The organism is Chryseobacterium sp. Chry.R1 (assembly GCF_039645525.1).
Taxonomy (GTDB): domain Bacteria; phylum Bacteroidota; class Bacteroidia; order Flavobacteriales; family Weeksellaceae; genus Chryseobacterium; species Chryseobacterium proteolyticum.
In genome coordinates, this window is record NZ_CP151793.1 from 288,358 (window position 1) to 749,730 (window position 461,373).

Annotated in this window: 401 protein-coding genes, 7 tRNA genes, 6 rRNA genes, 1 pseudogene and 3 riboswitches (1 of these 418 only partly in view); of the genes and pseudogenes, 183 read left to right on the plus strand and 232 right to left on the minus strand. The window is 35.5% G+C overall.

The annotated features are described in order from the left end of the window. Positions 1 to 170 precede the first annotated feature (170 nt). The 16 genes from AAEU33_RS01460 to AAEU33_RS01535 all read left to right on the plus strand — a co-directional run bounded on the left by AAEU33_RS01460 (position 171) and on the right by AAEU33_RS01535 (position 16,890). Positions 171 to 542, plus strand: a complete 372-nt coding sequence (locus tag AAEU33_RS01460; RefSeq protein WP_172283680.1) for an NADH-quinone oxidoreductase subunit A — start codon at positions 171 to 173, stop codon at positions 540 to 542. A gap of 94 nt (positions 543 to 636) precedes the next feature. Further along, positions 637 to 1,197, plus strand: a complete 561-nt coding sequence (locus AAEU33_RS01465) for an NADH-quinone oxidoreductase subunit B (RefSeq protein ID WP_172283678.1) — start codon at positions 637 to 639, stop codon at positions 1,195 to 1,197. A gap of 6 nt (positions 1,198 to 1,203) precedes the next feature. Next, positions 1,204 to 1,698 carry an NADH-quinone oxidoreductase subunit C gene (locus tag AAEU33_RS01470; protein ID WP_172283676.1) on the plus strand — a complete coding sequence of 165 codons (495 nt, stop codon included), beginning with the start codon at positions 1,204 to 1,206 and terminating at the stop codon, positions 1,696 to 1,698. Positions 1,699 to 1,769: 71 nt separating this feature from the next. After that, positions 1,770 to 2,993, plus strand: coding sequence for an NADH dehydrogenase (quinone) subunit D (gene nuoD / locus AAEU33_RS01475; RefSeq protein WP_345990647.1), 1,224 nt, complete (start codon positions 1,770 to 1,772; stop codon positions 2,991 to 2,993). Between the two features lie 123 nt (positions 2,994 to 3,116). Further along, positions 3,117 to 3,626: an NAD(P)H-dependent oxidoreductase subunit E gene (locus AAEU33_RS01480; RefSeq protein WP_345990649.1), complete on the plus strand. Its 510-nt coding sequence runs from the start codon at positions 3,117 to 3,119 to the stop codon at positions 3,624 to 3,626. Between the two features lie 12 nt (positions 3,627 to 3,638). Next, on the plus strand, positions 3,639 to 4,997 hold the full coding sequence (gene nuoF, locus AAEU33_RS01485; RefSeq protein WP_172283670.1) for an NADH-quinone oxidoreductase subunit NuoF: 1,359 nt from the start codon (positions 3,639 to 3,641) through the stop codon (positions 4,995 to 4,997). Further along, positions 4,998 to 5,879, plus strand: a complete 882-nt coding sequence (locus AAEU33_RS01490) for a hypothetical protein (protein ID WP_345990651.1) — start codon at positions 4,998 to 5,000, stop codon at positions 5,877 to 5,879. Positions 5,880 to 5,920: 41 nt separating this feature from the next. Then, positions 5,921 to 6,919 carry a 2Fe-2S iron-sulfur cluster-binding protein gene (locus AAEU33_RS01495; protein ID WP_172283666.1) on the plus strand — a complete coding sequence of 333 codons (999 nt, stop codon included), beginning with the start codon at positions 5,921 to 5,923 and terminating at the stop codon, positions 6,917 to 6,919. 93 nt (positions 6,920 to 7,012) lie between these two features. Next, positions 7,013 to 8,074, plus strand: a complete 1,062-nt coding sequence (gene nuoH, locus AAEU33_RS01500) for an NADH-quinone oxidoreductase subunit NuoH (RefSeq protein ID WP_172283664.1) — start codon at positions 7,013 to 7,015, stop codon at positions 8,072 to 8,074. 138 nt (positions 8,075 to 8,212) lie between these two features. Then, positions 8,213 to 8,770 carry an NADH-quinone oxidoreductase subunit I gene (locus tag AAEU33_RS01505; protein WP_172283662.1) on the plus strand — a complete coding sequence of 186 codons (558 nt, stop codon included), beginning with the start codon at positions 8,213 to 8,215 and terminating at the stop codon, positions 8,768 to 8,770. Further along, positions 8,770 to 9,267 carry an NADH-quinone oxidoreductase subunit J gene (locus AAEU33_RS01510; RefSeq protein ID WP_172283660.1) on the plus strand — a complete coding sequence of 166 codons (498 nt, stop codon included), beginning with the start codon at positions 8,770 to 8,772 and terminating at the stop codon, positions 9,265 to 9,267. Before AAEU33_RS01505 ends, AAEU33_RS01510 begins: the two co-directional genes overlap by 1 nt. Before the next feature lie 4 nt (positions 9,268 to 9,271). Then, complete coding sequence (gene nuoK, locus AAEU33_RS01515) at positions 9,272 to 9,601, plus strand: NADH-quinone oxidoreductase subunit NuoK (RefSeq protein WP_172283658.1); 330 nt, start codon at positions 9,272 to 9,274, stop codon at positions 9,599 to 9,601. A gap of 3 nt (positions 9,602 to 9,604) precedes the next feature. Continuing rightward, complete coding sequence (nuoL, locus tag AAEU33_RS01520; RefSeq protein ID WP_345990654.1) at positions 9,605 to 11,518, plus strand: NADH-quinone oxidoreductase subunit L; 1,914 nt, start codon at positions 9,605 to 9,607, stop codon at positions 11,516 to 11,518. Between the two features lie 2 nt (positions 11,519 to 11,520). Next, the gene (locus AAEU33_RS01525) at positions 11,521 to 13,014 is read left to right on the plus strand and encodes an NADH-quinone oxidoreductase subunit M (protein ID WP_172283654.1); all 1,494 of its coding nucleotides are present in this window, start codon (positions 11,521 to 11,523) and stop codon (positions 13,012 to 13,014) included. 121 nt (positions 13,015 to 13,135) lie between these two features. Further along, a complete protein-coding gene (locus AAEU33_RS01530) occupies positions 13,136 to 14,515 on the plus strand; it encodes an NADH-quinone oxidoreductase subunit N (protein WP_172283652.1) in 1,380 nt (459 codons plus the stop codon). A gap of 74 nt (positions 14,516 to 14,589) precedes the next feature. Continuing rightward, entirely contained in the window at positions 14,590 to 16,890 is a 2,301-nt protein-coding gene (locus AAEU33_RS01535) for a GAF domain-containing protein (protein ID WP_345990657.1), read from the plus strand. Positions 16,891 to 16,996: 106 nt separating this feature from the next. Here the strand turns inward: AAEU33_RS01535 and AAEU33_RS01540 are convergent, their stop codons facing one another. Beyond that, a complete protein-coding gene (locus AAEU33_RS01540) occupies positions 16,997 to 18,175 on the minus strand; it encodes a Pycsar system effector family protein (protein ID WP_172283648.1) in 1,179 nt (392 codons plus the stop codon). A gap of 26 nt (positions 18,176 to 18,201) precedes the next feature. Here AAEU33_RS01540 and AAEU33_RS01545 point away from each other — a divergent pair, with 26 nt between their 5' ends. Next, on the plus strand, positions 18,202 to 21,918 hold the full coding sequence (locus AAEU33_RS01545) for a metallophosphoesterase (RefSeq protein ID WP_345990658.1): 3,717 nt from the start codon (positions 18,202 to 18,204) through the stop codon (positions 21,916 to 21,918). 187 nt (positions 21,919 to 22,105) lie between these two features. Here the strand turns inward: AAEU33_RS01545 and AAEU33_RS01550 are convergent, their stop codons facing one another. From AAEU33_RS01550 to ruvX, 5 genes are all read right to left on the minus strand, one after another. After that, complete coding sequence (locus AAEU33_RS01550) at positions 22,106 to 22,987, minus strand: SdiA-regulated domain-containing protein (protein WP_273650693.1); 882 nt, start codon at positions 22,985 to 22,987, stop codon at positions 22,106 to 22,108. Next, the gene (gene mazG / locus AAEU33_RS01555; protein WP_172283644.1) at positions 22,987 to 23,760 is read right to left on the minus strand and encodes a nucleoside triphosphate pyrophosphohydrolase; all 774 of its coding nucleotides are present in this window, start codon (positions 23,758 to 23,760) and stop codon (positions 22,987 to 22,989) included. Before mazG ends, AAEU33_RS01550 begins: the two co-directional genes overlap by 1 nt. A gap of 250 nt (positions 23,761 to 24,010) precedes the next feature. Then, positions 24,011 to 24,571 (minus strand): DUF5606 domain-containing protein, encoded by a 561-nt coding sequence (locus AAEU33_RS01560; RefSeq protein WP_172283642.1) that lies wholly within the window; start codon positions 24,569 to 24,571, stop codon positions 24,011 to 24,013. Between the two features lie 80 nt (positions 24,572 to 24,651). Beyond that, positions 24,652 to 25,224, minus strand: a complete 573-nt coding sequence (def, locus tag AAEU33_RS01565; RefSeq protein ID WP_172283640.1) for a peptide deformylase — start codon at positions 25,222 to 25,224, stop codon at positions 24,652 to 24,654. Next, complete coding sequence (ruvX, locus tag AAEU33_RS01570) at positions 25,221 to 25,637, minus strand: Holliday junction resolvase RuvX (RefSeq protein ID WP_172283638.1); 417 nt, start codon at positions 25,635 to 25,637, stop codon at positions 25,221 to 25,223. Before ruvX ends, def begins: the two co-directional genes overlap by 4 nt. 114 nt (positions 25,638 to 25,751) lie before the next feature. Between ruvX and AAEU33_RS01575 the strand changes: the two genes are divergently transcribed. Together AAEU33_RS01575 and AAEU33_RS01580 are read left to right on the plus strand one after the other, a co-directional pair. Next, positions 25,752 to 26,228, plus strand: a complete 477-nt coding sequence (locus tag AAEU33_RS01575; protein WP_172283636.1) for a histidine phosphatase family protein — start codon at positions 25,752 to 25,754, stop codon at positions 26,226 to 26,228. 213 nt (positions 26,229 to 26,441) lie between these two features. Next, positions 26,442 to 27,491, plus strand: coding sequence for a T9SS type A sorting domain-containing protein (locus AAEU33_RS01580; RefSeq protein WP_345990663.1), 1,050 nt, complete (start codon positions 26,442 to 26,444; stop codon positions 27,489 to 27,491). Between the two features lie 60 nt (positions 27,492 to 27,551). Here AAEU33_RS01580 and AAEU33_RS01585 read toward each other — a convergent pair whose 3' ends face one another. Next, a complete protein-coding gene (locus tag AAEU33_RS01585; protein ID WP_345990665.1) occupies positions 27,552 to 29,099 on the minus strand; it encodes a serine hydrolase in 1,548 nt (515 codons plus the stop codon). Between the two features lie 102 nt (positions 29,100 to 29,201). Here AAEU33_RS01585 and AAEU33_RS01590 point away from each other — a divergent pair, with 102 nt between their 5' ends. The 4 genes from AAEU33_RS01590 to rsmD all read left to right on the plus strand — a co-directional run bounded on the left by AAEU33_RS01590 (position 29,202) and on the right by rsmD (position 31,583). Beyond that, positions 29,202 to 29,696 (plus strand): metallophosphoesterase family protein, encoded by a 495-nt coding sequence (locus AAEU33_RS01590; RefSeq protein WP_345990667.1) that lies wholly within the window; start codon positions 29,202 to 29,204, stop codon positions 29,694 to 29,696. Positions 29,697 to 29,704: 8 nt separating this feature from the next. After that, positions 29,705 to 30,199 (plus strand): Smr/MutS family protein, encoded by a 495-nt coding sequence (locus AAEU33_RS01595; protein ID WP_345990669.1) that lies wholly within the window; start codon positions 29,705 to 29,707, stop codon positions 30,197 to 30,199. A gap of 18 nt (positions 30,200 to 30,217) precedes the next feature. Beyond that, a complete protein-coding gene (locus AAEU33_RS01600) occupies positions 30,218 to 30,934 on the plus strand; it encodes a DUF3822 family protein (protein WP_345990671.1) in 717 nt (238 codons plus the stop codon). A gap of 70 nt (positions 30,935 to 31,004) precedes the next feature. Then, on the plus strand, positions 31,005 to 31,583 hold the full coding sequence (gene rsmD, locus AAEU33_RS01605; RefSeq protein ID WP_345990673.1) for a 16S rRNA (guanine(966)-N(2))-methyltransferase RsmD: 579 nt from the start codon (positions 31,005 to 31,007) through the stop codon (positions 31,581 to 31,583). Here rsmD and AAEU33_RS01610 read toward each other — a convergent pair. Further along, entirely contained in the window at positions 31,580 to 31,927 is a 348-nt protein-coding gene (locus tag AAEU33_RS01610) for a helix-turn-helix domain-containing protein (protein ID WP_172283622.1), read from the minus strand. The two genes, rsmD and AAEU33_RS01610, sit on opposite strands and share 4 nt — an antisense overlap. A gap of 84 nt (positions 31,928 to 32,011) precedes the next feature. On the opposite strand from AAEU33_RS01610, the gene AAEU33_RS01615 reads away from it, so the two are divergent. Then, entirely contained in the window at positions 32,012 to 32,611 is a 600-nt protein-coding gene (locus AAEU33_RS01615) for a nitroreductase family protein (RefSeq protein WP_306614562.1), read from the plus strand. Positions 32,612 to 32,668: 57 nt separating this feature from the next. Here AAEU33_RS01615 and murI read toward each other — a convergent pair whose 3' ends face one another. The 5 genes from murI to AAEU33_RS01640 form a co-directional block, all read right to left on the minus strand. Beyond that, positions 32,669 to 33,499, minus strand: coding sequence for a glutamate racemase (gene murI / locus AAEU33_RS01620; RefSeq protein ID WP_172283619.1), 831 nt, complete (start codon positions 33,497 to 33,499; stop codon positions 32,669 to 32,671). 61 nt (positions 33,500 to 33,560) lie between these two features. Continuing rightward, entirely contained in the window at positions 33,561 to 34,685 is a 1,125-nt protein-coding gene (hemW, locus tag AAEU33_RS01625) for a radical SAM family heme chaperone HemW (RefSeq protein WP_345990675.1), read from the minus strand. A 50-nt stretch (positions 34,686 to 34,735) separates the two neighbouring features. Further along, positions 34,736 to 35,686, minus strand: coding sequence for a type IX secretion system membrane protein PorP/SprF (locus AAEU33_RS01630; protein ID WP_172283607.1), 951 nt, complete (start codon positions 35,684 to 35,686; stop codon positions 34,736 to 34,738). Positions 35,687 to 35,737: 51 nt separating this feature from the next. Further along, entirely contained in the window at positions 35,738 to 36,802 is a 1,065-nt protein-coding gene (locus tag AAEU33_RS01635; protein ID WP_172283605.1) for an RluA family pseudouridine synthase, read from the minus strand. Between the two features lie 71 nt (positions 36,803 to 36,873). Then, positions 36,874 to 37,983, minus strand: coding sequence for a PASTA domain-containing protein (locus AAEU33_RS01640; RefSeq protein ID WP_345990678.1), 1,110 nt, complete (start codon positions 37,981 to 37,983; stop codon positions 36,874 to 36,876). A 156-nt stretch (positions 37,984 to 38,139) separates the two neighbouring features. On the opposite strand from AAEU33_RS01640, the gene AAEU33_RS01645 reads away from it, so the two are divergent. The 3 genes from AAEU33_RS01645 to AAEU33_RS01655 all read left to right on the plus strand — a co-directional run bounded on the left by AAEU33_RS01645 (position 38,140) and on the right by AAEU33_RS01655 (position 40,323). Then, entirely contained in the window at positions 38,140 to 39,132 is a 993-nt protein-coding gene (locus AAEU33_RS01645) for a D-alanine--D-alanine ligase (protein WP_345990679.1), read from the plus strand. A gap of 2 nt (positions 39,133 to 39,134) precedes the next feature. Further along, positions 39,135 to 39,608, plus strand: coding sequence for a pantetheine-phosphate adenylyltransferase (gene coaD / locus AAEU33_RS01650; RefSeq protein ID WP_172283599.1), 474 nt, complete (start codon positions 39,135 to 39,137; stop codon positions 39,606 to 39,608). Positions 39,609 to 39,690: 82 nt separating this feature from the next. Then, on the plus strand, positions 39,691 to 40,323 hold the full coding sequence (locus AAEU33_RS01655; protein ID WP_345990681.1) for a trimeric intracellular cation channel family protein: 633 nt from the start codon (positions 39,691 to 39,693) through the stop codon (positions 40,321 to 40,323). A gap of 69 nt (positions 40,324 to 40,392) precedes the next feature. On the opposite strand, the gene AAEU33_RS01660 is transcribed toward AAEU33_RS01655, so the two are convergent. Beyond that, the gene (locus tag AAEU33_RS01660; RefSeq protein WP_172283595.1) at positions 40,393 to 40,965 is read right to left on the minus strand and encodes a tetratricopeptide repeat protein; all 573 of its coding nucleotides are present in this window, start codon (positions 40,963 to 40,965) and stop codon (positions 40,393 to 40,395) included. Between the two features lie 68 nt (positions 40,966 to 41,033). Then, complete coding sequence (locus AAEU33_RS01665) at positions 41,034 to 41,534, minus strand: dihydrofolate reductase (protein WP_345990683.1); 501 nt, start codon at positions 41,532 to 41,534, stop codon at positions 41,034 to 41,036. Positions 41,535 to 41,607: 73 nt separating this feature from the next. Between AAEU33_RS01665 and AAEU33_RS01670 the strand changes: the two genes are divergently transcribed. From AAEU33_RS01670 to AAEU33_RS01690, 5 genes are all read left to right on the plus strand, one after another. Then, on the plus strand, positions 41,608 to 42,216 hold the full coding sequence (locus AAEU33_RS01670) for a LemA family protein (protein ID WP_172283591.1): 609 nt from the start codon (positions 41,608 to 41,610) through the stop codon (positions 42,214 to 42,216). Then, positions 42,213 to 42,644: a TPM domain-containing protein gene (locus AAEU33_RS01675; protein WP_172284169.1), complete on the plus strand. Its 432-nt coding sequence runs from the start codon at positions 42,213 to 42,215 to the stop codon at positions 42,642 to 42,644. The genes AAEU33_RS01670 and AAEU33_RS01675 overlap by 4 nt, the downstream gene beginning before the upstream one ends. After that, positions 42,625 to 43,431, plus strand: coding sequence for a TPM domain-containing protein (locus tag AAEU33_RS01680; protein WP_345990685.1), 807 nt, complete (start codon positions 42,625 to 42,627; stop codon positions 43,429 to 43,431). Before AAEU33_RS01675 ends, AAEU33_RS01680 begins: the two co-directional genes overlap by 20 nt. Before the next feature lie 191 nt (positions 43,432 to 43,622). Continuing rightward, the gene (locus AAEU33_RS01685) at positions 43,623 to 44,144 is read left to right on the plus strand and encodes an NAD(P)H-dependent oxidoreductase (RefSeq protein WP_172283587.1); all 522 of its coding nucleotides are present in this window, start codon (positions 43,623 to 43,625) and stop codon (positions 44,142 to 44,144) included. 8 nt (positions 44,145 to 44,152) lie between these two features. Next, entirely contained in the window at positions 44,153 to 46,033 is a 1,881-nt protein-coding gene (locus AAEU33_RS01690; RefSeq protein ID WP_345990687.1) for a monovalent cation:proton antiporter-2 (CPA2) family protein, read from the plus strand. A 3-nt stretch (positions 46,034 to 46,036) separates the two neighbouring features. Here the strand turns inward: AAEU33_RS01690 and AAEU33_RS01695 are convergent, their stop codons facing one another. Beyond that, positions 46,037 to 46,852 carry a head GIN domain-containing protein gene (locus AAEU33_RS01695; protein WP_345990688.1) on the minus strand — a complete coding sequence of 272 codons (816 nt, stop codon included), beginning with the start codon at positions 46,850 to 46,852 and terminating at the stop codon, positions 46,037 to 46,039. 232 nt (positions 46,853 to 47,084) lie between these two features. On the opposite strand from AAEU33_RS01695, the gene AAEU33_RS01700 reads away from it, so the two are divergent. Then, positions 47,085 to 49,226 carry a M3 family metallopeptidase gene (locus AAEU33_RS01700; protein ID WP_306614575.1) on the plus strand — a complete coding sequence of 714 codons (2,142 nt, stop codon included), beginning with the start codon at positions 47,085 to 47,087 and terminating at the stop codon, positions 49,224 to 49,226. Between the two features lie 112 nt (positions 49,227 to 49,338). Continuing rightward, a complete protein-coding gene (locus tag AAEU33_RS01705) occupies positions 49,339 to 49,716 on the plus strand; it encodes a YchJ family protein (RefSeq protein ID WP_345990691.1) in 378 nt (125 codons plus the stop codon). A 59-nt stretch (positions 49,717 to 49,775) separates the two neighbouring features. Here the strand turns inward: AAEU33_RS01705 and AAEU33_RS01710 are convergent, their stop codons facing one another. Both AAEU33_RS01710 and AAEU33_RS01715 read right to left on the minus strand, forming a co-directional pair. After that, the gene (locus tag AAEU33_RS01710) at positions 49,776 to 50,276 is read right to left on the minus strand and encodes a peptidylprolyl isomerase (RefSeq protein WP_172283566.1); all 501 of its coding nucleotides are present in this window, start codon (positions 50,274 to 50,276) and stop codon (positions 49,776 to 49,778) included. Between the two features lie 107 nt (positions 50,277 to 50,383). Further along, the gene (locus AAEU33_RS01715; protein WP_345990694.1) at positions 50,384 to 50,632 is read right to left on the minus strand and encodes a VF530 family protein; all 249 of its coding nucleotides are present in this window, start codon (positions 50,630 to 50,632) and stop codon (positions 50,384 to 50,386) included. Between the two features lie 213 nt (positions 50,633 to 50,845). Between AAEU33_RS01715 and sbcD the strand changes: the two genes are divergently transcribed. The 3 genes from sbcD to AAEU33_RS01730 are packed head-to-tail and all read left to right on the plus strand — an operon-like array spanning position 50,846 to position 55,589. Next, the gene (gene sbcD, locus AAEU33_RS01720; RefSeq protein WP_345990696.1) at positions 50,846 to 52,057 is read left to right on the plus strand and encodes an exonuclease subunit SbcD; all 1,212 of its coding nucleotides are present in this window, start codon (positions 50,846 to 50,848) and stop codon (positions 52,055 to 52,057) included. Then, on the plus strand, positions 52,054 to 55,092 hold the full coding sequence (locus AAEU33_RS01725; protein WP_345990698.1) for an SMC family ATPase: 3,039 nt from the start codon (positions 52,054 to 52,056) through the stop codon (positions 55,090 to 55,092). Before sbcD ends, AAEU33_RS01725 begins: the two co-directional genes overlap by 4 nt. Before the next feature lie 50 nt (positions 55,093 to 55,142). Then, complete coding sequence (locus AAEU33_RS01730) at positions 55,143 to 55,589, plus strand: STM3941 family protein (RefSeq protein WP_172283556.1); 447 nt, start codon at positions 55,143 to 55,145, stop codon at positions 55,587 to 55,589. A gap of 44 nt (positions 55,590 to 55,633) precedes the next feature. On the opposite strand, the gene AAEU33_RS01735 is transcribed toward AAEU33_RS01730, so the two are convergent. The 3 genes from AAEU33_RS01735 to AAEU33_RS01745 all read right to left on the minus strand — a co-directional run bounded on the left by AAEU33_RS01735 (position 55,634) and on the right by AAEU33_RS01745 (position 59,994). Next, on the minus strand, positions 55,634 to 56,659 hold the full coding sequence (locus AAEU33_RS01735) for an LLM class flavin-dependent oxidoreductase (protein WP_345990700.1): 1,026 nt from the start codon (positions 56,657 to 56,659) through the stop codon (positions 55,634 to 55,636). 88 nt (positions 56,660 to 56,747) lie between these two features. Further along, the gene (locus AAEU33_RS01740; RefSeq protein WP_345990702.1) at positions 56,748 to 57,818 is read right to left on the minus strand and encodes an acyltransferase; all 1,071 of its coding nucleotides are present in this window, start codon (positions 57,816 to 57,818) and stop codon (positions 56,748 to 56,750) included. Between the two features lie 37 nt (positions 57,819 to 57,855). After that, positions 57,856 to 59,994, minus strand: a complete 2,139-nt coding sequence (locus AAEU33_RS01745) for a DPP IV N-terminal domain-containing protein (protein WP_345990704.1) — start codon at positions 59,992 to 59,994, stop codon at positions 57,856 to 57,858. 419 nt (positions 59,995 to 60,413) lie between these two features. Here AAEU33_RS01745 and AAEU33_RS01750 point away from each other — a divergent pair, with 419 nt between their 5' ends. Then, positions 60,414 to 60,926 (plus strand): YceI family protein, encoded by a 513-nt coding sequence (locus AAEU33_RS01750; protein WP_172283548.1) that lies wholly within the window; start codon positions 60,414 to 60,416, stop codon positions 60,924 to 60,926. 76 nt (positions 60,927 to 61,002) lie between these two features. Then, entirely contained in the window at positions 61,003 to 61,830 is an 828-nt protein-coding gene (gene ygiD, locus AAEU33_RS01755; RefSeq protein ID WP_172283546.1) for a 4,5-DOPA dioxygenase extradiol, read from the plus strand. Positions 61,831 to 61,938: 108 nt separating this feature from the next. Here the strand turns inward: ygiD and AAEU33_RS01760 are convergent, their stop codons facing one another. The 4 genes from AAEU33_RS01760 to hutH all read right to left on the minus strand — a co-directional run bounded on the left by AAEU33_RS01760 (position 61,939) and on the right by hutH (position 66,039). Beyond that, complete coding sequence (locus tag AAEU33_RS01760) at positions 61,939 to 63,423, minus strand: S8 family serine peptidase (RefSeq protein ID WP_345990706.1); 1,485 nt, start codon at positions 63,421 to 63,423, stop codon at positions 61,939 to 61,941. Positions 63,424 to 63,568: 145 nt separating this feature from the next. Then, positions 63,569 to 64,015: a GNAT family N-acetyltransferase gene (locus tag AAEU33_RS01765; protein WP_345990708.1), complete on the minus strand. Its 447-nt coding sequence runs from the start codon at positions 64,013 to 64,015 to the stop codon at positions 63,569 to 63,571. Positions 64,016 to 64,124: 109 nt separating this feature from the next. Beyond that, entirely contained in the window at positions 64,125 to 64,541 is a 417-nt protein-coding gene (locus AAEU33_RS01770; protein WP_172283542.1) for a DUF2059 domain-containing protein, read from the minus strand. A 10-nt stretch (positions 64,542 to 64,551) separates the two neighbouring features. Next, positions 64,552 to 66,039, minus strand: a complete 1,488-nt coding sequence (gene hutH / locus AAEU33_RS01775) for a histidine ammonia-lyase (protein WP_273650665.1) — start codon at positions 66,037 to 66,039, stop codon at positions 64,552 to 64,554. A gap of 124 nt (positions 66,040 to 66,163) precedes the next feature. Between hutH and AAEU33_RS01780 the strand changes: the two genes are divergently transcribed. Next, on the plus strand, positions 66,164 to 66,928 hold the full coding sequence (locus AAEU33_RS01780) for a hypothetical protein (protein ID WP_273650664.1): 765 nt from the start codon (positions 66,164 to 66,166) through the stop codon (positions 66,926 to 66,928). Positions 66,929 to 67,017: 89 nt separating this feature from the next. After that, complete coding sequence (gene uvrC / locus AAEU33_RS01785) at positions 67,018 to 68,808, plus strand: excinuclease ABC subunit UvrC (protein ID WP_273650663.1); 1,791 nt, start codon at positions 67,018 to 67,020, stop codon at positions 68,806 to 68,808. Between the two features lie 71 nt (positions 68,809 to 68,879). Here uvrC and AAEU33_RS01790 read toward each other — a convergent pair whose 3' ends face one another. Beyond that, positions 68,880 to 69,698 carry an anti-sigma factor gene (locus tag AAEU33_RS01790; protein ID WP_345990710.1) on the minus strand — a complete coding sequence of 273 codons (819 nt, stop codon included), beginning with the start codon at positions 69,696 to 69,698 and terminating at the stop codon, positions 68,880 to 68,882. 1 nt (position 69,699) lies between these two features. Then, a complete protein-coding gene (locus AAEU33_RS01795) occupies positions 69,700 to 70,209 on the minus strand; it encodes a sigma-70 family RNA polymerase sigma factor (RefSeq protein WP_345990712.1) in 510 nt (169 codons plus the stop codon). 315 nt (positions 70,210 to 70,524) lie between these two features. Here AAEU33_RS01795 and AAEU33_RS01800 point away from each other — a divergent pair, with 315 nt between their 5' ends. Beyond that, positions 70,525 to 71,094: a fasciclin domain-containing protein gene (locus AAEU33_RS01800; RefSeq protein ID WP_172283532.1), complete on the plus strand. Its 570-nt coding sequence runs from the start codon at positions 70,525 to 70,527 to the stop codon at positions 71,092 to 71,094. A 110-nt stretch (positions 71,095 to 71,204) separates the two neighbouring features. On the opposite strand, the gene AAEU33_RS01805 is transcribed toward AAEU33_RS01800, so the two are convergent. The 3 genes from AAEU33_RS01805 to AAEU33_RS01815 are packed head-to-tail and all read right to left on the minus strand — an operon-like array spanning position 71,205 to position 73,945. After that, a complete protein-coding gene (locus AAEU33_RS01805) occupies positions 71,205 to 71,960 on the minus strand; it encodes a hypothetical protein (RefSeq protein WP_345990714.1) in 756 nt (251 codons plus the stop codon). Positions 71,961 to 71,970: 10 nt separating this feature from the next. Beyond that, complete coding sequence (locus AAEU33_RS01810; protein WP_172283528.1) at positions 71,971 to 73,053, minus strand: PorV/PorQ family protein; 1,083 nt, start codon at positions 73,051 to 73,053, stop codon at positions 71,971 to 71,973. Positions 73,054 to 73,066: 13 nt separating this feature from the next. Then, positions 73,067 to 73,945 (minus strand): EamA family transporter, encoded by an 879-nt coding sequence (locus tag AAEU33_RS01815; protein ID WP_345990716.1) that lies wholly within the window; start codon positions 73,943 to 73,945, stop codon positions 73,067 to 73,069. A gap of 461 nt (positions 73,946 to 74,406) precedes the next feature. Here AAEU33_RS01815 and AAEU33_RS01820 point away from each other — a divergent pair, with 461 nt between their 5' ends. Beyond that, on the plus strand, positions 74,407 to 76,035 hold the full coding sequence (locus AAEU33_RS01820; RefSeq protein ID WP_345990717.1) for a carboxyl transferase domain-containing protein: 1,629 nt from the start codon (positions 74,407 to 74,409) through the stop codon (positions 76,033 to 76,035). A 267-nt stretch (positions 76,036 to 76,302) separates the two neighbouring features. On the opposite strand, the gene rrf (AAEU33_RS01825) is transcribed toward AAEU33_RS01820, so the two are convergent. The 16 genes from rrf (AAEU33_RS01825) to AAEU33_RS01900 all read right to left on the minus strand — a co-directional run bounded on the left by rrf (AAEU33_RS01825) (position 76,303) and on the right by AAEU33_RS01900 (position 101,330). Beyond that, positions 76,303 to 76,411 (minus strand): 5S ribosomal RNA (gene rrf / locus AAEU33_RS01825). 216 nt (positions 76,412 to 76,627) lie between these two features. Then, positions 76,628 to 79,378: ribosomal RNA gene (locus tag AAEU33_RS01830) — 23S ribosomal RNA — on the minus strand. 314 nt (positions 79,379 to 79,692) lie between these two features. Then, positions 79,693 to 79,766, minus strand: a tRNA-Ile gene (locus AAEU33_RS01835). A 214-nt stretch (positions 79,767 to 79,980) separates the two neighbouring features. Beyond that, positions 79,981 to 81,496: ribosomal RNA gene (locus AAEU33_RS01840) — 16S ribosomal RNA — on the minus strand. Positions 81,497 to 82,959: 1,463 nt separating this feature from the next. Next, positions 82,960 to 83,068: ribosomal RNA gene (gene rrf / locus AAEU33_RS01845) — 5S ribosomal RNA — on the minus strand. A gap of 216 nt (positions 83,069 to 83,284) precedes the next feature. Further along, positions 83,285 to 86,035: ribosomal RNA gene (locus AAEU33_RS01850) — 23S ribosomal RNA — on the minus strand. Between the two features lie 154 nt (positions 86,036 to 86,189). Beyond that, positions 86,190 to 86,266, minus strand: a tRNA-Ala gene (locus AAEU33_RS01855). A gap of 85 nt (positions 86,267 to 86,351) precedes the next feature. Next, positions 86,352 to 86,425, minus strand: a tRNA-Ile gene (locus AAEU33_RS01860). 214 nt (positions 86,426 to 86,639) lie between these two features. Beyond that, positions 86,640 to 88,154, minus strand: a 16S ribosomal RNA gene (locus tag AAEU33_RS01865). Together the 16S, 23S and 5S rRNA genes with 3 tRNA genes alongside form the textbook arrangement of a ribosomal RNA operon. A gap of 851 nt (positions 88,155 to 89,005) precedes the next feature. Then, on the minus strand, positions 89,006 to 89,332 hold the full coding sequence (locus AAEU33_RS01870) for a VanZ family protein (RefSeq protein ID WP_273651079.1): 327 nt from the start codon (positions 89,330 to 89,332) through the stop codon (positions 89,006 to 89,008). A 25-nt stretch (positions 89,333 to 89,357) separates the two neighbouring features. Then, complete coding sequence (gene gcvH, locus AAEU33_RS01875; protein ID WP_273650657.1) at positions 89,358 to 89,735, minus strand: glycine cleavage system protein GcvH; 378 nt, start codon at positions 89,733 to 89,735, stop codon at positions 89,358 to 89,360. 257 nt (positions 89,736 to 89,992) lie between these two features. Then, complete coding sequence (sprA, locus tag AAEU33_RS01880) at positions 89,993 to 97,009, minus strand: cell surface protein SprA (protein WP_345990720.1); 7,017 nt, start codon at positions 97,007 to 97,009, stop codon at positions 89,993 to 89,995. A gap of 57 nt (positions 97,010 to 97,066) precedes the next feature. Next, positions 97,067 to 97,651 carry a Holliday junction branch migration protein RuvA gene (gene ruvA, locus AAEU33_RS01885; protein ID WP_172284202.1) on the minus strand — a complete coding sequence of 195 codons (585 nt, stop codon included), beginning with the start codon at positions 97,649 to 97,651 and terminating at the stop codon, positions 97,067 to 97,069. Between the two features lie 176 nt (positions 97,652 to 97,827). Further along, positions 97,828 to 100,116, minus strand: a complete 2,289-nt coding sequence (locus tag AAEU33_RS01890; RefSeq protein ID WP_172284204.1) for an NADP-dependent malic enzyme — start codon at positions 100,114 to 100,116, stop codon at positions 97,828 to 97,830. 13 nt (positions 100,117 to 100,129) lie between these two features. Then, complete coding sequence (locus AAEU33_RS01895) at positions 100,130 to 100,981, minus strand: BadF/BadG/BcrA/BcrD ATPase family protein (protein ID WP_172284206.1); 852 nt, start codon at positions 100,979 to 100,981, stop codon at positions 100,130 to 100,132. Positions 100,982 to 101,066: 85 nt separating this feature from the next. Continuing rightward, positions 101,067 to 101,330: a hypothetical protein gene (locus tag AAEU33_RS01900; protein ID WP_172284208.1), complete on the minus strand. Its 264-nt coding sequence runs from the start codon at positions 101,328 to 101,330 to the stop codon at positions 101,067 to 101,069. Between the two features lie 229 nt (positions 101,331 to 101,559). On the opposite strand from AAEU33_RS01900, the gene AAEU33_RS01905 reads away from it, so the two are divergent. Genes AAEU33_RS01905 through AAEU33_RS01920 form a run of 4 tightly spaced genes read left to right on the plus strand, consistent with a single transcriptional unit; the run spans position 101,560 to position 105,285 of the window. Continuing rightward, positions 101,560 to 102,018 carry a GtrA family protein gene (locus AAEU33_RS01905; protein ID WP_172284210.1) on the plus strand — a complete coding sequence of 153 codons (459 nt, stop codon included), beginning with the start codon at positions 101,560 to 101,562 and terminating at the stop codon, positions 102,016 to 102,018. Positions 102,019 to 102,021: 3 nt separating this feature from the next. Beyond that, positions 102,022 to 102,750 (plus strand): lysophospholipid acyltransferase family protein, encoded by a 729-nt coding sequence (locus AAEU33_RS01910; protein WP_345990724.1) that lies wholly within the window; start codon positions 102,022 to 102,024, stop codon positions 102,748 to 102,750. 41 nt (positions 102,751 to 102,791) lie between these two features. Beyond that, on the plus strand, positions 102,792 to 104,237 hold the full coding sequence (locus AAEU33_RS01915; protein ID WP_345990726.1) for an MFS transporter: 1,446 nt from the start codon (positions 102,792 to 102,794) through the stop codon (positions 104,235 to 104,237). Beyond that, positions 104,227 to 105,285, plus strand: coding sequence for a DUF3810 domain-containing protein (locus AAEU33_RS01920; RefSeq protein ID WP_345990728.1), 1,059 nt, complete (start codon positions 104,227 to 104,229; stop codon positions 105,283 to 105,285). Before AAEU33_RS01915 ends, AAEU33_RS01920 begins: the two co-directional genes overlap by 11 nt. 322 nt (positions 105,286 to 105,607) lie before the next feature. Here the strand turns inward: AAEU33_RS01920 and AAEU33_RS01925 are convergent, their stop codons facing one another. The 5 genes from AAEU33_RS01925 to AAEU33_RS01945 form a co-directional block, all read right to left on the minus strand. Beyond that, on the minus strand, positions 105,608 to 107,839 hold the full coding sequence (locus tag AAEU33_RS01925; RefSeq protein ID WP_345990730.1) for a CocE/NonD family hydrolase: 2,232 nt from the start codon (positions 107,837 to 107,839) through the stop codon (positions 105,608 to 105,610). A 172-nt stretch (positions 107,840 to 108,011) separates the two neighbouring features. Continuing rightward, entirely contained in the window at positions 108,012 to 108,857 is an 846-nt protein-coding gene (locus tag AAEU33_RS01930; protein WP_345990732.1) for a thiopeptide-type bacteriocin biosynthesis protein, read from the minus strand. Further along, a complete protein-coding gene (locus AAEU33_RS01935) occupies positions 108,858 to 111,041 on the minus strand; it encodes a lantibiotic dehydratase family protein (protein WP_345990734.1) in 2,184 nt (727 codons plus the stop codon). Beyond that, positions 111,042 to 113,234 carry a prolyl oligopeptidase family serine peptidase gene (locus AAEU33_RS01940; protein WP_345990736.1) on the minus strand — a complete coding sequence of 731 codons (2,193 nt, stop codon included), beginning with the start codon at positions 113,232 to 113,234 and terminating at the stop codon, positions 111,042 to 111,044. Positions 113,235 to 113,248: 14 nt separating this feature from the next. Further along, positions 113,249 to 113,431 carry a hypothetical protein gene (locus tag AAEU33_RS01945; protein WP_172284227.1) on the minus strand — a complete coding sequence of 61 codons (183 nt, stop codon included), beginning with the start codon at positions 113,429 to 113,431 and terminating at the stop codon, positions 113,249 to 113,251. Between the two features lie 194 nt (positions 113,432 to 113,625). Here AAEU33_RS01945 and AAEU33_RS01950 point away from each other — a divergent pair, with 194 nt between their 5' ends. The 10 genes from AAEU33_RS01950 (at position 113,626) to AAEU33_RS01995 (ending at position 127,680) form a co-directional block, all read left to right on the plus strand. Next, positions 113,626 to 115,377: a helix-turn-helix domain-containing protein gene (locus AAEU33_RS01950; RefSeq protein ID WP_345990738.1), complete on the plus strand. Its 1,752-nt coding sequence runs from the start codon at positions 113,626 to 113,628 to the stop codon at positions 115,375 to 115,377. Between the two features lie 277 nt (positions 115,378 to 115,654). Beyond that, positions 115,655 to 115,870 carry a class I lanthipeptide gene (locus AAEU33_RS01955; RefSeq protein ID WP_172284231.1) on the plus strand — a complete coding sequence of 72 codons (216 nt, stop codon included), beginning with the start codon at positions 115,655 to 115,657 and terminating at the stop codon, positions 115,868 to 115,870. Between the two features lie 222 nt (positions 115,871 to 116,092). Then, the gene (locus tag AAEU33_RS01960; RefSeq protein ID WP_345990740.1) at positions 116,093 to 117,286 is read left to right on the plus strand and encodes a lanthionine synthetase C family protein; all 1,194 of its coding nucleotides are present in this window, start codon (positions 116,093 to 116,095) and stop codon (positions 117,284 to 117,286) included. 4 nt (positions 117,287 to 117,290) lie between these two features. Beyond that, complete coding sequence (locus AAEU33_RS01965; RefSeq protein ID WP_345990742.1) at positions 117,291 to 120,461, plus strand: lantibiotic dehydratase; 3,171 nt, start codon at positions 117,291 to 117,293, stop codon at positions 120,459 to 120,461. Between the two features lie 110 nt (positions 120,462 to 120,571). Continuing rightward, on the plus strand, positions 120,572 to 121,819 hold the full coding sequence (locus tag AAEU33_RS01970; RefSeq protein WP_345990744.1) for an erythromycin esterase family protein: 1,248 nt from the start codon (positions 120,572 to 120,574) through the stop codon (positions 121,817 to 121,819). 187 nt (positions 121,820 to 122,006) lie between these two features. Next, positions 122,007 to 123,512, plus strand: coding sequence for a thioredoxin domain-containing protein (locus AAEU33_RS01975; protein ID WP_345990746.1), 1,506 nt, complete (start codon positions 122,007 to 122,009; stop codon positions 123,510 to 123,512). Positions 123,513 to 123,611: 99 nt separating this feature from the next. Then, entirely contained in the window at positions 123,612 to 123,785 is a 174-nt protein-coding gene (locus AAEU33_RS01980) for a hypothetical protein (protein WP_345990748.1), read from the plus strand. Between the two features lie 79 nt (positions 123,786 to 123,864). Continuing rightward, positions 123,865 to 126,057, plus strand: coding sequence for a peptidase domain-containing ABC transporter (locus tag AAEU33_RS01985; RefSeq protein ID WP_273650643.1), 2,193 nt, complete (start codon positions 123,865 to 123,867; stop codon positions 126,055 to 126,057). 49 nt (positions 126,058 to 126,106) lie between these two features. Continuing rightward, a complete protein-coding gene (locus AAEU33_RS01990) occupies positions 126,107 to 126,310 on the plus strand; it encodes a hypothetical protein (protein WP_172284243.1) in 204 nt (67 codons plus the stop codon). Between the two features lie 71 nt (positions 126,311 to 126,381). Next, the gene (locus tag AAEU33_RS01995; RefSeq protein WP_172284246.1) at positions 126,382 to 127,680 is read left to right on the plus strand and encodes an HlyD family efflux transporter periplasmic adaptor subunit; all 1,299 of its coding nucleotides are present in this window, start codon (positions 126,382 to 126,384) and stop codon (positions 127,678 to 127,680) included. Positions 127,681 to 128,007: 327 nt separating this feature from the next. On the opposite strand, the gene AAEU33_RS02000 is transcribed toward AAEU33_RS01995, so the two are convergent. The 7 genes from AAEU33_RS02000 to greA all read right to left on the minus strand — a co-directional run bounded on the left by AAEU33_RS02000 (position 128,008) and on the right by greA (position 133,950). Next, positions 128,008 to 128,081 (minus strand) — tRNA-Met (locus AAEU33_RS02000). Positions 128,082 to 128,125: 44 nt separating this feature from the next. After that, the gene (locus AAEU33_RS02005) at positions 128,126 to 129,412 is read right to left on the minus strand and encodes a TlpA disulfide reductase family protein (RefSeq protein WP_345990752.1); all 1,287 of its coding nucleotides are present in this window, start codon (positions 129,410 to 129,412) and stop codon (positions 128,126 to 128,128) included. Between the two features lie 61 nt (positions 129,413 to 129,473). Next, positions 129,474 to 129,698 carry a signal peptidase gene (locus AAEU33_RS02010; protein WP_172284250.1) on the minus strand — a complete coding sequence of 75 codons (225 nt, stop codon included), beginning with the start codon at positions 129,696 to 129,698 and terminating at the stop codon, positions 129,474 to 129,476. A 5-nt stretch (positions 129,699 to 129,703) separates the two neighbouring features. Then, positions 129,704 to 131,707: a T9SS type A sorting domain-containing protein gene (locus AAEU33_RS02015; RefSeq protein WP_345990754.1), complete on the minus strand. Its 2,004-nt coding sequence runs from the start codon at positions 131,705 to 131,707 to the stop codon at positions 129,704 to 129,706. A 78-nt stretch (positions 131,708 to 131,785) separates the two neighbouring features. Beyond that, positions 131,786 to 132,973 (minus strand): ATP-dependent Clp protease ATP-binding subunit ClpX, encoded by a 1,188-nt coding sequence (gene clpX / locus AAEU33_RS02020; protein WP_172284253.1) that lies wholly within the window; start codon positions 132,971 to 132,973, stop codon positions 131,786 to 131,788. Between the two features lie 67 nt (positions 132,974 to 133,040). Next, positions 133,041 to 133,430 carry an HIT family protein gene (locus AAEU33_RS02025; RefSeq protein WP_172284255.1) on the minus strand — a complete coding sequence of 130 codons (390 nt, stop codon included), beginning with the start codon at positions 133,428 to 133,430 and terminating at the stop codon, positions 133,041 to 133,043. Between the two features lie 49 nt (positions 133,431 to 133,479). Next, positions 133,480 to 133,950: a transcription elongation factor GreA gene (gene greA, locus AAEU33_RS02030; protein ID WP_172284257.1), complete on the minus strand. Its 471-nt coding sequence runs from the start codon at positions 133,948 to 133,950 to the stop codon at positions 133,480 to 133,482. Between the two features lie 109 nt (positions 133,951 to 134,059). On the opposite strand from greA, the gene AAEU33_RS02035 reads away from it, so the two are divergent. Both AAEU33_RS02035 and dtd read left to right on the plus strand, forming a co-directional pair. Continuing rightward, on the plus strand, positions 134,060 to 134,512 hold the full coding sequence (locus AAEU33_RS02035; RefSeq protein WP_172284259.1) for a hypothetical protein: 453 nt from the start codon (positions 134,060 to 134,062) through the stop codon (positions 134,510 to 134,512). Between the two features lie 3 nt (positions 134,513 to 134,515). Next, positions 134,516 to 134,965: a D-aminoacyl-tRNA deacylase gene (dtd, locus tag AAEU33_RS02040; RefSeq protein WP_273650641.1), complete on the plus strand. Its 450-nt coding sequence runs from the start codon at positions 134,516 to 134,518 to the stop codon at positions 134,963 to 134,965. A 97-nt stretch (positions 134,966 to 135,062) separates the two neighbouring features. Here dtd and AAEU33_RS02045 read toward each other — a convergent pair whose 3' ends face one another. The 11 genes from AAEU33_RS02045 to AAEU33_RS02095 all read right to left on the minus strand — a co-directional run bounded on the left by AAEU33_RS02045 (position 135,063) and on the right by AAEU33_RS02095 (position 142,987). Continuing rightward, entirely contained in the window at positions 135,063 to 135,575 is a 513-nt protein-coding gene (locus tag AAEU33_RS02045; protein ID WP_306615000.1) for a hypothetical protein, read from the minus strand. Between the two features lie 53 nt (positions 135,576 to 135,628). Next, positions 135,629 to 136,168, minus strand: a complete 540-nt coding sequence (locus AAEU33_RS02050; RefSeq protein ID WP_172284264.1) for a hypothetical protein — start codon at positions 136,166 to 136,168, stop codon at positions 135,629 to 135,631. A 5-nt stretch (positions 136,169 to 136,173) separates the two neighbouring features. Further along, the gene (locus AAEU33_RS02055; protein WP_345990758.1) at positions 136,174 to 137,547 is read right to left on the minus strand and encodes a DUF4173 domain-containing protein; all 1,374 of its coding nucleotides are present in this window, start codon (positions 137,545 to 137,547) and stop codon (positions 136,174 to 136,176) included. A gap of 5 nt (positions 137,548 to 137,552) precedes the next feature. Further along, positions 137,553 to 138,038 (minus strand): Coq4 family protein, encoded by a 486-nt coding sequence (locus AAEU33_RS02060; protein ID WP_345990760.1) that lies wholly within the window; start codon positions 138,036 to 138,038, stop codon positions 137,553 to 137,555. Positions 138,039 to 138,048: 10 nt separating this feature from the next. Next, entirely contained in the window at positions 138,049 to 138,342 is a 294-nt protein-coding gene (locus tag AAEU33_RS02065) for a hypothetical protein (protein WP_345990761.1), read from the minus strand. Positions 138,343 to 138,348: 6 nt separating this feature from the next. Then, positions 138,349 to 139,188, minus strand: a complete 840-nt coding sequence (locus tag AAEU33_RS02070; protein ID WP_345990763.1) for a metallophosphoesterase — start codon at positions 139,186 to 139,188, stop codon at positions 138,349 to 138,351. Between the two features lie 72 nt (positions 139,189 to 139,260). Further along, on the minus strand, positions 139,261 to 139,551 hold the full coding sequence (locus AAEU33_RS02075; RefSeq protein WP_172284273.1) for a transcriptional regulator: 291 nt from the start codon (positions 139,549 to 139,551) through the stop codon (positions 139,261 to 139,263). A gap of 55 nt (positions 139,552 to 139,606) precedes the next feature. Then, positions 139,607 to 140,224 (minus strand): hypothetical protein, encoded by a 618-nt coding sequence (locus tag AAEU33_RS02080; RefSeq protein WP_273650633.1) that lies wholly within the window; start codon positions 140,222 to 140,224, stop codon positions 139,607 to 139,609. Positions 140,225 to 140,344: 120 nt separating this feature from the next. Further along, on the minus strand, positions 140,345 to 141,109 hold the full coding sequence (locus AAEU33_RS02085; RefSeq protein WP_345990765.1) for an enoyl-CoA hydratase/isomerase family protein: 765 nt from the start codon (positions 141,107 to 141,109) through the stop codon (positions 140,345 to 140,347). A gap of 442 nt (positions 141,110 to 141,551) precedes the next feature. Next, entirely contained in the window at positions 141,552 to 142,250 is a 699-nt protein-coding gene (locus AAEU33_RS02090) for an SMUG2 DNA glycosylase family protein (protein WP_345992726.1), read from the minus strand. A 2-nt stretch (positions 142,251 to 142,252) separates the two neighbouring features. Then, the gene (locus AAEU33_RS02095; protein WP_345990767.1) at positions 142,253 to 142,987 is read right to left on the minus strand and encodes a DUF4241 domain-containing protein; all 735 of its coding nucleotides are present in this window, start codon (positions 142,985 to 142,987) and stop codon (positions 142,253 to 142,255) included. Between the two features lie 187 nt (positions 142,988 to 143,174). On the opposite strand from AAEU33_RS02095, the gene AAEU33_RS02100 reads away from it, so the two are divergent. Further along, positions 143,175 to 143,882: a CPBP family intramembrane glutamic endopeptidase gene (locus AAEU33_RS02100; protein WP_345990769.1), complete on the plus strand. Its 708-nt coding sequence runs from the start codon at positions 143,175 to 143,177 to the stop codon at positions 143,880 to 143,882. 18 nt (positions 143,883 to 143,900) lie between these two features. Here the strand turns inward: AAEU33_RS02100 and paaZ are convergent, their stop codons facing one another. The 17 genes from paaZ to AAEU33_RS02185 all read right to left on the minus strand — a co-directional run bounded on the left by paaZ (position 143,901) and on the right by AAEU33_RS02185 (position 159,107). After that, entirely contained in the window at positions 143,901 to 146,396 is a 2,496-nt protein-coding gene (gene paaZ, locus AAEU33_RS02105; protein ID WP_345990771.1) for a phenylacetic acid degradation bifunctional protein PaaZ, read from the minus strand. A gap of 114 nt (positions 146,397 to 146,510) precedes the next feature. Beyond that, entirely contained in the window at positions 146,511 to 147,338 is an 828-nt protein-coding gene (locus tag AAEU33_RS02110) for an alpha/beta hydrolase-fold protein (RefSeq protein ID WP_345990773.1), read from the minus strand. A gap of 97 nt (positions 147,339 to 147,435) precedes the next feature. After that, positions 147,436 to 147,978 carry a transposase gene (locus AAEU33_RS02115; protein ID WP_345990775.1) on the minus strand — a complete coding sequence of 181 codons (543 nt, stop codon included), beginning with the start codon at positions 147,976 to 147,978 and terminating at the stop codon, positions 147,436 to 147,438. A gap of 44 nt (positions 147,979 to 148,022) precedes the next feature. Further along, entirely contained in the window at positions 148,023 to 148,616 is a 594-nt protein-coding gene (locus AAEU33_RS02120) for a transferase hexapeptide repeat family protein (RefSeq protein WP_345990777.1), read from the minus strand. A 97-nt stretch (positions 148,617 to 148,713) separates the two neighbouring features. Next, on the minus strand, positions 148,714 to 149,919 hold the full coding sequence (gene pcaF, locus AAEU33_RS02125) for a 3-oxoadipyl-CoA thiolase (protein WP_345990779.1): 1,206 nt from the start codon (positions 149,917 to 149,919) through the stop codon (positions 148,714 to 148,716). A 78-nt stretch (positions 149,920 to 149,997) separates the two neighbouring features. Then, positions 149,998 to 150,411 carry a hotdog fold thioesterase gene (locus AAEU33_RS02130; RefSeq protein ID WP_172284290.1) on the minus strand — a complete coding sequence of 138 codons (414 nt, stop codon included), beginning with the start codon at positions 150,409 to 150,411 and terminating at the stop codon, positions 149,998 to 150,000. Between the two features lie 2 nt (positions 150,412 to 150,413). Then, on the minus strand, positions 150,414 to 150,710 hold the full coding sequence (locus AAEU33_RS02135) for a hypothetical protein (protein WP_345990781.1): 297 nt from the start codon (positions 150,708 to 150,710) through the stop codon (positions 150,414 to 150,416). A gap of 22 nt (positions 150,711 to 150,732) precedes the next feature. Next, positions 150,733 to 151,866 (minus strand): 3-hydroxyacyl-CoA dehydrogenase NAD-binding domain-containing protein, encoded by a 1,134-nt coding sequence (locus AAEU33_RS02140; protein WP_345990783.1) that lies wholly within the window; start codon positions 151,864 to 151,866, stop codon positions 150,733 to 150,735. Between the two features lie 158 nt (positions 151,867 to 152,024). After that, positions 152,025 to 152,261: a four helix bundle protein gene (locus AAEU33_RS02145; RefSeq protein ID WP_345990785.1), complete on the minus strand. Its 237-nt coding sequence runs from the start codon at positions 152,259 to 152,261 to the stop codon at positions 152,025 to 152,027. A 35-nt stretch (positions 152,262 to 152,296) separates the two neighbouring features. After that, the gene (locus AAEU33_RS02150; protein ID WP_172284297.1) at positions 152,297 to 153,097 is read right to left on the minus strand and encodes an enoyl-CoA hydratase-related protein; all 801 of its coding nucleotides are present in this window, start codon (positions 153,095 to 153,097) and stop codon (positions 152,297 to 152,299) included. A gap of 141 nt (positions 153,098 to 153,238) precedes the next feature. Then, a complete protein-coding gene (gene paaD / locus AAEU33_RS02155; protein WP_172284299.1) occupies positions 153,239 to 153,703 on the minus strand; it encodes a 1,2-phenylacetyl-CoA epoxidase subunit PaaD in 465 nt (154 codons plus the stop codon). 89 nt (positions 153,704 to 153,792) lie between these two features. After that, positions 153,793 to 154,554 (minus strand): 1,2-phenylacetyl-CoA epoxidase subunit PaaC, encoded by a 762-nt coding sequence (gene paaC / locus AAEU33_RS02160; RefSeq protein ID WP_345992728.1) that lies wholly within the window; start codon positions 154,552 to 154,554, stop codon positions 153,793 to 153,795. Positions 154,555 to 154,627: 73 nt separating this feature from the next. Next, positions 154,628 to 154,909 carry a 1,2-phenylacetyl-CoA epoxidase subunit PaaB gene (paaB, locus tag AAEU33_RS02165; RefSeq protein ID WP_172284303.1) on the minus strand — a complete coding sequence of 94 codons (282 nt, stop codon included), beginning with the start codon at positions 154,907 to 154,909 and terminating at the stop codon, positions 154,628 to 154,630. 81 nt (positions 154,910 to 154,990) lie between these two features. Continuing rightward, positions 154,991 to 155,929, minus strand: coding sequence for a 1,2-phenylacetyl-CoA epoxidase subunit PaaA (paaA, locus tag AAEU33_RS02170; RefSeq protein WP_172284304.1), 939 nt, complete (start codon positions 155,927 to 155,929; stop codon positions 154,991 to 154,993). Positions 155,930 to 156,012: 83 nt separating this feature from the next. Then, positions 156,013 to 157,098, minus strand: a complete 1,086-nt coding sequence (locus tag AAEU33_RS02175) for a 2Fe-2S iron-sulfur cluster-binding protein (RefSeq protein WP_345990787.1) — start codon at positions 157,096 to 157,098, stop codon at positions 156,013 to 156,015. Continuing rightward, positions 157,095 to 158,414 carry a phenylacetate--CoA ligase gene (locus tag AAEU33_RS02180; RefSeq protein WP_172284306.1) on the minus strand — a complete coding sequence of 440 codons (1,320 nt, stop codon included), beginning with the start codon at positions 158,412 to 158,414 and terminating at the stop codon, positions 157,095 to 157,097. Before AAEU33_RS02180 ends, AAEU33_RS02175 begins: the two co-directional genes overlap by 4 nt. Positions 158,415 to 158,528: 114 nt before the next feature. Next, on the minus strand, positions 158,529 to 159,107 hold the full coding sequence (locus AAEU33_RS02185) for a TetR/AcrR family transcriptional regulator (RefSeq protein WP_172284664.1): 579 nt from the start codon (positions 159,105 to 159,107) through the stop codon (positions 158,529 to 158,531). 375 nt (positions 159,108 to 159,482) lie between these two features. Between AAEU33_RS02185 and clpB the strand changes: the two genes are divergently transcribed. After that, positions 159,483 to 162,077 carry an ATP-dependent chaperone ClpB gene (clpB, locus tag AAEU33_RS02190; protein WP_345990790.1) on the plus strand — a complete coding sequence of 865 codons (2,595 nt, stop codon included), beginning with the start codon at positions 159,483 to 159,485 and terminating at the stop codon, positions 162,075 to 162,077. 202 nt (positions 162,078 to 162,279) lie between these two features. Here clpB and AAEU33_RS02195 read toward each other — a convergent pair whose 3' ends face one another. After that, on the minus strand, positions 162,280 to 163,161 hold the full coding sequence (locus AAEU33_RS02195; RefSeq protein WP_345990791.1) for a hypothetical protein: 882 nt from the start codon (positions 163,159 to 163,161) through the stop codon (positions 162,280 to 162,282). A 257-nt stretch (positions 163,162 to 163,418) separates the two neighbouring features. Between AAEU33_RS02195 and AAEU33_RS02200 the strand changes: the two genes are divergently transcribed. The 5 genes from AAEU33_RS02200 to AAEU33_RS02220 all read left to right on the plus strand — a co-directional run bounded on the left by AAEU33_RS02200 (position 163,419) and on the right by AAEU33_RS02220 (position 168,910). Then, entirely contained in the window at positions 163,419 to 163,967 is a 549-nt protein-coding gene (locus tag AAEU33_RS02200) for a hypothetical protein (protein ID WP_172284309.1), read from the plus strand. A 633-nt stretch (positions 163,968 to 164,600) separates the two neighbouring features. Further along, positions 164,601 to 165,386 (plus strand): ATP-binding protein, encoded by a 786-nt coding sequence (locus AAEU33_RS02205; RefSeq protein ID WP_345990793.1) that lies wholly within the window; start codon positions 164,601 to 164,603, stop codon positions 165,384 to 165,386. Next, complete coding sequence (locus AAEU33_RS02210) at positions 165,383 to 166,021, plus strand: response regulator transcription factor (protein ID WP_172284311.1); 639 nt, start codon at positions 165,383 to 165,385, stop codon at positions 166,019 to 166,021. The genes AAEU33_RS02205 and AAEU33_RS02210 overlap by 4 nt, the downstream gene beginning before the upstream one ends. Positions 166,022 to 166,435: 414 nt before the next feature. After that, a complete protein-coding gene (locus AAEU33_RS02215; RefSeq protein WP_172284312.1) occupies positions 166,436 to 167,431 on the plus strand; it encodes a zinc metalloprotease in 996 nt (331 codons plus the stop codon). Positions 167,432 to 167,527: 96 nt separating this feature from the next. Continuing rightward, entirely contained in the window at positions 167,528 to 168,910 is a 1,383-nt protein-coding gene (locus tag AAEU33_RS02220) for a phosphatase PAP2 family protein (protein ID WP_345990796.1), read from the plus strand. A gap of 37 nt (positions 168,911 to 168,947) precedes the next feature. Here the strand turns inward: AAEU33_RS02220 and AAEU33_RS02225 are convergent, their stop codons facing one another. The 4 genes from AAEU33_RS02225 to AAEU33_RS02240 all read right to left on the minus strand — a co-directional run bounded on the left by AAEU33_RS02225 (position 168,948) and on the right by AAEU33_RS02240 (position 175,137). Continuing rightward, complete coding sequence (locus tag AAEU33_RS02225; protein WP_345990798.1) at positions 168,948 to 170,813, minus strand: M1 family metallopeptidase; 1,866 nt, start codon at positions 170,811 to 170,813, stop codon at positions 168,948 to 168,950. Between the two features lie 222 nt (positions 170,814 to 171,035). Further along, positions 171,036 to 171,863: an endonuclease/exonuclease/phosphatase family protein gene (locus AAEU33_RS02230; RefSeq protein WP_345990799.1), complete on the minus strand. Its 828-nt coding sequence runs from the start codon at positions 171,861 to 171,863 to the stop codon at positions 171,036 to 171,038. A gap of 113 nt (positions 171,864 to 171,976) precedes the next feature. Continuing rightward, the gene (locus AAEU33_RS02235) at positions 171,977 to 174,169 is read right to left on the minus strand and encodes a M1 family metallopeptidase (RefSeq protein WP_345990801.1); all 2,193 of its coding nucleotides are present in this window, start codon (positions 174,167 to 174,169) and stop codon (positions 171,977 to 171,979) included. An 86-nt stretch (positions 174,170 to 174,255) separates the two neighbouring features. Beyond that, on the minus strand, positions 174,256 to 175,137 hold the full coding sequence (locus tag AAEU33_RS02240; RefSeq protein ID WP_345990803.1) for an SDR family oxidoreductase: 882 nt from the start codon (positions 175,135 to 175,137) through the stop codon (positions 174,256 to 174,258). A 129-nt stretch (positions 175,138 to 175,266) separates the two neighbouring features. Between AAEU33_RS02240 and AAEU33_RS02245 the strand changes: the two genes are divergently transcribed. Further along, complete coding sequence (locus AAEU33_RS02245) at positions 175,267 to 177,564, plus strand: GH92 family glycosyl hydrolase (protein ID WP_345990804.1); 2,298 nt, start codon at positions 175,267 to 175,269, stop codon at positions 177,562 to 177,564. 109 nt (positions 177,565 to 177,673) lie between these two features. Here AAEU33_RS02245 and AAEU33_RS02250 read toward each other — a convergent pair whose 3' ends face one another. Beyond that, the gene (locus tag AAEU33_RS02250; RefSeq protein ID WP_345990806.1) at positions 177,674 to 179,011 is read right to left on the minus strand and encodes a dihydroorotase; all 1,338 of its coding nucleotides are present in this window, start codon (positions 179,009 to 179,011) and stop codon (positions 177,674 to 177,676) included. Positions 179,012 to 179,125: 114 nt separating this feature from the next. Here AAEU33_RS02250 and AAEU33_RS02255 point away from each other — a divergent pair, with 114 nt between their 5' ends. The 8 genes from AAEU33_RS02255 to ribA all read left to right on the plus strand — a co-directional run bounded on the left by AAEU33_RS02255 (position 179,126) and on the right by ribA (position 186,157). Then, positions 179,126 to 180,547 (plus strand): oligosaccharide flippase family protein, encoded by a 1,422-nt coding sequence (locus AAEU33_RS02255; protein ID WP_345990807.1) that lies wholly within the window; start codon positions 179,126 to 179,128, stop codon positions 180,545 to 180,547. A 138-nt stretch (positions 180,548 to 180,685) separates the two neighbouring features. Further along, positions 180,686 to 181,702 (plus strand): sugar phosphate nucleotidyltransferase, encoded by a 1,017-nt coding sequence (locus AAEU33_RS02260; protein WP_172284320.1) that lies wholly within the window; start codon positions 180,686 to 180,688, stop codon positions 181,700 to 181,702. Positions 181,703 to 181,810: 108 nt separating this feature from the next. Then, positions 181,811 to 182,653 carry a DUF4292 domain-containing protein gene (locus AAEU33_RS02265; RefSeq protein ID WP_345990810.1) on the plus strand — a complete coding sequence of 281 codons (843 nt, stop codon included), beginning with the start codon at positions 181,811 to 181,813 and terminating at the stop codon, positions 182,651 to 182,653. Next, entirely contained in the window at positions 182,650 to 184,209 is a 1,560-nt protein-coding gene (locus AAEU33_RS02270; protein ID WP_345990812.1) for a peptidoglycan DD-metalloendopeptidase family protein, read from the plus strand. Before AAEU33_RS02265 ends, AAEU33_RS02270 begins: the two co-directional genes overlap by 4 nt. 30 nt (positions 184,210 to 184,239) lie before the next feature. Further along, positions 184,240 to 184,449: a twin-arginine translocase TatA/TatE family subunit gene (locus tag AAEU33_RS02275; protein ID WP_172284324.1), complete on the plus strand. Its 210-nt coding sequence runs from the start codon at positions 184,240 to 184,242 to the stop codon at positions 184,447 to 184,449. Positions 184,450 to 184,464: 15 nt separating this feature from the next. Further along, on the plus strand, positions 184,465 to 185,079 hold the full coding sequence (locus AAEU33_RS02280; RefSeq protein WP_172284326.1) for a DUF4254 domain-containing protein: 615 nt from the start codon (positions 184,465 to 184,467) through the stop codon (positions 185,077 to 185,079). Further along, positions 185,076 to 185,534: a hypothetical protein gene (locus AAEU33_RS02285; protein ID WP_172284328.1), complete on the plus strand. Its 459-nt coding sequence runs from the start codon at positions 185,076 to 185,078 to the stop codon at positions 185,532 to 185,534. Before AAEU33_RS02280 ends, AAEU33_RS02285 begins: the two co-directional genes overlap by 4 nt. A 26-nt stretch (positions 185,535 to 185,560) precedes the next feature. After that, a complete protein-coding gene (gene ribA, locus AAEU33_RS02290) occupies positions 185,561 to 186,157 on the plus strand; it encodes a GTP cyclohydrolase II (protein WP_273650609.1) in 597 nt (198 codons plus the stop codon). A 70-nt stretch (positions 186,158 to 186,227) separates the two neighbouring features. Here the strand turns inward: ribA and AAEU33_RS02295 are convergent, their stop codons facing one another. Beyond that, positions 186,228 to 186,761, minus strand: a complete 534-nt coding sequence (locus AAEU33_RS02295) for a hypothetical protein (protein ID WP_172284331.1) — start codon at positions 186,759 to 186,761, stop codon at positions 186,228 to 186,230. 115 nt (positions 186,762 to 186,876) lie between these two features. Here AAEU33_RS02295 and AAEU33_RS02300 point away from each other — a divergent pair, with 115 nt between their 5' ends. Genes AAEU33_RS02300 through AAEU33_RS02320 form a run of 5 tightly spaced genes read left to right on the plus strand, consistent with a single transcriptional unit; the run spans position 186,877 to position 191,800 of the window. Then, positions 186,877 to 188,613 (plus strand): glycoside hydrolase family 3 N-terminal domain-containing protein, encoded by a 1,737-nt coding sequence (locus AAEU33_RS02300; RefSeq protein WP_345990816.1) that lies wholly within the window; start codon positions 186,877 to 186,879, stop codon positions 188,611 to 188,613. Between the two features lie 7 nt (positions 188,614 to 188,620). Then, entirely contained in the window at positions 188,621 to 189,769 is a 1,149-nt protein-coding gene (gene bshA, locus AAEU33_RS02305) for an N-acetyl-alpha-D-glucosaminyl L-malate synthase BshA (protein WP_172284335.1), read from the plus strand. Between the two features lie 27 nt (positions 189,770 to 189,796). Beyond that, complete coding sequence (locus AAEU33_RS02310; protein ID WP_345990818.1) at positions 189,797 to 191,071, plus strand: DUF2851 family protein; 1,275 nt, start codon at positions 189,797 to 189,799, stop codon at positions 191,069 to 191,071. Next, positions 191,064 to 191,285, plus strand: a complete 222-nt coding sequence (locus AAEU33_RS02315) for a PspC family transcriptional regulator (RefSeq protein WP_007839346.1) — start codon at positions 191,064 to 191,066, stop codon at positions 191,283 to 191,285. Before AAEU33_RS02310 ends, AAEU33_RS02315 begins: the two co-directional genes overlap by 8 nt. A 2-nt stretch (positions 191,286 to 191,287) precedes the next feature. Next, positions 191,288 to 191,800, plus strand: coding sequence for a GNAT family N-acetyltransferase (locus AAEU33_RS02320; RefSeq protein WP_172284338.1), 513 nt, complete (start codon positions 191,288 to 191,290; stop codon positions 191,798 to 191,800). Between the two features lie 88 nt (positions 191,801 to 191,888). On the opposite strand, the gene AAEU33_RS02325 is transcribed toward AAEU33_RS02320, so the two are convergent. From AAEU33_RS02325 to AAEU33_RS02340, 4 genes are all read right to left on the minus strand, one after another. Next, positions 191,889 to 192,623 (minus strand): SIMPL domain-containing protein, encoded by a 735-nt coding sequence (locus AAEU33_RS02325; protein WP_345990820.1) that lies wholly within the window; start codon positions 192,621 to 192,623, stop codon positions 191,889 to 191,891. Positions 192,624 to 192,727: 104 nt separating this feature from the next. Continuing rightward, complete coding sequence (locus AAEU33_RS02330) at positions 192,728 to 193,495, minus strand: carboxypeptidase-like regulatory domain-containing protein (RefSeq protein ID WP_172284341.1); 768 nt, start codon at positions 193,493 to 193,495, stop codon at positions 192,728 to 192,730. Between the two features lie 26 nt (positions 193,496 to 193,521). Further along, positions 193,522 to 194,319 carry a carboxypeptidase-like regulatory domain-containing protein gene (locus AAEU33_RS02335; RefSeq protein WP_345990821.1) on the minus strand — a complete coding sequence of 266 codons (798 nt, stop codon included), beginning with the start codon at positions 194,317 to 194,319 and terminating at the stop codon, positions 193,522 to 193,524. A gap of 14 nt (positions 194,320 to 194,333) precedes the next feature. Then, complete coding sequence (locus AAEU33_RS02340; protein ID WP_345990822.1) at positions 194,334 to 195,083, minus strand: hypothetical protein; 750 nt, start codon at positions 195,081 to 195,083, stop codon at positions 194,334 to 194,336. 182 nt (positions 195,084 to 195,265) lie between these two features. On the opposite strand from AAEU33_RS02340, the gene AAEU33_RS02345 reads away from it, so the two are divergent. The 12 genes from AAEU33_RS02345 (at position 195,266) to AAEU33_RS02400 (ending at position 210,954) form a co-directional block, all read left to right on the plus strand. Next, positions 195,266 to 198,406 (plus strand): UvrD-helicase domain-containing protein, encoded by a 3,141-nt coding sequence (locus AAEU33_RS02345; RefSeq protein WP_345990823.1) that lies wholly within the window; start codon positions 195,266 to 195,268, stop codon positions 198,404 to 198,406. Between the two features lie 216 nt (positions 198,407 to 198,622). Beyond that, the gene (gene tssD / locus AAEU33_RS02350; protein WP_172284349.1) at positions 198,623 to 199,027 is read left to right on the plus strand and encodes a type VI secretion system tube protein TssD; all 405 of its coding nucleotides are present in this window, start codon (positions 198,623 to 198,625) and stop codon (positions 199,025 to 199,027) included. A gap of 281 nt (positions 199,028 to 199,308) precedes the next feature. Continuing rightward, positions 199,309 to 201,234 (plus strand): phage baseplate assembly protein V, encoded by a 1,926-nt coding sequence (locus AAEU33_RS02355; protein ID WP_345990824.1) that lies wholly within the window; start codon positions 199,309 to 199,311, stop codon positions 201,232 to 201,234. A gap of 10 nt (positions 201,235 to 201,244) precedes the next feature. After that, complete coding sequence (locus AAEU33_RS02360; RefSeq protein WP_345990825.1) at positions 201,245 to 202,174, plus strand: DUF3289 family protein; 930 nt, start codon at positions 201,245 to 201,247, stop codon at positions 202,172 to 202,174. A gap of 7 nt (positions 202,175 to 202,181) precedes the next feature. After that, the gene (locus AAEU33_RS02365) at positions 202,182 to 202,628 is read left to right on the plus strand and encodes a hypothetical protein (protein WP_345990826.1); all 447 of its coding nucleotides are present in this window, start codon (positions 202,182 to 202,184) and stop codon (positions 202,626 to 202,628) included. 20 nt (positions 202,629 to 202,648) lie between these two features. Continuing rightward, complete coding sequence (locus AAEU33_RS02370; RefSeq protein WP_345990827.1) at positions 202,649 to 203,830, plus strand: hypothetical protein; 1,182 nt, start codon at positions 202,649 to 202,651, stop codon at positions 203,828 to 203,830. A gap of 27 nt (positions 203,831 to 203,857) precedes the next feature. Then, complete coding sequence (locus tag AAEU33_RS02375) at positions 203,858 to 204,238, plus strand: hypothetical protein (protein ID WP_345990828.1); 381 nt, start codon at positions 203,858 to 203,860, stop codon at positions 204,236 to 204,238. Positions 204,239 to 204,280: 42 nt separating this feature from the next. Then, a complete protein-coding gene (locus AAEU33_RS02380; RefSeq protein ID WP_345990829.1) occupies positions 204,281 to 205,084 on the plus strand; it encodes a hypothetical protein in 804 nt (267 codons plus the stop codon). A gap of 4 nt (positions 205,085 to 205,088) precedes the next feature. After that, positions 205,089 to 209,150 carry a PAAR-like protein gene (locus tag AAEU33_RS02385; protein WP_345990830.1) on the plus strand — a complete coding sequence of 1,354 codons (4,062 nt, stop codon included), beginning with the start codon at positions 205,089 to 205,091 and terminating at the stop codon, positions 209,148 to 209,150. Between the two features lie 5 nt (positions 209,151 to 209,155). After that, entirely contained in the window at positions 209,156 to 209,773 is a 618-nt protein-coding gene (locus AAEU33_RS02390; RefSeq protein WP_345990831.1) for a hypothetical protein, read from the plus strand. Between the two features lie 2 nt (positions 209,774 to 209,775). After that, positions 209,776 to 210,423, plus strand: a complete 648-nt coding sequence (locus AAEU33_RS02395; protein ID WP_345990832.1) for a hypothetical protein — start codon at positions 209,776 to 209,778, stop codon at positions 210,421 to 210,423. 60 nt (positions 210,424 to 210,483) lie between these two features. Next, on the plus strand, positions 210,484 to 210,954 hold the full coding sequence (locus tag AAEU33_RS02400; RefSeq protein ID WP_172284364.1) for a hypothetical protein: 471 nt from the start codon (positions 210,484 to 210,486) through the stop codon (positions 210,952 to 210,954). Positions 210,955 to 211,030: 76 nt separating this feature from the next. On the opposite strand, the gene AAEU33_RS02405 is transcribed toward AAEU33_RS02400, so the two are convergent. The 8 genes from AAEU33_RS02405 to folE all read right to left on the minus strand — a co-directional run bounded on the left by AAEU33_RS02405 (position 211,031) and on the right by folE (position 220,300). Beyond that, the gene (locus AAEU33_RS02405) at positions 211,031 to 211,540 is read right to left on the minus strand and encodes a ferritin (protein ID WP_172284366.1); all 510 of its coding nucleotides are present in this window, start codon (positions 211,538 to 211,540) and stop codon (positions 211,031 to 211,033) included. Between the two features lie 125 nt (positions 211,541 to 211,665). Beyond that, positions 211,666 to 212,112: a hypothetical protein gene (locus AAEU33_RS02410; protein ID WP_345990833.1), complete on the minus strand. Its 447-nt coding sequence runs from the start codon at positions 212,110 to 212,112 to the stop codon at positions 211,666 to 211,668. 184 nt (positions 212,113 to 212,296) lie between these two features. Beyond that, positions 212,297 to 213,250 carry a hypothetical protein gene (locus AAEU33_RS02415; protein WP_345990834.1) on the minus strand — a complete coding sequence of 318 codons (954 nt, stop codon included), beginning with the start codon at positions 213,248 to 213,250 and terminating at the stop codon, positions 212,297 to 212,299. Between the two features lie 139 nt (positions 213,251 to 213,389). Further along, entirely contained in the window at positions 213,390 to 216,044 is a 2,655-nt protein-coding gene (locus AAEU33_RS02420; protein ID WP_345990835.1) for a 4-alpha-glucanotransferase, read from the minus strand. A 124-nt stretch (positions 216,045 to 216,168) separates the two neighbouring features. Continuing rightward, complete coding sequence (locus AAEU33_RS02425; protein ID WP_345990836.1) at positions 216,169 to 217,356, minus strand: T9SS type A sorting domain-containing protein; 1,188 nt, start codon at positions 217,354 to 217,356, stop codon at positions 216,169 to 216,171. 222 nt (positions 217,357 to 217,578) lie between these two features. Next, positions 217,579 to 219,045, minus strand: coding sequence for a cysteine--tRNA ligase (gene cysS / locus AAEU33_RS02430; protein WP_172284375.1), 1,467 nt, complete (start codon positions 219,043 to 219,045; stop codon positions 217,579 to 217,581). 152 nt (positions 219,046 to 219,197) lie between these two features. After that, complete coding sequence (locus tag AAEU33_RS02435; protein WP_172284377.1) at positions 219,198 to 219,629, minus strand: DinB family protein; 432 nt, start codon at positions 219,627 to 219,629, stop codon at positions 219,198 to 219,200. A 5-nt stretch (positions 219,630 to 219,634) separates the two neighbouring features. Next, the gene (gene folE, locus AAEU33_RS02440; RefSeq protein WP_172284379.1) at positions 219,635 to 220,300 is read right to left on the minus strand and encodes a GTP cyclohydrolase I FolE; all 666 of its coding nucleotides are present in this window, start codon (positions 220,298 to 220,300) and stop codon (positions 219,635 to 219,637) included. Between the two features lie 97 nt (positions 220,301 to 220,397). On the opposite strand from folE, the gene AAEU33_RS02445 reads away from it, so the two are divergent. After that, positions 220,398 to 221,552: a hypothetical protein gene (locus AAEU33_RS02445; RefSeq protein WP_345990837.1), complete on the plus strand. Its 1,155-nt coding sequence runs from the start codon at positions 220,398 to 220,400 to the stop codon at positions 221,550 to 221,552. Positions 221,553 to 221,604: 52 nt separating this feature from the next. Here the strand turns inward: AAEU33_RS02445 and metF are convergent, their stop codons facing one another. From metF to AAEU33_RS02475, 6 genes and pseudogenes are all read right to left on the minus strand, one after another. Then, positions 221,605 to 222,564, minus strand: coding sequence for a methylenetetrahydrofolate reductase [NAD(P)H] (metF, locus tag AAEU33_RS02450; protein WP_273650577.1), 960 nt, complete (start codon positions 222,562 to 222,564; stop codon positions 221,605 to 221,607). 7 nt (positions 222,565 to 222,571) lie between these two features. Further along, on the minus strand, positions 222,572 to 225,232 hold the full coding sequence (metH, locus tag AAEU33_RS02455) for a methionine synthase (protein ID WP_345990838.1): 2,661 nt from the start codon (positions 225,230 to 225,232) through the stop codon (positions 222,572 to 222,574). A 7-nt stretch (positions 225,233 to 225,239) separates the two neighbouring features. Further along, positions 225,240 to 226,331, minus strand: a complete 1,092-nt coding sequence (locus tag AAEU33_RS02460; protein ID WP_345990839.1) for a fatty acid desaturase — start codon at positions 226,329 to 226,331, stop codon at positions 225,240 to 225,242. Between the two features lie 81 nt (positions 226,332 to 226,412). Continuing rightward, complete coding sequence (locus tag AAEU33_RS02465; RefSeq protein WP_345990840.1) at positions 226,413 to 227,423, minus strand: homocysteine S-methyltransferase family protein; 1,011 nt, start codon at positions 227,421 to 227,423, stop codon at positions 226,413 to 226,415. Between the two features lie 68 nt (positions 227,424 to 227,491). Beyond that, on the minus strand, positions 227,492 to 228,652 hold the full coding sequence (locus tag AAEU33_RS02470) for an O-succinylhomoserine sulfhydrylase (protein WP_345990841.1): 1,161 nt from the start codon (positions 228,650 to 228,652) through the stop codon (positions 227,492 to 227,494). Positions 228,653 to 228,767: 115 nt separating this feature from the next. Next, positions 228,768 to 231,307: pseudogene (locus AAEU33_RS02475) on the minus strand (alpha/beta fold hydrolase). A gap of 63 nt (positions 231,308 to 231,370) precedes the next feature. Continuing rightward, positions 231,371 to 231,479, minus strand: a riboswitch (SAM riboswitch). A 189-nt stretch (positions 231,480 to 231,668) separates the two neighbouring features. Between AAEU33_RS02475 and AAEU33_RS02480 the strand changes: the two are divergent. Beyond that, positions 231,669 to 234,275: a glucosidase gene (locus tag AAEU33_RS02480; protein ID WP_172284417.1), complete on the plus strand. Its 2,607-nt coding sequence runs from the start codon at positions 231,669 to 231,671 to the stop codon at positions 234,273 to 234,275. A 287-nt stretch (positions 234,276 to 234,562) separates the two neighbouring features. On the opposite strand, the gene AAEU33_RS02485 is transcribed toward AAEU33_RS02480, so the two are convergent. The 7 genes from AAEU33_RS02485 to AAEU33_RS02515 form a co-directional block, all read right to left on the minus strand. Further along, complete coding sequence (locus tag AAEU33_RS02485) at positions 234,563 to 234,982, minus strand: OsmC family protein (RefSeq protein ID WP_345990842.1); 420 nt, start codon at positions 234,980 to 234,982, stop codon at positions 234,563 to 234,565. Positions 234,983 to 235,046: 64 nt separating this feature from the next. Continuing rightward, entirely contained in the window at positions 235,047 to 236,369 is a 1,323-nt protein-coding gene (locus tag AAEU33_RS02490; RefSeq protein WP_273650570.1) for a DUF58 domain-containing protein, read from the minus strand. A gap of 104 nt (positions 236,370 to 236,473) precedes the next feature. Beyond that, positions 236,474 to 237,505, minus strand: a complete 1,032-nt coding sequence (locus AAEU33_RS02495) for a MoxR family ATPase (RefSeq protein ID WP_345990843.1) — start codon at positions 237,503 to 237,505, stop codon at positions 236,474 to 236,476. 61 nt (positions 237,506 to 237,566) lie between these two features. Beyond that, positions 237,567 to 238,730, minus strand: a complete 1,164-nt coding sequence (locus AAEU33_RS02500) for a DUF4350 domain-containing protein (RefSeq protein WP_345990844.1) — start codon at positions 238,728 to 238,730, stop codon at positions 237,567 to 237,569. Positions 238,731 to 238,744: 14 nt separating this feature from the next. Then, the gene (locus AAEU33_RS02505) at positions 238,745 to 239,539 is read right to left on the minus strand and encodes a DUF4129 domain-containing protein (protein WP_345990845.1); all 795 of its coding nucleotides are present in this window, start codon (positions 239,537 to 239,539) and stop codon (positions 238,745 to 238,747) included. Next, positions 239,532 to 240,491 carry a DUF4013 domain-containing protein gene (locus tag AAEU33_RS02510; protein WP_345990846.1) on the minus strand — a complete coding sequence of 320 codons (960 nt, stop codon included), beginning with the start codon at positions 240,489 to 240,491 and terminating at the stop codon, positions 239,532 to 239,534. The genes AAEU33_RS02505 and AAEU33_RS02510 overlap by 8 nt, the downstream gene beginning before the upstream one ends. After that, complete coding sequence (locus tag AAEU33_RS02515) at positions 240,478 to 241,458, minus strand: stage II sporulation protein M (protein WP_172284430.1); 981 nt, start codon at positions 241,456 to 241,458, stop codon at positions 240,478 to 240,480. Before AAEU33_RS02515 ends, AAEU33_RS02510 begins: the two co-directional genes overlap by 14 nt. A 27-nt stretch (positions 241,459 to 241,485) precedes the next feature. Between AAEU33_RS02515 and AAEU33_RS02520 the strand changes: the two genes are divergently transcribed. Continuing rightward, entirely contained in the window at positions 241,486 to 242,235 is a 750-nt protein-coding gene (locus AAEU33_RS02520) for an RDD family protein (protein ID WP_345990847.1), read from the plus strand. Positions 242,236 to 242,327: 92 nt separating this feature from the next. Next, positions 242,328 to 242,618, plus strand: a complete 291-nt coding sequence (locus AAEU33_RS02525) for a GNAT family N-acetyltransferase (RefSeq protein ID WP_172284432.1) — start codon at positions 242,328 to 242,330, stop codon at positions 242,616 to 242,618. Here the strand turns inward: AAEU33_RS02525 and AAEU33_RS02530 are convergent. The 5 genes from AAEU33_RS02530 to smpB form a co-directional block, all read right to left on the minus strand. Beyond that, positions 242,607 to 243,578 carry a glycosyltransferase family protein gene (locus tag AAEU33_RS02530; RefSeq protein WP_345990848.1) on the minus strand — a complete coding sequence of 324 codons (972 nt, stop codon included), beginning with the start codon at positions 243,576 to 243,578 and terminating at the stop codon, positions 242,607 to 242,609. The two genes, AAEU33_RS02525 and AAEU33_RS02530, sit on opposite strands and share 12 nt — an antisense overlap. Next, a complete protein-coding gene (locus tag AAEU33_RS02535) occupies positions 243,575 to 244,402 on the minus strand; it encodes a UDP-2,3-diacylglucosamine diphosphatase (RefSeq protein WP_345990849.1) in 828 nt (275 codons plus the stop codon). The genes AAEU33_RS02530 and AAEU33_RS02535 overlap by 4 nt, the downstream gene beginning before the upstream one ends. A gap of 58 nt (positions 244,403 to 244,460) precedes the next feature. Then, the gene (locus AAEU33_RS02540) at positions 244,461 to 245,201 is read right to left on the minus strand and encodes a YebC/PmpR family DNA-binding transcriptional regulator (protein ID WP_172284435.1); all 741 of its coding nucleotides are present in this window, start codon (positions 245,199 to 245,201) and stop codon (positions 244,461 to 244,463) included. 95 nt (positions 245,202 to 245,296) lie between these two features. Beyond that, a complete protein-coding gene (locus tag AAEU33_RS02545; RefSeq protein WP_345990850.1) occupies positions 245,297 to 246,790 on the minus strand; it encodes an OmpA family protein in 1,494 nt (497 codons plus the stop codon). Positions 246,791 to 246,867: 77 nt separating this feature from the next. Further along, positions 246,868 to 247,326, minus strand: a complete 459-nt coding sequence (gene smpB, locus AAEU33_RS02550) for an SsrA-binding protein SmpB (protein WP_345990851.1) — start codon at positions 247,324 to 247,326, stop codon at positions 246,868 to 246,870. Between the two features lie 119 nt (positions 247,327 to 247,445). Between smpB and AAEU33_RS02555 the strand changes: the two genes are divergently transcribed. Next, positions 247,446 to 249,068: an ATP-binding cassette domain-containing protein gene (locus AAEU33_RS02555; protein ID WP_172284448.1), complete on the plus strand. Its 1,623-nt coding sequence runs from the start codon at positions 247,446 to 247,448 to the stop codon at positions 249,066 to 249,068. Between the two features lie 72 nt (positions 249,069 to 249,140). On the opposite strand, the gene AAEU33_RS02560 is transcribed toward AAEU33_RS02555, so the two are convergent. From AAEU33_RS02560 to AAEU33_RS02570, 3 genes are all read right to left on the minus strand, one after another. After that, positions 249,141 to 249,953 (minus strand): M48 family metallopeptidase, encoded by an 813-nt coding sequence (locus AAEU33_RS02560; RefSeq protein ID WP_345990852.1) that lies wholly within the window; start codon positions 249,951 to 249,953, stop codon positions 249,141 to 249,143. 108 nt (positions 249,954 to 250,061) lie between these two features. Then, positions 250,062 to 250,880, minus strand: coding sequence for a ferritin-like domain-containing protein (locus AAEU33_RS02565; protein ID WP_172284452.1), 819 nt, complete (start codon positions 250,878 to 250,880; stop codon positions 250,062 to 250,064). Between the two features lie 27 nt (positions 250,881 to 250,907). Further along, a complete protein-coding gene (locus AAEU33_RS02570) occupies positions 250,908 to 251,618 on the minus strand; it encodes a ferritin-like domain-containing protein (RefSeq protein ID WP_345990853.1) in 711 nt (236 codons plus the stop codon). A 262-nt stretch (positions 251,619 to 251,880) separates the two neighbouring features. Here AAEU33_RS02570 and recJ point away from each other — a divergent pair, with 262 nt between their 5' ends. The 8 genes from recJ (at position 251,881) to AAEU33_RS02610 (ending at position 261,354) form a co-directional block, all read left to right on the plus strand. Next, a complete protein-coding gene (gene recJ / locus AAEU33_RS02575; RefSeq protein ID WP_172284456.1) occupies positions 251,881 to 253,593 on the plus strand; it encodes a single-stranded-DNA-specific exonuclease RecJ in 1,713 nt (570 codons plus the stop codon). A gap of 57 nt (positions 253,594 to 253,650) precedes the next feature. Then, entirely contained in the window at positions 253,651 to 254,235 is a 585-nt protein-coding gene (gene nadD, locus AAEU33_RS02580; protein ID WP_345992730.1) for a nicotinate (nicotinamide) nucleotide adenylyltransferase, read from the plus strand. Between the two features lie 5 nt (positions 254,236 to 254,240). After that, positions 254,241 to 254,498 (plus strand): hypothetical protein, encoded by a 258-nt coding sequence (locus AAEU33_RS02585; RefSeq protein WP_345990854.1) that lies wholly within the window; start codon positions 254,241 to 254,243, stop codon positions 254,496 to 254,498. 102 nt (positions 254,499 to 254,600) lie between these two features. Next, the gene (locus tag AAEU33_RS02590) at positions 254,601 to 255,047 is read left to right on the plus strand and encodes a hypothetical protein (RefSeq protein WP_345990855.1); all 447 of its coding nucleotides are present in this window, start codon (positions 254,601 to 254,603) and stop codon (positions 255,045 to 255,047) included. 5 nt (positions 255,048 to 255,052) lie between these two features. Beyond that, positions 255,053 to 255,394, plus strand: a complete 342-nt coding sequence (locus AAEU33_RS02595; protein WP_172284458.1) for a DUF3817 domain-containing protein — start codon at positions 255,053 to 255,055, stop codon at positions 255,392 to 255,394. Between the two features lie 406 nt (positions 255,395 to 255,800). Next, on the plus strand, positions 255,801 to 258,056 hold the full coding sequence (locus tag AAEU33_RS02600; RefSeq protein ID WP_345990856.1) for an outer membrane beta-barrel family protein: 2,256 nt from the start codon (positions 255,801 to 255,803) through the stop codon (positions 258,054 to 258,056). A 68-nt stretch (positions 258,057 to 258,124) separates the two neighbouring features. Then, positions 258,125 to 260,428, plus strand: coding sequence for a TonB-dependent receptor (locus AAEU33_RS02605; protein WP_172284462.1), 2,304 nt, complete (start codon positions 258,125 to 258,127; stop codon positions 260,426 to 260,428). A gap of 215 nt (positions 260,429 to 260,643) precedes the next feature. Continuing rightward, positions 260,644 to 261,354: an alpha/beta hydrolase gene (locus AAEU33_RS02610; protein WP_345990857.1), complete on the plus strand. Its 711-nt coding sequence runs from the start codon at positions 260,644 to 260,646 to the stop codon at positions 261,352 to 261,354. A gap of 30 nt (positions 261,355 to 261,384) precedes the next feature. Here AAEU33_RS02610 and AAEU33_RS02615 read toward each other — a convergent pair whose 3' ends face one another. The 4 genes from AAEU33_RS02615 to AAEU33_RS02630 all read right to left on the minus strand — a co-directional run bounded on the left by AAEU33_RS02615 (position 261,385) and on the right by AAEU33_RS02630 (position 265,684). Beyond that, positions 261,385 to 263,139, minus strand: coding sequence for a discoidin domain-containing protein (locus AAEU33_RS02615; protein ID WP_345990858.1), 1,755 nt, complete (start codon positions 263,137 to 263,139; stop codon positions 261,385 to 261,387). A 157-nt stretch (positions 263,140 to 263,296) separates the two neighbouring features. Beyond that, the gene (locus tag AAEU33_RS02620) at positions 263,297 to 264,226 is read right to left on the minus strand and encodes an arginine deiminase-related protein (RefSeq protein WP_345990859.1); all 930 of its coding nucleotides are present in this window, start codon (positions 264,224 to 264,226) and stop codon (positions 263,297 to 263,299) included. Between the two features lie 60 nt (positions 264,227 to 264,286). Next, positions 264,287 to 264,694: a four helix bundle protein gene (locus AAEU33_RS02625; RefSeq protein ID WP_345990860.1), complete on the minus strand. Its 408-nt coding sequence runs from the start codon at positions 264,692 to 264,694 to the stop codon at positions 264,287 to 264,289. Positions 264,695 to 264,769: 75 nt separating this feature from the next. Continuing rightward, complete coding sequence (locus AAEU33_RS02630; protein WP_172284472.1) at positions 264,770 to 265,684, minus strand: arginine deiminase family protein; 915 nt, start codon at positions 265,682 to 265,684, stop codon at positions 264,770 to 264,772. Positions 265,685 to 265,955: 271 nt separating this feature from the next. Between AAEU33_RS02630 and AAEU33_RS02635 the strand changes: the two genes are divergently transcribed. Continuing rightward, entirely contained in the window at positions 265,956 to 266,120 is a 165-nt protein-coding gene (locus AAEU33_RS02635) for a hypothetical protein (protein ID WP_172284474.1), read from the plus strand. Positions 266,121 to 266,399: 279 nt separating this feature from the next. On the opposite strand, the gene AAEU33_RS02640 is transcribed toward AAEU33_RS02635, so the two are convergent. From AAEU33_RS02640 to AAEU33_RS02680, 9 genes are all read right to left on the minus strand, one after another. Next, on the minus strand, positions 266,400 to 267,686 hold the full coding sequence (locus AAEU33_RS02640; RefSeq protein ID WP_172284486.1) for a citrate synthase: 1,287 nt from the start codon (positions 267,684 to 267,686) through the stop codon (positions 266,400 to 266,402). Between the two features lie 84 nt (positions 267,687 to 267,770). After that, on the minus strand, positions 267,771 to 269,063 hold the full coding sequence (gene eno, locus AAEU33_RS02645; RefSeq protein ID WP_172284488.1) for a phosphopyruvate hydratase: 1,293 nt from the start codon (positions 269,061 to 269,063) through the stop codon (positions 267,771 to 267,773). Between the two features lie 209 nt (positions 269,064 to 269,272). Further along, positions 269,273 to 269,854: a hypothetical protein gene (locus tag AAEU33_RS02650; protein ID WP_345990861.1), complete on the minus strand. Its 582-nt coding sequence runs from the start codon at positions 269,852 to 269,854 to the stop codon at positions 269,273 to 269,275. After that, positions 269,854 to 270,057, minus strand: coding sequence for a hypothetical protein (locus tag AAEU33_RS02655; RefSeq protein ID WP_345990862.1), 204 nt, complete (start codon positions 270,055 to 270,057; stop codon positions 269,854 to 269,856). The genes AAEU33_RS02650 and AAEU33_RS02655 overlap by 1 nt, the downstream gene beginning before the upstream one ends. Before the next feature lie 16 nt (positions 270,058 to 270,073). Beyond that, positions 270,074 to 270,400, minus strand: coding sequence for a hypothetical protein (locus AAEU33_RS02660; protein WP_273650552.1), 327 nt, complete (start codon positions 270,398 to 270,400; stop codon positions 270,074 to 270,076). An 87-nt stretch (positions 270,401 to 270,487) separates the two neighbouring features. Continuing rightward, on the minus strand, positions 270,488 to 271,273 hold the full coding sequence (locus AAEU33_RS02665; RefSeq protein WP_345990863.1) for a histidine kinase: 786 nt from the start codon (positions 271,271 to 271,273) through the stop codon (positions 270,488 to 270,490). 639 nt (positions 271,274 to 271,912) lie between these two features. Further along, positions 271,913 to 272,668 (minus strand): hypothetical protein, encoded by a 756-nt coding sequence (locus AAEU33_RS02670; protein ID WP_345990864.1) that lies wholly within the window; start codon positions 272,666 to 272,668, stop codon positions 271,913 to 271,915. Positions 272,669 to 272,674: 6 nt separating this feature from the next. Beyond that, complete coding sequence (locus tag AAEU33_RS02675) at positions 272,675 to 273,307, minus strand: response regulator transcription factor (RefSeq protein ID WP_345990865.1); 633 nt, start codon at positions 273,305 to 273,307, stop codon at positions 272,675 to 272,677. Between the two features lie 173 nt (positions 273,308 to 273,480). Then, entirely contained in the window at positions 273,481 to 275,346 is a 1,866-nt protein-coding gene (locus tag AAEU33_RS02680; RefSeq protein WP_345990866.1) for a glycoside hydrolase family 35 protein, read from the minus strand. Between the two features lie 68 nt (positions 275,347 to 275,414). Here AAEU33_RS02680 and AAEU33_RS02685 point away from each other — a divergent pair, with 68 nt between their 5' ends. After that, complete coding sequence (locus AAEU33_RS02685) at positions 275,415 to 275,849, plus strand: hypothetical protein (RefSeq protein WP_345990867.1); 435 nt, start codon at positions 275,415 to 275,417, stop codon at positions 275,847 to 275,849. A 55-nt stretch (positions 275,850 to 275,904) separates the two neighbouring features. Here AAEU33_RS02685 and rplQ read toward each other — a convergent pair whose 3' ends face one another. The 29 genes from rplQ to AAEU33_RS02830 form a co-directional block, all read right to left on the minus strand. Next, positions 275,905 to 276,432 carry a 50S ribosomal protein L17 gene (rplQ, locus tag AAEU33_RS02690; protein WP_172284505.1) on the minus strand — a complete coding sequence of 176 codons (528 nt, stop codon included), beginning with the start codon at positions 276,430 to 276,432 and terminating at the stop codon, positions 275,905 to 275,907. Between the two features lie 6 nt (positions 276,433 to 276,438). Beyond that, the gene (locus tag AAEU33_RS02695) at positions 276,439 to 277,434 is read right to left on the minus strand and encodes a DNA-directed RNA polymerase subunit alpha (protein WP_172284507.1); all 996 of its coding nucleotides are present in this window, start codon (positions 277,432 to 277,434) and stop codon (positions 276,439 to 276,441) included. Positions 277,435 to 277,467: 33 nt separating this feature from the next. After that, positions 277,468 to 278,076 (minus strand): 30S ribosomal protein S4, encoded by a 609-nt coding sequence (gene rpsD / locus AAEU33_RS02700; protein ID WP_172284517.1) that lies wholly within the window; start codon positions 278,074 to 278,076, stop codon positions 277,468 to 277,470. Between the two features lie 19 nt (positions 278,077 to 278,095). Continuing rightward, positions 278,096 to 278,485: a 30S ribosomal protein S11 gene (rpsK, locus tag AAEU33_RS02705; RefSeq protein WP_089028777.1), complete on the minus strand. Its 390-nt coding sequence runs from the start codon at positions 278,483 to 278,485 to the stop codon at positions 278,096 to 278,098. A gap of 12 nt (positions 278,486 to 278,497) precedes the next feature. Beyond that, positions 278,498 to 278,875, minus strand: coding sequence for a 30S ribosomal protein S13 (gene rpsM, locus AAEU33_RS02710; protein WP_040993540.1), 378 nt, complete (start codon positions 278,873 to 278,875; stop codon positions 278,498 to 278,500). Positions 278,876 to 278,884: 9 nt separating this feature from the next. After that, the gene (gene rpmJ / locus AAEU33_RS02715; RefSeq protein WP_007839480.1) at positions 278,885 to 279,001 is read right to left on the minus strand and encodes a 50S ribosomal protein L36; all 117 of its coding nucleotides are present in this window, start codon (positions 278,999 to 279,001) and stop codon (positions 278,885 to 278,887) included. A gap of 63 nt (positions 279,002 to 279,064) precedes the next feature. Next, positions 279,065 to 279,280, minus strand: a complete 216-nt coding sequence (gene infA, locus AAEU33_RS02720) for a translation initiation factor IF-1 (protein ID WP_034684855.1) — start codon at positions 279,278 to 279,280, stop codon at positions 279,065 to 279,067. Between the two features lie 3 nt (positions 279,281 to 279,283). Next, positions 279,284 to 280,663, minus strand: a complete 1,380-nt coding sequence (gene secY / locus AAEU33_RS02725; RefSeq protein WP_172284519.1) for a preprotein translocase subunit SecY — start codon at positions 280,661 to 280,663, stop codon at positions 279,284 to 279,286. A 9-nt stretch (positions 280,664 to 280,672) separates the two neighbouring features. After that, a complete protein-coding gene (gene rplO / locus AAEU33_RS02730; protein ID WP_172284521.1) occupies positions 280,673 to 281,122 on the minus strand; it encodes a 50S ribosomal protein L15 in 450 nt (149 codons plus the stop codon). An 18-nt stretch (positions 281,123 to 281,140) separates the two neighbouring features. Further along, entirely contained in the window at positions 281,141 to 281,317 is a 177-nt protein-coding gene (gene rpmD / locus AAEU33_RS02735; RefSeq protein WP_007839493.1) for a 50S ribosomal protein L30, read from the minus strand. Between the two features lie 10 nt (positions 281,318 to 281,327). After that, positions 281,328 to 281,849, minus strand: coding sequence for a 30S ribosomal protein S5 (rpsE, locus tag AAEU33_RS02740; RefSeq protein ID WP_172284523.1), 522 nt, complete (start codon positions 281,847 to 281,849; stop codon positions 281,328 to 281,330). Positions 281,850 to 281,868: 19 nt separating this feature from the next. Then, positions 281,869 to 282,222, minus strand: coding sequence for a 50S ribosomal protein L18 (gene rplR, locus AAEU33_RS02745; RefSeq protein ID WP_172284525.1), 354 nt, complete (start codon positions 282,220 to 282,222; stop codon positions 281,869 to 281,871). 14 nt (positions 282,223 to 282,236) lie between these two features. Next, positions 282,237 to 282,782, minus strand: coding sequence for a 50S ribosomal protein L6 (rplF, locus tag AAEU33_RS02750; RefSeq protein ID WP_172284527.1), 546 nt, complete (start codon positions 282,780 to 282,782; stop codon positions 282,237 to 282,239). A gap of 17 nt (positions 282,783 to 282,799) precedes the next feature. After that, entirely contained in the window at positions 282,800 to 283,198 is a 399-nt protein-coding gene (gene rpsH, locus AAEU33_RS02755) for a 30S ribosomal protein S8 (RefSeq protein ID WP_172284529.1), read from the minus strand. 143 nt (positions 283,199 to 283,341) lie between these two features. Beyond that, a complete protein-coding gene (rpsN, locus tag AAEU33_RS02760; RefSeq protein WP_007839501.1) occupies positions 283,342 to 283,611 on the minus strand; it encodes a 30S ribosomal protein S14 in 270 nt (89 codons plus the stop codon). Positions 283,612 to 283,614: 3 nt separating this feature from the next. Continuing rightward, positions 283,615 to 284,166: a 50S ribosomal protein L5 gene (gene rplE / locus AAEU33_RS02765; protein ID WP_039364081.1), complete on the minus strand. Its 552-nt coding sequence runs from the start codon at positions 284,164 to 284,166 to the stop codon at positions 283,615 to 283,617. A gap of 13 nt (positions 284,167 to 284,179) precedes the next feature. Next, positions 284,180 to 284,506 (minus strand): 50S ribosomal protein L24, encoded by a 327-nt coding sequence (gene rplX, locus AAEU33_RS02770; RefSeq protein ID WP_172284531.1) that lies wholly within the window; start codon positions 284,504 to 284,506, stop codon positions 284,180 to 284,182. A 22-nt stretch (positions 284,507 to 284,528) separates the two neighbouring features. Further along, positions 284,529 to 284,897: a 50S ribosomal protein L14 gene (rplN, locus tag AAEU33_RS02775; RefSeq protein ID WP_007839504.1), complete on the minus strand. Its 369-nt coding sequence runs from the start codon at positions 284,895 to 284,897 to the stop codon at positions 284,529 to 284,531. Beyond that, positions 284,897 to 285,154: a 30S ribosomal protein S17 gene (rpsQ, locus tag AAEU33_RS02780; RefSeq protein ID WP_052186088.1), complete on the minus strand. Its 258-nt coding sequence runs from the start codon at positions 285,152 to 285,154 to the stop codon at positions 284,897 to 284,899. The genes rplN and rpsQ overlap by 1 nt, the downstream gene beginning before the upstream one ends. Positions 285,155 to 285,165: 11 nt before the next feature. Further along, positions 285,166 to 285,354: a 50S ribosomal protein L29 gene (rpmC, locus tag AAEU33_RS02785; RefSeq protein ID WP_172284533.1), complete on the minus strand. Its 189-nt coding sequence runs from the start codon at positions 285,352 to 285,354 to the stop codon at positions 285,166 to 285,168. Positions 285,355 to 285,366: 12 nt separating this feature from the next. Next, complete coding sequence (rplP, locus tag AAEU33_RS02790; protein ID WP_172284535.1) at positions 285,367 to 285,792, minus strand: 50S ribosomal protein L16; 426 nt, start codon at positions 285,790 to 285,792, stop codon at positions 285,367 to 285,369. A gap of 78 nt (positions 285,793 to 285,870) precedes the next feature. Then, on the minus strand, positions 285,871 to 286,605 hold the full coding sequence (rpsC, locus tag AAEU33_RS02795) for a 30S ribosomal protein S3 (protein WP_172284536.1): 735 nt from the start codon (positions 286,603 to 286,605) through the stop codon (positions 285,871 to 285,873). A gap of 7 nt (positions 286,606 to 286,612) precedes the next feature. Next, positions 286,613 to 287,011: a 50S ribosomal protein L22 gene (gene rplV / locus AAEU33_RS02800; protein ID WP_172284538.1), complete on the minus strand. Its 399-nt coding sequence runs from the start codon at positions 287,009 to 287,011 to the stop codon at positions 286,613 to 286,615. Positions 287,012 to 287,013: 2 nt separating this feature from the next. Next, positions 287,014 to 287,292, minus strand: a complete 279-nt coding sequence (gene rpsS / locus AAEU33_RS02805; protein WP_002983209.1) for a 30S ribosomal protein S19 — start codon at positions 287,290 to 287,292, stop codon at positions 287,014 to 287,016. A gap of 2 nt (positions 287,293 to 287,294) precedes the next feature. Beyond that, the gene (rplB, locus tag AAEU33_RS02810; protein WP_172284540.1) at positions 287,295 to 288,116 is read right to left on the minus strand and encodes a 50S ribosomal protein L2; all 822 of its coding nucleotides are present in this window, start codon (positions 288,114 to 288,116) and stop codon (positions 287,295 to 287,297) included. A 22-nt stretch (positions 288,117 to 288,138) separates the two neighbouring features. Further along, a complete protein-coding gene (gene rplW / locus AAEU33_RS02815) occupies positions 288,139 to 288,429 on the minus strand; it encodes a 50S ribosomal protein L23 (protein ID WP_042720941.1) in 291 nt (96 codons plus the stop codon). A 3-nt stretch (positions 288,430 to 288,432) separates the two neighbouring features. Further along, positions 288,433 to 289,062: a 50S ribosomal protein L4 gene (gene rplD / locus AAEU33_RS02820; RefSeq protein ID WP_172284542.1), complete on the minus strand. Its 630-nt coding sequence runs from the start codon at positions 289,060 to 289,062 to the stop codon at positions 288,433 to 288,435. Then, on the minus strand, positions 289,053 to 289,679 hold the full coding sequence (gene rplC / locus AAEU33_RS02825) for a 50S ribosomal protein L3 (RefSeq protein WP_007839520.1): 627 nt from the start codon (positions 289,677 to 289,679) through the stop codon (positions 289,053 to 289,055). Before rplC ends, rplD begins: the two co-directional genes overlap by 10 nt. A 227-nt stretch (positions 289,680 to 289,906) precedes the next feature. Beyond that, complete coding sequence (locus AAEU33_RS02830; RefSeq protein ID WP_172284544.1) at positions 289,907 to 290,671, minus strand: DeoR/GlpR family DNA-binding transcription regulator; 765 nt, start codon at positions 290,669 to 290,671, stop codon at positions 289,907 to 289,909. Between the two features lie 114 nt (positions 290,672 to 290,785). Here AAEU33_RS02830 and AAEU33_RS02835 point away from each other — a divergent pair, with 114 nt between their 5' ends. The 7 genes from AAEU33_RS02835 to AAEU33_RS02865 all read left to right on the plus strand — a co-directional run bounded on the left by AAEU33_RS02835 (position 290,786) and on the right by AAEU33_RS02865 (position 299,785). Then, on the plus strand, positions 290,786 to 292,375 hold the full coding sequence (locus tag AAEU33_RS02835) for a glycerol-3-phosphate dehydrogenase/oxidase (protein WP_273650546.1): 1,590 nt from the start codon (positions 290,786 to 290,788) through the stop codon (positions 292,373 to 292,375). Positions 292,376 to 292,394: 19 nt separating this feature from the next. Next, entirely contained in the window at positions 292,395 to 293,891 is a 1,497-nt protein-coding gene (glpK, locus tag AAEU33_RS02840; RefSeq protein ID WP_172284548.1) for a glycerol kinase GlpK, read from the plus strand. 23 nt (positions 293,892 to 293,914) lie between these two features. Continuing rightward, a complete protein-coding gene (locus tag AAEU33_RS02845; RefSeq protein ID WP_273650545.1) occupies positions 293,915 to 294,646 on the plus strand; it encodes an MIP/aquaporin family protein in 732 nt (243 codons plus the stop codon). A gap of 18 nt (positions 294,647 to 294,664) precedes the next feature. Next, positions 294,665 to 295,465 carry a hypothetical protein gene (locus AAEU33_RS02850; protein WP_345990868.1) on the plus strand — a complete coding sequence of 267 codons (801 nt, stop codon included), beginning with the start codon at positions 294,665 to 294,667 and terminating at the stop codon, positions 295,463 to 295,465. Between the two features lie 143 nt (positions 295,466 to 295,608). Further along, a complete protein-coding gene (locus tag AAEU33_RS02855) occupies positions 295,609 to 296,022 on the plus strand; it encodes a hypothetical protein (protein ID WP_172284554.1) in 414 nt (137 codons plus the stop codon). After that, positions 296,022 to 297,023: a hypothetical protein gene (locus tag AAEU33_RS02860; protein WP_273650542.1), complete on the plus strand. Its 1,002-nt coding sequence runs from the start codon at positions 296,022 to 296,024 to the stop codon at positions 297,021 to 297,023. The genes AAEU33_RS02855 and AAEU33_RS02860 overlap by 1 nt, the downstream gene beginning before the upstream one ends. A gap of 47 nt (positions 297,024 to 297,070) precedes the next feature. Further along, a complete protein-coding gene (locus AAEU33_RS02865; protein ID WP_345990869.1) occupies positions 297,071 to 299,785 on the plus strand; it encodes a hypothetical protein in 2,715 nt (904 codons plus the stop codon). A gap of 37 nt (positions 299,786 to 299,822) precedes the next feature. Here the strand turns inward: AAEU33_RS02865 and AAEU33_RS02870 are convergent, their stop codons facing one another. The 8 genes from AAEU33_RS02870 to AAEU33_RS02905 form a co-directional block, all read right to left on the minus strand. Continuing rightward, positions 299,823 to 300,314: a low affinity iron permease family protein gene (locus AAEU33_RS02870; protein ID WP_172284560.1), complete on the minus strand. Its 492-nt coding sequence runs from the start codon at positions 300,312 to 300,314 to the stop codon at positions 299,823 to 299,825. A 104-nt stretch (positions 300,315 to 300,418) separates the two neighbouring features. Beyond that, on the minus strand, positions 300,419 to 302,602 hold the full coding sequence (locus AAEU33_RS02875; protein WP_345990870.1) for a TonB-dependent siderophore receptor: 2,184 nt from the start codon (positions 302,600 to 302,602) through the stop codon (positions 300,419 to 300,421). 301 nt (positions 302,603 to 302,903) lie between these two features. Beyond that, on the minus strand, positions 302,904 to 303,209 hold the full coding sequence (gene rpsJ / locus AAEU33_RS02880; protein WP_002661363.1) for a 30S ribosomal protein S10: 306 nt from the start codon (positions 303,207 to 303,209) through the stop codon (positions 302,904 to 302,906). Positions 303,210 to 303,225: 16 nt separating this feature from the next. Beyond that, on the minus strand, positions 303,226 to 305,343 hold the full coding sequence (fusA, locus tag AAEU33_RS02885; protein WP_172284564.1) for an elongation factor G: 2,118 nt from the start codon (positions 305,341 to 305,343) through the stop codon (positions 303,226 to 303,228). 6 nt (positions 305,344 to 305,349) lie between these two features. Next, the gene (gene rpsG, locus AAEU33_RS02890) at positions 305,350 to 305,826 is read right to left on the minus strand and encodes a 30S ribosomal protein S7 (RefSeq protein WP_172284566.1); all 477 of its coding nucleotides are present in this window, start codon (positions 305,824 to 305,826) and stop codon (positions 305,350 to 305,352) included. 22 nt (positions 305,827 to 305,848) lie between these two features. After that, positions 305,849 to 306,262: a 30S ribosomal protein S12 gene (gene rpsL / locus AAEU33_RS02895; RefSeq protein WP_002983146.1), complete on the minus strand. Its 414-nt coding sequence runs from the start codon at positions 306,260 to 306,262 to the stop codon at positions 305,849 to 305,851. A gap of 92 nt (positions 306,263 to 306,354) precedes the next feature. Next, positions 306,355 to 307,302 (minus strand): sulfatase-like hydrolase/transferase, encoded by a 948-nt coding sequence (locus AAEU33_RS02900; RefSeq protein WP_345990871.1) that lies wholly within the window; start codon positions 307,300 to 307,302, stop codon positions 306,355 to 306,357. Positions 307,303 to 307,447: 145 nt separating this feature from the next. Further along, positions 307,448 to 309,043 (minus strand): hypothetical protein, encoded by a 1,596-nt coding sequence (locus AAEU33_RS02905; RefSeq protein ID WP_345990872.1) that lies wholly within the window; start codon positions 309,041 to 309,043, stop codon positions 307,448 to 307,450. Between the two features lie 102 nt (positions 309,044 to 309,145). Here AAEU33_RS02905 and AAEU33_RS02910 point away from each other — a divergent pair, with 102 nt between their 5' ends. The 5 genes from AAEU33_RS02910 to AAEU33_RS02930 all read left to right on the plus strand — a co-directional run bounded on the left by AAEU33_RS02910 (position 309,146) and on the right by AAEU33_RS02930 (position 312,916). Then, on the plus strand, positions 309,146 to 309,622 hold the full coding sequence (locus AAEU33_RS02910; protein ID WP_345990873.1) for a Dps family protein: 477 nt from the start codon (positions 309,146 to 309,148) through the stop codon (positions 309,620 to 309,622). Positions 309,623 to 309,713: 91 nt separating this feature from the next. Then, entirely contained in the window at positions 309,714 to 310,892 is a 1,179-nt protein-coding gene (pncB, locus tag AAEU33_RS02915; protein ID WP_345990874.1) for a nicotinate phosphoribosyltransferase, read from the plus strand. Between the two features lie 44 nt (positions 310,893 to 310,936). Further along, positions 310,937 to 311,407, plus strand: a complete 471-nt coding sequence (locus tag AAEU33_RS02920) for a YciI family protein (protein WP_345990875.1) — start codon at positions 310,937 to 310,939, stop codon at positions 311,405 to 311,407. 168 nt (positions 311,408 to 311,575) lie between these two features. After that, a complete protein-coding gene (locus tag AAEU33_RS02925) occupies positions 311,576 to 312,550 on the plus strand; it encodes a DUF6624 domain-containing protein (RefSeq protein WP_345990876.1) in 975 nt (324 codons plus the stop codon). Between the two features lie 129 nt (positions 312,551 to 312,679). Further along, positions 312,680 to 312,916, plus strand: coding sequence for a hypothetical protein (locus AAEU33_RS02930; RefSeq protein ID WP_172284580.1), 237 nt, complete (start codon positions 312,680 to 312,682; stop codon positions 312,914 to 312,916). A 121-nt stretch (positions 312,917 to 313,037) separates the two neighbouring features. On the opposite strand, the gene AAEU33_RS02935 is transcribed toward AAEU33_RS02930, so the two are convergent. The 5 genes from AAEU33_RS02935 to AAEU33_RS02955 form a co-directional block, all read right to left on the minus strand. Beyond that, positions 313,038 to 316,136 (minus strand): CusA/CzcA family heavy metal efflux RND transporter, encoded by a 3,099-nt coding sequence (locus AAEU33_RS02935; RefSeq protein WP_345990877.1) that lies wholly within the window; start codon positions 316,134 to 316,136, stop codon positions 313,038 to 313,040. Next, the gene (locus tag AAEU33_RS02940; protein ID WP_345990878.1) at positions 316,136 to 317,248 is read right to left on the minus strand and encodes an efflux RND transporter periplasmic adaptor subunit; all 1,113 of its coding nucleotides are present in this window, start codon (positions 317,246 to 317,248) and stop codon (positions 316,136 to 316,138) included. The genes AAEU33_RS02935 and AAEU33_RS02940 overlap by 1 nt, the downstream gene beginning before the upstream one ends. An 8-nt stretch (positions 317,249 to 317,256) precedes the next feature. Then, a complete protein-coding gene (locus tag AAEU33_RS02945) occupies positions 317,257 to 318,531 on the minus strand; it encodes a TolC family protein (protein ID WP_345990879.1) in 1,275 nt (424 codons plus the stop codon). A 101-nt stretch (positions 318,532 to 318,632) separates the two neighbouring features. After that, positions 318,633 to 319,997, minus strand: a complete 1,365-nt coding sequence (locus AAEU33_RS02950) for a HAMP domain-containing sensor histidine kinase (protein ID WP_345990880.1) — start codon at positions 319,995 to 319,997, stop codon at positions 318,633 to 318,635. Positions 319,998 to 319,999: 2 nt separating this feature from the next. After that, complete coding sequence (locus AAEU33_RS02955; protein WP_172284590.1) at positions 320,000 to 320,674, minus strand: response regulator transcription factor; 675 nt, start codon at positions 320,672 to 320,674, stop codon at positions 320,000 to 320,002. Between the two features lie 208 nt (positions 320,675 to 320,882). Here AAEU33_RS02955 and rmuC point away from each other — a divergent pair, with 208 nt between their 5' ends. The 3 genes from rmuC (at position 320,883) to AAEU33_RS02970 (ending at position 323,685) form a co-directional block, all read left to right on the plus strand. Then, positions 320,883 to 322,379, plus strand: a complete 1,497-nt coding sequence (rmuC, locus tag AAEU33_RS02960; RefSeq protein ID WP_345990881.1) for a DNA recombination protein RmuC — start codon at positions 320,883 to 320,885, stop codon at positions 322,377 to 322,379. A 7-nt stretch (positions 322,380 to 322,386) separates the two neighbouring features. Next, positions 322,387 to 322,806, plus strand: coding sequence for a hypothetical protein (locus AAEU33_RS02965; RefSeq protein WP_306613500.1), 420 nt, complete (start codon positions 322,387 to 322,389; stop codon positions 322,804 to 322,806). A gap of 93 nt (positions 322,807 to 322,899) precedes the next feature. Next, positions 322,900 to 323,685, plus strand: a complete 786-nt coding sequence (locus AAEU33_RS02970) for a TrmH family RNA methyltransferase (RefSeq protein WP_345990882.1) — start codon at positions 322,900 to 322,902, stop codon at positions 323,683 to 323,685. A 52-nt stretch (positions 323,686 to 323,737) separates the two neighbouring features. Here AAEU33_RS02970 and AAEU33_RS02975 read toward each other — a convergent pair whose 3' ends face one another. After that, positions 323,738 to 324,079 carry a hypothetical protein gene (locus AAEU33_RS02975; RefSeq protein WP_172284597.1) on the minus strand — a complete coding sequence of 114 codons (342 nt, stop codon included), beginning with the start codon at positions 324,077 to 324,079 and terminating at the stop codon, positions 323,738 to 323,740. A 183-nt stretch (positions 324,080 to 324,262) separates the two neighbouring features. On the opposite strand from AAEU33_RS02975, the gene AAEU33_RS02980 reads away from it, so the two are divergent. Continuing rightward, on the plus strand, positions 324,263 to 325,444 hold the full coding sequence (locus AAEU33_RS02980) for a hypothetical protein (RefSeq protein ID WP_345990883.1): 1,182 nt from the start codon (positions 324,263 to 324,265) through the stop codon (positions 325,442 to 325,444). Next, positions 325,428 to 326,012 carry a hypothetical protein gene (locus AAEU33_RS02985; RefSeq protein ID WP_172284601.1) on the plus strand — a complete coding sequence of 195 codons (585 nt, stop codon included), beginning with the start codon at positions 325,428 to 325,430 and terminating at the stop codon, positions 326,010 to 326,012. The genes AAEU33_RS02980 and AAEU33_RS02985 overlap by 17 nt, the downstream gene beginning before the upstream one ends. Here AAEU33_RS02985 and AAEU33_RS02990 read toward each other — a convergent pair. Together AAEU33_RS02990 and AAEU33_RS02995 are read right to left on the minus strand one after the other, a co-directional pair. Continuing rightward, complete coding sequence (locus tag AAEU33_RS02990; RefSeq protein WP_345990884.1) at positions 325,961 to 326,506, minus strand: 5-formyltetrahydrofolate cyclo-ligase; 546 nt, start codon at positions 326,504 to 326,506, stop codon at positions 325,961 to 325,963. The two genes, AAEU33_RS02985 and AAEU33_RS02990, sit on opposite strands and share 52 nt — an antisense overlap. Before the next feature lie 47 nt (positions 326,507 to 326,553). Further along, entirely contained in the window at positions 326,554 to 327,924 is a 1,371-nt protein-coding gene (locus AAEU33_RS02995) for a rhodanese-related sulfurtransferase (protein WP_345990885.1), read from the minus strand. A 376-nt stretch (positions 327,925 to 328,300) separates the two neighbouring features. On the opposite strand from AAEU33_RS02995, the gene AAEU33_RS03000 reads away from it, so the two are divergent. Then, a complete protein-coding gene (locus AAEU33_RS03000; protein ID WP_172284607.1) occupies positions 328,301 to 329,830 on the plus strand; it encodes a trypsin-like peptidase domain-containing protein in 1,530 nt (509 codons plus the stop codon). A gap of 50 nt (positions 329,831 to 329,880) precedes the next feature. Here AAEU33_RS03000 and AAEU33_RS03005 read toward each other — a convergent pair whose 3' ends face one another. From AAEU33_RS03005 to AAEU33_RS03015, 3 genes are all read right to left on the minus strand, one after another. Beyond that, complete coding sequence (locus AAEU33_RS03005; protein ID WP_172284609.1) at positions 329,881 to 330,336, minus strand: hypothetical protein; 456 nt, start codon at positions 330,334 to 330,336, stop codon at positions 329,881 to 329,883. Further along, positions 330,336 to 330,716, minus strand: a complete 381-nt coding sequence (locus AAEU33_RS03010) for a RidA family protein (RefSeq protein ID WP_045491236.1) — start codon at positions 330,714 to 330,716, stop codon at positions 330,336 to 330,338. The genes AAEU33_RS03005 and AAEU33_RS03010 overlap by 1 nt, the downstream gene beginning before the upstream one ends. Positions 330,717 to 330,844: 128 nt before the next feature. Next, positions 330,845 to 333,445 carry a putative LPS assembly protein LptD gene (locus AAEU33_RS03015; protein ID WP_345990886.1) on the minus strand — a complete coding sequence of 867 codons (2,601 nt, stop codon included), beginning with the start codon at positions 333,443 to 333,445 and terminating at the stop codon, positions 330,845 to 330,847. 53 nt (positions 333,446 to 333,498) lie between these two features. Here AAEU33_RS03015 and AAEU33_RS03020 point away from each other — a divergent pair, with 53 nt between their 5' ends. The 9 genes from AAEU33_RS03020 to AAEU33_RS03060 all read left to right on the plus strand — a co-directional run bounded on the left by AAEU33_RS03020 (position 333,499) and on the right by AAEU33_RS03060 (position 338,987). Continuing rightward, positions 333,499 to 334,791 (plus strand): N-acetylmuramoyl-L-alanine amidase, encoded by a 1,293-nt coding sequence (locus AAEU33_RS03020; protein ID WP_172284613.1) that lies wholly within the window; start codon positions 333,499 to 333,501, stop codon positions 334,789 to 334,791. Positions 334,792 to 334,849: 58 nt separating this feature from the next. Beyond that, positions 334,850 to 334,924, plus strand: a tRNA-Glu gene (locus AAEU33_RS03025). 11 nt (positions 334,925 to 334,935) lie between these two features. Next, entirely contained in the window at positions 334,936 to 335,256 is a 321-nt protein-coding gene (locus AAEU33_RS03030; protein WP_172284615.1) for a hypothetical protein, read from the plus strand. 67 nt (positions 335,257 to 335,323) lie between these two features. After that, on the plus strand, positions 335,324 to 335,578 hold the full coding sequence (gene rpsT, locus AAEU33_RS03035) for a 30S ribosomal protein S20 (protein WP_273650527.1): 255 nt from the start codon (positions 335,324 to 335,326) through the stop codon (positions 335,576 to 335,578). Between the two features lie 11 nt (positions 335,579 to 335,589). Further along, positions 335,590 to 335,661, plus strand: a tRNA-Glu gene (locus tag AAEU33_RS03040). 70 nt (positions 335,662 to 335,731) lie between these two features. Further along, a tRNA-Glu gene (locus AAEU33_RS03045) sits at positions 335,732 to 335,803 on the plus strand. A 145-nt stretch (positions 335,804 to 335,948) separates the two neighbouring features. Continuing rightward, on the plus strand, positions 335,949 to 336,608 hold the full coding sequence (locus AAEU33_RS03050; RefSeq protein WP_273650526.1) for a FadR/GntR family transcriptional regulator: 660 nt from the start codon (positions 335,949 to 335,951) through the stop codon (positions 336,606 to 336,608). A 65-nt stretch (positions 336,609 to 336,673) separates the two neighbouring features. After that, positions 336,674 to 337,882, plus strand: coding sequence for an MFS transporter (locus AAEU33_RS03055; RefSeq protein WP_345990887.1), 1,209 nt, complete (start codon positions 336,674 to 336,676; stop codon positions 337,880 to 337,882). Positions 337,883 to 338,198: 316 nt separating this feature from the next. Then, the gene (locus tag AAEU33_RS03060) at positions 338,199 to 338,987 is read left to right on the plus strand and encodes a T9SS type A sorting domain-containing protein (RefSeq protein WP_345990888.1); all 789 of its coding nucleotides are present in this window, start codon (positions 338,199 to 338,201) and stop codon (positions 338,985 to 338,987) included. Between the two features lie 253 nt (positions 338,988 to 339,240). Here AAEU33_RS03060 and AAEU33_RS03065 read toward each other — a convergent pair whose 3' ends face one another. The 20 genes from AAEU33_RS03065 to AAEU33_RS03160 form a co-directional block, all read right to left on the minus strand. Then, positions 339,241 to 341,514, minus strand: coding sequence for a DUF5074 domain-containing protein (locus tag AAEU33_RS03065; protein WP_345990889.1), 2,274 nt, complete (start codon positions 341,512 to 341,514; stop codon positions 339,241 to 339,243). 25 nt (positions 341,515 to 341,539) lie between these two features. Next, positions 341,540 to 342,733, minus strand: coding sequence for a cell surface protein (locus tag AAEU33_RS03070; protein ID WP_345990890.1), 1,194 nt, complete (start codon positions 342,731 to 342,733; stop codon positions 341,540 to 341,542). Positions 342,734 to 342,746: 13 nt separating this feature from the next. Then, on the minus strand, positions 342,747 to 343,883 hold the full coding sequence (locus AAEU33_RS03075; protein WP_172284629.1) for a DUF5074 domain-containing protein: 1,137 nt from the start codon (positions 343,881 to 343,883) through the stop codon (positions 342,747 to 342,749). Next, a complete protein-coding gene (locus AAEU33_RS03080) occupies positions 343,880 to 345,907 on the minus strand; it encodes a TonB-dependent receptor (RefSeq protein ID WP_345990891.1) in 2,028 nt (675 codons plus the stop codon). The genes AAEU33_RS03075 and AAEU33_RS03080 overlap by 4 nt, the downstream gene beginning before the upstream one ends. Before the next feature lie 111 nt (positions 345,908 to 346,018). Continuing rightward, positions 346,019 to 346,203: riboswitch (cobalamin riboswitch) on the minus strand. 100 nt (positions 346,204 to 346,303) lie between these two features. Beyond that, positions 346,304 to 347,257: a transporter gene (locus tag AAEU33_RS03085; RefSeq protein ID WP_345990892.1), complete on the minus strand. Its 954-nt coding sequence runs from the start codon at positions 347,255 to 347,257 to the stop codon at positions 346,304 to 346,306. A gap of 13 nt (positions 347,258 to 347,270) precedes the next feature. Next, a complete protein-coding gene (locus tag AAEU33_RS03090; RefSeq protein WP_345990893.1) occupies positions 347,271 to 348,323 on the minus strand; it encodes a cytochrome c peroxidase in 1,053 nt (350 codons plus the stop codon). Beyond that, positions 348,310 to 349,146, minus strand: coding sequence for an MbnP family protein (locus AAEU33_RS03095; RefSeq protein ID WP_306613469.1), 837 nt, complete (start codon positions 349,144 to 349,146; stop codon positions 348,310 to 348,312). Before AAEU33_RS03095 ends, AAEU33_RS03090 begins: the two co-directional genes overlap by 14 nt. A gap of 214 nt (positions 349,147 to 349,360) precedes the next feature. Further along, positions 349,361 to 349,729 (minus strand): hypothetical protein, encoded by a 369-nt coding sequence (locus AAEU33_RS03100; RefSeq protein WP_345990894.1) that lies wholly within the window; start codon positions 349,727 to 349,729, stop codon positions 349,361 to 349,363. 3 nt (positions 349,730 to 349,732) lie between these two features. Beyond that, positions 349,733 to 350,407: a superoxide dismutase gene (locus AAEU33_RS03105; protein WP_172284641.1), complete on the minus strand. Its 675-nt coding sequence runs from the start codon at positions 350,405 to 350,407 to the stop codon at positions 349,733 to 349,735. 109 nt (positions 350,408 to 350,516) lie between these two features. Then, positions 350,517 to 351,209, minus strand: a complete 693-nt coding sequence (locus AAEU33_RS03110) for an SCO family protein (RefSeq protein ID WP_345992733.1) — start codon at positions 351,207 to 351,209, stop codon at positions 350,517 to 350,519. Next, complete coding sequence (locus AAEU33_RS03115) at positions 351,187 to 351,462, minus strand: YHS domain-containing protein (protein ID WP_172284645.1); 276 nt, start codon at positions 351,460 to 351,462, stop codon at positions 351,187 to 351,189. Before AAEU33_RS03115 ends, AAEU33_RS03110 begins: the two co-directional genes overlap by 23 nt. A 115-nt stretch (positions 351,463 to 351,577) precedes the next feature. Next, a complete protein-coding gene (locus tag AAEU33_RS03120) occupies positions 351,578 to 351,937 on the minus strand; it encodes a hypothetical protein (protein ID WP_345990895.1) in 360 nt (119 codons plus the stop codon). A gap of 142 nt (positions 351,938 to 352,079) precedes the next feature. Beyond that, positions 352,080 to 354,038 carry a heavy metal translocating P-type ATPase gene (locus AAEU33_RS03125; protein WP_345990896.1) on the minus strand — a complete coding sequence of 653 codons (1,959 nt, stop codon included), beginning with the start codon at positions 354,036 to 354,038 and terminating at the stop codon, positions 352,080 to 352,082. A 44-nt stretch (positions 354,039 to 354,082) separates the two neighbouring features. Beyond that, a complete protein-coding gene (locus AAEU33_RS03130) occupies positions 354,083 to 354,502 on the minus strand; it encodes a transcriptional repressor (protein WP_172284650.1) in 420 nt (139 codons plus the stop codon). A 16-nt stretch (positions 354,503 to 354,518) separates the two neighbouring features. Continuing rightward, positions 354,519 to 355,415 (minus strand): cation diffusion facilitator family transporter, encoded by an 897-nt coding sequence (locus AAEU33_RS03135; protein ID WP_345992735.1) that lies wholly within the window; start codon positions 355,413 to 355,415, stop codon positions 354,519 to 354,521. A 20-nt stretch (positions 355,416 to 355,435) separates the two neighbouring features. Beyond that, positions 355,436 to 356,308, minus strand: coding sequence for a bestrophin family ion channel (locus tag AAEU33_RS03140; RefSeq protein WP_172284652.1), 873 nt, complete (start codon positions 356,306 to 356,308; stop codon positions 355,436 to 355,438). Between the two features lie 31 nt (positions 356,309 to 356,339). After that, positions 356,340 to 357,080, minus strand: a complete 741-nt coding sequence (locus AAEU33_RS03145) for an isoprenylcysteine carboxylmethyltransferase family protein (protein WP_345990897.1) — start codon at positions 357,078 to 357,080, stop codon at positions 356,340 to 356,342. A gap of 45 nt (positions 357,081 to 357,125) precedes the next feature. Next, positions 357,126 to 358,370 carry an efflux RND transporter periplasmic adaptor subunit gene (locus AAEU33_RS03150; protein ID WP_345990898.1) on the minus strand — a complete coding sequence of 415 codons (1,245 nt, stop codon included), beginning with the start codon at positions 358,368 to 358,370 and terminating at the stop codon, positions 357,126 to 357,128. 1 nt (position 358,371) lies between these two features. After that, entirely contained in the window at positions 358,372 to 362,730 is a 4,359-nt protein-coding gene (locus AAEU33_RS03155) for a CusA/CzcA family heavy metal efflux RND transporter (protein WP_345990899.1), read from the minus strand. A gap of 140 nt (positions 362,731 to 362,870) precedes the next feature. Beyond that, on the minus strand, positions 362,871 to 363,194 hold the full coding sequence (locus AAEU33_RS03160) for a DUF6660 family protein (RefSeq protein WP_345990900.1): 324 nt from the start codon (positions 363,192 to 363,194) through the stop codon (positions 362,871 to 362,873). Between the two features lie 266 nt (positions 363,195 to 363,460). Here AAEU33_RS03160 and AAEU33_RS03165 point away from each other — a divergent pair, with 266 nt between their 5' ends. The 7 genes from AAEU33_RS03165 to AAEU33_RS03195 all read left to right on the plus strand — a co-directional run bounded on the left by AAEU33_RS03165 (position 363,461) and on the right by AAEU33_RS03195 (position 380,854). Next, complete coding sequence (locus AAEU33_RS03165) at positions 363,461 to 364,315, plus strand: cell wall anchor protein (protein WP_306613451.1); 855 nt, start codon at positions 363,461 to 363,463, stop codon at positions 364,313 to 364,315. 7 nt (positions 364,316 to 364,322) lie between these two features. After that, the gene (locus AAEU33_RS03170; RefSeq protein WP_345990901.1) at positions 364,323 to 364,823 is read left to right on the plus strand and encodes a hypothetical protein; all 501 of its coding nucleotides are present in this window, start codon (positions 364,323 to 364,325) and stop codon (positions 364,821 to 364,823) included. Between the two features lie 36 nt (positions 364,824 to 364,859). Then, positions 364,860 to 371,513, plus strand: a complete 6,654-nt coding sequence (locus AAEU33_RS03175) for an RHS repeat-associated core domain-containing protein (RefSeq protein ID WP_345990902.1) — start codon at positions 364,860 to 364,862, stop codon at positions 371,511 to 371,513. After that, positions 371,503 to 371,898 carry a hypothetical protein gene (locus tag AAEU33_RS03180; protein ID WP_345990903.1) on the plus strand — a complete coding sequence of 132 codons (396 nt, stop codon included), beginning with the start codon at positions 371,503 to 371,505 and terminating at the stop codon, positions 371,896 to 371,898. Before AAEU33_RS03175 ends, AAEU33_RS03180 begins: the two co-directional genes overlap by 11 nt. Positions 371,899 to 372,306: 408 nt before the next feature. Then, positions 372,307 to 373,161, plus strand: a complete 855-nt coding sequence (locus AAEU33_RS03185; RefSeq protein ID WP_345990904.1) for a cell wall anchor protein — start codon at positions 372,307 to 372,309, stop codon at positions 373,159 to 373,161. A gap of 7 nt (positions 373,162 to 373,168) precedes the next feature. Continuing rightward, complete coding sequence (locus AAEU33_RS03190) at positions 373,169 to 373,669, plus strand: hypothetical protein (RefSeq protein ID WP_345990901.1); 501 nt, start codon at positions 373,169 to 373,171, stop codon at positions 373,667 to 373,669. A 36-nt stretch (positions 373,670 to 373,705) separates the two neighbouring features. Further along, positions 373,706 to 380,854 (plus strand): RHS repeat-associated core domain-containing protein, encoded by a 7,149-nt coding sequence (locus tag AAEU33_RS03195; protein WP_345990905.1) that lies wholly within the window; start codon positions 373,706 to 373,708, stop codon positions 380,852 to 380,854. A gap of 574 nt (positions 380,855 to 381,428) precedes the next feature. Here AAEU33_RS03195 and AAEU33_RS03200 read toward each other — a convergent pair. Together AAEU33_RS03200 and AAEU33_RS03205 are read right to left on the minus strand one after the other, a co-directional pair. Next, positions 381,429 to 382,922 (minus strand): RagB/SusD family nutrient uptake outer membrane protein, encoded by a 1,494-nt coding sequence (locus AAEU33_RS03200; RefSeq protein WP_345990906.1) that lies wholly within the window; start codon positions 382,920 to 382,922, stop codon positions 381,429 to 381,431. A 24-nt stretch (positions 382,923 to 382,946) separates the two neighbouring features. Then, positions 382,947 to 385,862 carry a TonB-dependent receptor gene (locus AAEU33_RS03205; RefSeq protein WP_345990907.1) on the minus strand — a complete coding sequence of 972 codons (2,916 nt, stop codon included), beginning with the start codon at positions 385,860 to 385,862 and terminating at the stop codon, positions 382,947 to 382,949. Between the two features lie 83 nt (positions 385,863 to 385,945). Then, positions 385,946 to 386,042: riboswitch (SAM riboswitch) on the minus strand. Positions 386,043 to 386,287: 245 nt separating this feature from the next. On the opposite strand from AAEU33_RS03205, the gene AAEU33_RS03210 reads away from it, so the two are divergent. Continuing rightward, a complete protein-coding gene (locus tag AAEU33_RS03210; protein WP_345990908.1) occupies positions 386,288 to 386,710 on the plus strand; it encodes a type II 3-dehydroquinate dehydratase in 423 nt (140 codons plus the stop codon). Between the two features lie 32 nt (positions 386,711 to 386,742). On the opposite strand, the gene pckA is transcribed toward AAEU33_RS03210, so the two are convergent. From pckA to rimP, 15 genes are all read right to left on the minus strand, one after another. Then, positions 386,743 to 388,359 carry a phosphoenolpyruvate carboxykinase (ATP) gene (gene pckA / locus AAEU33_RS03215; RefSeq protein WP_172282384.1) on the minus strand — a complete coding sequence of 539 codons (1,617 nt, stop codon included), beginning with the start codon at positions 388,357 to 388,359 and terminating at the stop codon, positions 386,743 to 386,745. A 130-nt stretch (positions 388,360 to 388,489) separates the two neighbouring features. Next, a complete protein-coding gene (locus tag AAEU33_RS03220) occupies positions 388,490 to 389,392 on the minus strand; it encodes a GYDIA family GHMP kinase (RefSeq protein ID WP_345990909.1) in 903 nt (300 codons plus the stop codon). 11 nt (positions 389,393 to 389,403) lie between these two features. After that, positions 389,404 to 390,279, minus strand: a complete 876-nt coding sequence (fabD, locus tag AAEU33_RS03225; protein WP_172282380.1) for an ACP S-malonyltransferase — start codon at positions 390,277 to 390,279, stop codon at positions 389,404 to 389,406. 68 nt (positions 390,280 to 390,347) lie between these two features. After that, positions 390,348 to 392,297, minus strand: coding sequence for a LysM peptidoglycan-binding domain-containing protein (locus AAEU33_RS03230; protein WP_345990910.1), 1,950 nt, complete (start codon positions 392,295 to 392,297; stop codon positions 390,348 to 390,350). Positions 392,298 to 392,335: 38 nt separating this feature from the next. Beyond that, positions 392,336 to 393,922, minus strand: coding sequence for a bacillithiol biosynthesis cysteine-adding enzyme BshC (gene bshC / locus AAEU33_RS03235; protein ID WP_345990911.1), 1,587 nt, complete (start codon positions 393,920 to 393,922; stop codon positions 392,336 to 392,338). Between the two features lie 14 nt (positions 393,923 to 393,936). Then, positions 393,937 to 395,874: a putative porin gene (locus AAEU33_RS03240; RefSeq protein WP_172282374.1), complete on the minus strand. Its 1,938-nt coding sequence runs from the start codon at positions 395,872 to 395,874 to the stop codon at positions 393,937 to 393,939. 138 nt (positions 395,875 to 396,012) lie between these two features. After that, on the minus strand, positions 396,013 to 397,491 hold the full coding sequence (locus AAEU33_RS03245) for a RagB/SusD family nutrient uptake outer membrane protein (protein WP_345990912.1): 1,479 nt from the start codon (positions 397,489 to 397,491) through the stop codon (positions 396,013 to 396,015). A gap of 20 nt (positions 397,492 to 397,511) precedes the next feature. Then, positions 397,512 to 400,295: a SusC/RagA family TonB-linked outer membrane protein gene (locus tag AAEU33_RS03250; RefSeq protein WP_172282370.1), complete on the minus strand. Its 2,784-nt coding sequence runs from the start codon at positions 400,293 to 400,295 to the stop codon at positions 397,512 to 397,514. A 313-nt stretch (positions 400,296 to 400,608) separates the two neighbouring features. Continuing rightward, positions 400,609 to 401,259, minus strand: a complete 651-nt coding sequence (locus AAEU33_RS03255) for a hypothetical protein (RefSeq protein WP_345990913.1) — start codon at positions 401,257 to 401,259, stop codon at positions 400,609 to 400,611. Between the two features lie 30 nt (positions 401,260 to 401,289). Next, positions 401,290 to 402,093 carry a hypothetical protein gene (locus AAEU33_RS03260; RefSeq protein ID WP_345990914.1) on the minus strand — a complete coding sequence of 268 codons (804 nt, stop codon included), beginning with the start codon at positions 402,091 to 402,093 and terminating at the stop codon, positions 401,290 to 401,292. 18 nt (positions 402,094 to 402,111) lie between these two features. Beyond that, on the minus strand, positions 402,112 to 403,719 hold the full coding sequence (locus AAEU33_RS03265) for a RagB/SusD family nutrient uptake outer membrane protein (RefSeq protein ID WP_345990915.1): 1,608 nt from the start codon (positions 403,717 to 403,719) through the stop codon (positions 402,112 to 402,114). Positions 403,720 to 403,738: 19 nt separating this feature from the next. Continuing rightward, entirely contained in the window at positions 403,739 to 406,606 is a 2,868-nt protein-coding gene (locus AAEU33_RS03270) for a SusC/RagA family TonB-linked outer membrane protein (protein ID WP_172282362.1), read from the minus strand. A gap of 305 nt (positions 406,607 to 406,911) precedes the next feature. Next, entirely contained in the window at positions 406,912 to 409,872 is a 2,961-nt protein-coding gene (infB, locus tag AAEU33_RS03275; RefSeq protein ID WP_345990916.1) for a translation initiation factor IF-2, read from the minus strand. A 79-nt stretch (positions 409,873 to 409,951) separates the two neighbouring features. Beyond that, on the minus strand, positions 409,952 to 411,187 hold the full coding sequence (nusA, locus tag AAEU33_RS03280) for a transcription termination factor NusA (protein ID WP_172282359.1): 1,236 nt from the start codon (positions 411,185 to 411,187) through the stop codon (positions 409,952 to 409,954). Positions 411,188 to 411,203: 16 nt separating this feature from the next. Further along, complete coding sequence (gene rimP / locus AAEU33_RS03285) at positions 411,204 to 411,671, minus strand: ribosome assembly cofactor RimP (protein ID WP_273650490.1); 468 nt, start codon at positions 411,669 to 411,671, stop codon at positions 411,204 to 411,206. Positions 411,672 to 411,885: 214 nt separating this feature from the next. Here rimP and AAEU33_RS03290 point away from each other — a divergent pair, with 214 nt between their 5' ends. The 19 genes from AAEU33_RS03290 (at position 411,886) to AAEU33_RS03380 (ending at position 430,640) form a co-directional block, all read left to right on the plus strand. Then, positions 411,886 to 413,202: a UDP-glucose/GDP-mannose dehydrogenase family protein gene (locus AAEU33_RS03290; protein WP_345990917.1), complete on the plus strand. Its 1,317-nt coding sequence runs from the start codon at positions 411,886 to 411,888 to the stop codon at positions 413,200 to 413,202. A 133-nt stretch (positions 413,203 to 413,335) separates the two neighbouring features. Then, on the plus strand, positions 413,336 to 414,415 hold the full coding sequence (rfbB, locus tag AAEU33_RS03295) for a dTDP-glucose 4,6-dehydratase (protein ID WP_345990918.1): 1,080 nt from the start codon (positions 413,336 to 413,338) through the stop codon (positions 414,413 to 414,415). A 74-nt stretch (positions 414,416 to 414,489) separates the two neighbouring features. Further along, on the plus strand, positions 414,490 to 415,353 hold the full coding sequence (rfbA, locus tag AAEU33_RS03300) for a glucose-1-phosphate thymidylyltransferase RfbA (RefSeq protein WP_345990919.1): 864 nt from the start codon (positions 414,490 to 414,492) through the stop codon (positions 415,351 to 415,353). Between the two features lie 171 nt (positions 415,354 to 415,524). Next, positions 415,525 to 416,373, plus strand: coding sequence for an ABC transporter permease (locus tag AAEU33_RS03305; protein WP_172282349.1), 849 nt, complete (start codon positions 415,525 to 415,527; stop codon positions 416,371 to 416,373). A gap of 18 nt (positions 416,374 to 416,391) precedes the next feature. Continuing rightward, positions 416,392 to 417,654, plus strand: coding sequence for an ABC transporter ATP-binding protein (locus AAEU33_RS03310; RefSeq protein WP_273650485.1), 1,263 nt, complete (start codon positions 416,392 to 416,394; stop codon positions 417,652 to 417,654). Positions 417,655 to 417,764: 110 nt separating this feature from the next. Next, positions 417,765 to 418,166, plus strand: a complete 402-nt coding sequence (locus AAEU33_RS03315; protein WP_273650484.1) for an FdtA/QdtA family cupin domain-containing protein — start codon at positions 417,765 to 417,767, stop codon at positions 418,164 to 418,166. Continuing rightward, positions 418,163 to 418,624 (plus strand): acyltransferase, encoded by a 462-nt coding sequence (locus tag AAEU33_RS03320; RefSeq protein WP_273650483.1) that lies wholly within the window; start codon positions 418,163 to 418,165, stop codon positions 418,622 to 418,624. The genes AAEU33_RS03315 and AAEU33_RS03320 overlap by 4 nt, the downstream gene beginning before the upstream one ends. Continuing rightward, positions 418,617 to 419,717 carry a DegT/DnrJ/EryC1/StrS family aminotransferase gene (locus AAEU33_RS03325; RefSeq protein WP_345990920.1) on the plus strand — a complete coding sequence of 367 codons (1,101 nt, stop codon included), beginning with the start codon at positions 418,617 to 418,619 and terminating at the stop codon, positions 419,715 to 419,717. The genes AAEU33_RS03320 and AAEU33_RS03325 overlap by 8 nt, the downstream gene beginning before the upstream one ends. Beyond that, complete coding sequence (locus AAEU33_RS03330) at positions 419,717 to 420,691, plus strand: hypothetical protein (RefSeq protein ID WP_345990921.1); 975 nt, start codon at positions 419,717 to 419,719, stop codon at positions 420,689 to 420,691. Before AAEU33_RS03325 ends, AAEU33_RS03330 begins: the two co-directional genes overlap by 1 nt. Positions 420,692 to 420,696: 5 nt before the next feature. Further along, a complete protein-coding gene (locus AAEU33_RS03335; RefSeq protein WP_345990922.1) occupies positions 420,697 to 421,596 on the plus strand; it encodes a glycosyltransferase in 900 nt (299 codons plus the stop codon). Between the two features lie 4 nt (positions 421,597 to 421,600). Further along, positions 421,601 to 422,425 carry a glycosyltransferase family A protein gene (locus AAEU33_RS03340; RefSeq protein WP_172282335.1) on the plus strand — a complete coding sequence of 275 codons (825 nt, stop codon included), beginning with the start codon at positions 421,601 to 421,603 and terminating at the stop codon, positions 422,423 to 422,425. Then, positions 422,422 to 423,360: a glycosyltransferase gene (locus AAEU33_RS03345; protein WP_345990923.1), complete on the plus strand. Its 939-nt coding sequence runs from the start codon at positions 422,422 to 422,424 to the stop codon at positions 423,358 to 423,360. The genes AAEU33_RS03340 and AAEU33_RS03345 overlap by 4 nt, the downstream gene beginning before the upstream one ends. Positions 423,361 to 423,366: 6 nt before the next feature. Next, positions 423,367 to 424,299, plus strand: a complete 933-nt coding sequence (locus AAEU33_RS03350) for a glycosyltransferase (protein WP_172282331.1) — start codon at positions 423,367 to 423,369, stop codon at positions 424,297 to 424,299. 17 nt (positions 424,300 to 424,316) lie between these two features. Beyond that, positions 424,317 to 424,985, plus strand: a complete 669-nt coding sequence (locus AAEU33_RS03355; protein ID WP_345990924.1) for a hypothetical protein — start codon at positions 424,317 to 424,319, stop codon at positions 424,983 to 424,985. A 14-nt stretch (positions 424,986 to 424,999) separates the two neighbouring features. Beyond that, a complete protein-coding gene (locus AAEU33_RS03360; RefSeq protein ID WP_317168561.1) occupies positions 425,000 to 425,926 on the plus strand; it encodes a glycosyltransferase family 2 protein in 927 nt (308 codons plus the stop codon). Between the two features lie 56 nt (positions 425,927 to 425,982). Then, positions 425,983 to 427,779 carry an asparagine synthase (glutamine-hydrolyzing) gene (gene asnB, locus AAEU33_RS03365; protein WP_345990926.1) on the plus strand — a complete coding sequence of 599 codons (1,797 nt, stop codon included), beginning with the start codon at positions 425,983 to 425,985 and terminating at the stop codon, positions 427,777 to 427,779. Beyond that, on the plus strand, positions 427,776 to 428,714 hold the full coding sequence (locus AAEU33_RS03370; RefSeq protein ID WP_345990928.1) for a glycosyltransferase family 2 protein: 939 nt from the start codon (positions 427,776 to 427,778) through the stop codon (positions 428,712 to 428,714). The genes asnB and AAEU33_RS03370 overlap by 4 nt, the downstream gene beginning before the upstream one ends. Positions 428,715 to 428,719: 5 nt before the next feature. Continuing rightward, positions 428,720 to 429,661, plus strand: coding sequence for a glycosyltransferase family 2 protein (locus AAEU33_RS03375; RefSeq protein ID WP_345990929.1), 942 nt, complete (start codon positions 428,720 to 428,722; stop codon positions 429,659 to 429,661). 40 nt (positions 429,662 to 429,701) lie between these two features. After that, on the plus strand, positions 429,702 to 430,640 hold the full coding sequence (locus AAEU33_RS03380) for a glycosyltransferase family 2 protein (protein WP_345990930.1): 939 nt from the start codon (positions 429,702 to 429,704) through the stop codon (positions 430,638 to 430,640). A 67-nt stretch (positions 430,641 to 430,707) separates the two neighbouring features. Here AAEU33_RS03380 and AAEU33_RS03385 read toward each other — a convergent pair whose 3' ends face one another. Further along, positions 430,708 to 431,478, minus strand: coding sequence for a class I SAM-dependent methyltransferase (locus AAEU33_RS03385; RefSeq protein WP_345990931.1), 771 nt, complete (start codon positions 431,476 to 431,478; stop codon positions 430,708 to 430,710). A gap of 148 nt (positions 431,479 to 431,626) precedes the next feature. On the opposite strand from AAEU33_RS03385, the gene AAEU33_RS03390 reads away from it, so the two are divergent. The 5 genes from AAEU33_RS03390 to AAEU33_RS03410 are packed head-to-tail and all read left to right on the plus strand — an operon-like array spanning position 431,627 to position 436,349. After that, positions 431,627 to 432,166: an acyltransferase gene (locus tag AAEU33_RS03390; RefSeq protein ID WP_172282319.1), complete on the plus strand. Its 540-nt coding sequence runs from the start codon at positions 431,627 to 431,629 to the stop codon at positions 432,164 to 432,166. A gap of 4 nt (positions 432,167 to 432,170) precedes the next feature. Then, on the plus strand, positions 432,171 to 433,004 hold the full coding sequence (locus AAEU33_RS03395; protein WP_172282317.1) for a glycosyltransferase: 834 nt from the start codon (positions 432,171 to 432,173) through the stop codon (positions 433,002 to 433,004). A 58-nt stretch (positions 433,005 to 433,062) separates the two neighbouring features. Then, positions 433,063 to 434,235, plus strand: a complete 1,173-nt coding sequence (locus AAEU33_RS03400; protein ID WP_345990932.1) for a glycosyltransferase — start codon at positions 433,063 to 433,065, stop codon at positions 434,233 to 434,235. A gap of 33 nt (positions 434,236 to 434,268) precedes the next feature. Next, entirely contained in the window at positions 434,269 to 435,714 is a 1,446-nt protein-coding gene (locus AAEU33_RS03405) for an AMP-binding protein (protein WP_345990933.1), read from the plus strand. After that, on the plus strand, positions 435,711 to 436,349 hold the full coding sequence (locus AAEU33_RS03410) for a GNAT family N-acetyltransferase (RefSeq protein ID WP_345990934.1): 639 nt from the start codon (positions 435,711 to 435,713) through the stop codon (positions 436,347 to 436,349). Before AAEU33_RS03405 ends, AAEU33_RS03410 begins: the two co-directional genes overlap by 4 nt. On the opposite strand, the gene AAEU33_RS03415 is transcribed toward AAEU33_RS03410, so the two are convergent. Then, entirely contained in the window at positions 436,346 to 436,576 is a 231-nt protein-coding gene (locus AAEU33_RS03415) for an acyl carrier protein (protein WP_172282309.1), read from the minus strand. The genes AAEU33_RS03410 and AAEU33_RS03415 overlap by 4 nt on opposite strands. A gap of 56 nt (positions 436,577 to 436,632) precedes the next feature. Here AAEU33_RS03415 and AAEU33_RS03420 point away from each other — a divergent pair, with 56 nt between their 5' ends. From AAEU33_RS03420 to AAEU33_RS03455, 8 genes are all read left to right on the plus strand, one after another. Continuing rightward, the gene (locus tag AAEU33_RS03420) at positions 436,633 to 437,190 is read left to right on the plus strand and encodes an acyltransferase (protein ID WP_345990935.1); all 558 of its coding nucleotides are present in this window, start codon (positions 436,633 to 436,635) and stop codon (positions 437,188 to 437,190) included. Continuing rightward, positions 437,190 to 438,338, plus strand: a complete 1,149-nt coding sequence (locus AAEU33_RS03425) for a glycosyltransferase (protein WP_345990936.1) — start codon at positions 437,190 to 437,192, stop codon at positions 438,336 to 438,338. The genes AAEU33_RS03420 and AAEU33_RS03425 overlap by 1 nt, the downstream gene beginning before the upstream one ends. Before the next feature lie 35 nt (positions 438,339 to 438,373). Next, positions 438,374 to 438,931, plus strand: coding sequence for a serine acetyltransferase (locus AAEU33_RS03430; RefSeq protein ID WP_345990937.1), 558 nt, complete (start codon positions 438,374 to 438,376; stop codon positions 438,929 to 438,931). A gap of 328 nt (positions 438,932 to 439,259) precedes the next feature. Further along, positions 439,260 to 439,928 (plus strand): carbonic anhydrase, encoded by a 669-nt coding sequence (locus AAEU33_RS03435; RefSeq protein ID WP_172282302.1) that lies wholly within the window; start codon positions 439,260 to 439,262, stop codon positions 439,926 to 439,928. Between the two features lie 20 nt (positions 439,929 to 439,948). Further along, positions 439,949 to 440,248, plus strand: coding sequence for a hypothetical protein (locus tag AAEU33_RS03440; RefSeq protein ID WP_172282300.1), 300 nt, complete (start codon positions 439,949 to 439,951; stop codon positions 440,246 to 440,248). Between the two features lie 146 nt (positions 440,249 to 440,394). Further along, complete coding sequence (locus AAEU33_RS03445) at positions 440,395 to 441,987, plus strand: SulP family inorganic anion transporter (protein ID WP_172282299.1); 1,593 nt, start codon at positions 440,395 to 440,397, stop codon at positions 441,985 to 441,987. A gap of 57 nt (positions 441,988 to 442,044) precedes the next feature. After that, complete coding sequence (locus tag AAEU33_RS03450) at positions 442,045 to 442,680, plus strand: carbonic anhydrase (protein ID WP_172282297.1); 636 nt, start codon at positions 442,045 to 442,047, stop codon at positions 442,678 to 442,680. Between the two features lie 158 nt (positions 442,681 to 442,838). Beyond that, positions 442,839 to 443,261 (plus strand): hypothetical protein, encoded by a 423-nt coding sequence (locus AAEU33_RS03455; protein WP_345990938.1) that lies wholly within the window; start codon positions 442,839 to 442,841, stop codon positions 443,259 to 443,261. Positions 443,262 to 443,305: 44 nt separating this feature from the next. On the opposite strand, the gene pth is transcribed toward AAEU33_RS03455, so the two are convergent. The 6 genes from pth to mfd form a co-directional block, all read right to left on the minus strand. Beyond that, positions 443,306 to 443,869 carry an aminoacyl-tRNA hydrolase gene (gene pth, locus AAEU33_RS03460; RefSeq protein ID WP_345990939.1) on the minus strand — a complete coding sequence of 188 codons (564 nt, stop codon included), beginning with the start codon at positions 443,867 to 443,869 and terminating at the stop codon, positions 443,306 to 443,308. A gap of 86 nt (positions 443,870 to 443,955) precedes the next feature. Next, positions 443,956 to 444,888, minus strand: coding sequence for a hypothetical protein (locus AAEU33_RS03465; RefSeq protein ID WP_172282292.1), 933 nt, complete (start codon positions 444,886 to 444,888; stop codon positions 443,956 to 443,958). Positions 444,889 to 445,162: 274 nt separating this feature from the next. After that, a complete protein-coding gene (locus AAEU33_RS03470; protein ID WP_345990940.1) occupies positions 445,163 to 445,906 on the minus strand; it encodes a hypothetical protein in 744 nt (247 codons plus the stop codon). Positions 445,907 to 445,909: 3 nt separating this feature from the next. After that, positions 445,910 to 446,725: a hypothetical protein gene (locus AAEU33_RS03475; RefSeq protein WP_345990941.1), complete on the minus strand. Its 816-nt coding sequence runs from the start codon at positions 446,723 to 446,725 to the stop codon at positions 445,910 to 445,912. 2 nt (positions 446,726 to 446,727) lie between these two features. Then, on the minus strand, positions 446,728 to 447,537 hold the full coding sequence (locus AAEU33_RS03480; protein WP_345990942.1) for a hypothetical protein: 810 nt from the start codon (positions 447,535 to 447,537) through the stop codon (positions 446,728 to 446,730). 140 nt (positions 447,538 to 447,677) lie between these two features. Continuing rightward, complete coding sequence (gene mfd, locus AAEU33_RS03485; protein ID WP_345992737.1) at positions 447,678 to 451,040, minus strand: transcription-repair coupling factor; 3,363 nt, start codon at positions 451,038 to 451,040, stop codon at positions 447,678 to 447,680. Between the two features lie 263 nt (positions 451,041 to 451,303). On the opposite strand from mfd, the gene AAEU33_RS03490 reads away from it, so the two are divergent. The 9 genes from AAEU33_RS03490 to dnaB all read left to right on the plus strand — a co-directional run. Continuing rightward, a complete protein-coding gene (locus AAEU33_RS03490) occupies positions 451,304 to 451,699 on the plus strand; it encodes a hypothetical protein (protein ID WP_273650458.1) in 396 nt (131 codons plus the stop codon). A 177-nt stretch (positions 451,700 to 451,876) separates the two neighbouring features. Beyond that, positions 451,877 to 452,158 (plus strand): hypothetical protein, encoded by a 282-nt coding sequence (locus tag AAEU33_RS03495; protein WP_172282283.1) that lies wholly within the window; start codon positions 451,877 to 451,879, stop codon positions 452,156 to 452,158. A 126-nt stretch (positions 452,159 to 452,284) separates the two neighbouring features. Then, on the plus strand, positions 452,285 to 453,784 hold the full coding sequence (locus AAEU33_RS03500; protein ID WP_345990943.1) for a GH3 auxin-responsive promoter family protein: 1,500 nt from the start codon (positions 452,285 to 452,287) through the stop codon (positions 453,782 to 453,784). 69 nt (positions 453,785 to 453,853) lie between these two features. Further along, entirely contained in the window at positions 453,854 to 454,216 is a 363-nt protein-coding gene (locus AAEU33_RS03505; protein WP_345990944.1) for a hypothetical protein, read from the plus strand. Positions 454,217 to 454,308: 92 nt separating this feature from the next. After that, positions 454,309 to 455,544, plus strand: coding sequence for an MFS transporter (locus AAEU33_RS03510; RefSeq protein WP_273650456.1), 1,236 nt, complete (start codon positions 454,309 to 454,311; stop codon positions 455,542 to 455,544). An 89-nt stretch (positions 455,545 to 455,633) separates the two neighbouring features. Further along, entirely contained in the window at positions 455,634 to 456,251 is a 618-nt protein-coding gene (locus AAEU33_RS03515; RefSeq protein WP_345990945.1) for a hypothetical protein, read from the plus strand. An 11-nt stretch (positions 456,252 to 456,262) separates the two neighbouring features. Next, complete coding sequence (locus AAEU33_RS03520) at positions 456,263 to 458,338, plus strand: gliding motility-associated C-terminal domain-containing protein (protein WP_345990946.1); 2,076 nt, start codon at positions 456,263 to 456,265, stop codon at positions 458,336 to 458,338. A 113-nt stretch (positions 458,339 to 458,451) separates the two neighbouring features. After that, on the plus strand, positions 458,452 to 460,512 hold the full coding sequence (locus AAEU33_RS03525; protein WP_345990947.1) for a gliding motility-associated C-terminal domain-containing protein: 2,061 nt from the start codon (positions 458,452 to 458,454) through the stop codon (positions 460,510 to 460,512). A gap of 157 nt (positions 460,513 to 460,669) precedes the next feature. Continuing rightward, positions 460,670 to 461,373: the 5' end (the start) of a replicative DNA helicase gene (gene dnaB / locus AAEU33_RS03530; RefSeq protein ID WP_273650453.1), read on the plus strand. 883 nt of this gene lie beyond the right edge of the window; 704 of the gene's 1,587 nt are visible here — the first part of the coding sequence; the start codon lies at positions 460,670 to 460,672; its stop codon lies off the right edge, out of view.

The following is a 461,373-nucleotide window of genomic DNA, read 5'->3' on the forward strand; positions in this document are numbered from 1 at the left end:
TTATATTTCATTTATGGCTTACTCTTTACTCAAAAAAATGCAGAAATAACCGTTATTTTTATTAATTCTAAATTACCGGTTTTTCCCATTTTAACTCCACATTTAAGGTTATTAATTTCATGCTTTCTTGTTTATTCGCTAAATTTGCAAATTGAGATAATAATGCAAAAATGAATTTACCTGAAAGTTATATTCCGATCCTTATCCAAGCTGCCGTTGCCATTGGTTTTGTAGCTGTTTCATTGCTTGGAGCGCATTTCTTAGGACCTCGTCAGAAGAAAGGAAATTCTGTGAAAAATCAAAGTTGGGAGTGCGGTGTTCCTGTTGAAGGAAATGCCAGAACCCCTTTTTCGATCAAATATTTCCTTACAGCTGTCTTGTTCGTTCTATTCGATATCGAAATCGTATTTTTTTATCCATATGCCGTTAACTTCAGAGAATTCGGATTCGAAGGATTCCTTGCAGTCCTTACCTTCGTGGCTATTTTCTTCGTAGGTTTTATCTATGTATGGAAACGTGGCGCGCTAGATTGGGATAAATAAATTTTAACATTAAAAAGATTTAATTATTTGATGGATTTAAAGCTTTATCATGCTTTTAAACTTCTAAATTTTTAATCTTTAAATATTTAATAAAATGTCAGATAAAAAACCAGTAATAAGAACAGATGCACCTGCTCCCGAAGGATTTGAAGGAGAAGGATTTTTCGCAACGAAACTGAGCAGTGTAATCGGAATGGCAAGAAAGTTTTCTCTTTGGCCGTTACCATTTGCTACCTCTTGTTGTGGTATCGAGTTTATGGCGACTCTTAACCCAACATATGATGCTTCAAGATTTGGAATGGAAAGAAACTCTTTCTCTCCAAGACAGGCAGACATGTTGATGGTTTGTGGAACTATATCCAAGAAATTAGGCCCGGTCCTAAAAGAAGTGTACACTCAGATGGCTGAGCCGAAATGGGTGGTTGCTGTAGGAGCATGTGCTTCCAGCGGTGGTATTTTTGACACCTACTCTGTTTTACAGGGAATCGATAAGATTATTCCGGTTGACGTATACGTTCCGGGATGCCCGCCAAGACCGGAGCAGATCATTGAAGGAGTAATGCAGGTTCAGGCTCTTGCAGAAAGCGAAAGCATCAGAAGAAGAGATATGCCTGAATATCAGAATTTATTAGACTCTTACAACATAAGCAACTAAACGGAAATGACGAACGAATTTGTATTAGAAGCAATCACCAGGGAGTTTCCTGAAACTGTAATTTCCAGTTCAGAGCCTTATGGAATGCTTACCGTTGAAGTGAAGAAAGATGACATCAAAAAAGTGATTCATTACCTTAAGGATTCGTCTTTAGAAATTAATTTCCTTACAGATATTTGTGGAATTCATTATCCTGAATTTCCGGAGAAAGAAATCGGCGTAGTCTACCATTTACATAATATGATGACGAATTTCAGAATCCGTCTTAAAGTATTTATGTCCAGAGAGAATATTGAGGTAGACTCTCTTACAGATCTATATGCCGGAGCGAACTGGATGGAAAGGGAAACCTATGATTTCTTTGGAATCAAATTCAAGGGACATCCGGATCTGCGACCTATTTTAAATATGGAAGATCTTGGTTACCACCCGATGCTGAAGGAATATCGTCTTGAGGATGGTACAAGAACCGACAAGAACGATAGCATGTTCGGAAGATAAAATAAAAATATAATGATTGCTGATGATTGATTAATGATCAATTATCGCTTATCAATTATCAATTATATATTATGAAAGATAACTCATTATCTAATATACTTAACCAATACGAAAGTAAGGAGCAGATTGACGGTCAGTTGTACACCCTCAATTTAGGTCCGACTCACCCTGCTACTCACGGGATCTTCCAGAACGTTTTAACGATGGATGGGGAAAGAATTCTTCATGCTGAGCAAACCGTAGGTTACATCCATCGGGCATTTGAAAAAATTTCTGAAAGAAGAAATTATACCCAGATTACGACCCTTACCGACCGTATGAATTATTGTTCTGCTCCAATTAACAATCTGGGCTGGCATATGACGGTTGAGAAACTGATAGGAATTGAAGTTCCAAAACGTGTGGATTATATCCGGGTAATTCTTATGGAATTAGCAAGGATCGGGGATCACCTGATCTGTAACGGAGTAACTGGTATGGACTCTGGAGCAATTACCGGACTTACTTATATGTTCATCGAAAGAGAACGTATTTATGATATTTACGAACAGATCTGCGGTGCGAGAATGACAACCAATATGGGAAGAATCGGAGGTTTCGAAAGAGATCTTACACCGAAATGTCATGAACTGATCAAAGATTTCTTAAAAACTTTCCCTAAGAAGTTTGCTGAATTCTGCCAGCTTTTGGAAAGAAACAGAATATTCATGGACAGAACCATTGGTGCGGGAGCAATTTCAGCTGAAAGAGCTTTAAGCTATGGTTTTACAGGTCCTAATTTACGTGCTGCAGGTGTAGATTATGATGTTCGGGTAGCACAACCTTATTCTTCTTACCAGGACTTTGATTTTATCATTCCTGTAGGAACAGCTGGTGATACCTACGACCGTTTCATGGTTCGTCAACAGGAGATCTGGGAATCTATTAAAATTATCGAGCAGGCATATAACAATCTTCCGGAAGGGGATTTCCATGCTGATGTTCCTGATTTCTATCTTCCTGAAAAAGCTGACGTTTATAACAAAATGGAAGCCTTGATCTATCACTTCAAAATTGTAATGGGAGAAACCGAAATTCCGAAAGGAGAAGTATACCATGCTGTAGAGGGAGGAAACGGAGAATTAGGATTCTACTTAGTGAGTGACGGAGGAAGAAGTCCTTACAGACTACACTTCAGAAGACCATGTTTCATCTACTACCAGGCGTATCCGGAAATGATTACAGGCTCTGTAATTTCTGATGCCATTGTAACCATGCGTAGTATGAATATTATTGCGGGAGAATTAGACGCATAATAAGAAGTTAGAATAAAGATGAAAGAAAAAAGACTTTCATCAACCCAATAAAAACGAATTTAGAATATCGAACTTAAGAATCTTTTTTCTTTGTTCTTTACTCTTTAATCTAAGAGATAAAAAATGAGCGAAACAATAGCTTTTAAACCGGAAAGTTTAGAACAAGTACATAAAATTATCGCAAGATATCCTGAAGGAAGACAGAAGTCTGCCCTTCTTCCTGTTCTGCATTTAGCACAAAAAGAATTTGGAGGATGGCTGGATGTCCCGGTAATGGATTACGTTGCTGAATTATTGAGTATTACGCCAATTGAAGTATATGAAGTAGCTACTTTTTATACCATGTTCAATATGAAACCGGTTGGTAAATATGTTTTGGAAGTTTGCCGAACGGGACCTTGTATGGTTTGCGGAAGCGAAAAGATCCTGAATCACATCAGGACTAAACTGAACATTAAGGATGGTGAAACGACTGAAGATGGTATGTTCACTCTAAAACCTGCTGAATGTCTTGGTGCATGCGGATATGCACCGATGATGCAGTTGGGGAAATTCTTTCATGAAAATTTAACGATAGAAAAAGTAGATGAAATCCTTGATCTTTGCAGAGAGGGGCAAATCGCTTTGGATTAATTAAAATATACGATGAGTAAAAAACTTTTACTTAAAGATGCACATATAGAAGGTATTCGCTATTTCGAAACATACCGCAAACAGGGAGGTTACGAAGCTGCTGAAAAAGCCTTGAAGATGACACCCGATGAAATTTTGGAAGAAGTAAAAACTTCAGGACTTCGTGGTCGTGGTGGTGCAGGATTCCCTACGGGGATGAAATGGAGCTTTCTGGCAAAGCCTGAAGGAGTTCCAAGACACCTTGTAGTGAATGCAGATGAGTCTGAACCGGGAACTTTTAAAGACAGATATCTGATGGAATTTATTCCTCATTTATTGATTGAGGGAATGCTTATCTCCTCGTTCTGTTTAGGCTCAAATGTTTCTTATATCTACATCCGTGGAGAGTATTCATGGATCCCGGATATTTTGGAAGAAGCTATTGAAGAGGCTAAAGCAGCAGGATTTTTAGGTAAAAACATTTTGGGAACAGGTTTCGATCTTGAAATCTATGTTCAGAGAGGTGGTGGAGCTTATATCTGTGGTGAAGAAACAGCATTGCTTGAATCGCTGGAAGGAAAAAGAGGTAACCCGAGATTGAAACCACCATTCCCGGCTGTAAAAGGACTTTGGGAAAGACCTACGGTTGTTAACAACGTGGAATCAATTGCAGCTGTGGTACCGATCATTAATATTACCGGTGCTGAATTTGCAAAAATCGGAGTGGGAAGATCTACAGGTACGAAATTAATTTCTGCATGTGGAAATATCAATAAACCGGGAGTTTATGAAATTGATATGACGATCACTGTGGAAGAATTCATTTATTCTGATGAATATTGTGGAGGTATTCCAAACGGAAAAAGGTTAAAAGCCTGTATTCCTGGTGGTAGTTCGGTTCCTATTGTTCCAGCCAACCTATTGTTGAGAACAGTAAACGGAGAACCAAGATATATGAACTATGAATCCTTAGCAGATGGAGGATTTGCTACCGGAACCATGATGGGTTCAGGAGGTTTCATTGTTTTAGATGAAGATCAGTGCATCGTGGAACATACCATGACTTTAGCAAGATTCTATAATCACGAAAGTTGTGGACAATGTACACCTTGTCGTGAAGGGACAGGATGGATGTATAAGATATTGAAAAAGATTGAAAACGGACAAGGAAAGATGGAAGACATCGATTTGCTTTGGGATATCCAGAGAAAAATCGAAGGAAATACCATTTGTCCTTTAGGTGATGCCGCAGCCTGGCCGGTTGCAGCAGCAATACGCCATTTCAGAGATGAATTTGAATGGCATATCAAAAATCCAGAGTTATGTTTAACTCAAAATTATGGTCTGGCTAATTATGCTGATCCTATTCCGGCTGTTGAAAAAAATGTATAAATGAAGAAGTTGTTTGTGATCGGCGTAATGATGTCGAGTTTTGTTTTCGGACAAAAAGAAAAAGATACTTTAAGTGTGGAAAAAAATCTGGAAACATTTACAGGTGCAACTCCAAAAAAACAAAAACCAGACCCTCTATCCAAAAAAGGTCAGATGTTTGTTTTCTTTGGCTGGAACAGAGCTGCTTTCAGTAATTCTGATATCAATTTTTCAGGAAATGGTTATAATTTTCAGCTGAATAATGTATCCGCTCATGACAGACCTACAAAATTTGGAATTGTATATTTTGATCCTACGTGGTTTACAGTGGTTCAGTACAACTTCAGAGCTGGTTATTTCATAAAAGATAATTTAGCGCTTGTTCTTGGGATTGATCATATGAAGTATGTTATGGATCAGAACCAAACCGTTAATTTTAAGGGACATATTTCAGATCCTACATATGCAGGTATGGTTCAAAACGGGCAGGTAAACCTGGCAGATGAAAAGTTCCTTACTTTCGAACATACGGACGGACTTAACTATGAAAACTTAGGTCTTGAAAGGTATCAGAGCCTTATCAATAAAAAAAATATTGACCTGGTATGGTCTTATGGAGCAGGAATTGGGGTAATGTTTCCCAAAAGTAACGTAAGACTTTTTGGGAATGAAAGAAGTGACCGTTTTCACGTTGCCGGTATGGGAACTGATGTAAGAACCAGCTTAAACCTTGTGTTCTGGAATCACTGGATGGCAAGACTGGAAGGAAAATTTGGATATATCAATATGTGGGATATTAAAACCACGTTGAATAATAAACCAGATAAAGCACGACAAGATTTCGTTTTTGGACAAGTCCTTGCCGGAATTGGATATACATTTAATACGAAAAAATATAATTAATAAAGCCTATTGCTTATTGCAGAAAGCTTAAAGCATATAATATGAGCGAAGAAGTTAAAAAATTCAAAATAACGATAGACGGACAGACTACTGAAGTGTTGCCTGGGACTTCCATCCTGGAAGCAGCAAGACAAATCGGTGGAAAATCTGTACCTCCGGCAATGTGCTACTACAGCAAGTTGGAAACCAGTGGAGGAAGATGCAGAACTTGTTTAGTAGAAGTTTCTAAGGGATCTGAAGCGGACCCTCGTCCCATGCCAAAACTGGTGGCTAGCTGCAGAACCAATGTAATGGACGGAATGGAAGTGAAAAATCTTACTTCTGATAAAGCTCAAGAAGGTAGAAAAGCCGTTACTGAATTTTTATTGGTTAACCACCCGCTGGACTGCCCTATTTGTGATCAGGCTGGAGAATGTCATCTTCAGGATCTTGGATATGAACATGGTGTGGAAAATACCAGAACAGAGTTTGAAAGAAACACCTACGAAGCGGATGACCTGGGACCACATATCAAGCTGAATATGAACCGTTGTATTCTTTGTGCAAGATGTGTTCTTACAGCGAATCAACTTACTGAAACCAGAGAGCATGGTATTCTTTTCAGAGGAGATCACGCAGAAATCTCGACTTATTTAAATAAAGCTTTGGATAATGATTTCATTGGGAACGTTATCGACGTTTGTCCGGTAGGAGCTCTTACAGACAGAACCGCACGTTTTGCAAGCAGAGTTTGGTTTACCAACCCGATGAATGCTTCATGTAAATGTGACAAGTGTTCAGGAAAAGCAGTTGTATGGTTGAAAGGAGATGAAGTGGTAAGGGTTACAGCCAGAAAAGACCAGTGGGGAGAAGTTGAAGAATTTATCTGTGATACATGTCGTTTTGAAAGAAAAGAATTGAAAGACTGGAATATTGAAGGTCCAAGACATATCGACAGACATTCTGTAATTTCACTCAACCATTATGAAAAACCTAAGGATGAACTAAGAGTTTTAGACAATCCTATGGCTAAAGAAATCAGTGAAAAAGACGAAAAATAACTTTAATAAGATTTCAGATATCAGACTACAGACATCAGATTAAAGATCTGAAATCTAGCATCTGACATCTCATATCTAACATCTATAATAAAAATGGATTTAATTACATTTAAATTGATACTTGTACTAGCGCTTTTCTTGCTTTCGCTAACGATAGCGGCCTACTCTACCTGGGCAGAAAGAAAGGTTGCTTCTATCATGCAGGACAGAATCGGGCCTAACAGAGCCGGACCTTTCGGATTGCTGCAGCCTCTTGCTGATGGTGGAAAGTTTTTCTTTAAAGAAGACTTTACTCCTGCCAATGCAGAAAAATTCCTTTTCGTATTGGGACCTGCTTTGGTGATGTTTATTTCATTAATTACAGGAGCTGTTATTCCTTGGGGGAAAAGTTTAAATATCGGAGGAATGTCTTACGACCTTCAGGTGGCTAACATTGATGTCGGCGTACTTTTCATTATCGGAATGGCTTCCATTGGGGTTTATGGGATCATGATCGGAGGTTGGGCTTCTAATAATAAATATTCATTATTGGGTGCTATCCGTGCTTCTTCTCAGATGATCTCTTATGAATTGGCAATGGGATTGGCGCTGCTTTCTATCATCATGATGACAGGAAGTTTAGATTTAAAAGTAATTACTGAAGCTCAAACAACAGGAAAACTGTGGGGACTTATCCACATTGACGGGATGAACTGGAATATTTTCTACCAACCGTTGGCTTTCCTTATTTTTATTGTTGCTGCATTAGCAGAAACGAACAGACACCCTTTCGATTTACCGGAGTGTGAATCCGAACTGGTGACAGGATATTCTACGGAATATTCCTCCATGAAATTAGGTTTATACATGTTCGGAGAATATGTAAATATGTTTATCTCCAACGCATTTATGGTTGTTCTTTTCTTTGGTGGTTATAACTATCCGGGAATTGAGTGGGTAACACAAAACTGGGGAGAAAATATTGCAGGAATATTAAGTATCGGAGCGTTTTTAGTTAAAACCATTATCGGAATTCTGATCTTTATGTGGATCAGATGGACGCTACCGAGATTCAGATATGACCAGCTGATGCACTTAGGATGGAAAACTTTGATTCCATTGGCTGTTTTGAACCTGATTGTTACCGGAGCTTTGATTTTAGCATTCGGACATTAAAAAATTGAACATTTGAAATGAGCTGATTTGAAAGTGAAATCAAATTTTATCTTTACTTAAGCAGCTCTATTCAGACATAAAATATTAAAAATTAAGATAAAAGACAGAATTAGTCTACCATCTATAATCTATAATTAAATGAAACTTACTAACAGATCAAAAGTTGTTTCTAATAAAGAAATGACCCTTGCTGAGAAAATCTACTTACCGGCGATTTTCAAAGGTATGGGGATTACATTCAAGCATGCTGTAAGAACCGTTGTAAAAGGAGCTCCTGCAGTATACTCGTATCCAGAAGTACAGAAACCAAGAGCAGATATCTGGAGAGGTCAGCACGTTCTGAAAAGAGACGAGGAAGGCAGAGAAAGATGTACCGCTTGCGGACTTTGTGCGGTGGCATGTCCTGCAGAAGCAATTACCATGACTGCTGCTGAAAGAACTAAGGAAGAAAAACATCTTTACAGAGAAGAAAAATATGCATCAGTATATGAAATCAATATGCTGAGATGTATTTTCTGCGGAATGTGTGAAGAAGCATGTCCGAAATCAGCAATTTATTTAACCGATAGATTGGTAGATGTGGAAACCAACAGAGGTTCTTTTATCTATGGAAAAGATAAATTAGTTGAAAAGATAAACGAAAGGATTGACATCACGACAAGACAATCCGAGAAACAAAAAAATGCGGTAAAATAATGGATCAGTTTTTATTTTTCTTGGTGGCTTTTTTAGCAGTGGCAGGTGCAGTATACTTTGTATTTGCAAAAAATCCTTTGTATGCTATCTTATCATTAATTGTTACAATGTTTTCCATTGCAGGGATGTACATTCTTTTGAATGCGCAGTTCCTTGCTATTATTCAGATCATCGTATATGCAGGAGCGATTATGGTATTGTTCCTTTACATCCTGATGATGCTTAATCTTAATAAAGAAGACGAAAGTAAGAAGAACAATACTTTAAAATTTATTGGAGTCTTTACAGCCGGTCTATTATTGATTGGTATTTTAGGAGTATTCAGAGGAGTTCAGGACAACCATATTGTAGTGGAAAATGTAGACAGAGGTGTGGGTCTTACTAAAAATCTGGGTAAACTTTTGTTTAATGAATATGTTTTACCGTTTGAGCTTGCTTCCATCCTTATTTTGGCAGGTATTGTAGGTGCGGTATTAATCGGTAAAAAAGATTTATAAAATTATGGGAGAAGTAAATACATTTATACAAAGCGTCCCTTTAAATTATTTCATTATTCTTTCATCAGTATTGTTCTGTTTGGGAGTATTGGGAGTGTTATTGAGAAAAAACGCTATTGTAATTTTGGGTTGTGTAGAGCTTATGCTCAATTCTGCAAATCTTTTATTAGCTGCTTTTTCAGCGTATAAAGGAAACAGCGATGGACAACTTTTAGTTTTCTTCATTATGGTGGTTGCTGCTGCTGAAGTAGCGGTAGGTTTGGCAATTATTGCTATGCTATATAGAAATACCCGTTCTGTAGATGTTAGTATATTTAATAAATTAAGAGGATAAAGAATGGAAAATTTAGTGTATGCAATAGTACTTTTACCACTTTTAGGCTTTCTTATTAACGGTTTATTCGGGAAAAATCTTCCAAAAATAGTAGTAGGAGGATTGGCAACTGCAGCGGTTTTCGGATCTTTCTGTATCGCGGTAAGTATTTTCATGAATTTCAATTCTGAAAGCCAGCCGGTTATCGTAAAAGCTTTTGAATGGTTCAGAGTAAATGGAGTTCAGATTAACTTTGGTTTCCAGATCGATCAGTTATCTTTAATGATGATCATGATCATTACAGGTATCGGATCATTGATCCACTTATACTCTATCGGATATATGAGCCATGATAAAGGTTTCTATAAGTTCTTTACTTATCTGAATCTTTTCATCTTTTCTATGTTACTTTTAGTAATGGGAAGCAATTACCTGATCCTGTTTATCGGATGGGAAGGTGTAGGTTTGTGTTCATATCTATTGATCGGATTCTGGTTCACAAATGAAGAATATGGTAAAGCAGCAAGAAAAGCGTTTATCATGAACAGAATTGGGGACCTTGGTTTATTGATCGGTATTTTCATGATCGCTTCTCAGACCAATGCTATTGATTATCTTTCAGTAGCTCAAAACGCTTCAAAATTTGAATTGGACGGAACTGTAATTATCTTTATTACGGCGAGTTTATTTATCGGTGCTACCGGTAAATCGGCACAGGTTCCTTTATATACATGGTTACCGGACGCAATGGCCGGACCAACTCCTGTTTCTGCATTAATTCACGCAGCAACAATGGTTACTGCGGGGATCTACCTGGTAGTAAGATCTAATTTCTTATTTACTTTGGCTCCAACTGTTCAGGGCGGAATTCTGTTGATCGGATTCTTAACTGCAGCTTTAGCAGGTTTCTATGCACTTCGTCAGAACGACATCAAAAAAGTATTGGCCTATTCTACTGTATCGCAGCTTGGATTTATGTTCATTGCTTTGGGATTAGGAGCTTATACTACAGCGATGTTCCATGTAATGACACACGCATTCTTCAAAGCATTGTTATTCTTAGGAGCAGGATCTGTGATCCACGCTATGAGTAATGAGCAGGACATGCGTTTTATGGGCGGACTTAAGAAAGTAATTCCGATTACCCATGCTACTTTCCTTATCGGAACACTGGCAATCTCTGGTTTCCCTTTACTTTCAGGGATGATTTCCAAAGATGAAATTCTGGTAGCGGCATTTGCAAAAAATCCAATTTACTGGGTAATATTATTCATTCTGGCAGCTATTACGGCAACGTATATGTTCAGACTGTATTACCTTACATTCCACGGAGAGTTCAGAGGAACTGAGGAACAGAAACACCACTTGCATGAAAGCCCGATGAACATGACGTTACCGTTGATCGTATTGGCTATTCTTTCTGTTATCGGAGGTTTTATTAACCTTCCTCACTTTATCGGCCACGGTCATTATGCAAAATTAATGGAATGGCTGAAGCCGGTTCTTACTGAAGAAAGTTTCAAACAAATGGAAGCTACGCTTTCAGGAGTTGATTTTAATACTGAAATGATATTATTAGCAGCCACTGTTGTAATGTTCTTCGCGGTATGGTTCATCGTTAAAAACACTTATGTGAATAAGCAAAAGAGAGCCCTTCCGGAAGAAAGCTATACAGGCTGGGAAAAGCTGTCTGCTAAAAAATTATATATTGACGAACTTTACAATGCATTAATTGTAAAAACTGTTGAAGGATTAGGACGTGGAGGTAAAATGTTTGATAAGGGTGTTCTAGATCGTTTTGTAGACTTCGTAGGTGAAGGAGCTGAGGACAGCGGTAAATCTATGAAACGTATTCAAAACGGAAATGTTGAGACATACATTCTTATCATGTCTTTAGCTGTGGGAATTATACTGATTGTTAACTTTATATTACAATAATAATGTCTTGTTTATTATTAACATTATTGCTTTTACCTCTAGTAGGGTCGGGACTTGTTTTTGCCTGGAAAAATAAATCCAGCAAATATTTGGCACTAGGAATTGCATTGGTACAAATGCTTCTTACATTTTATATACTTTCGGATTTCGATTTTACTCCGACTGTAGATAGTGTATTGCAGCATGAGATCAATTATCCATGGTCACAATTTATTAAAAGCTCGCTTCATTTCGGTATTGACGGGATGAGTATGCTGCTTTTATTGCTGACCAATATCCTTTCGCCAATCATTATTTTATCTTCATTTAATGAGAACATCAATTACAGAAACTCATTCTATGGTCTTATCCTGTTGATGCAGTTTGGACTTGTAGGAGTTTTCACATCTCTGGATGGATTATTGTTCTACATTTTCTGGGAGGTAACACTGATTCCAATCTGGTTCATTGCCGGACTTTGGGGCCAGGAAAATAAAAGATTTGAATTCACCACAAAGTTCTTTGTATATACATTCGTAGGATCTTTATTCATGCTTGCCGGATTGATTTATGTGTATAATCACTCTGCATCATTTGCCTTAACAGATCTATACAATGCATCACTTAATGAAACTCAGCAGACGGTTGTATTTTGGTTTATATTCTTTGCATTTGCTGTGAAATTACCGATCTTCCCGTTCCACACATGGCAGCCTGATACCTATACCTACTCACCTACTCAGGGATCGATGTTATTATCAGGGATCATGCTTAAAATGGCTGTGTATGGTGTTATCCGTTATTTATTACCGATCACTCCTATTCCTATTATGGGAATTTCAGGGCAGATCGTTATTATCCTTGCAATAGTAGGAATCCTTCATGGAGCATTGATCGCAATTATCCAGAATGATATGAAGAGGATCATTGCCTATTCATCTTTCTCTCACGTTGGATTGATGGTAGCGGGTATTTTTGCATCTGCTGTTGTTACACTAAGAGGAACATTTACTACTGAAGGTGCTGAAGGTGCTTTGGTACAAACTTTTGCTCACGGTATTAATGTCGTAGGTTTATTCTACTGTGCAGACATTTTATATAAAAGATTTAAATCAAGAGACATCAGACAAATGGGAGGTTTAGCGAAAGTAGCTCCTAAATTTGCCGTATTGTTTTTACTGATCCTTTTAGGTTCAATGGGCGTTCCGTTGACTAATGGTTTTATCGGGGAATTCATCTTGATTAAATCAATCTTTGACTTTAATGTATTAGCTGCTATTATTGCAGGTTTAACTGTGATTCTTTCTGCTGTTTATCTATTGAGATTCTACGGAAAGGCAATGTTCGGAAAAGGAGATGAAGCCGTATTGAGTACAGCGAAAGATCTTTCAGGAGTGGAGTTTTCTGTTCTGGCCAGTTTAGCGGTTTTTGTGATCTTACTTGGTATTTTCCCTCAACCGGTAATCGAAATGGTGAGTAGTTCGCTGAAGTTTATCTATGCATCTTTGATTAATTAAAAGATTGAAAGATTCAAAAATTTAAAGATTAATTTAATAATTTAAAAAATTAAGAGAGTATGAAATTGAGAAGTCAGTGTTTTTATCTTGAATCTCGAATCTCGAATCTCAAATCTATATTATGAGTGTTTTAATTATTGTTTTCCTAACTGCAGTTGCTGCGTTATTTTCAGGCGTTTTTGAACAAGGAAAATTCGCAAGGTACATTGGGATTTTGGGGTTAATCATTGCATTATATGTTAGCTTCCTGCCTGAATGTTCATTTTTCGAACATTACAGACATATGTATGAATATGGCTCTAATACTGCCTTATTTACAAAAATCTCAATTGTAACTACTTTACTATTGTTCTTTCTGGGTGGTTTCGCATTCAGTAACCACAGAAGCCATCAGTCCGAATTGTATGCATTGATGCTATTCGCTTTGTGCGGAGGTATTACTCTTTTCGGATATCAGAATCTGGTAACCCTGTTCTTAGGTATTGAAATCCTTTCCATCCCATTGTATGTGATGGCCGGAGCTAATAAAACTGATTTAAGATCAAACGAAGCCTCTATAAAATACTTCCTGATGGGAGCGTTTGCCACCGGATTCCTTTTATTCGGTATTACGTTCATCTATGGAAGTACAGGAACTTTTGATATCTATAAAATCCATGATTTCGGAGCTGCTCACCCAAAAGATGTAATGTTCATCTTAGGGGTAATCCTGATGCTTTGTGCATTGGCATTTAAAGTAGCATTAGCACCGTTCCATATGTGGAGTCCTGATGTATATTATGGTTCTCCATCATTGATCACAGCTTTCATGGCAAGTGTTGTAAAAATTTCAGGATTTTTCGCATTCTTCAGATTAATGAATATAAGTTTTGCAGGAGTAACCCACGAATGGATTAATATACTTGGAGTATTCATTATCATAACCTTGCTTCTGGCCAATGTTATGGGTCTTGCACAGACCAATGCGAAGAGAATGCTGGCTTATTCTTCTGTTTCTCATGCAGGATATATCGGATTGGTATTCTTTGGAATGACGAATCTTTCTACTTATAATCTGGCTTTCTATCTTTTTGCTTACTCATTATCTACTGTAGGAGTATTTATGTGTCTGATATGGGTAGAAAAATTGAAAAGAGAAACTTCTTTTGGAGCATTTAAAGGATTGGCAAAATCAGAGCCTCTTTTGGCTACCGTAGCTGCAATCTCCATGCTTTCAATGGCTGGGGTTCCTTTAACAGCCGGTTTTATGGGTAAATTTGCATTATTTTCCCAGGCAATGAACGGAGCTGCCTTTTTAGTGCTGGTTGCCGTTTTAGGTTCTGCAGTTTCAATTGCTTATTACCTGAGATTAATCATAGCCATGTTTTTCTTTAAAGAAACAACATTCAAAACTTCAGAAAAAGTAACAATTACGTACAATATTGTAGCGGTGGTAATTATAGCTTCTATCATCATTTTAGGAGTATTCCCTGACCTGTTCGCAAAACAATTTGGACTGTAATCAAAATCATAAAAATATAAAAGCACAACATAAAGTTGTGCTTTTTTTATAACTTTACTTTATAATTTTCAGCATTGTTACATCTTTACAAAAAAGACGCCCCTTTTCAAGTATCCATTTCATTCAAAAAATATTTGGATGTTCTTGAGCATATCCGGTACAATGACCGATTAGAATACCGGGTGAATTATGCGGAATCCCTTATCGAGAAAACAAAAAAAATCAAGGAACTCAAAGACGGTTTCCAGGATGTTTCGTTATTAGAAAAACACGAGGACCTCATCAGGCTTTTATTGGCTGACTTGTTTCCAACGGGTTTAACCAATAATGAGATAAAAGCCGCCAGTATTCCTCTTTCAAAAACGACATTCAATTATACCGAACGATTCAAGAATATTTTAAAAGATGCCGGTAAGGATTTTGAAATTGAGCTTAGGAATATCAGTGATGATGAGTTCTATGTATTCTGCTGCTGTCTTATCCTCCAAAGTTATTTCAAGAGAGATGTGAAAAGTACAATGCCATTGTATTATGATATTCCCAATAAGCAGGGAATCATGAAGCATTATAAAATCACAGTAAATTCAGATTTCACAGATATTTATCCTACGGAAAAGGCTAAAATACCGGCGGATGATGTTATCGACATGCTTCTTGAAAACCTGGATGATTACAAGCTGTGGAAAAAACACTTCCCATCTAAATCATGGGTCTTAAAAGGTTTTACCATTGTTTCTCTGGTCGACTGTACATCTGAAGTTGCACTTTCCGATCTTAAATCAAGTATGATCCAGATTGATCCTGAAAACCTTACTCCGGATAACAATTTGATCGAGATATTTAAGTCTTATTTTGATGTCGCGGAATTGAACTTCGGGCTGATGCTTTTCAACAAAAAAGACCAGAGGCTGGAAAAGGTTCCGATTTACGAAAATCTTTTTACGAATCATATCCTTGATTTCTGGATCAATACCTTTGATGAAGAAACCCGGAAAAGCACCTTTGAAAATTTAAATAATAACTCCAGGGCTATTGTCATATCCAATGTCAATAATATGGAGCAGGAAATAAAAGATCAGCCTTCCTTTAGTATCTTAAAGGAAAACAACATCAACAGTTTCATGGTAATTCCAATCATGAAAGATGGGGAATTACTCGCCATTATGGAGTTTACCTCTCCTATTCCCAATAGTCTGAATGGCTTAAAATTGAAAAAGCTAGAGTTTTTCAGTGATATGATTCTTTTTTCGCTGAACAGATTCAGTTTTGAAAAGAATTATCAGATTGAGGCAATCATTCAACGGGAATACACGTCCATCCACAACAGTGTGGTCTGGAAGTTCAGAAATGAGGCAGAAAAGTATTTTAATGCTTCGTTAGCCAAGAAGATCTATACCTTAAAGCAGATTTCTTTTAAAAATCTTACGCCGCTGTTTGGGTTCTCTGATATCCGTTCTTCCTCCGAAAAACGATTCAATCTTATGTTGGAAGATCTTAACAGGCAGATTGATTGTCTTCATGATATTTTCACTCTGGTCAATTCAGATTCCGAGAAATATTTACTGGCTTTGGAGATTTTTGAAAATGAACTGAATAATGAGATCAAGGCCGATACGGAACAGCGCTTCCAAAGGTTATTAAGGGATGAAATTCATCCGTATCTTCAAGCAAAATTAGAGGTAAGGTCCACTAAGGAGGTAAAAACAATGATTTCAGAGTATTTTTCCCAGGTCTTCACTCAAACCGATCTGTTTTACAATAGCAGAAAAAGCCTTGATGATTCGATTACTCTGATCAACAGGAAACTTGCCGATATACTTGATGAGAATCAGATCAAAGCGCAAGCCATATTTCCCCATTACTACGAAAGGTTTAAATCAGATGGTGTAGAGCATAATTTATTCATCGGACCAAGTATCACTCCGGATCTTCATTACACATCCAAGGTGGTTCATCAGTTAAGATACTGGCAGCTGAAAACGACCTGCAAAATGGAACAGGAAATTAAAACCTTTAAGGAAGAGCTTCCTATTCCATTGGATATCGCTTCACTTATTTTCGTTTACAATGAAAAAATAGATATCCGCTTCCGTATGGATGAAAAGCGTTTCGATGTAGATGGTGCTTACAATTCGTATTATGAAATTATCAAAAAAAGAATCGATAAGGCTCATATAAAAAATTCAACCGAAAGAATTACCTGTCCGGGAAAAATAACTATTGTTTACTTTGGAATGGAAAACCAGAAAGAATACCTGCAATACATCAGTAAGCTTCAGAAAAAAGAAATCCTTCAGTCTGATGTTGAGTTTTTAAAGGTTGAAGACCTCCAGGGGATAACAGGATTATTAGCCCTAAGGGTTTCGATTGCTTAAAGATTTTCTTCGCAAAACAACATCCGGTTTCCTTCAGTTCACTTGTAAAATATAGTGGGAATAATCCTATTTCCCTATAGAATTATCCTGCCATCCTGAATCACGATTAAAGTGTAAGGAATGCATAGGCAAAAGAAAGTACAGAAATTATAATTCCTGCCATGAAAATCTGATACGTAATCGATAAAAGTTTATATTTTCTGTCCAGCACCTTTCCCAGGTAATACAGGTCTTTTACCATCGAATCATAGATATAATCCCTGTCCTTGATCAGATCCTTCATTGCATTATGGTAATCATCAAAGATCATCTGATGAAAGTTTCCAAAAAACAGGAGGTTTACTTTTCTATTGCTAACATCTGTGTTCGTAAATTTCGTTTTTGTGACATTCGGTTTTGTGGATAAGATGGCAAAAATAATGGTCATCACACTAGAAATAAGCAACAGAAAACTAGGTACAATCAGGTGGGCGTTTTTAGGTGCATCCAGCTTTGGTACCAGAACTGACAGACAAACCGAGATGATAATCGCATTTACAGAAAGTAATATGTTGGCCTTGCTGTCTGCAATATCACTAAGGCGGGTATGGTTATTTAAAGTAACCCTGAATAGAGTATCCACACTTCTGTCGGATTTCGGTTCTTTAGGTTCTTTTTTATTGTCTTTAGCATCGGAATTTTCCTTCTTCTCCTCTTCCTTTTCCAACTTCTTCTCAATCTTCTTAATATTCTTTTTCTTTAAAGGCTCCCAATTTTCTTTGGCATAATCGGTATAATATTTATGCTTGTTTTTCAGAAGCTCAAGGTTTCCGGCATTCCATTCATCATTAGAAAAGCATCTTACATTGGTAAGCTCCCACTCTTTCCTTAAAGAATCTGAAATATCATTATAATCATGGCTTGCAAAATGACTGCAATCGGCATCTTTTGCTATTTTCTCCAGTAAATTCTGAGGTTCATAGTTGATCTTTGTCGCCAAAATCAATTTAGAAACGTCTTCGATATAATCTTCAGGATAATTTTCATTGATGAGAAAATTTTTCATAATCTCTACTCCCTTCTCTTCATGATCCTGAGCACATTCAATATATCCTGCATCATGAAACCAAAGAGCTAATATCACTTTCTCCTGGTCTTCTTTGGAGACAGGAGTATTTTTCATTATTTCTTCGGCCTTGTTAACCGTATATGTGGTATGAATAAAATTATGATAGAAATATACAGAAGATAACTTATCTTTGAATAAGTTTTCAACATAATTTTTAGCTTTTTGTAAAATATCCATTACTGAATTTTTGTTAATGTAAATTTATGAATTTATCCTTTAAAACTCATCTAAAAATAATTTCAGTCCCATTTAGGTTCTTATTGGTATCAGGACTCTTATATTCTTGTGCTACCTATAACGTAAAAAAGGGAAAAAACTTACAGGAAATTAAAAATTCTGCTATAAATTCTGAAAACGACTTTAAAATTTTCCTGGTTGGGGATGCGGGCAACGCAGATGAGCCACAGGCGAAGCAAACATTAGATATTCTTAAGGGTAAACTGGACTCAGCCGACAAAAATTCGATGCTGATCTTTTTGGGTGATAACATCTATCCTTCAGGAATGCCTAAAAAGAAAGATAAAGAGTATCCTCTGGCCAAAGAAAAAATGGAAAATCAGCTTTCCATTACAAAAAATTTCAAGGGAAGAACCCTCGTCATTCCCGGAAATCACGATTGGTATCATGGTTTAGACGGATTAAAAGCACAGGAAGATTTTGTGAAGGATTATCTGAATGATAAAAAGGCTTTTTTACCTAAAAATGCTTGTCCTATTGATGATATAAGCCTGACCAGTGATATCAAGTTAATTGTTATCGACAGTGAGTGGGTTATAGCTAACTGGGACAAATATCCGGGAATGAATAAAAACTGCAATATCAAAACCCGGGACGATCTTTTTTATGAATTCCAGGATCTGATTACTAAAAATCAGGGAAAAAGGATTATTGTCGCTTTACACCACCCTGTTATCAGCAGTGGAACTCATGCGGGATATAATTCTGCTAGGTCTCACCTTTTTCCATTTAAAGGAAATATTCCGGCTCCCGGCATTGCAACAATTATTAACATTCTGAGAAATACCTCCGGTGCCAGCATGGAGGATATCAACAACCAGCATTATGCCGACCTTGCCAACAGGTTAAAGAGTATCGTCCAGGATAAAGAAAATGTAATCTTTGTTTCGGGACATGACCATAACCTTCAATACCACACCGACAGGAATATCAAACAGATCATCAGCGGCGGAGGTTCCAAAGTAGATCCTGCAACCATCGCTGAACAGACCGATTTTTCCTACGGAGGAAGTGGTTTCGCTGTTTTAAACATCCGCAAAGATCAAAGCTGCGATGTTGAGTACTTTTCCACTAAAAATAGCAAGGTTAAAACATTGGCCCATATCGACGTAATATCCAAACCTGAAGCCTTTGTCAACAACTACCCTAATTCCTTTCCGGCTACCATCACCTCAACGGTGTATCCGGCAAACTTAACGGAAAAAAGGAAGTTCTACAGATGGTTGTGGGGTGACCATTACAGAAAATATTATGGAATTCCTATTGAAGCTAAAACTGCCAATATTTCAGAATTAGACGGTGGATATATCCCTTTCAGGGAAGGAGGTGGAAACCAGTCCAACAGCCTGAGACTAAAAGCTAAAGATGGTCAGGAATTCGTCATGAGAGGCATTAAAAAAAGTGCCGTACGTTTTCTGAATAACATGGCCTTTAAAAAAAGTACCTTCGGAGAGGAACTGTATGACACTTTTCCGGACAAATTCCTGCTTGACTTCTATACAACCAGTCATCCGTTCACTCCATTTATTGTTGGAAATCTGGCGGAAAAAGTAAATATTACGCACAGTAATCCAAGATTATTCTATATTCCAAAACAACAGGCCCTTGGAGATTACAATGAACATTACGGTGACGAAATGTACATGATCGAAGAACGCTTTTCTTCAGATCCTAAAACGCTTGAATCCCTGGACAATGCAAGAGATATTCTTTCAACCGACGATGTCCTGAAAAACCTATCCAAAAATTATAAATACTCTGTCGACAAAGAATCATACATCAGAGCCAGAATTTTTGATATGCTTTTAGGAGATTGGGACAGACACTCCGATCAATGGAAATGGGCAGAATATAAAGACGGTGATAAAATCATCTACAAGCCGATTCCAAGAGACCGTGACCAGGCTTTCAGCAAGTATGACGGTGCTGCATTTAAACTGATCATGAACGTTCCGGCTATCCGCCATATGAAAACGTTCAAGGAAGACATTCAAAGTGTAAAACTCCTGGCTACAGAACCTTATCCTATTGATCTTGTTTTCTTAAAAGGTTCAACACAGGAAGAATGGGTTGCACAGGCAAAATATATTCAGGAACACCTTACTGATGCTGATATCAATGAAGCATTCGATCATTTGCCGAAAGAGGTTAGAGATGAAACCAGTGAGGATATTCAGAGAAAATTAAAATTAAGAAAAGAAAAACTACAGGACTATGCTGTCCAGTATTATGATGTTTTACAGGAAAAAGTTCCGTTAGCAGGAACTGTAAACCAGGATAAATTTGTAATCGTTAAAAATGCAAATTCCGTTGATGTTAAACAGTATAAACTTGACGATAAAGGTGAAAACCCTGAATTGGTATTTGAAAAAACATATTACGACAACAAAACCAAAGAGCTTTGGATCTACGGTCTTGAAGATGATGATGTTTACGACGTGTCAGGAAACGGCAAACCTAAAATGAATATCAGATTAGTGGGAGGAGATAATCACGATGTATATAATGTTTCCAACGGAAGAAAGATCAGCATCTATGATTTTAAATCCCAAAAGAATACCTATAACGCAGGTTCAGCGGCCAAACATATTTCCGATGATTATGATGTTAACACCTATAATTACAAGCACCCGAAGTATAACTTCTTTGCCGGCTATCCCAATGCAGATTACAACCCGGATGACGGATTGATTATCGGTGTTTTAGCCAATTATACAGTAAACAACTTCGTTCGTGATCCATTTACACAGAAACATAGTTTAAAAGCCAATTTTTACACCAATACAGCAGGTTTCAGCCTTGCTTACAAAGGTATCTTTAAGAAAGCAATTTCAGGATGGGATTTCAATCTTGATGCAGCCTATACTACTCCCCGTTTTTCCGAAAACTTCTTTGGATTATCCAATGAAAGTGAATATGACCGTGAGGATACTAAAGCAAAGTACAACCGGGCCAGGATCTCAAAATTTAATTTTGCCCCTTCTATTTCAAAGAAGAGCTGGCTTAATTTAAGCCATCAGTTTCAGCTTACCTTTGAAGACAATAAGGTACAGAGAAAGGGTGATCGCTTTGTGGATCAATCTCCTGATGTAAATCCTGGTGTTTTCAAAAGTCAGCAATTCGGAGGAGCCAATTATACCTTTAGTTTCAAAAACCTTGATAATAATGCTTTTCCTACCTTAGGTCTGGAATTTGTCGCGAGCGTGAACTGGAAAACCAATCTCTCGGACTTCGACAGAAACTTTTTATTTGTAAACGGATCATTAAATATTCACCACAGAATTGATAAAAAAGCAAATTTTGTTTTTTCGAATTCCAATAATGTAATGTGGATCAACAACAATAATTTTGAGTTTTATCAGGCGGCAAGTATCGGAGGTAATAATGGCTTAAGGGCATTCAGAAATGACCGGTTTTCCGGAAAATCGTACTTCACTAACAACTCCGAGATCCGTTGGGACTTTGGAAGGATCAAAAACAATATTATTCCGGCTAATCTGGGTATATTGGTTGGATATGATCTGGGACGGGTTTGGAATGATAACGAGAATTCCAGAAAATGGCATCAGGCTGCAGGAGTTGGTTTATGGTTAAGCCTTGTCGAAATGTTTTCCGCAAGATTAAACTATTTCTATGGATCTGACGGGGGAAGAATTTCTGCAGGCGTAGGAATGAATTTCTAAAACGGCACTATCCATTTTTATTGTTAAAAATTTTACATTTTTCAAAACAAAAGAGAGCTTTAGAATACCTTATTAAAATAATAAAAGTCGCACAGAAATTTCTGCGCGACTTTTTTATATTATATATTCGAAAGATCAATTTAAAAGGAAGTGCTGATTCACACGTCCGCTTAACTGAAAATTATCTCTAAGGTTTTAATGTAAAAAGATAAACATTACCTCCATCCTTCTTATCCTTTTCATCAGCAATTAAAAGATTTTTATCATCCACAAAAGTAACCGCTTCTTTCTGCGAATTATGGTGTAATGAAATTTTTTGAACTTTAATTTTCGAAAAGTCATCAGGAGTAAAGCCTGTAACGATACGCACATTTTTATGATTCAGCAATACAATCTGATCCCCTTTACTATTGATTGACGCTGCTGTGATAGCTGCATCGGCATACTTTCCATCCAGCTTGAATTTACCCATTAGCTTTGCTTCAAAATCACCTGCTTTATTCGGTACACGGAAAATCAGAAAACTCCCGTCAAAACCTTTGCTTCTGTTTTTAGTAAAAAGATAAAAATTCCCGTTCATCTCAACAAAAGCTTCACAATCATATAAAAGGTTTGACTTTTTAGGCGGAAACTCTGTTTGTCCTTCATAATGAAAGCTGGTCTTCTGGGTAACTTTTGTCGTTGTCTGAGAGGCATCTTTTAAATCAATTTTCAAAATAGAAAGATTGCGTCTGTCATTATCATTATTCCCGAAATCACCAATATAGATATTTCCGTCACGGTCGCTGGTAATTTCTTCCCAATCATTATTTTCAGCATTCTCCACCAGCACATCCGAAACAAATGCTCCCTTTCTGTCCAGTCCGTACACCCGGTTTTTATTTCCCTGGTCTTCTATAGCCCATATTGTCTTTTTATCCGGAGACAAGGTAATACCGGAAACTTCTTTTAATTTTTTAGGTAATGAAAACTCTACTTTTAAAGTATCTTCTTTAGTTTGTTCTGAATTTTTAGGATTACATCCCATTAATAAAAGAGAGGTTACCATACAAAAGATATACATTTTCATTAATTTTTATTTAATATTTTAACTTCATCCCAAAGCAAATCCATCTCTTCCAGGGACATTTCTCCTAAATTCAGATTTCTTTCCGACGCCATCTCTTCCATCTTCTGAAATCTTGAGATAAATTTTAAATTAGTTTTCTCCAGGGCAGAATCAGGATTAATTCCGGTGATCCGTGCATAATTAATCAGGGAGAAAAATACATCTCCCAGTTCCTGCTCTTTTTTCTCAAGATCCGTTTCAGCATGAAATTCTTCAAGTTCCTCATCTACTTTCTTCCATGCATCCTCCGCATCATGAAATTCAAATCCAATTCCTTTCACTTTATCCTGAACCCGGTAAGCTTTTACCATACTTGGAAGACTTTTGGGTACCCCTCCTAAAATGGATTTATTCCCTTCTTTCAGTTTTAGTTTTTCCCAATTCTGCTTTACTTCTTCTTCATCTTTCACCTCTGTATCTCCATAAATGTGGGGATGACGGAAAATAAGCTTTTCATTAAGGGAATTGATGACATCTGCAATATCAAAACTTTCTTTTTCAGAACCTATTTTAGCATAGAAAACCAAGTGAAGCAATACATCTCCCAATTCTTTTTTGATCTCCTGCAGGTCTTCCTGTAAGATCGCATCAGAGAGTTCATAGGTTTCTTCAAGTGTAAGATGACGCAGAGATTGTAAGGTCTGCTTCTGATCCCACGGGCACTTTTCACGAAGGTCGTCCATAATGTCCAATAATCTTCCGAAAGCGTCTAATTTTTCTTGTCTGGTATTCATAGGTCAATTGGGAATTCAATCTTATACAAATGTAAGGGTTATTTTAACTTGGGTACAAAACTTCGTGGGGAAACTTAGATGTTAGATGTTAGATGTTAGATGTTAGATGTTAGATGTTAGATGCAAAATTAAGGAGAAGCCTTTGAATAGATTTTTCTGGCTTTAAAAATTTTATCCGGTACTTTTTTTATTAAAAAAGCCTTGTTAAGAAATTCTCAACAAGGCTTTATTTTAAATCAGGGCAAAGGGATTATCCCATTTTTCTGTGTGTACTTTTAGTAGCAGCTTTTGCTCCCGTTGAAGCTTTTGCTTTTGGAGTAGCAGGTTTTTCTGCTTTTGGAGCTGCTTTTTTAGGAGCTGCTTTCTCAGTAACAGCAACTTCATCCTGTGCCGGGTCTAAAGTTTCAGGCTCAGCTTTAACAAAGCTTTCAGGTGTAATATATCCTGCCTTGTGAAGGATATTATACCACTGTGCTAATTTTTTGATGTCAGAAGCATATACTCTCTCCGTATCATAATTAGGAAGAGAAGCTGCCATAAATTCTTTCAACTCAGCGTCAGAAGATTTATGAGAAATTGTTTCTTTGTAATCCTGGTTTTTAGCAATATTTTCAAAAACCTCAAACAAAGGAACCTCCTTATCAAATGTAAACATAGCAATGTTATCCAACAAGCTCACCTGGCTTGAGTTTCCTATACTTACTTTCTTCTTTGTAGATACATCTTCAATAATAAATCCGTTTCTTAATTGAGAAACTAATTTAAAAAGTCCTGGCTTTCCAGAGATTGAAATTATTTTTTCTAACAACATAATTTTATTTTTTTAATTTTTAGTAATCAGTAGAAACCTTTTACTGTCTATTATTTTTTGTTTATAATTAAATACACCTGTTACTTCGGAAATCTCATTTTGTAGTTGATGCTTACATCCCCCTGAGATATTTTTGTTAATTTACCTTTTACCAGCTTTTTCTTTAAAGCACTAAGGTGATCGGTAAATAATGTCCCTTCAATATGATCATATTCATGTTGAATTACGCGGGCTCTAATATCGGAAAAAGTTTCTGTATGCTTCACAAAATTTTCGTCATAATATTCGATCAGGATTGTGCTCTTTCTTTTTACATCTTCTCTCACATCCGGAATCGAAAGGCAGCCTTCGTTAAACTTCCACTCTTCCCCGGATTCTTCCAGAATTTTAGCGTTGATGAAAACTTTTTTGAAGCTTTTCAATTCTTCTTTGATATCTTCATAATCCTCATCATCAGCCAAAGGAGTTACATCTATTACGAATAAACGAATATCTAGGCCAATCTGCGGAGCTGCAAGGCCTATTCCGTTCGCACTATTCATAGTTTCGAACATATTATCAATCAGTTCTTGTAAATCGGGATAATTTTTGTCTATATCTTTGCCTACTTTTCTTAAAATAGGATCCCCAAAGGCTCTTATTGGTAGAATCATCTTGTTCTTTGTTCTAAAAAATTCTGCAATATGATGGTTGCACTTATTTTATCTATTAAACCCTTTTCCTCTCTCTTTTTTTTACTTTTCCCACTCTGGGAAATAAAAAATGATGCCATTTTGGAAGTAAACCTTTCATCAAAACGGTAAACGGAAATAGTTGGAAATTCTTTTTTAAATTCATCAATGAATTGTAAAATATCTGTTTCCACCTCGGATACGTTTCCTTTTAGATCTATCGGAAGTCCTATTACTACATCATCTACCTTATTTTCGCTGAAATATTTTTTCAGAAAAGGCAGTATATGTTTTGTTTCTACCGTATCAAGGCTGCTCGCTATAATCTGCATGTCATCCGTTGTTGCAATGCCACAACGGGCTTTTCCATAGTCTATTGCAAGAATTTGTCCCATAGGTTTGCAAATTTAGTAAATTTTAATGATTTTATTCACAACGTAGTTTTTTTTATAAATCATGTTCCATTCCATATTTTTTTTTATAATTTTAATCTTCCAAAAAACGAAATTATGAAGAAACTCATTCTTGTGAGACATGCAAAGAGCGACTGGCCGGAAGAAACTGAAGATTTTGACAGACCTTTGGCAGACAAGGGTTTGGAGGACGCAATGAACATGTCCAGATTCTTAAAAAACAATAGCATTTCTATAGATTATTTAGTGTCGAGCCCAGCGGTTCGTGCATTGAATACCTGTAAGATTTTCAATCAGACTTATCAGTTGAATTACATGACTGATGAAAAGCTATACAACCCTTCTGAAAGGAATTTTGAATCTGTAATTTACAACCTGGATGACCATCATAATTCGGTAGCATTTTTTTCACACAACAACGGAATTTCCAATTTTGCCAACTCTATATCAGAGGATATTTTTCATTTTCCTACCTGCGGAGTTGCCGGTTTTGAAATAGACTGTGATTCATGGTCGGAATTTGATGGAGCAACGAAAAAGCTTTTATTTTTTTACGAACCTGGAAAAATCTAAAATTATTTTAAAAATTTATTGTTTTATTTTTTTTACAATCTCCTTTCTTATGCATAATGCATAAGAATATTTTTATAAAGATCATATCTCCAGTTCCGCTTTTATACATAACAGTTTCTAATATATGGGCAAATATCATGTTGCCCTTTTTGTCATTGTATTCAGAATAAAATATTTTTGCTTTATTAATATTTATTCTAAATAAAAATAATAATGCAAAAACAATTCTATTTCTTACTGTTGATCCTGTTGCTTACAGGGAACACAATTTACGCACAGGTTTCGGCCAGTCCATTTATTACCAATCTGAATACACCCAACCCCATGATCATTGAAGACAATGAAATGTATATCGGCATTTATGCTTTGGATAAAGTGGTAAAGATAAACCTCGATAATCCCGGCGCCGCGCCAGTGGATGTGGTTACAGGAGTAAACAGACCTTATGGTCTGGCATTAAAAGATAAATATCTATATATCTCTGAATTTGGAGGAAATAAAATTTCAAGGATCAATCTCAGTATTTCCAATCCGGCGCCTGAAGTTATCCTGACGAATGTAAACAGTCCTCTAGGGCTTGAATTCGTTGGAAATGACCTGTATATGGCTCTTGAGGGAGATAATAAGATTGCCAAAATAGATGTAAGCCAACCGATCCCACAATTAGTGGATATTACATCCGCAGCATCTCCATTTGAATTGGAAATAATCGGAGATGAAATTTTCTACACTGAACGGTTTGAAGGAAGAGTTTCAAAATTTAAACTCAATAGTTCTACTTCTCCAATAACAATAGCTCAGGGATTAAGTTATCCTTCCGGTTTAACCTCTCATGGAAATCAATTATATATTTCTGAAGCAGGAGCTTCTAAAATATCCCAATTAAATTTCACCCTGGCTAATCCAATAGTTTCCGATGGTATTGTCTCCAGTGAATTCAGCTACCCATCAGGATTAGCCGTAAAAAATAACACGATTTTTATTACGGATTTCTTCGGAGGCTCATTATTAAAAGCAGATCTGGGTGCTTTGTCTGTTTCTGAACAACAGTACAAAAATAAAACACAGATTTATCCCAATCCTGCTAAGGATTTCATAACAGTTACGAACCCTCCATCAAAAGAATATAAAATATATGACATGGTAGGGAAACTTATATTGTCCGGAAAACTCGAAAGAAATAATATCGATATAAGTCAACTGATAAAGGGAGCCTATATCATTCAGAGCGGAGATCTGATTAAAAAATTCATTAAAGAATAGTTTATATTAATAATCCGGGCTCTAACAAATATTAGAGCCCGGATTATTATTGTATTTATATTAGAGAATTCTTTTTAAATCCAGATCATCAAAATCAAAACTGAAGTCCGTCACATCGGAAATAGCTTTTAGCCTTGCGGATTCAGCCTTCCCGCTTTCATCATAATTAAAGATAATATACGCATCCGCATCATAACTTCTATCATCCCATTTGATAATGAAAGAATTGTTGGAATAAGGAAGCAATTCTCCCTTTAATCTCGGAGAATTTTCACATGTGATTCTGTAAGCATTTCCCTGCTGGGTAATTTCTACATCCCCAAACCAGATATCATTATATTTTCCAACAAACTGTTCTGCTTTTGGCTGTAGGTTTTTATTCTTTTTAAATGTTTCGGATTTTTCAAAAGCTTCCTTCTTTTGTTTATCGTATTCAGCATTCATTTTAGCCATTCTGTCCCCGTATGTTTTGAGCCAGTTCCGGTTTGCAATTCCCAGATAAGAATCCTTTAAAGTATTGGTCACGGTATTAAAAGCTGCTCCGGACTGCTGATTGGTTAAAACGACAATCCCTAATTTCATATCCGGAATCAATGTAAACTGGGTTACGGTGCCGATCAGCCCTCCTGTATGCTGAATTTGTTTATGTCCTTTAACATCACTCAGGAACCATCCCATTCCATATCCGTAAAAGCTTGTATCATAAGGATTTTTAGGAGCTACTCCGCTAGGTATCTGCAGACTCCATAACTGTTGTACCTGTTTGTCAGAAACCAGTTTTTTTCCTTCTTTCGTTGTGAAATTATTTAATAAGAACTGGGCCCAGGTCGTCATATCTTTGATATTACTCATAATCCCTCCGGCTGCATTTCCTGTTTCATTCCAGTCGTGGGGAACAGCAATTGCTTTTCCATCTACCGGAGCATGAGCATCAATCTTATTGGTTACCCCTTTTGCCCTGTTATAGCTTCCAAAACTGGAGTTCATACCGACAGGTTTCATAATTCTTTGCTCAATAAAATCTGCCCAGCTTAATCCGGAAATCCTGTGAATAACCTCCCCTGCAACAATGAACATGATATTATTATAATCTAACGTTGTTCTGAAAGGATTTTCAGGTTTCAGATATCTTACATTATGGACGATATCATTTACCGTAAGACTTCCTCCTTCCGGAAAAAACATCAGATCTCCCTGTCCTAATCCCAATCCTGCCCTGTGAGTTACCAGATCCTTGATGGTTACATTTTGAGAAACGTACGGATCATACATCTGGAATTCAGGAAGGTATTTTGAAACCTTATCATCCCATTTCAGTTTTCCTTCGTCTGCCAGAATTGCCAGTGCCGTACAGGTAAATCCCTTAGAATTTGAAGCAATTCCTACAAGGGTATTTTCGTCCATGGGTTGTTTTGAAGCCAAAGAACGAACTCCGAATCCTTTCGAATAGATCAATTGTCCATCTTTAATCACTCCAACGGACATTCCCGGAACATCAAAGGTTTTTAAGGTATTTTGAATGAGCTCATCCAGTTTTTTTTCTTCAACCTGTGCATTCATCAAGCCGACTGTCAAAAGAAAAATGAAAAAAGAAATTTTCTGTTTCATTATTTTTTAAATTTTCTCAAAGTTAATCAATTCGACATTTATTAAGTAAATTTGAACTTTATTTTAAACACGAAGAATATCCCTGAAAGAAAATGTAAGATAATGACTAAAATCCTTCTTCTTTCCGACTCTCATTCCTATATTGATGACAGGATCCTGGAATATGCCAAAGACGCTGATGAAATCTGGCACTGTGGTGATTTCGGTAGTCTTGAAGTGATCGAACAACTTGAGAAAATCGGTCCACTAAAAGGCGTTTACGGAAACATTGATAATGCGAAAATCCGGTCCGAATTTCCGGAGGTAAAGAGATTTTTCTGTGAGAATCTGGAAGTTCTTATGATCCATATCGGAGGTTATCCCGGAAAATATACCGCAATAGCTAAAAAAGAAATTGGAGAAAAAGCTCCTAAGCTATTTATTTCAGGACATTCTCATATTCTGAAAGCGATGTTTGATGCAAAAAATAATTTACTTCACCTTAATCCGGGGGCATGCGGAAAACAGGGGTGGCACAAAGTGAGAACAATGATGCGTTTTGTGGTCGATGGTGAAGAAGTAAAAGATCTGGAAATTATTGAATTAGGTCCAAAATAGAAATACATATGAAGATTGGAGATCAGGTTTCTGTGGTAGATGAAGATTTAAGCGGGGTTGTAACTTCCGTAAAAGGAAATATTGTTGTTCTTAAAGATGAATATGGTTTTACCCATCAGTATCCAAAGGAAAAACTGGTTCCGAAAAATGCTTCCATATATGATAATATAAAAGTGGTAAAAAAGGCTGAACCCAAAAAAATCACTTCAAAGAAACATCAGAAAAATCATATGGTTCTCGACCTGCATTTTCATAATCTCGTTAAAAACCCAAATGATTATGACGGATTCGAGAGACTTTTCCTCCAAAAGCAAAAATTAATCGATACATTGAGCTTCTGCCGGAAAAATCATCTTAAACGATTGGAGATTGTTCATGGCATTGGAGACGGTGTTCTGCAAAGGATGGTTTTAGATGTTTTAGAAAGCCAGGCCGATCTGGATTTTTACAATAAGGAAATACTTCATCATCAATCAGGTGCGGTAATGGTAGAATTTCACTAAATTTGCAGCAATAGAAATATGAACGTACTTAATTTACTTTTTACAAAAGACGGATTAATCTACCAAATTGCAAGGAATAAAAGCATTTTGGTAGAGAAATCTTATTTCGTTAATGAAGAGTCTCCTAAAAATTTTATCGCTGAGAAACTGGATGAAGTTTTAATAAAGCAAAGGTTCGATGAGATTTCTGTCATTTCAGCCTTGAACCATTTTACCCTTATGCCTGAAGGATTTTCAGAACATGAGGCGGGATATGATCTTATTGCATTCAATGCTCCTGTGGATAAGGACAATGAAGAGCTGATGCTGTCCCTTAATAAAAAGTTCAGGATTCAGTTCTATTATACTTTTCCTAAAAACTTTTATAAAAAGATAAAGGAGCTGGCCGTTCCCGTTCACTTTAATTTTTCAGGAGAAAAATTCCTGAATTCAATCAGCCATAAAAACAATAAAGAAATCCACATTAACCTTTATCATAACCAATGTGAATTTTTTGCCCTTGATAATAAAAAACTGATCTTATACAATAATCTGGATGTCAATTCTGAGGTTGATTTTCTTTATTTTGTAATGTTCACATTAAGTAAAATAGGATTTGGAATCAATGAAACCAACTTCTATGCTTATGGAGAAACCACTGAAAATGAAACATTCATTTCTGAATTACAAAAATTCGTAAAGAACCTGAAAATTGTATATGATAACGTTCCTAATAAGAATTTTATACTTAATTAGGCCACAGGTTGCAGACGCCAGGTCTTACCTGACATTGCATCCATTACCAACAATCTAACATCTAAACAACATGTACAGAATAATTTCCGGCCGATGGAAAGCCAAAAAAATTGCCGCCCCAAAAAACTTTGATGTAAGGCCAACTACTGACTTTGCAAAGGAAGCTCTGTTCAGTATTCTGGAAAATAAATATGATATACAATCGATCTCTGTTCTTGATCTTTTTGCAGGAATAGGCTCTATTTCATTAGAATTTGCCTCCAGAGGCTGTCAGGATGTAACTTCTGTAGAGATGAACCCCAAACATACAAGCTTCATTAATTCTACGGCATCCGAACTGGACATGTCGTTACAGGTTAATGTGCAAAGAGGGGACGTGGTGGACTGGCTCAAGAAATTCAGAAATAAAAAATCTTTTGAAATTGTTTTTGCCGATGCTCCTTTTGAAACTGAAGAGAAGAAATACTATGAAATCATCTCTTTGGTATTAAACAATAAATACCTGAAAGAAAACGGAGTTCTTATTATAGAGCATCAGAGTCGCTTAAAATTTGAACACCCGAATCTTATAGATACCAGAAAATATGGAAACGTAAGTTTCAGCTTTTTTGAACCAACTCAATCAGATACAGAAAACCAGGAACTCTAATTCCTGGTTATTTTTTTGGAATTGGCAATGGCTTCGTCTCCCCATCTTGTAATTTCATTCAAAACAGGAAGAAGCGTCTTTCCAAAATCAGTTAAGGCATACTCCACTACTAACGGCGGTTTTTCCGTATAAACCTTTCTGCTGATAATACCGTCTTCCTCCAATTGTTTTAATTGAAGGCTTAATGTTCTTTCCGTAATGGTAGGAATATCTTTCCTGATCTCATTATATCTTTTTGCCCCCTCAATAAGATGGTATAAAATCACTGCTTTCCATTTCCCACCAATAAACTTCATGGTGATACTTGTACAACACGGGTACGTTTTATTATCTATTGTATACATTTTACTACTATCCTTTTTGACCGTTCTTGCAAATTTATTAAACTTAAATTAGTTTTGCAACTATAAAAAATATAGTACAAAATTATGAATTTTTTAAACAAAATGAAAACCAGGTATACTGTGAAAAAGTATAATCCACAAGGTAAAGTAAGCGAAGAACAAATTCTTGAATTAAAGGAAATCCTCAACCTGAGCCCTTCTTCTATCAACAGCCAGCCATGGAATTTTATTTTTGTAAATAATCAGAAAATAAAAGAACAATTGGCTGAAGCTTCTTATTTTAATAAGGAGAAAGTATTGGACAGTAGTCAACTCATTGTCTTCCAGGTTCTGAAAAACGTTGAAGATTTTGAAAAGCAAATTCAGGAAAACTTACCTGAAGGATCGATTAATTACTATAAAACGATGGTAAAACCTAAAGGTGACATTGCAATACGGGCTTGGTTAGCCCATCAGGTATATCTCTCTCTTGGTGTATTGCTTGCAGCATGCGCCGAAATGGGAATAGATTCTACTCCTATGGAAGGAATTGAAACGGACAAGTACGATAATATCCTGAAGAATGATCTTTATGAAACTCTATTTGCTGTCACTATCGGAGAAAGATCCGGAACGGACACTAATCAACCGACAATCACCTCTAAGAAAAGACTGAAATCAGAAAAAATAATAGTAGAACTATAACTTTTTAAATGTTGATTAAAATAAAAGCTGCTACATTCCTTGTAACAGCTTTTTATATTATAATACTTTCAATTCCAGGTCTATACTTTTACCAAAGAACTTTTTGGATATCTTTTCGAAATTCTTCGTCAGATCCGAAAGATAAAAGTGATAACTTGGCTTAGCATTAAGATCGTTTAAAAGATTGTATTTATCAAGAATAATTTTCAAATGGCTCGCCACGATATTCGGAGAGTCAATAACACGAACACGGTTTCCGTAATATTGCTTGATCTCATCGATTAGCAGGGGATAGTGCGTACATCCTAATATCAATGTTTCAATATTTTTTAGCTTGTTATTGCTTAAATAATTGTAAATGATCGCATGTGTAATCGGATGGTTTTTAAATCCTTCCTCAATGGCAGGAACCAGCAATGGAGTTGCCAGCTCATCCACTTTGATCCATTTATTATGCTTTCTTATACTTTTTTTGTACAGCCCTGAATTCACAGTTGCTTTTGTAGCAATCACGCCAACATTGGTGTGGATCTCATAAGATACCTTCTCTGCAACCGGATTAATAACATCAATAACAGGAACTCTTCCGGCAACTGTCTGCATCACTTCATTAAGAGCATTTGCTGTTGCTGTATTACAGGCGATAACAATTGCTTTACAATTCTGCTCCAATAAAAAATTTGTGATTTTGGTAGAGTATTCTATTATAGCTTCACGAGACTTTTCTCCGTAAGGAAGGTGCTTGGTATCACCAAAGTAAATAAGATCTTCATGAGGAAGAAGCCTTTTAATTTCTTTAGCAACGGTTAAACCTCCTACACCACTATCAAAAATTCCGATAGGTTGTTTAGCCGAAAGATGCGAATAATCTTGTTTCTTAGTTTTCAAAAGAGTTGAAATTTTATACAAAAATAATGAATTTCACCAGTATTACATCAAACTTTTACAATCAAATCAGGAACAGATCTGAAGCAATTCCATCCGCCATAAACCAGTGCTTTTCCGGTATTTTCAAATGATTATTTTCAATAACAAGTATGCCGTCAGCTATCTTTTCTTTAATCTCCTGATCAAATTTCTCAACTATTTCAGGAGAAAACTTATTCTTCAGTTTATCCAGGTCCACTCCCCATATCGTCCGTAATCCGATCATGATCATCTCATTAAACTGGTCTTCCTGCGATAGAATTTCAGTTTCTTTAGCCAAAGAATTTGAATTCAGCTTCTTTACATAAAGCTGATTATTTGCGACATTCCAACTTCTCACGTCAGCTCCGTTATATGAATGGGCTGAGGGTCCTAGTCCCAAATATTCTTTGTACTTCCAATAGGACGAGTTGTGCCTTGAATAAAATCCTGGTTTAGCAAAATTAGATACCTCATAATGATCAAAACCATTGTCTTTTAAAAAGTCTGACAAATAGTAGAACTCTTTATTTTGCTCTTCTTCTTTTGGTGTAGCCACTTTCCCTTTCAAAATCCAGTCATTCAATGCCGTCTTAGGCTCTACGGTCAGTGCATAAGAAGAGATATGAGGAACATCCAGGGCAATTGTTTTATTCAGATTTTCTTTCCAGATTTCCAAATTAGAAGTGGGAGATCCATAGATCAGATCAATACTCAGATTTTCAAAACCGAAATCCTGTGCTCTCTTAATAGAATCCTCTGCCTGTGAAGCATTATGAGCACGGTTCATCAACCTAAGGTCATCATCAAAAAAGCTTTGCGTTCCGATTGACAATCGGTTAACCGGTGATTTTGAGAGATCTCTCAGGAAGGTCTTATCCAGCTCATCCGGATTGGCTTCCAAAGTAATTTCTATATCCTTTTCAAAACTATAATACTTCAATACCTCATCAACAATTGAATTGATCTCATCTCCTGATAGGATTGAAGGTGTTCCGCCACCAAAGTACAACGACTGTAGTGTTTTATTATGTAATTCATCTTTCCTTAAAAAAAGTTCTTTCTTAATAGCAGAAAGCACCTCATCTTTAGACAGTAAAGATGTTGAAAAATGAAAATTACAATAACTACACTTTTGTTTACAAAAAGGAATGTGAATATAAATCATAAAAAAAGCTCTGAAAAATTCAGAGCTCAAATTTATTTAAATTAAATTGATTAATATCTATATCCTCTATGATTAATAAAGTTATCGAAGTTATAACCCAATCCGATCATAAAGCTGTTTCCTCCATAAGTCTGAATATCAGATAAACCTAAATTATAAGTTGCTCCGATCATAAACTTATTGAATCTTACTTTTACTAGTGGTGAAATACTTAATTGCTGGTTATCAAATCTGTTCTGAACTGATCTGTAACTTACCCCAAAAGAGAATGAATTGATATCATTAAAGAATGTGGCCATCAAGTTATAATCAATTGTTCTTGTAGAATTCGTATTCAAATTGATTAAGGCAGATGGTGTAACGTACATATTATCTGCAAAATGCCAGTCATATCCTAAGTTTAAGAAGAACTTGATAGGAGAAGGCTCACGACCATTCACAATAGATTCGTCATTCGTCAAAGCAATATCATTAACCGATACTCCGGCAAAGATATTTCTAAAAGTCGCGGCTAAACCAAAGTTGGCATATGCCATGAAAATATTACTCTCCGTACCCTGCAATAAAGGATCATACCCATCTTCAGTATTGATTTTAGTATAATCAAAATTCATATTGTAAAAACTAACACTGGTACCGAATGAGAACTGATCTTTTCTCTCTCCTTCACTACTAAGCGGAATAAAATATGAAGCACCCGCTGTAATACCTCCTGCTGAAATAGGACCATTACTATCTCTAAAAACAGATATCCCTGCACCAACTCTATCAAAAATGTTAGCATTGATCCCTACTGACTGCACATTAGGAGACTCATTAAATTTTGAAAATTGCTGTTGATAATTGAGGTTGAGCTGAACATAATCTGTTTTACCGTATTGTGCCGGGTTGAACAGGAACTCACCATCCAAAAGATATTGTTGATAATATGGTAGTGTTTCTTGTGCTTTGTATGCATTTGACAAAAGAGCCAAACACACTATAGCATATAGTTTTCTCATAACAAATCTTGATTTCAATTCAACAAATATAAAAAAAATCTCAATATATTTTTAGTTTTCCAAATAATTTCTCCATTTTTTTACAGCATCCGCCATATCTTGAGGCATTGGGCTTTCAAAATACAATTCCTGTTTAGTGGTAGGATGTATAAAACCTAAGGTATGGGCATGAAGTGCATGTCTTGGCAGGATTTCGAAAACATTTTTAATAAAATGCTTATATTTAGGTAAATTCACTCCTCGTAAAGGCGTATGACCTTCATATCTTTCATCATTGAAAAGGGTATGGCCAATATGTTTAAAATGAGCCCTGATCTGATGGGTTCTTCCTGTTTCCAGTTTACATTCTACCCAGGTCATATATCTGAACCTTTCCAAAACCTTATAATGCGTAACCGCATGCTTCCCGTGGCTTCCGTCCTCATAAACCGACATCTGCATCCTGTTCTTTGGGTGACGCCCTATATGCCCCCGAATGGTACCTTCATCATCCTGTACGTTCCCCCATACAAAAGCCCAATATAATCTTTTGGTCTTTCTGTCAAAAAATTGTTTGGCAAGGAAGCTTAATGCATATTCATTCTTGGCGATAACCAGTAGACCCGAGGTATCTTTATCAATCCTGTGAACAAGGCCTACTCTATCCAGATCAGATTTCTCACCATTTTTGGCAAAATGAAACGCAAGAGCATTCACCAAAGTACCATCCCAGTTTCCAAATCCGGGATGCACAACCATTCCGGGTTCTTTATCTACAACAACAAGATCATCATCCTCATAAACAATATTAATCGGAATATCCTGAGGGATAATTACATTTTCTCTCGGAGGATGGGCCAGCAGAACAGAAATCTGATCTCCCGGCTTTACACGGTAATTCTGTTTTACAGGAGTTCCGTTTACGACAACGTTACCTGCTCTGCATGTTTGTGAAATTTTATTTCTTGAAGAATTCTGCCTGAAAATCAGTAAAAACTTATCTATTCTTAAAGGCTCCTGGTTTTTATCGACAGTAATATTGAAATGCTCATACAGTCCTTTATTTTCCTCATCAATATCAATATTGTTGGAATCCAATAATTCTTCATCAAAAAAATCCTCGTTATCTTCTGTCATGATTTTTATTTTTTACACAAAAGGCCTCAACATGATAAGTTGAAGCCTGTATTTTTAATAATAAATGGTAACTACTCTACTACAACTTTCTTGGCCTTTGGCTTTTGAGCTGGTTGTTGTGTACCATTTGTTGCTGTTTTGTTATTTCCAGCATTATTATTTCCCGCAGGAGTATTGGTTGTTGTATTCTTCGGTTTACTTTCTGTTGTTGTTTTCGGCTTCGTATCAGCAGTCGCAGGTTTCGAAACCGGAGTTTTAGAAACTTCCGTTTTAGCAGGTTCAATTTTTTTATGAACCACTGGTGGTACAGGAACCGGTTCGTAAACAGGCTGCTGATGAACAGGAACTTCTTCATATTGTATAGGTGGCAACGAAGTATCTACCTTCATACGGTATACGGAATTCAGCTCTTCTATTTTAGAGCGCAATTCTGCCGGAGTCTTTTTACTTGCCCAGAGGTCCATCTGCATTCCCTGATCTCTTACATCTCCTGCAGCAGGATCCTGATAATAGATAATATCAGATTCATCTTTACCTCCATCTTCATGTTCTACCAGTCCTACTTCAAACATACTTCTTGTAATTAATGCTCTGGCCTCTTTTACCGTTAAGCCAACCACATTAGGAATAGAAATATTTCTCATGGGTCCTGAACCAACTACCACATCTATCGTTGAGAACCTAGGAATCAGCGATCCTGGTTTCATAGGGTTTCCTTTAAATAAAATTCTAAGTACTGCATCTTTCTGGATGCTAGGTTCGAAGATAGTATCTCCCACTTTCAGACCTACCTGATCTATCCTTTGGAAAGCCAGACCTGAATATTTATTAATAACATCAGGAATTGCAACCGGAGCCCAGCTTCTCGGGTTTACGATCAGATAAATAGCTCTTCCATCCTTTACATGGGAACCAGGAGTAGGAGACATCTTTAAAACCTGGAAAGGTTTGTATTTTGGATCATAAGCAGCACTGTCTACTTCATAGCCCAGACCGGCATCATCTAATATTTTTACCGCCTCATGAACGGATTTGTTTACAACATTGGGAACCGGAATTTCCTGACCATGATTCGTATGGTATTCTAACCAACGAAATGTAAGCCATACCAACCCTATAAAAACACCGATGGCTATTAACAAATTCAGTAAAACTTTCCAGTTGAAAAGTGATTTAAGCATACTTAAAAATACTTTAATTATAATGGCAAATATAGCTAATAATTTTAGAATGTACTTTTTATTTATCACATTTCATATTTGGTTTCAAAATTTCGGATTTTCACCTGTTGCATTACATAAAATGATTAAATTTGCCTTAATTGATACTATTTGGTTATGAGCAAAAAAAGTGTTGCCGTAGTTATGGGCGGATATTCTGATGAATACGTAGTTTCCCTGAAAAGCGGTCAATTAATTTATGATTCGTTGGACAGGAATCTGTATGATGTATATAAAGTAGTTGTTTTAAAGGATAAGTGGTATTTTCTGGATCAGAACGAAAAGGAATATCCGATCAATAAAGGAGACTTCTCTGTAACATTGGAAGATAATGAACAATTGAAGTTTGATGTATGCTTTAATATCATTCACGGAACACCTGGTGAGAACGGCATACTTCAGGCCTACTGGGATGCTATAGGGCAAACTTATACGGGTTGTGATTTTTATCAGAGTGCCTTAACTTTTAATAAAAAGGACACTTTAGCAGTTCTGTCCAAATATGGTATCCCATCAGCAAAAAGTATTTATCTGAGAAAGGGTGAAAATATCAATGTTGATGAAATAGTAGACTATCTTGGTCTTCCCCTATTTGTAAAGCCTAACCAATCCGGTTCATCATTAGGGATTACTAAAGTAAAAGAAAAGTCCGAATTACTTCCGGCGACAGAAGTTGCATTTAAGGAAGATCATGAAATTTTAATAGAAAGCTTCCTGGATGGAATGGAAGTATCTGTAGGGGTAATTGATTTTAAAGGAGAGACAATTGTTTTGGGAATAACAGAAATTGTTCCTACCAATGAATTCTTCGATTATGAAGCCAAGTACGAAGGTGCTTCAGAAGAAATAACCCCTGCAAGAATTGACGAAGAAACAACAAAAAGAGTTGAAGAAATTTCAAAAAAGGCTTATGACTCTTTAGGAATGAGTGGTTTTTCACGCAGTGAATATATATTGATGGACGGCATTCCTTATATGCTCGAAATGAATACAAACCCGGGATTTTCTCCGGCAAGTATTCTACCACAGCAGGCAAAACATTACGGTATATCCATAATGGATCTTTGTGGAAATGAAGTTGAAAAAGCATTAGCGAAAAAACCAAACTAATTATGAAAATTGCTGTTTTTCCGGGATCATTCGATCCTATTACTCTAGGTCACTATGACATTATAGAAAGAGCTGCTCCCCTTTTTGATAAATTAATTATTGCCATCGGACAGAATTCCCAAAAGAAATACATGTTCCCGCTTGAAAAAAGAATGGAATTTATCCAGAATTCTGTTGCAGAATTTCCCAACGTAGAGGTTGACTATTTTGAAGGCCTTACTGTTGATTATTGTTTTGAAAAAAATGCACAATACATAATCCGCGGATTAAGAAATCCTGCAGACTTTGAATTTGAAAAAGCAATTGCCCATACCAACCGAACTTTGGCCCATAAGAAGCTTGAAACTGTATTTTTATTAACTTCATCAGGAAAATCTTTTATCAGCAGCAGCATTGTAAGGGAAATCATCAACCACAACGGAGAGTATGAACTTCTGGTTCCTGAAGCGGTAAGAGTAGAGAAGACAAAAAAATAAATAATGGTTGATCAGTGATAAATGGTAAAGGATTTGCTTATGGAAGAACCATCAATCTATTATCAGCTATCATTCAAAATATATGCACGAACAGTTCAATTTTGCCATAGAAGTATTGGGGACAATTTCCTTCTCGATGTCGGGAAGCTTTGCTGCTATGCAAAAACGACTTGATCCTTTTGGAGTTCTCATTATAGCTTTCGTAACTTCAGTGGGAGGAGGAACTGTTAGGGATCTGCTTCTGGATATTCCGGTATTCTGGATGCATGATTTACTGACCTGCGCTGTTATTATTATGACGAGCATATTTACGATGGTCTTTAAATCTTTTGAAAAAAACTTTCAGGTTACCTTATTTATTTTTGATAGCCTGGGACTCGGCTTATTTACCATTATAGGTATCCAGAAAGGTTTAAATGCAGACATCCATCCTTTGATATGCATCGGACTCGGAACTATTACAGGTTGTTTCGGAGGGATTATCCGGGATATTTTACTCAACAGGATACCTCTGATCTTCAGAAAAGAAATTTATGCTACAGCCTGTATTTTTGGCGGAACTGCTTTCTTACTGATGACAAAATATTCTAATCTTTCCTACACTTTTATCCAGATTTTTACGATCCTTCTGATAGTGGTGATCCGTACACTGGCGGTAAAATACCACTGGCAGATGCCTAAGTTCTACGGATATGACCACAATTCGGAAATGTAGATCATACAAAACAATATAAAAAGGCAGAAAGTAAACTTTCTGCCTTTATTTTTTATGGTAAGGAATCGATTATCTTATTTTCCCTCCTCTTTGTCTCATATTAGGGTTATGCATATGTTTCTGCATTGTCGGCATCTTCAACTGATCTTTCATCATTTTGATCTGATCTGTCATCATTCCTGCACTATCCAATCTTTTAGCTTCTTCCAATAATTTCTGTCCTTCCTGTTTTCTTCCTTTAGAAATGGCAGAAGCAGCAAGATTTAAAGTAGCCATTGCTCTGTCATGTTTCATATTTAAACCGTACTCAAGTGCTTTCCTCATTAAAGGCTCAACTTTGGTAGGATGTTCCTGAGCCAGAGTTAATCCCTGCAGATAATGGAAATAACCATATTGAGATTTATGAAGCTGTGTCTGATAGTTCCTGATATGGTCTAAATAAGTTACAGCTTTTTCCATATTCTGTTTTCTCAATTGCCAGAAAGCCAAAAGGATATATTCATTTTTAAAGAAAAGAAAGATCGGCAAAGCTGAAAGAAGAAAGATTACAATTCCCCAACCTAAATTTCTTGTGAAAATCATCATGGCAAGTCCACCCAATATAAGAAGAGCTGCGATTACAATTTTTATGTATTTATTCATTATTCAATTTTAGAAGTGCAAAGATAAAAAATTTAGAGGTTAGAAGCTAGAACTTAGCCGTCAGAATTCTACTCCTGTTTACTTTTAATCCTCTCAAACGTTTGAAAACAGAAATCATACGGGTTCTTTTCATCCTTTTCATGGCAAATTTCATTTGTTTTTGCCCAGATTTTACCATCTATTTTTGGAAAAAAGGTATCCGCTTCAAGATCTGCTTTTACTAAAGTTACTTCAAGCTTGTCCACAACATCCATCGTCTGTTCATATATGTTTCCTCCGCCTATTATAAAGATCTCCTCATCAATTTTCTTGGCAAATTTTACAGCCTCCTTGATACTGCCCACGATCAGGATTCCTTCTTCAAACCAATCTTTTTTTCTTGAAATAACAATATTGGTACGGTTAGGAAGTGGCTTCCCGATGCTTTCATAGGTTTTTCTTCCCATGATTACCGGATGTCCGGAAGTTATATCTTTAAAATGTTTTAAATCTTTCGGAAGATGCCAGAGTAACTGATTATTAAAACCAATTTCATTTTTCTCCCCCATTGCTACCACAATTGTTGTCATTCAAATAATTTTCCACAAAATTAGCACATAATTTGTATATTTGATTAGCACAAAAAATTTAAAAAAATAAACTATGAAAAATAAAGGCTGTTTGAGCGCCGGAACTATTGGCATTGCTCTCCTTATCATTGTTGCCGTAATCTTCTTCTGGGGAAAAAGCGGATATAATAATTTCGTAACAAAAGAACAGAATGTTGACAGCAAATGGTCTAATGTAGAGACTGTTTATCAGAAAAGAGCCAACCTGATTCCTAACCTCGAAAGAACGGTAAAATCATATTCTAAATTTGAACAGGAAACTTTAACCAAAGTAATAGAGGCCCGTTCGAAAGCAACCTCTATAAATATTGATCCTACCAATATGACAGAAGCTGACCTTGCGAAGTTTCAGGCTGCACAGGGAGAATTATCAGGAGCTTTAAGCAGATTAATGGCTGTGGTAGAATCATATCCTAATTTAAAGGCTGATCAGCAGTACATCAATTTCCAAAGAGAATACACCGCAATTGAAAACAGTATCAGATCTGAAACGGTTTATTTCAATGATGCTGCGAAAGATTATAACACTACGATAAAAACTTTCCCAAATAATATTTTGGCGAATTTTACAAACTTTAAAGAAAAACCTTATTTCAAAGCAGAAGCCGGAGCTAATAAAGCACCAGAAGTTTTCTCTGAATAATGAGCAATTTCCTGACAAATCAACAAATAGCTTCCCTGGTGGAAGCTATTCAGTCTGCGGAAGAGAATTCTACAGGTGAGATCAGAGTGCATATAGATTCCCATACGGAAACCCAGCATGCCCAAACAGCGCTGGAAGTTTTTAAAAAGCTTGGTATGCACAAAACCACGCATAGAAATGCAGTACTTTTCCATGTTAATTTTGAACAAAAATACCTTACCATTATTGGTGATACGGGAATTCATGAAAAAGTACATCAGTATTTCTGGGATCACCTGCATGACTATATAACTTCTGAATTTGCCAAAGGAAATTATTACAAAGCTTTGAAGAGTGCCATTCTCGAGACTGGTATTGAATTAAAAAAATATTTTCCTGTAGAAGGAGAAAATCCCAATGAACTCCCCAATGAAATTACGTTCTCTTAAATCAGTATTTTCATTTCTATTGATCTGCTTTTACACTTTTGTATCAGCACAATATACCATTCCTAAAAAACCAGCTGTTTTATATCCTGTATATGATGAAGCTAACCTTCTTTCACAACAGGAAAAAGATGATCTTAATAATAAGCTGATCAAATTCGCAGATTCGACATCTACGGAAATTGAGGTGATTATTATTCCAAGTACAAAAGGAGAAGATGTCAATTTTCTGGCAACAATGTTTGGTGAAAAATGGGGAATCGGAAAGCAAGGGGTAGATAATGGAATTGTTTTTCTTATAGCAACTCAGGACAGGACGATGTCTATACAGCAGGGAAGAGCAGTAGAACAATACCTTACCGCCTCAGTTTCCGGACAAATACTGGATTATATTGTAACTCCTAACTTCAGGCAAGGATTGTGGTATGAAGGCATAAACCGTGGTACTTCGGCCATTATGGAAGCCGTTCAGGGGAAATTTAAGCCTGTAAATGAACCAACAACAGGGGAAGGAAATGGAAAGGCATTGAGAGTTCTTATCATTGCTTTCGTTATATTTATTATTCTGGCTATTCTGTTCGGGAACCGAGGAGGTGGGGGCGGAAATAATGATGATGACGATGTAATCCTGAACAGAAGAGGACGCAGAAATTACCCTGGCGGATTCTTCCCTTTCCCAGGGAGCTTCGGCGGTGGAGGCTTTGGTGGCGGAAGTTCCGGAGGAGGTGGATTTGGCGGCTTCGGAGGAGGTGGAAGTTTTGGCGGAGGAGGTGCATCCGGAGGATGGTAACATACACATTAACAAAATATAAAATCAGCCATATAATGACTGATTTTTTTTATTTAAAACACTAAAATAAGAACATTTTATTGCTTTATTTTAATAAAAAATTTAAGTTTTTGTATTAATAAATTAACAAAACCTCTTAAAAACTATCGTTTTTCTATTAATTTTTTAATATATTTACTGAAAACAGGATTATGAAAAAGACATTGGTGGTTTTTGCACATCCTTATCTGGAACATTCAAACTCGAATGTAGAGCTTATCAATTTCTATGTTCGTCATCAGCATTTCACGCTTCGTGATCTTTATGAAGATTATCCGGATTTTCACATTGCTGCCTTTAGAGAAAGAAAACGGCTGAAAAATTATGACCGTTTTATTTTTCAGTTTCCCATTATCTGGTTTGGAATGCCTCCTTTGTTAAGATTATGGATTGATGAGGTTTTTGATCGCGACTGGCTTAAAGAAGGGGAATATAATCCCCTTGAAGGCAAAGAAGTATATATTCTGGTAACAACAGGAGGGAAAGAACGGTCTTTTACCAAAACAGGAACATATCAGTACACGATTGACGAGCTGATCAGTGGATTAATTGTTTCTTTAAATGTTTTTAAAGCCAATATCAAAAATATTAAAATCGTTTATGAAGCCAATAAGCTTACGAAAAAGGAAATTATTCTTCATAAAAAAGAGTTTATGGAACTATTGAATCAATGAAATAATATATGGAATCTTCTTTAGCAATTAACACGTTACTTTTTCTGGGTGTAGCCATTATTATGGTTCCACTTGCCAGGAAATTTGGGTTAAGCTCCGTCATTGGATATATTGCAGGAGGAATCATTATTGGCCCTTACGTACTTAAGCTCACAGGCAAGAATGTCAATGATATCATGCATGCGAGTGAGTTTGGCGTAATCATGCTTTTATTTTTAGTAGGATTAGAACTGGAACCCAGGAAGTTCTGGGAAATGCGGAAAAAGATTATAGGATTGGGATTAACCCAAATGGTTCTCACCATCTCCCTGCTCATTCTGGTTTTCATCAGTGTTGGATGGAGAGCAGACCAGGCTACTGCTGTAGCAATGTGTTTCGCTTTGTCATCTACTGCTATTGTATTGCAGACCTTACAGGAAAAGAACAACCTCAAAACAACAGCAGGAGAAGCCTCTTTCTCCACTTTATTATTTCAGGATATTGCTGTAATTCCCATTCTGGCCATACTGCCTGTAATAGCACATTATAAACCAAGAAACCATAACAATGAAATACAGGTGATTATTCAGAAACTTCCTGAGTGGCTACAGGCTGCAACGGTACTTTTTGGAGTAGCAATCCTTATTCTGTTGGGAAGGTATGTATTTGTTCCTTTCTTAAGATATGTTTCGAAATCCGGAATGACCGAATTGTTAACAGCCTCTTCCCTATTTCTTGTTATCGGAGTTGCCGAACTTATGGTTGCCATTGGTCTGTCTCCGGCATTGGGTGCTTTCCTTGCAGGCGTCATGCTTGCAAACAGTGAATTCAGACATGAACTGGAAGCACAGATCGACCCTTTTAAAGGTTTATTGCTCGCGGTTTTCTTTGTCAGTGTAGGATCAACGATGAATTTCAATATCATCCAGGATGATCCTTTATTTATATTCAGTACTGTTTTTGCAGTTTTGATCGTAAAGTTTATAGTTCTCTATGCTATCGGAAAATTCTTTAAAATAGACACTCCTCAAAGTCTGTTTTATGCGTTTGCCCTTTCTCAGGTCGGAGAGTTTGCTTTTGTCCTTATAAATTACGCATCTGATCTTTACCTACTCGGTCCTGAATTAAATGACCAACTTATGGCAGTAACAGCCATTACAATGTGTATTACTCCTTTTCTTCTGATTGTAAATGACAAATTTTTCACACCTAAATTTATCAAAGAAGAACCGGATACTGATCACGATTTTGATATTCTGGGGAGCGATGTTGCACAAAAGAAAATTATTATTGTTGGGTTCGGCCACTTTGGAAGTACGGTAGGACGGCTTTTAAAAGCCAATAAGATTTCAGCGACTGTTTTGGACAGAGATTCTGATCGGGTGAAATTGTTGCGTAGCTATGGCTTTAAGGTCTATTATGGTGATGCAACCCGTATTCCGATTTTACGTGCAGCAGGAATTGAAGATGCCGAGATACTGGTCCTTTGCCTTGATGATCCTAATGATAATATGTTTATTGCTGATCTTGTCCGGGAGCATTATCCCGATGTGAAAATTTTTGTAAGAGCTAAAAACAGAATTGATGCATACAGCTATCTCAATAAAGGTGTTGATAAAATTTACAGAGAAACATTGGGCACAGCTGTAGACATGGCTATAGACGTTCTTCATGAAACAGGCATGAGAAAATATGCTGCCAGACGTCTCGGACAGAGATTTATGGCCATAGATAAAGCATCTATCAGAAGGCTGGCAAAAATAAAAGAAGAAGATGAACTGCTCCTGTTTACGACAAAAGAACTCCTCCAAAGAGAGGAGGAGCTATTGGCATTTGATAATCTTAGTTTCGATAATAAAGATTGGGAAGGTGCCTCATCCGTTGAAGAAGAAGAGGATACTGAAGATTAATACCTAGTGTATATTAACGCTTCCTCCACTACTCTCTTCTTTATTTACAGAAGTTACATTTCCTTTTTTGTGAACATCGATACTTCCGCCTGAAGACGCATTAGCATCTATTTTGGATGTAGCGCTTATCTCTACGCTTGCTCCGCTGGAAGCTTCTGCTTTTACATTTTCTGCAAGAACCTGCTCTGCAGATACGCTGCTTCCTGAAGAGGATGTAATATTTGCATTTTTAGATTTCCCCGTTAATGAGATGCTTGCAGCTGAAGAAGCATCAATTTCTAAGTCAATAGCCCAGATTTTTCCTTCAAAACTACTGCTGCTACCCGCTGAAATTTCAAAATTATTCGCTTCCAGATCTCCGGTAACACTTCCCGCGCTGGAAATTTCTATATCCGTTTTCTCCTGGGTAAATTTATCTTTAACTGTGATTTTTCCGGCAGAATTTGCGTCAAGCTTGGTAAAATCCTTGGCATAAATTTTAGCGGTAACATTATTTTGATTCATCACTCTGATTCCCGGTTTATAATGGATATGAAGTTTCCCACCCGTATTATCTACAAGGATTTCATCAATAAGATTCTCTGGTGCAGAGATCACTACTCTTTCAGTTTCAGATTTTATAATCTCAGCATCAATAGCCTGAGAAACCTCAATTTCATCGAACTCGCCTTTAAATTCTTTCTCTCTGATAGGGCCGCTTCCTTTGTCCACTACCTTTGAAACCCAATCACTTTTTTCCTTGTTTTTCCTGTCATATTTTTCATTACATGCAGACACTGCTATTAAAGTTGAAAAAATAAAAAGAGTCGTCGTTTTCATATGTATTAATTTTTTAATTTAAGTTTTGGTATTCTTTTATATTAATAACAACTAAAGTATAAAAAATATTACAACTGTTTAGTTAATTACATTCCTAAAACTGACCAAAGGTAAAATCTTATATTTTTGATTTAAATTCTGCGACCATGTTATTTTCAGGAAAGACTTTACCGGAAAGCAGCTATTATAGTTTAGTTTTTAATATCTTTATGCTTCAATAATAAGTAATTTTATGAAAAATATTTCATCGGTATTATTAATTTCTGCCTTGGCATTTAACTACTCTTGTACTACAATGAAAAAAACCGATACTCAACAGGAAGTTCCTGTACCAGATTCTTCTCTTTCTTCAAATCCATTTATGAAAAAAAGTAAGCTTCAGTACGAAGCTCCGGAATTTGATAAGATTAAGAATGAAGATTTTAAACCTGCTTTTGATTTTGGATTAAAACAGCATGATGCTGAAATTGTTAAAATTGCAAACAATCCGGCAACGCCTACTTTTGAAAATACAATTGTCGCTTTGGAGAAAAGCGGGGAGGTATTAAAAAGAGCCCTGATTGTATTTTCGAATTTAACAAGCGCAAATACGAATCCCACATTACAATCACTGGATGAAGAATACGCCCCGGTTTTTGCAGCGCACTCTGATAAAATGTATCTTAATGACAATCTTTACAAAAGAATACAATCTATTAAAGAGGATGGTTTAGATTCTGAAAGTAAGAGATTATTACAATATTATAAGCAGAATTTTGAGATCGCTGGTGCTAATCTTTCTGCGGCGGATAAAGAAAAATTAAAACAGGTAAACCAGGAACTGGCCTCGCTTTCCACTCAATACTCCAATAAATTACTGGAAGCAAGAAAGCAGGGAGGTGTTTTCTTCTCGGACGCAAAGGAACTTGATGGCCTTTCTGCTGATGAAATTGAAGCAGCAGCAGCGGATGCAAAAACAGCAGGACAACCCGGCAAGTATTTATTAGCATTACAAAATACAACACAACAACCGCTATTACAGAATCTTAAAAACAGAGCTACCCGTGAAAAACTATTCAAGGCTTCATGGTTGAGAGCTGAAAAAGGAGATGCCAATGACACAAGGGAAACTATTGAAAAACTAGCTAAACTAAGACTTAAAAAAGCCCAGATCCTTGGTAAAAAAAGCTTTGCAGAATGGAAACTCCAGGATCAGATGGCTAAAACGCCGGAAGCAGCTACTAAACTGATGAATCAGATTGCAACTCCAGCAGTAGAAACTGCAAGACGTGAAGCAAAAGATATCCAGGACCTTATCGATCAGCAAAAAGGAGGCTTTAAAGTAGAGCCTTGGGATTGGAATTTCTATGCAGAACAGGTAAGAAAAGCAAAATTTGATCTGGATGAAAATCAAATCAAACCTTATTTTGAAGTAACCACAGTTTTAGAAAAAGGAGTTTTTTATGCTGCCGAAAAGTTCTATGGGCTTACGTTCAAAAAAAGAACTGACCTCCCAACCTATCATCCTGATGTCGTAACATATGAGGTTTTTGACCACGACGGCAAATCAATTGCCATTTATTATCTTGATTTTTACACAAGAGATTCTAAAAACGGAGGTGCGTGGATGAGTAACTTTGTTGAGCAATCTTACCTTTTAGGAACAAAACCTGTGATTGTAAATTGCTACAATTACCAGAAACCGGCACCCGGTAAACCTTCATTGATCAGTTATGATGATGTTTCTACCATGTTCCATGAATTCGGACATTCAATACACGGAATGTTTGCAAGCCAGAAGTACCCTTCTCTTTCCGGAACTAATGTCCCTAGAGATTTTGTAGAATTTCCTTCACAGATTAATGAACATTGGGCTCTGGATCCTGTTATTCTGAAAAACTATGCCCTTCATTATGAAACTAAGCAACCTATCCCACAAGCATTGGTTGATAAGATCAAAAAAGCGGGAACTTTTAATCAGGGGTACATGACTACCGAATTGGTTTCGGCAGCAGAACTGGATATGGATTGGCACACAGTAACAAATGAAAGTCAGCTTATTCCTGTCCTGGAGTTTGAAAAACAATCCCTTGCCAAGCATGGATTTAATCTGGCTACTGTTCCACCGAGATATCATACACCTTATTTTGCGCACATCTGGGGTGGTGGATATTCAGCGGGATATTATGCTTATTTATGGTCTGAAACATTAGATAATGATGCCTGGGAATGGATCAAAAATAATGGCGGCTTAACAAGAGAAAATGGAGACCGTTTCAGGAAATACATTCTTTCTGTAGGAAACTCTGTAGACCTGAACCAGGCATTCAGAGATTTTACAGGACATGATCCGGATATAAAACCTTTATTGAGAAACAGAGGGTTTATTAAATAATAATTGAAAAGCATTCATTAATTTGAATGCTTTTTATTTGTAAAATACATAATGTAAAATTTGTGGTATTATGATAAAAAATCGTGATTTTTGTATTTTAAAAAATTGAAAAATGAATTGTCCATGTTGTTCGGGTAAATTATACGCTGAATGTTGCAAACCCTATCACACCGGAGAGAAGCATGCTCCAACTGCTGAAGCATTAATGCGCTCCAGATTTTCGGCTTTTGCAATCCCAAATGGTGAATATCTGATGGAAACTACTCTACCCGGAAAACGTAAATACCACAATAAAAAAGATCTGCAGGAATGGGGAGAGATTAATGAATGGATACAACTTGAAATTATCCGGACACCTGCTTTAAACCATGTAGAATTTAAAGCCCACTACATTGATCAGGATGGAAATCCACAAGTTCATCATGAATTTTCTGTTTTCCAGAAAATGCACGATCGATGGTACTATGTTTCCGGAGAATTTTTAGATTAAAAATACTTAGCTGAACTGATTATAAAAAAAATGTCCGAAAAATCGGACATTTTTATTTTTTAGTGAACATCTGTTCCGTCGATCCCATGAGAATGGCCATGTGATAACTCTTCTTCCGTAGCTGGACGTGTATTTAAAATTTCCACTTGAAAATCTAATACTTTTCCAGCCATAGGGTGGTTAAGATCTGCAATTACAACATCTGGAGTAACTTCTACTACCAATGCCTGAAAATTATTCCCTTGATTATCGGACAAAGGTAAAATAGCTCCTACAGGAGGTACACCGGATTCTTTAAACATGTCAATCGGTAATTGTGCAATGGCATCCGGTTGTCTTTCACCATAAGCTTCTTCAGGAAGAATAGTAAAGGATACTTTATCACCAGCTTTCAAACCAAGGATATTTTGTTCAAATTTTGGAATCATCATTCCTACACCGTGTAAAAATGTAAGTGGGTTTTCTGCTGTTGTTTCTTCTACAAGAATTTTACTTCCGTCTTCTTCGATAGTGTGAAGTATATAACTTACAGCTACAACATGATTGTTTTCGATTGTCATATTTTTATCTTTTTTTCGTGAGTCCTTTCACGATTAACAGCACAAATATACTACTTTTGATTTACAGAAAAAGTACTGAGAAAATCTTCAATCCATATTGAGTTTTTCTAGTTTTTATTCCTTGTCTGATCCCTTTTTTTCTGCCTCAATACAAAGAGATACAGACTTTCAACTTTAGCTCTTGCCCAGTCCGTTTTTCTTAAAAACTTCAGAGAAGAGCTGATACTCGGATTATCCGTAAAACATTTGATGTTAATTTGTTCCCCAAGCTTCTCAAATCCGTTATAATATTCCACAAGTTCTTCCAGAATTGTATCCAGTCTTTTTCCGTGCAGCGGGTCTTTGGATTGTTCCATCTTTTTTTTACAAAAGTACTAATAATACTGTGAGATTTTGAAAGAGGATTCCTGACCTACCTTTTATATGAATCATTAATTCGGGGACATAATTTACAATAGAAATAATTTTGTAATCAGCCCCCTCTACTAAAAAAGTAAGATCAACCTGTTCAAATTATAGAATTTCTTTCTAAATTTCTCTTTCCCTTTTTTGTTTCTTACATTTGAGATATGAAAATTCTGCATACTGCCGACTGGCATTTAGGAAAACGTCTGGATCGGTTTTCACGTCTGGAAGAACAAGTTCAGGTAATGGATGAGATTGTTCAGATAGCTGATGCCCAAAAAGTAGATCTCATAATTGTTGCCGGAGATCTTTTTGACAATTTTAACCCAAGTGTTGAAGCAGTCGAGTTGTTTTACAAGACTTTAAAACGTTTATCATTAAATGGAAAGCGCCCGGTCGTTGCGATCTCTGGAAATCATGATTCTCCGAATTTAATTGATGCACCGGATCCACTTGCAAGAGAATGTGGAATTATTTTAATAGGTCATCCAAAGGCTAAAGTAACTCCCTTTGAATTAGAAAATTTTAAAATTTCAAATTCAGCTGAAGGATTGATTGAATTACACCTAAAGGACATAAGCTTTCCTGTTCGGATCATGCATACTCCCTATGCCAATGAGATCCGGTTAAAAGAATATTTTGGTGAAAATAAAGAGGAAGAACTTAATAAAATTTTAGCGGAAAGCTGGAAAAAGCTCGCAGAAGAATTTTGCGATGAGAATGGTGTTAATATTTTATGCGCTCATTTATACATGAATAAAAGAGGTGCAGAACTTCTGGAAGAGCCCGAAGGTGAGAAACCCATTAAAATTGGTGCCGCGGACCTCATCTATTCAGATATTATTCCTGACCAGATTCAATATACGGCCTTAGGACATCTACACAATTTTCAAAATATCGGAACAAAAGAAAAACCTGTTGTTTATTCTTCTTCACCTTTATGCTATAGTTTTAGTGAAGCAGGGCAAACAAAATATGTAAATATCATCGAAGCAGAACCGGGTAAAGAGGTTTCTTATGAAAGAATCGCTTTAAAAACCGGCAAGCCATTGGTAAGAAAGGTTTTTGATTCTGTCGAAAAGACGGTTTCATGGTTGCTTGAAAATCCCGATATGCTGATCGAATTAACCCTGGAAAGCGATACTTTTTTAAAGGCGGAGGACAGAAAACGTATTTACCAATCTCATCAAGGGATCATCCACTTAATCCCTAAAGTAAAAAATCAGGATTTTAGTGAAAGCCAACCGCACGAAATTAATCTCAATCAGGATATACAAACTTTATTCAAAGATTATTTCAGGTCTAAAAATGCTGGCCAGGAAGCTAATGAAGAACTAATGAACCTGTTTAACGAAATCTTAAATTCCCAGTCATGATTCCAATTCAACTAACAATAGAAGGACTCTATTCCTATCAGGAGCGTCAGACCATTAATTTTGCCAACCTTACAGAAGCCGGGTTGTTTGGAATTTTTGGTTCGGTGGGTTCCGGAAAATCATCGATACTGGAAGCTATTTCTTTTGCTCTGTATGGAGAAACAGAACGATTGAATATGCGGGATAGGCGAGCTTACAATATGATGAATCTCAAATCCAACAGTTCTTATATAGCATTCGATTTCGTCAACCATGAAAATAAGTTATTTCGTGCAACCAGGGATTTTAAAAGAAATTCAAAAAAATTTGAAGATGTAAAACCCTCTTCAGTTACTTTTTATGAAAACAAAGATGGAAAATGGATCCCTCTCGATCATTCTGATGCGGAAAAAGTTATCGGATTAAGCTATCCCAATTTTAAAAGAACCATCATTATCCCTCAGGGTCAGTTTAAAGAGTTCCTTGAATTAGGTGCTGCAGACAGAACCAATATGATGAAAGAGATTTTCAATCTTCAAAGGTTTGACCTGCAAAACAATGTTTCGAATTTAAATGCCAAAAACAGGTCCGAACTAGATCAGCTTCAGGGTGAATTGAAAGGATTTGAGGAAATTGATGAGGAACACATACGTTTACAAAAAGAAAATCTTAAAACAGAACAACAAAAATTCAGTGACGTAAAAAAAGAGCACCTGCAAGTTTCTGAAAAATATCAACAGCTAAAAATTTTAAAAACAGACTTCGAAAACTTACGTCAAAAAAAAGAAGATTTTGAAAAGATTTCAACTGAGAAAGTAAAAATTGATGAGCTGGAAAAGAAAACAGATCTTTATGATACAACCTTTCGTATTTTCGATCCTTTACTGAATGAAAAGAAGAAGCTTTCCGGTGAAATTTCTGAGAGACAAAAGGAGTTGGAAATCCGGACAAAGTCTGTTGAAGAAACGGAAAAAAGCTTTAACCTTATCAAAGAAAAGCTTGTTGCTCTTCAACCTCAATTTGATGCTTTAGATCAATCAAAAATCCAGGAAAATGATCTTGGCCTTATCTTACGGATGCTACAATTTTCCGAAGAAATTAAGACACTTCGGGAAAGAACACAAAAGGGTGCTAAAAAAGTTCTCGAAGTTGAGGAGAAACAAAAGCTTGGACAGTCAGCAATAAATACCCTTACTAAAGAAGCTGATAGGCTGAAGCCTCAAAAGATCGAGGCTAATGTATTAGTCAGCGTCGGAAATTGGTTTGTCCAGAACAGAAACCTGAGAGAGCTGCAACAGAAACAAAGCCAAAAACTGATGGATCAACAGGATTTGATCTCTAAGATCCTTAATGATCTGAAAGTTTACAAAATTGATACTGAAAATTTCAGAGAAGATTTCCAACTCAAAACAGAAAATTTAGAAAATAAAAGGAAAAATCTGCAGCAAAAACTGGATCACCTGAAGATTCAGAAAGAATTATCCCGTTTTGCAACAAAGCTCCATGATGGGGAGAGCTGCCCTCTTTGTGGCTCTCTGGAACATCCTCATATTATCGAATTTCATTATGTAGATACTGAGCTTAATGAAGTTCAGGAAGAAATTCAATTAAATGATCATGCTATTTCCAAAATCCAAAAAGAAATAGCAGAAATTGAGAAGATTCTGGATAGAAAAAAGATCTTTGAAGATCAGCTGAAGGCGGAACAGGAATCTTTCGATCTGCTTCAAAAGGAAAGTCAACTCCATGTTCAAAGATTCATATGGAACGAATTTAGTGCTGATCGTGAAACTGATTTCGAATTTAAACGGCAACAATCCTTTGCCATAGAAAAGCAAATTGAAGAAATTAACCAGAAGATCTTACACGAAAGGACAACCTTTGAAAAAGAGCAGGAAATCCTTGAAAAATATAAAAAAGCTTTAGATGAATTCAAACTAGAAGAGGCTAAGAAGGAGGAGCAGATCAGAACGAACCAATCCAATCTGAAGAGTCTGGACTGGAATGATTATCGGGATAAATCTCATTTAGAAGTTATGAAGCTTCACCAAAAATTAATTGAATCCAATCTGACAGTTGAAAAAGAATATCAAGCCTTAATCAACCGGGAAAAAGAAATCGTCCCCAGACTCGCGGAAGAAAAAGCGATTGCGAGCCAATTAAAAATCCGAATTTCTGAATTAACAAAAGAAACATCCTTAAATGAAGAGGCATTACAAGTTGCTTTACAGCAACAAGGCTTTGGTTTGCTTACTGACGTCCAAAATATTTTGATGATCGAAATTGATGTTCATAAAACAAGGACTCAAATCCAACAATTCCGTATTCAGTTTGAAACATTAAAAAACGGTATACAAGAGCTGGAGATCAAGCTGAAGGATTTTTCTTATGATCAGGAGGTATTTGAAGCTGCCGAGAAACAATTTAAAGACATTGAACTGCAATTAAAGGAAGCTAATGATTCTGTTGTAAAAGTAACTTCCGAAATTGAAAGACTGGAAAAAGAATATAAGAAAAAGGAGACATTACTTAAAAACCTGAGTGAACTCCAAAAGCGGTCCGATAATCTAAAAATAATGACCAATCTGTTTAAAGGAGCCGGATTTGTTCAATATGTTTCCTCCATCTATCTTAGACAGCTTTGTGATCATGCCAATGTAAGGTTCCACAGAATGACCAGAAATCAACTAAGCTTGCAGCTTAATGACAACAATGATTTTGAAATTATTGATTATTTAAACGAGGGTAAATCGAGAAGTGTAAAAACTTTATCCGGCGGACAGGCTTTTCAGGTATCTCTGAGCCTGGCACTGGCATTGGCGGAAAGTGTACAGGCTACTACAAAAGCTGATAAAAATTTCTTTTTTATAGATGAAGGTTTTGGAACCCAGGATCTGGAATCTGTAAATATTGTTTTTGAAACACTGATGGGACTGCAAAAGGAAAACAGGATTGTTGGAATTATATCGCATGTTGAAGAGCTTAAAGAAAAAATTCCGGTATCACTTAGTATTGTTAAAGACGAGGAACGTGGAAGTTTGATAGAAATGCTTTAAAATATAGGTTTATTGAGTCCTTTTGCAGTACATTTGACTTTTGAAATATTATGGAGAAACTTCCCGTGACTTTTTATCCCAGCAAGCTTAAGCAAAGTATACTTTTGATCATTAGTTTACTGTTTGTAATTATGGGCTTTTATATTGTTACCACCAATCTTTGGATTGGGCTTGCTAATATTATCTTTTTCGGGCTTTGTGTAATTGTGAATGTCATCATGCTTATTCCTAATTCTTCTTATTTAAGGGTTGACCGAAAGGGATTTGAGATGAGATCATTATTCAGGTCGACTTTCATCCCCTGGCATGTTATTAATGGCTTTTCTACTAAAAGAATATTTATTAACAATATGGTAATGATTGATTTTGATTCTGAGTACATAGATATTTCCAAACTAAAATCGAGGACAGGAGCTTTTCCGGATACTTACGGAATGTCTGCCGGAAAGCTGGCAGAAATTATGAATGACTATAAAACAAATTCTGTAAATTCCTAGACTAAAAAATAAAAACTCCATTGAAAATTCAATGGAGTTTCTTTTTATAATAGCTTGACCTTCGGAAGCACTTCCTTACCAAACAATTTTATTGATTTCATCATCACGTTATGCTCCGGATCCCCAACATCCATATGTCCCACAAATCTGGTGATACCAAAAATCTCCTTCATATAAGCAATCTTATCATATACCTCATCCGAGCTTCCAATAAATAAAGCTCCTTCTTTGCTTCTCCCACCATCATATTGTGCTTTGGTATAGGGAGCCCATCCTCTCGATGCCCCTATTCTGTCCATCTGTGATTTGTAAGTATGAAAATAGCCATCAATAACCTTTTGGTCATCGCTCACAAAAGTATGAGAGTGAATAGCAATCTGCATCTGGGAAACATCATGTCCTGCTTTTTGATATTCCTGTTTGTAAAATTCCACGAGATTTTTAAACTGTATCGGCATTCCTCCAATAATAGCCAAAATTAATGGCATTCCTAATTTTGCTGCGCTTAGAACCGATTGCGGAGTTCCTCCCACGGCTCTCCATATAGGAAGCTTTCCTCCATTCTTTGCCCTTGGATATACAGTCTGATTGTGCATAGGTGCACGAAGTTCTCCAGACCACGTAACATTCTCTTCAGAATTAATTTTTAATAACAATTCCAATTTCTCATCGAAAAGTTGATCATAGTCATTAAGAGAATATCCATAAAGAGGAAAAGATTCTATAAAACTTCCTCTTCCGACAAATATTTCAGCCCTACCGTCAGAGATCAGATCCAATGTTGAAAAATCTTCATACACTTTTACAGGTTCTGATGAACTTAAAACAGTAACACCACTAGCCAATTTAATATTTTTTGTAATACTTGCCGCTGCTGCCAGAACCATTTCCGGAGATGATACTGCATAATCCGGGCGGTGATGCTCTCCCATGGCAAAAACATCAATTCCTACCTCATCCATTAGTTTTACCTGCTCAAGAATTTCTCTGATCTTTACTCCTGCATCTTTATATTTTCCTGTTGTCTGGTCAAAAGCTAAGTCGCCAAACATTCCAATTCCTAATTCCATATTGTATTTTTTTATTTACATCAAAATTACAGGAATCAAAAATCAAAAACATTGATCAATGGTAAGATCGAAAAGCAGAGAAAATAAATTAAACTGATTTTTTAAGTTTCAGAAACTGCTTTTCAAAAAGATGATAAGAGAGATAGGCCAGAAATATGGTGAAAAGAAGTGCCGATATTATTACTGTATAATTACTTAGATCATATCTTTTCCCGATTCTATCGAATAAGACCAGGCAAATTGTATGTATAAGATAAAGACCATAAGTATACTTTCCAAGTCTTCCAAAAATAGAACGGTCGGAGATTTTAAATACATTCCGGTCTCCTAATGTAAATAAAATGAGTACAGAGAATAATATCCCAAAAATGATAATTCCTATCTGAATATGTTTAAAGAAAATAATATCGGGAAGCAGTGCTATGGCAAGAATAACTATAAAAAAATAAAGATATTTATATATTGAAGGAATCATGCTCAATTTTCTAATGATATGCTTTTTAAAAACAAACAGATAGGCAGGAATAGCACCAAAAGCAAAATAACTGATGTTGGTAAATATATCCAGTGAACTGATACCTAATATGTGATAAATAATCCTTGATACAAAAGAAATGAAGATGCAAACTACAATAAGCTTCGGAATATTTTTTAAAGAAATAAAATACATAATGCATCCCCAAATGATATAAAAATGCTCTTCTACACAAAGAGACCAGATCACCGGCAACGGAGAAACATTGGCAAGCATCCCCGTAGACATCATTTTGTAATTTTCAAGAAATGTAATCGTAAGGAGCCAATTGGGTTCATATCCCTTATTTGAAAAAGGCAGGTGAAAAAAATTAATGATATATGGTGTACAAAAAGCAAATATGACCATTGCATAATATAATGGCCATATCCTTAAGATTCTTCTTTTAAAAAATTTTTTAAGCGGAATTGTCTGATTATTTAATTTTTCAAGTATCAAAATGTACGTAATCAGAAAACCACTTAATACAAAGAAAAAAGAAACTCCTACTTCTCCTCTCGAAAAATACCGTAAAATACTACCCTCCGGAACAGGAGCATGCTGTATAAAGACCAGCAAAAAAGATAGAAACCTTAGTGAATCGAAAGTATGAAAATGAATCCTCTTACCTTTTTCAAAGTTCATTCTACTGTAATAAGTGGTTTTTAGTATGTTAATTTGATTATTTTTTCAGGTTCTGATCAAAATAATCGGTAATCTTTTGCATCAAATGTACCCTGTCTTTTCCTATTACATTATGAGGATGACCAGGATATACAAAGTAATCAAGCTGAACCCCGTTATCTACCGCAGATTTAATAAATTTAATAGAATGCTGCCAAACTACCACATCATCTTGTGCTCCATGGATCATAAGAAGTTTACCTTTCAGATTCTGGACTTTGTCCAAGAGGTTTGCTTTTGCATATCCATCCGGATTTTCCTGCGGAGTATCCATATATCTTTCACCATACATAATTTCATACATCTTCCAATCGATAACAGGCCCACCTGCAACTCCTACTTTAAATACGTCAGGCTGACGAAGCATAAAGCTTGTAGTCATAAATCCACCAAAGCTCCATCCATGTATCCCCATTCTTTCCGCATCTACATAAGGTAGCGACTTCAGATAATTAACTCCTTTCATCTGATCATTCATTTCAGTAGTCCCCAGATTTCTGAACACGGCCTGCTCAAATTTTAATCCCCGGTTTGAAGATCCCCTTCCATCCATAGTAAAAATAATATATCCGTTTTGTGCCATATATTCATACCAAAGATTTCCTGAAGCCGGGAAAGAATTGGTAATCAGCTGTAGGTGAGGACCATTATATAAATAAACAATCACCGGATATTTTTTATTAGGATCAAAGTTCGTCGGAAGAATAATCTTTCCGTATAAAGGAGTTCCGTCATCCGCTTTCAAATTCACATTTTTGATTTCAGGGCGCTGATAGTTCTTTAATGTATTTTCAGAGGTGAAAACATTATTGTATTTTAAAGTGGCTGTATTAATAATATTCCCTACTCTGGGTGTATTGGCATTGGTATAGACATCAAATACATAGTTTCCATCACTGCTCAGGATTCCTGTATGCATTCCTTCCGCATCATCCAGTCTCTGCATTTTAAAGTTTGTCCAGTTGATCTTATACAAATGTCTTTCAAGAGGGGTTTCTTTTGTTGAAACAAAAAATATTTCCTTTTTCTTTTCATTAAAGCCCAATATATCCGTAACCAACCAATCTCCTTTTGTAATCTGGGCAATCAACCCTTTTTCCAAGTTGAAATGAAATAAATGATTGTATCCTGTTCGTTGACTTTGCCAGATAAAATCAGTGTTGGATTTAGGAAAAAACACAAGCGGATGCTGAGGTTCCACATATTTATCATTTGTTTCTTCAAATAATGTTTTTACAAGATTTCCGCTTTCGGCATCATACTGATTCATTTTCATATGATTCTGTCCCCGGTTCAGAACAGCCACAAAAATATATTTAGAATCCGGGCTCCAGGTAACCGCTGTTAAGTACTGATCTTTTTCTCCGTCAATTTTTAAAAAAGTTGTAGACTGATTTTTGATATTATAAACACCAAGACTTACCTGATGAGAGGTATTCCCAGCCATAGGATATTTTATATTATGATTCACCGCAGGAGTTACAGACCAATCGATAACGGGATAATCTGCAACCATGGTCTGATCCATTCTGTAAAAAGCTACAGATTCTGAATTAGGAGCTGGAAAAATTCCTGTATCAATACCAAATTCATTTCTGTGAACGGCCTGACCGTTAATGATATTTTCATCAGCATCATTGGTTACGGCAACAGATTTTCCGTTTCTGTTAATATAAAGATTATTCTTTACGGTGTAAGCCACGGTCTGATTATCCCCAAAAACCTTTACATTGGCAGCATTTTCATTCAGTGCCGAAGTCTTTTTTACCTTCCAGTCGTTTCCGGATTTTTCCACCCAGAACATTTGGTCATTGGCATTAAAATATGCATTGGTATTATTGATAAACTTAATCTGTGGAACCGCGTTCAGCTTATTTGAAGAGAATTGTTTGTTTAGCTGATTCAATGAAATAAGGGTATCCTGCTTATTGTTTTTTAAATCCGTAATTAAATACCCACCTTTTACGGCCTGAATATATGATTTGCCATCTTCAGACCATGAAAATTGAGAAATATTTTTAACTGCCAGATTTGTTCTTAGCCCATTTACAGCCTCCGCCATTGTAAATTTTTGGGTCTGAGCATATAAAGAACCGCCCAAAACCACCATCAGTAAAGTAAACTTATGTAATTTCATTATATAAAATTGAATCCATCAAAAATAAGAAATAAAAGTCAGCCGTTAAGAAATGTTAAATTAAAAACATTCATAAAATGATATAATCATGTTAAGTGAATAATTTCTTACCTTAATATGGAAATTAATGAAGGAGTAATACGATTATGAATAAGAATAGAAAAAAAGTTCTATAAGTTCAATTCACAAGCATGATATCGGATTTATTTTTTGTGAAAAATATCTTGATAGATAACAATAGCCCCGATAGTAATGATTACCCCGCAGCAAGGGTATGGAACAGAATTGGAGCGAGGAGTAAAAATGGATAGCGGGAAACAGCTCCAAAAGAAACTTCATTTCTTATCCTATATCAATGGTTTCTACTTAAGCCTTCATGTACATTTGCAATATAAATAACAAATAAAAAATACAACACAATGGCAACAAAATGGAATTTAGACCCGGCACACAGTGAAATTACTTTCAAAGTAAAACACATGATGATTTCCAGTATTAAAGGAAGCTTCACTAATTTCAATGCAGAAATCGAAGCTGATGATGATACGTTTTCTAATGCTAAAACCAGTGCAACGATTCAAACCAATTCTGTTTCAACACACAATGTAGACAGAGATAACCATTTAAAGTCTGAAGAATTTTTCAATGCTGAGCAAAACCCAACCATTACGTTTGAGTCTCAGGCATTGAATGGAGATATAACCGGAAATCTTACGATCAATGGAATCACAAAGCCTGTAACTTTGGATGTAGATTTCGGGGGTATCAATAAAGACCCATGGGGTAATACAAAAGCTGGTTTTTCTTTTGAAGGAAAAATCAACAGAAAAGACTTCGGTTTAAACTGGAATGCAGCTCTTGAAGCAGGAGGTGTAATGGTGAGCGATGAGGTAAAAGTAGCTGGTGAACTACAGTTTGTAAAGCAAGCATAATTGTATCATAATACTTATAATCAGGTTCAGGGATTTCTAAAAACCTTGAACCTTTTTCTTTTTTAAAAACCCCATTATGAACCTCAACGATTTACAAAACATCAGTGACCATTTCAATAACACAGAGAGAATGCCCGTATTATTTCTGGGTCATGGTTCTCCCATGAATGCAATTGAAGAAAATCAGTTTGTTCAGGGGTTCAGAAAATCAGCTAGTGAAATTCCAGCTCCCAATGCTATTCTATGTATTTCTGCTCACTGGTATACTCAAGGTACATACGTAACGGCTATGGATATGCCAAGAACCATTCATGATTTTGGAGGTTTTCCGAAAGCACTGTTTGATGTGGAATATCCAGCTCCCGGAAGTCCTGAATTGGCAAAAGAAACTATTGAACTTTTAGCTCCTTCGGTGGTATTAGAAGATCACAATTGGGGATTAGATCACGGTGCATGGTCTGTAATTAAGCATATGTACCCTGATGCAAACATCCCGGTTATTCAATTGAGTATCGACTACACTCAACCTCCGCAATATCATTTTGATCTCGCAAAACGGTTGAATAAACTGCGGGAAAAAGGCATCCTAATTATCGGAAGCGGAAATATAGTTCACAATCTGAGATTGATCGACTGGCAAAACATCAATACGGTGGGTGCGGGCTGGGACTGGGCAATTGAAGCCAGGGAAAAAACCAACAACTGGCTCCTAGATGGTAATTTTCAAAACATAATTGACTATCAGAAACAAGGTACTTTTTTACAATATGCTGTCCCAACACCAGATCATTATTTACCTCTGATCTATACTTTAGGATTAAAAGATTCTTCTGAAGAACTTCGCCTATTCAATGACGAGCTGATAGGTGGGTCACTGAGTATGACAAGTGTAAGAGTGGGATAAATTATAGTATTTTTACCTTTAAAACAGTCTGGTTTTAAGTGTAACTTTCAAAAATAAAAAAAAGGAAATATCCGAAGATATTTCCTTTTTTTTATTATCCTGTATGAGTTATTGAACCGCGTTGAGAACATTGATATTCCCATAACCATAACTGGAATCCGGATTTGGATAGTATGTAGCAGACTGTCTCATTTTTGTAAGTACCTGTTCTCTCGTCCATGATGGATTTTTTGACCAGACTAAAGCTGCAATACCGGCAGTTGCCGCAGTTGCAACAGAAGATCCTCCTACATAGTCAGACTGTCCGTTATAATAGCTCAATACCGGAACATTACTTCCTGAAGATCTTTCCATCTGAAATGTAAAATCAATTGGACTTCCGGAGTGGCAAACATCACATTTTTTATTGGAAGTATTTTCCTTTACTCCTGTTATTGCTTGGGTCTCCGGCATCCAGGCAGGGAATATCACCCCCACAAAATTGGTAAAGCTTGTTGACGTCCCCCCTGCACAGAAAATAAGTTTTCCCTTAGAGTAGGCATATTTTACACCATCCTCAATTTTTCCCACAGAAAATATATGTCCCATCGACATTGAGATAATCTTTACGTTATTGTTATTACCCAACTCAGTAAAAGCAGTTTTAACAGCAGTTTGTTCACTTGAGGTTTCCAACACAACATTTTCTGCTGCCCTGTATGCGATAAGATTGGCATTATAAGCTACCCCTACAGGTAATCCGGCATTATTTCTTGGCGCAGTCATTACAGAAGCCATTTTTGTTCCGTGACCACACTGATCTGCTGAACCATCTGAGTTATAAACTCCGAATTTACTGATGGTTCTTCCTGAAGATGCTCCGTTATTAAAACTATTTCCCAACAAGGTTTGCTCAGGGGAAACTCCGGTATCAATCAAACCAATAGTTATACCCGCGCCGGTACTGTAATTCCAGGCATTCGGAATACTGTGTTTTGTAAAAGCCCATGGAATTTTTGCACTTGGGGTTGTACTTGTATAATCAGCTGTGTTGAGTGTTGTTGAAGAAAAGCCACATCCTGAAGAACCGCTCCCTGAAGATTTTGCATTTGTATTATATGCTGCTTCATATTCAAAATAATGATAATCTGCAGGCTCCAGATATCTGATAGTTTTCATCTTTCTGAGTTCAGTAAGTGTTTCCTGCTTCTCAATTACAACATCCATCTGATTAAGATACTGATCAGAAAGAAGAAGAAATCCTCTTTCATCTTTTCCTTCATGCTTTTTGATGACAGATAAAAGCTCTTTCTCTATTTCATTACTGTTAGGAGATTTACTTCTATCAAAGTCATCTTTGGAAGAACCAAATCCAATGGATACCATCCTGTTTCCACGAAAGACAGCACTCCAGAGAAAGTGATCTGAAGTCTGGCTCCAATTGAAGGAACCTTTGCTTTTAATGGATTGATTAATTTCCGCGTTAATTTGTTTTGCTGTCAGAGGATCTTTCTGATAAGCTTCAAGACCTGAAGTTTCATTTTGGATACTTTCTCTGTTACATGATACGATAAAGAAAAATAAGACTAAAAGGTAAAATACATTTTTTCTCATATGTTATACTTTTGATTGGTATCACCAATATAACACTTTATCGTGAATTGTAATTCCCTGAATATTAATTTACTATTTCCCGAATATTAATTTTCTCAAATCATCCTGTAATAAAGTAAAAACAGGATTTACATACCCTTGTTTTCTATATCTCTTTTTCATAACAGACACTATTTTCAATCCCAATGTATTGTCCGTAGTTTGATATTCTTTTATAACCCATTTTTTCATATAAAGCAATCGCTTCGGGCTGCATAATTCCGGTTTCTAAAACACATCTGCTAAAACCGGACTCTTTAGCCCAGCTTTCTAATTCAGTTAATGCTTTTCCGGCTAGTCCCTTTCCTCTTTGCATCGGGCTCGTATACATTCTTTTGATTTCAACCGTATCTTCAGAAAAGATCTTAAAGGCACCACAAGAAACTGCAATATTGTCTACATACACTACAATACAGTTTTTAAGGAGATCAATTCCATTGAATTGATGGTAGAAAGCATGATCCTTACCGTCGCGGATAGCAAGATCTTCATCCAGGAACTTCACAAGATTCTGGAAATCGATATTAGAGGAATCTACTCTTTTTATAATCATTGTTTTTTCAGCAAATATAAGAGATAACGAATTGAAAAAATAAAAAAGGCTTCCATTCAGAAAGCCTTTTTTAATATCCTGAAGATGCCAGAATAGATTTTAGATATCCTTATTCTGCATCTATTTTCTTCATGAGTTCAGCGGATGTTTCTTCTCCCATTTTTCTTCCGGCTTCCATACTTTCCTTTAGAATCAATGGCATAACCTCCAGTACTTTTTTTCCTAGTGGCGTATTGTAGAATTTTATCAGCTCATCAATTTCCGTTTCGGTGTAATACTTATTGTAAATCGGCACATAAATTTCTGCAAACTTTTCGGGACTCATTTCCTTTGAAAACTCTTCCCAAAATTTTCGGGGTACCCCCGGATATGCCTGTTGATATTTTCCTATATTTTCACTTACTGCTTGGGAAGCCAGTTTATCACCTCCCGTAAGAGCAACGAGTTCTTTAATTTTCGCTTCTTTTATTTGAGCAAAGGTATTTACTCCTAAAAACAAAATACTTACGGCAATTATTCTCTTCATCCTCACACTACTAATTCACAATGAACTTTCTATCATTGATTAATTCTGCAATAGCCAACATATCTTTACCGATTAATCTGTCATCTTCCAGTTTTGCTACTTTGGAACGAAGAATACTGAAATTCTCTTCAATAATTTTTGAGCATTTAGCCGGTCTTCTGAATTCTAGCCCCTGAGCTGCAAACATCAATTCAACAGATAGGATATTAACCAGATTACCAAGAACCTGATTGAATTTTCTCCCGGAAATACTTCCCATAGAAACATGGTCTTCCTGTCCTAAGCTTGTTGGAATAGAATCTGCTGATGCAGGAAAGCAAAGTGTTTTATTTTCTGTAACCAAAGCAGCAGAAGTGTATTGAGGAATCATAAATCCTGAATTCAGTCCTGAGCTTTCTGTCAATAATCTTGGAAGGCCATATTTCCCTTCCAGAAGTAAATAACTTCTTCTGTCAGAAATATTTCCTAATTCAGCTGCAGCTAAAGTTGCATAATCCAATGGTAAAGCCATAAGTTGGCCATGGAAGTTTCCTCCTGAAATGGATTCCTCAGCGCTCAATACAATCGGATTATCCGTTACAGAATTCAATTCGGTTTCTGCCATCATTTTCAGGTGTTCAAAAGCGTTTCTGCTTGCCCCGTGTACCTGAGGAACACATCGCATAGAATAAGGATCCTGTACTCTTTCACAATCCTCATGTGCCTTCATATTTTCAGAGTTCTTAAGGAATTTCAGCATTCTTGCTGCTACTTTTTTACTTCCTTCAAAAGGTCTGATCTCGTGAAGTTCTTTTTTAAAGGGGCTTTCAGAGCCCCTGTAAGCTTCAAGACTCATAGCAGCAGTCATATCTGCAAGGTCCAATAAGTATTCAAACTTCTCCAATCCTTTGATCGCGTGAGCCAGGATAAATTGGGTACCGTTAATAAGCCCCAACCCTTCTTTAGGTCCTAAAGCTAAAGGATCCAGATTATGTTTTTCTAAAATTTCAGAAGTTTCATAGATGGCATCACCTTCCCAAACTTGTCCAAGACCCAACAATGGTAAAACAAGATGAGCTAAAGGAGCAAGATCTCCGGATGCCCCCACCGAACCTTGTTCAGGGACAACAGGAATGATATCTTTTTCCAACATCAGGATCAATCTTTCAATCACCTCTAAAGAAACACCGGAAAATCCTTTTGATAATGCATGAACTTTTGCAATCATCATAATCTTTGAAAATTCTTTATCAATAGGTTTTCCAACTCCAACTGCGTGGGAAATGATTAAATTATATTGTAACTGAGCTGTTTCATCAGCTGAAATTTTCGTATCACAAAGAGGACCGAATCCCGTATTAATCCCATAAACACATCGATCAGATTCAACAATTTTTTGAACATTTTTCTGGGATTTTAAAATTTGTTCTTTTGCTGCTTTATTAAGTTTTGCTTTATTGGGTTTTTTACAGATTTCCAATACATCATGGAAAGTGAAAATATCTACACCGTATATCATTTCTAAAAAATTTCTTTAAAATTACACATTTAGCGACTATTGTAAAAGCTAAATTTCACAGCGTTAATTTTTTCGGCAGAAAGTAATTTAATTTGTTATTTTTACGTCCGTTAAAAAATAACCAATGAAATCTAAAACTCTACTATTTGCATTATGCCTTATGGGCACAGCTTCCTTTGCACAGGACAAAGTGAAATACTCCAAAGAACAAATTAAAAAGATGGAAACTTACCTTTTCAACGAAGGTTTTAATACACCATCACCCAGAAAAACCTCTACTATTATTTTAAAAGATGGAAGCTCTCATAAAGGTTTTTGCAGTAAAATAGAAACCAAAAAAGGACAGATCTACGAAGTTTCTATTAAAGACAGTATTTCAAAAAAGAACGAAATCTTCAATGCTGAGCAGATCAGCGAAATGTATGTCTATCCTAGCAACGTCGAAAAAATAGCAAAAGTTGCTAAATACATGGGAAATATCCGGAATTTCGGAACTAAAAAATTAACTAAAAACACAACCGGCGAACGAATTCACTTTGTCAATCAAACAGTATCACTGAAAAATAAAAAAGAGGATAAAGAGTTTCTGATGCAATTGATCAATCCTGATTTTAGTGAAATCATCTCCGTGTACTATGATCCCAGAGCCAAAGAAACTGGAGGTTTTTCAATTGGAGGTTCTCCTCAGCTCGGAGGTGGTGTAATCAAATCCTATTATATTAAAAAGGGAGATAAAGTACTTTGGCTGCATAAGGATGACTTTGAAGACAATTATGATTTTCTTTTTGGTGACAATGCAGAATTCATGAAAAAATATCCTAAGAAATCTGCTGAATGGGATTATTTCAGCTTTTTGGTCAATGAGTATACTGAAATGAGCAATGGATAAAATATCTTACATAATACTTCAAAAGCTGTAGAAAATTCTACAGCTTTTTTGTTCTTTTAAATCCCGGATGGATTCCGTAATTTTGTTATATGAATCCTTCTTTAGAATTACAACTCAAAACTTTACCTTCTGAGCCTGGCGTTTATCGTTATTACGATAAAAATGAACAGTTATTGTATGTAGGCAAGGCTAAAAACCTAAAGAAAAGGGTTCTTTCCTATTTCAATAAAAATTTATCGGGATACAGGATAAAAATAATGGTCGGAAAAATCCAGCGATTGGAGACCACTATTGTGAATAGCGAGTATGATGCGCTTCTATTAGAAAACAACCTGATCAAGGAGCATAAACCTTTTTACAATGTAATGCTCAAGGATGATAAAACATATCCTTGGATTTGCATTAAAAATGAAGCATTTCCCAGAATTTTCCTCACGAGGAACATCATTAAGGATGGTTCGGAATATTACGGCCCTTACGCCAAAGTTCGTCCTGCAAAAATACTACTGGATACCATAAAACATATTTATAAGCTCAGGACTTGTAATCTGAATCTTGCTCCCAGTAAAATTGAAGATGGCAAATATAAGGTCTGCCTCGAATATCACATCAAGAACTGTGAAGGCCCTTGTGAAGGGTTGGAAAGCAAAGAAGAATATGATGAAAAGATTGACTCCATCCGCGGTATTATAAAAGGAGATTTCCGAAAAGCTAAAGATTACCTTATTAACCAGATGATGAAGCATGCTGCTAATCTGCAGTTTGAAGATGCACAGATCATCAAGGAAAGGCTGGATATTTTGGAAGATTATCAGGCAAAAAACACCGTTGTCAATCCCAATATTGACGATGTGGATGTTTTCGGAATGACCAGCGACGAAACGGCTGCCTATGTCAATTTCTTTAAGATCAGAAATGGAAATATAATCCAGAGTTTTACAACAGAAATCAAAAAGATCCTTGAAGAAACAGATGAGGATATTCTGGAAGAAGCTCTTATTGAAATTCGTCAGAAGTTTGGTTCCGACTCTAAAGAAGTTTTGCTTCCCTTTCATTTATCCGTTGAAATCCCTAATGTAAAACTTATTGTTCCTAAAGTTGGTGATAAAAAAAGGATCGTTGAACTTTCCGAGAAAAATGCTAAAGAATACCGTTTGGAAAAACTAAAACAGGTTCAGATTGTAGATCCTGAAAGACATTCCAACCGTATAATGGCTGAGATGCAAAAGCTACTGCGAATGCCTGTAGAGCCAAGACATATAGAGGGTTTTGATAATTCGAATATCCAAGGTACCAATCCTGTTTCAGCGTGTGTTGTTTTTAAAGATGGTAAACCCAGTAAGGCAGATTACCGGATTTTCCATCCGAAGACCGTAGAGGGTCCAAATGATTTTGCCACTATGGAAGAAGTGATCTATCGTCGTTACAAAAGAATGGTAGACGAAGGAGAGAGCCTTCCCCAACTTATTCTGATCGACGGTGGAAAAGGCCAGCTATCATCAGCCGTAAAAAGTTTAAAGCTTTTAGGTCTTTACGGAAAGATTACTATTATTGGAATCGCTAAAAGACTGGAAGAAATCTTCTTTCCCGAAGATCCTATCCCATTATATCTGGATAAAAAATCCGAAACTCTTAAAATCCTCCAAAGGGTTCGTGATGAAGCTCACCGTTTTGGTGTAAAGCATCATAGGACCAGAAGGAAAAACTCTACCATAAAATCTGAACTGGAAGAAATTCCCGGTGTAGGAGAAAAAACAATTGAACTATTATTATCCAGATTAAAATCAGTAAAAAGGATCAAAGAATCCAACCTGGAAACATTAGAGGAAATATTGGGTAAAAGTAAAGCCAAGGTTATTTGGGAGTATTTTAACGACTAACAAAATTTAAAAATAAAAGCGCTCTTTTGTTACATTACAAAAGAGCGCTTTTATTTTTGATCAGAAGGTATTTATACACCTCCCATTACGTACATATTTTCCATAGTTGGCACATCACTTCCACCCGCTTTTTCAAGGGTGATAGCAAATGCCTGCGCTTTCGGTATGTTAGAAAGAGCAATTTTACTATCTTTTTCTTCCGTATACATTCCTGCACTTATGGGTTTACCGTCTGCAATGGCCCATAATTGATATTGCATTCCTTCCGGAGCTTTAGGCAAAGCCTCTGCGTTCAGATAGACCTCTTTGGTCTTTTTGTCCCAAAATACCATTGCCTTGGAATCTGCATATTTTTCCACTCCTTTAAGCATAACCATTTGCATATCAGGGCTGGATATCATCGTCCATTTTTCATTCATCTTTTGCAGAGCCGCATCTTTAGATTGTTTTTCAGTTTCCAATTTTGCGATCTCTTTTTTGTTTTCAGACTCATTATTCATCCAAAACAAATTTCCGGTAAGGCTTACTAAAAATAAGAGCGAAGCTGCGATTGCATAAGTTTTCCAGATATTATTTTTTGTATTTGCAATCTCTTTCGATCCATTTGTTAAATCTCTGACAGACTGCGTTGGTTGCGTTGCAGGTATGATTTTTTCAAAAGTTTGCTCTTTTTGAATCTTTTCCCAAACCTTAGATTTTAACTCATTAGGTGGGGCAACAGCCTGAGCAGTTGCCAGATCCTCTAATACTTTTTGTGCTTCATCAAAAGCAGCTTTTACTTCAGCATTATTTTTCATCACACACTCCAAAATACCTGCCTCCTCGGGAGAAGCAAGTCCTAGAATATAAGATTCTATAATTCCGGATGCTATGTATTCCTTAGTGTTCAATTTATTGATAATCTTTTAACAAATCCTTTAATTTTATTAATGCATTCCGCATCTTCGTTTTTACCGTACCCAGGGGTATTTTCAATTTATCAGATATTTCATTCTGTGTGTATCCCTGATAATAAGCCAGATCAATAAGTTCCTGTTTATCAGTTTCCAAACTTTCAAGCACATTATTAAAGCCAATAAAATCAGAGGTATTGTTTGTGGTAGAAAGTTCAGCACTGTTATATACGAAATCCGGAATTGGTTGGTTTTTTAATTCGTTTTGAAAACTTTTAGATTTTAGATAATCGATCGCTGTATTTCTTGCAATATTGATCATCCACGTATAGAATCTTCCTTTACTGGTGTCATACTGTTGGATAGAATTCCAGATTTTGACAAAGACATCCTGAATAATTTCTTCAGTATATTCTTTTGATTGTACGATTCGAAGTACTACACCATATAGTGCACCGGAATAATGGTCATACAAGTAATGAAAACCAGCTTCGTTTTTATCCTTCAATAAAACGATAAGTTCTTCCTCCGAATAGTTTGTTTTAATAGCGAATATTTTTTCGATTCAAATGTAATAAAATAAAACATATAATAACAAAAATCTAAAAGTTCTTTTACATCGTATATGAAATTAACAAATTACAAGAATATGAAAGGTATATTAAAATCAATTCCTACAGATCCATATTTTTTCATTAGTTCTGTTTGTTTGGATTTTTATTTCCGACTAAAAAAATAAAAATCTTTAAATCTAAAACAAGATGAATGTCGTAAATGATCATAACAAGAAATCAAATACTATTTAATTAAAAAAATCAAAGAAATGAACACAAGATCAAAAATCGCAGTATTCGGAATGGTTGTATTATCATTCGCATTTAGCGGAACGGTAACTGCACAAACGATGAAAGAAAAAACAGTAATGGTAGGTGGAGCCGCTATGTATCCATCCAAAAATATCATTGAAAACGCTGTTAATTCCAAGGATCACAAAACACTGGTAGCAGCAGTAAAAGCTGCCGGATTAGTGGAAACCCTACAAGGAGCTGGTCCATTTACTGTACTGGCGCCTACAGATGCGGCATTTGCTAAACTTCCAAAAGGAACAGTTGAAAACCTGGTTAAGCCTGAGAATAAAGAAATGCTTACTAAAATTCTGACATATCATGTACTTGCCGGAAAGTTTAATGCTAAGGAAATCTGGGCCGCTGTAAAAGCAGGAAATGGAAAAAGTATGATGAAAACGGTGGAAGGAGAAGATGTTACTTTCTGGACAAAAGGCAAAGACCTTTATGTAAAAGATGCTAAAGGGAACAGTGCAAAAATTACCATAGCAGATGTTAATCAGTCTAATGGCGTTATCCATGTAATAGATACGGTTCTGATGCCTTAATTCTTAGTTTTTTTATGGTTTAATAAATAACCCCTTACCTATTTTTACTTTGGTAAGGGGTTACTTATTTTATGTAGTTTCCTAAAAACCTCTGAAGTTTTTACATTTTCTTATTTACCTGCATAAACATCTTTAGAATAACTACCATTTCCGGTAGGAGTTTCTATTACAATGTTTCCATTTTCATAATAACCGATAGTATTATCTCCATTTGCAAGCTTCACTCTGAACACCTCTTTTTTTGTTGTTTCCTTAAAAGTCGCATAAGGAACAGAGCTATCCGATTTCACAAGTATAAACTGACTGTTATCAATCTGAATTTTCTGTAGGGTTACTGCTCCGTTACTATATTTGTTTACAGAACTTCCTGTTGATGAAGCTGTATTAGTGTTATCCTGAATTGAAGCAACCTGCACCTGCTCATTGGTCTTCGTTTCAGCCGGAGCAGCTATTATCGTTGGATAAGAAACAGGAATAGAAACAAAAGTTTGTTTTAATGCATCCTGAAATCCCTCTTTATAATCTTTAATATTTGATGCTCCTTTACCGGTCAGTAATACCTTATCATGACAGTCTTTAAACTGAACGATCACTTTATTTCTTAAGAACCCGCTATCATCAATGACATCGGCATTTACAATATTACAAGGATTTTCTTTTGCTTCAGCAGGCCATTGCTCCCGGCTTCCCTGAAGAACAACATATTTTTTACCTTTTAAAGCTTTCGCCAAAGCAATATCCAAATCGAAACTTTCTTTAAAAGTGCTGAATTTTTCAGGTATAGAAATATACTTATAATCAGATACTTTTTGTCCGAAAGCAAGTATCGAACAAACTGTCAATATAGCAAATAATCCCTTTTTCATATTTTATTTTTTAATCATTTCTAAATGTTCCCATATCTAATTTAAGAGAAAAAAAGTTGGAATAAAAATTCGATCCTCCAATTCCTGAATTAGTAATAGCATAGTCAAGAGTAAGTCCGCGGTATCTGATTCCCAAACCTGCACTCGGCTGAAAAGAAACCTTTCTTTTCAGATCTTCAATATCCGTGATAGACTGAAAACGATTCACTCCCAAGCGTACAAAAATCATTTTCTGATATCCCAATTCCGCTCCTGCATATGGTGTTATACTGGCAAAATCTGTGGAAATTAAAGCTGCTGTTTTAGCGAAATCCACATTGATTCCGGCTTCAGGTAAAACATAAACGCTGCTGTTGATTTCAAACATTTTACTTGCTCCTACATTAAGTTTAGGCATAGTAAGCTCCATTTTATCTTTTGGAGCAGGGTTAAACTCTTCTCCGTTCACAACTGTTGATAACTCCTTCTGATTGATGCTCCAAAAGTTAACGGTGGTAGTAGCGTCACGAAGCATTCCCCCAAATTTCCATCCATTATCAGCTTTATAAATTGCCCCTACATCAAAACCAAATCCATATCCGCTCGCAAATTTCCCTACATTCCTATAAACAATCTTGGCATTAACACCCACATCCAATTTTGTGTTACCGCCAGGATGAAATGCATAGGACAGAATAGCAGCATAATCTGACTGCGAAAACTTGGTGATTTTGTCATAGTCAATATTTCCCTCAGAATCGATCATTTGAGTCGTATTCAGAATATTATCTACCCCTAATCTCACTACTGAGACTCCGAAAACTCCCTCTTCCATCACTTTAGCATAGGCCAGATAATCATATTTTGCTATAGATTCAAAGTATTCGGCGTGCATGGCAGCTCCTTGCCAGTCTCTTTCGATAGACATCAGACCTGCTGGATTCCACATGGGAGAATAAACGTCATCCTGATTGGAAATAACCGCTCCACCCATCGCCAGACCTCTTGCTCCTGCCCCTATATTTAAGAATTCATTGGAATATTTTCTAATGATCTGAGATTGAAAAAATCCAAATGCTAAAGAAAATAGGAATAGTAGATATTTTTTCATCATATAAATTTGATGCTTAATTAGTTTTTTTTTGTTTTCTGGCTTTTATCAGCCCATTAGCTATAATTGCTAATATCATCACCAATGATGCTATATAAAATATAGGGCTCATATGCTCCGATTCGCCAAAGATAAAAAAAGCTAGTATAATTCCGTAAACTGGCTCTAAATTAACTGTTAAAATAAGTGTAAAAGGAGAAATATACTTCATCAAATTCACTGATTCCAACATTGGAAAAGCGGTAAAAACACTTGCTAACAAGCATATTAACGCCAAATCCCTGTAGTTTATTTCATTCATTTGAAAAATTTGCCCTGAAAATAAATAAAATATCAATAAAACTGACCATCCACAGAATATTTCATAAAAAATAATATTCCCTGAACTTGTTTTTCCAAACATCTTACCATTGAAAACGGAAAATATCGTCCCAAAAATAGCACACAAGACACCAAAAAGTATCCCTTCCTTATATTGAAACTCTGTTTTAAAAATCAGCAGGATGCAAGCCACGATAACAATTCCCATGATAACTTCCGAAATATCTATTTTTCTTTTAAAAATGACAGGTTCTAATATTGACGCAAAAAGAGTAGATAATGATAAACAGCTTAATGCAATAGAAACATTCGAAACTTTAATGGAATAAAAAAAACAAAACCAATGAGCCGCCATTGCAGTACCAATCGCCGCCAATTGGAAAAATATTTTCTTTGAGACTTTTATACTCTCCTTTTTATAAATTCTTACGTAAGCATATAGGAATATCGCGGCAAATAGCATTCTGTAGAAAACCAGAATCTGAGCATTGGCTTGAATCAGTTTCCCCAAGATTGCAGTGAATCCCCATAAAAAAATTATTAAATGCAATCTGAAAAGTGCTAATTTATGCATAACCTACTTTTAAATTTTTAAAATGCAAATTTACAAATAGCATTTCCAATTCCTTTCATAAAAAATAGATTTGACTAAGAAAAACAGATATTATTATAATAAACTCCCATTTTCATTTACTAAACTTTCATGAAGAGCTATATTTAATGATGAGGAGATCAAAAAAATCTTAATATATCTAACCGCAAAATACAGATACAAAAAACCCCGAAAATTTGGACAACTTTCGGGGCTTTCAAATAATAAACTATTAAAAAAATAAACTAGGAACAGAGTAATTAAAGAGCAATAATACTCCTCAATACTCTTACGTAAAGTTAGAAAAAATATCAATTAATTAAAAATAATTTCTTGTTAAATATTTCACAATTTTCTGTAAACCAAACTATTAAACACGTGTTTTAATAAAATTTATATTCTCTTTAAAAATAGTATCTTTAGGCGTAAAAAATTATAATTTTATGGATATCGAATTCAACAAACGAGAAGATCAAAACAGATTAAAATTATCCGAAATAAATCGTTTACTTGCCGAAATAAAAAAAGGAGGTGGAGAGAAAAAACTTCAAAAGTTGCGTGAAGAAGGAAAAATGACTGCAAGAGAAAGAATTGATTATCTTCTCGATAAAGATTCAGATTCCATAGAAGTGGGAGCATTTGCAGGTTATGAGATGTATGAGGAACATGGAGGCTGCCCCGGAGGAGGTGTAGTGGTTGTCATTGGTTATGTTTCGGGTAGACAATGCCTTGTTGTAGCGAATGACGCTTCTGTAAAAGCAGGTGCCTGGTTTCCAATTACCGGAAAGAAAAATCTCAGAGCGCAGGAAATTGCTATGGAGAATAAACTTCCCATTATTTACCTTGTAGATTCAGCAGGTGTTTATTTGCCTATGCAAGATGAGATATTTCCTGATAAAGAACATTTTGGAAGAATTTTCAGAAACAATGCCAAAATGAGTTCTATGGGAATTATACAGATTTCTGCTGTTATGGGTAGCTGTGTGGCCGGTGGTGCTTATCTACCCATTATGAGTGATGAGGCAATGATCGTTGATAAAACAGGCTCTATCTTCCTCGCAGGAAGCTACCTTGTAAAGGCTGCCATTGGTGAAAGTATCGATAATGAAACTCTGGGCGGAGCCACTACGCACTGTTCTATTTCAGGAGTTACAGATTATAAAGCAAAAGATGATAAAGATGCTTTAGACAGGATTAAAAATATCATGAAATCCATTGGCAGTACTGAAAAAGCAGGTTTTGACAGAATTGAAAGTTTTCCACCGAAAGAGAATCCTGAAAACATTTTTGGGATAATGCCAGCTTCAAGAGCTGAACAATATGATACATTAGATATTATTAAATGTATGGTAGATAATTCTGAATTCGAGGAATATAAGCCGGATTACGGAAAAACTATTATTTGTGCTACGGCAAGAATAGATGGCTGGTCCGTAGGAATTGTGGCCAATCAGAGAAAGTTAGTAAAGAGTGGTAAAGGAGAAATGCAGTTTGGAGGAGTTATTTATTCCGACTCTGCAGATAAGGCAACGAGATTTATCGCTAATTGTAATCAGAGAAAAATTCCTTTGATCTTTTTACAGGATGTTACAGGATTTATGGTAGGTTCCAAATCAGAACATGGAGGGATCATTAAAGACGGGGCAAAAATGGTAAACGCAGTAGCCAACTCTGTAGTTCCTAAATTTACTGTGATTACCGGAAACTCATATGGAGCAGGAAATTATGCAATGTGTGGAAAAGCATATGATCCGCGACTCATTGTTGCATGGCCATGGGCTGATCTTGCCGTAATGGGGGGAGCTCAGGCTGCAAAAGTTTTAGCTCAAATCCAGGAATCAACATTAAAAAAACAAGGAAAAGAAATCAGTGAAGAAGAGCATAATGAAATTTTAGATAGCATATCCAAAAGATATCAAAAACAAACCGAATCTACCTATGCTGCGGCCAGATTATGGACTGATGCCATCATTAATCCTACAGATACCAGAAAATGGATCTCTATGGGTATTGAAGCGGCTAATCATTCCCCTATAACGGAGAAATTTAATTTGGGAGTAATACAAGTTTAATGATGATACAATTTTCAATATATATTTATTGCCCTATTTGAAAAAGTAGGGCTTTTTTGTATTTATTAACTAGCTATCGTTCATAACTGATAATTGATAAATAATGATTGATAATTGATGGATGATCTTTTATCATTTATCATTCATCACTGATCATTTATCTTTTATTCCTATGGTAGGGTATGGTAGGTATAGATATGTATAGGTATAGGTATAGTTATAAAACAAAAAAGTCTCATACAATTCATGTATGAGACTTTTAATAAAAACTGGCGGCGACCTACTCTCCCGCTTGTCGCAGTACCATCGGCGCTGGTGGGCTTAACTTCTGTGTTCGGAATGGGAACAGGTGAGCCCCACCGCTAAAACCACCCTAAAGAAGGTATATAAGATATCAGAGGATAGATTTCAGATTTCAGACCTATTATAAAGTCTCTTATCTGATGTCTTGTATCTGACATCTGTTTTATCGGTAAATTTCATCACAAAGGCAAAACCAGTATTGCACTTATAAGGCCTGAGCTATGATTGATGGTTGATAAATGATGATTGATAATCATTCATCGCTTATTACTTATCATTCATAATAATAGGCTATAAATCTACGGGTAATTAGTACTACTCGGCTATGCTGTTACCAACTTTACACCTGTAGCCTATCAACGTGGTCATCTCCCACGACCCTTAAAAGATGTCTCATCTTGAGGCGAGTTTCGCACTTATATGCTTTCAGTGCTTATCTCTTCCAAACATAGCTACTCAGCGGTGCACCTGGCGGTACAACTGATACACCAGAGGTTTGTTCAATTCGGTCCTCTCGTACTAGAATCAAGCCCTCTCAAACATCTAACGCCCGCAATAGATAGAGACCGAACTGTCTCACGACGTTCTGAACCCAGCTCGCGTGCCACTTTAATGGGCGAACAGCCCAACCCTTGGGACCTTCTCCAGCCCCAGGATGTGACGAGCCGACATCGAGGTGCCGAACCTCCCCGTCGATGTGAGCTCTTGGGGAGACTAGCCTGTTATCCCCGGAGTACCTTTTATCCTATGAGCGATGGCCCTTCCATACGGAACCACCGGATCACTATGTCCTGCTTTCGCACCTGATCGACTTGTAGGTCTCACAGTCAAGCACCCTTATGCCATTACACTCTACGCACGGTTACCAAGCGTGCTGAGGGTACCTTTGAAAGCCTCCGTTACTCTTTTGGAGGCGACCACCCCAGTCAAACTACCCACCACGCAATGTCCTTCCTAAAGGAAGTTAGGCTCCAAGTAAGTAAAGGGTGGTATTTCAACGTTGACTCCACAAACACTAGCGTGCCTGCTTCATAGTCTCCCACCTATCCTACACATTACTTACTCAAAGTCAATACGAAGTTATAGTAAAGGTTCACAGGGTCTTTTCGTCCCATTGCGGGTAATCGGCATCTTCACCGATACTACAATTTCACCGAGCTCGTGGCTGAGACAGTGCCCAGATCGTTACACCATTCGTGCAGGTCGGAACTTACCCGACAAGGAATTTCGCTACCTTAGGACCGTTATAGTTACGGCCGCCGTTTACTGGGGCTTCAGTCAAACGCTTCGCTTACGCTAACGCCCTTCCTTAACCTTCCAGCACCGGGCAGGTGTCAGACCCTATACAGCATCTTTCGATTTAGCAGAGTCCTGTGTTTTTGATAAACAGTCGCCTGGGCCTCTTCACTGCGGCCACCATTGCTGATGGCGTCTCTTCTTCCGAAGTTACGAGACTATTTTGCCTAGTTCCTTAGCCACGACTCACTCGAGCACCTTAGGATTCTCTCCTCGACTACCTGTGTCGGTTTTGGTACGGGTTGCTTCACTTCGGCTTTTCTTGGAAGCACTTTCCCTGCAGCAGCTTCGCCCGAAGGCTAGGCCTTGACTATTCCGTCAGTCTCCAGCAGGTACGGCACTCCGTCCCCTTTTAGTGTGAGCAAGTATGGGAATATTAACCCATTGTCCATCCACTACCCCTTTCGGGTTCGCGTTAGGTCCCGACTAACCCTCAGCTGATTAGCATGGCTGAGGAAACCTTAGTCTTTCGGTGAGGGGTTTCTCGCCCCCTTTATCGTTACTTATGCCTACATTTTCTTTTCTGTCCGCTCCACAATACCTCACGATACTGCTTCGGCGCAAACAGAATGCTCCCCTACCAGATGTACATTGTACAAATCCATAGCTTCGGTAATATGTTTATGCCCGATTATTATCCATGCCGGACCGCTCGACTAGTGAGCTGTTACGCACTCTTTAAATGAATGGCTGCTTCCAAGCCAACATCCTAGCTGTCAATGCAGTCCAACCGCGTTGCTTCAACTTAACATATATTTGGGGACCTTAGCTGTTGGTCTGGGTTCTTTCCCTCTCGGACATGGACCTTAGCACCCACGCCCTCACTGCTGATCAACATTTATTAGCATTCGGAGTTTGTCAGGAATTGGTAGGCGGTGAAACCCCCGCATCCAATCAGTAGCTCTACCTCTAATAAACTTATAATCAACGCTGCACCTAAATGCATTTCGGGAGTACGAGCTATCTCCCAGTTTGATTGGCCTTTCACCCCTACCCACAGGTCATCCGAAGACTTTTCAACGTCAACCGGTTCGGTCCTCCACTCTGTGTTACCAGAGCTTCAACCTGCCCATGGGTAGATCACAAGGTTTCGCGTCTAATCCTACTAACTATACGCCCTATTCAGACTCGCTTTCGCTCCGGCTCCGGACCTGAAGTCCTTAACCTCGCTAGTAAAATTAACTCGTAGGCTCATTATGCAAAAGGCACGCCGTCACCCAACTTGTGGGCTCCGACCGCTTGTAGGCGTACGGTTTCAGGTTCTATTTCACCCTTCTATTCGAAGTGCTTTTCACCTTTCCTTCACAGTACTTGTTCACTATCGGTCTTTCAGGAGTATTTAGCCTTGGAGGATGGTCCCCCCATATTCAGACAGGATTTCACGTGTCCCGCCCTACTCATTTATCATCTATATATACCTTTCGAATACCGGGCTATCACCGTCTATGGCCGCACTTTCCAGTACGTTCTTCTAAATATATAAAGACTTTTGGGCTAATCCGCTTTCGCTCGCCACTACTTACGGAATCTCTTCGATTTCTTTTCCTCCGGGTACTTAGATGTTTCAGTTCTCCGGGTTTGCTCCTCTTACGAGGTAATACATCTTCAATGTATTGGGTTGCCCCATTCGGACATCTGCGGATCAATTCGTGTGTGCCAATCCCCGCAGCTTTTCGCAGCTTACCACGTCCTTCGTCGCCTCTGAAAGCCTAGGCATCCGCCATACGCCCTTAACGATTTCTTTCCTATTTTTAGGTTACTCAAGCACTTATAAGTGCTCGGTTTTCTCTTTGTGATGTCTTTACCGTTAATGTCAATGATCGTATTTCTACTTCTGATCTAATTCGCAAATATTGTTTTTGGCTCTATCTGCTTTTTTAAAATTAAACCATCTATGATGGTGGAGAATAAGGAGTCGAACCCTTGACCTCCTGCGTGCAAGGCAGGCGCTCTAGCCAGCTGAGCTAATTCCCTCTAGTAGACTTCAGATATCAGATCCTAGATCTCAGACTTAATGTCTCATGTCTTATATCTGATGTCTTCCCGTCTTATAATTAGTAGTCTCGGGCAGGCTCGAACTGCCGACCTCTACATTATCAGTGTAGCGCTCTAACCAGCTGAGCTACGAGACTTTGTTTTAGATGTTAGATTTTAGATATCAGATGTTAGACTAATCTCTAACTTCTAATTTCTAACTTCTTTTCTAAATCTCTTCCCTTTACTAATTTCTAGTGGGTGTTGTATTTTTTTTATATATCAACCAAATAAAAAACTAAAGCTTCTCTTTAAGTAAGTACATGATACATTTAAGTACCGTTATTTTGTTTAACGTTCTTCAACGCTCTAAAATGAGATGTTCCAGCCGCACCTTCCGGTACGGCTACCTTGTTACGACTTAGCCCTAGTTACCTGTTTTACCCTAGGCAGCTCCTGTTACGGTCACCGACTTCAGGTACCCCAGACTTCCATGGCTTGACGGGCGGTGTGTACAAGGCCCGGGAACGTATTCACCGCGCCATGGCTGATGCGCGATTACTAGCGATTCCAGCTTCATAGAGTCGAGTTGCAGACTCCAATCCGAACTGAGACCAGCTTTCGAGATTAGCATCCAGTCGCCTGGTAGCAGCCCTCTGTACTGGCCATTGTATTACGTGTGTGGCCCAAGGCGTAAGGGCCGTGATGATTTGACGTCATCCCCACCTTCCTCTCTACTTGCGTAGGCAGTCTCACTAGAGTCCCCAACTGAATGATGGCAACTAGTGACAGGGGTTGCGCTCGTTGCAGGACTTAACCTAACACCTCACGGCACGAGCTGACGACAACCACGCAGCACCTTGAAAAATGTCCGAAGAAAAGCCTATTTCTAAGCCTGTCATTTCCCATTTAAGCCTTGGTAAGGTTCCTCGCGTATCATCGAATTAAACCACATAATCCACCGCTTGTGCGGGCCCCCGTCAATTCCTTTGAGTTTCAAACTTGCGTTCGTACTCCCCAGGTGGCTAACTTATCACTTTCGCTTAGTCTCTGAATCCGAAAACCCAAAAACGAGTTAGCATCGTTTACGGCGTGGACTACCAGGGTATCTAATCCTGTTCGCTCCCCACGCTTTCGTCCATCAGCGTCAGTTAAGACATGGTAACCTGCCTTCGCAATTGGTGTTCTAAGTAATATCTATGCATTTCACCGCTACACTACTTATTCCAGCTACCTCTACCTTACTCAAGACCCGCAGTATCAATGGCAGTTTCATAGTTAAGCTATGAGATTTCACCACTGACTTACGAGTCCGCCTACGGACCCTTTAAACCCAATAAATCCGGATAACGCTTGCACCCTCCGTATTACCGCGGCTGCTGGCACGGAGTTAGCCGGTGCTTATTCGTATAGTACCTTCAGCTACCCTCACGAGGGTAGGTTTATCCCTATACAAAAGAAGTTTACAACCCATAGGGCCGTCATCCTTCACGCGGGATGGCTGGATCAGGCTCTCACCCATTGTCCAATATTCCTCACTGCTGCCTCCCGTAGGAGTCTGGTCCGTGTCTCAGTACCAGTGTGGGGATCACCCTCTCAGGCCCCCTAAAGATCATTGACTTGGTGAGCCGTTACCTCACCAACTATCTAATCTTGCGCGTGCCCATCTCTATCCACCGGAGTTTTCAATATCAAATGATGCCATCTAATATATTATGGGGTATTAATCTTCCTTTCGAAAGGCTATCCCCCTGATAAAGGTAGGTTGCACACGTGTTCCGCACCCGTGCGCCGCTCTCTAGATCCCGAAAGATCTATACCGCTCGGCTTGTACGTGTTAGGCCTCCCGCTAGCGTTCATCCTGAGCCAGGATCAAACTCTCCATTGTATGTTTGTCTGACTCACTCAAAGTTTTGACGCTTTAGTTTTTCCTTACTTGGTTGTTATATTGTATTTCAATGATCTCTCTTCTTCCGCTTTTCTCTAAAGCTTTTTTCTGTCGTTTTTGCTTTAGATTTGCGAGTGCAAAAGTAATTAATGTTTTTGAACTGACCAAATGTTTTTGAAGAAAATTTTAAAGTTTTTTCTGTAACCTTAATCCCTCTCTAACACTTATCTCAATCTTACTCCGCGCTCCCTTAATTGGGACTGCAAAGATACAAACTTTTCTCAATTTTCAAAATAAATTATTATTTATTTTTTTAAATCTTCGTTTATAATTACTCTCTTCTGCGCTACCTATTATCTCTCGTTTTCAGTGGGGCAAAAGTACACCTTATTCATCACATAATCCAAATCATTTTATACTTAAATTCATATTTAGTTCATATTTGATCTTAACTCGCTGATAAGCAAGCTTAAAAATTTTGGTCCTTTTTTCTGGGTTTAGAGTGATAAAAGCAAAAACATAGGAGAAAACTGCTATAACAAGGAAAAGGAAAAAAATAAAAGCTATAAAATGAAGGGTTTCCTATGGAAAAATGGAGGGTTGAGACAGGAAAAAGAGGAAGTAGAAAGGGAAAAGTAAGGAGAAAAATGGAAAATGAAGTGCTGAAAAGTAAAGAAAAAAATATCTGACTAAAAAAAGACTGCAATAAATTCGCTTTAAACACAACAAAAAATATGATGTAGCATTTTATAAGATCAATAAGTATCAATTAATTCTTTATTCTTTATTCTTTATCATTATGCCGATATTAAAGTATAGATCATATTATATCTGTATTGCTCGAGATGGCAGGATAAAATCTGGGAGTTCAAATTTCCTAGGATTTAGATCCTGTTCCTAAAGGAAAGCTTTTTTATCAATTGCAATATACTATTGGGATATCTTTATTCCAGATAAGGTCATTCTTCCAGGCATATATTCATTAAGCTGGTACGCAATAACAATGTGGAATAATTATAATTGATAAGAGATTATTAATAATTGATGATTAAAACCTAAAAGTTGAAAATTAAAAATGGAACGTTTTTAAGTTGGCTAAACCCACTATGATTTTGGAGGTTATTATTGGAGGGGCTAAAGCCACCTCTATTGATGAAAACTTGTAAAAGAATAAAGAGCCTAAAGTAGTAGTAGTAGTAGTAGTAGTAGTAGTAGTAGTAGTTGTTGTTGGCGGCGGCGGAGTAAAATACAAAGACCTACTAACTATGAATGATAAATGATGATTGATAGTTGATGATTGATAATTGATGGATGATCTTTTATCATTTATCATTCATCACTGATCATTTATCTTTTATTGCTATGGTAGGGTATGGTAGGTATAGATATGTATAGGTATAGGTATAGGTATAGGTATAAAACAAAAAAGTCTCATACAAATTCATGTATGAGACTTTTAATAAAACTGGCGGCGACCTACTCTCCCGCTTGTCGCAGTACCATCGGCGCTGGTGGGCTTAACTTCTGTGTTCGGAATGGGAACAGGTGAGCCCCACCGCTAAAACCACCCTAAAGAAGGTATATAAGATATCAGAGGATAGATTTCAGATTTCAGACCTATTATAAAGTCTCTTATCTGATGTCTTGTATCTGACATCTGTTTTATCGGTAAATTTCATCACAAAGGCAAAACCAGTATTGCACTTATAAGGCCTGAGCTATGATTGATGGTTGATAAATGATGATTGATAATCATTCATCGCTTATTACTTATCATTCATAATAATAGGCTATAAATCTACGGGTAATTAGTACTACTCGGCTATGCTGTTACCAACTTTACACCTGTAGCCTATCAACGTGGTCATCTCCCACGACCCTTAAAAGATGTCTCATCTTGAGGCGAGTTTCGCACTTATATGCTTTCAGTGCTTATCTCTTCCAAACATAGCTACTCAGCGGTGCACCTGGCGGTACAACTGATACACCAGAGGTTTGTTCAATTCGGTCCTCTCGTACTAGAATCAAGCCCTCTCAAACATCTAACGCCCGCAATAGATAGAGACCGAACTGTCTCACGACGTTCTGAACCCAGCTCGCGTGCCACTTTAATGGGCGAACAGCCCAACCCTTGGGACCTTCTCCAGCCCCAGGATGTGACGAGCCGACATCGAGGTGCCGAACCTCCCCGTCGATGTGAGCTCTTGGGGAGACTAGCCTGTTATCCCCGGAGTACCTTTTATCCTATGAGCGATGGCCCTTCCATACGGAACCACCGGATCACTATGTCCTGCTTTCGCACCTGATCGACTTGTAGGTCTCACAGTCAAGCACCCTTATGCCATTACACTCTACGCACGGTTACCAAGCGTGCTGAGGGTACCTTTGAAAGCCTCCGTTACTCTTTTGGAGGCGACCACCCCAGTCAAACTACCCACCACGCAATGTCCTTCCTAAAGGAAGTTAGGCTCCAAGTAAGTAAAGGGTGGTATTTCAACGTTGACTCCACAAACACTAGCGTGCCTGCTTCATAGTCTCCCACCTATCCTACACATTACTTACTCAAAGTCAATACGAAGTTATAGTAAAGGTTCACAGGGTCTTTTCGTCCCATTGCGGGTAATCGGCATCTTCACCGATACTACAATTTCACCGAGCTCGTGGCTGAGACAGTGCCCAGATCGTTACACCATTCGTGCAGGTCGGAACTTACCCGACAAGGAATTTCGCTACCTTAGGACCGTTATAGTTACGGCCGCCGTTTACTGGGGCTTCAGTCAAACGCTTCGCTTACGCTAACGCCCTTCCTTAACCTTCCAGCACCGGGCAGGTGTCAGACCCTATACAGCATCTTTCGATTTAGCAGAGTCCTGTGTTTTTGATAAACAGTCGCCTGGGCCTCTTCACTGCGGCCACCATTGCTGATGGCGTCTCTTCTTCCGAAGTTACGAGACTATTTTGCCTAGTTCCTTAGCCACGACTCACTCGAGCACCTTAGGATTCTCTCCTCGACTACCTGTGTCGGTTTTGGTACGGGTTGCTTCACTTCGGCTTTTCTTGGAAGCACTTTCCCTGCAGCAGCTTCGCCCGAAGGCTAGGCCTTGACTATTCCGTCAGTCTCCAGCAGGTACGGCACTCCGTCCCCTTTTTAGTGTGAGCAAGTATGGGAATATTAACCCATTGTCCATCCACTACCCCTTTCGGGTTCGCGTTAGGTCCCGACTAACCCTCAGCTGATTAGCATGGCTGAGGAAACCTTAGTCTTTCGGTGAGGGGTTTCTCGCCCCTTTATCGTTACTTATGCCTACATTTTCTTTTCTGTCCGCTCCACAATACCTCACGATACTGCTTCGGCGCAAACAGAATGCTCCCCTACCAGATGTACATTGTACAAATCCATAGCTTCGGTAATATGTTTATGCCCGATTATTATCCACGCCGGACCGCTCGACTAGTGAGCTGTTACGCACTCTTTAAATGAATGGCTGCTTCCAAGCCAACATCCTAGCTGTCAATGCAGTCCAACCGCGTTGCTTCAACTTAACATATATTTGGGGACCTTAGCTGTTGGTCTGGGTTCTTTCCCTCTCGGACATGGACCTTAGCACCCATGCCCTCACTGCTGATCAACATTTATTAGCATTCGGAGTTTGTCAGGAATTGGTAGGCGGTGAAACCCCGCATCCAATCAGTAGCTCTACCTCTAATAAACTTATAATCAACGCTGCACCTAAATGCATTTCGGGGAGTACGAGCTATCTCCCAGTTTGATTGGCCTTTCACCCCTACCCACAGGTCATCCGAAGACTTTTCAACGTCAACCGGTTCGGTCCTCCACTCTGTGTTACCAGAGCTTCAACCTGCCCATGGGTAGATCACAAGGTTTCGCGTCTAATCCTACTAACTATACGCCCTATTCAGACTCGCTTTCGCTCCGGCTCCGGACCTGAAGTCCTTAACCTCGCTAGTAAAATTAACTCGTAGGCTCATTATGCAAAAGGCACGCCGTCACCCAACTTGTGGGCTCCGACCGCTTGTAGGCGTACGGTTTCAGGTTCTATTTCACCCTTCTATTCGAAGTGCTTTTCACCTTTCCTTCACAGTACTTGTTCACTATCGGTCTTTCAGGAGTATTTAGCCTTGGAGGATGGTCCCCCCATATTCAGACAGGATTTCACGTGTCCCGCCCTACTCATTTATCATCTATATATACCTTTCGAATACCGGGCTATCACCGTCTATGGCCGCACTTTCCAGTACGTTCTTCTAAATATATAAAGACTTTTGGGCTAATCCGCTTTCGCTCGCCACTACTTACGGAATCTCTTCGATTTCTTTTCCTCCGGGTACTTAGATGTTTCAGTTCTCCGGGTTTGCTCCTCTTACGAGGTAATACATCTTCAATGTATTGGGTTGCCCCATTCGGACATCTGCGGATCAATTCGTGTGTGCCAATCCCCGCAGCTTTTCGCAGCTTACCACGTCCTTCGTCGCCTCTGAAAGCCTAGGCATCCGCCATACGCCCTTAACGATTTCTTTCCTATTTTTAGGTTACTCAAGCACTTATAAGTGCTCGGTTTTCTCTTTGTGATGTCTTTACCGTTAATGTCAATGATCGTATTTCTACTTCTGATCTAATTCGCAAATATTGTTTTTGGCTCTATCTGCTTTTTTAAAATTAAACCATCTATGATGGTGGAGAATAAGGGAGTCGAACCCTTGACCTCCTGCGTGCAAGGCAGGCGCTCTAGCCAGCTGAGCTAATTCCCCTCTAGTAGACTTCAGATATCAGATCCTAGATCTCAGACTTAATGTCTCATGTCTTATATCTGATGTCTTCCCGTCTTATAATTAGTAGTCTCGGGCAGGCTCGAACTGCCGACCTCTACATTATCAGTGTAGCGCTCTAACCAGCTGAGCTACGAGACTTTGTTTTAGATGTTAGATTTTAGATATCAGATGTTAGACTAATCTCTAACTTCTAATTTCTAACTTCTTTTCTAAATCTCTTCCCTTTACTAATTTCTAGTGGGTGTTGTATTTTTTTTATATATCAACCAAATAAAAAACTAAAGCTTCTCTTTAAGTAAGTACATGATACATTTAAGTACCGTTATTTTGTTTAACGTTCTTCAACGCTCTAAAATGAGATGTTCCAGCCGCACCTTCCGGTACGGCTACCTTGTTACGACTTAGCCCTAGTTACCTGTTTTACCCTAGGCAGCTCCTGTTACGGTCACCGACTTCAGGTACCCCAGACTTCCATGGCTTGACGGGCGGTGTGTACAAGGCCCGGGAACGTATTCACCGCGCCATGGCTGATGCGCGATTACTAGCGATTCCAGCTTCATAGAGTCGAGTTGCAGACTCCAATCCGAACTGAGACCAGCTTTCGAGATTAGCATCCAGTCGCCTGGTAGCAGCCCTCTGTACTGGCCATTGTATTACGTGTGTGGCCCAAGGCGTAAGGGCCGTGATGATTTGACGTCATCCCCACCTTCCTCTCTACTTGCGTAGGCAGTCTCACTAGAGTCCCCAACTGAATGATGGCAACTAGTGACAGGGGTTGCGCTCGTTGCAGGACTTAACCTAACACCTCACGGCACGAGCTGACGACAACCATGCAGCACCTTGAAAAATGTCCGAAGAAAAGCCTATTTCTAAGCCTGTCATTTCCCATTTAAGCCTTGGTAAGGTTCCTCGCGTATCATCGAATTAAACCACATAATCCACCGCTTGTGCGGGCCCCGTCAATTCCTTTGAGTTTCAAACTTGCGTTCGTACTCCCAGGTGGCTAACTTATCACTTTCGCTTAGTCTCTGAATCCGAAAACCCAAAAACGAGTTAGCATCGTTTACGGCGTGGACTACCAGGGTATCTAATCCTGTTCGCTCCCCACGCTTTCGTCCATCAGCGTCAGTTAAGACATGGTAACCTGCCTTCGCAATTGGTGTTCTAAGTAATATCTATGCATTTCACCGCTACACTACTTATTCCAGCTACCTCTACCTTACTCAAGACCCGCAGTATCAATGGCAGTTTCATAGTTAAGCTATGAGATTTCACCACTGACTTACGAGTCCGCCTACGGACCCTTTAAACCCAATAAATCCGGATAACGCTTGCACCCTCCGTATTACCGCGGCTGCTGGCACGGAGTTAGCCGGTGCTTATTCGTATAGTACCTTCAGCTACCCTCACGAGGGTAGGTTTATCCCTATACAAAAGAAGTTTACAACCCATAGGGCCGTCATCCTTCACGCGGGATGGCTGGATCAGGCTCTCACCCATTGTCCAATATTCCTCACTGCTGCCTCCCGTAGGAGTCTGGTCCGTGTCTCAGTACCAGTGTGGGGGATCACCCTCTCAGGCCCCCTAAAGATCATTGACTTGGTGAGCCGTTACCTCACCAACTATCTAATCTTGCGCGTGCCCATCTCTATCCACCGGAGTTTTCAATATCAAATGATGCCATCTAATATATTATGGGGTATTAATCTTCCTTTCGAAAGGCTATCCCCCTGATAAAGGTAGGTTGCACACGTGTTCCGCACCCGTGCGCCGCTCTCTAGACCCCGAAAGATCTATACCGCTCGGCTTGCATGTGTTAGGCCTCCCGCTAGCGTTCATCCTGAGCCAGGATCAAACTCTCCATTGTATGTTTGTCTGACTCACTCAAAGTTTTGACGCTTTAGTTTTTCCTTACTTGGTTGTTATATTGTATTTCAATGATCTCTTTTCTTCCGCGTACTCTAAAGCTTTTTCTCTGTCGTTATTGCTTTAGATTTGCGAGTGCAAAAGTAATTAATGTTTTTGAACCGACCAAATGTTTTTGAAGAAAATTTTAAAGTTTTTTCTGTAACCTTAATCCCTCTCAAACACTTATCTCAATTTTACTCCGCGCTCCCTTAATTGGGACTGCAAAGATACAAACTTTTCTCAATTTTCAAAATAAATTATTATTTATTTTTTTAAATCTTCGTTTATAATTACTCTCTTCTGCGCTACCTACTATCTCTCGTTTTCAGTGGGGCAAAAGTACACCTTATTCATCACATAATCCAAATCATTTTATACTTAAATTAAGCATTGTGGAAAAACAAATGCTTAAACAGTTGGTATCAAATGATTTAAAACAAAAACATAGTTATCCACAATATGAAATAAGATTTCAACTATAATCCTGGGATAGAATTTTCTAGCTGTAAAGGTCAAAAACTCAATGAAAATAACAAGTGAATAAATATACTATGAAAAGAAAGGTATCCATTTCAGTTGCTATAATTAATGAACAATGATCCTTGTTATAACCAACTATCACAAAAAAACAGTTGAACAAATATGCTATATCTTATAAAAGGTCTGACATTCTAGCCCCGATAGTAACGGTTACCCCGCAGTAAGGAAGGGATCTGAAAGAAAGCAAGGAACGAGGAGTATGAGTGGATAGCGGGATTTGCTCCAAAGAAAAATTAAAAAACAGCTTAATCTGTCATTTCAATTGTATGATCAAAAAAAACGCTTGACAAGCATCTTATATATATAGTATCCTAGTAAGCATCCGACAACATCGGCTACTATATCTAAAGTTTCCATGGATCTTCCCAATCCCATTTCCTCCTGAAGGATCTCTGTAAGGAAGGCATATATAAGGATGATCTGAAAAAAATACGAAAACTTAATTTTAGGAAACGCAGCAATAAAGCAAAATCCAAGCATTGCAAAAATGCTGACGTGTAAAACTTTATCGATCCCATTGAACATAAACCAATATTCATGGTTCTCTTCTCCGGGCTTGAGAAGCATATAAGTAAGAAATGCCCAATAAATGGGCACTATCTTACTAAATATTTTTGAAATCCTATCCAATGATAGCCTGATATTCTTCTGCAGTAAGTAATCCAGACTGATCAGCACCATCAGCGATCTCTAATTTAATGATCCATCCGTCACCATAAGGATCCGTATTCAACAACTCCGGCTGAGCTTCCAGCTCTGAATTGAATTCCGTAACTTTTCCTGCGATAGGCAAGAATAGATCAGAAACAGTTTTTACAGCTTCAACACTTCCAAAAACAGCTCCATTATCAAGATCATCATCAACTGTATCGATATCAACATATACGATATCACCCAACTCTCCCTGAGCAAAATCTGTAATACCAATAGTAGCTACGTTTCCTTCAATCTTGATCCACTCGTGATCTTTAGTGTACTTTAATTCCGATGGTGTGTTCATTTTTTGATTTTTATTATTCTACAAATTTATTCAAAATTATATAAGGTTCAAAAAAAGTATGTTTGTTTATTTGAAATGTTTTTTTACTAATTAAAAATAATAAAACTATAATGTATCAGCAAGCTATAAACTCAATTAAAATCTACTCATTATTTACTAAACAAAAAGGTCTTTCAAAATAAAAGCATCACCTATTTAATAAAAAATCACCCCTTTAGTAAAGGGATGATTTTAACGCAATTTATTAGTTATTCTATTTAAAAGCCTCCGGAGTCCCCAAATGTAAATGTCGCAGACAAGCCAGCTCTAACTGTAGATAACGGGAACGCTGTAGAGATTTTATATTTAGAAGTCATTTGTTCATAGAAGACTCTTAAATTTAAGTTCTCAGAAACATTATAGTCCGCTGAAAGCTTTATATTCATTAATCTCTGTCCTCCAGTAATCTGAGAATCATCCAATAGGATATTGGTAATACTGGTTCTGCTATCTCTTAATGAGAAGTCTCCCCTGATATTAAGATCACTTCCCTTTCCTTTACCTCTCTTTCTGGTATCATTGACTCCCAATCGGAAATTACGAATAATATACCCCAAGCGAACGACATATTCTGTATTGGCATCTTCCGTAAGGGTTTGGTTTACCAATCCTAATAATAGCATTCTATTCCTATTATATTGGATACCGAACTGCATGTTGTTTCTCATCGTTACGTCAACCCCGATCAGTGGAGAGAACGACTCAACATATCCTACCTGAGAGAAAGTAAATGGATTGATATAGTTATTATTGACATCTAATAGACTACCACCTGTTGAAATTGCATTGAAATAATCAATACTTGACTGTATTCCTGTCGCAGTATAGGTAGCATTATAACTATGTAAAATATCAAACTTAGAGAATTGCCCATTGATGATTGGTACATTTCTTAAACCAGAATAAGTAACTTTCCAGTTTGGTATAGGCAAGCCCGCTTTTTTGGCGTCGCCAATTCCTTTAGGTGATTTTCCTTCAACAGCTGCCCTGAACGCAGGAATTAAAACATAAGCATTCGCAATACCATACCCTGCAGTAAATCCATCGTTTCCTATCGTAGAGATATCCCCTATTTGCTGAGAAATGGCTCTGGCATTCTGTCTGATCGATTGATATACCGCTGCACCATCTTTGAAAGAAGTTTTTAAAAGTATTACTGAATTAGAATAGGTAATCAGATCATTTGCAAAAGTATAATCATGATTAGTCCTACCCAGATTCAGTCTATTATTGAACCCTGATTGAGAAAAATTCCTATTATAATTATGTAATACACTTACATCTACTCTCAGGTCATTCATTGGTACAACCTGCAAGTTAGCCCTTAGTTCTCTGGTTGACATTCTTACATAAGGGTCTGTCATATATTCAGAATCACTAATCCAGCCATTTTCCAAAACTGTTCTTCGGATATCAGCCTGTGAGCCCAATAAAAAGCCAATAGTAGGTCCACCCAATGTCTGTCCATATCCATACCAATTTGGCGCGGAAAGTAAACCTGGCAACACCGTTCCGTTATTTTCTGAATAATTCACATCTAGCTGTTTGAACGATGTAAGCATAAAGGCTGCACTCTGTAAAACAGTCAGCTTGTTTTTAAATTTATAGTTTTTAAACTTATATCTTTTCTTTTCCCACTGCTGTGTGTATACATTATTTAGTGAGTCAATTTCCTGTTTACGTTTTGAAAGCTTGGTCGCTATATTTTTGAAATATTTGAACTGTCCGAAGAATTTTGGAAAATCAGCTGTCGCAGTAGCCTGAATAACATTTGTATTTTGACCAATAGATCCTAAACTTCCTTGTGGATTGTACAATAAAGCTGTAGATCTGGCATTCCAGTTATAAGTAAATCCATAGCCCAACTCTGCATCAATAAAATCAAGATATGGTAAATATTGGAACGGAAGTTTGTAATTCAATTGTACCCTGTGGTTATACAAGACGGGTCTTCCCGATCTGAATACATTTCCAAAAATGGAAGAATTATCCATTGTGTTTACATCTACATTATCATTCAATGTTCTTGTTGCAGAGTTGATTTCCAGTTTTAAGGATTTAGTAAAATTAAACCCTAAACCATATTGCCATCCAAAATAAAAGTTTCTGTTTCTTATGGCCTGAGACTCATCATTGAAGTTACCATTGATTATAGCATCTACACTTCTGAACTCAAGTTCATTATAATTCCTGTCAATTTCCGTTCTGAAAGAGAATCTTGTAGGTATAGGATTTAAATTAAACTCTTTGATCCATCTCAGGTATTTAGTAGACTTAGCCGTATCACTTATCATTTTATTGAACGGCTTAATAACCCAAGGTTTAAAAGTATAATTATAATCTATATAACCTCTGAGGTACTGCCTGTAGTTTTTCTTTGTATAAATATCCCTGAAGAAATCATCATTATAAACAGCCGTAACTGATATGTTTTCCACATCATAGAATTTAGGCTTCTTATTAGGATTTACACGTTCTTTATGCATATTGACAACTCCTAAACTTCTCTGTTGGGTATACGTTCTTGCCACTTTTTTCAATTGCTCTCTATTTGCCGCCTTTTTAAACTCAACGTCTGTATCTAAAGGATTATACTTTGGATCTTCAATTGTTTGAGAATAAGAGTAATTAACTGGAATTTTAACCCCGGTCTTTTCTGGTAGAAATTTATCTAGGTTTACCGCCGTATTAATACTGAATGCTGATTGTGTAGACTGATTTCTTTCTGCCGGTTTAGAATCGATATTCCCGAATCCAACAGATGTGTAAGATGCACTTGTATTAACAACTGCGAAATCGCCAAGGTTAAAGTTTAAACTTGCATTTCCAGCATATCCTCCCTGATTATCTATTTCTGAAAGTCGAATTTCATTTACCCATAATATTCTATCAATAGGTCCTCCAGGTGCATCTCTATCAATCCCATTTCTAATACCGATAACTATAGTTGTAATATTACCTAAGCTTGGTCGTCCTTTAATATAAATATTCTTTAAATTGTCGGCCTCACCAAAAACCGCATCCCTAATTCTTTTTGAGATATTATTTGGAGAACTCTTGTCCCTCCTTATTTTAGCATCTACAAAGTTTTGAATTTCTAAATTAACTTCATTCTCCATTGGCCAAATTTCCATTGGCGTTGTTGCTGTTTTAGGTGTTATTTTCAAGGAAGCTTCGTACTCATAATAATTATCTGCTGCATCACTTCCAAAACGAATAAAAAATTTAGTTTTAGGATCCATGCCCTCTTCTCTTCTTAAAGGATCTTCGGCATGCACAAAAAGTTTTAATTTCTTATATCTTCTCATGTCCAAGGTTGTATTTTTAAATACTCCCCTTGATTCACTTTTTGGTAGCTGATTTGCCCTTAAATATAAAGAACTCTCATTTTGCCTTTGTACTCCAGCATTACCACTAAGAATTTGCCTATCTATTCCTGGAGGCAAAACATAAGGAGGTTGATTTAAAGCATTTTCCTCAATATTTACACTTCCAATTTCTAAATTTTGCGGATCAGGGACATTCACTGTTCCTTCTTCTGTTATTGGATTCGTATCGCCATCAGCTATTGACACTGCAGTATTTTTAGGATATTTTCTCCAGTCTGATCTTACTAAATCAAAGGTTCCAAATCTCAGTGTGGAAGTCTTATCAAATCCGGTCAATAACATTCTTGCAAATCGTACATTATTTAAAACTCCCGGATCATGATCCCCAGCATCCATTACATATGAAGAAACAGGAATCCTGAATAAGTACCATTTCACCGGAGCGGTCTGTCCATTTTGAAACTGTGCCTGAACAGTTTTCATATCAACAATATTATTTTGTCCTAAAACTAAACTTTGCTGGTCCAGTTTAATCTGGTATTCGTTATAGTTTTCACTTTGATCAAGATTGTAATCTTTATTAATATCTTCAGCATCAGGAGTCTGAGATGCTACCTCGAGTGAATTGCTTTGTGAGTTTCCTTCTGGTCCTCTGAAATATTTGTATCTCTGAACCAAAGATGAAGCCTGCGTTCCTGTAAATTTTGCTGATAGATAAAACACAAAATCATCTACTGCAGGGTCAGCAAGGTTCGTCACTGGATTGGTGAATGTGTTTCCGAACCTCATGGCTTCCTGATCCGAAGTCAAACCATCATATCCGGCATCCTGCGCTGTTCTCTCTTGTCCTTCACTTGAAAAGGCATAAAGGATAGGAGGTTGCTTTGGCTGAATTCCCCAGTTTGAGCTTGTTGTTACAGAAGGTGTGGATGGTGTCGGTAATCCATTTTCATATTGCATATACCCATCCTTTAAAATATCTTCAGACACATTACCTAAATGAAGTAGTAACTTCGGATCCACACCCAGGGTGTTTCCGTCAGCATACGGATCCATCATCCAGAATTCTACATATTCGATATTGGAGTTTACAAAATTGGATACACTGATAGGTCTCATCATCCCCGACCATCTTTGCTGAGTAGTTTCATTATTAGGATTTACATTATAAGGCCCTTTTTCTGCTGGATAATAAGAGATATCCATAGTATTTAAAAAGGTCTGTTCACCAGCAACAAAATCCCTGTTATTGTAGATCTCTGAGTATTGTACTCGTCTAGAAGCATGATTAGATACGGACTGAGGTGTAATTCCTGCGGGAGCCCTTCCTCCAATTCCCCAAAATCTCGGATCAATTGTATACCAGGATAAGAGTCCTCTTCCATATCCATTAGTAATGTCATTACCTGCCCCTGCTCCCTGAAATACTCCTCCTGATTTTTCCGGTTTTGAGGCTAAACTCCAGGCAGCTGGTTCTTTTAATGATATTTTGGATGTTGTTTGCTCAAAATCATCAATATAAGACTGATCATTTGTCCCCTTATTCAATCCAGGAAGCAAATAAGCACCTTCCATTTTAAAGTTTAAATTGGATGGAGCTTCAGTCTTTACCATCGGAATTTTATTGGTCAATCTTGTCAGAAATGGAACCTGATTATTGTACATCAAATTGATGCCGGCCATAGTGTTATTTACTGCCTCCTGTCCATAATTTACCTTTTGAGTGAGCGGAGACTCAGAATAATTGACAACAGTTGCTCCTAAGATAAAATTCTCATTAAATCTTCTTTCTAAATTTAATCCTAAAAATCTTTTTCTCTGCGTATTGAAAGTTAACTGGTTTTCCAGTGAGATGTTAATTGCCTGACCAGATTGTTTTACATTCTCATTGATAATTGTAACCGTTCCCAGCATATAATCTACGGTATAATCAATCCCTTCCGTTAACTGTACTCCATTCGCAGAAACTTTTACGGAACCTTGTGGCACATTGACAGCTCCCAAAGAAATTCCCTGTCCTGCAGTTCCTTTGTAACGTCCCTCTAAGGTGTATCGTTTAGGAACATAGGTTGCAAATTGTTTTTGCTGGTTATAAATATCTGTTTGCACATAGGTAGGATCACTACTTCCAAGTACATTGCTCATATAGCTTCCGAACGGCTGTGTTTTCGTAAAGATGATCTTTCCTGTTTCCGGTCTTATGGTTATTCCATTGACAAAATCAAAAAGGCCGTCACCTGTTCCTCCACCACTATTATTTTGTATATCGCCGTTCATATTCAAACGGTCCCAGTTTAAGAGTTTCAATAAATTAGTGTCTTTAACACTTGTGTTAGGAAGATAATTAACCTTACCTCCTGTCTGGGCATCTCTATAAAGAACATTCAATATAAATCCATCCTGGCTTATCTGTCCTGCGTCTAAAGCATAAATATTCTTCATCATCAGAGGCCACATCGGAGACGAAACATCAATTTTCGTTGATCTCAGGACTTTTGTAATCAGTACAGGACTTTCTTCAGAAAATTCCCCAACTTTATATACTTTATTTGTTCCATCCGTATATGAATAAGATACCGCTAAAATCTGATTATCATTCAATTTTTGATTTAGCGAGATATATCCTAGCTGTGGCTGTAATGTATATTCACTGGCATTTAGCCTTCTCGCTTTTTTATTAAAAATATAATGAACATTATTATTATAAGTCTCTGTACCTCCGGTTGCAACAGGCAGTGATTGTCCCTGTATTAGGTCTGCATAGTTTACACCTGCATCACGTGGTATAGGTCCCATTGTGGTGGAAACTGTCTGGTAAAGATTATTATTAGGGTTGTCTGGTAGTGATCCACCCATATCTCCCAGGTCCCTGATACCAACAATGCTCTTTTGAGCCGCCAGATTACTGTTGCCCTGATCTAAAACATATACTTCAAGCCTTGTAATATTAACTCTGGAGTTGATCTGCGGATAATTAGCCAAGGCATTATCATAATTATCCAGGAAATAATGACTTAAAAAGAAGTGCTGATTATCTTCATAATCAATTGCGTCTATTTTAAAGGTGTTTACAGCACCTCCACCCTGTACAACTATATTTCTTGCTTCTCCCTGCTGTTGAGATAATACTACTGTTCCAAAAGTTTTCCCTAATTGAAACTCAGTCTTCACCCCGAATAACGATTGGGATCCCCTGATTAAACTGGTAGAAAGCGGCATATTTACATTACCAAACTCCACCCTTTTAATGATCCTGTCTTCTGAACCTGCTCCGGGTGAATTCACATCTCCAAGCCCTTTAGTCTGCAGATCTTTCCAGCTTCCTTTAGACTGCCAGACTAAATTCATCCTGTTTTCAAATGCAAAACCACTTTGAGTATCATAGTTGGCCTTGAGCTGCAAATTTTCTCCTACTTTACCCAGTAAACCGAGCTGAATTCTCTGATTGATATCAAAGGTAAAACTGGTTCTGTTTTGTGGTAAGATTAAAGGGTTATCAATCTTTTGATACAATCCTGCAAAGTCAAAGGAAGCAAATCCTGTAGGGATAATTTCTATTTTATTGCTTCCGAAAATTGTTTCAAAAAGTTTATTTCGGATAGTTAATGCCGGAATTAATCCTCTTCTCTGTGCATCGCTTTTATCTTTTCTGAAGAGTAGATTATATTTATCCGATTTATCTTTGTAATAAGCCCTGGTCTGGCTTGCCATCATGAATTCCTTATATTCCTGAGGCGACATTGCAGTCGGCGGTCCGGTTACTGTATTTCCTATTTTCGGATATACATAATACATTCCGGTTTTTATATCGTAAAAGGCTTCAAATTGAGTAGGATCAGCCAGTTCATAGTCCTTCTTTATAATTGCAGTGTCACGTCTTACCTGTGCAAAGGTAGTTACTGACATACATAAGAACGACAGGAACAAAAATATATTGAGATACTTATTATTTGCCACCAAATGTTAAAGGTTTTTTAAAATTTGTTTTACCAATTCTTCTACCGAAATGCTTGGATTTTGTTTCATCATGCGGTCGGCGATTTTTTCGCTCATGCGTTTAGGAATTCCTAAAACTTCTAATGCAGATAACGATTCTTCCTTGATTTTATTATTCACCTGTGTAGAAATATTTTCCTCAAGACCATTGAATTTTTGGACTTTATCTTTCAAATCCACAATGATTCTTTCTGCTGTTTTAGCGCCAATACCCTTGGCTTTTTGAATGAGGGCACTGTTTCTCGAAAGTATAGCTGTGGCAATCTCATCAAGGCTTAAAGTAGATAGTAAAATAAGTGCTGAAACCGCTCCTACACCATTAACACTTATTAACAAATTAAACATCTCTTTTTCTAAACGACTGTTAAAGCCAAACAACAAATGAGCATCTTCACGAATGATTTGCTGGATGAATAAAAAAGTCTCTTTATTAAGAGTAAGAGTTTGCGAGGTCATTAAACTAATACCTGTATAATAACCAACTCCATTAACGTTGATTACAGCATAAGTTGGCGTAAGTTCTTGAACAATGCCTTGTAAAGAAAATATCATTATTAATTTTTAAAACTCCCAAATATAGTAATTTAAACTAATTAATGTTTTCATTTCACGCGCGAATGATTTTTAACTTAATTTTTGAGGTGATACTCAACCATTTGGTTGAAAAACAAAAAACTCCAAAATTTGGAGTTTTTAAATATGTAAATCGAAGATTTTTTTTAAAGATATTATTTTTTAGCTTCTCTTCTCTGGGCATCAAGAACCGCCACTGTTGCAAGATTCACAATTTCATCTACACTTGAACGCATTTGTAAAACATGCACAGGTTGTTTTAATCCCATAAGAATAGGTCCAATCACTTGGGCAACTTTCATCCCTCTGATAATTTTATAAGATAAATTAGCACTTTCAAGATTAGGAAATATAAATGTATTTGCCGGAGTTTCTCCTAATTTTGAAAATGGATAATCACTAAGGTGATCCGCATTCATAGCAAAATCAGGTTGAATTTCACCATCTACAATCATTTTAGGATACTTTTCATGTAAAATACTTACTGCTTTTGCAACTTTTTTAGAAGTTTCAGAGATCGCAGCAAAATTCTCGAATCCGAGCATTGCAATTCTTGGTTCAATAGCAAAAGATTTAATAGTAATCTCCGCCATTCTTGCAATATTTACAAGATCTTCCGAAGTAGGATTATTATTAATAGATGTATCAGCAAAGAAAATCGGTTTCTTTTCAGAAAGGATCATCATCATTGCTGCCACTTTATCTACTCCTTTTTCTTTTTCAATAATCTCTAAAACAGGACGTAAAACGGATGCATAATTTTTAGAAAAACCTACAATCAGCGCATCTGTATCGCCATGCTTCAACATTAAAGGACCAAAATAATCCCTTTGACGCACAAACCTTTTAGCCTTGTATTCATTCATTCCTTTTCTTTGACGAAGTTTCCAAAGCGTTTCTCTATATTTTTTCCTGTTTTCTTCCTGATCATCATCATTCGGATCAATAATCGGTACATCCAGATTAATTCCGTAACGTTCCATTTGCTCCTTGATGTATTTCTTTTCGCCCAACAGACTTGGATAAGCAATTCCCTCTTCATAAAGAATCTGAGCCGCCTTCAATACGTTGTATTCTTCCGCATTTCCTAACGTCACCCTTTTTGGATTGGATTTCGCACGGCTTTGCATCATCCTTACCAATTTTTCATCTCTTCCCATTCTATCAAGAAGCTGATGTTCATACTCTTCAAAATCAGAAATAACTCTACCTGCAACTCCACTTTCGATAGCTGCTTTTGCTACAGCACTGGAAACCCTGGTAATTAATCTGTTATCAAATGGTTTTGGAATAAAATACTCTCTACCGAACTGAAGGTTTTGAAGATTATAAGCCAAAATAACAGCTTCAGGAACTGGTTCTTTTGCCAAATCAGCAATTGCATGAACAGCTGCAAGCTTCATTTCTTCATTAATTCCTTTCGCCTGTACATCAAGTGCACCACGGAAGATGTAAGGAAAACCAAGTACGTTATTAACCTGATTAGGAAAATCACTTCTACCGGTTGCCATAATTACATCCTTACGTGTTTCAATAGCAATGTCATAAGCAATCTCCGGATCAGGATTTGCCAATGCAAAAACAATAGGATTTTCATTCATACTGTTGAGCATTTCCGGGGTCATTACATTTCCTTTGGATAACCCGACAAAGACATCAGATCCTTTTACAGCATCTTCCAAACTCTCAATATCCGTCTGAGCGATAAAATCTAGTTTTTCAGGAGTCAGGTTTTCTCTCTTATGATTGATAACCCCCTTACTGTCGCACATTAAAACATTTTCTTTCCTGAGGCCTAATGAAATATACAGTTTGGTGCAGGCAATAGCCGCAGCACCGGCACCATTTACCACCATTTTTACGTCCTCAATATTTTTATTGGCAATCTGTAAAGAATTAATCAGTGCAGCAGCAGAGATAATAGCCGTCCCATGTTGGTCATCATGCATCAACGGAATATCCAACTCCTCCTTTAATCTCTGTTCAATATAGAATGCTTCAGGAGCTTTTATATCTTCAAGGTTAATTCCTCCAAAAGTTGGAGCAATCCCTTTTACAATCTGAATAAATTTATCAGGATCTTTCTCATTGATCTCAATATCAAAAACATTGATATCAGCAAAAATTTTAAATAATAGCCCTTTTCCTTCCATTACAGGCTTCGATGCTTCCGGTCCAATGTCACCTAATCCTAAAACAGCTGTACCATTAGAAATTACAGCTACAAGATTACCTTTTCCGGTATAATCATAAACAGTCTCCGGCTTTTCGTGAATCTCCATACAAGGAACAGCCACTCCGGGAGAATATGCCAAAGACAAATCTCTTTGAGAAGAGTGGGGTTTGGAAGGGATCACCTCGATCTTCCCTTTGGGTTCAGCTTTGTGGTAATCTAATGCGGCTTGATTAAAGTTCTTTTCGTCGCGATGGATTTTATTTGACATAGAGTGTATTTTTTTATAGTATATATTTAATATGGTAATTTACTAAACTTTCAATCGGTTTTTGTACAATATTACCAATGTTTAAATTAAGTTCTGCAGCTGCAGAGCGAAGAATATCTTCATAATAATAAGCAATAGATCCGATAAAGTTAATTTCGGCATCCTTTGATTCTTCATAAGGAAGAACCTGGTATTCAAAGAAATTTCTCATCTCCTCGAAAACCATTTTTTGAAAGTATGGGTGATCCTTCCGTTCTACAACGAATTTATTGAAATTAGCCAAATAAGCATTTGGCCTTGAGGTATGGTACATATTCTTTAATGCCTCCTCAATTGTTAACTGATAGATTTCCTCAAATTCTACATGTAGGTCCTGAGGAAGTTTCTGCATGAAAAAGCGACGTACCAATTGTTTACCAATTGCACTTCCACTACCTTCATCACCAATAAGAAATCCCAGAGAAGGTAACTTTATTTTTAGATTTTCCCCGTCAAAATAACAAGAATTGGATCCCGTTCCCAGAATGCAAACAATAGCAGGCTTCCCAGTATAAGCGGCATACGCAGCAGCCATCAGATCTTCTTTTGCTAAAACATCAGCTTTAGTAAAAAATTTACCCAATTCTCTTTCGATAGTCGCACAGTTTTCAGGGATACCACATCCTGAACCATAGAAAAAAACCTTTGTTATTGAGTTTTTAACAGCACTAAGGTTGATGTTTTTTTCAATTTCGGGTACAATAAGTTCTGCGGCAATATTATTGGGATTAAAACCAATAGTCTCCGTCTTCATAAAGACCTTTTTAAAGTCATCTAAAATTACCCAATCACATTTGGTAGAACCGCCATCAACAATAGCAACCATATATTACATTTTAGTTTAAGGATGCTAAATTATGAATTTTATCTCTAAATAGCTTCACAAAGAAGCCACAACGTGACTGGTATAACTAATGTTTTATATCATCTTTTTTTTCATTGAACTGTATCAGCCAGTCCTGAATTTCATCTTCCAGATAAGAAGCCTGTAACATCATTGCATTGATAAAATCATCTGGCACCTGTTCACCCTTGGAGTTTTCAAGATTCCAAAGCTCATCAGACATATTTTCATATTCAGAATATACTCTCCTGAAACGGGAATTTTCCTTCTCAAGAGCTTCAATATTTTTCTGTTGGAGCTGGAATTTTCTGTATTTGTTTTGACTTTTCATACAAATATTGTTATAAATTGGGTTATAAATTTGTGGAGAATGCTTTCAATCGGGCATTACAAGATAGAAAAAACCATCAACACAACTGGCTGAAAATGAATTTATTATCAGGTACTTTTTATTTACTTCTGAAATTAAATTTAGAACTATTTTTGATTTAAAAAAAATATTTAACATCTTTTTTTACTGTTTAACATATAGTTATAAATTTGCACATCAGATAAATTCGATGAGAGAATTAATACTACGTCAGAAACAAATATTGTTCTTCATAATAGCAGGAGGACTCAGTGCTGTTATGGAGATAGGAAGTTTTAAGATCTTCAGCACATATCTTCCTCAATTTTTGCATTCGGAAACCAATTTTCATGGAATCCATTATCCATTGAGTAATATTTTTTCTACCTGTTGCGGAATTATCAGCAATTATTTTTTAAGCATCTGGTTTGTTTTTGAAAGAGGAAAACATTCAAAAAGAAAAGAATTTGCCTATTTTATGATTATCTCTTTTATTTCAACACTACTCAGCCTTAGTTTCTTTCAAATATTTTACAGCTTTGTATTTAAAGATAATATCAATTTAATTTTTTATACCTTGAGTCCAGAAATTCTGAGTAAGATCGCTGCGATTTTATTGGTTTCAATTCTTAATTATTCTGTCAAGAAGAAAGTAATTTTTAATGGTTAGTTTGTGGTAAAGATTTTAAATTATTTGTGGAGATTCTGGCTTCTGATATTAGCCTTTTTTTTAACGATCATTTTTGGAATACCTGTTTATATTTTATCCTTTAGCAAAAAACACTACAGATATGCCTATCAGTTTATCCGCTTTTGGTGTTACGGAATGTTTTATGGTATGGGACTTCGCTATGAGCTGATTAATCTTACGGATAAAAAGATTGATAGAAAAAAACAATATGTAGTTATTTCCAACCATACCTCTATAATGGATATTATGCTTCCATGCATTCTATTTCCACATCACCCTCTTTGTTATGTAGGAAAAAAGGAGTTAGTGAAAATTCCTATTTTCGGCACCATCTATAAAAGGATCTGCGTTATGGTAGACCGAAGTAGTGCCAGAAGCCGTGCAGATGTTTATAGAAGATGTGCTGAAAAAATGGAAGAGGGAAATAGTATTGTTATTTTTCCGGAAGGCGGTGTGCCTGACGACACGTCTATTCTTCTGGACGAATTCAAAGACGGACCTTTTATCCTATCTACAAAACATCAGTCTCCGATAGCAGTCTTTACTTTTATTGGCTTGAAAGAAATGTTTCCCTTCGATAATTCTAAAGGCCACCCCGGTAAAGTAAAGGTTTATTTCAATGATATTATGGAGCCTTCGGCATCTCAAAAGGATATGAAAACGCAAGCTTTTAACGAAATAAAAAAAACCTTGCTAGAACGCTCTATTTAAAAGAAATAATTATATTTGTTATTAAGAAATCTTTAACAAACATGTCGAATTATTCTAAACAAACTAATTGGGGACAGTTTATCCCATTAGTCACTGTATTTTTTTTCTGGGGATTTGTTGCAGCAAGTAATGATATTTTGATCCCAGTTTTCCAAAAAGCTTTTAATTTAAGTCAAACCGAAAGTATGCTGGTGCAGATCTGTTTTTATGTCGCCTATACTGTCGGTTCTTTAATTTATATGGTTATTTCTAAAGGTCTTAAGCAAGACCTGGTTAACAGAATCGGATACAAAAATGGATTAATTGCCGGGCTTCTTATTTCTGCCGCTGGAACCCTATTATTTTATCCAGCAGCCAATTTGGGATCGTTCCCACTGATGATATCAGGTTTGTTTATTGTTGGATTAGGTTTTTCTTTACAACAAATCGTAGCCAACCCATTGGCAATTGAGGTAGGACCTACTGAAACCGGATCACAAAGGTTAACAATGGCAGGAGGAATCAATAACCTGGGAACTACAATTGGACCACTGATTGTTTCTTTTGCTATTTTCGGATCTGCCGCTGCTGCCAATACAGAAGCAAGCATAGAAAGTGTAAAAACGCCTTATTTAATATTAGGGGTGGCCTTTGTTTTAGTTGCAATCATGCTTAAATTCTCCTCTCTTCCAGCAGTTACTCCAACCAATTTAGAAGACACAGATGACGCTGTTCCGGGAGAACATAGAAAATCAGCTTTTCAATACCCACAGCTGGTACTTGGGATGATCGCTATTTTTGTATATGTAGGTGTAGAAGTTTCCACAGCGAGTAACTTACCTGCTTATATGGAGAAAAATTTAGGTTTTGCGACAAAAGATGTAGCTCCTTACATCTCTTTATACTGGGCTTCCCTAATGATTGGGCGTTGGACTGGAGCTGTTGAAGCTTTTGATCTGAGTGCCGGATTTAAAAAGATTTTACGATTTCTAGCTCCTTATTTAGCTTTTGGTGTATTTTTACTAGTAAATGCAATCGCAAAGCACGATCTTAATCATTTTTATGTTTATGCATTTATCATCATAGCAATGATCATCTGTGACATCATGAGTAAGGGAAATCCAGCCAGAATGCTTCTTATATTTTCCTGTGCAGGAATCACAGCCTTATTAATAGGAATGTTTACTACAGGAATGGTTTCAGTATATGCCTTCACAAGCGTAGGACTATTCTGTTCAACACTCTGGCCTTGTATTTTCGCTTTGGCTATCAATGGTCTTGGCAAGCATACAAACCAAGGTTCCGGATACCTGATCATGATGATTATGGGAGGAGGAATAGTTAGTTTTATCCAAGGATATGTAGCTGACCTCACCTCTATTCATTTCAGTTATATTGTGGGTGTAATTTGCTTTGCTTATTTGGCATTCTATGCAATCCGTGTAAGTGGAATCTTAAGATCTCAGGGAATTGATCTTGATAAAATTTCAAAAGGTAGTGGACACTAAAAATATACATACATATAAGAAAAAAAGATTTTGGGCAGGTATATTACTTGCCCAATTCTTTTTGTTTTTTGCGTTTTCAAAATCACAATTATTCATTTCTGCTTTTGAAAAGTTTTTTGAACTACAAAAGGTATTTCATCAGATTATATTCTCATGGATCCCTTTCTCATTTGGAGATGTTTTATACGTCCTACTGGGCATTGTCTGTCTATACCTTATTTTCCAGCTTTTCAATAGGAAAAAGAGAAATAGTTCCTTACTAAAATTTTTAGTACTGATTAATCTATTTTATTTTTCTTATCAAGTTTCATGGGGAATGCTGTATTTTCAGACCCCGATAATTAAAAAATTAAGAAATCAGGAAAGACCCAATATAGAAAAAGCCAGAAGGCTGGCTTTGATATATCTTGAAAAATGTAAATCTACCCGACAACTTGTGTCCGAGGATAAAAACGGAATCTTTGTGATCCGTAATTTAAAAATCATTCAAAAAGAAATTCTTTCGCAGCAATTAATGCTTCCCCAGTACATTTCAGATAAAAAAGTAACGGCAGTAAATTCAATCAAACCGAGTTTATTCAAGGATATAATGAATTTCACAGGCATCCTAGGGTACTATAATCCATTTACTGCAGAAGCACAATACAATTCCAAGCTTCCCTCTTCGTTTATTCCATTTACTCTAGCCCATGAAACTTCCCATCAATTAGGATTCGCAAGAGAGCAAGAAGCCAACTTTGTTGGATATCTGGTGGGTATCAACTCTAAAAATTCAGATTTGCGATACAGCACTGAATATTTTACATTAAAAAGTCTTTTAAGGTTTATTGCAGAAGAAGACCCTGCGTTTGCAAAAGCAGTAATAAAAAATTATTCTTCTGGGATGAAAAGGGATCGCTTATATGAAAAGAGCTTTATTTTAAAACATCAGGGATGGCTTGATGCCTTCTTTGGTTTTACGAATAATTTATTTTTACAAAGCAATCAACAGGAAGGCTCTGTAACCTACTCCTATTTCATTGATTTACTGCTGAATTATGAACAATAAAAAAGAATCGTATCAGGCGATACGATTCTAAAAACACAAATGATGAAAAAAAATTTATTACCTTGACTTGTTCCCTCATTCAAGGCGATGTAAAAGTACAACAATATTTATAAAAACAAAAACATTTTTATTTATTTGTAAAACTTTATGAAAACTTTATGATTTTTTAAGTTTATTTGAGTTTACACCAAATATATGTTTTCTGTAGTAAATTTTACTTTTCAATAAAAAAAAATATCAATTACTGAATTATAACTAAAAAAAATCATCAAATAAGACAATAAAACAAAATTTAAAATTTATCACTTTTATATAAATAACTCTACTTTTCGATAGTTGGAATTTCTATATAACTATCATTATACCATTCAATATTCAATGGTTCTGTAGCATCATCAATTGTTTCTTCACTTACATCCTTTCCAGTACCATAATTGACCTGATATGCTGAATTCTTGTTTACTCCTAAAATTACAACCAATTTACTTCCTTTAGGTATTTTTTTACTAACAAACATCGAATTTACGACCGGAATGGTTTCAATTTTTCCAGGCTCAAGAAGACGTCTTTTTTCTCTGTTTTCAGCGTAGCTGGCCCTTCCAAGAAAGTCGGATAAAAAGAATATTTTATTATCTGGCTTTATCTGGATTAAGGATATTGTAATATCCATATCTTTTTTATTCAGAGCCGCTTTTATCTGTGCATTAAATGCACCACTAATAATAAGATCTTTATCCAATACCTCTGTCTGATAAACAAGAGAATTATTTATCTTTATACTATCACTTTTTCCTACTTTAAAATATACATCTTTATCGTCTCTATTTTTAAAATCAACTGTTTGTTTTGTTGAATTCAATACACCAGGTTTATCTTTAGTCAAAACCAATTGTTCATTTTCTTTTTTTGTGAAATAAAGCTTTAGTTTACTATTATGCGATTTTTCTAAGGCAGGTACATGGAGCCACTCATTAGTGTCCATTATTTGAATATTTATCTTGTCTTTTAAAAGTTCAGGTTTCATCCCGTCTTTCAGAATATAATCAAACCAAGAGAAAGCGAGATCGCTTATATTGATTCTGGCCACAGGATCTACTTTATATCCTCTTAATATATTTACACCATAACTTTGAGCTCCTCCATGATCGTAAGGCCCCATTACAACATAGTGATTGGCATTTTTATTATATTTAAGATGTTCCCGGAAATAGTACATCGCTCCAAGCTGATCGTCATCATAAAACCCCGTTGTGGTAAGAACAGGAATATTAATTTTTGAAAAATCTTCTTTGTAAGGGACCATATCTTTCCAAAATTTATCGTAGCTTGGATGGTCCAGCCATCTTTGAAAAATTTTATCTCTTATACCTTTTACAGAATTAAGAGCTCTAAAGGACTTTCCGCTTTTATACCAAGCTGTATTAATAGAATCCCATTTTGCAAAATTCCGGAAATCAGATTCATCTGTTAATTTGTTGTTAGTGACATATGCTATCCATTGCAGCATATAGCTCATAAATACATTATTAGTCATCGGATAATCAATTCCAATTCCTACGGAAACCTGAGGTACAATTGTTTTTAGCGCTGGATGTAGTTTTTTCACGGCTCCCCACTGACTGAAGCCTAAGTAACTACCACCAATCATCCCAACTTTTCCGTTACACCACGGCTGTTTACTGATCCAGTCGACTACATCATAAAGATCATGCGATTCATGCTCGAAAGGCTCTATTTCATCCGGACTATTTCTCTTCCCACGCGTATTTACAACCACTCCGACATAATCGTATGCTACAGCTCTTTTTCCAACAGCATAATCATATTTTCCGGCATAGATATTATTGGTAAGAATAACCGGCAAAGGTTTTTCATTCCCTTTCCTACGCATAATTGTTATTTCAACATTGCCCCCACCGCTTGTTTTTAAATTAAATGACTCAATCGTATATCTTTCTTTATCTTTTAAAATTAAAAGGTCTGTCACTTTAGATTGAATTTGAGAAGAAACCCTTAGATCCAGGTAACTCATAGCAAGCCCCAATGCTGCCGCATTCGCAATACTATCATTCTTCAGTGCCATCAAGCCTTTTTTCAATTTTGTTCTCTGTAATGGAATATCTTCACTAAAGATTTCAGCCACCCGGAATGAATATTTTTCAGGAAGCTCAGCATATTTAATATTAAAAGCTTTTTCCAGTGCTTTTGGAAAAACCGTTCTTTCATTTTTTTCAATATCTTTAGCTAAAGCATATATTTCATAGTTAACAAATCTGATACAGGCATATTTACTGTTTGCAAAAACATTTCTGTATTTCCCAATAGTTGTAACGGCGTTTTTAAAACGACCTGCTAAAATTTCCAATTTCAGTTGCTTTTCCAAAGAATCTAATCCTTTAGATTTTTCATATTTCCCAACTGACTTGGCAGCAAAATCTGAAATATTTTTTTCGAGAATTAAGGAATCATTTGCAGCCTTTGCTGAAAAGTATATTTTTTGTGCTGACATGGTATTGATAAAGAACAATACGATAATTACCAGTTTTATTTTCATTTTAATAATATTTATAATATTTGTGATCTTTGATAGAAATAAATTAGTAAAGCCTCTTATCACAAAAATAAGAATAATTCATAACCCGAAGATTAATCTTTCAAAAGATCAATCTAAACACCTGGCTTTCAAAACGCTTTAACTAACATTCGACCGTAATCAACAAAGATTACTAATTTGGTCTATTTGTAAAAAGAATACTTTTATAATATCTGTGTAAATAATCATATATAATCATTTCAAATATTCTTTGATCGGAAGCAAAAAGTCTATTAATGTTCATATGGAATATACTTTGAAAAAAACTTTGCCCCTTAAACTCTACGGATTGATTAATATTGTCAAATACTTGGCTACTGTTAGTAATACTATAAACAATCCTATTTCTTATTGTTCTATAATTATCTGAAAGAAAGTAGTCAATTAATCTAGGCTTAATTTCTCTGTATTTTTTATCCAGCTGGCTATTGAGGCTTTTATCAGAATTAAATTCTTTCTTAAATGCATAATTATAGTCTTTAAGCCAACTAAGTTTTTCCTCAACAGAAAGATGAAGCATATCCAATGTTTTATGAATATGAAAAAGACTTAATAAAATTTTCTCTTCATCATCCATATATAAACAATCCAAAACTAAACTACTATTGAAAGAGAATAAGGTTTCTGCGTCTTCAATAGTATGTTCACCGTACCTTTCAATCTCCCTACTATAAGTATCAATGAGAATATTAGAGATTTCTCCACTCACCGTATAATCCTCTAGACTTTTGTTTATTTTTTTTAAAATTTCATCATAGCCTCCAGCACTATTTAATTTAAATCTAACCCGGATATGTGATTGAGGATCATGATATCTGATAAAAAACCATTTTGAAATGATATTGCTTTGTAGAAGATAATCAGCCAAAGGCTTGATTGCTTCTTCTAAAATATAATCTGCTGTTTTTATTCCGGTATAGATTTTAAAGTATATCCATTCATTACCAGGAGTAAAATTTCTTATAGTTTCAGTTTCCATCTATTGATTCCTATAAAGAGGAAATATAAACTGATGACTAAAATCATCAGCATCATATAAAAACTCCTCAATGAATATTGATTTTCTGCTTTTTATTGTTTGTACAAAAAGCTTGGCCATTTCGTAATTATCCAGGTTTAAAGTCAAAGTATTGTCTGACTTAACCCACCGTATCCAGTTAGGAATTTTTCGAATTTCTCTCCACTCTTTTAAGCTCTGTAAAAACAATTCTTCATCACTAATTAACTGGCTCACGTCAATTATATGCTCATCCGTAATACGCCATTGGGCCTTAGAGAGAATGCTATTCTTGTACTCTACTCTTGGAAGGAAATAATAGATTTTTTTTAAATCCCCCCAATTGAAATATATTCCAACTCTACGATCCTGGGCATTAAGATCGGATAAAAAATGATAAACAGGTAAAGAATGAGCAGAATAATTATGTGCATTGCTCAGATAAGGCATAACTTCTTTATTTAATTTTTTAGAACGCAAGACAATCCTATTATTCTTAAAAGAAATATATAAATCATCAATAAAAATCTGATTCTCTATAGGTAAAGTGGATTGTGCCAGATAAGGAATTTCATATTCTCGTAAAGATGGTCTTCTAATCACATTTCCTATCCTTGCTTCTGGCAAATGAATAATCTCTGCATGAATAACATTCTTATTTAATTCTGATTCTTTTTTAGCAATTGCTTTCGTTAAATTTTTTATATCCGATTTTTCTGAACAAAACCTGCCCAGCAAGTTAGCTGCACTTGCACCTCCGCTACTGGATATGTATAATTTTTCCTGATCTTCAGCAACTATTATTTCAGCCATGAAGGAGATAGTGTCTGGTAAATCTCCCCAATTTTCATCAAAGCCCTCGAAATCTTGATCGGAAAGCTTAATCGCATAACTATTTGTTAGTATGCTTTCCTGAACTTTTTTGTTTAAAATAACCTGAACAGGGTTGAACTTGGCATTCAACTCTGACTTCCTTTTTTCTTCAGGAATTACCAGATCATCTAAATAAGGATGCACTCCTTTGGCACTGGCATTTTGCAAATACCCTATACCAATTTCTGTATCCAGAGCATATAATAATGGAATCTCCTCACTTTCAAATCTATTATAAAATGCTTTTTTAAACCTATCAAAATTAGTATCATTATTTTTCAAAGAGATCTTATTTAGAAAACTGATTGTTTCTTTAAGTTCTTTTTTCCAAAAGACCGGCAATGCAAATTGATCTGAAAAATACATGTCAGTCTGAAAAAGATATTTGTTTTCGTATTCTATTCCAAAACTTTTGATCAGGTTTTCAATCTCACTATAAACGCCAATGTGATTTCCAAAACAATCATCTAAGCCACTCAACTTATCTTTAATAGATGTCAAAACCCCAATTTCAACTTTTGCCCCAATTTTATCAAGTACAGAAATTAGTTCATCTAAAAAATCATTCCCGGAAACATTAGGATCTATTTCACTTATTAAAACCTGGTTTTCAATAAGTTCTTCAACAAAACCGATAGCCTCTGTTATGGTTATATCCTCTTCAATTAGTATTTCTGCAATTTCAATAATTGTTCGTCCTTCCTTTACGTAATATAATACTTTCTTAAGTTCGTCAGAAAGTGGGGCCGATGATATTATATAATCTCTTTTTCCATTATGAAACTCGTATTCAATAAAGCGAATTTTATTTCCAATTATATGAATACTGTTGTTAGGAAAGAATAAAAGCTTACTTTTAATTTCTGGCACGTTAGCTAAATAATCAGCTAATGCAACCAAAAAAAGCATATCCAAATTAGTTTGACGAATTTTCCTTCCTCCATCATGCTTTTTAACAGTATGTTTAAATTCGCCCAATCCTATACCTGAAAACAACCCGAATGGCGTACATCGTGTACTCATACGACCATAATATTTTATTATAGTGCTTTTCAGTTTATCTTGTTTTTTAGGTGCAAGCTTTTTTCCTGAATCCAGCCATTGAATAATTTCTTCGTAAAGATTTGGAGATGCTAGATAAATAGATTCCTGAAAAGAAGGTCGTTTACAAATTTCCATCAAATCTTCATCATTAAAAAACTTCTTATCTGACTTTTCTAGAAATTCTTTATTTGAATAGTGAGGTATGCGGACCACATATTGGTCAAAAAATGAATAGGGAAATTGTGGCATTTATTTTTTTGTATCTTCTACAGGTTGATAGTCTGGATGACCTAGCTGCCAAAAAGCGAAAGCATAAATTAGCGAATTTCTTTCATGAATTTTATATGCCGGATCTTCTACACCGTGTCCAGAATCCATATTAACCTTCAGTAATGTAGGATTATTAGGCTTCTTATATGCACTTAGTTTTGCAGCAAACTTAACTGATTGCCAAGGCGCAACCCTTGTATCATTCATTCCGGTAATTAATAAAGTGGCAGGGTACTCAACATTCTTTTTAATATGATGATATGAATCCATCTCTAAAAGACTTTTAAAACCTTCCGGATCATCTATATTTCCAAATTCATCAGCATCAGTACCTCCTATACCATTCAGTTTACCCCTTAAAGTATTCAGAGATCCAACCTCAATAATAGCAGCTTTAAATAAATCCGGTCTTTCTGTAATTGCCCTTCCCATTAAAATACCACCTCCACTTTGTCCCCAAACAGCTATTTTATCAGGAGAAGTATATTTTTGATTGATCATATATTCTGTACATGATATCAAATCTTTCCAGGAATTCGCTTTTTTAATTTTCCGTCCATCGAGGTGCCACTTTTCACCTTTTTCTCCTCCTCCTCTGACATGTGCTATAGCCATTATACCTCCTTGATTAGCCCAAATTAAATAACTTCTTGCAAAAAAAGGGCGATAAGATTCACCATAGGCTCCATAACCATAAATAAGCATTGGAGACTTACCATCTTTCTTTAAAGCTTTATTATAAATAATAGATAAAGGAATATCTTCACCATCATAAGATTTTGCTGTAATTTCTTCTACTACAATATCCTTAAATTCAGGATAATCTATGATCGGAACTAAATTTTCCAGTATAAATTTATCATCTTTCAACTCATACTTATACCGTTGCTCATCATTTGCCCATCCTGAACAATTGATCCATATATCTGAAAATTTTTGGCCTTTCGCCTGTAGATTTATATTTCCACTTACATAGGGAAGCTTTATAAGCTTTTGTTGACCTTTTCTATAAAGGTATAATTTAGCTTCTACTCCATTTTTTGTTGTGGTATAATAAATTCCATCTTTTGTAATTACATAACTTTTAAATACTTCATCTTTATATTCCGGAACTAAAACTTCAGGATTTCTAAAATTTGGATTTTGTGCACTTGTTTTACACAGTTTAAAATTGGAAGAATTATAACCTGAAAGAAAATAAATATCATTCCCCGCCAATCTTACATAAAAAACTTTATCATCTTTTTTATACAGGCTTTTCCAGTTCTTTTTATTTTTGAAAAAATCGTCTTTATTAATAATAAATGTATCCCTATAGTCTTCCGCATCTACTACCATTCCAATATAATATTGATCATCCGGATTAAATGCTAAAATTCCGGGATACTTTTCTGCTGCTATATTTAATTCAGAATTATTTTTTTTAGAAAACACATCTCTTCTTTGATTAGGATCTTCTCCTAGTTTGTGTAAGACTACCTGAGTATTTTTTGCGAATAATTGAGATTTAGGATCAATTACAGGATAATATACATAAAAAAAGCCTGAATTATCATCCAGCCATTTAACACCTGCAATGGATGATGGATTTGCATGAGTAATAATTTCCGGGTGGATCGTTCTATCTTTTACTTCCAGTATTATTATTTCGGATATCTCCTTACCCTTTTCTGATAATGAAATTGCTACTCTGCTACCATCCCAGCTCGGACTTATTAGATTGATTTTAAATTCGTTATCCTTCCCGCTGCTTTTTGATGAGGATATAAAATTAATTGGATCATATAATAGCTCCTCTTTGCCATCATACCCATTTCTACAATAAAGTTTAGCTATTTTTTCATCACCATTTCTTTTTAAGTAGAAATATTTATTATTTTCTATAATTTTCAGTTCTGAAATAAAATAGCCTTGTCTTTTTTCAAGCTCAAGTCTTTTATTCAGATAATAATTATTCCTTGGGATTTTATCTAGGATAAGATCTGTATAGTCATTTTGGATATTAATCCATCTTTTTGTGTCAGGATCAGTTAAATTTTCTAAATTTCTATATTCATCTACTATTTTAGCCCCAAAATAACTGTCTGTAACAGGGATTGATGGGGCTAATGGTGTTTGTGAATATAAAAAATTATTTAAAATAGAAATAACCAAAAATATTCTAAACTTCATTCTTTATTAAATTATTAGGCAGTTGCATGTATTGTCTCAACTGGCTTGCTTGTATTATTCGGATCATGGCATCCTCCTTCTTCCGTATTTTCAAATCCTATTACAGTGTTCTTAGATCCTCCACCAACAATTTTGCTCAAATTGTTAATTTTCACCATCTGAATTTTTTCCAAAGATAATTTTTTCTTTTTTTCCATTTTTTTTAAAATTTAAGTTCTATAATTAAGAGTTGCAAATAAAGTAATTTTTTTTAATTGCACATCTATAAATACATATAAATTTATAAATCTAATTTAATAAAAACACAAATAAATAACTGACAAACAAACATTTGAACACAAACAGAATAACTCATTATTTGTCGATATAATTTATTAAAAAAATTATAATTTTGCATCCAGTTATTTGTGGAACAATGAGATCAGCATATTTATTATTATTCATATTAGTATTTAACCTTTCACCTTCAAAAGGTAAGATAAATGATACATTAAAAATATATTCATATTCCCAATTAAAAGAAAAATTCTATGATTATGTGGGTAACGATAAAATTAGTAATGCTAATGTAATTTCAAAATATTATTTGCAAAAAGCAAAAGACGAGAAAAATACTACTGAAATAACTGAAGGCTATGTTCTGAGGCATTTTAATTTAGACCTTCAAAATGCTCTAAAATATATAGATAGCATATCGATCTATAAAAAAGATCTTGATCAAAAAATATATCCTGCACGAATTTACTTATTACGTGGTAATCTTTACTTAAGACACGATAACTTAAAACTAGCATTTGAAAATTATATGCTAGGTCTAAAATATGCGAAAGAAAAAAATAATGAAAGGCAGATAGCTATTGCAAATATTAGCGTTGCTTACCTAAATAATTATATTGGAAAACATGCAGAAGCTGCAAAAATTTTAAGATTCTACCTGTATCATGGAAATTACTTCAATGAAGCTGAGCAGGGTAGAATCCATTATAATTTAGCTGACACCTATATTGAGATTAATAAAATGGATTCTGCTAAAACATTAATACAAGAAGGTGTTCAAGCAGCACTAAAAAATAAGAATAGTTACAAATATTACCAATATTTATTTTTAGATGGTTTTTATAATTTGAAATTAAACAAATATGATATTGCCATTGAAAAGTTATTAAAATGTAAAGAATTTTTTGCCAAAAATGAAAATGATCTAAATATAAGCTATACATTATTAAATCTGGGAAAAGCCTATGATGGATTGAAAAATAAGGATAAAGCAGCAGAAAACTTTATTGCAATAGACTCTATAGAACAAAAAAGCAACAATACTTTTCCTGAACTTCGTGATATATATACTTACTTGATTGATTATTATAAAGAAAAAAATAATAAAGAAAAACAACTGTACTATATCGAGCGATTCTTAAAGGTTGATAAATTATTAGATTCACAATTTAAATATATTTCGCGAGAATTACCTAGAAGATATGATACTCCTCAATTATTAAAAGAAAAAGAGAATATAATTAATGACCTACAAAACAGAAAAAAAATTCTCTACATCTCAATAAGTATATTATTTATTGGTCTTTTAGTCCTCTTATATCTCTATAAAAAATCTAAAAACTCGGAAAAACGGCATCGAGAAATTGCTCAGAAATTAATTCATTCCATAGAAGAAAAGAATAATGCGTTTACAGAACCAGAGCCTAATGTCATAATTACTGATATCTCTGATAAAAAGATATCATTTAATCAAATTGAATCTAAATCTAAATCAATTCCTGAAGATGTTGTACAGTTTATTTTAAAGGGATTAGAAAATTTCGAGACCAAGCAACAATTTTTGAAAAAGGGAATTACACTTAGTAGTCTGGCAAAAACTTTAAAAACAAATTCTGCCTATTTATCGGATGTTATTAATACATATAAGGAAAAAAATTTCGCATCATACCTTAATGATCTTCGTATTAATTATGCGTTAACAAGATTAGTTCATGATAAAAAGTTTAGATCTTACAAGCTTTCTGTCATTTCAGAGGAATTGGGATATAATAATGAACAAGCATTTTCCATTGCTTTTAAGAAAAAAACAGGAACTACACTTTCCATTTATATTAAAGAGGTAGAAAAATCCCATAATCAGAATTAAACTTCAAAATCCTTAACAAAAGCCTAATTAACAGATACTTAAATAAAATATATTTATAAATCAATGCCTATACATTTATAAATACACATCCTATTCCTTTTTTTTGAGATGTAATGTTCTGTAAGTTTGCTCTGTAATCAAAAACAAAAATTGATTAACAAATAATATTTTTTAATTGTGCGCACAAAGACAAGAATATTACGCTAATAGCAAACACTCCCGGATGTCAGGGATTATATGACAGAATAAATTATTATTAAAAATCAAAATTAAAACAATGAAAAAACAAGTATCATTAGGCAAATTAAGCTTAAACAAGGAAAAAATCGCTCAACTAAGTGCAGAGGGAATGTCAAATGTAAAAGGAGGAAATTTTGGAGGTAGCACATGTGCTGGGTTCACTTGTGGATGGTGTACTTCTACAATGGATTCTTCTACAACAAAACCTCTAGGACCAAAAGATCAAGAAGAAGGATTAGAGCCTCAAGGTTAAGATTAATAAAATTATAAAAGATTATATTTTGGAACTAGCCCCGTGTATACGGGGTTAATTCCTTAATATAATAATATTAATCGCTCATAGATTATATCTGTTATACTGATTTTTAACAACTCAATACGTCACAACACCGAATTACTCTAATTAAGTTCAAATATGCTGTTTGTTGCTCTCTTATTAATAAAACTATTACTCACCACTTTATCATAATTAACTATGAAAACAAAACATATAAATATCAGCAATATTATACACGAGCTGGAACAAGATATAACAGAGAATGTATTTAATACTAATGATAACTCTCTATTCAATGGTAGAGCCGGTGTATTGATTTTATATTATTTATTATATGAGAACACCCAAGATGCTCAATACATTGATAAAATTGGAAATGTAATTACCCAAATTTTTCAAGATATCAATGAAGATAATTATTCTGGTGGCAATTCATTTTGCAATGGTTTGGCAGGAATAGGATATGCCCTGAATCTTTTAAAAAAGAAAAAAATAATTTCAGAAGAATTTGAAGTCGTTTTAAAAGATTTTGACACCATTTTATTGCAAGAAATTGATGTCTGCCTTCACAATAAAAAGTTTGATTTCTTACATGGCGGATTGGGAATATCACTTTGCCTGTTAGAGAGGGCAAGTGAAAATGTCTTATTACAAGAAAAAATTGATAGTTTTTTTTCAAAATATATTTTCATTGTAGAAGAGCAAATAAAAAAAGATAATAGTTTGGAATTCTTTGATGAATCAGGAGATTATACAGCTAAATATAATTTGGGAATGGCTCATGGACTCATTTCAAACTTATGTCTCCTTATAAAATATTCAAACCAGATATCTCATGATGTAAGATCCATAATTAAGGCCATTTCAGATAAGATATTGGAATTTTATAAAAAAGAAAACTCTTGTCAATTTCCAAGTATTATCTATACAAACAGGGAAAGTACATATAACGCTCCATTAGGATGGTGTTACGGAGACAATATTATTGCATTGGGATTATTAAAAAGTGCTGTCTTTCTGGAAGACTCCTATCTCTATTCTATAGCAGAGCAAGTTGCAATTAATGCATTGAAGAGAGACCATGAACGATTCGTTGTTAAAGATGCCATGATCTGCCACGGTACTGCAGGTGTTTCATACATCTACGAAAAATTGTATAAAATTACCTCGAATGAAAAATTAAAGGAATCATCTCAAAAATGGTTTGAAACTACTCTCGATTTTTACTCAGTAGACGAAGAATCTCATGGTTACAGAACCTATGTTGGAGATGATGAATATACAAGTACTATATCATTACTCAATGGAAAAATTGGGATAGCAATTATGCTATTAATGCGAGAAAACAGTAATCTAGATTCAGATTGGGATAATATTTTATTATTAAACTAAGGATATGACTTATACACATTTTAATAAAGCCATCATAAGGACTCCGGCATTGCCTTTATCATTTTTTAAAAAAGTTTTTGAGCCTACTACGGATATCTGGGAAGTCATAAGACAAAATGATCAAATTAGAATAGCAATTCATTATGCTTCGCCAGAGTTATCAGAACAAATAAATCTTTACCTGAACAATAAAATTGCAGATTCTAAAAAGAAAGAAAAACTGGAAAAGTCAGTATTGAAATATTTATCAAGAATGTCTACCAGATCTACCCCTTTCGGTACCTTTTCGGGAATTTCTGTAGTTGAAGAATCTCATCAACAAAATACCCAGCTATGCATTCCCAATGCAAACTCAGATTATAATCATGTCAAAGTTAAATTTGATATGGAATTCTTATATCAATTATCTGACTATGTTGAAAAGCAGGAATATGTTTTTCCATATTTAAAATATAAGCCCAATAACTCATTATACAAACTTGGTAATAAATACAGATATGTAGAGGTTAGCTTAGAACAGGGAGGAAAAAGTTATGATTTATCATCTGTAGAGTATTCTGAAATTATCGAGGAGCTTTTAAAGTTTTCCAGAGAAGGACGCTACATTCATGAGATGATCGATTTTGATTTAATTAAAGACTACTCCTATGAAGAAAGATCATCCTTTATAAAAGAATTAATTGACGCTCAAATCTTCATGTCTGAATTAAAACCTTCTACGACTGGGGAAAGCCATGAAAATATTATTATTTCCACGTTAATGAGAATTGATAGTGAATGTCAAGGAAAAAATACTGAAATTCAGAAGCTAAAGAAAAAAATAGAAGATATTTTGAATAAGGTAGCTACCTTAGATAATCAAAATTTTGAAAATCACACCCAAGAACTGGAAGAGCTATACCAATCTATAAGAAGTATTGGGAATTTATATTTTACAAAAAGTAAATTATTACAAGCTGATTTAATAAAAGAGCCTAATAACTCATCTTTTGATTCTGAAAACATTAAGATTATATACGAGGCAATGGACGCTTTAACCAGACTCAGTTTAAAAGGCAGAGAAAATTCTGAACTAAAAGCCTTTAAAAAGAGTTTTGCTAAGAGATATGAAAACCAATGGGTCCCTGTAGCAGATGCTGTTGATATGGAATATGGTATTGGATATGGAGACAAAAGTGGTACCCATAAAAATTATTTGGTTGATGATTTCCAATACACAGCTAGAAATAGATCACCTCTAACAAAAATTACATGGGACAATAGTTTACACGATTTTTGGAAAGACAAAATACTAGCTGGCTTATCTAATCATTCCAGCGATATAGAGATCACAGAATCTGAACTTAAAAAATTTCCTAAAGATGAAAAATCACTTAATGCAACGTTTTGTGTATCAACATCTCTTGTTAGCAATGAGGAAAACAATAAAAAAATATTCTTAAAATACGCTGGGGGACCTACAGCCAACTTCCTTATTGGAAGATTTTCAACAATAGATGATCAAATCAAAGATCTTTATCATGACATTGTGGACGCCGAGGAAAAAATTCATCATGATAAAATTGTTGCTGAGCTCAACCACCTTCCTCAGGATCGATTAGGAAATGTTATGCACAGGGCAAATTCAAGAAAATATGAAATACCTTATTTAGTAAATTCAAGTGTAGATCAAGAATATCAGATCCCAATTTCAGATTTGGAAATAAAACTTGTTAATGATGAATTTATACTAAGGTCAAAACAAAAGAAAAAAGAAGTCTTACCTTATTTAAGTTGTGCTTTAAATTACAAAGCAAAAGGATTACCAATTTTCACCTTTTTAGCCGAACTTCAGGAACTTCAGGGGACTGGAAGCTATGCATTGGATTTAGGTTTTTTACCCGACTTCTTCGAAAGAATCCCAAGAATAAATTATAAAAACATCATTTTAAGAAAAGCATCCTGGAAAATACCAAAGTCAGTTATTGAGGCCCTGGAAAATACTTCTTCAGATCACGAATTGTTGGAAACATGGGAAAAGTATACAAAAGAAAAAGAAATTCCAGCCTTCTTTAGTATCAGTATGTTTGATAATGAAATGATGATTAATTCACATCATGCTACATCTTTGAAAATATTTATTGAAGAAGCTAAAAAACATTCCGTAATTAATATCCAGGAGTCTATATTGGAAGAATATAAAGCGATCAAAGATACTGACGGAAATGAGTATCATAACGAAATGCTTTACTTTTTCAAAAAACAAATTCCGGCTAAGATAAGTTCTAATGATATTTATTGTTCTGAAAAAGAATTGAGTGCTCAAAGAAATTATATAATTGGAAGTGATTGGACATATTATAATATCTATATGGGATCTAATCAATCTGATAAAGTTTTAACTGATCTAAAGGAAGAACTTGATGTATTAGTAGAAAACAAAAGTATTGACAAGTGGTTTTTTATTAGATATAACGATCCAGACTATCATATAAGATTAAGAATTTTCAGCAATAAACAATCATCAATACCTCATTTAGCTTTAAATAAAGTATTCAATGCTTTATATCAAGATAAACGAATCATAGATATTTCTCAAAATACTTATAAAAGAGAATTAGAAAGGTATGGGGCAAAAACTATCGAGCCTGTTGAAAGTATATTCTTTCACGACAGCATGATGTTGACAGAATTGTTAACAGTAATCACTCATAATTATCAAAATCCTGAAGAGATCAAATGGAAAGCGGGAATTTATATTGTACACAAATATATTGAAGCATTTAATATTTCTTTGGAAGACGCTTGTCAATATACAAGCAATGTTTGTGATTACTTTACTAACGAATTTTCGTTCAGCAGGGAAACAATCGTCCAGCTAGATAAGGATTATAATCAAAAGAGAATCTATTATAAGAATCTTATAGATGAAAAGAAAGTAGAAGATATAGAAGAAGGAGAAATATTGTTTCAAATTATAGATCATTACTTTAGCTTAATAAGAGAAGAAATAATCCTGCATCAGCTTTCTCATGATAAATTAGTAGAAAGTATTATACATATGAGTGTCAATAGGCTTTTTACTAATAAACAAAGATTATACGAGTTTTCATTATACCATATCCTTAAAAGATATTATAATCAAAAGATCAATCAGAATAAAGTAAAAAAGCCGGTTGAGATTTTAGCAAAATAAGGTTTTTAAAGGGAATTACGTCTCTTCTGGTAATACAGCTTAGAAGAATGAATGATGAAATTATCTTTATTTATACAAATACTTTTGAAATGGAAATAAACAAAAATATTATGCTAAGTAGACTTAAAGTGGTTTATATCCTCCTATTTATATGGATTAATAATTCCACTATAAAATCACAGGAATACAAACATACTTCTATAAATATGGAAACAGGGAAAAACCTGAAACAAGTAATAAATGCCTTTGATACAAAAAGTATTATTGGCTTAGGGGAAGGAACACATGGCACTAAAGAATTTAATGATGTTAGAATAGCATTAATAAAGGAACTTGTCAATAAAGGTTATAAAACAATAATTTTTGAAAATGCATTCGGCGATACTTATTTCCTTAATCAGGAATTAAATTCTGAAGTTCCTTTGTCTACTGTGATGCAGAATAATCTTTTATCCATATGGCAAACAGACGAAGTTAAAAAATTCCTTACATGGATTAGACTTTACAATCAAAAACATTCAGATAAAATTACTTTGTATGGAGCTGATTTTAATTATGTATCTAATGCAATTAAAATTCTGCAGCAACAACTTGGATCAAATAATGAAGATATAAATAAGGATCTTTTAAGGCTAAAAGAAATTGGAAATATCCAGGATTCTATCTGGAATAAACAAAATGACAAAAATTTTAAGATTGATATGAATACTCTCATAGAAAATGGGAATGAAGGATATGAACTTACACAAAAAATTGATGCATTTACAAAGCAAAATACAATGAAATCCTCTAAGTCTTCATTAGAATTAGCCCTTGCCAATTGTACCTACGCTTTTTCAACTTTTTATGCAGCAAAGAAGAAGACAGAGGAAAAATCAAGAGATGAATTAATGGCAAATATGATTTCAAAAATTCAGGAAGAAAAAAAGAAAGTCATCATATGGGCACATTCTGCGCACATTTCTTTTCAATTTCCTTATAATGTTACAGATCTAGCTATGGGAGGATACCTAAAGCAACATTACGGTGATAAATATTATGCATTAGGAACTTTAACAGCTAAGGGAACTTATAGTGCAACACTTGATAGAATTGACACAAAAAACAATAGTTTTAAATCCTATACCCTTAACCCTATCGTAGAGAAATCATGGGAATATTATTTCTCCCAAAACAAAGACACTATGTTCTTCATCGATTTACATCAAAACTCTAATCTGAAGAAGCTGCTGAAAATGAAGTTTATTGGTTATGGTCCTGAAAGGGAAGACTCCTATACTAAAGACATTAATATTAGTGACTTCTTTGATGGCATTATTTTTATCAAAAACACATCCGCAGCTGTACATACCCTTTAAAATATGTCACCTTGCAAAAATTCGGCAAATCTCAATTTTAGCATATATAAATGATTAACAATAATTTACTAAATCTCTATTAACACATAACAAGCAACGAAATTTAAAAATCAGTCTTAAGTCACCTATAAAGGAAGAAATATTTGTTTTATTAAAACATCTTTGTATTTTAGATAAAAAAATTAACATGACCTTAGATAAACTAATCAACTACTTAAAACTTGATAAGCAGGAGTTCATTTTCCAGTTCAATTCGCATCCCAATTACCCTTCAGCACTTGCTTTTAGTGATACGCTTAACTTTTTGGGTGTAAAAAACGATGCTTATGAATTGGATAAAGAATATTGGGATGAACTTCCTGAAGAATTTATTGCAATTGTAGATAATTCTTTCTCTTTGGTTAAGAAAACGGGAACTCAATATTCCGTTTATTCTGATAAATCAAAGACATTAAATAAAGATGAACTTCACAAAAATGCGACCAATTTTGTTTTGTTATTTGAGAAAACAGAAAATGCAGAACAAAAAATATCAAATTACAAACCTTTTATATATGCAATTCTTGCCGTAATCCTTTTATATTCCATTCTGAATTTTTCATGGTTTGAAATCCTCTTTAATTTCTTATCATTAGTGGGAGTCTATATTTCACTAGAAATTTTTAATCAAAAATTTGGGAATACATCAGCAGTAATTGGTAGCATTTGTGGTGATACATCAGCAAATCAGATTAAGAATTCTTGTAATAAAATTATTAATGAAGATAAAACAAGTATTCTGGGATTGAAATTTTCTGATTTCTCCTTAATCTATTTTGTTGGAATTACAGTATTGGGATTATTTTTGCCTGCAACAAGTTATGTAATAAAGGGCTTTACCATTGTTTCCCTTATTGCCATTGGTTATTCACTATATGTTCAGGCTTTTGTAGAAAAAACTTTTTGTAGAGTTTGCCTATTAATCATTTCAGTTCTTGTAGCTCAACTTATTTTAACATTATTCTTTTTTGAAAACTCTTATTTCAATGCAAATATTGCCATTTTAAGCATATTATTATGGGGAATTACTTTTTTTGCGGTTTCTTATTTCAATACTTTGCTTACGGATAAGGAATCTCTTCAAAAGTCTAATGCAAAAAATTTAAGATTTAAAAGAAATTATGATCTGTTTAAAAGAGAGCTTTTAGATAAGGAAAAAATTACGTTCAGTGATAACGAAACTTTTTCACTGGGAAATAAAGATGCAAAAATCCATATTTCAGTAGTTTCAAATCCTTATTGTGGTTTTTGCAAGGGAGCACATGAAATTTTAGAAAGTCTTTTAAAAAAATATCCGAATGAAATTTCTGCCCAGATAAGATTCAATTATTTTGCAGAAAAATCCAACGAAAAAGCAACAGGCCTCCTATCAGATTTTATGAATATCTATAAAAACAAGCATGAAAGTGAGTTTTTAAAAATAGTAGAAACCTGGTTTGAAAATAAAGATGAAAAACAAATCAGAGATCTGGCAGGTACTAGTGGCCAGTTTGAGGATCTTAATTCATTAAACGAGATGTCAAAAGAAAATCTAAATGCGGGATTAAGCTTTACTCCTATTTTAATTATTAACGGATTTCAGTTTCCTGACAAATATGATCGTGAGGATATTCATTATTTCATTGATGAATTAATTGAGGATGATGAAATTTAAAATAATTACAATAATTTAACAAATTTCACTAATTTAGGAAAAAAATAACCAACATTATACAAGTCATCACAGTGCTTACACTGATCGAAAACTAATAGCATGAAAAACGTACCACTTTTTTCACATCAGAATCCTAAAAGCATTCAAATAGAATCTTTAATCAGCAGACCATTATCCAACGGAAGACTTGTGTTATATTCTGATTATTGTCCTTCAGAAATTTGCAGGGTAATAATGTCCAAAAGATGTTTACTGATGGACGGCAATTACTAGAAATAATGACAATTAGTATAAAAAATATTAATAAAAAATGTCGTCAAAATATGACGGCATTTTTAAATGATTTTGAATTTTGAAGAAATTTCCTTTTTACAGGCAACCTGACGCTAAAGACTGTGGTCCTACATGTCTTAGAATAGTCAGCAAACATTATGGTAAAAGTATATCGTTACAACAAATCCGCAGCCTTTCTGAAACTACACGTGAAGGAAGTAGTTTATTAGGGCTGAGTGATGCTGCTGAGGATTTAGGATTCCGTTCATTAGGAGTTCAGGTGGACTTTAATACTTTTGTTGAAGAAGTTCCTTTTCCATGTATAGTACATTGGAATAAGAATCACTTTGTCGTAGTCTATAAAGTTGATAAAAATAATAAAGTATATATTTCTGATCCAAGTTACGGACTCATCACCTACAATAAAGACGAGTTTATCAAATTATGGATTGGTGAAAATGCCACTGAAAATACAGAGGAAGGAATTGTTCTTATCCTGGAAACAACTCCAGCTTTCTTTCAAACAGAATTTGATGATCAGGAAAGTAAGGCTAGTTTTTCCTTTCTTTCTAAATATTTATTTAAATATAAGTCTTTGGTTATTCAGCTTGCCGTAGGATTACTGGCAGGAAGTTTATTATCCCTTTTATTCCCTTTTCTTACTCAGAGTATCGTAGATGTGGGAATACAAAACCAGGATCTGCATTTTATTTACCTGGTCTTACTTGCACAAATCATGCTTTTTATAGGAAGGATGGGAATTGAAGTTATTCGAAGCTGGATTTTACTTCACCTTTCTGCAAGAATCAACATCTCTATTATTTCGGATTTCTTTATCAAACTTATGAAACTCCCTATCAGTTTCTTTGATACAAGAATGACAGGAGATATTATGCAGAGAATTAATGACCATCATCGAATTGAGCAGCTTCTGACCAATTCATCACTTAACACGTTATTTTCACTTGTTAACCTAATTATCTTCAGTATAGTATTACTTCTTTATGATTATAGACTGTTTATTGTTTACCTCGTGGGAGCTATCTTATATATCGGATGGATCACATTCTTTTTAGGCAAAAGAAAAGAGCTGGATTATAAAAGATTTTCCCAGGTTTCTCAGGAACAAAGTAAAGTTATCGAACTCATCAATGGAATGCAGGAGATAAAAATGCACAATGCAGAGAAACAGAAACGTTGGGATTGGGAATTCCTTCAGGTTAAGCTGTTTAAAATCAGGATCAAATCTCTTTCTCTAGAGCAATGGCAATCTGTAGGAGGTAACTTTATTAATCAGATGAAGGATATTCTGGTAAGCTTTCTTTCCGCTAAACTGGTTTTAGATGGAAACCTCACGTTAGGGATGATGCTTTCTGTACAGTATATCATAGGCCAGCTTAACAGTCCCCTTTTACAGCTCATTGATTTTATCAAACAAACCCAGGATGCTAAAATTTCCCTTGAAAGACTAGGAGAAATACATGATAAAGAGGACGAAGAGAATAAAGATGAACAATATGTTTCAGACCTTCCTCAAAAGGATATAGACATAGAAAATCTTTCATTCAGGTATATCGGATCGGATTCTTATGTGTTTGAAAATCTTAATCTGAGTATTCCATATCAAAAAACAACTGCAATTGTGGGAGCCAGTGGAAGCGGTAAAACAACTTTGCTCAAACTGTTAATGAAATTTTATGAACCCAATCAGGGAGATATTAAAATTGGTAACACAAAACTAACAAATGTTTCACCCAGATTCTGGAGGGATCATTGTGGTGTTGTTATGCAGGAAGGCTATATCTTCAATGATACCATTGCTAATAATATCGCGATAGGTGAAGATCATATTGATAAAAAGAAGTTACGGAAAGCAGTAGAAATAGCGAATATAAAAGAGTTTATTGAAGAACTTCCGCTAAGCTATAATACCAAAATAGGAAATGAAGGTGTGGGCGTAAGTGGTGGACAAAAGCAAAGGCTCTTCATCGCAAGGGCAGTTTATAAATCCCCGGAATACATTTTCTTTGATGAAGCAACTTCCGCACTGGATGCAAACAATGAAAAAGTAATTATGGAAAATCTTGAACAGTTTTTCAAAGGTAAAACAGCCATTGTCATTGCTCATAGACTCTCCACCGTAAAGCATGCAGATAAGATTATTGTTTTAGATAAAGGAAAGGTAGTGGAAGAAGGAAGCCATACTGAGCTTGTTGCTCTGAAGGGGGAATATTACAGACTCGTAAAAAATCAGCTTGAATTAGGAAATTAATCTGTGTTTTTTATTAACTTCACTACACTAATCCCATAAAATATTAATTATGAACAATTTAAAAAAAATCAAAAGACAAGTTTTAAAAGAAGTAAATGGTGCAGGCCCAATTCCTGCTTACCCATGCAATTGTTTTTGCATTATAGGAAATGATAAAGTGTGGAATGCATGCAACAGATATTGCCCGGGAGGAGTAATTCCAGGTGTTGAAATGGGAAATGATCCCAAATGTGATTATAATTTACCCCTATAATTTTTAGCATTATAGAGATTAAAGCAAAATCCTCTATTTGAGGATTTTTATTTTCAATTGTTTATTTTAATATGGAAAAAGAAATTTTAGATAATATAGAGCTTCGTTCGGAAAGCGTTCAGGATATTCTTACAAGACCGCCCCATTGGATGATACGCTGGGGAAACACCATCATATTTATTATCCTTATCCTCATTTTAATTATGAGTTATATAATAAAATATCCTGAGTTTGTGTCAGCTCCTATTGTGGTTACTTCCCAAAACCCACCTGAAAAATTAGAGGCCAGAACAAATTCTAAAATTGAAAAAATTTTTATCAAGGACCATCAGGAGGTTAAGAAAAATGATGTCCTTATGGTTATGCAGTCTGCTGCGAACTATAAAGATGTTCTTGCTCTGAAAAAAATCATCGACTCTCTTTCTCCTACTCACTTAGCTTCCTTTCCTATAAATGAAACGTCTCATTATAAATTAGGAGAGCTTCAGGGAGATTATAACAATTTTGCAAAAGCATTTCAGGATCAGGAATTATTTACGAGACTTCAGCCTTACGCTCCTGAAAATCTTGCTGCTAACCAAAGTATTTCTGAATACAGGGTAAGGATTGCCACGACAAAACAACAAAAGAAACTTGAACAAGCTAAATATGAGCTTACAAAAAAAAGCTATCAAAGATCACAGGAACTTTTTAACCAGGGAGTCATCGCTTCCGTAGAACTTGAAGGGGAAAAAATAAAATACATCCAGGCTCAACAAAACCTGGAAAATATTACCATTTCTTTATCTCAAATGGAAGAAGCAATATCCAACCTTAACAAAACTAAAAGCGGGACTGCTATCAATACGGAAAAGGATAAAATTAATTACTCTTCACAATGCCTGCAATTGTTTGAGCAATTAAGAAAATCGATGAAACAGTGGGAGCAGAACTTCCTTGTTATTTCTTCTACAGATGGTATTGCCAGCTTTCAGCAATTCTTTGGAGAAAACCAATTTGTAAAAACAGGTGATGCGATCTTATCTATATTGCCTCGAAATAAAGAGAATTTAGTTGGAAGAATGTATGTCCCTCCTACTAACTCTGGAAAAATTGCTCCCGGAGAAAAGGTTTTGATCAAACTGGATAATTACAGGTTTCAGGAGTATGGTATTGTAGAAGGTAAAGTACAGAATATCTCTCTCTCTGCCGATGAAAAGGGAAATTATTACGTAGATGTTCTACTTCCTAAAGGCTTAAAAACATCATATAACAGAAATCTCACATTTGATAAAGAGCTTAGAGGTAATGCTGATATTGTTACTCAGGATCTAAGACTCATCGAAAGGTTTTTCTATCAAATCAGAAAACTATTGGGATATCAAAGCTAATAGAGCCAAAAAACAATACATAAAAAACCACAACTAATAATAGTTGTGGTTTTTTATTATCTGTCAATAATATTCATACACCAATAATAATGTCTATCTCATTATCATATGCACGTAAATTATGTTATTTAGCCATAACTCGTGCATAAAAACATTCTTGTATATAACGCTTACAAAAATCCTTTTATAAAGCTGAATTGATATTTATTTTAAGAAAACTACAGAGATTCGAACAAGAATGAGGATGAATCTTAATGGGTATCATCTTTTACAATATTTGCAGAAAACAAAAAAGGAAAAGTAAATGATTACTTTTCCTTTCTATAGTAGCGAAGACGGGAATTGAACCCGTGACCTCAGGGTTATGAATCCTGCGCTCTAACCAACTGAGCTACCTCGCCTTTTTGGTGGTGCAAATATATAAAATATTTCTAAACCTCCAAAATTATTTTAGCTTAAAAAACTCCAAAACATCGGCAACATGGTCTGGTTTATTGATTATCTTATTGTTAGCATCTAAAATAAAATAAGTCGGTGTTGCATGAATATTATAAGTTTCACTATAACTACTATTCCATCCTCTTAGCTCGGAATCATTAATCCAAGGGAACGCGGTAATTCTTTTATTGTAAGAGTCTTTATCTACATCCAAAGAAAGCCCAATTACCTGAACATTCTTCGCTTTTAAATCATTGTATTTCTCCAAAAGTTTTGGCAATTCAGTTTCACAATGAGAGCATGTGGAAGACCAGAAAACAATGATTTTCTTATCTGCTTTTACATCATAAATAGACTTGGCATTTGTATTAACCGGAGCCTGGAATTTATAATTAGGAAAAGTTGCTCCGATCTGTACATTGGCATTTGCCTTAAGTGTTGATGCTAACCTGTCTGTAATCGTACATTTGAGATCTTTAGCCTGATCAAGATATTTTTTCTTTAAATCAGCCATTTCATACACATCAAAAATGTCAATCAACTCGGATAATACCGTTTGACCCCGTGGTGTTTCCACCTTTAACCGGTCAAGTAATTTATCTACAGAAGCTCCAACATTACTATTTCCGCCGGAATTAAGATAAGATACCAATACAGGTCTCAACAATGATGATGTCTCAAGCATATCATTAGACTTATCAATAAAATTGATTATTTCTTCCTGTGATACCTTTTTATTAGGGTCATTAGTTAAAAATTTACTATAGTTTGTATTATAGTAATAAATAAACGGATGGTCCGTGGAGTTCACTTCTCCAAGGCCTCCTGATAATCTTGATATTTCTGCTTTAAGAGCTTTTCCAAAATCTGTATTATCTTTATAGTATTCTTTAATCTGTGCTAATGCCGGTAATATAAGCTCTTTTTTCTGAGAACCTTCCTGTTGTTTACTCATTAAACTATTCGACTCATCCTGGTAGATAACATCTTTTATCTTATTACCCTGAGTATCTAATTTAATGTTTACATTCTTATTTTCCGATATAAAATTGAATGTATTATTGGTAGTAGGAAAATACATTTTCATCATACCAACATAGTTCTGCGGATATTTAAAAGTCCATATATTATTCTTACTCTGCTCTTTTGTAAAAATAACATCTTTGGAACCATTTAATGTATATAGAATTGCATCTTGATCTTTAAAATCAGCCGGTGCCTGAACGGTAATTGTGAATTGTGCCTGTAAAGAAAAAGCAGATAAAACTGCTGATAATACAAATATCTTTTTCATAATGTAAAAATAAAAAAACTCTCTGATTAATCAGAGAGTTTTCAATATTTTAATTAAATTTTTATATTTTTTGACCCTTATATTTTCTTGTAAAAAATACAATAAATGCTACTGCGACTATTGATAGTAAATAAATATACATATCAATTGGCACTGAATCTCCACCGGGGCCAGTAGGAGGTCCACCTGGCTCAGGAGGTTGTCCTCCAGGGCCCGTTCCTTGTGCATTCAATACACAAAAAACAAAAATAAAAAGACTATATAATAGTTTATTTAAAGCTTTCATATATTTTATTTTAAGATTTTAGTGTTAACAGTTTCTCCCTTATCTGAAACAATTTTTACTACATAAGAGTTTTTAATAGAATTGTTTAATTCAATTACAAAATCTGCAGAAGTATTTACTGCTTTTTTAGAGATTACCAGTTTACCACTCATATCATAAACTTCAATATCTGCTTTCTTCCAATCCGGATCAAACCTTACAATATAATTTGTAATATCCGGGTTATAAACTACTTTAGTTCTTGATGAAGGCTTCACTGCTGCTCCATCCATTGCAAGATTTCTTGCTGTTGAAGCCTCAGGTGCACCATAATATAAACTGTACTCAGTTCCTTTAGCAGGAATTATATCTCCTTGTTTTGCTTCAGTTACTTCTCCGTTTGGAGCTTTGTAATAGAAACCTGTACCTGAAGATAATTGGTGTGTTCCCTTACTTACCAATTCAGCATTCTCTCTAATTTCAAATTTAAAAGATTTTATATTAGAACTGTAAGTTGCTAACATTACATTTTTTCCTTTAAAATCATTTTCATTGGCTTCATTGATACGTAACCAATACTTTGAAGTATAATCATTATCATAACCTCCAGCCTTATTTTCTTCAAAAGTACCCACAACATCTGCTGTTGATGCAGCATACTGTGTTTTAGCAGCTGCTGAATGTCCAGTAGTTGCATTTGGATAAACCACATAATAAGTTTTACCAATTTCTACACCATTAGCATCAAGAGCGATAATTCCTAATTGCTTTACAGTGCCTTGACTCATGCTACCTGCAGCACTTCTGCTTGCATTAACATTATAATCAGTATTCGCTGCTCTGCTATAATAATTAAACCTCCTAAGATTGCCAAAGTTTAGAACATCCGTATTATTATTGTTATTAAGCTTAATCGTAAAAGTTCCAAATGGTCTGATCATCAAATAATCAACATCCCCTGTTGGAACACCAGCATTAAATGTGACCGATTTATAACCACCGGTAGTTGTTCCACCTTGATTATTTACAACCCCAGATACATCAAGTACTACACCATATATATTACTAAGGTTTACTCCGTCACCATTAGCAGCGGGTTCGTTATATGCAATTTTTGATAAGTCAAGGTTGGTTAGGAATGGATTACCAAATTGATACATGTTTCTAGCATAATTACCTGTCCACAATGCTCCACCTGAAGGAATTTCGAATGGGTCATATGCATAGGTATTGTACTTTTCTCTAAATGAATTTAGATTATTTCCACCTGCCCCAAAGTTGATTCCGGCTCCGGCATTTTGTAATGTAACACTAGTTCCAATAACTCCTGTTGCGATATCACTTACAGGTCGTCCTTTTACTGTACGTGTAGTAGAACTAACATCTAAGCCGGCTCCACCTAATGCCCAATAAGAATAGGTAGGTGCTGCATCACCAAACTTGTAAATACCATTGATCGGTGATAAATGAACAAACTGTACTGTATTGTTATTCCAATACAGGATATCATTCTTTGATTTTCTTACAGCGGTGAATGTTTTACCAAATTCAGCATTTAAAGTAGATGGAGTTTTAAAATAGAACGGCATCCCAATTTGTTGATAATCACCCTGACGAACCTGTCTGAATTCCTGATCTACAATTCCAGTAATGTTTGCTTGTGGAATACCTGTGATGAATAATTGTCCGTAAGTATAAACGGGAGTAGCCGTAGAGCTATTGGTATTAACAGATGCATAAGCCGTAGGCTCATTAAGCTTGTTAATAAAATTACCTCCTCCGTTTGCTTCTGTCTTATCAGCATTTGACGCATCAATCGTCTTGACAAGATCAGTTGCTGTACCAGAAACCATAAAGTTTCCATGGTTTTCTATAGTACCATTAGCTTTCATTTGTAAACCTCCCCCGCTATAAACTAGGGTACCTTTACTTACATACATATTAGCATTAGCGTCTACGTGACATAATATCTGCGCCTGAACAGAATAACTAATTGCTAAAAGACCTATAGCAAATAAACTTTTTCTCATTGTATAAATTATTTGTGTGTGTTATAATACAATCTCACCCGCAAAGGTATGATTTTTTTCATAATAAAAAAATTATTTTTATTTATTAACAATAATATTATCTTCAGTTAATACTATTTTCTTTTCCTCACCTATTGCAAACATGTAGTCTTCCAAGACTTTTTCGGTAGTTCCTCTAAGTCCTCTGGCTCCCAATCCTTTATCAAGGGTTTCCTCCACGATCTTTTCAATAGCACCATCCGTAAATACCAATTCTGTGCCATCCATTTTAAAAAGCTCAATAAACTGATTGACGATTGAATTTTTGGGCTCTTTCATGATACGTACCATCGTTTCTTTTGTTAGTTTTTCGAGGTATGTAATGATTGGAAATCTTCCCAAAAGTTCGGGAATTAATCCGAAAGAACGAAGATCTATTGCATTAATATTTGTTAATACATATTCATCCTCATCTACATTATTTATCTTTTCAGCACTGAAACCTATTGCCTGTTTGTTCATTCTTCTCTCGATAATTTCCTTTATACCATCAAAAGCACCACCAGCAATAAATAGTATGTTTTGGGTATTAACCTGGATATATTTCTGATCCGGATGTTTTCTTCCTCCTTGTGGTGGAACATTTACAATACTTCCCTCAAGCAATTTTAAAAGCCCCTGCTGAACACCTTCCCCAGAAACATCTCTGGTAATACTTGGATTATCAGATTTTCTGGCAATCTTGTCTATTTCGTCAATAAATACAATTCCTTTTTCAGCTTTTTCCACATCATAATCTGCAACCATAAGAAGTCTTGAAAGAATACTTTCAACGTCTTCTCCTACATATCCGGCCTCGGTTAAAATCGTAGCATCTACTATACAAAAAGGAACATTAAGTTCTCTTGCTATAGTCTTGGCCAGCAAAGTTTTTCCTGTTCCTGTTTCACCGATCATGATAATATTGGACTTTTCAAGCTCTACTTCTCTATTTTCATCCTGTGCATGAAGCAATCTTTTATAATGATTGTATACAGCAATCGAAAGTTGTTTTTTTGCCTGATCCTGTCCGATCACATATTGGTTAAGGAACTCTTTAATCTCCTTTGGCTTTTTTAGCGTATCTATATTTTCCGCAGGTGAAAATTCAGTTTTAGTAGCACTGTCTTTTACAATCGCATGAGCTTGTTCTATACAGTTTTCACAGATAAAGCCATTCTGACCAGAAATAAGCATCTGCACTTCATTTCTTTTTCTGCCACAAAAAGAACATTGGTTTGAATTCATACTATTTATATAATATATATGTTAAAGAAAATCGTAAAAAATTTCTTTTTTACGATTTCTTGATTTTTTAAGAATTAATAATTGATTTTTGAATTTCGGTATACTCTTCATCCGTTAATTTCAGTCTCTCATTTTTAAAATTCATATCTTCCACTGTATTGAGTGGTATTAAATGAATATGTGCATGAGGAACTTCCAGGCCTACCACTGCAATCCCTACTCTAATACAAGGAATTGCTTTTTTAATCTGCTTGGCAACTTTTTGTGAAAATCCCCAAAGGTTTTTATACTCCTCGCTTTCCAGATCAAAGATCAGATCCACTTCTTTTTTAGGGACTATTAATGTATGTCCTTTAACTAAGGGCATTGCATCTAAAAACGCAACAAAATTTTCATCCTCTGCTATTTTGTAGGAAGGAATTTCGCCATTAATGATTTTTGTGAATATAGTACTCATATGCATCAAAAAATTTACTTCAGAGAATTATACATGTATTAATTTATCCTTACAGGGTAATTTCAAGTACTTCGAAAGATAATTTATTTCCATTCGGTAAAACAATCTCTGCGGTCTCTCCCACAACTTTACCCAGCAAACCTTTTGCAATAGGTGTATTTACAGAGATCTTGCCGCTTTTAAGGTCGCTCTCATTATCAGGAACTAAAGTAAATATCTGTTGTTGTTGCGTTGCATTATTTTTTAGTTTCACAGTTGTTAAAATGGAAACTTTTGAAGTATCTAGCTGACTTTCATCTATTATTTTAGACCCTGAAATAACATCTTTCAGTTTAGAAATTCTCATTTCAAGCATCCCCTGAGCTTCTTTTGCCGCATCATATTCTGCATTTTCAGACAAATCACCTTTGTCTCTAGCTTCTGCAATCTGTTGAGTAATTTTAGGTCTTTCTACAGTTTCCAACTGCTCAAGCTCAGCTTTCATTTTATCTAACCCCTCCTTTGTAACATAGCTTGCCATAATTTTCAAAATTTAGTTTTAGTATAAAAAAATAATCCGACATTTGCCGGACAATGTTTTCGTGTTGTAATCGTTTAATTTTTACAAATATATAAAAATTTAAATTGAAATGAAAAAAACTTTTTCAATCTTATTCTTTTCCACCTTACTGATAATCAGCAATATATCTGTTAATTCTTGCGGAAGTCGGGAAGACACGGTAAGCTGCTTTCCCAATACTCCAATTAACGTAACCTTGAACCTTAATTTAGCTGCATATAATAATTTGAACTATGTAGGTGGATGGATCTATGTGGATGAGCAACAATCAGGAACACGGGGTTTAATTATTGTCCGTAGATCAGATAATCAGTTTATGGTATTTGATAGAAATGCACCTCATATATGCCCTGATAATGATACTACACTTGAAGTAAAAGACAATATTAGTATCATTTGTCCAAAGGATAACGCTAAATGGATTTTACTTACCGGCCAACCTTCGTCAGGAACGAATGTACCTCCGAAAACTTATCCTTACAATTATAATCCCAATACCAGAGTATTAAATGTTTATTATTAATTTATGAAAGTTGTAATACAGAGAGTTTCAGAAGCTCATGTAAAAGTAGAAGAGAAAATCGTCGGCGAGATCAATAGGGGCTTTATGCTACTCATTGGAATTGATGAAAATGATGAGAAAGCAGATGCAGATTGGCTCGTACAAAAAATATTGAACCTTAGAGTTTTTGCTGATGAAGATGATAAGCTCAATCTTTCATTAAAAGATATTTCAGGAGAAATCCTTTGTATCAGCCAGTTTACGTTGATAGCTGATTATAAAAAGGGAAATCGTCCATCCTTTATTAAGGCAGCAAAACCCGATAAAGCAATTCCCCTTTTTGATTATTTCAAAGAAGAAATTGCAAAATCAGGACTAAAAACAGAATCCGGAATTTTTGGTGCAGACATGAAGGTTTCTTTAGTTAATGATGGTCCTGTCACTATTGTAATGGATAGCCAAACAAAAATGTAAGACACTTTATATCAATACATTAAATTATATTTAATCCCAAATAAAAAAGGTCCTTCAAAATTTGAAAGACCTTTTTCCTAATAAACTTTTATAAAAACTAATTCGCAGGTATACTGCTGAAATTCAATGCTACTTTTAAGTTCATATCTGAACTTGTCTGATTTTTCAGTTCATAAACGGTTCTTACTGTAAGTCCGTTGCTCTTTACGACCTCATCCAAAAATCCATTATTATTAAGATCGAGGTTTAAGCTGGAACTATTTGAAGAGATGTTGGATCTTGATGCGACAAGTCTTTCACCCGTACCATTTGAAGAAATATAAACTTTAATGTTTTTAAAAGCACTTAAGTTGCCACCAGAAGGAGAAACCACAGAGATTTTTGCATCTGCCAATCTCACATCTTTTATTTTAGCATTATTATTCCCACCAAACCAAGTCTGTACATTAGAAGCAGTAGCCGTAGAAGACACCTCTTTATCAGCAGGCACTCCTGTGGATACTAATACATTAGCCGTATAAGGAAACGTATTCTGAACCAATGACTGTACTGTTCCACAACTAACAAGGGCAACAGAAGCTGCCACTGCAGTTAAAAATATATTTTTCATAATAGTAAATCTTAATACAAAAATTATCTTGCAGAAACTATACCAAAGAATTATTATTCGACGCTTACTGAAAAACTTCCTTTTGTGTTTCCGGAAGCCATGTTACTTTTGCCTATAATTAACCATACTTCACCTTTGCCCGCCATCTGATAAAAAATATCTCTTCCAAAAGGACCATCGTATTCTCCATTTGGCAATTTTATCTGATTGAAACGAATATTAAAATCTTTTTCTTTTGTAGAAATGGATGCCTTGATATCACTTTTATTATAATTTGTGATTTTGAGAATCAGCTCCTGTCCTTCTTTTGTAAATTGCTCTCCTACTGTAAATGGAAGCTGTGAGGCATCGGCAGTTCTTATTATTTGCCCATCTTTCTCACTTCTCATCACACCTTTTTTTAAGACATGTTTGGTGACGGGAGAATTATTAATGATAGAATCTTTTTTTCTTATAGCAGCTGAATCTACTGAATGTTCTGGACCCGGCTGTTCTGAAATCATGATCGAATCTTTGTTGGCTGTTTCGTTTACATTTGGTTCTTTTTTACAAGAAACAATAATCAATGGGATCAGCAATAAGGACTTTTTCATAATAGTTATTCTTTTAGTGTTTCATAGTAAAGCACTTCTGACAAGAAAGAAAATGATTTCTTTTGTTTCACTTTACTTATAATTTGTTTTTTTAGTATAATATCTTTTTTTTCGGCAGCAAACTTCAGTAAACTTTTCTCACTAAAGTTGATTTCTGTGAAGTGATAATCCGCATTAAAATCACTTCGCTTCATATTGTGAGAAGTAATTAATCCTCCCCAATTGATATAACTACAAGCCAAAATTGTTCCATAAAAATACCATGTCATTGTATTAAACAGAAAAGCATTTCTTTTTCTGTATTGAATTTTAATATACGTCATTGTCAAACCAATAAATGAAAGAGTCAGGAAAGCATATACTCCAAGCCTTTTATATGTAAAACCATAATTGATAATGTATTCGGAGTTCTTTATCATCGTGGAAATAATCAGTGCCGCATTTAAAAAAATCCAGATCTTAGCCAGGTTTTTCATAAGCCCGGCTTTCGGATCAAAATTAAATCCGGATTTAAAATAAAACATAATCACCAGAATAGACATAATAATAGACATGATCACAGCATTTACTCTTTGGTGGGTTTCTTCTGAAAGCTGGCCGGGAGTTTTTGAAGCTTCGTAGAATAGTTCGTAATTATAAGTGATGATAAAAAAGATCAATAATACATTTAATGCTAAAAACGAGATTATGCCGCTCATCCTTTCTGCATCAATATCAAGAAAAGAATATGTTGATTGTACGATTCGATCTTTCGTGTGAAAAGTATCATCTAAAAAATGATTTTGTTTATAAATGATTTTTTCTACAGCATAATTCCAATAATTGAAAGCGATAAACATCCCCAATACTGTTATGCAGAACAGTTCCCAAATATTAATATCTATTTTGATATTCGTAAACAAGCTGGCAAAATGATCACTTCCTACAGAGTAAATTCCAAAAAAAACAGCAACTAATACCAATGGAATCAAGATAAAGGCAAATATTTTCTGTCCTAACCCCGAAATATTTTTTTGGGGAAGCCAACTATCAAAATTAAAAAATCGACATAAAAAAGTAAAGCAGTTCACTATAAAAACAGGAATCAAGAAGAGAATTTTTAGTCTTTTATTTCCTGATCTGTAAGATAAAAGCAGAAGTGAACTTACAACCGCCACAAAAGAAGCAAAATCTCCATACCAGGCAAAAGCTACTGAAGAAAAAATACTTGTGAAAAAAAGCATGAAAAATACTTTTGTTTTGTTTGACTTTGGTGTTTTGTACCATGTTAGTAACGCATAAGCAATACCTAACAGTCCAAGATTTAAACCTACATTTTCGTTATAAAAAAGAATAATAAATAAGACGGTTGTAAGGAGTATATAGTGATGTGTTTTCATGATATTTAATAATAAGTTATTGTATTTTTTTGCTGAATAAAATCTTTCAGATTTTCAAAATCTTGCCATAGCAAAGCTTCAAAATCCCAATGATGAAAGGACCTCATATTTTGACCTTTCCGAAATGCCTGCAGGTACATTTTTGAATATTCCGGTAAAATCAAAGTTCCTAATATGATTGCTGCCAGAAGATGGGCATTAAGTTTTCCATTTCCCAACAGCAGATATTGCATGGCAATTTCATCTTCGAAATTAGTTCCGCAACCTGTAATCAAATGATGAACATCGTGATTTTCCATTTTAGGAATCATGGTAAATCCATGACGCTTATAAAATTCCCCCAGTTTACGGCCTAAGGTATCTTCATTGAAACTAAGCAGTTGTTTTTCGTTGAACTGCCATTGTCTTTTCTTTTTCTTAAAATATCTTCTGTATAACTTTTGAGTTTTATCATATACAAAAAGTAAAAACTGAACACGTAATTTTTTCATAGTTGATTATTTAATTAAGATTAACTCCAATAACAGTATAAAGACAGGCGGTAGGGATATTGATTAATAATATTCCGATTGATTGTAAACAAGCATGAAGCTTGGCATGATATATCGCCCCATAAATTAAAAGTCCGGCGATGACCAATAAATTCAAGATAGATCCAAAAATGAGCAATAACAAGCCTCCTATCGCAAATACATCAATTCTGCTGACAAGGTATCCGAACAGGCATATATTCCCAAGCAAAAATGAAAGCCAGAAAACATATTTTCCTATATTCACAATTTCTTTATTATCCATATTATTTTAAGCTTTTGTTAAGGTAAAAACAGTAATTTCCGGACGAACCATAAACCGAACTTGATAAGAATGTCCGATTGCCCGGTTGACGTAAAGCATTCTGCCATCCTGCAAATCAATTTCTCCGGAAACATATTTCTTATTTTTAACAGGGAGTATGGGAGTGATCACACCGGGAATCCGGCATTGTCCGCCATGGGTATGCCCGCTTAGGATCCATCCCTGATATCCGTTCCATACATCTTTATCACAAACATCAGGATTGTGGCAAAGAACCAGATTCGCTTTAGACTGATCTAAATCTTTCATAACCTTCAAGGGATCAAAATTGGGTGAGCACAGATCCTCAAATCCAATAAAGTTGATTCCATACCGGTTATTTTGCTCATTATTTAGCATTTCAATTCCGTAGCTATTTAAAATCCGACAAATACTCCTGGAGAGCTCAATGTCTTTCCACTCTGGTCCATAATCGTGATTTCCCAAAATTCCAAATGTTCCAAGGTTTCCATATACGGCTTCTTCCATTACTATTTTTAAATCGTTTTGTTCTTCCAGTGTTCCGTGATTTACAAAATCACCGGTGTACACTACAAAATCCGGATTAAATTTTTTAGCCTTATGGAAAGATTCAATAAGGAAATTCCAGTCAAATCGGTTACCTACATGCAAATCGGAAATCTGCATCAAAATTTTACCTTCAAGGTTCACCGGTAAGTTTCTAATGGTAAGCTTACGTTCAACAAACTCCACCCAAAAAGGCTCTACCTGCCATGAGTATAAAGCAGGAAAGGATCCTACGACAGCGAGCTGAAAGAGCTTTTTTAAAAATGTTTTTCTTGTCATGTACTATTTTTACATATTGAATTAAAACAAAGAACTTTGAATTACAAAGTTAATTGATAAAAAAATATAGTTTTATCTGCCTATTAATTTTTCAAGAGCATCTAAATGATCAGAAAAAGCCTTTCTTCCACTCTGGGTAACCCTATAAGAGGTTTTAGGTTTTTTCCCAACAAATTCCTTCTTTATTTCTATGTATCCAGCCTTTTCCAAAGCGTTACTATGACTGGCCAAGTTACCATCAGTAATCTCCAATAATCCTTTCATTTCCGAGAAATCAACCCAATCGTTAACCATAAGAACAGACATAATGCCTAATCTTACTCGACTTTCAAATTCTTTGTTGAGCTGATTTATTTTAATCATAATCTTTGGTGGTAGGTATAGTATATAGTATTTTTAGAGCTGCAAATTTAAATCATTATTTATATTTTTTATGCATGATGAGGCCATACACTATATGTAAAAAACCAAATCCCAGCGTCCATGCTACTAGTCCCCATCCTAGAAAGAAAAGGGAAACCAACCCTAGTATAATCTGGCAATAGCCCAGATATTTGACATCAGTTAAAGTATATCTCTCAGCATTCACGAGTGCTAAACCGTAAAAAATTAATGTCGCTGGGGCAATCAATGGAAAAAGGTGATGATATAAAAGACCAAGACATACTACGCCTCCTGTTATTAATGGAACAGAAAACGTTAATAGCAGACGTTTTGTCGTAGCATCCCATATTTTCAATCCTTGCTTTCTGCTTTTATTCGCTGTAAAAAAGTATCCGCTCAGTACCGCAACAAATAAGATCAAAGTTCCTATAATCACTAATTCTCTCACTAAAGAAGGATTGTAGATATTTCGATCCCCATCAAAATAATCGATTCCTTCTCTCTGAAAAACAAAATACACATACACTGCACCTGCAATGGCAGCAAGTCCGGCAAAAACACCAGACAATCCACTCAATGAAATAAATCTGGAAGATCGTTCCATCATAGACCGGATGTGGGATAGATCTTCGTGGTAGTTTTTTGAATCCATATAAAGAACTTTGAAATACAAAGTTAAATATTTTTCTGAAACTTAAAAATATTTCGAAGATTATTTAAATAAAAAAACCGCTGATTATTTCAACGGTTTTTTTATTTATGAAGTAAGCCTTTACTTAACTCTTAATTTTTCTTTAATAGACTCAATATTTTTCTTTGCAGATTCTTCCAGGATGAGACTAGCACTCATATGAATCCTTTCCGGCATTAATTCATTGAAGTGTTCTGTTCCTTCCCATGATACCTTTTTAATAAGTGCAAGAGCATCACTGCTTCTGGAAGCTAATATCTGTAGAAATTTATCCAGTTTAGCATCCATTTCTTCGATATTTTCTGAAACAGAATGATAAACATTATGTTGTTCAGCCCATTCAGCAGATCTGAAATCGGCATCAATCGCCATTGCAGAGAATTGTGATTTTCCTATTTTCCTTTCAACATACGGGCCTATTACAAAAGGACCAATACCTAAATTAATTTCAGTCAAAGCCAAGGCAGAATCCTTTGTTGCAAAACAATAATCAGCTCCACAGGCAATACCTACTCCTCCACCTGTCGTTTTTCCCTGAACTCTTACCACAACTATTTTACCACAATTTCTCATCGCATTCAGTACCTTAGCAAATCCTCCAAAAAACCTTGTAGATGTATCTAATTCTTCAATAGCAAGAAGTTCATCAAAACTGGCACCGGCACAAAAAGCTTTTTCACCACTGCTTTTTACAAGAATAGCTTTTACTTCATCTTTTGCACCTTCATCTAAGATCGTTTGTGCTAATTTTTCCAGAATCGCTCCAGGAAGTGAGTTACTTTTAGGGGTCCCAAAGGTGATTTCTGCGATATTGTTTTTAAGTTCTGAGACTACAAATTCGTTCATTTTAATTTAAATTGGATTCTTACAAAAATACGAATTACAGCCTGTTAACGAAAATTTAACCACAACAAATTGACCTGCAAAATAGTGATCAGCATGTCATTCTATTTTAAGCCTATTACGTAGAAATACGGATGCATCAATTTGGTACTTTCTACTCTACTTTCGGGTCCCATTATTATTGTTCCTTTGAGATACTAAACATGCTGCTTTTTTCCTGCTACAGTGCCAGCTCTTTAAAAAGCACAGACATTAAAAAAGGAGTACATGAAAAAGATATCTCTGAGTTCCCTGCAAGAGAATATCTAATGAAAATTCCTTTGGGATCAAATAAGATCATAAAGAAATAGCTTACGACGATAAAAACTAATAACCGTGAAAATTATATCATAAGCTATCATTGTACCGTGAAAGATTCTACTACACAAATGGAAAATCCCTTGAGCTATTCAAGGGATTTGTTTTTTAATGCAAGTATATATTTATCAATATAGCTTTGCTTTTCTTTTAGTTTATATTGCTGTATATATCTGGGATGTTCAAGAATGGTCATTTTTTCAAAGAGATTTGCTTCTTTATTCAGTTTTGAGATAAAATCTGCATTCTTCTTTCCTAAAACAAATACTTCTGAAGTATCAAGATTTAAACTGATATGCTTTTTTAAGGATTCAATCATAAAATCTTTAACATCAGAAAATAGCTCCTTATCATCATAGTAATTAGCATTAAGCCAGCCATTTCCGGATCGTTTTACGATTGCTAAGGGAAAAGGAGAGTTTATATAAAAATCTTTGTAAAATTCAGTGGCTCCTCCATACTGTTCGATCATATCATACATGAAAACAGATGAAACCTCATGCGTACGTGCAGATTGCATTGCTATCCCACAAACACTTTCAAGTCGTTTTGTATCTGTAAATGGTACTCCAGTTACACCAGCGCCATGTCTGCTGGGATTAATTCCTACCATAAACTTTCTTTGTATGGAATCATTATAATACTTTTTATAAAACTGCTCCATAACAGCCATCGTTTCCGGATTGTCAAAATATGGATTCAACACCTCAAAATTATGTGGCAGCTTACCGTTATAATTAAGGTTTCTATTAAAGTCAATAACTTTATCAGCAAAACTAGCTACCATCATTAGAAATCTTCTTCATCCTCCTGCTCTTCGGAAAGTGCCAGTTCAATGTCAATAAACTGAATGTATAACCCGCATACCTGATTATCTTCGTCGTAAGCAAAGTATACAGGATAAGCGCCATCACCGAACCCACTGGCAAACATCGGAATTTGATAAGATGTACCTGGTATTGTCCAATTGATCCAATCCCCTAACTCCCTCTGGTTTTTGGGGTTGTTTTTATAACTCTGAGCAAAGATATCGGCAAAATAATCATCGTAAATGTTACCCACATTTTTTTGGGTAAGGAACTTATCGAAATAAGGCAATACCTCCGCATCAGTAATACAAGCAAGACCAGCGTCTACAGAAAATCCAAAATATTCTCCTTCTCCCACTCCTTCCAGTTCCTCATGTCCTATTAAAGTCTCACGATAAATTACAGGCCTTTTATCCGTAAATGAAACTTTTACCGCTGCATAGCGATTCCCCCAATCTTCAGATTTTACTACTGCTATTTGTACCGGAAAATTTCCTTTCGGAGAGTCAATAAAGTAAGGTTTTTCTGCTGCATTCAAATAGACCAAAGGATCTCTTACTATTACTTTTCCAGAAGGGATAGAAACATTTCCAACATGTATTACTTCCATTTTTTTTCCGAAAATCTCGTCTGAAGTAAAATAAGCTTCTAAATCTGTAGGACAAACCAGAAGGTCTTTCATTTCATCCCATTTTTGTAGCCAGCTTTCATTCATGATATTATTTTTTATCAATTCATTTAAAAATTAAAATTACTATTTATTTAATCCGGATCAAATGAAGACGGACTTTTAAAAACAAAAATATATACAAAATACTATTACCTACTGATTTTCAATTATTTTAATTATTTTAGTCATCGAACTTATCGTGCTGAAAATACGATATAAAAACTATTTACCCATGATCGGAATTCTTGCTGAACTTATTATTTCAGGGCTCTTGCTATGGTATATCGATAAAAAAACACTTTCTGTTTTAGGATTTAAACCCACCAGAAATAGAATTATGAACTGGACAACAGGCTTCCTGTTAGCAGCATTGGTATGCTTAATTTATCATGTAATGAATAAGACTTTCAGCGATAACAGCTGGATATTAAATAAACATATGACCTTACAGACAATATTCACCAGCGTCTGGTGGACTTTAAGATCAGTCATATTTGAGGAACTCATTTTTAGGGGAGCATTACTTTACTTAGCCATTGAAAAATTGGGAATTAAGATTGCCTGCTATCTTTCTGCCATTTGCTTTGGTGTCTACCATTTGTTTTCTTATAATGCATTTGGAAACCTTATTCAAATGGTGATTATTTTTTTTATGACCGGAATATTTGGATTGATGCTTGCATTTGCATTTGCAAAAACAAAATCACTTTATCTTCCTTTTGGACTTCACCTGGGATGGAATATCTTTAATATTGTTATTTTCTCAAACGGTCCTCTGGGACAACAGGTTTTGATTAAAGCCAATGAGCATAAGCCGGAAGGTCTCATCTCACTTTTTATATTTCTATTTCAAATCTTTGCACTTCCCATTTTGGTTTACTGGTATCTGAGATATCTAAAAAAACAAGACATCAGTACCCAAAAAAAGGAAGCTTTATAAAGCTTCCTTTTAATATTATCAGATCAATCCAAATTGTTCAAAATGATGAGTAAAATGCTTCCTATGCATCAATTCCCACATTTCTTTATTTAGTTTTCCGAACACAAAATTCAGATGTTGTGCTTGAGGATTTTCTTTGTAATAAATTGAAAATCTTTTCAGGTTTTCTATGAATGATTCTTTTGCCGCATCAAAATTTTTATGTCTTAATTCCAACAGCTTTTCATCTTCAGCCAAGTAAGGTGCCGGGAAATCCTTAGGCATTTTCCTGTGATTGTAAAGGGAATCCTGCCATTTTTCGAGCTGTTCTTCAGGAGTAAAGCATTTTTCAGCTTCAGGTTCTCCCATACTTACCAAAACGCCATGCTCAAGATGCTCAATCATTTGTTGTGGAGACATATTACCCCAGCTTGGTTTTGTACTTTGGGTCAAGCCTCCTAAAATTTTCTGAATATTTTTAATATTAAGATCAACAAAAGGAGATTTTTTTGCAACTAAAGTTAAAATAGTAGCCACACAAACAACCTCATCTCTTTGATTAATTACTTCCACTAACCATTTAACGACTCCCGATGGAATATTTCTTCCTTTGACTCCCCTGTTTATTTTTTCTTTAGCTGTCAAATAAACAGTAATTGTATCTCCAGCATATACCGGTTTAAAGAAGCTGCAATTTTCCAGACCATAGTTTGCTATTACCGGTCCTTTTTTACCTGATACAAATAGTCCGGCAGCAGCAGAAAGGATAAAGTATCCGTGAGCAACCGTCTTATCAAAAATAGTTCCCGTTAAGCTTGTAGCATCTGTATGTGCATAGAAGTGATCCCACGAAACATTGGAGAAATTCACAATATCTGCATCGGTAACTGTTCTTCCTGCTGTTTCCAGAGAATCTCCAACTTCAACATCCTCAAAGTATTTTTGAAATGGATGCTTATCTGCATATTTTTTCTCCGCCCCTTGCTGGTAAACTTTGGTGATTGCCGTCAAAATATCAGGTGACCCTTGAATAGCTGTTTTTTGTAAAAAGAAATGCAGTCCGTTTAATCCTCCCATTTCTTCTCCTCCTCCTGCTCTTCCCGGTCCTCCGTGCATCAATGTAGGAAGTGGGGAACCATGTCCTGTACTCTCTTTAGCATTATCTCTGTTCAGCACATAGATTCTTCCATGTTGCGATGCCATTTTCCAAGATGTTTCAGCTACAAATTGATCATCGTGGGAAACAATTGAGCCTACTAAACTTCCTTTTCCTCTTTTCGCGAGTGCTGCGGCTTCTTCCGCATCTTTGTAAGGCATCAAAGTAGAAACCGGACCAAAAGCTTCTACATCATGAGAAATGTTTTTCTCGAAAGGCTTATCGTTCAGGAATAATTTAGGACTCATGAATGATCCTTTTTCATAGTCTGCATCTACAAGCTCATGTTTACCATCATAAACTAGTTCTGTTTCAGTTTTCAGAATATCTACTTTTCGGAGAACCTCATCATACTGTTGCTTTCCTACCAATGATCCCATTCTGGTTTCACGGCTTAGAGGATTTCCTATTTTAGTTTGATCCAATGCTTTTGCCAATGCATGCTGTACATCACCGATAAGGTGTTCCGGTACAATTATTCTTCTTATAGCAGTACATTTCTGGCCGGCTTTTGTTGTCATTTCATTACGAACCTCTTTGATGAATAAATCAAATTCCGGAGTTCCTGGTTTTGCATCCAGTCCCAGGATAGAACAATTCAATGAATCTGCTTCCATATTGAAACGAACTGCATTACCTGCCACGGAAGGCAATGATTTCAGTTTTCTTCCTGTATTCGCAGAACCCGTAAACAATACGGAATCTCCATCCTGAACATAATCAAGAATATTTCCGGGTTCGCCACAAACCAACTGTACAGCACCTTCCGGAAGAAGACCACTTTCAATCATGTCCTGGAATACCGCATTGGTAAGATAAGATCCAAAAGGTGATGGCTTTACAATGGACGGAACACCTGCCAACAATGAAGTAGAAAGCTTTTCCAGCATTCCCCATACCGGAAAGTTATACGCATTGATTTGTATAGATACTCCTTCACTTGGAGTAAGGATATGAGTTCCTAAATGAGTTCCGTTCGCTGAAATTTTCTGTGTATCTCCATCTACCCAGAATGGAGTATTAGGCAACATTCTTTTTGCCAAGCCCGAGTAGGTAAAAAAAGTCCCAAAACCTCCTTCAATATCCACCCAGGAATCCACATGGGTAGCTCCAGTTTTATAGGATAACTCGTAGTATTTTTTCTTTCTTTCCAGCAGGTAAAGCGCCACTTTTTTCAACATTTCTCCACGGTCATAGAAAGTCATTGAAGAAAGATTTTTATATCCTACAGTTCTTCCATAATCAAGAGCCTGTTCAAAATTAAGGCCTTCAGTATCGGAAACAGCTACCTGTTCTCCTGTAACGGCATTGTACAAAGGAACCCCGTTTCCGGTCCCTTCTACCCATTCTCCGTAGATATAGTTTTTTAACTTTTCCATATAGTTTTTTACTTTTTACTTAAATTAATTAGTGAGCCCTAAGGTATTCCCAGTAATGACCAAATTACTATTACGATCTAATATTTTTAGGAACATCGATCAAGTGAAACTGATTTACTTCGGTTCCTGGTAAGGAAACATTTTCACCAATCCTTCATATAAACTTCTGTGAAGAATAGTAGCATGATTGTCTGTTTCCATCATTTTATATTCTAATGTCCAGTTTTTCTTTCCGGCTTTTTTCAAAACATCGTAGAAAGTCTCCGCATCTTTTATCATTACAGGATGTTCACCTTTTCCAACAGACAGATAAACAAACTTTTTAGTATCCGGAGATTTTGAAAGTAATTGAGATGCTTGTTTTAAAAGGCTTTCATCATCCCACCATAAACTTGGACTGATAATAAAATAGTTATTGAACATTTCCGGCTTTTTCAAAAGAATTTCCGTTGCTAAAAGTCCGCCCAGAGACTGGCCAAAAAGGTATTTTTCCGTAGTTTTAAACTGGCTTTCAACATAAGGTTTTAGCTCTTTTTCCATGAATGTAATAAACTGATCAGAATGACCTGTGGTAGGATAGTCTTTCTGCAAGTCTTTTAAATCTGTATGAAAAGTAAAATCTCTTTTTCTATCTACGTTAGCAACTCCCACTACAATGGTTTCCGGCATGGAATACATCTGATTAAAGAATTGGACTAATCCCGTCACGTGAATAAAATCTTCATTTATGCTTCCATCCAACAGATAGATTACCGGGTATGATTTTGTTTTGTCATATCCTTGTGGAAGATAAATATTCAATATTCTGTCTTCATTTAAGGTTTTAGACTTAATCGTCCTCACTTCTCCAATTGTAAGCGGTTTTGTAGCAACAGTTTGTGCTGACACCACACTATTCATCATCAACATCATGCTGCATACAAGTGCAATTTTTTTAATCATATTTAATTTTTTGTTAAACCTAACAGGTTTTAAAAACCCGTTAGGTTTAATTGTTAGCAATTATTCAAAATTTAAAAAATCATATTCAATAGTAGACTTATGATAATTTTTTAAAAACTTCAACCGAATCAAAATATTGCATAACTTCCTTTCTATTCAATTTACTCTCTTTTTCAGAATTTAGATATGAATTATACGAAGAATGCTTCCATTGATCAATTTTACTTACAAATCCGTGATTAACCGGATTATTATGAATGTAATGGAAAACTTTCAATAAATATTTCTCATCTGAGATTTTCTTTCGTTTTACCGCATTTAGAAAAAGAGCTCCTTTTCTATTATATTTTTTGTTGTAAGCTTTAGCATAAGCATTCAATAAATTACCAAAATGCTTCATTAAAAAATGATGCTCATTTTCATTACTTACATTATCAAAATTCTTAAATTTTAATAACAAATGAAAATGATTAGGTAATAGACAATACGCATAAATATCAGCGACTGGAAGAATATATTTTTCTATCTTTTCGAGAAAAAATTGATAATTTAAGGATTCACGAAAAATAATTTCAGTCCCATTTACATGAGAGAAAATATGATACGTACCTTCAAACTCAAAATTTTCTGTATTAATCATTTTAAATCTGATATTAATCTAAATCTAACAGATTTACTAGATATTTATTTTATATCATCCCAGATACTGTAATCCACAATTTTCGTTGGAATCTGCTGGACATATTCTGTAAAAGGTTCACAAGGCAGAATAGCTTCTTTTCCCTCTCTTGCCAGTTCCTGATATAACTTTGTCCCTTCTGTTTTCCAATGAATCATTTCATCGGAAACATCACGAATGATTTTTGCAGGACTTCCTACAACCAGTTTTCTTGGTTCACATCTGAAATTCGCCGGTACAAAAGCCAATGCTCCGACAATACTTTCATCGCCAATATAAGCTTTGTCCATTACCACAGCGTTCATTCCGATCAGACAGTTTTTGCCGATGTGTCCGGAGTGAATGATAGCTCCATGTCCGATATGTGCAGATTCTTCTAATATCGTTTCTATATTCGGAAAAACATGCAGGGTACAGTTCTCCTGCACATTAGCTCCATCCTTGATGATAATTTTTCCCCAGTCCCCACGGATTACCGCATTGGGACCGATATATACTTCTTCACCTATTTCTACATTCCCGATAATGACTGCCTGCGGATGAATGTATGCAGAAGGTTTTATAATGGGACGAATCCCGTGGTATGAATAGATGTTCATCTTTTTTTAATTTGAAAATCTGAGAATGCGATAATTTGAAAATTAGGAATGTGTTTAAGCATTTTCAAATTCTCAAATTAACTCACTTCCAAATTCATTATACTTTTTCAATTACCATCGCATATCCTTGTCCTACACCTATACAAAGGGTACACAACGCATATTTCTTATCCTGTTTATGAAGCTCCATTGCTGCAGAACCTACGATTCTTGCTCCGGAAACTCCCAGTGGATGGCCTATTGCAATGGCACCTCCATTTGGATTTACTCTTTCATCATCATCTTTCAACCCTAAACTTCTAGTTACGGCCAGTGTCTGTGCTGCAAATGCTTCATTCAACTCGATGATATCCATATCTTCAAGAGAAAGGTTTAATCTTTTCAGTAGTTTTTGAGTTGCTTCTACCGGTCCTATTCCCATGATTCTTGGTTCAACACCTGCTACCGCGGATCCTAAAATCTTTGCTTTTGGCTTAAGACCATACTTTTTAACCGCTTCTTCACTCGCTAAAATCAAAGCAGCAGCTCCGTCATTCATTCCTGAAGCGTTTCCTGCTGTAACTGTTCCTTCTTTTCTGAAAGCTGGACGAAGTTTTGCCAATCCCTCCATAGATGAAGATGGTTTAATAAATTCGTCTTTTTCAAAAATGATTGGATCACCTTTTCTCTGAGGAATTTCAACTTTTACAATTTCTTCTGCCAGCCTTCCGCTTTCCTGAGCTCTTGTTGCTTTTTGCTGAGACCAAAGGGCAAATTTATCCTGATCCTCTCTATTGATCTGATGTATATCTGCTAAATTTTCGGCAGTTTCTCCCATTCCATCAACACCATACAGTTCTTTCATTTTAGGGTTGATAAAACGCCATCCGAAAGTAGTATCAAACATCTGGCTGTCTCTTCCGAAAGCAGCACTTGGTTTTGACATCACATAAGGTGAGCGGGTCATATGCTCTACTCCTCCTGCAATATAAATTTCTCCTTCTCCTGCAGCTATTGAACGAAAAGCGTTTGCCACGGCGGACATTCCGGAAGCGCATAGTCTGTTGACAGTTTCTCCTCCGATTTTATAAGGAAGACCAGCCAGTAAAAGACCCATCCTTGCAACATTTCTATTATCTTCACCCGCCTGATTAGCACACCCGAAAATAACGTCTTCAATTTCTTCTACCGGAACTTCGGGATTTCTTGCAACAATTTCTTTGATAACAATTGACGCCAAATCATCAGCTCTTACTTCTGATAATCCTCCCTGTAATTTTGAGATGGGAGTTCTGACATAGTCTATGATGTATACGTTGTTCATTTTTTATTTAGATTTTGAGATACCAGACAAAAAGATTTCATTCGTTTTTAATCAGATATCTGAGTCTTATGTCTGATTTTATAATTCTGTTACTTTCTTTCCGATCTTATATACTGTTCCGACAAATTTTGCAATAAGCTCTTCATTTTGATTGGTGATCTGAATATCATAAACAGCAGTTTTCCGGGTATCGTTAACCAGCTTACTTTCTGCCCTAAAGATATCACCTTCTTTTCCTGCTTTAGTAAAATTGATGATACAATTTAACGCAACTGCAGCGTCCCCGGAATTATTGGATGAAAAGGCCAGTGCAGAATCTGCAAAAGCAAACGTCACCCCTCCGTGGACCGTCTTAAGTCCGTTAATCATATCTTTTTTAATAGGCATTTCTATTAGACAATAATTTTCTTTCACCTCAATCATTCTGATATTCATCCATTGGGAAAAATAATCCTGACCGAGCATATAATCTGCAATTTGTTTTGGATTCATTTTTAGTTTATACTTGTTATTTCTTCATATAATTCTTCAACCAATACGTCATAAATACCCATAGTTTTACCTAGAATCATATGTTCATATGAAAAGTCTTCGGAAGGATACGAAGCATTCAGATCGAAATTATTTTCATCAGCTATCCTCTTGATCGCCTCTTTATATTTATCATTAAATTTCCCCAGCAATTCCAACAGTTCCTGACCATCTTTGATCAGAGAACATTCCCGGACCAGGTATTCTTTTTCCATCAAAAGCCTCTGCTTTAATTCTGCTCCGAAAATATCTAAATCCATTATAATAGTTTTATCCTCCTAATTAAGCAAGCTTATTTAATAAAGGGCTTTGTCGGTATCTTTCTTCCTGATATTCGTTATAAAGGTTCTGCAGGGTTTCCGAGATTTTTGTATATCCTATTTCCCGCCCCCAGCTTAATAAACCTTTCGGATAGTTGACTCCTTTTTGCATTGCCAGCTCGATGTCTTCATCATTCGCTACACCTAATCTTTTAGCTTCTACAGCTTCATTGATCAGCATGGAGATGATTCTTAAAAAGATCTGTTCATACAACGCATCATCTTTTCGAGCAATCGGTTTCTCAGCTCCTTCCCTGTAATCAAAAAAACCTTTTCCGGTCTTTCTTCCATGAAGTTTTGCTTCAGACATACGTTGCTGTAACAAGGAAGGTTTATATTTCGGATCATTAAAATAATCCTTATAAACAGTTGTTGTAACTGAAAAATTGACATCAACTCCAATGAGATCCATTAATTCAAAAGGTCCCATTTTAAAGTTTCCTAAGGTCCTCATGGCATCGTCTACCTGCTCTGGTGTAGCAATATTTTCTTCAACGATTCTCAATCCTTCACCATAGAAAGGACGTGCAATTCTGTTGACAATAAATCCTGGAATATCTTTAGCAATAACAGGAACCTTTCCCCAATCTTTCATGAGGTTATACATTCTCTCTGCTAAGGACTTCTCTGTTAATAAGGAAGGAATAATTTCAACTAAAGGCATCAGAGGTGCAGGGTTGAAAAAGTGAATTCCAATAAAACGTTCAGGATATTTCAATTCAGCGCCAAGAGATGTGATAGAAATGGACGATGTATTGGAACCTATAATACAGTTTTCGGAAACATGATTTTCCAGTTCTGCGAAAACTTTAGTTTTAATTTCTTTGTTTTCAATGATTGCTTCAATAACTAATTCACAGTCTTTGAAATCTTTCAGTTCTGTAGCGATAGAGACATTAGCAAGAACTTCGGTCATTTTTTCAGCTGAAATCTTCTGTTTATCTACCAGTTTGGTTAATGTTTTTTCCAAACCCAGCGTTGCCATTTCTACCTGTTTTGGGTTGGCATCATATACCCAAACTTTACAGCCATTTGTTGCTGCTACTTGTGCGATGCCTATTCCCATAGTTCCGGCACCGATAATTCCTACATTCATATTTTAAATTTGAAAATTTGAAAATGAGCTAATTTGAAAATTACTTAAGCTTTTGAACTTGAAATAATTTTAGATAAGATTAACACAATCTCTTTTAAATCTGATCGTATTTTTTCATTCGGAGATTTTAAATATTGAGATTGAGAACATAACAAGAGCTAATACTCTGTTTCTTCAGCTTCTTTAGCCGCGATTTTTAATTTATGAATAAAATCAGCCTTGCTTTCTGCATTTTGAGCTTCTCTAACATTAGCCCCAATTGAAGTTCCTGATTTAAAAATCTGGTTTGCCAATGGAAATCTATTAGCCTTATATAGTTCTTCAGAAAATTCAATAATGTTCAATGCAAAGTCAAAAGTCTTATTTACAATGATATTTTCTTTGTCATCTCTCATTTTCAAATTTTCAAATTAGCCCATTCTCAAATTAATTATCTTCCCTTATAATCAGGTTTTCTTTTTTGTAAAAAGGCGTTTACACCTTCTATGAAATCTTCTGTTTCTGCAGCTTCCTGTTGCAGGTCGCCTTCTAACTCCAGTTGCTCTTTGAGTGTATTATTGTACGACTGAGCAAATGCTTTTTTAGTAAGTTTTATAGCAGCGGTAGGCATATTGGCCATTTTCTCCAGAATTTCCATTGATTTTGGAATAAATTCCTCTTCGTTGAAAACTTCAGCTACCAAACCGTAAGCTTTTGACTCTTCTGCTGACAATCTTTTTCCTGTAAATGCAAGGTAATTGGCTAATTGTCTTCCCAATAGTTTCGGAAGGAAATAAGTTCCTCCCGTATCAGGGATCAACCCGATATTTGAAAAAGCCTGTGCAAAATAAGATTTGTCAACTGCTAATACGAAATCACAAATCAAGGCAAGCATGGCACCTGCTCCAACTGCCGGGCCATTTACCAGTGCAACCACAGGTTTTCTGCAATGTGTGATTTCTGTAACCAATGGATTGTAGTAATCCACTACTATTTTTCTAATGATATCATGATCATGGTGTTCATTTCCCTGTACAAAAGCATCATCTAAATTCTGTCCTGAGCAAAATGCTCTTCCTCTTCCGGAAATCGCCACACATCTTACCGTTTCATCTTCATTACAGGATTTTATAAAATCTTTCAAATCTGCCAAAGAAGGTTTTGTTAATGCGTTTAATGATTCAGGTTGATTCAGGTAGGCAATTTTGAGTTTTCCATCAAAATGAGTTTCGATATCAAGTTGTGTATACATAGTTTTTAAATTTATTATTTAACAATGCTCTAATTTAACAATATAAATTAATGTAACCATCTACCAGCTTAGTAATCCGGCAGTAGCTTCGTTATGCTTTACATAGCCATATGCCTTAAATATAACAAGTACATTAATTTATCAATGGCATTTAAAATAATCAAAAGGTTCTAAACAGTCCAGACATTGGTATGATGCTTTGCATAATGTAGATCCAAATCTGCTGATCTGCTTAGAATGCATAGAACCACAGCGTGGACATTTTTTAGGTTTCCCTATATGGTGCTCATCTGCCCCTTTCTCCGGAGGAGTAATTCCATATTCACGGAGTTTTTCTCTTGCTTCATCTGTTAGCCAATCCGTTGTCCAAATTGGAAACATTTTGGTAACAACCTTTGCATCCCACCCGTTTTCCTTCATGATTTTCATGATATCTTCCTCAATGGTAAACATAGCGGGGCAGGCAGAGTAAGTGGGTGTAATTACTACCTCGCAAGAACTTTCGCTGGTAGCTTTTGCCTCTCTTACAATACCTAATTCCACAATATTGATTACCGGAATTTCCGGATCAGGAACCTGGGATAATATGTTTAATAATTGGTTCATTACTTATTAATCATTTGCCTATTTGAAAATCCATTATACAATTGTTTAATTTTTAAATGGGGGTATATTTTCAAATAAATCTTATTTTACTACCAGGTACACCCCGGATATGCTCTCTGCATATATTGTAATTCACAAAGAATATATCCGAAATACTCGGTATGGTAACCTGTTCTTGACTTTGGCTGCATAAAATGATCCGTTGGATATTCTAGTCCAAAATCAGCAAAATCTTTTTCTGTAACAGCAATAAACTGCTCATAAAGCGCATCAACATCAGGTACAATATTAAGAGTGATCATATCATCTTCGCCTTCCACCTTTGCAAACAGACCTTTTGTGTATTCCCAGATATTTTCAATTGCTTTTATCAGACGTACTTTACTTTCTTCTGTTCCCTGTGCAAAAATTTTCATCCAGGATGAAGCATGAGTATAGTGATATTTAACCTCTTTCAAAGATTTTTGGGCAAGCGCGGATAAGTCTTCATCTGAAGAATTTGATAAAGCTTCATACATTAATTTCTGATAGATAGAAAAAACATACACTTTAAGAATTGTCTGGGCATAATCTTCATTAGGGAGCTCTACCCAATGAGCATTAATGTATTCATGTTCATATCTCAAAAATGCCAGATCATCCTCGCTTTTACCATTATCAGCTACTCTTGAAGCATACTGATAAAAATTATTCGCTTGTCCCAGTTCATCAAGAGCAATGTTGGTCAATGCAATATCTTCTTCCAGATAAGGACCTTCACCACACCACTCGGATAGTCTCTGCCCCATGATGAAACTATCATCCGCGAATTTTAATAAATAATTATATAATGGATTCATTTTTTGATGGATTTCAGATTCAGATTTCAGATTTCAGATATTTAATTTTCATATCTGAAGTCTCATATACTGAAGTCTTTATTAATTACATATTTTTTACATCATTAGGAATGTCATAGAAGGTTGGATGGCGGTATAATTTATCATCTGCCGGATCGAAAAATGATTCCTGATCCATACCTTCTGAACTTACAATATATTTGCTGGGAACCACCCAAACACATGTTCCTTCTTTTCTCCTGGTATAAACATCTCTTGCATTCTGAAGAGCCATTTCTGCGGTTGGTGCCTGCACTGTTCCTGCATGTTTGTGGGATAATCCCGGTTTAGTCTGAATAAACACTTCCCACATATCTAAATTTGCCATAGTCAATTATAAATTTGAAAATTTGAGAATTTGAAAATGTGTTAATTAATTTTCGAATTAGTACATTTTCAAATCGTCACCTTATATCACTTCTTTTTGTTGTTTCTCAGCAAAAGCTGCTGCAGCTTCTTTCACCCAAAGGTTTTCCTGCTGTGCCTTTACTTTAGTTTGTAATCTTTTCTTATTACATGGTCCGTTTCCTTTCAGAATGGTCATAAATTCATCCCACGGAAGTTCTCCAAAATCATAATGCCCTCTCTCCTCGTTCCACTTCAGATCTTTATCCGGAATCGTTAATCCTAAAAACTCAGCCTGGGAAACAGTAACGTCAATAAACCTTTGACGAAGGCTATCGTTACTTTCTCGTTTTACTCTATAGTTCATAGAGATCTTCGAATTTGGTGAGCTGTCATCATTAGGTCCAAACATCATCAGAGCCGGCCACCAAAAACGATCTAACGCTGCCTGAGCCATTTCTTTCTGTTGTTTTGTTCCTCGGCAAAGTGCCATTAAAATCTCATACCCTTGTCTCTGATGGAAAGATTCTTCCTTGCAGATTCTTACCATTGCTCTGGAATAAGGTCCGTAAGAGTTACCCATCAGCATTACCTGGTTCATAATTGCAGCGCCATCAACCAGCCAGCCAATAGCTCCAATATCTGCCCAGCTCAGTGTAGGATAATTAAAGATACTTGAGTATTTAGCCTTTCCTTCCAACATATCTTCATAAGTAGCATCTCTGTCTGCCCTGATTGTTCCGTTTCCTAAAGTTTCAGTTGCAGCATAAAGATATAACCCGTGCCCTGCCTCATCCTGAACCTTAGCCAAAAGAGCCATTTTTCTTCTCAAAGAAGGAGCTCTGGAAATCCAGTTAGCTTCCGGTAGCATTCCTACAATCTCGGAATGGGCATGTTGTGAAATCTGACGAACCAATAATTTCCTGTAATCATCAGGCATAATATCCTTGGGTTCTACTTTATTTTCTTCGTGAACGTATTGAACAAATTTTTCTAAGTCCATAATCTTTGAATTTGAAAATTTGAGAATTTGAGAATGCATTAATTAATTTTCAAATTAACACATTAGCACATTTTCAAATTTTATTAAACATCATAATTAAGCATCACCACATTGGTTGTCGGGTGACATTGACATGTCAGAACGTAACCTCTGGCTACTTCTTCTTCGGTAAGTGCAAAGTTTTTTTCCATGAAGACTTCCCCTTCCAAAACCTCTGCTTTACACGTACAGCAAACTCCTCCTTTACAAGCAAAAGGAACAGGCAGCTGATCTTTTAATGCTTTATCTAAGATACTCTCTTTTTTAGAATTAAGATGGAAGGAATATTCATCGTCGTCAATGATCACCGTTACCATACTTTCTATATTGGCGATAGCTTTGAATTCATCACTCATTTCCTCAGAATTTTCTTCATCCGGAGCTGTGAAATATTCAAATAAAACCTGAATAGCAGGTACCTTTTTTTCTTTTTTCAGATAATCAGCAATACCTTTGATCATTTCTGCAGGACCACAAATGAAATAGGTAGCTTCTTTAACATCTATATCGGTATATCTTTCAAATAAATGATTCAGTTTTTCCGGAGAGATTCTTCCTTCAAAAATAGGATCTTCATGCTTTTCACGACTTACCAGATATACTACATTCAGCCTTCCTTTGAAGTGCTCAACCAGTTTATCGATCTCCGCTTTCTTCATCACATGATTCATGCTTCTGTTGCTGTAAAATAAATATGCCTTACTATCAGGTTCCTGGTAAAGACTTTCCTTGATATTGGAAAGAACCGGACTGATTCCACTTCCTGCAGCCAGACCAACATATGTTTTGGTATTCGATGGGTGATAGGTGGTATTGAAACCTCCCATAGGGGGCATTACCTCAAGCACCTCATCCATATGAAGATGTTCATTAAAATATCCTGAAACCTTTCCACCTTCCAAAAGTTTGACCAATACTTCCAATGTATTGCTTTTTTCACTTGGAGCATTGCAGATAGAATAAGAACGCCTCTCCTCATTTCCGTCGATCATCATCCGGAAGTTAAGGTATTGTCCCTGCTTGAATCTGAATTTATCTTTTAGTTCATCAGGAATTTCCACTGCTACATTCACAGCTTCATCGGTATCTTTCTGAACTTTTACCGTTTTTAGTTTATAAAATGAATTCATTTTTTCTTTAGTATTCTATTAATTTTTCCACCTTCGCATTTAGGTAAGCTATCCTGAGTATGGATTTTCACTTTTGTGGTTATTCCTACCCGTTTCTTTATTTCGTTTTCAATATTTTTCCCAAAATTTCCGACAAAAATAAGATAATCATCGGTATTTATTTCAAGTTGATGAGATTTAATAAAATCATTATCTATTTCCAGATCAATATCTAAAGCAACGCACATTTGCTCCTTTTCGATCGGTGTAAGATAGTAATTAGGTACGACTCCTTCTACATGTGAAAAAGCTTCTTCAATCTGGCTAGGATAAACATTTACCCCTCTTACAATCAGCATATCATCAGCTCTTCCGATAAGCGGTCTCATTTTTACCATCGTTCTTTTTCCACTCTCATCATAGTAAAGACTTGTAATGTCATTTGTCCAATATCTTAGAAGTGGCATCGCTTTTTTCGTCAAAGTGGTAATCACCAGTACGCCTTCTTCTCCAAACGGAACCGGTTGTTTTGTATTCGGATCCAAAATTTCGGGATAAAAATGATCTTCCCAGATATAGGAACCGCCTTTTTCTTCGAAATCCTCCATCGATACTCCGGGTCCGATAATCTCACTTAATCCATAAATATTAGTCGCATGAACCCCCAGCCTCTCTTCAATGTGATGTCTGATGATTTCTGTCCATGGTTCAGAACCTAACACAGCATACTTTAAACTGATTTCATCAGCAGAAATTCCTCTTTTAGCAAATTCATCAGCTATTGTTAAAGCATACGAAGGTGAGCAACAAATTACTTCAGGCTTAAAATCCATTATCAAATCCACTTGTCTCGTTGTCATTCCCCCCGAAATAGGAAGAACACTCATTCCAAGCTTTTCAGCTCCATAATGCAGACCTAATCCGCCGGTAAAAATTCCATAACCGTATGCATTATGCAATTGCATCCCGGGTTGGGCTCCTGCTGCGTTCAAAGACCTTGCAACCACCTCGCTGAAAAGATCAACATCTTCCTTCGTGTATCCTACTACCGTTGGTTTTCCTGTGGTTCCACTTGAACAATGTATTCTCTGTAATTCATTCTTCGGGACCGTAAATAATCCAAATGGATAGTGATCCCGCAAATCCTGTTTATAAGTAATGGGTAATTTCGAAATATCTTCAATCGACCTTATTTCCTGAGGTGATATTCCCGCTTCATTAAATTTTCTTTTATAAAAATCTGATCTTTCCTCAAGATAACCTACGAGATCTACCAATCTTTTGGACTGGAGCTCCCTAAGCTGGTCGAGCTCTAAATATTCAACTGAAAAATCCATAAAACTAACTAACATTTGTTAGGTGTAAATTTAAAAAGATTTTGGAAGCTGACAAAATTTTTATGATTTTCATCATATTTTGAATGAATCTAAATAACCAGAACGGTAATTTTTTTATCTCTTTTGATTTCCAAGCAGTCCAAAGAGTATCTTATTCCTGATTTCATCAGTGATCTCTACATTTGATCCTGTGTTTCTTTTGAACCAGAAATAAGAATTATTGAGTGTATGAAGAATAAACCTTGTAGTAAAGGATGGGGATTTTAATTCCCAATTTTCGGCCTTATAGATCCCGGAAATTAATTGCTCAACTTCCTGTTGATATTTTTTCCTCAACTCAACAAATTCAGGAAGCCTTTCCTCAAGATGTTTCCATTCGTTGGAATAAATATGAGTAACATCGGGATTTTTGAGAACAACAGATAAGTGTTTATCAATAAATAAATTCAGCTTATCACTGGGTTTGATATCTGTGTTCAATACTTCCTGAAGCTCAACAAAGAAATCCTGAGCAATACCAAAGCAAATCCATTCAAGGATTTCTTCCTTAGAACGTATATGTGCATAGAGAGAGGCAGCTTTTATATTCAATTGAGTTGCCAGATCTCTTACAGAACTTCCCATATAGCCTTTCTCTTTGAAAAGCTGAACGGCTTCGTCTAATATTTTCTTTTGTTTTTCTTTAAGCTCCATCAGTAGATTGCAAAAGTAACTTTTTTGATCCAAACTGTTGTTTTTTGCCTCATAAAAGTTTTACATACCTCTTTTAATCTGATTTCAAAATAAAAAAGAATGTCAAAATTTACAGATGATATGATGAAAATGGAAATTTTGTCTAGTTACTTCAGTGTTAAAAATACAATATTCGGAAATTTTGTCCAATTTATTTATAAATTCAATAATTGAACACTTTTTGTGTTATACGACCCGAATTAAATGATTAAATTAGATCAAGGACATCAGACTTTAGATACGGATTTAAGAAATTAAATTTAATTCAAAGTCTGAATGGTCTGAAATCTGATGTCTAAAATCTATACACTTTAAGTCAACCCAAAAATATAAAATATGAATTTAAATCAATATACTGTAAAATCACAAGAAGCCATCCAGGCAGCCCAGCAAGTTGCTATGGAATTGGGTAATCAAAGCATAGAACCTCAACATTTACTGGAAGGAATCTTTCAGGTAGATGAAAATATTTCACCTTTTTTACTGAAAAAATCGGAAGCCGATGCATCTTTGGTAAGAGAGAGGAACCGTGAAAGTTTAGAAAGACTTCCTAAAGTTCAGGGAGGTAATATTTATCTCTCACAATCAGCAAATAAAGTCCTATTGGATGCGCCGAACATTGCAAAGAAAATGGGTGATGAGTATGTAACAATCGAACACTTGTGGCTGTCACTTTTGGATACTTCATCTGAAGTTTCTAAAATGCTTAAAGATATGGGGGTTACCAAAAGCTTACTGGAAGGCGCTATTAAGGAATTACGAAAAGGGAGCAAAGCCAATTCTGCAAGTTCAGAAGAAACTTACCAATCTCTCAATAAATATGCTAAAAATTTTAATGAATTAGCAGCAGAAGGAAAACTGGATCCGGTAATCGGACGTGATGAAGAAATCCGTCGTGTATTACAGATTCTTTCCAGAAGAACAAAAAACAATCCGATCCTAATTGGAGAACCAGGTGTGGGTAAAACTGCAATTGCAGAAGGGATTGCACATAGAATTATTAACGGAGACGTCCCTGAAAATCTGATGGATAAAACTTTATATTCATTAGATATGGGAGCATTAATCGCCGGAGCAAAATATAAAGGAGAATTTGAAGAGCGTTTGAAGTCTGTCGTTAATGAGGTAATAAAGTCTGACGGACAAATTATTCTTTTCATTGATGAAATCCACACATTAGTAGGAGCTGGTGGTGGTGAAGGCGCCATGGACGCAGCAAATATTTTGAAACCCGCCTTGGCAAGAGGAGAATTAAGAGCAATAGGTGCCACTACCCTGAATGAATATCAAAAATATTTTGAAAAGGACAAAGCCCTTGAAAGACGTTTTCAGAAAGTAATGGTGGAAGAGCCGGATACAGAATCTGCGATCTCTATTTTACGTGGAATTAAAGATAAATACGAAGCGCATCATAAAGTAAGGATCAAAGATGAGGCTATTATTGCAGCAGTTGAAATGTCTCAGAGATACATCTCAGACCGATTCTTACCGGACAAAGCAATTGACCTTATTGATGAGGCTTCTGCCAAGTTGAGAATGGAAATCAACTCCAAACCCGAAGAACTTGATGTCCTGGACAGAAAGCTTATGCAGATGGAAATTGAGCTGGCTGCTATCTCAAGAGAAGGCAATCAGACTAAAATAGACCATTTAAAAGAAGATATCTCAAAAATTTCCGAACAACGGAATGAGATTAATGCAAAATGGTTGAAAGAAAAACAAAAAAGTGAAGATCTTACACAGATTAAAAAAGATATTGAATCTTTAAAACTAGAAGCGGAAAGAGCTTCCAGAGCTGGAGATTATGCTAAAGTAGCAGAAATCCAATATGGAAAAATCAAAGAAAAAGAAGATGACTTGCAGAAGCTGGAACTTGAAATGCAAAATCATCAGAACGAGTTAATAAAAGAAGAGGTAACTGCAGAAAATATCTCCGAAGTAATTGCTAAGTGGACAGGAATTCCTGTAACAAAACTTTTACAATCGGAAAGGGAGAAATTGCTGCACCTTGAAACAGAACTTCATCACAGGGTTGTGGGACAAGAAGAAGCCATTCAGGCTGTTTCTGATGCGATCAGAAGAAACCGTGCAGGATTGAGTGATGAGAAAAAACCAATAGGATCCTTTCTTTTCCTCGGTACAACAGGTGTCGGTAAAACAGAGTTAGCAAAAGCTCTGGCTGAGTTTTTATTCGACGATGAAAACAATATGACCCGAATCGACATGAGTGAATATCAGGAACGTCATTCTGTTTCCAGATTAGTAGGAGCGCCTCCGGGATATGTTGGATATGATGAAGGAGGACAACTTACAGAAGCAGTGAGAAGGCGACCTTATTCAGTTGTTCTTTTGGATGAGATTGAAAAAGCCCACCCTGATGTTTTCAATACCTTATTGCAGGTTTTGGATGATGGTCGTTTGACAGACAACAAAGGTAGAGTTGTCAACTTTAAAAACTCAATTATCATTATGACTTCTAACCTGGGCTCACATTTGATTCAGGAAAATTTTGAGAACATTACTGAATCCAATCAGGATGAAATCGTAGAGAAAACAAAAGAAGAAGTTTTTGACTTATTAAAGCAAACTCTTCGTCCGGAGTTCTTAAACAGAATTGATGAGATTGTATTATTCCAGCCTTTAAGAAAAAAGGAAATTGGAAAAATTGTTCAGTATCAGTTACGAGGCTTTAATGATATGTTAGCAAAACGGAATATAATCATGACAGCAACTCAGGATGCCGTAGATTATTTAATGAATAAAGGATATGATCCTGCTTTTGGTGCAAGACCTTTAAAGAGAGTTATCCAGCAGGAAGTTTTAAATAAACTATCCCGCGAGATTCTGGCCGGAAATGTAAATGACGGAGACCGAATCACTTTGGATTATTTCGATGAAACAGGTCTGGTTTTCAGACCGGCGGAAAAATAAATAGTTTTTTTCATATATATTATTTTTGTAGTAAGTGCTGTAGACAAAATCTACAGCACTTATTTTTGTTAATTCACATTGACATAAATCTGGACAACGCTATGAAAGTAACAAATAACGATATCAAAAAAGATTCAAGTGTAAAAAAAGCGGTAGAAATTATTATTTCTACCGCTTTTTTATTTTTATCCCGACATCAAAGTTATTTAAGAGCCGGGAGATTATTTAGAATATTCAAATTTTTACTATTTGCCTCATTTCCCTTAGGAAATGCTGTAAAAAAGATACATTGACTTCCTGCCTTTTGCTTCCCTTTATTCACAGCGCCCGAACTGAAGCTATTCTGTCCCATATTAATTGCAATATTCACGTCAGTAATACCATTAAGCACAGCCTGTTCTTTTACATATTGAAGATATCCCTTCAATAAACCAATACTATAAAAATATTGCCTTTTAACTTCAATTCCCTTTGCATCCAACGTCTTTTCATTGTTTAATGCATAGGTTTTATCCAGAAGTGAAGCCGTTTCATTAGCTATGAGATAATTATTAATATTCTTATCTAAAATATCATTTTTATCTGCTGTCGCATCAGGAGGAATAATACTACCATGATTCATTGCCTCTACACAATTAGCTGCAGAAACAGTATCTGCAGGAGTTTTGTAAGACATTAGATACATAGTCTGATATCCTTTATAGTCATCTCTCTGATGAGCGTCCACTTTTTCGGAAGAAGGGTATTGCCCGATATTAACCCCAATTAATGCATCTTGCCCTGCTTTCTCTTCTACACTTGCAATAAACGCTTCCAAAATTTCTATTGGATAAATTACCTGTCTTGCATCTTCGGCTGACAATCCCCTAGCTGTTCGTCCCCCTAATAATACAGCGTAGTTATTAGTGAGATAAGTATCTCCCAGCGCCTGAGCTGTTTTACTATCAATTAATCGGTCCTTGTAATTTTGAGAAATTACTTTATCGCTTGATGCTTCACTTTCATTATCACTGTTGCATGATTGAAATAACATTCCAACCGATAAAAGTCCCAATATGGCAATGCTAAAAAGTTTTGTTTTCAAAATTATTTTTTTTTCTACAAGTAAATATATTCAATTATTAATAATTATAATATAATAAGCATTTATTTTAACATAAAAATAAAATCTAATTAAGATTCGAAACATCAATTTTTTCACCAAAAAATTGCCATTTTATAAAGAAAATCCATCTTCCCGTAAAATCACGGATAACAAATAGGAGAAATCCCTGTCATTTAACCTAAAATTTTTCCGAGATTTGCATTACTAACTAACACTGTGTTTAAAAAACTAACATTATGGAAACAAAACCTATTCTCGAAGGTGATGTGGAGACACTAAGTCTTCCAAACACCATGAGTAATGTCTTTATTCAGGAGCTGATTAATAATTACCGTAATAATCAACTGAAAGCAATTAATTCTACTCTTGAAATGACTGATGCAGATTCTATCTGGTTTGACTTGCCTAAATTGAAAAAATTCATTAACGATCTTGAAACAGAAGCTAAAAAAGTGAATCCCGCAACCAGTGAAAGTGATTTGGGTATTAGATTTTATTATGCTGCTTATCCTAAGATTGACAATTGGACAATTATGGAAAGTCATACTGTTCCAAAAGAGTACGCTGAACGACATACTTTAATAATGGTTCCCACTCTAAAAAAAGAAGACAAAAACGGAAAGATTTTACATTACGATTTCAATCCATCCAATTCCAATGGCCAGGTAATCGCTATGGCATTAAAATCTCGAAATACAACAGATCCTATTGAAGAAGAAGGCGGACTAGCACAAAACCACGGAAGCTTAATTCCTCCTGATTCTCCAATTGTTCAAAACTATTAAGTAAAAAATGGATTCATTGCGAAGTGTACTGGACTATTCATTATATTGTACAGAAGGTTTATCCGCTTTAGTTTCGATTTTTTTTCTAAAGTCATTAAAAAATCAATACTGGAAATACTTTTCAATATATTTGATAGCAATTTTTATATTTGAGTCTTTTGGCAGGTATGGAAATTTTTCCTTATTCTCAAAAATCAAATATTATAATTATTTTGTAATCCCCATGGAATTTTTGTTTTTCTATTGGTTATATGCTGCAAAATCATTCAACAATAGAAAACTATTCGGGATCCTTTCATTATTGTATCTGATTTCATTTATTCCCAGTGAACTGTATTTTAAGGAAAGTAAAATAATTTATTCATTTAATTATACTTTTGGGTGTTTACTTTTAATGATTTTAGTTATCATGGAGTACTATAAACAGGTGAATTCTGAAGATATAATCAATTTCAGTAATAATAAAATGTTTTATATAAACCTGGGAGTAACATTATTTTATATTGGAACACTTCCATTTTTTACATTTTATACACTTCTATATTATGACAACCGGGAAATCTGGAGTATTTATTGCAATTACTCACAGATTTCAGATATTATCATGTATTTATTATTTTCAGCTTCATTCATATGGGGAAAACGGAACTTTTAATAACCATTATTTTATTTAACGTATTCTTTGTATTATTCGTAGCTGCGCTAATGGTATACATTAGAAAATACAGACAGCGAAAAAAAGAGTATTTAAATGAAATTGAAATAAAAAATGAAATCCATCAGAAGGAGCTCTTGGCCACTCAGCTGGAGATCCAACAGGCTACTATGCAACAGATTGGCCGTGAACTTCATGACAACATAGGACAAAAACTCACATTAGTAAGCTTGTACACTCAGCAGCTTTTATACGAAAATAAAGTTCCTGAAGTCAATGAAAGAATAGAACAGGTATCACAGATCATCAACCAATCCCTTCAGGACCTTAGAAGTCTTTCGAAAACTTTAACTGATGATAATATCAATCAAAAGGAAATCGTAACCTTAATTCAGGAAGAAGTTGATAACACCAATGCTTTTAAAAAATGTAATGTAAGCTTCAAACATAATTTTAAACAACTCGACCTTGGATTTGTACATAAGAATGTACTTTTAAGAATCACCCAGGAATTTATTCAGAACAGTATAAAACACGCCCAGTGCAAAAATATTTTTATTAACCTCAATACTTCGAGTGAAGCACTTTGGGAACTGAATATTCAGGATGACGGTATCGGATTTGACAGGACTAACATAAGATCTAATGGCATTGGATTAACCAATATGAAAAACAGAGCGGAAATCATAGGAGCAGACTTCACTCTGGAAAGTTTAAAGAACAAAGGAACAACTGTTAATATTACACTAAAAAGACAGCCATGAAAAAAACAATTGTTATCGTTGACGACCACATCCTTATTGCGAAGGCATTGGAAGGTATTATTGACAACTTTAAAGATTTTGAAGTTATTTATGTCTGTGAAAACGGAAAAGATCTCATTCAGAAATTCGAAAATAACAATAAAATTCCTGATATTATCTTACTCGACATCAGCATGCCAATTATGGATGGTTTCGAAACCGTGCTGTGGCTCAAAGAAAACCATCCTGATATTAAAGTAATGGCCCTGAGCATGCAAGGGGATGACAAAAGCGTCATCAAAATGATCAAAAACGGAGCAAAAGGGTATTTATTAAAAAACACCCACCCTAAAGAACTGGAAACAGCTCTTGTAAAATTAAATACGGAAGGATTCTTTTATCCGGAATGGGCGTCACGCATTATATTTTCTAATCTGAACAATGAAACTGAATCCAAAGATACAGTGCGGATTTCTGAGCGTGAAAAAGAATTCCTGAAATATACAGTTACTGAACTAAGTTATAAAGAAATAGCTGATAAAATGTGCTGCAGTCCAAGAACTGTGGAAAGTTACAGAGACCAGCTTTGTGAAAAATTAGATTTGAAAACCCGTGTGGGACTCGCTGTTTTCGCCATGAAAAATGGATTCGACTAGTTTCTCGGATTGCTTACCGATTAAAAACCTTTTCCAATTTAAATTATAAAAAGTCCCTTTCTGAAATTCAGAAAGGGACTTTTTACACTGCAAATACTGGTAATAGAAGGACAAAACATTCGAAGAGGAGTAAATAATACCTTTCTACAATTTGTTTTTATTAATTATGCAATGAATATAAATTTTACTTACATAATTATAACTAAAATAAAGATTTAGATATGGAAATTATGAAAATGAATAAAAACACGAAAACACCGCCAGTAAAGTATAAAATCACCATAAAAGGAAATAAATTACTGAATTAAAAGTTATAAAAACCCATAAAATAATAGCAATTCACAAAAATGAGATTTTGCAAACTCACCCAAAATAATATAATTTCGTTTTTCCACAAATAAATTTATAGAAACTATGAAAAAACTATTATTTGGAATCCTGGCATTAGGATTCATGTCCGCTTGTAACAGCGACAATGTTTCAAATCAAGGTGAAGAGACTGCAAACAAATCTGCAACTGCTTCAGATTTAGCCAACAGAAGATCTTGTCCTTCAGAAGAAATCAGAAAGCAAACACTTCAGAACAATCCTGAGCTCAGACAAAAGTATGCAGCTATTGAAGCGAATACTGAAAGATTTGCAAACGCAATTAAAATGGGGAAAGTTCTTGCAGATGGTACTGTTGAAATCCCTGTGGTAGTAAATGTATTGTACAATACTTCTGCACAAAATGTTTCTGATGCCAGAATAGCAGAGCAAATTGCTGTTCTTAATGCTGACTACGGAGGCACGAACAGTGATGTAAATAAAATACCAACAGAATTTCAATCTGTAAAATCAGGGGATGTAAAAGTGAGATTCAGACTAGCAAATACCGTAAGAAAATCTACAACTAAAACAAGCTGGAGCACTAATGATGCCATGAAAAAAGCTTCTTCCGGAGGTATTGATGCTACCAATCCTACCAACTATTTCAACATCTGGGTAGTAGGCAGCATGGGACAAGTTCTTGGATATGCGACCTTCCCTGAATCAGCAGGATTATGGAATGATGGAGTGGTGATTGCAGCTCCTTATTTTGGAAAAACAGGAGCATCTTCTCCTTTCAATTTGGGAAGAACGGCTACTCATGAAGTGGGACACTATTTAAATCTTAGACATATCTGGGGTGATGCAAATTGCGGAAACGATCAGGTAGCGGATACACCTACACAAACAGGAGCTAATTATAACAAACCTACATATCCTGTATACAATACTTGTAGTGGGGTGTCAAGATCTATTATGTTTATGAACTATATGGACTATGTAGATGATGCTGCAATGTTTATGTTCTCTGCAGGGCAAAAAACAAGAATGCAGGCAGTTGTAAGTTCTTCTGGTCCTAGAGCAGGTTTAAGAGTATTATAAGTTTTCTTAATATGTTAAAAAAGCCTTTCTCAGTTTTGAGAAAGGTTTTTTTTTATATTTTTGGCAAATTTTAAAATTTAAAATAAAAAACACACAATGATGAATAAATTAGTATTAGCATTTTTTATGCTGCTTACCTTATGCCTATACAAGGCACAGGATACTCTTCAGCAAGAAAACAATCTCTCTCATTCTATTTCGGAACCTCCCGCACTTTCAGAGAAGGTACCTTTCTTAAAAAAAGAATGGGTCCAAAAATCAATTGCTCCAACATTATTATTTACCGCTTCAGCAGCTACCTGGGGTGAGCGTAAAAACATCCGTGACATAAGAAATCGATATCTGCCGGATTTTAAGGCTAGTTTTGATGATTACCTTCAATATGCCCCTGCTGCTACGGTGTACGGTTTGAAGTTAGCGGGAATTAAAGGACGTAATAATATTGGGAGAGCTACTTTATCTTATGCCACAAGTTTAGCTATTATGGGAATCATCGTCAATTCTGTAAAGTACACATCTAAAGTTGAACGTCCGGATGCATCAGCCAAAAACTCTTTTCCATCCGGGCACGCTGCAATGGCTTTTGCCAACGCCAGCTTTCTACACAAGGAGTATGGACTCGTAAATCCGGCTTACAGTATTGGAGGATATGGCGCGGCTACATTGACAGGACTTGGAAGAAACCTGAATAACAGACATTGGATGCCTGATATTCTTGCGGGTGCAGGAGTAGGGATTATTTCTACTGAATTAGGATATTTTTTCATTGATAAATTTTACAAGAATAAAGGAGATAATCTAAGCCTGCTTTCCAGGATAGAAAGTAACGGATACCCTTCTTTTCTGTCTATAAAAGTGGGATCAGCACTCGCCACCACAAACTTCCTGAAAGAATCTGAACTCGATAACAGAAAGCAGGTTGGCTTTGATGCAGGATTAGAAGGAGCCTATTTTTTTTCAAAAAAATGGGGAATTGGAGGAGATCTTAGCTTTAGTAGTTTCCCGATCAAACCTCAAAGACTTACTTTGGATGATGAGGAACACTATGAAAACTTTGATATCACGACTCAGTCATTAGGATTTCTCAATTTTGGTTTGGGTCCATATTTTTCTCATGAATTTGCAAAAAACTGGGAAGTCATGTTAAAAGCTACAGGTGGCTATTCGATACCTGCAAGCGGAAAAATTTTTGTTAAAAGTGAGCATATTAGCACTCCAGACAATCAATCGGAGCTGGCAACTTATAAACCATCAAAGGCTTTCAGGCTTAATTTAGGAAGTGCTATCACTTATAAATTCAATCCTGAACTCGGGATTACCGCCTACGCCGAATACAACCAGATTAAGTCCACGATGAATTACCACTTTAGCGACCTGGTGAAAGACGACGAAGAAATGAACGAAGTATTCAACACTTCTTTTGCTAAAGAAAAAGTTAGATATATAACGATTGGATTAAGATTAACAGCTTATTTCTAATAATCAAAAAGCCTTCAGAATACTGAAGGCTTTTTGATTATAAATTTTTAGAATTATTTTCAGGAGTATAATCCATAAAAATATCCCCATCCAGTTTGATCGATTTTACTTTATTTTTTACAGGAATCGTAAGAACTGCCTGTTTTTGATTTTTCTCCCATAATGAAGGTGTAAAATGAAGACTTTCAATTCCTCCGCCGTCATAAGTTATTACAGCATCAAAAGGAATTGCAAAACCTCCGACATTATCAATATTTATTGTAAGCAATCCGTTCTCCTGAGTTCCTTTTGTAATTTTGAGATCTATATAATTGTTTGTATAGAACCAATTATTCCAGAACCAGTTCAAATCTTTCCCTGATCCTGTATTCATAGAATTAAAATAATCCCAAGGAATTGGGTGTTTTCCATTCCAATTGTTCATATAATGGTGTAATGCTTTTTTAAACAGATCATCTCCAAGATAATCTTTTAAAGCCAGATAAGACAGAGATGCCTTTACATAAGAATTATTCCCATATCCTGCTCCACTTACCTGTGTACTCATGGTAATAATGGGCTGATCCTGTTCGGCAGAAGGATCATTGATCCATTTCTTTACCCTGAAATTTTTATAAAAATCCTTTGCTTTAGCTTCACCATTCTCATCAATTCCAATCAGGTATTCCAGGGTTGTTGCCCAACCCTCATCCATAAAAGCATATCGTGTTTCATTGATCCCCATATAAAAAGGGAAATAGGTATGAGCAATTTCATGATCTGCCGTTAATCTCGCATCCTCAAAATTATCAGGAATACTGTTATCATTAATCATCATAGGATATTCCATATCAGCATAACCCTGAACAGCAGTCATTACAGGATATGGATACTCCACGCCCGGCCAGTTTTTAGAATACCAATCAAGGTTATAACGCATCCAGTCTACATAATGTTCAAAATCTTTAGCACCTGCTTTGTATGCAGACTGCACACTTGCCCGTTTTGTTTTGAGCTGAACACTTGCCCCATCCCATACATAATGATTACTCAAGGCGAAACAAAAATCCGTGATATTAGCGGCTTTGAATTTCCAAGTATTCCACTTATTCTGCTTAGTTACCTTTCCTGATTTCATTTCCTCCTGGCTTGCAATATGAACAACCTGATCGCTCCTCAGAGATGTCTTGTATCTTTTTAAATAATTAGGCTGTAAAACAGCTTCGGGATTGAGAAATTCTCCCGTTGCCCAAACCACATAATTTTTGGGTGCAATGATTGCAAAATTATAATCATTAAAATCATTGTAGAATTCTTGCCTGTCCGAATGTGGCAGCATATCCCAGCCATTATAATCATCATACACTGAAATTCTTGGGAAAGAATAAGCAACATAAAATGTTTCAGGATCAATCTGTCCTTCTCTTTCACTTTTTACAGACAATGGATATTCCCACTCTATTTTAATTTCTGATTTTGATTTCGATTTAATAGTGGTTTGCAGCTTTACACTTGCAACAGTTCCCCAATCATCACTGTTTATGTTATATTTTTCCCCATTTACAATAAAGGATTTGATATGCAATCCTGAAGATAGAAAGTCTTTGGATACAAAGCCTGATCTCGGAGCCTGCGGCTTATGAAGGTTATTGACAAACCTTATGGCTAAAGAGTGTAAATCGCCGGGGCTATTGTTACTATAAGTAATCGTTTCTTTTCCGGAAACGATTTTTGTATTATCATCTACTTTTACTTCTACATTGTATATCCCTTTGTTCTGCCAGTAATTTTTACCCGGAGCCCCGGAAATATCACGCGTCCCATTTTCATATGCTTTTTTTACATTTCTTGGTATGTATAGTTCTTGTCCTGAAAAATAGTGTGCTGAAGCAACCATTAAACATCCAAAAAGCAATCTCTTCATATCTATTTTTTAAAAATAAGTCTCAAAATTAGGTAAAATGTAACAGAGAAATATAATTAATCACCGCACAGATGCTGATATTAGCAAATTTTAACGTATGTTTTTTACATCCACCCTTGTTTATCAGTTTTTTTGTTGTTCTGGCCCTATTAGCACATAAGCTAATCCAATCCCTGAGAGGAATTGGATTTGAAATTAATTTCCGAATAAAGAAGATTAGATTTATAATGAAAGCTCTGCAATAACCGGAAAATGATCCGAAGGATACAGCAGGTTTTCTCTTCTGTCATTAATATGCCTGTGAGATTTTATTTTCATTCCCTTTACAAAAATATAATCAATTCGGTCTTTAGGAATTTCATTGACATTAAATCCGGTGAATGTCCCTTTTGGACCATAGTGTTGGGTTTCAGAGTTATAAAAACTATCCTTCAGATTTTGGGAAATAATCTTTATAGGTTCACTGTTGTCTGTTAAATTGAAGTCTCCACTTAAAGTTAAAGGCAGATTTCCAGGATTCAATTCTTTTATTTTTTTAAGAATCAACTCCGCAGATTCCACTCTTGCAACATTTCCAACATGATCAAAATGAAGATTCATTGCTAAGAATTCTTTTTTAGATTTTCTATCTTTAAAAACGGCATACGTACATACCCTGTTGCATGCCGCATCCCAGCCTCTGGAAGGCTTATCCGGTGTTTCCGAAAGCCAGAATGTACCGGATTTCACCACCTGTAACCTTTCATTATCATAAAAAATAGCTGAAAATTCACCTTCTTCTTTTCCATCGTCCCTGCCCACACCGACATAATTATAATTTTGCAATCCTTTTTTAAGATCTTTCATCTGTTCTGGCAATGCTTCCTGAACCCCAAAATAATCCGGATGATAATACATTAATAAATCCTGTACATCGTGCTTTCGTTCTGTCCAAGCATTTTCCTTATCAGATTCTACCTGTAATCTGATATTGAAACTCATAACTTTAAGGTTTTGTGAAAACCCTATAACAAAAAACAAGACAAACACAATTGAAAATCTAAAAATCATAATCACCTATTTTAAATAATAATTAAACAAAAATAAGGCTTCTCTACCAGAGAGAAGCCTTAAAACCATGATTATATTGTTAATTTTCTGTATTCTTTTTTAAAACAGAATTATTATTCCTTCGTTAATTTAATTTCCTTTTCACCCTGAGTAATCGTCATTGTTTTCTTGTCTTTAGCAAATGTAAAAACAGACTGCCCGAAAAGAAACTTATTATCTCCGTTGTATTCAAGAGGAAATTGTGCATCTCCACCGGCCTGGCCGAAAAGCTGTCCGTTTTTTACTTTAAATGTCAGCTTTAATGGAATCTCTTTGCTTCCAAATGTCCCTGTAAAATCTTTAGGATCAATTTTATCAATTTTCTTGGTATCTGTTACAGAAGCAGAATTGTTTTTCGGATTGATATCGGGAATCTGAGAATTAGGATCCACCTTTACCTCTTCGATTTCCTTAGCAGATTCAATTTGAAAAGTCCATTCTTTATTACGTTTCCAAACCTCAACCGGAAGCTTTACAATTTGTGTTGTCCCGTCTTTAAATCTTACCTGAACTGTAGTTGGCATAGGTAATTGCCCCAGGTTTTCTACCGTAATCTGAGCTCCATTTTTAAAGTCACCACTTATATATTTTACACTTTTAACGGATTGATCAATTTTCCATTTATTAAAGAACCATCCTCGCCAAAACCAATTAAGCTCTTCACCCGAAACGTTCTCCATGGTATGGAAAAAGTCCCAGGGAGTAGGATGTTTGAAAGCCCAACGATCTATATATGTTTTAAATGCTTTATCAAATTTTTCAGGTCCAAGGATTGACTCTCTCAAAATGCCTAAGCCCATACCCGGTTTGAAATAAGCAAGAACTCCGATACTGTGTTCTTTCATATTATCCGGTCCTACCATAATCGGTTCAAAATTATCGCTCATCAGATAACTTCCTGTTTGTGCAATATTTTGTTTTTTGTAATACTCCCCTTTATTGAAGGCTTCAGTAGAAAGCTGATTAATGAATGTATTAAAACCTTCATCCATCCAGGCAAATAACCTTTCATTAGATCCCACAATCATCGGAAACCAGTTGTGTCCGAATTCATGATCCGTAACTCCCCAAAGATCATCTCCCTTGGAATCCATATGGCAAAACACAATACCCGGATACTCCATTCCACCTTCATTACCCGCAACGTTTGTAGCTGCAGGATAGGTATATTCATACCATTTCTGAGAATAATGTTCTATCGCAGCTTTCGTGTATTCGGTAGATCTTCCCCAGGCTTTTTCACCTCCACTTTCAGCCGGATACGCTGATATTGCCAAAGACTTCTTGCCACTCGGCAGATTAATTCTTGCCGCATCTAAAACAAATGCAGAAGATGATGCCCATGCAAAATCCCTGGCCTGTTCTATTTTAAACTTCCATGTTTTCGTTCCTGAAGATTGATTTTTACCTATCTCCGATTCAGGGCGGATCATTACTGTTTTATCACTATTTCTTGCCTGTTCCCAACGGTTATTTTCCTCCTTGCTATACACTTCTTTCCCATTAAGAAGTTCCCCTGAGGCAACAACATAATGATTAGCAGGAACGGTTATACTGGCATTGATATTTCCATATTCCAGATAAAACTCCGAAGCTCCCAGATATGGCAACGTATTCCATCCTAGAATGTCATCATACACACACATCCTCGGATACCATTGTGCAATCGTAAAAACTTTACCATTTTTAGTTTCCTGTACTCCCATCCTATCAGAACCATATTCAGGAGAAATAAATGAATAATCAATACTAATTTTCGCCACTCCTCCTTTTGCCTTCAAAGCTTTTGGTAAATCAATCTGCATTCTGGTGTCGGTAATCGTATATTTTACATCTTTACCATCAAGTTTTACCGATTTAATTTTGTAACCACCGTCCAATTTTTCTCCATGGGCTCCATTTCTACTTCCTGAAATAGGAACTACCGCATTACCACGGGAATCCTGATTAAACAAATTCTGATCGAGCTGAAGCCAAAGAAAACTCAGCTGATCCGGGCTGTTATTGGTATATTTTATTTCAGCAGTACCGGTTAACTCATTTTTAGTGTCATTTAAACTTATGTTAAGATTATAGTCTGCAGAATTTTGCCAATAAGCATGTCCCGGCTGTCCACTTGCAGAACGGGTTTCCGTGCCTGTTTGTGGATAGAAAAACGGCTTAAATGCCTCTACATAATCATATTTAGGTGTTTCCTGAGCAAAAGCAGATCCTGAAAACAGAAAAACCGCTATCGCAGAAACAAAGGTTGATACTTTACACTTCATTTTAAAAATTTATAAACTTACTTAATGGATAGGTAAAAAAAATCCCGGAATTGTTACAAATCCGGGATTTTTTAACTTATTTTGAATTAATTTGATTTTTTAGACTTGATCATTGCCTCTAAAGCATCCCACATTTCCTGAGGAATATCTTCCAACATATTAAACTCTCCTGCTCCTTGCAACCATTCACCACCATCTATAGTAACAACCTCTCCGTTCATATAAGCAGAATAATCCGAAACTAGGTAAGCTGCTAAATTAGCCAGCTCCTGATGCTCTCCGACTCTTCTCAACGGAACTTTTTTTCTCATATCGAATTTCTCCTGGAGATCTCCCGGCAATAATCGATCCCATGCTCCTTTTGTCGGGAAAGGTCCCGGAGCGATTGCATTAAAACGTATTCCATATTTTGCCCATTCTACCGCTAAAGACCGAGTCATTGCCAAAACTCCTGCTTTAGCACATGCGGAAGGAACGACATAAGCAGAACCTGTCCACGAATAAGTCGTTACAATATTTAAAACAGTTCCGGGAGTTTTGGAATTTATCCAATGTTTTCCCACGGAAAGTGTGCAGTTTTTTGTTCCCTTTAAAACAATATCTAAAATAGAATCAAATGCAGAATGTGTTAATCTTTCTGTAGGTGAAATAAAGTTCCCGGCAGCATTATTAAGCAAAATATCAATCCTTCCGAACTCCTTTAATGTAGCTTCCTTCATAGCTTCCACTTCATCCCAGTTTCTCACATCACAAGCCACACATAGCACTTTTCCTCCTGTTTCCTCTTCCAGTTCTTTGGCCGTTCCTTGTAATTTTTCGATATTCCTTGAAGTAATCACCACTTTAGCGCCCAATTGAAGAAAATATCTGGTCATTGCTTTTCCCAAGCCGCTTCCTCCTCCCGTTACAATAGCTACTTTATCTTTTAATGCGTCTTCACGCAACATTGGTTGTGTATACAGATTCATACGATTTAATTTTTCCTAAAAATAATAAATATTCAACGGATAAAGCTCAGAATAAGTTTATAAATAAATGTTATAAATAATTGTTCTTTGTTTTTTATTTAATTTTACCACTCTAAAATTTATGCATCCATGAAAATATCAGGAACTCCATTTCTTTTATTCTTCCTGTTTTTTAGCCTTAATTATAATGCTCAAAAATTTGAAAAACTAGTTCAATATGTAAATCCACTTATAGGTACTGAAAAAATGGGACACACCTATCCCGGAGCCACTGTTCCTTTTGGTTCCGTACAGCTCAGCCCTGAAACAGATACCATTTCATATGAACTTAATGGAAAATATAATGGAGAAGTCTATAAATACTGTGCTGGCTACCGCTATGAAGACAAAACCATCGTCGGTTTCAGCTCTACACACTTTAGTGGAACCGGGCATTCCGATTTAGGAGATTTTCTAATGATGCCTACTGTTGGAAAACTTCAGTTTAATCCGGGCACCGCTTCTCATCCGGAAAGTGGTTACAGAAGCAGGTTCTCTCATCAGAATGAAAAAGCAGAAGCCGGTTACTATAAAGTGAAACTGGATGATTCTAATATTTTGGCAGAGCTTACAGCTACTACAAGAGTGGGAGTTCAGCGGTACACGTTTCCAAAGTCTGATCAGGCCCACATTATTCTGGATCTGATGGCCGGAATTTATAATTACGAAGGAAAGAATGTCTGGACATATGTTAGGGTAGAAAATGATCATACCATTACCGGATACAGACAGACCAACGGTTGGGCAAGAACCAGAACAGTATACTTTGCGATACAGTTTTCAAAACCATTCAAATCATACGGCCAGAAAAATTATGATGGGAAGCAAGTGTATGGAGGATTCTGGAGAAAATTCGACCAGACTAAAAATTTCCCGGAAATAGCCGGAAAAAATCTGAAAATGAATTTTGATTTTGACACCTATGAAAATGAGGCCATTGAGGTAAAACTTGCTTTATCCCCGGTGAGCCAAAAGAATGCTCTTGATAATCTGGAGAAAGAAACAGGAAATTTATCTTTTGATCAGGTAAAAGCCCAAACACAGGAAAATTGGAATAAAGAGCTGAATAAAATCATCATTAAAGGTTCCGATACCGAAAAGACCAATTTCTATACCGCCATGTACCATACCTTTATTAATCCAACAATATATATGGATAGCAATGGAGAATACAAAGGTTTAGATCAGAATATTCATAAAGCAGATGGTTTTACAAATTACACTACATTTTCCCTCTGGGATACCTACCGAGCATTACATCCCTTATTTAATATTATTCAGCCTAAACGAAATAATGACATTGTAAGATCCATGATGGCCCATTATAAGCAGTTCTCATTGAAAATGCTCCCGATCTGGTCTCATTACGCCAATGAAAACTGGTGCATGAGTGGTTATCACAGTGTGAGTGTTGTTTCAGATGCTATCATCAAAGGTGTTTATACCGGTGATGCAAAAGAAGCGCTCTATGCCTGTGTTGCAACAGCAAATAAAAGGGATTATGAAGGAATTGGGCAATATATTGATTTAGGATATATTCCTGCTGAAAAAAGCGGGAATTCTGTGTCCAATACTCTGGAATACGCCTATGATGACTGGGCAATTGCTCAACTGGCAAAACATTTGGGAGAAACAGAAATTTACAATCAATTTATTACACGTTCTGAAAACTGGAAAAATAATTTTGATAAAAGTATTGGTTTCATGCGGCCCCGTTTAGCAGATGGAAGTTTCAAAAAGGATTTCGATATTCTGAGTACTCACGGACAGGGATTTATTGAAGGTAATTCGTGGAATTATAGCTTTTTCGTTCCACAAAACCCCGATGAACTTATTACCATAATGGGAGGAAAGAAAAAATTTGCATCCAAACTTGATGAATTGTTCACGATGCATTTATCCGATGAATTTTTTGCCGATACTGAAGACATTACGAGAGAAGGAATCATTGGAGGATATGTCCATGGTAATGAACCCGCTCATCATGTAGCTTACCTGTATAACTGGGCTGGGCAGCCATGGAAAACACAATCACAGATTCGCCATATTCTTGAAATGCAATATAAAGCTACTCCTGATGGATTAGGCGGAAATGATGATACAGGACAGATGAGTGCATGGTATATTTTAAGCTCACTCGGATTTTACCCGGTAGCTCCGGGTTCAGAAGATTATGCGATTGGAAGCCCGGCAGTTGATTACGCAGTACTTAATCTGGAAAATGGAAAAACGTTTGAAATTGAAGCAATTGATCAGAGTCCACAAAATGTATATGTTCAAAAGATTCTTTTAAATGGTAAAGAAATTAAAAACTTTACTTTAAAGCATTCCGATATTATAAAAGGTGGAAAACTCAGTTTTTATATGAGCGGCAAAGCAAAAAAATAATCAGTCTGCAGATTTACAAGATCCGTTTTTCGAAACAAAAATAAAAAAAGACTACAGTGAGTAGTCTTTTTCTTTATTATATACACAGCTGGGTTTTCAATCTTCCAACTTACTCCTCAACTTCAAAAAGTAATCGCTCACCAAATTTTTCGTCAGCAATTTTTCCATTATCGAATACAAGATTCCCATTGACAAATGTCTGGGTAATTTTAGAATGAAAATTCATACCTTCTAAAGGACTCCAACCACATTTATAAAGAATGTTTTCTTTATTTACTGTCCAGTTTTCATTTAAATCCACCAAAACCAAATCTGCTTTATATCCTTCTCTTATAAAACCTCTTTTCTCTATTCTGAAAAGAATTGCGGGATTATGGGACATCTTTTCAACGATTTTTTCCAGAGAAATTTTCCCATTCCTGAAATTTTCCAGCATTACATTTAATGAATGCTGAACCAACGGTGCTCCGGATGGACATTTTGTATAAACATTTTGTTTTTCTTCCCAGGTATGAGGAGCATGATCGGTAGCAATTACATCAATTCTACCATCTAAAAGAGCTTCCCAAAGTCCGTCTTTGTCCTTCTGAGTCTTTACTGCCGGATTCCATTTAATTAGACCTCCTCTTGTTTCATAATCATCGTTGGTAAATGTTAAATGGTGTACACAAACTTCCGCGGTGATCTTTTTATCTTTTAAAGGAATGTCATTTCTGAACAAGGCTGTCTCTATAGCTGTTGACAGATGGAAAACATGGAGTCTCGCTCCTGTTTTTTCTGCTAATTCGATGGCTTTGGAGGAAGATTTATAACAAGCTTCTTCACTTCTAATGAGATGATGAAACTTAACAGGAATATCTTCTCCATATTGTTCCATGTATTTCTGGGTATTTGCTCTTATCGTTGCTTCATCTTCACAGTGAACAGCAATCAGCATTTTTGTATTGCTGAAAATATTTTCAAGGGTTTCAGGATTGTCAACCAGCATATTTCCTGTAGAAGAACCTAAGAATAACTTGATTCCCGGAACATTTCTCGGATTGGTTTTAAGCACCTCTTCAAGATTATCATTAGTCCCTCCCATCATAAATCCGTAATTAGCGTATGCTTTTTGGGATCCTATTTCATATTTATCCACCAATAATTCCTGCGTTACAGCGTTAGGTACAGTATTCGGCTGATCAATAAAACTGGTAATCCCACCTGCAATTGCTGCTCTCGATTCACTTTCAATATCTCCTTTATGAGTTAACCCCGGCTCACGAAAATGCACCTGATCATCAATCACCCCGGGTAAAAGATATTTTCCGGAGCCGTCAATAATCTGATCTACTTCATCAGAAATATGGGGTTGTATTTTAGAAATTAAATCGTCTTCAATTAAAATATCGCTTTCAAAGATTTTTCCTTCATTTACGATAGTAGCATTTTTGATAAGGGTCCTCATTTACTTTTCTTTAGACTTTATATTCCTTACAAAATTAAGGTTTATGAATGAATTTTAATATCCCTGATAAAAAATCAATTTCTAAATATTTACATTTGCAAGAAATTTCGCATTTTGAAAAAACTTCTTAACGAAACTATTATCTATGGAATAGGGGCAATTATGCCGAGAGTGATTGTAGTATTGCTGAATTATTTATTCATTAAGCATATTAATGTTAATGATTTTGCCATCTTCACCAATCTGTATGCATTAATTTCTTTTGTTAATATTGTTCTTTCTTTCGGCTTCGAAACGGCTTACTTCAGATTTTCCTCCAACAAGAATGACGAGCAAAAAGTCTTTAATACCTCTTTTTGGTTTTTAGCCACTTTATCTCTTGTCTTCCTTATCGTGGTATTGCTTTTTAACCAGCCTATTGCCGATGTTTTTGGCTATTCAAAGACTCCTGAATTTATACGATGGTTTGCATGGATTGCTTTTTTTGACAATCTTCTTGTCATTCCTCTGGCATGGCTAAGGTTCCATAACAAACCAATAAAATATGCTTTTGTAAGGGTAATTCAGGCAGTATTTCAAAGTATTTTTGTAATTGCTTTATTTTTATACATTCCTGAAACGATTAGCTCCAAATTTGGGCTACAGGAAAAAGTAACTTATCCGTTTTATAGTAATTTAGTCGCAAGCTTTTTGGGATTTCTTCTGGTTTTTCCTATTATTCTGAAGCTTAAATTCCAATTCTCTAAAGGTCTTTTCCTTCAGATGATCAAATATTCCTGGCCGATAATGATTGCTGGTCTTGCATTTATGGTGAATGAAAATTTTGATAAATTTATTCAAAAATTCATTATTGATGACAGCTCAGCAGGAGCCTATGGGGGATGCTACAAGATGGCGGTACTCATGACGCTGTTTGTAACGGCATACAGAATGGGAATCGAACCATTTTTCTTCAAACAAATGCAAAATGAAAATGCAAAACTAACCTATGCGAAAGTAACTGAATATTTTTCTTTTTTTGCCTCCATCGTTGCATTGGGAATTATTGCGAATGTATCATGGATAAAGCTTCTTCTGGTTCCCAATAGTTCTTATTGGATCGCCATCAACATTATTCCTATTATTGTAATTGCCAACTTGTTTTTCGGAATATATTATAACCTTTCAACCTGGTATAAAGTAACAGACAGAACACGTGTAGGAACATATATTTCATGGACCGGAGCTATTCTTACCATTGTTTTGAATCTTGTGCTTTTACCAAAATATGGCTTTATGGTTTCGGCATGGGTAACGTTAGCTGCTTATTTTACCATGATGGTACTATCTTATTTCCTGGGCCAAAAATATTATCCTATCCCCTACCGAATGAAAAAAATCGCATTTTTCATATTACTTTTGGGAGTTTTCAGTTATATCATAGCGAATGTGTCCGACTATAACTTCTGGATCGGGAACCTATTGTTTTTGTTCTACACAGGAATTCTATTATATACTGAGAAAAATATGTTATTAGCAAGAATGAGAAAAAACTAAACTTTGGTCTCTATTTTGATGCTAATGATTTGAAAAATTAAACAAATATTTAAAATAATACACCCTTTCAATACTATGGCTTTATTTATGAAGACAGCCATCAGATTAAAAACGACTAAAAATACCCTAATATAACTTATGAAAATTATCGTTCCAATGGCTGGACGTGGTTCCAGATTACGTCCACATACACTAACCGTTCCAAAACCTTTGATTCCCATTGCCGGAAAACCAATTGTACAAAGGCTTGTAGAAGACATTGCTAAAGTTGCCGGTGAAGAAATTGAAGAAGTAGCCTTTATTATCGGAGATTTTGGCCCTGAAATTGAAAAATCCCTGATTCATATTGCAGAAAAACTAGGTGCAAAAGGAAGCATATATTATCAAAATGACCCTTTGGGAACGGCTCATGCCATTAAATGTGCGGAAGACTCTATGCAGGGCAATGTAGTTATCGCGTTTGCTGATACTCTTTTCCGTGCGGACTTCCAGCTTGATAAGAATTCAGATGGTGTTATCTGGGTGAAAAGTGTAGAAGATCCTTCTGCATTTGGTGTTGTGAAATTAGACAATTATGGTTTTATTACAGATTTTGTTGAGAAGCCAACAACCTTTGTGTCCGATCTTGCCATTATAGGTATTTATTACTTTAACAGTGCTGAGAAGTTAATGGATGAAATCAATTATATCATGGATAATGATATAAAAAATGGAGGAGAATATCAGTTAACAACTGCATTGGAAAACTTAAGAGCAAAAGGTGCCAAATTCACTTTAGGAAAAGTAAATGACTGGATGGATTGTGGAAACAAAAATGCTACGGTAGAAACCAATAGCAAAATTCTTGCTTACGAAAGAGAAGAGATGTCTCAATATCCATCTTCGGCCGTTATCGAAAACTCGCTGATTATCCAGCCTTGCTTTATCGGTGAAAATGTAAAGATTTCGAATTCTAAGGTAGGTCCCGGGGTTTCATTGGGTAACAATACTATTATTGTAAATTCTAATATTGAAAATTCATTGATCCAGGAAAACACAAGAATCAACCATGGAAACCTGTCTAATTCTATGATTGGTAATTCAGCACAGTATTTTGGAGTTGCCAGAGAAATTTCTTTGGGCGATTATTCTGTTTTAGATTTTCTATCTAAATAGTTATAAGAAAAGCAGCAATAAATAAGATATATTCAAACCACACAAAATGTTTTGTGTGGTTTGGCGTTAATATTGCAAAGTATTATTTTTAATCGAAAAGACAAATACATGAAAAATTGGATCCCATTAGTTTTATTACTTCTTATCTTGTCATCCTGTAAAACACGGAACGTTTCCAAAAGTGGCAACGGTGGAATTAAGGACAGCACAGTTGTGGAGAATAACAACAATCCAAAAGATGCAGGAGAACCGGTAAGGGATAAACTTACATTTTTCGAGCATGTAATAATCCCTCCTCAATTCGAACAGATTAAAATTAACAGCAAAGTTAACGTAGAAACGGGAAATTTCGTCCCTACCCTGGATGCAACGATCTATATTGAGAAAAATAAAAAAGTATGGATGAATTTATCTGTACTATTTATTAATGCTGCCAGAGGAATAGCTACTCCGGAAGGAGTAAAGGGATTTGACCGGACAAGTAAATCCTATATCGATTCTGACTTTGAATATCTGAACCATCTCTTAAATGTAAATTTCATCGATTATCAATCCCTGGAAAAAATACTTCTTGGACGAACTTTCGTAAAAGTTAACGATTCTCAGTTCATCCTTACAAAAAATGCGCAGGGTTATCAGTTGGTTTCTTCTGTGAATCAAAAGATTGTTACTGATGAAAAAACGAGAGAGTATAAAATCTCATTACAATATGATGATAATTATGATCTGCTGAACGTTCAGTTAAAGGATGTTTTATCTCCGGACCAATTAGAAATTTCTTATAGCAATTGGGCTGAATATAATGAAATTCGTCTACCAAAAAATGTTAAAATAATTATAAAAGGTTCAAAAACAAGCCAGATTTTATTAGAAAATACGAAATTTGATTTTTCGAAGATGGAAGTGGCCTATTCAGTCCCAGCCAATTATAAGAAAATTGAAATTAAATGATTAAAAAATTTAGCTTTTTAATAGGTATTTTATTGTTCGGATTGCACAATGGGCAACAAAATAAAGAACAATTGCAGAAGCAAAATGCTGAACTTAAAAAACAAATCACACAAATAAATTCAGATCTCGCTAAAACAAGAAACGAATCTAAACTCTCCATAGCTTATCTTAATAATATCAACAAAAAATTAACCCTAAGAGAAAAAGTTTACAACAACACTCAAAAGGAAAAAAGATTTATAGAAGATGATATTTATCTTCGTCAACTGGAGATCAACCGTCAAAATAAAGAATTGGCGGTACTTAGAAAAAATTACGCAGAAGTTTTAGTGAATGCTTATAAAAACAAGGGAGTACAAAACAAAGTAACCTTTATTCTTTCTGCTAAAAACCTGGGAGAAGCTATTCGTAGAGTTCAATATCTTAAAGAATATTCGGACTATCAGGATAAAAAAGCGGCTGAAATTACAGACGCTGCAAATCAGATCAAAAAAACAATTGCCCAAAGACAAAAATCGGTTGCAGATAAGCAACAACTTTTGATAGATCAACAAAAAGATCTGGCTACTATTAATGTGGAAAGAGCTCAGAAAGAGCAGCTTGTTGAGGATTTTAAGAAAAATGAATCGAAATTAACTGCTGAATTAAAACAAAAACAAGTTCAATCTAAAGCTCTTGAAGGGCAGATCAGAAGCATCATTGCAGAAGAAATCAGAATAGCAAAAGCGGAAGAAGAAGCCAGAAGAAAGGCTGAAGCTGAGAAAATCCGTTTAGCTAAAATTGCAGCGGAAAGAGAAAAAGCAAGAATAGAAGCTGAAAATAGAGCAAGAGCAGAAGCACTTGAAAGAGAAAGAAAATTAGCTGAAGCTGAAGCTAAAAGAGCCGAGGAGCTAGCCGCAAAAAGAGCTGAAGAGGAAAGAAAACGTACAGAAGAAGCAGCTAGAGCAGAGGCTAATGCAAGGGATGAAGCTCGGAAAATAGCCGCAGCAAAAGCTTCTTCGGAAGCCAATGCAAGGGCAAAAGAAGCAGCCAGCAAACTGGCAGCCGCAAAAGCAGCTGAGGCCGCATTAGAAAAGAGAAAAGACGACGAGAAAAAAGCAGCAGAATCCAAAGCGATGACGAATTTTGGAGTTTCTACTGCAGCAGGTAATAATTTTGCTGAAAACAGAGGAAAGCTAGGATTCCCTGTTGACAAAGGTCAGATTACCCACCGTTTCGGAAGACAACCACACCCTGTTTTTAAAAATATCACAGAAGAGAATAACGGAATTAAAATCTCCGTACCATCGGGTACACGGGCAAAATCAGTATTCCCGGGATCTGTATCTTCAGTTCTGGCTAACAGTGACGGAACCAAAACGGTAATGCTGAAACACGGAAATTATTTTACGATTTATTCAAATCTGGGAAGTGTCAATGTTTCTAAAGGCCAGCAGGTTTCCGCAGGCACCATTGTAGGTACTGTAGGACAAGACTTTGATGGGTCTTATACCCTTGATTTCCAAGTATGGAACGGAACTACACCTGTTGATCCATTAGGGTGGGTTTCTTATTAAAAAAAGACTAACTTTGTAAAAAATTTAGAAATGGAAACATTAACAATACTTGCCTTATCATGGCAGCATATCCTTATCGTAGCAATTCTGCTTGTTTTACTTTTTGGAGGTAAAAAAATTCCGGAATTAATGAGAGGTGTTGGATCAGGGATCAAAGAATTCAAAGACGCAGTAAAGGAAGAAGATAAAAATCCTACTGAAAATAAAAATTCTTCGACGAACAATCCTTCAAGCAACTAAAATTCTTCAGAATTAATGAATTTCACTGAGACTGCATGGAAAGTCTTCAATCAATCTATTGAAGACTACCACGTATTTGATGACGTTAACCATCTAATTAATAATCCTTTCGAAAAAGACAGTTTGGAACGAATTTTGTACGCAAAGAACTGGATTGATACCGTTCAATGGCATTTGGAAGATATTATAAGAGATGAGAACATAGATCCGGTTGAAGCTCTTCAATTAAAGAGAACAATAGACGCCTCTAATCAGAAAAGAACTGATCTGGTGGAATTTATTGACAGCTGGTTTCTTGATAAATTTAAAAATACAACTCCTAAACCTCATGCAAAGATAAACACAGAAACACCCGCTTGGGCTGTAGACAGATTATCAATACTTGCGTTAAAGGTTTATCATATGTCATTAGAAGCAAACAGAGAATCTGCTTCAGAAGAACATCGATTAAATTGCCAGGCAAAATTAGATGTACTTCTCATACAGAAAGAGGATCTGTCGACTTCTATTAATCAGTTGCTTACTGATATTGAAAACGGTGATGTTAAGATGAAAGTATACAAACAAATGAAAATGTATAATGATGAAAGTCTTAACCCAATCCTTTATCAAAAGGGGCAACAAAAATGAAAAGATTATTTTTTTTTGGAATACTGTTTATACTAACTTCTTCTTGCGCATCGGAAAAATTAAATTTTTCTCCGTTGTCTAATAATTTTTATAGTGAAGCAAAAGGTTCAGATTCTGATAGAGGACTAAAAAAAAGCATAGACATCAATATCAAAGAAAATGTAAATGCTTCTGAAATATCCAATTTAATTTCCACCTTTCCTAAATTCAAAACTATTAGTATAAATGAAGAGGTTCTGTCGCTAAAATACAGCCTACAGAATTATTTGTATGCAATTGATGCCAACAATATTTCAGGAAAGAACAGAGCCATTAAAAGTTTTGAAAAATCTTATAAAAAAATTCAGAAACTCAGACAGGATCTTCCAAAAGATGATGATGAAATCCTAAACAGATATTTGGTAAGGTTAAAAACCAATATTTCTGTTATAGAGGATTCTCTTAAAGGAAATTAAAAACTAGTTCAACGACCTTATTATTAATGATTAAAATTCAAGCGGAAGCAAACGTTCCAACGGAACACGGAACTTTCCGAATGATCGCTTTCTCTGAAAACGAAAATGACTGGATGCCTCATATGGCTATTATCGCTGAAAATACAGATTTTTCAAAACCAGTTAATGTACGTTTCCACTCAGAATGTATTACCGGTGAAGTTTTCCATTCAAAAAAATGTGAATGTGGGCAGCAATTAGATGCAGCCATGAAATATATCCATGAAAATGGAGGAGTTATTGTTTACCTTCGTCAGGAAGGAAGAAACATTGGAATAATAAATAAGTTAAAGGCTTATTCTTTACAGGAAAAAGGATTTGATACAGTAGAAGCTAATCTACAGCTTGGTCTCCCAGCAGATGACAGAAACTTCAATGTAGCCATTGAAATTTTAAATGTGCTGGAAATAAAAGACATCAATCTTTTGACCAATAACCCTGAAAAAGTAAAATATGTTACGGAAAGTAACATCCACCTTAATTCGAGGGTTCCTTTGCAAATACCCGCGAATGATATCAGCAGAGGTTATTTAAAAACAAAGAAAGATTATTTTGGTCATCTTCTGGATGACAATGATAATTAAAAATAAACAAAGGGCTCCGGAATAAATTCCGGAGCCCTTTTTAATTATAAAAAAACTGAAAAGATATATCTTAATTCTTAGTCTTTATTTTAGACTCGTCAATATTATAATATTTAATTACACTGTAATAATCATTATAATCTACAGGAGCAGCTGCAGTCTTGGAATTTTTCCCACCTGTATTAGCAGGTAAGATTACCACTCTAAATCTTTTGTTCGTATAGTACGTTGGATTAGCCGTTAGATTCAAGCTTGAGTTAACATTAATTCCTATATCAAATTTGCTAAAATCAAATGAATAATCAACAGCAACGTTGTTATTAGTAAAGAATGTATAAGGAAGTAATCTCCAGATTGGAGCATTGTTATTGGTAAGACCCGTTTGCAAGTAAATAAGCACAACATCAGATTGTACTAACTCATTTGTAAATGCGTCTGAATACTGATATAAATTATCATTGGTTTTCGTAAAAGTTGGGGTAATGTCAAAAGCAGTCCCTATTGTATCATGATCCACAAAATTATTATCATCGTCTTTATTATCACAGCTGAATATAAATAAGCTGACAAAAGCTAATAGTAGGATTGGAAGAAATTTTTTCATTTTTATAAAAGTTTTAATATTATTTATAAAGCACATCCAAAACATATACCAAAAAACTTAAAAACATCCATTCTGATGATTTTTTTAATCGTATTTTTGTTCTTATTCAAAAGTTATGAACAAAATAGTTTGCACTTCTCTATTCATATTCTTATCTATCAGTTCAAAAATCGCTGCCCAGTATATACCAAAGGGCATTTCACAGTCTGATGTAAGTAAAGCAAACCAGTGGGTTAATCAAACATACAAATCGCTTTCCCAGGATGAAAAATTAGGACAGCTTTTCATTGTTGCTCTTTATACCAACAAAGGCGAGGATTATATCAACCAGGTAAGAAATATTGTCACCCTTGATAAGATCGGTGGATTGATTCTGATGCAGGATGATGCAGCAAGAGAAATATCTCTGGTAAATGAGTTTCAGCAAAAATCTAAAGTTCCGTTGATGATCGGAATGGATGCTGAATGGGGATTATATCAGAGAATCGCAGCGGCTCACAAATTTCCATGGGCAATGACTTTAGGAGCCATACAGGATAAAAATCTTATTTACCAGATGTCCTCTAAAATTGCCGAAGACTGTAAGAGGATGGGAATCAATTGGGATTTTGCCCCGGTAGTCGATGTGAATACAAATCCTAATAATCCAATCATTGGAAACAGAAGCTTTGGTTCAGAGGTAGATAATGTCATCAGCTCTGCAATAGCATACTCTAATGGATTACAGGACAACAACATACTAGCAGCCATTAAGCATTTTCCTGGTCATGGTGACACCAGTACAGATTCACATCTGGATCTTCCTGTAGTTCCTCACCAACTCGAGAGGCTGAATGCTGTTGAATTGGCACCTTTTAAAGCTCTTATGACTAAAGGTATCGGTGGAGTAATGGTAGCTCACTTATATGTGCCAACGTTAGAATCGGGAAAAGGAATTCCTGCTTCGGTTTCCAAAAATATTATCACCGGACTTTTAAAAGAGAAGTTAGGGTATAAAGGCCTCATTATTACGGACGCACTCAATATGGGTGCAGTAGCCAATAAATATAAGCCCGGGGAATTAGATGCATTAGCCTTTAAAGCAGGTAATGATATTATGCTTTTCTCGCAGGGAGTGTCTGAAGGAAAAAAATTAATTCAGAAGGCTATTGATAATGGAGAAGTTCCACAATCAAGAGTTGAAGAAAGTGTAAAAAAAATATTACTGACCAAATATTATTTAGGGCTGGATAAATACAATACCAAAAATCCTGAAAACATTAATAACGACCTGAATAACGATTCACACAAACTTTTGATTCAGAATCTTTATTCTAATGCACTTACCCTATTAAAAGATGAGCAAAAGTTACTTCCCATTACCGGAAAACAAGTGTATTATGTTCCTTTAGAGGAAGCACCTTATCAGACGTTTGCCAATCAGCTAGGTTCAAATATCATTCTTAAAAAAGCTGACGAAATCAGTACAATTCCAGCTAATTCTATAGTTATTGCAGGACTTCATAAGGATAATGCAACAGCATATAAACCATATAAAATTTCCGGAGAATCTAAAAAGATTCTTGCTGATTTAACTAAAAATCAAAAAGTTATTTTAAATGTATTTGGAAGTGCTTATGCTTTAAAAGATATCGATATTTCAAAAATTTCCACGGTTCTTGTTTCTTATGAAAACAATGATGATTCCATGATTGCAACAGCTAATGCGCTATTGGGAAAGACAAAGGTCCAGGGAAGACTTCCGGTACTTGTTAATGATCAACTAAAAGCAGGAATGGGACTCGATTTGAATCCTGCAACTGCTTCTGAAACAAAAGTGAATTCAACTATATTTACAACATCAAAACAATAATATTCCAATGAAAATAGGCATACTTTGCTATCCAACATATGGCGGAAGCGGTATCGTAGCAACAGAACTGGGAATGTCTCTTGCTAATAAAGGCTATGAAGTCCATTTCATTAGCTCAGCCCTTCCAGCGAGACTCGATATTACCAATCCTAATATTTTTTTTCATAGGGTAAATGTTCAAACTTATCCCCTGTTTCAATATCAACCTTATGATATTGCACTGAGTTCGATGATTTACAGAGTTGTTAATCTGTATAAACTGGATTTATTGCATGCACACTACGCCATTCCTTATGCTTATGCAGCGTTTACGGCTAAACAGATGCTACAGGAAGATAATAATGACATTCCTTTGGTAACAACACTTCACGGGACAGATATTACTTTGGTAGGACAACATCCCAGCTACAAACATGCTGTAGAGTTTTCAATCAACAAATCCGATGCAATTACCTCTGTATCTGAAAGTTTAAAAAAAGACACGCTACAGTTTTTCAATATTAAAAAACCAATCCAGGTGATCACGAATTTCATCGACAATTCTGAATTTGATGAATGTAATGAATGCCAGAGAACACAGTTCGCTGATCCGGATGAAAAAATATTAATACACGTTTCCAATCTTCGCCCTGTAAAACGTGTGGACGAAGTTCTTCAAATTTTCAAGAATGTTCATAAGAAGGTAAAATCCAAACTGATCATTATCGGAGAAGGTCCGGATATGGAGAAGGTGAACCAGTTTTTAGAAGAAAATCCGGATTTGATTTCTAAAATCAGGCTTCTTGGAAAGGTAAATGACCTGTATAGAATTCTTCAGCTTTCTGACGTTTTCTTATTACCATCAGAACAGGAAAGTTTTGGATTGGCTGCATTGGAAGCCATGGCAGCGTATACTCCGGTGATCAGTTCCAACGCAGGAGGAATTCCTGAAGTAAATGTCCAGGGAGAAACAGGATTCTTAGCTGAAATCGGAAATGTAGAAGCTATGAGCAACTATACAATCAAGTTATTGAGCAATGATGAACTTTTAGCCAAAATGAAGATAAATGCGAAAGAACAGGCGATAAAATTCGATTTGAAAAACGTTCTTCCTATATATGAAGAAATGTACAAAACAACCATAGAAAATTTTAAAAACGAGTTGTCAAAAGTATAATAGATCTATTATATTTGTGACACACTCATGACGGAAAAATTACTTCAATATCTTTGGAACTTTAAAGTTTTCAAAAATTTTGACTTCAAGGATATTGAAGGAAATTCCGTTGAGATCATACATTTCGGGAAATGGAATACCAATGCCGGGCCTGATTTTCTTCTGGCTTCCATTAAAATCAATAACCTCATCCTGAGTGGAAACATAGAGCTTCATGTAAAGTCTTCAGACTGGATCTTCCATAATCATTCCGGGGATCCCAACTATCAAAATATTATTCTTCATGTTGTTTTTCAAAATGATATTGTGATTGAAGAATTTAATGATAAGAAAATTCCTACTCTTGAACTGAAGAATTATATTGATGAAAATATTCTGTGGAAGTATGAGAAACTCATCAAAGAAAATCAGTTTATTCCCTGCGAAAGTATTTTTGATCAGCGTAATGTTCCTCTTCATTTCCACGAAGAAAATGTTTTAAGAAAACTAAATGAGAAATCAGAGGAACTGGAATATGCTTTACAACAGTCAAAAAACAATTTCGAAGCTATCCTCTTTCATAGTCTTGCCTATTCTTTCGGACTAAAAGTAAATGCCTATATATTCAGACAAATTGCTGAAAGTATTGATTACAGTGTCATCAATAAAATCAGGCAAAACCCAACACATCTTGAAGCTTTATTCTTTGGGATTTCGGGGTGGCTTGAGGACACGGAAGACGAACAAATGGAAATCTGGAAACGGGAATTTCAGTTCATAAAGGTAAAATACCGAATCCTGGACATGAGGTTTCCACCTAAATTTTTAAGGTTAAGACCTCCTAATTTTCCTACCATCAGACTTTCACAACTAGCCGATCTTTATCACCGGCATCAAAATTTATTTTCTAAAGTCATACATTCAAAAAATAGTAAGGACTTGTTTGATATTTTTAAGAACGTACAGGCGTCCGGCTACTGGAATACCCATTTTAAATTTGGGAAAATTTCCTCAGTTAATAAGGTTAAAACATTAAGTAATGACTTTATTGAGCTGATTATATTAAATACGATTCTGCCATTAAAATACACCTACCATAAATATCATAATGAAGAAATTACTGACGATATATTGAAATTTTATACAGAAATAGCCCCGGAAAAGAATACTATTATTAAGTCCTGGAAAAATCTGAACATGAAAATTACCAGTTCCTTAGAAACCCAAAGCCTCATTTATCATTTTAAAAATTCCTGTGAAGAAAAAAATTGCTTAAATTGCAGTATTGGATTTAAACTTTTAAAAGATTCTTCAGATGCTTGATAATATCCGTCACAAAATGGAAAGAGAATGGTTTGGTGTTCTTACAAGAATGGGCGCTAAACTTGGAATTCCTGTTTCTAAACTTCGGGTATTCTTCATTTATTCAACTTTCGCCACGGCGGGTTTCTTCTTTCTTATCTATCTGGGATTAGCGTTTACGCTTTGGATTAAAGATATTTTCATCACAAGGAGACCAAGTGTTTTTGATTTATAATTATGGAATTTTTACCTATAACTTCACCGGAAGACTACAAAATAAAAGATATATATCACTCCTACTCCACAACCTTTCCGGAGGATGAAAGAAGAGACTGGGACCAATTTGTGAAGTTATTCAGCAATCCTCATGTGAAGGTTATTTCTGTATTGCACGAATCTAAAGCGATTGGATATCTTATTTTCTGGGAATTAAGCGATTACATTTTCGTAGAACATTTTGAGGTTTTTGCAGAGTTCAGAAGCCAGAAACTAGGTTCTCATATTACAGGATACTTATTCAAAAATTATCCAAGGATTATTCTTGAAATTGAACCAGCCCATATCGGGGAAGATGCTCAGAGACGATATTCTTTTTACCAGAAAAACGGATTCTCATTAATAGAAGAAATGTATGTACAGCCAAGTTACGGGGAAGGTAAGCAGCCTTTAGACTTATGGTTGCTGGCTAATTATTCTCCTGCAGATCTTAAAAAGATAAAAGAAGAAATTTATGATGTTGTTTATCATTAAAATATAAAAAGCCAGCACAATCTGCCAGCTTTAAATTTATCGTACATTTTGGAACTTTAAATGGTCAATAAGTTTATTACAGTTCCTATTAATTCACTTCATACTCCAGTTTTATCGTGATACTTGCCACTTTCTCTTTAGAGGTTGTGTTAAAAGCCCCACCATAAGAATAATCTTCATTTGAATTAGGTGCAGTGATCTGGATAACTCCCATGGTTGCCTTTTTTAAACTTCCAAGACCACTTCCTGAGTTTTCCGCAATTTTTTCCGCGCGTTCTCTGGCATCTTTTGTAGCGGTAGCGATCATTTCCTGCTTTACAGCAGTTAGCTTTGTATAAAAATAAGATGGCGAAGAGGATGTAAATTCTATTCCCCGATTGATAATCTCTGTAATATTTCTTGAAAGGCTTTCGATCTTAGCCACTTCCTTACTTTCTATAGAAACAGTCTGCGTTAGGTTATATCCTGAAAATTCTCCCTGGACACTATTTCCATTGGCATCATTATAATTACGAAATTGTTTCTGAATGTCTACTGAGGAATAAATAATTTCATTTTGTTTTATTCCCTTTGAAATCAGATAATCATTGATCACTTTTTTATCGGCAAGCAGCCCGTCGTAAGCAAGTTTTAAGTCAAAATTATTTTTTGAGAAACTTCCGGACCATGTGATAAGGTCTGATGTAAATTGCTTTGTTCCCAATCCAGTTACAGAGATTGTATTTTCAGATTTATTTCTGTTTTTAATAGCATTTCCCAGTAGTCCCAGTCCAAGAACAAAACCAATGGCTGCAATAGCCATTACTATGATATTTCTGTTCATAAAATTTTGTGAATTTGATTGATTGGTCATTTAAATTTAAATTTTCTTATGAACGGATACATCAATTTCTATTCCGTAATTTTAAGATTTCTTTAACAAATCGTTCAATCCTTTTTTAATCGTTCTAAAAATGCCGGCATAGTTTCTTCTAATCTCAGCAGCACCCCCGAGAGATTCCTTGCTTTTACATAAGTTCGGGCCTGTGGTTTGATAACAAAAGAAAACTCTATAAATTCCGAGATTCTTTCCGCAGGAATTCCTGCATTAGTAAAATAATCATCATCCACTCTCTTCCTCACCCATAAAATATTGTCCTGCAGATCGTCATATCTGTATTGACGTTTTTGTCTTCTCGCTTTTCCACTGATGAGATCAAAGGCTCCCTGAACATTCAGCTGCCCTAAAAGTATCGGAAGTAGTACCTGTTTTACTTCTGCCGGTTTTTCCCTCATTTTTCCAACAGGTTGTGGAAGGCCCACTGCCTGCTGAACAATTTCCCCTTTGTCAACTTTAGCAACACTTCTTGAATCCTTAGCCAGGTCCCCGGATAATTTCTTTACCTCTACTTCCTCTATTTCTTCAGGAATTTTTATCATTGTTATGAAAAGTTGAGAATCAACACCATCTGCAAAAACTCTTTTAGAAATCCTTTCATATCCAGGTCTTACAAACCTTAATTCATCATTTTTTGAAGCTTCAATAGAAAACTCGCCCGAAGAATTACTATAGACTTTCTTATCTGTTGAAAGGTTGATGACCGTAACAGATCCAAGGTTAATGTCATTATCATCTGTTATTTTCCCCGTAACGATCTGTTGCGAATAGGCAATTCCATATATAAACAAAACAATAAATAAAATTATATTTTTCATTTAATTATGATTGTTTTATTGCACTATTAATTTTTAATTACGTGGGTCTTGTCGTATTCTATGAAAGCAATTCTTAGTTCTGATTCGATCACGCTTTTATTAAAAGTTTTCCTGTATTTTTTTGCAAGATACCTTTTATCGTTAGCATATACCAGAAATTCATCTATCTGCTCTTCATTCATTCCCTTTTCTACAAGAAAATCTAAATTGATCTCCAGTTTAAGCCTGTTAATGAAATTTTGGGTTTCATAATAATCAGGTTTGGTAACTTTGGGTTGGCTTGCTTTTTTTACAAGACCTATACCCGTGAGAAACAATTTGACCATGTCGACCTGTCCTACATTAAAATCATGTCCACTAAAGGTTTTAGGAATTTTGTTCTCGGGTAATGGCTCTTTCAAAGGGCTTCTCATATAGGCATCCATTTCAGATTTCAATACAAGGGTCTTCCTTGCCTGATCATAATGTTTGCTATCTTTTTCCAGATTACCTGTGGGTTTATAAGGAATTTCAACTTCCGGAATTAGAGTTTCAATCTTGAGGAGTTTAATATCTAATGGTAAATTTATATTCTCCTTATTGATCTTCTTATCAACACGGTAATAATCTTGCTTTAAAAAGCGGATCTCTTCGTTTTCCTTAGCTTCAATTATAAATTGACCGGAAGAATCACTTTGAGTTTTTGTGTTGTTGGAAATATTGTAGATAAGAACAGACGCCAGAGCATTATTATTCTCATCCGCTACTCTGCCTGAAATCTTTTGTTGCGAATAAAAATGGGCAAAAGCAAAGCACGGTACGATATACAAAGTATTTTTAATCATAAAACATTCATAGATTATCTCTGGGTTTGAGGAGCGCGATATGAGGAAATTCTAGCCAGTACAGCTCTTTGAAATCTCATCAGGTCTGCATCACTGCAAAAACCGTATTTAAGGATCTGTCTCCTCTCAAAACCTGATCTTAAGACATAATAAATGAAATGCTCGATTAAAGATTTATCTATTTTTAAATCTATAAAATACTGATCTCCGAGGCTTTCACGCAAGTAACGCATGAGATCCACATCGTCCCACTTATCTTTCACTTTCCCGATTGAAAACCCTTGTCCTTTTGGCTGGACAAACTCTCCTGCTTTTGCCGCCAGGATTCTCGGATCAGATTTTTGGGCAATGTATTTGTCAATATCTTGGGTTAACTTTTCTACTTTTCTGGGTCTGTTCAGGTTTTTAGAATCTACTTTCAGGTCGCCTGTGAGTCCCTTCTTTACTTCGACCTCTTCAATAAGAGTAGTCTGCCGGATTAACGTTATGCTTAGAGGAGCTGAAATATTGTCTTTTGTAATTCTCCTGTTCATCCTTTCGTAACCGCTTTTTATAAATCGAAGTTCATCTCCTTCCCTGCCCGAGATCATAAAATGTCCATCAGCATTAGTGGTTACACGTTCATCAGTTCTAATGTTGATTACAGTAACATCAGGCATTTCTATATGCTCTTCTGAAGTTATTTTTCCGAAAAGATAATCCTGTGCCTTTATTTTTTGAATGAAGAAAATGAGTGATAAAAGAAAAAGTAGTTTTAATTTCACGGAAAGTTTTTTTATAAAACAAATCTAAACTTATTTTTAATGTTTTCCACAAGTTTAACCACAGTTAACTCGTTTTAGCATTTTTTTTGATTTTCCATTCTGATTTTGTTAAAGCACCATTTTCAATTGTTAAAATTTCATTTAAATTTTAGCTAACTTGCATCTTCAATTCATCTCAAAAAATGCAAAATTCTTATACAGTAATCAATGCTTCCGCCGGTTCCGGAAAGACCTATGCGCTGGTTCAGAGGCTCCTGATGATCTGTCTTCGTTATCCTAATCAGCAGCATGCCATCAGAAATATTCTGGCATTAACGTTCACCAACAAAGCGGCCAATGAGATGAAAGAAAGAATTTTATCCTGGTTGGGAGCCTTTTCTGCAAGCAACTTCGCTGATAATAATGATTTAAAAAACATTCAGAAAGTTTTTGAAGAAGAAGGTTTAAAGATAACCATTGATGAATTGCACATCCGGTCTAAAAAATTACTGGATTATATTCTTCATAATTATTCTACCTTAAATATTGGTACCATCGACCGTTTTAATTCCCGCCTGGTAAGAAGTTTTTCTTACGAATTAGGGTTAGCTAAAAATTTTAATCTCGAGATTGAAGCAGAGCCTTTCCTCATTGAAGCTGTAGACAAAATGCTTGATCAGATCGGTGAGAATGATGCAATATCAAATTCTTTCATGGATTATGTGGATTACAGCCTCGAAAATAACGAGCGAATCAATCTTAACAAGAATCTTTATGACTCTGCAAAAGAGTTTGTAAAAGATATTCACTATGAACAGCTGAAAAGCAATACCAATTTTGACGATTCCAATTATGAAAATATAAAGAATACTATCCGGAAAGAGATTGTATTTAATAAGAAAAGAGCTGTTGAAATCGCTACGAAATCTATTGATCTTTTTAAATCAAGAAATATCGATGTTGAGGACTTTGCACAAGGTAAAAACGGTATTGGAGGTTTTTTTACTAAAGTTCTGGATTTTTACCATCAGAAGAGACCTGGTTTTCCTTTTCCGACAACTCAGGAAGACTCTGTGGTTAATAATTACAGAAAAGGAGCCGCCTCAAAATCAAAAAGTAAAGAGCCAGAAATTCTAGAAATTCTTGATGAATTATTAGAAAACAGAATGCAGCTTATTCTTCTTTATATTGAAACACAGAAAAAGGAGAAAATATTATCTGCATTACTTCCTTTAAAAGTAAACAAGGACATTCAGGATGAATTAAAAAAAATTGAAGAGGAAAATGATCTTGTTCTCCTTTCTAAATTTAATATCCTCATCAATGAAAACCTGAAAAATGAACCTTCGGCTTTTATTTATGAAAAAGTAGGCTCCCAGTTTCAGCACTATTTTTTTGATGAATTTCAGGATACTTCGGAATTACAATGGCAAAATTTCGTCCCATTAAGAGACCATAGTGTCTCGACAGAGAATACAACATTTACATTGGTAGGTGATCCCAAACAAAGTATTTACAGATTCAGGGGTGGTGAGAGCAAGCTCATGCTGGACATTATCAACAAAAAAGAAATTTCTCCCAAACAAGCCGAACTTCTTGTATTAAAAGATAATTGGCGAAGTGCAAAAAATATTGTTCGATTCAATAATGAACTGTATCAATTTCATGCCTTAAATCTTGAAGAGGAACATAAAAATATATTTGGGACGGATGCCGAACAAAATCCTAAATCAGAAATTGATGGAAGGGTCAAAGTAAATCTTATTGAAAATCTCACCAATGAGGATTTCTACAATGACACTTCCGAAAGAATGCAGAAAGACATTCAGGATTGTCTTGACAACGGATTCAGGTTTGCAGATATTACTATTCTATGTCGTGGCAATTTTGATATTTTCAGCTATTCACAGAAGCTAGGGAACCTGAAAGTGAGGTATAGAGGAGAAGAAACCAATATTAAAACCATATCAGATAAAGGACTGACGCTAGAACTCTCAAATACCATTCAGGCTGTCATTGAGTTCTTAAAATGGGAAACCAATCCTAAAAACAAAACCAATTTAATCATGATGATGTATTATCTGAATAAATTGGGAAAAGTAAAAATGCCAGATTTTACCCTGAGTATGAAAGAAATTCTGGATATTGAATCCCACGATGACATCCTCCCGTTTATCCAAAACAAATATGCTTTACGACTAAAACAAGATCACTTCCCCCGATTTAATTTATACAATTTTGTAGAGTACTATATTAATGAGTTTTCTTTTGATAATAAAGAAACCGACTTCCTGTTAAACTTTCTTGAAATGCTCTTTAACTTTACTCAAAATGCAGGAGCGAGCACTAAAGAATTTTTAAAATACTGGGATGAAGAAGCCTCCACATATACCATTCAGGCCTCAGAAAATATTGATGCTATCCAGATCATGACGATTCATAAAGCCAAAGGACTTGAGTTTCCGGTTGTTTTTATTCCTATGATGAATAAAAACCGTGATGCTGAATTTTCCAACTGGTTTGAAACCAACAGCAATGAAGCTTTGAAATCTGTTAATATTAATCAGTTTAGCAAAAGCCTGGAAGTCTATGATGAAGAAATTGAAAAATTCAATAAGAAGAATTCCTATAAAAATCTGATAGACAGGTTGTGTCTTCAGTATGTCGCCACTACTCGTCCTGTAGAACAGCTGTTTTTCTATATTCAGAAACAAAATAAAACTTCAAATAATCTCGAAATCCTGGAATTTATTCAAGGTAAAAATACAGAACAGTCCGATGAATTTGATCTTTATGAGGTACATCCTGAAATGCTCAAAAAAAACTCTAAAGTCAAAACCTCATCTTTCAGGACAAAAGATATCAGGAATCTCAAAAATATCAACGAAAAAAATACATCTGTAAAAATTGCGACACCATCCAAGAACTATCAGGTTCGCAATGAGAAAGTGAGGATAGGACTTTTCGTTCACGAACTGTTATCTAAGATCAATACTAAAAAAGATATTCAGAAAGTATTGGAAAGCTACCTTCTGGAAGGGCAAATCACAGTAACTGAAAAGAATGAAATTGAGGAAACGCTTCAGGAAATCGTTACAGCTCATGCTGAATTCTTTGACGAAAGATGGGAAGTAATCAACGAAAAAGATATCATGATCTCCGAAAGAGGGGAAAGCAGAATTTACCGGCCCGATAGAATTCTGAAAAATGGTGAAGATTATATCATTGTAGATTTTAAAACCGGAGAAGTCACTGAAAAAAATGACCGTCAAATTGAAACTTATAAAAGTGTACTGGAAAGTCTCGGAAGGAAAGTTATCAAAACCCAGCTCATCTATTTATAACGCAAAATCCCTTTAACAGAAGGATTGCAGGGACTTTTAAAATTTACAAATCGTAGAATTACGACAAAATATCGTAGAACTACGACATGAAATCGTAGAACCACTACAAAAATCAAATCTTGTCTTTAAAAATTTTTGAGTCCGATTAAAGTACTATACATTTGCTACATAATCACTGAATTATATAATATTTAATAACGATTAAAATTTACCATTATGGCAGCAAATTCAAGAGGAATCTTAAAATTCAACGGAAGTGAAGGTCAGAAATTATTAAAGCTTAACTACAGCGTATCAAGATCTACAGACGTTTCAGGACGTGTAGCTTCTGACCCTTCCAACGCAATCATCAAATTAACGATCGAGGCTACAGAAAAATCTGACATCTTAGAAAGCTTACTTAACGGGAAATATAAGCCTACAACAGGTGAAGTTACTTTCAACAAATCTCACGAAGAAGGAACATTAATTACTTTAACATGGGAGAACGGATATGTAATTCAACATGAAGTAGACTTTGATGCTGTGGATGACAACAGTATGCTGATCAGCTTCATCGTAAGTGCAGAAAAAATTCATTATGGTAACGGTATCTATGAAGGTATCTGGCCAGGTGCATAATCAATGCCTACAAACATTTATACATAAAAGATCATCCCTATGGATGATCTTTTTATCTCTCCGGGAGAATATTATACAATTAATCATTCTCTTTGATCACTTAAATTGTTCAGTTAGTAAATAAAATATTTTATACTTGTTTTTCAACATGACGATTATAAAATAAACATTTACATCTATAAAAGTCGTAATTCTACTACAGTTTTTAAAATTTAACAAAATTAATCAACTTGAATTGGAAAACATTTCTAATTTAGTAAGTGAACACCAAAAACATAAGAATGAAAAATAAGACTACCAACGCAGATAAAATTGCTGAAAATCATATTGCAGGAGTACAGCGTGTGGTGAAGCTGGACGTAGTGATTGAAGGTAAAATTATTAACCATTTCAAACACTTCCGCTTACAGCAAAGTACAAGAAGACATCATAGCTTTGAGTTGACCTTAGCTCACGATTCTTTAGGGACTTTGCAAAATCATGAGCTTGATCAGGCTCAGCAGTTTCTCGGAAAACGCTTAACGGTCGTTTTTAAATATAAGGATGCTGAAAATGAGAGTCCTGAACAAACTTTCGTCGGACTCATTACCAAAGTGGCTTTTAGTCAGGAAAAAATGAGTTTAGGCAATATTGTTCTGAAAGGATACAGCCCTACTATTTTAATGGATTCCGCTCCACATACACAAAGCTTTGGCGGTGATAAACCGGTGAATACTTCTATCATTGCCGACAGGATTTTAAAGGAGACCCTTAATTCAGGTAAATTTGACTATAAAGTTGATACCCAGAACAAAAGCTATATTAATTACAGCGCCCAGTACAAGGAAACCCATTACAATTACCTTGCGAGGCTTGCCGAAACCTACGGAGAGCAATTCTATTATGATGGCGAAACACTGTATTTCGGTAAACTTCCACCCAAAGATCAACCCATACGCCTTACTTACGGAAGTAATGTAAGTGACGTTTCCGTGGAACTGAGAGCGGTGCATACTAAACCGGAGTTTTTTGGATATAACAGCAGTAATCACACAAAATTATTAAGTACATCTGCAAGCATAAAGCATTTGGGACAGCTTGCTGCTAAAGCTTATGATCTTAATAATGACATCTATAAAACCCGTTCACTGAACCCATCTCCAATTAATGCCAATATGTCGTTAAATGTTGATGATTCCCAAAAAAGTGCTGCAGGAAGTGCTGCAGTAGAAGTCTTTACCGTATCAGGGACAACCTCTGTTCCTTTTTTACATCCTGGTTGTGTTGCAGATATAGAAATGAGAAAACCGGATAGCAACCAGACGACTTATTTCACCAAGCTTATGATCACTGAAGTCTCTCATGAAGTTAATACCAGAGGTATCTATACAGGATCATTTGAAGCAATAGCCGAGGGGACCGGATTTATTCCAAAACCGGAATTTATCACTCCAAGTGCAGAACCACAGATTGCCACTGTAGTTTCCAATACAGATCCATTAAATCAGGGACGGATACAAGTACAATTTGACTGGCAATTAAATGACACCACTCATTTTATAAGAATGATGAGCCCTGATGCCGGAGGGACAGATGTAATCACTCAAAACAGAGGGTTTGTAGCGATTCCGGAAGTTGGAGATCAGGTAATGGTTGGCTTTGAATATCATCATCCCGACTTCCCTTTCGCCATGGGTGGAATGTTTCATGGAGGTGTTGGTCTAGGAGGAGGCGTTAACAATCATATAAAATCGATACAAACGCGAAGTGGAAATAAGGTAATTTTTAATGACGCAGAAGGAAGTATCTACATAGAAGATCCGAGTGGGAATACCTACTTTATGGATGGAAAAGGAAGCATTATTGTGAATGCTCCAAAAGATATGACTTTTACTGCAGGAAATAATATAAGAATGTCCGCAGGAAATGATATCACTTCCATAGCGGGCAGCAATATATTTGCTACAGCAAATGTCAATATCGTATCGAATGCGGGAGTAAACATGGTTGATACAGCCGGAAGAGACCTTTTACAAACTGCTACAGGAAATATTCATGAGTCTTCTGATATGAGAACAGAGATTGCTGAAAATGAAAGAAATGTTCAGTCCAAAAAGAGCGACTCTTATGCTGAAAAGGTTACCGTTGTGAGTACTAAAGAAAATATGATCTTACAAAGTGAGAAAACCGTAAAATCTCAAAGCGGAGAGCAAGGAAATTCACATTAAAAACAGTGATATGGCCATTGTAAAAAAAGCTAATAATATCAATATACAGGTCAGTAATAACTATACTAATCTATGTAAAGTTTCCAATGAAGAATCGGAACATGTAATTATTGAGGCTACGAAGCAAAATCTTGAGCTCTCAAGTCAGAAACGTGCCATATTACAAGGTTTCGGAAAAGATGGAAAAGGTGATGAAGGATGCAAAGAAGGGGTAGTCCGAATAAGCCAGAAGCTCATTGGCAAGGCCAAAAGGGATCCTGGATTCAATTTTGACGGAACAAAGGCCGAAGATATGTATTTTGCCGATAAGCCGGCATCTTCCGCCTCCATACAAAATGATCCGGTTTTTAAATTAAATGATGCAACATTAGGAGCATATCTGGATCAGCTGATGAAGTCTTTATCTATTGGTGATATGGAAACTGTAGCCCTGGAAATGTCGGATCGGTTTAAAAAGGGCACAGGTGGAACTTATAAGAGTGATATTCTGAATAAAAAAATTGCAGGCAATGATGCCTTTATCACTTATCATAATAAATTTCTAACGGATTTTAAAAAGGAGCTGAAAAAAAGTAATTATGATCCAGCTGCAATGGGAGTTATTTCGATGGGACTTTTAAATTTTTCGTCATTCTGGGATAAAGTATCAGGATTAGGGATTACAGTACATCAGGTATGGAGTGCCAAAGCAGAAATCCTGGATTATTCTTATAACAAATGTACCAAAGTATGGAGCGGAAAGCTGAAATATACGTTTTACGATCACTATGGTCTGGATTGGGATGATATCGTAAAACATGGTGGTGACATTATCCCGCAATACCATACCGGAGATTTTTTTAAAGCCTGGTATATTCTGCAGCATTACAGAACGGCAAGACCTTTCATTACAGAAATGGAAAAAAGCGTAGATTTAAATGGCAATTCCGATAAGGACTAAATTTATCATGAAAAACTTAATCATTTTATTAACATTATTTGTGGCATGTATCCAAAACAAGTCGGAAGACTTTCAGTTAGTTGCTTTATCTCCCGTTACCTACGAGTTTAAAGCAGGAGAAAATAAAAATAGAATCGACTATTTTTATGTTGAAGGAAATTTTTCATACGACGTTGATGAATATGAAAAATTGAAAAAGAAAATTGATGACAAAACAGCAGGGACAGATATAAAGAACTATCAGTTATATTCTGTTTATATCTATAAAAAAACAGATGTTCTGAATCAACAGTATAAGGCTGGAAGAGAAGGATTAGACGGTCACAACCAGGATCTCATTGCTTATATCAGATATGATAAAGGAAACAGGGATATTTTTTATATAACCGAAAGAGGCAATGTGGTTTATGATGTTCTTTCAAACAAGGAAGAAAATTTTGAGTTTGAACAATAATACAAAAACTAGAAGCAACCATGGGCGCAGGTGTAGTATTTGATGAAAAGACCAACATTCCCAGAAAAGGGATTGAGGCAACGCAAGTCAAAAGTATTAAGCTGATTTCTGTCCTGGATGATGGTTCTTTAAACGACGGAAGTAAAACGATCAAGGAAAAGTCAGGGCTTGTATACGGAAAGACCTATACATTCAAAGTAGAAACATATACCAACGATGCACCAAAGGATCCTAGTATGATTCGGTGGGCGGTTAGCTATACAGATACTGAAACAGGTAAATTCTACAAAAATGCTTTGGAAGGTCCCAATACTGGTGAAGAAATCAGTATAACATTTAATGATGCCAACGGATGTGGAAATAATCTGGAGATCAAAGCATATATCAACGATGTAGATAATGAAGGGAAATTAACCCTTTTCAAACACAACAGATTCCGGTTTTTTGACCGCAAAACATTAAAATCGGAAATCCAGCAAAGGATGAATACCGGAAAAGATATAGATCAGGGACAAAGCTCAATGTGTGCTATTGCACTGATCGGGCACTTTCTGGCTATCCAGAAACCCTCTGATTACGAAAAAATAATTTTAGACATGCACCGTACGGGTGAAGCTATAGTTCCGTCTACTCAATATAAAATTAAACTGGATAAGGATGAGCACCTTATCAAAGTGAAAGATTCCGATGCCAGCTATCCGAATAACAGCAATGGTGGAAAAATGTCTTATGCTGACTTTATATTTTTATTCACCATTAAGGACTATTTGAATAGTGTTTTTGATTACGATCCCGACGGTACAAGTGCAGGCGGTTTTGTAGAAGGAGGTACTGGACTCACACTTCCTCACGAAGTGGCAAGCATGATGAAGAACATTCTTTCTTACACTGATGTGAAAAATGAGACCAACCTTGTGACAAGTAAATGGGCAAGTGCAAAAAATTCGGCAAATGAATTGTCCGGGCTTCTCACCAGCGGCTATAGTATTGGCCTCCTTATTACTGCGGGTAATTTTCAGAATAACAGCAAAGGTACATTTACGATTCCTAACCACTGGGTAGGACTTAAAGGAGTTACATTAGATGAAAAAAATGAAAAAGTGATATTGACCCTGTTTACATGGGGGGATATCAGTAAGGTATGGACTGTATCTTTTGATCCTTTTGAAGACGGATATTTCGGGTATGTAGCAGGAAAATAACTCAATGATATAACTAACGAACGGATTATGATAAATAATTTTATAATAAAAAACTGGAAAACAATTTTCAATATTCAGGTAGTCATATTTGTGGCATTTGCTATCCTTACATTTATTTATTACTGGGATAAACCAGCACATACCTATTTCAACAGAAGCTTTGACACTTCAAACCTCCAGGCCGTGTTTTCTTTACTAATGACTTATCTTTTCGTCTTTTTTATAGCTATGGCTTTTATTTATCCTATCCTCTTTTTAATTCAGATATTGAGTTTACGAAAGGAAAAGGAAAACAAAAAAACAATGAAATTATTGATACTGTTTGTATTATATATTTTAAGTATTATTTCAGTTTTTGCGTTATATACCATTAACAATGCTCAGGCCATAAAAGCTCTTAATCACTAACATCAATAGGAATGTTTTTCTAACCACAATTATAAGAACGCAATGATACCTTCTAAAGCTGACATATTCCCTACATCCACTTATTTTTTACAGGATAAATGTACCGTGAAAATAGGAAGAGAGGAACATGAAGCCTTACTTTCTTATACATTATATGTGGAAGCCAAAGAGGATGAAGATTATGATGTATCTATCAGCAGGACGAATCTTAAAGTAAATAATAAAAAAATAGATACGAAGTTCCTTGAAATATCAAACAGTTATATGGAAGCATTATTTCCTATTCACTGTAAAATAGAAAACTACAAACTTAGCATCCACAATATAAATCAGATAAAAAAACGCATACAAAAAACGGACTCAGAAATACGATCTGTTTATAGTGGAGAAGGCACAGATCATATCCGGAATCATTTTTTCAATGCTACAGAAACTGAAGAAAAACTTATGCAATTTATCCGAGAGCTCCATTTCATGAAAGTTGCCGAAGCCAGTATGCAAAAATTCAACAATAAAAAGCAATATGACACTTCCTGGAAGGTACTTCCGATCGGGACATCACAATGGAAGGGAGAAACTTTCTATGAAAAGGAAAAAAATATCCTATTCTTTGAACCTAAAATAGATAATGCCCAGGAAATTATGAATGACGTTATCAGATATATTCATCAACATGAATATGCCGTTGATTTTGAGAAAGAAAACGTCCCTCTCTATGCAGATTTTAAACATAATATCAGCTACACGGGTAAAACAGCAAGGATTGAATCAGCCGAAACCGATGTCTGTATAGAAGTAGAAGATAAATTCTATTACCAACACATTATAACCATACAAACAAAATAACGATATGGCAGCTTCCATCCCATATAAGGTACAGAGCGGTGAGACGTTACAGGATATAGCCAAAAAATTGGGTATCAAAGACTGGACTAAGCTCAAACAATACCATGATCAAAATGCAGGCGCTGACCCAAAGGTTCCGAATGTTCCCTATCCGGGGTTTAATCTCCTGACTCCGTCAAAAGAGGAAATATATGAGATGAACGGAGAAACTCCTCCACCCGACCCTGCTGAAGAACAAAAAAATGCCGAACAAAAACAAGGAGAGGAAAAAAAGAAGGAAGAAAAGCAGAAAAAAGAAGAGAATGCTGCTAAAAGTGATCACGATGGAAAATACTTTGTCGTACATAATGCAAAATGTGTTTGTGATAAAGCTGAAAATCCAAAACAAACCGCTGACCTTCAAGTAACCACTCATAAAATAATTGTTCTTAATGACGATAGCAGTAAGCTGGCTGCTACGGAAGAGGACAAAACCTTCAATCCACCGGTAGCAACCTTCGGAAAATGTACCCTTAAGCCCTCTGCCGGAGGCAACCTGCCTTGCGCTTTGGCTCCAGCACCTAAATGGAGCAAAACCTATGAAAGCACACAGGTAATGGGCAAAAATACTCTTACAGAAATATCCGAATTGCAATGTATGGTTGGGGGCAAAATAACCATAGACAAACATGGACAGACCGACTCTGTAAGTAACGCACATGCAGATAATACCAATCCCTTAGAGCTTGCCATGGTAAATCCTGCAGTAGCACAGCCTAAGAAAAAAGAGGAATATCCTGTAGTTACTTCTATAACGCTTACAAAAATAGAAAACAGAAAAGATTTTAAAGAAATCGATTCAAAAGGTAAAAAAGATATCATTTATCTTCGAAAAAATGAAGAAACTGATTTCAAAGCCAACCTGAAGAGCGGAAACAAGCAGCTTACCTCCTGGATGATTTACAAGAATCATCAGGGTAAAAAAGAAGACAGGATTTTTCTCAAAGAACAAATCGGAACTGAGTTTTCACAGAGCTTTGCGGAAACAGGCAAATTCAGAGTAGAAGGATATGGGAAGCCTAAAAGTCCTGATTTTGAAAAAGGAAAATATGACAAATGTGACCCTTCATGCTCAATCGATATTGAAGTGGTAGAAAACACCCTGCTCGATATAGAGTGTACATCAGGAGATTTTTCGACAAGGATTGATCCTTCTAAAAACAGAAAATTCAGACGCGGTGTTCCTTCTGTCTTTAAAGCTAAATTTTTTATTCCTGATCTCACTGAAGAAGAAAAATCAAGACTTACATTATCTTTACTTGATGGAAGCGGAAATGTTGTTACGGATGCTGTTCAAGATGGAGATACATTGACGTTTACTCCTCAAAATACCCAGGCAAAATATACTATTATAGCCCGGTATATAAATGATACAGGAAACGTTATAGAAAAACAAATGTCCGGAGAAACTGAGGGTAATGCTGTAATCGGAATAAGCCATGGTGCCGAAGTAGTAAGACCGGGAACCGCCATGTCATTCAGTGTTTCGAAAATGAAATATAACTTCGGAAACAATCCTCTTTATGACCTTACTTCAGATGAGTCTTCGGAGATCAAGTGGAATTTAAACGGAATATTACAGGGTACAGGTAAAAGCATTACAATACCTGGCAATCTGCTTATGGCGCCTGGAAAATATGTTGTGGAAGCCTATAGCAAAGTTGCCAACGCTACGGGAAAACGAGCAAAAGACGAAGATGACGACTGGCGTTTCGAAGTAAAAAATAATGTGGTCACCGAAATAAAATATGATAAAAAACCAAAAGTTGGAGTCAATATTTTATTTGAAATAAGCAAAATGCTTATTAAAGACTACGATGTTTCAAAAGACGGACCTATTATCTGGAAGATCACAGGTCCGGTTACGGCAGGAGGCACAGGTGAAAAATTTTCATATAAGTTTTTAGTTCCCGGAAAATATACTATCAATTGCAGTATGGGAGGTAGAAATTGTGAAAAGCCTTTATCTTTGGATGTTATTCAGCCCAAAGTAATTGCGGATACTGCAAAATGGATGGATAATGACGGAAGCAGCGGGAATATTATAAAAGAGGCCGGCTATGGCCAGGATATATCTGCTTATGTAAGATATGAGGGATTACAAGGTGAGGAAGTAAAACTGGAAGTATACGATAATGACAGCACGGGAAGTAATATTATTTTTGAGAAGACAGGAACTTTAAATGAAACTGCTACAGCGGTTTACTGGCCTTTCACGTTAGATGACTCTATAAAACATAAAATAGAAAGCAAGGGAGTAACTAAAAAAGGAGAATTGTTCTTTAAAATGAAATCCACAAACCCTTCGCTCATCATTCAGAATGCAGATAAGGCACTCGCCTCTTCTCTTATAGTTTCTGATGTTCCCAAAATCGTGGATGCTTATTTTTGTGATGCATCAGACACTGAGAAAAGATACAACTCCCCCATCACCACTCCGCTCTATTTTAAAATTTACGCCATCAATATGGTAGACAAAAATGTTGAGGTGCATTTTATTACAAAATCAGACATATATTTCGGAATAGCATGGAGTCCTAGACAATGGAAAGACTGGAAAGACGTAAAAGAAAAATTTTCTAAAGAGACTTTTTTCAATACACAAACAGGCAAAATCAATAAAAAAGGTGAGCTTATATTAAAAGTTGATCCTGCGAAATTAGGAAAGCCTAAAAATTATTTTAAAATTTCCGCCATTATTAAGGTAACAGAAGGAGAAGGAAAAGAAGCCAAGGAAAGGGCAGTGTATCTTGATCATTCCGATATGGCTATCTTATATGCAACTGCCAGCCTTCCTAATATGGTAGAAAACAAAGCTGCGGTAAAAGTTGGAAGAGAATCCTTATCAACAGGAAAAAATGAAGACGGAGTATGTGAATGTGAAGCAAAAGTAAGAGCATTCATAAGAATGCTAAGGGTGGGTGAAGGTACACAGGATGAAGGAGGTTATTCAAGAATTGTAGGAGGAAGTACATTAAAAGATCATGGAAAAGATTTCAGTGACCACCCTAAAGTAATGGTCTGGATAGATCAAATAAATGACTATTCTTCAGCCGCCGGAGCCTACCAGATTACAAAAAAGAATTGGCAGGATAACGGTTTTGCAACATGGAGAACCAATCATGGTATAACAGATTTTTCACCTGAAAGCCAGGATAAATATTGTGTATACCTGATTAAAGAAAAGAAAAAAGCATTAGATTTAATTAAGAAAGACGATATCAAAGGAGCCATCAGTAAGTGTAGAACTGAGTGGGCAAGTTTACCGGGAGCAGGATATGGTCAAAGAGAAGAAGCACTTGATCATGTTTTGAAAAAATATGAGCAATTCTATCAGGAAGAATTAAAAGGGCCAACCAATCATTTACATCTTAAAAAAGGATTTCTCAAAGAATTTGGCGAGAAGTGTTGTGACGAAGTTAAAGCAGTGGCAGGAGATATTAATAAATACAAAATTGATGTAGATAAATACACTTGCCCTAAGGTTATGAAATGCGATACATCTAAAAAATACCAATATGATATCTATGACAATAACCAATTGGTGAAAACAATTACACTGGAGAAAAATGAGCATAACCTATTACCTTTTCCAGAGACAGGACCTAATTGGGGTAGATTCGGAACGAGAGACAGAGGAGGTGATAACTGGGTTGCGGAAGATGTATGTGCAGCATTATTAGGATTCTTTTATTCATTACCTAAAAATAATTTTTCTGAAACCTTGTATTTCAATGATATATCTGCAAATGATGGACGAAATATAGGGCACTCCGGACATAATGAAGCAGGAAATGACATCGACATAAGATATCCGGGTAGTTCAAACGGTGGCCAAACTTTATGGAGTGATGCAAAAGAAGCCTATAAAACAGAAGAGAAATTTATTGAAGTTTTGGAAAATATACTCCTGGTGGGAACCAAATGGGGCTTTAATAAAAACTATGCTTATAAAAAAGATATCAAGCATACTACCGGTAAGGCGACTTCAGTTCACCAGGATCATTTCCATTTAGGATTAAGATAACAAATATGATGAAAACAAATTTTTCCCTTTATACACTCATAGCGTTTGTTTTATTATTTTTTAATAATTTTAAAAGCCAGGAGAAAAGAGCACTAAATTATCAGAATGATGATGTAATACAAACTATTGGGATAGGTCTGGTACAATTAGTAAAAACGGATAAGGATATTGTTCTGTATACTGATAAATCCTTATCTCATATTAAAATAAAAAAAGCACAACCAGGAAAAGATATTATTCCTCTTCTTAATAAGGCAGATTATGGTATTCTTTTCTTCAGCTGTGTAGAAAAAAATGATAAGTTTTACAAGGTGGTAACATCCAAAAATAATTATGCCTATATAAAACCTTCAGAAAACTATTTATTTTATAGCTGGAAGGATTTTTTGGAGGATCAGATAACTAGTATTGAAACGAAAGATCCTAAAAAAAATCCTCCGCGTGAAGCAATTAATGGCAAAATACTAGATATAAAAAACTGGAAATCTGATGATGAAATCGAAGTACTGAAAATCCAGGGCACCTGGTTACAGGTTAAAAACATAACCAGAAATAACCAAATATTTTGGATCGAATGGCGCAGTAATGATCAATTAAAAATATACTTAAACCTTTTAATGTAAGAATGAAAACAACCCTATTAAGTATTATATTAACTTCCATTTTTTTTATAAATTGCAGTAAGCCTTCCCCTGAAAAAGGGCACGGCTCAGGAAACCCTACAACAGAAAAAAAAGAAGTCAAAACATCTAAAAATGAAAATTTTGATTTTAAGGTTAGTGTTGCTGCTAAAGATGACGAAAACAGGCCTGTTCAATTAAAAATTAACATCTTTAAAAATAATAAGGGTTTCCAGGAAATCATGTATACACCAGGGACGTGGCCTGCCGTTGAAGATTCTTTGAGTTTAAACAGAATTAATTATTTCTTATCCGGAGAAAAAATAAAAGAAGGAATCGAAAACTATCATGATTTTATCATTGCTGATTTTAACTTTGATCAGCTTGAAGATTTTGCCATTCTGTATGATTCCGGAGGCAATGGTGGACCTGTATACTCTTACTATTTCCAGGATAAAAATGATGGCACATTTAAAATGAATAAAGAATTTCCTTTAAACGAAGGAGCCTTTCCAAAAATTATAGATAGTAACAATAAAACTTTGACAACCATTGCGCCATTAGGTTGCTGTAAAATAAATACTACCATTTTTCAGCTAAAGGAAAACAAGTGGAATATTCTGTCTTCAAAAGAGCAGGATATGAAACGTTAATAAAATATATCCCTACTTGTGGTTTTTTTTCATAAATTTAGTTTCTAAAACAAATTTAAGATGAAACAATTTATAACCTTAATGAGTCTGGGAGCCCTATTGCTGGTAAGCTGCAATGCTCCCAAAAAAGAAGCAATAGCAACAGATAAAGCTTCTCAGGGAAAAAATGTAAAAATCGAGTTTACAGGTACAGACAATGTAATTCCCAAAAATGCAAAACTTAAAGTTAATTTATATGGGGTACCTGCTAATATGGCTGATGTACCGGCAACCTTGATCGCAGAGAAAGAATATTCACAGGAAAAAATTCCTTTTACCATTGAACTTCCTGTACCTAACAACCCCGAAAGTCTAATTAAACCGGAAGTAAAGAAAGGAGATCCGGTAAAGTATTACGTTACGATTAATTGGGATTCCGATGGAAACGGAGTTGAAGATAAAGGAGATATCGTTATTGATTATGATAAAAAATTTCCAACCATCGATATTAATCAAGACCATCAACAAATCTTTTTAAAAGTATCAAAATAGAAACATCATATTGTAAAAAATAAAAAAGAGTGAACTTGGATAAGGTTCACTCTTTTATATTTAAAGCTATTAAGTCTTATGCATCTGCAGCAGGAACAAAAACTCTTTGAGCTAATTCCTGATCAAAAAGATATAATGCCGAAGGATTATCACAAACCATTTTGATTTTAGTAACCAATTGAGATGCGCTTGCCTCTTCCTCTACCTGCTCATTAATAAACCACTGTAAAAAAGAAGTTGTTGCAAAATCCCCCTCATCATTTGCATTCTTTACAATATTGAAAATACTTTTAGTTACTATTTTTTCGTGTTCAAGTGCTTTTTCAAAAATATCTGTTGCATTATCAAACTCATGAGGTGGTTTTGGAATTTCTCCGATAATGATTTCTCCTCCTACATCATTTAAATAATCAAACATCTTATCTGCATGCATTAATTCTTCCTTACTCTGAACCCTGAAATAATTGGCAATCCCGTCAAGATCCTTACTTGAAAACCAAGCAGACATTGAAAGGTAATATTGTGCGGCATATTGTTCGTGGGCTATTTGTTCGTTGATTAATTTTGCAATTTTTTCGCTTACCATAATAAAAGATTATATTCAAAATTACGGAATTAAAGCCCGATTTCAAAAAAATTAATGAAAATTAATGTAAAAAGGACGAAATTACTTCCGTCCTCAACACATTAAAAAAACACAATTATAAACTATCAATTTGCATTCGCAGTACCTGCAGGCATCGGCTTAACCATCATTTTTCTGTCTTTCATTTCTGCCTTTCTTTTTTCCATTTTAGCTTTTCTATCAGCCTGCCATTTATCATACTGCTCTGGAGTTAATATCTTTTTCATATCCGCATCCATTTGTGCTCTTTTGGCTTTCATTTCCTCCATCTTCGCTTGTCTCTCTCCTTTATTCTTTTCGAAATCAGCCATCATTTCCGCTTTTCTCTTAGCCTGAAGGTCTTTAATCTGAGCAACCTGATTCTGGTTTAGATTAAGATCTTTCTGCATCTGATCCAGGCGCTCCTGTTCTCTTTGTTGCATTTTTTGCTGCATTTCAGCCTTTCTTGCCTGCTGATCCTGAGGAGTTGTTTGTTGAGCCATTGCAAAGCTTCCCATTCCGATAAAAGCTATTGCTAAAATTAATTTTTTCATTTTTTATATCTTTAATTAATTGTTATACATCTTTTTGATACTCAAACAAAACAGAAGTTAAATGAAAATATTCATAAAAAATGTTAATTTAAAGTATAAAAATCACAAAATAAAAACATAACATTAAAAAAGGACAGATTATAAAAACCTGCCCTTCACACCACTTAAATATAATATATGAAAATTAATTATTTGCCAGTTTTTGTCTGAATCCGGAACCTCTGTTGTCGTTTCCATTATTTTGCTTTCTAAAACCGGAGTTTTCAGTTCTTTGTTGTCTGAATCCTTCTCCTCCTCCGTTCCTGAAACCATTATTGTTTTCTCTTCTCGGTCCATTGTCCCTTACGGCATCCTGATTTCGGTTTGTACGGAATCCACTGTTTCCGGATCTTTCTCTGTTTATATTATTATCACTTCTGAATCCGCTGTTATTTCTAACGTTGTTATCCTGATTCCTGAAACCTCCCTGACTTCTGAATCCATTGTTTCCCTGATTTCTGTTGTCATTATCTCTAAAGCCAGAATAGTTTCTAGTGGAAACAACTTTAAGAGTAGGATTATCCATTCTTCGGAATCTTGCCCTATCTACTCTATAAACATTGATGTTTATATTTCTGTAACGTGGCATCACCGCATATCTTGGAACATAATAGCTTCTTCTGTAGTTTTGAAAGTAAACAATAGGACTTGAGCCGTGATAGTAATTGTTTTGGAAAACAACGAAAACCCTTGGTCCTAAAATTCTTTGCATTGCATAAAATCTATCATAATACCATCTGTCCGGATTGTACCTGTAGAAGTTATTCCAGCTTGAAAAACTGGAGTAAAGATTATTCAGATATAAGATCTGATCAATCTGCCACCGGTTTAATCTGTTTTGAGCAAAGAATACATTCCAGTTTACATTGATGATACTGTTCCTGTAATCATTGTAGTAGCTTTGGTAATAATCATTAGGATAATAGTCCTGAGGATAGTTGTAATAGTAATCGTCAGGGAAATAATTCTGATCGTCCTGGTTGCTGTAGTATCCGTTATTATTATCATACCCATCATCATCCCATCCATTATGTGGATACTGCTGGCCGAACGACAAAGTCGCCAAACCCAGTGCAAATCCTAAAAGTATATTTTTCATCTCAATAGCGTTAATTGGTTAATATATAGTAGAATATCTCTATTCTATCTCTTTGATACGAATAAAAAAAAGAAGTTAAATCTTTTCATTCAACTTCTTTTAAAATATCATTAATTAATTGATAATCAATTGTTAAATCTTACTTCCGACCACTATCTTTTACCCAGTGACTGATTTTTTCATTAAATGCAGTTTTGTCCATTAAGCTTTCTAGGTTCAAATGCATGCGGTAACGCCAGTAATGAGGAAAAACAGCAGGATCATTAATTCTTTCATTATCCATTTCAGGGTTTACAAGCTCTTCATCAGTCGCTAAATATTCCTGAAGAGGAAAAACCGCCAGCATAGCATCATTGTACAAATGCTGCTTCATAATGATTTCCGCCAAATAAGCGTTAAGATCTTTTGGAGCTTTTCCATATTGTATAAGCTGATTATTAAAATATTTTTGAGTTAAATCCGGATCCTCCTTCCACCATTGCCGTAAAGTTGAGCTATCATGTGATGATGCCGTAACAACATTCATATAATTTACAATTTTGGGATTATAAAATGGAATATCATCCGAAGGCATACGCTGGACTTTTAGAGCTATGATACCGAGCTCATCCATCACTACAGGCACACAAGCCGGAACCATTCCTAAATCTTCCCCACAGATCAACATTTTTGTTGCGTTAAGTATCATAGGTAATTTTTCCATGGCCTTTTCGTACCAAAGCTGGTCTTGCCTTCTGAAAAAATAGTCGTGATACAAATTATAGATCGAATTCTTCTCCCAATCAGACAAATAAAAATAAGAATCCGTATTGTATACATTGAATCTTGGATGATACACAGTTTTCCCATTTCTCTCTTCTGTCACAAACAAAACATTTGCGCAAAGAGAAAGAAGCCTTTCTTCCAAAAAGGAATTCTCCTTATTTTTTTTGAAATAGTCCGATAATTTCCTTTGTGTATCAAACTCTTTTTTAAATGAGTAAGTTCCATCGGCATTCTTATTTACAAACTCCAGAACCTTACTACTCTCGTCTGCAAAATACTTCCATAAAATATGGTCATTAATAAAAGGCTTACAATACCGCTCAAAATTAAAAGGAATGTTCAGAGCTTTAAATTCCTCAGCTACTATAGGAACAGCTGGATAAAAATATCCGAGTATACCCTGAGTGGCGGATACGGGCATTCTCCATATTCTGAAAAAGCCTAAAATATGATCTATTCTCATGGCATCGAAATACTGCTCCAAAGCTTTAAACCTGTTCTTCCACCATCGATAATCATCTTTCTTCATGGCTTCCCAGTTATAGGTTGGAAATTCCCAGTTTTGTCCCAGTTCAGTAAACTGGTCAGGTGGTGCCCCAGCCTGGAAATCCATTCCAAACAGTTCAGGTTCAGCCCAGGCTTCTACAGAATACCTGTAAATACCAATGGGCAGATCTCCTTTTACCGAAACACCCAAACTATGAATATGATCTATAGTTTCCTTCAGTTGCTTATGAAGCTGATACTGAACCCAGGCATGAAGCATCGAATCATCATAATCTTTACTTTTTGCAGAAAAAAATGGAGCAATTTTTCCGGCAATATATTTTTTGTGTGTTTTCCAGTTATTAAAGTTTGGCGTTTTATATTTATCCCTCAATACACAAAACGCACAATAAGGAATCAGCCAGCTTTCATTATCTTTTATAAACTTTTTGAAATTTCTGTCTTTATAAATCTTTGTCTTCTGCAAGCTAAAAACAGCTTTCAGAAATTTCCATTTGCCGGCAATTACTTTTTCATAATCAATCAATTCTAAAGCATTCAATTCTTTTTTTTCTGACTGATATTCTTCAACTAAATCATCAGGTAAAGCATAATCAAGATTTTCCAGTGAAATATATTGTGGGTGTAAAGCATAAACAGAAACAGCGGCATAAGGATAGGAATCCGTCCAGGAATAATTAGCTGTAGTATCATTAATAGGAAGAATCTGAATAATACCAAGATCAGTCTTTTGTGCCCATTCGGCTAACTTTTTCATATCAGCAAATTCTCCTACACCAAACCCATCTTCACTCCTTAAAGAGAATACAGGAACTGCAACTCCTGCATCATGGTACATCTGATAAGCTTTAAATTTAAAATAATGGTTGGCAAGGACCTGTAAAACATCAGGCTGAAGATTAGGAACCGTAAATCTATTCTCACCAGTTTCTACGTCGACAACTTTCTGTAAACTTTTATCGTAAATACAATATTTATACTGTATAAATTCATTTTCAGGAATTTCCACTGTTGCTTCCCAAACTCCAAAGTCAGTTTGTGATAAATGAATTACCCTTTCATAATCCCAGCTACCTAAAGATTCAGTGTTCCCAAAAAGAACGACCTGCCAGTCCGGGTTATAAATAGGAGCTTCAATCCTGAATAAATGAGTATGCTTCTTGAGAACCGTAATTTTCTCCGGAACAAACTGATTAAGTTTATTATAAAGAATTTTATTGTTGAGATAGTTTTCAGGAAAGTTCTTATTATTCCACTCATCAAAGATTAAAAATTCTTTATAATTATGGGGAAAATTCAAATGATGAGATACAAACTCTTCCCTCAGGACATTCCCCCTTTCATTGATATGTTGATATTTATAAGAAATAGATTTTGAGAAATAATCTACCTCACATTTCCATAAACCGTTTTCTGTGTAGAACATTTTATGAACTTTAGATGCAGCTCCTTCTTCTTTGATCACCAACTGTAATCCTTCTCCAATTTGCGCGCTGTATCCTACATTAAAGTATAATTTCATCTCTATTTTTTTATAAAAATACACTATAATCTCGAAAAACAAAACTTATTCAAGATCAAATATTCATTAAAAAAACCTTTTCAGTCACTTTGAAAAGGTTTTAAAATCATAAAAATTCAGGATATTATTTAGTGACAATAATCTTCTTATTTAATAATATTTTACCTGAGTCTTCTGTAAGATTTACAATATATGCTCCATCCACTAAATTGTCCAGGAATATTTTTTGGTTTAAGGTTCCTCCTTTAGCAGATATATTTTGTTTCATCACATTTTTACCAGACATATCAAACACATTAAGTATAATATTTTCTTTGATCTTTTGATCATTTATATCTATTGTAATAAAATGCTCGTTAACCTTTGTAGGATAAATATCTACGCGGGTTAAAACATTTGAGCTTACGGATTTATCGTTTACAAAATACTTACTTGCCAGGTCATAAATATGTATATTCAGATCTCCGGGGATTTTATCCGCGGTTAACGTCTTCATATCCACCTCATACAATAGGGCTCCCTTTGCACTTGCAATCACCACCTTTCCTTTTGAATTAACAGCAGAGCCATTCACTGAATAATTTTCAGGTAGGCCGGTGATCTTCCCTATAAACCTTGCCTTAAGTTCTTTTTTCAGAATCTTAAAGACATTTCCTGATGTCGAAAAAACATAGAAATTACCGTCTGCATCAGCAATCATATCTCCACCAAAACCTGTTTCAATAGTTGTAAAAGAATTCTTTCCGTTGGATATATCATCTTTAATAATTCCCAGGTCATGAACCGAATATTGATTACCTGTTCTGGTAATTTGTAAGAATTGGGTTCCTGCATTATTAATAGCATAAACATTTCCATCGTATCCTGTCGCCATTCTCGTTATATGGGAATTAATATCACACGCAGTTACTCTTGTTACGTTGTTTTCTACCAAAGTAATTTCTTTGGTTTTATTGTTTAAAACATACACATTAGAAGAAAACATCGGCATGTATATCAGATTATTTCCCGACGGATCATAAGCTAAAGCAGCCATTGTTGCAGACTGGGCATTGTTATAAGAGTTTTTATCCTCAGTAACAGATCCGTTTCTCGACTGTGAAAATACTTTTGCCATAGAATCTGCTGTCAACACAGTTTCACCGGAAGTTCCATTGATAACATCCAGGGCCCGGAAATCATTAAAAATAATGCTCGGAGTATCTTTTCCGGTAAGCGCGAAGAAATCTTGCTGCCCGGAAGCTTTCACTCCTAATAACAGTAAGATTACAGGAATAAATATTTTTTCATAATTAATAGGATTTATTATCACTAAGTTACATATTTTCTAGATTAAATAACAAAAAATACAATTATTAAAAATTTAATAATACATCAATAGCTTTAATTAGCATATTCATTAAATATAATATTAAATCTAATATTTATTCAAATAAAAAAATCCCACAGATTCTACTGATTTGAACAGACATTCTATTTGAAAGCTGCGTAATCCGTAAAACCTGTGGGAGGTAATATGTAAAAAGATCTACTTTTAATTCAAAACATAAGTAGTTCCGTCTCTTCCATCTTTTAGCTCTATTCCTTCAGCAAGTAACTTATCCCTGATCTGGTCTGAAAGCTCAAAGTTTTTAGATTTTCTGGCTTGATTTCTTAATTCAATCAGAACCTGTAAGGTCTGATCAAGCTTTTCATTATTATTTTCTTCAATAGGCTGTAAACCCAGAACATCAAAAATAAAAGCATGTAAAGTAGATTTTAAATCAGCAAGATCCTCTGTAGAAATGGTTTCTTTCCCATCATTCAAAGCAAAAATAAATTTCACCGCTTCAAACAAATGCGCGATCAGTATTGGTGAGTTAAAATCATCTGTCAGCGCGTCATAGGCCTTCTCCTTCCACTCTTTAAGATTGAAACCTGATTCTTTACTATCATCCGGCACAACAGAATTCAGCACTTTTACGGCTTCCATCAGCCTGATAAACCCTTTCTCACTGGCAATCATAGCATCATTAGAAATGTCCAGGACACTTCTGTAATGAGCCTGAAGGAAGCAAAATCGTACGATTGACGGGTGGAAAGGCTTTTCAAAGAAATCATTTTCACCGGAAACCAGCTGCATCGGCAGGATATAGTTTCCTGTTGATTTACTCATCCGCTGGCTGTTCATAGTTAACATATTGGCATGCATCCAGTAATTAACCGGAGCTACATCATTGCAGGCTTTACCTTGTGCAATTTCACATTCATGATGTGGGAACTTAAGATCCATTCCACCACCGTGAATATCAAATTTCTCACCGAGGTATTTAGTACTCATTGCAGTACATTCCAGGTGCCATCCCGGAAAGCCTTCTCCCCAAGGAGAATTCCATCTCATGATATGAGCAGGCGACGCTTTTTTCCAAAGTGCAAAATCCTGTGGGTTTTTCTTTTCCCCTTGCCCGTCCAGATCACGGGTATTAGCAAACAGTTCTTCTATATTACGTTTTGAAAGTTCCCCGTAATTCAATCCTCTTTTATTATACTCCAGAACATCGAAATAAACAGAACCATTACTTTCATATGCAAAACCTCTTTCAATTAACTTTTGAGTCAGCTCAATCTGCTCTACAATATGCCCGGTCGCCGTAGGCTCAATATTAGGAGGCAAAAGATTGAACATATCTAAAACTTTATGAAAATCCACAGTATATTTCTGTACGATCTCCATAGGCTCTAATTTTTCAAGACGGGTTTGCTTTACAAACCGGTCATTATCTACATTCCCATCATCAGTAAGGTGTCCCGCGTCTGTAATATTTCTAACATATCTTACTTTGTACCCTAAGTGCATTAAAGTACGGTAAATAAAATCGAAGGAAAGGAACGTTCTTACATTTCCTAAGTGTACATTGCTATAAACCGTCGGGCCACAAACATACATCCCAATGTTTCCTTCTAAAATAGGTTTGAAAATTTCTTTTTCAGCAGTTAGCGAATTATATATTTTTAATTGCATTGATTTTAAAATTAAAAGATTTAATGATTTATAATTTAGTTTAAAGTTTTAGTATTAAAAGATTATGACCTTTTAACAGCAGCATTTCTGGCAACAACAAATGATTGTGGTTACAAAAATTTTATCTGAAACTTTTTTAAATTTTATCATTATTAAATTGTTTTTAAATGGTGCTGCAAATGATCCATATAATCCTGAATCAGATACTCCAGCGTATACACTCTCTGCTCTGTCTTTGAAGTATCACAATTTTTATGCAAAACCTCATCCGGCATATTTTCAACAACATTCACGATCTGAAGATTGAGATATTTCCAAAGATTGATCACGTCAGCTATCGGAATATTTTGATAATTCTGAGCTTTCACCCAAAAATTCTGATCGTACACTATATTTTCATTTTCCTTGTATTGGGTAACCACAAATCTCCTGATATTGGTTAGTGCACTATCACAAAGATGACCTAAAATTTCTTTTTTGGACCACTTCTCAGCAGAAAATTTGTAACTCCATTCTTCTTCAGAAATCATTCCAAATCTTTTCACCTCCGCCTCCACGGTATCTTTTAAAATCTGATAATCCATTTCGATTAATCCAAAGTCGTATGACTTCCTACATAGTGCAGGAATTCCTGTCTGGTAATAGGATTAGTCCTGAATATCCCACTTAATTCTGCCGTAATCGTAGAACTTGCCGTATCTTTAATTCCTCTGCAGTTCACACAAAGATGTTTCGCATCAATAATACACGCTACATCTTTTGTTCCCAAAGCTTCTTTAAGGGCATTTACAATTTGCATTGTAAGTCTTTCCTGAACCTGAGGTCTCTTTGCATAATAGTCTACAATCCTGTTAATTTTTGAAAGACCAATTACCTCACCATTTGAAATATAGGCAACATGTGCCTTTCCAATGATTGGTAAAAAATGATGCTCACAGAACGAATATACTGTAATATCTTTTTCCACCAACATCTGACGGTACTTATATTTATTGGAAAAAGTAGAAATTCCCGGCTTGTTTTCCGGAAGTAGTCCACCAAAAATTTCATTCACGTACATTTTTGCAACACGTTTGGGAGAATCTTTTAAGGAGTCATCCGTCATATCCATTCCCAAAGTTTCCATAATTTCCCCAAAAAGCTGGGTAATCTTTTCTATCTTTTCCTGTGGCGATTTATCAAAAGCATCTTCCCTTATAGGCGTATGTTCTTTTCCAGTGAAAATATCATCGTCGTTATCAGTAAAATCAACCATTTTTTATAATTTGCAACAAAAATACGGATAAAATCGATTCATTGATTTCAATTGAAACCAAAAACATTATCTTTCACCCTCTATTTTTATAAAATTTATGATTATTGTTGAAGAAGTACAGGATCAAGAACAAAAAAAAGAATTTCTGCAGTTTCCAGCTGTACTTTATCAGCACGATAAAAATTACATCAGACCTTTAGACAAAGATATCGAAGAAGTTTTCGATCCCAGTAAGAATAAATTTTTAAAAACTGGTGAGTGCCAAAGATTTTTGTTTAAAAATAAAGACAATCAGACTGTTGGAAAGGTCGCTGTTTTTATCAATACTTTCTACAAACAGGATCAGCCAACCGGAGGATTAGGTTTTTTCGACTGCATTAATGATCAGGAAACAGCTAATTTTATTTTTGATTATTGTAAAAACTGGCTGCACGAAAGAGGTATGGAGGCAATGGATGGGCCTATTAATTTTGGTGAAAGAGATAAATTCTGGGGTCTCCTTTCAGATGGATTTTCACCTCCCTTATTTGGCATGAACTATAATTTTCCTTATTACAAAGATCTCTTTGAAAATTATGGATTCAGGTTATATTTTGAACAGCTTTGCTTTTCAAGACCTATCTTCGCGGACGTTTCACGGGTATTTAAGGTAATGCATGAAAAGCACCGCCGAAATCCGTCCATCTCTGCACAGCCTATGAAAAAAAATAATCTGGAAAAATTTGCAAAAGATTTCACGGAGGTTTATAATAGTGCCTGGGCAGCGCATGGAGAAGGAAAAAGACTGGAAGAAGGCAAGGTGCTGAAAATGTTCAAAACTATGAAGCCTATTATCAATGACCATATTTCATGGTTCGTTTATGAAAATGAAAAGCCGATTGCAATGTGGATGAATATTCCGGACGTGAATCAATGGATCAGATACCTCAACGGAAAGTTCGGATGTATAGAAAAATTGAAGTTCCTTTGGTACAAAACATTCAAAAAAAATGAAAAAATGGTCGGATTGGTTTTCGGCGTTATTCCTGAATGGCAAAAGAAAGGAATTGATGGATATATGATCTGGGAAGGAACCCAGCATCTGAGAAAACATACAGATTTTAAAGTAACCGAGCTTCAATGGATCGGAGATTTTAATCCGAAAATGATAAAAATTGCAGAAACTCTCGATACTACTGTGACCAGAAAGTTAATTACCTATCGGTATCTTTTTGATAGGAACAAACCTTTTGAAAGACATCCTATTTTATAAAAAAATCCCTGTTGACAGAACAACAGGGATTCCTTTCATTAATACTCCTTCATTAAAATAATTCCCCTGCGACTTTCTTTATGTTATCACTTTTACCCATAGAATAAAAATGTAAAACAGGCACTCCAAAATCCAGAAGTTCCCGGCACTGATTGATTGCCCACTCTACCCCAATTTGCTTTACAGCTTCATTGTTTCTGGCATTTTCAACTTCACTGATCAATTCTTCGGGCAAATCGATTTTAAATACCTGTGGTAATAATTTTAAATGCTTTTTGGTTGCAATAGGTTTGATTCCCGGAATAATAGGAACCGTAATTCCCATTTCCCTTGCTTTGTGAACAAACTCAATGTACTTTTTATTATCAAAAAACATTTGCGTGACGATGTAATCTGCACCTGCATCTACCTTTTGTTTAAGCCATTTGAGGTCATAGTTCATTGAAGGGGCTTCAATATGCTTTTCAGGATATCCTGCAACTCCAATGCAGAATTTATTCAGTTCGTCACCAACCTCATCTTCATTATGAAGGTATTTTCCACGTCCGAGATCATTAATTTGATATACAAGATCCATCGCACTTTCATGTCCGCCTGGCGTTGCTTCAAAATACTGATGTCCTTTCATCGCATCTCCTCTCAGTGCCATAATATTCTCAATCCCGAGATACATACAATCTACCAAAAGGTACTCTGTTTCTTCTTTTGTAAAGCCTCCACATAATAAATGGGGAACGGTATCTACATTATATTTATGCTGAATAGCAGAACATATCCCCAGGGTTCCGGGGCGCATTCTTGTAATTCTGCGTTCCATCAGACCATTTCCTTTATCAAGATAAATATATTCTTCCCTGGAAGTTGTAACATCAATAAAAGGCGGTTTGAATTCCATTAAAGGATCTATATTCCTGTAAAGGTCCTCAATACCAATTCCCTTTTGTGGCGGAACCACTTCTAAAGAGAATAAAGTCTTTCCATTTGCTTTTTTTATATGTTCAGTAATCTTCATGCTTGTTTTAATCTGCTAAATTAGGTGACAGCCATTTTTTGGCTTCCTGGATGCTACAACCTCTTCGTGCGGCGTAGTCTTTTAATTGATCTTCTGTAATTTTTCCCAATCCGAAATATTTTGCATGCGGGCTGCCAAAATAATATCCGGAGACTGATGCTGTTGGGAACATCGCTAAACTTTCGGTAAGATAAACGCCTATATTTTCTTCTACATTTAAAAGATCCCAAATGGTTTTCTTTTCCAGATGGTCAGGGCAAGCAGGATATCCGGGAGCAGGACGTATTCCTTTATATTTTTCGGCAATAAGTTCTTCATTACTTAGCTCTTCCTGTTTTGCATACCCCCAATATTCTGTTCTTATTTTTTTATGTAAAAATTCGGCATATGCTTCAGCGAATCTGTCTGCCAAGGCCTTTACCATAATGGAATTGTAATCATCATTCGCCTTTTCATATTCTGCAGAAAGCTCATCTGTTCCAAAACCTGTTGTTACACAGAAAGCTCCCATATAATCTGTCTTTCCTGAACTTTGGGGAGCGATAAAATCACTTAATGCGAGATACTCTTTGCCTTTGGACTTTTGAACCTGCTGTCTTAAAGTCAAAAACCTGGTCTGTTCCTGATTATTTTCATCAAAGATGATAATATCATCCGTTTCATTAGCATTGGCTTTAAAAACTCCAAATATGGCCTTTGCAGTAAGAAGCTTCTCATCAAGAATTTTTTTCAGGATCACCTGAGCATCTTTAAAGAGTTCTTTTGCCTGAGCACCTACTACCTCATCCTCTAATATGTTCGGGTATTTCCCATGAAGATCCCAGCTCCTGAAGAAAGGTGACCAGTCAATAAACGGAACCAATTCATTTAGATCCTGATCCTGAAAGATTTGTACACCGATATTGTTGGGTGTAAAGATTTCTTCGCTTTCCCAGTCTATTTTAAAATGATTTCTTCTGGCTTCTTCAATAGAGACGTAATCTTTATCGATCTGTCTGTTCAGGAACTTTTCACGGAAATCCGAATATTCACTTTTTAAGTCATCCACGTACTCCTTATTCCGGTCTCCCAATAAAGAACTTACCACATTTACCGCCCGGGAAGCGTCGTTTACATGTACAACAGCGTTTTTATATTTCAGATCTATTTTTACGGCTGTGTGCGCTTTTGATGTAGTAGCTCCTCCTATTAGTAATGGAAAATCCAGATTCTGTCTTTCCAGCTCAGCAGCAATATACACCATTTCATCAAGGCTTGGTGTAATTAAGCCGCTCAGTCCTATAACATCCACTTTTTCTTCAATTGCCGTCTGAATAATTTTCTCAGCCGGAACCATTACTCCAAGGTCTACGATTTCATAATTATTACAACCCAAAACAACACTAACAATATTTTTTCCGATATCGTGAACATCTCCTTTTACGGTAGCCATAAGTATTTTACCATTCGCAGGTCTTGAACCATCTTTTTCCGCTTCGATGAAAGGCTGAAGATAGGCAACTGCCTTTTTCATTACCCGTGCAGATTTTACTACCTGCGGAAGAAACATCTTTCCGCTTCCGAATAAATCTCCTACAACACCCATTCCCGTCATCAGGTTGACCTCAATAACATGCAATGGTTTTTCTGCTTCTTTTCTTGCTTCTTCTACATCTTCTTCTATAAAACGATCTATCCCCTTTACCAAAGCATGGGTAATTCTGTCCTGAAGAGGTTTTGTTCTCCATTCCAGATCTTCCGTTTTCTCTTTTTTTACAGACTTATGTTTTTCAGAATAATCCAGAAGCCGTTCAGTAGCATCTTCCCTTTTATCTAGAATAACATCTTCTACAAGCTCCAGTAATTCTTTATTGATTTCATCATATACCTCAAGCATCGCAGGGTTCACAATCCCCATATTCATTCCTGCCTGGATCGCATGATAAAGAAAAACAGAGTGCATCGCTTCTCTTACCGTATCATTCCCCCGAAAGGAAAATGAAACGTTACTAACTCCACCACTTACAGAGGCATAGGGAAGGTTTTGTCTAACCCATCGCGTTGCATCGATAAAATCCAAAGCATTTCTTCTATGCTCATCCATTCCTGTTGCAACAGGGAAGATATTTAAATCGAAAATAATATCCTCAGCAGGAAAATCAATCTGATTAACTAAAATATCATATGACCGCTTTGAAATTTCTATTCTTCTGTCTAAGGTATCTGCCTGTCCTTCTTCATCAAAAGCCATCACAATAACAGCAGCACCATATCTTTTTATTGCTTTTGCCTGTCTGATGAATTCTTCTTCCCCTCCTTTTAAACTGATAGAATTCACCACACATTTTCCTTGAACAACCTGTAGTCCTGCTTCCAGGATCTCCCATTTGGAAGAATCCACCATAATGGGAATTCTCGCGATATCAGGTTCGGAAGCAATCAGATTCAGGAATTTAACCATTGATGTTTTACCATCAATCAGTCCGTCGTCAAAATTAACATCGAGGATCTGCGCTCCCCCTTCCACCTGATGTCTTGCAATATCTAATGCTTCAGGAAATTTTTCTTCTTTGATTAATCTTAAAAACTTTTTAGAACCGGCAACATTAGTCCTTTCACCAACGTTGATGAAATTACTTTCCGGTGTTATGATAAGAGGCTCAAGGCCCGATAATCTTAAATATTTCATCAATTTTTTATTCTTCTAAAATGTAATATGCATTATTTGCATTTTGCCTCAGCAACTCCACATGTTTGCCTAAAGCGGTAAAAATTGGAAATCTTTTGTATACTAAACCATGTTCTCTAGCAAACTCTTCTATTTCTTCTGTTATCTCGTTATAGTACATATAGCTATAATTTGGAAAGAGGTGGTGAGCCACATGAAAATTGAAATTCCCCAATACATTTCTGATCATCCAATTATTATTGGTTAAATCATTGGTTACTTCCAACTGATGCCGAATCCAGCTGTATGGAAGTGAGTTTTTCTCATCTAATTTTGGAAAAGCATTATCGGGAAGCGGATGTAATGGCAATAAAACAAACAAAGCAAAAATGCTTGCTGTAATGACCTGTAAAAACCAGGCTCCTATCGCCAATCCAATCGAAACTTTAAAGAATACAACAGGAACAACAATCTGATAAAAGAAATAAAAGAGTTTATAAACAACCATCTTTACTTTCTCAACAACCGGAATGGCGCCCTGGGTTTTTAAAATAACCCTTTCCTTATCAAAGAAATCCCTGAAATCCCTGATAAACATCCAGTTGAATAAATATAAAGGATACACCAGAAAGAAAAACAGATGCTGGTATTTCTGCACTCCTTTTGCCCGGATCCATGGAACAATCAGCAGTAAACCACTCTGCTCTATATCAGTATCCCATCCGTCTACATTCGGATATGCATGATGGCTTGCAATATGCCTTTTCTTCCAGATATAAGAATTGGCTCCCACAAAATCAAAAATTTGCAGTACCCAGCTATTTAATCTTTTGTTTTTGAATATATTATTGTGAGCCGCTTCATGAATTAAATTCAGATAGATCAACACCAACATAATCCCCATTAACACAAAACTCAAAATATAAAGCAAAGATTTCTCAACATTAATCAACGCAAAAACATATAGCCCAATATAAATAAGGGGCAATAAAACAGCTTTAATCTGAATGTAGATATCTCTGTTTTCCTTTATGTTTTCGACTCTCTGGTTCACCTTTTTTCTTAATTCATTAAAGATTTTTGTGTCTTCTGCACTCTTTAAGTAACTCGGCTTTTCCATATGATTAGTTTTAGTTTAACTTAAAAATAATAATACTAAACCGTTATCTTACAATTGATTCAATGAAAAAAATCTATCAAATCATGCAAATTTCCTCAATTTTCTTGGCTCATACTTATTCACTAAGTCTGCTATAGCCCTGATATGTTCAGGGGTTGTACCACAACATCCTCCAATAATATTGATCAGACCTTTTTCCACATATTCTTGTATCTGTTCTGCCATAAACTCGGGTGTCTCGTCATATTTACCGAAAGCATTCGGTAATCCAGCATTGGGATATGCTGAGACATAAAAATCCGAATTATGAGCCAATGTTTCCAGATAAGGTGTAAGCTGATTAGCTCCCAGCGCGCAATTGAATCCGACGCTCAAAAGATTCAGATGTGAAACCGAAATTAAAAATGCTTCTGCCGTCTGACCACTCAAAGTTCTTCCCGAAGCATCGGTAATAGTTCCTGAAACCATTATCGGAATTTTTATTTCTCTTTCATCCTGAATTTCATCAATGGCAAATAAAGCTGCTTTAGCATTTAAGGTGTCAAAGATTGTTTCTACCAGCAAGATATCGGACCCCCCATCCAAAAGAGCTTCGGACTGCTGTTTATAAGCAATTCTCAATTCATCAAATGTAATGGCGCGATATCCCGGATCATTTACATCAGGGCTCAGACTTGCCGTTCTGTTCGTAGGACCAATAGATCCTGCTACAAACCTAGGCTTATCCGGGTTCTTAGCCGTGAATTCATCACATACTTTTCTGGCTATTTTTGCAGATTCATAATTCAGCTCATAAACCAGGTCTTCCATATGATAATCTGCCATTGCAATTGTAGTTCCCGAGAATGTGTTGGTTTCGATAATATCAGCTCCCGCTTCCAGATATTTTCTATGAACTTCTTCAATAGCATGAGGCTGTGTGAGGGAAAGTAGGTCGTTATTTCCTTTAACCAGATGCGGATAATCTTTGAAACGCTCACCACGATAGTCTTCTTCTTCAAATTTGTATCGTTGAAGCATCGTTCCCATAGCCCCATCAAGAACTAAAATTCTTTCGGAGAGTGCCTTATATAATTGTTCTGAACTTTTCATTTTGTAGATTGTGGCTAAAGCCGTTAATATTATTTTTCTTAAATGGGCTAAAGCCCATTTCAATTGAGTTAATCCAATGCCTGTTTTAAATCTGCAATAACATCTTCCACGTTTTCCAACCCTACAGAACAACGTACAAGGCCGGCAGTGATTCCCACTTCATTCCTTTCCTCATCGGTTAATTTGGAATGTGTAGTAGAAGCAGGATGTGTAACAATTGTTCTGGTATCACCAAGATTTGCTGAAAGTGAACACATCTTTATTTTATCTAAAAATTTTCGACCTCCTTCAATTCCTCCTTTGATTTCAAAAGCGACAATATTCCCTCCTAATTTCATCTGTTTTTTTGCTACTTCATAACTTGGATGTGAAGGTAAAAAAGGATATTTTACTAATTCCACATTCGGGTGGCTTTCTAAAAATTCAGCGACTTTCAATGCATTTTCACAATGCTTTTCAACTCTGATGGCTAAAGTTTCAAGACTTTTAGATAAAACCCATGCATTAAAAGGAGACATGGCTGGACCTGTATTTCTTGCAAAAAGATAGATTTCCCGGATAAGGTCTTCTTTTCCTACCGCAACTCCACCAAGAACCCTTCCTTGTCCGTCAATTAATTTTGTTGCCGAATGAACCACAATATCAGCTCCGTACTTGATAGGTTGTTGAAGATAAGGGGTGGCAAAACAATTATCTACAATGAAGATAAGATTATGTTTTTTTGCAATTTTCCCGAAAAACTCAAGATCCAGAATCTCAATTGCCGGATTAGTCGGAGTTTCCAGATATAAAATTTTTGTATTAGGTTTGATAAGCTTTTCAACATTTTCTGCATCTTCTGCCTTAAAATAGGTAGTCTCAATATTCCATTTCGGGAAATACTTTGTAAAAAGTGTGTGTGTAGATCCAAAAACAGACTGGCAGCTTACAATATGATCTCCGGCATCAAGCAGAGTTGCAAATGTTGAATAAATTGCTGCCATTCCGGTAGCAAAAGCATATCCCGCTTCCGCACCCTCCATTTTCACAATTTTATCGGTGAATTCAGTAACGTTTGGATTAGAGAATCTGCTGTATAAATTTTTTGATTTTTCTTCTGCAAAGCTCGCCCTCATATCCTCTGCATCCTGAAAAATAAAGCTGGATGTAAGATAGAGCGGAGTAGAATGTTCATCAAACTGAGTTCGTTCAGTCTGCGTTCTTATTGCAAACGTTTCAAAATTTTCCATATAGTTTTAATTTTAATATCATGTATCAATGCAACAGTTTACCAATGAATCGATCGAATCTGATCTGAGCCATTTTTATCGGCACACTGTTATATCGTTACATTCGTACATTGATTTATTTTGTTTCACTTACTCTTAAAATATCACCAAAAACACCTCTCGCGGTTACCTGTGCTCCCGCACCGGCTCCCATAATTACAATAGGGTTTTCACCATAGCTCTCCGTATAGATTTCAAAAATGGAATCTGATCCTTTTAATTGCCCTAATGCGGAAGTAGCCGGCACAGAAATTAATTTTACATCAAGTTCTCCTTTTTCTTTTTGAAGATCACCATGTAGATCGCCTACATATCGTAGAACATGATCTGCCTCCTGATTTTGTTTAATTTTCTGGTATTCCTCGTCCAATTCTCCCAATCTGGAAATGAATTCATTTTTGTCAATAGAAAGAAGGTTTTCAGGAATTAGATTCTGAATATTAATATCATTGAATTCATTAATCAGATCCAACTCTCTCGCCAGAATCAAAAGCTTTCTTGCAACATCATTTCCTGAAAGGTCCTCACGAGGATCCGGTTCAGTAAATCCTTTCTCCATTGCTTCTCCTATAATGGTTGAAAATTTCTCATCTCTAACTGAAAAATTATTGAAGATATAACTTAAAGAACCTGAAAACACGCCTTTAATTCTTGTAATATTTTCCCCTGACAGGTGCAATAGTTTAATGGTATCGATCAAAGGCAAACCTGCTCCCACATTGGTCTCATAAAGATATCGTCTGTTATTTTTATTCAACGTATATCTTAGTTTACGATATTCTTCTATTGGAAGGGTATTGAAAATCTTGTTGGAAGATACAAGATCAAATCCGTTCTCAGCTAAAGCATGATAATTCTTAACAAAATCCTTACTCGCCGTATTATCAACCACAATAAGATTCTCCAGCTGATTCTCTCTGGAGAAACTGATCAGTTCATCAACATTGGAAGGGCTTTCAGCAACTAAAACCTCATCATTCCAATTATGATCAAAGCCTTTTTTATTGAATGCTATTTTTCTTGAATTAGCAACAGCCACTACTTTAAGATCTATTTTTTTCCGTCTCTTAATTTCTTCGGAAGATTCCAATACCTGGTCAATCAGAGTTTTACCCACATTCCCATGTCCAATGATTGCAAGATGAACGGTTTTAGGTTTTTTGGATATTTCAGATTCAATGATATTCTTAGTTTTCTCATCCTGAGAAGAAGTAACTACAATATTTACTCTTTTTTCACTTGCTATCTGATTCAGAAGCAAAGGAAAAACATTATTTCTTGCCAGTTCCGCCAGTATTTTATTAAAATCTTCAGCTACAAACCCCAGAACTGAAACGTTATTAATACTATAAATCTGAGACACTGCTCCTGATTTCCTTTCCGCTTCAAATTCCTCAATCAGACAATTAACCGCATTTTCAGAATCGTTTTCGTGAACCAAAATTGATATTCCGTTTTCTATAGCCTGTTGTGAGATCACTCCTACACTAATCCTGGCTAAAGTAAGTGCTTTAAAAATTCTACCGTCAATACCGATTTCCCCTAAGAAATCTTCTCCTTCAAATTTGATGATTGATCTGTTCTTTAAAAATTTTATTTCGTTAACATTTTTCATCTGTTCATTCTTTATTGTTTAGCTTTATTACAGGTTTCTTGTAATTGTTCAGTTTCTTTCTGTAATAAAATGGTTTTAATGATATTATTTAATTGTTTGTATTCCATTAGGAAGGCATCATGCCCGTGAACTGAGGTGATCTCGTGATAAGAAATATTCTTTTTTTTACCTTTCAGTTTTTCAAAACACATCCGGATTTCGGAAGCAGGAAAGAACAAATCTGTATCAACGGAGATCAAGTGCATTCGTGCCTGTATATTCTCAAGCCTTTCTTCCTCGGCATTAATGTTCATCAGCAAATGATTCATCAGTTGATAAGATTTTAAACTAAATCTTTCATTAAGAGCTTTTCCGTGATATTCAAGCCAATCTTCCGATTCAAGTTTATTTTTTGCGGTATTGTATTTATTTTGAAATCTGTCGTTTAAAGATTGTGGGGTTCTATAACATAGCATTGCATGGATTCTTGCCTTTTGTAACGGAGCGTCATTTCCATTTAATAAAAATTTCTGAACCATACATTGCGCATGCAGCCAATCATGAGTTCTGAAATCACAGGCAATGGGAATAAATACTTCTGCAAGTTCCGGACGTTTAACCAGCATTTCCCATCCTATTCCTCCACCAAGAGAACCTCCGATAATCGCATATAGGCTTTTAATGTTAAGTAATTCTAGCCCTATTAAAAATATGCCTGCAATATCCGAAGGAGTAAACTCTTCATATTCTTCAATTAAAAAATCATCGTAACCATTTCCGGGAATATTGAAACACAAAACCGTATAGACATTGGTATCAACCACCTGGCCATCTCCTACTAATTGCTTCCACCAGCCATTTGTTCCCGATACATTGGAATTTCCCGTTAAAGCATGGTTGATTAAAATAACAGGTGCCGAAAACAGCTCTTTCCCGAAGGTCTGATAGCTCAACGGGATATTGCATTCCTTTCCGGAATTAGTTTGATACGAAAGATTAATATGTTTTAGTTCTGTTTTCAATTCTATTATACATTATTTATAATACAATTGAAAATGCCACAGGAAATGGCTGAAAAACTCAGTAAGTTATCTGTCCAAAAAATAATTTGGTAGAACGTAGCACCTTCTTCGCTTGCACAAAGGGTTGCTAAGGTTTCATCGGGTCTAATCCCTCAACCTTTCTTGATAACATTTTCAATATTTGAATGATCGAATGGTGCAAAGATATAATATTTTATTTAATTTTTTCATGAAAAAATTAATTTATTCTGAAAATCCCTGTAATCATTATAGTTACAAGGATGTGTTAAGAATTATTCAGATAGAAAAAATTGGAATTATTTTTCAAAAAAATTACCTTCGTAGTGAAAAATGATGAACTATGACTGCAGAAAAACAAAGATTACAGGATATAAAATGGAAAAACTGGGGGCCTTATGTAAGCAACAGACAATGGGGTAATGTTCGTGAGGATTATAGTCCCAATGGCAATGCGTGGAATTTCACCAATCATGATAAAGCTGAAAGTTATGCCTACCGTTGGGGTGAAGAAGGGATTGCCGGAATATCGGACACCAAACAGCTTTTTTGTTTCGCTCTTTCATTTTGGAACAAAAAGGACAAAATGATCAAAGAACGTTTTTTCGGATTGAGTAATCCCCAGGGCAATCATGGTGAAGATATCAAAGAGATCTTTTACTATCTGGACAACACGCCTACCCATAGTTATATGAAGATGGTGTATAAATATCCGATCCATGAATTTCCTTATGATCACCTGCTATCTGAAAACGGCAGACGAAGCAAAAAGGAAGCTGAATTTGAAATCTTTGATACCGGAATCTTTGATAATGATGAATATTTTGATATTTTCATCGAATACTGTAAAGCAGATGCTGACGATTTTTTAGTCCGTATCACAGTTTGTAACAGGAGCCAAAACGATGCACCTATTGTTGTCGCTCCAACAGCCTGGTTCCGTAACAACTGGAAATGGGGATATAATACTTATAAGGGGCAGCTAAACGCCTCATACGACGGCTGTATTGATATTAACCATGATAGTATTTCCATCAAAAAATTCTATTCAAGAAACACCGGTGCCAAAAGTCTCTTTTGTGATAATGAAACCAATACACCGAAATTATACGGAGCTCCTTTAACAGATAACACCTATTTCAAGGATGGTATAAACGATCACATTATTCATAACTCCAATACCGTTAATCCGGAAAAAAGAGGCTCAAAAGCCGCTTTTGTGATTGAAGAAATTATTGGTGGGGGACAATCAAAAACCTTTGATTTCAGGCTGTCGCCAAACGACACCGATGAACCATTTCATCATTTTGATGAGATTTTCAACACCCGGATTGCTGAGGCCAACGAATTCTATGAAGAAGTTCAGCACGATGTAACGAATGATGACGAAAGAAATGTTCAACGTCAGGCTTTCGCGGGGCTGTTATGGAACAAACAATTTTATCATTATAATGTTGGGAAATGGCTTAAGGGTGATCCTAATTTTGATGCACCGAGGGATTTCAACCACTATGTAAGAAATACAGAGTGGAACCACATGCACAATAAGGACATTATTTCAATGCCTGACAAATGGGAATACCCATGGTATGCTACCTGGGATCTCGCTTTTCACTGCGTTCCCTATGCATTAATTGATGCCCAGTTTGCAAAAAACCAACTTCTCTTGTTAACCAAAGAGTGGTATATGCATCCTAATGGACAACTTCCGGCGTATGAATGGAACTTAAGTGATGTAAATCCACCTGTCCATGCTTGGTCTTGTTTCAGGGTATTTAAGATTGATGAGAAGACCAATGGAAAACCGGATCTCCTGTTTCTGGAAAAGGTTTTTCAAAAATTACTTTTGAACTTTACCTGGTGGGTAAACCGTAAGGATAAAAACGGTAAAAATATTTTCGGCGGTGGTTTTCTAGGTCTTGATAATATCGGAGCTTTCGATCGTAATATGGAACTTAAAGACGGTGAGCATCTTGAACAGGCGGACGGTACAAGCTGGATGGCAATGTATGCATTGAATATGATGAGAATTGCAATGGAACTTGCCCAATACTATCAGGTATATGAAGACATGGCCATTAAGTTTTTTGAGCATTATCTTTACATCGCGGAAGCGATGGAAAACATGGGTGATGGAAAAGAAGGCCTTTGGAATGAAGAAGATGGTTTTTTCTATGATGTACTACAACTTGGGAACGGCGAAAGTGTTACGCTTCGTTTAAGAAGTATTGTCGGGCTTATTCCTTTATTTGCTGTGGAGATTATTGATCACGGATTATTGGAAAAAATGCCCAACTTTAAAATAAGAATGGAATGGGTGCTGAAAAATAAGCCGGAACTTACGAAACTGGTTTCCCATTGGGATGAAGAAGGTCATGGCAGAAAACATTTAATGAGTATCCTTCGTAAAAACAGACTAACAAAAGTCTTGACAAGAATGCTGGATGAAAAAGAATTTTTAAGTTCTTATGGGATCAGGGCCATGTCTAAAGTATATGAAGAAAATCCTTTTATTTTCTCTGTTCATGGGACAGAAAATGTGGTTTATTATACCCCCGCAGAAAGTGACAGCAGAATGTTTGGAGGAAATAGTAACTGGAGAGGCCCGATCTGGTTCCCTATTAACTTTTTGATTGTCGAAAGTCTGCAGCGTTTTCATTTCTATTATGGAAACAGCCTGAAAGTGGAATTACCGACAGGAAGCGGAGATAAAAGGAATCTGGATGAAGTAGCACAAAATATCAGTAACAGGCTATGTTCTATATTCCTTAAAGATGAACAGGGACAAAGAGCTTTTAATGGGGGAAACAATAAGTTTAATCACGATGAGCATTTCAAAGATTATATCACCTTTTATGAATATTTTCACGGAGATAACGGACGTGGAGTTGGCGCCTCACATCAAACAGGATGGACGGCAACGGTCGCTAAACTGATGAAACCGAGATAGAATAAAAATGTACCACTTTCTTAAGTGGTACATTTTTTTTATCAATTAATTAACCTTTAGTATTGAACATCATTGATGCCTTAATTTTAGCCATAAACTAAAACAAGCAACAAAAATAATAATTATAATAGATTATTGATAAATATTTCATATATTTACATCGTTAACCTTTAAGAAAATGAAACTCAATGTTTAAATCTTAAAGAAAGAAAATACCCTCAACAACACATAATAAGCATAAAGCCGGATTTTAACAATCCGGCTTTTTTATTTTGTTTATAACATCCTTAAATTTTTTCCCCATTTACAAATACATCATAACCGATTTCTACGTTAGGCTCCAAAGTTTTAGAAACAGAACAGTATTTATCAAATGATAACTGCGCTGCTTTAAAAGCCTTAGCAGGGTCGATGTTACCTTCCAAAAAAAACTGAACTTTAATTGATTTAAAAGGCTTAGCATCATCGACAGGGACTCTCTCTCCTTCTACTTCTGCTTTAAAACCTGTGATATCCTGTCTTTGTTTTTTTAATATGGACACGACGTCTATTCCACTACATCCTGCAACTGCCATTAAAACACTTTCCATGGGAGAAACTCCTTTAGCTCCAGGCTGCGAAGTATTATCCAAAAGAATGGAATTCCCTTGGGAATTTGTACATTCAAACAAAAAGTCATCGTTTATTCTATTAAGTGTTATTTTCATTGTTCTGTTTATATTATTAAATCCTAGAATTAATCTATGATGTATTAAAGTTATCTATGCAAAATTATAAAATTCCTCTTGCTTTGATCTCAAGATATTTATTGATAACGTCAATATTTAAATTTTCAGGAAGGGTATACACTGTATAAATACCATACTTTCGAAGTTCCTGTATGATTAGTTTTTTTTCAAATTCAAATTTTTCAGCAATAACTTCATCATAAATCTCCTGCATACTCTCCGGATTCTTATGAATTAAAGTCTGGAGTTCCGAATTCTTAAAAAATACAACGACCAACAAATGATTTTTTGCAATGCCACGCAAGTATTTTAACTGCCTGTTCAAACCATCCAGCGTTTCAAAATTTGTAAAAAGTAAAATCAGGCTTCTTTGGTTGATTGAATATTTTACATCCTGATAAAGGCGGTTAAAATCACTTTCAAAAAAATTGGTTTTTATATTATAAAGTGATTCCGAAATTTTCTTTAGCTGACCGGATTTGTTTTCTGCAGCTATCTTGTTTTCAGTTTTTTTAGAGAATGTCATCATCCCTGCCCGATCTCCTTTTTTTAATATAATATGAGACAGGGCCATTGTCGCATTGATAGAATAGTCAAGAAGACTTAACTCTTTAAATGGCATTTTCATGGTTCGTCCAGTATCAATCAGCATGAAAATCCTTTGAGATTTTTCATCCTGAAACTGATTAACCATCAAACGATTGGTCTTTGATGTAGCCTTCCAATTGATTGTCCTGATATCATCCCCGGGAACATAATCCTTGATCTGCTCAAACTCCATGGTATGGCCGAGCTTTCTGATTTTTTTGATACCCCCCAATAAGAATTCACTTTGAAGAGCCATTAATTCATATTTCCGTAAATGAACAAAAGAAGGATATGCCGCTAAATTTGCATTTTTCTGGAATCTATATCTTTTCGAAACAAAACCTATCGGAGAAGAAGTATAAACATTTAAGCTACCAAAATTATATTCACCTCTTTCTTTAGGCTCAAGAATATATTGAAAGAATGCATTTCTGCCGGGATCAATTTCTTTTCGAATTAAAAAATCCCTTTTCTGAAACTGAAATGGAATTTCATCGATGATTTTAGTATTGATCTTAAAACCATAATTATTTTTAATATCAATTTTTATTGGATTCTCATCACCATTTGATAACTTTTCAGGTAAGATCCTTTGTGCTAAAACACCTTCTTTTTGATTAAAAAGTAAAAGATAATCTACCATTGCAGCCAAAAAGCAAAGCAAGAGCACAATATGAGCTACATAAATAAAAATTGGAAAGAAAAAAGCCAGAACATAAAGTATCCCCACTCCAATGAGCGTAAAGAAAAAGCGATTATTAATGTATAAGTTTCTCATTTTTCAGGTTGTGGATAACAGATTTTATGGCAGCCTTATAAATCCACTACAAGGAATCTATTAATCTCTTCAACATTTTGAAATTTTATAATATCACTTATTATTTATCTTGGAATTTCTATTCCCTCCAGAATCTGTCTGATTATTTCGTCAGCACTTAAACCTTCCATTTCTCTTTCCGGCGAAACAATTACTCTGTGTCTCAGCACTGCATAACTGGCTTCTTTGATATCTTCCGGAGTTACAAAATCCCGCCCCCTTAAAGCCGCAAAGGCTTTAGATGCCGTAAGTAAGGCTAAACTTGCCCTTGGTGAGGCTCCTAAATATAAAAACTGATTTTCTCTTGTATTAACAATGATTTTAGCAATATACTCCATCAGCTGTGCTTCTACAATGATCTCTTTCACCAACTGCTGATAGTTTTTTAATTGCTGCGAGGTGATAACTCGTCCTACTGCTTCTGTTTTATCTTCGGTCCTGCTTTCATGTTGATTCTTAATAATCAGAACTTCCTGTTCAAGATTAGGATACCCAACATTTATTTTAAATAAAAACCGGTCTAACTGTGCTTCCGGAAGCCTGTATGTTCCTTCGTGCTCAATCGGATTTTGTGTAGCAACGACTAAAAACGGCTCCTCCATCGTATATCGGATACCGTCCATTGTAATCTGCCTTTCTTCCATTACTTCAAACAAGGCAGCTTGTGTTTTTGCCGGAGACCTGTTGATCTCATCAATTAAAATAAAATTGGAGAAAATAGGTCCTTTTTTAAACTCAAACTCCGAATTTTTCACGCTGAATACTGAAGTCCCTAAAATATCCGAAGGCATCAGATCAGGGGTAAATTGTATTCTGCTGAAATTTACATCAATAGTTTTTGCCAGCAACTTTGCTGTAATGGTTTTTGCAACTCCTGGAACTCCCTCAATGAGAACATGTCCATTTGAAAGGAGCGCTGCCAAAAGATGTTCTATCATACTCTCCTGCCCCACAATCACCTTACTTATTTCGGCTTTTACTTTTTCTAAACTCACACGGAGTTCAATCATATCGATTCTCGATTGAAAATCGTTTTCTTCTTTATCAAGATTTATAGAACTTTGATTTTCTAAATTTTCGTTCTCAAGGTTTTCCATACAATTTAATTTATCATTTGTCAATGTATCCGTAACCACAGTTACTACATCGTTATATTATTTATCGTATTATTTCATCCAGGATCGTATTCATTCTGGTGAGATCTTCTTTCATTACACTCGCATAAGGATCCTGAGCTTTCCGGATAAGAGCAATAGCTTCGGTAATTACCTCTATATTTTTCCCTGTTTTCAATTGCAGTTTCTTTGCAAACTCATTATCGAGATTCTGGGTATCTATAAGAAGATCCATTCTAACTTTATTCAGGAAATATTGGGCTTTTTTAGCCATCATATCATGAAAATCACCTTCCTGCAGATAAAGATTTCCGATACTTTTCACAAATTCCACAGAAGTATTTTTCAGAGGTTCTATTACAGGAACAATTCTCTGTTTCCTTTTCGCATTGAAAAAAATAAATAAGATCATCCCTCCTAAAAATACCCACCATGCATATTTCAGCGCTGGTTTTGACAGAATAAATCTCATAAAAAAGCGTGAAGAAGCCTTGGCATCTGCAGCTTCCACAAACCAAACGGTTTCTTTATCGTTAAGATACGAAAAAACATCCTGTGCATATTTTATATTTCCAGGTTTCAGAAGATAATAGTTGGTGAGAAAAAGGGGCTCACTATGAACGAAAATATTTCCCTTTCCCAACTTTACTTTTATAAAATTTGCCTGATCCGTGTTATTCTTTTCAACAGTCTTTCCTAGTATCTCAACACCGGGTTTAACATAAGAAAATCCTCTTCCAGACGGAAATTTATCTAAGTTAATAAAATCATTCTGATATTTCTTATCTGTAAGCTTTAACACATTCTGATCTTCAAAAGAGATTTGAGAAGCATAAAAGCCTATACTATCAGAAATTTCTTTTGGTATCCTGCCTGCAATCAACATAGCATCCGATCCTTTGGAGACTTCATTCAAGATACTGCGCCAGGATTCCCTGTCAATTTCTTTTTCTATTATTAAAATATTATGAGCCTGCTTTTTATTCTCATTATAATATTCATATGGTGTTTCAGCTATTTTCTTAAGCTGATTTTTAAAAAGATCTTTAGACTCTTTGTTAAATACAAATAACCCAAAAGGTGATTTTTCATTTGGATCAAAGTTCTTTCGCCAGTCTGTAACTTCCTTTTTATTAACTTCAAGCAATGCCAGAATCACCATGATAATGATGAAAATTACAGCATATATTTTGAAAGTTTTATTCATTTTTAAAGATTTTATTATGGCTTAAATGTCTGATATTGATTTTTAAATTTCAAATAATCCTGTTCGGTAATACTAAATTCACCATACCATACATAATCAAATATATAGGAAAGGTTTGAAAATTCTTTTTTCAGGTAATCTGCTTTAAGCTCTGTCGCATAATCTTTATTCGTCTTCTCAGGATTCCAGATGATAAGCTTTTTATCGCTCAACTTTTTAAGAACGTATAAAAACTGATAACGTACTGCGGAACGGTAATCTCCTGTTACTTCAAATTTTGCAATGCTCTCGGGAAAATTGATTTCATGGATATTTTCATGCAATTCTTCTTCATTGATATTTACTTTTTTATTCTTTTTCCCAAAGAAGAAGTTGCCGTCTTTACTTATGAGATACCTGACAATAGAATATAGCAGAAAACCTATAAGTAGAATGGCAAATAAACGCATCACAATAGTGGTAACCTTTGCAGAGGTTCCAAAAGTATTCTCACCGAAAATACCCTCAAGAATTCTTGCTATTTTCCGTTGCAGTTTTTGCCAGAAAGATTCCCTGGGTTTTATCGTTGTGTAATCAAACTCATTTCCTTTGTATCTTGACTTAAGATTTTCCCTGAATTTTTTAGGATAAACCGTATTTTCAGAAACCGGGTGCTCTATCAATACCGAATCTGCACGGTACATATTTTTATAATGCCCTGTACTCAAAGAATCTTCAACATATGCTTCCGGCGGCAATTCAATGTCATCCTGAGCATACACGAATCCTGTTGAGAAAAAGATCAGTAAGAAAAAAACAATTTTATTCATTATTACCGATGGTTTCTATTTCTGCAAGTTCCACCTTCTGATGCAGATCTGTCCTGCTATCGTAATACATCAATCCAGAATTGATATACATAATATTTGAAAGAAAAAATGAAAGCAGCATGGAAATCCCATATATCACAAAAAAAAGCACTCCCATGGCTCCCTGAAAGGGGTTTTGTTCAAAATTTCCATCAGGAGCTGAAGTAAGAATTGAACTGTAGAAAAATATCATGGGAATAAATGTGAAAATGGTGGTTATGGTATACATGATAAGAAAAATGATCGTTGTGGCTCCCCAATACTTCCAGTAAGGAGATTTTTCCCTTCCGTTGGTATAAGAAAACTGTGATCTTATCGAATAACTTAAACTCTCAAAAAAACCGCGGCCACTATTAAAATAATCATACATCAAAAATGTAACAACATTAAACAATGTCGGATACACCAGCAACATAATAAATAATCCGATGATAATTAGTATCAATGCGTATGAGATGCCGATCATAATCAAAGCCAGGGGAGTTACAATAAATACCATTCCCAGGCAAAGTGTACCAATTCTTCCTGCGTTATTTTTAAAATCGCTGAGAATATCATCCGTCCTTATTTTTTCTTCGCCCTTTGAAAGTCTTTTCAGATAAAAAACAGGATAAAGATAATTGACAATCACCAGGATAAAAAAAAGCAGAAACGTAAGCAAGCAAACAACAATTAACATCCCTGCATTATCTTCAAAATATTGCTGAAAATAGTAACTGTTACCATTCACGTTTGACCCGAATATCTGGGAAAACAGTTCCCTGTATCCAAAAACAAAAATGGTAGTCATTAAAATCAGCAACAAACCATTCAGCAAAATATAGTTTTTGAAATAATTCTTTCCATATAATTTGAAAAAATTAAAACTATCACTGATAAAGGTCCCGAAATCTCTTTTTTTATATAGCTGCATCATCTGTGTTTTTAATTTTTTTATTGACAACGGATGGATAAATAAAATAATAATATCCGATAACCGTTAGCGAACCTAGGATAATAATTAAATTTAAAGCTAATGGCATTTTTAAAGCATGCCTTGTAACATAGCCTTCAATAATTCCCGCACAAATGGTAAAAGGAATTGTACTTAAAAATATTTTGAAGGAATCTTTAAATCCATTTTTAAATGAGTTGAATCTCGACAGGGTTCTTGGAAATAAAATTGATGCCCCGAGAATTAATCCGCACATAGCTTCAACAACCATTGCGAAAATTTCAAAAACACCGTGTAACCATATTCCTCTTGCACTATCCTTAAGTGCCCCATAGTCATAAAAGAAGTACTGGAAGGATCCGAGCATCACACTGTTTGAAAGTAATGCATACAGTGTACCTACTCCTCCAAAAACTCCGTAAATATACAATTTAGCACCTACCCCAATGTTATTAAAGATAATCCCAATGGTACTTCCCCATGTAGAACCACTTTGATAGACACCAACCGCATTTCCTTTCTTAATATTCTCTATTGTTTCATTCACATAACTTTCACCCAGAATTATATTTACAAAATCCTTATCATAAATTGCTGAAAGGACTCCTATTGAAGTAAACAATGCAAAAAACAAAAACGCGTAGAGCAAATATCTTTTGTATTGATACACTAACAAAGGAACCTCTGTTTTGAAGAAATAAAGGACTCTGTTTTCCTCTACCCTTTTTGTTTTGTAAATTTTCTGGAATATCTGTGAAGAAAGATGATTTAAATAAACCGTAGTATTACTTTTAGGATAATAAGTCTGAGCAAAAGAAAGATCATTAATGAGGTTGATATACAACGATGACAGGTCATCCGGATTTTTTTTTATTTTCCCTTGAATAACCTGTTCAATTCCCAACCATTTTTCTTTATTTTGTTTTATGAAATAAACTTCTCTCATAATCTAAAGGCTAAAATAATAAAAAATATGTCTCAAATTGCGATTAATACCTCACAAAATGTAAATATTAATTTCAACATTGCCAGTGTTGGAGAAAGAATGCTTGCATTTATTATAGATCTCCTGATCAAAGTCGCTTATGCAGTCGTTACTTTCTATGTATTTTTCAATTTTCTTGATTTGGGGTATTTATTAAACGGCCTTGATCAATGGTCTCAGATGGCTATTTATATTGCCATCACATTTCCCATTTACATCTATCCTTTGGTTTTGGAAAGCTTAATGGAAGGACAGACTCCCGGAAAAAAAGTAATGAAAATCCGTGTGGTAAAAATCGACGGATACCAGGCTGGTTTTGGAGATTATCTGATCCGTTGGGTATTCAGGATAATAGACACATCTTTTGCGGGTGTTATCGGATTAATTTCCATGATTGTTTCTAAAAATAATCAGCGCCTCGGGGATATCGCATCAGGCACAGCTGTTATTTCATTAAAAAATAGCATTAATATTTCTCAAACTATCCTGGAAAACATACAGGAGGATTATGTTCCTTCATTCCCTCAGGTTATTGCATTAAGTGATAATGATATGAGAATTATTAAAGATAATTACACAAAGGCCTTAAGAGTAGATGACCGGCAAATCATCAGTAAGCTTTCCGACAAGATCAAGAATATTTTGAAACTGGAAGTTGATCCTGTAAAAATGACGGAAAGACAGTTTATCAATGTTATTATCAAAGATTATAACTATTATACAGGAAAAGATAATTAGAATTTCTGTTTGGAATTATCTTTGTCCATAGATTACACTCGAATCTAAGTCGGTGCAGTTTTTGCACGTGATACAATACTAAGCTTTTAATTATGAAATTTGAAAACAATAAATCCGGAAACGGAGGAGTTCTTACACTAAACAATGAACTTACAGAAATTGGCAGACTGACCTATACCATCTTCCCGGAAGAAAACAAATTCATTATATCCTTTGTTTTAGTGCATCCTGAATTTGAAGGTAGGGGAATGGGAAAATATCTCGTAGAAGAGGCCATCAGATTCGCAAGAGAAAACAATTGGAAAGTGTATCCTCATTGTTCTTATGCCAGATCAGTAATGATGAGAATGAATGATGTAGATGATATTTTTTTAAAGAATTAAAACCTCATTTAACAGTATTTGTTCAATATCATCAGGGTAATCTACTTTAATGTGATGATCTGAAGCTACCCATTCCATTATTTCCCCAAGCTTTAATACTTTAGAATTGGGAATTCCCATCTTATCCAGAGCACAGGCATTGCACTCCTGCTCATATTGATTATGAATTGGAATAACAAACAACTTTTTATCCATAAAGAGAGCTTCAGCCGGAGCTTCAAAACCTGCATTACATAAAATACCATCACAATTTTCAAAACAGGTCAGGTATTCCTTTTCATCGATGGGGAATATTTCAACATTTTTTATTTTAAGCCTCACTTTGCTGTACTTGGAAAAAACCTTCCACTGCACAGGAATTTGTTTTAATACTTTAATAATATTTTCATCAGAAAAGCTTGGTAAATAAACCAGGTAGTATCCTTTTTTATCAGGATTAAGATTTCGTATTTTATGTCTTATGACCGGCTTTTTTATTTGTGGATGATAATTTTCAAAATGAAAACCAATCCTTCTTTCACTGGGTACATAATACTTCAAAATAAGTTCACCCAGGAAATCTCTTTTTTTAGGTTTTGGAGTTTCAGCAAAACTCATCGAAGCCTGATGACTAAGCTCAATCATCGGAAGATTCTTTAGCTTGCTTGCCCACCCCGTTAACGGTTCATAGTCATTAATGATGAGATCGTACTGCTTTAGTTCCAGATCATTGATTGTTTTTGCCGCCTGAATAAATTTATTTTCAGTAAATGTTTTTCGATAGGATAAACCACCTGTTTTGTTATAGAGTAAGGAAATCCCTTTATATTGAAAGTTAATGTCAAAATCAGCCTTTAATTGCGATTGATGACCACTGATTAAAGTATCAACCGAAGCATATTTTTTTAATATAGGAATGATCTCCTGAGCCCTTGCAACATGTCCGTTACCTGTGCCTTGAAACGCATATAAGATTTTCATTCAGAAAAGTTAGTTACAATTTTAAGAAGTTCGTTGGTATCAAGATCCTGAATTTCATCTGTTTCATCGTCCTGCAGCAAGTGTTTATGCTCGTCATAGTAAAAGATCTTCCATTCTTTATCATGGTACTCCAAAGCTGATAAGTTCTCTATCCAGTCTCCGGAATTAAGATAAGTGCAAGCGCCTTTTTTATTGGTAACCTTACGAATTTGAGGCTGATGGATGTGACCACATATGACAAAGTCGTAATGATTATCTATTGCAAGTTCAGAAGCCGTAAGTTCAAAGTCACCAATATACTTTACCGCCTTTTTTACGTTATTTTTGATTTTTTTGGAGAATGAGTATTTTTCCCTACCCATTTTTTCCAGGATCCAATTAACGACGTTATTGATCATGATTAGCAAATCATATCCTTTTCCGCCTAGTTTTGCGATCCATTTAGAATGTTGAACAGATGCATCAAATACATCACCATGAAAGATCCATGTTTTCTTTTTATCAATATCAAGACAGATTTTGTTGCAGACCTTAAGTTTACCTAATTCGAAATCGGTAAACTTTCGGAACATCTCGTCATGATTTCCGGTAATGTAATATACCTTGGTATTTTTTGTTGCAAATGAGAGAATCTTTTTAATTACCTTCAAATGAGGTTTAGGGAAGTAAGACTTTTTGAATTGCCAGATGTCAATGATATCACCATTCAAAACCAGAATTTTCGGTTGAATAGAATTCAGATATCTTAACAATTCTTTAGCCTTACATCCATAAGTTCCCAAATGCACATCCGAAATAACAACTAATTCAACGTTTCTTTTCATAGTTTTATGCAAAGAAACTAATTGAAAGTTAACTGTATATGAATGTTATATTATTTTTTTACAAAGAGTTCATGAGCTCCTCTGTAATTTCCATGTTATGATAAACATTTTGTACATCATCATCTTCCTCAAAGCGATCAAGCATTTTCATATTGGCTTTAAACTGCTCTTCAGTAACTTCTTTTGTATTGTTTGGAATTCTTTGAAGCTCTGCACTTTTAACTTCAATTTTTAGTTCATCTAATTTATGAGATAAAGAACCGAAATCTTCAAATGCAGTAGTGATCATTATTTCTTCATCATCTTTATCAATATCTTCTGCACCACCATCAATCATCTCCATTTCAAATTCATCCCAATCCATTTTTACCTGGCTCGGATCGATGTAAAAGATCCCTTTTCTATCGAAGATAAAGGCCAGTTCCCCGTTTTTCCCCAGGTTACCATCAAATTTATTAAAGACAGCTCTTACATTCGCTACCGTTCTTGTCGTATTATTTGTAGTACATTCTACAAAGAAAGCAACTCCTCCTTGTCCATACCCTTCGTATGTTACCTCTTCATAGTTTTCAGCATCAGCTCCACTTGCTTTTTTGATTGCTCTTTCCACGTTATCTTTCGGCATATTTGCACCTTTGGCATTCTGGATGCATCTTCTTAACGCCGGATTTGATTCCGGGTCTGCTCCACCTGCTTTTACTGCTAACGCTATATCTTTACCAATTTTAGAGAAAGTCTTGGCCATTTTATCCCAACGCGCCATTTTCGAAGCTTTTCTATATTCAAACGCTCTTCCCATTTTTATTTTTAAATTTTGAACAAAATTACTTAAAAGTCAACGAAAAAAAAATACCTCCAAAAAATTTGGAGGTATTAATTATTTAGAAAAATTAATTATTTTCTTTTTTTAGCTGGAGCTTTTCTTTTAGCTGGAGCTTTACCTTTCTTCACTACAGTCTTCTTCTCTACAACTTCTAGATCAGATTTCTTAAGTGCATCCCAAGCAGCACCGTTAACAGCTTCTACAACTACTTTTCTGTCTACCATTCTTTCAGCATCAGATGCTTTTTCAGATACAGTAGCATCTCTTTCACCTACACCTACAGATTTCAATTGAGTTCCGCTAACACCTCTTGATTCTAAAGCAGCAACTACAGAAGCAGCTCTTTGTCTAGAAAGTTTCAAGTTGTAAGCATCAGCACCTTTCTTATCTGTGTGACCAGTTACTAAGAATGTTCCGTCGTTAGATTGCTTAATGATTGTTGCAGCTTGATCTAATTTAGCGCTAGATTCAGGTCTGATAGTCGCTTTGTTGAAATCAAACAAGATATCTTTAAGAGCACCTGTAGCTTCTTTTGCGATTACATCTTTAGGCTTAGGACATCCGTTGTATTCTGGTAATCCAGGAACTGTAGGACAAGCATCATCTTTATCAAGGATACCGTCACCATCTGTATCTGGCCAAGGACAACCGTTGTTTTCAGCTGGACCTGCTACTGTAGGACAAGCATCATCTTTGTCGATAACACCGTCACCATCTGTATCTGGCCAAGGACAACCGTTGTTTTCAACTGGTCCTGCTACATCTGGACATTGATCGTCTTTATCTGGAACTCCATCACCGTCAGTATCAGGACATCCTTGGAATTCTGGTAAACCTGGAGTATCAGGACAAAGATCGTCTTTATCTAAGATACCATCTTTATCTCTATCTCTGTTACCAAATCTAAAGTTCAAAGATGCAGAAGCTTGCCAGAAGTTTGCAACTGTAGATTTATCACCTGGAGTTGAAACATAATCTCCTTGAACACCTAAACCGAAGTTTTTAGTTACCCAGAAGTTGATACCAGCACCAGTAGAAACTGTAAAGAAGTTAGCTTTACCGTTTTCATTACCGTTATCCCCGTTACTGATAACATAACCGTTAGCGTCAGTTCTTGGGAAAGTTAATGCAGTATAATCATGTCTTAAATAGTTCGCACCTACTCTTAAGTATGGATCAAACCAAGACTCCTCGTTCCATAAAAGACCCGCTGCCTTAGCTTGGAAACCAAGACCAGTCATTAGGAAAAATTCTTTCCCGCTGTTGAATCTCTTATTGTCAACGTTCCCTACTGAAGTCTGCCAGTCGATTACTAAACCTTTACCGATATTTCTTGCTACAGTAAGTTTAGATAATGGAGGCGTAATAGAGAAGTTGTTCATATTGAACAAAGTCTTTGTTAAATTTCTTGCAGCAAAAGTATTACTGAAGTTGTTTCTCTGAGCTGTATGATTTTCCGCATGAGCACCAACTCCGATCATCCACGGATTGTTGGTAGTCTGTGCGAATACAGTAGAAGCAACAGTAAGTGCCAATGCTGAAATTCCTAATTTTAGATTTTTCATAGAATTAAATGATTAAATAATTGATATTGCAAAATAAATATAATTTTTCTTTATATACAAAGTTTTTTGAATGATTTTTAACTTTTCTTTAATATTCTATCCAGGGTTCGTTTATTTTCTCTATCTTTTATCGCTTCCCTTTTATCAAAAAGCTTTTTCCCTCTTGCAAGGGCTATTAAGACCTTAGCTTTTCCCTTATCCGTAATATATAACTTCAAAGGTATAATTGTGTTCCCTGCATCTTTTAACTTTTTCTCGAATTTTTGTAATTCTTTTTTGTGCAAGAGCAATTTCCGTTCCCTTTTTGTTTTATGATTGTAAAAAGTGCCTAATCTGTACTCATCAATCATCATGTTAATGATGTACAATTCCCCATCAATAAACTGACAGAAGGATTCTGCGATAGATGCTTTTGAAGAACGTAAAGATTTTATTTCTGTGCCTGTTAAAACCATTCCAGCTTCAATTTCTTCAATGATTTCGTATTCAAAACGGGCTCTTCTGTTTAATATGTTAACTGTTTTCTCGATCTTCATTATATTAAAATTTCTTTATGAAATATACAAAAATACCTTTCATTTAAAAACTTGACTATTACATTATTATAAATTACCCAAATTCTTTTCGTATTTTTGCGCCAAATTTACAAAACTATATGTTAACAGTATCTAACTTATCTTTACAATTCGGGAAAAGAGTTCTTTTTGACGAGGTAAACATTATGTTTACTAAAGGAAATTGTTATGGGATTATCGGAGCTAATGGTGCAGGAAAATCAACATTCCTTAAAATATTAACCGGAAAACAAGACCCAACCACAGGAAGTGTATCATTAGAGCCTGGAAAAAGAATGTCTGTTTTAGAGCAGGATCACTTTGCATACGACCAATATAATGTCCTTGAAACAGTATTAAGAGGTAACAAAAAGTTATTCGAGATAAAAGCGGAAATGGATGCGTTATACGCAAAAGAAGATTTCTCTGATGAAGATGGTATCAAAGCTGGAGAGCTTGGTGTTATCTATGATGAAATGGGAGGATGGAATTCAGAATCTGATGCGCAAACAATGCTTTCTAACGTAGGAATCAAGGATGATATGCATTGGCAGATGATGAGTGAACTAGAAAACAAAGACAAAGTAAAAGTTCTTTTAGCTCAGGCATTATTTGGAAATCCTGATGTTTTAATTCTCGATGAGCCTACCAATGACCTTGACATCGACACTATCGCATGGCTTGAAAATTTCCTGGCTGATTATGAAAACACCGTTATTGTTGTTTCTCACGACCGTCACTTCTTAGACACCGTATGTACGCACATCGGAGATTTAGACTATGCAAAACTTAATCTTTATACCGGTAACTATTCTTTCTGGTATCAGGCGTCTCAGTTGGCAACAAGACAGAGAGCTCAGGCAAATAAAAAAGCAGAGGAAAAGAAGAAGGAACTTCAGGATTTCATCGCAAGATTCAGTTCAAACGTAGCAAAAGCAAAACAAGCTACAGCAAGAAAGAAAATGATTGACAAACTGAATATTGATGATATCAAGCCTTCTTCCAGAAGATATCCTGCGATTATTTTTGAAATGGAAAGAGAAGCCGGAGATCAGATTCTTGAAGTAAAGGGTCTTGAAAAATCTAAAGATGGAGAACTTCTTTTTTCTGATATCAATTTAAACCTTAAAAAAGGAGATAAAGTTGCAGTTCTTTCAAAAAATTCATTGGCTATAACTGAGTTTTTCCAGGTATTGGCTGGGGAATCACAACCAGACAAAGGAACATTCAATTGGGGAATTACTACTTCTCAATCTTATATGCCTCTCGATAATACTGACTTTTTCCAGGAAGACATTAACTTAGTTGACTGGTTAAGACAGTTCACTAAAAATGATGAGGAACGCCATGAAGAATTCGTAAGAGGATTCCTTGGAAGAATGCTATTCTCCGGTGACGAAGCTTTGAAATCTTGTAAAGTGCTTTCAGGAGGTGAGAAAATGAGATGTATGTTCAGTAGAATGATGCTTCAGAAAGCCAATATTCTATTGTTAGACGAACCTACCAACCACTTAGATCTGGAAAGTATTACAACATTGAATAACTCTTTATCTAATTTCAAAGGAAATCTTTTACTGGCGTCTCATGACCACGAAATGCTTCAAACAGTCTGTAACAGAATCATTGAATTAACTCCTAACGGAATTATCGATAGAGAGATGAGCTATGATGATTATCTTGCGGATAAAAAAGTAAAGGAATTAAGAGAAAAAATGTATTCTTAATTGATCAAGACAACTTGAAAATAAATAAAAAATCCTCAAATAAATTGAGGATTTTTTATTTTCAGGTATTTACTATTTAGTAAGTTTCGTTGTTGGTAACGTGACAGTTCCAGGATCTTTCCATAGACCATCCTTTTCTGCTCTTTTCTTAATATTCTGAGCGCGCTTTTCACTATCTGGATGGGAATTAAACATTTTTTGAAAACCGGATTGTGTACTTCCTTCGGAAAGCAAAGCCAACTTTTTAAATGCTGTATATTCTGCTACGACATTATACTTATTCGTTTTCATAAAATCGTATGAGTATACATCTGCTTCAGATTCCTGTTTTTTACTGTGTGAAGCATCCATAAATGCATTAGCCATCTTCCCTATCTGGCTGTCATTTAATGTAGCTACCGCAGAGGATGCTGAAGATGCAGCATCTAATGCCGCAGCCTTTAAATAAGCAGATTTAATAGCGTCTTTAGTATCCTGATTTTTAACATGACCGATTTCATGTCCAATTACCGCCAACAGTTCATCATCTGTCATTATATCCATTAATGAAGAAAACACGCGAACGCTTCCGTCTGCACAGGCAAAAGCATTAATGTCTTTTACTTTATACACTTTGTAATTAAGATTAAGCCCATCTTGTGATTTATGTTTACCGAAAAGTTTATTCAGTCTGATGGTGTATGGGTCTTTAGGGCCGGCTACAGGATTATTTTTATCCATCCATTCTACAGATTCTTTAGATAACTTTACAGCATCTTCATTGGTAAAAGTGAGCGCCTTCGCTCCTTTAGAAGCAACATCTGTAATTTTTCCTAAACTAATTTTTTGTCCCTGAAATACGTGAACAGCTCCCAGTAAGCATACGCTTAAAACAATTCTTTTCATATTAATTTTATTTTCCTTTTGGCCGGCGAATATATGATTTTTTTCAACAAAAAAATCCTTTTCTGAAAAATTTCAGAAAAGGATCCACACCTAATATTAAGAAATCACCTACACAATAAATAAAGATGCAATTGCTGTTGCATCACTACCACTTAAAATTTCATCGTAAGCAGCAGAACCTGCTGCAGCTCCAAATGCAGTTGAAGTATTGTATCCGGCTTGATTTGTATTATCCTCACCCGCGTACACAGGGTTTGTTGCAGACGGCATGTTTCCTCCGTTGGCCAGTTCAATCCACCCTTTATTTCCTCTCATTCTTCTTACTTGCGAAGCATGTCTGGCTTCTACAGAGTGAATTTGTAAAGCAGCTTGTAATACTACTTTATTAGACATTACATTTCCTGCCTGTCCTTTATAGGCTCTAACACCAGTATCCTCAAAGGCTTGCGCCAGAACAAGAAACTGATTATAATCTGTAAACGGAGTAAAATTACCTCCCGCCGTAAAGTCAAAAGTAGGTTTCGATGCGGGTGTAACTCCCAAAGAAGTTAATGTACTTTTCAAGAAACCAACATGTGCAGATTCATGTTTAGAAATTTGCATAAAAACGGTACGGTCAGCATTAGGAATTAAACTTGCTGTAGATAGTCCAATACTGTAATATTCATTTTCTAAGTATTCCAGCGTCAGGGCCAGTTGTAATGCATCGGTTAAAGCACTTTTTAAAAAGCTTCCTGTAACTGGTGTCGTATTTCGGTTTTCAGCTTTCGCCGGAGTTGACATCGCGACTCCTAAGCCCAGAGGAACCGAAGCTATAGCAGCTTTTTTTCCAAATGCTGAAAGATTTGTAATGGTCTCTAATCTTGATGCTTCTGTTGTAAAGAATTTATCATCAGAAAATCTATCTAGTAATTTAAGAATGTTCATAATAGTACGTTTTTAAAAGTAAATAATTTAGTTAATGCCTCTTTCTTTCCAGGTAAAAGGTGTCTTTATAAATCCTCCTGCAGCCATTACAACATCTTTTGGCTCTTTTGCCACATCCAATCCATTGGCATCAATCACATCATCCCCTGAAAAATCAGCAGATCCGGGATTTATAAGATTTCTGATCGCAGAAGCATGTCTTGCTTCCACAGAAACTATTTTCCCTGCAATTACTAAATAATTAGGATCCGTAATATACTTTCCTGCTGCATTATACGCAGCAACACCTGTATCTTCCAAAGCCTTAGCAGTAGCTAATACTGAACTTCTGTTATTAAAATTCACACCCGGATATTGAAATTCAAGCTTTGGCAGTACATTAGCAGTAATTCCTGATATTGCAGCTTTAAAGAAATCCCGATGGATTAATTCGTGATGATAGAGGTCAGTAAATAATTCTTTTTCAATGGTTGAAATACCTGAATAAAAACTGTTAACAACTTTAGTATAGAAATCTGCTTCGAGCTGCTCAAGAGCATAAGCATAATTCAATATCCCGACATCGCCTTTACCAAGGTCGAATACCTGGTCATCTGTCATTTGAAAATCATCATTATCATCACAGCCTACTAATGCAAGACCTGCCATGGCAAGTCCAATGCCGCCGAGTTTCAAGAAATTTCTTCTACCGGTATCCAGTGTGGCTCCCTGGCTAGAAACATTAATCGTCTTTTTCATAATATTAATTTTTAAAGTGTTTAGTTATTTAATATCATTTACGACAATCAATTATCTTTGGATTTACAAAATCAAAAAAAATGTTAACTTTTCTCTAAAACTTTTCCAAATAACCTATTGAACATCTAAAAAGCGACTCGATAAATATTAATAACAAATCAGAATTGAAAGGTCTTTAACGTCACTTAAAATCTTTGTTTTATATTATTATATTAACAGTTCATCATTCCTTTTTAAAATATATTTTCCCTATTTTTGTGAAATGAGTCAAAAATGGATTTACAGACCTGAACCCGATGAGGAAGTTGTAGACAGATTAAGTTCGTCACTTGGTTTCGGAACTTTTGAATCTAAACTTCTCGTTCTTAGAGGAATTGACAATTATCAAAAGGCAAGAGAATTTTTTAAGCCCAATCTCACTGATATACATAGTCCGTTTTTAATGGCTGATATGCAAAAGGCTGTAGAGCGTATTGCAACAGCTATCGAGAATGGTGAAAAAATATTGGTTTATGGAGATTATGATGTAGATGGAACAACTGCTGTTGCGCTGATGTATTTATACCTCAGCAAAATAGTTCAGAAAAAATATCTTGATTATTATATTCCGGACAGAAACTCTGAGGGATACGGTATTTCAACAGAAGGGATAGATTTTGCAAAGGAGAATGGATTTTCTTTGATTATAGCTCTGGACTGTGGGATCAAAGCAATTGATATGATTAATTATGCGCAGAATTTAGGCGTTGATTTTATTATTTGTGACCACCACTTACCAGGAGAAGAAATTCCTAATGCAGTTGCCGTATTAGACCCTAAAAGAAGTGATTGCAGATATCCTTTCAAAGAGCTTTCAGGGTGTGGAGTTGGCTTTAAATTATGCCAGGGTTTAAATACAATCTACAAAATACCGGATTCGGAGCTGTTTGAATTAACCGATTTGCTTGCAATTTCTATTGCTGCAGATATTGTCTCAATGACCGGAGAAAACAGGGTTCTGGCCAAAATGGGTCTAAAAACCCTTCGAAAAACAAGAAATTTAGGATTAAGACTCTTAATTCCAGAAGATAAACTTTCCCATTTTGAAATTTCAAACATTGTTTTTGAAATTGCTCCAAAGATCAATGCTGCCGGTAGAATTTCTCATGGAAAAGCAGCTGTAGAACTTATGGTTTCAGATAATCTGAAACATGCGCATCAGATTGTAAGTGACATTATGGGACTGAATGATGAAAGACGGGAACTCGATATGAACTCGACGCTTTCGGCACTTAATCAAATCATTGAATCGCAACAGGAAACCAACCTGACAACGATTGTTTACCATCCTGAGTGGAATAAAGGTGTTATCGGAATCGTAGCATCCAGACTCATTGAGACTTATTATAAACCCACTTTGGTTTTTACAGATGGTAACAACGGAGAAATGGTTGCTTCCGCAAGATCAGTTTCTGATTTCGATGTTCATGAGGCGTTGGATATGTGCTCAGAGTACTTTTTGAAATTTGGAGGACATCATGCTGCGGCTGGACTTTCAATGGAAAAATCAAAATTCGAGGCCTTTAAGGAAAAATTCGAAAAGGTGGTCGCTGAAAAGATTCAGGAACACCAGAAAGAATCATCGATCATTATAGATTCTGAAATAGAAATTGATGACATCAACCGCGAGTTTATAAATTTCCATAGAAAACTTGCACCCTTTGGTCCACATAATATGAAACCCATCCTCACTTTAAGAAACCAGAAATTATCCGGTTATATAAAAACAATGGGGAAAGATAATAACCACGTGAAATTTTATATTAAACAGGAATCCACCGGTAGAAATATAGAATGCGTTGGTTTTAAATTGGGGCAATTTTCTGAAGACTTCAGAAATAAGCATTTCGATCTCGCATTTACTCTGGAAGAAAATCACTGGAAAGGAAATGTAACACACTACCTGAATATAAAGGATGTGAAGTTTAGGGACTAAGGATAAAATACAACTTTAACGCTATACTTTGCATCTCATATACACCTGCAAATGAAAATGAAAAAAATCGGTTTATTCTTCGGATCTTTCAATCCTATACATATTGGACATCTTATTCTTGCGAATTATATTCTGGAAAATTCAAATATGGAAGAATTATGGTTTGTTGTAAGTCCTCAAAATCCTTTTAAGGATAAAAAATCATTGCTTAAAGATCATAATCGACTGGATATGGTACAGGCAGCTATTAAAAATTACCCGAACATGAGGGCTTCCAATGTGGAGTTTTCTTTACCCAGGCCAAGTTATACTATTGACACTCTGACGTATCTCAATGAAAAATACCCTGATCATTCATTCAGCTTGATTATGGGACAGGACAATTTGGAGGGCCTCCATAAATGGAAAAATTCCGAAACTTTATTAAAGAATCACCATATTATTGTTTACCCCAGAATTTTTGAAGGCGAGAAAAAAGATTCTGAGTATGTACAACACGAAAATATTTCTTTTATCAAAGCCCCTGTCATTGAAATTTCTGCAACCGAAATTCGCCATATGATCAAGGAAGGTAAAAATGTGCGGCCTATGCTCCCTCCTGAGGTTTTTGAATATTTGGATGGTAGTAGTTTTTATAAGTAACAAATATGAAATTTTATATCTTTTTTTTCATTTTTCTCACTCAAGCCTTTTTATTTGGTCAGGATACATCTACTAAAATAGCAGATTCTTTACGAAAGGAAAAAGAGATAGAATACATAAAAAGATTTCAGGAAAGGCAAAAATATTATAATGAACAATGTAGTAATGATTCAATTAAAGCAGTTGAAGATTCAAAAATTGAAAATAAATATTTTATATACCATATCGCACCAGGTGGAGATGATTTTCCAGCAAAGAAATAGCTCGAACAAGCTTTAAAGAAGCACAATATTATTTGGGGAGGAACTTTTATCGGAAGCGACATACCAGCACATTACACCAGTAATTTATGTTATCATCGATATATGAATTACTTTACAGAAAAAAAATTTGGTAAAGATCTTATCGAGGACATTGTAAAACAATCACTTTTAGATCATGTGAATAAAAATCCTTCTATAATTTTTGAATATAATGATAATTTAAATTGGATCTATAAAGGAGATCCTAAATTAGCTGATATTTTACTCAATACCTTTTTTTTCAAAAATTTCATGTATCCAAAAGGATACATAGATTCTTCACAAAAGAATCAATCTTTTACTAAAGTTATGTTATATGTAGATGAGAATGACAATACTTTAAAAGTGGAAAGCTTTGATCATCATATAATAAATCTATACAATAAGCAGTTTATTCCTTACTTTGAAAAAAAGATTAAGAGTTTTATAAAATCTAGTAAATTTGTCCTCTCAAAACGAGCCATTCTATATAATGGTATTAAATATTCTTTTAAAATTTATTATAAGTAATCGAAATGAATTTCATCGAAAAATTTTTCTCAAAATATCCCCAGGAAAAAATCATTAAATGGTTCAAGCAAATCTGTGTAGCTGAAGCAGTTTCCTGTTTTTTACTTTATGGGGTTGCCATGATCTGGAAAAGATACGATGACGAAGGATTGCTTCCCACAATTTTTATTATTGTCATCGGAAACATTCATGGTCTTTTTTTTACTATATATCTTTTACTTTGTCTTCCGGTGAGAAAAATATTCAAATGGGATGACGAAGATTTTGTTTTTGCTCTCCTCTCGGCATTTTTCCCATTTGCCACAATATGGGTGGACAAAAAATTAGCCCGTTTCGACAGAGAATAAATCGGTTTTACACTGAATATACAATATATTAAAAAGGACTTATCAGTCCTTTTTTTATTTATCTACATTGCATTCCTGTACATATCTATCACATCACTTTTAATTGAGCAATAATCAACATCGAAATATAACTGAGACAGAAACTTTTTTTAGTCTCTTTTATGTTAATTTTTCCTAATTGCCGATTATGATGTAACAACTTTAGAACTTAAGTTGTCTAAATAATTGAAACAATCTTAATCTGTAAAATTTTTTAATTTAAAATTTATATCCTGAAAATCAACAAGTTAATAATAAGTCAAAAACATTTTAAGTACTTTGTATTGCATAATACTAAATTTATTATATATCTTTGTAATGTTAAATAATAACAAATACAAGCTATTAACAAACTAAAAATAAAATCATGAAAACGCCACTTCTCATTTCAGCTTTATTTTTCAGCGGATTTATTTTTGCCCAACAAAAATCTGATACTTTAAAAACTAAAAATATAGAGGGTATAACTTTAAAGAAACAGGTCTTTAGAAAACAAAGCGACCGTTTTATTTATGATGTTGCCTCATCCCCCATTGCGAAAGGAACCAACTCTTTCAATCTGCTAAAACAAACTCCTATGGTTTCAAGTATTGACGGAAAATCATTAAAAATTATGGGAAAGTCAGAAGTTGTTATCTACATCAATAATAAAAAGACCAACATGGATTCTGAATCATTAATTGAAATGCTAAAAAATACGCCTTCAGAGGATATTCAGAAAATTGAGGTAATTACAGTCCCTGGCAGTGAATTTCAGGTTGAATCCAACGAGGGAGTTATCAATATTGTGATGAAAAAGAAGAGGAATAATGGTTATAATGGAACTTTGAAAATGCAAAATGAACAAAGTTATTATAACAATCCTTCAGCCGGAGTTTCTTTTAATTTCAGACAGAATAAATTTGCTGTAAACACCAATTTCAATACAGGAAGCTGGACAGAAAGAGAAAAATACAGGTTGTCAAACGGAGATTCCACATTTAAAAATGAATCTTTTGGATTTAATGATGATCCAAATAAAAATTTTGGCGGAAGCGTAAATATTGATTATGAAATCGATAAAAAACAGAACCTCAGCTTCACTTATAATATGAGGTACAACAAGAGCTTTAACTCAATCTTAGATATCACAAATATTCAGAACGGAGTTTTAAAAAACAGAACCGTAAATGATGAAGACGCACAAAGAAGAAACCATTCTTTCAATTTAAATTATGAAATAAAAACGGATACATTAGGTAGTAAACTGACTTCCAATATTTCATATTTGTGGTTCAACAGGGATAAATACAGTATTAACGAAACCTTTCCATTTGTAACTGACAAGGATAACAAATATGGAGCGTTTAAACAATGGGTTCCCCAAATCATCAATAATTATGCTGCTAATATCGACTACCTTAAAAAAACAAAATCTGGAGATTCATGGTTGATGGGAGTAAGCTATAACAATACGAAAACAGATAACGATACAAGACAGGATATTTATACTGCTAATGGTTTTGTAAATGACTACGATCAAACAAATTATTTTATTTATAAGGAAAACATCTTAGGAGCATACATCACTTATGAAAGGAAATTAAACGAAAAATTGTCCGGTAAAATAGGAACCCGTTATGAAATGACTAAAAGCAGCGGAGAGATTCTGGGAAAAACCAGCTTCGACAGAAATTATAACAACCTGTTGCCGTATGTTAATATCAACTATGCAATTAATGCAGATAATAACATAAGCTACACTTTCTCAAGCCGGATCAGAAGACCAAGATTCTGGGAACTGAATCCATCAAGAACTTACTTTACACCGGATAATTATACTCAGAATAATCCTTTTGTATTAGCTTCTAAACATTACAATCAGGAAATTAACTATATGTTTAAGAATGCATTTTACGCAAATTTAAGCTTTAACTATGTAGAGGATGCTTCGAATCAGGTGCCATTACAAGGAACAGTCACCAAACCGGAAAAGGACAAAAATGGTCAGATCATTCTGGATGAAAATGGAAATCCTAAAATGGTTACGACTAAATTCCTAAGATATATCAGAACGAATTATGGTAATAACAAACAGCTGGGTCTCACTCTGGGAATGAATAAATCATGGATCAAAGAAATCTGGACAACCAATTACTCAGTTAATTTAGCTTATGTAATGTATTCAGGGACAGTAAGTGAAGATCCAACATCTGTTCAAATACCAGGACAAACAGAAGTTCTTGCCCCGTATATCGTTGATGTGAAAAATTTCAATTTTTCAGCACAGTTTAATAATACCATCCGCTTATCTGCCAAAAAAGACTGGTTCCTGGGAATCAATTATTTCTTTGCAAGCAAAAGTAAAATGGAAATCGGAGAAATGGGTATCAGACAGAGTCTTGACCTGAGTGTCAAAAAGATCATGGGTAACTGGACTTTTGTAGCAGAATTATATGATGTGTTTAACCAAAACTTCAATAAAATCAATGGTGTCCAGCCTAATGGCAGCTATAATAATGTGACCAATTTTGGTTATCCAAGAATATTGAATATCGGGGTCACTTATAACTTCGGAAACCAGAAATTGCAGAAAGCAAGGGAAATAAAATCAGCAAATGATGCTGTAAAATCAAGAACTTAATTAACTAACCTATTACAGCTTTAGATCAAATACATAAGAGTCCAAAGCTCTACAAAAAAATAAATTTCATGAAAACGCCACTACTCATCGCAGCCTTATTTTTCAGCGGATTAGCACTCGCCCAGGAAAAAAAATCAGATTCGGTAAAAACCAAAAATATCGAAGGAGTTACTCTAACAAAACAGATTTTTAAAAAGCAGAGCGACCGCTTTGTTTATGATGTAGCTGCTTCACCAGTTGCTAAAGGAAATACAACATTTGATCTCTTGAAGCAAACACCACTGCTATCAACTACAGATGATAAAACATTAAAAATCGCGGGAAAGAATAATGTACTGATCTATATCAACGGACGAAAAACCAATATGGACTCTGAGTCTCTGGTGCAGTTCCTTAAAAATACTCCTGCAGAAAATATCCAGAAAATTGAAGTCATTACGGTTCCCGGAAGTGAATACCAGGTAGAATCGTCTGATGGAATCATCAATATCGTTTTAAAGAAAAAAATGAGCGACGGATTGAATGGGAATATGAGAATGTCCAATAGCCAAAATAAATACAATGCAAGCTCAGCCAGTTTTTCTGCTAATTACAGAAAAGATAAATTAGGAATCAGTGCTAATCTCAACGGGGGAGAAAATATTCAACCTCAATCTTATATTCTGCGAAATGGTACAGATCAGCTAAAAAATGAATCGGTAGGAGATATTGATGATCCAAATAAAAATATTGGTGGCTATCTGAATATTGATTATCAACTGACCGAAAAAAGTAATCTGGCATTATCATGGAATTCCTGGGCTAACAGAAGTTACAACTCCACGATCGATTTATTTAATACCTTAACGCAGCCAAACTCGTTGGGTGTGGTAGAAACAACGCATACATGGACTAAAAACAGAGAAGATTCCAGAAACTACAATAACTCTGTGAATTTAAACTATGAGCTAAAACTGGACTCCCTTGGAAGTAAATTTAATGCAAATGCTGCATATCTTATTTACAAAAGGTTTCAGTTTTCAAAAAATAACACCATGATTCCGGATGAAAATGGTAACGGTTATTCCAGACCAGGAAAAACAATCACACAAAATACTCCGCAGGTCATTAAGAATTTTTCAGGTACAGTAGATTATATTCAGAAATTTAAGAACGACTTTACCCTCTCTTTAGGTGGAAATTTCAATAAAACCAAAACTGATAATGATACAAAGAACTTTACATATCAGTTTATAGATAAGGATGGTAATTATAACAATAATCCACAGCCAGCACCGGATTTCAACCATTTTATATATGATGAAAATATCTATGGAGTGTATCTCACTCTTGAAAAAAAGTTTTCAGATAAATTTTCAGGAAAGGTGGGTGCCCGATATGAAATTACAAACAGCCTGGGAACAGCAGATAGTCCTACCAATATAATAGAAAGCCAAAAACATCAGAGAATTGAGAGAAATTATAATAATTTCCTGCCGTATCTCAGCTTCAATTATGCTATTAATGATAAGAATAATATTTCCTATTCATTTTCAAGCAGAATGAGAAGACCAAGTTTCTGGGAATTAAACCCGATAAGAAATTACATCACAGAGTTTAACTACACACAAAACAATCCCTTTGTAAAAGCTTCATCAACATACAATCAGGAATTGACCTACATGTATAAAAACTCTTATTTCCTGATTTTAAACCACTCTTATTTTAAAGATCAGATCACACAGGTTCCTTTACAAGGCTTTATAAAATCTGCGGATGGAAAAATAGGCACTCAAAATGTACTGCGTTACATCAGAACAAATTTTGGAGACAAGCAGGAAATGTCTGCCATGGTAGGAATTCAGAAAAATTTCTTTAAACAATACTTGACCCTGAATTTTAATGCCGGTGTTCAGCACAATATCAACAATGGTTCTTTGGCTGAAGATCCAACTACAGGAGACACTTTTGTTGATAAGGACGGAAAGCCATTGGTTTATACTAATACTGTAAAATCGACAAGCATCGTAATCACGAGTAATAACACCATTCGTCTAGATAAGAAAAAAACCTGGTTTTTAGGAGTTAATTATTTCTTTATTGACAAACAACAAATAGAGCTTGGAATGCTGAAAAACCTGATGAGTCTTGATTTAAGTATAAAGAAAAACTGGAACGACTGGACCTTTGCTCTTAATGTGAATGATGTTCTAAGAACAAATATCGTAGAAATAGAAGATTATCAGCCAAACGGAAATTATAATTACATCAGAAATGATCAATACAGAAGAGGAATGACTTTAAGCATCACTTACAATTTCGGAAATCAAAAAATAAAAAAGGTAAGGGATATTGAAAGCGCCTCAGATGATATTAAAAACAGAACCCGATAAAAACATTCATTCTTCATATCAATTATTTTTGCCAAACTCACTGATTTCTCAGTGAGTTTTTTATCTTAGAGCATATGAAAAATCTGATATCCTTTTGTAGTTTATTATTAATCCTGTGTAGCATAAGTTGCAAAAAGAAGACAGTCAGTCTTGGTAATAAGATATGTTTTAAAAGTGAAGAAAATATTTCCTACGGTGAGAGTCCGGACCAAAAAATGGATTTATATTTCCCACCTCATTACAATTCAAAAACTGATGTCTTTTTAATTATACATGGTGGAGGCTGGCGTAGTGGAAATAAATCTCAATTAACATTCTTTACTCTATCCATGATGCAAAAGTTCCCGAATTCCATTTTCGTTAATATGAACTACAGATTAGCTTCAGTTTCACAATTTGGAATTCCGAATCAAACCAATGATATTGATAGTGTTTTATCCCATTTGGAAAAAACACTTAAATACAAACCACGTTTTATTCTTCTTGGAAATAGTGCAGGAGCTCATTTATCAATGATATATGCTTATAAATTTAATAAAAACAAGAGGATAAAAGCAGTTATTAACATTGTAGGCCCTACAGACCTGGCAGATGCAGGTTTTAAAGGGTATTTTGATTACTCATTTGTTGAAAAGCATCTGATTGATACAAAAGTGATCCCTTCTGGTATCTCAACAGTACAGTTTGCGAGCCCCGTTAGCTGGATTACAAGAACCTCAGCTCCTATATTATCTTATTACGGAAAGAATGATCAGGTTATCCCCGTATCTCAAAAAAAAATTCTTGATTCTGTTTTAAATAAGAATAATATTTTTCACGAATCTTTTGAATTTAATGGCGGACACCTTGATTGGGATAAGGAATATAACAGTACTTTCCTTATTACAAAGATTGATCAATTTTTAAAGCAAGCTGATAAAAAATAAGCGCTTTGAAAAGTCCAAAGCGCTTATTTTTTATTCTGATTTCATTACTTCTGTTCTTTCCGAGATTCCATTAGCGTTGAAAGCTTCTATCTGAAAATAATACGCATCCGTTCTGTCTGCTCCAGTAAAGAAATACTCATTCTTTCCATATACCATGATGTTTCCGTATAATTTATCCGGCGACTTACCCCAATATATTACATACCCATCGGCATCCTGGTTTTGCTGCCATTTCATCCAGATACTTCGTCTTTCTCCATATTTTTTTGCATCAGTACGCAAAGGAACAAAGTTCTGAACTTTTGGAGGTGTTTGTCCCGCTCCTTTTCCAAATACCCTGAAACCACTTAATGCAAATTTTCCGGTAGGCATTTTAAGGTTTTCCATTTTAAGGAATCTTGCTTTTGCCGGTTTTTCCAGCTCCACATAATCGTGAGGAACATCCTTTGTGTTTTTACTTTTATCCACAATAACAGTCCATTTTTTCCCATCATTGGATCCATAGATTTTGTATTGATGCATTTTCCCTAAAGTTTTCCCTAAGAATTCCACGTCCTGATCAGCATAATTGATCTGAATTGCATTGATCGTGGAAACTTCGCCAAGATCCGTCTGAAACCACTCACCAGAATTACCTGTTTTAGCACTCCAGTAGGTCTTTATATCTTCATCAACAGCATAGTTTGAATGATATCCTCCTAAGGTCGAAGAAACCTGGACAGGCTTATTATAATTCAACAGCATCCAACCTGCAAAAAGACCTTTGGAGAAATCTTTTCCCTGCGCATATTGTGGAAGATAAGTAGGATAATCTCCATAGGATGTATTACAATACATTACATCATCTTTATCGAAACCTGCAGGCCAGATCCCCAGTCTTCTCTCAAAATTATTTTTTGTGGAAATAAAAATTGTTGAAACATGCCACCAGTTTTTATAATTGTCTTCGAAGGTTGATCCATGTCCGGCACCTCTTGCAAAACCACCTGGTTTGTATGAAAATGGATTATGCTGTTGATATTCGAAACCTTCTAAAGGGTTTTTACTCACATACACTCCATCAGAATATCCACTGAATTCAGTAGCGGGAGCTCCGTACTGCATATAATATTTGTTATTATGTTTCGTCATCCATGCACCCTCAACAAAAGGCTGTAAAAATACGTTATCATTATATTCTCCAAAACGTTCCCAGCCATGATCCTCCGGCTTTAATCTCAATATAGGTTTTACAAACCCTTCAGATTGTAATGTCTTTACTTTTACTTCTGTTCCAAGCAAGGGCCATTCATTACTTGAACCCCAATACAGGTAGAGTTTATTTTTGTCTTCGTCATAATGAAAGGCAGGATCCCAGGCTCCGACTTTTAAAGTATCTACAGCAATTTTCCAATCATCTTTCGTGGGATTTGTACTTTTCCAGATTGGAAAGTCCTGTTCCCAGGTCGAGCCGAAAACATATAAAGTATCTTTCATGGCCCAAACTGCAGGTGCATTTAGATCATGAATATATTTCTTATCCCGTAAAAATTTTCTTTGTACAAATTTCCAGTCAAGCATATCATCACTATACCAATAACCTTCCTGGTTTGTGGAAAACAAAAAAAGTTTGTTTTTAAAGTTTACGATAACCGGATCAGCAGTCGCCCGGTGTTTTCCCTGTTGGGAAAAAGATTCAAAAGGCGTATATCCGTAGTCGATATTAATGGGATTACAAAATGTTTTTTGCTGGGCTTTCAGACTTGTTCCCAACAAAACAAGCATCATAAAAAAGTACTTCCGCATCTTCATAATTTTTATGTAAGATCCAAATTTACTTAACTTTTTTCGGTTTACTTATAAATTAAAAGTATCAATATCTTCAAGTCTACTCATTTTTAAATAAAATCTTCCGGCATAGAAATCAGGCCGGAAGATAATATGTAATATTTTTTGGTTTATTTTATATTGTTTTTTTGGGTAAAAAAACTTCCGCCAGCATACAACGTGCACTTCCACCACCATTTACTTCTATTGTATTTAGATCTGAATAGATAATTTCACAATATTTTTCAATGGCTGATACTTGATCTGATGTTAAAGATTCATATGCAGTCTGGCTCATTACTAGAAATTTCTGACCCTCCTTATTCTGGACCTGAAGCATATTCCCCGCAAATTGCTGCATCTGTTCTTCTGAAATCTCAATAATTTCTTTTCCTGAATTTTTGATGGTTTCAATAACTTTACTTCTTTCAAGCTCGCTATCTATACAGTCCAGGCAAATGACAACAAATTTGTCAGCTACACACATCATAACATTGGTATGGTAAATAGGAAGTCTCTCTGAACCTACGGTCTGAAAAGAATGAAAAACAATAGGTTCGAAACCATATTTTTCACAAAAATCTCTGAATAATTTTTCATCCAATCTTAAAGAAACAGAACCATAAGCGATTTTATTGTCATGGTCAAAGATCATGCTTCCGGTTCCCTCTAAAAAGTGTCCCTGGATTTCAGGAAGTGACCAATCATCTACTTCCGTTATTTCAAAACCTTTACCTTTTATTGTTTCCAGGATATCTTCTCTTCTTTCAACTCTTCTGTTTGAAGCAAACATAGGGTATAAAACTACTTTACCATCATTATGGAAGCTTACCCAGTTATTCGGAAAAATAGAATCCGGAGTATGAGGGTCTAGGGTATCTTTAATTGTAATCACATTGATCCCTTTATTTCTTAACTTTTCAACAAAAACATTGAATTCGCTTAAAGCTTTAGCCTGAACATCCGAATCTTTCTGTTCAACCTGAAAGTAATTATTTTCTGCGGTCTCCGCATTATAACCGAAAGCAATCGGTTCAATCATTAATACTGTATCTGTAGTTTGCATTTATTTTTATGTTTGAGAATATTAGGGTTTGAGAGTATGAGAGTCTTAATCTGTTTAAAATTAGAAATTACCATCTTCATGATTAAAAGATGAAAATGAACACCATTTTTCAGATTGATTTATCATACTAACCAACATCCCAATTATTTGATTATACTGATTATTTAAATTATTGAATTGCTCTTCATTAATATATTTACACGCTAAGGAAAATTGTAACCAAGTCTGAGTCTCTCTTGCTTCACCTTCTGAGTCTGTAAGTTTTGCGATAAAAGACTTTTCATATTTCCTTTTTCCCCATGCCTCACTAATATTAGCTGAGACCGATCTGGACGACCTTCTGATTTGATCTGTAAGAGAATAAAGTTCTTCCTTCGGAAAAGATTTTGAAAGTTCATAAACCGCCATGCCCATTTCAAAAGACTTTTGAAAAACTCTTAAATCCTGATGAAACTTAACTATTGACATAATTTAAATTTTATTCATAAGAAAACGACACCCTCAAAACCTCCTACTCTCAAACTCTTTCACACTCTTACTTTATTATTCTCTCACTAATGGCATTGTAGAGCAGCGTAAAAGTCCGCCCATTTTGGAAATTTCACGGTATGGAATCTCTTCTACGGTCATTCCCCATTCATTTCTCAGATGGTTGTTCATTCTTGTAAATGTTTGATCTGAAACCACTATTTCAGGAGATATAGAAAAGATATTGGGAAACATTTCAAACATCTCTTCATCTGTCAAATGGAAACAATTTTCCTCCCCGAAAATATCAACAATCAAACGATAATCGCTTTCGTCCACAAAACCATTCTTATAGATAAGGCATTTATCTTTTCCAACAGGATTGAATGTACAATCCAGATGAAGGATACCCTCGAAAGGAATTTTATCATTCTTTTTTAATTCCAGGTCTATGATCCTCTTTTTAGGAAAGTATTCTTTTAGGATCTCTATGGCGTATTCGTTGGTTCTCGCCGTTTTGTAATTTCTGTAATCTTCGCTAAAGCAAGTTCCTATGAACAGGAAATCATCCCAGACAATAACATCTCCACCTTCAATATGAGCCGTTTCCGGGAGATTAATAATTTTTCTCCAGGCCACTTTCTCAAAAACTTTTTTGTAAGCTTCCTGCTCATCTGCCCTGTCAGCAATTACATTGGAAATAATCATCTTATCATCAATTACAAAAGCAACATCTCTTGCAAAAACCTGATTGTAATCTTTGATAATGCTCGGACGCAAAACTTCCACATCGTATTTTTTCAGTACTGCTTCAAAAGCATTCATTTCATCAATAATATCCGATTCTTTAGGATATATGTTGTGTTCGATTGAGTAGTATGACTTGGCATCATAGCTTTCCTCAAGGGTGGGAACCGGTCCCAGAGAATTAGGTTGGCCCAGAACAACTGATTTTAACCTCCCCGTTTCGTTTTTAATATTTAGTTTCATAAAGATTTATGCAATGTACAAATATAAGTAAAGGTCCCTAGCTGGAAAACTTTTGAATTAGTTTCTCTAAGAATTTATTCTTGGTTACAATAGAATAATGCTACTCATTCATTTCTTAGACCCGGTAAACTTTAAAAAAATCTATAAACAACTGTTTATCATCTACATTTGTTGAAAAATAATAGTAAATATTACAAATAAAACTCCTATATTAGTGATATAATTTTATATAAAATTAAAACTAAATCATCAACATCAAAAAATCAAAATCATGAACAAGAACATTTCAGTGCTAAAAAATGCACAAAAATTAGGAAGAGATCAACAAAAATCAATTATTGGAGGAGCTGGCCCAACGAAGCCAAGATACTGCTGTGAATGGAATGATGACGGAAGCTGCAGAATCTGGACATGTGGTAATTGTGTATGTCCATAATTAAAAAACAAAAACCTGCTAAAATAGCAGGTTTTATTTTATCTTGTTCTATTCTCCTCGTCAGTTTTCTGTATTTCCTTTCCCTGATATTTTGAGCTTCCAAAAGTCATTGTATATTAGTTTTTTACACCAAGTAAAAATAAGAAATTTCAACATCCGATTTTTAAAATCCCATCATTTTTTTATTATAATTCTTCCTCCTACACCCTACAAAGAATATGATAAGAAACAAAAAATCCCAAAGCTCACTTTGGGATTTTTTTATTGTTGAAGCAGATATTATCTGTTTACCATATCAATATAGTCTCTTTGCTGAGCTCCTTGATATACCTGTCTTGGTCTTCCGATAGGATCTCCTTTTAATCTCATTTCTTTCCACTGAGAAATCCATCCCGGAAGTCTTCCTAATGCAAACATTACAGTGAACATTTCTGTAGGAATTCCTAACGCTCTGTAAATAATTCCTGAATAGAAATCTACGTTTGGATATAATTTTCTTTCAATGAAGTATTCATCCTCAAGAGCTACTCTTTCTAATTGCATTGCAATATCTAGAGCTTTATCCTGGATTCCTAATGCACTAAGAATATCATCAGCAGCTTTCTTAATGATTTTAGCTCTTGGGTCGAAGTTTTTGTAAACTCTGTGTCCGAATCCCATCAAACGGAAGTTATCGTTCTTATCTTTTGCTTTTGCAACATATTTAGAAACATCTCCTCCATCTTTTTCAATTAATTCAAGCATTTCAATTACTGCCTGGTTAGCGCCACCGTGAAGAGGCCCCCAAAGAGCAGATACCCCAGCAGAGATAGAAGCAAAAAGACCTGTATGAGCAGAACCTACCATTCTTACAGTAGATGTAGAACAGTTTTGCTCGTGGTCAGCGTGAAGAATTAATAACTTATCCAATGCACCTACAACTACCGGATCAATTTCGAAATCAGCATTTGGTAATCTGAAAGCCATTTTATAGAAATTCTCAACATAGTTAAGATTGTTATCTCCATGGTTTAATGGTAAACCTTGAGTTTTTCTGTAAGTCCATGCACAAAGATGAGAGAATTTAGCAATCATCAATTCAGCAGCATGGTCCATTTCTTCTTTAGAATTTACGTTAACAGCTTTTGGATTAAAAGCGGTTAATGCAGAAGTCAGGGAAGATAATACTCCCATAGGGTGAGCAGAACGAGGAAAAACATCAATGATCTTTTTCATTTCGTCTGCGATGAAGTTATATTTTTTGATATTGTTTTCGAAAGAACTGTACTGATCCTGAGTAGGTAATTCACCGTGTAATAAAAGATACATTACCTCCGTAAAGTTAGATTTTTCAGCAATCTGCTCGATTGGATAACCTCTGTAGAATAATTCTCCTTTATCTCCGTCCAAGTAAGTAATATCACTAATGGTAGCTCCGGTGTTTTTATACCCTAAATCCAGGGTAATAAGACCCGTCTGGTCTCTTAGTTTTGAAATATCTATCCCTCTGTCTCCGATAGTACTATCCACGATAGGATATTCATATGAATTACCGTCGTAATTCAATATAACTTTGTTGTCTGACATTATTTATTTATTTTTTTTAAATTTACTAAAATTCCATAAAAAAACAGCAAACAAATTATCGTTCGCCGTTATTTATATTTTCAATTATCTTTTAATTTTAAATGCTTCCAATCCTGGGAAAATAGCTGTTTCTCCAAGAGCTTCTTCTATTCTCAATAACTGGTTGTATTTAGCCATTCTGTCTGATCTTGAAGCTGATCCTGTTTTGATCTGCCCGCAGTTCATAGCTACTGCTAAATCAGCAATAGTAGAATCTTCTGTTTCTCCTGATCTGTGAGACATTACTGAAGTAAATTTGTTGTGCTGAGCCATTTGTACAGCAGCCATCGTTTCAGATAGAGAACCTATCTGGTTTACTTTTACAAGGATTGAATTGGCAATACCTTCTTTAACACCTCTTGCAAGTCTCTCAACATTGGTTACGAATAAGTCATCACCTACAAGCTGAACTCTGTCTCCGATTTTATCCGTTAACATTTTCCAACCTTCCCAGTCATTTTCCTGCATACCATCCTCGATAGAGATAATAGGGTATTTAGCTGCTAATTCAGCAAGATAAGAAACCTGCTCACTGCTTGTGAACTGAGCAGCGTCAGCCGTCTGGAATTTTCTGTAATCGTAAATTCCATCTTTATAGAATTCTGATGCAGCACAGTCCAGCGCCAGCATAATATCATCTCCAGGTTTGTAACCTGCTTTCTCAATAGCCTGAAGTAATGTATCCAAAGCATCTTCCGTTCCTGTAAACGTTGGAGCAAAACCTCCTTCGTCACCCACCGCTGTAGATAAACCTCTTGAATGAAGAATAGATTTTAAGCTGTGGAAAATTTCAGTCCCCTTTCTCAATGCATGGGAAAATGAATCTGCTTTTACAGGCATGATCATAAATTCCTGGAAAGCAATTGGCGCATCTGAGTGTGATCCTCCATTGATTACGTTCATCATAGGTACAGGAAGTGTATTTGCATTTACTCCTCCTACATATTTATATAATGGCATTCTTAACTCTGTTGCTGCTGCTTTTGCTGCTGCTAATGAAACTCCAAGAATAGCATTTGCTCCAAGATTTCCTTTATTCTTAGTACCATCAAGGTCGATCATGATCTGATCTAAAAGGTTTTGGTCATAAACCGGAAGCCCTACTAATTCTGGAGCAATAACTTCTCTTACATTCTCAACGGCTTTAAGGACACCTTTCCCCAAATATTCTGAACCTCCGTCACGTAATTCAACGGCTTCATGCTCTCCCGTAGAAGCTCCTGAAGGTACCGCAGCACGCCCCATTGCACCATTCTCCGTGAATACATCAACTTCTATTGTAGGATTCCCTCTTGAATCCAAAATTTGTCTCGCTTCAATGTAAGAAATGTAACTCATAATTTTTCTGTTTATACTATCTGCAAAATGCTTCCAGTTGTTTATTATTAATTAATATACTTGAGTTACAAATTTAATGAAAAAAACAGTGGTATGAAAAAACTGGACTTTAATATTTGGTAATAAAAACATAAAATTCTCCAAAATTTTCAGGGTAATTTGGAGAATTTAAAAATGCATGACATAGCAACTGATTTTTGTTGGTTATTTCACGGTGTCAAATCATATTTTTTTCGTTCTTCAGGCGTTAATGTTCTTAAAGTTTTAGCTTTTTCTTCTTCAGCCTGGGCTTTTGCTTTATTGGCTTCCTCTTTTGCCGTTTCTGAAATTTTGCCCTGAAGTTCAGTAATATTATTAACAATATTATTAAAACTAGTCCAATAGAGCTCTCCTTTGCATTGCTCTTCAAAATTAATACAATGTTCTTCCAATCTGTATAATGCATCTCTAAGCATATTGACTGGAGCAGTCCTTTCACCAAGCCTGGAAAGGCTTTCTGTAATTTTAGTCATTTGTTCAGCAGAAACACTATCCCCCGACTTCAGCTTACCCATGAGCGTACTTGTTATATCTGTGGTTCTGGCAATGGCAGCATCTGGTTGCACCTCCGATAATATTTTGTTGATTTTCCCATCTGGTTTGATGCTTACTATGGCTCCTCTTCGCATGGCATCATACGACATCTGATAGTTTGAGGTTGTACTTTTCAGTTCTTCCAATGTTGCCTTATGCAGGTTACTGCAAGAAGTGAACAAAAGAACTGTTCCCAATGTTAAAAATATATTTTTCATCACATTACATTATAAATTGAGTTATCAGTTGGGTCATATTTGGCTTCGCCTTTTCCAAGTACATGTGCTAATGCACTGAAAGTTTCGTAATCTAAATCCTCCATGATTTCTTCAGATCCTGCATCTTTAAACTTTAAGATGATCTTTCCGCTTCTGGATTTAATGTTCCAATCTAAGAGGTAGTTTGTGATAATTTTAGTCATGATTATAGTTTTTAGGTTATTTGTTAGGTGAAGGAGCTAAAAGTCCTGCCAGGGCTCCAATCGCTCCTGATGAAATAGCAGTAAAAATGGTAATTAACTGCTCGTTTAAAGTAATTTCCTTGTGCAAGGATAATATAATCAAACCTGTTATGATACCAATAATCGCAAGCCCAAACATCAGGACGATAATTCTATATATCCAGGTATCGGTTTCTTTGGGATTTTTTACTTCAATACTATTGACAGCCTGAATAGGATTATCCCTAAATTCCTGCTGTAGTTTATTGTTGTTGCTTAGTGTCTGTTTGAAATCTTCAAAACTGTTGTTAATTGTAGTTTTCATGATGGTGAATTTTACTCTATCAAATTTCTCACTAAAAGAAATTAAAGTCAATTACACAAAAGGGTGATTATGTAATTCGCGTGATGGTTAGATCTCTATTGTAAAAATCAAAGCAGTTCCATCTTCTTTGGAAACAATTTCAAATTCTCCATTTAATTCCTTCATCCTGCGTTTCATATTTCGAAGACCATTCCCTTCATTTTTTCCTTCAATCATCCCTATTCCATCATCCGAAATCTCCATACTAAATTCACGATCCATTTGTGAAAACGAAATTGATATTTTATTTGCCTTGCTATGTTTATAGGCATTATTCAATGATTCTTTTAAGCACAAAAACATATTTCTTCTAATTTCAGCGGAAACCGGCATATTGTGAATGATCCCCCGATCTGTCACAATAAAATTGATGGATGTTTTTTTCAGGAAGCTTTCAGTATACATTTTTGAGTAACTTGTAAAGCTTCCAATCGTATCGTTTCCTGTATTCAAATTCCAAAGCATTTCCCTCATCGAAATATTCATTTCTTCAGATGTTTTTAGCAGCTCGTCAATATCATTTGTTAGATCACTATTTTCTGCTTTTTGTTTTAAAAATTCTGCCTGAAGCTTAAGAGCTGAAATTCCCGCTCCCAGATCATCGTGCATATCATGTGAGATCCGTTCCCGCTCCTGCTCAATCAGTTTTTGTTTTTCGAGCTCTTTTTGTAACAATTGATTTTGGTATTCTGCTTCTTTAAGTTGTTTTTCTTTTACAAACAAAAGCTGCTTCCTATTGTACATTAATACTACAAAGATGATAAATACCACAAAGAACAGCATAACAACTGTAATGATTGCATAGGTTAATTTTAATTCATTAAGAGAAGTCATTATGTTTTTTTGTGTATTTGGATAAAGAAATTAAAAAAAGGAAATAAAAAATGATATTAACAATGAAAAAAAATGACTGTGACGCAATTAATACTTTATCATCAATTTTATCAAAAACGTACCGCGGTATAATTCTTAAAACAAAAAATACTCCCCAAAATAATAAACCACAGGAAATCCAGAACTTTGGATCCTGCATGATGCTCTTGGTATTTGGACGCTTTAATTTTCCATAGAACCAAATCAGACTGTAGAGTATGTATACTAACGAAAAAGCTATACCTATTGTCTGATTGACTTCTTTATAATTTTTTAAAATGAAACCAATATAGATAATGAGAAAAAGAAAGAAAATTACATTATTGATTTTAACCAGCACGATATCCTGTCCCCGATTAAAATAAATGAGGAAAAATAATGTACAAAATAGAATATAAGCATTGTATAAGAAACCAAAGTTCGCGGTGGTCTTAAAATATATCTGGACAATGTACATTAAAAATTCAAGAATAAAAGTCAATCCGAGGTAGAGACACAAAAATTCCTGTTGCTTCTTTCCATTCCTTATACATAGGATCAACGAAAAAGAAGCAACAAGAAAAAGAATAATCAAATATGCTAATTGGAAATCAGAGTACATTACGGTTGCATATTACCTATATCATAGAATCCTTGATCTTCCTTTTGAAATGCTAATGATAATCTGCTTTGTTTTTTATTATCATTTAAAACTCTTGATACTGCAACATTTTGACTGTTAATATCACAATTTTTATGTATTGCAATTAACCTCACATTCACCTCTTTAAAGTTTCCGGACAAATCATTTCTAAAGGTTTCAAACATAACATTAGAAAAAGATATATATTCTGTAATTGCATTGTACGTAGAGTTTTCTCTAATAGCCTTTCCTACTCCTCCCAAAAACTCTTTTCTCATTTCAGCATAAATTTCCTTTGGCAGTTCTATTGTTTTAGCCATTCCGGCACTATCTACTAAATAAGCATCATAAGTGATGAAATCAAAAACATTCAGATCTTCATGATCACACACAACAATTATATAGTATAAATTATGCTTATGACTTCCCGGTTGAATAGTAGGAAATCTCACTAAAGAGGTTTTATCCACAAAAATAAAGTGTATATATTTATATTTTATGGGAAGGTTTTTGAAAGATCCGGTTTCAATTTTAAAGTCTTCAAGAGTTTCCTTCAGTATTCTATTTGCTCCCTCGTTCATACATCCGGTTTGTTCTGCTGAAAGTTTCAAGTTCACCAGTGGACTCAGTGTAGAATAATCATTGATTACCTCGCAATCTAATTGTAAAATATCCCTTATTAAGTCCAATTTTTTTTCAGCACAATCTGTGCTTTCATTCTCTAAGTTTCTCATGGGTTTTTAGTTTTTAAAGTGGTTAAATTTATTGATAGCTTCTACTTTATTGCTTACATGCAATTTTCGATAGATATTTCCGACATGCTTTTTTACCGTATCCATGCTTATGCATTTTTGATCTGCAATTTCTTTATACAACAAGCCTTGTGAAAGTAGTTCAAGAATTTCTTTTTCCCGATGCGTCAATTCATCAAATCCTTTTACATCGGTTGTCTTTTTTTCAAAATGATTTAATACTCTTCGTGCTATTGAAAAGCTCATCGGTGCACCTCCATTGTATACATCACGAATAGAGGCGAGAATTTTGTCCATGCTTTCTCCTTTGATGAGATATCCCATTGCTCCTGCTTTTAGAGAATTAAAGAGCTTTTCATCATCTTCGAAGCTTGTACACATGATAAACTGGGTATCGGGCATATCTTTCCGTACTTTTTCAATGATTTCAATTCCAAGCATATCCTGAAGCTGGATATCCATCATCACAACGTCCGGAGAAATAAGAGGTAAATTATGCAGTGCATCGTTGCCGTCAAAGAACTGGGCAATGACTTTCATATCAGCCTGATAATTGATGACCTTCTTCAACGCATTGTTGTAGTTTTTTTCATCTTCTACTATGGCTATTGAAATACTCATGTCCTTTACTTATTTGAGACAAATATCTACAGAAAACAAAGCAGAATCAATTACACTTTTGTGTAATCTTTAAATTTGAGTTGGTTTATTTAGTTTTTCTTCTTTTAAAGTTAATCAATTTCTTTCAGTTAACGACTGATATCACATTACTTAATTTAAAAAATTTTTTTTGATTATTTAATCAATACATCTAGAACTGGTGTACTTACACTGTTAATTTCTGATATATTTTTATCATTAATCTGCTCAAAAACCTGAATAGTGTTTTCTCCTTTTTTCAACCATACACCAGGAACATATAATGTAAGCTGGGGACCTACCTTGCTCCAGTATCTCCCTACATTTTTTCCATTCACAAACACAATTCCTTTTCCGAAATTTCTCATATCAAGAAAAGTATCTCCTTTTTCTTTGAGTTGAAATTTTGCTTCTTTTATTACAGGGCTCCTTTCAGGAATATCTTTCGACTTATTTTTTAGTTCAGGTATCTTATCAAAAGGAAGCGAATACATTTTCCATAGACCTTTAACAGGATCTCCATTGATTTCAACAGGACTTATAATTCCCTTAAGGTTATGTACAATTTCAGCTCCGTAATTGATCCGTCCCATATTTTCAACAAGGATATCCAAAGTCTCCCCGGCCTTGATTGAGATATCAAGATCATATTTTTTATAGTATCTGTTCAATTCACCTTTCCAAATCTTATCAATATAAATATTTGCATAATCTCTCAACCCTTTTATTTCAAGTTTCCCTTTATGATCTTTATCAAATTTTATCCGGTAAAGAACGTAGCCGTTACCTTGATTCAGTTCTTCAAATGTATAGGGTCTTTCTGCTGATACAAATTTCTGTCCCTCTATTAAATCAAAAATAGAAAGAGTTTTAGAAAATTTTGCATGTGAGAATGTAATAACCTTTTCCCGGGCGGGCACTTCAGGAAGCTTTTTTGGATTCAGTTTTTGAAATATAGTACGTAGTGCTGTATATTTTGGAGTTTCCCATCCTGCTTCGCTTATCGGAGCGTCATAATCATAGCTTGTAATATCCGGTTGAATGTCGTGGTTCTTATCATAATTAGCACCACTCGTAAATCCGAAATTGGTTCCTCCATGAATCATATAATAATTAAATGACACCCCATTCTTGATGTATAACTCAGTTTGCTTTACTACATCTTCTACAGGAACTTTCACAAAAGGTTCGGCCCAGTGGTCAAGCCATCCCGGATAATATTCAGCTACCATATACGGTCCTTTATTTCCATTATATGCATTCACTTTCTCTTTAAGGGTCTCAATATTATCTTCCCCGTTGGCCGTCGGTAATGCACCTTCTATCGCTCCGCCCTCAAAAAGGGAGCTTCCGTCCGAGGTAAAGAATGGGACAGAAATGCCCGATTTAACCAACATATTTTTAATTTCATGGCTGTATCTTCGATGCTGCTCCAATGGTATGTCTTTTCTTTGGGCAACATAGGAGCCAAACTCATTTTCTGCCTGAACCATTATAACAGGTCCGCCATTATTGATCTGCAAAGGAATGATCTGCTTTGCCAGCTGATTAATATATTTTTCGCACTCTTTCAAAAAGGGCTGGTTATAAGTCCTTATTTCTAAATTTTTAGCCTTTTGCAACCACCATGGATATCCTCCAAATTCCCACTCTGCACACACGTAAGGTCCAGGACGTATAATCACATACAATCCAACTTCCTGTGCTGTTTTTATAAATTTTTTCAGATCTTTTTCTCCGGAGAAATTCCACTTTCCAGGAGCTTCTTCATGATAATTCCAAAATACATAGGTAGTAACCGTGTTTAGCCCCATTGCTTTCATCATCTGAAGACGGTGTTTCCAGTACTCTGATGGCACTCTAGGATAATGAAGTTCACCCGAATGGATAATAAACTCTTTTTCATTCAATAAAAAATGACCGTCTTTAATTTCAAATTGATTTCTTTTTTTTTGAGAAAACACTGAATTAAAGGACATAATCAGAATGATCAAAAGAAAATATTTATAGTGAGATTTCATAGGGCAAGGCATGATTTTTGTAAAAATAAAGAATAAAATTAAAGACTTCATATTAAACTTTATCAATCATGAAAAAAACGATCATTTTACTCAACACTATATTTCTTTTAGCAGTAGTAGGCTGTAAAAAATCAACCGATGGCAATAAAAACATCATTAAAACTGATAGTTCAGTATCAGCCGTATCTGATCAAAATGGGAAAATAGATTCAGTTTCGGCAAGTTCATCCATTATTGACGTAAACGGTAAAAGAATTGAAAAAACAGATTTTGTATATAAGGCAACCGATGGATCCTTGGTAAAAGTAGTTTTCAAAAATGATCCAAAAGAGAGTACTGTAGCAATAACCAGTAATAAAAAGACGTTTACCCTTCCTAAAAAAGAAACTAAAGATGGGGAAACAGTCTATAAAAAAGATGATATGACTGCAAGGGTAAAAGGAGATAGCCTGCACCTTGAGCAAGGAAACAATGTGATCGAATTAGTAAGAACCAAAATATAAAAATAAAAAAACCGTTCAGAGTCCTGAACGGTTTTTATTTATATCTGAATGAATATTATTCTTCAGTCTTTTCCTCTGTAGAATCAGCTGCTTCAGCCTTAGGCTCTTCAACTTTTTCTTCTACTACAGGAGCATCAGCAACTACAGTTTCTGCTTTTTTAGCAGTTGTAGATCTTCTGCTTCTTCTTGTAGCTTTTTTCTCTTCAGCATTAGGATTGTAAAGCTCATTGAAGTCTACTAACTCGATAAGAGCCATATCAGCAGCATCACCTTGTCTGAAACCAGTCTTGATGATCCTTGTATAACCGCCATTTCTTTCAGCGATTTTAGGTGCTACAGTTCTGAACAATTCAGTAACAGCTTCTTTATTTTGAAGATATGAAAATACAGTTCTTCTATTATGTGTAGTATCTTCTTTTGCTTTTGTTAATAGGGGCTCAACATATACTCTTAAAGCTTTAGCTTTAGCAACAGTAGTGTTGATTCTTTTATGCTCAATTAGAGAACAAGCCATATTAGAAAGTAACGCACTTCTGTGAGAAGCTGTCCTTCCTAAGTGATTGAATTTTTTACCGTGTCTCATTATTAATTATTTATCAGCGTCTAACTTATATTTTGCAACGTCGAAACCGAAGTTAAGACCTTTTGAATGCACTAATTCTTCTAGTTCTGTCAAAGATTTTTTACCAAAATTTCTGAATTTCATCAAATCAGACTTACTGTAAGAAACTAATTCTCCTAACGTTTCAACTTCTGCAGCCTTCAAACAGTTCAGAGCTCTTACTGAAAGATCCATATCTGCTAGTTTAGATTTAAGAAGTTGTCTTGTGTGAAGAGTTTCTTCGTCATATTGGATAGATGCTTTTACAGCTTCTGTTTCAAGCGTGATTCTCTCATCAGAGAACAACATGAAGTGATAAATTAATATCTTAGAAGCTTCTGTCAAAGCATTTTGAGGACTGATGGAACCATCAGTTTCTATATCTAATACAAGTTTTTCGTAGTCTGTTTTTTGCTCTACACGATAATTTTCAATACTGTACTGCACTTTCTTAATTGGAGTGAAAATAGAGTCGATAGCAATAGTACCTACAGGTGCATTGTTTGACTTATTTTGTTCAGAAGGAACATACCCTCTACCCTTTTCTATATTGAAAGTAATTTCGAAAGTTACATCACTGTTCAGGTTGCAAATCACCAACTCAGGATTCAAGATCTCAAATCCGTTGATTGATTTACCTAAATCTCCAGCAGTAATAATCGTTTGACCAGAAACCTTAGCAACAACCTGCTCGTTGGACTGGTTTTCCGCTATAGATTTTAATCTTACCTGCTTAAGGTTAAGAATAATTTCGGTAACATCTTCGATTACTCCTGGAATAGTTGAAAATTCGTGCTCTACACCTTCTATTTTGATAGATGAAATAGCATATCCTTCCAGAGAAGAAAGCAACACTCTTCTCAAAGCATTACCTATTGTAAGCCCGAAACCTGGTTCTAAAGGTCTGAATTCAAATTGACCTTTAAATTCATCAGAGTTAAGTAAAATTACTTTATCGGGTTTTATGAATTGTAAAATTGCCATATTATTGGGTTGAGCAAAAATTTGATTAAAAAATTATTTAGAGTAAAGTTCGACGATAAGCTGTTCCTTGATCTCCTCCGGAATCTGGATTCTTTCAGGCGCAGATACGAAAGTACCTTCTTTCTTCTCATCGTTGAATTGTAACCACTCATAGTTTGCTTTATAAGCTAATGCATCAGTAACTACTTCAAGAGACTTAGACTTTTCTCTTACTGCAATTACATCACCAGCTTTAAGCAAATAAGATGGAATATTTACCAGTTCTCCATTCACAGTGATGTGTCTGTGAGAAACCAATTGTCTAGCACCAGCTCTGGTTTTAGCAAAACCTAATCTGTATACTACGTTATCCAATCTAGATTCGCAAAGTTGTAATAGAACTTCACCTGTTACACCTTTACTTCTGTGTGCTTTATCGAATAAGTTTGCAAACTGTCTTTCTAAAATACCATAAGTATATTTAGCTTTTTGTTTTTCAGCTAACTGAACTGCATATTCTGATTTCTTAGCACCTCTTCTTTTGTTAGGACCGTGTTGTCCTGGCGGTTGGTTTTTTCTTTTCTCGAAGTTTTTATCATCTCCGTAGATTGCAGCACCAAACTTTCTAGCAATCTTAGTTTTAGGTCCAATATATCTTGCCATAATGGGTAAATTCTAAAAATTAAACTCTTCTTCTTTTTGGTGGTCTACATCCATTGTGCGGCATTGGAGTCACATCAATGATTTCGCTAACTTCAATTCCTGAATTGTGAATAGTTCTGATTGCAGATTCTCTACCTGCCCCAGGACCTTTCACAAACACCTTTACTCTTCTTAATCCAGCTTCATGAGCAACATTAGAGCAATTTTCTGCTGCCATTTGAGCAGCAAATGGAGTATTCTTTTTAGAACCTCTGAATCCCATTTTACCGGCAGATGCCCAAGAGATAACTTCTCCGCTTTTATTTGTTAAAGAAATGATGATGTTATTGAAAGAAGCCTGAATATGCGCTTCACCAATAGCTTCAACTTTTACTTTTCTTTTCTTAACTACTTTAGTTTGTTTTGCCATAATTCCTAACGATTATTTACTAGCTTTTTTCTTGTTAGCAACAGTTTTTCTCTTTCCTTTACGGGTTCTAGAGTTGTTTTTCGTTCTCTGGCCTCTTAAAGGTAGTCCTAGTCTGTGACGTATTCCTCGTTGGCATCCTATGTCCATCAATCTCTTGATGTTCAATTGCACTTCAGAACGTAATTCTCCTTCTACTTTAATGTTTTCAGAGATATAAGTTCTAATTGCAGCCAATTCATCGTCATTCCATTCGTTGACTTTCTTGTCTTCGCTGATACCGGCAGCTTTAAGGATTTCAGAAGAAGTACTTCTTCCAACCCCATAAATATAAGTTAAACCGATAACGCCTCTTTTGTTTTTTGGTAAATCAATACCTGCAATTCTCGCCATAATTTAATATTAGCCTTGTCTTTGTTTAAATTTTGGGTTCTTCTTGTTGATCACAAAAAGTACACCTTTTCTGCGTACAATTTTGCAATCAGCGCTTCTTTTCTTAATTGATGCTCTAACTTTCATTTGATAGTATTTATTTTTTAACAATAGCCAAATGGAAACCCGAAGACTCCATTTGGCGTTTGTTTAATATCTAAAAGTAATTCTCCCTTTTGTCAAATCATAGGGAGACATTTCTAGTTTTACCTTATCTCCAGGTAAAAGTTTAATATAATGCATTCTCATTTTACCAGAAATATGAGCTATAAGTATATGCCCATTTTCTAGCTCTACACGGAACTGAGCGTTCGAAAGTGCTTCCGTTATTACGCCGTCTTGTTCAATATGTTTTTGTTTCGCCATAAATTAATATCCAGTCGTTCTTGATAATTTAGACTGCATTAAGCCATCATAATGATGGTTCAGCAGATATGTATTAATCTGTTGAACAGTATCTAAAATAACTCCAACCATAATCAATAGTGATGTTCCCCCGAAAAATAGGGCGAACGCATCTGTCTGAACTAAGCTTCCGTGTACAATTGCCGGAAGGATTGCAAAGATAGATAAAAATATTGCACCTGGCAAGGTAATTTTAGATAAAATATCATCTAAATAATCAGCCGTCTCTTTTCCTGGTCTTACTTTCGGTACCAAACCTCCGTTTCTCTTTAAATCATCGGCCATTTGGTTCACCGGAATTGTAATTGCAGTATAGAAAAATGAAAAGATTATAATCAGTAATGCAAACAATACATTGTACTGCCAGCTAAAAACATTCTTGAAACCTGCAAGAAAAGTATTGGATTCATCAAATTTAGTTAATAAACCTGGAACAAACATCAATGCCTGAGCAAAGATAATTGGCATAACTCCGGCAGCGTTAACTTTCAATGGGATCCACTGTCTTGCTCCCTGCATAAGATTTTTATTTACACCTCCTCTTGCTTGTGCTCTGCTTACATATTGAATTGGAATCTTTCTCACAGCAACAGATAACACTACTGCTAAAAGAACAACCAACATCCAGAATATCACCTCAATAAGGATCATAATAGATCCCATCCCTCCTTTTCCGTTCTGCACGGCCATTTCCTGAACAAATGCTTCTGGAAGTCTAGATAAGATACCTACCATAATAAGGATAGAAATACCATTTCCTATTCCTTTATCAGTAATTTTCTCACCTAGCCACATTGCAAATACTGAACCGGCAACCAAAATAACAATACTTGGTAACCAGAACATGATAGAATTTGGCTCTACATAGTATGCAGACTGGAACTGAGCATATGGTAAAAATAATTGAGTAATAGAAGTTAAATAAGAAGGTGCTTGTACTAAACACACACCGATTGTTAACCATCTTGTAATTTGATTCAATGTATTTCTACCTGACTCTCCATCTTTCTGAAGTTTCTGAAGATAAGGAATAGCCATCCCCATCAACTGAACAATAATAGAAGCTGAAATATAAGGCATTATACCAAGTGCCATAACAGAAGCGTGGCTGAAAGCCCCCCCTGTAAACGACGAAAGCAAGCCAAGGAGACCTGCTCCTTGCTTGTTACCGCCTTGACTTTTATAATGCTCTAAGAGATCTCCTACTTGTGCAAGGTTAATTGCAGGTAGAGAGATATAAGATGCGAATCTATACACAAGGATAATACCTAACGTAAAAAGAATTTTATCTCTTAATTCCTTTAGGCTCCAAATATTTTTGAGGGTTTGTATAAATTCTTTCATTAGTTACTATTATAATGTAATTGCTTTTCCACCTGCCTTAGCAATAAGCTCTTCAGCAGATTTAGTGAATTTGTCAGCAGAGATTGAAACCGCAGATTTCAATTCTCCTCTACCCATAATTTTCACTATTTCGTTTTTAGTAGCTAAACCGTTTGCTACCAAAACTTCTTTAGTAATATCTCCAGTGATAGATTTATTTTCTATTAAAGTTTGGATAGAGTCCAGGTTAATAGCTCTATATTCTTTTCTGTTTACATTTTTGAAACCAAATTTCGGTAATCTTCTCTGTAAAGGCATCTGTCCACCTTCGAAACCGATCTTCTGAGAATAACCAGCTCTAGATTTCTGACCTTTGTGTCCTTTTGTAGAAGTACCTCCTTTTCCACTACCTTGTCCTCTACCAATTCTTTTTGAATTAAAAGTAGAACCTGCAGCAGGTTTTATGTTGTTTAAATTCATTTTAATTTCTTTTTAAAATTATTTTTGAACTTCAAGTAAATGACTAACTGCAGCTATCATTCCTAAAATAGAAGGCGTAGCTTCGTGCTCTACAACTTGGTGAAGTTTCTTAAATCCTAATGCTTCAAGCGTTCTCTTTTGGGTTTTCGTTCTTCCAATAGCGCTTCTTACTTGCTTTACTTTAATTGTTGCCATTGTTTTTATATTAACCGTTAAACACTTTAGTTAAAGAAACTCCTCTCATTCTTGCAATTTCCTCAGGTCTTCTGATGTCTAACAATGCTTTGAAAGTAGCTTTCACCACGTTGTGAGGGTTAGAAGATCCTTTAGATTTTGAAAGGATATCGTGAATACCAGCAGATTCCAATACCGCTCTTACCGCACCACCGGCGATAAGTCCTGTACCGTGAGAAGCAGGTCTTAAGAAGATATCTGCACCACCGTATCTAGCAGTAGTTTGGTGAGGAATAGTGTGGTTCATTACAGGAACTTTCACAAGGTTTTTCTTAGCATCTTCAACTGCTTTAGCAATTGCAGAAGCAACTTCCTTAGATTTTCCTAAACCGTAACCAATAATTCCATCTTCATTTCCAACAACTACAATAGCAGAAAAGCCGAAAGCTCTACCCCCTTTAGTTACTTTTGTTACTCTGTTTACAGCTACGAGACGATCTTTTAATTCTAATCCTCCCGGTTTTACTCTTTCTATATTATCTAGTCCTAACATATTTTCCGAAATTTAATGATTAGAATTTAAGTCCACCTTCTCTCGCACCATCAGCTAGAGCTTTCACTCTTCCATGGTATACGAAACCGTTTCTATCAAACACAATATTTTCAATTCCTGCAGCGATAGCTTTAGCAGCGATAGCTTTACCAACAGCAGCAGAAACTTCAATTTTAGTTCCATTAGCGTCTACTCCTTTCTCTCTTGAAGAAGCAGCTACTAAAGTTTTACCATCTTTATCGTCGATTAACTGAGCGTAAATTTCCTTATTACTCTTATATACCGATAATCTTGGCAATTCAGAAGATCCAGAGATTTTTCCTCTTACTCTTCTTTTGATTCTTATTCTTTTTTCTAATTTACTTAATGCCATTTTCTTATAATTTATTAAGCAGATTTACCAGCTTTACGTCTAACATTTTCACCTACGAATCTTACACCTTTTCCTTTGTATGGTTCAGGTTTTCTGAATGAACGGATCTTCGCAGCCACCATTCCAAGAAGTTGCTTGTCGAAAGACGTTAAAGTAATAATTGGGTTTTTACCTTTTTCAGTCAATGTATCAATTTTAACTTCGCTAGGAAGCTCTAATGTAATACCGTGAGAGAATCCTAAAGCCAACTCAAGTTTTTGACCTGAGTGAGATGCTCTATATCCTACCCCTACAAGTTCTAGTTTCTTTTCGAAACCTGCAGATACACCAACAATCATGTTGTTGATTAACGCTCTGTATAAACCGTGAAGCGCTCTGTGTTGTTTAGAATCAGATGGTCTGTTTACATTCAGTTCTCCATCTTTTTGTTCTAAAGTAATTCCTTCTGTAAGTTCCTGAGTAAGTTCTCCTTTAGGACCTTTTACAGTTACTACACTGTTATTTTCAGTGATGGTAACTCCAGCAGGAATTGTTATAATTGCTTTACCAATTCTTGACATTTTCCTTTGATTAAAAATTAATAAACATAGCAGATTACTTCACCGCCTACTTTCTCTTCTCTAGCTTTCTTATCTGTCATTACTCCTCTTGAAGTAGAGATAATAGCTACACCCAAACCGTTCAATACTCTTGGAAGTTCAGCAGAACCTTTGTACTGTCTCAAACCTGGTCTTGAAGCTCTCTGGATAGATTTAATAGCTGGTTTGTTAGTTTGCTTGTCATACTTTAAAGCGATTTTGATAGTCCCTTGAACAGCGTTATCTTCAAACTTGAAGTTTAAGATATACCCTTGATCAAATAAGATTTTCGTAATCTCCTTTTTGATTTTCGATGCAGGAATTTCCACCACTTTGTGGCCTGCGCTTTGTGCGTTCCTTACTCTGGTTAGGAAATCTGAAATTGGATCTGTTACCATTTTTCTATTTTAAATTATTGGTTGAAGAACAATCAGTATTGAAAGGACTTGAAGAGTAAAATATCAGACTTCAGAAATCTTAGGTCTGATATTTTTTTCTTTAGTATCCAGACAACTTAATTGTCCCGATTATTGATTAATGATTACCAACTAGCCTTTTTAACTCCTGGGATAAGACCGTTGTTTGCCATTTCTCTGAAAGTTACTCTGGAAATTCCGAACGTTCTCATGTATCCTCTTGGTCTACCTGTTAGTTTACATCTGTTGTGTAATCTTACAGGAGAAGCATTTTTAGGTAATTTCTGAAGTGCTTCATAATCACCAGCTTCTTTTAAAGCTTTTCTTTTGTCAGCGTATTTAGCAACTAGTGCTTCTCTTTTGCGCTCACGCGCTTTCATTGATTCTTTAGCCATTTCTTAGTTCTTTTTAAATGGTAAACCGAAGTGAGTTAATAATGCTTTCGCTTCTTTATCTGTTTTCGCAGTTGTAACGAAAGTGATGTCCATCCCTTGGATTTTTTTCACTTTGTCGATTACGATCTCAGGGAAGATAATTTGCTCAGTAATACCTAAGTTATAATTACCTCTACCATCGAAACCATCAGCTTTGATACCAGAAAAATCTCTAATACGTGGTAAAGCAGAAGAAGTAAGTCTGTCTAAGAACTCATACATTTTATTCGCTCTTAAAGTAACTTTAGCTCCTACAGGCATTCCTTTTCTCAATTTGAAAGCAGCTTCGTCTTTCTTAGAGATAGTACCTACGGCCTTTTGACCAGTAATGTTTGTAAGTTCTTCTACAGCATAATCAATGATCTTTTTGTCTGCAGTAGCATCACCTAATCCTTGAGATAAGATGATTTTTTCCAATTTAGGCACCTGCATTACAGATTTGTACCCAAATTCTTCCATCATTGCAGGAACAATTGTTTCTTTATATGCTTTCTTGGGTCTTGCTATATATTCCATGTGTTATTTAAAATTATAAAGTTTCACCCGTTTTTTTGTTGATTCTTACCTTCTTATCTCCTTCAGTTTTGTAACCTACTTTTACAGCTTTACCGTCTTTACCAACTAAAGCTACATTTGAGATATGAATAGAAGCTTCTCTTTCAACGATTCCTCCTTGAGGATTTGAAGCTGAAGGCTTAACGTGTTTCTTAATGATGTTAAGTCCTGCAACAATTACTCTAGGGTCTCTACCTTCTTTTTTGATCACTTCAATAACTTCACCAGTCTTACCTTTGATATCTTTCTTACCAGTAGTAATGATTACGTTATCTCCTCTTTTTATTTTTAACTTTGACATTTTCTTTTAAAAATTTTAAAAATTAAAGTACTTCAGGAGCTAATGAAATGATTTTCATATATTCTTTGTCTCTCAACTCACGAGCCACAGGTCCGAAAACACGTGTTCCTCTCATTTCTCCTGCTGCGTTTAGTAATACACAAGCGTTATCTTCGAATTTGATGTATGATCCATCTTTTCTTCTAACTGCTTTTTTAGTTCTTACTACTACAGCTTTAGATACCTGACCTTTTTTAGCATTTCCTGATGGTGTAGAATCTTTGATCGTAACTACGATTTTATCACCAACTGAAGCATATCTTCTTCTGGTTCCTCCCAGAACTCTGATAACCAATACTTCTTTAGCACCTGTGTTATCAGCAACTTTTAATCTTGATTCTGTTTGTAACATTACTTAGCTTTTTCAATGATTCTTACTAATCTCCATCTTTTACTCTTGCTCATTGGTCTAGTTTCTTGGATAAGAACTGTATCTCCTTCTGTGCATTCGTTGTTTTCGTCGTGTGCAGTATATTTTTTCGTTTTTAATACGAATTTACCGTACATCGGGTGTTTCACTCTAGTAGTCTCACTTACAACAATGGTCTTTTCCATTTTATTGCTGGAAACTATTCCGATTCTTTCTTTTCTTAAGTTTCTTTCCATAATGTATGAAAATCTTATTGTTGTTTAGTGGTTAACTCTGTATTTAGTCTTGCGATTGTCTTTCTCAAATCTCTGATTTGAATTGGATTTTCAAGAGGACTGATTTTGTGAGCTAATTTCATTTTAGAGAACTCAGCTTTAGCTTCAGTCAATTTAGCTTGAATATCTTCTGCGCTTAGATTTTTAATTTCAGCTTTTTTCATTGTATTCAAAGATTATAGAGGTTTAACAAAATCGTTCGCAACTACAAATTTGGTCACTACCGGTAATTTCTGAGCAGCAAGTCTTAAAGCTTCCTTAGCGATTTCGTAAGGTACACCACCAACTTCAAACATAATTTTACCTGGTTTTACTACAGCTACCCAATATTCCACAGCACCTTTACCTTTACCCATCCTTACTTCAGCTGGTTTTTTAGTAATTGGCTTATCCGGGAAAATTTTGATCCATAGTTGACCTTCTCTCTTCATATATCTTGTCGCAGCGATACGCGCAGCTTCAATCTGTCTTGCAGTGATCCAAGCTCCTTCTGTAGCTTTGATTCCGAAAGTTCCGTAAGCAAGTTGATTACCTCTCTGAGCAATCCCCTTCATCTTCATCTTATGAACTCTACGGAATTTGGTTCTTTTTGGTTGTAACATAATTTCTTAAATTTTAGATTTTAGAATTTAGATTTTAAAAAAGTAACGGTCATTTAAAAACTATCCTCTAAAATTTTATTAATTATTTTTTTTATCTCTTGAAGGTCTTCTGTTATCTCTGTCTCCTCTGTTTCCTCCTCCTGAAGGTCCTTTTTTCTGTTGTCCTACTAAAGGAGAAAGTTCTCTTTTACCATAAACTTCACCTTTCATAATCCAAACTTTAACCCCAAGTCTACCATAAGTAGTATGAGCCTCTGCAATGTGGTAATCGATATCAGCTCTGAAAGTAGATAAAGGAATTCTTCCGTCTTTGAAAGATTCGCTTCTTGCCATTTCAGCTCCGTTCAATCTACCAGAGATCTGAACTTTGATACCTTCTGCACCCATTCTCATTGTGCTTGCAATAGCCATTTTAACAGCTCTTCTGTAAGAAATTCTGTTTTCAATTTGCTTAGCAATGCTATCAGCAACTAATACTGCATCAAGCTCAGGTCTTTTGATTTCGAAAATGTTGATCTGAATATCCTTACCAGTCAATTTCTTCAACTCTTCTTTCAATTTATCAACTTCCTGACCTCCTTTCCCGATGATAAGTCCCGGTCTAGCAGTAGTAATAGTAACTGTAACTAATTTTAATGTTCTTTCAATAAAGATTTTTGAAATTCCACCTTTAGATAATCTAGCTTCAAGGTATCTTCTGATTTTGTAGTCTTCAGCGATTCTGTCTCCATAATCGTTTCCACCAAACCAGTTAGAATCCCATCCTCTGATGATACCTAATCTGTTACCAATTGGATTTGTCTTCTGTCCCATACCTTGATTAATTTTCTTTATTACCTAAGATTAGTGTAACGTGGTTAGATCTTTTTCTGATTCTATGACCTCTACCTTGTGGAGCTGGTCTTAGTCTCTTCAATTGTCTTGCACTATCCACGAATATTTCTTTAATGATAAGGTTAGCTTCTTCTATATCCGAACCTTCGTTTTTCGTCTGCCAGTTTGCCATAGCAGAAAGAAGTAATTTCTCTAACTTGTTAGATGCTTCTTTTTTAGAATATTTAAGGATATAAAGAGCTTTATCTACCTGCTCTCCTCTAATGATATCAGCAACTAATCTCATTTTTCTTGGAGAAGACGGGCAATTGTTTAATGAAGCCTTTACAACGTCTTTGTTAGCTTCTTTTCTTGCGATTGAACTATCTTGTTTTCTTGATCCCATGATTATCTGCTTCCTTTGTTTTTGTTACCACCATGACCTCTGAAAGATCTTGTTGGAGAAAATTCGCCTAACTTGTGACCAACCATGTTTTCTGTAACATATACAGGGATAAAAGATTTCCCGTTATGTACAGCAATAGTTTGTCCTACGAAGTCCGGAGAGATCATCGATGCTCTAGACCAAGTTTTGATAACTGTCTTCTTACCAGACTCTATATTTGCCTGAACCTTCTTATCTAAAGTATGATGAATGAACGGTCCTTTTTTAAGTGATCTTGCCATAATTATTTTCTTTTAGATACGATGTAACGGTTAGACACTTTGTTTTTCTTTCTAGTTTTGTAACCTTTAGCCGGTTTACCGTTTCTAGATCTTGGGTGACCTCCTGAAGAACGTCCTTCACCACCACCCATTGGGTGATCTACTGGGTTCATTACAACCGCTCTTGTTCTTGGTCTTCTACCTAACCATCTGCTTCTACCAGCTTTTCCTGATACTGTTAATTGGTGATCAGAGTTAGAAACAGATCCAATCATTGCATAACATTCAGTAAGGATCATTCTAGATTCTCCTGAAGGCAATTTTATGATTGCATATTTTCCGTCTCTTGAAGTTAATTGAGCTGAAGAACCAGCACTTCTTGCTAAAATAGCACCTTGTCCAGGCTTCATTTCAACACAAGAAATAACAGTACCTAATGGAATATTTTTCAATTTCATTGCGTTACCGATATTTGGCTCTACGCTTTCTCCTGCAATCACCTTTTGATCAACTTTAATACCGTTTGGAGCGATGATATATCTCTTCTCTCCATCTGCGTACTCTAATAAAGCGATAAATGCAGTTCTGTTTGGATCGTATTCTACAGATTTTACCGTTGCTTCAACATCATGTTTATTTCTTTTGAAGTCGATAATTCTGTATTTCTTTTTGTGTCCACCTCCGGTGTAACGCATGGTCATTTTACCTGTTTGGTTACGTCCACCTGACTTTTTAATACCAACTGTTAGAGATTTCTCTGGTTTGTTGGTAGTAATTTCCTCAAAATTATTTACAATTCTGAATCTCTGTCCCGGGGTGATAGGTTTTAATTTTCTAACAGACATTACTATTATTTATAATTAATAATTAATTTACAGCAAAAATATCGATAACCTCACCTTCAGCAAGTTTGATTACCGCTTTTTTCAATTTGTTTGTCTTTCCTACTTGAAGACCTTTTTTAGTGTATTTCGAAGAAACCTTCGGAGCATAAATCATTGTGTTAACGTCTGCTACTTTTACACCGTAAGCTGCTTCAACAGCTTTTTTGATCTGGATTTTATTCGCCTTAGTATCCACTAAGAAAGAATAAGAACCTCTTAAATCTGTAAGGTAATTAGCCTTTTCTGAAATAACTGGTTTAATAATAATAGACATGACTTATTTCTTTAAATTTTCTTGGAATTTCTCGATAGCACCTTCTAAGAATACGATCTCACCTGCATTGATTAGGTCATAAGAACTAATTTCGTTATAAGCAAGAACTTTAGTCTTAGGTAGGTTTCTTGAAGATAAATAAACATTTTTGTTTGCTTCATCTAAGATGTAAAGAGATTTTTTACCTTCGAATCCTAAAGCGTTATTGATGTTGATAAACTCTTTAGTTTTAGGAGTTTCGAAATTGAAAGCCTCTAATACTTTAATACTGTTATCTCTCAATTTCTGAGATAAAACAGATTTTTTTGCTAATCTCTTAAGAGCTTTATTCAATTTGAATCTGTAGTCTCTTGGCTTAGGTCCGAATACTCTACCTCCACCTCTGAATGTTGGAGATTTAATATCACCATATCTAGCAGATCCAGATCCTTTTTGCTTCTTAAGCTTTTTAGTAGAAGCCGTAATTTCGCTTCTTTCTTTTGATTTATGAGTACCTTGTCTCTGAGCGGCAAGATATTGCTTAACTTCTAAGTAAACCGCGTGCTGATTTGGCTCAATTCCGAATACTGTTTCGTCTAGAGTTACTTTTCTTCCGGTCTCTTTTCCTGATGTATTTAATACTACTAGTTCCATTTTCTGATAATTACATAAGAATTTTTAGCTCCCGGAACAGCACCTTTTACTACTAAAAGATTTTGTTCTTGATCCACTTTTAATACTTGAAGGTTTTGAACAGTTACCTGCTTACCTCCCATTCTTCCAGCCATTCTCATCCCTTTGAATACTCTTGAAGGGTCTGAACCAGCACCGATAGAACCTGGAGCTCTAAGTCTGTTGTGCTGACCATGAGTTGCCTGCATTACACCTCCAAATCCGTGTCTTTTAACAACACCCTGGAAGCCTTTACCTTTTGAAGTCCCTGTTACGTCAACATACTCACCTTCAGCGAATAAATCAACTTTTACTTCTTCTCCTACTTTTACTTCATCAACGAATTCTCTGTAGAATTCTACCAATTTAGCTTTAGGAGCAGAACCAGCCTTTTTAAAATGGCCAGCTAACGCTTTACCAACGTTCTTTTCACTCTTGTCATCGAAACCTAATTGAACTGACTTGTATCCGTCCTTTTCAATGGTTCTGACCTGTAAAACCGAGCACGGACCAGCTTGAATAACTGTACAAGGAATGTTTTTTCCTTCTTCGTTAAACAAAGACGTCATACCGATTTTTTTACCAATAATACCTGACATTGTTTATGTTATAATAAAATTTATCCTTTATTTATCCTCATTTTCAGCAAGCTAAAGTAATTTCCACGTTTGAGATGGGCATACTTTTCCCCTAAAATGAGTGTGCAAATTTATGGATAATTTTTAGATTGGCAAATTTTTACAGCAAAATATTTTGATTTTTAGTCGTTTACAAAATAAATTACTTTTCAAGCCCGAATCTAACCAGAGCATAGAACATAGCATGACTATTTCGTGATAACACTCAGACCTATTTCTTCGAGCCTCTTTTTATCCTCTTCTAGTATGCCATCATCGGTAATCAGATAATCTATTTTATCTAAAGAAGAAATCTTACCGAAGCCTTTTTTGTTTAGTTTGGATGAGTCCGCCAATATCATCACTTTATCGGAACATTCTATCATTAATTGATTGAGGTGTGCTTCAGCTGCATTGGAAGTACTGATTCCAAAATCCATATCAATGCCGTCTACCCCCAGGAATAATTTATTGCATGAAAACTGAGCGAGAATTGTTTCGGATATAGAGCCCACGATCGATGTAGAACTTTTACGAACCTCACCCCCCAATTGTATAATATTTATATTAGGATTATTACATAACTCCAGTGCCACTCTCAGCGATGACGTAAGCACAGTAAGGCGACCGAAATTCACCAGCATCCTTGCCAGATAATGCATTGTAGTTCCTGAAGCCAGAATAATACAATCGTTTTCTTCTATAAGTTTCACTGCCGCCTTGGCAATATTCTGCTTAGCCTCTACATTAATATTCTCCTTTTCATCTACGTTCTTTTCGTACGCATACCTCACATGCTTGCTTGCACCTCCATGATTTCGAAAAAGAAGACCCAAGCTTTCTAAATAGTTCAGATCCTTTCGAATGGTAACGGAAGAAACATTATACTTTTCGCATAATTCCTGCACGAGAACATAATCTTTCTTTTCCAGCTCCTGCAGTATCTCAGTATGCCTTGGTATTAATTTTTCCATTCTTTTTCTTTCCCCAAAGTTATTGTTTTTTTCCAAGAACATAAAATTTCACTTATTTTCTTTTTACTTTCATTTTTAATTACTAGCTTTGAATTCGAAACTTAACGAAACATTATGAAACGAAATGAAGAACTCAGCAAATTAACCACCGTAAAAGAATGGGACTTTTTAGTCATTGGTGGAGGAGCAAGCGGTTTAGGTTCGGCATTGGACGCAGTAAGCAGAGGGTTTAAAACATTACTGCTGGAATCTCACGATTTCGCGAAAGCCACTTCCAGCAGAAGTACAAAGCTGGTACACGGCGGCGTAAGATATTTGGCACAGGGAGATATCGGTTTGGTAAAAGAGGCATTGAAGGAAAGGGGATTGTTGGCAAAAAATGCAGCCCATGTGGTAAAAAATCAATCATTTATTATTCCTAATTATACATGGTGGGGAGGAATTTATTACAAAATAGGACTTTCGATTTACGATTTTCTGGCAGGGAAATTAAGCTTAGGTAAAACAAAATATATCAGCAAATCAAAAACAGTTGAAAAACTTCCGACGATTGAACAGAAAAATCTGGCAAGCGGGGTTGTATATCAGGACGGACAGTTTGATGACGCGAGATTGGCTGTTAATTTAACCCAGACCATTATTGAAAAAGGAGGCACAGCAGTTAATTATGTTAAAGTAATTAACCTGATAAAAAACAGTTCCAATAAAGTAATCGGTGTAATCGCTGAAGATCAGTTTACTAAGCAGCAATTTGAAATCCACGCAAAAGTAGTCATCAATGCGACAGGAGTTTTCACGAATGATATTCTGAATATGAACAACCCGAAACATGGAAAATTCGTTGTTCCAAGCCAGGGTATTCATTTGGTACTGGATAAGTCCTTCTTGAAAAGTGACGACGCCATTATGATTCCGAAAACTTCTGACGGAAGAGTCTTGTTTGTCGTTCCATGGCACGACAGAGCGCTTGTAGGAACAACCGATACATTATTGGAAAGTGAAAGTTTTGAGCCACGAGCATTGGAAGAAGAAATTAAGTTTGTTTTAAATACAGCAAGACAATATTTAGCAAAAAAACCTACTCGGGAAGATGTAAAATCTGTTTTTGCAGGACTTCGGCCGCTTGCCGCACCAAAGGATGGAAGCAAAAGCACAAAAGAAGTTTCGAGAAGCCATAAAGTGGTAACATCCGATACAGGATTGGTTTCCATTATCGGAGGAAAATGGACTACCTATCGAAAAATGGCAGAAGATACTATCGATGAAGCGATGAAAGTTCACCATCTGGGAACAACTACATCCAAAACAGAACATCTTTCGATTCATGGGAATGTAAAACCTGAAACGGTAGACAGAAGCAATCATTTGTATGTTTACGGATCAGACATTCCGGAAATCAAAAAACTACAGCAGAGCAATCCTGAATTTTCAGAAAAAATACATCCTGATCATCCATTCACAGTTGCTGAAGCAATTTGGGCAATCCGTCAGGAAATGGCAGAAACCATTGAGGACATCCTGGCCCGAAGAGTCCGTCTTTTATTTTTAGATGCAAGAGCAGCAATCGACAGTGCACATAAGATTGCTTCTATTATCGCAAAAGAAAACGGACATTCAGAGGAATGGGCTAATGAGCAGGAAAGAGAATTTATCGAATTGGCAAAGGGATACCTGTTAACTCCTTATTCGCCAAGATCCATTTAACCTAAATCAACGTCACAACATGAGTGAAAAGTTAATTCTCGCTCTGGACCAAGGCACAACTTCGTCAAGAGCCATTTTATTCAATCACAGCGGAGAAATAGAATTTGTTTCTCAGAAAAGTTTTGAACAGATATTTCCTACCCCGGGTTGGGTAGAGCATGACCCTAATGAAATCTGGTCTTCCCAGGTATCGGTAGCAGCAGAAGTTATCGCTAAAGCAGGTATCTCAGGGCTTGAGGTTGCAGCGATAGGGATTACAAACCAGCGCGAAACAACGATCGTTTGGGACAGAGAAACAGGTGAACCCGTTTATAATGCTATCGTATGGCAGGACAGGAGAACATCAAAATACTGTGACTCGCTAAAAGAACAAGGGTATACAGACATGATCAAAGAAAAAACAGGTTTGGTTCTTGATGCTTATTTTTCAGCAACCAAAGTAAAGTGGATCCTTGATAATGTAGATGGAGCAAGAGAGCAGGCAGAAGCAGGAAAATTGTGTTTTGGAACTGTTGATACATGGCTGGTATGGAAGCTAACGCGTGGAAAAATGTTTATCACAGATGTTTCGAACGCAAGCAGAACAATGCTCCTAAACATCCAATCTTTAGAATGGGATGAAGATCTTTTAAAGTTATTTAATATTCCAAAAGCGATCCTTCCTGAAGTGAAACAAAGCAGTGAAGTTTATGGAGAAACCGCTACCACTTTATTCTCAACAAAAATCCCAATTGCAGGTATTGCCGGAGACCAGCAGGCAGCTTTGTTCGGACAAATGTGTACAACACCGGGAATGGTAAAAAATACATACGGTACAGGATGCTTTCTTTTGATGAACACAGGGAAAGAGGCCGTTCACTCTAAGAACAACTTGCTGACAACCGTTGCATGGAAGATAAACGGAGAAGTTAATTATGCACTGGAAGGCAGTGTTTTTGTGGGAGGGGCTGCAATTCAATGGGTAAGAGACGGGCTCAAATTAATTAACTCAGCTGACGAAATTAACAGTCTGGCCAAAACCGTAGAAGATAATGGAGGTGTTTATTTTGTACCGGCACTTACAGGTCTGGGAGCTCCATATTGGGATCAGTATGCAAGGGGAACTATTGTTGGAGTGACAAGAGGAACCACTAACGGACATATTGCCAGAGCTACTCTAGAAGGTATAGCATTCCAGGTATATGATATTGTAAAAGCGATGGAGGCAGATTCCGGAACTGGTAGTTTAGAGCTAAGAGTTGATGGTGGTGCTTCCAATAGTGACTTACTAATGCAAATCCAGTCTGATCTATTCGGTTTCAAGATTACACGCCCAAGAACTCTAGAAACAACAGCCCTGGGTGCTGCCTATCTTGCCGGACTTGCTGTAGGTTATTGGAAAAATATTGACGAAATTCAATCTCAATGGATCGTGGATAAAGACTTCCACCCTCAGCTTGAGAAAGAAAAAGCCGACAAGATGATCCACTTCTGGCACAAAGCAGTAAAGCGTTCTCAAGATTGGATTGAAGATTAATTTCCACTAAATAAAAATAAACTATGACTCCATTTATAGCAGAAATCATCGGAACAATGCTTATGATCCTACTCGGAAACGGTGTAGTGGCCAACGTTGTTTTAAAGGATACAAAAGGAAACAATTCCGGTTGGATTGTAATTACCACAGCCTGGGCACTTGCAGTTTTCGTTGGGGTAACAGTTGCAGGGCCAGTGAGTGGCGCTCATCTGAACCCTGCCGTAACGTTAGGCCTGGCTATCGCGGGAAAATTTTCATGGGATCTGGTTCCCACATATATCGCCGGAGAAATGATTGGCGCCATGTTAGGTGCTTTTCTTGTCTGGCTATTTAATAAGGATCACTTTGCCATTACCGAAGATGAAGGCGCAAAATTAGCATGTTTCAGCACAGGTCCGGCAATAAGAAAGCCGGTTTCGAATCTTATCAGTGAAATTATAGGAACGTTTGTGCTTGTTTTTGTGATCTTCCATTTTGCCGATCCAAGCCTCACTTTGGGTAATGATCCGACCGCTAAGATCGGACTGGGGACTGTGGGTGCTCTACCTGTTACCTTACTTGTTTGGGCTATTGGCTTATCATTAGGAGGAACTACAGGTTATGCTATTAATCCTGCCCGTGACCTTGGACCAAGGATTATGCACGCTATTCTTCCGGTAAAAGGAAGCAGTGATTGGGGATATGCATGGATTCCTATTGCAGGACCAGTGCTAGGAGCAACCCTTGCGGCTTTATTGCATCTCGCTTTAAGTTAATCAAAGAAAGTTTACAGTATGAAAAAACTACTTTTTATATGCCTGATTATTTTAGGTACAGGGAGTCTCTTTGCCCAGGAGAACACAGAAGTCAAGGATGACGGTCGCCTGGATTTCACTGCTAATATCCAGAATAACCACTTGTGGAGAGGCTTGATCATTACAGATAAGCCCGTGGTAATGGGAAACCTTTCTTACGCTTTGGATAAAGAAAAAAAATGGAAAGTGGGAATATGGGGAGCATCCGCTTTAACCGACGACAAGGATGGCACGCATTATAAAGAGATCAATTATTATGTTCAGTATTCTGACGGACGGCTTTATATTGGGTTATGGGACTTATTTAACTCCAGAAACATCAATACTGCAGTAGCTTCGGATGATATCTTCAATTATTCAAACAGAAGAACCGCCCATATTATTGATCTGAGAACAAATTACACCTTCGGTCCTTCGTTCCCTTTAAACATTGAAGCAGACATCATGCTTTATGGAGGCGCTAACGCGGGAGAAGTTGTTTTGAAACCGGACGGGAGCTATAAAAAGAATAAATATTCCACATATGTTCAGGTAAGCTATCCTGTTATTGCCCATCAAAAAGTAAATCTGGATGCATTTGTTGGTGGAGGCTTTGCCTTCAATGACAGCACATTTTTATATGGTAACGGAAAAAACAGTTTTGATATCGTAAATGTAGGTATCAAAGCCAGCAAAGCTTTAAAGATAACGGAACATTATACCCTTCCCGTATCAATGATGGCCATGTGGAATCCATCAAATAAATATGCAAGGATTCAGTTGGCAGCGACCGTATTTTAAAAAATCAACATTATAAGAGGTCCATTCCGGTTTTTACCGGAATGGACTTTTTTACATATATCATTGATATCCTTAAGACAAAGTAAATACCGTGTTTTTACGGTGTAATTCTTGCATAAATCTTTTTACATTTGATCAAAAAAATGAAAAAGATATTCTGCGTGCTTATCCTCTGCATCGCAACCCTTTCCTTTTCACAATCTAAAGTTCCGTTTACTGGAAAAAGATCTTTCAATATAATAGAAGGATACAGCGGAACCGGCACACCAGCCTATTATCTTGATGTAAAAAAGAACGGCGATGTTTATTTTGGCTATGTACAGGTAAATCAGGCTAGCGGAGAAGAAACCAGTGAAGAAATAAATGCAGGGAAATACACCCCTCAGGTCATGAAGGTCCAGTTCAAAAAGTACAATGAAACTTTCTATGTAAAGTTTGATAAAGAAAAAATATACCTTACTGATGAAAAGGGAAATATTCAGAAATCTGAGGATTGCTGTTCTGCGATGGAAAATGATAAAGAAAGTTGTACCTGTGAAAGCGCTTTTTACCAATAATGAAAATAATTAAGTTTTTAGTCATTCTTATTTTGCTTGTTTCATGCAGCGAAAGAGAGAAACATCCGTACACGTTTTATTACTGGAAAACAAAATTGTCTTTAGACAATGAAGAGAAAAAAGCATTAGATAAAACAACCGTCCCGATTCTTTACACAAGGTTCTTTGACATCAATAAAGTAAACGGCAGATTTCAGCCTTTAGCCGTCATCACCAAAGACGAAAGTTTCGAGACAGACAAACAAATTGTCCCTACCGTATTTATCACCAACCAGACTTTTGTTAATATTTCAGGGGAGGAAATACACTTCCTTGCAGAAAGCATACATCATTTAATTGACAAAAAGAGTAAAGAATATAAGCTGAAGACCAATCATGAAATTCAGATTGATTGTGACTGGACAGCCGGAACACGTGACGATTATTTCGCGTTTTTAAAAGAACTTCACAAAATTTCCGGCAAAGACATTGACTGTACGCTTCGGCTTCATCAGGTAAAAGATAAAGCAATAATGGGAATCCCTCCTGTAAAAAAAGTATTCCTGATGTGCTACTCCACCTCTTCTCCTTTGGAAACATCTGATAAGAATTCAATTCTGGATGTTAATATCCTTAAAAGCTATCTTTCAAAATTGGAAGATTATCCAATCAAGGAAATTGAAGTGGCTTTACCTATTTACTCGTGGGGAATTGTTACCAATCATTTAGGAAGACACAAGCTCATCAATGCTTTATCACAAAATGACCTGAAAAATCCTAATTTTAAAAAGATTTCAGATCATGAAATTGAAATTCAAAAAGATGGATTTTACTTTGGAAATTACCTGAATAAAGGATTTACCATAAAAGTTGAGGAAATTACAAACGACCAGCTCAGAGATGTCATTGCTTTTTTAGATAAAAAAATACCGTTGTTTAATATCGTTTATTATCAATTAGATACTAAATTTGTTGTGAACCAAAATTTCAAACTGATGTCTAAATTCCAGAGTGATTTTTAACATCATAGAATACAATAAAACACAACGCAAAAAAATACTACATACCCATGAAAAAGTATATTCTCACAATTGCAGTCTTTTCACTTTTTTATACAAAATCAGAAGCTTGCGCCTGGTCAGATCCGGACTATGAGTATTTTAATCTTTTTACCCAAAGTATTATCAAGGATAAATCATATCTGCCATTTCTGCACAGTTATTCAACAAGATTTTATACTGACTTTAAACCTGGTCAGATTCCGGATGAAAATATTGGGGCATGGAGGAAATTCTTTGGCAATCAGCTGAGCTATCAGGAAACCAATTATCTGGTAAATAATATAAGCCTTAATGAGCTTAATGAGCTCAAAAAAGGAAATCCGGGTAATCAACTATTGAAAAAACTGGGAACAGGTTTCTATCAGAAATATCGCGAGGGAATTGATTACTTAATTGAAGCCAAATATCTTGAGCCCTATATGAGGATCAATTTTATTGAAAATCCTGACTCTTATTTTTACAACGGCCCTCAAAGTGATAAAAATGCAACCAACCTTGATTATAACAAAACTATTTCAGCATTAACTTCTTTATATAATGCTGCAAAAAATCCTGAGATAAAACAGCGATACGGTTACCAACTGGTCCGTTTCAATCATTATACCAGAAATTATGACGCTGCACTTCAGGCTTTCAGAACCTATATTGAGCCGATCAAGTTAAAAGGAGTTCCTTACTTTATGGCCCTTGACCAATTAGCCGGCGCACAAAGAGGTATGAAGATGAACAGTGATGCCAACTGGAACTTCTTTCAGGTTTTCATGAATAGCGATAGCCGTAAAGAGTCTGCTTTTGTTTCTATGAAACTTTCTGATACCGCATCTTTTAATAACATTTTAAAAAGAGCAGGTACTCCGAATGAAAAGAATATGGCTTATTTTCTTTTGGGATATGAAGATTTCACCAATCCTATTCCTATAATGGAGAAGATGTACGATATTGATCCTAATTCGGAAATTCTGAAAGTAATGGCGGTAAGAAGTATCAATGAACTGGAAAGAGCTTATCTTCCTACTTATTATTATTCTGACGACACAGATAACGCAACCGTTCAAAAAGAAAACGCAAGTACATCTGCTGATTCTCAGAAAAAAGAATCTCCGGAAGTAAAAGAAAAAAAACTTTCATTCTGGCAGAAGATTATCCGGTTCTTTAAAAACCTGTTCGGAGGGTCTAAATCGAATAAGACAGCTGACGGAAAAGCAGATCAAAGTGATGATGAGCTATTAGATAATCCTGATCGAATTCCTTTCCACACAAAAAATCAAAGTTTTTGGTATGGAGATAGCAAGCAGATAGATTATCTTAATGATCTTGAAAAATTTACCTCAAAAACCAAAGAGAAATCTAAGGATGAATATTGGCAGATTGCAGATGCATACCTTAAATTCTTAAAAAAAGACTACAAAGCAAGTACTGAAATTCTGGAAGATATTAAAACAACCAATCCTGAATATCTTGAAGAGATCAAAAGGATGAAGGTCTTAAATGATATTGTATCCCAACCAAAGATTACTTCCGATTATGAAGATCATCTAATGAAAGATTATCCGGAATATTTCATCGAAAAAGAAGTGAAGACAGACAGTACAAATTCCGATTATGACAATTATTACGGTCCTGTTCCATCTACTGCATCATTCCTTAAGGACGTTTTAGCGAATCGATATTTCCTTCAGGGAGAGGATGGGAAATCATTCCTAATGAGCAATAAGCTTTCGGATCTCCAATATAATCCTAATTCAAGTTTGGTTAAAAGTGTAGAGGACTTTTACAGGAAGGCTAATAAAAATCAATTCGAACAGCAGATCATTGCCAAAAATATGGACGATGTAGGAAATATTGAGGCATTCTTCAGTGTGATTTATGGCGACCGGGCGATGAGAGTTGCCGATTTTGAAAAAGCAAAATCATATTATCAGAAAGCGCAGGACTTTGTAGGAATTCCTAGGATCAATTATGACTGGGTTTCCAGTGAACAACCAAAAGTTCCTCATCAATATGCTAAAGACGAATACAATGGGTTCAGAAATATCCCGGATTATGTTTTTGGTCATAATGTATGGGAAAGCTTCGAAAGTGATGCAGCCACCAGCATGGAAAACGAAGACTACACTCAATTTCCTTTCATAAAGACCATGATGAATAAGCTTGAATTAGCAGATGCTGCTATAGAGCTTAAGAAAATTGGTAACGGAAAAGATGAAAAAGCTGCTAAAGCGAGCCAGCTTATTGGTAATTTATTGTATAATACTTCTATTCTTGGTTATTACCGACAGCTATTCGTAATGGATGTAAATAATAGTAATGGTGGCAAATATGATTTCTGGAATACAGATAAGAAAACACCATATCAGTATTATTATAAAAATTTCCTTGACAGATCTTATATTGAACCGGATAATTTTGATCTGGCTATCAATTATTATAAAAAAGCCCTGGCCCTTTCAGGGAATAAGGAAGAAAAAGCGAGAATCTTATTCCAGATGGCTAGTGCAGAGCAAGGAAAATACTATCAATACGAAGCAAAAAATCCATCAAAGATAAGCTACTCCGATCCTCAATATTCTGAGAAAAGCGCTGCCTATCAAAAGCAACTGGACAATATAAAGAATGAAAAGTTCCGAACCTATTTTGCTTTATTAAAAACCCAGTATTCTGATACGGAAACTACCAAAAATCTAATGGGAAGCTGTTCTTATTTTAATTACTTCATGAAATAGAACAATCGCTTTCGGTCTGAAATAAAAAAAGGAATCACTATGATTCCTTTTTTTGTTTTTCCAACCATTCCTCATGTTTCTTTTTAAACAGATCATGCTTGTAGCTTTGATTTCTTTTAGCCGCATCAATAGAATGAGAAGTATGGATATCCACATCATCTTGAGCAAAGTCAGCTAATTTCTCATAATAGGTATGCAGCTGATCCAATTCTTTTTCGGATAAGTCTTCTATATCTACAATCCGGTTACTCGCTTTTTCATGGGCTGCGATCAGCTCATTTAGTTTAATCTGTATAGCTTTAGAATCTTTATTCTGGGATTTCTGAATAAGAAATACCATCAAAAAAGTAATAATCGTTGTTCCTGTATTGATCACCAACTGCCAGGTTTCAGAATAATGAAATACAGGTCCGGAAAGAGCCCAGATTACAACAATAGCAGTAGCTCCAATAAAAGCATGGGAACTTCCTGTAAATTTGGTTGCCCAATCTGAAAACTTTTCAAAAAAATTATTATCCTTATGACTCATAGTGATTATTGTTTTAAATAATAAATGTATTAAATAATATTATTTTTTAAGCAAAAAACTTAAAACAATAAACATAGTGATGTGTCTAAAGTTCCACAGATCAATTAGAATTTATAATTTACCTGCACTGCAAAATTCCGGGGTTGGATCTGATCAATATATCCACCTCTGAAATACGAATTGTAGCCTACAGTATCAAAAATATTATTGAGAAAGACTCTTAATCCCAATCCTCTTTTAAATGAATATCCTATCTGCGCATCAACTGTTGTATATTGAGGCATATTAAAAGGCTTTTCACCAAGCTGAGTCCCATTGATATGACCATTTGCAGCATTAGAATATTTTTGTTTATAATCATCTACAGGTCTTGTACCAACGTAATAAACCCCAGCGCCCACGTCAAGACCTTCCAGGGCTCCGGTATTAAATTTATAATTCAACCATGCGTTGGCCGAATTCTTTGGAGTATTAATAGGGGCAGAACCATTCACAAATGAAGGACTGTCCCTGTATTGTGCATCTACATAAGCCCAACCCGTCATAACCTGAAGATTAGGAAGGATTTTACCTATTAGTTCAACTTCGATTCCTTTTCTTTTTAGCTCTCCTGCCAATGCATAAGTCCCTGTTCTGTTTCCATCAGTTAAAATTTCATATGACAGGTTGTCTGTATTAATATTGAACAATGTAACATTGAACCTTAACCTTTCACTCAGCCAGTCGGATTTGATCCCTGCTTCCCATTGTTTGGTTGTGGATGCTCCTACTGTCCCACCTCCGATCAGTGCATTATTTGCAGTTCTTAAAGAAGTTGTACTAGTATATGAACCAAAAATATTCATATTTTCGACAGGTGAAATCATTAACCCTAATGATGGATTCCATGCATAGCCCGGATTTTTATCCGATCCATTTAATCGGCTATAACGAATACCTAAATGAGCTTTGATGTATTTATTGAATGTGATAACATCCTGAGCCATTAATCCTAATGTCGGAGTAACAGTATTGATGATAGCATCTTTCTTTGCCAGTTCAAAATTGTTGACATCAATAGAAGCGGGAAGAATATTATTAATTTCATTAAGAACATTGATCCGGTCAACATCTTTACTCTGATAAGAGGTCGTTGTAACATTCGATTCTTTCCAATCAAAACCTACCTGGAAAGTATGTTTCATAAATCCTGTCATTACATCAGATCCGATAAAATCAAACTGAAAAACCTTGTTTAGATCCTCTCTTCCTGATTTCGTTAAACTTCTATCTCTTATTTCATTTGGGTTCTTTGAATCGACAGGAGATAAAGCTGCACCTACAATGTCCGACTGATAAGAAGAGCTCATTAATGCAGCTCTCACTTTCAATTTGTTGGTCAGTTTTCTAGTAGCCGTTGTAGAAAAGTTGAATGTTTCCATCTTTGCATTATCTGTAGAAAACCCAAGGAATTTTCTACCCGGCATTCTGTATATAGCTTCAACATCACCTTTTGCAAGATTTACGGTCCCTCTGTCCGGCGTAGTATTGTTATGCATATAGTCCATTTCTACCACGATTTCCGTTTTATCATCAGGTCGAATAGCTATGGATGGATTTACATAGATCCGATCCGTATGAATAAATCTTCTGAAACTATTATTATCCTGATATGCTGCATTTAATCGTACGGCAATCCTACCTTGAGAATCCAATACCCTTTGAAAATCTATTGTTGGTCTGTAAAAATCCCAGCTACCATACCTAAACCCTACATTTGTCTCATCAATAAATTTAGGAACTTTAGTGACCACATTAATCACGCCTCCTGCGGAACCTAACCCATCGCCAATTCCCTGAGTAACTGCTGCTGAGCCTTTGATCACCTGAATACTCTCTACTCCCTGCATATCCGTAAGCATTGCTCCGGTCCTGAAATCAGAATCCATCTGAACACCATTCTTTAAAACAGGAACTCCTCTGTATCCTCTAATTGACATACTTTCTCTTGTTCCCCCATAACTTCCAAACTGTGTTACCCCCGGTATATTCTTTGCAACATCCGTCACCGTAAGCCCTCCCAGGTTTTCTATCACTTTATAAGATATAACAGAAATACTTTGGATCTGATCCCTCGTTTTTAGGGGCAATCTTGTTATGACTTCTAAGCCTTCCGGTTGTTTTTTTCTTTCTCCGAATAATTCTACTTCTTCGATTGTGTTTTCTTTTCTAATGCTATCATTTACTTTTTGTCCGCTGACAAAACCAATCCCTAACACTACTAAAGAAAAAGATACTGTTCTTTTCATCTCTTATTTTTTGCAAAAATATTATTTTTATTAATTCTAAATAAATAAATACTGGTGATATATGTCATTGCAAAGAATTACGCTTTGTAATTTTATTACCACTGAGTTTAATTCGCAAAAAATTCTACAAACATAAAGTTCAATATTTACCAAATAAAAAAAGGTCAATTGTTCTCTACAGACTCCTCTACTTCTTATGGTTCCTCATCCAAATACCATTGAAATCTTTCCTATTGATACATAAAAAAATCCGCCCCTTTTACAGGGACGGATTCTATAATCATTGCAAAGTATGCAATTATCACACTTTAATTTCTACGTCAACACCGCTTGGTAACTCTAATTTCATTAGAGCATCAACAGTTTTAGAAGAAGAAGAGTAGATATCCATCAATCTCTTGTGAGCTGATAATTGGAACTGCTCTCTTGCTTTTTTGTTAACGTGTGGAGATCTCAACACCGTGAAGATTCTCTTGTTAGTTGGTAATGGAATAGGTCCGTTTACAACAGCCCCGGTAGCCTTTACCGTTTTTACGATTTTCTCAGCAGACTTGTCTACCAAGTTGTAATCGTAAGATTTTAGTTTTATTCTGATTCTTTGTGACATTTCTTTAATTTAAAAATTAACCTTTTGCTTTAGCAATGATTTCTTCAGCAACGTTTTGTGGAGTCTGAGCGTATTTCTCTAATTCCATAGAAGATGTAGCTCTTCCTGATGAAAGTGTTCTTAGAGTTGTTACATATCCAAACATTTCAGAAAGTGGAACAGAACCTTTGATAACTACAGCACCGTTCTTTTCTTCCTGACCACTGATCGTACCTCTTCTCTTGTTAAGGTCACCAATAATGTTACCCATATATTCTTCCGGAGTTACAACTTCCAGTTTCATAATAGGCTCCATAATTACCGGCTTAGCAGCTTTACCAGCTTCCTTAAATCCTAATTTAGCAGCTAATTCGAAAGAAAGAGCATCAGAATCCACCGCGTGGAAAGATCCATCTTTAAGAGTAACTTTAATACCTTCAACTTCGAAACCAGCCAATGGACCGTTCTTCATTGCAGCTTTAAATCCTTTTTCAATTGCAGGAACGAATTCTCTTGGAACGTTACCACCTTTGATCTCATTGATGAATTCTAAACCAACTTTACCTTCGTCAGCAGGTCCTAGTTCAAATACAATATCAGCAAATTTACCTTTACCACCTGATTGTTTTTTGTAAACTTCTCTATGGCTGGCAACTTTTGTTAAGTTTTCTTTGTACTCTACCTGAGGTTGTCCTTGGTTTACTTCAACTTTGAACTCTCTCTTCATACGGTCTACAATGATATCCAAGTGAAGCTCACCCATACCAGAGATAATCGTTTGTCCAGAAGCTTCGTCAGTTCTAACAGTAAACGTTGGATCTTCTTCAGCCAATTTCGCTAATGCGTTACCCATTTTATCCTGGTCCGCTTTAGTTTTAGGCTCAACAGCGATACCGATTACCGGATCAGGGAAAACCATCGATTCAAGAACGATTGGGTTTTTCTCATCACACATCGTATCACCAGTTTTGATAGATTTGAATCCTACTGCTGCACCAATATCTCCTGCTTCAATATATTCTACAGGATTTTGCTTGTTAGCGTGCATCTGATAGATTCTTGAGATTCTTTCTTTATCTCCAGAACGAGTGTTCAGGATATAAGAACCTGCATCTAATCTTCCAGAGTATGCTCTGAAGAATGCTAATCTTCCCACGAATGGGTCAGTAGCAATCTTAAATGCTAAAGCCGCGAAAGGCTCATTTACGTCTGGTTTTCTTGTAATTTCAGCGTCTGTTCTTGGATCAGTACCTTTGATATCATCTTTATCCAATGGAGAAGGCAAGTATTTACATACTGCATCCAACATAAACTGTACTCCTTTATTTTTGAATGAAGAACCACAAGTCATTGGGATAATAGATAAATCAATAGTAGCTTTTCTAAGAGCTTCGTTGATTTCTTCTTCAGAGATTGAATCCGGATCTTCGAAGAATTTCTCCATCAAAGTCTCATCATAGTCAGCTACAGCTTCAACTAATTTCTCTCTATATTCGTGAACCTCAGCTTTCATGTCTTCAGGAATTGGCACTACTTCAAAAGTAGCTCCTTGTCCTGCTTCATCCCAGATGATGGCTCTGTTTTTAATTAAGTCTACAACACCTTTAAAGTCTTCTTCAGCACCGATTGGTAAAACGATTGGAACTGCATTAGATCCTAACATTTCTTTAACTTGTTTTACAACGTTAAGGAAGTCAGCACCTTGTCTGTCCATTTTGTTTACGAATCCCATTCTAGCAACTTTGTAGTTGTCAGCAAGTCTCCAGTTTGTTTCAGACTGAGGCTCTACTCCATCTACTGCAGAGAATAAGAATACCAAACCATCCAATACTCTCAAAGATCTGTTTACTTCTACTGTGAAGTCAACGTGTCCCGGTGTATCGATGATGTTGAAGTGGTAAGGTTTAGTGTCGGCTACAGGTTTTCCTTGATCTGTTGGAAAGTTCCAAGAACAAGTAGTTGCAGCAGAAGTAATGGTAATACCTCTTTCTGCTTCCTGCTCCATCCAGTCCATTGTAGAAGCACCATCGTGAACCTCTCCAATTTTGTGGTTTACACCAGTATAGAATAAAATCCTTTCTGTAGTGGTAGTCTTACCTGCATCAATGTGAGCAGCGATACCAATATTTCTTGTAAATTTAAGATCTCTTCCCATTTCAGATTAGAATTTAAAGTGTGAGAAAGCTTTGTTAGCTTCCGCCATTTTATGAGTGTCACTTTTCTTTTTATAAGCAGCACCTTCTTCTCTAGAAGCAGCAACAATTTCGTTAGCTAATTTCAAAGCCATAGACTTATCATTTCTAGCTTTAGAATATTTAATTAACCATTTCATCGCCATAGAAATTTTTCTATCAGCTCTGATTGGCATTGGGATTTGGAAGTTAGCACCACCTACTCTTCTTGAACGTACTTCTACGTGAGGCATTACGTTAGTAAGGGCATCTTTCCAGATCTCAAGAGAAGTCTTTTCAGTTTCTCCTTTTTTAGTTTCTACAACGTCTAATGCATCATAGAAAATTTTGAATGCGATAGACTTTTTACCGTCTAGCATTAGGTTATTTACAAATCTAGTTACCAATTGATCATTAAATTTTGGATCTGGTAACAACGGTCTTTTTTTCGCTTTTGTCTTTCTCATTGTTTTGTACCTTATTTAATGATTATTTTTTCTTTCCTTTAGCTGGTGCAGCAGCTGCCTGACCTGGTTTAGGTCTCTTAGCTCCGTACTTAGATCTTCTCTGTGTTCTTCCATTTACACCTGCAGTGTCTAATGCACCTCTTACGATGTGGTAACGTACTCCCGGTAGGTCTTTCACCCTTCCGCCTCTTACCAATACTATCGAGTGCTCTTGAAGATTATGTCCTTCGCCCGGGATGTAGGCGTTGACTTCTTTACCGTTTGAAAGTCTTACCCTTGCTACTTTTCTAAGTGCAGAGTTAGGTTTCTTAGGAGTGGTAGTATATACTCTCGTACATACACCTCGTCTTTGTGGACAAGAATCAAGGGCAGCCGATTTGCTCTTCTTGGCAAGCGTGGCTCTTCCTTTTCTTACTAATTGTTGAATAGTAGGCATTTAATTGCTTTTTATTTTAAGCTGCAAAAATAGTAATATTTTTTTAATTGACAAGTAGTTATATATTTTTTATATACTTGAAACTAAAATATTTATTTGAATACTTCTTTGATTACTTTTCCTTTAGCGTACTGTAAAGGAACTCCTAAAAGTTCGGCAATAGTACTTGCTATATCAATCTGCTCATAATTTCCGGTACTAATCGTAGTGTTCTTTTTAAAATCCGGCCCAAGAGCAAAAAATTCAATATGCCTACATCCGTTACAACTGTCCCCGTGCTCTGCAAAACCACCATTGGCATCCAAATGTCTCCCGTGATCATTAGAAACAATAAGAGTAGTTTTATCTTTATAGGCAGGAAGAGACTGAATATGATCCCACACTTCTTTAATGGAAGCATCCGTCGTTTTTATTGCATTAATATAGGCGTTCCAATTGTTAGCATGTCCATAAGAATCAACATCTTTTAAATTGATGACAATAATATTTGGTGCATATTGTCCCATTATATTTTTCACCCTGGAAATTGTTACATCATCAGCCCTGTAGCCTGAGCCATTTCCACTTACCCCGCAATCCGCACTTGGTTGGAATTTATCTTTCCAGTCTACCTGCTTGCAGTTATTTAAAACTTCCAGTTTATCTTTAGAAGATACAATCCAAGCTTTTGTTTTAGCTGCTCCGGTATATTTCAACCATTGTTGCATTACCGAAGGATAACCTGGTAACTCCGTACCATTATTCTTAATATTTTCATATACTCCGGAACACATGGCACTATGTCCGGGGTTAGTACTCGTAGTTCCATTGTTTTTAAAATTACTGATAAATACTCCTTGACTCAAAAGGCTCACTCTATTAGGAATATTCTTTTTTGTTGATTCTTCCCAGGTCTCAGAAATACGGGGACCATCTACAACCAATAAAACAACATTCTTGGTTTCGTATTTTTTTTCAGTAGGCGCCTGTCCGTCTTTATCTCTATCTGAACATGAAAAAATAAAAAGAAGGAATGCTAAAAGTAAAATAGTCTTTTTCATAATTTGTAGAATTTTGGTTCTAAAATTAGGAAAATACATCATCGAGTAAAATTAATTAATTGTTATACATTTTTAAAATTAATCATAACAACAGTATGTAATAGAAATCACGAAACTGAAATTAATAAAAAGCTTTCTTCATCTACTAGTCCACAATACGAACTTCAACGTTCTTATTCCACTTAAAATCCCGGATATTTCTTCTTAATGTCTCTGGATTAGTTTGCTCAAGCGCATAAATGGAAACCTCATCTTTTGATACAGCAATCATATTTTTAATCTTCAAAACGGCAATTTTTTTCCAATTTCGTGGAATATGCCCCTGAAACCATTCATCATATATTACTGCGATTTCATATTTGTTATTAGTAGTATATTGAATTAGAAAATTCTCAAATTCCTCATCTAAATTTCTTTTATCAGCGGTAAAAGGAATCATTTCTACAGATCCAAGCCCCACAATATCCAGCAAATGGATATCTGTATAGTAACTTATAGCACCAATATCATTCGCTACCACTTTAGACGTATTATAATAGGTATGTAAAAATCTTGCGGATTGTATTTGTTGTTCATAAATATTTTTTCCGCCATTCTCAAGAATACGATCTGCGAACCAACTTTTATAAAAAAGAAGCAGGATATTCATAATTACCAGGATAGTAATAAGTTTTTCTCCTTTGATGTAACTTTTATAGTCAGAAAACAGAGCAGATATTCTGGGAATAATTGCCATACAAAACCCTGTCAATATATAGGCTTCATACCTGAACATCCCTTTAAGATCAGCAAACATGGCATGACAAATCATTAAGAGGGAAAAAACAATTAGGAAAAAGTTCTTTATAATAACTTCTTTTAAAGACTTATTCCTGATAGTATCTCTGCATATGAAAACAGTACTTATTAAAATTGGAAAAATACCTATTTTATAAAAGCTTTTATTAAGGAATAAATGATCAAGAAAGATCGTTTTAAGCCGCACAAACATTTCAGGTCCTAAAGTCAATTGAGTTCCTTTTACCACAACTGAATTGGGAAAAAAATAACCATCCTGCTGATAATTGAAATAACAGAATAGTAATACAGGGACAAAACCTGCAATTAAAACACCTAAGGCATTTTTCCATTTTTTAACCGTAATAAGAACACCAGCGAGGATCACAAAATAAAACATACTTTCGAAGCGGACCAGCCCCATCAATATAAGGGAAAGATAAAATGCCGGAACTGCCATCCTGCTCTTATTCCAATTGCTGAAGGAATATATATTGACGATAAAAAGAAATACCTGAAAAACATGTTCCATACCGGAGAGTACCTGCAAATGCAAAACAGCAAAAAACAAAGTAACCAACGTTGCTAAAACAGTATTTCTTACATTCCTGAAAGTTTCTCCATAATACATGGAAAGGAAATAAACAATTCCTAACGCGAAGGTTATATTAAAATACAGAGGGATCTGATCATGATTACCGAATACCTGGATTAAAAAACTGATCATAAAAGTAAACAAGGGAGAGGAAGAAGTAGACGAAAACCCATACCTTGTAATTCCCCATACATCATGTAAAGCAAAATTCTTAGCGATAGCGAGATGAATATAAGCGTCGTCAAGAGGATATACATATTGTCCATCTGTTTTTGAAATACTAAGTATATAATAAAATATACAGATACCAAAAAATACAAAAAAAGATAAAAAGAAACTCTGCAAACCTATATTTCGCGATGACGACATTTTATGATAAATTATAAGAATACCAAAGATAAGTATCATCAATCAGGAACCTACTATTTCGGCACAATATTTACTGCATATATAGCATAAAAAAATAAACGTATGAAAAATGCCAGTATTATCGGTCTTAAAGAAACCGATTGTAAAAACATTTCGGAAAAGCTTAGTGTACTATTAGCCAATTATTCAGTATTTTATCAAAACACAAGAGGTTCTCACTGGAACATCAAAGGTGACCAGTTTTTCACACTACACCCGAAATTTGAAGAATTATATAATAGCCTTGTATTAAAGATCGACGAAATTGCCGAAAGAATCCTGACCTTAGGAGCAACTCCCGGACATAATTATTCAGACTATTTAAAAATATCTACAATTAAAGAAAGTAAGGAAGTAAGTGACGGAACGAAAAGCGTAGAAATCATTTTAAATTCTTTCAAAGTAGTTTTGGATCTTCAGAGAGAGCTTCTTGATATCACCGAGAAAGCAGGAGATGAGGGAACAAATTCACAAATGAGCGACTATATTACGGAGCAGGAAAAAGAAGTATGGATGTATAACTCTTATCTGGGTAAATAACCCACAAAGATCATCGATATATAAAAAAAATCGTCTTACATTTAGACGATTTTTATTTTTAATTATTAAATTTGCGTTAAAATTACACAATATGCACGACGTACGACTGAATTCCATTCTAGATAATGATTTCTATAAAATAACCATGCAGAATGCCGTGGTCAAATTATTTCCAAGCTCCATAGTTAAATATGAATTTATCAACAGAGGAAAACATCAGTTTCCGGAAGGTTTTGATATTGCCCTAAGAGAAGCTGTAAACAAAATGGCCGAACTTAAGCTCACCAAAGAGGAGAAAAAGTTTATGGCGAGAACCTGTCCTTACATCGACCTTCCCTACCTTGATTTTTTGGAAGGGTATCATTATGATCCTTCCGAAGTAAAGATCCATCAGGATGGCGGTGATCTTTCGGTAACTGTTGAGGGGCTTTGGTACAGAACTATCTTGTGGGAAGTTCCTTTATTAGCATTGATCAGCGAGCTGCATTACGAAATGAACCATATGGAAAGGGATTCCAATGAAATCGTTATGCATAGAACCATAGAAAAAGCAGATTCATTAGGAAGGCTTGGTGTTACTTTCGCAGAATTCGGAACCAGAAGAAGGCATTCTTACAAAGTTCAGAACCTGGTGATGGAAGCCCTGACCCAAAAAAAAGACTCCACTTTCATAGGAAGTTCAAATGTTCATTTCGCCATGAAATATGGGGTAAAGCCTATCGGAACCCATGCACATGAATGGTTCATGTTTCATGCGGCCGAATATGGCTTCAAAATGGCCAACGAACTGGCCTTGGAACATTGGGTAGATGTGTACAGAGGTGACCTTGGGGTTGCTCTTTCAGACACATATACCACTGATGTGTTTTTCCAGCAGTTTGATAAAAAGTTTGCAAAGTTGTTTGACGGAGTACGCCATGATAGTGGTGATGCACTGGAATTTGCTGATAAGACGATCGCCCATTACAAGAACAATGGAATCAATCCACTCTTTAAATACATCATTTTCTCTGATGCATTAAATCTTGAAAAAGTAGAAGAAATCACTAAATACTGTAAAGGTAAAATCGGTGTTTCATTTGGAATCGGAACCAATCTTACCAATGATGTCGGTTTGAAACCGATGAATATAGTTATGAAATTAATTGGTGTACAGGCTCCAAATAAAGAATGGATCCCAACTGTAAAATTATCTGATGAACATGGAAAATATACAGGTGATCCAAAAATGATCGAATTGGCAAAAGAATTTCTTAGAATAAAAGATTAAGTAGATATCAGATGTCAGACTTATAACTAAATAACTACTATATCATGAAATTTAAAATTTATTTTTCTCTTAGTCTCTTGATAGTAACTTTATCTTTCGCTCAAGAGAAAAAAGCGGTAAAACCGAAATTCAACCAGGAACTGGCTACTTCGCTGGGAGCAGATCAATATGGAATGAAGGCTTATACTATTGTTATGCTTACAACAGGACCCGTAAAAATTGAAGACAAAGCTAAAATGAGTGAGATAATGAAGGGACATATGGCTAATATTGGAAAATTAGCTGACGAGGGAAAGATTATAGTAGCCGGACCCTTTTTAGAAAAGAATAAGGAAAATTATCGTGGAATGTTTATTTTCAATACCAAGTCTAAAGAAGAAGCCGAACAATGGGTAAAAACAGACCCTGCAGTAAAGGCCGGAGTTTTCAGCTATGAACTTCTTCCCTGGTATGGATCAGCTGCCTTGCCTCTGTATGTAAAGCATCACCAAGAGATCACAAAGGAAAATCCATAAATAGGCTTTTATCCTCTTTATATATTTAATTAAACAGAATGAATTACCTGAAAAACAAGAGGCAATCTGGCTGTATTTGTTACAACTGTCCTTAATTGCTTTTGTTTTATATTATTTATTTCCAATTAAAATAATAATTATATCTTCACCCATAACAAAATAACAACAATGAAAATAAGACTATTTGTTTTGATATTTTTAGTATCAGCAAAACTACTCTTCGGGCAAAATACTCCAAAAGAATATACGGAGAAAGTAAAAAAGGCCGAAGCATTTTATAAAGCCAAGGATTTTAAAAACTCTGCTAATAATTATTCCGAAGCATTTAGGTCTAATGGGTGGAAAGCCTCTCTTAATGACAGATATAATGCAGCATGCTCATGGGCAATGGCATCCGTAACGGATAGCGCATTTTCTCAGCTGGAAAAAATTGCTTCTCAATTTAGTAATTATAACCATATAACAGGAGATACGGATCTGATCTCTTTGCATGCAGATGTTCGATGGAAGCCATTGCTTGAAAAAATTAAACTCAACAAGGAGAAAGCAGATGCCAAATTGAATAAACCTCTGGTTGAAAAGCTTGGAAGCATTTATAATGAAGATCAAAACGGTAGACGCGAGATTGGAGAAATTGAAAAAAAATACGGCCGGGATTCAAAGGAAATGCAAGAGCATTGGAGAACTATAATTAAAAAGGATTCTTTAAATTTAATAGAAGTAAAAGCTATTCTTGATAAATATGGTTGGTTAGGCCCTGATGTAGTAGGTAACCAGGGAAACACTACCTTATTTCTTGTTATCCAACATGCTGATTTGGAGACGCAGGTAAAATATTTGCCTATGATGAGGGAAGCTGTAAAAAATGGCAAAGCCCAAAGCGGTAGCTTAGCTCTTTTAGAGGATAGAATCGCTTTAAGACAAGGTAAAAAGCAAATTTATGGAAGCCAGATTGGGCAAGATCCTGAAACTCATGCATTTTATGTATCACCTTTAGAAGATCCTGACCATGTAGATAAAAGGCGGGCAGAAGTTGGACTTCCTCCATTAGCAGAATATGTAACCCATTGGAATATGAAGTGGGACCCGGAGCAATATAAAAAAGATCTACCGAATCTCGAAGCCAAAGAAAAACGCAAATAGAATAAAATTATTTTCAGATAGTTCTATTCTCATGGAATAATTTACTACTTTAGTGTATCTAACTCATTCTTATTTACGTAATTATAAAAAAGTTATAAAAGATAATCACTAAACAAAAAAAATTAAACCATGAAAAAATCTAATTCAAAAAAACTTTCAAGAACAGAATTAAAAGATGTAATGGGAGGAACATTGTATCCGGCACAATGCCCGGGAGGATGTCCTGGTGAGGCCTTGATCAGATGTCCTGACGGCTCTACCACGATGACTAATTTTATATGTATGGGTGGAAGATGCGAACCGGCCGCAATGTGCAAGCCATTGGTGCTTGAGCCGTTCCCGGATCCGATTATCATCACGCCATAATCTGACCAAAGACAATATACAAAGTGAGCTTTCCGGCTCATTTTTTTATTCATAAATCAAAAAAATGCCGGAATCCTCACATTCCGGCAAACAAAACTAACATGTAATAAAATTGAAAGAATTATAATGTTGCTTTGTATTTTTTCTGATATGCATAATAGAAAATAACAGGCAATACGGTAAAAGACAATATCATGCATATAATCAATCCTCCCACGATCATAATGGCTAAAGGCTTTTGAATCTCAGACCCCATTCCATTGGACATTGCTGCCGGAAAAAGTCCCATTGACCCCATCAAGGCAATCATTATCACCGGTCTGATTCTGCTTTGAACTCCCTGGTTGATTGCTTCTTTCAGGGACATTTTATTCTGAAGATTTTCTTTCATAACCCCTATTAATACAATTCCGTCAATTGTTGCAACACCAAACAGGATAATAAACCCTATTCCCGCTGAAATTCCAAAAATAGTTCCGGTAAACCAAAGTGATAAAAACCCGCCAATAAATGCAAAAGCCAATGTTACAGATGAAATCAGTGTATCTTTAATGTTACCGAAGTTAAAGTAAAGCAACATCAGGATAAGCAAGAGCGAAATCGGAACAACCATTGTCAACTGTTTGGCAGCCCTCTCTTTACTTTCGAATTCCCCTGCCCAGGTCATTTTATGGTTTTTAGGAATATGTACATCTTTTGCTACTTTTGCTTTTGCATCTTTAATCGTACTTCCAAGATCTCGTCCCTCAATATTAAATCCGACACCAATATATCGGCTATTACCTTCGCGATAAATAAAGGATGGCCCGGTATGGTAGTCAATCGTTGCAATTTCCTTCAACGGCACCTTCTTATTATCCTGTGTCGGAATCAGAATATTTCCTATTTTCTCCGGATTATCGCGATATTGTTTTTCAAATCTTAGCATCACGTCAAACATCCTTTCATCTTCATAGAATTTTGTTGCTGCCTGCCCTCCGATAGTCATTTCAATCACCGCCTGTGCATCAGCAGTTGAGACACCGTATTTTGCCATTTTAGAGTCATGAAGCTGGATCCTCAATTCCGGTAGGCCTATATTTTTAAAAACATTCACATCGGAAATTCCGGGTACGGTTCTAATGGAATTCGCAACCTGATTGGCATAGTTTTCAAGCTGGAAAAGGTCATTACCAAAAATCTTGATCACCAGAGGAGCCTTTACCCCTGCCACATATTCTTCCACATTATCCTGAATAGGCTGGCTGAACCCAAAATTAATACCCGGATATTTTTCCAGCGAAACCCTCATTTCCTCCAGAAGTTCTTCTTTGGAAATCTTTTTCTTCCATTCATTTTCAGGTTTTAACTGAATATTAAATTCAATATTAAAAAACCCCGTCGGGTCTGTTCCGTCATTCGGACGACCGGTTTGCGTCATTACAAATTCCACTTCATCATATCTGGAAAGTATTTGTTTCATTTCTTTAGTAAGCCTCACGGATTCATCGAGATTTACACTATTGGGAAGGGTGGCACGAACGTAAATTGCCCCTTCATTAAGCTTTGGTAAAAATTCCGATCCATAATTGGAAAATCTCCATCCACAAATAACCAAAAGAACCCCAAATCCAATAATAAAAGCTTTTTTGTAGCGTGCGCTTAACTCGTAAAGCTTATAAATGTTCACCCTGAAAAATTTCGAAATAAAATTCTCCTTTTCTTCTATATCCTTCGTGAGCAAAAGTTTACACATTGCAGGAACATAAGTTAAACTCAGAATCAAAGACCCCAGCAAAGCATATCCCAGGGTAAATGCCAATGGAGAAAACATTTTACCTTCTACTTTCTGGAAGGAGAAAATAGGCATTAACGCTACAATAAGAATTAAAAGAGCAAAGAAAATATACCCTGCGACACTTCCCGCACTTTTCTTGATAATGCCCAGTTTCGACATTTTATTGAATCGCCGTAAGCCTACCTTTTTGGCCTTTTGTTCGAGAGCTACAAAAACATGCTCTACAATAACGAGTGTCCCCTCAAGAAGCAGTCCAAAGTCAAGGGCTCCCATTGAAATAAGATTAGCCGGCAATCCCTGGATCCTCAGCATAATGATCGCAAATAAAAATGCCAAAGGAATAACCGACGCCACGATGAATGTTGTTCGCCAATTGTATAAAAATATAAATACAATAATAGATACCAGAATCACACCTTCCACCAAATTTTTGGATACGGTATGCACAGTGGTATTTACAAGTTCTGTACGATCGATTATAGGAACGATCTTTACATCGCCTGGCAATTCTCCTCCGTTCAATTCACCGATTCTTTCTTTAAGACGTCCAATCACCTCACTCGGATTCTCCCCACGAAGCATGATCACAATTCCTTCTACAACATCATTTTCTTTATTGTACCCCACCTGCCCTAACCTTGGCTTGGCAGAAACTTTTACTTCGGCCACATGCTTCACCAGGATCGGGGTGGATCCTTTAACCTCAATTTGTATGTTTTCAATATCTTCTTTACTTTCCAGAAGCCCTATACCACGAACCACATATGCCTGATCTCCTTTTGAAACCACATCTCCCCCTACATTAATATTACTTTTGGAAACAGCTTCATAAACATCCAATGGCGAAAGATCATAATTATGTAATTCAGTTGGATTGATCTTTATTTCATAAATCTTTTCTTCTCCCCCGAAACTTACAACATCCGCAACCCCCGGGACCGCACGAAGCTCTCTTTCAATCACCCAATCCTGAATAGAGGTAACCTCTTTAATAGGCAATTTACTTTTAATGATGTATCTGTAAATTTCTCCGGTAGCACCTGAAGGTGGTTCTATACTGTAATTTGCTCCATTAGGAAGTTCAACATTCCCCAATCGGTTCGAAGCATATTGCTGGGCATAAAAATCATCCACATGATCATCAAAAATAACCGTCACCACAGATAAACCAAATAAAGAAATAGACCGTACTGAGGTTTTATTCGGTATTGTGCTCATTTCTTTTGAAATTGGCAGCGTGACAAATTTTTCTATCTCTTCAGCACTTCGTCCCGGCCATTGTGTAATTACCCTCACCCTGGTGTTGGTAACATCCGGAAACGCTTCTATTGGAGTATGCATGTAAGAATAAATTCCACCAGCAAGCAAAAGCAGAGTACCCAGAAGTACAATCAAAGAATTTTTTAACGAGAAAGAAACTATACTTTGTACAAATTTTCGCATTACTTCGTAGAATTATTGGATTGATTTTTCATGTTTTCGTAGATAAGCAATCCATTGGAAGCAATAACCATCTCCCCTTCTTTAAGGTCTCCTTCTACATAAATGTACTGACTGTTGGATGCCACTTCGGTAACAGCTCTCATTTCTATGGCACAATCTTTTTTATAGACCACAACATAACTTTGGTTATTATCAAAGATCAGAGCTTTGGCAGGAATTGCCAATGCTGTTCTGTTTTGTGCATTAATAGGTAAAACAATATCTGCAGACATTCCCGGTCTAAGTTTCATATTATTATTGTCCATAATAATTTTAGCTTTCAACACTCTTTCATTTTCATTAAAAACCTGGGAGATGACATTAATCTTTCCGGAAAAACTATCATCCGGATAGGCAAGCGTTTTTACTACTACAGGCTGATTCACGTACACATGTCTCATATTGGTAGCATACACATTAGCCATTACCCACACCTTATCAAGATTGGAAATGGTAAAAAGCTGTTCACCTCCGGCAGTTACAGGCATACCGGTAGAAATATTTTTAGCAATTACGTAACCATCTGCAGGAGCTTTAACCTGCATATTTGTACTGCCTGCAGAATACAGCTGCATATTCTTTTTGGTTTTGGACATATTGGACTGTATAATCTGAACTTCAGACCTTGCTTCCTGCAAATCTTTTTGTGAGGCAATATCATCTTTATACATTGCCTCCACAGAAGAGAGCTTTCTTTTAGCAACAGCCAGCTGAGCCTGTAAAGTTTGGGTATCATCCTGCATTTCGTTTAGGGATACACTTTTTATACTGGCAAGGACTTGTCCTTTTTTCACATAATCACCCAAGGAAAAATAAGTATCCGTAACCACTCCATCCACTAAACTTACAAAAGGAACTGTTTTATCAGAATTGCTTTCAACTTCTCCGGTAAGAGTAATATTTTCTTCCACAGAGCGCATTTCTACTTTTGCCAGCTTAAGATCTTTTTTTAGCTCTTTGCTAATGCAGTAGTTTTCGGATCCCGTATTTTCATTGAGCTTTTTCTCTGTGCAACCGGTCAGGACAACAAGTGCTAAAAAATAGCCAGCTGCTATATATTTTGTGCTATTCATTTTCATATTTATAAGTCTTGCCCTACAACGTACTGCAGGTTTTCATAATATTGATTAAGTTCTTTTTTCGTATCGAGTATGATCATTTTATTTCCGATGTAGGTTTCCAGGAAATCCATATATTCCAGCATGCTTATATTTCTCAGTCTGAAGTTTTTCTCATGACTGGCCAATAAACCATCCAAAGTACTTTCATACGATCCATCGAGTTCCTCAGAAATCTTTTGCGTTCGGGTATAATTCTGAAATACGGAAACGATTTCATTTTCCGATTTAAGGATGTTTTTGCGGGTCTCAAAATTGGATTTGGTAACCTCCAGTTTAGCCTCCTGGATATTTCCTTTATTTCTGTCGAAAACCGGAAGATCAAATGAAATACCCAACCCTACAAAATCCTTCATTATATTTCCACCCCGGTCATATCCCACGGAGAGCGCTATGTCAGGAGTTCTGAGAGCTCGTTGTAATTCAAGATTTTTTTGTGCGTATTTCTCTTTATTTTTTGTAATCTGGATGTCCGGACGATTTTCTTTGGCAATATTCAGCCAGTTGGGTAATTCCAACTCAGAAAGTTCCTTTTCAGGAATTGACAAATGATCTGTAATAACAAGATAAGATGTAGCCGGAAGGATGAGTAAAGCTTTCAACTCGACCTGTTGTTCCGCAATTTCCTGTTGTAATGAAATTAATTTCTTTTTGAATTCAATTTCCTGGGCCTTCAGCCTCACATATTCGGATTTGCTTATGTTTCCAAGGTTTAACTGATTCTGATAGGATTTTGTTAGTTTTTCAATAGAGGAAATCTGACCGCGATACAGTTTCTGCTGTTCCTGATTGTAGATAACCTCTGTCAGAGTGTTCCGCAATAACTTTTTCAGCTCACGCAATACTTCCTGCAATTCATACTTTTCTCCATCTACTTCAATTTTCTGTAGTTCTATATTTTTCCTCCTTTTTCTTACAGTCTGGATCACCTGCTCTATCTCAGCAGAGAATTGGGTATTCTTTCCCCAATTCCCTATTAAAGCCGGCTGCTGTTCGATATCGTAAGTACGCCAAAGATTAACTTCATTGACAGTCAGCTTAGGATTAGGCCAGAATTTCGCCTGAACGACACGGGCTTCCGCCTGGGAAATTTCCAGTTTTTGCGCAATAATATCAAGGTTATTCGCAAGAAATAATGTTTCCGCTTCTTTTCTTCCAATCTGCAACGTGTCCGCAATTTGTGCCGAAAAGAACCCGAAAAAATGAATATAGAATAGTGTAAAAATGATTTTCTTCAAGGTCTTCTGTTTAAGACCACAAAGCTATTTTGTAAACATTAAAGCCAATTCCAAATACCATTAAGATTCGGTTAGTCCAAAATTAGAATTCGATTAGAAAACTATTTTGTAACCGGAAATATGAGCGAGATCTGGGTTCCTGAGCCCACAACAGAATTAATTTTCATCTGAATATGATGATGATCGAATATGCTTTTAGATAAGGATAGGCCAATGCCACTTCCTTTTATATTATCTACATTTTTTCCGCGATAAAAAGTTTCCGTGATCTTTTGAAGATCATCCTCCGAAATACCTCTGCCCTGGTCCTTAACTTCAATCAATAAATGCCTATCCTTTTCTTCAGACAACACAATCTCTACAGAATGATGCCCGGAATATTTAATAGCATTTTCAACAATATTGTACAATGCCAGATAAAGCAAAGTTTCATTACCCGGAAATTCCAGTAAATCCGGAGTGTTTACCTGAAGATTGATTTTAATAGAAGAATTATTTTCCTGGGCTTTAGGATTCAGCTTTTCATATATCTTCCAGATCAGCTCATCAATTCTTACCTGCTGGTGAGAACTTTCAAGCTTGGTAAGACCTGACATCAGCAGCAGGTTATTAAGGATACTTTCAATTTCATATACGTTATCCAATGATTCTTTGACCACTTTTCGATATTCTTCAGGCGTCCGGTCCTTTTGAGCAAAAACCTCAAGATTGCCCGAGATAGCGGCTAATGGTGTTTTAAATTCATGAGACACATAGTTGATAAAATTCTGCTGAAGCAAAATACTTTCAGAAATTCGTCCAAACAATTTGTTATAGGACTTGATCAGGTCATCTATTTCATCATGAGTATGGGTAGATGTAATTGCGCTGGAAATATTGGTATAATCTACATTATTGATCCTATCCACAACATTGGATAGAGGTTTATACACGATTTTGGAAAGATACCTGCTAAGGAAATAAATAGCAAGTAATCCTAAAATCAGTACTGCCAGCATAATTATGGAAAGCCTTACCATTTGTGATTTAAAAGAATCATTCGGGGCTTTGACAAAAACGACAAAATCACCCTGATTATCCGGATAGAATATGCCGTAATAAAAATTATTCCCGGCCATAAACTGTACCATCTTATTATTTCTTGCAGACTTCAGATGAAGTGCTTTGATATTCTTATCATTCAGGTTCTGCCCAAAAGTGACTTCATTGTATTTATTGTAAACGGCTACTTTTTTATTCTCTATCAAATGATTGTATTCCGTTTTTATCTGGGCATGCCTGCTTTTTGGCAATTCATCTTTTTCCAGATAATAAATGGCAGAAATAAGGGCCGTATTTCTTAATCTTTCAAAATAAGAGATTCTGGTACTGTCATAATAAGCAAAAAACACCACCGCAAAAGCGATGATGGTAACAATACCGAATGAAAGACTCGAAATTATGGTAAACCTGTTTCTTAACGTCATCTTTAATCTTTAATCAGATATCCTGTTCCTTTAATTGTATGGATAATCTTTTGATCCGTTTCATCAATTTTATTCCGCACATAAGAAATGTACACATCAACAACATTCGTTGTACTGTCAAAATCAATTCCCCATACATTATGTAAGATCTGAGTCCTGCTCAGAACTTTGTTTTTATTTTCTAAAAGGAAAGTCAAAAGTTTATATTCTGTAGGGGAAAGTTCAATTTCTTTATTATCCTGAACCACTTTGTGGAGATCTGTATCAATTGTAAGATTACCACAACGTAAAAGCTGTGATCCTTCCTGATAGCTTAATTTATTTCTTCTGGTCAATGCTTTGATTCTCGAAATCAATTCTTCAAAATGGAATGGCTTTGATAAATAATCATCGGCTCCCAGATCAAGCATTTTTATTTTATCATCAGGACTATTCAGAGCGCTAAGAACCAAAATCGGAGTATAATTTTTTTTGAAGCGGATGATCTGCGTCAGCTGCATTCCATCCAGCCCTGGCAACATAATATCCATGAGAATAATATCAAAGTCATAGGTACTGATTAGATCACGGGCTTTCTCTCCGGAATCTGCGAGAACCATTTGATATCCGGCCTCGCCCAAGCCTTTGACAAGAAATTTACTGATTCGCTCATCATCCTCTACTAACAAAATGTTCATAAACACTTAAATTTCCTATAAATATAAGTATTCTTATTCAGAAAGGAGATTGTGGAAAGAAAGCTGGGAGCAATTGAAATCTTACAAAAAAGTCAATAAGTATTTTATTTTTATCTATTTAAAAAACTTAAACTATTTAACGGAAAACAACAGGTTCCTGATCTCACTTCCAGCTTCCAGCGTTTTTTCATAATTTTGAAGAATGGAGATGACATATTTAATCGTAGGTTTTATAACCGGTGCCTTATTAGGTGCCGTTATTTTATATTTTATGCTGAAATCTTCAATGGTTTCAAGGGCTTCTTATGACGAGATAAACAATTTATATATAAGAAAGAATTCTGATCTGGAAAATATCAATCAAAAAATCCAGGAATTATATCAGGACATCAATCATGAAAAAGATCAGAACCAGCAACAATCAGATCTTCTCAATGATCTTAAAAATGAATATGCAAAAATTTCCGCGGAATATTCATCTTTAAATAGTCAGTTTCAGGAACAGAAACAAATTATTTCCAAACAAGCCTCGCAGCTTGAAAGCCTTCTTACGGAAAAGCAGCATTTATATGCGCGTAACTCTGAACTTTCGGCAGTGAATGAAAATTTACAGAAATCACTTCAAACCCAGAAAGAAGAAATTATTAAGATACAGGAAGATTCAAAGGTTCAGTTTGAAAATTTAGCCAATAAAATCCTCGAGGAAAAAGCTGAAAAATTTACTACTCTGAATCAAAATAACCTTAAAACTATTCTTGAGCCTTTTCAGGAAAAGATCACTGATTTGAAAAACAGGGTAAATGAAGCTTATGAAAAAGAAAATAAGGAGCGTTTTTCACTGGCTGAAAAAGTAAAAGAACTGGCAGAGCTCAATCAGCAGATTTCCGAAGATGCAAAAAAACTAACCCGGGCCTTAAAAGGAGAAAGTAAAACACAGGGAAACTGGGGAGAAATGATTCTTGAAAGCATTCTTGAAAAATCAGGCCTGGTTAAAGGAAGGGAATATTTTCTAGAGCATGAACTGCGAGATGAGGATAACAAGGCATTATTCTCAGAGTTTTCAAGAAAAAAAATGCGCCCGGATGCGGTCGTAAAGTATCCTGATGAAAGAAATGTTATTGTGGACTCCAAGGTTTCCCTAACTGCCTTTACAGAATTAGTAGACGAAACTGATCCTGAAATCTACGCCATGAAATTAAATCAGCATCTATCGTCCGTAAAAAATCATATCTCTCAATTAAGTCAGAAGGCTTATGATGATTATGGCAAATCTTTAGATTTTGTGATGATGTTCATTCCAAGTGAACCGGCCTATATTGCAGCAATGCAGGCCGATCAGAATTTATGGAATTTTGCTTATGACAAAAGGATCCTGCTTTTAAATCCAAGCAACCTGATTACTTCCTTAAAACTCATTGCAGATCTCTGGAAACGAGAATATCAGAACAGAAATTCTATGGAGATTGCGGATAGAGGAGCTAAATTGTATGATAAATTTGTTGGCTTTGTTGAAAACCTGGAAAAAGTAGGTAAGAATCTGGATCAGGCGAAAAATGTTTACAATGATGCCTATAAGCAGTTATCAACAGGTAATGACAACCTGATTATCCAAACACAAAAACTTAAATCCCTGGGAATAAAAAATAAAAAAGAGCTTCCTCAAAGCCTTATTGATAATAGTGAAAATATAACCAGCATAGAATAATGATCAAATGAAAAAAACACAAATTATTTTTGCAATAAGCCTTGTTATATTCTTGATTTCTTTAACACAAGTAGCTGTTTACACGCAAGGGCGTGAAACCGATGCTTCTAACTGCTTTCTTTTAGGATGGCTTGAGCTAGAAAATAACATTGCCTGGCTAGCCAATCCTTTATTATTCATTTCCTGGCTTGCCCTACTTTTAAAACAGGTTAAAGTATCTGTTATTTCCAGTCTGATCGCTTTCTGTCTGTCATTATTTTATTTTTCATCAAAAACGATAATTATTGATGAAGCAGGTAACGAGTCTGCCATCATTTCTTTTGGTGCAGGATATTACCTGTGGGTTACCAGCTGTTTGTGTATGGTAGTTGGAAGCAGTATTCTTTTAAACTCATCTAATAAAGGAAAACATGGTAAGCTTTTCTAAATACAGCTACTAAATTTTAATATTTCTCTTTCTCATCTTTTTTCAGTTCTTAGGAAACAAAAACCGATCAATAAATTTCCATAATTTTGTAGCATGTTAATAGAAAGTTTTCAAAACGATAAAATCAAGAATATTACTAAGCTTCTTACAGATAACAGATTTCGTAAAAAATCTAAAATCTTTGTAGTAGAAGGCCAACAGGAAAATGAAAGGGCTCAGAAATTTGATTTTGAACCGGTCGAATTTTATATCTGCGAAAAAATTTTCAAAGGAGAAACTCCTCTTGGGAAGGTATTTTATGTCAGTGAAAAAGTATATGAAAAAATTGCATATAGAGGCACTTCGGAAGGGATCATTGGAATTTATAAAGCCAAAGAAGCTGACCTTTCCTCTTTTAAACCTAAAAAGGATGCAACTGTAATTATTGTTGAAGGAATTGAAAAACCAGGAAACCTTGGTGCTATTTTAAGAAGTTGCGAGGCCTTTGGAATAGATGCACTGATTATTACAGATGCAAAAGCTGATTTCTATAATCCTAATGTGATCCGATCAAGTGTCGGATGTCTTTTCGGAATGGAAGTATTCCAGGCCGGGAATGAAGAAACCCTTGATTTTCTGAAAAAGAATCAGTTCGGTATTTATACAACCATTATGGACAAAGACTCTGAAGATCTCTACAAAAGGGATCTGACCCAAAAGTCTGCAATCTTATTCGGAACCGAGCATTCGGGATTAAGTGATTTCTGGATTGGGAAGGGTAAAAATACTTTGATTCCTATGACAGGAAGTATTGATTCTTTAAATCTGAGTAATGCAGTAGCTATCACCTGCTATGAATCTTTAAAACAGAAAAAGACTCAAAAAAACTATAAAGCATAAAAAAACCGCTTCGCTGAGCGAAACGGTTCTTTTATTTAGTAACGTACTAGAATTATTTCTTAGCAGCGTCTTTAACTTCTTTAGCAGCTTCTTTAGTTGCATCTTTAGCAGCATCAGCAGCACCTTTAGCAGCATCAGCAGCTCCAGCAGCAGCTCCTTTAGCAGCGTCAGCAGCAGCAGCAGTAGTTGCAGCAGCAGCACCTTTAGCAGCGTCTACAGTAGCAGTAGCAGCAGAATCAACAACTTGAGCAGCAGAATCAGCTACAACAGCAGCAGAATCAGTAGCAGCAACAGCAGCAGAATCAGCAGCACCTTCAGTAGAAGTAGCTTCAGTTTTTTTACAAGCAACTAGAGAGATTGCAGCGATAGCAGCTACGAATAACGACTTTTTCATAATAAATTAAATTTAATTTTGTTAATATTGTTTTATAAAATTTTCTTTCGTTCTGTTATTTGAACAAGACAAAGGTAGAGCAGATAGAAAGTTTGTCTATGAAAAATAATTGTAATACCTTTGTAAAACAATTTTACAAATAAGTACAACTGATAATCAATAACTTAATCACTTTATATAAACTTGACAGATTTAGATCTATTACACTTTGAGCAGCTGAAAAGGGATGTACAGGCTCAATATTTAGAAGAATACACTCCTTCCTATGATGATATTTCTAAATGGAAGGGGATTGATATTATCTATTTTCAGGAGGATCTTCGGAAAAAGGCGAAGGGAAACATCAGCGAAAAATCATTTTACACCTATTTCAAGAACTCACCGGTAACAAAATTGCCTAGGATAGACATGCTCAATTTATTGAGTATTTATGCGGGATACGACTCATGGTACGAGTTTAAAAAGCAACATCTTTTTGCAGGAGAATTATTACAGGATGAGAAAGATCTCAGTGATGAAGAACTGCAGGAATTGGAAGAAACGATCAATCAGCTACCTTCAACGCCAAAAAATGATGATCAGCCACAAAAAACACCTATAAAAGGGCAAGAAAATATTGATTTACAAAAATCAAATACTGAAAATCAAATAGTTAACCAAAATCAAAATTTCAACACTTTATCCGATACAGTTTCCCCTGAACCGGAAAAAAAGTTCATGAAAAGGAATGCCTGGGCCATGATAACCTCCATTTTAATTATCATTACCGGAGTTTTAGGTTTTAAGGATGAAATTTTCTCTAAAGAGTATAAATACTGTTTCACAGATGCAGACAGAGGGGTTGCAGTAATCAATACCTTAGAAATAAAAGTATTTAAAGAAAACGAATCCCCAATCCTTTTTAAAATTAACCCGGGAGAATGTTTCAGGTATTCTACGAAGGATAAAATTCTGAAAATGCAGATCACGGCACCCTTCTACGAACCTCTAACTGTTAACAGAAGCCTGGAGAACGCCCCTGAGGAGGAAATGATCGAAATGAAGCCGGATGATTATAAAATGGCGGCTTATTACTTCTCTATCAAAGATGTAAAGGGAGGAAATCCGGAAGAACAATTTGCACTGATCAAACAAAAAAGAAAACAGTTAGAAAATTTAATCAGCAACAGTGCCGTAATTTATCAGGTATATGACAACGATACGTATGGTATAGAAACTTTAGACAAACAAAAATATATTACCCTTGTGACGACTCCTACAACATCCCTGAAAAATTTAAAGGTGATTGAGATGAAAAAGGATGATAAGGGTAAAATAATATCTATTAAATTTAAAATTGCAAATACTGATGAAAAGAATAAATAAATTTTTAATTGCCTTATTACTGATAACAGCTTTTATTTCCTGTAATAATAAAAAAAGCGAGGTAAGTGATCTGGATAAATTGAGGAACAGCAATAATACAAAAACCTATCCGGCAGTTCAGATGGACAGTATGCAGGCTATTAATTCTATTACCAAGCAGAAAGTGCAGGAGCTTTTAGACTTATCTACATTATACCTGTCAGGAAAAAGAAATACGGAAATTGATACGGTAATTTACTCCCAGATGGAAAGCTATTTTCACAAACCGGACAGCCTTACCTTCAAAAATCTTTTCAGGGAACTAGACAGCTTAAAGGTGAAATCCGTGAAAGTAAATAACCTGGAAGTACATAAGGACTTTTATAAAAAAGATACTTTGGATTATGCAAAATTCAATGTAGAGTATTTCGACGATAAGAACAGATCGCTTGGAACTTTTGAGAAAAACGCTCAATACACCCTTATGTCAAAACCAATAAAATTCAAAAAAGAATTCAAATTTTACTTTTTAAAATTCTATTCCTCTCCTGTAAAGAAAGACAGTACCTCAGTAGGAGTAACCAAATAATCTAAAGGAACATCATTTTCCCAGATATCATCTATAATCTCATCGGGATTGAAGTAATTCACCCCGATTTTTTTTGGTTTTCCGTAAAGTTCCTGAAAAAAGCTGTCATAAAAACCTTTTCCATATCCTACCCTATTTCCTAAACCATCGCAGTAGAGAACAGGGGTTATTACTAGATCAAATTCCTTTATGCCGGAATCCTGATTGGAAACAGGCTCTGAAATCCCCCAGGAACTGGTTTCAAACAGGGAGTCTTTACATATTTCAATTGAAATAAGCTTCTGATCAACAACTTTCGGGACGAAAACACGAATGCCACTGTTTAAGAAATACTCAACAAAAATCTGAGTATTGATCTCATTAAACTTTGCAATAGGAAGAAAAATATGCACCTTCTGACCTGGGAATGGCTTAAAAAAATTAACAAAATTTTTGAAAATTGCTTCAGATAACAAGAAAACCTCATCAGATGACAAGGTTTTTCTTTTTTGCATATATTCTTTTCTAAGTTCGGACTTTAGCATTTGTACTTCTCTTCTTGTTATACTCCTTCCGAAGGTTGTCCGATCTTATATAATTTATCTGACAAACGAATTCTAAAAGGAATTTCAAAAGTAACCTGATCTCCTTTTTTTGCCGTTTCACTTGAGCTTCCATTCACATAAATCTCAGTAATGGTCAATTCCTTTTCACCTGTTGTGGGTCCTGAAATCAATACTTTGTCACCCACGGTAAGTTCTTTATTTTCAATCAGGAATTGTCCGATCTTTGATTTTGAATAATAATGTTCTGCTTTCCCAATCAATACTTTTTTAACCGCTATTTTTTTGCGGATATCTTTGGTTTCGGCTTTTGCTAAAGGTTTAGCAGGTAAATCACCGGAATTCTTAAATTTCAAAGCATCGGATTTACCTTTTCTGAAAACTTTGTTTCCTACCTGTAATCCTTTCCTTAATTTCACCTGTTCTTCCATTGGCAAATGTATGATATCCAAACACTCTGTAGAGCAGCAGTTTTCCATTGCCGCTTTACATTCATCACATTGGATAAAGAGTAGATGACACGCATCATTGGAACAATTGGTATGATTGTCACAAGGCTTTCCACATTGGTGGCACTGTGAAATGATATCATCTGTAATTCTTTCGCCTAAACGGTGGTCAAATACAAAGTTCTTACCTATGAATTTACTCTGTATTCCTTCCTCTTTTATCTGGCGGGTATATTCAATAATTCCACCTTCTAGCTGGAACACGTTTTTAAAGCCCTGATGTTTAAAATAAGCACTGGCTTTTTCACAACGGATCCCGCCGGTACAATACATCAACAGATTTTTGTCTTCTTTAAAATCCTGTAATTGCTCGTTGATAATCGGTAAACTTTCTCTGAAGTTTTCCACATCAGGTGTAATAGCCCCTTCAAAATGACCGACTTCACTTTCATAATGGTTCCTAAAATCAACCACAATGGTGTTAGGATCCTCAAGCATATTATTAAATTCCTGAGCTTTTAAGTGAACCCCTTTATTGGTAACGTCAAAAGTATCATCATTTAATCCATCGGCAACGATTTTATGTCTGACCTTTATTGTTAATTTTAAAAAAGAATGATTGTCTTGCTCAACAGCTACGTTCAAACGAATTCCTTTCATAAATTCATACACCTCCAGTGTATCGCGGAAAGCCTCAAACTGATCTGCAGGAACGCTCATCTGAGCATTGATTCCTTCGTGAGCAACATAGATACGCCCTAAAGCATCAAGTGCATTCCAGGCTATAAATAATTCGTCGCGAAATTTTTTGGGATCTTCAATTTTGGCATACGCATAGAAAGACAATGTAAGACGTTCCTTACCGGCTTCATCAATAAGTTGAGCTCTTTCTTCTGCGCTTAAGGTGTTGTACAGTTGCATGCTATAAACGTTTTAAGTGAGAAAAATTTTTGCAAAGATAATCATTTTTTCTATTAGCCCTATTCTCGGTTTAAAACACTATCTTTAATGGTGCTGAAGAAAAAGATTAATAAATATGGTAATTTGTTGTATGAAAATACAGATAATTTAACCTTTGTGACAATACAACCATCTATATGTCATATTGTCTTTAATAAATTTTTAAGTTTCGTTAATTGAGATTTCATCAATTATCAGTAATACCATAAAAATACCGTATTCCTGTTAAATTTTAGTTAAAGTTGAAACACATTGCACTAATTGCACACCTATTTAGCATTAAATTTGTTTACTGTAAAACCAGAATTAATTAATAAAAAATAAAAGAAGATATACAATGAAGAGTACTTTAAAAAAACTATTACCATTTGCTGTAGTAGGAGTTATCTCAGGAGCTACTACCGTTGGCACGATACAATATTTCGGTCACAATGCCAACAACGGAGACCAATCTTATTTTACTAAATCTGCCAATACTTCTTTCGCTGGAATGAATACGGCAGCTACAGGAGATGATTTTGTAAAAGCTGCAAAAACAACAGTTCCTGCTGTAGTTACCATTAAAAATTACCAGACCAGGACTTCAAGCAGAGCATCGGAGCAGGATTTATTTGATTTCTTCTTCGGAGATCCTTTTGGAGGAAGAGGCGGACAACAAAGACAGAAACAACAACAGATTCCGGACAACATGCCTTCAGGGATGGGTTCAGGAGTTATCATTTCTCCGGACGGGTATATCATTTCAAACAACCATGTAGTAGCAGGTGCTAATAAACTGGAAGTTGTTTTAAGCAATAAAAAGTCATATATCGCTACATTAGTAGGAACCGACCCTAATACGGATATTTCCTTATTAAAGATAGAAGAAAAGGGACTACCCTATTTGAATTTTGCTAATTCAGACAACATTGAAGTAGGGCAATGGGTTCTTGCTGTAGGTAATCCGCTTGGGTTGAACTCTACGGTAACTGCCGGTATTATTTCCGCAAAAGGAAGAGGAATCGGTATTCTTGGATCACAAGGAAAAGCAAGTAATCCGATTGAAAGTTTTATCCAGACAGATGCTGCTATTAACCCTGGAAATTCAGGAGGAGCACTTGTAAATGCCAATGGCGACCTGATCGGGATCAATTCGGCCATTCAATCTACCACAGGTTATTATCAGGGATATGGATTTGCAATCCCTTCTAACCTGGCAAGAAAAATTGTTGAGGACATTAAAAAGTTTGGAATTGTACAGAGAGGATTCTTAGGAGTTGCTTCTTTAGACCTTTCAGATGATCAGCAGGTTGCTATGTACAACAAGCAGAAAAAAGCCAACGTTAAAGTAGGTTCCGGAGTTTATGTTACAGAAGTTACGGACAACAGTGGTGCTGAAAATGCAGGAATCAAAAACGGAGATATCATCACTAAAATAGACGGAACATTAATTACAGACTTTGCAGATCTTTCTATGGCGGTAGGAAGCAAACGTCCTGGTGATAAAGTTCAGGTTACTTATCTGAGAAACGGTAAAGAAAATGTGACTACGGTTACTTTAAAAGACCAGAAAGGAGGAACTTCTACGAGAACTAAGGCTGACCTTAGCGTTACAGAAAAAATAGGATCTGAATTTGAACCATTAAGTGACTCCTTTAAAACCAGCTACGGACTAAACAGTGGTGTTATCGCTAAGAACGTATCAGAAGGAAGCGAAATGGCTAAAATAGGAGTTGTAGATAACTATATCATTATAGAGATCAATGGTAAGCCGGTAAACTCACAAAAAGATGTTGAAAAGATCCTTGACAAGTATCAGGGAAATGTTCAGGTGAAGTTTGTGGATGAATATGGAAGAATCTATACAAAAGGTTTCAAAATGCCTTAATCAATAAAGAAACTATAAATAAAAAAAACGCTGCAAATGCAGCGTTTTTTTTATTTTGTTTTATTCATTTTATCAGCAATCCTCTTTTTCTTATTCCTTTCATAAATAACTTCTACAATCTTACCTCCGATCCAGGAAAAAGGGAAAAAGGTAAGAAATATGGAAATTTTATAAAATGTAGGATGGTAAGGAAATATAATAACATCCAGCATTGCTATGAACAGCATGATAAAGCCAATGAGAATAGCATAAGCTACTTTAGCATATTTTACAATAATCGCAGTTGCCACACCTCCGATTGTTGTTCCCAAACCGGAAATAAATAACAGAAATCCAAAAAAGGCTCCGTCATTTCTCATGCTGTACAGAAATCTTTGCCAGTGTTCAAAAGGGGCAAAAGCGTCAAAAGTAATCCACTGCGGAAAAGCTCTTATACCAAGAGTAATAATAAGCCCTGCAATACCAAGACCTACCAACACCGCAAATGTATTTCTTATAAAGCTCATTAATCCTGATGTGCAATCATCGAAATTTCAATATCAACATTCTTAGGCAGGCAAGAAACCTGTACCGTTTCACGAGCCGGATAGCTTTCTGCATCCAGATAAGATGCATAAATATCATTCATCACAGCAAAATCATCCATACTCTTAAGAAATATTGTCGCTTTTACAACGTTTTTAAAAGTCATCCCCGCTTCAGTAAGAATTGCCTCAAGGTTTTTCATTACCTGATGAGTTTCTTTCTCAATTCCTTCTACCAATTTACCTGTTGCAGGATCTACAGGAATCTGACCTGAAATATATAAAACTCCGTTAGCCATATTTGCTTGTGAGTAAGGTCCGATTGCTGCAGGAGCATTAACTGTGTTGATTATTTGTTTCATATGTGGATATTTATTTTTTTATCTATACTATCACCATTTGCTTTATCCCTCTTCCGGGACTTTAATGGATTCAGCAAAATTTATTTTGGGTGCAAATATAAAATTTATTCTCAAAACTCCACCTTATATTAGAAAGGTGCATTCGGTTGGGTAAAACTTCTATCCTTATATTTAAGTGCATCACTCAAAATATTAGCTTTTATCCCTATAAAAAAGTCATATACCTTATATTGTCCGAAAGGAACCCAGTTAAAATTAATCGTAAAACTTCGCTGATCCCTGGAGAACCCTATCCTTGTATATGCCAGCTGTTTGGTGATCATATCGTAGTGTGTACTCCCGTTAATGTTCCAATAAGGAGTAAGCTTAATACTTCCATCCAATCCTACTGAAGCAATTTTCGTCCCAAATCTGGATAAGTTTTTGGAATAAGCGTAGTTTGCATTAACATTCAAAGTCCATGCCTGATCAAAATGAGCATAATGATCATCATCGAAATAATAATTTTCATTTCTTATTTCTCCTTTAGACTGGTATTTTTTAGCATAATCTGTTTTAGCTCCAAAGATCTCACTGCTTAAAGGATATGACACCTGAATATTGAACCCCTGTACACTAAATCCCCCAAAACGTTCAGTCCTGATACCAGTATCTGATCCCGGAACAAAAAGAATTTTATATGGATCTAATGACAGGTTGGTATTAACACTTAATTTATTCTCAAAAAATGAAGATTGTCCGTTAATTGAGAAAATTGACCATGGATGGTCTTTAGCAGCAAAATTATAACTTCCGGAAAGATTTAATGATTCGAAGATTTTTATTTTCTTCACTCCTGTAGAGTCTTTCTTAGACTTTACCTTCATTTCAATGTTATTCCCTATATTAAAACCTAATGATCCTTGCATACCACTTGTAGGCGATCCTACAATCCCACCGTCAAAAATAGAATAAGGAGTTAAAGCCCCGTTGGCATCATAATAATTCTTATAGTACCCGAATCCAGGTTTTCCGAAGTCAGGAGAATAAGTGAATCCGATACTTGGGGTCATCATATGCCTGATGGCTTCTATTGCAGATCCTTTTTTGAAATTAAGCATTCCGTATAATGTAGTCTGTAAACTCGCTGTACTTGAAAAATAAGAATATCCTGCAATCTGTTTATTCACCTGGTCTACCACTTTATTGGAATTGTTGCTTAAAGGATCATAATATCTGGTAAGGGTCTTTGTTGTCAGGGCATTATTAATTGTAGTTCCTAAACTGAAGGTAAAATATTTAGCAACGGTGGTATTCGTCCCTAAAGTAATATTATTCGTAAGACCTGTTTGAAGCTTATCCCACATAGCCTTAGTAAATAGCTCCCCTTCGTTTGTTGTCACAAAGTTTGTTAAATTTAATCCGGTATTTACCGTAATATTTTCCAGAAGACCTTGTCTTACTCCTGTTTTTGATTTAAATAAATAAAACTGATTGATTGCAACGTTCATTTGCGGCAAACGAAGATCTGCCAATCCGGTAGCAAAGTTCTGTGAATACGATGCCGTTGCCGTAACAGTAGCAGGAAGTTTTAAGAACCTTTTAGTCACGGTAACCGTCGAGTTCTGCTGGGTATTCAATACATTCTGATTGAATATATAGTTATTGTTGATGGTATTATTATAGAATTTATTACTTACGATATCTACCGATGCAGAAAATGTAAGAAACGGATTTGCTTTTGTATCCTGCGTATGTCTCCAGGCAATCCTGTATGTACTGCTTCTTGAATAATCATCCAATCCTTTAATTCCTCTGATGGTCGTTCCTATATCAGCAGTGAAATTCCCCGAATACCTGTATTTCTTTACATAGTTCATTTCCGGTCTCACGTTCCAGCTTCCTTTCGTATAAATGTCAGCAAGGACTTTCATATCAAAATGGTCTCCAATGGGCTGATAGTATCCGATGCCATTCAGGAAAAACCCCACATCCTGTCTTTCCCCGAAACTGGGGATCAGGATACCGGCAGACCTTTTACTGGAAAACGGTAAAATAGCAAACGGCATAATTAGAGGTGTAGGCACCTGCTCTATATACATTTGTATCGGTCCTGTAATAATCTGGGATTTTTCTTTGGTTTTTACCAGTTTGATATTGGAAGCGAGCAAATGGTAATCTGCAGCAGTATCTTTTTTCTTCAGGAAATACTCATCTGTAGTATATAATGCGTGTCTCATTGCAAAAACAGAATCATTATACTTTTTCGTTTTATTGGCAATGATTACCCCTTCACTCTCTTCTGTTCGTGCATTATAGGCAATCGCCTGTCTTGTCTTATAATTATAATTGAACTGATCCGTTTCATACTTTTTCCCGGCCTGGGTAGTAAGTACAGGTTCTATAATCTTCTTTCCTAAAGAATCCTGCTTTCCACGGGCATAGATCAGATTTTTCTGCTCATCAATAGAAATATAATCCGCATCAATCTGCATATCCTGATATTTTACCTGAGCTTTTTGGTTCAGGTATATCATTTTTTTAGGGAAATCTCTCCGGATATTATCCGCTTTTGTCATAAGGACATCATCTAATGATTCCTTCTTTGCAACAATGGTATCCTTTTTGGAAATAGTATCATTAATTACCGTATTTTTAGGCAATTTTTCAGGGGTTTTCTGTGCTAAAAAATTGTTAAAAATTAGGATAATTAAAATTTGTAATATATTTTTGAGGACGGTTTTGGCCAATTTTATTGTATGTAATTAAGGCTCAAAATTAATATAATTTTTAAAACTGTAAGATGTACAAACAAAAATTTAAAATAATTTTATCATTTATCCTCATTCTTTTGAGCCAATTTATTTTTTCACAAAAAAAATTTACGATCGTTTTAGATGCAGGACATGGAGGCAGTGATTCAGGGGCGAAGAGGACTTATAGTGATATTGGACTTCTTGCTGAAAAAGATGTAACCCTTTCAGTTGTCCTAAAATTAGGAAGGATGCTTGAAAAAAATAAAGACTTTAAAGTAATCTATACCCGCAAATTTGACGAATATCCTTCTCTTTCCGACAGAACCAATCTCGCGAACAGAAGCAAAGCTGACCTTTTTATCTCAGTACACTGTAACTCGGCACAAAGATCTTCAGCTTACGGAACGGAAACCTATGTACAAGGGCCCGACCAAAATGACACCAACCTGGAAGTTGCCAAAAGGGAAAATGATGTGATCTTTCTTGATGAAAAAGACAGACAGACCTTTGGTTCCTATGATGCCAGCTCTCCGGAATCTCTGATTGCATTAAAGCTTCAGCAAAGCAAATACCTGGAATCTAGCTTATTATTCGGTGGATTGGTAGAAGATAACTTTGTAAATAAAGACAAAAGATTTTCAAGAGGTGTTTTCCAAAAGAACCTGCACGTTCTTCGTATGAATGCAATGCCTTCCGTACTTATTGAGACCGGATTTATCAATCATGCAGAAGAAAGTCACTATTTAGCCTCGGACAGAGGACAGGAAGAGATTGCAGAAAGTATCTATCAGGCGATTATCGATTATAAAAAAGCAATTGACAGAAAGTCAGGAGGTCCTTCTATGATCGCAACCAAAAAGCCTGAGCCAGAAAAACCTGTAGAAGTTGCATTAAAAAATGATTTCAGGATTCTGCTAATGAGCTCCCCTACTAAATACAATGATGGAGATCCTGCTCTGAAAGGATTGAATTACATTCTTCCTATCAAAGAAAACGGACTGTACAAATATTATTATGGAGTAACGAATATGGCTTCCGTAAAAGATATTAACCTTAGAACAGCCAAAGATGCCGGATTCAAAAATGCATTTGCCGTAGGATTTATGCCTAACCAAAAACTAAGTACCGGATACTATACGATAGAGGTATATGTAGGAGATAAATTAAACGGTAACTCATTTATTCTTCAGACCCTGAAAGACGTGGAAAGGAATAAAGAAAGTGGAGTTTTCTACTACACTTATGGAAAAGTATACACATTGGAAGATGCTGTGAAAATCCAGAAAGAGCTTGAGACAAAGGGCATTAAGAACACTATCATACAAAAAGTTTACAGATAGTGTAAAAAATAATTTTGAAGTTAAGAAGTTAATTATTACTTTTGCAACCTCAAAATTTGGCCTATTCGTCTAGTGGTTAGGACTCAAGATTTTCATTCTTGCAACAGGGGTTCGATTCCCCTATAGGCTACCAAATTTGATATCATGCCGGATTTAAAAATTCAAGAAGCAACATTGCTTTTTAAGAAGATCCACTCTAACCCAAAAAGTTACGACTTGAAAGTTAATGAAGATGGGATAATAGGCAGAGATGACAAGATAAGTTTCAGACTTTACAGGTATGGAGAGAGGGTAGCCTTTGAAGTAACTATAGATGGACTAACTTTCACCAATACTACTGGAGAATGGAACAACGCAATGATAATGTTGGGAAATATTATCAAGAAAATAGATAAGGAACAAGAAAATTTTAAAATAGAACAAGCAATAGACAAACTGAGAAAATATTTATCTGAAGAAAATTGAAATTATTTAAAAATAAATTTGGCAGATAAAAAAAAAGTTTTTACTTTTGCACTCACATTTGAACGATATGGCAAATCATAAATCAGCATTAAAGAGAATTAGACAAAACGAAGTTAGAAAAGTTCGTAACAGATACTACCACAAAACTGCTAGAACAGCAATGAAGGTTTTGAGAAATGAAGAAGACAAAGCTGCTGCTGCAGAGCAATTGCCAAAGGTTATCTCTTTGTTGGATAAATTAGCTAAGAAAAATATTATCCACAAAAACAAGGCTGCTAACTTGAAAAGTAAATTAACTAAGCACGTTAATAAATTAGCGTAATACGGATAGTTGGCCCGTTCGTCTATCGGTTAGGACCTCAGATTTTCATTCTGGTAAGAGGGGTTCGATTCCCCTACGGGCTACTAATAAGAGTTGTAAACTTATAAAAACAAAAAATCTAACACATTAAGACATCTTAGTGTAATGGTAGATGGCCCGTTCGTCTATCGGTTAGGACCTCAGATTTTCATTCTGGTAAGAGGGGTTCGATTCCCCTACGGGCTACAAAAGCTGCAAACAATGTTTGCAGCTTTTTGTTTTATAGTCTCTCTCATTCATAAAGACGGGATTTTTAAAAATTTATTTATATATCTCTTTGCAATATATACTATAAGTCCTACCTTTGCAGTCATCAGATGATAAGATGTATATGACACAGATCCAAAAAAAGACATTAGCTCAGGAAGTTGCAGAAAGACTCACAGAAGGAATACTCAATGAGACTTATTCAATCGGTGATCAGCTACCTACGGAGCCGGAACTGATGAAAGTATATGGTGTCGGACGCTCGAGTATTCGCGAGGCTATTAAAATACTATCCATTAAAGGTGTATTAAGTGTACAGCAAGGTGTCGGTACCTTTGTGGTTTCAAAAAATGTCCAGGAATCTCTGGAAATCCAGATGAGCAATGCAGAAATTGAAGAAGTAGAAGAAGTACGATCCCTGCTGGAGTCAAAAGTTGCCGCAAAAGCAGCTCTCAATCATACAGAAGCCCAACTGAAAACCATAAAAGAATATCTGGATCTGAGAAATAAGTTTGCGGAAGAAAATATGGCACTCGAATGTTACCAGGCTGATATCAATTTCCATTTATCCATAGCGGAAGCGTGTGGAAATAAACTCCTGAAAGAAATTTATAAAATAGCGAGCAGACAAGTCCTCAGAGTCTTTGAAAGCAGCCATAAAAACAATACTGAAGCATTCAGGATTTCACAGAAATTGCATGCGGAACTCTATGAATATATTAGGAACAGAGATGCGGATAATGCGGCTCTTATTGCTGAAAAAATAATTCACAAACTATTATAAAAAAAGACTTTCTATTAACAACTTAAAATTCATCAGATGACAAGATGAATTAAAACTATTATTCTATGAACACTGTACAGACAAAAACAATTGACACCCATAAGATTGTTTATCCCATTCTCTTTATGATCAGCTTTTCTCATTTTTTAAATGACCTGATCCAATCTACAATTCCTTCCTTGTATCCCATTCTAAAGGGAGAGTTTAAGCTGTCATTTTCCCAGATTGGTATTATTACCCTGGTGTTCCAGCTTACCGCATCTATTCTACAGCCCTTTGTTGGTATATACACAGATAAAAAACCTAATCCAAGGTCACTGGCTATAGGTATGGCGCTTTCCATGGCAGGATTATTACTCCTTGCGGCAGCACATGAGTACTATGTTATTCTCATTTCAGTTGCACTCATCGGAATGGGATCTTCCGTTTTTCATCCTGAGGCTTCACGGGTTGCCCAACTGGCTTCCGGTGGCCAGAAAGGGCTGGCCCAGTCTATATTTCAGGTGGGAGGAAACTCGGGAAGTGCAATCGGTCCCTTATTAGTTGCACTTATAGTCCTTCCCTTAGGCCAGGGTTATGTGGGACTATTTGCTATAGCTGCTTTCATTGGTATTATCGTTTTATGGAGAATAGGAAACTGGTATGCGGAAAGGCTATCCATAAGAAAGACAGTAAAACATTCAGATATGGTCGTACACATAGATCTTTCAAGAAAAAAAGTAATATTCTCAATTACTATCCTTCTGGCCCTTGTATTTTCTAAATACATCTATCTGGCATCAATGACCAATTACTTCACATTTTTCCTTATTGATAAGTTTCATATTTCAGTAAAGGATTCCCAGTTGTATTTGTTCATGTTCCTTGCAGCAGTTGCAGTAGGAACGATCCTTGGTGGCAAACTGGGTGATAAATACGGCAGAAAGAAAATAATCTGGATTTCTATCCTGGGTGCTGCTCCTTTCACGCTTTGTCTTCCTTATCTTTCTTTGATGTGGACAGTTATTTTTGCAATTCTTATCGGATTGATCATTGCATCTGCTTTCTCTGCTATTCTGGTTTATGCTACCGATCTTATGCCGGATAAAATCGGATTAGTAGCCGGGTTGTTTTTCGGATTCATGTTTGGAATGGGAGGTATAGGATCTGCTGTTTTGGGAGCGGTAGCAGATGACACCAGCATAGAATATGTATTTAAAATATGTGCTTTCTTACCTCTTATGGGTATTATTACCGCATTTTTGCCTAATATAAAAGGAACAAAAAAACACTGATTATAATTATAAATTTGGCAAATGTAATCCCCCTTTATACATGGTAAAGGGGGATTATTTTTAGTCTCATTTTCAATAGATTATACATTAAGCCATCGTTAATTCTTAATGAATTTTTCACACTATAGGTAGAATTAAAATACATAATACAATATTTGACATCCCTTTATAGATAAGGGATTACTTCATTTTCAACGACTTGCTTAAGTTAAGAAAAAATTAAAAATCGTTATTAAATCACATAAATATGAAATAAATACATTATCGTAACCTTTTTTTTTGTAATTTTAAAATTCTAAAAACTAATTTCTAACATATGAAAACAAATCTATTCGCAGGCCAAAGCATGACGAAAAAAGTAGTCTTGGCTTCCTTATTGTTCCTAATGAACACAATGTCTTTTGCACAACTTAACAAAGTGTACGCAAGCAGTCAAACAAACCGGGCATATGGTATCTGTGTTGCCTGTTTTGTACAAAATCCAGAAAACGCAGTAGGCAGTAACGAAAACGACTACTCTACCCTACTTGTTCCTATTGGATTATTAGGGAGAACAGAACAGACTCTGATTTTCCCTACGTCCAATATCCTTGCTGATACGAATAAACTTGTCATTGGTGTTGGTACAGATCAATCTATTCTTACTGCACAACTCATAGGAGGAATATCTATAGAGACATTTCTTGGGGATGTTTCCAATAATGATTATATGAATATGTTCGATGATGTTCTTAAGCTTGGTGGGACGGATGCAAGTAGAGGAGCTATTGAACTTACCATGAACAAACCTTTTGACCGTGTGAAAATAAGCCTTAACTCAGGATTGCTTAACCTTAATGGAGGTTTCCGTATTTATTACGCTTATCAGTACAAAGATCCACACATCAGCTTAATGGCATACAGCAAGAATGGTCAGGTTACCCTTGATGGAAATGTACCTTTCGAAGGATCTGACGTTGCTTTAATCAATACATCAGGAAAAGAAGTGTACCGTTCAAAACTAAAATCAAAAACGTTTGAATCTACACTACCGGAAGGAGTTTATATTATGATCCTTACAACAAAAGAAGGAAAAATATACTCTCGTAAAATCATGATTAAATAAAAAAACATGTAATAACAACATGTGAAAAATACGGCAGGCTAAAAGCCTGCCGTATTTATTTGTAATCAATTTAGAATAATCAAGATCATTCTGCCACTGAATATTTTCAACTTTACGAGAGTAAGCATTCGGGAAATCAGTTAAAAAACGGATATATAATCTGTTTCATGGTATCTTACAAAAGCCCTTAATCTATATAAAAACCCTCTATCACATGATAGAGGGTTTAATTTATAAACTATTCTTTAAGAATTTACTTCTTAATAAATTTCTGCTGGTAAACTGCTTTATCAGTAACTACCTTTAGAATATAAATTCCCTTTGTAAGCGTGCTTACGTTGATTTGTCCATTACTGAACTGAGTAGGAATAATTTTTCCGGAAGCATCATATACTACCGTATTCAATACTTTATCCTGAGTTTTAATATTAAGAACATCTGTCGCAGGATTAGGATAAATTCCCAATTCAAGCTTTCTAACATCCGCTGTTCCTAATGTAGACAAATTAGCATTTACTACAAGTGATTTTTCCACAAGCTTTCCATTTGAATTAAAGCTTATAACAACTGTAGAAGTTCCCGTACTTTGCGGTGTTAATACCAACTCATCATTTGTATTAATCACAGCATTTACAACTCCTGAATTACTATTGGACTTTACAGTTTTTACAATAGCTAACGAAAGGTTATCAGCATCAGAAACCATTGTTTTAAGGTCGATGGTAGTCGTACTGTTCACAGTAGTTTGTGATGGGAATGTACTTTGTACAACTGGAGCAATAGTATCCGGGAACACAGTAACCGCAGGGAACCAATAATAATCATTTAATATTTTAGTATTGGTAAGAGCTCCTGTACTACTGAATGTATGTACCCAGTTTTTCTGATAGTGTGCTCCATAACCACTTTCTGTTGTATTCAAAATCAATTCATCCGTAACAGGATTTACACGCAAAGCAGCTCCATAAGGAATCTGCTTGTAAGTTCCCGTTTGTCCTGGAATTGCGGCAAAGCTTTCGTTAAATGTTTTATTGGTAACATCAAATTTCACAATCTGGCTACCCGAAGAGAATGCATTAATTGAGTTGATCCAGTACAGCGAATTTTGTTTGGTACTATACGTCAATCTTCCGGCATACCATGCTCCCCAGTCTCCAATGTATTTGGTGGTAGGAATAGCATAATCTGTTGTTACAAAAGTAGTAGGATGGATATTCACCAATTTCTGTTGCTGAATCGCCCAAACACTTCCATCTTTAGCCTGTACAATTGAATAAAATGCACCTGCAATAGTCTGAACAACAGCGTTGGTATTCGGGTTGATCACAAGAATTCCCCCGTTTTGTGTCACAGCAAATACATATTGTGATGTACGAATCATATTCCCAATCTGGCCTTTACCATTAGTTTCGGGCACTAAAGTTCCAACCTGCAAATTATCAATATCAAATAAAAAGATTCCGGTAGTGGTCCCAATATATCCCTTATGTTCATTGACACCCAGGAAAAACCTTCCGTCTCCTCCTCCAATAGTATTAAATCCAGCGATCTTTTGCATGGTAGTGGCATTCGCTACAACAAGTCTCCCTCCAGGTGTATATTGTGTATCACCCCCATCAGCAGCCTGTTTCGAAATAAAGTAAAACTTATCACCATAGATCGTTCCATACTGTGTAGTAGCTCCGAATGCTTCATTATTATTTTTGTCACTATATATCCTATAGTTGATCTGTCCATTATTATTTACAAAATTAACAGAGCCATTGGTATGCCCGTACCAATCTTCATTCACCATAAAATAGCCATCTGTAAAAGTTGCCGGTGAAGTATAAGCCGATACTGGTGTTAATGTTGTAGAAATCGGCTGATCAACCATTCCCGGATAAAAATTCCAAAGATCCCATGCTCCGTTTTCTAAAGTACGGCTGCTGGCACCTAAACTAGAATATCCAAAATCGGTATCTGTAGGATTCTTCACCCAATAAGACCAGTATCCGGTAGTCCAGCCAGACTTCCAGTGATCATTAGCCGCATCTATCGCTGTATAATCATCGAAATCATATGCTGTCGTATTGATGATACCATTTAAAGGATACAATGGATATGTTACATTGTTATTCTTGTATAATCCATTGGTCCCTTGTCCGTTCAGATCAAAACCAAGTCCTCCGATCGCTGTTCCGAAAGTAGTTCCCTGATACAGCAAAGAATAAAAACGGTGGTCCGCTTTAGCAATGGCCTTTAGCATATCCTCTCCTGTAGCATTTCCATCCCACTTAAATCCCCAAACTAAAGCATCAGGATTTTTTCCATCATTCCATTGGACAACAAAAGCCGCCTTTTTAGAACCCGTCCCCACCCAGTACTGAATATCAGAAAAACTGGTTACGGTAGTTGTTGTTTTCAGCCCATTTTTATGTACTGAATTTTGTTTGATGTCATTTCGGGGCACGCCCTGAACTGTGACCTGTGCATTCGTGAAAAATGCAAAGAATAACAGTAATGTTAAAAGATAGATCTTTTTCATTTTTAAATAAATTTATTGTTGAATTTTATTTTATGTATAAATCGTACGCTCCTGCTACTTCCGTAGACACTTCTCCCAGCCAGCCTGCTTCCTGATTGATTCCCGTATGCACTTTTACAAAATCGATCCCCGGAAGCTTTACATATTTTCCGCTCTTATCTACAGCCCAGGAAATATCAATATTGGATGCCTCATCATTATTCGGAGCGTTATCCGCGTATCCAAAGTCATATGATTTACCAATCCAATAAGACCCATTTCCACTCTGATCGTAAAAATTGTTTTGTAATTTAGTTCCTGACAAGCTGTAAGAAGCATCAGAAATCCATAAAGGGAAATAGCTGTGGTCATGGAACCCGTTTTTGGTTTTAAATCCGGTATTTCCCTGGTTATCCTGCCATTTAATATATTCGATATCAGTTTGCCATGGCTCACTTCCGGGAACAGGAAGTTTAGTTTCATTGGGTTTGAAATAAGTGATGCTGTAATTCTTTACGGTTGTATTTTTAAAATATTCGCTTCCAGCAATTTCGTACCACTCATTATCATCAGGTTTCCCGTTTTTATTTCTGTCATAAGCCACCATAATAATTCCCGGCTCACAAGAACCCGAACGTGGATCGTTAGCATTATTTCCCCAGAAAGCATTTCCAAGAATCTTAAAATCCCGGCCGTTCATATTTGGAATCGTATGATCAAACCCAAAAACAACATAGCCCCCGAATCCTCCTAAACTGATCAATGTGGAATTTGAGCCTATTAAAGATTCCCTGGCTTTTTGCAACATAGTATTGGCTGTATTTCCAGCAAGATATTCAGGAATTTCATTGGTAAACTGTCCTATTGCAGGGCGGAAATCCAGTACACTGGCAATATATTTACTGTAGGAACCCGGCTCCTTATTTACAATAATGGTAGATTGATATGTTTTCACATTTCCATTTTGTTCTATTTTCAGTGTCAGTGGATATGTTTTCGCGTAAGGGCTGATAAAATCGAGTTCGGATCCTTCAGAAATAATGGAATCTTTAATACTCCAGGTCAGTTTACCAGGAACATTTACGGGAATATTCAGTACCTTAAAACGATTGATCGTATAAGACTCTTCCAATCCCTTAAATGAAGACTCTTCATCTCTGTCACTTTTACATCCTGACATTCCGGTTAAAAGAAATATAACCAGTACAGCAGGTATTATTTTTAAAATTTTTCTGTCCATATCTAAGATTCAGTTATTTATACAAAAAGGTAAAGTGAGCCGGAATATTCCCTCCTTCCGTTTTCCATTTGAAATGACCACTTTTATTAAAGCAATAGACAAATCCCGTGGATACATAATTCCTCGCATCGGTAATATAAATATCCTCAGTAATGGGATTTACAGCAATTCCATAAGGAGCCTTGATTGCATCTGCATATTCCTGATCGATAATTTTATCAGAAATCACCTGTTCGGTCTTTACATCAATAATTCCAAAAGTTTTAGTGTAAGAATGGGTATTATAATTGAATTCATTTCCATAGTAATAAAGCTTATCATTCACAATGGTCATTTCACTCACTGCGAGATGAAAATCTTTTTTCACTGTTCCGGTTGCTGCATCCACGAGGAATAAACTTGATGGTACATTGTAATAATCTCCTCTTGAGCTTACATACAAATCCCCGTAATTATCTTTTTTAAGGCGGTGAAGGTTGATTGCAACATTTATTTTTTTACTTTCTGTAAATGTATTGAGATCGATCACAGAAACAGTTTTATCATAATTTGGAACCATATACCCTCCTGAATTAGCAACAAAAAGCTGGTTTCCCACAATCTCAATTTCTTCAGGCTGATATCCTACGGTAACTTGTCTTTGAATGGCAAGGGAAGTCGTATCAATCTCCACAACTTTTCCTTTAGGAGAATTAGGATTAATATCAACCGGCCCAGCGTAACTGCTGGCATAGGCTTTTCCATCTTTGAATTTAATGTACCTGCAGTTTTGTAACTGGATTGTTTTGATTCGCTTTGCTGTTTTTGCATCCAGCACCTCGATTTTATTGGATACATTCACCACAACATACAATTTACCTCCGTAAATCTGAATATCATTTCCCACATCGCCTAATTCTTTGACAACATTGGGATTAATTTCTGCATAAATATTCCTTCTGTAGTTTCCTGTTGTATAATCAAAAAAATCAAGTGTGCATTTATTGCTCCCCATATTTCCTTCATTCAAAACATAAAAACCTTTGATTGCAGTATTTTCCGGTTGTGTAAGACCCGTCTCAACTTCTTCTTTCGGAGTGTATTCATCTGTTCTGCATGACAGTAATGAAAACGCAATGAATAAGAACACGTAATAGCTTATTTTTTTCATAATGTATAGCTTACAATAAGTTTAAAATTTCTTCCCGGCATTGGATAGTTCCTTACTACATCATAGTGCTGATTCAAAGTATTATTGACCTCAAAGCTTACCTTGAACTGGTGAGAATACCAGTTAAACTTTTTCTGAATCGATAAATCGTGCGTATACCAGGGTCTGATGAGATTATATTCAATATTGTTTTGTTGTGCATCATAACGTTTCCCCGTATACATAAAGCTATAATTAAAGCTCCACTCCTTATAATCAGCCATCAAAGTAAAAGTTCCTGAATGCCATGGCACATAAGGAATCTGATCTCCATAATATGACTCTCCTTTTTCAGTAAAATCGCGTGCACTTTGGTAGGTATAGCTCAACAATGGCTTCAATATTACTTTCCCAAGGTCCAGCTCAGCCTGTATATTCACATCTGATCCTATGATCTGAACATCTCCAAGATTCGTCATCATCCATCTGAAAAGATTGGTTGTGGGTACTGCAATGATCTTATTTTCCACTTTGTTATAATACCCGTCTGCCTTGAAGTAAATACTTTTCAGAACCTGATGGTCGTAAGTCTTCTGATAAGTAAAACCTATGTCATATTGATTGGTAAGTTCAGGTTTAAGAAAAACATTCCCGATCATAGTATAGTACAGGTCATTGAAAGTCGGCATTCTAAAAATCCTTTTATAAAATGCTCTCACTGTTAAATTCTTAAAGGCCAGTGGCTGGTAACTCAAAAATGCAGAGGGTGTCCATTCACTCTTATCAGGCGACTTGGAATTACGTTCAACATTCTCCCGAATAAAAGTGCCTAAAACACTTCCAAGAAACTTAAACCGGTTCCATTGGTAAGTGGTTGCAAAAGCAACCAATGAGGTATAACGTGTGGGAAATGAGAAAAGCTTAAGATCGGAATCCAGATTATTATACTGGAAATCAACATTAGCACTAACATCCCAGTTTGGTGTAATTGAGTAGATATTGGAAGATGATAAATATAATTCTCTCTGGATATATGTATTATCTGTTTTTAAAGCTGTTTCAGCTACATTTACCGTATCCATATACCGGGTATAGTCGTAGGCAAATTTAGCTTTGAGCTGAGTCTCAAATTTTGGAAATATTTTTTTCCTTAGGTGAGCCTGAACAAAATAATTTCTATCAAGTAATTTTTGTCCTTTCGGATCAAAACCATTATTCACAATTGCTGAGGGAATCCCACGATCTGAAATATATCCGTAGCCCCGGACATTCCAGTCTCCATTATTCAGATTTCCCTGCAGGCTGGTCTCAAATCTTTTGGCAGTAATATAAGAATCATATCTTGTTGCAATTGTATCATTGGCTATAGTACCATCGGGGTGTTTTTTCTGGTATTTGTATTTATATTGTCCGTCACTCTGTATAAATTCGGAGCTGAAACTTGCGGAAATTTTATCTGAAAGCTTTTGCTCCAATCGAAATGACGGGTTGAAAAGATCGATTGAGCTGTTTTTTATTCTAAGTACAAGATTTGTTTTTTTATTTCCGGAGAAATAAGGAGTCTTGGGTTGGAGATAAATTGAGCCGGAAGATCCAAAATCTTTTGCAGGCTGAAAGATTTCACTTTTCTGTCCGTTGTATAATGAAATTTCTCCGATATCATCCAGCGAAAACTTTCCCAGATCGATAACCCCGTTTTGTGCATTTCCCAATTGAATCCCATCATAGAAAACACCGACATGCTGGCTACCCATGCTTCGGATATTAACCGTTTTCAATCCGCCAATTCCACCGTAATCCTTGATCTGTACTCCCGAAAAATAGCGTAATGCATCGGCTACGGACTGGCTGTTCAACCTTTCCAGCTGTTCTCCTGAAAGAGTTTGAGCGGGAAGAATTTCTTTAAAATCTTTTTTATAAATGGTAACCGGAAGGATCCCTTTTTCCTTTATACTATCTCTTGACTGAGAAAAATAAAGCTGGTTAATTAGCACAAGGATTGTGATAATTATTTTTTTAGTTGTAAAAGTAAATTTCGGTTCCATTAGCTCATTGAGAATAATCTTGACACTAATGGATATAAGAAAGCAGCAATAACATTGTACAGCCATAACTGCACAGAAGCATTGTTGTCCTTAGCTTTATTCCACGAAAGCATCAAACTTTAATCTTCTGGCAGGTCTTCTGACTTACTCCATTTTTGAAATCCTTCCCATTAAAAACAGTGGATATATACATCAAAAATTTTGGTTTAGAGTTTACAGCAGCGGGTCTGTTCCGGATTTACACCGGATTCCCTTTTAAAAGCCTTTTACAGCTCACCAGATTCCGGCAAAGATAGAAAATTCTTCTTAGAAACAATATTATACTTAATAAAATGATTTTCAACAGAATAAAAACAAACATTCCATTACATGAGTAACGGAATGTTCATTTGATTTTTATATCCCAAAATTAATAAACACACTGAATCTGGATTTAGCTTCAATGTTTCCACCCGCTAGGTTTGAATAGGCAGGAAGCATCAGTTCACTACCCAGGCTCCATTTACTATAAGAAAGTTCAAAGCCTAATTTTCCATATAAAGCACTTCCGGCAGTATCCGGTAAGGCTTCATCAAATTGCTTATTCCTATCATATACTTCTCCCTGTAATCCGGCTTTCCCGGAAAAGATCATTTTTTTGTCCGCATGAAGCTGATAAAATCCGGTAGCTGCATAGTTCCATTGGTTTCCAAACTGATAATACTTCTTATTTTCACCTTTAACAGCATAATCCGTATTAACAATTACCGCAACTTTGTTCTTTTGGTATTTATAGTTCACAACCATCTGGTAATCCCAGCTTCCTGTTCCCAATTGGAAACTCGGATTCACTCCCGTAATTCCTTTTTCATCAAATCTTCCTAACGGAACTTTTATTCCTAATCCTCCATTTAATTGGTGAGATGCATCTTTAGAATTGATCAGCTGATAAATACCCATTACATTCAGATCCCCTATTCCATTAATTCTGATGTCTCCCTGCATTGTTTTTTTTTCATGAAACTGAAAAGGGAAACTCCCGTAAACACTCAGCTTTTTCGTAATGGGAACTTTTCCCCATAACTGGACGGTATTGAAGTACTGATCCTGGGTGAGATCATTCACAAAAAGGTTTTCTTTGGCTTTATAATGCTGTGCAAAATATTTTATTCCTATAAATTGAGGATTAAGCAAAGACTCAAATCCTGATGATCCATTTCCTGCAGCACAGCCACAAGCATCACAATCATCATCAAAAAATTTGCTGGGGTTAAAGCTATTTTCAGGAATATACAAACTGTCTCTTATGGGTTCTGCATAGGCTATTTGGCATAAAAATAAACCCAATACTATTAAAAAAATGTTTTTCATGTTTGATTCAAATTTATTCTGAGAATTTTGGGTTGGTAACAAAGTCTTTATCAGATAGAGTTTTCAGGAAAGCAATAATGGACTGCTTCTCCGCACTGTTCATTGTGAGTCCGATATGTCCGTTTTGTTTAAGCAGCGGATCAAGGTTAGGATTGTCCTCTACATTATCTGAGTAAAAATTAAGAACAGCATCCAGGGTATAGAATCTCCCGTCATGCATATAAGGTGCTGTATATTCCACATTTCTTAAGCTGGGTACCCGGAATTTCATCCAATCTACCTGATCTAATGTTACCCTGTAACGCCCGGCATCCTTAAACTGACTATTGTAATACATTCCTGTATTGCGGAAACTTTCATCCGTAAACAATTCTCCGCTATGGCATGAGGAACATTTCTGCTGGAATAGTGCCATTCCCTTCATTTCCGTTGTAGTAAAAGTTGCTTTTCCCTTCTTATACTGGTCATACTTAGAATTAGCAGAAATCATCGTTACCATGAACTGTGACAAAGCCTTCAAAACCCTTTCCCCTGTAATATATTCATCACCATAAGCGGCTTTGAAAAGATTTCTATACTTACTGTCGGCATTTAATTTAGCAATCACTTCAGGCATTGAACTATCCATTTCGTTTGCGTCGGTAATAGGAATAATGGGTTGCTCATTAAGGTTATGAATTACCCCGTCCCACATATATCGTTTTAAGAATGCCATATTCTGGATAGGAGGGGCATTGCGTATTCCGATCCTGTCATCCACGCCATGGCTCACATTATGCCCATGGTGCGTAAAAGCATTTTCCTGTATATGGCAGAATCCGCACGAAATGGTATTATTTCGGGAAAGCCTTCCTTCGTAGAATAATTTCCTTCCCAGCTCTACTGCATTTTTGGTGACCGGATTCCCAGTTTTATCAAACGTCATTTCAGGAAAATAAGCTGGAAACTGTAAGTTATAAGCCTCATCCTTTTCCAATGGCTCAATAACCTCATCTGAGCACGATATGATATTAAAAAATGTAACAATAATCAATCCTGCCTTCAGAATATTTTTAATCTTCATCATTATGAACGTGGTTTACGGTAAACATTTTAGTAAGGTTGTTGGTTACACTTACCAAATGCGGACTCGACCCCATCATCATATCGTTAGATGTATTCAGGGTAAGTTTTGTGTCACCACTCAGATACTGATTAAGATCGGCCAGAATATGAATCGACGGTCTTATTTTTCCGGTCACTCTAGCCGTTGTTGGGAGGTCTAAAGTAATTTCCCGGTATAAATCAGGAGTATTATTAGCCGCTACATTTCCCATATTTCCCGTATGATTCATAAACTCCTTCTCTGCCGCAGTACTTCCGTATTTTCCTTCCAGTTTTACAAAAACATAGCCCGCAGCCCAGGACCAGGACATTCCTTTTGTTTTAGCTTTATTCCAAAACTCTGCCTGCCCGTCCATTCCCAAGAGATAAGCATTCTGGCTGATTCCCAGACCGAACTTCACTTTTTTATAATTGTTTTTAGGAATTCCGGTAAGGTTTACATAAACGATTCCTGCTACGGCATCTGCCTGGTCTATGATAAAGGCTCCTTTATCAGGATTATTTTCATTGTATTTAAATTCTTTTCCGGATTCATCAATCAGGCTGATATTACTTATAATATATTTTAAAGTAGAAAACTGGTGTTTTTGTCCGCTTGAAGAAGTTTGGGTTGTCTGATTCAAAACAATACCGCCAAGGTTATTGAATCCGTTTTCAAACTTTATCTGTAGGTTTCCCGGTGTAGTATCCTGTGAATTATCCCTATCGTCATTACTTTGACATGATGAAGCACTAAGTAATATAAGGCCAATAAACAATAGAGATAAAAATTTATAAATTTTCATTGTTGATTTTTTTAAATTGTATTTGTTTGAATAGAAATAAGCATCGAATGTTGAAAACATTCATTTTCTCAATCCCAATAGGCATAAAAGTTTTAGCACTTTAGAATTATAAAGTGAATCATGAAACAATTATGAAGAACACATGAGTGTGGAAAATCTGTAATTTTCGCAGTATGTGAACTTTAACAATTGGTGATAAGATGTATAAACAACTTTAAAAAACCGGCGGCCTGAAAATATGTTTCAGGAAAAGAAAAGAGTAATTCTTTTGATAAATAAAAGTAAAATTGTGATCGTATGTTAGATCTGTGTTTTTTATTTCTGTTATTTCCGGAAGGATGTAAATATCAAGAATTTTTTGTCCGGAATTTTTTCCCTTACTCAAAGGGGCTGTTTCTGTATCATTGGTTTTAGCGAGTTCTTTACTCAAATAACATTTACCATTACAATTCAGCTCTGGTTTGTTTTTGTTAACACAAAGGACCTCAACAATATAATCATAATTTACAGCATATTCCATGATGGGGATCAGAGGTCTGACCACCATATAGAGGGTAAGGAATATGCTGCAAATATAATTCATGATCTATTTTTTGCTCAGTGCATTTTCATATCTCTTACTTACCTCTTTCCAGTTTAATACATTCCAGATCGCGGTAAGATAGTCAGCTCTCTTATTCTGATATTTTAAATAATAAGCATGCTCCCAAACATCAATTCCAAGAATTGGAGTTCCTTTTTCTTCTACAACATCCATTAAAGGGTTATCCTGATTAGGAGTTGAAGAAACAAACAACTTTCCGTTCTTATCCACAGAAAGCCATGCCCAGCCGGAACCAAAACGATCAGCTCCTGCCTTGCTCATTTTCTCTTTAAAGGCATCAAGACTTCCAAAAGTTTCTGTAATTGCTTTTAGTAATTTCGCAGAAGGCTGGGTATTTTTCTCAGGCGTTAACATGGTCCAGAAAAGTTCGTGGTTAAAATGTCCTCCGGCGTTGTTTCTGATCGTTGGACTAAGAGTTGAAACTTTAGAAAGGATCTGGAATAAAGTCTCTTTTTCCTGAGGTGTTCCAGCAATTGCCTTATTCAAATTACTTACATACCCCGCAGCATGCTTTGTATAATGGATTTCCATCGTTTGCGCATCTATTGAACCTTCCAACGCATTGTAAGCGTATGATAAAGGAGTTTGCTTGAATTGCGCAAAAGCAAATTGCGCTGCCAAAACTGCACCTAAGGCAGCTATTTTCATAATCTTCATAATGTTTTGTATTTATGGTTTAACATTTTTTTAAAGAGTAAGTTTGATGATAGAAGACAAGGGTCAAAGACCTTTATTTATAATCAATACACTTCCTGACATCCAACTTTTAATTTAATAACTTCTTAATATCTTCAATCAGCCTTTCCCTGTCCGGATGATATTTGCCGGTAAGCTGTGTTTCTTTTCCTTCAGGATCCTTATAGTTTAATCCTGAATAGTAAAGGATAGGCATATTGTCTTTATTATATCTGCAACGGATATTTCCTTCCTGATCAACAAGCGCAATCATCCCGCTGTGATTAAGACTCTCCCCCTCATCTTCTTTATCCCCAACATAGATATTGAACTGATCCGCAAGGTTTCCAATGTAAGTCCGGTCTCCGGTTAAAAAATGCCAGTTGGGAGATTTTGCTCCGATTCTATTGGCATGTTGTTTCAACGTTTCCGGAGTATCGTTCAACGGATCTATGCTTATGGAAATAATCCCAAACTCAGGATTGTTAATCTCCTCTTCGATCACTTTCATATTGCTGTTCATTACAGGACAGATGGTGGGACATTTACTAAAGAAGAATTCCACCAGATATACTTTGCCCAGCATATCTCTATTGGTAATCTTTTTATTATTCTGATCGGTAAGTTCAAAATCAGGAACCTTCATTACAGTATAAAGGTTTTTTTTAAAATAGCTCATACCAAAACCTACTCCCAGGAAAATAACTGCAATAATTGCAATGGGAATAACGATCCTGCTTTTTGAGCTTTGAGTTGTTTTTTTATTTTTGGACATATTTTTCAGGATTTTTGTTGAATTCGTCCTTACAGGAAGCACTGCAAAAACCGTACACCTTGTTCTTATATGTTGCTGTAAATTTTAAATAATCTGCCGTTTTCATATGACATACAGGATCTTCAGCGTTGACTACTTTTACCTTAAGGTTCTCCTTTGGAGTCATCATACTTTTACTATGCTTTACTTTAGGTGTTTCCTGGGCACAGGAAATAAATGATACCGACAGCAGCAAAGCTGTTAAAATGAATATATGTTTCATTGGATTGAAATGAAATTTATAATAATGGATTAATTCAGAGATGTGATTAAAACTAATCACATAATAAATAGCTAATAAAGATTAGGCATTCGACTAGTAAATTAGTTATTATAAATTATCCTAAAGGAGGATGGAATATCCTGGAAAAATAATCTGAAGAATGCGATTTGATATAGCCTGGATTAGCAACTTTTTGCAAGATTTCAAATCCTTTGGCATCAGCAAATGAAAGAATATCATTGGAAAGAAATACATCAATAACAGAAATTTTTATCGTTTGTGGCCCAGATTGCTTTTCTGTTTTAGCGAGTTCTTTTTCTACATAACATTTACCCTTACATGTAGATTGCGGTTTATCTCTATTTTCACAGAGATTTTTTACAATATAATCATAGTTAACCGCATAGTTCACTAATGGCAATACAGGACGTATTGCTATGGTAAAAATAATGAATATGGATATGAAAAGTTTCAATGATCAATTCTATTCCACAAATATACTACTCAAATTCTTTTTAAGTATAATTTATGATGAAAGTCATCGATATTTTTTCAGACAGAAGCCTTACCGAAATTCAGCAAGGCTTCTTATAATTAAGTTTAATTATGGTTAATTATTAAAATTTCATCCTTTGGATCCTTACGGCATTCAGGATTGCAATCAGTGAAACTCCGACATCTGCAAAAACCGCTTCCCACATGGTCGCCAAACCTCCTGCACCAAGGATCAAAACAATTCCTTTTACCACAAATGCCAGGGTAATGTTTTGCCATACAATCTGTTTGGTCTTCCTACCTATATTAATGGCCATAGGAATTTTACTTGGCATGTCATCCTGTATTACAACGTCAGCTGTTTCAATCGTTGCATCACTTCCCAGTCCACCCATTGCAATTCCTACATCACTCAAAGCTACAACCGGAGCATCATTCACTCCATCACCAACAAAAGCAACCGTCTCATTTTTAGCTTTGATAGCTTTTACTTTATTCACCTTATCCTCTGGAAGTAAATCCCCATAAGCATTTTGAATTCCCAAAGTATCCGCCACATATTTTACAACTGAGCTTTTATCGCCACTCAGCATGGTTGATTTTATATTTAATGCTTTTAATTTATTGATCGTTAATTGCGCATCGTTTTTAATGGTATCTGCAATAGTAAGATATCCTACAAACTTATTATCATAAGCGACCGCAATTAATGTATACACAATATTATCCGGGTTGATATCATACTGAATATTGAATCTATCCATCATTTTGAAATTCCCAACCAATAAATCTTTTCCATTAATTGTTGCTTTCAGCCCGTGCCCCGCAATTTCCTCTACGTTTCCCATGGGAATGGAATGATCTATTTCTCCCACATACTCATGAATAGCTGTTGCTACGGGGTGCGTACTCTGGCTTTCTAAAAGGTTTACCAGTTTCAATATTTCATTTTTATCAAACTCAGGCTTGAAGTCCACTTCCTGAACTTTGAAAACACCTTCTGTCATTGTTCCGGTCTTATCCATTACAACATTCTGGATTTTAGCAAGTGCATCTAAGAAGTTACTTCCTTTGAACAGAATTCCATTTCTGCTTCCCGCTCCAATCCCTCCGAAATATCCCAAAGGAATTGAGATCACCAATGCACATGGACAAGAAATCACAAGGAATACTAAAGCTCTGTACAACCAATCTTTAAATTGATAGTCCGCTACAAAGAAATAAGGTAATAATGCAATTGCTATAGCAAGCAGAACAACAATCGGAGTATAAACTTTCGCAAATTTTCTAATGAATAATTCGGTTGGAGCTTTTTGCGCTGTAGCATTTTGAACCAGCTCCAGGATCTTACTCAGTTTACTATCCTGATATGCCGTTGTAACTTTAACCTGGCTAACAGTATTTAAATTGATCATTCCCGCAAGCACGGCATCACCTTTGGTTTTGGTATCCGGCTTACTTTCTCCTGTAAGTGCAGCTGTATTAAATGAAGCAGTTTCTGAAAGCAATTCTCCATCCAACCCTAATTTCTCTCCGGATTTCAATTGAATAATTTCTCCTATACCTACAGTCTCTGCTTTCACGGTTTGTGGTTGCCCACCTTTTAAAACAGTTACCTCATCCGGACGCTGATCTAATAATGATTTGATATTGCTTTTCGCCCTTGTAACGGCCAAAGTTTGAAATACTTCTCCAACGGCATAAAAAAGCATCACTGCTACTCCTTCAGGATATTGGGCAATAACAAATGCGCCAATTGTTGCAATCCCCATTAAGAAGAATTCTGAAAACACATCTCCTTTAATGATGTTTTCATAAGCCTCTCTTAATACTGGAAGTCCAACAGGAATATAGGCCGCTGAGTACCAAACGATCCGAACCCAACCGGTAAACCATTCTGTTTTTATATAATTGTCTAAAGAGACACCGATCATTAATAAAACAAAAGAGATTACTGCAGGTAAAAACAACTGGAAAGTCGTTTTATCTGAGGTATCATGAGAGTGACCGTGATCATGGCCATCTCCTTCAAAATGATTGTGCTCTTTTTTTTGAGGTTTTGTATTACAGCATTCTTCCATAACTTATAATTTTCAACAAAATTAATTTTAAAACAAGTGCAATACTATTGCAAACTTTCCAAACAATCTTCGCAAATCCCTTTAGCAAAAAGCCTTATTTCATCAATCCGGAAATTAGTTTGGATGTTATCTGGAAATGAAATATCTTCTTTACAGGTGGTTTGCTTACAAATTTTACAGTAAAAATGAAGATGCCAGTCTTTATGTGTTTTCTCGTCACAATCATCATCGCAAAGCTTATACTTGGTAGTTGTATTTTCCTGTATTCCGTGAACAATTCCTTTCTCTTCAAAAGTTTTTAAGGTCCTGTAAATAGTTGTTCGGTCTGCATTATCAAAATGACTTTCAATTTCAGACAATGACAAAGCGGCTTCCTGAGAGCTCAAAAAATCATATACCAGGATACGCATACTTGTTGGCTTCGTATTTTTGTCTATAAGCTTATCTTCTATATCTTTTTTCATTTCTGATATTTTTTAATTAATAATGGGTAACATCTTCCTGATAACTTTCTTCCTCAATCTGAAAAGTAGTATGGCTGATGGTAAATCTGGATGTTGTTTCTTCGGTCAGTTTTTCCAGCAGCTGATTTTGAGTAATTGTATCATCTTTAACAATATGAGAACTCATGGCATTTACGCCGGAAGTAAGAGACCACACATGGAGATCATGTACGCTTTTTACGCCAGGAATCTGTTCCAGTGATTTACGTAACAGATCAATGTCTACATCTTTGGGAGTACTCTCCAGTAATACATTAACAGCTTCCTTAAGAAGTCGCCAGGTTCTGGGAAAGATAAGTAAGCCAATTGCTGCCGAGATCAATGGGTCGGCATAGTACCAGTTGGTTGTAAGCATAATTACACCTGCAATCATAACTCCTACAGAAGTAAGCATATCCGACAGAACTTCAAAATACGCACCTTTCATATTAAGACTCGCTTCGGAATCTTTTCTAAGGATCAACATTCCTGCAATGTTTACTAAAAGTCCTATTCCTGCAACAATCAACATTGATTTACTCTGCACTTCTGGAGGGCTTTTAAATCTCTGATAAGCTTCAAATAAAACATACACGGAGATTCCCAGCAGTACCACGGCATTGATCACCGCTGCCAATATTTCTGTACGGTAATAACCAAAAGTTTTTTTGGAGTCCGCTTTCCGTTCTCCGATTTTTATTGCAATAAAAGCCAGTAACAATCCTACCACATCTGTAAGCATGTGAGCGGCATCTGCAAGCAATGCAAGACTATTGGTAAGAATTCCTCCAATAACCTCCGCAATAAGATATGCTCCACTAAACGATAATACAATAAGAAGATTCTTTTTATGTTTACTGGCTGCGGAAACTGTTTGTGTGTTTTTTTCGTTCATCATTTCAAAAATAAGTTGGGTTACATTTCGTAGTATAAAGGATTTTCTTTCTTCATAGGAACATTCTTTTCCCCGACCATCTGTCTCAGGTTAATTTCTATTGTCTGTGCTAAAGAAGTCATTGGGGTATCAACAGGGGTATTTTCAAAAGGATCCTGCATGATGATTGATGTTCTTTCTATAGCGATAAACATTGTAGGAACTAAAATAGTGACCAATACTTCGATTATCAATTGATTATCATCCAATCCAAATGGTAAAATAGCAGCAAATACATAGATTAACACATGGACCAAAATACTATATGATCGCGGGAAAACCGTATTCTTTAATCGCTCACATTTTCCCATGCTATCACAAAGCTTTGTAATGGCATCATTAAGTTGTAATTGTTGAAATTCTGAGATTTCCCCTGAAGAAAAAGCTTTTCTTACCTGCCTGGAATGTTCATCGAGTAATGCATTCGGAACATTTAAAGCATCAATTTGATGAGCAGTAAGATATTCCTGTACCTTTACAGAAAAGGGCAGCTTTCTAAGCGATTCCCCTAACGCAAAAGTCCAGATGATCTGTCTTTCCGCGAATTCCTGTGCTTGTTTTTCAGGTAAAAACTGAATTGCTAATCTGATCAAAGTCCGGGAATCGTTTACAATGGCTCCCCAGACAATTCTTGCCTCCCACCATCTTTCGTAAGATTGTGAAGTACGGAAAGCCAATAACAGAGAAACGGCCGTTCCCACTAATGCAGGAATATTCAGAGGAAGTGATATTTTTCTAAATCCGGGAAGTAAATCTAAAAGCCCTATACAAAAAGCAAATATGCAAATGAAAAGAATCTGAGATTTTATTTCATTAATGAAATACCAAATGGATAATCTTTTGTTTAATAACATAATTATTTTTTTTAAATTAAGTTCTAACCCTTTAAGATCTGTTGTTTTCTAAAAGTCTCGTTTTCATTTTTAATACTTTGAGTACAAAGTACATCATCATTGTAATGATCGTACCAGAAATGAACAACAAATTATGATCAGAATGATCTCTAATCCATTCTCCTGTAATATCGAAAAGCGTAAAGATCAAAAACATAGCAAAAAGCCCATTCTTCTCTTTCTTCAACACCTTTTTTAGACTAAAAGAGAGCTCGTTCTTCCTAAACAATCCTAAGTTAGGAATAAAAACCGGTACTTTGGATGCCCAATTTCTATATTTTTCTCCAAACTTTCTTTCTAAAAATTGCTCTTCTGCATAAATAATCCGCTCATAATAAATCCAGTAAAAAAGAATGAAGGAAACGATAAACCATAAGTTCTGTGTAAATAAGGCAAGCCCCAACCACATAAAAAAGTTCCCTAGATATAAAGGATTTCTTACTACACTGTATATTCCTGTTGTATTAAGTGTATCAGCTACCTGGCCTTCTGAGGTATTCCTTCCCGAGGTATTTTTAGGTGTATATCCCACTGTATAAACTCTAATCCCTAAACCTACAGCACTTATTAAAAGGCATGCAAGTTCGTATAGAATTTCGCAGCTCGTTGTTTCTTCTTTTAAATTCATTTGAACAGAAACCACAAAACCGATAAATAAAATACCTATCGGTAATGTGCTTCTATATTTGAAAAGCCAATTCCCTTGTTTTTCAAGTTCTTCTTTTAAAGCCATCTTGTGAAATAATATTATTGTGTTTTTTTGACGGAAGGCTTTTAATTAATCCTGCTCGCCAGCATTGGTGAGCTTCGCATTTACAAAAAATGTACTTTTCACTACTATTTTAGAATCAGGGGCAATTTCTGTTACCGGAGTTATTGCTGTATACCCCATATCAGAAGAACCTTTTACTACTTCAATTTTCTCAAAATTGATCATTTTCACATTTTCTTTAGGCATTTCTTTCTTAGATTTTTCTTCATCATGATTTTCTGCAGGCTTTTTATCCGTTTGAACAAAAATATAAGACTTGCCATCTGCTTCTACAATTGCATCATTAGGAACAGCCGGTGTGGTTGTTTTTTCGAGACTTACGATTCCTGTAATGCTCATTCCATCAATTAATCCTGCCTTATTCCCGATTACATTACAGTGTACAGAAATCGTTTTACTCGCATTCTCAAAAGATGAACCTATGCTGAATACTTTGGCATCATACTCTGTCTCCGGGTTGTTGGTTAGATTAAAATGAACAATTTGCCCAACTTTCATTTTCGGAAGATCTTTTTCGTATATCTGCAAGTCCAAGTGAATGGATTCATTATCAATAACTTCAGCCACCGGAGATGAAACATCTACATAGCTCCCTATTTGCGCAGAAATACTACTCACAGTTCCATTGATAGGTGATGTTATTACCAAACCTGATCTCATATTTGCATTGTTAACAGCACCCGGGCTTATCCCCATCATCTGGAGTTGCCTCAACAAAGAGGCCCTCCTCGTTCTGAGGGTTTTTAATTCTGCATCGGAACTCTGCAGGTTTTTCTTGGCTCCTGCATCATTATCAAAAAGCTCTCGTTGTCTTCTGTACTCCTGTTCCGCAAATGTAATCCTACTATTCACAGTCAGGTATTCTTCCTGAAGTCTTATAAATTCAGGATTGGCAATTGTTGCGATCACCTGTCCTTTTCTCACCACACTACCTACCTGAACAGTAAGCGTTTTAATAATTCCTCCATATAAAGAGGTAATGGTAGCTTTACTGTTATTAGGTACATCCAAGGTACCATTGGCTTTAACGGTAGAAGTTAACTCCTTCATTTCAATGGTTCCCATTGTAATTCCAACAGCTTTTATTTGTTCTTCCGTTAATGAAGCAATAGTCTCGGAAGCTTCTGCGGGTTTCTCAATTTTTTGCTCTGCTTTCCCCGCAGGATTTTCCGCCACCTCTTCCTTTTTACTACAACTTACAGTTAACAAAGAAAGAGCAATACAATATATGATGATGTGTTTTTTTCTCATTTTATTTATTAATTATTGAATTAATCGTTACAACAGATTGGTTCACCTGCTGGATGGATTCCAGGTATTTTAATTGAATATTTGTCGCAGTCTGCAAGGCGAAAAGATACTCTACATAAGTAATTTCACCTGTTCTATATCCTAACTGAGCCGCTTTTACAATTTTCTCAGCATTAGGAATCGCTTGCCCCACATAGTAATTATATTGCTGCGTATCCTGTTGATATTGGGTTAATGCATTTTGCAATTGAGTGGAAAGCTGGTTCTTCTGATACATGGCATTGGTTTCCGCAACCTGCTTCTGAAATTCCAAAGATTTTATTCTCGCCTTTGTCGCTCCGAAAGTTAGAGGAATTGCTATTCCTACATTTACAAAGCTAAACCGGTTGCCTGAGTTATAAAATACTTCCCGTCCGTTTACTGGATAAGATCCTGTTAAAGACTGGTTGGTATATCCTAAACTGAATTCCGGAAGTCCCTGCGCTTTTTCTACATTTTTGTTTCTTTCAGCAATTTCCATTTCCTGATAAAATGCTTTAATTGTAGGGTTATTATCAACCTCTTTGCTGTCCAGAATATTTCCGGATTTAAGTGGCTCATAATTTCCGTTAAACGGAACCTCAATGTCCTCAGAAATATTTAACAGTGTCTTTAAATTTTTATATGCGTTATTTAAAAATACCTGATTTTGATTGAGCAAAAGGTTGATTTCTCCTTGTTGGGTTTCAGCAGTACTGATCTCAATCTTTTTTATGTCCCCAGCCTTGAACCTTACGGTGGCTATACGAATGAAATCGCGATACAGGCTGTCCAGATTCTTTAATTGCGCTTTATTATATTGCAGATATTCAATCTGATAATAATAGGAGCGAACCTGTTTAACAAGCTCATTCATAGAAATTTCCTTCTCTATCTGTTTACCTTTTATAGTTTCCGCAATTAATTCTTTTCTGGCCTTGAATATGGTAGGAAAAGGAATACTTTGTGAAATTGCAAAAGATTGGTCAAAAGTAGGACTATTATACTGCCCGAGCTGTGCATTAAAATTCATTTTTGGCAATTCTTTAGCCGTAGGTTTTAAAGCCCTTGCAGCCTCAATGCCCAGGTCTTTGGATTTCAGTCCGGGGTTGTTCGCCACGGCCTGTTCTACTGCCTGTTCTACAGTCAATGTTCTGGATTGAGCGCTGGCGAATTGACCCAACATTATAAATCCAAGAATAATCACCGGTGTAAATGGTTTCATTTTCACCTTCTTAATTCGAAGTTTTGTATTGAAAATAATATACAGCATTGGTAACACAAATAAAGTAAGAAAAGTAGCACTGATTAATCCACCGATTACAACGGTTGCCAATGGTTTCTGAACCTCAGCTCCTGCGCCCGTGGAAATTGCCATGGGTAAAAATCCTAACGATGCTACCGTTGCAGTCATTAATACTGGTCGAAGCCTTGTTTTAGTCCCCTCCATCACTCTTTTAAAGATATCTTTTTCGCCTTCTTTTTCTAATTCATTGAAGGTTCCTATCAATACAATTCCATTAAGAACCGCTACTCCGAATAAGGCAATAAATCCAATTCCGGCACTGATACTAAAAGGCATCCCTCTTACAAGAAGGGCAAAGATCCCACCAATAGCACTCATTGGAATGGCTGTAAAAATCAATGCTGCCTGTTTTAAAGAGTTGAAAGTGAAATACAATAATAAAAATATCAACAACAGCGATATAGGTACCGCAATCATAAGACGCTGGCTAGCCTCCTGAAGGTTTTCAAATTGTCCACCGTAAGTATAATAATATCCTGCAGGTAGCTTAACGTCTTTGTCAAGCTTCTTCTGAATATCCTGAACCACACTCTGTACATCACGTCCTTTAACATTAAAGCCTACAACAATTCTACGTTTTGCCTGTTCGCGGCTGATTTGTGCGGGGCCCATTTTGTATTTGACATCTGCGACCTGTGAAAGCGGGATCTGTGCTCCTGTTTTAGTATTGATCATCAGGTTATCAACATCATCAATATTAGTCCTATTAAGACTATCCAAGCGAACAACCAGATCAAAACGTCGCTCATTCTCAAAAACCTGACCGGTACTTTTTCCTGCAAACGCGGTACTTAAGGCGTTATTTACATCTTCAATATTGATTCCGTAATTAGCCATTCTTGTTCTGTCATAAGTAACATTGATTTGTGGAAGTCCACCCACTTTTTCAATTTGAGGAGCATTAGCTCCGTTTACCGATTGTATCGCCTTTCCAACTTTCTCTGCATAAATGGCCAGGGAATCCAGATTCTCCCCGAAAATTTTAACGGCTACGTCCTGTCTAATTCCCGTCATCAATTCATTAAAACGCATTTGGATCGGCTGGTTTCTTTCAAAATATACCCCGGGAATCGCTTCCAGTTTTTTACTGATCTCATCTCCCAGTTCCGCATATGATTTTTTTGTTTTCCACTCGCTCTGTGGTTTTAGCACCACAATGATATCTGAAGCCTCTGGTGGCATCGGGTCAGTAGGTACTTCGGCTGATCCGGTTTTTCCTACAACCATTTTTACCTCATCAAATGACTTGATGATCCTTGATGCCTGCATGGATGTTTCCAAACTTTGACTTAATGAACTTTGCTGAGGTAGGATACATTGAAATGCATAATCTCCTTCCTGCAATTGCGGGATAAACTCCCCACCCATATTTTTGAATATGAAAATTGAAATCACAAAAATAGAAATCGTTATAGTGACAATTACGAGCTTCAATCGAATGGCTTTTTGCAACAAAGGCTGATAAATACCTTGAAGAAAGTCCATAATTTTGTCACTGAGTGTCTTTTTATGACTAACATTTTTAGAAAGGAACAACGAGCTTACCATTGGAATATAAGTAATGGATAAAATGGTAGCTCCAATAATTGCAAATCCTACTGTTTTTGCCATTGGGGTAAACATTTTACCTTCTACTCCAGCTAAAGAAAGTATTGGAATATAAACGATCAGAATAATGATTTGTCCAAAAATGGCACTATTCATCATTTTGGACGCTGCCCTTCCTACTTCCTTATCCATCTGGATCTGCGTAAGCTTCCCGCTGTTTTTATTATGTAATAAATGCAATGTTGCCTCTACAATAATAACGGCTCCATCTACAATAAGTCCAAAATCAATTGCCCCCAGACTCATCAGGTTGGCACTCACCCCAAACACGTTCATCATCCCTAAAGCAAATAATAAGGATAGAGGAATTGCTGACGCAACAATAAGCCCGGCACGAAGATTTCCAAGAAAAACAACAAGTACGAAAATTACAATTAATGCACCCTCTACCAGATTTTTCTCCACTGTTTTCATTGCTCTTCCCACGAGATCAGTCCTATCAATGAAAGGCTCAATGACTACGTCGTCAGGAAGAGATTTTTGAATAGTAGGTATTTTAGCTTTCACATTGTTCACCACCTCATTACTATTCGCTCCTTTCAGCATCATTACGACTCCACCCACGGCATCTACTTTTCCGTTATAGGTCATCGCTCCATATCGCACAGCACTTCCAAAACGAACATCTGCGACATCTTTTATGTATATAGGAATACTTCCTGTTTCATTTTTCACTGCTATGTTCCGAATATCTTCTAACGAAGTGACCATTCCGACCCCGCGGATAAAATAGGCATTCGGCTTTTTGTCAATGTAAGCACCTCCGGTATTCTGATTATTTTTTTCTAAAGCAGTAAAAATATCGGAAATACTTACTCCCATCGCTTTTAGTCTATTGGGATTAATACCAACTTCATATTGTTTCAACTCACCTCCAAAACTGTTGATTTCTGCAACACCAGGAGTTCCGTTAAGCTGTCTTCGAACAATCCAGTCCTGCATGGTCCGAAGATCTTTAGCACTGTATTTTTTTTCGCTTCCTTTTTTCGGATGCAGAATATATTGATATATTTCTCCTAATCCCGTACTTACCGGAGCAAGTTCCGGAACGCCCACTCCTTTGGGAATTTCTTCAACGGCTTGTTTAAGTTGTTCACTAATAAGCTGTCGCGCAAAATAAACATCAACATCTTCTTTAAAAACAACTGTAATCACAGAAAGTCCAAACCTTGATACACTTCTCATATCTTCAATGCCTGGAACATTTGCTATACTCTGTTCAATTGGAAAAGTAACCAATTGCTCTACCTCCTGTCCCGCTAATGTAGGACATACTGTAATAATTTGAACCTGATTGTTCGTAATATCAGGTACCGCATCAATGGGTAATCTGGTAGCACTCCAGACTCCCCAGATAATCCACAGTAAAGTCATTAAACCAATAATGAACTTATTCTTAATACTGAATTTTATAATTTTATCTAACACAAAAAAGATTTATTTTATTGAAATTATATGCACAAACATTTTAAAATGTCAAGTGCAAAAATATCATGAAGATCCATGCAATAGAATTGCAAAGTTTCACGTAAGGTTGGAAAGCTGTGCTTTCCCTAAATCAATAAAAATTAAATTTTAGGAGGCTGCCAGATGTTTTCGTAAACCTGATAGGCAAAGTTATTTTTGTGGAAAAGAATCTTTTTGGAAAAGTAGGCCTGTTCTTGTCTTGGAATACTTATCTGAGGTTCCATTTTAAAAGCCGCAACCGTTATCTGACAACAATTGCAAACACATAAAGGAGAACAGATATCTCCCTGATCCTTTGAATGAGACTGTTCAACGCTTAATGAAAAGTCAACTTTGGAAGAACCCGATTGTTTATGCACATCTTCACATGGCATTATGGATAATGCCGCAAAATAAAGCGCTAAAATCAATCTTAAGAAGTTCATCTGGACAAAGGTAGAATTTTTTTATTAAAAAAATATTAAATAAAATTAAACATACTCCATTAGCATATTTTTAACAGACCATCATAATACTATATAAATTTATGAATCTATATAGTATTTATTTGTACAATTATTCAAATGATTACATCTTTGACCGGGAAAATAATTCTTAATATTTAATATATAAAAAAAAATATTAAATCAATAAAGTTTTAATAAATATAAATTATATTCGCGTTTTAAAATTTAACAAAAATTAACAATTCATGAAAACGACACTTGTACCGCTATTGTTAGCCGTATCCTCTATGGCTTTTGCCCAATCCTGGAATCTTACAGGAAACTCAGGAACCACTCCCCCGTCTAATTTCATAGGCACCATTGATGACCAGGAACTTGTTATCAAAACAAATAACATGGAAAGACTTAAGGTATTTAACGGACCTTATGCCAATGGTATTGCTATCGGAAACTCTGCGGCTGCAGGAACAGTTAACGGAGCCAAGTTAGAGCTTGCAACAGTTCTTTGTAACGGCTGTGCTTCACGTTGGTCTGTTGCATCAGATGCAGTGATCAGAACTTTGGGAAGTCATAATCTCGAATTCCATATGCCTAATGACAATGCAGTTGATCCTAACTCTGATACTTCAACTCCTAATTCATCCGGAATCACCAGGATAAAATTTACAGATTCAGTACACCCAAGCAGTCTTGTGGTTTTCAATACCGGAAAAGTAACTGTAGGAACTGATCAGTATGATAATGACCCTAATTTCATCTTTTATGTAAGAAAAGGAATAAAGGCTGAACAAATAAAAGTGGAAAATCCCGCAACCAACGGATGGGCTGATTATGTATTTAAAAAGGATTACAAATTGAGATCATTGGAAGATGTTGAAAAACACATTTCAGAAAAAGGACATTTACCAAACATCCCTTCTGCCGGAGAAGTAGAAAAAAATGGAATCAACCTGGGAGAAATGGATGCTAAGCTGCTTGAAAAAATTGAAGAGTTAACATTATATTCTATTGAGCAGAACAAAACATTGAAACAACAATCCGATAAGATTGAAAAGCTTGAAAAACAATTGTTGTTGCTTCTTTCAGAAAAAACAAAATAAGTAAACTATGAAAAGAAAATTACTTTCCTTATTTTCTTTGTTGATTGGTGTTTTCGGATTCTCACAAACCGAAGTCTACTTCAAGTATGACGAAGCCGGAAACCAAAGATACAGAGGGACAGATGTGAGTGGTAAAAAAGCACCTGAAGACTTAAAAAATTTGGCTAAGACCGAAGAAAAACCTAAAGCTGAAGAGGTAAAGACCATCGCTGAGATCAAGCAACAACCGGTTCTGGATGAAAAAACATTCTGGAAACAGATCAGATTGTATCCTGTTCCTGTGAATGATTTCCTTACTATAGACTGGACCGATGAAGTAGACGGACTCATAGAATCCGTTTCTCTTTACCAGCACAGTACGGTTCACTGGAAATTCCAACAACAGAATACTCCGGGATTAAATAAGCAGCTAAAAATTAACATGTCCAATTACGAATGGGGTGTATATGTTTTACACTTTACATTAAAAGACGGCAGGGTCTTTAGCAGAAATATTACAAAACGATAAACTTTTAATCACAACAATTTATTAACAACCAAGAATATGAAGATTCTTTCATCATTGGTACTTTCCCTCTGCTCGGTTTTGGGCTATTCCCAGACCATACTCTATCAGCAGGAAAGTACATCAAGAACAGTACAGGATCCGCAAACCGTTGTCTTGGCTCAAGGGTTTAAGGCCTCCTCCGGCACTTCAAATCCTTTTGTGGCAAAGATCGGGCCTTCTTCTGAAAATCCAGGTGGGGGACCTACAGATTCCCAAGCAGGAGCTAATAATCCTTATGGGACAATTGACTCATCAACTCTTAAATACGATGATACCAAAGGAAATATAGACGTTACTAATGGTGGTCAACTGCAATTTACACTACCAATTGCTTTACCGCCAGGGATAAAAAATGTATCGCCAAACATAAGTCTGGTATATTTAAGTAATTCAGGAAATGGAATTGCCGGCTATGGCTGGACCCTATCCGGATTAACTGCCATTTCAAGAGTTGGAAAAAACATCGAAAAAGATGGTATTTCCAGTGGTGTCCAACTAGATTATTCAGATTATTACAGTTTTAATGGGCAAAGACTCATTCTAAAATCCGGAGAGTATGGTAAGGACGGAGCCGAGTATGTTACTGAAAAATACTCTAATGTAAAAATAAAATCAATTGGAAACATCGCAAACTGGAAACAACCTCAATCTTGGGAAGTAACGTTTGAGGATGGCTCCCAAGCATGGTACGGAGGAACAAACGATTCTACGAATCGGATGGAATTTAATATTGTAAAGTGGAAAGATTCTCAAGGAAATTATATTACATATAATTATGCACAATCTGAAAATGTTGCAGTTGTTACATCTATTACCTGGGGAGGAAATCAAGATTTAAATACAACCCCTATTAACGAAATTGTCTTCAATTATATAGACAGAGATTTTGTCGAGGGAGCTTATATAAATGGGCCTGGAACAATGTATGTTCAAAGTAAGTTACTAAAAGATATACTTGTAAAATCAAAAGGGAACCAATTCAAAAAATATGTATTTGATTATTTTAAGAACGGTACAAACTACCAATTTATTAATAAGATTACAGAATACAATGCAAATAATCAACCGGCAAATCCAATAAAATTTGAATATCCTGCACCAACAGGACCGGCAATCGCGAATGCTGATTACTCGAATGCTGATTATAATAATATAAAATTTACTGGGGATTTAAATGGAGATTCTTATGTAGATTTCATATTCAATAATGGCAATATAAGATTAAGTGCCTTTAACGATAGTTTTGTCACTGTAACTCCTAATAAAACATTCAATTCCACAGCACTCATTGTTAATACTTTACTTGACGAGGAAGGCCAGGTCCACAATGGAAATGGTATTGTACAATATGAAGATGGAAAAATTACAGGTTACATTTTTAAAAACAACGCCTTTGTAAAAACATTTGAAAAACAAGTATATGATTTGGCAAATTGCACAAATGTAGGCGATGAAAAATGCACACTACAAGCTAATTTAAGTGAAGGTGATGTAGATGGGGATGGGATATCTGATATCTTTCTTACACTCAATGCACGCAGATGTATTACAATAACTAATCCAGACTGTATTGATCCTTCAGTTAACTCTGATCCTACTTCTAAAAATGGGATAATTGGACCAATCAAATGTGTAGAAACCATTTGCAATACTGATTTTATAGGAAACTACATTGTGGATCTAAAAAATTCCAATAATCCTATTTCCTCCTATACTCTTGAAACAGGAGTTAACGAAAGTTCATATACCAATCAAAAATATATTGACATTGATGGAGATGGAAAAATAGATATCATTAATGTATCCAATAACGCATATACAGTTTTTGAATTTATAAAAACAGCTCCTAATCAATATCTTAAAAAAATTAAATTTACAGATAATTTAGTTGAGACTAAAGACAACGAGTTTCCTGTTCTATATGGAGATTATAATGGTGATGGAAAAATTGATTTTGCAATACCTACAGGTATTAAAAGCACAGGCTTAGAGGATTGGAGATTTTATATCGGAACAGGAAAAAGTTTTAATAATTATTTTAAACAAAATTTTTTAGGCTATAAAAAAAGAAATTCAAGCTCTGATGGCCGATATTTAAAAGAGTATTTTCTAAGTGTTGGGGATCTTAATAAGGACGGAAAATCAGATATTATACAAGTATTTTCGTATAGTGATGTTAATATGCAATCTAACGGCTGGAGAAATTTTGGCTTTACGATGACATCGAAAATGTCCAATGGAAATATGATGGATGGTTCTCCAGGCTTTGCATCATCACTTGAATATAACAGTACACAAGGATGGGTACAAAACATTTATAATACAAGTTTATATATTCCCGTTACCGTTCCTTTAAAATCGAATAACAATTATTATGACGTATTTATATTCAGGGAAGACGTCCTAATGAAAATTAGACCTCAGACTCCTATTTCAGAACTTGCAAGAATTAAGGTAATTACTCAAGATGCCAACGTTATCACTTACGTAAAATATCTAGAAGCTGTTCCTGATATCAATCCTAATTTTTACAGAAAAACTAAAAAGGAGTTTTATCCATATTTTTCACTAGAAAGAGTTGATCAAACATTTGTAGTCTCCCAATTAGAGAAGATCGGACGAACTCAAGATTTCCGTTATAGAGGAATGACTGGGCATCTACAAGGTAAAGGTATCACCGGGTATAATCAAATAGCAAGATCAACTTGGTACACCAATGGATATGAAAATACTAAAGTTTGGTCAGGAATTGAGACAGATCCTCAAAACGAAGGTCTTCCTATTAAAGAATGGTCTATAAGAACTAATGATGAGACAAAAATTTTTCCTGCGGATATTTCGGAAAACAATAATCAGCTACTTAGTTTCAAATCTACATCATATAAAATTGACAAATTATTAAATGGACAATTAGTAACAACTATAGCTGACTCTGATAAACCGAAAATTGTCACGGCAATTCTACCCAATGTTACGAAATCGAAAAATTTCTTGACAAATAATCTTATCACAGAAAACACTTCATATGGCGAATATTATCTGCCAAATAATTCTGTTACCAATATTAATAATGGATTTGCAATAACGAATTCTGAAATGACCTATACTCATAATCCTAATGGTGTAGGAAAAGATTATTACATTGGTCGTCCGGCATCTAAGATATTAAGCAATAACGTTTCTTCATATAATAGTGTAATTACTAATAAGGAAGAGTATACCTATGACTCCAATCTTTTAAAAACTTTGAGAAAATGGAATAGAGATAATACTGGCTATATTACGGAAACCTATAATTATAATGGATTTGGAAACATTATTGAAAAAACGGTTACCAATAGTGTAGATTCTCAAATCCAAAACACGAAAGCTCAATATGATCCTACTGGAAGATTTATCATAAAAAAAACAGATAACTTTGGTCTAGATACCCATATTACCTATAATGATTGGGGGCAGGTATTAACCGAAACCGATCCTTTAGGTAATACAACCACTAATAATTATGACTATTGGGGAAAAATTGTTAAATCTAAAAACAATCTTCAAGGTACTACTACCTACCAGTATCAGCATATTAATAATACTCAAAACCGAAAGATAACGACCTATTATCCAGATGGGAACCAAAATATTTCGTACAGAAATCAGCTCAACGAAAATTATCAAAATTCAGTTAAAATATTCAACCAGAATAAAATCATATCTACAGAATATTGGTTTGATCTTATTGGTAGAAAAACCAGAGAAAGTGAACCCTATATTGAAGGACAATCATTTGCTGACAAATGGAACAGTATACAATATGATGACACCGTTTTCCCAGCAAAAACAACGGTAACAACCTTCAATGGTAGACAAATCGAAACTACTATTTCTGGAAACATTACAACGGTAAAAGAGCTTAATGGCTATGGTAGAACAACTACTAAAACTACAGATCCCTTAGGAAATGTAATATCTACAACAGATAAAGGAGGTACTATCAATTTCATATATAATGCAGCTAAAGAACAGGTACAAGCAATATATGGACAAAATATTGTAAAAACTAAATACGATGTATGGGGGAGGAAATCTGAATATAACGATCCTTCGAACGGAATCTATAAATACGAATATGACGGGTTTGGACAAATCAAAAAAATGATAAGTCCGAAAGGGACCAAAGAATATTCGTACAATAATCTTGGTCAAATTATTTCTCAAAAGGAAATTTCAACTTTAGATGCAGGCCACTCGACCAATAAACTAATTACTTTTACCTATGATGACAAAGGAAGAGTTATATCTAAAGGTGGAACATCCAATGGAAAAGCCTATAGCTCAAATCTATTATATGATCCACAAGGAAGATTGATCTCTTCGTCGGAAAGCAGTAATGGAAAATACTACATAAATAAAGGAATTACATACGACGATAAGTCGAGAGTAATATCTTATGAAAAAAGTTTGTTTTCTTCTGGGACAATGACAAAAGTAAATATAGAAAATGTTTACAGTGACTGGAACGGAGAACTATATCAGGTAAAAGATAAAAATTCAGGAAAAATCCTTTGGCAGCTTCAAGCGGTAAACGCAAAAGGACAGGTTTTACAATCAAAACTTGGAGAATCGAATATTGTTAATACATATGATAATAATGGTTTTTTAACAAATGTAAATCATTCTTCACAGGTTAAATCGGGTATTTTACAACTTTCCTATTCTTTTGATGCCGTGAAAAACGAGCTAAAAAGCAGAACTACCGGAGGTGATTTTAACATTGTAGAATCATTTGATTACGATGACAATAACCGATTAGTAAATTGGACCAATCCTGTAACGGGTGTCAAACCATCTACTAATAGAAATACTTATGATATTAAAGGTAGAATTGTAGAAAATGATCAGATAGGAACCATTAAATATGAAAATTCCGCTAAAATTTATCAACCTACTGGAATGACATTAAATGCAGCGGGCAGTCAGAATTATAACAATGATCTGATTCAAACAGTTGTTTATAATGAAAATAACGATCCTGTATTCATTGATGGGGAAAAAGGAGATGTCGCTTTTCAGTATGGCTTAACAAGCATGAGACAAAGAGTTACATACGGTGGTAATTTTGGTTCGAATGGTAATGGTAATTTCACTAAATTTTATAGCGAAGATGGAAGCTTTGAAATAGTAGTAGATAATACAACCGGAAAAGAAAAGCACGTACTTTACATTGGAGGAACTCCTTATGAAAGCAATTTTGTTTATTTAAAAAATTATAATGAATCAAATGGCTCATATAAATTCTTACATAAAGATTACCTTGGAAGTGTTCTGGCTATAAGTGATGAAGCAGGAAATAAAGTAGAACAAAGACATTTTGATGCTTGGGGTAACTTCACTCATCTTCAAATTGGAAGTGGAGCAATAATTACAGATAAAAATGTTATTAACAATACTTCGTTATTAGTAGAAAGAGGCTACACCAGCCACGAACATTTTGCTGAAGTAGGAATCATTCATATGAATGGAAGATTGTATGATCCTTTATTGAGGAGATTCTTAAATGCAGACGAAAACATTCAAGATCCTTATAATACTCAAAATTATAATAAATATGGTTATGTATTAAATAATCCTTTAATGTTTAATGACCCAAGTGGAGAATTTTTACAATTTTTAGTTCCTATACTTATCAAAGTTGCTATAGGAGCTGCCTATGGAGCAATAGTTGGTGCAGGTGTAGCAGCTGCAGCATATTCTATAAAAGGACTAATTACAGGAAATTGGAGCTGGAGTGGTTTTGGAAGAGCAATAATTGGTGGAGCTATTGCTGGCGCAATATCCGGTGGATTAAATGGGCTCGGTGCAGCCTTATTTAGTACAAGCAGTTTCATGCTTAATTCCGGAACATGGGATCTTCTTTCAAACATGGCGACAATGTTTTTACAAGATGGCAAAATAGATGTAGCTACTATTGGTGCTTCTGTTATCGGAGCTTTTGTTGGTACTCAATTACCTGGATGGAATGGTGTTAGTGGAAAGGGATTGTTAGGATGGACCAAAAATGCAGTGGGTGAAATCTTACATAGCTCTTTAAGGTATGGAATCACAGGATCTATATCCGGAGGGTTCTCAGCTTTATTCAGAGGTGAAAATGTATGGTTAGGGGTAAAAGGCGGATTTGAGAACGGGGCAATAAATGGAGCTGCACAATCTAGCTTTATGATCATGACATTTGGTGCAACTTATAAACCTTCTGATGAACAATTGCAGTATGTTAAAGAAATTTCAAAAGGAAGTGGCGTAGGTTATGAAAATGTAAACTGGAGAAGTGGTGGATTATACCAATTAGCACAGCCATACATTGCCCGACTATTAGATAAGGAAGGAAAAGGACAACCCATTGAAAATTATCGAAGAGAGGTGACATGGGGAAATAATGTAGCCACTTTTGGTTCTTCAGGCACCTTTACAAGTCCTGCTACTTTTGGGCACGAATTTGGTCATATCTTCCAGGTTCAGAGACAAGGTTGGGGTAATTTTCAAGCTAGAGGAATATGGGAACAGTTATTTATGAAGGGTAATCCTTATGAAATTATAGGAACTAACGAGAGCCAAGCAGAATCAATTTATCAACATTATAGAAATAAAATGTATGGGTATTAAGAAAATTTTCCTTTTAACGATACTTTTTTTTACAACAAGCTGTGTATCTACAAATTTTGAGAGCTATAAAAGCCTGGATAATCTCAAGAAAGATAAAAATTATTTTGAGGTTTCAGAATCACAAAGTAAGAAAAATTATGTTGAAATTGGAGTCCATACCATTTACAACAGAGAGAACATTTATTCTATTTATGTTTCTTTTAAAAATAAATTGTTAGAACCTGTTGAAATTGAATCCTATAGATTTGGAAAAATCCCACAGTCTGCAGAAGATGACAAGGTGTATCTTAAAAGGATTGAATATCGGAGGCCTCAAAATGACACTATATTGATTAAATTTTCCGGAAATAAAATATATAAATTTTGTAATGAAAAAAGTCAATAAATAGCTAAACCGGTACAGAAATTTCTGTACCGGTTTTTTTATTAGTTTTAATCTGATTTATAATAAAGTATTTTACGTTATCAAATAAAGTTAATTTTAGATATATATATTAAACAGATTAGTCAGGAAAAGAAAATAGAATTCTCCTTCGGCTTTTTTTACGATTCCATCCGAAACTTCTTTTTAATACTGAATCCATCCTATTAAATCATTATAAGAGCATAACATTAATATAAATTTATGAATCTATATAGTATTTATTTGTATGATAATTCAAATGATTACATCTTTGAATGAGAAAAATATTGTTTATTCTACTTTTAAAGAGTTTTTCAAACGCATTTAAAAAATAATTTCAATCAATATAAATTATATCACGTTTTACAATTTAATAAAAATTAACAACTTATGAAGACTAAACTTGTACCGCTATTGATAGCCGTATCCTCTATGGCTTTTGCCCAATCTTGGAATCTTACTGGAAACTCAGGGACTAATCCGTCTAGTAATTTCATTGGAACTACAGATAATCAACCTCTGGTTTTTAAAACGAATAATACAAAAGTAATGAGTATTCTTCCAAATGGAGTAGTAAAAGTAGGAATTAATGATCCCGGAGGAAGCGGTGAAGCTTATTTCAGAATCTATAAGGAAGACAATCCTGCTTTTGAAATTGCAAATTCATTAGGCTCTTTCCAGATTGGAAAATCAGGGTGCTCGGGCTGTTGGGGCGGGCAAATTGGAGATACCGTTCTTAGAAACCTGGGGCAAAGCCACAATATCATTATTGCTCAGCCTAATGATGGTAATGATGGCTCCACGTATTTCGGTATTCAAGACGCTTATAACGGAACTTGGGTAAAATTCTTCAACAATGCTATTGCCAGATTTGATGGTAAAATTAAGGCTAAAGAAGTTGAAGTAAAAGCTAACGTATGGGCAGATTATGTGTTTAAAAAAGAATACCCACTGAGATCTTTAGAGGATGTTGAAAAACATATTCATGAAAAAGGACATTTGCCTAACATTCCAACGGCTAAGGAGGTACTTGAAAACGGGATTAACGTTGCTGAGATGAATTCCAAACTTCTTGAAAAGATAGAAGAACTAACTCTTTATTCAATTGAACAGAATAAACAAATAAAGCATCAGGCAATACAACTAAAGCTGCTTCAGGATGAAAATGAAGTTTTAAAAATCCAATCTGCAAAGATTGAAAAACTTGAACAGAAGGTTCAAGAGCTGCTTTCAACACAAAAATAATTACAAAATGAAAAGAAAATTACTTTCCTTATTTTCTTTGTTGATTGGTGTTTTCGGATTCTCACAAACCGAAGTCTACTTCAAGTATGACGAAGCCGGAAACCAAAGATACAGAGGGACAGATGTGAGTGGTAAAAAAGCACCTGAAGACTTAAAAAATTTGGCTAAGACCGAAGAAAAACCTAAAGCTGAAGAGGTAAAGACCATTGCTGAGATCAAGCAACAACCGGTTCTGGATGAAAAAACATTCTGGAAACAGATCAGATTGTATCCTGTTCCTGTGAATGATTTCCTTACTATAGACTGGACCGATGAAGTAGACGGACTCATAGAATCCGTTTCTCTTTACCAGCACAGTACGGTTCACTGGAAATTCCAGCAACAGAATACTCCGGGATTAAATAAACAGCTAAAGATCAATATGTCCAATTACGAATGGGGTGTATATGTTTTACACTTTACATTAAAAGACGGCAGGGTCTTCAGCAGAAATATTACAAAACGATAAACTTTTAATCATAACAATTTACTAACAACCAAGAATATGAAGATTCTTTCATCATTGGTACTTTCCCTCTGCTCGGTTTTGGGCTATTCTCAGACCATACTCTATCAGCAGGAAAGTACTTCAAGAACAGTACAGGATCCGCAAACCGTTGTCTTGGCTCAAGGATTTAAGGCCTCCTCCGGCACTTCAAATCCTTTTGTGGCAAAGATCGGGCCTTCTTCTGAAAATCCAGGTGGGGGACCCGCGGACTCCAATGCCGGAGCCGGTAATCCAACCGGGACATCTGCACCAACAGGCCAGAGTTTCCATGATACCAAGGGAAACATTGAGGTTTCCGGAGCCGGGCAACTGCAATTTAGCTTACCAATAGCTTTACCTCCGGGAATAAAAAGTGTAGCACCTCAGATCAACCTTACATATACAAGTGGTTCTGTCAATGGAATTGCGGGTTATGGTTGGGATATTTCAGGAATAACAGCAGTATCTAGAATAAGTAAGAATATTGAAAAAGATGGGATAACCAAATCAGTACAACTCGATTATTCAGATAATTATAGCTTTAACGGACAAAGACTCATTCTTAAATCCGGAGAATATGGAAAAGATGGAGCTGAGTATGTTACTGAGAAATACTCCAATATCAAAATCAAATCATTAGGAACAAAAAATGGAGTTCAAGGACCCATGTTGTTCCATGTTACCTTTGATGACGGCTCACAGGCATGGTATGGAGATACTGAATACAGCGATCCGGAGCATTATAGTGCAGCCAGAACCTCTATGGGATATAATCTTGTAAAATGGATGGATGCCCAGGGGAATTACATCACCTATGAATATGAGAAGAACCAATATCTTACTTCTCAACCAGTTCCAGGTGGGGATGTTACCCGGATAAAGAAAATAAAATGGGGTGGGAATGAAACCCTGAATAAACCACATTTCAATGAAATTTCGTTCAATTATAACCTGGATAGGACTTTTAAGGAGATTTCCTATCATCAGGGATTTTATTACAATCAGGACAAATTATTAAATGAGGTTGTCGTTTCCACTAATGGTAATCAGTTTAGAAGATATGCATTAGAATATACGGATAATGGTACGAGTTATCAGTTTGTCAATAAGATTACGGAATACAACAGTAATAATGAGGCAGCCAATCCCATAGCTATAGAATATGAACCTGCTCAGACTGCAGGAGAGGAAACAACTAAAGAATATAATATCACCACGACCAATACCAAAAAATATGGTGATTTTGATATGGATGGTATCACAGACTATCTGGAATACGTTCCCACTCCAGGGACTGCGGGATCCACACAGGTAGGTGTTTTGAACTTTAAGAGCTCTGTGTACAAAGATGTTCCGGTTATGCCGCTACAGTATGAACTTAATCGATTTACAGCTGCTGAGTTTGGTAAGGCGGCATCTGTGACTTTCAAAAAAGACGGATACGTAAAAAACAAAGCAGGAATCGTCATCCCTCATACCGTTGCTACAGGAGATCCTAAAAAACCCAATTATGAATTATTGGTATACTCTGTAGATATTTCAGATTTCAGATTCAAGCTGGAATATTCGAAACTAATTACGTATGATCAGTATGCTATTGGTGATCCCGGAGATGACGATCTTCCTATGACGGGCTGTAACTATTCGGTTGTAAGCTTATCGGAATTGACAAGCTATGATTATGACGGGGACGGAATTACGGAACTTCTTTTTAATTTCAGAAGAACGAGAACATGTATTAATGGAGGATTTGATCCGGAACCTATTGGTAAAACTATTTCAAATCCTGTTGCCTTGGATGAAACTACGCCGCCTACACTCCCTTATATCGAGCCTTCAGTTAACTCATCCAATACTGAAGAATATGGAGTACCTCCGATCGACAATGGAGAGGTAAACATTATTCCAGGAAGTACTTTAACAAGTTTTTACTCATCCATATTATTTGATCTAAGTGAAAACCTTCCGGTTGCCGAAAGCATTTACAAATATGACGAGGGAACAGGAGCTGCAAAGAAAATCCAGTTCGCAGATTTTAACGGAGATGGAATCCAGGATATTATCTGGCTCAATAGCTCCAATGGTACTATGACCAAAGTATTTAATATCAATAAAATATCTGCAGGAAACTTTGTATTATCCAATGTAGGAAACTTCACAGGACAAGCATTGGGAGGATTCTTCAATGGTGCACTATACGGTGACTTTAACGGCGACAGCAAAATTGATGTCTTAGTTCCTCAAGGGAATAAATCTTATAACTGGAATTTATTTTTATCTGATGGGAAAAAACTGAATCAGTTCTACATCAATAACTTTATTTTCTACTCTTCAGGAACCGAAACCTTAACACAAGGTGTTCATAACACCTTCTTTGAAAGTGGATGTGCGTATGGTATGAGCAGATATTTCCAGTACAATACAGCAGATTTGGATGGAGATGGAAAATCTGAAATTATTGTTTCAAATGTTTTAGTTACTGACCATACATGGAATGCTCACCATGACAAGGAATGGACTAATACCAATGTTACAGTTTACTCTGTCAACAAAGTATCCGGAGCCAATGATAAAAGTATTGTTTACAATCCTCCTATTACTATTCTTGGAGCAAGCATTCCACAACCTTATAATACTGAAAACACAGTTTCTATCCAAACTAATAGTGGTATCAACTTCTACAAAACAAGAAACTGGTTAAAGTCTTTTAATGAAAAGGTAATCCCTTTTAGTAATTTGACCATTAATAAAGACAACCAACAGGTTATCCTTTTAGGAAAACCAGATGATTGTTCTGGAGTTATCGGGTGCGGTTACAACTATGTGATTCAGTATGGATATCCTTATGTGCCCGCTTTGGCAAGAGCTAAGAATATCAAGCAAGGAGGAATCACCACAGAGATTAGCTACAAAGAACTTAACTCAAAAACAGATGCTAATTTTTATCAGCCCGTACAAAAAGAACTTTATCCTTATTTTGAATTGGAGCAAGCACCATTATCCGCTGCTGTATCACAGATTAAACAGTATACGCCAGCCGGTACTCTGATCCAGGACTTCAGATACAGAGGTTTTTTAAGTCACTTTACAGGAAGAGGGGTAATTGGCTTCCGTCAAACTGCCCGCTCCTCCTTATATGCTGCCGGATTTGAAAATGCTAAAATTTGGTCGGGTATACAAATAGACCCTTTATTGGACGGAGTTCCGGTAAAAGAGTGGTCCATCAGAACCAATAATGAAAACCTGATATTCCCGGCAGATATTTCGGAGAATAATACTCAGTTATTGAGCTATAAATCGACAATTTATAAGGAAGACAAACTTCTCAATGGGCAAGTAGTTACAACAATTTCAGATGCTGACAAGCCCAAAATAGTGACAGCTACTGTCGCAACCTCTACGTTAGCGAAGGACTTTTTGACGAACGTTACAACAGCAGGAACAGCTATTTACAATACCTACTACCTGCCGTCTAAAACAACTTCCAATGTTAATGATAATTTTTCAGTAACCACAACGGACTTTATTTATACTCATAATCCTTCAGGAATTGGGAAAGATTATTTTATTGGTCATCTGGATGCAAAAACTATGCAGCATGCGGCTTATAATACAACCAATAAAGTAAGTCAATATTACTTGTATCAGAATAATCTTCCTAAAACAGTCATTAATGTTTCTGGGAATAACTTCTCCAATAACTTTTCGGACAATCTTACTGAAGATTATAAATATGATGGATTCGGTAATGTCATTGAGAAGAAAGTTACTGCCGGAAGTGATTCACAGTTCAGAATTAACAAAAGCGAATATGATGATAAGGGAAGGTTTGTTATAAAGAAAACGGACAACCTTGGATTAGAAACCAGTATTACTTATAATAATTGGGGACAAATCTTAACCCAAACTGATGTACTGGGAAACACTGCTACTAATACTTATGATAACTGGGGGAAAATTTTAACCTCTAAAACAAATTTAGAAGGCGTTACAAATTACCAGTATATAAGAGATGAACAGGGAAATACTATAGTTATTGAATATGAACCTGATGGTAATATTTCTAGAAAATATGTAAATAAACTAGGCCAAGAATATAAAACACAAACCAAAGGCTTTGAACAAGGTAAATTCGTGGCAGTATATCGTATGTTTGATGCTTTAGGTAGGAAAATAAAAGAATCCGAACCTTATTTTGACCAGGCAACAGAAGAATTGCCAGCAAATGTTCAGTGGAATGTATTTACCTATGACGATACAGTATTCCCCGCTAAGGTTACAACTTCCTTCTTTAATGGTAAGCAAACTGAAACTTCAATATCAGGAACTGTTACCACCTTAAAAGAACTTAATGGATATGGACGAACAACAACTAAAACAGTTGATGCTCTAGGAAATATTGTTTCTACTTCGGATAAAGGCGGCACTATTAATTTTACTTATAATTCCCTAGGAAAACAACTTACCGCTCAGTATGGAACCAATATCGTAACATCTAAATATGATGTTTGGGGAAGAAAAACAGAGTTTAACGATCCATCTAATGGAATTTATAAGTATGAGTATGATGGTTTTGATCAGGTTAAAAAAATCACAAGTCCAAAGGGAACCAAGGAATACATTTACAATAGCATTGGACAGCTTATTACTCAGAAAGAAATTTCTACAGCGGATGCCGGCGCTACTACCAACAAAGTAATCTCGTTTGTTTACGATAACAAAGGGAGAGTAACTTCTAAGAACGGAACATCCAAAGGAAAAGCATATAGTTCAAATATAACTTACGACCAACAGGGAAGATTGTTATCAACATCTGAAAGTAGCAATGGTAAGTACTATATGCAGAAAGAAATTACTTATGATGATAAAGGGAGAGTGATATCATACGAGAAAAGCCTTTTTTCTTCAGGCGTACTTACAAAAGTGAATATTGAAAACGCTTATAGCAATTGGAATGGAGAACTCGCTCAGGTAAAGGATAGAAATTCAGGGAAGGTATTATGGACGCTTTTACAAGCTAATGCAAAAGGCCAGGTTTTAAAAACAGCACTGGGAGCCACAGAAGTAAATAATACCTATGACACGAATGGATTCTTAACAAACATGAACCATTCTTCGCAGGTGAAGCCGGGAATCCTTCAGCTTTCTTATTCATTTGATGCGATTAAGAATGAGCTAAAAAGCAGAACTACAGGAGGAGATTTTAATATCGTTGAATCATTTGATTATGATGACAACAACAGATTGATCAACTGGACCAATCCTGTAACGGGTGTTAAACCTTCAAGCAATCGTAATATTTATGATGAAAAAGGAAGGATTCTGGAAAATGATCAGGTAGGAACCATTAAATTTAATAACTCAGCTAAGGTATACCAACCTACAGGAATGACCTTAAATGCAGCAGGAACACAAAATTATAACAATGATCTGATCCAAAGTATTGTTTACAACGAGAACAATGATCCCGTATTTATTGACGGACAAAAAGGAGATGTAGCCTTCCAGTATGGATTAACTAGTATGAGACAAAGAGTCACTTATGGTGGCAATTTTGCAACTGATGGAGATGGGAAGTTTACCAAATTCTATAATGAAGATGGAAGTTTTGAAGTAGTGGTAGACAATACGACAGGTAAAGAAAAGCATGTTCTTTACATTGGTGGAACACCGTATGAAAGTAACATCATTTTCCTTAAAGATTATAACGAATCTAATGGTTCATATAAATTTTTACACAAGGATTATCTCGGAAGTATTTTAGCAATTAGTGATGAAGCGGGTAACAAGTTGGAACAAAGACATTTTGATGCATGGGGTAATTTTACACATCTTCAGATTGGAAACGGAGCGATTATTACCGATAAAAATATTATTGATAATACTGCATTACTTATTGAAAGAGGATACACCAGCCATGAGCATTTTGCCGAAGTAGGAATCATCCACATGAACGGAAGATTGTATGATCCACTACTCAGAAGATTCTTAAATCCTGATGAAAATATCCAGGATCCTTATAATACCCAGAATTACAATAAGTATGGATACGTAATGAATAATCCATTATTGTTCAACGATCCTACCGGAGAATATATTTTCGGAATAGAATCTGCTTTATTAGCAGCTGTAGTTATAGGGGCAATCGTAGGGGCAGCAAGCTATATTGTGAGCGCAATTATTACAGGACAGAAGTTTTCTCTTCTGGGACTATTTAAGTCCACAGTGTTCGGAGCAATATCCGGAGCGGTCACCTTTGGAATTGGCCAACTCTTTGCTCCCGCCCTCCAATCAGCCGTACAGGTATCAAATGCTGCATTGAAAATCATGGCTCAAACAGGAGTAGCATTAGCGCAAGCAACAGTGCATGGTATTGCTCAGGGAGCATTATCATTAATGCAAGGCGGCTCTTTCCATCAAGCTCTGCTTTCAGGAGCATTAGGAAGTTTAGGAGCCTCGGCTTTTGGGTCGTTTGCTAAAGATTTTGCTAACCAAACAGCAGGAAAAGTATTATTTGGAGCTATTTCAGGTGGTGTGGGAGCCGAACTCAGTGGAGGGAATTTTTGGCAAGGAGCTGTTATTGGAGGTATCATTGCGGGCTTAAATCACTCTATGGACCATTTAAATGGTCCAGGCCCTAAAAAAGCAAACATTAGGATCCCTAGACAGACTGTTAGTTTTGAAGCTTCATCAATAGCATTACCTTTTGGTTCTGTCAGTGGAAAAGAAAAAGATCCATATGTAGCCGATTATGATTGGTATACAATCAAAGGTACTATGAATCTAATTGGAAATAAACTTTCTGTAGTAGCCTATGGTAGCAGTGGAAATACAAATATTACAAAATTGTATAAAGGATCTGTAGTAATACAGGGAAGTTCTCCTTATGGGATTTTTACCTTCAGATATGAAAAGGCTCTTAATATTTTAAAAGATGTGAATGATTTTCGTCCATCAGGTTATAGTTATATAGGCAGAGCAGATTTTGTATTACCTTCCGGAACTATGGTTTTTAATGTAAAAGTAACAGGATCCTATGTAGGTGCAACTAATATGAATACTTCTCTAGTTGTTCCGTTTCATCCTTTTGGTAAAGCGACCTACGATTACACTTTTCATTTACCCGCAGCTGGCAGTGGGATAAATCAATATCCATTAATAAAGTAATATTATGAAAAATGTATTTTATTCAATCAGTATAACTATATATATAATAGCTTTATATATAATATTTAATTATATTTTTCTTTCCATTTATAAAATAATAAATTTTGGAATCAATAATGGTATGATATCGTCCCTTATTTTTTATTTAATATTGATTGGGATTGGGTTTGTAATGATGCGATATGCGGATAGAATAACAAAAAAACTTTTGGGAATTCACATGTCGATGCTTAACAGATATGATGTGGCGGAAATATCACTTATTATATTTACAATATTCCAGTTTTTACTGATTGTAAGTCAATGTACATCATATATAGCCTATGAATATGATTTAGATAATCACTTGAAAGTAGATGAAATACTAATATTTTTGAAAATTATTTCGCTCATTTTTATATTTTTCATTAGGAAGAAAATAGTACAAAAATTAATGTAGATCTTCTAATAGAATATATAAAATAAAGGTTGTCTCCTCGCCGAGACAACCTTTTATTTTAATTAAAAAAGATCTTCTTTAATAAGATTCTCATTATAAATAATAACCATAAAACTAACACCCTTATTTACTTCCTCACAAATTCGTGTTATTCTCCACCTCCTTCTGCGGAATCGTAAACAAATAATACTTGCTGTTTGGTGCAAAGGCAGATTGATCAGGAAAAGAAAATACAGAATGTCCTCTTCCATTCACTGTTTTTACAGTTCCATCCGGAGTTGTTACTTGTACTTTAATTGGCTGACCATTGGAATCAGTAAAAGGTTTTCTTACTACAGTTCCCTGAGTTCTTATGATATCAGACAATGAAAATCCTTCTCCAAACAATTCCTTTCTTCTTTCGATCAGGATTTCTTTGATCACATCATTCTGGGCTAAAGATCCACTGTACAGATTAGCCTGTCTCGCTGATTTCAGTTGATTTAAAACTGCTACAGCATTGGTTACATTCCCATTTCTGGCTTCTGCCTCAGCCTCAATCAAATACATTTCAGCTGATCTCATGAATACAATGTCAGCAATGAGATTGGCTTTAAACTTAAATTTAGCATATCTCAAGAGACCTTCCCTTCCGGGAAGTCCGTCCCATTGAAACAATTGGTACCTGATGTCATTGGTGTCAAATAAATCTTTAAAATAAGGATCTGCCATAAAACTGTAGTAGTAACTTCCTGATGAAGAAACATCTAAGTAGTGGAATGCATAACTTTCCCCTGATTGTTCCTGCGTCTGGCCATGTCCCCAGATCCATTCCCCATTGGTAATATCATTAAACCCGTCCTTATACTTTTCGGGAGCCATCAACGGAAAACTAGCTTTTGCAATTTGAGCAGCAGCAGTAGCCTTAGTCCACTCACCCGTATTTAAGTAAGTTCTGGCCAACAATCCATATACCACAGACTTATCAATTTTATCCTTATTATTTCTTGTATAATTTGCTAATAAAAGTCCTGCCTCTGATAGATCGTTTTTAATCAAAGTATACATTTCTTCAAGGCTAGCTCTCTTTTTTCCTACAGAATTTATGGTTGTTGGTTCTGTATAAATTGGAGCTACCAAAGCGTTTTTATCTTTTAAATAACTAAACTGATAAAGGCTTGCTAAATTCAAATAACAAAAAGCACGTAAAGCTTTTGCCTGGCCCTTAACCTGATCCTTTTTAGACTGACTTCCTTCTACTCCATCAATACGACTAATCACATTATTCATGTTATTGATTGCAGAATATAATAAACTCCATACAAATTGAGAACGACTTCCGGTACTATTCACTAAATCGGTAAAAGCGTAAGCCGATGCAAAGCCATATTTATTAGTAAGGACAGCAACATCACTACCCATAGCATCGCTGGCCCGTAATACTGTTGAATAGCCAATGTTAGCATAGGTAGGCCCGTCATCATTGAATTTTGCCCATGTCCCATTAATCACCGTTTCAGCACTTTCAGCTGTCTTGAATATCTCAGCTTCATTAGCCTGATTAGTAGGAGCTGTTTCCAAATCATTAGTACACGCAGTAGAAGAGAAAGCTGCAATAAGTATAAATGATATATATTTTATTTTTTTCATTGTTTTGATTGTTTTAATATAAACTTAAAGTGTAGCCTGAAGACCGAATGTTATTGTTCTCATTGCCGGATATCTGTAATAAGTGGTACCATCTATAGCTTGCTCGGGATCCATTCCTTTGTGCTTGTAGAAAGTTAAAAGGTTTTCAGCCTGAAGATAAATTCTGAACTTTTTCAGTCCCAGTCTTCCGAAATAATCTGAAGGTAAGGTATATCCGATGCTCACATTTTTCAATCTGGCATAAGTCCCCGAGTATAAAAACCTTGAGGACGTTGAAGTCCAGTTATTTGTCGTTGTACTTAAAGCCGGAACATCCGTATTGGGATTTTCAGGCGTCCATCTGTTTAACATCTCTGCACTCCATGCCCTTCCAGCATTGCTTCCATTTGACATTAACATGGTGTAATCTGTATCAAGAATTTTTCCTCCAACACTAAAAGTTAGCAGCGCGGATAAATCAAAATCCTTATATGTAATATTTGTAGTGATTCCACCGGAAAATTTAGGCAAAGAAGAACCCTGTAATGTTTTTGTCGCCTTTGCATATTCGGAAGTTGTTCCTTCTACTGTATTCCCATTGGCATCCTGATAAACATATTTCCATAGCGGAGCACCGTTACTTGGATCAACTCCAACCCATTCCGGAATAAAGAAATCATAAACAGAACCGCCAACCTGCAATAATTTAGTTCCTGTTACAATTGGACCTTTAGGAAGTTTCGTAATTCTGTTTTTTAGGGTTGTTACATTAACATCAACATCCCATTGGAAATCGTCCGTTTTAATCGGAGTTGTGAATAATGAAAATTCAAAACCTGTATTTTTCAGTTCTCCAATATTCGCTGAATAACCACTAAAACCAAGAGAGGGAGCCAAAGGCCTGTCAAATAAAAGATCTTTACTTTGACGTTGGAAATATTCCACATTACCCTTAACCCTGTTTTTAAGAATAGCAAACTCCAACCCCACATTCAAGTTAAGATTGGTTTCCCACTTAAGATCAGGAGTGGGAAGCCTGCTAGCAACTGTTCCTCCTTCTCCCAGATTATTGTAAAATGCGTAAAGACTTTGGTAAGCATAATAAGTACTCAACTTATCATTTCCCTGTCCTCCGTAACTCGCACGAAGGGTTAGCTGATTAAAGAAATTTAGATTTTTAATGAATTGCTCATTAGACGCCTTCCATGAACCTCCTACTGACCAGAAAGTTCCCCATCTGTTTTGAGGTGAAAAACGGGAAGATCCGTCTGATCTTACAGATCCGGAAATAAAATAAGTGTTATTGAAATCATACTCTGCTTTACCTAAAAAACTCAGTAAACCTAATTTATCACTATTACCACTAAAACCTCCTAATAAAGCCGCTGCATCCGGTTCATAATAATAAGGTAAAGAAAACTGACTTCGGCTTCCGGATATCGTCTGATACTCATAATGATAAAACTCCTGTCCGGCTAGAATATTGAAATGATGCTGATTGAATTTTTTATCATAGGTCAAGATATTACTGGTTGTATAAGATAATGTCCGTGAATTTGTCTTGGTCACCGAACCTCCTATTTCACTACCCTCCCCCAGCAGCGGATTTGAATAATAATGCCCATTGTAATTTACCAGGTCAATTGAAAAACTGGATTTAAATTTTAATTCCGGTAAGAACGTAAAATCCAAATACCCTTTTCCTGAAAAGTTATCTTCCCTGTTTTCATTTTTGTCCAATGGCAAAGTTGCGGCTGCATTTTGATTTTGCAAAGCACTTGTCGGCCTGTACTTTCCGAAGTCGTAAATTGTATTTCCGTTAGCATCAAGCTTATAGCTTCCATCTGGATTTCTTTCATAGTATGGATAAAAAGAAGGAATTACTCTGGCCGCATTAATAATATTATCAGTTCTTGAATCTGAAGATGGTGGTGCCTCCTGAAGACTATTGGTATAACTAAGGTTTGCTCCAACAGTTAACCATTTCTTCACTTCATTATTAATCTTCAATCTTGTACTGTATTTTGTAAATCCGGATCCTATGGCAATACCCTTGTCATCAAGATATCCCAATGAGAAAAAATAGTTTCCTTTTTCATTTCCGCCACTAAAATCAAGATCAACCTGGTTTCTTGAAGCCACTCTTTGAAGTATATCCCTCCAGTCATCATTCCATAAAGGCCTTGCTCCAGGCAGCAGTTTTCCATCTGTCCCTACCGGTTTTGCATAGTTAGAACCATATGGATTGATGCCCAGGTTATTCACAAGATTATCTGTGGCCATTTGTGCAGCCTGTTGTGCTGAAACCTGTCCTGATTTATATCCATTTCTCATTGCTTCCCAATATAATTGAAAATACTGGTCCGTGGTAACCTGTTCATAGTCCTTTACAGCCCTGCTGGAAAATCCCTGACTGATATTAAAATTGATTCGTGATTCTCCTTTTTTCCCTGACTTTGTAGTCACAATAATCACTCCGTTAGCACCTCTTGATCCATACAGAGAGCTTGCCGTAGCATCTTTCAAAACACTAATTGATTCTATATCATTTGGGCTGATAGAATTGATATTTCCATCAAAAGGAATTCCATCCACCACGAATAAAGGATTACTTGAGGCACTAATAGATCCGATCCCCCTGATACGGATTGTTGCCGTAGCACCCGGTTGGCCAGAAGCACTTACTGCCTGCAATCCCGCTACCTGCCCTTCCAAAGCTTTTGTAATATTGGTTACCGGCCGATTATTAATCTTTTCGCTGGAGATCGTCGCTACAGAACCTGTGTAACTCGTCTTTTTCGCTTTACCGTAAGCTACCACAACGACTTCATCAATATCTTTTTCCCTAAGCGTATCTTTCTTCTGCTTTATCTCCTGCCCATTAACACTAATAATGCCTAAGAAAAACAAAGCACCGGGTGAAATCCAAACACCAGCTTTGAATAAACTTTTACTAACCATAATCAATTTTATTTGTTAAATATTAAAAAAACACCCTTTGCGGAAAACACAGCAAAGGGCATCAAGAAATTGATTTAACCAAATGCTTATTTTTCCTTAAAAGGCTGAATGTAACACCTTGCATCATGCAGGTTGTTAAGACTTCGTAGGGTCAGTTCCCTCCATCTTTCTTTATAAGCCGATCGAAATATGGTTGCAAATCTAAAAACAATTAGTCTATAAAACAAGTAGACTAATTTATTTTTTATTTTAAATTCTCAAAAATTAACTTAATTTTCACTTAAAACACCTGTTAATAAACCATTAGAGAAAATGTTAAATTTTTAAACATGAGAAATATCATTAAAAATAATGTAAAACATTTTCTTCAAATAAAACCCGTAAAATATCCGCACTAATCGAAAAAAACTTTTTAATTTTATGTTATGAAAATTTTAATCATAAACGGACCGAATCTTAATCTGCTGGGTACAAGAGAGCCTGAAATTTATGGAATAATTTCAATGGATGAATATTTGGAAAAACTAAAAGATGAATTCCTTTCTTACGAACTGAACTATTATCAATCGAATATTGAAGGAGAATTAATTAACAGGCTTCAGGAAGATGATTTTGATGCTGTTATTATCAATCCGGGGGCTTTTACACATTACTCTTATGCTATAGCCGACTGTTTAAAGAATATACAGAAGCCTAAGATTGAAGTACATATTAGCAATATCTATAAAAGAGAAGAATTCCGGCAAAAGTCAGTAACAGCAGCTCACACGGACGCTGTATTATCCGGCTTTGGAATGCAAGGATACAGACTGGCTTTATTAAGCTTTCAGGATGTTTTAATACATTAAAAAGCCTCATCAATGATGAGGCTTTGCTTTTCTTATATTGTTTGTTCTTGTAATTGAGGTCCGGAAGCAACCAGCTTCTTCCCCTCTTCAGTGTTACAATACTGTTCAAAATTCTTAATATATCTTGATGCTAAGTCTTTAGCCTTCTCTTCCCACTCTGAAGCATCACTATATGTATGTCTTGGATCCAGAATACCTTCTGAAACATTAGGTAAAGAAGTAGGAATTTCCAAGTTCATAATAGGCACTTGCGCCTTAGGGGCGTTCTCAATAGATCCATCAATTATTGCATCAATAATGGCTCTTGTATCTTTTAATGAGATTCTTTTTCCTGTACCGTTCCATCCTGTATTTACCAAATAAGCTTTTGCTCCATGTTCTTTCATTTTACCAATCAAGGTTTTAGAGTACATGGTAGGATGTAACGTAAGAAATGCCTCACCAAAAGCCGGAGAGAATGAAGGTTCCGGAGAAGTAATTCCTCTTTCAGTTCCTGCTAATTTAGAAGTATATCCACATAAAAAGTGGTATTGAGCCTGATTTTCATCTAAAATTGAAACCGGAGGTAATACTCCGAATGCATCAGCTGAAAGATAAACGATCTTCTTAGCATGCCCAGCTTTAGAAGGCAGTACAATTTTGTTAATATGGTAAATCGGATAAGAAACTCTCGTGTTTTCAGTGATTGAGTTATCAGTATAATCGGAAACACCATTATTTACAACAACATTTTCAAGAAGAGCATCTCTTTTAATTGCTCTGAAAATGTCCGGTTCTTTTTCTTCCGATAAGTCAATTACTTTTGCATAGCAACCTCCCTCATAGTTGAAAACTCCATTGTTATCCCAACCGTGCTCATCGTCACCAATAAGATATCTTTTAGGATCAGCGGATAAAGTTGTTTTACCTGTTCCGGAAAGGCCGAAGAACAAAGCAACATCTCCTTCTTCTCCTACGTTTGCAGAACAGTGCATAGATGCCATTCCTTTTAGCGGAAGGTAATAGTTCATCATTGCAAACATTCCTTTTTTCATTTCTCCTCCATACCAGGTTCCTCCAATGATCTGTAATTTTTCCGTAAGGTTGAACATTACAAAATTTTCGGAATTTAGTCCCTGAGCTTCCCAATTCGGATTCGTTGTTTTAGAACCGTTCACAACAGTGAAATCAGGTTCTCCAAAGTTTTCCAGCTCATAATGAGATGGACGGATGAACATATTAGTAACGAAATGCGCCTGCCATGCAACTTCTACGATGAATCTCACTTTAAGTCTTGTGTCAGCATTTGTTCCACAAAATGCATCAACAACATAAATTTTCTTAGAAGAAGAAAGTTGGTCTAGCACTAATTCTTTACAAGACTTGAAGATTTCTGCTGTTGTAGGCAAGTTCACTTTGCCATCCCAGAAAATTGTGTCTCTTGTAACATCATCCTGAACAATGTATCTGTCTTTTGGAGAACGGCCAGTAAAAATTCCTGTTTTTACTGATACTGCACCAGATTCCGTAAGTTCAGCTCTCTCAAAACCCTGATTTTCAGGAGAAACTTCTGCTTGAAATAATTCCTCATATGAGGGATTATATATTATTTCGTAGTCTCCCTTAATCCCTAATTTTTGCAAATCCTGGATGATTTTAGCGTGTTTCATTTTACTTATATTTTCTATTTCTTTTTTTAGTCCAACAAAATTAAATATTAATTTAGTGTTACAGGTGGTTAAATATAATGATATAAGTCAGAATGACAAAGAAAAAAACAGAACGGCAAATTGTTAAATATCAAGCAATTATATCAGCCCATTCAAAAATAGTCGCAAAACCTTTTCCCCGAAAATAGTCCTCAAAGCCCCTAAATTTGGCACTCATTACAAAATCTCCCCCCCAGGCACCCAAACTTTTCACAAAAACCGGACAGTCGGAGAAGAATTTGTCTTTAACGGTAGGAATATTCAGAAAATCAGAAATTTTTCTTTCATGAACAGTCATTAAATGACAAAAATCATTTAATTCATTACATAATAGAATTTCATTGGTAAGGGCAGAAAATACTTCGATCAGTTTACGGGATTTTATTTTGGACTTATACAGATCGATTGCTTCCCTGCTGTCTTGTTTTTGATTTAAATGGATAAAAATCAAGTCGTCCTTAAAGATAGGATCAAAGGTTATTCTTTTATATTGTATTACCGGTTTATTCTGATACAAAACTGCTGATTTTTCCTTTGCGACAGCAATATCATAACCACTTCCACCCAAACTTAGACTATTTAGCATGAAAGGATCTGTATCAGCCCACACAGAAAGGTTGTTCATTAATGTTGAACTGCTTCCCAATCCAAAATCGGAAGGGAACTGTAGATTTGTTTTTAAAAAGTATGAATCTGCATTCTGGAATTTACGAGTAGAAAGCTTTTGGACGTTTTTCAACGTTTTTATAAGAAATTCGGCACTGGGAGCTATATTTGTCTCAAGGATTTTCCAAGAGGAATAATCAATGATCACTTTCAGCCATAGTTTATTTTGATGATAAGCTTCCCAAAAAACCAATGATTTCCCATCTTCCGTTTCTTCAAAGAAAAACTCTTGTCCCAGCCTGGTTGGTACCGCTAGGACAAGAGCTCCATCTATAGCGAAATATTCTGAAGTAAGCATGAGCTTTCCCGGTGAAAATATTTCGCCCATTTGTTTATTTTTTAGATTGCCGAAGCAACGTCTACAGAACTATCAATTTTCTTGATCAATCCCTGTAAAGTTTTTCCTGGTCCAACTTCTACAAAGTTAGATGCTCCGTCTTTAATCATATTCTGAACAGATTGTGTCCATTTTACAGGACCTGTTAACTGAGCAATCAGGTTTTTCTTAATTTCGTCAGGATTTGTAACTGCAGTCGTGGTAATATTCTGATAAACTGGAATCGTTGCTTTTCTGAATTTAGTTTGTTCAATAGCAGCGGCCAATCTTTCTTGTGCAGGTTGCATCAATGGAGAATGAAAAGCCCCATTAACAGGTAGCAATAATGCTCTTTTTGCTCCCGCTTCTTTCAATTTAATACAAGCTTCTTCTACGGCAGCAGTTTCTCCTGAAATTACAAGTTGTCCAGGACAATTATAATTTGCAGGAACAACAATCCCATTGATCTGTGCACAAATTTCTTCAACTTTGGCATCTTCCAATCCTAAAATTGCAGCCATTGAGCTTGGATTAATATCACAAGCTTCCTGCATTGCTTTTGCTCGTTCAGAAACTAATTTAAGACCGTCATCAAAAGACAGAACTCCATTAGCGACCAATGCTGAAAATTCTCCTAAAGAGTGACCGGCTACCATTTCAGCACCAAGTCCATTTACAGCTTTTAAAGCAGCTACAGAATGTATAAAAATAGAAGGCTGAGTAACCTCGGTTTTCTTTAGATCTTCTTCTGTCCCATTAAACATAAGGGATAAAATATCGAAACCTAAAATTTCATTGGCAGATTCCATCAAGTCCTTTATGTCTTTTCGAGAATCATATAGTTCTTTTCCCATCCCAACAAACTGAGAACCCTGCCCAGGAAATACAAGTGCTTTCATCTAATAATTTAAAATATTATGCAAATATAAACATAATGTGAAGATTTTCTTTCATCCAATGTACTTCACTAAGGAACTAATCGGATTACACGATAACCAGTATTCACATAAGCTCCATTAGCTTTGGACTTTACAAATTCAAACTTGGTTGCAAGCTGAGTTTGAACTTTATTCATTTGTTTAAAAATTTCTCCTTTTTTATTCTCTCTGGTTAACATGTCATTGACAACATCAAAACCAATAATTGCATATTTGGGAGGAGTCTTGCAATATTTACCTTTATAGGCTGCCAAAATCTCTTTTTCAAAACTTCCGTCCGTATTGATTTTTCTGTCCATTAAATAAACCAGACTCGCCTGACTAAGGTCGTCTACCTTTTTCTCAAAACTTGGAGCATAATACAGGCTAAAAGCTTTTATTCCCTGTACTTCTTTTGTCAGGGCAATAACTCTATTTGAAAAAGCCTCTCCCGTACTATCGTTATCACTCGCTAAAATAGCTATTACAGGAGCAGATTGTCCCGTCATCATATTCTGGTCTGCCTTAATTTCTGCAGGAGAACTTACAATTGTTACATTTGGATTTTTCACTGCCTTTTCGAGACCAGCTTTAATATAATTTGCATTTTCCTTTTTGCTGTCTGCAACTATATAAATTTTTTGATCCGAGTATACAGTTTTTACTTCATCTACAATTTTATCCGCATAGGTTTGATCATTCGTTTCAATAATAACCAGATTACTGTAGTTATACAATTCCGGAGAATTTGCAAACGGCGCTACAATTGGAATTTTCTGGCTTTTAGTAAAGTCTAAAACATCAATGACATTCGATTTAAAGAATGGGCCTATAATTAAATCTGTATTATTAGGATTGATTTGAGTCAATGAATTCCTAAATGAAGCTTCATTACCGGAATCAACTACTTTAATATCCAGTTTCTGACCGTTTCTTGCATTTCTTTCAATGGCTAATTTAGCTCCTGTAAGAAAATCCATTGCCATTCCCCTATATTGAGTTTCATTTGTACTATAGCCGAAAGGAAGCATCAAAACAACACTTAAAGCATCTCCGCTTTTCTTAATGTATGCAGGATCAAGCTTCTTAATTTTCAAAATCATTCCGGTCTTTAGTCCGTGGGTTAAATCCGGGTTTAAAGCGATTAATTCGTCAATGGAAATACCATATTTATTCACAATAGAGAAAACAGTATCCCCTTGCTGAACAGTGTAAGTAACATATTCATCTCCTGCCTCTGCATTCACGTTAGAGGAATTATTAGCAGATGACTTTTCGTTGCCTGAATCAATTTTAGTTTTAGGGTTAACAGGTTCCGTAATTACATTAGCAACATTGCTATTTGATTTTTTAACACGGATAACCTCTCCTGGTTTTAATCCTTTTTCTTCCAATCCAGGATTTAAAGCATACAGCTCTTGTTGGCTAACTCCAAATTGTTTTGTAATTCTGTAATAATTATCTTTTGATTGAATTGTATAATTATCCTCATCCGTTGCCACAGCAGTTGATAGAGTATTATTAGCAGTTGCTTCTACAGTTTTTGAAGCTACAACAGGTTGTTGGTTGCCTCCATATTTTTTTATGCTTTCAAAAGGTAATGTAATCTCATCACCGATCTTCATATGAGAATCCAATTCAGGATTCAGCTTTCTCAAGTCAGTTTCAGAAATACGGTATTGCTTTGTAATTCCATAGATGGTTTGTTTCGGCTGTAATACAATTTTACCAAGCTGAGCATTGGGTTTAGCTTTTTCAATGACAGCACTTTTTGTAACAGGAGCAGAAGTGCTTTTATCAGATTTAACTGTAAGCACATCACCGACTGTCAACTTTCCATCTTTAAATTTTGGATTTAGTTTCAGCAGTTCATCCACCGTTATACCATACTTCTTGGCAATATTATAAGGATTGTCTCCTTTAACTACGGTATGTGATTGTTGAGCGGAAACGCCCAAAACCATACATAAACTGGATAGAATAAAAAACCTTTTTATCATAGTAGATAATTATAATTTACAAAAATACTCCTTTAAAATTAAATGGCAACAATTATTAATTTTGATTCTTGAACCACCATTTCTTCTAAACAAGTTTCAAGCCATGAATATCCATAATCGGCGAAAAATACACTAAAATTATAAACCCTTTCCTGCCATGTTTTAGAAGGATGTACGTTTAAAAATAAATTTTCCAACCTTTCAAGCAATTCACTTTGTTTTATCTTTTCTGCATGAAGAAGTCGCTTTTTCATCCTTTTGTAAGATTTGAGCTGTCTAATTTCTTCCGCCTTAACCATATTTCCAAAAGATTTCTCGGTAGTTTCGGCGATAGACCGTAATTCAGAAAAGCTATTGATCAAAAGAGATTCTTTTTCTTCAAGTAACCTGAGAATACTACTATTATCTAAGATCCTGTTGTTCGTAATAGCTGCAAAATTCTGAAAGAAATCATCAACTTTCAGATCAAGCTTATCTATTTTTTTTAATACTTTCTCCTGTAAGAACAACATTGAGTTTCGGGGAATCAAAACAGGAAAAGGGATATCTATTTTAGTAAAATAGTCTTTTAACTCAAGCCAATACATAATTTCTGCATTACCTCCGATATAAGCTAAATTAGGCAATACTTTTTCCTGATAAACCGGACGCATTAATGCATTAGGGCTAAATCTTTCCGGGGCTTTATCCAATTCATTTAAGACCTCTTCTTTTGTAAACCGGATGGGAGTATCCACCACACTATAATGATCGCCTACCAATTCTATCCGATCTCTCGTGTCAGAAAGGTAAAACAAATTAATTTCCCTGGGATTCACCTGAACCTTTCCATATTTATCTGTGAGAAATTTCACTTTTTCTTTAGAAGCATGATATAATGCAGAATGAATTAACTCTTCCCGGAAAATTTCTTTGACCTGATTTTTCAATATGCCTGAATCCCCATCAATGATTAACAAACCAAACTCTGAAAAAAGTCTGTTCACTAATGTCTTTATAGCTTCTGTAAGAGTATTCCCAACTTTGTAAGCTTCTTTAAGCATTAAAATAAGCTCTGTCCCAAAAACAGAATCCTTAAATTCCTTTTCAAACTCAGAAATGAAAAATGTATCGCTTATCTGAATTCTCCCGACAGGTCCACCAGACTTTTCATTAATTTCGTAATAATTACTCTCGGTTTTGAAGTGATTGATCTCAGCAAAATCGTGATCTTCAGAAGCCATCCAATAGACAGGAACAAAATTAAAGTCCGGAAAATTAAATTTTAAATAAGAACAAGTCTTAATAGTTTGTAAAATTTTATACACAAAAAAAACAGGCCCCGAAAAAAGGTTTAGTTGATGACCTGTTGTTATAGTAAAAGTATCAGGAAGCTTTATGTTGTTTAAATTTTCCCTTTGCTTTTTAGAAAGTATGAGTCCGGATAACTGTTGTTCAAGAGCGGTGGATAATACCACTCTCTGTTCTGAAGTAAAAGATTCTTGTTTTAGATGAATTTTTTTTCTAAAATGGTCTAATGAAAATGTATTTTCTTCAAAACCCTCAATTTTATGATTTAAAAAATCTTTTATTAACTGAGGTATATTTTCTATATCATTAAATGATATTTTACTGATTGTTTTCAACTGGTGTCATGATTTTAGTTGAACAAATACCAAACAATTCCAAGGTTCAGTCTAAAATCATAAACCGGATAATGTGGAAATGCATAGGCTTTATTAGATGAGATAAGTGTACCTATCTGTTGCCCTTCAACAAAGAAGAACATTTTTTTAACTTTCATATTGATATAAACATCGGCAATAGGCTGTCCCCCGATTGAAAATGAATCCGCTCTTGGTAAAATGTATTCGTTAAGTATCGGAAAATATTCTCTTGAAGCAAACTTTGAGAAATAGTAAACTTTCAGTCCAGCTTGGATTTCTGCAGCATTTTTAAACGCTTTGGTCTGATAAAAGAAATTAGCACGGCCTATAAATCCAGGCATCGGATACAAATCTTTATTTGTTAGCGCGTTCTGAAACTGCACTCTTGTATTTAAATGATATTTACCAAAACTGAATGTAGCATCTCCTCCGATCTGAGAAATATTAAGCGACCCTTGACTTTGTTTAGGCATTGATGCAGCATCGAGATAAGTAAAATTGTCTATTCTGAAATAATTAACAAACAATTCTGTTTTAAACCATTTTAAATTAATATTCCCACCAATCTCAGTTATCGATTGGTTTTTAACATTCTGAAGGTAATAATTAAAATTATTATAAACAGAAGTATTCAAAAGATAATTAAAAGAAGGATAAGCACTCTGGAAATTTACTTTAGCATTTACAAAATAATCTTTGATCGGCTCAAATTTAATGTTGTTAGTAGTTTTTACATAAGTTCCGAACTGGCTTCCATTGGAAAATTCCGCAAATGAATTAAGCTGGATTTTATCTAAAAGCTTTATCTGTAAGTTTCCTACTGCCCCAATTCTATTCTCTTTAATCTCATTTGGAATCTGTAATGTAGGCAGAGTAACTTGCGTTGCTCCAAACTTTATCATTTGATAACGCACTCCTGCATCCAGTTTGAACTTTTCATTATCCCAAACCAGACTAACAGTATTGCTTAAATTATTGGAATATTTCTTTGTTGAAAGAGGAAAACCATTAACGATTTCGGCGGGTGTATCGTACCAATATCCTTCTAAAGCATTTTGAGAGTAATAATATTTATTCCCTTGGTTAAAAATGGTATGCCTGATCCTAAAAGGAAATTTTTCAGCGTTAAAAGGAGTAAACTGATGGCTTAAATAATATCTTCTGTATCCAAATTGCGAACTTGAAGATGCAAGATTCACTTCTGCATTGATTCTGTTTCTGAAATCACTGTTCCCACTCTGGAACAGATCATCAGCCACAATTCCTCCGTTTTCCTGATTATTAACATTTTGATGCAGGTAATGAGCAAATAACTCATAGTTTCCGCTCTTACTTAGATAGTGTCCAGAGAATAGTGTATTATTATTAGCTGCCAATGAGTTCCTGTAAAGACCTTGTGATCGCAGTCCCATATATTCCAAAGCAAAATTAAATCGCTTTCCTATATTTTGAGTGTAAGTAGATCTTAAAACCGCTCCGTTCTTTATAGAATTATGATAAACAAAAGTTGCTGTTGGAGTTTTTACGTCATAATATTTCACGTCATTAATCCCAATAATTCCATAAGATTTATTGGAAGGCAGCAGTGAAAGGTTTTGCTCTGCATTCACCTCATAAGAAAGAGGATTAAATCCCGCTCCCACATTAGGAAATTGAACTCTCCCAAAGTTATCCTTATTGTTATATTGTGAAAAGATGTATGTTTTTTCGTAAGTCATCACCGTATCAAATATTTTCTTTTCAGAAAATTGAGTCTGATAAAGATAATCATTGATGGTAGGTTTGAATATTTTTAAAGAATCCTTCTTTCCAGAGTCAATAACTAAAGTATCAGCCAGTTTTTTTTCAAGCTTGTTAGAATCTGTTTTATTAACAACCTGTGCATTGAAAAAATTAGCAAAGAAAAGGATGATAAGAAATATATATTTCATGCGTTAATTTATAGGGTTCAAAAGTGATACAGAACCATAACGGTTTTCATATTACATTTTGTACAGCAAAAATAAGAAATAAAAGGAAATAAAAAACCCTGCTTAGAGCAGGGTTTAATATTATATGGTTATTGTTTATTAATAACCGTCGTTTTGCTTGATATCCGGATTCTGCTGAATTGCAGTTTGTGGAATAGGCCATTGCCATTTTGTACTAGACGCTGCCAAAGTCTGAGCTATAGGAGCTGTTCCAGTACCATCTGCTAAGTGGCCTTTACCAGATCTCTGAACTCCCAACCCAAGCCTTTTTAGAGTATACCATCTGTCATTTTCAAAAGCAAGTTCTAATCTTCTCTCGTTATAGATAGCGTTAAGCAATGCCTGTCCTGTTTCTGTTCCAGGAGTATAAGGACTATAACGTTCTGCTCTAATAGAATTAAGCAAAATTAAAGCTTGTGCTTCATTCCCCGTTTTATAGTATGCTTCAGCCATATTAAATACCACCTCAGCCGTTCTAAGATACTTAATTGGAACAACATTAGCAGCCCCACCTACGGTAGAATACTTCATAACATTGTTATAAGTTTTTCCTGAATAGGTTCCAGTTGTAAAATAAGTGGACTTTCTAATATCTGTTGACGCATAACTATTATAAAAATTATAGTCTACCACAAATTCTGATCTGATCTGTCCACCTATCGTTTGGTTGTAAGCTACTCCAACTGTAACGTTTTCTTGAGCCGAGTTTAAAACTTGAAACAAAACACCATCAGTACTTGTAGATTTCCAAATATTTGTGAAATTAGATCTAGAGGTTACACTTGGTGAAAGACCTAGCGCTTGCTGTCCATTAGAAATCACATTATTATAATCTCCTTTGTACAAATACACTCTTGATAATAATCCATAGATTGCAGCCTTAGTTAATCTTCCCTTATCTGCACTCGTTACATTGATATTATTTAATGCAAATTGTAAGTCAGCAATTATCTTATCGTAAACCTGATTTACAGTTAAATTTCTGCTAATTCCTCCAGATTGGGTAGGATCAAAAGATTCAGAATAATAAATACCTATACTGTTCCCTGCGTCTCCAGACTGAGTAGGAATTTTAGCATAAGCTCTTACAAGATCGAAATGAGCCATTGCTCTTATTGCTCTTACCTCTGCTTCAATACTATTTTTTTCAGCTCCAGTTATAACACCATTATTAATATGTTTTAAAACAAAATTAGCTTTTGCTATGACATTGTATGCTGCACCATATAATCCCGCAGTTTGATTATTATCTGAAGAGAATTCAAAGTTTGAAGCTGCAAAGTTTGAGTTTCTACCCTCTACATTTCTTACTAAATTATCAGTAGTTAAATCTCCCATAATAAGCTGGCTACCTGTATCTCCACCGTAGTAAGACACTCCTCCAACTCCATTCAAATTGACTGTTTTAAATGCTGTATAAGCTCCATCTGTCGCCATTCTGAAAGCAGTCGGAGAACTCATTGCAAGATTTTCTTCCTCATTTACAGTTGAAAACTGATCCAAATTCCTATCACAAGAAGCAAGCACTACGCCAGTAAGTGTAAGAACAAAAATATTTTTAAATATTCTATTTTTCATAATGAATATATAATTTAAAGTTAAAATTCAACTGATAATCCCATTAAAATGGTTTTCACAGCTGGGTAAGTGTATAGGTTGTAAGATCCAGGCACAAATAAAGAAGTAGAACCTGCGGACCCAAGAGAAACTTCCGGTTCTCCATGGAAGCTTGTCCAAGTAATTAGATTCTGACCTTGAGCATATACCCTTATTTTATTAACAGGTAAGGCATCTCCGAAATCTTTTTTATCAAAAGTATATCCAATACTTAAACTTCTTAGTCTTAAATAATCTGATTTTTCAAGAAACTGATCAGTTGCTCTTATTCCATTAGAATCTACCTTTTGGAACACTCCTGTATCACCTGGATTCTTCCAATAGTTTGCTGCAGCTGTTGCCACATTATATCCAGAAAGTGCACTTGTAGGATCTACCGCGTTAAGATACATGTTATTATAAGTATAACCACCCATCTTAAATACAAAATCTGCATTTAGATCAAACCCTTTATATGTGAAAGTCGTACCAAATCCACCAAAGCTTTTTGGGAAAGGAGATTTATCCGTAATTGGAACTGCGTCTGAAGCACTATATACATTTGTTATATTACCATTTTTGTCATAATATAATGCATCTCCATTGTTTGGATCAACCCCAGCAAAACGAACATTATAGAACATATAAGGAGTTTCGCCTACTTTTAGATAATTATACCCTCCTGCCAAAAGTCTTTCAGTCTGATTACCAGCAAGTCTGTCAAGAACACTTTTTTGAAATGCAATATTTGCTCTAAAACTAAGTGTTATATCTGATGTTTTAATTACATCTACATTTAATTCTGCTTCTAACCCTTTTTGAGTCATATCTCCTGCGTTGCTATAGGCAGAAAATACACCTTTTTCAGTTGTGTAAGGTAAAAGTTGTATGAAGTCATTTCTCTTATTCTGATATACTTCAACAGCACCTTTTATTCTTCTGTTCCACATCGAGAAATCAACTCCTAAGTTAGTAGTTTTATTAACTTCCCACTTTACATTTTCATTACCAGCTGTTTGTATAACTGATATCGTTGGCGCTGTACCATAAAGACCATATCCAACATTAGATACGTTCACATAATCAGGAATTGTACCGTCATTCCCAGTAAGACCATAAGATCCTCTAAGCTTTAAATCATTAATAAAATCTACATTGAAGAATGATTCTTTAGCAATATTCCAAGCCGCACTTGCAGACCAGAATGTCCCAAATTTGTTATTAGCTCCAAACCTTGAAGATCCATCTCTTCTGATTGATCCTGTTAATAAATACCTTCCGTCATAATCATAACTTGCCAATGCAGCTAAACTAAATAGTGTATTTCTAACTTTTGATCCTGTAAATGTATTTCTTGCAGAAGGAGTGGTATTTGATGGAGTGTCTAAGTTATCCGATTTAAGACCGTATGCACTCGCATTTAAAGTTTCATTGAAATTATCGTTGTACTCAACAAATCCTAATACATCAATATTATGTTTTCCAAAAGATTTCACATAATTTAAAGAGTTATTCCATGTATAGTTAAATCCATAAAATGTATTCTTTGCAATCTGCCCAGTTGGTGTACCATTAATAGTTAAATCCAGATTAGACCCTTTTTTAAGCCAGTTTGTAGCCATATACCAGTCGTATAAACCATTGAAAGTTGTCTTAAACTTAAGCCCGTCTATGATTTTATATTCCCCAAAAAGAGTAGCTTGGCTTCTGAATCTTTGATCAATTAAAGGATAGTTTCTGATCTGCTCAACAACATTTGATCCCGCACTCATTGTTTGGTTGTAGCTACCATCCGCATTGTAAATAGGCTCATAAGGTGCATAAAGATACATTGCAGCAAAAGGGTTCTGAGTATTATATCTGTCCAAATAGTTTTGGGTCTTTTGATATTGTAATCCTAAGTCAATTCCTAATTTAACTTTTTCACTTAGCTGATTTGTAAAGCTAAACCTACCTGTATATCTATCAAGTCCATCAATATCTCTTAGGATACCTGAATCCTTGTCATAACCAAGAGAGTAATAAAAAGTATTTTTGTTACTTCCTCCCTGAGCACTAAATAAGTATGATTGAATTGTTGAGCTTCTTAACAAGTCTTTTTGCCAATTGTGGTCATATGCTGCTAATTTATTTATTTCAGCTTCGCTTCTTGTAGGAAAGCCTAAGAAACCTAAAGTATTCTGAAAATTCAGGAGCTCTCTAGAATTCATCATACTAAAGTTATTATCCTTTAGTTTTGTAGCAGTACCAAATTTAGTATCAAAAGAGTATACTGTTTTACCAACAAATCCTGATTTAGTTGTAACAACTACTACACCATTAGCTCCTCTAGAACCATATTGAGCCGTAGCGGCTGCATCTTTAAGAATTGATACAGAAGCAACATCATTAGGGTTAATTGCACTAAATTGTCTAGCAGACATATACATACCATTAACTACATATAATGGTTCTGATGAACCACCAACCCCAGAAACTCCTCTTACTAGAATAGTAGCAACTGACCCTGGCTGTCCAGTAACACTCTGAACAAAAACCCCAGAAGCTTTACCTTGAAGGCCATTACCAATACTCGTTGTTGGAGTATTTTGCAAAAGCTGGTCTCCTGTAACCACTGATTGAGCTTGAGTAATCTTATCCTGAGTTTTTTTCTGATAACCAATAACTATGACCTCATCAATTTGAGCCTCTTTAGTTAAGGTATCTTTTTTCACAGTTTGTGCAAAAGCAACTTGTCCTAAGAAAAACAACGCTCCAGCACTTAATACACGCAATTTCACATTCATATTAACAAATTTTAATATATTTAAGAGAGCAAATATGTTAATAAATATTAATACTGGCAACTTTTTAAATTGGCGATAATTATGATGAATACGATATATAAAAATTAATAATTTACTTCATAGATTAAAATTTAACAAAAAATAACATTTAACATTTCAATAAAACAAATTTTCCACAATTCAAAATATCTTTAACAAACATTTATCACCCTTGAAAATATTATTTAGAATCATTATAAATTATTAAACAGCTATAAATTCCAAAGGAGCCTATTTTTCAATAGGCTCTTCTGAATTTCTTTGCATGTTCACTTTACCCAGCAATAATGCCTAATAAACTATTAAAATCATCAATATTTTTAAATTTATTCTTTTTAAAATTTTGATCTAATTCTTCAGATTTACTAGGAAATAATGCTTTAATCTCATCTTTTTTCAATGGAGTAATTACCTTTTTAGCCATATCAAACAAAAAATAATCCGGTTTAGTCCTTGAAAACTTAGGAGCCCTAGCTTGATCATAGGTATTCTCTGCAACTTTTCCTGGCGTAAAGGTTATATTCTCTTTTCGTACAATTACATAATTATTTTTATCCGAAGAGGAATCAATATAATATTTCCCACTAATCAATCTCACAACATATTTATTATTGATTTTAAAATAATCAGCCTCTTCTTTTGGGATTTTATAATATTTATCATCATTCTTTAAGATAATTTCATCATTATAGATATTATATCTTAAAAGAAAAGCCCCACTCTCTCCTTTAATCATTGATGGTAAAAACTCTTTTTCTAGAAAAGGAGAACCTTCATAATTATCATTATCAGCACTTTCCCCAACGCCAATTTTATTAACCGAATTAGACAACAATCTATTATTATTAAGATTGTAAAGCACAGCACTTTGTCCAAAACAGAAGCTAAAGCCTAAAATCGACAATATAATTCCCGTCTTTTTCATTTTAAATTATTTTTTTTATTGAGGTTGTTCTTAATTTCCTACAAACGCTTCTTTTTTGTTTCCGTAAGCCGCCGTAGTACCTTTAAGGTAATAATTCCCAAATACAGTTAAAGTCTTTGTACACGGATTAAATGATGAAACTTGCGAAGCATCAGTAGATTGCTTAACCCAAATTGGAGCTCCGGCATATGGAGCAGCACTATAGTTTGATCCCGTATATTGATCCGGAATAGTAACTACATATGTATCCGGATTATAATTTAACACCAAATCTATACCTACATCTAAAAAGTCCTTTACCTTCAATTGATTTGTCGTTGACGATTGAACAATATCATAATTTCCATTTGGAGTATTCCAAAAAGCCTCTGTATTTTTAAAATTAGCATTCATCAACGTAGCCGAGCATTTCAATGACATACTCATTGTATATGTTTGATAATCTATAATAGCATTCTGAATAGAATTCGATTGTAATTTAAAAACAGCTTTTTTAGCCACACTGGTCGCTCCGCTTTCCAACAATCGCACAACGAAAACTCCATTAACCTTACCCGAAGGATTATCAGTACCTTTCACAAGTTGGAAATCAACTCCTTCTTTTGCAGTTGAACTTGGATCTAAAACTAATTTCACCTCCTTATCTCCAGATACCTGCGAAATTGTTCCATATTTAACTTCAACATCTTTATGTCCACTACCCTGTTCTATTAACTGATCCGAACCTGCAGTTACAAAATGTAAATATGGCTCACCTTCGTAATGAATTTCATCGTTTGTACATGACATAACAAGACAAACAAGAAATAGATATATATACTTTATTGTTTTCATTTCTAAGTTTTTTTTTAATTAGTACCCAGGATTCTGTTGAATTGTTGGATTTCCTTGCAGCTCAGCCCTTGGAATAGGCAGCGACCTCATACGATAATCATTAATTGGTATAGTCACCGGGATCGTTTTCACATCGTCTGTAGGATCCCTATCAATAGCCACTCCAGCAATTGCTCCCAATCTCTTTAAGTCTAAATATCTATGTCCCTCCAAATAGAGCTCTTTTCTTCTCTCCAAAAGGATATCAACATATGCCTGCTGTTTACTTGAATACACCGGTAAATCCACAGGCCCCAGGTAGTTACGCGCATCCCTAACATTCTTTATAAGTGTTGCAGCCGTAGTGAAACTACCTTCTTCAACAGCGCATTCAGCTAAAATAAAATACATCTCAGATAACCTGAAAATTGGAATATCGTTTCTTAACACATTCTGACTTAAAACCTTTTCCCGTGTAGGATCTGTAGGAATTGGATCTGGCGCTAAAGTTGCTCTGCCAGGATATTTATCTATCACAAGCACATCCAAAGCTCTGTAATTATCTATAGTCGCGTAATTGGAATTAATTACAGCAGTAGGATCAATATACGCAAACCTCCTAATATCTCCAGGAGTACTAGCATACAGGTTAAAAGTTTTTCTACCCATATCATACAAAATAGATCCATTAGCCTGCGACGCATTGGTTGCAAACAGAGTTACAATATTTCCCCAGCTCTGAAGTTGCGGCCTGTTTAAAGAAAATATTAACTCTCTCGGATTACCAGTATCTGTATTATTCCACATTTTAACGTATGGATTCTTGGAAGTATATGCATTCAGATCTTTATGAGCCTGATTATTTTGAGCCAGATTACCTGGATTAGGGGGACTTGCCACCGTAAGTGATAAACCAGAAGTATTTAACACTGCCTGTGCCGCAGCTTTAGCTTGAGGATACATACCTCTGTATAAATAATACCTTGCTTTAAAGGCATTTAAAAAATTTTTCGTAATCCTGTAATAATCACCACTGGTTGTCAAATTACTTTCTGCAAAGGCGATATCCGCATCAATTAATGCAAAAATTTGAGAATTCGCAACCCTTGGTTTAGTTTCTGTCAACTCAGGAACATCTTCTATTAGCATAACCCCTAAAGCATTAGGATCTTTCATATCTGTAGAAAAATAGGACAAAAGAGTAAAATAAGAAAATGCTCTTATTAGTCTGGTCTGCGAAACCACATTATTATATCTAGCTCGTTCAGACTCTGCCGGCACTATACCCTTGGCTCCTACCAAAAGCCTGTTAGCCCTATTTATTGTTGTATAATTCCCAAGCCAGATACCAGAAGTAGGCCCATTAGTAATATCAAGGTAAAATTGATGAGCACTAAGTGCCAACTCAGAATTCTGAGGCCCCATCCCCAACTCATCAGTTATTTGAGCAGATAAAAATAAATTATTGGTAATATCTAAACTAGTATATACAGCACCATTAAGATATTTATCTAAATCGTTTGTGTTAGTGAATGTCGACTCACCATTCAGTTCTCCCGCCTGCGTGATATCCAATGCATCATTACAAGAAGACACACTTACAATAACAGCTAAGGATAATATTGTTGTTTTAAAAATACTTTTCATATTGAATAATTAATAATTACTAAAAATCTAAATTAGCTCCAATTGAGAACGTTCTTGGGTTTGGATAAACACTTAAAGGAAATGTACCCAATCCCTCAGGGTCATACCCTCTCCATTTTGTCCAGGTAAAAATATTTTCACCTTGAATAAAGATTCTAGCAGCCTTCAGTATAGATTTTTCATTAAAGAATTTTTTAGGCACATTGTACCCTAGAGTTACATTCTTCATCCTCAAGAAGGATGCATCATATAGAAGCCTATCAGTAATGCTAGACATGGGTGCATTTAACGAAGGAATATCTGTATTAGTGTTAGTAGGAGTCCACGCATTAAGCAAATCAGCAGAAACATTATTTCCAGCACGCATGTATGATGGATTTAACGCCCATGCCAACTGATTGTCTGATCTCCAGAACTTAGCTTGGAATGAGAATAATGCATCTAAGAAAAACCCTTTATACTCACTATTAAAGCCAAAACCTCCCGTGTACTTTGGAAAATAGTTTTTCCCCGTTTTTCTTCTGTCTTTATCTAATGCTTGTTCTGATACATTCCCATTTGAATCCAAATATAACTCATTTCCATTATTAGGATTCACCCCTAAATAAGGTACTAGATTCCATTCATTGATACTACCTCCTTCTACTAAAAGTAAAGATCCTGTACTTACTGGAATTGACAGTTTTTTAATAGTATTTTTATTATATGATCCGTTGGCAAATATTGTTAACTTATAATCTGATTTATTGAAAATATTATATCTCAGCACCGCTTCAAAACCTTCGTTTTTTAAAGCTCCATAATTACCTCTATAAGTATATTGACTGGTAATTGCCGATGAAGGAATATTATAATAAAGCATATCGGTATCTTTTCTGTAGACATCAAAATTACCTTCCAGCCTATTCTTAAACAATTTAAAATCCAACCCGAAGTTTGTTTGTTTAACCTCTTCCCATCGAAGTGTAGGGTTTGCTATATTACTAACAAAATAACCTGAAGTGTTGGAATACCCATTTCCAACCACATTCAAATCCCTTGTAATACCAGTTCCTAAAAGCATAGGATTCGTATCATCTCCAGCCGCAATTACGTTAGCATTCCCTTGGGTACCATACGAAGCTCTTAACTTCAACATATCGAATATTGATCCCTGCATAAAGTTTTCTTTATCAATATTCCAACGTCCTCCAACAGACCAAAACGTTCCCCATTTATTACCAGGAGCAAATCTATAACTACCATCCCGTCTTAATGTTCCACTAAAACCATATTTATCTTTATAATCATAATCTGCCGTTGCAAAATAAGAAAGAGAACCAGCAGTAGCCTTAAATGCCGAAACCGATGGTAGATAAATATTTCTCACAGGATCGAAAGCAATATACCCGACACCTGACCCAATCGCAAATGATCTTGGATCTAAACCATTTTGAGTTTGACTACTTGAATAGAAATGAACCTTATTATACTCTAAATATGCTCCTACTCCAATAGTATGATCTCCTAATACTTTATTATAATTAACGCTGGAAACTGTAGTAAAGTTCAGCTCTCTGGAGTTACCAATAGTCTCACTACCTCCGTACTCTGTCCCATTTGTTGCAGCAACCACCAACGAAAGATACCCATTAGGATTTCTTCCTGCCATTGAATTTCCTATTTTAACATCTACCCCCGTTCTATTATTAAGCGTAAAGTCGTCTGTAAGTTTGTACGATGTAGTTACATTAGTGAAAATAGAAGTTTCATTGAAACGTCCAAATACGGATTGATCACCTCTCAGTACATCTTCAAGAATGTAGGCAAAATTACCCTCCCCTCCGGAATTAGTCCCAATTGCATTAAATAGATCACGACCATTAGCATATTGCCCAGAAGCAATATAAGGCAAAGCAAGAAAAGATCCTATTAATGGGTTTTGAACATAATTTCCATTTATACCAGAATTACTCTCTTGATTCAGCTGTTTTCTAGCAGAATACCCCAAACCAACTATAGCAGTATAATTAAACCTCTTATCAGCTGATCTACCTGTGATATTATTTCTAAATGTAAATCTCTTAAAATTAGTATTCGGAACCAAACCTCCTTGCTCCAAATATCCTAAAGATGAATATACCGATGTATTTTCACCACCAAAAGTTGCAGAAACATTATGTTGCTGCGTAACATCTGCCTTAAAGAAAGTTTTTTCCCAGTTTGTATTAATTGGATAGTTTGCAATTTCTTCATCAGTAAGCTTTCCGCCTGTAAGATTTGTTTGATTATTATTTTTTTGAATCCTAAGTAACTGCTGAGCATTTGCCATATTATATTTGTTTTTAGGCATAACACTAACCCCAGTCATAGTACTATAGCTTAATCTCAATTTTGAATTAAACTTACCTCCTTTAGTTCTAATCAACAATACTCCATTCGCTCCCCTATTTCCATAAATTGAAGTCGCTGCCGCATCTCTCAAAATTGAGATAGATTCTATATCCTCCGAATTTAAATTCCTAAACTGATTAGCCCCAGTAGGAACCCCATCAATAATCACTAATGGCTCTGTATCTGCCGAAAGTGATGAAATCCCTCTAATAACCAGATCAATTTTTGCAGAACCAGGAGAACCCGAATTAGACGCAATAGTAACACCAGGAGCAGAACCTTGTAATGAGTTTAGAAAACTAACATTTGGTCTGTTCTCTAAAACCTCCGCATTTACAGTAGTATTCGCACTGACATCCTTAGGCTTAGTTAAAGTTCTATTGTACCCTAAAACCACAACCTCCTCAATATCTTTTGATTTGATTGTGTCATTTTTTTTAACAGTTTGTGCATTATATAGGCCACATATAAAAAACAACGCGCCAGCACTCACCACCCGTAATTTAACATTCATATTAACATATTTTAATATATACAAGACAAATATGTTAATTAATACTAATATTTACAAATACATCAAACCAATAACATCAAATAAATTTAACTTTAATTCAAAAATCACCTACAATTGAATAATTATTTATCAAAAAAAGACGCAAATATTAAATAAAAATAATATTATTATGACTTTTTAACTTAAATAATGATAATATAAAAAAATGTTAAAAAAACAATTTAGAATCAATATAAATTATATTTTAAACAAAAAAAACCACTTTCGTAAAAAAGTGGTTTTCAAATATTTAGATGATTAATAAATTATTTCAATTTCTTCTTCACAGCAACTTCTTCATATACTTCAAGAATATCGCCGATTTCGATATCGTTATAACCTTTTAAATTCAATCCACATTCGTAACCTTTGGTTACTTCTTTCACATCATCTTTAAAACGCTTTAAACTCTCCAGCTCCCCGTCAAATTTAACGATACCATCTCTTAGAACTCTTACTTTAGCACTTCTTGTAACCTTCCCTGAAAGAACCATACATCCGGCAATTGTTCCCACCTTCGAAATTTTAAATACTTCTCTGATTTCCACATTACCAATTACCTGCTCTTTAATTTCAGGAGAAAGCATACCTTCCATTGCCTCTTTTACCTCATCAATAGCTGCATAAATTACAGAATAAGTTCTGATCTCAATTTCTTCCTTATCTGCCAATTCTTTAGCATTACCACCGGCCCTAACATTAAATCCAATGATAATAGCATCCGAAGCCGTAGCTAAGTTAACATCAGATTCTGTAATCTGACCAACTCCTTTATGTAAGATATTAACACTGATCTCTTCCGTTGACAACCTTTGTAATTGATCTGATAATGCTTCAACAGAACCATCCACGTCACCTTTCAGGATTATATTCAACTCCTTGAATTCACCTAGAGCAATTCTTCTTCCAAGTTCTTCAAGTGTTGTATGTTTCTTAGTTCTGATAGAAAGTTCTCTTTGAAGCTGCTCTCTCTTATTGGCAATAGTTTTTGCCTCACTCTCATCAGCATAGACTTTAAATTTATCCCCTGCTGTAGGAGCACCATCCAGACCTAAAATAGTAACCGGGATTGATGGCCCTGCCTCTTTGAGGTTTCTACCCCGTTCATCAAGCATTGCTTTCACTTTACCATGGTTTTTCCCTGCAAGTACATAATCACCAACTTTTAAAGTTCCGGTTTGCACAAGCATTGTAGCTACGTATCCTCTTCCTTTATCTAAAGAAGCTTCAATTACAACTCCCTGAGCATTTCTATTCGGATTAGCTTTCAGCTCAAGCATTTCTGCCTGAAGCAACACTTTCTCCAATAAAAGGTCAATATTATTACCAAACTTCGCAGAAATTTCCTGAGCCTGAACATTACCACCCCATTCTTCAACCAAAATATTCATCCCAGATAATTGCTGACGGATATTATCAGGATTTGCACCCGGCTTATCAACTTTATTCAAAGCGATAATCATTGGTACACCTGCTGCCTGCGCGTGAGAGATCGCCTCTTTAGTCTGAGGCATCACATCATCATCAGCTGCAATTACAATAATAGCAATATCGGTAATCTGAGCACCCCTTGCTCTCATAGCCGTAAAGGCTTCGTGACCAGGAGTATCCAGGAAAGTAATTCTTTGCCCGTTTTCTAACTTCACATTATATGCTCCAATGTGCTGTGTAATACCTCCTGATTCACCAGCGATAACATTGGTCTTTCTGATATAGTCAAGTAAGGATGTTTTACCGTGGTCAACGTGTCCCATTACGGTTACAATTGGTGCTCTTGGAGAAAGATCCTCCTCAGCATCCATATCTTCTTCAGATTCTGCTTCTTCAAGATCAGCATCCGAAAACTCAATTTTATAACCAAATTCATCAGCTACCAATAATAAGGTATCAGCTTCAAGTCGCTGGTTCATAGTTACCATAACACCTAGAGAGAAACATGCGGAAATAACTTCTGTTGGAGAAACGTTCATCAAACTGGCAAGTTCCCCTACTGTAATAAATTCAGTAACTTTTAATGTTCTATCCTGTGCATCAATCTCTTGCTGACGTTCATCCTGCTCTCTACGATAAGTTCTCTTATCTTTTCTATGCTTAGCAGATTTAGATTTACCTCCTTTATTAGTTAACTTCTCAAGGGTTTCTTTAATCTGATTCTTTACTTGTTCATCAGTTAGTTCCACAGGCATTGTTCTTTGCCCCGGTCTATTATTCTGACCTCCTTTCTTGAATCCTCCACCCTGACCTTGAGGACGGTTTCCTTGATTGTTATTATTGTACGGACGGTTTCCACCAGGACCACCTTGACCTTGCGGGCGATTACCTTGGCCACCCTGACCTTGTGGGCGGTTGCCTTGATTACCTCCTTGCGGACGGTTTCCTTGACCTCCTTGCTGGTTGTTTCCTCCAGCCTGCTGATTGTTTCCTGTATTCTGTTGATTAGGTCCTCCAGGTTTTTCAATCCTCTTTCTTTTCTTCTTCGCACCTGAGTTAGGCTTAGGAGCAAATTGCGTTAAATCAATTTTTTCACCAACAATCTTAGGCCCGTCTAATTTTTGATAAACGGTTTCAATTTTCTGAGGCTCCTGAGATTGCTCGTCATCTTTTACAGATTCTTCCTTCACTGCATCAATTGGTTTGGCCTCAGTTTCAACAACTGGTTTTGGAGTTTCTTTCACAACTTCAATTGGTTTTTCTTCAGCTTTTTTCTCCTCCACTTTTGGTTTATCTTTTTTAACTGGTCTGTTTCTTGACTCTATTTGTGACAAGTCAATTTTATCCAGAACTTTAAATTCCTGTTTCTCTGTAGCTGCTTTAGTTTCAGGTTCCGGTTCTGACACTATCTCTTCCTTCTTCTCAACCGGAGGAGTTACAGGAACAACCGGAGCCTCAGAAACCTCTTCAGCCTCAGGTTTTTTAGAATCCAAATCTATTTTACCTAAAATTTTAGTTTCTGGTTTATTAGCTTTAGCTCTTATTACTTCAGGGGTTTTCTTTTCTTCTATTTCCAGTTTTTCTTCCGGAACTTTAATGATCACCACCTCATGGGAAGCTTTACGTTGTTCGCCATCCTTGGCAAACTCAGCCTCCAATGCAGAATATGCCGCTTCTTCTAATTGAGCGTTAGGATTGTTTTCAACCTCGAAATCCTTTGACTGTAAAAACTCTACTAATCTGGACATCGAAATGTTGAATTCCTTAACCGCTTTATTTAATCTTATTTTTGGCATTTATATTATTTACTGTTTTTTTTAATTTCTAAAATTAAAGTATTTCTTTTTTACTTTTTATTAAAATTTATTTAAAATCTTAATCTTCAAATTCTTCTCTCAGAATGCGCTTTACATCTTCGATGGTTTCTTCCTCAAGGTCAACCATATTTAAAAGACTTTCAGTATCCTTATCCAATACTGATTTCGCAGTAGTAAGACCTACTTTCTTAAATTCATCCAAAATCCACTGCTCGATATCGTCATTAAATTCTCTCAAATCAACATCGTCATCCTCGCTAGACTCTCTATAAACATCTATTTCATACCCTGTCAACCAAGAAGCCAGTCTGATATTTTGACCTTGCTTTCCAATTACCTTAGAAATTTCTTCTACAGGTGTATAAACTAACGCATAGCTACTGTTCTCATTGATGTCTATTTTGTTAATTGTAACGTTACCTAACGCTCTCTTAACTAAAATTTCAGGATTTTTAGACCACTGAATAACATCTATATTTTCATTTTTCAACTCTCTTACAACTCCATGAATCCTGGATCCCTTAACACCCACACAAGCACCAACCGGATCAATTCTATCATCATAAGCATCTACGGCAATTTTAGCCTTTTCACCAGGAATTCTTACCACTTTTTTAAGCATAATCGTTCCATCCTGAATCTCAGGAATCTCCAGCTCCAATAATTTCTCAAGGAACTTAGGTGCAGTTCTGGAAATAATAATTTGTGGCTTTGAACCTTTAAAATCAACTGACTCTACGATAGCTCTGATGTTCTCTCCTTTTTTAAAGAAGTCAGAAGGAATCTGGTTTTCTTTTGGTAAAATAAATTCATTACCCTCATCATCTAACAAAATTACATGTTTGTGACGAATATGATGAATTTCTCCAACAACAATCTCTCCAATTCTGTCTCTGAACTGCTCATACAACATTGCATTATTATGCTCCTGAAGTTTTGTAGCGAGAATCTGCTTCAAAGTTAATATATTTCTTCTTCCCAGCTGTGCAACAGGAATCTCCATTGTAAAGTCTTCCCCTACTTCAAAAGTCGGGTCGATTTTTTTAGCTTCAGAAATTTCAATTTCCAAATCATCGTCTTCCGACATCTCATCCTCTACGATTGTTTTATTTAAAAATATCTGAAAATCCCCCTTATCAGGGTTTACAATCACATCAAAATGATCATCTGAATCAAACCTTTTTCTCAAAAGAGTTTTCAGTGAATCTTCAATAATTGCCATAAGATCAATTTTACTGATCCCTTTTTCGTCTTTAAAATCACCAAAGGATTCAATCAACGCTATATTATCCATTTATTCTTTTTTCCTTTTAAAATTTAATTACTACTAATGCTTTTTTTATCTCAGAGTAAGGAATTTCCTTTTCCTCCTCCACATCTACTTTACCCTTTCCAATATCTTTTGGCTTTCGGTATCGTAAAATAAGTGTGATTTTTTCTTCATCCACTTTTGACAATTCACCTTCTATTTTAGAAGAATCCTCAAGAACAATTTCAATTTCTCGTCCTATATTTTTGTTAAACTGTCTGGGAGTAGATAACGGTTCGCTTAGTCCCGCAGACATGACCTGAAGACTAAAATCATGTTCTTCACGATCCATATTGAACTCTATTGCCCGGCTTGCATCAAGACAATCCTGCAAAGAAACTCCATTATCACCATCTAAAATCACTGTAATATCATCCCCTGCAGAAAACTTCAGATCAATAAGAAATAAATCTTTTCTGGTTTCAAGGAATTCATTTAATAATTCTTCAATTTTCTTTCTAAACTCCATAATTTTATGCTTGATTTACAGTACGAAAAAAGGCTTTCTTCCGAAGCCTTCCCATTTTTTTCCGTAAATCCAATGCAAATATAAGATATTTTTTCTAAAAAAGCAAAATCATCTTATTATCAGATAAATAACCCGGCAATGTATTAACATTAAATTTAAAGAGGGGTTGACAGTATTTTTATTATTTTTGTGATGAATTTTAAAAACAAACATTTTGAATATAACAATTGTAGGAACAGGTTATGTGGGATTAGTTACCGGAACTACCCTTGCAGAACTTGGCAATTCAGTATACTGTGTTGACATTGATGAAAAAAAAGTTGAAGGCATGAAAAACGGCATTGTTCCCATATATGAGCCGAACCTTGAAGAGATGTTCCATAGAAACATTCAGTCTCAAAGGTTATTTTTCACCACCAATTTAAAAGAAGCATTAGATAAAAGCGAAGTCGTATACCTTGCTTTACCTACTCCTCCCGGGGAAGACGGATCTGCTGATCTTTCTTATGTGTTGAGTGTTGCCAATAGTATTGGCGAACTGATGACTGAATATAAGGTCATTGTTAACAAAAGTACAGTTCCCGTGGGAACGGCAGAGAAAGTAAGAGAAGTTATTTCTTCAAAAACAAACATTCCTTTTGATGTTGTTTCAAATCCGGAATTTTTAAGGGAAGGCTTTGCTGTAGAGGACTCTATGAACCCTGCAAGAGTTGTTGTCGGATCAAGTTCAGAGAGAGCTAAAAATATCATGTCCAAGATATATCAGCCTTTTACCAATACAGGAATTCCTATTATATTCATGGATGAAAAATCTTCTGAACTTACCAAATATGCATCAAACTCATTTTTAGCGGTGAAAATTACCTTCATGAATGAGATTGCCAATTATTGTGAAAAGGTAGGCGCTGATGTTGACAAAGTAAGATTGGGAATGGGAAGTGATGACAGAATTGGTCACCGCTTTTTGTTTCCCGGAATTGGGTATGGGGGAAGTTGTTTCCCTAAAGATGTGAAGGCATTAATTAAATCTGGGAAACAGGAAGATTTTAACTTCCGTATTTTAGAAGCTACAGAGAATGTAAATACAACTCAAAAAGTTATTCTGGTTTCTGATATTGAAAAATATTTCGAAGGAGATCTTAATGGAAAAAAGATTGCAATTTGGGGACTAGCTTTTAAGGCAAATACCGATGACATACGTGAAGCTTCCTCTTTGGACAACATTAATCTTTTGTTGAAAAAAGGAGCTAAAATAACCGCGTATGATCTAGTCGCTGAAAACAATGTTCGTCAGATTATTGGAGACCAGATCCAATATGCAAAAACGATGTACGATGCTTTAGAAGGAGCTGACGCATTATTCATTGCTACGGAATGGCCGGAATTCAAAAATCCTAATTTTGATCTGATGGCCGAAAAAATGAACAATAAAGTTATATTTGACGGAAGAAATATGTATCCTTTGGAGGTTCCCAAACAACATGGATTCTATTACAAAAGTATTGGAAGGCAAACTATCCTGAATCCATAAGCTCAATAACAAAAAACAAAGTACCGTTTCTTTTCTTTATAAAAATTCAATACCCTATATTTATAACATAGCAGGTATAGAATTTATATTAATACCTTAGTAACTTTAATCTTAACTGTTTCAAAATATTAAAATGAAAAATATAATTATTACGGGAGGAGCAGGTTTTATTGGCTCCCACGTTGTTAGAGAATTTGTCAAGAATAACCCTAACACCACGATAATCAATCTGGACGCCCTTACTTATGCTGGAAATTTAGAAAATTTAAAAGATATCGAAAACGAAGCCAATTACGTTTTTGAAAAAGCAGATATAACAAAACCGGAAGAATTAAGAATAATTTTTGAAAAATACAACCCTGATGCTGTTATACATTTAGCTGCAGAAAGTCATGTAGACAGAAGTATTACTGACCCTATGGCTTTTATTAATACGAATGTAAATGGTACTGCCAATCTTCTTAACTTGTGTAAAGAATTCTGGACGCTTAATCCCGAACATACCCATGGAAGATTTCCAGATGAAATCAGAAAGAATTTATTCTATCATGTTTCCACGGATGAAGTATACGGCAGTTTAGGAGAAACTGGTTTCTTCCTGGAAACAACATCTTACGATCCACAATCTCCTTATTCCGCTTCTAAAGCAGCTTCCGATCATTTAGTAAGAGCTTATGGAAATACCTACGGAATGCCTTTTATCGTATCCAACTGTTCAAACAATTATGGTCCCAATCACTTCCCGGAAAAGTTGATTCCTCTTTGCATTTCCAATATTATTAATGAAAGACCGTTACCTATTTATGGCGATGGTAAATATACCCGTGACTGGTTATTTGTTATTGATCATGCAAAAGCAATTTATCAGATATTTAATGAAGCCAAGACAGGTGAAACTTATAATATCGGAGGATTTAATGAATGGCAAAATATTGATCTGGTAAAAGAATTAATCAAGCAAATGGATGCAAAACTTGGAAAACCATCTGGTTACTCTGAAAAATTAATCACTTTTGTAAAAGACAGACCAGGCCATGATAAGCGTTATGCTATTGATGCATCAAAGCTGAACAAAAACCTGGGATGGAAACCATCAGTGACATTTGAGCAGGGATTATCAAAAACAATTGACTGGTATCTTGAAAACAAAGAGTGGTTAGAAAACGTAACCTCGGGAGATTATCAAAAATACTACGAAAAACAATACAACTAAACCATCAAAAAACAATCATTTCACCAAATGCAATGTTCCATAGGACATAATTGAAAAAATAAAAAAACAAATACATGAAAGGAATAATTTTAGCCGGTGGTTCCGGTACTAGACTTTACCCTCTTACCATTGCAGTAAGTAAACAGTTAATGCCTGTTTATGACAAACCAATGATATACTATCCTTTATCTACACTTTTATTGGCGGGAATAAGGGATATATTAATTATAACAACCCCTCATGACCAGGAAGGTTTCGTTAAACTATTAGGAGATGGATCTCAGATAGGTTGCAATATTGAATATGTGGTGCAACCAAGCCCGGATGGTCTTGCTCAGGCTTTTATTCTTGGAGATTCTTTCATTGGGAATGATCCGGCAGCACTAGTATTGGGAGATAATATTTTTTATGGATCTGAAATGGGAACCCTTTTAAAAAACAAAACAAATCCTGATGGCGGAGTTGTCTTTGCCTATCACGTTTCCGACCCCGAAAGATATGGAGTTGTAGAGTTTGACGATGATTTTAAAGCTGTTTCTATAGAAGAAAAACCTACACATCCAAAATCCAATTATGCAGTTCCCGGCTTATATTTTTATGACAATGAAGTTGTTGAAATTGCAAAAAACATACAACCTTCTGCACGAGGCGAGCTTGAAATTACAGATGTAAACAATGTTTATCTTAAAAAAGGAAAGCTGGAAGTTGGTGTTTTGGACAGAGGGACAGCGTGGCTTGACACCGGAACTTTTGATTCTCTTCATGATGCTTCAGAGTTTGTAAGTGTTATTGAAAAGAGACAAGGATTTAAAATCGGATGTATTGAAGAAATTGCATTTAGAAATAAATTTATTAACGAGGAAAAGTTATTACAGACAGCTTTAAAGTACGGAAAAAGCGGATATGGCAAATACCTTACGCAACTCGTAAACAAATAATCTTAAATCAGGAATTTATAAAGCTGTTATCTTCAATGATTACAGCTTTTGTTTATAATAATAAATATCAATATATTAGTTATTATTTTTAGTTTTTACATGAATAACAATTCATAATATATAGAACTATGAGAAAATTAATTATTATAAATTTGCATAAACTTAACACAAATGAATGAACCACAACAAAAGTGGACAGAAACCATTGAGGCCAACCATACTTTATTTGACTTAAGGCTCAAAGAAGTATGGAGATATAAAGATCTTATTTATATGTTTGTGAAAAGGGATTTTATATCCAGTTTCAAACAAACGATTCTGGGACCTATATGGTTTTTTATTAATCCGATTTTCACCACAATTACGTATCTGATTGTTTTTGGGAAACTTGCTAACTTACCTACAGACGGTGCACCACCATTGCTATTTTATCTAGCTGGGGTTACTCTTTGGAACTACTTTTCAGGGGCACTACTTGGTACTTCCAATACATTTGCAGGAAATGCGGCTATCTTCGGAAAGGTATATTTCCCGAGGCTTGTCACCCCTATTTCAATTGTAATTTCAAATTTAATGCGTCTTGGTGTTCAATTCTTTTTGTTCATCATTGTTTGGGGATACTATCTCGCTAAAGGAGATATTCATTTTAATATATGGATCTTGGCTACTCCGTTTTTGGTCGTTCTTATGGCTCTTTTCGCATTAGGTGTTGGTATGATCTTTTCTTCTCTTACAACAAAATACAAAGACCTTAACATGCTATTGGGCTTTGGTGTAAGCTTATACATGTATGCAACTCCGGTTATCTATCCTGTATCATCTCTACCCGGATATTTTAAAAAGTTAGCCTATTACAACCCATTAACCGGTATTTTTGAATGTTTTAAGTATGGATGGTTAGGTGTTGGAGATTTTTCACCATTGATGCTTGGAATAAGTACTATAATCATCCTTATTCTTTTGGGGATAGGAGTTGTTGTTTTCAATAAGGTTGAAAAAACATTTATGGATACTGTATAATTATTAAACTAAAAAAATATGCTCGCTTTAAAAGCAGAAAATATATCAAAACAATATCGTTTAGGACAAGTTGGAACAGGCACACTTTCTCATGACCTTAATAGATTCTGGTACAGGTTAAGAGGTAAGGAAGATCCTTATTTGAAAATTGGAGAAGCTAATGACAGAACTTCAAAAGGAGATTCCGAATATGTTTGGTCACTTAGAGATATTAATTTCGAAACAAAGCAAGGGGATGCTTTAGGAATTATTGGCAGAAATGGTGCAGGAAAATCAACACTATTAAAACTTTTAAGTAAAGTTACCAAACCCACAACGGGAAAAATCTACACCCAAGGAAGAATAGCTTCTTTGCTTGAGGTTGGAACTGGCTTCCATCCGGAAATGACAGGCAGGGAAAATGTATTTTTAAATGGGGCAATTTTGGGTATGACCCGAAAGGAAATCACAAGAAAATTTGATGAGATCGTTGATTTTTCTGGCGTAGAAAGGTATATAGATACTCCGGTAAAAAGATATTCATCAGGTATGTATGTACGTCTGGCATTTGCTGTGGCTGCTCATTTAGAATCGGAAATTCTTATTGTAGATGAAGTTTTGGCTGTTGGAGATGCGGAATTTCAAAAAAAATGCCTGGGGAAAATGGGTGATGTCACCAAAGGAGAAGGAAGAACTGTACTTTTTGTAAGTCATAATATTACTGCTATTAAAGAGCTTTGTAACACTGCATTATTATTAGATAAAGGTTTATTAATCAATCAGGGGGATATTAATAAATGTATTATAGAATATCAAAAAAATAATGAAGCCAAATTTTTCTACAATTATTTGGATGATCCTATAAAGCTTGAAAATGAGAAGATTTTAATTAAATCCTTCAAAACCGAACCAATTAATGGAGATATGATTAATATAAAGTCAGGTATCCTTGTGACTGTTTCTTTTATGTCAAAGATGGCGAATGTCGATATTGATCTTTCCTTTCTTCTTAAAAATAGCCACGATCTTACAGTAATGAGTACTGGACTGATGTTAAGTACTAACAGAGAATCTCAAAAAGGAGATTATACTGTTACATTTGAAATACCTCCTTATACCCTTAATGAGGATTCCTATTATTTTGATTTTTTCTGGGGTGTTAATAGATCAGACATTGCATTCAGAACACAAATTTTTGGTTTTGAAGTAAATGGAATGCAAAATCAATTCGGGGAAATAATTAAATCTCCAGGAGTTTTATTTCCAAAAATTACACATAATGTAAATTATGAGAAAATGTAAAAATAATGGATATCTGGATAACATATTATTAAAGTCCATTACATCCTTTGTTATATAAAATTTATACATTTACTTGAAATAATTTATTACTAACTAATTATATTCATTCGATGGATATCCCACATATCATAAATTTTTCTAAAATTGGCTCCCAGGATTTGGGATATATTACTGTTGCAGAAACACAAAAAGACACTCCTTTTGAAATAAAGAGAGTTTACTGGACTTATTATACTCCTCAGGATGTTATAAGAGGAGGTCATGCACATAAAGAACTTCAACAAGTGATATTTGCAACCTCTGGTATTATAGAATTTAACACGCTTGATCTTCAGGGAAATAGAGAAACTTTTATTTTAGATTCACCTTCGAAAGGCCTCTATATTCCTAAACTAATTTGGAGAGATATCAAGTTTAGCCACAATGCTGTACTCCTGTGTTTAGCATCAGAACTTTATGATGAGAAAGATTATTTCAGAGATTTTGAGGAATTTAAAAATTATAAAAAATGATTCACTCTCTGGCTGATGTACAATCTCAAAACATAGGTGAAGGAACCTACATATGGCAATTCTGCGTCATTCTTAAAGACGCAGAAATTGGAAGTAACTGTAATATCAATTGTCAGGTATTTATAGAAAATAAGGTAATTATAGGGAATAATGTAACAATAAAGCCCGGTGTTCAGATCTGGGATGGAATTACAATAGAAGATGATGTTTTTATTGGCCCTAATGCAACTTTCACGAATGACCTGTTTCCAAAATCCAAAAATAAGCACTTTAAACTGGAACATACATTGATAAAAAAAGGAGCATCTATTGGTGCAAACGCAACCATACTGGCGGGTGTGACAATTGGAGAAAATTCGCTTATCGGAGCAGGGAGTGTTGTTACCAAAAACATTCCTGCCAATGAAATCTGGGTTGGAAATCCAGCAAAATTTTTAAAGAAAAATACTCATGATTAAATTTCTTGATTTACAGAAAATAAATCTTACCCATCAACAAGAAATTGAAGATGCCATCTTAAGTACTTTCCGTTCCGGATGGTATTTGTTGGGTGATAGAATAAAAACATTTGAAACAGAGCTTGCTCAATATTGCGATGTTCCTCATGCCATTGGCGTAGCAAATGGGTTAGATGCATTAAGGTTAATTTTCAGAGCTTATATTGAGCTTGGTATTATGACTGAAGGAGATGAGATTCTTGTTCCCGCCAATACCTATATTGCTTCTATCCTTGCCATCACAGATAATAAATTAGTTCCGGTTTTAGTAGAACCAGATCTTAATACTTACAACATTGACACTTCTAAAATAGAAGAAAAAATTACTTCACGGACCAGAGCAATTCTACTTGTTCATTTATATGGGAGTATTGTATTTTCAGAGAAAATACAACAAATTTCAGAAAAATATAATCTAAAAATAATTGAAGATAATGCTCAAACAATTGGAGCATTGTGGAAAAACAAAAAATCAGGAAGTTTAGGAGATGCTGCAGGATTCAGCTTTTATCCAGGGAAAAACCTTGGAGCTATAGGAGATGCCGGCGCTGTCACTTGTAAAGACAATGAATTGGCGACTTGCGTGAGAACTTTGGCAAATTACGGTTCTCAAAAAAAATACGTTAACCAATATCGTGGTTACAATTCGCGTTTAGACGAAATTCAGGCTGCTGTGTTATCTGTAAAATTAAAATATTTAGACGCAGAAAATTACGAACGAAAAAAAATTGCGGATAGGTACCTTAAGGAAATTGTAAATCCAAAGATTATTCTCCCTCAACATAAATTAGAAGAAAACAGCCATGTATATCACCTTTTTGTAATCAGAACAGAAGATAGGGATAAGCTGCAAAAGTATCTTGAAGAAAATGGAATCCAAACCCTCATACATTATCCCATTCCACCTCATCATCAGGAAGCATACTCAGAATGGAAGGAACTTAGTCTGCCTGTTACCGAAAAGATTCATAATGAGGTTTTAAGTTTACCAATTTCCCCAGTAATGACAGATGAGGAAATTTTAAAAGTTATACAAACCTTAAATGCATTCTAATGGTTCTCAATATAATATTTTCTTACAATCGTGCGATTCAGTTAGATTACTTATTACAATCTACTTTAAAACATTTTAAAACAGATTCAAAAATCGTTGTTTTATATCATACGAGTGGACCTCATAAGGAAGGATATGAACTTCTTAAGAAAAAATATGCAGAACAGCATGTAAATTTTATTGAAAGAAAGAGCGTTATTTTCGATTTATCTTATTTTAAATCACTTAATTCAAAAAAAGATTGGGAATTCTTCAAGAAAAAAAATTTATTTAATAAAAACGGAGATAATTTCAAAGGATTACTTCAAAAAATCATTCGCAACAGTAATTGTGAATTCCTAATGTTCAATACAGATGATGGAGTTTTTTATGATGATATTACAATTCCGAAAGAAGTGTTTGACATCATAAGAGCCAATCCTGAAAATGCTTCTTACAGATTGTACGTTGGTGAAAATTTGGATGGACAACCATCATATCTTGAGAAAAAGAACAACTACTATCAATGGGATTATTATACCGATACGACTATTCATCACTGGTCTTATCCTTTTTCTGTTGATGGAACAATCTATAATTCCAAAGGACTTCTTAAGCATCTCGAAAAAATGGTTTATCATAATCCGGTAACCCTTGAAGAAAATGGATTTCAGTATATTAAACAACGTAAACTTTTCCGCATTGGTTTAAGTCCATTAACATCCAAGTTAGTAGCAACTAAATTGAACAGGGTGTCGGTAGACTCACTTAATCCGACAATTCACATAAAACCGGATTTCCTCAACGAAAAATTTATTGCTGGCTACACGTTAGAGCTAGTGATTCCAAAGAAAATCGACAATGCTAATATAGTCCCATCTGAAATCTATCTGGTAAAGAAAGATCAAAGAGAACTTATTTATTCCTTAGATGCTCACGGAGAAAAGGTACAGAGTTTGTTAGGAATTGAAGGGGCAAAGGAACAATTAGAATAATTATTTTGGAAAAAAAAGGGTTAGTAAGTATTATAGTTAGTAGCTATAATCATGAAAAGTATATTAACGAATGTCTGGATAGTATTAAATCACAGACCTATCCATACATAGAATTGATTCTTGCAGACGATTTTTCACCGGATGATTCAGTTTCTGTATATGAAAATTGGCTTAAAAAAAATAGCTATTCAGCCAAAACCAATTTTCAGAAAAAAAATACTGGCCTTTCAACTATGCTGAACAATTGTATGAATCTTGTAGAAGGAGAATACATAAAAATAATTGCAGCCGATGACTTTCTCCATCCTGAAGCGATAGAAAAATGTGTAGCAGAACTGGAAAGACTAGGTAATGGGTTCGGAATGGTATTCACAGACACATATGGAGTAGATGAAAATTCAAACAGCATTCCGGATATCGCAGATTATAACTCGCTGGGAAATATTGATAAAGATCTTTTTAGGAAACAATTAATTAAGAGCAACAGAATTGCTGCCCTAACAGTTCTCATGCGAAAAAAAGCCCTTGTAGATACAGGAGAATATAAATCAGACTTTTTAGTGGAGGATTATTTTAGATGGCTAAAGATAAGCGCTCTTTATTACATAGCTTACATTCCTCAAAAACTAGCTTATTACAGAATTCATGATAATAATCTTTCTTCTGCTAAAAAAGAAAGAATAGAGATGGAAACCTTGATTCTTCAAATGATGTTTGATAAAAATGGTGATATAAAAGATAAAATAAACGGAATAACACAGAAACATTATATATCGGGTGAAAAATTACCTTTGCAATATCTCAAAGCCTACAAAAATTATCCTTTTAAAATAAAACGATTATATACTGCCATACATTATAAGCTACCGGTTCCATTATTTAAACTTTTAAATAAAATCATTTAAAAAAATGAATCCAGAAATTTCCATAATCGTTCCATGCTACAATCAGGCTCAATTTCTTGATGAATGCTTAGAAACAGTTCTCGATCAAAATTATGAGAACTGGGAATGTATTATTGTAAATGACGGTTCTCCGGATAACACAGAAGAGATAGCAAAAAAATGGATTGAGAAAGACCCTCGTTTTCAGTATATTTATAAAGAAAACGGAGGATTATCTTCAGCCAGGAATGCGGGTATAGAAATCTCAAAAGGAACATGGATATTACCATTGGATGCCGATGATAAAATAAGCAGCAGGTACCTTGATTTAGCTGCAAAAGAATTTAATAAAGGATATACAATTATCTATTGTGAAGCAGAAAAATTTGGTTCAGAAAATGGAAGTTGGGAACTACCGGCCTATAGCAGAAAGATGCTTGCCGTAAAAAACATGATTTTTTGTTCTGCTTTCTTTAAAAGAGAGGACTGGATGAAGGCAGGAGGCTATGATACTAACCTTATTTACGGATGGGAGGACTGGGATTTCTGGATTTCTCTTTTGAAGGAAAAAGGTAATGTTTTCAAAATTAAAGAAGTAGGGTTTTATTATAGAATTAAAGAAATATCTATGATAAAAGAAATGTCGGCAAATGGTAATTCAAAGAAATTGTATACTCACAATATAATCTATAGAAAACATATAGAGTTTTTCACGAAGGAGCTTGGAAGTTTTGAAAATTTATTCGAAGCTAATGAAAAGTTAACCTCCGAAAACAAACACCTAAAAGCTATTTTAAACAGTAAAAGGTATGTTTTAGTAAGTAAAGTTTTTAAATTTTTCAAATTATGAAGGTATCAGTAGCACTGTGTACATACAATGGTGAAAAATATTTATCCACTCAGCTAGATAGCATTTTACATCAGACTTTGATTCCTGATGAGCTGATCATCTGCGATGACGGTTCTACTGACCGAACAATTGAAATTTTAAGCACTTATGAGAAAAAGTATCCTGAGATTATCAAAGTATTTACAAACGAAACCAATTTAGGATTTATAAGAAATTTTGAAAAAGCGATCTATTTATGCAATAGTGAAATCATAATTATTAGTGATCAAGACGATGTATGGGAAAAGAACAAGATAGAGGAGACGATTCTTTTCTTCCAGAAAAACCCTGATTCCGATGGAGTATTTCATGATTTAAAACTAATCGATGAAAATAGTGTTCAGCCATCATATCTTAATTGGAAAAATATAACACACGAAAGTATTATTAATGACATTCGGGAGCATAAGCTTTTTGTTTCATTAGTAAGTAAAGGTAGTTTTATTCTGGGTTGTGCACTTGCCATAAGAAAAAATGCACTTGAAAAATACAATATCAAAGATTTTCCAATGGCTCATGATTATTTTATTGTACAAATACTGAGTATTAAAAATAAATTGGGATTCATTCCAAAAGCCCTTTCTTCCTACAGACTTCATCCTGGTCAGGTATATGGGCTCAGATATAATTCTGAGAAATCTGAAACTCCCTCCAGTCTTTCGGTACACCAAAAGTATTTTAAAAATTATGTATGGCCATATTTAAAATCTATTGAAAGGCTTCAGGAAATAAATCCTAAAGAGGATCCTCAAAAAACAGAAATATACTCTGCCTTTATTAAAAATAGGAATTCTTATTTGAAAACAATGAACTTTCTTGACAAGAAGATATATATAGCGAAATGTATTCGTCATAAATATTTAGACTTGAAATTGTCAGACCTGTTTACAATCTAACTCATTATGGATATCAGTATTTGCATCACTACATATAAACATGAAAAGTATATCAAAGAATGTCTGGAAAGTATTTTTTCCCAGGAATTTTCCGGTTCCTATGAAATTATTGTATGCAATGACAATTCTCCCGACAACACAGAAGATATTATTAATCAACTTATTACCACACACCCCAAAGGTAACAGAATCAAATATTTTAAAAACATACCCAATTTAGGTTATGTTAAAAATACTCTATTTTCTTTTTCAAAAGCTTCAGGAAAATATATTGCTATTCTAGATGGAGATGATCTGTGGATTGACCATTCAAAAATTCAAAAGCAATTTGATTTTTTGGAATCTCATCCCGATTTTTCAGCTGTAGGAGCAGATTCTAAGGTTGTATATGAAGATACTCCAACCCCAAGCCATAGTTTTACTGATCATCCGGGAGATGAATTGTTAAAAGATGATTTAACCGATCTGAAAATATGTCAGACATCCACCTTTTTTTTTAGAAAATCGATATTAAAGGATGACTTTCCAACGGATATTATTTCCGCAGACAGATGTTTATATTTATTGGCAGGTTGCTATGGCAAAGTAAAAATATTTCCGGAACAAATGAGTACCTACAGACAATTTGGAGCCAGTATTTCAAAAAATGTAACTTCAGAAGTCATGAAAAAAGATTTTGCTATTATTCCCTTTATAAAAAAATATAACTCAGATTATAGCCAATTAAAACTTAAGAGCTATTTTTATTATACCCTTATGTCTTATTCAAATATGATAAGTAAAATTGATTTTTTTAAGGCTAGCATTGGTTATTTTTTTTATAATGTTTTGTCTAAATTTTCCTTTACTCCGACCAAATTATACCATACCATTAAATGGAGCAGAAGAACAATTAAACAAAAATATCAGATAAAAAAACAAAACAATAGTTTTGTATAGATTAATAAACACAAAATATGATTATAGGAAACGGGCTTATTGCTAATTCATTAAAAAATATAGATACTGAAGATGTTCTTTATTTTGCTTCTGGTGTTTCAAATTCCCTTGAAACTAAAGAAACCGAATTTAAAAGAGAATTTGATCTTTTAAGCAACGCCCTTGTAAATAATAAAGAAAAGAAATTGGTATATTTTTCCACTCTAAGTGTACATGATCAATCAAAGCAGAAAAGCAATTATGTATTACATAAGCTTGAAATGGAAAATTACATTAAGAATAAATCTAATAATTATCTTATCTTAAGAATTGGAAACATTGTAGGAAAAGGAGGTAATCCCAATACTCTTTTCAACTTTCTCAAAACAAAAATTAAAGATAACAGTAGATTTACAGTTCATCGTAATGCCAGAAGATTGTTATTAGATATTGATGATATTTCAGGCTTTCTTGATACTACATGCAGATCTGTAAAAAACGAAACAATCAACTTTGCATTTCCTTATTATTATAACTTAAGAGAGATTGTCAATGCTATTCAGGATCAGATACAACAGGAAGCTTACTATGATGAGGTCGAAGAAGGAGATTTTTATAAAGTAACTTTTGACCAAAATACGGATGCTTTTTTCTCAGGATTAAAACCTGATGTCTATTTAAACAATTTAGCTCAAAAATATATTTAAAAAATATAAAAACAGTGATACCTAAGATTTATTTTATTATTGTTACCTACAATGCCATGAAATGGGCAGAAAGATGCTTTACAAGTCTAAGAGAATCTTCTGTCCCTGTACAGTGCATTGTTATTGATAATGGATCTACTGATGGCACACAGGAATATATAAAAGAAAAATTTCCTGAAATACAGTTTATTCAGTCCCCAGAAAACTTAGGATTTGGAAAAGCTAATAACATCGGAATTGAGAAAGCATATAAGGATGGTGCAGATTTCTTTTATTTAATGAATCAGGATGCATGGTTATATCCGGATAGTATAAAGAACCTCCTGCAAGTCTACAATACCCACCCCGATCAAAACGACATTGGAATTATAAGCCCAATGCAGGTAGACGGATCAGAAAAATACCTGGATATTTTTTTAGATAAATATATAGCTCAGAACTGTGATAAGACGAGATTAATCTCTGATCTTTATTTTCAAACAATAAAACCTTTCTACGAAATCAATTTTATTAACGCAGCACATTGGCTTCTACCGAAGCAAACGATAGAAACAGTTGGCGGATTTAATCCTTATTTTTTCCACTATGGCGAAGATAATGAATATGTAAATCGGGTTCATTTTCATAAAAAAAAGATCATCCTCGTACCCTCTAGTAAGGCAGTGCATGATGGAGTACAATTACTGAATAAGATTGATTACAATAAGTATAAAGATCTGCGTATTGAAACAAATATTATAAATCCAAACTTACCCAACGCCTTACAGCTTGAGAAAAAATCGCTGAAACAGAGTATTTTCAAAAACCTTTTACTAGGGAACAGAACCGAATATAAAAAATTATCTCACCGATATAAAAAAATATCCCAAGAGGAAAAAATACTTATTGATATTCGAAATAAGGTAAAACAGGAAGGTCCTTCTTTTCTCAATCTTTCGTAAATTAGTCCCAAGAGATGGAATTTTTTTAACAAAATGGTGATGAAAAAACAAAACAAATGTGTGGAATAGCAGGAATTATCAGCAATAATGCCAGAAATTATACAGAAGAAATCCAAAAAATGACTGATGCAATTGCGCATCGTGGCCCGGATTCTTCCCATTATGAATTTTATGATCATATTGCTTTGGGACATCGCAGATTATCAATCATCGATTTATCTGAAAATGGAATTCAACCCATGTACTCCAACACAAAAAACGAGTGCATCGTTCTGAATGGTGAAATTTACGGTTATCTTGACATCAAAAAAAGGTATGCTGAATATCCATATCATGGAAGTTCTGATACGGAGGTGATTTTAGCCATGTATCAAAGGAAGCAGGAAAACCTCATTCATGATCTTCCCGGAATGTTTGCACTTGCTATTTGGGATGAACAAAAGCAACAGTTGTTTTGCGCCCGTGATCGTTTTGGAGAAAAACCTTTCTTTTATGCTATTGGACATAACAATGAATTTATTTTTGCCTCAGAAATCAAAGCAATCCTTGCTTCCGGACTTATACAGCCTAAGGTAAATCCTGATGCATTAGGACACTATCTCCAGAATGGATATGTAAACACATATCAAAGTATATATGCTAATATCTTTGCACTTCCTCCAGCCCATCAACTCATCTGGAAGGATGGAAAAATTGAAGTTTCACGCTATTATAATTTACCTGCGAAAGACAGAGTTATAGGCTTATCTGATGCTAAAGAAGAATTTTTATATCTTTTAAAAAATGCGGTTAAAAAACAGCTTATTGCAGATGTGGAAGTGGGAAGCTTTCTAAGTGGAGGACTCGACTCTTCCTCTATTGTTGCATTAGTTAATGAATTTTTACCTAAACAAACTACTATTAGTTTTGGCTATGATCATAAAGATAGCGAGCTGAAATACGCAAAAGAAATTGCTGAAAAGTACAACACCAACCACATTGAAGTTCATGAAAAAAAACAGGATATAGCAGCTTCACTTTTAAAAGTTTCGCCCTTTCTGGATGAGCCCTTTGCTGATATTTCTTATCTCCCACATTATGAAATCTGTAAGAACGCAAGAAAGAATCTTACCGTTGTTCTATCAGGAGATGTTGGTGATGAATTATTCGGAGGATACCATTTTTATAAAGTTGAAGATCAACTAAGAAATCATTTTAGCTATAAAAACATCATCGCAAAATTTGGATTAAAGCTTTATCAGAATTTTAGAAAGACTTCTTTTGTTACCCAAAAGAATCTGCAATATTCTTCTGTTTTGGATTTTCATCAGAACTCCGTAAGAAATGCATTTAATAAAAATGAACAAAAGCTTTTGGGAATTTCAACAGATTATCACCAACCTTATAGCTTTATTCCTGACCCTGATTCTCTGAATGATATTATGAGGGTCGATCTTGAAAATTATGTACCTGGCAATATGATGATGAAATCCGATAGGATGGCAATGGCTAATTCGCTGGAAGTTAGAACCCCTTTTCTCGATATGGATTTTGCTGAATTTTGCATCCAACTTCCGGAACAATTGAAATTAAAAGGTGATGACGATAAAATCATACTCCGTGAAGCTATGGGGTCGTATTGGACTGAGACTATAAGAAAACGGCATAAGCAAGGATTTGGAATGAGCATTAAGGCATGGTTTGAAGAAGAGTCACTCATTAACCTTTCCAACGACCTGCTCAAAGATCCTAATCAGAAAATCTTTGACTATATTGATTTTGATAATGCTCAAAAATTTCTGAATAACGATCATAAACATTGGAATTTATTACAGCTTGCTTTATGGGCTTATAACAATAAATCTATATTATGATGCTTGAAATCTCAGTAATTATTCCTGTATATAATGCAGCTGAGTTTTTAGAAAAATCAGTTCAGTCAGCATTACAATTTGAAGAAGTAAAAGAAGTTATTTTAGTCGAAGACAAATCAATTGACAATTCACTGCAAATCTGTAAAAAATTAGCTAGTGAAAACAACAAAATCATCCTCCTTCAACATCCTGATAAAGAAAATCATGGTGCTGCTGCCTCGAGAAATCTCGGGATGCAAAAATCCACAGGAGACTTTATCTCATTTTTAGATGCAGACGATTATTATTTACCCAATCGTTTCGATGCCGAAAAAGAAATATTTAAAGATCCTAAAATAGAAGGGATCTTTGGTGCTATTGGTATAGAATATCTAACCGAAAAAGGGAGACAGGAATTTCAGTCTAAGTTTAATGATACCTTTCTTACCACAGTAAATTATCCCGCAGAAGGCATGGAGGTTTTTAAAGGACTTATGGGATTAACACCTAAAACTTTCGGTACGTTTTTTCACTTAAATGCACTCACTATAAGAAGACATTCTATCGACACGCATAACCTCATGTTCAATGAACTTCTCAGAGTTCACCAGGATTCGGATTTTATAATTAAACTGACTTATCATTGTTACTTAAAGTCCGGGATTATAGATAAACCTGTCGCCATTCGAGGCATACATGATGACAACAGAATCACTAAAATTATTAAATATTCTCCTCAATACAATCAAAGGCAACTTCTTTTCTGGAAATCATTATATGATTGGGCTGAGCAACAAAATATTCCCTCAGGATCCAAAGAAAAAATTTATTTAAAGTATAAATCTTTTGATTTATCACAAAAAACAGGACTCATAAAATATTATAATATCTTTATTGAAGCAATTAAAAACCCCAATATATTAAAAACACAATATCGATTTAACTATCAAAAATAGATGAAATGAAAATCTCAGTAATTATTCCTGTATATAACGCTGAAAAGTATGTTTCTCAGGCAGTGGAGTCAGCAATAGTGCATGATGAAGTATTCGAGGTGATTTTAGTAGAAGATTCATCACCGGATTCTTCTTTAGAAGTTTGTAAGGAATTAATCTCAAAGCATGATAAAGTTAAATTATACCAACATCCGGATAAAAAAAACCATGGAGCCGGCCCCAGTAGAAATCTTGGGATAGAAAAATCTACTGGAGACTTTATCGCCTTTTTAGATGCTGATGATTATTATCTCCCCAATCGTTTTGAAGCGGAAAAAAAGCTTTTTATAAATCCTGAAGTAGAAGGAGTTTATGGTGCAATCGGTGTTCATTATTATTCGGAAAAAGCAAAAGAACAGTATTATAAGCTTTTCAAAGACTCACTTACCACCGTATATAAAAAACATAGCCCAAAAGATGTTTTTCCCGGATTAATTCATAAACTTGGAAGTTTTGGACTCTTCAGTTTGGATGGGCTGACCATCAGAAAAGCTTCGATGATAAGAAAACTAAATCCATTATTTAAACCGATGAAGCTTCACGAAGACACGGAATTCTTATTTCGTTTGTCTTATTATCTTGAACTATATCCTGGAATCATTGAACAGGCAATAGCAATGAGAGGAGTACACGAAAGCAACAGAATTACTAAAGTAGATTCCAATAAAACCAAACCTGCGATTTCAAGGACTATCCTCTGGAATGAAACTTATAAGTGGGCAAAAGATGAAGCAACCATATCTGATGATATTAAAATTCATATCAAGAGAATGCAGCGCAGTTTTGAAATTGCTAATGCCCCTAAACTAAAAAAATGGGGTATGATAATCAAATATTTAGTGACAGATTATGAAAGTATAAAGTCTGGATTATATAATATTAACTTCAGATATTCATTAATTTCGTAATCTTGTATAATCGTTTGCCTGTTTAAATTAATTGATCATAATGAAAATATCTGTCATTATACCTGTTTACAATGCAGAGAATTACATCTCTCAAGCTGTGCAATCAGCTCTTCAGTTTGAAGAAGTATTTGAAGTAATTCTTGTGGAAGATAAATCTCCGGATAATGCATTGGTCGTTTGTCAAAGACTGGTGGAAGAGCATGACAGAGTAAAATTATATCAGCACCTTGATAAACAAAATCATGGTGCCGGAGCATCTAGAAACCTGGGAATCCAAAATGCCACAGGTGATTTTATCGCTTTTTTAGATGCAGACGATTATTACTTACCCAATCGTTTTGATGCAGAAAAAGAGCTTTTTCAAAATCCTGATGTTGAGGGGGTATATGGGGCAATTGGAGTACACTATTATTCGGAAAAAGCTAAGGAACAATACTATAAAATTTTTGAAGACCGCCTGACCACTGTTTATAAAAAACATAATCCTCAAGATGTATTTCCCGGCCTTCTTAATATGAAAGGAAGTTTTGGCCTTTTTAGTCTGGATGGATTAACAATAAGGAAAAGTGCTTTATCTAAAGTAGGACAATTCTTCAAAACTCAATTAAGACTTCACCAGGATACTGAATTCATCTTCAGACTATCGTTCTATCTCCGCCTTTATTCTGGGCTATTGAATACTGCAGTTGCAGTAAGAGGGGTTCATGAAAATAACAGGATTACACAGGTAGACGTTGGTAAAATAAAACCTTCATCCACCAGAATTATGCTCTGGAGAGAAGTCAATAATTGGGCACAGCATGAAAATTTGATTTCAAATGATATAAAGAAACATATTGAAAGGACTCTCCGAAGTTACCAGATTGCAGAAGCTTCTGTTCCTAGAAAATGGGGGATGATCACAAAATATTTGTTTACAGATTTTCGAAGCATTAAATCTGGATTGTATAATATTAACTTTAGAAAGTATTTACTTTAGTATCTTTTTAATATATCAAAATTTCATTACTATAAGAAAATAATCTATACTATTGTTCTGATATAATTTACTTGATAAAAATTCCTACAAACTTATTATCCATTTCAATAATGGTCGTTTCAATATGATTTTTTTCACAGAAATCCTGATAGGCTGAATTATCACCGATATCATCACTAATAAACACTCCTCCACTCCTTAAATGGGAATAGAGCTCATTATAAGCCCATGACATCCCGTTATAACTCTTGTCTGAATCGTAATGAATAACATCAAAAATTTTATTCTCAACAAAAATTTTCGGCAAAGATTCTTTATCTGCAAAACGGAATAGTTTCCAGTTTCTTTTAAGATTTTCAGGAACTACATATCCAACATATTGATCTCCATTTTGTCCCAGGTAAGGCATATCGGAACTGTACAAGGTTCCATTTCTTTTTTCCAGAGAAAGCAATGATGCCAATGAGGACCATCCATAGGCTACTCCTGTTTCTACTACATTTTTCGCCTGCGAAAATTCACATGCATAATAAATAAGTTCTAAGGCTCCAGGTCCTCCCATTTTTATTGGACACTCCTTCTCTCGTTGCACAGCATAATCTAAAATTTCACGATAACTGGATTCAAATGAAAATGTACTTACGCCAAAAAGCTTTGTTATAGCATCTCTCTGGGAAATTGCTTTTGATCTTGCCCAAAAATTTGTTTTTTCCTTTCCTTTAAACGCATTATTTCGGTTAACTGTATTTTTTAAAATTTTCCTACCCAGTTCAGGATAGAGATCCGGCCTTTTAAGATAGGCTACAAATGTTGTAAAAACTCTTTTTAATTCTCCCATCGTGTTACTTTACACAAAAATATATTTTTTTTTAGTTACATTTGTTTAAACTAAAATCAATTTTAGTACTCAAATGATAAAAATTAGTGTAAGGTACTTGCAAAAGATCTGCCAATAATTTTATAAAAAAATAAACAAAGATAAAAGAATGCTTTCCCGATTTTTTGAAACTCTTCAAAGAAAAAAACAAATTACTATCCTTCACAAACATCCCAAAGTAATTTTAGGAAGTATAAAACTGGGGATTTCTAATCACTTTATCATCTATAAAAACATTGGAAAAGCAATTTTTGGAAAGAATATTAATTTCAGAAATTACATTCATATTTTAGTTAAGGATGAAGGAATCCTTGAAATTGGGGATAATGTTTTTATGAATAATTTTTGCTCTATCAATTGTTTAGACCACATCTCTATCGGTGAAAATACTTTGTTTGGTGAAAATGTAAAATTATATGACCATAACCATGCACACCAAAGTATACCGGAATTCAAAATTTTCCATAATGAGTTTACAAAAGCTCCTATAAAAATTGGGAAAAACTGTTGGTTAGGAAGCAATGTTACTATATTAAAAGGTGTAAATATCGGCGATAACTGTATAATAGGAGCAGGCTGCACCATATATAAAGATATTCCTGCTAATACAACAGTCCTTAATAAGCAGGAATTAATTTTCAAATCATAAAAAAATGAAATTTTCAGTTCTTATAGCACATTATAACAATGGTAATTACTTTAAAGATTGCTATGAAAGTCTTCAACAACAAACCTATACGAACTGGGAAGCTATCATAGTGGATGATTGTTCTGCTGATACCGAGAAAGAAATGATAAAATCCCTGATATCCGATGACAGTAGGTTTTTGTTTTTTGAAAATGAGACCAATAAGGGAGTAGGCTATACCAAACGAAAATGCGCTGAGCTTGCCACTGGTGAGATCTGTGGATTTGTGGATCCCGATGATGCCATTTTTCCGACAGCTATCGAAGAGTCAATAGAAGTTTTCAAACAGAAAAAAAATGTAGTCCTTACCTATTCCAGATTTTTATCATGTGATCAGAACTTAAATATTCTTTATCCTTTTAAATCTGCAAAACAGATCCTAAATAAAGATCCTTATTTTTTTAATTATCCAATCCAGATTGCTCATTTTGTAGCATTCAGACGAGAAATATATTTAAAAACTGAAGGTATTGATTCTACATTAAAGAGTGCCGTTGATCAGGACCTATATTTAAAAATATTAGATTTTGGTGACGCGTACTTTATTGCCAAGGATCTATATAAATACAGACTTCATCCTAATGGGGTATCTCAGGCAACATCAAAAGGAAAGGCTAAAGACTCATTTGCAAAAGTTATTTTTAATACATTTAAAAGAAGAAATATTATATCTATAAATGGGCGAGCTGTTCCCCAAGTTTATCAAAATGCTGAAGAGGTTTTCAGTTTACTTGATTATCAAACGAAAATGGCACACAGATTAAAGATTAAAATATTAACATTTTTGCAAAACAATTAATATACTTGAAACTAAACACACTTCATAGAAAAAATTATCTATACAAAAGTTCAGAATAATGGAGCATAATAAAAAAATAAAAGTTCTTTTCAGACATCGCTCTATGGAGATTGGCGGTGTGGAAAAAGTAGTATTAAGTATGCTCAACAACCTGAACAAGGATAAATTTGAGCTCACAATATGCTTAAGCCTTAATCAGGGAGAGTTACGGAATGAGTTTCCTGACAACATTAGAAAAGTATACATCGCGGAAGGGAAAGAAGATTTCTCAAAAAATCCGATTATTCAAAAAATTCAACTGGCTAGAAGAAAATTTAGACTTAATAAGATCGACAAAAATCCCAGGCTTACGGATGGGATTTTAAAAGATCAATATGATGTAGAGATTGCAACTACATACGGCATTTATAAAGCCGTTCTAAACTCCACAAATAAAGAATCTAAAAAGATTGCATGGCTTCATTCAGATCTTTCATTGGAGGGCTTTGCTCCTTACCGTGAGGAAATCTTTAAAAACATGCAACAGTTTGATTATATCATTTATGGTTCACAGCAATCTAAAGATATATTGACTGAAAAATTTCCGGACCTTAAGTTGCCTCCGGGCGAAGTTGTTCTGAATGCTATTCCCATAAAAGAGCTAAAAGCAAAAGCAAAAGCATTCATTCCTGAATTTGAAGAGCTCCCTACTTTTGTATCAGTGGGCAGACTGCACTATAGAAAAGGATACAGAACATTACTGGAGGCTCACAAAAAACTAATTGATGACGGGTTTGATCATCGTATTGTTGTTATTGGTGATGGAGAGGATTATGAACTTCTTTCCAAAAGGATTGAGGAATTAAATGTAAAAAATTCTTTCATGCTATTAGGTACCCAAATGAATCCATACCCATACGTTTCCAATGCAGATTTTTATATCATGCCGTCGGAAAGCGAAGGATGGCCATTAATTATTGCGGAAACCCTGATTCTCCAGAAACCCATACTAGCAACCAACGTGGGGGGAATTCCTGAAATGATTACCCATAAAGAATCCGGTTACCTGACAGATTATTCCCAGGAAGGTCTGTACAACGGTATCAGGGAATTTTTAACCAATAAAGAGCTTGTTCGGCATATACAGGACAACCTAAAGGATATTGAAAAGCGCTTTGATAATGAAAAAATTTTCAAAAGTGTGGAAAATATTATCGAGAATCTATATCAAAGTAAAATTAAAAACCAATAACTCTTAAGTATATCATAACACAAGTTGCAAAAGATGAATTCCTTTATTGAAAATTTATACCAATCTTTTCTCCTGAACAGCAAACAAGTCTGCTTAAGCATAGAGGATAAAGAATACACCTATGAGGAGGTCTTAAATCTGACCCATCAAATAAGATATCAGCTACAAACCATAAATTCTCAAAACGTAGGAATCTATCTCACTGATGATGTATACATGTATGCTTCAATTCTTGCGGTTTGGTTTGCAGGAAAAACATACGTTCCGATACATCCAGAATTTCCTTTCAGCAAGAATATGAATGTTATTCAGCAAGCGGATATAGAAGCAATCCTTACATCAGCTGAAATAACAGAGAACTATGAAACTAAGCTGATTGACACAAAAAAGATGGCTGAAGGGATCCTTTCTACACTACCTTCAGAGTCTTCCATAGATAATAACGCCTACATCCTCTTCACTTCCGGAAGTACAGGAAAGCCAAAAGGTGTTCCTATCAGGTTCTCCAATTTATACTATTTCTCTGATGCTTTCCATTCAACTTTTGGAAAATTAAATTCTGAGGATCGTGTGCTGCAAATGTTTGAGCTTACATTTGACCTTTCGGTAATGAGTTATCTGATTCCCTGGTTAAACGGAGCAACGGTTGTTGGTCTTCATAAAAAAGAAACTAAGTTTTTGCAGATCCTGGACCTGTTGGAAGCAGATAAAATTACGATAGCCTTAATGGTTCCAAGCATCTTAAATCTGATCATACCTTACCTTGATCCCGAAATAAAAAATAAAAGCTTAAGGCTAAATTTATTTTGTGGTGAGGCATTATTGACAAAGCAGATTACCGGGTGGAAAGATTTCGTACCCAATGCCAGTATCTACAATGTATATGGACCAACAGAAAATACAATTTTCTGCACTCATTATAAAGTGGAAGACCCGATAAAAGAAAAAAATGGCATCATAAGTATCGGAAAATCGGTTATCAACTCTACAATGAGCTTTTCTGACAATGAAATGAACGAAGGAGAACTTTTATTATCCGGAAAATTGTTGGCAAATTCTTATTGGAAAAATGAAGAAAAAACAAAAGAAGCATTTGTTCAAAGAGATCATACAACTTTCTACAGGACAGGGGATTGGTGCGTAAAAGATAATGAAGGAGATTATTTCTATCTGAACAGGATCGATTTTCAGGCTAAGATCAATGGTTTCAGAGTAGAGTTAGCAGAAATCGAATATTTTTCAAATGAAAAACTGGAAAACGCAATCAGTGTTGCTGTTATTCACAAGGACAAAAACAATAATGATATTCTCATCTTGTTTATCAATGAGCCAAGTGCCAATGAGGATTTAATTCTTTCTCACCTGAAAGATAATCTTCCGGAATATTGTATTCCTTCAAAAATCATTAAACTCGAAAAGTTTCCGGTCAATACATCCGGAAAAATAGACCGAAACGAATTAAAAAAGACTTTGTTATGATCAGCATCAGAAAAGCCACAAAAGATGACATTCCCTTGATCATAAAAGGAATATTAGCCATTGAGACCCATCCAATATCACTGTCTGATACTTACAGCAATATTTTCGGAAGCGACATTGATACGACTAAAGAATATCTTAATCAATTTTTTTTAGATGATGAGAACTTCGATACTGAATTATCTCTGAATACATATACCATAGCAGAAGTGGATGGGATAGCTGCAGGATGTTGTGCACTGATCCTTACCAATGTCAATTACTATCAGAATAAAAGTGAATTATTTCCGATTCATCTGAAAGGTGATCATTTATCTTCATTCATACATAAGGCAAAAAACTTACCTGAGACCAAAAGTTATTCTGAAAACAAATACCTGATCCAATATGTTTTTGTAGATGATCTCTTCAGAGGAAAAGGGGTGGCGGAATTTTTATTAAAGCACATCATTTCGGAGATGAAAAATCTTACTGATGAACTTTACATAGATGTACTCGAAAGCAGCCCGCACCTTATACAATACTATGCTAAATTTGGATTTTCCGAATATGAAACAATGGAAATAGACACTCAGGAAAATAAAATTTACCCTAGTATCAAAAAGGTTATTCTGAAAAAGAATTTAAAAGACTAGTCGAACTTCTCTTTTCCTATGGCCTCCGTTAAATCTTTTATAGTATTAATACTTCTGAAAGATCTTGGATTAAGGCTTACGCCAAATTGATTTTCAACCAACTGCATAACCAAAACTGCTGACAGAGATCCATAGCTCTCTAATTCCTTAAAATGCGTATCCGCAGTTATTGTAGTTTTTTCGTTAAGTTCTTGCTGAAGCAGTTCGCAAAAATGTTCGATCTTCATTGTGTTATATATTTGGAGGGACAAATTTATAAAATAATTTCTAACTTTGTTTTACTATGATGATATATAAGATTATTAATAAAATATCTACCCTTATTCAGGATTTCCAACATTCCGTTTACCTTAAAATATGCAAAAACAGCGGGCTAAAACTAGGAAAGAATGTAGTGGTACGAAATAATGTTTCCTTTGGCTCCGAACCATTTCTCGTGGAAATTGGAGATGATACAAGAATTGCCTCTGGAGTAACGTTTGTAACCCATTCAGGAGCTACTGCCAATATCAGGAAGCTGGAAGGCTATGAAGAGGTAAGAAATTTCGGATGGATAAAAGTGGGGAAAAACTGTGCCATCGGTAGCAATTCGGTAATATTACAAAATGTTGAAATAGGAGATAATTGTGTTCTCGGAGCTAATTCAGTTTTGTCCGAATCAATGCCTGAACATACTGTCTACGCAGGAAATCCCGCCAAATATGTTTGCGAAATAGAAGATTATGCTGATGTTTTAAAAAAAACCACGATTGACTATCCTATCCATCTTGAAAAGAATAGAAAAGAGCTTAACCAGTGGCTGAAATTGAATTTACCTCAAAAGTTCAAAACTTCGAAATAGTGCCTAAGAAAAAGATCCTTATCAGAATTGGTTCCCTACGTCACGGCGGCGCAGAAAAAGTACTTGTAACTTTTCTAAAAAATTTACCTTCTGATCGCTATGAAGTTGATTTACTCTTAAACTTATACTCTGGAAAATATTTACCGGAAGTCCCGGATTGGATCAATGTCATTTACCTTAATAAAGGTGAAATGATTACTACAAACCGTATACAGGATATTCCTAAAAAAGCAATCCGTGTTATTTATCAGAAATCACTAAACCGATTTCCATCTCTTCTTTACAATGGCAAATTAAAAAATAAAAAATATGACATTGAGTTTGCCGCTATCCACGGAATGCGGGATGAAATTCTAAATTCTCCTCTTCAATCATCTAAAAAAATCGTCTGGATCCATAATGATTTATCACAAGTCAAAGGATATACCCATGATGAAATCCGTAAATTTTTCGGATTTGATAAAATACTGGTTATTTCTGAAAAGATTGAACAGCTATTTTATAAGGCAGCAAAAAATGAATCGGAGAAACACAAAATTATTAAGATCTACAACCCTCTTGACACAGAGGAAATTCTACAAAAAGCAGAAAAATCAATTGATGATTACAGCTTTGATTCGTCTGTACCCACTTTTGTTTCCGTGGGAACCGTATTTCCACAAAAAGGATTTGACAGACTTTTAAAAGTTCACCAAAGACTTATTGATGAAGGCTTAAAACATAGGGTTTTAATTATCGGAGACGGATATGATTTTGAAAATATCAAAAATTTGAAATCGGAACTTGGAATAGATGAAACGGCTACCATGCTAGGATTTACGGATAACCCGTATCCCTACTTTAAAAGTGCCGACTTTTATATTTTAAGTTCAAGATATGAAGGTTTTCCTACGGTTTTATTTGAGGCCATAACTTTAAAAAAGAAAATTATTGCTACAGATGTTTCCGGGGTAAAGGAAATGTTGAACAACGGGGAACTTGGTATGATCGTAGATAATTCCGAAGAAGGCATCTACTCCGGAATGAAGCAGGCTTTATTACATCCAGATACTTTTCTACAATATAAAGAGGCTTTGAATAATTACCTTATGCCTTTTAACCTTAAAAATTCCGTACAGAAAATAACCCGTATTTTAGATGAGTTATAAATAAATTTATCATTCTAACCCTACATATAATTTATATGCCAGATCAATATACTACTATCCAAAAAGACTTCTACCGCGAAAATGGAAAATGGCTTTCTAAATTTGAGATGTGGGCTAAATGTGTAAACCCCAATCTCCATTTTATTTATATACTTAGAAAAGCCCAATCCTACAAAAAGAAATCCCTTGCCGGAGCATTCTGGAGATTTGTATTAAGGCACCATCAGATAAAGTATGGGTTTCAGATCTATCCGGAAACCCAAATTGGAGAAGGGTTCTACTTAGGACATTGGGGAAGTTTGGTTATTAATCCTAAAACTAAGATCGGAATTAATTGTAACATTGCTCAAGGTGTAACCATTGGCCAGCAAAACCGGGGGAAAAACACAGGAATTCCGACTATTGGAAATGAAGTATGGATAGGTGCTAACGCTGTAATCGTAGGTGGAATTACTATTGGAGACAATGTACTAATTGCACCCAACTCCTATGTAAACTTTGATGTTCCTTCCAATTCTGTAGTTGTAGGTAATCCTGGAAAAATATATCCCAAAGAAGATGCGACAGAAGGTTATATCAATAACAAAATATAAAATTTTCGCTTGCCCAATACGCCTGTTTTAAGCATTTAAGAATATTTTAATTACTAAATCCATACATTCTGTCTAATTGTTCGTACTTTTATTTAGATTTTTGTTCCGTTTAAATTTTGAAAAAAATAATAATTAGTATTAAAAATAAGATATAATGCTTGATTTTAAAGCAGATGTATGATTTTAAGCATATTTTAATATTAAACTTTGTTAAAAGAGATCAACTTTTCATCAAAAATTATATTTTTGCATAATTATTGATTTGATCTATTGGATTTGAAAATAATTTAAACGAAATGAATAATTATAAACCTTAAAAATTTATTTTATGTCCCAATCGTACGAAGTTATTTTTGAAAACAACAAAAAATGGGTCGAATCCAAAATTTCACAGGATCCGGCTTTCTTTGAAGAATTAGCCAAAACCCAACATCCGGACTATCTATATATCGGATGCTCGGACAGTAGGGCAACAGCTGAAGAATTAATGGGAGCTAAACCTGGAGAAGTTTTTGTCCACAGAAACATTGCCAATGTTGTAAATACTTTGGATATGAGTTCTACAGCGGTTATTCAATATGCAGTAGAGCACTTAAAAGTAAAACACATTATTGTTTGTGGGCATTATAATTGTGGTGGAGTAAAAGCAGCGATGACTCCTCAGGATTTAGGATTATTAAATCCCTGGCTTAGAAATATTCGCGATGTTTACAGATTACACCAGACTGAACTGGATTCAATTCAGGATGAAGGAAAACGTTATGACAGGCTTGTAGAACTTAATGTTCAGGAGCAATGTATCAACGTAATCAAAATGGCCTGTGTTCAGGAGAGATACATATTAGAAGAGTATCCTATAGTTCATGGCTGGGTTTTCGACCTTCGAACCGGAAAAATTATTGATCTGGAGATTGACTTTGAAAAGGTTTTGAAAGACATCCAGAAAATATATAATCTAACCGAATCAGACTGGGTCATGAACAGAAAAACAAAATAGTTTTTCCAAAAAAGAGTGAAATGAAATTCTGGAGTATTATTGTATTGACGGTTTTCCTAAACTTTACAGCCTTGCCGAGCATTGCTGCAGTAGCGGGCTGGGATTTACTGAGAACCAATATAATAGTCAATGAAGAAGAACCACACTCCCATCCTACTTCTTTTACAGTGTACGAAAAAACACTTCCTAAAACATTAGATGTATTTGATTATCTCAAGTTCTTTGAACCGGACGTAAAAGACAGATCTTTTGTATTGGTGGATGATGATTTTCACCTGTCTCCCTTATTAACCATATTTTCTCCGCCTCCCGAAGCTTAATTTTTATAGTTAGAGTTTTTTGATACCTATTCCTTATCAACTTTTTTGATAATGAATACATACGTGCTTTAAAAATTAAATTTTCAATCTTTATAACTAGCTTATTTAAAGACAAATATGCTGGTTATATCTCACAGCTTCACATCATGAAAAAGACATCATTAATAGGAGGAATCAAGGAAAATTTCCCTTCAGGACTCGTGGTATTCTTAGTAGCACTTCCTCTTTGTTTAGGAATTGCTTTAGCATCAGGTGCACCTCCTTTATCCGGAATTATCGCCGGTATCGTAGGTGGCCTGGTCGTAGGAACAATAAGTAATTCAAACATTTCTGTTTCCGGCCCTGCAGCTGGTTTAACAGCAATTGTTTTAACAGCCATTACAGATCTTGGCGCCTTTGAATTGTTTCTTTGTGCAGGAATTATTGCAGGATTTATTCAATTGATTTTAGGGTTTGCAAGAGCTGGAAGTATTTCCAACTACTTCCCTAATAATGTAATTGAGGGAATGCTTGCGGCAATAGGAATTATTATTATCCTAAAGCAGATTCCTCATGCATTAGGATTCGATAAAGACTACGAAGGACATGAATCTATTTTCGACAATGGCTTAAACTTTAATTACTTTACCGAGCTTTTCGGGGCCATACATCCGGGAGCCGTTCTTGTAACAGTAGTATCAGTGAGTATTCTTCTGCTTTGGGATAAAGTTCCCGCACTCAGGAGAATGAAGATGCTTCCTGGAGCATTGGTTGCCGTAGTTACAGGAATCCTATTAAATGAAACTTTTAAAATGACTGGAAGCCCACTGGCCATAAAAACAGAACACTTGGTTTCATTACCTGTTCCAAAATCCATTGATGATTTTAAAAATTTAATCTTATTACCGGATTTTACCGGATTTACAAATCCCAAAGTATGGATCGCAGGTGCAACGATCGCTATTGTTGCCTCCATTGAGACCTTGCTTTGTATTGAAGCATCTGACAGGCTGGACAGACAGAGAAGAATAACAGATACCAATTTAGAACTTAAAGCACAGGGAATCGGAAACCTTGTCAGCTCATTTATCGGCGGATTACCTATGACCTCCGTTGTTGTAAGAAGCTCGGCAAATGCTAATGCAGGGGCAACATCAAAACTCTCAGCAATGATCCACGGTGTTCTGCTTCTGGTATGCGTACTGACCATACCATTTCTACTCAATTTAATACCATTGGCAACATTAGCCGCCGTATTAATTTTAGTAGGTTATAAATTAGCAAAACCGGCTACATTCAAACATTTCTGGCATTTGGGAAAATTTCAGTTTATCCCTTTTTTAGCAACAGTTGTAGCTGTTGTGGCAACAGACTTGTTAAAAGGGGTTGGAATAGGTCTTGCCATTTCCATTTTCTACATCCTTCAGGGAAATATGAAAAGAGCGTATTACCTTAGCAGGGAGAATCTGGATGATGCAGACGAAATCAATATCAAACTGGCTGAAGAAGTTTCTTTTTTAAACAAAGCAGCCATCAAAAAAACACTTAAAAATATAAAACCTAATTCTGCAGTAACCATCGATGCCAGGGATACTTCATATATAGCGACAGACGTTTTAGAAATGATCCAGGATTTTGCCAACATCCGCGCAAAAGAAGAGGATATAACGGTAGAGCTTCTGGGCTTCAAAACCTCGTACAGAGATTACGAAAAAAATGAAGATTCACACATACTGGTTACACACAGAAGAGCTATGTAAGCTCATTTATCAACAATTATTTTTTAACTTTAAAATTTGAAAAAACCATTAAATTATATGAAAGCACATACGTACGAAACCCAATCAACGATTACTCCCGAGAAAGCTTTAGAGTTTTTAAAAGAAGGAAACCAAAGATTTGTAAACAACTTAAAGGCTAACAGAGACCTCTTGGAACAGGTAAATGCAACCCGTGAAGGACAGTGGCCTTTTGCAGTTGTTTTAAGCTGTATAGACAGCCGTACCTCAGCAGAGCTAATCTTTGATCAGGGACTGGGTGATGTTTTCAGCATCAGAATTGCCGGTAACTTTGTGAATCAGGATATTCTGGGATCAATGGAGTTCGGTTGTAATGTCGCAGGTTCCAAACTTATCGTTGTTTTAGGACACACCAAATGTGGTGCCTTGAAAGGAGGACTTGATGCCGCACAAATCGAAGGAATGGGAATGGATAACCTGAACCACCTGATTAACCATTTTGATCCGATCATCAATGAAGTGATTGAAGAGAATGAAGAACGTTCGTCAAAAAACAGTTCATTATTAGAAAGACTGAATCATCAGAATGTAAAAAATGCTATCGAAGACATCCGTAAACAAAGTTCAACGCTTAGAAACCTTGAAAATGAAGGCAAAATCAAAATCGTTGGAGCAAACTACGATGTTGAAACAGGTGCTGTAACCTGGTTATAGTATTCAGATATTACTATGTAATAGTTAGATCAATTAATTTTTAAATTCACAATAAAGAGCCATCGCAACCCGGTGGTTCTTTTATTTTAAGCATAAGAATTTTCAAGGCTCAATTTTTCCTACATTTGATATGTAAAATTAATGTTGCAGACAAACTTATGAAACTACAGGTAAACTTCATTCTGATTGGAATTTTAGTAATATTGAGCGGATCTTTAAAAGCACAAAAGCAAGTTACAGATACCCTCGCTTATCTTAAAAAATTTGAAACAAACAAAGAAAAATACATTGGTAAACCTTTTTCACTACTACTAAAAGACCTTTCCCAGTTACAACCTAAAAAAACAAAATCAGATATTAATGAAAATCCCAGTAGTCCTTTGTTAAATACGATATTCACGTTTTCAGAAAGCGATATCAACTCCGCTCAGAAACCAACAATGATTATTAAATGGAAACCCGATAACTCTCCCACAACTCCAATAGAGTTTTTTGAACAGGAGCATAATTACCGTTTTACCACCAGTGAAAGAAATTTTTTTGAAAAGAAAATTGTAAAGGATATTGTTGTTGCTAAATAATAAAACCTCCTGACGGAGGTTTATTGTTTTATGTAAAATCTGATTTATTTCCCGTTGAAAGCTGACATTGTATTGTTAATGCCCGCAAAAACAAATGAAAGGCACGCCTTTGAAAATTGTTCAATTCTTTCTGGCAATTTTTCTCTTTCCTCTTCATTCCATGTACCCAAAACATAATCTACCTGCCTCCCTTCTGTAAAGTCCGCAGAAATTCCAAAGCGAAGCCGTGCGTAATTCTGTGTCTTCAAAACTTCATTAATATTTTTTAAACCGTTGTGTCCCGCATCAGATCCTTTCATTTTCATTCTTAATGTCCCGAAAGGAAGTACCAGATCATCCGTAATAATTAATATATTTTCCAGAGGGATATTTTCTTTCTGCATCCAGTATTTTACAGCATTACCAGAAAGATTCATATAAGTGTCCGGTTTTAAAATAAAGACTTTCCTGCCTTTATATTTCCCTTCTGCCATCCATCCGAAATTGGTTGTATTAAATGAAGCTTCAAGACTTTCTGCTATTTTTTCTGCAACCTTGAATCCTATATTATGACGTGTATTTTCATATTCCCCACCCTTGTTACCGAGTCCGACTATTAAATATTTCATTTGAAATTTTTTGCAAAATTAAGGGATAAAAAATAAAAAAACTCAATCCGTTAAAGAATTGAGTTGATCTATTGTTAAAAAAAATTTTATAAAGGCTTGTAGATATAATTTATTCCATACCCTTTTGTTACGTAAGTCTGTGGATCGTAATGATAATCTGTACTGAACACTGCCGGAACAGGGATTGGTGTCGTAAGATCCGTTATCGCCATTCTCTTCGGACTGTTTGGAGATAGGATCAGACTTCTCTTATCATTCATTTCTGTAGAAAGGATCACAGATATTTTATAAGCAAAAGGAAGCAATGTATATGCACTTATCTGAGTGTCAAAGTTCGCATAATCATAACCCAGTTTACCTGTTGGTGCGCCAAATACGTCATTACTCATCGGGCCATAATGTCTTACTACTTTACTTACATTATCCCCTAAATAAGTATACCCAGTTCTTGAATAGTTTTTGTAAACAAACGGAACTCCTGAAACATCCTCTCCTGATCTCATGATAATACTGTCAAGCTTGCTTGTTGAAGCTGCATATTTCAAATTATAAAGAGTCTTGGTTTTTCTGAAAAGAGTTTGAGGACCTGGAGGATCTCCCGGAATAACCGGAGGTGTTCTCCTGAACACTGAACGGCTTTCAGATACCTTATCTATTTTTCCCGATACACCATAAGTGAAAATCTGAGAATACGAAACACTATCCTTATCTAATTTTCCATTATTATCTAAATCAAGAAAACCTCTGAAATCAATCTTGCTTACCTTATCTCCGCTATACATAATATCTGTAATAGAAGCACTATCTGTGAGCACACGGGATAAAAGCAGCCCACTGTAATGATACTCTGCAATGGTATCAGCATCCGTAATTTCTCTATACAAAGCTCTAGGCCCTGTCAGTCCGGTATTGTTATGTAAATCAACAAGTGGATTTCCGTCTTCATCAATAAGATCTTTACACGAATGAATGGAAGAAAAACCAGCAAACAGTAAAATAAAATAGAAAAGTTGTTTCATTTCCAAGGGGATTATTTATTTTTTCACAAATATAATTTTTTTTTAAACAAAAAGCATATATTTATTTATATTATAAGAAAACTAACAATCAAATAAGCAGGTTTTCTTGTACTTTAGATATTCTGAAGAGAAAAAGTTGGGTAAAAAAACATATTTCACTGTAGACTATATCTTTAGAAGAGCTATTTACTTATAAGTAAGTTGTGCTATAAAACAAAAAAAACTAAAAGACCCGCTTTTAGTTTTTTTGTTTTTTTATCGATAAAATTAATGATTAGTAAGGTTGTAGTACCTGAGTCGTAAGTACTGATTGTGCCATATCATCATTTAAATAAGTTGTATTTACAGCTTTTCCTGTTCCTAAAGTTCCGGAGTTCAGGTTTCTTTTAGTACATGCTGCTTTAACGCTATAGTTATTCTGAGGAGTAAGGTTAGTAAGTGTAGCATTAAGATTGAAAATCTTATTTGTACCATCACCTCCAACCAAAACGTCTGTTCTCACAGCCTTAAGCGTATTGTTCACAAAAATTCCGCAAGCATAACTTATTGAAGAATTTGCATTAGCCGTTTTTTGTGTCGTTGTCTGAAAAGTAAACACTACTTTATTCGTTGCATTGGTAATAGAAAAGGTATCAACAGCTCCTGTCAGAACTGTCCAAGTAGCATCCAGTGCCGCATTTTCTGCATAAGGTGATGTAGAACCGTTTGCGCCTGAAAAAGTAGCACCTACTTTATCAGAAACCGTATTGATGGAAAACAAAGCCATACTTCCCTGTCCGTCTGCAATCTTTATACTTTTCCAATCGTTACTAACCAAATCGGAATTGTTATGAAAAATCTCTCCAGCATTTCCTGCGTTCCCTTTTACGGTATTAGTCCCTCCTGTTCTCAATTCTTTATTTACATTGACATCTCCATTAATATCTAATGTGTTTACAGGTGTGTTAGTATTGATTCCCACTTGAGCTTTAGACAAACCAACACCTAATAATAATGTTATTAAAAATATTTTTTTCATGATTTAATTTAAAATGGTGTTAAAGACTTGAGGGATTTCGTAAACGTCCACTTTAAGAGAAGACTGGGCAATAAAGCTATCGATATTGGTTGCCACATTGATTCCTATTCCCAAAGTAGCATTATTCGTGTTATATGACTGCAATCTTGAACAAGCCACACTTACAGTATGAGTTCCTTTTGTAAGATTCGAAGCAATTCCGATTTGATTGTGAGTTAAAAAGGTATTGCTTGCAGTACTTGCTTTAATATTTCCTTGTCTTAGGTTCACCAATTTATTATCTACAAAGATTCCGCAAGCATAATCAATCGAAGTATCTGTAGCACCATTAGCAGGGAAATTCGTATGAACTACAGTTTCAAACTGAAAATACGTTTTACTATCCGTACTGTATACCTGGAACGGCTGAGATAAAGCATTGATCTTTTTAAAGTTATTAAAAGTGCTGAAGTCGCTCCCTTTTACAAAGCTCGTAGATCGTGTAGATCTTGTAGAAGATTCCTCAGTTCCAGTAAAAGTAACACCTGTTCTATCTGAAAAAGAGTTATTAAAGATCAGGTAGAACTGATTAGGTTCATATTCAGGAATTCTAAGTGTTTTCCAAATCGGAGGATAATTTTCTCCCTGTGAAACCAATATCTGGCCATTTGTCCCCTGAACGAGGCTATTGTCTGTTGTATTTAAAACAACCAGTTTATTACGAAGGTTAATATCTCCGTTTACATCAAGTTTTGCTCTTGGAGTTACTGTTTTTATTCCTATCTGCGCAGAAACAGAAAGCCCGATTGATAAGAATAGAAGCGATAATATATTTTTCATAATTAGTTGGCTTTGTAGGTTACGTATTCAATAATATCAATCTTTAGATCCGATTCTAAAGTAAAGGCATTAGAAACTGTATTGGAATTCGAAATGTTACGTCCAATCGAAAATTGGCTGTTCACATCAGAAGACTCAATTTTTCTACAAGCCACTTCAATTTTCTGAGCACCAAGGGGAACGTTTTGCTCAGTGTAATTCAGTGTAAAAATATAGTCCTGAAATCCTCCTTTGTCTGTATTATTTGTAGAGGAAACTTTATCAGGACGGACAGCAACAAGCTTACCCCCTCTGAATACTCCGCATGTAAAGCTTATATTCTGGGAAGTAGTAGCCACGGGAGCTTTCAATTCAATCCCTGTCTGGAATTGGTAAGTAATCCTGTTTTTAGGATTTTTAACTGTAAAATTATTTTCAAGGCCTTCAATCTTCAACCATTTACCCTTGCTGGTATCGGTTATATTATCCCCAACAACATTGGTATAGATCATATCACCTGCGACACCATTAGATAGACTGGTAATTCCTTTTTGATCCAGAGACAGGTACGAATTAATTAATTTGTACTGTCCTTCTTCCATAAAAGATACGTTGATTGATTTCCATACAGGAGGTAGATTTTCTCCCTGCGAAACTAAAACTTGTCCGTTTAGTCCGGCATTTCCAACTTGAGTAGGAGTACCTCCCACTCTTAATTCTTTTCTTAAGGTGGTTTTCCCGTTTACATCGAGAGTCGAATTTGGTGAATTAGTGTCAATTCCCACCTGCGCGTGAGCATAGACAGAGCAAAGCCCTGCTATGCAGTAATACATAGTTTTTTTCATAATAAGCGGCACAAAGGTACACAATTTTAATATAAAACCCTATAGTTTAATTATTTATACCATAGAAATATGCCTATGTATTAATAGAATTCTTCGTAACGAAAAGTAGAATTATCTTTAAAACAGGGCTATAGCTGCAATATAGACCTCAACAAAATATTTACTTCATCTACATTTTTCACCTTATCTTTTCTCATCATTAAATTATTCCCTTCTTTTCCTATTTTTTCTTTTAATTGAGCCTCCGAAGGATTTTGAGTAAGGTAATTGATAATGTGCCTGAATTTTTCTGTCTGATAAAACTTATCTTGAGGATTACCCGGAAAATACCCTAAAAAGACACCATTCTTCATAACAATTTTTTCAAATCCAATGTCTGCAGCGAGCCATTTTAAAGACACACTTTTTAAAAGATTAACAGCTTCCTCCGGTAAAGGCCCAAAACGGTCGATCAATTCGGATTCAAATTTCTGAAGATCTTTTTCATTATCAATTTCTGCAATCTTCTGATACAGCAATAACCTCTCTTCTGTATTAGAGATATAGAAATCAGGAAGCATAAGCTCCAGGTCGGTATCTATATTCACTTCCTTTACAGATTTAAAAAGTTTCTGCCTGTCCTCTTCATTGTCAAACAGGTTTTCAAAATCTTCATCATCTTTTAACTCCTCCAAAGCTTCCTGCATCAGCTTCTGGTATGTTTCAAATCCCATTTCATTAATAAATCCACTTTGCTCAGCACCTAACAAATCTCCTGCGCCACGGATTTCCAGATCTTTCATGGCAATCTGGAATCCACTTCCAAGATCTGAAAACTGTTCAATAGCTTCCAATCTCTTTCTCGCATCAGAAGTCATCATATCATAAGGAGGAGTGATCAGATAACAGAAAGCTTTCCTGTTACTTCGTCCAACCCTTCCCCTCATCTGGTGGAGATCTGCCATACCAAACCTTTGAGCATCATTGATAAATATCGTATTGGCATTCGGAACATCTACCCCACTTTCCACAATAGTTGTTGAGACCAGTACATCATATTTGCCCTCCATAAAATCAAGGACATTCCGCTCCAGCTGCTTCCCTTCCATTTGGCCATGACCAGTAATAACCCTGGCGTCCGGAACCAATCTCTGGATGAGTCCGGCAATATCTTTTAAGTTTTCAATCCGGTTGTTGATAAAATAGACCTGTCCGTCTCTTTGTAATTCATATGAAACGGCATCACGAAGAATCTCTTCATTAAACCCGATAATCTGAGTGTCTACCGGCTGCCTGTTTGGAGGTGGTGTTTTGATGACAGATAAATCTCTTGCAGCCATCAGGGAGAACTGCAAAGTTCTCGGAATAGGTGTCGCCGTCAGTGTAAGTGTATCCACATTGCTTTTAAGCGTTTTCAGCTTATCTTTTACGGAAACTCCGAACTTATGTTCCTCATCAATAATCAACAAGCCTAAATCTTTAAACTTAACACTATTGCTGGCAAGCTGATGCGTTCCTATGATGATATCTACTTTACCATTTTTTAATCCTTCTAAAGCTTCCGATTTTTGTTTTGCTGACCTGAATCTATTGATGTATGAAACATTCACCGGAAAATCTTTCAGCCTTTCCTTAAAGCTTCTGTAATGCTGAAATGCAAGAATTGTCGTTGGAACTAAAACCGCAACCTGTTTGCCATCTGTTGCTGCCTTAAACGCAGCTCTTATTGCAACTTCTGTTTTACCAAAACCTACATCTCCACACACCAGACGATCCATCACAGTACTTGCCTCCATATCCGCCTTCACATCAATCGTTGCTTTTTCCTGATCCGGAGTATCTTCATAAATAAAACTGGCTTCCAATTCATTTTGTAAATAAGAATCCGGGGTATAGGCAAAACCTTGAGCGGTTTTTCTTTGTGCATAAAGTTTGATAAGATCAAAAGCGATCTGCTTTACTTTTGCTTTTGTTTTTTGCTTTAAAGACTTCCATGCCGGAGATCCTAATTTACTCAGAACAACTTCTTTTCCATCAGGCCCGTTATATTTTGATATTTTATGAAGTGAATGAATACTTACGTAAAGTAAATCTCCATTTTTATAGGTAAGTTTAAAACATTCCTGAATTTTCCCATCATTATTAACTTTTACCAATCCCATAAATTTTCCGATCCCATGATCGATATGGGCAATATAATCCCCGACTTTAAGAGACATAAGATCCTTGAGGGTAAGCTGCTCAGATTTAGCAAAAGTATTTTTAGCCTTATATCTTTGATAACGGTCAAATATCTGATGATCGGTATACACAGATATTTTATGGTTATTATCAACAAAACCTTCATGAAGTTCAGATTTAAAGCTTTTGAAGATCATTTGATGTTCAAGTTCTTCAAAAATTGACTCCAGTCGTTCTCTTTGTTTTTCTGTTGAAAACGAAATCCAGGTATCGAAACCGTCATTCTGCTTCTCTTCCAGATCCTGAATTAATAATTCAAAATTTTTATGAAAAGAAGGCTGGGAAGTTTGCTCTATACTAATCTCATAAGTATTAAGCCCTTCAATGGCAACACTGCTGAAATCAATTGTTTTGAACTTCTTGTAATCAAATAAAAACTCCTGATCGGAAATGAACAATTCGTCAGGAGTCCTGTGGGCAATATCTTTACTTAAAGATTCATACTTTTCCAACGATTTCTCATAGAATGATCTTATTTTTTGCAATCCTACCACTCCATTTCTCGAAATCACAAAACTCTCTTTCGGCAGAAGCTGAAGTAAGGAAACCCGGATGCCAGAAACCGAAAAGTTCATATTTGAAACAAGTTGAAATTCTTTGATCTTATCTACCGACAGCTGCGTTTCGATGTCAAAAGTTTTGATGCTTTCCACCTCGTTACCAAAAAAAGTGATTCTATAAGGCTTTTCATTAGAGTAAGAAAAAACATCTACAATTCCTCCTCTTACTGAAAACTCTCCTGGCTCGGATACAAAATCTGCCTGCTGAAACTGATAATGGGAAAGCAGTTCATCCACAAAATCAAAATCGAGCTGATCTCCTACTTTGATATGATGTGAAATTGCTTTAAAATCTTCTTTTTTCAGAACTTTCTCTGATAAAGCCCCGGCATATGCTACAATTACTTTTGGAGATTTCCCGGAATTTATTTTATTTAAAACCTCTGTTCTTAAAACAAGATTTGCATTCTGAGTTTTTTCAACCTGATAGGGTTCAAGATGAGTTGCAGGAAAATAAAGAACCTTGTCTTTACCCAACAGATCCTCCATTTCAGTATTAGCATAAAGAGCATCTTCCTTATCATCTATAATGTAAAGAATATTCTTCTTTTGGGTCAGGAAAAGCTCTGCCACAAAAACAGAAGTGGAAGATCCTGCATTCCCTTTTACCGAGATGTGTTGATTCGCTTCCAGTTGTGTGAAAATTTCTTTGCCAAATTCTTTTTGTAGTAAATCCGGAAGAAATTTTTCATGAATAGGTTTTAACTGCATAAGTAATAACGGTATAAACGACAAAATCGATTTCGGAAGTTCTCCGAAACCGTTCATTAATTTAGAACAAAGGTAGCTATATTTTTTCCAACCCAATAAAATAGCAAATTATTCAAAAATCAAAATAATCCACCATCGATAATCTAAATAGCATCTTTTTACTAAAAACTCTAATTAAAAGTTAAAAAACTAACCATTTTACTTCATGGCACAGTGTTTGAAAACTTCATTCATACGAATATAACAACACTAAAAATAGTATTATGAAAAAAGCAATTAAAATTCTGGGCATTTTTATGGTGACATTTTTTGCAGCAGTCACTATAGCATCATGTAGCAGGGATGATGATCCTGCAAACAATGATTTCTTCGCAGGCACATACCGTGGAAGCGTATCTTATAACGACGGTGGTTCAACAAATACAAGCACCAATGACGGTAGTGTATTTGTAACCAAAATCGCCAGCGGTACAAAGTATAATTTTCGATTTTCAAACGGCATTCCCGACCTTAATGGAATAGAGTTTGAGCAAAAAGGTGATAATAGTTTAGTTATGATTGGTTCCAGCGCAACCTCTTATATAAGGATTGATAATAATGAATTAAAGATCCTTTATCTTAAAGACGGCAAAACGTGGACAGCCAATTGTACACGATAATAATTATTTTTTTTAACAGGCCTGTTTCTTTTTAGAAACAGGTTTTTTCTTTTAATATCTGCGATCGTTTAATCTTTTTTTAATCTGTAATAAACTTTAGTTAAGTTTCTATATACTAGATCTATCTGTACGATTTTTGCATACCTTTACTCAACAAAACCAAAATAATGTAATTCTATGAAAAAATTATTAACCGCAATGTCATTAATCTTAGGATTAGGTCTTGCAACTGCTCAACAAACAACTCCGGCAACTGCAACTAAAACTGTTCAGCAGGCTCCGAAAACTTTGAAAGCTCAGGAAGCGCCAAAAGCATTGAAAGCCACTGAAACTAAATCTGCTGCTACGTCAAATGGAATGAAAATGAAAAAGGACGGAACTCCTGATAAAAGATACAAAGCAAACAAACATTTAAAAAAAGATGGCACACCAGATAAAAGGTATAAAGCCAACAAATAAACTCAACATATAGTTGTTATTTTCATAATCAAATTTCGAAGAACCGATGAGGCTATCATCGGTTTTTTTTATTTCATATTCCATAAAAGTATTCTCAGATTATTTAGTTATTTATAAATTTGAACCATGTTAAGCTTCCTAAAGAAAAATATAGCACTGGCCTGGGCAAAAAAACATGTCCAAAAAGCCGAAGAATTCAAAAAGAATGCAGAAAAGGATCAGGAAAAATTGCTTTTATCACTGATTGATACTGCAAAAAAGACTCTTTTTGGAAGAGAACATCAATTCGAAAATATTCAGTCTGTACAAGACTTCCAGGAAAAAGTACCTGTATCCGATTATGAAGATTTAAAGCCTTACATCGAACGGGTAAAAAAAGGACAAGCAAATATCCTTTGGCCTGAAACACCCCAATATTTTGCCAAAACCTCGGGAACAACTTCAGGATCAAAATACATTCCCATTTCAAAAGAAGGAATGCCCTTTCAGGTAGCAGCAGCTCAAAGTGCATTATTCCATTATATTTCCCAGAAAAAAAACGCTGATTTCGTCAATGGAAAAATGATTTTCCTGCAGGGAAGCCCTGTTCTTGAAGAAGTGTATGGAATAAAGACAGGACGTCTCTCAGGTATTGTAGCCCACCACATCCCTAACTATCTGCAAAAAAATCGTCTCCCAAGCTGGGAAACGAATATCATTGAAGATTGGGAAACCAAGGTTGATAAAATTGTAGAAGAAACAGAGAAAGAAAACATGACCCTGATATCGGGAATTCCGCCATGGCTCATTATGTATTTTGAAAAGCTTACTGAAAAGCATGGTAAAAAGATCAAACAGCTTTTTCCAAACCTTCAGCTCATTGTTACCGGAGGAGTAAACTATGAGCCGTATCGTGATAAAATGGAGGATCTTCTGGGCGGACCGGTTGATATCATTCAAACCTTTCCTGCTTCAGAAGGCTTTTTTGCGTTTCAGGATAGCTATACCAAAGAAGGGCTACTCCTTCTTACCCATCATGGTATTTTTTATGAATTCATTCCGTTAGAGGAATACGGGAAACCGGATGCCCGAAGATTAACACTAAAGGATATTGAACTAAATAAGGATTATGCTTTGATATTAACAACCAATTCCGGACTGTGGGCTTACTCTATCGGGGATGTTGTGCGATTTATCAGCAAAAATCCTCACCGGATCTTAGTAAGCGGTAGAACAAAACATTTTACATCCGCTTTTGGAGAACATGTCATAGCTTACGAAGTAGAGGAAGCCATCAAAGCCACTTTAGAAAAGTTTCCCGCTCAGATTACAGAGTTCCATCTCGCTCCGCAGGTAACTCCCATTGAAGGACTCCCTTATCATGAATGGCTGATCGAATTCGAAAAAGAACCTGTAAACCTTCAGCTTTTCAAGGATGAGCTGGATAATCAGCTACGCAAACGTAATACCTACTATGATGATCTTATTTCAGGAAACATCTTGCAAAAGCTGCACATTACGCTTCTGAAAAAAAATGCATTCCAGGAATATGCAAAATCTCAGGGCAAACTGGGAGGACAAAATAAAATACCAAGATTGGCAAATGACAGAAAAATTGCTGATTTATTGGAAATTTATAAATTATAATCACATTTTTTCAATTCCAAAAACAAATATTCAAAAAAAATTATAAATTTGAAAAACTAAATAAAAATAATGAAAGCATCTGTACTTTTAAAATCATCTTTACTTACCTCTTTATTTTTAATCTCTTCATGTGCTACTACAAAATACAGTGAAGATATTTCAAAAAATAATTACTCTAATCTGGAAGCGGGAAGAATATACATTGTCACTATGAAAGACGGTTCTAAAAAACAAAAAATGTTATTCCGTAATATCCAGGGTGATAATATCGTAGGAACAGTAGGTAAAAAAGACAGTACAGAAGTAATTATTCCAAAATCCAATGTTGCTGCCGTAAAAGACAGATCAAGAGCAAGGGTAACAGGAGGAGCAGTTCTTATTGGTGCAGCTGCGGCTGCGGCCATCGTTGTGAGTGCTTCAAGGGCAGACTAAATAGATTTTATCTTTCAAAATACATTTGATTTATCATTTGAAAAATCAACTTCTCAGTAGCTCTAAATAAATATTTAGAGCTACTTTTGCGTATGATTTCCTTTACTCCCTTAAAAACCTTAGAAAATATTGAATTCAGAAATCTACTTACCGGAAGATTTTTCATTGTTTTAGCCTTCAGAATGCTTGCCACTTTATTGGGATGGTGGGTGTACCAGTTAACAAAAGATCCGTTCTCAATAGGATTAATTGGTCTTTCGGAAGTAATTCCGGCAGTCAGTTGCGCATTATATGCAGGACATGTAATTGATATGAATGAAAAAAAGCGACTCTTGCTCATTTGCAACTATGCTTATATTTTTCTCATCGGGCTCCTGCTTATTCCAGCTTTTTTCAATGTTGAAATGCATTTTAGCGGGCATCAGATCACCTATTTTATTTATAGTGTGATTTTTTTTACGGGAATTGCAAGAGCGTTTATTGGTCCCATCGTTCCCTCGATGATTCCTAAGATTGTAAAAAAGGAGAATCTTCCTCATGCTGTCACCCTTAATCAAGCAACATTTCTAATCTCTTCTGTTTGTGGTCACGCCATAGGAGGTTTCCTTATTGGTTTTTTTGGCGTAAAATGGACTCTTGTGGTCATCATCCTGCTCATTTTTATCGCCTCGTTATTTTTCTGGCAATTGAAAAAACAATTTTCTGAATATAAAAAAGGGAATATTAATGTTGTGGAAAGTATGAGGGAAGGTATTTCGTATATTTTCAAAACTAAAGAAATCTTAGGAGCATTATGTCTGGATATGTTCGCCGTACTGTTTGGGGGTGCCGTAGCCATGATCCCTGTTTATGCTACCGACATATTAAAGGTGGGAGCTGAAGGTTTCGGGCTTCTTAATGCAGCATCAGATATTGGCTCTATGTGCATCATCACCATTCTCTCCATTGTTCCACTGAGAAAAAACCAGGGAAAAATATTACTTGGTGTGGTTACCGGATTCGGGCTTTGTATTATAGGATTCGGACTCTCTCATATATACTGGTTATCATTTATGTTTTTAGTGATGAGTGGAATGCTGGATGGTATTTCCGTTGTAATTCGTGGAACCATTGTACAATTGAAAACACCTGATCATATAAGGGGACGTGTACTCAGTGTTAATTCAATTTTTATCATGTCCAGCAATGAAATGGGACAATTTGAAAGTGGGTTATCTGCAAAACTACTGGGCGTGGTCCGTTCGGTAGTATTCGGAGGAAGTATGACGGTTCTTATTGCCTTACTTGTCGGAAGTACGAATCCTAAGCTACGAAAAATGCAATATTAAACACATATCCCACGTTATATTAAATAAAACTTAAAAACATTAATTAAAATTTAATAATTTTTTATATTTGTCGTATAAAATCCCCCCTTATGAAAAAATTTCTACTAATTTCAGGCTTCTTCTTGGCTGGCTTTTGGGTAAACGCCCAAACCTACTCAGAAAAAGACTTCCAACAATCTATATCACAAGTAAATACAGCTAAAACAAAAGCCGACTACGACAACCTTTTCCAAAAGTTTTCCAAATTTACCGGAACTAAAACTACTGACAGATGGGAAGCTTATTATTACGCTGCTGTATCCATGTATCTTAAAATAGAAGTTCAACTGAATCAAACAGTTCATGAAGATCTTCCAGGAGGCAATGCTCTTGCCAGAAAATTTGCCATGGGAGCGCTCAGTTCCCAGCAAGACAATGCAGAAGCTAATATTTTACTTGGATTGATATACTTTCAAAAAATGCAGATCAATGGATCTCAGGACCCACAAGACATGGACTTCATTGCAAAAGCTATTGCAAAAGTTGAAGCAACTTCACCAAACAATCCCAGACTCGCAATTCTAAAGGCAAGGTTAAAAGAAAAATCGGGCAACAAAGCTGATGCTGAAAAATTACTAGCAGAAGCAGCAAGTGGATTTAACAGTAAAAATTCTACGGGTAAACTTTCACCTACATGGGGCAGACAGTTAATTCAAGTAAAAAATTAAAATTGATCAAAATGAAAAAAATTCTACTTATTTTTCTGATAATTATATCTCAGATAAGTTTTGCTCAAAATAGCTCTGATTGTGGTGGAAATGTTCAGGTTTGTGGAAACACCCCTATTTCTTTCACTCCTACAGGCCCCGGAGATGTACTTGAAAACTTAGGAGGTTGCCTTAGCACTGAGCACTTTTCAATCTGGTATACATTCACTATCGCCTCATCAGGTACACTAACGTTTAATATAAATCCAAATGACCCTAGTGACGATTATGATTGGGCCGTATACGGTCCGGATGTTACATGTAGTAATTTAGGAACTCCCATAAGGTGTAATTATTCTGGTACTCCCGGCCCTACAGGACTGAACATGACAGCTACCGGTACATCAGAAAGCGCAATAGGCCCACCTTTCTGCTCTCATATGAACGTTGTAGCCGGCCAGACATATTATCTTATTGTTGACAATTTTTCTCACAGTGTCAACGGTTTTGTATTATCATGGGGAGGAACAGCTACTTTAGTCTCTCCTTTTAATAGTGCTTACCAACCATATCCTTTTATGGAACCGGGAAGCCCGGGGGCAAATCCCAATGACCCTCGAGAAGTTATTATATGTGAAAATCCTGCAATTTTTAATTTCACTACATTATCTGCAGGAATTATAAATAACAATCCTAATTTTTCAGTATCATATTACAAAAATTCAAATGATGCTATATCCGGTAATAGCCCAATAACAACTCCAATACCGGTTAATACGACAGACGTATATTATTATGCAATCACCTATGCAGTTCCCGGCGCTCCTGCGACCGCAATTAACAGGTGTAGAATTCCGGGTAAATTTAAATTCATACAAAGGGCCATTACCGCAACTGACGTCACATTAACAGAATGTAATAACAACAATACGGGTACTGCTATATTCGACCTGACCACTGCTGCTGTAATTGCCGACCCAACCGTGACAAAAAAATACTATCCTACCCTTACGGATCTTAACGCGGGGACTAGTGAGATCACAAATCCATATCAGTATACTTCAGCAGGCGGACCAGTATATGTTTTAATAACTTCTACAGCTGGATGTACTACCACTGCAAAAATCACCTTAGCATTCCATCCTGTAGTCGTGGTAAATGAGGCTACCCTTAGATCTTGTTTCATTGAATCGAATCCTTCAACGGCATCTTTCAATCTTACAGCCGCTTCCGTAACAACACAGCCGGGTATTACTAAAAAGTATTACCCATCCATGACAGACGCTGTTAACGGAACCAACGAAATCACTACGCCATCTCCGTACATTGCACCGAATGGTGTGGTTTATATCAAAGTGATCAATGCAAATAATTGTTATACTGTTGCAAAAGTAAATCTGATCGTATTGCCTCCTGTAAAATCTACAGTCCTTGCAGATAAAATAATCTGTATGGAAGACACAACTACACTGGATGCAGGACCTGGATTTGACGGGTATTTATGGAGCACAGGTGCTACGACACAAACCATCAGTAATGTAACTGTTGGTACTTATTCAGTACAATTGAAAACCGGGGAATGTACTACCAACCAAACTGTAACAGTTTATGCGTCTGAGCAACCTGTTATATCTAATGTTGATATAGCAACAAATACGATTACTGTAAATGTAATCGGAGGTACTCCGCCATATAAATATTCATTGGATAACATCAACTGGCAAGATTCTAATGTATTCAATAATATACCAAGAGGAGATAATCATATTTATGTTAAAGATTCTTATGATTGTGAACCGATTGACATCAATGTGGTTGTTCCTAATTTAGTCAATGTGATCACTCCTAATAATGATGGTGTGAATGATGTGATTGATTATTCTGCACTGGCAGGAAAGCAAAACCTGATATTAAGTATTTATGACAGATACGGTGCAAAAATATTCCAAGCTGACAAAACGAATGGTTACAAATGGGATGGTACTACCAACGGAAGCAAAAAAGTTTCAACAGGAACTTACTGGTATTCTGTGACATGGAACGAAAATGATAAGAAAAATACACCTATCAAATTCTCCAGTTGGATTATGGTAAAAAACAGAGAATAGTCATATTTTTTGATAAAAACCGCTTTTTTAAGCGGTTTTTATTAATTCGAGCGAACTATAATCCAATTATCTTGTTATTTTCGCTATTTTTGTTACATTAAATTCATTTTAAAATGAGAAAATTCTTACTTCTTTTTATTTTATTTACTTATCAAATATATTTTTCACAGTCGGACTGTATCACTGCAATTCCCGTATGTGGAAATTCTGATATTTCCTACACCCCTAGTGGTCATGGTAATATTCAGGAAGACTTAATGGGATGTTTGGCCACTGACGAGCATTATAGTGTTTGGTATTCTTTTACCATAGCCACTTCAGGAACTTTAACATTCCTTATTACTCCTAATCAGTATTCTGATGACTATGACTTTGGTGTTTATGGTCCTAATCAAACATGTGGCGCTTTAAGCCCACCAATCAGATGTAATTATTCTCCTGCAGACGGACCAACTGGTTTAAGTCTCACACTTACCGGCACAAACACTGATGAGGCTATGAGTGCATATATGGACGTAGTTGCCGGAGAAACTTATTATTTGATTGTTGATAATTACTCACACACAGCACATGGTTTTTCCATGACGTGGGGTGGAACAGCTACTTTAACTTCAGCATTTAATGATCCGGCAGTAACACCGAATCCATTTATTACACCTGGGGTACCTGGTCCTACTCCGGATTCTCCAAATGAAATCCTGAAGTGTGCTTTGCCAACTTCATTTGACTTCAACTCATTAACAACAGGGATTCTAAATGGAAATGCAAATTTTACCGTTACTTATCATGATAATGTAAATGATGCGATAACGGGATCAAACCCATTACCAAGCCCTACGATGGTAGATGCTACAACGATCTACTACTACCGATTAAAATATACAGATCCGAATAACCCTAACAATCCGATTAACGGCTGTTTCCAGACAGGGAAATTTAAATTCAGGCAGGGAAACATTGTGGCAAGTGACGATACCATTTATGCTTGTAATAATAATGGTGCGGGGACAGGGACATTCAACCTGACGTTGGCCAATACATATTCTGGTACCGCGACAAAAAAATATTATCCTACATTGAACGATTTAAATGCAGGAACCAACCAGATTATGAATCCTGCCGCTTACGTTTCAGGAGAAAAAACAGTATATGTAAAAGTAACAACGCCTGAAAACTGTTCAGACGACTCGGCAATCACCTTGAAATTCTTTCCGGTAGTAGTGGTGAATGATGCAGAAATTGAATCCTGCTATATCGACACCAATATTACAACAGCAAAATTTGACTTAACAACAGCTAACGTATCAAGCCAGACACCCATCACGAAGAAATTTTATGAAACCATGGCCGATGCGGTAAGCGGAACCAATCCAATTGCTAATCCTACGGCTTATGTTTCTGCCAATGGAAATGTTTATGTAAGAGTATTCAGCGCAAATATGTGTTATGCTATTGCTAAAATCACCCTTAAAGTTCTTCCTCCGGTAAAATCGGCGGTTTTAAAAGACGTTACAATTTGCCCTGAAGATACTACAACATTGGATGCGGGGCCTGGTTTTGACGGATATGAGTGGAGCACAGGAGCAACAACACAATCTATCCAAAACGTTGCGATAGGAAGTTATTGGGTAAAACTTAAAACAGGAATTTGCTATACAGTACAGCAAGTAAGTGTAAAGGCTTCCCAACAACCAGTGATCAGCAGTGTAGACATTACAAACAATACAATTACTGTAAATGTTTCAGGAGGAACACCACCATACAAATATTCACTGGATGGTACCAACTGGCAGGATTCTAACGTATTTACCGGACTTCCTAGAGGGGAAAACAAAATATACGTAGTGGATTCTTTTGATTGTACTCCGATTGATATTCAAGTGACAGTTCCTAATTTAATTAATGCCATCACACCTAACGGAGATAATGTAAATGATTACGTAGATTACTCTGAGCTAGGATACAAGAAAAATTTAGTATTCATCGTTTATGACCGATATGGAAATAAATTGTACGAAGCTGACAAACTGAGAGGCTACAAATGGGATGGAACTACCGGCGGTAAAAAAGTGATTACCGGAACATATTGGTACACCATTTCTTGGAATGAAAATGATAAAAATAATACTCAAACGAATTATAGTGGATGGATATTGGTAAAAAATAGAGAATAATTGAAATTATAAATAGAATTTAAAAAATCACCTCAAAATCGAGGTGATTTTTTTATTAACATTGCTTATCTTTTATTGGTGGTATTTTAATAACCCTTAAGAATAATTTGTTGATTACTATTTTTTAATTTTTTTTTAAATAAACTATCTTTGCACAATGGCGCAGAAAGAAACATTATCATCTCTTACGCATGGAAATTTTGCGAAAGAATTGTCAATTGCAGATGGAAAAATGCCTCCTAATGCAGTGGATTTTGAAAGATTGATTATAGGAACTTTTTTAATTGATAAAAAAGGTCTTGACCATTCCATCGACCTTCTTACTCCTGAGGTATTTTATGATCCCAGACATCAGGTGATATTTGCTACCATTTTGAAATTATATGAAGCCAACCATCCGGTTGACTTAATGACTATTATACAAGACCTAAAAAAGGAAGACAAATTAAATTCAGCAGGAGGAGATCATTATATTATTGATCTCACCATGGGAGTAAGCTCCTCAGCTCACATAGAATATCACGTTCGTGTTATCCTAGAAAAATATATTTTGAGAAGTCTGATTAATGTTTCAGCAAACGTTATAGACTCTTCATATAAAGAATCCACGGATGTTTTTGAGCTGCTGGATAAAGCAGAACAATCTTTTTTTGAAATCACCAACGGGACCATCAAAAAAGGCTTTGATACTGCAAATTCTTTAGTAAAGCAGGCTATTGATACAATTAAATCCCTGAAAGACAAAGAAGGACTTTCCGGAGTACCCTCAGGATTTAGGGATGTGGATAAAGAAACCGGGGGCTGGCAAAATTCCGACCTTATTATTATCGCGGCTCGTCCTGCGATGGGAAAAACAGCATT

Bases quoted from the DNA above. Each gene is read 5' to 3' on its own strand.
- AAEU33_RS01460 (WP_172283680.1), top strand. From the start codon at position 171: ATGAATTTACCTGAAAGTTATATTCCGATCCTTATCCAAGCTGCCGTT.
- AAEU33_RS01465 (WP_172283678.1), top strand. From the start codon at position 637: ATGTCAGATAAAAAACCAGTAATAAGAACAGATGCACCTGCTCCCGAA.
- AAEU33_RS01470 (WP_172283676.1), top strand. From the start codon at position 1,204: ATGACGAACGAATTTGTATTAGAAGCAATCACCAGGGAGTTTCCTGAA.
- nuoD (WP_345990647.1), top strand. From the start codon at position 1,770: ATGAAAGATAACTCATTATCTAATATACTTAACCAATACGAAAGTAAG.
- AAEU33_RS01480 (WP_345990649.1), top strand. From the start codon at position 3,117: ATGAGCGAAACAATAGCTTTTAAACCGGAAAGTTTAGAACAAGTACAT.
- nuoF (WP_172283670.1), top strand. From the start codon at position 3,639: ATGAGTAAAAAACTTTTACTTAAAGATGCACATATAGAAGGTATTCGC.
- AAEU33_RS01490 (WP_345990651.1), top strand. From the start codon at position 4,998: ATGAAGAAGTTGTTTGTGATCGGCGTAATGATGTCGAGTTTTGTTTTC.
- AAEU33_RS01495 (WP_172283666.1), top strand. From the start codon at position 5,921: ATGAGCGAAGAAGTTAAAAAATTCAAAATAACGATAGACGGACAGACT.
- nuoH (WP_172283664.1), top strand. From the start codon at position 7,013: ATGGATTTAATTACATTTAAATTGATACTTGTACTAGCGCTTTTCTTG.
- AAEU33_RS01505 (WP_172283662.1), top strand. From the start codon at position 8,213: ATGAAACTTACTAACAGATCAAAAGTTGTTTCTAATAAAGAAATGACC.
- AAEU33_RS01510 (WP_172283660.1), top strand. From the start codon at position 8,770: ATGGATCAGTTTTTATTTTTCTTGGTGGCTTTTTTAGCAGTGGCAGGT.
- nuoK (WP_172283658.1), top strand. From the start codon at position 9,272: ATGGGAGAAGTAAATACATTTATACAAAGCGTCCCTTTAAATTATTTC.
- nuoL (WP_345990654.1), top strand. From the start codon at position 9,605: ATGGAAAATTTAGTGTATGCAATAGTACTTTTACCACTTTTAGGCTTT.
- AAEU33_RS01525 (WP_172283654.1), top strand. From the start codon at position 11,521: ATGTCTTGTTTATTATTAACATTATTGCTTTTACCTCTAGTAGGGTCG.
- AAEU33_RS01530 (WP_172283652.1), top strand. From the start codon at position 13,136: ATGAGTGTTTTAATTATTGTTTTCCTAACTGCAGTTGCTGCGTTATTT.
- AAEU33_RS01540 (WP_172283648.1), bottom strand. From the start codon at position 18,175: ATGGATATTTTACAAAAAGCTAAAAATTATGTTGAAAACTTATTCAAA.
- AAEU33_RS01545 (WP_345990658.1), top strand. From the start codon at position 18,202: ATGAATTTATCCTTTAAAACTCATCTAAAAATAATTTCAGTCCCATTT.
- AAEU33_RS01550 (WP_273650693.1), bottom strand. From the start codon at position 22,987: ATGAAAATGTATATCTTTTGTATGGTAACCTCTCTTTTATTAATGGGA.
- mazG (WP_172283644.1), bottom strand. From the start codon at position 23,760: ATGAATACCAGACAAGAAAAATTAGACGCTTTCGGAAGATTATTGGAC.
- AAEU33_RS01560 (WP_172283642.1), bottom strand. From the start codon at position 24,571: ATGTTGTTAGAAAAAATAATTTCAATCTCTGGAAAGCCAGGACTTTTT.
- def (WP_172283640.1), bottom strand. From the start codon at position 25,224: ATGATTCTACCAATAAGAGCCTTTGGGGATCCTATTTTAAGAAAAGTA.
- ruvX (WP_172283638.1), bottom strand. From the start codon at position 25,637: ATGGGACAAATTCTTGCAATAGACTATGGAAAAGCCCGTTGTGGCATT.
- AAEU33_RS01575 (WP_172283636.1), top strand. From the start codon at position 25,752: ATGAAGAAACTCATTCTTGTGAGACATGCAAAGAGCGACTGGCCGGAA.
- AAEU33_RS01580 (WP_345990663.1), top strand. From the start codon at position 26,442: ATGCAAAAACAATTCTATTTCTTACTGTTGATCCTGTTGCTTACAGGG.
- AAEU33_RS01585 (WP_345990665.1), bottom strand. From the start codon at position 29,099: ATGAAACAGAAAATTTCTTTTTTCATTTTTCTTTTGACAGTCGGCTTG.
- AAEU33_RS01590 (WP_345990667.1), top strand. From the start codon at position 29,202: ATGACTAAAATCCTTCTTCTTTCCGACTCTCATTCCTATATTGATGAC.
- AAEU33_RS01595 (WP_345990669.1), top strand. From the start codon at position 29,705: ATGAAGATTGGAGATCAGGTTTCTGTGGTAGATGAAGATTTAAGCGGG.
- AAEU33_RS01600 (WP_345990671.1), top strand. From the start codon at position 30,218: ATGAACGTACTTAATTTACTTTTTACAAAAGACGGATTAATCTACCAA.
- rsmD (WP_345990673.1), top strand. From the start codon at position 31,005: ATGTACAGAATAATTTCCGGCCGATGGAAAGCCAAAAAAATTGCCGCC.
- AAEU33_RS01610 (WP_172283622.1), bottom strand. From the start codon at position 31,927: ATGTATACAATAGATAATAAAACGTACCCGTGTTGTACAAGTATCACC.
- AAEU33_RS01615 (WP_306614562.1), top strand. From the start codon at position 32,012: ATGAATTTTTTAAACAAAATGAAAACCAGGTATACTGTGAAAAAGTAT.
- hemW (WP_345990675.1), bottom strand. From the start codon at position 34,685: ATGATTTATATTCACATTCCTTTTTGTAAACAAAAGTGTAGTTATTGT.
- AAEU33_RS01630 (WP_172283607.1), bottom strand. From the start codon at position 35,686: ATGAGAAAACTATATGCTATAGTGTGTTTGGCTCTTTTGTCAAATGCA.
- AAEU33_RS01635 (WP_172283605.1), bottom strand. From the start codon at position 36,802: ATGACAGAAGATAACGAGGATTTTTTTGATGAAGAATTATTGGATTCC.
- AAEU33_RS01640 (WP_345990678.1), bottom strand. From the start codon at position 37,983: ATGCTTAAATCACTTTTCAACTGGAAAGTTTTACTGAATTTGTTAATA.
- AAEU33_RS01645 (WP_345990679.1), top strand. From the start codon at position 38,140: ATGAGCAAAAAAAGTGTTGCCGTAGTTATGGGCGGATATTCTGATGAA.
- coaD (WP_172283599.1), top strand. From the start codon at position 39,135: ATGAAAATTGCTGTTTTTCCGGGATCATTCGATCCTATTACTCTAGGT.
- AAEU33_RS01655 (WP_345990681.1), top strand. From the start codon at position 39,691: ATGCACGAACAGTTCAATTTTGCCATAGAAGTATTGGGGACAATTTCC.
- AAEU33_RS01660 (WP_172283595.1), bottom strand. From the start codon at position 40,965: ATGAATAAATACATAAAAATTGTAATCGCAGCTCTTCTTATATTGGGT.
- AAEU33_RS01665 (WP_345990683.1), bottom strand. From the start codon at position 41,534: ATGACAACAATTGTGGTAGCAATGGGGGAGAAAAATGAAATTGGTTTT.
- AAEU33_RS01670 (WP_172283591.1), top strand. From the start codon at position 41,608: ATGAAAAATAAAGGCTGTTTGAGCGCCGGAACTATTGGCATTGCTCTC.
- AAEU33_RS01680 (WP_345990685.1), top strand. From the start codon at position 42,625: ATGAAATTACGTTCTCTTAAATCAGTATTTTCATTTCTATTGATCTGC.
- AAEU33_RS01685 (WP_172283587.1), top strand. From the start codon at position 43,623: ATGAAAAAGACATTGGTGGTTTTTGCACATCCTTATCTGGAACATTCA.
- AAEU33_RS01690 (WP_345990687.1), top strand. From the start codon at position 44,153: ATGGAATCTTCTTTAGCAATTAACACGTTACTTTTTCTGGGTGTAGCC.
- AAEU33_RS01695 (WP_345990688.1), bottom strand. From the start codon at position 46,852: ATGAAAACGACGACTCTTTTTATTTTTTCAACTTTAATAGCAGTGTCT.
- AAEU33_RS01700 (WP_306614575.1), top strand. From the start codon at position 47,085: ATGAAAAATATTTCATCGGTATTATTAATTTCTGCCTTGGCATTTAAC.
- AAEU33_RS01705 (WP_345990691.1), top strand. From the start codon at position 49,339: ATGAATTGTCCATGTTGTTCGGGTAAATTATACGCTGAATGTTGCAAA.
- AAEU33_RS01710 (WP_172283566.1), bottom strand. From the start codon at position 50,276: ATGACAATCGAAAACAATCATGTTGTAGCTGTAAGTTATATACTTCAC.
- AAEU33_RS01715 (WP_345990694.1), bottom strand. From the start codon at position 50,632: ATGGAACAATCCAAAGACCCGCTGCACGGAAAAAGACTGGATACAATT.
- sbcD (WP_345990696.1), top strand. From the start codon at position 50,846: ATGAAAATTCTGCATACTGCCGACTGGCATTTAGGAAAACGTCTGGAT.
- AAEU33_RS01725 (WP_345990698.1), top strand. From the start codon at position 52,054: ATGATTCCAATTCAACTAACAATAGAAGGACTCTATTCCTATCAGGAG.
- AAEU33_RS01730 (WP_172283556.1), top strand. From the start codon at position 55,143: ATGGAGAAACTTCCCGTGACTTTTTATCCCAGCAAGCTTAAGCAAAGT.
- AAEU33_RS01735 (WP_345990700.1), bottom strand. From the start codon at position 56,659: ATGGAATTAGGAATTGGAATGTTTGGCGACTTAGCTTTTGACCAGACA.
- AAEU33_RS01740 (WP_345990702.1), bottom strand. From the start codon at position 57,818: ATGAACTTTGAAAAAGGTAAGAGGATTCATTTTCATACTTTCGATTCA.
- AAEU33_RS01745 (WP_345990704.1), bottom strand. From the start codon at position 59,994: ATGAAATTACATAAGTTTACTTTACTGATGGTGGTTTTGGGCGGTTCT.
- AAEU33_RS01750 (WP_172283548.1), top strand. From the start codon at position 60,414: ATGGCAACAAAATGGAATTTAGACCCGGCACACAGTGAAATTACTTTC.
- ygiD (WP_172283546.1), top strand. From the start codon at position 61,003: ATGAACCTCAACGATTTACAAAACATCAGTGACCATTTCAATAACACA.
- AAEU33_RS01760 (WP_345990706.1), bottom strand. From the start codon at position 63,423: ATGAGAAAAAATGTATTTTACCTTTTAGTCTTATTTTTCTTTATCGTA.
- AAEU33_RS01765 (WP_345990708.1), bottom strand. From the start codon at position 64,015: ATGATTATAAAAAGAGTAGATTCCTCTAATATCGATTTCCAGAATCTT.
- AAEU33_RS01770 (WP_172283542.1), bottom strand. From the start codon at position 64,541: ATGAAGAGAATAATTGCCGTAAGTATTTTGTTTTTAGGAGTAAATACC.
- hutH (WP_273650665.1), bottom strand. From the start codon at position 66,039: ATGATATACGGTGTAGATATTTTCACTTTCCATGATGTATTGGAAATC.
- AAEU33_RS01780 (WP_273650664.1), top strand. From the start codon at position 66,164: ATGAAATCTAAAACTCTACTATTTGCATTATGCCTTATGGGCACAGCT.
- uvrC (WP_273650663.1), top strand. From the start codon at position 67,018: ATGAATCCTTCTTTAGAATTACAACTCAAAACTTTACCTTCTGAGCCT.
- AAEU33_RS01800 (WP_172283532.1), top strand. From the start codon at position 70,525: ATGAACACAAGATCAAAAATCGCAGTATTCGGAATGGTTGTATTATCA.
- AAEU33_RS01805 (WP_345990714.1), bottom strand. From the start codon at position 71,960: ATGAAAAAGGGATTATTTGCTATATTGACAGTTTGTTCGATACTTGCT.
- AAEU33_RS01810 (WP_172283528.1), bottom strand. From the start codon at position 73,053: ATGATGAAAAAATATCTACTATTCCTATTTTCTTTAGCATTTGGATTT.
- AAEU33_RS01815 (WP_345990716.1), bottom strand. From the start codon at position 73,945: ATGCATAAATTAGCACTTTTCAGATTGCATTTAATAATTTTTTTATGG.
- AAEU33_RS01820 (WP_345990717.1), top strand. From the start codon at position 74,407: ATGGATATCGAATTCAACAAACGAGAAGATCAAAACAGATTAAAATTA.
- gcvH (WP_273650657.1), bottom strand. From the start codon at position 89,735: ATGAACACACCATCGGAATTAAAGTACACTAAAGATCACGAGTGGATC.
- sprA (WP_345990720.1), bottom strand. From the start codon at position 97,009: ATGTCAGTAACTACCTTTGCACAGGTAAGACGTGACACTGCAATTATA.
- ruvA (WP_172284202.1), bottom strand. From the start codon at position 97,651: ATGATATTTTCTTTACAAGGCATTGTTCAAGAACTTACGCCAACTTAT.
- AAEU33_RS01890 (WP_172284204.1), bottom strand. From the start codon at position 100,116: ATGTCAAATAAAATCCATCGCGACGAAAAGAACTTTAATCAAGCCGCA.
- AAEU33_RS01895 (WP_172284206.1), bottom strand. From the start codon at position 100,981: ATGGTTGCTATTGTTGATGGCGGTTCTACCAAATGTGATTGGGTAATT.
- AAEU33_RS01900 (WP_172284208.1), bottom strand. From the start codon at position 101,330: ATGAAAAGTCAAAACAAATACAGAAAATTCCAGCTCCAACAGAAAAAT.
- AAEU33_RS01905 (WP_172284210.1), top strand. From the start codon at position 101,560: ATGAGAGAATTAATACTACGTCAGAAACAAATATTGTTCTTCATAATA.
- AAEU33_RS01915 (WP_345990726.1), top strand. From the start codon at position 102,792: ATGTCGAATTATTCTAAACAAACTAATTGGGGACAGTTTATCCCATTA.
- AAEU33_RS01925 (WP_345990730.1), bottom strand. From the start codon at position 107,839: ATGAAAATAAAACTGGTAATTATCGTATTGTTCTTTATCAATACCATG.
- AAEU33_RS01930 (WP_345990732.1), bottom strand. From the start codon at position 108,857: ATGGAAACTGAAACTATAAGAAATTTTACTCCTGGTAATGAATGGATA.
- AAEU33_RS01935 (WP_345990734.1), bottom strand. From the start codon at position 111,041: ATGCCACAATTTCCCTATTCATTTTTTGACCAATATGTGGTCCGCATA.
- AAEU33_RS01940 (WP_345990736.1), bottom strand. From the start codon at position 113,234: ATGAAGTTTAGAATATTTTTGGTTATTTCTATTTTAAATAATTTTTTA.
- AAEU33_RS01945 (WP_172284227.1), bottom strand. From the start codon at position 113,431: ATGGAAAAAAAGAAAAAATTATCTTTGGAAAAAATTCAGATGGTGAAA.
- AAEU33_RS01955 (WP_172284231.1), top strand. From the start codon at position 115,655: ATGAAAAAACAAGTATCATTAGGCAAATTAAGCTTAAACAAGGAAAAA.
- AAEU33_RS01960 (WP_345990740.1), top strand. From the start codon at position 116,093: ATGAAAACAAAACATATAAATATCAGCAATATTATACACGAGCTGGAA.
- AAEU33_RS01965 (WP_345990742.1), top strand. From the start codon at position 117,291: ATGACTTATACACATTTTAATAAAGCCATCATAAGGACTCCGGCATTG.
- AAEU33_RS01970 (WP_345990744.1), top strand. From the start codon at position 120,572: ATGCTAAGTAGACTTAAAGTGGTTTATATCCTCCTATTTATATGGATT.
- AAEU33_RS01975 (WP_345990746.1), top strand. From the start codon at position 122,007: ATGACCTTAGATAAACTAATCAACTACTTAAAACTTGATAAGCAGGAG.
- AAEU33_RS01980 (WP_345990748.1), top strand. From the start codon at position 123,612: ATGAAAAACGTACCACTTTTTTCACATCAGAATCCTAAAAGCATTCAA.
- AAEU33_RS01990 (WP_172284243.1), top strand. From the start codon at position 126,107: ATGAACAATTTAAAAAAAATCAAAAGACAAGTTTTAAAAGAAGTAAAT.
- AAEU33_RS01995 (WP_172284246.1), top strand. From the start codon at position 126,382: ATGGAAAAAGAAATTTTAGATAATATAGAGCTTCGTTCGGAAAGCGTT.
- AAEU33_RS02005 (WP_345990752.1), bottom strand. From the start codon at position 129,412: ATGAAAAAGATATTTGTATTATCAGCAGTTTTATCTGCTTTTTCTTTA.
- AAEU33_RS02010 (WP_172284250.1), bottom strand. From the start codon at position 129,698: ATGAAAGCTTTAAATAAACTATTATATAGTCTTTTTATTTTTGTTTTT.
- AAEU33_RS02015 (WP_345990754.1), bottom strand. From the start codon at position 131,707: ATGAGAAAAAGTTTATTTGCTATAGGTCTTTTAGCAATTAGTTATTCT.
- clpX (WP_172284253.1), bottom strand. From the start codon at position 132,973: ATGAATTCAAACCAATGTTCTTTTTGTGGCAGAAAAAGAAATGAAGTG.
- AAEU33_RS02025 (WP_172284255.1), bottom strand. From the start codon at position 133,430: ATGAGTACTATATTCACAAAAATCATTAATGGCGAAATTCCTTCCTAC.
- greA (WP_172284257.1), bottom strand. From the start codon at position 133,950: ATGGCAAGCTATGTTACAAAGGAGGGGTTAGATAAAATGAAAGCTGAG.
- AAEU33_RS02035 (WP_172284259.1), top strand. From the start codon at position 134,060: ATGAAAAAAACTTTTTCAATCTTATTCTTTTCCACCTTACTGATAATC.
- dtd (WP_273650641.1), top strand. From the start codon at position 134,516: ATGAAAGTTGTAATACAGAGAGTTTCAGAAGCTCATGTAAAAGTAGAA.
- AAEU33_RS02045 (WP_306615000.1), bottom strand. From the start codon at position 135,575: ATGAAAAATATATTTTTAACTGCAGTGGCAGCTTCTGTTGCCCTTGTT.
- AAEU33_RS02050 (WP_172284264.1), bottom strand. From the start codon at position 136,168: ATGAAAAAGTCCTTATTGCTGATCCCATTGATTATTGTTTCTTGTAAA.
- AAEU33_RS02055 (WP_345990758.1), bottom strand. From the start codon at position 137,547: ATGAAAACACATCACTATATACTCCTTACAACCGTCTTATTTATTATT.
- AAEU33_RS02060 (WP_345990760.1), bottom strand. From the start codon at position 138,038: ATGAAAAAATTACGTGTTCAGTTTTTACTTTTTGTATATGATAAAACT.
- AAEU33_RS02065 (WP_345990761.1), bottom strand. From the start codon at position 138,342: ATGGATAATAAAGAAATTGTGAATATAGGAAAATATGTTTTCTGGCTT.
- AAEU33_RS02070 (WP_345990763.1), bottom strand. From the start codon at position 139,188: ATGACAAGAAAAACATTTTTAAAAAAGCTCTTTCAGCTCGCTGTCGTA.
- AAEU33_RS02075 (WP_172284273.1), bottom strand. From the start codon at position 139,551: ATGATTAAAATAAATCAGCTCAACAAAGAATTTGAAAGTCGAGTAAGA.
- AAEU33_RS02080 (WP_273650633.1), bottom strand. From the start codon at position 140,224: ATGGATTCAAAAAACTACCACGAAGATCTATCCCACATCCGGTCTATG.
- AAEU33_RS02085 (WP_345990765.1), bottom strand. From the start codon at position 141,109: ATGAACGAATTTGTAGTCTCAGAACTTAAAAACAATATCGCAGAAATC.
- AAEU33_RS02090 (WP_345992726.1), bottom strand. From the start codon at position 142,250: ATGGTAGCTAGTTTTGCTGATAAAGTTATTGACTTTAATAGAAACCTT.
- AAEU33_RS02095 (WP_345990767.1), bottom strand. From the start codon at position 142,987: ATGAATGAAAGCTGGCTACAAAAATGGGATGAAATGAAAGACCTTCTG.
- AAEU33_RS02100 (WP_345990769.1), top strand. From the start codon at position 143,175: ATGATCGGAATTCTTGCTGAACTTATTATTTCAGGGCTCTTGCTATGG.
- paaZ (WP_345990771.1), bottom strand. From the start codon at position 146,396: ATGGAAAAGTTAAAAAACTATATCTACGGAGAATGGGTAGAAGGGACC.
- AAEU33_RS02110 (WP_345990773.1), bottom strand. From the start codon at position 147,338: ATGATTAAAAAAATTGCACTTGTATGCAGCATGATGTTGATGATGAAT.
- AAEU33_RS02115 (WP_345990775.1), bottom strand. From the start codon at position 147,978: ATGATTAATACAGAAAATTTTGAGTTTGAAGGTACGTATCATATTTTC.
- AAEU33_RS02120 (WP_345990777.1), bottom strand. From the start codon at position 148,616: ATGAACATCTATTCATACCACGGGATTCGTCCCATTATAAAACCTTCT.
- pcaF (WP_345990779.1), bottom strand. From the start codon at position 149,919: ATGAACAACGTATACATCATAGACTATGTCAGAACTCCCATCTCAAAA.
- AAEU33_RS02130 (WP_172284290.1), bottom strand. From the start codon at position 150,411: ATGAATCCAAAACAAATTGCAGATTATATGCTCGGTCAGGATTATTTT.
- AAEU33_RS02135 (WP_345990781.1), bottom strand. From the start codon at position 150,710: ATGGATTTAGATATTTTCGGAGCAGAATTAAAGCAGAGGCTTTTGATG.
- AAEU33_RS02140 (WP_345990783.1), bottom strand. From the start codon at position 151,866: ATGAATGTAGGAATTATCGGTGCCGGAACTATGGGAATAGGCATCGCA.
- AAEU33_RS02145 (WP_345990785.1), bottom strand. From the start codon at position 152,261: ATGAGAGATGACAAAGAAAATATCATTGTAAATAAGACTTTTGACTTT.
- AAEU33_RS02150 (WP_172284297.1), bottom strand. From the start codon at position 153,097: ATGTATACACAACTTGATATCGAAACTCATTTTGATGGAAAACTCAAA.
- paaD (WP_172284299.1), bottom strand. From the start codon at position 153,703: ATGAACCAATTATTAAACATATTATCCCAGGTTCCTGATCCGGAAATT.
- paaB (WP_172284303.1), bottom strand. From the start codon at position 154,909: ATGGCAAATTTAGATATGTGGGAAGTGTTTATTCAGACTAAACCGGGA.
- paaA (WP_172284304.1), bottom strand. From the start codon at position 155,929: ATGGACTTAGAAAAATTTGTTCAATACGTTCACGAAGAAAATAAAGTA.
- AAEU33_RS02175 (WP_345990787.1), bottom strand. From the start codon at position 157,098: ATGAATTCATTTTATAAACTAAAAACGGTAAAAGTTCAGAAAGATACC.
- AAEU33_RS02180 (WP_172284306.1), bottom strand. From the start codon at position 158,414: ATGGATTTTTCAGTTGAATATTTAGAGCTCGACCAGCTTAGGGAGCTC.
- AAEU33_RS02185 (WP_172284664.1), bottom strand. From the start codon at position 159,107: ATGGAGCTTAAAGAAAAACAAAAGAAAATATTAGACGAAGCCGTTCAG.
- clpB (WP_345990790.1), top strand. From the start codon at position 159,483: ATGAATTTAAATCAATATACTGTAAAATCACAAGAAGCCATCCAGGCA.
- AAEU33_RS02200 (WP_172284309.1), top strand. From the start codon at position 163,419: ATGGAAACAAAACCTATTCTCGAAGGTGATGTGGAGACACTAAGTCTT.
- AAEU33_RS02205 (WP_345990793.1), top strand. From the start codon at position 164,601: ATGGGGAAAACGGAACTTTTAATAACCATTATTTTATTTAACGTATTC.
- AAEU33_RS02210 (WP_172284311.1), top strand. From the start codon at position 165,383: ATGAAAAAAACAATTGTTATCGTTGACGACCACATCCTTATTGCGAAG.
- AAEU33_RS02215 (WP_172284312.1), top strand. From the start codon at position 166,436: ATGAAAAAACTATTATTTGGAATCCTGGCATTAGGATTCATGTCCGCT.
- AAEU33_RS02220 (WP_345990796.1), top strand. From the start codon at position 167,528: ATGATGAATAAATTAGTATTAGCATTTTTTATGCTGCTTACCTTATGC.
- AAEU33_RS02225 (WP_345990798.1), bottom strand. From the start codon at position 170,813: ATGAAGAGATTGCTTTTTGGATGTTTAATGGTTGCTTCAGCACACTAT.
- AAEU33_RS02230 (WP_345990799.1), bottom strand. From the start codon at position 171,863: ATGATTTTTAGATTTTCAATTGTGTTTGTCTTGTTTTTTGTTATAGGG.
- AAEU33_RS02235 (WP_345990801.1), bottom strand. From the start codon at position 174,169: ATGAAGTGTAAAGTATCAACCTTTGTTTCTGCGATAGCGGTTTTTCTG.
- AAEU33_RS02240 (WP_345990803.1), bottom strand. From the start codon at position 175,137: ATGAATCTGTATACACAACCAATGTTGCGTGAAGACGCATTAAAAGAT.
- AAEU33_RS02245 (WP_345990804.1), top strand. From the start codon at position 175,267: ATGAAAATATCAGGAACTCCATTTCTTTTATTCTTCCTGTTTTTTAGC.
- AAEU33_RS02250 (WP_345990806.1), bottom strand. From the start codon at position 179,011: ATGAGGACCCTTATCAAAAATGCTACTATCGTAAATGAAGGAAAAATC.
- AAEU33_RS02260 (WP_172284320.1), top strand. From the start codon at position 180,686: ATGAAAATTATCGTTCCAATGGCTGGACGTGGTTCCAGATTACGTCCA.
- AAEU33_RS02265 (WP_345990810.1), top strand. From the start codon at position 181,811: ATGAAAAATTGGATCCCATTAGTTTTATTACTTCTTATCTTGTCATCC.
- AAEU33_RS02270 (WP_345990812.1), top strand. From the start codon at position 182,650: ATGATTAAAAAATTTAGCTTTTTAATAGGTATTTTATTGTTCGGATTG.
- AAEU33_RS02275 (WP_172284324.1), top strand. From the start codon at position 184,240: ATGGAAACATTAACAATACTTGCCTTATCATGGCAGCATATCCTTATC.
- AAEU33_RS02280 (WP_172284326.1), top strand. From the start codon at position 184,465: ATGAATTTCACTGAGACTGCATGGAAAGTCTTCAATCAATCTATTGAA.
- AAEU33_RS02285 (WP_172284328.1), top strand. From the start codon at position 185,076: ATGAAAAGATTATTTTTTTTTGGAATACTGTTTATACTAACTTCTTCT.
- ribA (WP_273650609.1), top strand. From the start codon at position 185,561: ATGATTAAAATTCAAGCGGAAGCAAACGTTCCAACGGAACACGGAACT.
- AAEU33_RS02295 (WP_172284331.1), bottom strand. From the start codon at position 186,761: ATGAAAAAATTTCTTCCAATCCTACTATTAGCTTTTGTCAGCTTATTT.
- AAEU33_RS02300 (WP_345990816.1), top strand. From the start codon at position 186,877: ATGAACAAAATAGTTTGCACTTCTCTATTCATATTCTTATCTATCAGT.
- bshA (WP_172284335.1), top strand. From the start codon at position 188,621: ATGAAAATAGGCATACTTTGCTATCCAACATATGGCGGAAGCGGTATC.
- AAEU33_RS02310 (WP_345990818.1), top strand. From the start codon at position 189,797: ATGACGGAAAAATTACTTCAATATCTTTGGAACTTTAAAGTTTTCAAA.
- AAEU33_RS02315 (WP_007839346.1), top strand. From the start codon at position 191,064: ATGCTTGATAATATCCGTCACAAAATGGAAAGAGAATGGTTTGGTGTT.
- AAEU33_RS02320 (WP_172284338.1), top strand. From the start codon at position 191,288: ATGGAATTTTTACCTATAACTTCACCGGAAGACTACAAAATAAAAGAT.
- AAEU33_RS02325 (WP_345990820.1), bottom strand. From the start codon at position 192,623: ATGAACAGAAATATCATAGTAATGGCTATTGCAGCCATTGGTTTTGTT.
- AAEU33_RS02330 (WP_172284341.1), bottom strand. From the start codon at position 193,495: ATGAAAAATATAATTTTATTTATTGTTTTGTTTATATATGGAATTGCC.
- AAEU33_RS02335 (WP_345990821.1), bottom strand. From the start codon at position 194,319: ATGATTAAAAATACTTTGTATATCGTACCGTGCTTTGCTTTTGCCCAT.
- AAEU33_RS02345 (WP_345990823.1), top strand. From the start codon at position 195,266: ATGCAAAATTCTTATACAGTAATCAATGCTTCCGCCGGTTCCGGAAAG.
- tssD (WP_172284349.1), top strand. From the start codon at position 198,623: ATGGCAGCAAATTCAAGAGGAATCTTAAAATTCAACGGAAGTGAAGGT.
- AAEU33_RS02355 (WP_345990824.1), top strand. From the start codon at position 199,309: ATGAAAAATAAGACTACCAACGCAGATAAAATTGCTGAAAATCATATT.
- AAEU33_RS02360 (WP_345990825.1), top strand. From the start codon at position 201,245: ATGGCCATTGTAAAAAAAGCTAATAATATCAATATACAGGTCAGTAAT.
- AAEU33_RS02365 (WP_345990826.1), top strand. From the start codon at position 202,182: ATGAAAAACTTAATCATTTTATTAACATTATTTGTGGCATGTATCCAA.
- AAEU33_RS02370 (WP_345990827.1), top strand. From the start codon at position 202,649: ATGGGCGCAGGTGTAGTATTTGATGAAAAGACCAACATTCCCAGAAAA.
- AAEU33_RS02375 (WP_345990828.1), top strand. From the start codon at position 203,858: ATGATAAATAATTTTATAATAAAAAACTGGAAAACAATTTTCAATATT.
- AAEU33_RS02380 (WP_345990829.1), top strand. From the start codon at position 204,281: ATGATACCTTCTAAAGCTGACATATTCCCTACATCCACTTATTTTTTA.
- AAEU33_RS02385 (WP_345990830.1), top strand. From the start codon at position 205,089: ATGGCAGCTTCCATCCCATATAAGGTACAGAGCGGTGAGACGTTACAG.
- AAEU33_RS02390 (WP_345990831.1), top strand. From the start codon at position 209,156: ATGATGAAAACAAATTTTTCCCTTTATACACTCATAGCGTTTGTTTTA.
- AAEU33_RS02395 (WP_345990832.1), top strand. From the start codon at position 209,776: ATGAAAACAACCCTATTAAGTATTATATTAACTTCCATTTTTTTTATA.
- AAEU33_RS02400 (WP_172284364.1), top strand. From the start codon at position 210,484: ATGAAACAATTTATAACCTTAATGAGTCTGGGAGCCCTATTGCTGGTA.
- AAEU33_RS02405 (WP_172284366.1), bottom strand. From the start codon at position 211,540: ATGGTAAGCGAAAAAATTGCAAAATTAATCAACGAACAAATAGCCCAC.
- AAEU33_RS02410 (WP_345990833.1), bottom strand. From the start codon at position 212,112: ATGAAAAAATTAATTTTAGCAATAGCTTTTATCGGAATGGGAAGCTTT.
- AAEU33_RS02415 (WP_345990834.1), bottom strand. From the start codon at position 213,250: ATGAAAAATATACTTTTAGGATTTGCACTGGGTTTGGCGACTTTGTCG.
- AAEU33_RS02420 (WP_345990835.1), bottom strand. From the start codon at position 216,044: ATGAAATTATACTTTAATGTAGGATACAGCGCGCAAATTGGAGAAGGA.
- cysS (WP_172284375.1), bottom strand. From the start codon at position 219,045: ATGCAATTAAAAATATATAATTCGCTAACTGCTGAAAAAGAAATTTTC.
- AAEU33_RS02435 (WP_172284377.1), bottom strand. From the start codon at position 219,629: ATGGATTATCAGATTTTAAAAGATACCGTGGAGGCGGAGGTGAAAAGA.
- folE (WP_172284379.1), bottom strand. From the start codon at position 220,300: ATGGTTGATTTTACTGATAACGACGATGATATTTTCACTGGAAAAGAA.
- AAEU33_RS02445 (WP_345990837.1), top strand. From the start codon at position 220,398: ATGATTATTGTTGAAGAAGTACAGGATCAAGAACAAAAAAAAGAATTT.
- metF (WP_273650577.1), bottom strand. From the start codon at position 222,564: ATGAAGATTACTGAACATATAAAAAAAGCAAATGGAAAGACTTTATTC.
- metH (WP_345990838.1), bottom strand. From the start codon at position 225,232: ATGAAATATTTAAGATTATCGGGCCTTGAGCCTCTTATCATAACACCG.
- AAEU33_RS02460 (WP_345990839.1), bottom strand. From the start codon at position 226,331: ATGGAAAAGCCGAGTTACTTAAAGAGTGCAGAAGACACAAAAATCTTT.
- AAEU33_RS02465 (WP_345990840.1), bottom strand. From the start codon at position 227,423: ATGAAAAGTTCAGAACAATTATATAAGGCACTCTCCGAAAGAATTTTA.
- AAEU33_RS02470 (WP_345990841.1), bottom strand. From the start codon at position 228,652: ATGGAAAATTTTGAAACGTTTGCAATAAGAACGCAGACTGAACGAACT.
- AAEU33_RS02480 (WP_172284417.1), top strand. From the start codon at position 231,669: ATGACTGCAGAAAAACAAAGATTACAGGATATAAAATGGAAAAACTGG.
- AAEU33_RS02485 (WP_345990842.1), bottom strand. From the start codon at position 234,982: ATGAAAATAACACTTAATAGAATAAACGATGACTTTTTGTTTGAATGT.
- AAEU33_RS02490 (WP_273650570.1), bottom strand. From the start codon at position 236,369: ATGAGAAACTTATACATTAATAATCGCTTTTTCTTTACGCTCATTGGA.
- AAEU33_RS02495 (WP_345990843.1), bottom strand. From the start codon at position 237,505: ATGGAAAACCTTGAGAACGAAAATTTAGAAAATCAAAGTTCTATAAAT.
- AAEU33_RS02500 (WP_345990844.1), bottom strand. From the start codon at position 238,730: ATGAATAAAACTTTCAAAATATATGCTGTAATTTTCATCATTATCATG.
- AAEU33_RS02505 (WP_345990845.1), bottom strand. From the start codon at position 239,539: ATGAATAAAATTGTTTTTTTCTTACTGATCTTTTTCTCAACAGGATTC.
- AAEU33_RS02510 (WP_345990846.1), bottom strand. From the start codon at position 240,491: ATGCAGCTATATAAAAAAAGAGATTTCGGGACCTTTATCAGTGATAGT.
- AAEU33_RS02515 (WP_172284430.1), bottom strand. From the start codon at position 241,458: ATGAGAGAAGTTTATTTCATAAAACAAAATAAAGAAAAATGGTTGGGA.
- AAEU33_RS02520 (WP_345990847.1), top strand. From the start codon at position 241,486: ATGTCTCAAATTGCGATTAATACCTCACAAAATGTAAATATTAATTTC.
- AAEU33_RS02525 (WP_172284432.1), top strand. From the start codon at position 242,328: ATGAAATTTGAAAACAATAAATCCGGAAACGGAGGAGTTCTTACACTA.
- AAEU33_RS02530 (WP_345990848.1), bottom strand. From the start codon at position 243,578: ATGAAAATCTTATATGCGTTTCAAGGCACAGGTAACGGACATGTTGCA.
- AAEU33_RS02535 (WP_345990849.1), bottom strand. From the start codon at position 244,402: ATGAAAAGAAACGTTGAATTAGTTGTTATTTCGGATGTGCATTTGGGA.
- AAEU33_RS02540 (WP_172284435.1), bottom strand. From the start codon at position 245,201: ATGGGAAGAGCGTTTGAATATAGAAAAGCTTCGAAAATGGCGCGTTGG.
- AAEU33_RS02545 (WP_345990850.1), bottom strand. From the start codon at position 246,790: ATGAAAAATCTAAAATTAGGAATTTCAGCATTGGCACTTACTGTTGCT.
- smpB (WP_345990851.1), bottom strand. From the start codon at position 247,326: ATGAAGATCGAGAAAACAGTTAACATATTAAACAGAAGAGCCCGTTTT.
- AAEU33_RS02555 (WP_172284448.1), top strand. From the start codon at position 247,446: ATGTTAACAGTATCTAACTTATCTTTACAATTCGGGAAAAGAGTTCTT.
- AAEU33_RS02560 (WP_345990852.1), bottom strand. From the start codon at position 249,953: ATGAAAAGAATTGTTTTAAGCGTATGCTTACTGGGAGCTGTTCACGTA.
- AAEU33_RS02565 (WP_172284452.1), bottom strand. From the start codon at position 250,880: ATGAACATTCTTAAATTACTAGATAGATTTTCTGATGATAAATTCTTT.
- AAEU33_RS02570 (WP_345990853.1), bottom strand. From the start codon at position 251,618: ATGAAAAAGACGATTAATGTTTCTAGCCAGGGAGCCACACTGGATACC.
- recJ (WP_172284456.1), top strand. From the start codon at position 251,881: ATGAGTCAAAAATGGATTTACAGACCTGAACCCGATGAGGAAGTTGTA.
- nadD (WP_345992730.1), top strand. From the start codon at position 253,651: ATGAAAAAAATCGGTTTATTCTTCGGATCTTTCAATCCTATACATATT.
- AAEU33_RS02585 (WP_345990854.1), top strand. From the start codon at position 254,241: ATGAAATTTTATATCTTTTTTTTCATTTTTCTCACTCAAGCCTTTTTA.
- AAEU33_RS02590 (WP_345990855.1), top strand. From the start codon at position 254,601: ATGAATTACTTTACAGAAAAAAAATTTGGTAAAGATCTTATCGAGGAC.
- AAEU33_RS02595 (WP_172284458.1), top strand. From the start codon at position 255,053: ATGAATTTCATCGAAAAATTTTTCTCAAAATATCCCCAGGAAAAAATC.
- AAEU33_RS02600 (WP_345990856.1), top strand. From the start codon at position 255,801: ATGAAAACGCCACTTCTCATTTCAGCTTTATTTTTCAGCGGATTTATT.
- AAEU33_RS02605 (WP_172284462.1), top strand. From the start codon at position 258,125: ATGAAAACGCCACTACTCATCGCAGCCTTATTTTTCAGCGGATTAGCA.
- AAEU33_RS02610 (WP_345990857.1), top strand. From the start codon at position 260,644: ATGGATTTATATTTCCCACCTCATTACAATTCAAAAACTGATGTCTTT.
- AAEU33_RS02615 (WP_345990858.1), bottom strand. From the start codon at position 263,139: ATGCGGAAGTACTTTTTTATGATGCTTGTTTTGTTGGGAACAAGTCTG.
- AAEU33_RS02620 (WP_345990859.1), bottom strand. From the start codon at position 264,226: ATGCAAACTACAGATACAGTATTAATGATTGAACCGATTGCTTTCGGT.
- AAEU33_RS02625 (WP_345990860.1), bottom strand. From the start codon at position 264,694: ATGTCAATAGTTAAGTTTCATCAGGATTTAAGAGTTTTTCAAAAGTCT.
- AAEU33_RS02630 (WP_172284472.1), bottom strand. From the start codon at position 265,684: ATGAAACTAAATATTAAAAACGAAACGGGGAGGTTAAAATCAGTTGTT.
- AAEU33_RS02635 (WP_172284474.1), top strand. From the start codon at position 265,956: ATGAACAAGAACATTTCAGTGCTAAAAAATGCACAAAAATTAGGAAGA.
- AAEU33_RS02640 (WP_172284486.1), bottom strand. From the start codon at position 267,686: ATGTCAGACAACAAAGTTATATTGAATTACGACGGTAATTCATATGAA.
- eno (WP_172284488.1), bottom strand. From the start codon at position 269,063: ATGAGTTACATTTCTTACATTGAAGCGAGACAAATTTTGGATTCAAGA.
- AAEU33_RS02650 (WP_345990861.1), bottom strand. From the start codon at position 269,854: ATGAAAAATATATTTTTAACATTGGGAACAGTTCTTTTGTTCACTTCT.
- AAEU33_RS02655 (WP_345990862.1), bottom strand. From the start codon at position 270,057: ATGACTAAAATTATCACAAACTACCTCTTAGATTGGAACATTAAATCC.
- AAEU33_RS02660 (WP_273650552.1), bottom strand. From the start codon at position 270,400: ATGAAAACTACAATTAACAACAGTTTTGAAGATTTCAAACAGACACTA.
- AAEU33_RS02665 (WP_345990863.1), bottom strand. From the start codon at position 271,273: ATGACTTCTCTTAATGAATTAAAATTAACCTATGCAATCATTACAGTT.
- AAEU33_RS02670 (WP_345990864.1), bottom strand. From the start codon at position 272,668: ATGAGAAACTTAGAGAATGAAAGCACAGATTGTGCTGAAAAAAAATTG.
- AAEU33_RS02675 (WP_345990865.1), bottom strand. From the start codon at position 273,307: ATGAGTATTTCAATAGCCATAGTAGAAGATGAAAAAAACTACAACAAT.
- AAEU33_RS02680 (WP_345990866.1), bottom strand. From the start codon at position 275,346: ATGAAATCTCACTATAAATATTTTCTTTTGATCATTCTGATTATGTCC.
- AAEU33_RS02685 (WP_345990867.1), top strand. From the start codon at position 275,415: ATGAAAAAAACGATCATTTTACTCAACACTATATTTCTTTTAGCAGTA.
- rplQ (WP_172284505.1), bottom strand. From the start codon at position 276,432: ATGAGACACGGTAAAAAATTCAATCACTTAGGAAGGACAGCTTCTCAC.
- AAEU33_RS02695 (WP_172284507.1), bottom strand. From the start codon at position 277,434: ATGGCAATTTTACAATTCATAAAACCCGATAAAGTAATTTTACTTAAC.
- rpsD (WP_172284517.1), bottom strand. From the start codon at position 278,076: ATGGCAAGATATATTGGACCTAAAACTAAGATTGCTAGAAAGTTTGGT.
- rpsK (WP_089028777.1), bottom strand. From the start codon at position 278,485: ATGGCAAAACAAACTAAAGTAGTTAAGAAAAGAAAAGTAAAAGTTGAA.
- rpsM (WP_040993540.1), bottom strand. From the start codon at position 278,875: ATGGCGAGAATTGCAGGTATTGATTTACCAAAAAACAAAAGAGGCGTT.
- rpmJ (WP_007839480.1), bottom strand. From the start codon at position 279,001: ATGAAAGTTAGAGCATCAATTAAGAAAAGAAGCGCTGATTGCAAAATT.
- infA (WP_034684855.1), bottom strand. From the start codon at position 279,280: ATGGCGAAACAAAAACATATTGAACAAGACGGCGTAATAACGGAAGCA.
- secY (WP_172284519.1), bottom strand. From the start codon at position 280,663: ATGAAAGAATTTATACAAACCCTCAAAAATATTTGGAGCCTAAAGGAA.
- rplO (WP_172284521.1), bottom strand. From the start codon at position 281,122: ATGAATTTAAACAACATAAAACCTGCTGCAGGTTCTACTTTTAATTCA.
- rpmD (WP_007839493.1), bottom strand. From the start codon at position 281,317: ATGGCAACAATTAAAGTAAAGCAAGTAAGAAGCGCTATTGGAAGAACG.
- rpsE (WP_172284523.1), bottom strand. From the start codon at position 281,849: ATGTTAGGACTAGATAATATAGAAAGAGTAAAACCGGGAGGATTAGAA.
- rplR (WP_172284525.1), bottom strand. From the start codon at position 282,222: ATGGCATTAAGTAAATTAGAAAAAAGAATAAGAATCAAAAGAAGAGTA.
- rplF (WP_172284527.1), bottom strand. From the start codon at position 282,782: ATGTCAAGAATTGGTAAAGCAATTATAACAATTCCTGCTGGAGTTACC.
- rpsH (WP_172284529.1), bottom strand. From the start codon at position 283,198: ATGGTAACAGATCCAATTTCAGATTTCCTAACCAGAGTAAGGAACGCA.
- rpsN (WP_007839501.1), bottom strand. From the start codon at position 283,611: ATGGCTAAAGAATCAATGAAAGCGCGTGAGCGCAAAAGAGAAGCACTA.
- rplE (WP_039364081.1), bottom strand. From the start codon at position 284,166: ATGGAATATATAGCAAGACCCAAGAAAGCATATAAAGAAACAATTGTT.
- rplX (WP_172284531.1), bottom strand. From the start codon at position 284,506: ATGTCAAAGTTAAAAATAAAAAGAGGAGATAACGTAATCATTACTACT.
- rplN (WP_007839504.1), bottom strand. From the start codon at position 284,897: ATGTTACAAACAGAATCAAGATTAAAAGTTGCTGATAACACAGGTGCT.
- rpmC (WP_172284533.1), bottom strand. From the start codon at position 285,354: ATGAAAAAAGCTGAAATTAAAAATCTAAGCGCAGAAGATATTCAAGCT.
- rplP (WP_172284535.1), bottom strand. From the start codon at position 285,792: ATGTTACAACCAAAAAGAACCAAATTCCGTAGAGTTCATAAGATGAAG.
- rpsC (WP_172284536.1), bottom strand. From the start codon at position 286,605: ATGGGACAGAAGACAAATCCAATTGGTAACAGATTAGGTATCATCAGA.
- rplV (WP_172284538.1), bottom strand. From the start codon at position 287,011: ATGGGATCAAGAAAACAAGATAGTTCAATCGCAAGAAAAGAAGCTAAC.
- rpsS (WP_002983209.1), bottom strand. From the start codon at position 287,292: ATGGCAAGATCACTTAAAAAAGGACCGTTCATTCATCATACTTTAGAT.
- rplB (WP_172284540.1), bottom strand. From the start codon at position 288,116: ATGTCTGTTAGAAAATTAAAACCTATCACCCCGGGACAGAGATTCAGA.
- rplW (WP_042720941.1), bottom strand. From the start codon at position 288,429: ATGTCTATTATTATTAAACCAGTTATTTCAGAAAAGGCTAATTACCTT.
- rplD (WP_172284542.1), bottom strand. From the start codon at position 289,062: ATGGAACTAGTAGTATTAAATACATCAGGAAAAGAGACCGGAAGAAAA.
- rplC (WP_007839520.1), bottom strand. From the start codon at position 289,679: ATGTCAGGTATTATTGGTAAAAAAATCGGTATGACGTCTTTGTTTAAC.
- AAEU33_RS02830 (WP_172284544.1), bottom strand. From the start codon at position 290,671: ATGGAAAAATTAATACCAAGGCATACTGAGATACTGCAGGAGCTGGAA.
- AAEU33_RS02835 (WP_273650546.1), top strand. From the start codon at position 290,786: ATGAAACGAAATGAAGAACTCAGCAAATTAACCACCGTAAAAGAATGG.
- glpK (WP_172284548.1), top strand. From the start codon at position 292,395: ATGAGTGAAAAGTTAATTCTCGCTCTGGACCAAGGCACAACTTCGTCA.
- AAEU33_RS02845 (WP_273650545.1), top strand. From the start codon at position 293,915: ATGACTCCATTTATAGCAGAAATCATCGGAACAATGCTTATGATCCTA.
- AAEU33_RS02850 (WP_345990868.1), top strand. From the start codon at position 294,665: ATGAAAAAACTACTTTTTATATGCCTGATTATTTTAGGTACAGGGAGT.
- AAEU33_RS02855 (WP_172284554.1), top strand. From the start codon at position 295,609: ATGAAAAAGATATTCTGCGTGCTTATCCTCTGCATCGCAACCCTTTCC.
- AAEU33_RS02860 (WP_273650542.1), top strand. From the start codon at position 296,022: ATGAAAATAATTAAGTTTTTAGTCATTCTTATTTTGCTTGTTTCATGC.
- AAEU33_RS02865 (WP_345990869.1), top strand. From the start codon at position 297,071: ATGAAAAAGTATATTCTCACAATTGCAGTCTTTTCACTTTTTTATACA.
- AAEU33_RS02870 (WP_172284560.1), bottom strand. From the start codon at position 300,314: ATGAGTCATAAGGATAATAATTTTTTTGAAAAGTTTTCAGATTGGGCA.
- AAEU33_RS02875 (WP_345990870.1), bottom strand. From the start codon at position 302,602: ATGAAAAGAACAGTATCTTTTTCTTTAGTAGTGTTAGGGATTGGTTTT.
- rpsJ (WP_002661363.1), bottom strand. From the start codon at position 303,209: ATGTCACAAAGAATCAGAATAAAACTAAAATCTTACGATTACAACTTG.
- fusA (WP_172284564.1), bottom strand. From the start codon at position 305,343: ATGGGAAGAGATCTTAAATTTACAAGAAATATTGGTATCGCTGCTCAC.
- rpsG (WP_172284566.1), bottom strand. From the start codon at position 305,826: ATGAGAAAGACAAAAGCGAAAAAAAGACCGTTGTTACCAGATCCAAAA.
- rpsL (WP_002983146.1), bottom strand. From the start codon at position 306,262: ATGCCTACTATTCAACAATTAGTAAGAAAAGGAAGAGCCACGCTTGCC.
- AAEU33_RS02900 (WP_345990871.1), bottom strand. From the start codon at position 307,302: ATGAAAAAGACTATTTTACTTTTAGCATTCCTTCTTTTTATTTTTTCA.
- AAEU33_RS02905 (WP_345990872.1), bottom strand. From the start codon at position 309,043: ATGTCGTCATCGCGAAATATAGGTTTGCAGAGTTTCTTTTTATCTTTT.
- AAEU33_RS02910 (WP_345990873.1), top strand. From the start codon at position 309,146: ATGAAAAATGCCAGTATTATCGGTCTTAAAGAAACCGATTGTAAAAAC.
- pncB (WP_345990874.1), top strand. From the start codon at position 309,714: ATGCACGACGTACGACTGAATTCCATTCTAGATAATGATTTCTATAAA.
- AAEU33_RS02920 (WP_345990875.1), top strand. From the start codon at position 310,937: ATGAAATTTAAAATTTATTTTTCTCTTAGTCTCTTGATAGTAACTTTA.
- AAEU33_RS02925 (WP_345990876.1), top strand. From the start codon at position 311,576: ATGAAAATAAGACTATTTGTTTTGATATTTTTAGTATCAGCAAAACTA.
- AAEU33_RS02930 (WP_172284580.1), top strand. From the start codon at position 312,680: ATGAAAAAATCTAATTCAAAAAAACTTTCAAGAACAGAATTAAAAGAT.
- AAEU33_RS02935 (WP_345990877.1), bottom strand. From the start codon at position 316,136: ATGCGAAAATTTGTACAAAGTATAGTTTCTTTCTCGTTAAAAAATTCT.
- AAEU33_RS02940 (WP_345990878.1), bottom strand. From the start codon at position 317,248: ATGAATAGCACAAAATATATAGCAGCTGGCTATTTTTTAGCACTTGTT.
- AAEU33_RS02950 (WP_345990880.1), bottom strand. From the start codon at position 319,997: ATGACGTTAAGAAACAGGTTTACCATAATTTCGAGTCTTTCATTCGGT.
- AAEU33_RS02955 (WP_172284590.1), bottom strand. From the start codon at position 320,674: ATGAACATTTTGTTAGTAGAGGATGATGAGCGAATCAGTAAATTTCTT.
- rmuC (WP_345990881.1), top strand. From the start codon at position 320,883: ATGACATATTTAATCGTAGGTTTTATAACCGGTGCCTTATTAGGTGCC.
- AAEU33_RS02965 (WP_306613500.1), top strand. From the start codon at position 322,387: ATGAAAAAAACACAAATTATTTTTGCAATAAGCCTTGTTATATTCTTG.
- AAEU33_RS02970 (WP_345990882.1), top strand. From the start codon at position 322,900: ATGTTAATAGAAAGTTTTCAAAACGATAAAATCAAGAATATTACTAAG.
- AAEU33_RS02975 (WP_172284597.1), bottom strand. From the start codon at position 324,079: ATGAAAAAGTCGTTATTCGTAGCTGCTATCGCTGCAATCTCTCTAGTT.
- AAEU33_RS02985 (WP_172284601.1), top strand. From the start codon at position 325,428: ATGAAAAGAATAAATAAATTTTTAATTGCCTTATTACTGATAACAGCT.
- AAEU33_RS02990 (WP_345990884.1), bottom strand. From the start codon at position 326,506: ATGCAAAAAAGAAAAACCTTGTCATCTGATGAGGTTTTCTTGTTATCT.
- AAEU33_RS02995 (WP_345990885.1), bottom strand. From the start codon at position 327,924: ATGCAACTGTACAACACCTTAAGCGCAGAAGAAAGAGCTCAACTTATT.
- AAEU33_RS03000 (WP_172284607.1), top strand. From the start codon at position 328,301: ATGAAGAGTACTTTAAAAAAACTATTACCATTTGCTGTAGTAGGAGTT.
- AAEU33_RS03005 (WP_172284609.1), bottom strand. From the start codon at position 330,336: ATGAGCTTTATAAGAAATACATTTGCGGTGTTGGTAGGTCTTGGTATT.
- AAEU33_RS03010 (WP_045491236.1), bottom strand. From the start codon at position 330,716: ATGAAACAAATAATCAACACAGTTAATGCTCCTGCAGCAATCGGACCT.
- AAEU33_RS03020 (WP_172284613.1), top strand. From the start codon at position 333,499: ATGTACAAACAAAAATTTAAAATAATTTTATCATTTATCCTCATTCTT.
- AAEU33_RS03030 (WP_172284615.1), top strand. From the start codon at position 334,936: ATGCCGGATTTAAAAATTCAAGAAGCAACATTGCTTTTTAAGAAGATC.
- rpsT (WP_273650527.1), top strand. From the start codon at position 335,324: ATGGCAAATCATAAATCAGCATTAAAGAGAATTAGACAAAACGAAGTT.
- AAEU33_RS03050 (WP_273650526.1), top strand. From the start codon at position 335,949: ATGACACAGATCCAAAAAAAGACATTAGCTCAGGAAGTTGCAGAAAGA.
- AAEU33_RS03055 (WP_345990887.1), top strand. From the start codon at position 336,674: ATGAACACTGTACAGACAAAAACAATTGACACCCATAAGATTGTTTAT.
- AAEU33_RS03060 (WP_345990888.1), top strand. From the start codon at position 338,199: ATGAAAACAAATCTATTCGCAGGCCAAAGCATGACGAAAAAAGTAGTC.
- AAEU33_RS03065 (WP_345990889.1), bottom strand. From the start codon at position 341,514: ATGAAAAAGATCTATCTTTTAACATTACTGTTATTCTTTGCATTTTTC.
- AAEU33_RS03070 (WP_345990890.1), bottom strand. From the start codon at position 342,733: ATGGACAGAAAAATTTTAAAAATAATACCTGCTGTACTGGTTATATTT.
- AAEU33_RS03075 (WP_172284629.1), bottom strand. From the start codon at position 343,883: ATGAAAAAAATAAGCTATTACGTGTTCTTATTCATTGCGTTTTCATTA.
- AAEU33_RS03080 (WP_345990891.1), bottom strand. From the start codon at position 345,907: ATGGAACCGAAATTTACTTTTACAACTAAAAAAATAATTATCACAATC.
- AAEU33_RS03085 (WP_345990892.1), bottom strand. From the start codon at position 347,257: ATGAAAAACATTTTTTTAATAGTATTGGGTTTATTTTTATGCCAAATA.
- AAEU33_RS03090 (WP_345990893.1), bottom strand. From the start codon at position 348,323: ATGATGAAGATTAAAAATATTCTGAAGGCAGGATTGATTATTGTTACA.
- AAEU33_RS03095 (WP_306613469.1), bottom strand. From the start codon at position 349,146: ATGAAAATTTATAAATTTTTATCTCTATTGTTTATTGGCCTTATATTA.
- AAEU33_RS03100 (WP_345990894.1), bottom strand. From the start codon at position 349,729: ATGAATTATATTTGCAGCATATTCCTTACCCTCTATATGGTGGTCAGA.
- AAEU33_RS03105 (WP_172284641.1), bottom strand. From the start codon at position 350,407: ATGAAGATTATGAAAATAGCTGCCTTAGGTGCAGTTTTGGCAGCGCAA.
- AAEU33_RS03115 (WP_172284645.1), bottom strand. From the start codon at position 351,462: ATGAAACATATATTCATTTTAACAGCTTTGCTGCTGTCGGTATCATTT.
- AAEU33_RS03125 (WP_345990896.1), bottom strand. From the start codon at position 354,038: ATGGAAGAATGCTGTAATACAAAACCTCAAAAAAAAGAGCACAATCAT.
- AAEU33_RS03130 (WP_172284650.1), bottom strand. From the start codon at position 354,502: ATGAAAAAAGATATAGAAGATAAGCTTATAGACAAAAATACGAAGCCA.
- AAEU33_RS03135 (WP_345992735.1), bottom strand. From the start codon at position 355,415: ATGAACGAAAAAAACACACAAACAGTTTCCGCAGCCAGTAAACATAAA.
- AAEU33_RS03140 (WP_172284652.1), bottom strand. From the start codon at position 356,308: ATGTTATTAAACAAAAGATTATCCATTTGGTATTTCATTAATGAAATA.
- AAEU33_RS03145 (WP_345990897.1), bottom strand. From the start codon at position 357,080: ATGGCTTTAAAAGAAGAACTTGAAAAACAAGGGAATTGGCTTTTCAAA.
- AAEU33_RS03150 (WP_345990898.1), bottom strand. From the start codon at position 358,370: ATGAGAAAAAAACACATCATCATATATTGTATTGCTCTTTCTTTGTTA.
- AAEU33_RS03160 (WP_345990900.1), bottom strand. From the start codon at position 363,194: ATGAACTTCTTAAGATTGATTTTAGCGCTTTATTTTGCGGCATTATCC.
- AAEU33_RS03165 (WP_306613451.1), top strand. From the start codon at position 363,461: ATGAAAACGACACTTGTACCGCTATTGTTAGCCGTATCCTCTATGGCT.
- AAEU33_RS03170 (WP_345990901.1), top strand. From the start codon at position 364,323: ATGAAAAGAAAATTACTTTCCTTATTTTCTTTGTTGATTGGTGTTTTC.
- AAEU33_RS03175 (WP_345990902.1), top strand. From the start codon at position 364,860: ATGAAGATTCTTTCATCATTGGTACTTTCCCTCTGCTCGGTTTTGGGC.
- AAEU33_RS03180 (WP_345990903.1), top strand. From the start codon at position 371,503: ATGGGTATTAAGAAAATTTTCCTTTTAACGATACTTTTTTTTACAACA.
- AAEU33_RS03185 (WP_345990904.1), top strand. From the start codon at position 372,307: ATGAAGACTAAACTTGTACCGCTATTGATAGCCGTATCCTCTATGGCT.
- AAEU33_RS03190 (WP_345990901.1), top strand. From the start codon at position 373,169: ATGAAAAGAAAATTACTTTCCTTATTTTCTTTGTTGATTGGTGTTTTC.
- AAEU33_RS03195 (WP_345990905.1), top strand. From the start codon at position 373,706: ATGAAGATTCTTTCATCATTGGTACTTTCCCTCTGCTCGGTTTTGGGC.
- AAEU33_RS03200 (WP_345990906.1), bottom strand. From the start codon at position 382,922: ATGAAAAAAATAAAATATATATCATTTATACTTATTGCAGCTTTCTCT.
- AAEU33_RS03205 (WP_345990907.1), bottom strand. From the start codon at position 385,862: ATGGTTAGTAAAAGTTTATTCAAAGCTGGTGTTTGGATTTCACCCGGT.
- AAEU33_RS03210 (WP_345990908.1), top strand. From the start codon at position 386,288: ATGAAAATTTTAATCATAAACGGACCGAATCTTAATCTGCTGGGTACA.
- pckA (WP_172282384.1), bottom strand. From the start codon at position 388,359: ATGAAACACGCTAAAATCATCCAGGATTTGCAAAAATTAGGGATTAAG.
- AAEU33_RS03220 (WP_345990909.1), bottom strand. From the start codon at position 389,392: ATGGGCGAAATATTTTCACCGGGAAAGCTCATGCTTACTTCAGAATAT.
- fabD (WP_172282380.1), bottom strand. From the start codon at position 390,279: ATGAAAGCACTTGTATTTCCTGGGCAGGGTTCTCAGTTTGTTGGGATG.
- AAEU33_RS03230 (WP_345990910.1), bottom strand. From the start codon at position 392,297: ATGATAAAAAGGTTTTTTATTCTATCCAGTTTATGTATGGTTTTGGGC.
- AAEU33_RS03240 (WP_172282374.1), bottom strand. From the start codon at position 395,874: ATGAAATATATATTTCTTATCATCCTTTTCTTTGCTAATTTTTTCAAT.
- AAEU33_RS03245 (WP_345990912.1), bottom strand. From the start codon at position 397,491: ATGAAAAATAGAATATTTAAAAATATTTTTGTTCTTACACTTACTGGC.
- AAEU33_RS03250 (WP_172282370.1), bottom strand. From the start codon at position 400,295: ATGAATGTGAAATTGCGTGTATTAAGTGCTGGAGCGTTGTTTTTCTTA.
- AAEU33_RS03255 (WP_345990913.1), bottom strand. From the start codon at position 401,259: ATGAAAAAGACGGGAATTATATTGTCGATTTTAGGCTTTAGCTTCTGT.
- AAEU33_RS03260 (WP_345990914.1), bottom strand. From the start codon at position 402,093: ATGAAAACAATAAAGTATATATATCTATTTCTTGTTTGTCTTGTTATG.
- AAEU33_RS03265 (WP_345990915.1), bottom strand. From the start codon at position 403,719: ATGAAAAGTATTTTTAAAACAACAATATTATCCTTAGCTGTTATTGTA.
- AAEU33_RS03270 (WP_172282362.1), bottom strand. From the start codon at position 406,606: ATGAATGTTAAATTACGGGTGGTGAGTGCTGGCGCGTTGTTTTTTATA.
- infB (WP_345990916.1), bottom strand. From the start codon at position 409,872: ATGCCAAAAATAAGATTAAATAAAGCGGTTAAGGAATTCAACATTTCG.
- nusA (WP_172282359.1), bottom strand. From the start codon at position 411,187: ATGGATAATATAGCGTTGATTGAATCCTTTGGTGATTTTAAAGACGAA.
- rimP (WP_273650490.1), bottom strand. From the start codon at position 411,671: ATGGAGTTTAGAAAGAAAATTGAAGAATTATTAAATGAATTCCTTGAA.
- rfbB (WP_345990918.1), top strand. From the start codon at position 413,336: ATGAAAAATATAATTATTACGGGAGGAGCAGGTTTTATTGGCTCCCAC.
- rfbA (WP_345990919.1), top strand. From the start codon at position 414,490: ATGAAAGGAATAATTTTAGCCGGTGGTTCCGGTACTAGACTTTACCCT.
- AAEU33_RS03305 (WP_172282349.1), top strand. From the start codon at position 415,525: ATGAATGAACCACAACAAAAGTGGACAGAAACCATTGAGGCCAACCAT.
- AAEU33_RS03310 (WP_273650485.1), top strand. From the start codon at position 416,392: ATGCTCGCTTTAAAAGCAGAAAATATATCAAAACAATATCGTTTAGGA.
- AAEU33_RS03315 (WP_273650484.1), top strand. From the start codon at position 417,765: ATGGATATCCCACATATCATAAATTTTTCTAAAATTGGCTCCCAGGAT.
- AAEU33_RS03320 (WP_273650483.1), top strand. From the start codon at position 418,163: ATGATTCACTCTCTGGCTGATGTACAATCTCAAAACATAGGTGAAGGA.
- AAEU33_RS03325 (WP_345990920.1), top strand. From the start codon at position 418,617: ATGATTAAATTTCTTGATTTACAGAAAATAAATCTTACCCATCAACAA.
- AAEU33_RS03330 (WP_345990921.1), top strand. From the start codon at position 419,717: ATGGTTCTCAATATAATATTTTCTTACAATCGTGCGATTCAGTTAGAT.
- AAEU33_RS03340 (WP_172282335.1), top strand. From the start codon at position 421,601: ATGAATCCAGAAATTTCCATAATCGTTCCATGCTACAATCAGGCTCAA.
- AAEU33_RS03345 (WP_345990923.1), top strand. From the start codon at position 422,422: ATGAAGGTATCAGTAGCACTGTGTACATACAATGGTGAAAAATATTTA.
- AAEU33_RS03350 (WP_172282331.1), top strand. From the start codon at position 423,367: ATGGATATCAGTATTTGCATCACTACATATAAACATGAAAAGTATATC.
- AAEU33_RS03355 (WP_345990924.1), top strand. From the start codon at position 424,317: ATGATTATAGGAAACGGGCTTATTGCTAATTCATTAAAAAATATAGAT.
- asnB (WP_345990926.1), top strand. From the start codon at position 425,983: ATGTGTGGAATAGCAGGAATTATCAGCAATAATGCCAGAAATTATACA.
- AAEU33_RS03370 (WP_345990928.1), top strand. From the start codon at position 427,776: ATGATGCTTGAAATCTCAGTAATTATTCCTGTATATAATGCAGCTGAG.
- AAEU33_RS03375 (WP_345990929.1), top strand. From the start codon at position 428,720: ATGAAAATCTCAGTAATTATTCCTGTATATAACGCTGAAAAGTATGTT.
- AAEU33_RS03380 (WP_345990930.1), top strand. From the start codon at position 429,702: ATGAAAATATCTGTCATTATACCTGTTTACAATGCAGAGAATTACATC.
- AAEU33_RS03385 (WP_345990931.1), bottom strand. From the start codon at position 431,478: ATGGGAGAATTAAAAAGAGTTTTTACAACATTTGTAGCCTATCTTAAA.
- AAEU33_RS03390 (WP_172282319.1), top strand. From the start codon at position 431,627: ATGCTTTCCCGATTTTTTGAAACTCTTCAAAGAAAAAAACAAATTACT.
- AAEU33_RS03395 (WP_172282317.1), top strand. From the start codon at position 432,171: ATGAAATTTTCAGTTCTTATAGCACATTATAACAATGGTAATTACTTT.
- AAEU33_RS03400 (WP_345990932.1), top strand. From the start codon at position 433,063: ATGGAGCATAATAAAAAAATAAAAGTTCTTTTCAGACATCGCTCTATG.
- AAEU33_RS03405 (WP_345990933.1), top strand. From the start codon at position 434,269: ATGAATTCCTTTATTGAAAATTTATACCAATCTTTTCTCCTGAACAGC.
- AAEU33_RS03410 (WP_345990934.1), top strand. From the start codon at position 435,711: ATGATCAGCATCAGAAAAGCCACAAAAGATGACATTCCCTTGATCATA.
- AAEU33_RS03415 (WP_172282309.1), bottom strand. From the start codon at position 436,576: ATGAAGATCGAACATTTTTGCGAACTGCTTCAGCAAGAACTTAACGAA.
- AAEU33_RS03420 (WP_345990935.1), top strand. From the start codon at position 436,633: ATGATGATATATAAGATTATTAATAAAATATCTACCCTTATTCAGGAT.
- AAEU33_RS03430 (WP_345990937.1), top strand. From the start codon at position 438,374: ATGCCAGATCAATATACTACTATCCAAAAAGACTTCTACCGCGAAAAT.
- AAEU33_RS03435 (WP_172282302.1), top strand. From the start codon at position 439,260: ATGTCCCAATCGTACGAAGTTATTTTTGAAAACAACAAAAAATGGGTC.
- AAEU33_RS03440 (WP_172282300.1), top strand. From the start codon at position 439,949: ATGAAATTCTGGAGTATTATTGTATTGACGGTTTTCCTAAACTTTACA.
- AAEU33_RS03445 (WP_172282299.1), top strand. From the start codon at position 440,395: ATGAAAAAGACATCATTAATAGGAGGAATCAAGGAAAATTTCCCTTCA.
- AAEU33_RS03450 (WP_172282297.1), top strand. From the start codon at position 442,045: ATGAAAGCACATACGTACGAAACCCAATCAACGATTACTCCCGAGAAA.
- AAEU33_RS03455 (WP_345990938.1), top strand. From the start codon at position 442,839: ATGAAACTACAGGTAAACTTCATTCTGATTGGAATTTTAGTAATATTG.
- pth (WP_345990939.1), bottom strand. From the start codon at position 443,869: ATGAAATATTTAATAGTCGGACTCGGTAACAAGGGTGGGGAATATGAA.
- AAEU33_RS03465 (WP_172282292.1), bottom strand. From the start codon at position 444,888: ATGAAACAACTTTTCTATTTTATTTTACTGTTTGCTGGTTTTTCTTCC.
- AAEU33_RS03470 (WP_345990940.1), bottom strand. From the start codon at position 445,906: ATGAAAAAAATATTTTTAATAACATTATTATTAGGTGTTGGTTTGTCT.
- AAEU33_RS03475 (WP_345990941.1), bottom strand. From the start codon at position 446,725: ATGAAAAATATATTATCGCTTCTATTCTTATCAATCGGGCTTTCTGTT.
- AAEU33_RS03480 (WP_345990942.1), bottom strand. From the start codon at position 447,537: ATGTATTACTGCATAGCAGGGCTTTGCTCTGTCTATGCTCACGCGCAG.
- mfd (WP_345992737.1), bottom strand. From the start codon at position 451,040: ATGCAGTTAAAACCTATTCATGAAAAATTTCTTCCGGATTTACTACAA.
- AAEU33_RS03490 (WP_273650458.1), top strand. From the start codon at position 451,304: ATGAAAAAAGCAATTAAAATTCTGGGCATTTTTATGGTGACATTTTTT.
- AAEU33_RS03495 (WP_172282283.1), top strand. From the start codon at position 451,877: ATGAAAAAATTATTAACCGCAATGTCATTAATCTTAGGATTAGGTCTT.
- AAEU33_RS03500 (WP_345990943.1), top strand. From the start codon at position 452,285: ATGTTAAGCTTCCTAAAGAAAAATATAGCACTGGCCTGGGCAAAAAAA.
- AAEU33_RS03505 (WP_345990944.1), top strand. From the start codon at position 453,854: ATGAAAGCATCTGTACTTTTAAAATCATCTTTACTTACCTCTTTATTT.
- AAEU33_RS03510 (WP_273650456.1), top strand. From the start codon at position 454,309: ATGATTTCCTTTACTCCCTTAAAAACCTTAGAAAATATTGAATTCAGA.
- AAEU33_RS03515 (WP_345990945.1), top strand. From the start codon at position 455,634: ATGAAAAAATTTCTACTAATTTCAGGCTTCTTCTTGGCTGGCTTTTGG.
- AAEU33_RS03520 (WP_345990946.1), top strand. From the start codon at position 456,263: ATGAAAAAAATTCTACTTATTTTTCTGATAATTATATCTCAGATAAGT.
- AAEU33_RS03525 (WP_345990947.1), top strand. From the start codon at position 458,452: ATGAGAAAATTCTTACTTCTTTTTATTTTATTTACTTATCAAATATAT.